This is a genomic window from Pseudomonas sp. JAI120 (assembly GCF_014207255.1).
In the GTDB taxonomy this organism is placed as follows: domain Bacteria; phylum Pseudomonadota; class Gammaproteobacteria; order Pseudomonadales; family Pseudomonadaceae; genus Aquipseudomonas.
This window is the reverse complement of record NZ_JACHCZ010000001.1, coordinates 1797499-2251986: the sequence shown is the minus strand read 5'-3', so window position 1 is coordinate 2251986 and position 454488 is coordinate 1797499. Positions and strand designations below refer to the sequence as shown.

Sequence of the window (454488 nt, the reverse complement as noted above, 5' to 3'; positions counted from 1 at the left end):
TAGTCAATGCCCAGTTCCTGACAGGTCCAGAGCACTTTGCGTACGTTGATTGAGGACGTGCGGCCCAGGATTTTCAGTGAGTGTGCCATGTTGCTTTCCTTGCGGTGGAGAACAGCCAATCTAGCAGGAGGGAGAAGCTACGGCGATGCCACCGAGCGGGCAGGCTCAAAATGTGGGCCTACGTGCTTTCCCGCACCTGCAGCTCAAACCCCATATCCACCACCGGCTTGGCGATCTTGTTGCCCGCCATGATCGTCAGCAAGTTCTCCGCCGCCCGCCGCCCAATCGCTTCCCGGGGCGTGCTGATACTGCTCAGGCGCGGCACCATGAACGACGACGCCGGCAAGTCGTTGAAGCCCAGCACCGCCACGCGCTCTGGCACTTTGATGCCGTGGCGCATGGCTTCGAGCAGCGCGCCCTGGGCCAGGTCGTCGTTGCCGAAGAAGATCGCATCCACATCCGGATGGGCCGCCAGCAGTTGCAGGAACAGTTCGCCGCCCAGGCCCACCGAGGAGGGGCGTGGTGTCAGCAGTTCCAGCGCCGGGTCGTACAGGCCGGCCTGTTGCAGTGCCCGGCGGAAGCCTTCGCCACGCAACAGGGTGCGTTGGTCCAGTTGCGCGCCGATATACGCCAGGCGCTTGCGCCCCCGTGAGATCAAATGCGCGGCGGCCGTTTCACCCGCCGCCAACTGCGAGAAGCCCACGCAATTCACGCCGGCGTTGGGGTCGAGGTCCATCATGTACACACACGGCACATTGCTGGCCTCGACCATCCGTCGGGCGCTTTCGGTGCGATCGAAGCCGGTCAGCAGCAACCCGCGGGGCTGGTAGGCCATGTAGTTGCGCAGCAGGTTTTCTTCTTCGTCGCGCGAATAGTGGGAGTTGCCGATCAGCACTTCAAAGCCCTTGGGCCGCAGTACCTGGTGAATAGCTTCAAGGGTTTCGATAAACAGCAGGTTGGACAACGACGGCACCAATACCACCACCGAATGGCTCTGGGCCGACGCCAGGGCGCGGGCGGCGGGGTTGACCACGTAGTTGAGTTCTGCAGCGGCGTGCTGGACTTTTTCCACCAGTTCGATGGCGACGGTGCTGATGCCGCGCAGCGCGCGGGAGGCGGTAATCGGGCTGACGCCGGCCAGGCGCGCGACTTCATTGAGGGTAGGGCGACCGGTGGTGCGGGTATTTTTATCGTTCTTAGAGGTCATCAGGCGGCTTGCCAAACAAAAATCGAGGCACTAAGGTAGCGCTGTCTCCAAAAGGCTGCAAATTATTGAACTTTGGGTTGCCTGATCCGGTTCAAATGATTGGAGCGGATGCACGCGTCACTCCATAAAAATGACAAGACGGCGCGGGAAAAGCCTGTTTTTGCACTCGCCTTACAGCGTGCAAAGGTAGCGCTATCTGCGTCTTGAGGTGTTTCATGAGTCAACCTGTTACCGCCCTGGTCATCATGGGTGTTGCCGGCTGTGGCAAAACCAGTGTCAGCGAGGCCCTGTGCCGCCTGAACGGTGCCACCGCCATTGAAGGCGACAGCTTCCACCCCGCCGCGAACATCGAAAAGATGAGCGCCGGCCACCCCCTCAACGACGACGACCGCGCCGGCTGGCTCGATATCCTGTGCGATGAACTGCGCCGTTCGCTCAAAGCCGGTGAACATCCGGTACTCACCTGCTCCGCGCTGAAAAAGAAATACCGCGACCACCTGCGCGAAGCCGCGCCGGGTCTGGGCTTTGTATTCCTGGAGCTGACCCGCGAAGTCGCCGCCGACCGCGTGTCCCATCGCCCCGGCCATTTCATGCCGGCAAGCCTCATCGACAGCCAGTTCGCCACCCTTGAATCGCCCAAGGGCGAGCCGCTGACCCTGGCCCTCAATGCCAGCGAAGACAGCGTCGAGGAACTGGCCGAGCAGACCAACGCCTGGTGGCTGAAGCACGGTTTTGAACCATCCAACTGATTTTTTGCCGGAAGAGATAGCGCTATCCCCGGCAGGAAATTCAACACCCGCTTTAATAACAACAACAAACAGGAGAGACCCCCCATGTTTGGCATGTCCCACGAGTCGTACCTGCTGTTAGATGCAGTCGTCACCATCATCGGGCTGATCGTCTTGATCACCCGGTTCAAGGTTCACCCGTTCATTGCGCTGATCATCGCGGCAGGCTTCCTCGGCCTGACCTCGGGCATGCCGGTGGACAAGATCATCAAGGCGTTCCAGGACGGCTTCGGCGGGGTGCTCGGCTTTGTCGGCATCATCCTCGCGCTGGGCACCATGCTCGGCAAGATGATGGCCGAATCCGGCGGCGCCGATCAGATCGCCCAGACCCTGATCCGCGCCTTCGGCAAGGACAAGGTCCAGTGGGCCATGATGTTCGCCGCGTTCCTGGTGGGCATTCCGCTGTTCTTCGAGATCGGCTTTGTGCTGCTGATCCCGCTGGTGTTTATCGTTGCGCGCCGCACCGGCGTGTCGCTGATCAAGATCGGCATCCCGCTGCTCGCCGGCCTTTCGGCAGTCCACGGCCTGGTGCCGCCGCACCCGGGCCCGCTGCTGGCCATCGGCGTGTTTGGCGCCGACATCGGCAAGACCATCCTGTACGGCCTGATCGTCGCGCTGCCGACAGCCATCATCGCTGGCCCGATCTTCGGTACGTTTATCGCCAAGTACATCCCGGGCAACCCGTCCCAGGAACTGGTCGACCAACTGGCCCGCGAGCCTGAGAACAAAAACCTGCCGAGCTTCAGTATCACCCTGGTCACCGTGCTGTTGCCGGTGTTCCTGATGCTGCTCAAAACCTTCGCCGACATCGCCTTTGCCGAAGGCAACGTAGTGCGCAACTGGATGGACATGATCGGCCACCCGATCACCGCCTTGCTGCTGGCGTTGCTGCTGTCGCTGTACACCTTTGGCAGCCGCCAGGGCATCCACTCCAAGCAGATCCTCAAGCTGCTCGATGCCAGCCTTGCGCCGACCGCCGCGATCATCCTGATCATCGGTGCCGGTGGTGGCTTCAAGCAGATGCTGGTGACCAGCGGCGTGGGTGACGTGATCGGCCATATGGCGGTGAACGCGCAGATCAACCCGATCCTGCTGGCGTGGCTGGTGGCGGCGGTGATTCGTGTGGCGACCGGTTCGGCCACCGTGGCGACCATTACCGGCGCGGGCATCGTGGTGCCGGTGGTGGGGATGATTCCCGGGGTTAACCGTGAGCTGCTGGTGTTGGCGACGGGGGCGGGTTCGTTGATCCTGTCTCACGTCAACGATGCGGGGTTCTGGCTGGTGAAGCAGTACTTCAACATGACCGTGGCCGAGACCTTCAAGACCTGGACGGCGATGGAGACCATCCTCTCCATTGTGGCACTGATCTTTATCATGCTGCTGTCGTTGGTGGTCTAACCGACACACCACAAGGCAAGGGTGAAAACCCAATGCAAATGTGGGAGGGGGCAAGCCCCCTCCCACATTTTGACCACATTTGTTCAGGTTAATCGGGTCAGGCTTTAGCGACCAGCCCATCCGCCCGGAACATCCCGCGAATCCCGCGCACCGCCTGGCGAATCCGGTCCTGGTTCTCGATCAGCGCAAAGCGTACATGATCATCCCCATACTCGCCAAACCCAATCCCCGGCGACACACAGACCTTCGCTTCCAGCAGCAGCTTCTTGGCAAACTCCAGCGAACCCATGGCGGCATACGCTTCCGGGATCTTCGCCCAGACGTACATCGACGCCTTGGGATTCTCCACCATCCAGCCCAGCTCATGCAGGCCCTTGACCAGCACGTTGCGGCGCTGGCGGTACTGCTCGGCGATGTCTTTCACGCACTGCTGGTCGCCTTCCAACGCAGCAATCGCGGCGACTTGCAGCGGGGTGAAGGTGCCGTAGTCGTGGTAGCTCTTGATCCGTGCCAGGGCGTTGACCAGTTCCGGGTTGCCTACCATGAAACCGATGCGCCAGCCGGCCATGTTGTAGCTCTTGGACAGGGTGAAAAACTCCACCGCAATGTCCTTGGCGCCCGGCACTTGCATGATCGATGGGGCTTTCCAGCCGTCGTAGACGATGTCGGCGTAGGCCAGGTCATGCACCACCAGCACGTCGTACTGCTTGGCCAGGGCGATCACCCGTTCGAAAAAATCCAGCTCCACACACTGCGCGGTCGGGTTGGACGGGAAGCCGAGAATCATCATCTTCGGCTTGGGGATCGAGCCGCGGATCGCCCGTTCCAGCTCGGCGAAGAAGTCCACGCCAGGAATCAGCGGTACCGAACGCACCTGAGCGCCGGCAATCACGGCACCGTAGATATGAATCGGGTAGCTCGGGTTGGGCACCAGTACCGTGTCGCCCTGGTCCAGGGTCGCCAGCATCAAATGCGCCAGGCCTTCCTTGGAACCGATGGTCACGATGGCTTCGGTTTCGGGGTCGATGTCCACTTCGTAGCGGTCTTTGTACCAGCGCGAAATCGCCCGGCGCAGACGCGGAATGCCTTTGGAGGTGGAGTAGCCGTGGGTGTCTTCACGCTGGGCGACGGTAACCATTTTCTCCACGATATGGGGAGGTGTGGCGCCGTCGGGGTTACCCATGCTCAAGTCGATGATGTCTTCGCCGCGCCGACGCGCAGCCATCTTCAGCTCGGCAGTGATATTGAAAACATACGGGGGGAGTCGATCTATGCGCGCAAAGCGGCGCGGCGAACCTTGGTCGGCCATTGTTGCCTCGAGAGTACGTAAGCGCCCGGAACCGTCCGAGCGACGTCGGCCACTGCGGTGGCCTGCGGGGCAGACAATACGGTCGATGATGGCCAGTTGTCCAGATGCGTAGGAAAATTTTCTACATGGAGTACTGCAAGGATATGCCCCTATACTCGATACGGGTTTGTTCCCTCATAAGAAGGAGACTGTTCAGATGGATCAGCAGACAAAACAACCGTTAGAGCCACGCATGGAAGAGGGCAAGTCCCTGGTGATCGCCGGGGTACAAGGGCGTTATTCGAAGGCGACCGTGGGGGATATCCCCAAGTTGTGGAGTGTGTTCGACGAAAGCGTAAAACACATCAAGAAACGCGTCGGCGGTGTGACCTACGGCGTTTGCCATAACCCCAGCCACGGTGAATTCGATTACATGGCCGGGGTGGAAGTACCGTCCAAAGGCGATGTGCCGAGCAACTTCGAGTTCGTCGAACTGCCTGCGCACCGCTACGCCGTGTTCCCGCACTATGGCCCGGTGCAGGCATTGGAGCAGACTTACGAGCGCATCATGTTCGAGTGGTTGCCGCACTCGGGCTACAAGGTGGCGGGGGCGGATTTCGAGCGCTATAGCGCGGATTTTGATGGGCGCAAGGGCACGGGCACGGTGGAGATCTGGTTGCCTGTGGAAGCCAAGTAACCGGCTGGCTGAACACGTCCCTCTGTGGCGAGCGGGCTCGCCCCGCGTTGGGCTGCGCAGCGGCCCCAAAACCTACCGCTGCGGTTCACCCGGAAGAATGCGGCGGCACTGAATAGGGCTGCTGCGCAGCCCATCGGGAGCACGCCCCTCGGCAGAGCCATGGTTAAGACGCATGGCGCGAACTTGGCTGTCGGGTTGCTGAGCGATAACTGAAATATTCATGTCACATATTCATTACTTTTTATCGGGTAAGTCATCTATACGTGACATTTAAAGCAGGCCAACACCGTTTCGACCCAACACCCACCTCAACCTCCGCTCATACCCAATCCGTCCCTTATACGCCTCCCCGCTGTCCACCCACCCAGCCCCCAGATACAACCCCATCGCCGCCACATTGTGCGTGTCCACCGACAACTCCAGCGCCTTGATCTGCGGCCACGCCTGCAATGCCGCAGCCGGCAGCGCCTGCAAGCACGCCTTGCCGAATCCACGCCCTTGCTGCTGCCGATCCACCTGCAACGCGTGCAGCGTCGCGCTGTGTTCATCGGCCCAATGGGGCAGGCAGGGCGGGCGTTTAAGCAGGAGGAAGGCCACCGGAATGTCGTCGGCCAGCAGGGCAAAGCCCTTGACGCCGGGGCTGGGCTTGGCCAGCAGCGAGTTGAGGGCGCAATACATGTCGCCGGAAAACGGCAACTGCTCAGGGTGAACTTCGATGGCGCTGACGTGCTGTTGTTGCACAGCATTCAGCGTCTCGTAAGCGACAAGGCGGGTTTGCATCGGCGTGTCCGAACAGCTGCAAAGAAGGGCGCAGTCTAGCGGTTTTGTGCTGGACGATATTATTTTTCAACGGGCTGTCGATTTGCCCGCAGGCCGTTCGACTAAGGGTGTCTTCCGTGATTTTCCAACCCGAAGGAGTATCGCCATGAGTACCGCAATCAACACCCTGATCGAAGAATGGAAGCACGCCGTGCTTTCGCGGAATATCGATAAGATTGTCAGCTATTACGCCGACGATATCGTCTCGTTCGACGCCGTGACCGCCCTGCAATTCAAAGGCAAGGCCGCCTACCGTGCGCACTGGGAAGCCTGCATGGAGCACTGCCCTGGCCCAGGTATTTTCGAGTTCCACGAACTGCGTATCGTCGAGTCCCGGGACAGCGCATTCGCCCACTGGCTGGCCCACTGCGGCGGCGCCGGGCCGGACGGTGAAGTGAAGGCCTGCTGGATGCGGGTGACGGCCGGTTATCAATGCTTTAACGGCGACTGGAAGGTGGTGCATGAGCATTGGTCGGCGCCGTTTGACATGGCAAGTGGCACGGCACTGTTCGACCTGAAACCTTGAGTGCTGCGAACTATAGTCAATAGTTGCGAAAACGGAGACGCACATGAAATACCTCTGCCTGATCTACAGCAACGAACAGGTGCTGCACACCTCGCCGGACAGCCCCGCAGACCCGGAGTGTTTCGCCTACGCGCAGGCCATCCACGACAGCGGCCGGATGCTCGCCGCTGAGCCGTTGGAGTCGGTAAGCAGCGCCACCACCGTGCGCATGCGCAACGGCAAGCTGTCGATCACCGACGGGCCGTTTGCCGAAACCAAGGAACAGCTCGCCGGGTTCTATCTGATCGAGGCGCGGGACTTGAATGAAGCGATCCAAGTGGCCGGTGGCATTCCGGCCGCCCGGGTCGGCAGTGTGGAAGTGCGCCCCGTGCGCGAATTGAATCTCTGAACTCAACAACCATAAGCATAAGATTCAGGAGGTTTACCCATGCCTACGCAACCTGCCGAATTTGAACTGTCCATCAGCCGTGTGATCGATGCACCGCGCAGCCGTGTATTCCGCGCCTGGACCGAACCCGCCTTGCTGCAGCAATGGTGGGGGCCCCATGGCATGACCACCCCCGAGTGCGAAATGAACCTGTGGGTCGGTGGCCTGTTTCGCACCCTGATGCGTGCGCCGGATGGCAGTGAGTACCCGACCCAGGGCGTGTTCCTGGAGATCGTCGCCCCTCGGCGCCTGGTGTTTACCGACGCCTATACGCCGGGCTGGATCCCTTCGGGCAAACCGTTCATGACCGCTGAAGTGACCCTGCAGGAAGTCGAGGGCAACAAGACTCTCTACACCGCCCGCGCCATGCACTGGAGCGCTGAAGACAAACAGGCCCACGAGGCCATGGGCTTTCACGACGGATGGGGCCAGAGCCTGGACCGCCTGGTGACGCTGGTGACCCAGGGCATGCCTGATTGACGTCTGCAATCGAGGCCATTTACCGCAGCGAATCCCGGCGCGTCCTGGCTACGCTGATCCGCCTGCTCGGTGATTTCGACCTCGCCGAAGAGGCCTTGCACGAGGCCTTCTTCGTTGCGGTCGAACGCTGGCAGCAGGACGGTGTGCCGGACAACCCACGGGCCTGGCTGGTGTCGACCGGGCGCTTCAAGGCCATCGACCGCCTGCGCCGCCAAGCCCGTTTCGCGCCCTTGTTGCAGGCGCAGGCCGACACACTGGAAGCCGCCGACTGGAGCGTTGAGGACGTGGAAGACGACCGCCTGCGCCTGATCTTCACCTGCTGCCACCCAGCGTTGGCGGCCGACGCCCAGGCGGCGCTGACCTTGCGTGAGATCTGCGACCTCACCACCGAAGAAATCGCCCGTGCCTTTCTGGCCACCCCGGCCACCATCGCCCAGCGCATCGTGCGCGCCAAGGGCAAGATTCGCGAGGCCAAAATCCCTTATCAAGTGCCGTCACTGGCCGAGCTACCCGAGCGCCTCGACAGCGTGCTGCGCGTGATTTACCTGGTCTTCAACGAAGGCTATTCGGCGTCCATGGGCGCGGACCTCACGCGCGAGGAATTGACCCGCGAAGCCATTCGCCTCGGCCGCCTGCTCCTGGAATTACTGCCGGAGCCGGAAGTGATGGGCCTGCTGGCGCTGATGCTGTTGCACGAATCCCGCCGCGCGGCGCGCACCTCGGCCAGCGGCGAACTGGTGTTGTTGGATGAACAGGACCGTTCGCGGTGGGATGTGTGCTTGATGGCTGAAGGTTGTGCGCTGGTGGAGCAGGCACTGACCCAATGTGGTTTTGGCCCGTATTGCCTGCAGGCGGCGATTGCAGCGGTGCATGCCGAGGCACCCAACGCCGGGGAAACGGATTGGCCGCAGATTATCGGGCTCTACGATGTATTGCTCAGGGCCATGCCGTCGCCGGTGATCGAGTTGAACCGCGCCGTGGCGGTGGCCATGCGCGAAGGGCCGCTGGCGGGGTTGCAGTTGGTGGAAGGCATTCTGGCGCGTGGGGAATTGCTGGATTACCACCTGGCGCATTCGGCGCGGGGCGAGTTTTGCCGGCAGTTGGGGCGGGTGGAAGAGGCCCGGACAGCCTACGAAAAAGCCCTGTCACTGACCCGGCAAATCCCGGAAAAGCATTTCCTTGAACACCGCCTGGCCGAACTCAATCTCCCCAAGCAATGAAGATCAAAAATGTGGGAGGGGGCTTGCCCCCGATAGCAGGGTGTCAGTCGCTGTATTGGGTTACTGACCCACCGTCATCGGGGGCAAGCCCCCTCCCACCTTAATCTTCATTGTCTGAAAAAAATCACTCCAACATCTTCCCCAGCAACCAGCTCCCCGCCGGCCCCGGCGGATGGTGGCGTGACCACAGTGCATCCACGGCCACCGAACGCGGCCAACCGCGTGCCTTGAGTTCGACCAGTTGCCCGCCACCAAAGCGTTCCACCAGCCAGCGCGGAATCGGTGCCCAGCCGAAACCCAACTGGGCCATCTCCAACAGCATCAGGTAACTGGGGGCCGACCAGACGCGGCCGTTGGCACGGATTTCATTCGGGTTGATGATGCTTGCCAGGCGCAATTCGCGGTGCTGTTGCAGGGCGTGCGCGGTGAGGGTGTCAACGCCCGCCAGCGGATGTTTCGGTGACACGAACAGGGCGATTTCCGTGCGCTCGTCCACGGGCGCGCGGGTCAGGTCTGGCGGGTACGCTTCCTGGTGTTCAATAAACGCGATCTGCGCCCGACCACTTTGGACCAGGGCGATCAGGTCTTCGCATTCGGCGATCAGGCATTCCAGCTCAAGGTCCGGGTAGCGTTGTTCAAACGCGCTGAGGGCGACCTCGAAACGGTCGGACTGGTAGGTGTCCGACATGGCGATACTCAGCTTCGGCTCCAACCCCTGGGCCAACTGGCTCGCCGCCAATTCCAGCCGACTACTGGCCTCCAGCACCTGCTCGGCCCGTTGCAGCAACACATGGCCCGCTGGCGTCAGTGTCGGCTTACGGCTGCTGCGATCAAACAGCACCACATCCAGGTCAATCTCCAGGCCCGCCACGGCTGCGCTGACGGTGGACTGGCTCTTGCCGAGCTTGCGCGCCGCCGCCGAAAACGAGCCTTGGGTGGCCGCCTGCACAAACGCCTGCAGCACTTCGTTAGAGGCCATGACTATCGCCTTGATCGATGGTTATTGGTTATGAAGTATCGAGTCAAAGGCTAATGATGGCAACCGTCGTCACTCACGGAGCCGGGTCATGAACCCCACCAAGTCGATTACTGAACGCGTTTGCCAGGCCATTGGTTTCGAAGCCCTGGCGTTGTTGATCTGCACCCCGTTGCTGGCGTGGATCATGGACAAGCCTGCCCTGGAGATGGGCATGGTCACCCTGGCGATCAGCCTGTTGGCGCTGACCTGGAACGTGATTTTCAATGGCCTGTTCGACCGCCTCAAGGCGCGCCTGCAACTGGCCAACAACGGCTGGACCCGAGTGCTGCATGCCTTGATGTTTGAAGGTGGGTTGATCCTGGTGTGCGTGCCGCTGATTGCCGCCTGGCTGAACATCAGTCTGGTGCAGGCGTTTATCCTCGACATAGGCGTACTGCTGTTTTTCCTGCCGTACACCTATGTGTATCACTGGGGGTATGACGTGCTGCGCGACAAGCTCCTACAGAAACATGCCGCCCGACGCCTCGATACGCTGGCCCGTGATCCAGGCGCTACCGTCGGCGAGCAGGCTGGCGATGGCTCCGCCAATATCATCCGGTAACCCCGCGCGGCCCAAAGCGGTATTGCTAGCGACCATGGCGTTGAGCTCGGCGTTATCGCGCACCGCACCGCCTCCGAAGTCGGTTTCAATCGCGCCGGGGGCCAGGATGTTAACGCTGATGCCACGGCCGCCCAGTTCTTTGGCCTGGTAGCGGGTCAACACGTCCATCGCGCCTTTCATCGCGGCGTAGGCGGCGTAGCCAGGCAGGCTGAAGCGCGTCAGGCCACTGGAGACATTGAGGATGCGGCCGCCGTCGCGGATCAACGGCAACAGCTGTTGGGTCAGGAAAAACGGGCCCTTGAATTGGATCGCCACCAACTGATCGAACTGCGCTTCGGTGGTCTCGGCAAAGCTGGCGTGAATGCCGATACCGGCGTTGTTGATCAGAAAATCGAAGTGGTCCTGTGCGAAAACTTCCTTGAGTACCCCAGCAACGTCGTCGACAAAATCACCGAACGTCGCGCTTTGTCCCACATCCAGTTTCAGCATGGCAGCACGGCCGCCCAGCTGTTCGATCTGTGCGACCAATGCCTGCGCTTCATCGGCCTTGCTGTGATAAGTGCCGATGATGTCGACGCCTTGTGCCGCCAGGTGCAGCGCGGCGTTTTTGCCCAGGCCGCGGCTGGCGCCGGTGATCAATGCGATCTTACGGGTCATGGTGTTTTCCTCGGTGAGTGACTGTGGGAAGAAGTGTATTTGTCCGCTCATAACGTGATAAATAGCGCTAAACCGGAATCACTGGCCGAATAAGGCGAACAATCCCATGAACAAACTGGAGCTGCTGCGCACCTTTGTGCGCGTCACTGAGCTGTCGAGTTTCACCGGCGCCGGCGAGAGCCTGGGCCTGCCGCGCTCCACCGTGTCGGAGCATGTGCAGGCACTGGAAGAACTGCTCGGCGCACGCCTGTTGCAGCGCACCACGCGCAAGGTGCAGGCCACCCAGGACGGCCGCGTGCTGTATGAGCGCAGCAAGGATTTGCTCGCGCACATGGAAGAACTCGAAGGGCTGTTTCGCCAGGACGAAGCGCAACTGGCCGGACGGATTCGGGTGGACATGCCTAACGTGATGGCGCGGGACTTGATCCTGCCGCGTTTGCCGCAATTCATGGACGCGCACCCGCTGATCGAGCTGGAGATCAGCACCACCGACCGCCAGGTCGACCTGCTCGCCGAGGGCTTCGATTGTGTGCTGCGCGTGGGGGCGCAGCCGGACCAGAGCGTGGTGGCGCGGCTGCTGTGCAGCATGCCGATGATCAATTGCGCGAGCGCCACCTACCTGCAACGCTACGGCGTGCCGCAGACCCTGGCCGACCTGGCCGATCACCACCTGGTGCATTACGTGCGGCCGTTGGGTTCACGCTCGGCGGGGTTTGAGTACGTGCAGGGCAACAAGGTGCTGCGCATCCCCATGGCCGGGCGGGTCACGGTCAACAGCACCGATGCTTACAAGTCTGCCTGCCTGGGCGGTTTCGGGATTATTCAGGCACCGGCCCTGGGCATGGGCGAAGAATTGGCGAGCGGGGAGCTGGTGGCGTTCCTGCCGGACTATCCGGCCCCGTCGCTGGATGTGTCCCTGCTCTACGCCGGACAACGGCATTTGCCGCTGCGGGTGCGGGTGTTCATGGACTGGCTGGCGGCCATCCTGCATTCGCAGCTTTAACGCCGCGCCGACAGCTGTTGCGGCGCCAGGAAGGCATCGTGGAAGTAATCGCGAAACGCCTGCATTGCCGGGGTAAAGGTGCGCTCGCGGTGCCAGGCCAGTCCGACGCTCATGGGCGTGACGGGATCGGTGATGGTCAGGGTTTCGATGCGCTTGCCTTCCAGCGACCAGGGCCGGTGCACCAGGTCCGACAGGATTGCCACGCCGCTGCCATTGGCGACCATGCTGCGCACCGCCTCCACCGAACTGGTGCGCAGCCGCACCTTGGGTGTTTGCCCGGCCTGTTCCCAATAACGCATGGCGCTGTGTTCGGCCTCATCGACGGTGAGCAGGATGTACGGCTCCTGCGCCACATCTGCCAGGCTCACGGCGCCGCGTTCGCACAATGGGTGATGGCTGGGCAGCCATAAACGACGTTCCGAGTTGAACAGGATCTCCGAGACGATCGCCGGGTGGGTGAGGTTTGCGGTGAGGACCACGGCCATGTCGAACTGGCCGTCGAGCAGGCCCTGTTCGATAGCCTGGCGCTCCTGCTCGAACACCTCCAGCGTCACATCCGGGTGCCAGTGCTCCATGCGCTGCAGGTGATGGGGCAGGAAGTAACCCAGCACCGTGTAGCTGGCCGCCAGGCGCAGCACGCCGCTGGCGCGGTAGTCGGGCAACGGGCTGTTCAGCGCGTCGTCGACACTGCGCACAATCACGTAGGCGCGGTTGAGAAAGTGCCGCCCGGCATCGGTCAGGTTCATGCCCTGGGCCGAGCGCACAAACAACTGCACGCCAAGCAGGGCTTCCAGCTCCTTGATCGCCGTGGTCACCGCAGACTGGGAGATGTTCAGGTGAATCGCCGCCTGGGAAATCTGGCCGATTTCGGCGGTGGCGACGAAGTAGCGGATTTGGCGCAAGGTCAGGGACATGGCTTTATCTGATTTTCAGAAGATAGGCCATCTGATAATAGATCTTCCCAAGGGGTCAAGCCGCAGCCTACTTTCGAGCATTACCTTTTGGCGGAGCGTCCCCGATGCAGGCAGTGGATTTCAATTCAGACATGGGCGAAGGCTTCGGTCCCTGGACCATCGGCGACGGCGTCGACGCGGAGCTGATGGCCTATATCAGCTCGGCCAATATCGCCACCGGCTTCCATGCCGGCGACCCCGGCACCATGCGCCGCACCGTCGCGCGTGCCAAGCAACTGGGCGTGGCCATCGGCGCACACCCGGGCTTTCGCGACCTGGTGGGCTTCGGTCGTCGGCATATCAATGCGCCGGCCCAGGAGCTGGTCGACGACATGCTCTACCAACTGGGCGCCCTGCGCGAAATCGCCCGCGCCCAAGGCATGACGCTGCAACATATCAAGCCTCACGGCGCGCTCTACATGCACCTGGCCCGCGACGAAGAAGCCGCGCGCCTGCTGGTACAAAACCTGCAAATCATCGAGCCGACGCTGTTGCTGTACTGCATGCCCAACTCGGTGATCTGGCGCGTGGCCAAGGAACTCGGGCAACCGGTGGTGCGCGAATTCTATGCCGATCGTGAGTACGATCTGACCGGCTCCATTGTGTTTACCCGCAACGTACGTGCGCTGGATCCGGCCACGGTCGCGGCCCGTGTCCTGAGGGCGTGTCAGACGGGGCTGGTGCGTACCGTAGAAGGCGAAGACCTGTTTATCGAATTCGATTCCATCTGCCTGCACAGCGACACCCCCGGCGCACTGGAGTTGGTGGAAGCCACCCGTGAGGCGTTGGACCAGGCCGGCATCACCGTCAAAACACCCGAATAAGATCGTACATTTACTTTTTTGCCTGCCTTTCTATAACGATTCCAAGAGGAACAGACATGGCTGAAACGTCCCCCATTCGCTACAGCTTCGGCGGTGATGAACACCTGTTTGCCGAAGTCAGCGAGAGCATGTCCCTGCAGGCTTTTTTCAAGGGCATGGCCGTGACCCGTGCCGTGGAGCGCCTGGCGCTGGACGGCGTGCTGGATGTGTGCCTGGCCAATGCATCGTTCCAGATTCGCTTCGACCCCGACCGCATCGCCCCCCATGTGCTGCTCGACGCTGTGCAAAGCGCCGAAGCCCAGGCCGTGGCCGAACGCACCCTGCACACACGCATCATCGAAATCCCGGTGCTCTATAACGACCCCTGGACCCATGAAACCCTGATGCGGTTTCGCGACCGCCATCAAGACCCCAGCGCCACCGACCTGGAATACGCCGCACGCATCAATGGCCTGGCCGATGTCGAAGCGTTTATCGCCGCCCACAGCGGCGCGCCGTGGTTTGTCTCGATGGTCGGCTTTGTCGCGGGCTTGCCGTTCATGTTCCAGATGGTCGAGCGCGAGCGGCAGTTGCAGGTGCCCAAGTACCTGCGCCCGCGCACCGACACGCCGAAGCTGACCCTCGGCCATGGCGGTTGCTTCGGCTGCATCTACTCGGTGCGCGGCGCCGGCGGCTACCAGATGTTTGGCGTGACCCCCGCGCCGATCTACGACCCGGCCCAGCAGTTGGCCTACCTCAAGGCGCATATGGTGTTCTTCCGGCCGGGTGACATCGTGCAATTCAAACCTATCGACCGGGACGCCTACGACCTGGCCGTTGCCGAGGTGGAGGCAGGCCGTTTCGACCTGCGCATTCGCCCGGTGGAATTTTCCCTCGATGCGTTTCTCGCCGACCCCATCGGCTACCCGAAAACCCTGCAGGAGGCGCTGGCATGATCAAGGTTCTCAAACCCGGCCTCGCCACCTCTGTGCAGGACCTTGGCCGCGAAGGTTATTACCACCTGGGCATTCCGCCATCGGGTGCATTGGACCAATACGCCTTGAGTGCAGCCAACCATCTGGTGGGTAACCCGGTGGGGGCGGCCGGCCTGGAATGCACCTTGATCGGGCCCGAACTGGCGTTTCAACGAGATACCCTGGTCGCGCTCAGCGGTGCATTGATGTCGCCGCGCCTGGACGGTGAAGTGGTGCATCAGGACACCGCCTTTGAGGTGCGTGCCGGGCAGGTGCTGCGTTTCGAATTTCCCAAGGCAGGTGCCCGCACTTACCTCGCCGTCGCCGGTGGCATTGACGTGCCGTTGGTGCTCGGCAGCCGTTCCACTTACACCCTCGGTGCACTCGGAGGTTTCCACGGCCGACGCTTGCAGGAGGGCGATGAATTGCCCATCGGCAACGCCAGCGGTCTCGGACGTGCGGGCAACAGTTTGCCGATGGCGTTGCGCCGCTCGGTGGGCGGTGATGTCACGTTGCGCGTGGTGCCGGGGCTGTATTACGAGCGCTTGACCGCAGGAGCCAAGAGCAGTTTTTTTGCGGAGCCGTGGACGGTCGGTTCCGAGGCGGACCGCATCGGCTATCGCTTCAAGGGCGGCAGTGCGCTGAGCTTTCAGCCGCGTGAGCAGCCGTTTGGCGCGGGGTCGGATCCGTCGAATATCGTCGACAGTTGCTACCCGATTGGCTCGATCCAGGTACCGGCCGGGCTGGAGCCGATTGTGCTGCACCGCGATGCGGTATCCGGCGGTGGTTACGCGATGATCGGCACGGTGATCAGTGCCGACCTGGACTTGATCGGGCAGATGCAGCCGAACCAGCGGGCGGGGTTTGTGGCGGTGACCTTGGAGGAGGCGCTGGAGGCGCGGCGGGTCTACAAGAAACGGCTCAAGGCCATGGCGGGACTCTTCAACAACTGACACGACACACATCCAAATGTGGGAGGGGGCAAGCTCCCTCCCACATTTTCAATCTGGGTTGTGTCAGAACAGTTTGGTGAACAGCCAGTACAGGCTACCGGATAGCAGAATCGCCGCCGGCAAGGTGAGCACCCACGCCATCAGCAAATTGCGGATCGTCCGCATCTGCAACCCACCCCCATTAGCCACCATGGTCCCCGCCACACCCGACGACAACACATGGGTGGTCGACACCGGCAGCCCGAACATATCCGCTGCACCAATGGTCAGCATCGCCACGGTCTCGGCCGAGGCGCCCTGGGCGTAAGTCAGATGGGTCTTGCCGATCTTCTCGCCCACGGTGACCACGATGCGCTTCCAACCGACCATGGTGCCAAGCCCCAGGGCGATGGCCACGACAATCTTCACCCACAGCGGAATAAAGCGCGTGGCATCGTCGATCTGTTGCTTGAACAGTTGCAGCTTGTCTTGGGTGTCAGCGTCGAAATTGCCGACCTTGCCTTTGTCCATCAGGCGAATGGTTTCGCTGCTCAGGTACATATCGTTCCGCACGTTGCCCACGGCTTCGGCGGGAACTTTGGCCAGGGAACCGTAGCCTTTGACCTGGTCACCGATCTGGCCGGCGAGGGCGGCGAGGGCTGGAATCAACTCGGGCGTGGCTTCCTTGGTGCGCATGTAGGCCGAAAGAACCGGCCGAGGGTCTCCCGCCAACGCCAGCGGCGCCGTTTTCATCAGCGCCACCTGGGTCACTTCGGCGACTGCGGCAAATTGCAACGACTGCTCGGCCGGCATGGCACGGTTCAGCGCATAGGCCATCGGCAGGGTGCCGACCAGGATCAGCATGATCAGGCCCATGCCTTTTTGCCCATCGTTGGAGCCATGGGCGAAGGACACGCCGGTGCAGGTGACGATCAGCATGCCGCGGATCCACCACGGCGGCGGAGTGTCGCCTTTAGGGGCTTTGTACAGCGCGCGGTTTTTCACAAAGGCGCGCAGGGCCAGCAACAGCAAGGCGGCGAAGGCGAAGCCGATCAGCGGCGAGAGCAGCAGTGCATAGCCGATCTTGATCGCCTGGCTCCAGTCCACACCGCTGGTGCCGTCACGGCCGTGCATCAAGGCATTGGCCACGCCGACGCCGATGATCGAACCGATCAGGGTGTGGGACGATGAGGCCGGCAAACCCAGCCACCAGGTGCCGAGGTTCCATAGGATCGCGGCGATCAGCAAGGCGAAGATCATGGCGAAACCGGCCGATGAACCCACCTGCAAAATCAGCTCCACCGGCAGCAAGGCAATGATGCCGAACGCCACCGCGCCGCTGGACAGCAGCACACCGAGGAAGTTGAAAAAGCCCGACCACACCACCGCAAACTGCGGCGGCAGCGAGTTGGTGTAGATCACCGTCGCGACGGCGTTGGCGGTGTCGTGGAAGCCGTTGACGAACTCGAAACCCAGGGCGATCAACAGCGCCACACCCAGCAGCAGGAACGGTGTCCATGTGGTGAGCTGGGCGCCCATTTCGTGCATGTCGTGCATAAGGCTGTAGGCGGTAAACAACAGGCCCATGGCGAGTACGGCGAAGAAAACGATTACTGTCACCAGGCTGGGTTTCTTGTCCAGGCGCGGTTTTGAATCGACGGAGGATGAGTGCGTGGAAGCAGTCAGGGAAGGGGTGGCCATGCCGGGGCATCCGTGTGGAGAGGATGCCGTTCATGTTCGTTGCAGAATATTACAGCGATGCTGCCGCAAGTCATTGTTTAGGTCATTGGGTGTGCCACTGGTCTATAAATCGCTGGGGAGCCAAGGGTATCTACACAACTTTTCAGACCCAGGCACATCTCTCTGTGGCGAGCGGGCTTGTCCCGCGTTGGGCTGCGTAGCAGCCCCAGTAAAGAAGAACGCGGTGTATCAGACACTCTGTAGAGGCTGGTTTTGGGGCTGCTTCGCAGCCCAACGCGGGACAAGCCCGCTCGCCACAGCAGCGCTGTCTGCCGGGCTATCGGGGGAAGCCCCTTCCCATTTCAATTTGAAAACTTACGAAACGCCCAGCGCCCGGCAATCAATGTGAAGGTCGCCACCAGCGCCACCAAAATCCAGAACCCCTCCGGGTCCTGGGAAAGCGGCACACCGCCCACGTTCATGCCGAAAAAACCGGCGATGATGTTGATCGGCAACGCCAGTACCGTCACCACGGTCAGGGTGAACAGCGTGCGGCTGCTCTGCTCGTTGAGGTTGGCGGCGATCTCTTCCTGCAGCAGCTTGATCCGTTCGCCCAGCGCCGTCAGGTCGTTGATGATCAGCGCAAACTCCTCGGTGGATTTGCGCAATTCCTTTACGTCTTCCTTTTGCAGCCATTGCGGCGGGCGGTTGAGCAGGCGCAGCAGTGAACCCGGCTCCAGCGCGAGCAGGCGTTGCAGGCGCACCAGCACCCGGCGCGCCGCCCCCAGTTCCGCGCGGTTGGTGGACAGGCGCGAGGACAGCAACTGGTCCTCGATATGGTCGACGCTGATGCTGGTCTTGCGCACGATCTGCGTCAGCACTTCACCCTGGTCGCGCAGCAGGTGCACCAGCAGTTCCAGCGGTGAGCGAAAGTGTTCGCCGGCCTTCACCGACGAGCGCAACTTGTCCACCGAGTGCAAGGGTTGCAGGCGTGCGCTGATCAACAGCCGACTGCGGGCGCAGACCCACAGCGTGGAAATATCCGACGAGACCATGCTGCTGAAGTTGAACACCACGTCGTTGACCACCGCCAGCAAGGCTGAGTCGACGTGTTCGATACGCGTGGAGCGCGAGCCTTCGTGCAGGGCTTCGAAGAATTCTTCGGGCAAATCCAGGTTTGCCTGCATCCAACGCTCACAGGCCGCGTGGGCCAGGTTCAGGTGCAGCCATAGGAACTCTTCCGGATCGGCGGGTTGCTGCAAGGCCTGGAGCGCGGTGGCCGAATCAATCTGTTCACCCTTTTCACCGGGGCGAAAACGAAAACCGTAGAGCAAGCCAAACAGATCGGAATCCTGGTGGCTGTGGTCAATGCTGTGGTTCATGGAGGCTCGCAGAGAAAAGGCCTGTAGGACGTTTCACAGGTCGCGTGGCGAATCATTACAGGGATATTTGACAGTTTTATGACGGCTTTGAATTTATTTCTGTTGAATGACATTTTATTGACCGCTCATCAGGAATCGCTCAAGAGGGCTCTAGCACGGCCGATTCAGGCCATAAGCACCGCTGTGGACGGGTGGTGCCTCTGACGACAGGGAAGTCATGGCGTGCTAGCACCCTTTCCCCTGTTTCGAGGTTTTCCCCGATGAATGTTTTGCGAACCTCCCTGCGGGCACAGATCTTGTCGCTGCTCGGTGGCAGCCTGCTGGCGATGCTGTTGATCGCCCTGGCGTGTTTCAACTTTCTCTCCAACGGTGTGCAGAGTTACCGCAGTTTGCTCGAAGGGCCGTTGCTCACCTCCCAACTGATCGATGAAGCCAACCTGCAATTCAAGGTGCAGGTCCAGGAATGGAAAAACGTGCTGTTGCGCGGCAAACAGCCTCAGGACATGGAGAAGTACTGGGGCCAGTTCCAGGACCGCCAACGTGATGTCCAAGGCATCCTCACGCGCCTGGTCAGCCAGACCCGCAGCGACGCAACCTTGAGCCAACGCATCGAAACCTTGCGTCAGGAACACCAGCAACTGGGTGTCGCTTACCAGCGCGGGCGTGATGCCTACGTGGCGGCGGGTGCAGATCCTACTGCGGGCGACACGGCCGTGAAGGGCGTGGACCGCGCCGCCAGCGAGCAGATGAGCGCTCTCGTCAGCGACCTGCGCGAACAAGGCGCGCAAAAGTCACTGGCCATCAGCGCCTATGCCGAGCGCACGGTGATGGTGGGCCTGGCAATCATGCTGCTGTCGGGCGCCTTGATCGGCCTGTTCAGCCTGTGGCTGATCAACCGCAACCTGATTCTGCCGATCCGTGGCCTGATCGACTATGTCACCCAACTGAGCCATGGTCGTTTTGCCGAGCGCGTCACCAGCAAGCGCCAGGATGAACTGGGCCAATTGGCGGCTGCCGCCAATACCCTGCGCGACTTCCTCGCCGAAACCTTCAGTCGCTTGCAACGCAGCGCCACCGATCTGGTCAGCGCCAGCGGCGAGTTGAACTCGATTGCCGGGCTGATGGCCACTGGCACCCACGAGCAATTCAATCGCACCGACCAGGTAGCCACGGCCATGACCGAAATGTCGGCCACCGCCCAGGAAGTCGCCCGTCACGCCGCCAGTGCCTCGCGCGCCGCCGATGACGCTGACCAGTCGGCCCGCGAGGGCGCTGAAGTGATGAAGGTCACCATCGCCACCATCGGCCAGATGCGCACGGAAATCCTCAACACCGGCACGATCATCCGGCGCCTGGAAACCGACAGCGTGCGTATCGGCAAAGTGTTGGAAGTGATTCGCGGGATCGCCGAGCAAACCAACCTGCTGGCGCTGAACGCCGCGATCGAGGCGGCCCGTGCAGGCGAGGCGGGCCGCGGTTTTGCGGTGGTCGCCGATGAAGTCCGCAGCCTGGCGCAACGCACGGCGGCGTCGATCATCGAGATCAACCAGATTATCCATGCCGTGCAGACCGGTGCGATCGATGCCGCCGAGGCAATCGTCAGCGGCCAGTCGTGCAGCGATGACAGTGTGGAAAAAGTCAGCCAGGCCGGCGCCATGCTCGATCACATCACCCAGGCGGTGGAAGCGATCCGCGACATGAACCGCCAGATCGCCACGGCGGCCGAGGAACAGACGTCGGTGGCTGAGGATATTTCGCGCAATATCACCCAGATCACTACCGTGGCCACGGCCAACCTCGACAATGTGCAGCGCACCGAAGCGGCGAGCCACAACCTGCGTAGCTTGTCCGGCGAGTTGAATGAGGTGACCGCGCGCCTGAGCGCCTGATCAGCCGGTGGGCAGGCTGAACGTGAACACCGTGCCGTGCTCGGCGCTGGTGGACACGTTGAGTTCACCGCCATGGGCCTCGGCAATCTGCTTGACGATATACAGCCCCAGGCCCAGGCCGGTCTGGGGCGTGTTCGTCGCCGGGCGTGAGTAAGGCTCGAACAGACGGGGCAGGGCTTGGGCGTTGATCTGCCCGGGGTTTTTCACCGACAGATGGAAACGGCCTTGCTCGACCTGCGCATGCACCTCCACGGGGCCGTCATGGTTGCCATGGTGGATGGCATTGGCGACCAGATTGGAGAGCAACTGCGCCAGGCGGTCACGGTCACCACTCACCCCTTGCAGGTCGCCGATATCTGCGCGGATGACCCGCTGCGGATGCACGCTCTGCACCTCCGACACCACATGCTGCAATGCCGCCTGCAAACCCTGGCAATCGCCGATGTTCAGCGGGATGCCGGTGCCCATGCGGCCCCTGGCGAAATCCAGCACGTCTTCCACCAACTGCGCAGCGCGCCGGCCGCTGGTGAGGATATGCCGCACGAGGGTGTCGGTGGCCGGGTCCGCGTGCTTGCGCAGCAGCCGTTCGGCAGCGACGTTAATTGCAAACAGCGGGTTGCGCAGGTCATGGCCGAGCACGGCGATAAATTGCTCGCGCAGTTCGGCGGTGCCGCGTTCTTCCTGCAATTGTGCCTGGGTTTGTTGCGCGGCTTCTTCGGCTTCAATCTGCAACGACAGCACGCGGGCGAACGACTCCATGGTCGACTGGATCGTGCTGCTGCGCAGCACGGCTGGGTTGGGGTCCAAGGCGCAGATCGTGCCGAAAAAGCGCCCGTCGGTGCGGAACACCGGCACCGAAATATAGCTTTCGAAGTGATACAGGCGCGGCGTGTGGTGGTCGTGGTAGAGCGGGTCTTCGCTGGCCTTGTCGATCACCACGGACACATGTGAGCTGCGAATTTCGTGGCAGATCGTGGTGGTCAGGTCCAACTCGCCACCGATGCCGAGGCCGAAGTCCAGTTGGTCGAGCACGGCACAGGCGGTCCAGGTGTCGTCGGTCACTCGCGCCACCGCGGCGAAGCGCAGGCCGGTCATGTCGCTGATGACTTGGAGCATCGCGTGTACGGCACTGATTCGGCCAATAGTGGCGATGTCGGCGGCTTTTTGCCCCATGCAGCAGTCTCGCAAAGTGGTGAGCCAGAGGCTCAGGTCGAAGCCTGGGATTTTAGCGACCTTGTGTGGTGAAGGTGTAATTTCATTCACCGAATGGTGTTTTTTCCTACGCGCGGTTAGCGAGCGCGCATAAAAAAACCGCGCCACCCGGAGGTGGCGCGGTTTCAGGTGACGGGGGTCACTCAGGTGTCGAGTTTGTCTTCCAGTACGGCGCCGGTCTTGGCGTCGAGCTTGACTTCAAACTTCTTGCCGGCGGTGTCGGTCAGCTCAACTTCGTAGACCAGCACGCCACTGTTGTTGTGGTCCAGTTCGGTGTCGTTGATCGTGGCACCGGCATGTTTGGCCACGGCGGCAGCGTTGAGCTTGTCGAACGGCATCACGGCACCGGACTTGAGCAGGCCTTCAATGTGGTCCGGGCGAACATCAGCCTGGGCCAGGCCGGCGGTCAGGGTCAGGGCGGTGGCAGCGAACAGGGTGGTCAGGGTTTTCATAGTGTGCGTCCTTCTTCGGTGAGCTGTTTAAGTGGCGCCAGATTAACCGGCGCAACTTAACTCATCCTTAATGGCGCACTGACACCAATGCGCGACGCTCTCAGTACTTGTAGTCGTTCAGCAGGTCTTGCACGCTGGACGACGGCCAGCGTTTGTAGAACTTCAGCAGTTCGGCGGCGCGGTTGGTGAAGATGCCGTCGACGCCGGCTTTCATCACTTTGTCGAAGTCGACCGGTTCATCCACGGTGTAGACGTGCACCAGCAGGCCCTTGTCGTGGGTCAGCTTGTTCATTTCAGGCTTCACCAGGTCGGTATAGCTCTGGTCGCCGTGGTCGGTCAGCTCAGCCGATGGGCCGGTACCGATGGCGCCGAGGCTCTTGGCTTCGTCGACCCACTTTTCGAACTCTGCGGCGTCTTTTGGCTCTTGCTTGGCGTAGTAGGCGGCCTTGGTGGTTTCGCCGGATTCGGCGAAGGTCTGCGTGGATTTCGGCTCGATGCTGCCCGGGCCAACCCACAACAGCAGGATTTTCGGGGTGTTCGGCATTTCTTTCTGCAGCTCTTTCAAGCTGTCTTTTTCAAACGTCTGCAGCACCACACGGCCCTTGCCCTGGCCGACGCCGGTGTTGCTCTTGCCCAGCTTTGAGCCGGCGGAGCTCAACCAGCCTTTATCCAGCAGCTTGTTTTTCAGGTCGACTTCGATGCCTGGGAATTGCTTGGGCTCCTTGGTTTCGATGTACAGGCCGGGTTTGTGCTGCGGGTTGCCTTCGGCGATCTTGATGATGTCGTCCAGGCTCTGGATCTTCAGGCCGACGAAGCCAGGACGCGCGCGGTCCGGGTAGGCGGCGTTGAACCAGCTGCCGGCGTCGAGGGTTTGCAGTTCTTTCCAGGTGAACTCGTTGGCCGGGGCGTCTTTGCGCTCGGGGAACTTGGTGGCCACGTCGGTGGTGCGCTGCAGGTTGTTGTCGTGCAGGGCGAACAGCACGCCGTCCTTGCTGCGTTGCAGGTCCATTTCCAGGTAGTCGGCACCCAGGTCGCGCGCGACTTTGTAGGCGGCGGCGGTGGATTCCGGCGCGTCGTAGGACGCGCCACGGTGAGCGATCACGGCGGGGTATGGAATGCCTTCGTTTGTCGCCAATTCAGCCGGGCTGATCGGTTCGGCAGCCTGTGCCTGGCCGAAGCCAAGGGCCAGTGCGAGCAGCAGGGCGCTCTTGGAAAACGTGACAGGCATATGCGAAGTCCTTTCGTGGAGGTAGCTTTGAGAAGGCCTCCTTTTTAACAATTGATTGCGAAAGGCGCCATCACCAAACCGACATTAACGTGCGCATGTGCCAATTTCCTCGGTTTTTTTGCGCGGCATTGCAGTATTCTTGCTCGCAGCCGTCCCGCTAGAGGACGGTACTTTCCGCCACGCGTGTAAACCATCTTTCCAGTCCCTGTGGGACTTTTCAGTGAGGTTTACCATGCGCATCACCTCCGAGCTTATCTGCCAGGCCGCCGACCAACTCCACGGTTTTGTTGGCCTCAACCGCAAGACCGGCCAGTACATCGTGCGTTTCAGCGAAGATTCCTTCGGCATGGACGTGGCCGACGACGGCATCATCCCCACCGCTGAATTTGTCTGGCTGCCGGCCCCCGAGCAGACCATGACCCTGTCGCGCGAGCGTATCCAGTTGCTGCTCGACCAAAATATCGACGACCGCATCAACATCAGCGAACCGCTGCGCGTGTATATGAAACGGGTGGAGATTCCACAGATCAGTGCGCTGCGCAGTCTGGTGAGCTAGACGGCATAGGCGGTAAGCGAGCTTTCTGTGGCAAGCCCGCTCGCCACAGAGAGCCAGGCGATACGACGGTTACTGGCCTTGGAATGTGTAGGCCCGTTCCACCTTGCACACCCGTGTCTGAAACGCCGAGTACCAAGTGGCGCGTCCTTGTTCACGCACCGCCCGATGCTCGGCCTGCTGCTTCCAGGCCAGGATCGCGGCCTCGCTGCGCCAATACGACACGGTAATCCCCAGGCCATCCTCCCGCGCCGATTCCACCCCGAGAAACCCCGGTTGATCGCGAGCCAGCTCCAGCATGCGGGCGGCGGCCTGGCCGTAGCCTTGATCGCCGTCGGTGCGCAATGAGCTGAAGATCACTGCGTAGTAGGGTGGGGCGGGTGTCGTGGCGATCATGCGCACTGCTCCTGGCACGCCTTGAGCAGGGCAATCGCCAAGGGCGGCGTGATGCCCTTGAGGGCCGCGCGTTCAGGCTGGAACAGCGTGGCGACGAAGAACGGATGGTCGAGCAACTCCACCGCGCGCAGATCGCCGGCCGCATCATGCCCGCTGGGAATCATCTCGCGCTCGAGCAGTGCGTCGGCGAATTCGGGGTTTATGCCGTAGCGGCAGCGATAGCCTTCCTCGATATCAAGGCGGCCGTAGGCCTCGGCGATGCGCGTGTAGGGCGTCAAACGCAGGCTGTCGCTGGCGTCTACCAGGGCGCAGCTCAGGGGGGTGATCACTGCGCGTTCAGCGCCTGGCGCCAGTTCGCCATGTTCGGCATCGGCCCAGCCCAGCACGTTGCGGGCGTATTCCAGCACCGCGTGTTGAAAACCGCCGCAAGTGCCGAGGAAAGGTCGCCGCTGTTCGCGGGCAAAACGTATCGCCCGCAATGCACCGTCGGTGTCGCGGTAGGGGCTGGCAGGCACGCACCAGAAACCGTCGAAGCTGTGCAGTTCTGTGGTGGGCGTGAGGGTGTCGGTGTCGAGCCATTGCAGATGAACCTGCACACCGAGGGTTTCACCGGCCCGTTGCAGCGCGATGGGAATGGCCTGGTGTGCGACGACATCGGGGTTGTAATCGCCGATCAGGGCGAGGTGCAAGGTGGTGGCTTTCATCGGGTGCGTCCCATGGCTTGTGGTGTCCTGCCGTGCACTATAGATTGGCGCGCACGCAATCAATATTGGCGTTTGCCCACATGCTCAATGCAGCCACGCACTATCAAATCGATTACTCCGACCTGTCGCTGATCCTCGCCCTGGTGCGTGGCGGCACCCTGGCGCGGGCGGCGGCATTGTTGCGGGTAGATGTGTCCACGGTGTTCCGCGCGGTGCGACGGCTGGAGGCCGCGTTGGGCCAGACGTTGTTTGAAAAAAGCCGCGCCGGCTACCTGCCCACCAGCCTCGCCAGCAACCTCGCGCAGCAGGCCGAACGTGCTGAACAAGCGCTGGAAGCGGCGCGCATCGGCGTGGAGCAGGGCGGCGAGGTGATCAGCGGCACGGTGCGCCTGACCTGTACCGACTCGGTGCTGCAAGGGCTGTTGCTGCCGGCGCTGGCGCAGTTCATGCCGGACTACCCGGCGCTGACCCTGGAACTGAGCACCTCCAATGATTTCGCCAACCTCAGCCGCCGCGATGCCGACATCGCCCTGCGCCTGACCACGGCACCGCCGGAGCACCTTGTCGGCCGTTGCCTGGGGGGCGTTGCGTATCAGGTGTGTGCCAGCCCCTCGTATGCCCATCAACACGCCGCACGCTCGCTGGCGGACCTGGCCTGGATCGCGCCGGACGACTTCCTGCCCGACCACCCCACGGTGGCCTGGCGCCGCGAACACCTGCCCGGTGTACGCCTCAGTTATCGCTGCAACAGCATGTTGTCGGTCACCGAACTGGTGCGGGCTGGGTTGGGCGTGGCGGCGCTGCCGGATTTTCTGCTGGATGATGGCCTGCAACCCCTGGGTCCCGCATTGGCGGGGCACGACACGGCGTTATGGCTGCTGACGCGTCCCGATTGCCGGGCATTGCGCTCGGTGGTGACGCTGTTTGATGAGTTGGGACGGCATGTGCGGATGAAACCCTGACATCGCCCCTCCGACAATGGATACGCACAGTTACTGGGGTTTTCTTACGTAGTGCTCATGCATTTCGCACGTCAAGGTTTCGATGTGTTCGGTCAGTTGCTTGGTCATTTCCGTCAGCCGGGTGTTTTGCTCCAGCAATTCCAGCAGCTGTTTGGTGGTTTGCGCGGCCTGGGCCTGGCGTTCGGTATTGGCGATGGCCAGTGCTTCGCGGTGTTGCGCATCGGCGTCGGACTGGGCTTTGTCGCGGGCCGCCTGGCGCGTCTGCGCCAGCAGGATCAGCGGCGCGGCATAGGCTGATTGCAGGCTGAAGGCCAGGTTGAGCAGGATGAACGGGTACACGTCGAAGTGGGTGATGCCCGTTACGTTCAGCACCACCCACAAGATCACGATCGCGGTTTGCGCACCGAGGAAGGTCGGTGTACCAAAGAAGCGCGCAAAGGCCTCGGCCTTGAGGGCAAAGGTGTCGTTGCCAAAGGTCGGCGCCAGGTGGGCGTGGCGCCGGTGAAAGCGCAGGTGATCGACGGGGGCGGTTTCGGGCTTGTCGGGGGTCATGGTGGGCTCGGGTCATCAACGTTAAGACAGTGAATCACTATAGTCCTGGCGACCTGTCTTACACATGAATAACCCGAGGGGCTACTGAGTGTTAGTGGGCGCCACGCTCATTGGCAAACGCACTCACCGCGTGCACCGCCTCGCTGGTGCCTTCGCGAATCTGCAGGATCACTGTACCGGCCTGGTTGGCCAGCTCCACGCCCTGGGCAGCGCGGTCGCGGGTCGCGTCCATGCTGTCGATGGCGTGGCGGGTCTCAGCCTGGATCACCGCGATCATGCTGGAAATCTCCGTGGTGGAACCGCTGGTGCGCGCCGCCAACTGCCGCACTTCATCGGCCACCACGGCAAAACCACGGCCTTGTTCGCCCGCGCGCGCCGCTTCGATAGCGGCATTGAGTGCCAGCAGGTTGGTCTGGTCGGCAATGCCGCGAATGGTGTTGACGATGGTGCTGATCTGTTGCGAACGCTCGCCCAGCTTGGCGATCAGTTGCGAGGAGTTGTCGATGTCCGAGGAGATTTCACGCATGCCGCTGGCTGTTTTCTGGATCACGTCGGCGCCTTTTTCCGCCATGTCCTGGGTATGCAGGGACAGGTGATAGGCCTGGGCGGCGCTTTGTGCGTCTGCAGCATGTTGTTGCACGCGCGCGGTGATGTCCGAGGCGAACTTCACCACTTTGCACAGGCGCCCGCTGGCGTCGTACACCGGGTTGTAGCTGGCTTCGAGCCACACGGGCTGGCCGTTTTTACCCACGCGTTCGAACTGGCCGCTGAACAATTCGCCCTGGTTCAGGCGCCGCCAGAAGTCACCGTAGGCTGAGCTCGCTGCGGTCTCTGCTGTGCAGAACAGGCGGTGATGCTGGCCCTGGATCTGCGCCAGGCTGTAGCCCATGCGCTGCAGGAAGTTGGCGTTGGCGGTGATGATCGTGCCGTCGAGGTTGAACTCGATGACGGCCATTGCCCGGCCAATGGCTTCCAACTTGGCGTTGGCCTCGCTTTCAGCCTGCAGGCGCGGGGTGACGTCCAGGGCGTACTTCACCACTTTGACCACACGGCCCGTGTCGTCACGCACCGGGGTGTAGCTGGCTTCCAGCCACACCGACTGGCCGTTGCTGGCCACCCGTTCAAAGGTGCCGGACTGGAACTGGCCGTTTTGCAGGTTGGACCACAGTTGGCTGTACTCGGCGCTACGGGCGAAGGCGGGCGTGCAGAACATCCGGTGGGATTGGCCTTCGATCTGCTCGGCGCGGTAGCCCAGGGTGTTGAGGAAGTTGTCATTGGCCCGTAGCACGAGGCCTTGCGGATCAAATTCGATCACTGCCATGGAGCGTTCGATCGCGTCCAGCAGGCTGGCTTGGTGAGCCACGGTGTGTTGCAGGTGATTGATGGTTTTTTTATGGGTGTTGAATAGCATGTTCGGGGGCTCGGGCAAGCATGCGTCGGGGAGTATCCATGTGTATGCGCCTGCCCCCGTAAGGCATTCGCCTTACGGTTGACGTGCTCATTGTCAGCCTCCTTGTGCTGACAGCGGGGTGGAACAACGGGTTAAGAGTGATCAGCCTGACAAGAAGTTCGCCCAAGGGGCAGGACCATTTTTGGGTAGGCGACGAATGGAGGCATTATGCTATCGCCTATGGTGTTGGACGGAAGATTCAGACGAGGAGTTGTAGGACTACGTCAGGCGGAACAGGCGATCCGGTCTTCACTGACACTCACCCGATTACGCCCGGTGTCCTTGGCGGCATAGAGTGCCCGGTCCGCCGCGTTCAGCCACATGGCTGCGTCTGTGTAGCGCGGCTGGAAATCCGCCAAACCGATGCTCAGGCTGACGCGCAATTCCGGTATGTGCGGGGTGCGGTAATTGCCGAATGTTTTGCGCATCTGCTCCATGATCTGCGCCGCTTGCTCCAGAGGCATTTGCGGAAGAATCACACAGAACTCATCGCCACCGTAACGCCCGGCCAGGTCGTTTTCCCGCAGGTTGCGCCGCAGTTCCAGGCTCAGTTGCCGCAACACCGTGTCGCCGACGATATGGCCGTGGGTATCGTTGATCTGCTTGAAGTGATCAATATCGATCAATGCGATGGTGGCGTGGCTTTGCTGCTGCTGGCACTTGTGGAACTTGAGGTGCAGCAGGTCTTTCCACGAGCCGTGGTTGAGCAGGCCGGTGAGGCTGTCGGTGCGGCTCAGGGCACTGAGGGCGCGTTTATGTTCCGACAGCTTGATCGCCAGTTGATAACAGACCATGCCGATGGCCATGGGGTAGAGGGTCAGCATGGGCAGGCAGGAGTAGACCTGCAGCAGGCTGACGTCGGGGTTGAACTTGATGCCGAACAGCGCCCACGCCACGCCGATCCCCAGCCCCTGGGCGAGCAGGCCACGCAGGAACAGGCGCCGGCCGCCGGCGGCGACGTTGTTCATGGTCATCATCGACAGGATGGTCACGGCCGTCAGCGGCGTGAACTGCGTGGCAGCCGCCCAGAACCCACCGAATACCGAGTCATACAAGAAGTTGCGCTGTTCAGCCTGATAAGGGAACGGCGAGCGGGTGGATAGCTGGTACGCCAGATGCGCCCAGGCAAACCCATTGAACAGCAGTAACGCCCAGACCCAGCCCGGCATGGCGAGCGGGTACAAGGCGCCGGTGACGCTGATGCTGCCGACACCCAGGCCGATGATCCTTGGCTGGTAGATACGCCTGGCAAATGAGAGCCCTTTGCCTCGTCTGTTTTCCATAAATTCCTGGTTCAACTGTTTTTCACATATACGGCGGCTCGCGGCCACTGGATCACCCATTGATCGGATAAGTCCTGTGAATATTGTCAGTTATTACCGTAGGAATAATCAGTGGCCTTCCAGGCCATTTGCGCAAAACAGAGGGCGAATGCGTCAAAAGCGACCAGGAATGTCGCTCTTGCAATGGTTTTTACTGGGTGCGGGAGGCGCTGACTTCGTAGCCGGCAAGGAACAGGTCGATGGCTGACTCAATGACGCTGGCCTGGTGGGCGGCATCCAGGGTCGGCTGGCCCAACGTGATCTGCGGCCAAAACGCGAAGGCCTTGAGCAGGCTCTGGATCTGATGGGCGGCAAACGCCGGGTCGGTGCAGGAGAGGCGGCCATCTTCCTGGGCGGCGCGTACCCACTGGGTAAAGCCTTCTTCGCGCTGGCTCAGGCGGGTGACCATGTCTTGCGCCCGTTCTGGTGAATGGATGGTGGCGGCGATGGCGACCCGGGCGAGGTCGAGGAAGTTGGTGTCCGACATCATCTTCATCTTTGCCTCCAGCAACCCGCGTAACTGTTCACGCAACGGGCGGTCGCTGGCGTAGCTGACGTCGAGTTGGGCGACGCTGCTGGCCCAGAGCTGGTGAAGGATTTCGGCGAACAGTTCTTCCTTGCTGGGGAAATGGTTATACACCGTGCGCTTGGAAACCCCAGCGGTGGCGGCGATCTTGTCCATGCTGGTGACCTCGAAGCCGTTATCGCGAAACTCAGCGATGGCCGCTGCCACGATGGCTTGGCGTTTGCGGTCGGTGAGGCGTTGAGGGGCAGTCATGGGTGGCGTTCAGCTCTTGAGGGTAAATTACACTGGGTAGTTTACTTGCTGCGGATTTTGTTGCAATCTTGAAACTACACTGTGCAGTGTAACTTATGAGCGGACCGTAGGAGTCACTCGGTAATGGCCACGATCTCAACCCGTATCAAGTCTTCGCCTGCGGCGCCCAAACCTGCTGAGTCGAAACTGGGGAGCTTCAGCAACGACGCCCCCGTGCAGCACGGTGGCTTTGGCAAGACCTTGCGTATCTTCTGGAACATGCTGTTCAACAAACCACGCAGTACGCGGCCGGTGGGGCAGATCCCGGTGCAACCGCTGACACGCGAGCAGTTGCTGGGGGCGCCTGATCACAGCGTGTTCCGCCTGGGGCATTCCACCGTTTTGTTGAAAATGCGCGGCAAGTTCTGGCTGACCGACCCGGTGTTCGCCGAGCGTGCCTCGCCCTTCAGTTGGGCTGGCCCCAAGCGTTTTCATCAGCCGCCTATCAGTCTTGAAGAGCTGCCGCCCCTGGAGGCGGTGGTTCTTTCCCACAACCACTACGACCATCTTGACCATAAGGCTGTCGTCCAACTGGCCGACAAGACCCGTTACTTTCTCGCGCCGCTGGGCGTGGGCGACATTCTGGTCAAGTGGGGTGTCGACGCCAGCAAGGTGCGGCAGCTGGATTGGTGGCAAGGCACCGAGGTGGATGGCATTCGCTTTGTCGCCACGCCGGCGCAGCACTTTTCCGGGCGTGGCCTGTTTGATGCCAACCAGACCCTCTGGTGTTCCTGGGTGATGATCGACGGCACGCGCCGCATCTTTTTCAGCGGCGACACCGGCTACTTCGACGGCTTTAAACGCATCGGCGAACAGTACGGCCCGTTCGATCTGACGTTGATGGAAACCGGTGCTTACAACGTCGACTGGCCCCATGTACACATGCAGCCGGAGCAAACCCTGCAAGCGCATATCGACCTCAAGGGCCGCTGGCTGCTGCCGATCCACAACGGCACTTTCGACCTGGCGTTCCATGCCTGGCACGAACCATTCGACCGCATCATGGCGCTGGCGTGGGAGCGCAATGTGTCGATTGCCACACCGCCGATGGGCCAGGCGTTCAGCTTGAACCAGCCGGAGCGTGGATATGCATGGTGGCTGGAAGTGGAAACCCAAGGTGCGCAAGAGCACCTTGTGAGCTGAGGGCGCGGAGGCGACGAAAAAGGAGTTTTCAAGTTGTTTCGGGTCTGCGACAGGCTTCGACGAAGGATGCGATGATCCCCGGAAAATGATTTCAGGGGAGGCGTTCCGATGGACAGCAAATGCAGAAAGTTTTCGCGAGCGGATGCCGTTTGCCAGGTGGGCCAGCCGTTGTCTGCGCCCCTGGATATGACCTATTCGGCGTCTTCATGCCGTCGCCCTTCCACCGATCAAGCGCCCCCCCGCCGTATCGCGTTTGATGTCGATCCCCATCCTCAAACCCACCCCAATGGTGGCGTCCTGATCCCCGGGTATAACGTACCGGCACTTCCCATCAGACCCATGCGTGATCCCTCGTTGATGCTGATTGCCTTGAGCGGTATCGACCCAGAGGGCCAGGTGATGGTGGAGGTACCTCTGGTGCAGAACAACAGCCCCTTTGCCGTCATGCAAGTATTGGCCGGCAGGCGCGTGGGGTATGCCGACCGATATGGCCGTGGCGATGGTCACGAACCGATTCAACACCGTGCGCCCTTCATGCGGGCGCTGGACGTTTTGCGTCGAGCCGGGACGCAACTGATACCCGTACCGGCGCAACGTGTCGACGGCACCCTCACGTTCAACCTGCATACTCATAATGAAATCGATGAACTTGTAAATGAGTACCGGCTGGATGCCCTGGTGTCGGACAGTCAAAGTGCTGCGTTCCATGGTGCGTGCTGGAGTGGTTACCCCAGGTTTGGCGAGACCCTCGAGGGTGGTGCGACGTTGTGGTTCTACGGTGCGCGATGGTCGAAGGATTCGCTGGCGGCGCTGGTGCAGGGTTATCGCAATGCCTGTTGCGTGGAGAATGCATAGCATGGGCTACCTGTGGCGTTGAACAATCCTACGAGGTGAGCGGCCTACGTCATGCTGGCTGGGATGAGGGAAGTTTTTAGACTGGCGCACGGATCAACGGTGGTCCTTCGTCATTTCTTACTCTTCTCCCGAGGTGGTTCATGTTTGGAATTGGATATGGTGTGAATGCGTTTGTCAGCCATGCGGCGTCTTGGATGGGGTTGCCGTTGACCTCCGACACCTCCAAACCGGTTCCGCCGGGAATGGAATGGGCCAGTGTTCGTGAGCTCGGTGAACAAATGGCCCGGTCGGGCGGGCTCACATCGGAAGTTCTGGTCACCTTCTTGCAAGAGCGCATTCGCAAACACGACCCTGCGTTAAACGCCATCATCGAAATCAACCCTCAAGCGCTGGAGATTGCTCGCGAGCTGGATCGTGAACGCGCCAGCGGCAAGGTCCGAGGGCCGCTGCACGGCATTCCCGTGCTCCTCAAGGACAATATCGAGACGGGCGACACCCAGCAGACCAGCGCAGGCGCCTTCGGGTTGGTGGGTGCCGCTGCGATCAAGGACGCGTTTATCGTCGAACGCCTGCGCCAGCAGGGCGCAGTGATCCTGGGTAAAACCAACCTGACCGAACTGGCCGGTTTTCGCGGCGGTCCTGATGGGTTCAGCCAGCGGGGCGGGCAAACGCTCAACCCTCATCAAGCGGATGCATCGGTCGGGGGGTCAAGCTCGGGCTCAGCCGTTGCGGTTGCCGCTGGTTTGGCGCCGTTGGCCGTTGGCACCGAAACCAATGGTTCGATCGTGGTCCCGGCGGCATTTAACGGGGTGGTCGGTTTCAAGCCCGGCGTGGGCTTGTTGAGCCGTAGCGGCATCATTCCTGCCAGCCATCGACAGGACACGCCGGGGCCAATGACGCGTTCGGTGTTTGATGCTGCGTTGTTGCTCAACGCCATGTCGGGCAGCGACCCTCAGGATTCAGCCAATGTGGACGCCCCCCGAGGCATTGACTACACCGCGTTGCTCAAGCCTGGCGCCTTGAAGGATAAACGTATTGGTTATCCCGCAACCTTTTCCGCGAATGGCGAAAACCTGTCGGTGGACAATAGCCCTCAGTTTCAAAAAACGCTTGATGTGCTTCGCGCACAAGGTGCAGTGCTTGTACCGGTGAACATGCGGCTGGCGGATGCATCACGCTATGGCGAACTATTGTTTGCCGATGTGAAGAGTGAGTTGAATGATTACCTGGGTAAGCGCGGTGGGCTGCCGGTCAAGTCAGTTTCCGAGTTGATCGCGTTCAATGAAAAGCGCGATGGCAGCGACACCGACCACCAACCGCTGCTCAAGGAAATCGACGCATCCACCCTGACATCCGACGAGCGCAAGCCGCTATGGGATGCGCTTATCCAGGATTTTCGCAGCACAGTGGATGAGCTGATTGACGGGGAAAAACTTGATGCCGTGGTGTCGGACTTTGAAACGAACAGCTATTTTGCAGTCGCAGTGGCCGGTTATCCAGGAATCTCGGTACCTTCCGGCAAGGACGAGCACGGCGTGCCGGCCAGTGCTTACTTCTTTGGTGCCCGCTGGACCGAACCCACGCTGCTTGCCGTAGCCCATGGCTACGAGGAGGCCGCGTGGGTCGGCTCCAGGGCCAGGCTTTGAGCAACAGCTGGCTCTAGGCGTCGGCGTGTACAACCCAAGGGCTGACGCGTTCAAAAGATACATTCAATGCGATGGAGGGAAGCCATGGCCTGTCGAATTCATATCCTCGGTGCTGCGGGGGCCGGCACTACCACCCTGGGTAGGGCCTTGGCAGAGAGTCTGAACGTCGCTTGCTTCGACACCGACGACTTCTACTGGCAGCAAACCGACGCCCCCTTCACCGTTGCCCGGCCCAAAAATGAACGCATCCGCCTGCTGCAGGAACAGACCGCCGGCCTGGAAGGCTGGGTGCTGTCCGGCTCACTGTGCGGCTGGGGCGATGCCATGATCCCGCAGTTCACCCACGTGGTGTTCCTGCGCCTCGAGCCGCAAGAACGCCTGCACCGCCTGCGCATGAGGGAGGTGCAACGCTACGGTGATGAAATCCTGGAAGGTGGCAGTCGCCACGAGAACAGCGTCGCTTTCCTGGCGTGGGCCGCTCGCTACGACAACGGCAACCACAGCCTACGTAGCCTGCGTCGGCATGAAACCTGGTTGGCGGCACTGACCTGTCCGGTGATCCGGTTGGACTCTACGCACCATTCGGTTGGGGCGTTGGTGAGTCAATTGATGCCGCTGTTGAGCCCATCAGCCGCGAAATAATGTTGTGTGCGGCGGGTTCGACTGGGGCGGTGTCAAACCGCCGCACACTCATGCCCCACCCTGGCGCAAACCCCGGAAAAAATACCAGCCCTTGCGCCTCCAACCGAAACGCCAATGCCAGGCGGGTTTCATCACCCACGTCGCCCTGGCTTTCAAACTGTTGGATGGCATCCACCGCCACACCCGCCTGGCGGGCCAGCTCTTCGCGGCTCCAGCCCAGCATCGCGCGGGCCTGTACGCTGTGTTTGGCGGTGAATTGGTGCAGGACGATCTGCTGTTCTACGAAAGAGCTCATTGCCAGAGAGGACATGGGGTTTCTCCAGGATTCGACGGGGGAGGGCAAACTATACTGTGTTTTTGTACAGTTGTTTTGACCGCTCATCAACTGGATTCTTATCGACCCACTATTCCAACCCTGGTGCCTCACGAATGATCAGGTGATCCAGGTTCTCGATATTCGCGCTGAACACCCCGAACGTCTGCTCGGGGTTCTTCTTGCTGGGCACCTGTTTCAGCTCCGGCGTGACCCCATAGAAGAAACAATACAACGCCCGTTCACTGTCCGCCGCCGCCCGGATCTGCTCCAGGAACGCCTTACGCTTGCGGTAGTTCTCGATGAGCTTTTTGCTCAGGTAGACGTTGACCGAGTAGGGTTTTTTGTCGAGCCACACCTTCTTTTCGAAATCGATGCGAAAGCTGCTGGTGTAGTCCTTGATCGCTTTGATCTTGCCCCAGTAGATCAGGCCCTTGTTGTCTTGCAGGTATTCGATCTTCTTGAAAAACGCCGAGTAAGTCGCGGTGTGCTCGCCGATTTTCAGCGGCATGCGTTTGAGTTTTTCCTTGTCGTCGATGTTCGACACAAAACATTCCACCGGGTGGGCGAACACGCTGGTTTTGTCCGGGGTAGTGTCGCTGGAACTGACAGATTCGCCGCTGCCGGTTGAGGGTGTTTTCGCTGAATCTTGTAGGACCCGCCCCTCGGTGCCGCCCACCGCGGTTTTACGCTCGTACGTACGACGGGTCAGGACAAATTCCGATGGGAAATTATCCTCACGCTCATCGTCGTTTTCGCCTGCTGCACCCTTGTGGAGGCTGGCATAACGGCACCCGTCGATATGCCGCGTGCTCGGCGTGTTTTTGAAGTGCGGGGTGCGTTGGTAGTTGACGTTCTTGGCGTTGAACGTGCTCAGCACATTGCCTGCTTCGAAGGCGGCGCGACAGGCATCGTTGGGGCACAGGAAACTGTCCTGGTCGGAATCGTAGGCAGCGGTTTCGTCGAAATTCAGGTCTCGTACGTCATAAATCGACAGCTTGTCATCGAGACTCAGGCTGTAGGCCGTGTCGAATTTCATGGGGCTCGGGTCCGTGAGAGGTTTCGCTATTAATAGCGGGAACCCGCGCAAATATCAGCAAGAACCTGCAACCCGCCGTCCGCTCAGGAAGCACAAGGTTCCGCCTATCGCCGTAAGCATGCCCAAGGCATAGAACATGCTGGTCGGCGCCGCGTGGTCGAAGGGCGCCTGATCGTCGGCATCGTCCCCGTCTACCAGCGCCGCGAAGAATTCGACTACTTCCCGCTGTACGAAGAAAAGGCCCACGCCTACTGTGCCGTAGGACACCCGCTCTTCACCGCGAACGACATTACACCCGAGGTGCTGCGCCAATATGAAGTGGTCAACCATCGGTATGCGATCCATCGCGACAAGACTAATTTCGTCAACTACGACAGCCAATCCGCCTCAGCCTCTCAGGTTGAAGCGGTCGCCATCCTGGTGCTGACCGGCCGGTTTATCGGCTTCCTGCCCGAGCACTACGCCGCATCGCTGGTAAGGGAAGGGCGCCTGCGCGCACTGTGCCCGGAGCATGTTCACCTGAGCACCGCCTTCAACCTGATCCTGCGCCACAACGCGCCGAGAAGCCCTTTGGTAAAAGCCTTCGCCACGGCGCTGGGCGTAGACCTAAAGACGCCGCTCTAAGCCCCGCCAAAGATCAAATGTGGGAGGTGTCGAGCCTCAGCGAGGCAGCGATGGGATCGACTCGGTTCTCCAGCCGATCCCAATTACCCGCATCACCGCTGCAACCGAGCCCGCTTTTTCTTCTTCGCATGAAAATGCCGAAAATGCGCATCCTGTGCCGCCGCCAACAACTCCCGATCCCCACGCGTATCGCCCCAGGCCCGGAGCCGATACTCCCCCAGGTCCCCATACACCGCCTCAAGCCGCAGCACCTTATTCTCACACCGGCAGTTATTCCCGGTGAGCTTGCCGGTCAACACCCCGTCGACCACCTCAAGCTCAGTGCCAATCAACTTGATCCCAAGCCGATCGGCAAACGGCTGCAGCACCAACGCCGGCGACGCCGAACACAGCGTCACCACCGCCCCCGAACCCAACTCCTGCTCCACCGACAGCACCCCGGCCGGGCGCATCAACCGTGCCCAATTGCGCTGGCAATACTCCTCGGCCTTCTGCTGCACCCACGTCTTCTCCACCCCGGTCATAAAGGTGCGGATCAACTGCGCCTTCAACTCATCCCGGCTGATCTGCCTCACCAAAAAGCGCAGCCCAGGCACGGCCAGCTTGACCATCCGGCCATAAAACTCGCCGGTGCCAAAGGCAAACTTGAGGAAGGGCACGAAACTGTCGTGGTGGGTCAGGGTGCCGTCGAAGTCAAAGACGGAAAGTACTTTGGCGTCAGCGGGGCCGGCTTCGAGCATGTCTGGGTTCACGGGTTGGCCTCGGTCCTATCTAGTATTTTTTTGAGCGTGCATCAGGTGTGACAGCAGGAGTCTACTCCCGTGCCAATCTTCCGACCTTGGCGTAAAGCCCCTCGGTGAAAGCCTCCCGGTCACTCGACCGGTGACAACGCTGATGGCAATTGGGGCACAAGGCTACAGCATTGGTGATGCGATCCGAACCCTTCTGGGCCAGGTGCTTGACGTGATGCACTTCAAGAAATGGCTGGCCATCGTCTAGATTAAACGGCGCAAACAACCCGCAACCCTCGCAAATACCTGCCGCTTGCTGGCGTACCCAGGCCCGTACTTCCGGGTCGCGTACGTAGGATGTACTGGTTGTACTGACTTGCTGGGGGGCCGCGATGCCTTCGGGCTTGGTCTTGATGGGTTTGCTTTGAAGCTTTACAGCACGCTGCTCCAGTAGCCCTTCATCAAACGTTGGGGCGTTGTCTTGAGATTCAACGATGCCCCGCTGCGCAAGTATCCGAATGATACGAGAGACGATTCCCGAGCCGACATTGTTTGCAGATGTGTAACCAGCAATAGGTTTCTGATTCAGCGTCTCAAATACGGCAGAAATATTGCGCATACGATAATCGACTGACGCAGATGACCTGGCGCTCAGCGCACCGACGCGTAAAAGCTCATGTTCGACTGATTTTTTATATGGCTGGCCAGCGTCCTCCAGCTTCAACATCTTGAGATAAGCATCAACGGAAGCTTCAAGCTCCTCATCGCTCCATCCGGTATTACCTTTTTGCGTATCCATACAGCCGCCGAGGGTAGAAAACCCTCGGACGATACTGAGTAGCCATTATTGCGTCTACGAAATTTCCTACGCATTGGTAGGATTCGGCGGTCGTCCGCCTTAGTAGATTCGCTGCTTCATCCGGAAAGGTTGAGTGACCTTGCGCCACCACGGAGTCCTTGCTGACTCTTTCCGATAGGTTCGATTGACCAACAGATATGGCATGTCTCTGAGGCGAATCCAGCCTTCATCCTGCCAGTGCAGCAGGTTCAACGACATCTCCGGCCAATCCAACATGCTCAATAGTGGTCGCTCCACCGTTCGGGGCTGACGCTCGTCGCGCAAAGTCGGGACGACCTCATGAGTAAGCCAACTCCGTAACAGCCTGTTTTCTGGAGCGTAGTGATAGACCAGCAGTGCATATGCACCGGACTCGCTGATCATCAGCATTTCTTCCGGTTGACCGTGGAACAGTAACTTCAGGTATTGCCGTTGATCGTCATCAAGTTTACGAGTCGTTCGATCATCCAAGCAGTAACCCATCAAGCGCCCGAGGTCGCGCGCGCAGAACCATGGTTGGTTTTCTAAAAGGAGAGCGTGTAGAGGAAGATGATGTCTGGTGAACACGACGGCAATAGAAGGCTCAGGCATTACTGCATTCTTGGCCGCCGGTAAGTCGAGCAGATATTGGTTAGGCATTTCCTATGACCTCTACGTGATTTTCAGGAGGGCCAGGGCCCAACGTAGAGAGCGGATTCAAGAAACTCCAACAGGCATTGTCCTTAGTGCAGCATCATGTCCCCATGACCAAAGATCAGGCGGATTTCTGCTGTGCAATCAGGGCTAGCGTCTACGTTGGGCGTTTCTTAGGCACCGGCGGACGAGGCTATCAGTATCGAAGTTCGCATCAATCATTTTGCGGATGATCCTTGCGTAAGACAGTTCCTATTCAGATCATGAGCGCTTAAAAAAGCCCTGAACAAGTCAGGGCTTCTTGGTGTTGCTGTGCTACGTGGAGTCTCAATAAAAGCTGAAACGGGCTATCCGTATTCATTGGAGGACAACCGTTGTGTCTCATGAAGTTTAAAGCGCTATCTCAATTAAAACTAAAATGTATGATGCTTTTCTCAATTAAAAATGAATTTTCTACAGTATTAAAATGCATCAAATTTAGTGGGGGTAATAGAGCTGCGTTCTGTATTTCTGATTATTAGTAGATATTATATTTTTTAATGAGGTTGTGTCAACTCCCCGAGTGTAGACCGGGGTGAGTGAAAAGGAGGGAGTATGAGACTGAAACGGGATAAAGCTTAGAGAGCTACGCTTAGTGCTTGAATATCAGCCCAGCCGATGAGTCGGACCGTAGTGATCTTGGATTCGGAAACTGGAACGACCCGGATCCGACCTGTGGAAATTAGATTGGATGCATGTCCTATCGGCGCTTTCAGGAATTTGTCCGCCTGATCGCAACTACAGTACAGTTCGAGGTTTTTGCGAATCTGAATTGCATCTTTTTCACAGATTAATTGACGCTTACCGATCACTATGGGGGACACGTAACCGCTTTTTATGAAACGACGTGCGAAGGTAAGCGATGGGATCTCAAACTCACGGGATAGGGAATCAATTGTTACACAGCGATCTAATTTGTTTTTTGTCGAGAGGACAGATTTTTTAGTAAAAAAACGCCGATTTTCGCATAGAAATTCTGCTGGTATCTCTTGCACAAGAAAGCCCATCCGTTCTAGATATTTCAACCGTTGAATTTCGATATTTAAAATTCTTGCGGTCTCGGTGGAGCTGATATGTGTGTCGTTAGGCATCAATTTGTGTAGTCTGCGGCCCGCCTTATTTGAGTAGGTTTCGGCTTCCAAAGCTCTCGCGACTCTCGACTCTTCAAGTGCGTGTCTTTCGTAAATTGTGACCAGCGCTCCATCCACAGTTGGACCCGAGACTGGCATAATTCCTACCGTTGTCAGACGTGCTGTCAGTGTAGTGTTTGGTGTGTTGAGCTGCTTTGCAAGTGGTCCGACGAAAATGTATCTGTTATGAAATGCAGACACCTCGTTGGCATCCAAAAGCATTTTTCCAAAAGCTCCAGTTTTCAAATTATTAGCGATAAATCCAGCCTTGACTGCTCGCCTGACAACCTCAGGATAGACGTCCAGATGCAGAGCAGCGCGCTCTACGTCAAAGTGAGATGGGATTCCTGTAGCAATTTTTTGAGTACCGGCTGACCCCAGCCAAGCTTCAACGGCAGCCCAATTGTGTGAATGATATTGGAAAGGCGTATTTGTTTTTATTTTAATTTTCGTTATTAGTCCTGAACGTATAAGGGTTTGTAGTTTGAGTTGGTTTACTCCAATGGTTGCCAGCTCATCTCGGCGTAGCCATAGTGCTTTTCTAGGATTGCGCTTTTGTTGTGTTTTGGATGGCGTGAGCGGCTTAGTTATTAAGTTGTTGGCAATCTGTCGGACCTCTTCATCGCTAGATAGTAACCATGGGGCAATAAAAAATAGGTTTGGTGCAGGCTCGTGCTCATCGATCGAGTGACAAATAGCAGCTGTGATTTTTTCGCAGTTAGGACTGTCAGCTATGCTAACTGCAAGGTCAGCTGTGTGTTTCTTTTCTTCGTCGTTGATTTTGTAATAGTATCTGAGTACTTGGAGGTTGATTAAGAATGAGTCGAAGCTCTCTTGATCTTTATTTCTAAAAATAGAAAGAAGGCTAGTCGAGAGCTGTGAATGCTTAGGCTGTTGTGGGCTATTCCGCAAATCATAACCGCATTTACACAATGCTCCATTGCAGTCAGTCCATGTTATCTCTTGCTCGCAAGACGGACAGTGATCAATGTAGGCACAGTCATGGTATGGACAGGCGTCTATAATGTCGAAGTCCTGAATATATTTCTGCCAGCCTTCTAATAAACATTCAGGGCAAATTAGATGTTTTTTCGTCTTAAGCAGCGTCAGAGGCACGGCAATGTTGTTGATATACACCGGCGCGCCGCGCGTAACCTCAGACGTGCTGCGGTAAAATGGCAGGGGAGTAGTTGTTTTTGGATCAAGTGTCTCGAATAGTTTGGCCATGCTTGAGTGGTGCAGCTGCCAATCGAATGGTCGTGCGTTGTTCTCGCGCTGTAACGACGCGATCATTTTGGTGACAGACTTAAAGCCATTATGGTATGCGGTTCTGATAAGCAGGCTACGAGGGCTTTCCTCAGGACGTGCGCGAGGTACAAAGCTCAAGACATTCATCGTGAGTTCCTAGAAATGATACCCCGGACTTCTTGATTATCCAATGCAAAGGGATTTTTGAATTTTACTAAGGCTCCCTCCAGGCATTGCGAGTCATAGGATGCTGCAAGGTCTTTCTCAGAAAATGTGCTTGTGTTTCTTTCTAGCGCAATCCGGAAGGCTTCGTGAAGCAACTGTCGAAGCGAATTCATATTGCCGCCACTGGCAACAAATATTCTGGCCGCCAACGCTTGGTCGGTGAGATAGATAGACTCCGAGAACTCGCCGATCTTGTTAATTTGTGCGCCCAGCGATTTTAGGACCTTCAAGTAATTTGACTGATTCTCCAGCGACGTGTATTCGAGAGGCCGCAGATTTGTTCTGAATGGATACCGTCGGGCAAGCTGTGGGTGTTCGTCTACGATTGATTCACACTCTGGTGTACCCGCTATGACCACGGGTATCAGTGTTCGATTCATAAGCGTTTTAACCCAGTCGCAAACGAGACCTTTCGTTTTTTCGGCCCCTTTTCCCAGCAAGTGATGAAACTCGTCTAGTAGGATGACCTGGGTCTGGCAGGTCTTTAGGAGGGTGATCAATCGATAAAGTAAGGCCGTGGCGTCGCCATTTAGATGTACGCACCCTAATTGAGCTAGCATACCCATAGTCAGGGATTTCAGTGTAGGCCCAGCTGGTAGTTCGCAATAAAATGCAGGGACGGTTTCAATGATACCCCACTCGGTCTCTATTTCCTTCCGACCACCGATTTGTTGTACTACATATTTGCAGACTGTTGATTTTCCAACTCCGGAGAGTCCCGTCAGTAGCGCAGATGAAGGCTCACGGCGAGTAGCGGTCGTTATGATGCTTTTATGTATTTTTTCTAACGCGTCTTTATAATAGCAGTGAACAACAATATGCTTGGAAAACTCTGTCATTTTATTTTCAATTGCAGGAGTCATATGAATTACTCTAGTTTAAAGGTTTCTAAGTCATCATCGGAGTCTTCTATATTTTTCATCTCGGTGACATTCAAATCTGTCTGGGTATGGTATACATCGTCTTCGAGTTCTGCTCTTGCATCACCTTCATCATCCTGAGTTGCCAAAGTGATCGGTCGTTGTTGTTTTTGCTTTTTAGGTTTTTTGTATTCTAGTTCACTTAGGCTAAGGTAAATATTTGCTAGCGCGCGAGCTGCTTTTTTCTTGCTAAAAGTCAGGCCTTCTTTGTCAATTGCGTCACAGGCCAGTTGGTGTTCGTAAAGCGTTAGGTTGTTTTGATAATCAGGGTCTACAGCATCTGCTCGAACCATTACCCCAGGTTCTTGCGGTATGGATAACCACACGGTTGATAGGTCAGATTCGTCGTAATGCACCAAAGGTTTACAGTTGTGCTTTCGGGCTTTGTCATTCAATCTTGCTAGTCCAGGGCCGTACCACTGAAGGTTGAACATTGTGATCCTGCCGTTTGAAATTGTTCTTGCTTTGGTTTTGCGGCAAGTAATATCTAGCTGTTCAATTGCGTAGGTGTCGGGCGGCAACTCCGTCATCATGGCCTTCTCAAAAGCACTTCGTGGGGCTACGGATACGCCTTTCTGAGGGTTTTCATGGTAGTACTCGTCGAGCCAGCGTGTGAATACTAATCTGATGCTCTCTACGGTCAGGCACGCATTTTTTTCGGAGTTATAATCTCTACGTTCTGTCGGATTGGATTTAGTCGTACCTTTGGCGTGATGCATAATTGTCAGGTTCAAAGTTAAGAAAAATCGCTCAATAAAGCTTTTTTGATCGGGCTTCCCAGGTGGCAGCGGTAATACCTTCGAGCCATATATACTGAAGAAATTGAAAAATGAGTCATTAAGAAATTCTGATCCATTGTCAATGTAGTATGTTTCCCCTTTTCCCGCTATAGGGTTATCACTGCGCAGCGACATCTTGAGGGCTTTCATTGTTTTCGCCGCGCAAGGTGGCGTCATTGAAAGTTCCCACCCAATAATCATCTTGCTTTTGCACTCGATAAATGCGGTCAGGTAGGGCCTGCCGATGACATTTCCGTTCGTGTCCACAGCGATAATGTCAATTTGTTGAGTGTCTGCTTCTATTCTCTGGTACATATGATGGGGCCTCTGGATGCTACGTCCATATTTATTTATTTTTTCAGCGTATGCTCGGCCTTCGCGCATGATGTTGAATTTATATGCGTCAATTGCGGACAACATACGATAAAACGTCGCACGTGAGGGCGGCTTGATTTGCTCATCTAAAGGGCGATGCTCATTGTCTTTTTCGATGTGAGTTATCAGTATGTTATAAGCGAGTTGTCCACTCGGGCGTTCTTTGATCAGATAGTGCTGGTTAATGATGTCTTCTGCAATTTCGATCGTTTTGTTGTCCAGTTTTTTTCCACGTGGCAGTTGGTAGTGTTTGTTCTTTATAAGTCCCAAGGGACTGTTGCCGGATTGCCTATATTTTGCTGCCCAGTTGTACAATGTCGAATAGCTGGGGGGGGAAGAGTCCCCAATTTGTTCCGCGTGCTCTCTGATATAGGCTTGCGCTGCGTCACGAGGCAGGCGGTTGCCAAGCGCTAGCAACGCGCCTACGGTATATCCAGTTTTCCTGTCATGCTCCGCTCTTTCAGCCGTGCTCATACTCAAAAGAATTGGAGCTTTGCTCTGGTCGATAGGTGCGCATTGAGATTTGACCAAGCTTCCATTCGCTATCATTTCGCTCACCTGGAAGTGGGTAAACGATACTTGCCGTTGTCCGATGACGGCACTGAATTGAGCGTATTTCAAATCGGTCGATACGACTTCAAATTCCGCGCCATTCAAGCGGTAACGTTCATTGACTATGGCATTAGACATAGCGTGCGGCCCCCGTTAGCCGATGATGAAACGCGTGACTCCAGCGTAAATAGCTGGTCGAGATCAGCCGAAATCAGCCGATTAAATACGCCCTTGGCGATTGATTTCATCGAGGGTGGATACGGTAGCGCCAACAGTGAGCGCACGGTACTGCCAGACATGGATGTTTGCCTGAGGCTGTCGAGGACGTAGTTCAACTCCGTGTCCGTGACCAGATGCATTCGGTTATAGAGATTTTGGAGATTTCTCAGCTTTGGTTGAATGCGAATTTCCCGTTCCGTGATGAGGTCGAATCCGTAGCCTGCTTGCTCACAAACCTTTCTGAACTCGCCTATTTTCCGGAGATAGCTGGCGTCCTCGACAATATGATCGGGCTTGATCTCGACGTATCTGATTTCGCCAGTGCCATAGCTGATTTCAAAGTCGGGGGTATACCGAACTGCACGGTCTTCCATGGCAAACGAGAAGGTTCCGGGCTGAGGGGCATAGGCCACCACCTGATCTTCATATTCGAGCCAGACACAGAAATCCGCTTCAAGCTCGCTTTCGCAAACCACGACCTTTTTGTTTTTGAAGGATGGAAAATGGGTGATGTGCTTGCCGTATTTTCCCTTCTTCAGGATGCGGCTTGGTGTCCGGGTTCGGCTCTGCTCGAAGGCGGTAGGTGGTCTCATGGGATGCGTCCAAAATGGGGATTTCGGGCATCATAGTGAAAGCTTTTTTATTCGTAAACTCACATTTTTATTGCGGCGTCAATGGTGCTGACAAAAAATGTTTATGTGACTGACAGGTTAAATAAAACATATACATATCAAAATGTTAAGTTGATTTTCTTGCTTTTATTGCCCGTGAGAAAACGTACAAATTTTTTTTCGAAATTACTGCTGCCGATGTTTTTTGCCTGCGCCGCTGGCACCGGCTATGGGGGGCGTGCATGGGGGCGATTAACCCGCAGCGGCAGTTTCATGCAGGCCCGCGATCCTTGGGAGAAACGGTATCGAAGACATGGTTTGCACCTAATATGGGTGGGTTTCTGACTGGGGATTGGCGTTAATGGTTTGGCCAGGGAGTGCCTTTGAGCTGCCTGTCATACACTGGTTGAGTTAGTCATGTTCGCCATCAGCTCCGAGGGCGAAACTGATTCCCTGTTCCACTTTTCATTTCAGTGAGTGACGGTTCCGTCCGATGAGACCTCATTTGGCCGATGTCGCTCAAAATGTGCGGTAGGAGGAGCCTCCTAGACGGAAACCTCTCCTGACACCGAGGGGGCGGAGCACTATCCATTTGTACATAACACTGGATAGTAGGAGGCAATATGCAAATTTTGCACATTGCTTTCGCTGTCGAAGGGCGCCACTTCTAGCGGTGCTGACTTTATTACGAGGAGCAAACGATGTTCTCGTGTAACGCATTTATTTTGCGTAACACTGGAGTGTTACGCAAAATAAATGCGTTACGGTATAGGTTAAATAATGGGACAGGGCGTAGAAAACACTCATATACGCTTAGCGGCGACGCGGATGAAACGGTCGAGATCTCCCAAATTGCACGCGAATGCTGTCGCAATAGATTTTAATTTTTTCGTCGAGCGCTTTTCGCGTTTCTTCATCTAAGGCTTCATAGCGCAAGCGCCATTCGCGCAAGTCTTCCTGTTTTTGGCGCTGTTGTGCGTCTTTCAACGCGACTATCTCGTCAAATGTATGTATCAAATCTTCGTTTTTTTTCGTTTCATCAGTCATGAAAGTGCCGCCTAATAGGGGATCTTTATATCTTCGTCCAGTATATCGGTCACATTTCGTATCAGTGGATCTAGCCAATCGGCTTTGGTGCGCGCCCACTGAAAATAGCTCATGTGCTTTATGCCGTGGGTTGCCGATAGCGACTTGCACTCAAGGGCGTCGATATAGTCGCGGATGACCTGGGCGCGGCGCCAGTTCTGTGCATCGGACTCTAGGGCGGCTAAGCGTTTTCGTTCGTCATTCTGTATGCGTTGTCGCGCGGCAGCGCTTTCGCGCAGCTGGCGACGCTTTTCATCGGCGATGGCCTGCTGCTCTGCATTCACCAGCGCCCCGACGGCGTTTGTAACGACCTGTTCAAGCAGCTTGTTCAATTGCATCTCGACCGGGTGGCTCGGCGAGTCGATAACTTTGCCTGCATACCCTTCATTTATTAGCAGGTGGAGTTGCCCTGTCGTTTGATATGCCCAATTAGGCCAGTAGCTCCAGCGCCCGCGAGCCTTGTCCTCCAGTTGTTTTGGCGTTGGCACATATGGGCTGCGCTTGCAGGGTTCGAACACGCGCAGATGATAGCCTCGGCCCATGATCAGGATGTCGACCTGCCTTTTGCTCTGCTCGATACGATAGCCACGTGTTTCCAGTGCTTTGAGGAGGGTATCCACGAGCCTTAGCGCGCGATCCTGCAAGGAGGGCGAAACACAAATACTTAGCGCAGGCGCGCGCGTGCTGGGCTGGCCGCGTGAATCAATGACGGGTTTCTTCAACGCAACGCGGGCAGCGTTGGTCATCGGGTGCCAACGCTTCACTTGATCAGGGACGATAATCTGGTTGCCAGGTGCTCGCTCGAAGGCCAGCAGCGGCACCAGCCGCTCATCCATGGGATTGGGCTCAACCTCGGTGTGCGGGGCCTGCGTGCGAAATAGGTTCATCGGGTGGCCAACGTATTCGCGAAGTTTGGGGCGCGGCGGCACCGACTTGCCAGCCTTCAGTCGTGTCCAGTAGCCCCGAGGCGGGGTTGGGATCTGTAGCCGTCCACAGAGTTTCTTAAGGCCTACGTCAGAGAGCTGGTAGCGCGGTGCGACTATCGTCACCGCTTCTGTCCAAACCTCATCCAACAGTTTGGCTCGGTCGTACTGTTCCAGCATTGCGAAGGTCCTTTCAGCGAGTCGAATCTCAGTTCGAAACCGATATCAGGGTAGCGGACGTCGGTTCGTTCAGATGGCAGCTCTTCAATCGGGCTGATGCCAGTTCTTTCCTTTCACGCGACAGGCCTACAGCAGCGACAGTGTGTTGGATGAATCGACCAGTCGATAGCCCATGGCTTTGTAACCGGCCTTGCGCTTCTCCCACATTCTCAACACGGCGACGTTACCCTCGTCTACGAAATCAATCACCTGTACGTCGGACTTGGCGGTGTGTAGGCGATGCAGGCGTCCGGCGTACTGCTGGAGGATGCCGCGCCAGGAAATGGGCATGGCCAGCACCAAGGTATCAAGTGCAGGGTGATCGAACCCTTCGCCAATGAGCGTACCGGTGGCCAAGAGCACCCGAGGCGCATCTTCGGGCAGAGACTCCAATGTACTGATCAGCGACGCTCGCCGTTTCTTCGGCATGCGGCCATGGAGCGTGAAAAGATTCGCGACCTGCTCCCTGAGCGCAACATCTAGCGTATCAACATGCTCTGTGCGCTGGCTAAGCACCAGGACTTTTCGGCCTTGGCGGTAAGCTTGCACCACAGCAGAAACGATGGTCGCCGTGCGTTGTGCATCAGCGGCCAGTCGCCTGAATACCTCCTGGATGCCCGCACCCTCGGGGACGAGGATTGGGCCGGACAGCATGCGCGGGATGACGGACAAGTCGTGAGGGGCGCTGGCCGGGCGCGCGGCGGTATGGCGGATCGGTCCGCACTGCATGAAAATGATGGGCTGCTGCCCATCGCGGCGGATCGGGGTCGCCGTCAGCCCGAGCACGTAACGCGCGGGCGAACTGCGCAACAGGGCCTCGAAGGACACCGCCGACAGGTGATGGCATTCGTCGATGATGATCTGGCCATAATTTTTAACCAGGTCACTGATCTCGCCCTGGCGCGACAGCGATTGCATGACGGCGATATCGATCTGGCCGGTGAGCTTGGGCTTACCGCCGCCGAGGGTGCCGACCACCTCTTTGCCGACGCCCAGAAACGCCTGTAAGCGTTCTTGCCACTGCCGGAGCAGCTCGGTCCGATGCACCAACACCAGGGTGTTCACCCCGCGTTGGGCGATCAGTGCGGCGGCGCTCACGGTTTTGCCGAAGGCTGTCGGCGCGCAGAGGATACCGGTGTCATGCGCTTGCATGGCGGTGACGGCTGCTTCCTGGTCAGGGCGCAGCGTGCCGAGGAAACTGACATTCAGGGGATTGCCCGCGAAACGCTCGTCTTCCACCAATGGCGTGATCTGGTACTGCGCCAGCAGCGCCTGCACCGCGTCCCAGCAGCCACGGGGCAAGGCGATATGTTGGGGGAAATTCTGCGCGCAGCCAATGACTCTGGGTTTGTTCCACACCGACAGGCGCAGGGCCTGCGCTTTATAAAACTCGGGATTCTGAAACGCCGCGAGGCGGATCAACTGGTTGGCCAAGGGTTGAGGCAGCTGGGCCTTTTCGAAGTAGATCAGATTCGCCAGGGTGATGCTCAGGGTGGCCGGCATCGGGCCGTTGAGCTTTTGTGGTCGAGGCGAGGGGGCTTTCCATGGCTGGGCACCTTCGTCTTCATCGACGTACGCCACGCCAAGGGGGTCGCGGTTGCCCATGGCCAGGGTAATGACGGGGTGGAGGCGCTCGGGGTTCATGCGTTGGAGGGTGGCGAGGAACGCCCACTGATCGGCATAGGGCTCCAGGGCGTCGTCGACAAACACGCTGTGATGCTGGGCTCTGGCGCGTTTTTGCAGCGGCAAGGCGATCAAGTTGCCAAAGCCGCCTTTGGGCAGGGTGTCTTGGTTGGGAAACAACCGGTCGTAGGAACTGAGCGACAATTGCCGTGTGCGCTCACAGGCGTGGCTGATGATGGCGGCCCCGAGACGGCGCGCATCGCTGGCCAGCACCTTGTCCTCGAAGAAGATCCAGGCGTGCGCGCCGTTGCCCGAGCGTGAGACTTCCAAGGCGACCGGTACGCCCAGCGTATGGCAGGATTCTGCGAACGCACGGGCGTCATCGCGCCATTCGGCCTCGTCGAAGTCCGCCGCCAGAAAGTAGCAGGTATCGTCCTTCAGCAGGGGGTAGACACCGGCGACGAGCGCGCCGGCCAAGTGGCGAAAGATGACGTCGTCGGTCACGGCCAGCAGTTGGCGCTGGTGGCTGTCGGCGCATTTAATCCGGGGTTTCTCGCAGATCCCCGGACGCCACTCGTTCGCGCAGGCGGGCGCATAGCCAGACTTGCCGCTTTTGCTTTCCCAGCGCAGCGGGTAGATGTCGGTACGGCCTCTGAACAAGCGTCGAAAGAGGGCGACCTTGCTGCGGGTGTCCAGGGCAGACGACGGATCAACGGGCGCCAGGGGGATCAGCGCCGGTTCGGCAGGCGGCTGCCAATCGATGCCGTGCGCGTCGAGCAAGGCAATTAAGCGCGCGTTCTCCGCCTGGAGAGTCGCCAACAACTGGGTGTCGGTCACCGCATCGAGCCTCGGTGTTGGGGAATGACCTGTGGGGTTAGGCTATCAGTCGGCGGGGGGCGGATCAAACCGCCGGGCCGGGTGCGGGCCGGTGGCCGCGCCACGCCGCGAGTCGTCCGGCGTTTAACCGATACGGTGTTATGCGCACAGTGGTTCGACTGCGTAATTTGCATGTGCTGCAAATGTCTGATGGGATTAACCTCGGTTACCCGCTCCAAAGCTTCCTGGTAATCGAGCCCAAGAGTCCAGCATGTCAACACGCTTGGCTTTTTTGTTGGGTTTTTTTGTGGTGAGCTTTGCAGTGATTTGAGTGGCTTGTTTCGCATGCTTTATCGTAGCTTGGCGAGCAGGTTTGGCCTTTAGAAACATTTGGAACTGCACCTGCAAGTTGGGCGGCATGCCTGTTGACGTGAATAGGTGTTGCCCTAGTACCTCTTGGATTTCTAAACCAGTTCGAAAACCGAACAGTTCTTCATCTGCGTGGCGTACTGGCTGCCCTTAAAGATTTCAAGAATTTTATCAATGTAGCCAGTGTCGCCATGTTGAATCGCATGCAGCGCAGCATTGGTCGCCAAGTCGAGTATTAAGGATGAAAATGCCAGTTTTCGAAAATCAATAAACTCAATCACGTGCGGAGTCAGCAGCGCCGATAACAGTTCTTTGCTTTTGTCCGTCGGGTGCTCCTGGGGTTTTATGAGTAAAAGGCGTTGGGTCCGCAACATACTCGATTCAGGCCATCGTCTTTTAAAACTAGTATAAATTCATGTCGTGACTCTGAAGTCGCCGGCGTCTTGAGTGGAAAACTCAAGCCGCACAGGTATTAGGCATAGCTGGTAAGGCCGGTGGCACCATTTGCTTGGGATCACAATCTGCTAGCAGGGCTGGAGGTAGACTTTGTGGCAGAAAATAATCTCTACGGCCTTTTTGATGCCTAGTACGAATCATTACTTACGCTTGAGCAATGCATCAGCTTTGGTTGGCATGTATATTTTTCTATATGGTTTAAACTCCTCTGGATATTTTCCGAGGCCAGTAGTCAGTATTACCTGGAACTGAATTTTAGATTTTTCTTTGATTTCTTCAATTTTTTTCAAGCATATTTTTAGTTTGTCTAGTTCGATACCCGCCGTTTCAGGAGTGTCGATTAGCAAGAAGCGTGGGAAGGGAACATCAGGGTCGTCAAGTGACATCTGAAGCAGAGTAAGGTAGTACATGAGTCTTGTTGATACGCTTGAACTATGTTCTTTGTATTCCCCTTCGTCGAGCACTGGAAGGTATGTGTCTGGGCTAATTCGAGCTGTTCTGCATTCGGCCAGTGTCTCAGTCATGAGTTTTTTATAAATAATGCTGAATTCGTCAACTTTATTTCTTATGTCCAATTTGGTTTGTGCGTCTAAGCCTTTTAAAGCTAGCTCGGATTTTTGAAATTCAGTTCTTTTTGTATCAAAGTCTGATTGAAAAATTTCTAGTTTGGATTCGATTGCAATAAGTTGGTGTAATCTGCTTATGTCTTCTCTCAAGTCTAATATTTTGTCGTCGATGGTGTTGATTGTTTCTAAGTCCACATGTTCATCAATGTTGGAGATTTGTGAGCGCAATTTTTCAGTCAACACGGGGATTGTGTTTTCGGAGTTTCGTACATCAATTCTAATGTCAGTGATTTCGGAATTGCAGTCAGTGATAGCGAGATCGATGGTGTCGAGTGACTTTATTTTTGATTTTAAGATATTTTTATATTCTAGCGACGTGTACGAAAAACGCTCGTACTGCTCCTCGTCAATTTCTGAACCACAAACACAATGACCGCTGACACGGTCAACTTTCGCCAGGCAGTACGGACAACTGTCGGAAGAGAAAAGATTCAGTTGATCGTGGGAGTGTATGATTTTCGTTATCTGATCAATTTCTTTTTTTGCGCTTTCACGTATCAACGCTAATTTCTGCCTCTCTTCTAGTAGGTTAGTCAGCGTTTCCTTCTTCTCGCTGAGAATAATCTGAGCGCTCATCATTGCCGATTTGGTACTGGTAATGGCGGACTCTATCGCAGAGTCTGAACTTCTGTTGCGTTTGAATCTGGATCTGGTGTCATGTAATTTATTAAGCTGCTCTTCCTTTAAGTTGAGGTCCGTGACTAAAAAAGATTTGTTCTTTGGCGTATCGCCGTCGCCCAGCTCCTCAGCAAGTCGTTTGTACTCTCGGAGCAACCCGCTGGCTACATTTTTCTGTCTTTCAAGTGTCTTCGAGTTTATAATTGCTTTGTAGTAGTCTGAAAATGATTTTCCCACTAAAAGCTCAAATATAGCGCGGCGAAGTGTGCTTGAGTCTGATACGTAGTTATCTTGCTTGTCGATCTTTTTATAGATTTGCTTGGTGTCGGATTGTTGGTCTACATAAATGAGGCGGAAGATGTCGTAGGCGTTAATTTTGAACGATGAAATGCCTTGTTGAATATCTACGACAGAAATTCCCAGTTTCCCAAGAAGCCAGTCTGAATAGGTTTCAGGAGTATGTGCAGTCCTGTTTACAGGAAGAATTCTCAGATTTTGGCTGTCATAGTGATAGTGTGTTTTAGTTGTGCCGTCCGGTAAAGTTACCTCGCTGCAATTATAAGGCGTAATTGTAACGTCGTTGTCACCGATAAATCTTATTGTTTGAAAATTTTCACCGTTGAGGTTTAAAAACAACTCTACGAAGTTATCGCGATCTCCTGTGATCTCTTTGTGTGTTTCTTTTTCATCTCGGATGAATTCAGAAACTCGACCGCCGAGTGCGAAGTATATCAGGTTGCAAAACGTGGTTTTTCCGGTGCCATTGTCACCTTCAATCATAACAATATCCTGATCAAGATCAGGTGATTCATATTGGTAGATATTGCCCCGGTAATTGACTTTGGTTATTCTTAGAAATCCCATGTTTTGACCCCGTGAGCTTCGTAGATCTTTTGTATGGTTGTGTCTAGAGTAAGTCGAGTCAGTTGTTTGATCTGCGCAGTTGTTCGTCGAACATTTGAATATTCGCTATGAAAAAAATTCTTGTCAAAAAAACTCTTGGGAATTAGTTCGGAAAGGGATACATCGACTAGTGAGTTTATGTCTCCTTTTCGCAGTATGACAAATCCTGATTTTTCAAGTCTGAATAATATTTTCAGAATCTCACTTCTCCGGCTTAGACCGTTTGTATAGCTTTTGAATAGATATTCTTTGTCAATTCTGTTTAGATCTTTGCCGTCGGGGCGCTCAAGTATGCTAACTAATTTGTCTTCGGTGGCGAACTCAACCAAGAACGCTAGTTTTCTATAGTCTTTGAAGTAGCGCCCTTTCTTACAGCCAAGTGCATCTAGGCTTACTAGTAGTGCGTATGTCGTAAAATAAAAATCATAGTCTGGCGAAAACATTATCCGCTTTTTAATGGCGTCAGTCATTACTTACCCCGACGTCGAACGAAACAAAGCACTCGTCGTATAGGTTTAATATTATTTGCTCGATTGTGATGCTGTTAGATGCTGAGTATGTATAGTCGTGCTTCAAATTTTGCACGTTTTCTAATGCAATTTCTTTTATGGAATCTAAAATTGGTTTGATATCTTTAAATTCTATCGGGGAAGTAATCGGTGCATGGCAGCTGTAGAACTCGTCGCAGGCTTCAAAAACACGGTACTTAAGAGACTTAAAGCTTCTATTGCTCTCGGTCTCCTCATGCTTCGACATACTTGCCATGCGAGCATATCGACCAGATTTTTTTTGATCATAATCTGCACATACATCAGCCAATTTATTTTCTAGATTTCTTTTGTCTGACACCTTGTCTTTTTGCGTTTTCAGTTGAAGCCAAGCTGGATCAGTTCGATCATCCAATGGCTCAGACTCCACATTTTTAAAGACAAGTTTGACATCGGCAATATGTACGAATCTCTGATTTAGGTTCGGAAGATTTTGCCGCTCATCTAGGCACTCCATTAGAAGTGAAAATACGCACTCTTCTTTTTTTTCAGTGTGAATGTTTTGTAGAGAACTTTCTTTGATTGCCGACAGAACGGACTGTTTTAGGCTGATTTCGTCAGCTTGACCAAAACACCATTTGATTTTCCCCAGGAATTTTGACAGCTCTTGTAGTGTAAGAGCTTTAAGGTTCTCTAGGTTTCCAGTGCTGTTTCTTCTTTCATATTGAGCTGCATATTCCTCAATCAAAGTGTCTTTGATCGTTTGCAGAGTGGTGTCAGCAATTTCGGAATTGTCTTTTAGTATTTCCAGTATCGGATCTTCCGGCAGTGTCAGATCGATACCATTTTTGAGTTTTATTTTGTTTTCTTTGCCTATACCCGCGGTGGTATAAAATCCTAATAAAAGTCCTTCACTTTCCTGCCATTGTCCAAAATAAATATCCGAGAATGCCACAAGAGTGTTTAACACTTGATGCGAAAAGAGTGTGAAATTTTTGTTGGGGTCATAGTTTTTATCTTCTTCAAGATAAGTCGATGTTCCCGTTTCGCTGACTTTTATTATTGATACATCTTCAAGGACTTCGATAGATGCATAAAACATGACGCTGGCTGGGTTTTCGAGTTCTTCAATTATATGTTTAATTGCTCGAATTTTTTGTAGGCGAAACCCTTTAGTTTTATCGGATGCGTCACGGTCTATGGTCTGCTGCGTCATCCGAGTTGTATTCCATTACAAAGTTGAAAAGCATGTGGAATGTACACACGGCGCTACGCTAGCAAATCCATTCTATGATGTCGACCTGATATCAGCGTAGGCCCGCCACAAACGCCTGTTTTTTGATCACCTAGCTCTAGTGAGCACCAACATGTCACCACTCTGTTGGTAGCAGGCCCTGTCGAGGACTGCTTCGCGGTTTCGGGTATGGGCGCTCAGTTGTCGGGCACCCATTGACTCCAGGCAAGTTCTGTTGGGTGTAGGACGCTCGTCTCTATGACGCTTTGAGTGCGATGAAACAAGATCACAGCAAGCGTATAAGGCTGGCGCATCACGTCGCCGAGATCAACGATCAGGGCAAAGATCCAGAATTTGGTCAATGGACAGCTATCACCCTCTGGGTAGTTCAAATGGCCGCAGGGAACGAAGGGAAACATACAACCTTCTGAGCGCAGTGAACAAGGAATCTGGATTGACTGCTGGAACGACCAGATATGTCGCGATGAAGCGGCATAGCTCCGTATGGCGCGACTGCACTGGTGGATACCTAATACGAAGCTACTCAGTGGAAATGTATGGCTGGATTGAGGGGGCTGGTTCTGTCGGTACAGCTCAATAGGCAGGAGGCGTTTTATTGTCTTGGTAAAGCGCCGCCATTTTTTGGATTTCCGCGTAGATTTCAACTCTCAGTTCCGAGGGGCTGAGCACCTCAACGCTCGGCCCTTGGCTCAGGAGCCAAAGCCGTAAACCTTGACTCAAGTGCACTGCACAACTCAAGTGCCAGCGTCCTGCGTCATAGGCTCGTAATTTTTGGTCTGAGCTGAGCGAGTTTTCGCTGAGACGCTGAAACATATTTTCATCGACCAGCAACTCTAGCTGGATAGGATGTTCGTCCTCCAGCCCAATTAGGCTCTTCAGTGAACTGGTATTACGGATGTCGTAATCAGCGGGTACTTGAGCCGGTTCAAAACCCGCCGTTTCAGCGGAATTGAAACGGTGCGCCGGCCAGGCATAGGGAGTGGCCGGGTCTCTGCCGTCAACGATGAGCGATAGGTAGATGTTGGCGTCCTGAAAGGACAGTCCCAAAGGGGTTAACCGATAGGGCTTGGGGTGCAGCGCGCCGCGTGGTTGATAGAGTACATCCAGCTTGTTCCCTTCCAGCAATGCTTCTTGGATGGTTTGAAAGACCTGAGGGTCTATCAATCCTGGCTGTAAATTTTGGAAGCGGGAGTTGCTGATCACCTTCTTCGTCCAATCATGGAGCCGGTGGGAGTGCTTGTTCAGAATGGCCTGGGCATGCTCGTACAGTTCCTGAAGATTCCCTCCAAGTGTACGACTGAGATATGGGCGCGCATGTTCGATGACCATGATCAAATTCATCGCGTCCGTTGGCTTGAGTACGAACCTCGACAATTCTTTATCGGCCCAATACATATACTCACGCCCCTCTTTTCTTCTCTTAATGCCGTATCTTTTATCGTCGATCAGCGCTTTAAGGTTGCGTTGAATCGTCCGGTCATCAACCGCCACATCCTGCGCCCTCAGCCGTTGTTGGAACTGCGCCACGCGCAGTCCAGTGGCCGTTGTATTACCGCGCGCCGTCGGGATCATGGCCAAGAGCAGCTCCAGACGAAATTTTTCTTCCAGCCGTTTTCCTGACATGTGAATACTCCCTAAATGGCGACACAATTTGTCGTTCAGAGGGTGGATGATTCGTCTTGAGAAATCAATGTGATGCCGGAGTCGAGAAATGGCGATGCCCAAGCCTGCCAATGTCGTCAACATACTTGAAGCTTTTCTGGTCGCGCCTGAACTGCTGGAGTTCCAGGAGACCAGTGAAAATGACGGTCTGGGGGCCGGGTTGGGAATCCCGACGCTGAGGATTGTTGAGATGTATGAGCGTTATGGGATGGTGTCATACGCTGAAGTGAAGGCTATGAATCCTTTAAAAGCAGTCTTGCCGCGAGAATCATTTCTCCTACTATATGCGCAGCTTCGACGAGCAGCTCTCGAACATGATGCAGATGCGCTAAATGACCTCGGTTGGTTATGGCTGGATGGGCGCACGTTGATTGAGGATCCAGCGATTGCCCTGCACCTTTTTCGGCTGGCTGCGGCGGACGATTTACCTGAAGCCTTTTTCAATCTAGGGCAGCTCTATACCTACGGAATAGGTGTCGCCGTCGATGAGCAAATGGCCCAGCGATGGCTGAAAAAGGCGTTTAAAGGTGGGATCCGCGAGGCAGCTTTGGAGGTCGCGTGGCTTTACGACGCGCGGGATCGAAAAGGCAGTTGTGAAGCTTCACAGGTTGAGGCCGATAACCGGAAGGCATTTCGTTGGTATCGAAAAGCCGCTCGTGCCGGTGACACTGCGGCGTTTGCACGCCTTGGGAAGAGTTACCTGGAGGGCAATGGCGTTTCGCGTCACGTCTCAAAGGGACTTTTTTGGTTGCAGCGAGCGGCGCTCAATGGTGATGCAGCGGCTGCTGATGCCTTGGAGTATTTTTACAAGGATGCCCTGTACATGCCGGATCCTCAAGGACGTATGCGTTTGTTCTGGGCATCGTATGCCGAAGATCTGCGAGAACCTTTTGAGAGCCCGTCGCGTTGATTTAGGGTAAATGAGGGGGCTTCCATTGTTTGGCCTAGACATCCCCTGATGGTCTCCAGTTTTTTACTGTGTATTGGATGAAAAAATTTAAGGACGCGTGATGATTACGTTGAGAGATGGCGGCTCATTCAGCATTGACGCTCTGGTTTCAAAAGTTGAGACCTTGGGCGGTTCCATGGTACTTGGGCCGATCAAGGCTGCGTTAATCGATCACAAGAAGCCGGTCTCACTGGATTACTGGATCAGAGCCAATGGGGCTCATCGTAAAGACCAGATGCAAGCGGAAACGCAGGTAGTCGACCAGTTGGTTGCCACTGGCCGTTTCAGTCGGGTGAAAATGAGCTGTCCAACAACCGGACATCGTTGCAAGGGACTGATTGTGATCTCTAAGCTTTTCCCTCAGTAGCTAACTGCAACTCACGAATGAGTGCCATTGCTTTGAAAAACTCTGTTTGAACCCAGCCCTTTCTTGGCGGAGGACAAGCAAAGTGTGGCCAGCATCAGGCTTCGGCTTATGAAAGGTTAGACCGATGGCGGGTTCCATTTCGGGTTTTATGTCTTTGATTGGATGCTCATAACGACCAAGACAGCGCTAGACACCATGACGAGCATATGGATATTGTTAGAGAAATGGCATTTTGAGATCACTGCGATGCAGAGCGGCATGCAAGAAATGATTATCGAAATCGACGCGGACGTTGAGGCGTTGATCAGAGACATAAATGCCACACCAAGTGGGCAGCAACAAACAGACTTCATCGATTCGTTTCAAAAGATGATGATCGATCAGTTGATGGGGCCGTTCGGATTGACTGCTGCGATGTTCGAGGATCGCGATGGAGGCGCCATTACATCTCTGCACAACTTCGAAAAAGGGGTCGTCGCCAACGACGCAGATGAAAAACTTCATGCGGGCTGGCAAGAGGCCCAAAAGGAACCATTTCAACGCGAGGATTACGATGCTGCGATGGATGCCGCCCACTCTGACATGAGTAGTGCCGACGGTAAGTTCTACGACGCCTACAAGAAGCCTGAAACGGAGTTTGCCGAAGGCCCGAGAATGACCGCACGGGATCACGTCACCAGCGCCAGCGAAATCGAGAGATCTACGCGTGGTCACCTAGCACAAACACGTGAAGAGCGTGTGGCAACAGCAACGCAAAAAGAAAACGTCGTCCTGACATCTTTCAATATGAACTCCTCGAAACAAGAGTCCGATCTGAAAGTGTGGGCGGCAGGGAAAAACAGTCAAGACCCGACTAAGACCAACGCTGAATATTACGATTTGGATCCGCAGGCAATAGATACGGCCTACGTGAAATCCAAAAAAGCAGTGGATGGGGTACAAAAAAAGGCTGTCTTTGACAAGCAAATGGGCGAATTATTGATCGAGGGCAGCGCTGCGGCCGGTAAGCTTGCCCTTCGACAAGTACTGGGTTTACTGCTCAAAGATCTAATCGAAGGTTTGATTCAGGATGTACGGTATCTGGTCAAAGAAGGCTTTGATGGCGCCAAATCGCTGCTAACTTTGGCTGAAGAGCGAATCAAGTCGACTTACGAAAAAATTAAGTTGAAGTGGGCGGAATACCTGAAAGAAGGTGTTAGCGCGGGGCTAACGGGCTTTCTCTCAAATTTGATAACGTTAGTCATCAACTCCTTTATCACTACCGCAAAAAATGTGGTGCGGATGCTTCGGGAAGCGATACTTTCGATTGTTCGGGCGATCAAAGTGATTGTTTCCCCCCCGAAAGGCATGGCCCGTGGCGATATAGCCATGGAGGTGCTGAAAATTCTCTCGGGCACTGTCGTTCTATGTCTCGGTATTGCGCTTGAGGAGGTCATCCAGAAAGCGTTGGAAGCTGTACCACTGCTACTGCCTTTTGCTGCGACACTGGCCCCGGTGATTACCGGTGTCATTACCGGTGCCTTGACGCTTTTCACCGTCTTAGCTTTTGACCGGTTGAAAAGTGGTATCGCTTTTCGCAACAAGGCGCTGGCCGATACCCATCGTGGTCAGCAGGTCAATCTGTTGAGAGTCAAACAAACAGTAGTGATGATCGATATGGCTTACAGCCACATGATTGTCTCGACTCAAGTTATGCGAACGCAATTCGAAAACGACTGGCTCGAAGTTCAAGACGCCAAAGTCGTAACGCAACACCGTCTAAATGACTACCGAAATTCTGTAAACAGCCTGGATGATTTACTGGAGTTATTTTAATGAGCGTACAGGAACTGATAATCAAGGAAGATCTGACCCCAGTCAACATCGCTTCAGGTCTTCTGGATGTAATCAAGGATATTGAGTTAAGCATCGAAAATTCCAGTAGTCATGTTAGCGCTATAGAAAATCGAGGCTGGTTCAAAAGCACCTTCTCCAGTGCTAAAACTGATTTGGTGGACATCTCCAAGTCTCAGAACAAAATCAACGATCTCATGCTGGGATTAATTCAAGAGGTCATTACCCTCAACACTATGAGCTACTCGTTCCTTGCCGCAGTAATCTGCGAGCTGGAAGAGCGCGCCAAAATGGGCTGGACGGATAGCGAGGGCCGTTTCCAAGAGCTTTCCGAAACTGGCCAAGGTTTTGCGGACAAAGCCCAATCCATTTTTCGAAAAATTGCCGAAGGTTCGAAGTCGACTCAAGACCGTATTGAAATCAATAAACAGAACATTGAAGAGGTCAAGAGTGCCCTGTCGGTGAAAGACGCGCTGGACACACAACAAAGTCAGGATATTGACAGAATCAAGACCGCGCTCGAATTTAAGGCTGAACGCTTGGCCAGCATCGATGCTTTACTCAATCAAAAAAGCACCCTTGATGAGCGACAGGATCATGCTATTCAAACCATTCTGGTGGAGTTGCAGGAAAACGGTCGTGTCGATCAGGAACGGGCACAAATCATTGAGCGCAACAGCGGTGATATTGAAGCGATACAATCTACCTTATCGGTGAAAGTGGAAGAAATCGCACGCCAGGAGCTGCATTTGGGAGCAATCGATACATCGTTGACCCAAAATGCTGAACAAATAGCCCGCCTAAACGAGCTGCTCAATGAGCAAAATGTGCTGAGTGAGAAACGAGACAATGCCATTCGAGCCATTCTGGAGACGCTACAAAAAAGTAGCCGTAGTGATCTTACACGCGCTCAGGCCATTCAGGCCCAGGAGCGTGAGTTGCTGGAGTTTAAAGAGCGATTAGTGGTTCAGGAGAACAGCTTTGCACGTTATTCGTCGCGTACTAATCGCCTGCTGGTGGCTCTTGCCGGATCAAGTCTAGTGATGGCTACGACACTGGTGCTCAAAGGGCTAAGCGTGATTTGACGTGTAGCAGCATATCTTGCAGCCCCTTCGGTACTACACGCTTGTGCAGTATTGAAGGTGGAAGGAGCTGTGGGATTTATGCGAAATAAGTTCGATTCATCAAACGTAAAGCCAGCGCCCCAGCTCCTCCAGGTTTGCCACCACTATCTGTTGTGCCGCTGCTTTTGCCTGTATTTTCGTGGGGTCTATTTGATAGCGCTGCAAAATGTACTGTACCAACGCCCCTCGGGTGCGTATCAGCAGTTGGCCGTTTTGCATGCCGTAATCTGCTTCAATTATCAGCTTTTGCTCAGGTTTTAATCTTCGATCTGGCTCAAAAATCACATCTATTTCGGCCATCCAATCCACATCGGCCTCACGTTTATGATCGGACGCATGGATTAAATCAGGGGCGCCGCGAAATCGACTTAGGACAAAGTCTCGAAAGTCACCATTCTTTTCACAGTAAGCGCGTACGTGCCAGCGCATCCCGGTAAATACCAGTGTGTGCGGCACGATCACGCGTGTTTCCGGTCTGGGGTTGGCCAAGGACACATAGTCTGTTTCCAGCCGTAGACCTTCACGACAGGCCTGCAAAATCGGTCGCAATATTTCGGGGCGAATACTGCGATCAGGGATGAGCAGCAGTTCAGTGTGCGCATAAGCAAAGGCCAGTCCTTCGACATGCTCGGCACGTTCCCGATTCTGGTTGAGCAGGTGCAGGTAAGCACTGGCGCTTCCATCGATGAATAGCGGTTTGAACACTTTGCTTGGTTTGTAGCCTTTCAGATGTTTGTCATATGTAAGGTTTTTAGGCGCATGTTCGGTCAGGTAAGTGTTGATGTCTTTTGATGCTTGCTGCCGACTGATGCCAAAGCTCTGCATCAGGTGACCAGTAGTCAGGCGGCCTTCCCACCAGGCAATGGTCTCGATGAGTCGGTAGCGTAATGCCAGATCCCAGCGAATCTGATTTAGCTGCTGCTTACGTTTCATCGGTTGAGTACCTGTTCCATTTGTTTACCTGTACAGGCAAACATTATCGACGTGTCATAAAAGACTACATATCTTGTAACCGTCGAACAAGCGAAGGAAGCTACAAAATGGATGCGATGAGCTTGTATTGGTTGAGCATGGGAGGGGCGATGCTCATGGTGGCGGTCATGGCATTATTGCTGTGGTTGCAGTGGCAGCATATTGATGTGCAAAAGCGGGAGTTGATGGTGCTGCGCAACCTCTTGAACAGCATCGGCGCAGTCATTCGACAGCTGGAGTTGGAAAGAAAGGAATTGACGGCGGGATTACGGGCTGAACGCGCCCATGTCGAGCAGCTCCAGAGAAAACTTTTGTTAGTGCAGTAATTCCTTCCGCGCATTTAGGCGGCTGGGATTATGGAGCGCCTTCTGGCACTCGATACGATGGGCGCCTCGCCATGCAGGGGCAATGCGCTGCAAGGGAGAGTGTGTATGCAAATCGTCGATGGTGTCCGGCTTTACTCCGCTTCAGATCTCTGCGGTTTTCTAGAATGCGAGCACCTGACGGCTCTCGACATGGCCCACCTTGTATCGCCCATGGAGAGGGCACCAGAAACCGAGGAAAATCGCCTGATTCAGGAAAAGGGCCTTGAGCATGAGGCGGCCTACCTTGATCGGCTGAAGCTTGAGTATCCAGTAGTGGTGGATATCGCTGCGAGTGGCGCGCGGTCTATCTCAAAGAAGGTCGAGTTGACACGGGAAGCGATGCAGGCCGGTGCCGATATCATTTTCCAGGCGACGTTACAGGACGATGTTTTCATTGGTCATGCCGACTTTCTCCGAAAGGTAGCACTGCCCTCAGATCTTGGTGATTACAGCTACGAAGTGATCGATACCAAGCTGGCGAAATCGCCCAAAGCAAAGTTCATTGTCCAGTTAGCGCTGTACTCCCGGCTGCTTGTTCCATTGCAAGGTGTTCGTCCTCACTTCATGCATGTTGTGCTCGGTGATGCAGCGCGTAGCGAACGGCCATTTCGTGTGGCAGATTACGCAGATTATCTCGATCAGGTTCTTCAGCGCTTCGACGCTTTTGTCTCTGCCCCCCAACCGTCAATCACCTATCCTGACCCTTGTGATCATTGCCGCTTTTGCGGGTGGCGCGATCTTTGTGCCATTCAACGCGAGCAAGATGATCATTTGTCTGCGGTCGCGAATATCAGCAAGTCCCAAATCAAAAAATTGCAAAGCGCCGGTGTTCAGACCTTGGAGCAATTGGCCAACATTCCGGAACGCATTTCCATTCCCAAACTTAACGGCGAGTCCTTGAGTAAATTGAGGCATCAAGCCCGTCTGCAACACCTGGGCCGTCATAGCGATGCACCAATTTATGAACTATTGGCTCCGCAGGCTGGGCTGCGTGGATTCGGCCGTATGCCTGAGCCAGCGGAAGGCGATCTGTTTTTTGATATGGAGGGTGATCCGCTTGAAGAGGGCGGTTTGGAGTATTTGTTTGGCTTGTACATTGATGAGGCAGGGAGCCAACGCTTCCTGCCATTTTGGGGGCACTCTCGTACAGAAGAGAAAAAAGCGTTCGAAGCCTTCATCGATTTTTTGATGGCGCATTTGGCGCGCTATCCGCAAGCCTACATCTATCACTACGCGAGCTACGAAGAGACAGCGATCAAGCGTTTGATGAGTCAGCACGGCACTCGTGAGACTCAAGTTGACTGGTTGCTGCGGAACGGCAAGCTGATCGATCTGTATAAGGTGGTGCGGGAGGCGATACGCGTTTCCGAACCGAGCTACTCGATCAAGTACATCGAACATTTCTACATGGAAAGACGGGTTGGCGAGGTGACCAGTGCCGGCGCGAGCATCGTGTTTTATGAACGTTGGAAGCAGAGCGGTGATCCTGAACTGTTGGAAACCATTGAGCGCTACAACGAGGATGATGTGCGCTCCACTTACTTGCTGCGTAACTGGCTGCTTGCGATTAACCCCGATGACAGCAATTTTGTAGCGACGAATGTGGGGACCGTCGAAGTTGATCCTGTTGCCGTAGGGGCCAGCGAACAGGAGATTCGCCTGGAAAGTTATCGTCAGCGCCTAATTGGTCAGTTGCCGGAGGATGAATCGCAGTGGGATGACGAGGCGATTGTTAAGGCGTTGGTTTTTCAGTTGCTTGATTTTCATCGGCGCACCGAGAAGCCGGTGTGGTGGGATATGTTCAAGCGTCAGGACATGGCGAGAGATGAGCTTCTTGAGGATATCGAGAGCCTGGCTGGGTTGACACGCACAACACAACCACCCGTACCGGAAAAGCGCTCATTCCTTTACCAATACCGCTTCCCCGAGCAGGAGACCAAGCTGCGTATCGGGTCGCAGGGAATGGTGGTCGAAACACTGAGCGCGATTACTCTGCATGAATTGGACATGGAAAACCGATTGGCGACCTTTAAGGCCACTGCCGAGCGGCAACCTCCCGAAGACTTTGATATGGGACCCGGTGGGCCAATTAATAGCAACGTTATCCGCGAAGCATTATTCCGCTACGCCGATGCGGTTCTGGCAGGTGGTGGGCATTTTCAAGCGGTGGAAGACTTTTTGTTTCGTCGCTCACCCAGAGTGGTTGGCTTGGAAGCCGGGACGGCCCTTTTAGCGGCTGGACTGGATCCTCTCGATGCAGTCAAGCAGGTGGTGCGTAACCTCGACCATAGTGTGCTGTTCATTCAGGGGCCTCCGGGTGCTGGTAAAACTTATACGGGGTCTCACCTGATAGTTGATCTGCTGCAAGCTGGCAAGCGGGTCGGGATTACCTCTAACTCTCATCACGCGATCAACAACTTGCTTGCAGCGATAGAAACCTGTGCTGAGGCGTCTGGTTTGAACTTCGTCGGTTTGAAAAAATCCACTCAGGGGGCTGAGGAGAGTCGTTTCGCCGGGCGCTGCATCACGTCCCAAGATGACAAAACGAAATTGTTGGCCGCATGGAATTCGGGAGCACGTCTTGTCGCGGGTACTGCTTGGCTGTTCGCGGATGAAGCATTTAGCGAAGCGTTGGATTACCTGTTCATTGACGAAGCTGGTCAGGTCAGTGTGGCCAACCTCGTGGCGATGGGGATGTCAGCCCGCAGTTTGGTGCTGATGGGCGATCAGATGCAATTATCACAACCGATTAAGGGGACGCATCCAGGGCGCTCAGGAGATTCGATCCTGGATTATCTGCTTGATGGCGTGGCCACTATTCCCGCGAATCGCGGGGTGTTCCTGGCGCAGACATGGCGTATGCACCCTGAGGTGTGTTCCTTTATTTCTGACGCGGTGTACGACGGACAATTAACATCGGCCCCGGGAACCGAGCGACAAGTGCTGGTGCTGGATGGAGAGCGTCCAGGGATACCCAATTGTGGGCTGTATTTTTGTGCGGTGGAGCATGACGCTAATAGCCAAAGCTCAGAGGAAGAAGCTGCTGTCGTCCGCGACCTCTACAGTTATTTCCTGGGGCAAACTTATGTAGATAAGAACGGCGAGGTGCACCGGATCGACGTGGACAATATCTTGGTTGTCGCACCCTATAACCTCCAGGTGCAGTTGCTCAAACGGGAGCTACCGGAAGGCGCCCGAGTCGGGACGGTGGACAAGTTTCAGGGACAAGAAGCCGAAATTGTGATTGTTTCGATGGCCACTTCGAATGAAGACTATTTACCTCGGGATATTGGTTTTCTCTACTCAAAAAACCGCTTGAATGTAGCGGTCAGTCGCGCCAAGACCTTGGCCTGTGTGATAGCCAGCCGAGCCTTGACGGCCATCCGCTGCAAGACACCAGAGGAGATGTCGCTGGTAAATACACTTTGTAAGGTGGTCAAGAGTGGATCAATGACGCGCGACAGAGTGTAGAGCTGACGGTGCGCCGCTCCAACGGGCGGCGCAGTTTTGCATCGAGTAGTACTCTCAGCGAACTTGCGTCGGTGCGTTAATGCATTTGTAGCCAGGGTACTGGGCTTCGGCGGTGATCTTAGCCATGTTTGAGGTCACGGCTTGCACCGTGATGCTGAAGTTGGCCTGGGGGCCTGCGGTGGCGACCACGCGCTGCATAAAAGCTGAATAAATTTTCATCAGGTGAGGCTCCTTGTTTGTTGATCTCCTAGCCTAATCCGTTTGACGACAACCTATGTCGCGGTTGATTTTTTGCGACTCGCCGCTGATTTGCCCTTCGAAGCCCGCTTTATCTAAACACTCACGTTAATCAGGAGCCCAAACCAATGCAGGACATATTTCTGTTGGAGCCTCAAACGAAGGTAGACCGTAAGAAGTCTTACATTCGATCTTACCCACATATTCTCGCGCAATTACAGACAGAGTCGGCCTTAACCGAGCGAGATTTTGTCTGCGGAGCGCACATCGTTTACGGCTGGATGCCGACCATCTTGGATCTGTACCCAACGGCTGAACGGACATTGCAGCAGGGAGCCAACTTACTCAACAAAGCGCGTGTCAATGGAGTTTTGGATCAATGCGAATTGGCCGAGTTGGCTGCTCTAGTCAACAATTCGGTGGTAGGGGCGTCCAAGCTGCTGCACTTTGTTAATCCCGATGCTTTCGCCATTTGGGATTCGAAGATCTATCGCTTTATTCATGGTCATGCGGCTCATCAGTACAGAGTGAACAATACGGAGGCCTATTTGAAGTATCTGGGCCAGTTGAGTGAGCTTCGAAAAGACGAACGGTTTCCAGGCCTTCACTCTTCGGTCAACGAAAAAATGGGTTACCCAGTGTCACCGCTCCGAGCCATCGAAGTGGTGATGTTTCTAAATGCTTGAGTGATGGGTGTGAAATTGACCGAGAGGTAGGCATTCCGACCTCTCGTGGCGTGTTGCTCTCTGTGGAACAGGTTGGAGCGCGGTCTCGCAAAATGGCAATTATGGGCGCGGAATCGTAACGCCACTTTCGCTCAGCCCTGGACTGATCACCTGGAGAAATCGTTGAATTTTCAACAAGCTTATGCCGCCCTAGAAAGCCTGATTCATAGCCTCCCTAGCCTCTTTTCAGATGTCACGGTCAATTTCGCGTTTGGCGAAAATAGACCAGCCATAGGGAACTGGTTAGATCCACTAAACTTAGGCCTCCTCGCGACCGGTGATGGCGTTGGTCTCCAAGAGCGGGGTGTACTTTTTTGGCTCGCCGGACGGCGAGATTATCTATATCGGAAAGGCTACCAAAAACAATCTGCATCACCGAGTATGGGACCATGTGAGAACCCCGCAGGTCGAGCTTGATGGCAGACGAACTTTTCCAAAGCATGGGTTTAGTGAGCGCTCTTATACACCTGAGCAAACGGCTTGTATCCTCGGAGGTGATGCCTTTCTGGGGGTGGTGACAGTGTCTGATCCCGAGCTTGTATCAATGGTTGAGGTGTACCTACATACCGTGCATGTCAAAACACATGGCTACTTTCCCTGCCTTAATAAACAGATTGGATAGGCGCCGAAGGCGGCCCTCGGCTGCGCGTAATTTCAAGCAATCTATGGCAGGGCGGACAAGAAAGTAGCGCAATAGTGGCTGTTTGCCTTTACCCACAAGGTCGGTCTGGGTAAGGTGACGGACGACACAGGCTACTAACCTACGAGGCAGTGCTAACCTCAGCCGAGCCTCGATTTTGCGTAGGGGGGCTGTGTCGTGACGGAGTCGGTGTGGAAATGGATTGGGAAGCGCTGTTAGACAAATTGTGGAGCTTTGCCGCATCGAATCCAAAAGAGCTGGAGACGAAGATCCGTTCGTGCCTGAAAGGCCACTCCTCGGAAGGTCTACTCCAAGCAATTTCGCTTATGATCACTCAAGGGCAGCACGTCACAGCCAAGGCACTCCTTACTGAATTCCTGAAAAGCCATCAGTCAGCGGATGATATCCAACGCAGGCTTGAACTGATCCTCCACTTCAAAAAACATCGCGCACCGCCAATGCTCTCGATAAAGAGCAAGCAACGCAGCAAAGAGCTGCTCATCAAAGACGTCAATGACCTGGTCGCGTCTGGCAAGTTGCAGGCTGCCGAGTCGCTCCTCCTGGAAGCCATTGATGCGTTTGAAGAGTCTGATTCCCTGAATCTGCTCAGCCGTGTGTACATGCTGCAACGACGCCCCATGGATGGGGCAAAGGCCATGCAGCGTGCTCTTCTCCTGAAACGCCAACAGCAAGCCTTTATCGAGATTGAGCCTGAAGAGTCTACAGACGACCTGCCAACGGACAGTGATCTGGCATTCATCAGTGACTCATCTGAGCATCTGACGACCCTAGAAAACCCAGCAGCTCCGACCAACAAGGCGTTGACCGAGACAGTCGATGATTCATTAACCTTCATTCAGCACACGGCTTCTCAATACCCCCCTTTGAAAACGGACGTTTGGTGGGAGGGGCAATCTGAATCAACGCCATCTGAAGCCTCAACATGCCTCGACGAGCTTGAAGCGTGTGATGAGCCTGATACGGCTCCAGCTACTACAGACGACTTCTCCGGTGAGCATGTGACAGAGGATGAGGACACCCCGCCCTCCGCCACAAAAACCGTTCTCAAACTTGCCCATCCACGGAAGGAGACGGAAGCTGGAGAGGGGTTAGCCAAGGTCAAGGTATTCAACAAATCAGGGCGCTCACTAATCTCTGTCCAACCGAAAGGTTTAGGCGCTCCGGAACCATCGGATTCTCATGAATCTCCATTACAGCCAACGACATTGCCAGCCCCGGAGGTTCCTGCTTTAACGTCTCAAACTCACGATGAAGTATCTGAGGAAAACGATGAGGATGACGAGTACCTGGCGCTAACCGATCTAGAACTAAACACCCCGACTTCGCCCCAGCTGAATTTTGGAATTGAAGATCTGGAAGATCAAATCGACCTTGATCATGACTTGCAGGATCTGTCGATCTTCGAGCTTGGGGCTGAGCAGGAAGAAGACATCCTTAGTGTTGTGGCTGACTTCCGTGACCTTGAAGATGACTATGCGGCTTACGCCTTTGACCCGGATGAAGTCTTTGATGGCGGTGAGGCTCTGGTTACCGAGCCCGATGATGGGGATGTTGACAAACTCTCCCACGGAGATCGTGCGCTCCAGAAAGCCGCTGAGTTGATCGGAAAGACCAATTGGCCGCTCAGTACGCTGCCTCTGGTTCAACAGATTTTTTTCATGAGCGGCGGCGGGCAGACACGCCTTGCGCTTGAAAGAGAAATCGAAAAAGGGATGACTCCCGCCGAGTTGGTTCTGGCAGCTCATATCAAAGTTATCTGGGCAGAGAACGACATCTACTGGATCGCTTTTGATAAAATCGGCAGCAGTCGCCTGTCCCACTACGTACTGTCTTGGCCGACAGCTTTGCTGATCGTCCGTTCTTTTGAATCTCTACCGCAGGTGGAAGAAGTCGAGGTCTTGCTCGAAAGTCTCTTTTCTTCTTGGTACGAGAACACTGTCTTACGCCGTGCGTTTAAAGCTTTTGCCCGGTATCTGTGGTTTCGGTTTGCCAATTTGGAAGGTTGCTTACCTGCCAATCAGCCCTTTGACTTCTGCGATCCTCACGAACTGCCTGCTGAGGAATACAGCGATCTGGGTCTGTGCGATGCATTGGAGTATGAAAAAACCGAGATTCTTAGAGCCTATGGAGTATTTCAAACCAAACATCCTCAGGAGCCCGGTTGCTATTTCAGTGACAAGCCGCCATTAGAAGAAACGCCATCGCTCAATGCCGAAAATCGCCCGAAGAAACAGGCTGAGAATGCAGAGACGCCTTGTGGCATTGAGGCCGAGGAAGAGAGCATTGACGATGTTAATGATGAAGCACCGCCTGAATGGTCAGCAGCGCCGCTCGCATCTGCCTTGCACACGCAAAGTACCGACCAACCCTCGCCAAGTATTGAGCCGTAAGGATAAAGGATTAGCGCATGAAAACCCTCAGACTTACCCACGTTCCTGGTTGCTGGGTTAGCCAAACATTACCCAGCGGCCAGAATGAACGCCGAGGCATCGTCAAAATGGCCATTGCTAAAGAGGCCGAAGATCAGCTTCAGGTTCACTGGTTCAGTCCAGAAAAGAAGCTGGCCTATATCGATGCATCTGCCGTGCGCTCGGGCTTTCAAAATGGCATGGACGTGGTCGACGAAACTCCTGGTAGCGGTGTTCGCTCACTAGGGCAGGGCATCATCATGCAGCAGCGTACCTTGGCAGGTAGCGAGCAAGTATTGGTCGATTTTCCTGAGCGTGGTGAGCGTCATTGGCTGCCCTATCAATATCTGCGTCAAGTCAAGGGCGTTAAGCATCGCTTTGTCACCGCCAGCAAAGGCGATGCACATGATGCCGAGCGTATGCGCCTGCGCATGCTGGCCTACGCCATAAAGGTGTGGAATGAAAACACCGGTGCCCTTTCCCACCTAGAGATTGAACCACTGCCTCATCAGATTCACTTGGTGCACCACATTCTCGCATCCGGCAACTTCAACTGGTTAATTGCGGATGATGTGGGTTTGGGAAAGACCATCGAGACCGGTATGTTGTTGCATGCTCTGCGGCAACGAGACCTAGTCAAACGCATCCTACTGATCACGCCCGCTGGCCTGACCAAACAGTGGCAGGAAGAGCTGTATTACAAGTTCAAGCTCGAAGATTTCGAGATCTATGGCGAGGATTTTTTCATTAATGAACCCCGCCAATGGAAGATGCACGACTGTGTCATCGGCTCCATGGATCGACTCAAGCAGGAGGATCACTTGGAAAGCCTGCTTCAGGCAGAGCCTTGGGATCTGGTAATTTTTGACGAAGGCCATCGACTCAGCCGCCGCCAGTACGGGCAAAAACTGGACAGCTCTGAGCGCTATGACCTGGCGAAAAACCTACGCAGCCAAACCAAGCACATGCTGCTGCTGAGTGCGACCCCTCACCAGGGCATGCAGGACAAGTTCGTGGCACTGCTAGAGCTACTTCGCCCTGAGCGCCGTACCGAATTAATGGCGCTCAACCTGAAACCAGAAATTCTGCACGACATGGTATTCCGCAACCACAAAGCTGACGTAACAGACGCAGAAGGAAACTTCATCTTCCAAGGCAAAATCACCAGTGCTATGCAGGTGCCCAGCAGCCTGGGGTCCGTCGAGTTCGATAAAACGCTTCAGGACTATCTGCGCAAAGGCTATGCCGCAGGTGAATCGCTAGGCCGTAAAGGCAACGCCATTGGTTTCGTCATGACGGTTTATCGCAAACTGGCTGCCTCCAGCGCAGCAGCTATTCACCGGGCGCTTTGTAATCGCCTTAAGCGCCTGCTCGACGATCAAGCAAATGGTACGTCCGCAGACGAGCCCAGCGACGAACGCTACCTGGGTGAGTGGGAAGAACAATTCACCAGTGATGCACGCGAGTTCTTTGCTGGCGAGGTGCAGCTGCTAAAAGATTTGATTGCTGAGGCCGCAGCGTTGAAAGCCAATGACCTTAAACTGAAGCTGTTTATCGAAGAAATCATCGGCAAAATTCACGCAGCCAACCCTGATGAGAAAGTGCTGATTTTTACCGAATACCGCACCACCCAAAACTACCTGCGGGATGCCTTAGCTGATCACTATGGCGGCGACCAGGTCGAGCTAATCAATGGCTCTATGCAGCATGCTGAGCGACGAGAGGCCATCAAGCGTTTTGAGGAGCAAGCGCGCTTTCTGATCTCGACTGAAGCGGGCGGGGAAGGCATCAACCTCCAGAGCAAGTGCCACGTCATGGTCAACTATGACCTCCCGTGGAACCCCATGCGCCTCGTACAGCGCATTGGCCGCCTGTATCGCTATGGACAGAAGAAGAAGGTTGTCGTGTTCAATATCCAGCAAACCGATAGCCTGGATCAGAATATCGTCGACTTGATGTATGAACGGATCGACAGTGTGGTGACTGATCTGGCAGAGGTTCAGCAGCATGAATTCAATGATGGCCTGAAAGACGAAATCCTCGGTCAACTGGCCGAGTTGATCGATGTGGAAGATATCCTGCAACAAGCCACAAAACTTGGCATCGACCGAACCCGAGAGCGTATTGATGAGGCGTTAAAGCAGGCACGCACTGCTGCCGCCAAACAACGAGAACTGTTTGTACACGCCGCCACCAGCGACCCAAATGAGCTACGCGATGAGCTGGAAATCACCGTCGAGCACCTCTACAGTTTCGTCCTGGGAATGTTCGATCAACTGGGCATCGAAGTTGCGGAGAGAAGTCATAAAGAGCGGCTTTTGCGTATTCGTTTGTCCGAGCAGGTTATGCAGGACATGGGGCTTTCCCCCAAAGCCTCTCAGCGTATGGACGTGACCTTGGATCGTATGCTGGCCGCAAATCGCCCTGACACCCAAATGCTCGACCTCAACTCCAAGCTGATGCAGTACCTGCTGGGTAAAGCGTGCGATTACGAGTTCGGTGGGTTGGCTGCAATGCTCAAAGCACCTGAACTCTGCGAGGGTGCACTGCTCGGTGCCATGCTGCGCTGGCAAGGCCCGCAGGGCAAACGAATGCGACAGGAGTTTGTGGCCATTCAGATTAAAGATGGCAAAGCCACTCTCAACCCTGCAAAAGCCAGTCAGTGGTTGCTGACACCTGCTGAGCACAGCTCCCTGAGTACCGATGGCGAAACCTCAAAAATGCTGTTCAAAGCCGCAGAAGAGATGGCTAACCAGCGACTGGCAGATGCCAGTAATCGCTACCTGATACCCGAGAATTTGGACTGGGCTGCCGCAGGCTGGACGCAGCAGCACTGAGTTCGCACACTTTAGGCCTAAGTGCCGCCCCGTTTTAGCTAAGGAAGAACACCATGAGGCAACACGACGCCAACCTGCACGACCTAATCCTTCAATTACTCCCAAAGGACGGTAGCAGCATCGGCAATATCAAGCTTCAGCAGCAGCTGACCGAGGCGGCAGCATTCAGCTTCAGCGAAAAAGACTACTGGCGCGTTCGCGATGCCTTGATTGCCGATGGTGTGCTGGGTAAAGGTCAGGGTCGTGGTGGTTCGGTATTTTTGGCGCAGCCTTCAGCGAGCAAGCCTTCATCTCTGGCAGAACAGGTGCTGGCTAAGCATCGTCTACAAGCTGAAGACAACCAGATGACCTCGGACTCCGTCACAGGCGCAGACCCTTATGCCACCTACCAGTACGACACCAAGGCCACCAGCCGCCCGGATGTAGGTGTTCAAGAGCAGTTCAATGCCAGAAAGCCGCCAAAGCAGTACCGCTACGACTCCAGCTTGGCACCAGAGCTGTGTTGGGACGAGAATGCCGAGCGTGACTTTGCTGAATGGCTGCTCCGCCTGGTGGCTGAAGCCGCAGAAAAAGGCGAAGCCAGCGTCTTTACCGAAGGTCAGGTATGGAAAGGCAATGGTGAACGCTTTAACAGCCTGAGCCAGTGCGTGGCACGCCTTAGAAGCCTGACCCAACCCTTCCTCAACTGGGCAGGCAAAGCTGAACGCCGGCAAATCAGCGTGCCCACCGTGCCGCTCTTTGTCCATGAGCGGCATTCTACGCAAAACATTCTAAAGACGCTCGAATCCCACCGGGCCGCTGGCACCATGCTGGATTTGTTTGGCGATAACGCAGACAAGGACATTGCCGACCAACTTGATGCTTACACTCATAAGGAACAATGGACTAATCGCCTAATCCTCGGTGACTCCCTGCAAGTGATGAACTCATTACTTGAATATGAAGGGATGGGTGGGCAAGTTCAGATGGTCTATTTCGACCCGCCTTATGGCGTAAAATTTGGCTCTAACTTCCAACCATTTGTACGTAAGCGTGATGTTAAAAATGGCGCTGATGAATCTATGATTCGCGAGCCAGAAATGGTTAAAGCTTATAGAGATACATGGGAGCTAGGGATTCATTCATATTTGTCTTATATCAGGGATCGAGCACTATTATTCAGAGAGCTGCTAAATAGCAGTGGCAGCATCTTCCTTCAAATATCAGAGGAAAATCTTCACCATGTTAAAGAAATTCTAGATGAGGTTTTTGGTGAAAAGAACTACAAAGGGACAATCTGTTTCGCCAAAACATCTGGTCTTGAGTCCAGCTCCAGACTTAGTTCTAGGCTTGACTTCATATTATGGTATGCAAAAGATATAAATTCTTGTAAGTATAATCAAATTTATACCGAAAAAACCCTTGAAACAGTATCGGGGTACAGCCATTTAGAGCTTCCAGATGGGACTAGGCGACGAATTCTTCCTGAGGAATTGAAAAGCCCAGAGATAATCCCTGAAGGCTCGAAAATATTTAGTCCTGACAATATGACTAAGCCTGGGCCTGGAGCAAAATACGTTTTTGAGCACGAAGGTAGCTTATTTGATCCTAAGGCGCGTTGGTGGGGCATACCAAAAGACAGCATGAGCAAAGTAGCTGAGGCTGGAAGGCTAATAGTCATTGGGAACTCGCTTCGATATGTAAGATATCTCAATGATTTCCCATACGTTGGCATCACAAATTTATGGTCTGATACTGGTATCGCAGGTTTTTCGTCTGACAAACTATACGTAGTCCAAACGAATGAAATGGTAATTGAGCGTTGCATGCTGCTTTGCACCGAACCTGGAGATCTCGTTCTTGATCCAACTTGTGGGTCGGGCACCTCTGCAAAAGTAGCGGAGCGCTGGGGCCGTCGTTGGATTACCTGCGATACATCTCGTGTACCTTTAGCCTTGGCCCGTCAACGCCTGCTAACAGCGACCTTTCCATGGTATGACTTGAAATCACACAATCGCGGGCCAAGTGGCGGTTTTGTTTATAAACGCAAACAAAATAGAAAGGGTGAGGAAGTTGGAGGTCTAGTACCTCGTATCACTTTAAAGTCAATTGCGAACAATTTGGAGCCGGAAACCATTACATTGGTAAATCGTCCAGAAACTAATAGCGGTATCACTCGTGTCTGCGGCCCCTTCACCGTCGAAGCTACCATTCAAGCCGCTCACTCCCTCGAAGTGGAAGGTGCCACCCAGGCAGCGGAACAAGCCGCTGGCTACAACGCCCGCAGCTACTTGGATCGCATGATCGATATTCTGCGTCGCAGCCATAATCTGCGCCTGCCGGGTAATCGCAGCCTGAAGTTGGAGCAGGTTCGGGTACTTGATAATGACTTCCTGCACGCAGAAGCGTTGGACGAACAGGAACAGCGTATCGCTATCGTCTTTGGCCCTGAGGACGGTGCGATTAGCTCCGACCAGGTGTTCGAAGCCGCCAGTGAGGCATACTTCCTCAAATTTGGTCAGCTGTTCTTCTTCGGCTTTGCCATCCAGGCCAAGGCCCGTGAACTGGTGGATGACCGCAAGCGCCTGCGCTTGCCTTGCACCTATATCAGTGTGACGCCGGATGTAGCCATGGACGATCTGCTCAAGACTAGCCACACCGACCAGCTGTTCTCGATCACAGGGTTGCCGGATGCCCGCATCTCGTCTGCTGGGCTGCGTGATGACGGTCGTGCGATGTATCAGGTTGAACTGCTGGGGCTGGATACCTTCCGCCCTGACACCATGGTGACTGAATCGGTTGAGCCGGAAAACCTGCCGTGCTGGATGCTCGATACCAGCTACAACGGCATGGCCTTTTGTGCCAGCCAGGTGTTCTTCCCGCGTACCGGCGCCTGGGACAACCTGCAAAAGTCACTCAAGGGCCAGTTTAATGACAGCGTATGGGAGCACCTGGCCGGCACTACCAGTGAGCCCTTCGTTGCAGACAACAAAGGCCAGATCGCTATCAAGGTAATCGATGAGCGCGGTAACGAGTTGATGCGCGTATTGAACGTGGCGGAGGCGGAGTAATGACCGGACGTACCGCCGTGCCGGTCAGCGAAGTACCGGAACCCATCATCAACTCACCTTACGTGGAGCCGACTCACCACTGGCAAGTGGCCGTTGGTAAAGCGCCGATCAAAGCGGCAGGCCGCCGCCCGGCTTACTACTTCTACCGCGTCCCAGTAGGTGCCGGCACAGGCCGCAAGAACAAGCGACAGGCCGAACTACTCGGTGAAACTGACATTGGTTCCCAGGAAGAGCTAGGGCAAGTCAACCTGATCCGCCAGAGCGTTAAGGATTGGCGAGCCGGCAAGTTGACTGGCACTCCTTATGACGGAGCCTCTCGGGTCACTAAGGAGTTGATTGAGCTGTGGCGCGCCGAAGATCGCGGGCAACGCCTGTTCTTTGCACAGATTGAAGCAGCAGAAACCATCATTTTTCTTGTGGAAGCCGCAGACGTCTATAAAAAGGGCCTCGTTGGCATTCCAAAGGACGAGCCGGGCCCGGAAGGCAAAGCAAGGGGGTTGCGCGCTTTTACGCGCTACGCGAGCAAGATGGCAACCGGCTCGGGCAAAACCACCGTTATGGGGATGATGGCTGCCTGGTCGATTCTGAATCGTGTTGCAGCGCCGACTGATGATCGCTTCTCCGATACGGTATTGATCGTTTGCCCCAACGTCACCATCCGCGAACGCCTCAAAGAACTCGATCCACTGCTGGGCGACTTATCGCTCTACCGCACCCGACAGTTGGTGCCCGTACAGCGAATGGAAGAGCTGCGCCGGGGCGAGGTGATGATCGCCAACTGGCACAAACTCGCCAAGCTGGAGAGCAACACCGTCAATGGAGACTCGGCCAAAGTCGTGAAGACTGGCGAAGCCGTTGAGATCACCAGACAGTCGGGTAAGGACAAAGGAAAAGTCGATGTTAAATACTTTGAATCCGATGCTGCCTGGTTCAAGCGCATGCGCCAGGAGCTGGGCACAGGGCGTGGCAGCAGTCCGCATTGGCTGGTGTTCAACGATGAGGCTCATCATGCCTATCGACGCGGTGACAATCTCGATGAAGAGGCCGAGACCTCCCTCGAAGACGATAAAGACACCGCCAAGAAAAACGCCAAAGAAGCTACTATTTGGATCGAAGGTCTCGACCGCATCAACAAGCTGGCTAACGGTCGCAAGAACGGAATAAATCTTTGCCTAGACCTCTCCGCCACACCGTTTTACATCCAGGGCTCGGGTAACGAAATCGGTAAACCTTTCCCATGGATCGTTTCCGACTTCGGTTTGCTCGACGCTATCGAGTCCGGCCTGGTGAAGATTCCAGAGCTGCCAACTGCTGACGTTGGGGGCACCGAGGAAGCTGCTTACTTCAACGTATGGCGTTGGGTGGAAGCCAAGGCCGAAGAGGATGGTCACGGCAAAAAGCTCACACCGCAGTTAATAATGAACTACGCCAGTACGCCGATTACCCTGCTCGCAACCGACTGGTACAAGAAATTCCAGGAGTGGGATCTGCTGCATAAAGAGAAGCAGCGCTATCCCATTCCTCCCGTGTTCATCGTGGTTTGCCGCGATACCAAGGTGGCCAAGGAAGTCCATGGTTGGCTCGCTAACAACGAAGGCGGTTACGGTGAAGCGCCCGAGTGGTTCCGCAATATGCCGGGCAAAGAGCTTACCGTTCGGGTTGATTCCAAGATCGCCGAGGAAATGGAGGCAGGCAGCGGTAGCCATGAGGTGAGGCGTATGCGCTTTATCCTCGACACTATCGGTAAGGCCAAATGGCCGGGCGATAAAGTACCTGAAGAGTGGTCAGAACTGGTGCGCAAGCACAATGACAAGCTCAACAGTGACGATGATGAGGAAGAGGGTGATAGCCAAGCCTTACAATGGATCGACGAGCGCATTCCGCCAGGTCGGGATATTCGCTGCATCGTCTCCGTTGCGATGCTGGCAGAAGGCTGGGATGCCAACACGGTTACCCATATCGTCGGCTTGCGTCCATTTGGCTCGCAGCTGCTCTGCGAGCAGGTAGTGGGGCGTGCACTACGTCGTGCTAGCTATGTCGTTAATGAAGATACAGGGCTCTTCACTGAGGAGACGGCCAAGGTATTTGGTGTCCCATTTGAATTGGTTCCATTCAAAACCCGCTCGGTTAATCCGACGGTTTCAGAGCGCGAGCAGCACCATATTTTCTCGATGCCTGAGCGTGAACAGTACCGTGTCGACTTCCCCATGGTCATGGGCTACCAAGAGGTGAATCAGTTCGATGTTGTGGTTGATTGGTCTCAAGTCGCCCAAGTCACTATAGACCCGATGACGCTGCCAACAACCGTTCAGGTTGGGCAGATGGTAGCGCCTGATGGCCACCTGACGGCTTTCGGCGCAGGAAAGAAGTCCTCAGTGACGTTGGCTGAATGGCGCGATCTTTTCCGCGATCAGCAGGTCGCTTTTATTCTAGCCAAAGAAATCTGTAAACAATGGCGCACTGAGCGTGGTGACAGCGTGCCAATAGGAACGCTGTTTCCAAAGGTACTGAATGCGTGTGCGCGGTTCTTACGAGAGAAACTCGTTCTCAAGGGCGACTCTTGTGCTTGCGACGTCCTGGCCAGCGGTAACTATACACAGTCAGTGATCGGAAGCCTCTACAACGCTTTGCAAAGTGGTACAGAGGAAAAGCACGGGTTTTTGCCGGTCATTCCGCAGGGTTCTGCCGGCCTCGGAAGCACGCTGTACGTGGATTTTCATACGACTAAATCAGTGCGCGCAGTCACCAAGTGCCACCTGAATTTAATGGTGGCCGATACTGTTAAGTGGGAGCAGAGTGCAGGTTTTCTGCTCGACATCCACCCCGGCGTCGCGAAGTGGGTGAAGAACGACCGTTTAGGCTTCGCCATCAGCTACCGTAAACAGAACATCAAGCACAGCTATGTGCCGGACTTCATTGCGGAGCTTGATATCGGGATGAAAGTCATTATTGAGGTCAAGGGTCAGTACAAAGATGACGCGGATATCAAGGCCAAGGCAGCTCAGCGCTGGGTTGATGCGGTGAACCGCAGCGGCGAGCACGGACTTTGGCACTATATGGTCGTTCAGGACCCAAGCAAGCTAGGGGTAGAACTCAATCAACTCAGCCTGGACAAGCTTCAAGGAAACGCGGCTGTGATCTGTCACAGCCAGTGAGAGGGAAGTTCTAGAGAGTAGTTCTTGGCCACTGTATTAAGAGTGGCCAGGATCTGCTGATGGCGGTTGATGTCTTCAGGCTGCCAATAAGTTTTCCGATCCAGCAGCTCTTTTAGCTCAATCAAGTTGTACATGCCTAGCCGGTGAAAGTTTCCCCAGCTGGGAATTCCAAACAGGTTGTAGATCACGACGGTGGCATCTCGCTCGCTGGCCAGGCGTTTCTCCCCAACCAGCTTTTCAGCAGCGTCCTTGGCATCGTCATGATCGTCGTAGGTATTCAGCAGTTTCACGGCGTCTCTCCCATAAAAGTCACTCGCCAATTTACCGGATGATTTTGGTGTTTCTGTCCAGCTGGCAGGCTGCTCAATATTACCGTCGGTTGTGCAAAGAAAAAGGGCTGCGATTGGCAGCCCTTTTTGGTGCACCCGGTTCACGTTAGCGAAAAGGTTTCGGGGGTTAATGGTTTTGAGCGGGGGAGGCTGTGTTTTTTGGCCACCCTGTCCACCAGTTTCATACACAGTCACCCTGTGTTGAAGAAATTGTCTGGTTGATGCATCCAGTTGAGCAGTTTTTTTACTGACCTCTGCCATCCATTTCTGACGTGGCAGGGGCCTCATCTCAGCGCGCCATTTCATTTTTTAATGAGACGGGTTCAGCTTTTGATGCGACTCCACGTGCTAAGGAATCAATCCCAGCTCAACGCCCCACCCGTCTGATACTCAATAACCCGAGTCTCAAAGAAATTCTTCTCTTTCTTCAAGTCCATAATCTCACTCATCCAAGGGAACGGGTTAGTCGTCCCCGGATACTCTTCCTTCAAACCAATCTGCGACAAACGACGATTCGCGATGAACTTGAGGTAATCCTCCATCATCGCCGCATTCATGCCCAACACCCCACGCGGCATGGTATCCCGGGCATATTCAATCTCCAGCTGAGTCCCTTGCAGGATCATCTGGGTCGCTTCTTCCTTCATCTCGGCATCCCACAGGTGTGGGTTTTCGATTTTGATCTGGTTGATCACGTCGATGCCGAAGTTCAGGTGCATCGACTCATCGCGCAGGATGTACTGGAACTGTTCCGCCACGCCGGTCATTTTGTTGCGGCGGCCCATGGACAGGATCTGGGTGAAGCCGCAGTAGAAGAAGATGCCTTCCAGCACGCAGTAGTAGGCGACCAGGTTGCGCAGCAGTTCCTTGTCGGTGTCGACGGTGCCGGTTTCGAACTTCGGATCGGAGATCGAGCGGGTGTATTTCAGGCCCCAGGCTGCCTTTTTGGCGACCGATGGGATCTCGTGGTACATGTTGAAGATCTCGCCTTCATCCATGGCCAACGATTCGATGCAGTACTGGTAGGCGTGAGTGTGGATCGCTTCTTCGAAGGCCTGGCGCAGGATGTACTGGCGGCACTCCGGGTTGGTGATCAGGCGGTAGACGGCCAGGACCAGATTGTTGGCGACCAGGGAGTCGGCGGTGGAGAAGAAGCCGAGGTTGCGCATGACGATGCGGCGTTCGTCGTCGGTCAGGCCTTCGGGGTTTTTCCACAGGGCGATGTCGGCGGTCATGTTGACCTCTTGCGGCATCCAGTGGTTGGCGCAGCCGTCGAGGTACTTCTGCCAGGCCCAGTCGTACTTGAAGGGCACGAGTTGGTTGAGGTCGGCGCGGCAGTTGATCATGCGCTTTTCGTCAACGGCGACGCGGGCGGAGGCGCCTTCGAGTTCGGCGAGGCCTTCGGCGACGTCGAGTTTGTCCAGGGCAGCCTTGGCGCGCACGATGGCGGCAGAGTCACTGGCGGTGACGGCGCGGGCTTCGATGGCGGCAGCGGCGCCGGCACCGTCGAGGCGGTCCATGTTGGCTTCGGTGGCGTGGCCGGCGTTGGCGCCTTTGGTGGCTACTTCGCCGTCTTCTTCTTTGTCGAATTCGTCCCAGCTCAGCATGACGTGTCGTCTCCTGCGTGAGGGCTCAAAGGTGCGCGTGTGAAACCGGATGGTTGGGTGTTCACACGGCCCCAGGGCCCGGTGGATCTTAAGGAATCGTTTGTTGCAACAGCTCGCGCAGGCAAATAAACGGAATTGGGTAACGGGTGCTCTGCGTGAGGCTTGAGGGGCGGAGCGACAGGTGCATGCTCCCGCGCGGGCTCAAGGTTTGGCTCTTCGTCCCAGTGTAAAGGGATATTGCAGGCCCGATTTACCCGCGCATTATAGGGAAAAATTCGGCTTTGTGTTGCGGCGGATGGTCTCGGATCAGAGACAAAAAGGCGGCTATTTGAGCCAGAGTGAGGGTTTGCGGGGGGTTGATGGGGTAGGAAATTTTTGACGGGCGGTGGGCTATTTATCGTGGTGGGGAGAGGAGGGCTTTTTGAGGGCAGGAAGGGAGGGCCTGGGCTGAGTGACGACCGCTATCGGGAGCAAGCCCCTTCCACCTTTACCGCGTGTCGTGCCTGGGGCCGGTTCTTTGCCGCAAGAACGATTTCTTGCGGCGAATAAGATCCGGGTCTGTTCTAACTAACGAAGTTGTTATCCGTTAGAGCAACCATTACCCATGACATGGTAATTAAGGATATGACGCTGACCTTGGGAATCTTCATATTCCATCTTCACCGGTACAACTTCGCAAACTTCCGGAATCGTGCTCATGGACAATACTTTGGCCACATCCAGCTTGGTGCTGTAGGTGTAATCCTCAACAATCGGGGCGTTCTGGCCGGCCAGCTCGGTCGGGGCCTCGTCGGCCAGGGCGGCGGTGGCGCACAAGCTGCTGAGGGCCATAACTACGAGAGCTTTCATTTCTTTACTTACCTTCTTCAGGGCGAAAGGGGCCACGGGGCCCTTGTGAGGCCACGTGTGTAACTTAGGGTTGGTTAGTTCGGATTAACGTGCCTTCGTGGGGGCTGTTACGTTGTTAATCACTGTTGTGTTAATCACAATGCCTTGGTTGGCGGAAGTGATTCTAGGCCTGCGGGTTATATTCATATACCCGTGCTTTTGATAAAGACTATTGGCGGTTTTTGTAACAATCCCGTGGTAAAGGTTTTTTCACCTACCCGCAAAGCCCCGCAGGCTGCGGGCCAGAGCGGCAAACGGGGATAGCAGGGCATTTTGTAGGGTCTTGTTACTACCATCGTCGAATGGTTCTATAGGCTCACCCCGGATACAACTGGGTCATACAACAACAACTATGTCACCGAGGTAAGAAAGATGAGTGCGGCTTCCCTGTACCCCGTTCGCCCCGAAGTAGCAGCCAACACGCTGACCGACGAGGCAACCTACAAGGCCATGTACCAGCAGTCGGTGGTCAACCCCGATGGTTTCTGGCGCGAGCAAGCCAAGCGCCTTGACTGGGTCAAGCCTTTCACCGCGGTGAAGCAGACCTCTTTCGACGATCACCATGTCGACATCAAGTGGTTCGCCGATGGCACCCTGAACGTTTCCTACAACTGCCTGGACCGTCACCTCGCCGAGCGCGGCGACCAGGCGGCGATCATCTGGGAGGGCGATGACCCGGCCGAGAGCCGCACCATCACCTACCGCGAGCTGCACGAGGAAGTCTGCAAGTTCGCCAACGCCCTGCGCGGCCAGGATGTGCACCGCGGCGACGTGGTGACCATCTATATGCCGATGATCCCCGAAGCCGTGGTCGCCATGCTGGCGTGTACCCGCATTGGCGCGATCCATTCCGTGGTGTTTGGCGGTTTCTCGCCGGAGGCCCTGGCCGGTCGCATCATCGACTGTAAGTCGAAGGTGGTGATCACTGCCGATGAAGGCATTCGCGCTGGTAAGAAAATTCCGCTGAAGGCCAACGTCGACGACGCGCTGACCAACCCGGAAACCAGCAGCATCCAGAAGGTCATTGTGTGCAAGCGCACCAATGGTTCGATCAAGTGGAACCAGCATCGCGACATCTGGTACGAAGACCTGATGAAAGTGGCGGGCACTGTGTGTGCGCCAAAAGAGATGGGCGCCGAAGAAGCGTTGTTCATCCTCTACACCTCCGGTTCCACCGGCAAGCCTAAAGGCGTGCAGCACACCACCGGCGGCTACCTGTTGTACGCCGCCCTGACCCACGAGCGCGTATTCGACTACCGCCCGGGCGAAGTCTACTGGTGCACCGCCGACGTCGGCTGGGTCACCGGCCACACGTATATTGTCTACGGCCCGCTGGCCAATGGCGCGACCACCTTGCTGTTCGAAGGCGTACCGAACTACCCGGACATCACCCGGGTGGGCAAGATCGTCGACAAGCACAAGGTCAATATCCTCTACACCGCCCCGACCGCGATCCGCGCGATGATGGCTTCCGGCACCGCCGCCTGCGAAGGCGTCGATGGCAGCAGCCTGCGCCTGTTGGGTTCGGTGGGTGAGCCGATCAACCCGGAAGCGTGGGACTGGTACTACAAGAACGTCGGCCAATCCCGTTGCCCGATCGTCGACACCTGGTGGCAGACCGAAACCGGCGCCACCCTGATGAGCCCGCTGCCGGGTGCCCATGCACTCAAGCCGGGTTCTGCCGCACGGCCGTTCTTCGGCGTGGTGCCGGCGCTGGTGGACAACCTGGGCAACATCATCGAAGGCGCCGCCGAAGGCAACCTGGTGATTCTCGACTCGTGGCCAGGCCAGGCCCGTACCCTGTACGGCGACCATGACCGTTTTGTCGACACGTACTTCAAGACCTTCCGTGGCATGTACTTCACCGGTGACGGCGCCCGTCGCGATGAGGATGGCTACTGGTGGATCACCGGCCGTGTGGATGACGTGTTGAACGTATCCGGCCACCGCATGGGCACCGCCGAGATCGAAAGCGCCATGGTTGCCCACCCTAAAGTCGCCGAAGCGGCGGTGGTGGGTGTGCCCCACGACATCAAGGGCCAGGGCATCTATGTGTACGTGACCCTGAAGAATGGCGAAGAACCCACCGAAGCCCTGCGCCTGGAGCTGAAGAACTGGGTGCGCAAGGAAATCGGGCCGATTGCCTCGCCGGACGTGATCCAGTGGGCACCGGGCTTGCCGAAGACGCGCTCGGGGAAAATCATGCGGCGTATCCTGCGCAAGATTGCCACGGCCGAGTACGACGGCTTGGGCGATATTTCCACCCTGGCGGACCCAGGCGTAGTGGCGCATTTAATTGAGACCCACAAGACCATGAACGTCGCGTAAGGCGGGGTAGGTGGGAAAGAGCCCCATTCGGTGTATGCCGAGTGGGGCTTTTTTGTGGTTTCTCAAAACCACTGGAGATCCCCTGTGGGAGGGGGCAAGCCCCCTCCCACATTTGGATTTCATTCCAAGGTGGGTATGGGGGAGGGTCTGACAGATCCGCATGACCACCAGTCCAATAAATATCGGTTTTTTGCGTAGGAGGTTTCTGAATGTTACCGAGTGGCACAAATGTGTAACCCACCGCCCAAACATGAGGCAAAGGGCTACGCTTATGCCCCGAAAAACCGCGCTTTAGACACCCCCGGCAATAAGATTAAACGCCACACTTGCCGTGCTAGAAGGGTTTGCGAATAATAGGCCCGCAATTTGCAGCATCAACAGGTTTAATATCTTTTGTCTCTGCATAAAATCCAGAGGCTGTCAATGTGCTGGAACCGCTTTCTCAGTGCTTCTGTAAATTGTTGTCGCATTGAGGAAATATCGGCTTCCGGCCTGTCGTTAGAATGCCGATCACTCGCTCGTCGTCGCATGCAGTCACTCGCGTAGGACGCAGCACCGCTATTCGGTTTCACTCAGTCGCATCGTGGGCCATGGCTCATACTGCTGTTTTGCCCTATACCGATGGAGTCCCAAGATGAAGAAACTCGTGCTGTTGGGCGCCCTGGCGCTGTCCGTGTTGTCCATGCAGGCTTTCGCTGAAGGCAAGCCTCTGAAAATTGGTATCGAAGCGGCTTACCCTCCGTTTGCCTCGAAGGCGCCGGATGGCAGCATCGTCGGTTTTGACTACGACATCGGCAACGCCTTGTGCGAAGAGATGAAGGTCAAGTGCACTTGGGTCGAGCAAGAGTTCGACGGCCTGATCCCGGCTTTGAAAGTGCGCAAGATCGACGCGATCCTGTCGTCCATGTCCATCACTGAAGACCGCAAGAAGTCCGTGGACTTCACCAACCGCTACTACCTGACCCCAGCGCGCCTGGTGTTGAAGGAAGGCTCTGCGGTCAGCGACAGCCTGGATGAGCTCAAAGGCAAGAAGATCGGCGTACAGCGCGGTTCGATCCACGACCGTTTCGCCAAGGAAGTCCTGGCACCTAAAGGCGCCACCGTTGTTCCTTACAGTTCGCAGAACGAAATCTACCTCGACGTGGAAGCCGGTCGCCTCGACGGTACCGTGGCCGACGCCACCCTGTTGCAGGAAGGTTTCCTCGATACGCCTGCCGGTAAAGGCTATGCGTTCACCGGCCCGGCGTTCACCGACGTCAAGTACTTCGGCGACGGCGTAGGCATCGCCGTGCGCAAAGGCGACAAGGAAAACCTGGACCGTATCAACGCTGCCATCGCCGCGATCCGTGCCAATGGCAAGTACAAAGAAATCGAGAAAAAGTACTTCAACTTCGATATTTACGGCCCTGAAGCCAAGTAAGTACTCGCAGCTGTCTGTCCTGAAATGGCGCAAGCAACAGAATTCCTGCGGTTTGCGCCATTTTTTCATCCCCCTTTTCGAGGACCTGAATCATGTTGAAAGGCTACGGGGCCGTCATCCTCGATGGCGCATGGTTGACGCTTCAGCTCGCCTTGTCGTCCATGGCCTTGGCCATTGTTCTGGGTCTGATCGGGGTCGCGTTACGCCTGTCGCCGGTGCGCTGGTTGGCCTGGCTGGGTGACTTGTACTCCACGGTGATCCGCGGGATCCCCGACCTGGTGCTGATCCTGCTGATTTTCTACGGTGGTCAGGACCTGCTTAACCGCGTCGCGCCGATGCTCGGCTATGACGACTATATCGACTTGAACCCCTTGGCCGCCGGTATCGGCACCCTGGGTTTCATCTTTGGCGCCTACCTGTCGGAAACCTTCCGTGGCGCCTTCATGGCCATCCCCAAGGGCCAGGCCGAAGCCGGCCTTGCGTATGGCATGAGCAGCTTCCAGGTGTTTTTCCGGGTGATGGTGCCGCAGATGATCCGGCTGGCGATCCCCGGGTTTACCAACAACTGGCTGGTACTCACCAAGGCCACCGCGCTGATCTCGGTGGTGGGCCTGCAAGACATGATGTTCAAGGCCAAGCAGGCGGCTGATGCCACCCGCGAGCCTTTTACCTTCTTCCTCGCAGTGGCGGCGATGTACCTGGTGATCACCAGCGTGTCGTTGCTGGCCTTGCGTCATCTTGAGAAGCGCTACTCGGTAGGCGTAAGGGCGGCTGATCTATGATCTTCGACTACAACGTCATCTGGGAGGCCATGCCGCTGTACCTTGGCGGCCTGCTGACCACCCTGAAATTGCTCGCCATCTCGCTGTTCTTCGGCCTGCTCGCCGCCTTGCCCCTGGGCTTGATGCGTGTGTCCAAGCAACCGGTCGTCAACGGCGTGGCCTGGCTCTACACCTACGTGATCCGCGGCACGCCGATGCTGGTGCAGCTGTTCCTGATCTACTACGGCCTGGCGCAGTTCGAAGCGGTGCGCGAGAGCTTCCTGTGGCCGCTGCTGTCCAGCGCGACCTTCTGCGCGTGCCTGGCCTTTGCGATCAACACCAGCGCCTACACCGCCGAGATCATTGCCGGTAGCCTCAAGGCCACCCCCAATGGCGAGATCGAAGCGGCCAAGGCCATGGGCATGTCGCGCTACAAGCTGTACCGCCGCATTCTGCTGCCGTCGGCCCTGCGCCGCGCGCTGCCGCAGTACAGCAACGAAGTGATCATGATGCTGCAGACCACCAGTCTTGCTTCTATCGTCACCCTGATCGACATCACCGGTGCCGCGCGCACGGTGAACGCGCAGTTCTACCTGCCGTTCGAAGCCTACATCACCGCCGGCGTGTTCTACCTGTGCCTGACCTTTATCCTGGTACGCCTGTTCAAGTTGGCCGAGCGCCGCTGGCTGAGCTACCTGGCTCCACGGAAGCACTGATATGGAACGTATCGATCACCTGTTGCCCTGGGGCCACCTGGGCTGCGAGCGCCAACTGAGCGTGTTCCGTTTTGGCAGCGGCGAGCGCAAGGCCTATATCCAGGCCAGCCTGCACGCCGATGAATTGCCCGGCATGCGCGCCGCGTGGGAGCTGAAAAAACGCCTCGCCGAACTTGAAGCGCAAGGTGCCCTCAACGGCGTGATCGAACTGGTGCCGGTGGCCAACCCGATGGGCCTGGGCCAGCTGCTGCAAGGCAGCCACCAGGGCCGTTTTGAGGTGGGCAGCGGCAAGAATTTCAACCGCGATTTCGTTGAGTTGAGCGAGCCGGTGGCCGAGTTGCTCACAGGCAAGCTGGGGGATGACCCTCACGCCAACGTGCGCATGATTCGCCAGGCGATGGCCGATGTGCTCAACGCATTGCCTGAGCCAGGCAGCCAGTTGCAAGGCATGCAGCGCATCCTGCTGAGCCATGCGTGCAGCGCCGACATCGTCCTCGACCTGCACTGCGACGCCGAAGCCGCGCTGCACATGTACGCGCTGCCCCAGCACTGGCCGCAGTGGCGTTCGTTGTCGGCGCACTTGAATGTGACAGTCGGTTTGCTCGCGGAAGATTCCGGTGGCAGCTCGTTTGATGAGGCTTGCTCGTTGCCGTGGCTGCGTCTGTCCCGCGCCTTTCCCGACGCGCAGGTCCCGCTGGCCTGCCTGGCGACGACGCTGGAGTTGGGCGGTCAAGCGGACACGGGCCGTGACGAAGCGATCTTCCACGCCGAAGGCATCCTCGCGTTTCTCGCCGAACAAGGCCTGATCAAGGGCGAATGGCCGGCGCCGCAACACGAACCGTGCGAAGGCGTGCCCTTCGAAGGCACCGAATTGCTGTTCGCGCCCCATGCCGGGGTGATCAGTTACCTGCGTAAAGCCGGGGACTGGATCGAGAAGGGCGAGCCGATTTTTGAAGTGATTGACCCCCTGGAAGACCGCGTGAGCATTATCTGCGCGGGCACCTCGGGGGTGTTGTTTGCCGTTGAACGGCTACGTTATGCCCAAGCGGGTTTCTGGCTGGCCAAGGTGGCGGGGCGCGAAGCGCTGCGTCACGGGCGCTTGCTCAACGACTGACCACCTGTTTTTGTGAGAACCGACCGCATGTACAAACTTGAAGTCCAAGACCTGCATAAACGCTATGGCAGTCATGAAGTGCTCAAAGGCGTGTCCCTGGCCGCCGCGGCCGGTGATGTGATCAGCATCATCGGTTCCAGTGGTTCGGGCAAAAGTACCTTTTTGCGCTGCATCAATCTGCTGGAGCAACCCCACGCCGGCAAGATCCTGCTCAATAACGAAGAGCTGAAACTGGTGGCCAACAAGGACGGCGCCATGAAGGCCGCCGACCCTAAACAACTGCAACGCATGCGCTCGCGCCTGTCGATGGTGTTCCAGCATTTCAACCTGTGGTCGCACATGACCGCCCTTGAAAATGTAATGGAAGCGCCGGTGCACGTGCTGGGCATGTCGAAAAAAGACGCCCGTGAAAAGGCCGAGCACTACTTGGCCAAGGTTGGCGTGGGCCATCGCAAGGATGCGTTCCCGGGTCATATGTCCGGTGGCGAGCAGCAGCGTGTGGCGATTGCCCGTGCCCTGGCGATGGAACCGGAGGTGATGCTGTTCGACGAACCCACCTCGGCCCTCGACCCCGAGTTGGTGGGCGAAGTGCTCAAGGTGATGCAGGACCTGGCCCAGGAAGGCCGCACCATGGTGGTGGTGACCCACGAAATGGGTTTTGCCCGTGAAGTGTCGAACCAGCTGGTGTTCTTGCACAAAGGTATCGTGGAAGAGCGTGGCAACCCGCGGGAAGTGCTGGTCAACCCGCAGTCCGAGCGGTTGCAGCAGTTCCTGTCCGGCAGCTTGAAATAGTCCCTTGCTGCTGAAGTTGCTTTTATGTGGGAGGGGGGCAAGCTCCCTCCCACATTAGATCTCCACATTGGATCTTTATCGTTTTTAAGCTTTGTGTTGGTTTACGGGCTAGCATTGGCCTTTGTCTTCATTACCGTTCTTCGCTTCGGATAGCACTCCATGACCGCCCACAAAATTGGTTTCCTGATTTGGCCCAGCACAAAGGCACTCACGCTTGCGCTGGCTGAGGAGGCCTTGCGCGTTGCTCAGCGGGTGCATCCGGACGTGGTCTACGAGCTGTCGTTTTTGCTCGCCGAGCCGGCCACCGAAGGCGCCTGGCAACTGCCGGGCGAACCGTGGGCCGGCAAGCTGGAAGGCTTCCAGAAACTGTTCCTGTTGGCGGACGAGCCGCCTGCCGTGATCGCCTCGCAACTGAGCACCGCCCTCAAGCAACTGGTGCGGGCCGGTTGTGTGATCGGTGGTTTGTCGGCCGGTGTGTACCCGTTGGCCCAACTCGGCCTGCTCGACGGCTACCGTGCCGCCGTGCACTGGCGTTGGCAGGATGATTTTGCCGAGCGTTTCCCCAAGGTCATCGCCACCAGCCATCTGTTCGACTGGGACCGTGATCGCCTGACCGCCTGCGGCGGCATGTCGGTACTCGACCTGCTGCTGGCGGTACTGGCCCGTGACCACGGTGCCGAGCTGGCCGGTGCGGTCTCCGAAGAACTGGTGGTCGAGCGCATCCGCGAAGGCGGCGAGCGCCAGCGCATTCCGCTGCAAAACCGCCTGGGCTCCAGCCATCCGAAGCTGACCCAGGCAGTGTTGCTGATGGAAGCCAATATCGAAGAGCCCCTGACCACCGATGAAATCGCCCAGCACGTGTGCGTGTCGCGACGACAATTGGAACGGATCTTCAAGCAGTACCTCAATCGTGTCCCCAGCCAGTACTACCTGGAACTGCGCCTGAACAAGGCCCGCCAGATGCTTATGCAAACCAGCAAGTCGATCATCCAGATCGGCTTGTCCTGCGGCTTCTCCTCGGGGCCGCACTTCTCCAGCGCCTACCGCAACTTCTTTGGCGCCACCCCTCGCGAAGACCGCAACCAGCGGCGCAGCAGCAGCCCGTTCGAACTCTCGTCGGTGCCGTCCGAGCGCGGTTGAAGTGTGCACGCTCGACGTGATGTGTCGCGCCCATTGAGCCACTGCTCTGCAGACTGCCGAAAACCCCAGTATCCGTTTAAACTGCGCCATTGCGACGCTATTTGTCGCATTGGCGTAAACCCGCGTAAAACGGGGGTTGGCGCTATAAGAAGTTGTCGCTTGGCGGCAAGGCCGCGCTGAAAACTGTCCTTACAATCCCTGCATCGCCCGCCAGTTCCAGGCAGGCGTTCCTCTTCAGGAGACTCCGATGTCCGTTGAGCAAGCCCCGGTGCAACGTGCCGATTTCGACCAGGTCATGGTGCCCAACTACGCACCTGCCGCATTCATCCCCGTGCGTGGCGCTGGCTCCCGCGTGTGGGACCAGGCGGGTCGCGAGCTGATCGACTTTGCCGGCGGCATCGCGGTCAACGTATTAGGCCACGCCCACCCGGCGCTGGTCGGTGCGCTGACCGAACAGGCCAACAAGCTGTGGCACGTCTCCAACGTCTTCACCAACGAGCCGGCCCTGCGCCTGGCGCATAAGCTGATCGACGCCACGTTTGCCGAGCGCGTGTTCTTCTGCAACTCCGGCGCCGAAGCCAACGAGGCCGCGTTCAAGCTGGCCCGCCGTGTGGCGTTCGACCGTTTCGGTACCGAGAAGTACGAGATCATTGCCGCGCTGAACAGCTTCCACGGCCGTACCCTGTTCACCGTTAACGTCGGTGGCCAGTCGAAGTACTCCGATGGTTTCGGGCCGAAAATCACCGGTATCACCCATGTCCCTTATAACGACCTGGACGCGTTGAAAGCCGCCGTGTCGGACAAGACCTGCGCCGTGGTGCTGGAACCGATCCAGGGCGAAGGCGGCGTACTGCCGGCCGAACTGGCTTACCTGCAAGGTGCCCGTGAACTGTGCGACGCCAACAACGCGCTGCTGGTGTTCGACGAAGTGCAGACCGGCATGGGCCGCAGCGGCCATCTGTTCGCCTACCAGCACTACGGCGTGGTACCCGACATCCTCACCAGCGCCAAGAGCCTGGGCGGCGGTTTCCCGATCGCGGCGATGCTCACCCGCGAAGACCTGGCCAAGCACCTGGTGGTCGGCACCCACGGCACCACCTACGGCGGCAACCCGCTGGCCTGTGCGGTGGCCGAAGCGGTCATCGACGTGATCAACACCCCAGAGGTGCTGGCCGGCGTCAACGCCAAGCACGACCTGTTCAAGGCGCGCCTGGAGCAGATCGGCAAGCAGTACGGCATCTTCACCGAAGTGCGCGGTATGGGCCTGTTGATCGGTTGCGTACTGAGCGATGCGTTCAAAGGCAAGGCCAAGGACGTGTTCAACGCGGCCGAGAAAGAAAACCTGATGATCCTGCAAGCCGGCCCGGACGTGGTGCGTTTTGCGCCGAGCCTGGTGGTGGAAGACGCGGACATCAACGAAGGCCTGGATCGCTTCGAACGTGCGGTAAAAACGCTGACCCAAGCCTGATACATAGCTATCTGCCGGACCGGATCAAATGTGGGAGGGGGCTTGCCCCCGATAGCAATCTGTCAGTTGATACATCCGGTGACTGATACACCGCTATCGGGGGCAAGCCCCCTCCCACATTGGAATATGGTTATTCCAGATATGCCCGGTAATTTTCCCCTGTGAGTTCTAGAGTTAAGGAGTGACACCATGCTGGTGATGCGCCCCGCGCAAATGGCTGATCTGGGCGAGGTACAGCGTCTGGCTGCGGACAGCCCGATTGGTGTCACCTCCTTGCCGGATGATGTGGAACGCCTGAGCGACAAGATCGCCGCCAGCGAAGCGTCCTTCGCGGCCGAGGTGAGTTTCAACGGTGAAGAAAGCTATTTCTTCGTGCTCGAAGACACCGAGACCGGCAAGCTCGTGGGCTGCTCGGCCATTGTCGCCTCGGCCGGTTATTCGGAGCCTTTCTACAGTTTTCGTAACGAGACCTTCGTGCACGCCTCCCGCGAGCTGAAGATCCACAACAAGATTCACGTGCTTTCCCAGTGCCACGATCTCACCGGCAACAGCCTGCTCACCAGCTTTTATGTGGTGCCGGAGTTGGTCGGTTCGCCGTGGTCGGAACTCAATTCCCGTGGCCGCCTGTTGTTCGTCGCCAGCCACCCCGAGCGCTTTGCCGACTCGGTGGTGACCGAGATTGTCGGCTACAGCGACGAGAACGGTGATTCACCGTTCTGGGACGCCATCGGCCGCAACTTCTTCGACCTCAACTACGCCGCCGCCGAGCGCCTGTGCGGGCTGAAAAGCCGTACGTTCCTCGCCGAGCTGATGCCTCATTACCCGATCTACGTGCCGTTGTTGCCGGACGAAGCCCAGGAAGCCATGGGCCAGGTGCACCCGCGTGCACAGATCACCTTCGACATCCTGATGCGCGAAGGCTTCGAGACTGACCACTACATCGACATCTTCGACGGCGGTCCGACGCTGCACGCACGGGTCTCGGGCATTCGCTCGATCGCCCAGAGCCGCGTGGTACCGGTGAAGATCGGCGAGATGGTCAAGGGGGTCGGCCGCCAGTACCTGGTGAGCAACGCGCAGTTGCAGGATTACCGCGCGGTCATGCTGGAGCTGGACTACGCGCCCGGCAAGCCGGTGACCCTGGACCTGGCAGCGGCCGAGGCGCTGGGCGTTGGCGAAGGCGCGAGTGTGCGACTGGTAGCGGTATAAACAGAGTTTCGCGGGTGGCTGGCAGCAGCGGCCCGTCTGAGGAGATAGCATGATCGTTCGTCCCGTACGCAGCAGCGATTTACCGGCCCTGATTGATCTGGCGCGCAGCACCGGCACCGGCCTCACCACCTTGCCGGCCAACGAAGAGCGCTTGACCCACCGGGTTGGCTGGGCCGAAAAAACCTTTCGCGGCGACGCCGGGCGCGGAGATGCCGACTACCTGTTCGTGCTGGAAAACGACGAAGGCCGCGTGGTGGGGATTTCCGCCATCGCCGGTGCTGTCGGCCTGCGCGAGCCCTGGTACAACTTCCGGGTCGGCCTGACGGTCAGCGCCTCCCAGGAGCTGAATATCTACCGTGAGATTCCGACGCTGTTCTTGGCCAACGACCTCACCGGCAATTCCGAGCTGTGCTCGTTGTTCCTGCATGCCGATTACCGCAACGGCCTCAACGGCCGCATGCTGGCCAAGGCGCGCCTGCTGTTTATCGCCGAGTTCCCGCAGCTGTTTGGCAACAAGATCATCGCTGAGATGCGTGGCGTGTCCAACGACGCCGGGCGTTCGCCGTTCTGGGAAAGCCTGGGTCGGCACTTCTTCAAGATGGAGTTCAGCCAGGCCGACTACCTGACCGGCGTGGGCAACAAGGCGTTTATCGCTGAGCTGATGCCCAAGTTTCCGTTGTACAGCTGCTTCCTCTCCGAAGACGCGCGCAACGTGATCGGCAAGGTCCACCCGGACACCGAGCCGGCGCTGAGCATGCTCAAGAGCGAAGGCTTCAGCTACCAGGGCTATGTCGATATTTTCGACGCCGGCCCGGCGGTGGAGTGCGAGACCGCCAAGATCCGTGCGGTGCGCGACAGCCAGTCGCTGGTGTTGGCCATCGGCACACCGGGGGACGACGCCACGCCGTTCCTGATCCATAACCGCAAACGCGAAGATTGCCGCATCACCGCCGCCCCGGCGCGCCTGGCGGCAGGCACGCTGGTGGTCGACCCGCAAACCGCCAAGCGCCTGCAACTGGTGGCGGGTGATCAAGTGCGTGCCGTACCGTTGTCCGCTGCTCGGGAGTCGAAATAATGAATTCGCTGTATATCGCAGGTAGCTGGCTGGCTGGCCAGGGTGAGCTGTTTGAATCGCGTAACCCGGTGACCCAGCAGGTGCTGTGGGCCGGTAATGGCGCCACGGTCGAGCAGGTCGAGTCGGCCGTGCAGGCCGCGCGCCAGGCGTTCCCGGCCTGGGCCCGGCGCCCGCTGGAAGAACGCATCAGCGTGCTGGAAGCCTTCGCTGCGACCCTGAAAAGCCGCGCCGATGAAATCGCCCGCTGCATCGGCGAAGAGACCGGCAAGCCGCTGTGGGAGTCGGCCACCGAAGTCACCAGCATGGCCAACAAGATTGCGATCTCGGTGCAAAGCTACCGCGAGCGTACCGGCGAGAAGAGCGGCCCCCTGGGCGACGCCACCGCCGTATTGCGCCACAAGCCCCACGGCGTGGTGGCGGTGTTTGGTCCTTACAATTTCCCGGGTCACCTGCCCAACGGGCATATCGTCCCGGCGTTGCTGGCGGGTAACACCGTGCTGTTCAAACCCAGCGAGCTGACCCCGAAAGTCGCCGAGCTGACCGTGCAGTGCTGGATCGACGCCGGTTTGCCGGCAGGCGTGTTGAACCTGCTGCAAGGTGCGCGGGAAACCGGCATTGCGTTGGCGGCCAACCCAGGTATCGACGGCTTGTTCTTCACCGGTTCGAGCCGCACCGGCAACCATCTGCACCAGCAGTTCTCCGGGCGTCCGGACAAGATCCTGGCCCTGGAAATGGGCGGCAACAACCCACTGGTGGTGGACGAGGTGGCCGACGTGGATGCGGCGGTCTACACCATCATCCAATCGGCGTTTATCTCTGCGGGCCAGCGTTGCACCTGTGCCCGTCGCTTGCTGGTGCCGGAAGGCGCCTGGGGCGATGCGTTGCTGGCGCGGCTGGTGGCGGTGAGCGCGACGATTGAAGTCGGCGCGTTTGACCAGCAACCGCCGCCGTTCATGGGCTCGGTGATTTCCCTGGCAGCGGCAAAAGCCTTGATGGACGCCCAGGAGCTGATGTTGGCCAATGGCGCCGTGGCGCTGCTGGAGATGACCCAGCCACAGGACCAGGCCGCCTTGCTGACCCCCGGCATCATCGACGTGACCGGTGTGACCGAGCGCGAAGACGAAGAGCTGTTTGGCCCGCTGTTGCAGGTGATCCGCTACGCTGATTTCGCGGCGGCGATTGCCGAAGCCAACAACACCCAGTACGGCCTGGCCGCTGGCCTGTTGTCCGATTCCGAAGCGCGTTACCAGCAGTTCTGGCTGGAAAGCCGTGCCGGAATCGTCAACTGGAACAAACAGCTGACCGGCGCCGCCAGCACCGCGCCATTTGGTGGGGTGGGGGCCTCGGGCAACCATCGCGCCAGTGCGTATTATGCGGCGGATTATTGTGCGTACCCGGTGGCGTCGTTGGAGACCCCGAGCCTGGTGGTGCCTGCCACGCTAACCCCGGGCATTACGCTGATCTAAATGTGGGAGGGGGCTTGCTCCCGATGGCGGTGTGTCAGTCACCTGATTGATCAACTGACAGACTGCTATCGGGAGCAAGCCCCCTCCCACACTGGATTTGTGGTGTGTTGAAGACTTTTGATGCCTATAAAAACAGATGTTCGTGGAGCCTCGCCGATGAAATCCTATGAAGTCAATTTTGACGGTCTAGTGGGGCCGACCCATAACTACGGCGGTTTGTCCTTCGGCAACGTCGCGTCCCAGAGCAACAGCCAGCAGCATTCCAACCCCAAGGAAGCGGCGTTGCAGGGCCTGCAGAAAATGAAAGCCCTGATGGACATGGGCTTTGTGCAAGGCGTGCTCGCGCCCCAGGAGCGTCCGGACGTAGCGGCGTTGCGCAACCTCGGTTTCAGCGGCACCGACGCCCAGGTCATCCAGCAGGCGGCCAAGCAGGCCATGCCGTTGTTGGTAGCCAGCTGCTCGGCATCGAGCATGTGGGTGGCCAACGCCGCCACCGTCAGCCCCAGCGCCGACACGGCAGATGGCCGCGTGCATTTCACCGCCGCCAACCTCAACTGCAAATACCACCGCAGCATCGAACACCCGACCACCAGCCGCGTGCTGGGGGCGATGTTTGCCGACCAGAAACACTTTGCCCATCACGCCGCGTTGCCGGCGGTGGCGCAGTTCGGCGACGAAGGCGCGGCCAACCACACGCGTTTCTGCCGGGAGTATGGCGAAGCGGGCGTGGAGTTTTTTGTGTTCGGGCGCAGCGCGTTCGACCCTCGTTACCCGGCCCCGCAGAAGTACCCGGCGCGCCAGACCCTCGAAGCCTCCCAGGCGGTCGCCCGCCTGCACGGCCTGAAGGATGAAGGCGTGGTCTACGCCCAGCAGAACCCGGCGGTGATCGATGCCGGCGTGTTCCACAACGACGTGATCGCGGTGGGCAACGGTGAGGTGCTGTTCTATCACGAGGACGCATTCCTCCATACCGAACAGATGCTGGCCGAGTTGCAGGGCAAGTTGGGCAAGCTGGGCGGCAACTTCCAGTCGGTGTGTGTGCCGCGTGCCCAGGTCAGCGTCGAGGATGCGGTACGTTCCTACCTGTTCAACAGCCAGTTGCTGACCCGTGCCGACGGCTCGATGCTGCTGATCGTGCCGGAAGAATGCCGCGCCAACGAGCGCGTGTGGCAGTACCTGCAAGGCCTGACGGCCTCCGCTGGGCTGATCCGCGAAGTAAAAGTCTTCGACCTCAAGCAAAGCATGCAGAACGGCGGCGGCCCGGCCTGCCTGCGCTTGCGCGTGGCCCTGAACGAAACCGAGCTGGCAGCGGTGAACCCAGGGGTTATCATGACCGCGCCGTTGTACGACACACTGGCCCAATGGGTCGACAAGCACTACCGCGACAGCCTGCGCGAAACCGACCTGGCTGACCCGCAATTGCTGCTTGAGTGCCGGACGGCACTGGATGAACTGACGCAAATCCTTAAACTGGGCTCGGTTTATCCTTTCCAGATCAATTAACGCCACCTCTTTTACACCCTATGGCTGAGAATTATTTATGACCACCGACACCCTGCAACTGATCCTTGAAGACACCGACGGCACCCAGCTGGAAACCTCCTGCACCCGCGTCGCGGTGGTCTGGCAGGGTAAGGAAATCTGGATTCAGCACGACGGCCGTGGCCAGCTGCTGATCGGTGTTGACGTGGAAGAAGGCGACTCCGAATACGCCAACCTGTTGATGCGCCCACTGGCCACCAACCTGATGAGCCTGCAACTGGAAATGGAACCGGCCGACGTTGAAGGTGATGACGACGATCACGTCCACGGCCCAGGCTGCAACCACTAAGGAAGCTGCTTATGCTCGCCCTTGGCAAACTGCTTGAACTGACCCTCGCCGGTCGCGAACCGGCGCAAAAAATTCAACTGACTGTCGACGGCGTGCAGATGCGCTGGCTCAGCGAGGGCGCACTCGAAGTGCGCCCGCCGCAAGCAACGGACAATGGCAGCGACCTGCTGCTGTCGTCCGGCATCCATGGCAACGAAACCGCGCCGATCGAATTGCTCGACCGCCTGGTGCATGGCATCGCCCGTGGGGAGATCAAACCCCGTACCCGTATTCTGTTCCTGTTCGGCAACCCCGAGGCCATGCGCCGCGGTGAGCGTTACCTTGAATTGGACGTCAACCGGCTGTTCAACGGCCGGCATGAAAAAAACATCGGCCCCGAAGCCATGCGCGCCGCCGAGCTTGAACAGCTGGCCCGCAGCTTCTTCAGCCAGCCTGGCCGTTCGCGCCTGCATTACGACCTGCACACCGCCATTCGCGGCTCGAAGATCGAGCAGTTTGCGCTGTACCCCTGGAAGGAGGGCCGCCAGCATTCACGCCATGAACTGGCGCGCCTGAACGCTGCCGGCATGCAAGCGGTGCTGCTGCAGAACAAGAGCTCGATCACCTTCACCGCGTTTACCTATGAGCAGCTGGAGGCCGAGGCCTTCACCCTCGAGCTGGGCAAGGCGCGGCCGTTTGGGCAGAACCAGGGCGTGAACGTTTCCCGCCTGGAGCTGCGCCTCAAGCAGATCATCGAAGGCACCGAGCCTGAGACTGACAGCCTGGACGGGTTGAAACTGTTCGCCGTGTCGCGGGAGGTCATCAAGCACAGTGATGCTTTCCTGCTGCACTTGCCGGCGGACGTGGAAAACTTTTCGGAATTGGAAAAGGGTTATCTGCTGGCCGAAGACGTGGCCAAGACCCGTTGGGTGATCGAGGAGGAGGGTGCGCGCATCATCTTCCCCAACCCGAAGGTGAAGAATGGCTTGCGGGCGGGGATATTGATTGTTCCGACCACAGAGGCCGGGCTGGCGTAGATCTGAGCCTTAACCTGATCCAAATGTGGGAAGGGGCTTGCCCCCGATAGCAGTGTGTCAGTCAGCTCATCTGGAGCTGAGACACCGCCATCGGGGGCAAGCCCCCTCCCACATTTTATTTTGCGGTGTTGATTAGACCGCTACAGCCCGTGGCTCGCTGCGACGGATCGCCCGCACCTTGTGCAGGGTGTCGGCGCACGTACGCGCAGCTTCCTGGCCCTTGTGCACGAAGTGCTCATGGAAGAATGCGGTGTGTTCGCTGCCGGCATGGAAGTGATGCGGGGTCAGGGACACCGAGAACACCGGCACTTCAGTTTCCAGCTGCACCTGCATCAGGCCGCTGACCACCGACTGGGCCACGAACTCGTGACGGTAGATTCCGCCGTCCACCACCAGCGCGGCGGCAACGATACCGGCGTAACGACCGGTCTTGGCCAGCAGCTTGGCGTGCAGGGGCATTTCAAAGGCGCCGCCGACTTCGAAGAAATCGATGTCCGACTCCTGGTAACCTTGGGCGATCATTTCGGCGAGGAAGCCTTTGCGGGATTGGTCGACAATATCCTTGTGCCAGCAGGCCTGGATAAACGCGACGCGCTCGCCGTGATGGTTTTTGCTTTTGCTGTCGATTGCGGTGGGTTGCATGTTCTGACTCCTGTTTAAGAAAAAAACAGGGCGTTATGAATCGAATGGGATTTAAGGGTACGAACCGCCGAGTCATGCAGGCATGAGGTCAGCGTGCGGCCCTTAGGTGCCAATCCCGTTCTCTCTTCATCCGGACTATGACCGTCGGCCCCGGGATCACACCGGGTCTGCTGACCTTGTCGCCGTCCTGCGTGAGCAGTTCGAGGCGCCAAGCGCTCGCGGGCTATGCACATTGCGTGCAATTACCGCCGGTGGGGAATTGCACCCCGCCCTGAGAACGTTGCCACCAGAATCCTGGCGGCGGAGAGTTTTTAACATGGTTTTTCATAAACTGCACGAGCGCCGTATCGATAGGCTATATCGGTTTGTTTGGTTGGTATTCGATTGAGAACGCGCGGGGCTTGATATTTCGCGGCTTTGCCCGCAGTAATCATCCTCATAAGAATCTTAATGAACCCCTTCGAGGCTTGTTTCATGTCTGTGATCGACCTGCGCAGCGACACCGTGACCCAACCCACCGCCGGCATGCTCGACGCCATGGCCACCGCCGTCAGCGGCGATGACGTCTACGGTGAAGACCCCAGCGTCAACCGTCTGGAGGCCGAGCTGGCCAAGCGCCTGGGCTTTGCGGCCGCGCTGTTCGTGCCCACCGGCACCATGAGCAACCTGCTGGCGCTGATGGCCCACTGTGAGCGTGGCGAGGAATACATCGTCGGCCAGCAGGCCCACACCTACAAATACGAAGGCGGCGGGGCGGCCGTGCTGGGTTCGATCCAGCCGCAACCGTTGGACGTGCAGGCGGATGGCTCCCTCGACCTGAATCAGGTGCTCGACGCCATCAAGCCCGACGATTTCCACTTCGCCCGCACCCGTCTGCTGGCCCTGGAAAACACCATGCAGGGCAAGGTGCTGCCGCTGGACTACCTGGCGAAGGCGCGGGCGTTTACCCGCGAGCATGGCCTGGCCCTGCATCTGGATGGCGCGCGACTCTACAACGCGGCGGTCAAGCTTGGCGTGGATGCGCGGGAGATCGCCCAGCATTTCGACTCGGTGTCGGTGTGCCTGTCCAAGGGCCTCGGTGCGCCGATCGGCTCGGTGCTGTGCGGCTCCACGGCGTTGATCGCCAAGGCCCGCCGTTTACGCAAGATGGTCGGCGGTGGCATGCGCCAGGCCGGTTCCCTGGCGGCGGCGGGGCTGTACGCCTTGGATCACCAGGTGCAGCGCCTGGCTGATGACCATGCCAATGCGCAATGGTTGGGCGATGAGTTGCGCAACGCCGGTTACGCGGTGGAGCCGGTGCAGACCAACATGGTCTATGTGCAGATCGGCGATCAGGCCCAGGCCTTGAAGACGTTTGCCGCCGAGCGCGGGATCAAGTTGAGCGTCGCACCGCGCCTGCGCATGGTGACTCACCTGGATGTCAGCCGGGCGCAGATTGAGCAAGTGCTCGAGGCATTCGTCGATTTTTCGCGCAAATGAGCGTGCAGACCGTCTAATTGAACCTCTCTATCGCATAAACACGCTGTACCACCGGCAAAGGGCCGATATAATGCGGCCTTTTGCCGTCGCTCCGTCTGATGATGTTGCGCACTGGCCTTTGGCCGCAGCCTCCGTGGAAGAACCTAATGAAAAGCGCAGAAATCCGTGAAGCCTTCCTTCGCTTCTTCGAAGAGCAAGGTCACACCCGTGTCGCCTCCAGCTCCTTGATCCCAGGCAATGACCCCACCCTGCTGTTCACTAACGCGGGGATGAACCAGTTCAAGGACTGCTTCCTGGGCCAGGAAAAGCGCGCCTACACCCGCGCCACCAGCAGCCAGAAGTGCGTACGTGCCGGCGGTAAGAACAGCGACCTGGAAAACGTCGGCTACACAGCCCGCCACCACACGTTCTTCGAAATGCTGGGTAACTTCAGCTTTGGTGACTATTTCAAAAAAGACGCGATTACCTTCGCCTGGACCTTCCTGACCGGCGTGCTGAAGCTGCCCAAGGAAAAACTCTGGGTGACCGTCTACGCGACGGACGACGAAGCGTATGACATCTGGACCAAGGAAATCGGGGTGCCCGCCGAGCGCATGATTCGCATCGGCGACAACAAGGGCGCGCCTTACGCGTCCGATAACTTCTGGACCATGGGCGATACCGGCCCGTGCGGCCCATGCACCGAGATTTTCTACGATCACGGCGCCGACATCTGGGGCGGCCCACCGGGCTCGCCGGAAGAAGACGGCGACCGTTACATCGAGATCTGGAACAACGTGTTCATGCAGTTCAACCGCACCGCCGATGGCGTGCTGCATCCGCTGCCAGCGCCGTCGGTGGACACCGGCATGGGCCTGGAGCGGATCAGTGCGGTGATGCAGCACGTTCACTCCAACTACGAGATCGACCTGTTCACCAACCTGCTGAGCGCGTCGGCCGCGGCCATTGGCTGTGCCAATGAAAGCCAGTCGTCCCTCAAGGTGGTGTCGGACCACATCCGTTCCTGTGGTTTCCTGATCGCCGACGGTGTACTGCCGTCCAACGAAGGCCGTGGCTACGTGCTGCGTCGCATCATCCGTCGCGCCTGCCGTCACGGTAACAAGCTGGGCGCCACCGGCAGCTTCTTCTACAAGATCGTGGCCGCGCTGGTTGCCGAGATGGGCGATGCCTTCCCGGAGCTCAAGCAGCAGCAGGACAACATCGAGCGTGTGCTCAAGGCTGAAGAAGAGCAGTTCTCCAAGACCCTGGAGCACGGCCTGAAGATTCTGGAACAGGATTTGGCTGAGCTCAAAGGCACCGTGGTGCCGGGCGATGTCGTGTTCAAGCTGTACGACACCTATGGCTTCCCGATGGACCTGACAGCCGACATCGCCCGTGAGCGCGAGCTGACCGTCGACGAAGTCGGGTTTGAGCGTGAGATGGAAGCCCAGCGCGTGCGCGCCCGTTCCGCCAGTTCCTTTGGCCTGGACTACAACACCCTGGTCAAGGTTGACGTGCCCACCGAGTTCACCGGGTACAAGGCGACCGTTGGCTCGGCCAAGATCGTTGCCATTTATAAAGATGGCAAGTCGGTCGACGTGTTGAGCGAAGGCGAAGAAGCGGTTGTGGTCCTGGACCAGACGCCGTTCTACGCCGAGTCCGGTGGCCAGGTCGGTGACTGTGGTTTCCTGAGCTCGACCTCCGGTCGTTTCGAGGTGCGTGACACCACCAAGACCGGCGGTGCGTTCCTGCATCACGGTGTGCTGGTGCTGGGCAACCTGACGGTCGGTGCGCCAGTGGACACCCAGGTCGACGCTGACGTACGCCATGCTACCGCGCTGAACCACTCGGCCACGCACTTGCTGCACGCCGCGCTGCGCCAGGTGCTCGGCGAGCACGTCCAGCAGAAGGGTTCGTTGGTCGACAGCCAGCGCCTGCGTTTTGACTTCAGTCACTTCGAAGCGATCAAGCCGGAGCAGATCAAGGCCCTGGAAGACATCGTCAACGCGCAAGTGCGCAAGAACACCCCGGTAGAAACCGAAGAAACCGACATCGAGACTGCCAAGGCCAAGGGCGCCATGGCGCTGTTCGGCGAGAAGTACGGCGACAACGTGCGCGTACTGAGCATGGGGGGCAACTTCTCGGTGGAACTGTGTGGTGGTATCCACGCCAACCGTACCGGCGACATCGGCCTGCTGAAAATCATCAGCGAAGGTGGCGTGGCGTCGGGCGTACGTCGTATTGAAGCGGTGACCGGTGCTGCGGCCCTGGCCTACCTGAATGCGGCTGAAGAACAACTCAAGGAAGCGGCCAGCCTGGTCAAGGGCAGCCGCGACAACCTGATCGACAGGTTGTCCGCCGTTCTGGAGCGCAACCGCGCGCTGGAGAAACAGCTGGAGCAATTGCAAGCCAAGGCGGCCAGCGCTGCGGGCGACGATCTGTCGGCTTCGGCCGTTGACGTCAAGGACGTGAAAGTCCTGGCTGCACGCCTGGACGGCCAGGACGGCAAGGCGCTGTTGGCCCTGGTCGATCAGTTGAAGAACAAGCTCGGCCGCGCAGTGATCCTGCTCGGCAGTGTCCATGAGGATAAGGTCGTGCTGGTTGCCGGTGTAACCAAAGACCTGACTGGCCAACTCAAGGCCGGTGATTTGATGAAGCAAGCCGCTGCGGCAGTGGGCGGGAAGGGCGGCGGTCGTCCGGACATGGCGCAAGGCGGTGGTGTAGACGCCAGCGCCCTGGATGCGGCCCTGGCCCTGACCGTGCCATTTGTCGAGGCAGGTATTTAAGGCACTGTTAACCCGTCCGTGGTCTAGTCACGGGCTGTTCTGTGCTGGTTGATTGGATATTAGGCGCCCCTTTACGGGCTGAGGCGGCTTGGAAATGGCTTTGATCGTACAGAAATTTGGAGGCACCTCGGTTGGTTCTGTCGAAAGAATCGAGCAGGTGGCCGACAAGGTTAAGAAATTCCGCGATGCCGGTGATGACCTGGTCGTGGTGCTGTCGGCCATGAGCGGCGAGACCAATCGCCTGATCGAACTGGCCAAGGCAATCAGTGGCGACCAACAGCCGCTGCCGCGTGAGCTGGATGTGATCGTGTCTACCGGTGAGCAGGTGACCATCGCCTTGCTGGCCATGGCGCTGAACAAGCGTGGTGTGCCGGCGGTGTCCTACACTGGCAGCCAGGTGCGCATTCTCACCGACAGCGCACACACCAAGGCGCGGATCCTGCAGATTGACGATCAGAAAATTCGCAGTGATCTGAAAGCCGGTCGCGTGGTAGTTGTAGCGGGCTTCCAGGGTGTTGACGAGCACGGCAACATCACCACCCTCGGGCGTGGCGGTTCGGATACCACCGGCGTGGCCCTGGCGGCGGCCCTCAAGGCTGATGAATGCCAGATCTACACCGATGTGGACGGCGTCTACACCACCGACCCGCGTGTGGTGTCCGTGGCCCAGCGCCTGGACAAGATCACCTTTGAAGAGATGCTGGAAATGGCCAGCCTCGGTTCCAAGGTGTTGCAGATCCGCGCGGTGGAGTTCGCCGGCAAGTACAACGTTCCGCTGCGCGTATTGCACAGCTTCAAAGAGGGTCCGGGCACCCTCATTACTATTGATGAAGAGGAATCCATGGAACAGCCGATCATTTCCGGCATCGCTTTCAATCGCGATGAAGCCAAGCTGACGATCCGTGGCGTGCCAGACACCCCCGGCGTGGCCTTCAAGATTCTGGGCCCTATCAGCGATGCGAATGTAGAAGTCGACATGATCGTGCAGAACGTTTCGCACGATAACACCACCGATTTCACCTTCACCGTGCACCGCAACGAGTACGATGCGGCATTGAAAATCCTGGAGAACACCGCGAGCGAAATTGGCGCCCGTGAAGTGGTCGGCGATACCAAGATTGCCAAGGTTTCGATTGTAGGTGTGGGCATGCGTTCCCATGCCGGCGTTGCCAGCCGTATGTTCGGTGCTTTGGCCAAGGAAAGCATCAATATCCAGATGATCTCCACCTCGGAAATCAAAGTCTCGGTGGTGATCGAAGAGAAGTACCTGGAGCTGGCTGTACGCGCGCTGCATACCGCTTTTGAGCTGGATGCCCCGGCCCGACAGGGCGAGTGAGGCAATGCCAGGAAGGCGCGGTTTACCGCGCCTTTCATTTTTTGTAGGGCGCATGGTCTTTTGCGTGCGTTCGACAATACTTAGGCCGTTAGGGCTATGGCTATCGAGTCGTAGGTCGAACGCCTTTTTTTTGCAGACTGTTGTTCCTGAAATGAAATGCGTGAGGAGAAAGGTATGCTGATTCTGACTCGTCGGTGCGCAGAAAGCCTGATTATCGGTGATGGCGAAATCACCGTGACCGTGCTCGGCGTCAAAGGCAATCAAGTACGTATTGGGGTGAATGCTCCGAAAGAGGTAGCGGTCCACCGCGAGGAAATCTACCTGCGTATCAAGAAAGAGAAGGACGAAGAACCAAGCCTTTAATTTTTATCGTTTTTTATGTTTGCAAACGGGGATGAACGTGGTTAATATACGCCCCGTGTTGCGGAGAGCTGGCCGAGTGGCCGAAGGCGCTCCCCTGCTAAGGGAGTACACCTCAAAAGGGTGTCGGGGGTTCGAATCCCCCGTTCTCCGCCATTATTTGCTTAGTACGTTGCAATCTGGTTTTTTCGCTAAGTTGTTGAAATTAAACGAAAAAATAGCTTTACATAGAGATTGAACGGCCTATAATGCGCGGCAACAAATGCACTCGTAGCTCAGCTGGATAGAGTACTCGGCTACGAACCGAGCGGTCACAGGTTCGAATCCTGTCGAGTGCACCATTTAAGAGTTAGTTGCAGCAATGCAGGTAGCTCGGCTTCAACCAGTTGTGATCTGGTCTAAAAACACAATATGCACTCGTAGCTCAGCTGGATAGAGTACTCGGCTACGAACCGAGCGGTCACAGGTTCGAATCCTGTCGAGTGCACCATACAAACAAAAAGCCCGCCTAGTGCGGGCTTTTTGCCGTCTGGGACTTGTGTGGATTTTTATCTTTTTCTCCTCCTTCATGTGTTTTCCATTCAGGTGATGGCGTCGCAGTTGAATAGGTGCGGCCAATACTCAACTTTGGCTCGCAAGCGCTTGTTCTTTCCAGTTTTTTGACGTTAAAAACGGACGCACGGTGTATCATTGCGCCCGTCAGCCCCGCCGGGGCTTGTGGAATACCTCCATGGACTTACCCAGTAGTTACTCAGTACCCCGTTTTACCAATCATGAATTGACTGATTGATCCTTCCGGCGTGCCCCGCTGCTGGGAGTGGAGTTCGCCTATGACCGAAGTAGAAGTAAAGAAAACTCAAGAAAGCCTGCAGGATCGCCTGGCTCAAGTCATCGAGCTGCTGCAGCGCCAGCGTGTGGTCGAAGATTTCACGCACCGCCAGGATGGTCCGAATAACGACCTCGTCGAGAACCTGGTCCACCGGCAAAACCTCGTCGAGTTGCAACGCAAACTCGATGACCTGCACTCCGCCGACGTTGCCTACATTCTCGAAGCCTTGCCGCTGGATGATCGACTGACCTTGTGGCAGTTGGTCAAGGCTGACCGTGACGGCGACATCCTGCTCGAAGTATCCGACTCAGTCCGTGAAACCCTGATCGCCGACATGGACGATCACGAGCTCCTGGCGGCCGCCAGGGAGATGGATGCTGACGAACTGGCCGACCTGGCCCCAGAGTTGCCGCGTGATGTTGTCCATGAATTGATGGAGGCCCTCGACGGCCAGCAGCGTGAGCGCGTGCGCTCCGCGTTGTCCTATGACGAGGATCAGGTCGGTGCGCTGATGGACTTCGAGATGGTCACCATCCGCGAAGACGTCAGCCTGGAAGTGGTCTTGCGTTACCTGCGCCGGCTGAAAGAGCTGCCGAGTCATACCGACAAACTGTTCGTGGTCGACTATGAAGGCATTCTCAAGGGCGTGCTGCCGATCAAGCGCCTGTTGGTAAACGATCCGGAGAAAAAAGTTGCTGACCTGATGGCCAGCGATACCGTGAGCTTTCACCCGGATGAAGATGCCTACGACGCAGCGCAGGCCTTTGAGCGTTACGACTTGATCTCTGCCCCGGTGGTCGACAAGAACGGCAAGCTGATCGGCCGTCTGACCATCGACGAAATCGTCGACTTGATTCGTGAAGAGAGTGAAACCGAAGTCCTCAACATGGCAGGTTTGCGTGAAGAGGAAGATATTTTTGCGTCAGTCTGGCGTTCCCTGCATAACCGTTGGGCCTGGCTGGCCGTTAACCTGATTACCGCGTTTATCGCCTCCCGCGTGATCGGGCTGTTCGAGGGTTCCATCGAAAAGCTGGTGGCCTTGGCGGCGTTGATGCCGATTGTGGCTGGCATTGGTGGTAACTCGGGTAATCAGACCATCACCATGATCGTGCGCGCCATGGCGCTGGACCAGGTCAGTACCGCTAACTCTTCGCGCTTGCTGCGCAAAGAGTTGGCAGTGGGCCTGATCAATGGCCTGGTGTGGGGTGGGGTGATTGGCGTGGTGGCCTACTTGCTGTACGGCAGTTGGTCCCTGGGTGTGGTCATGACCGCCGCCATGACTCTCAACCTGTTACTGGCTGCCTTGATGGGCGTGTTGATCCCCATGACCCTGGCACGCCTCGGGCGCGATCCAGCCATGGGCGCCAGCGTGATGATTACGGCCATGACCGACAGTGGCGGCTTCTTCATCTTCCTCGGTTTGGCGACGATCTTCTTACTCTGATCTGTCTTGCGCGGGCTCCCTCTGCGTAGCAGCTGGCGAGCCCTGGCGAGGCTTCGGTGTGTCAGGCAGGCTGCAAACGCAGCCACACCAGGGCTCGCCAGCTGCTACGTGATAAACATCTCGGGCCCTCTATAAATCCCAGGCAAAAAAAAGCCAGCACATGGCTGGCTTCGGCTTTCAGTTGCAGATCAATTGGCTTCTGCGGCCGCCTCGACGTCGTGCGCGATAAGCGAGACAAGGGCATTTTGCTGGCGGTGGGAGAGCTGACGAAAACGCTGCAGCAGTTCGCGTTCGTGCAACGACAGCTCGGGGCTGTCCAGACGCATGCTCAGCTCGTCACCCAACGCACCTTCCTGAATAAGGCTCTGCTCCAGGCGCGCGATGATTTCGGAGTTCATGCTGCGGTGATGATTGCGAGCCACCTCGGCAATGCGTTCCCGCATTCCGTCTGGCAGACGTACGACGAACTTGTCAGCCGTACGGCTGGAATAAATTGCCTGTTTCAATGGGCGCATATATTTAACCGGTTAGTTCAGGGGAGCGGTTATTGGAATTGGCCGCAAGATGAGTGTTAAGACAAGACTCACGACCAAAGTTCAACCCGAATTGCAAAGAGGCCGCATCATGCCTCAGATTTGCCAGTTCCTTGGCGTCAATTCTGTGACAAATATTGAACTGCCTGAAGGCTTTATGCCAGCACTCATTTGCATTTTTGCGGACTGGTTGGAAAACTTTTCCACGAGTGATTCCACGAGGGAACTTCCCTTAAGTCCAGGCCACCACAGGGTTTGAGGCCGCACATCCTATAGCAAAGTGGCCTTTTGCCCTTCATTTTAAGACTAGTGGCAATTTGCCGATTTACTAGGACGAAGCGACATAAGGTAGGGGGAGAGCAGAGAAGGGAGGGGTCAGCGTACAACCGGGTCAAATTTGATTCGGCGACCCATGACAAGCGTCAGCAGAAGCAGGCTTGCGAAAACACCGGCAGTAACGAATGCGCTGGTTTGCCCCTCCTGAGAGCTTGCACTCAGGCCCAGAATGCCAGTGGCGATGGTCAGGCACAGAAACAGCCAGGCAAATTTGCTCATGATCAGTGTCCTTAGAAAACCCAGTGTTCAGGTGCAGGCTCGGCCTGGGTGCCTTGAGTCAGGCGTATTGGTGCTTGTGCGTTCGGTGTCATCACGGCCAGTTGCGGGCGTTGTTGCAAGTGGTGGGGGACTGCCTGCTGGCTGATCTGAGCGGGGTCGTTGCTGCCAGTCGATTGAAAGTGGAACATCACCAGTGCAGCCAGGGCGACGGTGTTGAGAGCTAACAGAAGGGCACTGTTCATGGTCATGTTCTCCGTTTAATGCCTTGGCTGGATGGGGCTTGCAGGAGAACTGTTGCAGGTGTCGTGCCAATGTATTAATCCAATTAAATCAATGGTTTGAGTTTGATTTGATGGGGCGGGTGATTGCAATTTGCAATGCTGGCATTTTGGAGGGTTGCATTTTGCACGATCAGGCCAGGTGCCCGTATATGCGGGGCGAAACCGCGATCGCTCCGGTAAGGCTCGGCCTACACTCAAAAAGCCCACGGACGACATGACAAAACCCACTTCGGCCGTTAACATGCACGCCGTCTGTCGCAGTCCCCTTGGCCTGATGGCTGTCATTTGTCTCAGTAGCTCAATTGGATAGAGCATCCCCCTCCTAAGGGGAAGGTTGGCAGTTCGAACCTGCCCTGGGACACCAGATTCGAAGCCCGTAAGAAAGCCTCGCACAGAACCTCCTGGCGGGGCTTTTTTGTGCGTACTCGATCTTTTTGCTCGCGGGTCGAACCTTGCCGCCGATCAAGGTTCACAGCAGGTGCTGTGATGTATTTGTTGCAACGATGTACCTTGCGCGCCATCCGACAGCGTCTGAGCTGTTAAGCAAAATAATCCCCGGAACCAGCGCATGTTGCCTGTCCGGACCCGGTCACCCCGGACTATCATGCCGATAGCCCTGTCTCTCACCGCAAGGAGCCGCTCGGAACGCCGATGCGCCAGATCTGGAAGTCTTTTCGAGCCCTTTATTTCGCCTCCTTGATGATGCTGATTGGCTCCGGCCTGCTCAGTACCTACCTGGCCTTGCGCCTGGCGGCCGACCATGTCGACAGTCTATGGGTGGGTGCGCTGATGGCGGCCAACTACTTTGGCCTGGTACTGGGCGGCAAGATCGGGCATCGCCTGATTGCCCGGGTAGGGCATATCCGTGCCTATGCCACCTGTGCCGGGATTGTCGGTGCGGCGGTGTTGGGCCATGGCCTGATCGATTGGCTGCCGGCCTGGATTGTGCTGCGGATAATCGTGGGTCTGGGAATGATGTGCCAGTACATGGTCATCGAGAGCTGGCTCAATGAGCAGGCAGATGCCAAACAGCGTGGCGTGGTGTTCAGCGGTTATATGATCGCCTCCTACCTGGGGCTGGTATTGGGCCAGTTGATACTGGTAATGCATCCCCAGCTTGGCCTTGAGCTGCTGATGCTGGTGGCGCTGTGCTTCGCCCTGTGCCTGGTGCCGGTGGCCATGACTCGGCGCATTCACCCGGCAGCCTTGCATCCTGCGCCGATGGAGCCGCGCTTCTTTATCAAGCGTGTGCCGCAGTCGCTGAGTACGGTGTTGGGGGCGGGGTTGATCGTCGGTTCGTTCTACGGTCTGGCGCCGCTGTATGCCTCCCAGCAGGGGTTGAGCACCGAACAGGTGGGTCTGTTCATGGGTAGCTGCATTTTTGCCGGGTTGCTGGTGCAGTGGCCGCTGGGCTGGTTGTCGGATCGTTATGACCGCGCGCTGCTGATCCGCTGCTTCGCCTTGTGCCTGGCGGTGGCGGCACTGCCGTTGGCAATCATGACCCAAGTGCCGCTGGAAGTGCTGTTTGTGGCGGGCTTCCTGTGTTCCCTCGTACAGTTTTGCCTGTATCCATTGGCGGTGGCGTTTTCCAACGACCATGTGGAAGGGGATCGTCGGGTATCGCTGACGGCCATGCTGCTGGTTACCTACGGTATCGGCGCCAGTGTCGGGCCGTTGCTGGCGGGTGTGGTGATGAAGCTGTTCGGCAGCCAGATGCTGTACGCATTTTTCAGTCTGTGCGCGCTGATCCTGGTGTGGCGAATCCGGCCTAAGGCGGTGACCAATCTGCACCAGGTGGAAGATGCCCCCCTGCATCATGTGGCAATGCCTGACAGTATGTCGAGTTCACCGCTGGTGGCTGCGCTGGACCCGCGGGTCGACGAGCAGGTGGTGCAGGAGCAGATGCAAACTGTCCCCGATCCCGAGCCGCAGGTCGATCCAGAGCCGCCGACGGATGAGCCCGCTTTCGAAGGGCCACCCGAGCCCCTGGGGCCGGATGAGCATCCCCACGAATTGAGCAGGGCGCGCCCCTGAAAGCAAAAACGGGCAGATCCCAAAGGGTCTGCCCGTTTTTTCTGTGATCGTTAAAGATCAAAAATCGTCGTCTTTGTCGAACCGTCGTGCTTCACGCTGCAGTTGGTACACAAAGCGCTCGACCTGGCGTTGCACCAAACCACTCATGTTGTGGAAGCGCACGCCGGCAAAGGTCGTGTTGATCCTTTCTTCGAAGTGCAGGTATCGCAGTTCGACGGCGGTGGTCATGCTGCCAAACGACAGTGCTGCGATAAAGCGGTCGTAAACCTGGCCCAGTTGCAGGCGCTCGGAAATATCACCTTCAAAACGCAATTTGCAGCCGGTGGCGGAAATATCCAGCAGTTTGCCGTTGACCGGCAGCTGAAGTTTCTCGCCGCCCAGCTCGATATTCACCAGTTGAGCCAGCTTCAGTGCGGCGCGGAACGCGTTGCGGCGCTGATGGTAGACCACTTCGTCCGGCAGGCTGCCGGTATAGATACGGTGGCCGCCTTTTTCGCCGATGGTCAGGGTGCCATTGCTTTCCCAGGCGACGCGTACGCCATCATGGAAACCTTCGATGCGAAAGGGTTCGCCGTTTTCGAGGTGGCGCTCGCCGTCGCGGGGGATCATTTCGTCCAGCGCCAGCATGTTGCTGTCGCGGTTGACATCCACCAGGTAGCTCTGGAAGCGCTGGCTGCGTTCGTGGAAAGTGATGATCAGCGGGTCATGGCTGTCTTGCAGCATCCGCAAGGTGCCGGCGATTTCCAGAGGCGTGGTGAGGACCTTGGGTGGCTGCGGGGCATCTTCCGCATTAAGGGCGTTGAACACGGTTCTTCCATCTCCAGACAAAATACGACTACACGCAAGAACCGGCATTTTGCCAGCATGTGGCGGGCCTTGGATAGGGCGCGCTGTAAACCGGTGTCAGGCTTGGCTGCGGGTGCTTGGCTTGACCAGGCGCGAGGTGGAGCCCTGGGCGTTATAGAGTGCCGGAGGCTCTCCGCCGTGGAGTATACGCAACTGGTTGGCGGTCGTAGCTTGCTGAAGCTGGATCGACTGACCATTAAGCAGGTTGGCTTCCTGGCACTGGGCGAGCAATTGGTTGAGTTCTTTGCTCTGGGCCAGCAGTTGATCGCCGACCGAGGAGTGGCTGGCCAACTGCGCCAGGCCGTCGTGGTCTGCTGGCAGGCCGAGGCTGATGAGGATCTGGCTGCGTTTTTTGCCGTGCTGTTCCAGCAGGACGATCAACGACTGCTTGCGCGCCAGAATTTCTTCCAGCAACGGCATGTCCCGGCCATAGAGGGCCAGTGATTCTTCTTTGAGCAGCTCGAGCAATTGCTGCGTCGGCGCTAGATCATCAATGATCAGTTGAAGCAAATGTTCGTCGTGATGCATGGCTGGCCTTGGGTTTTAAGCGTCCAAAAGCCCTGCGCAGGCCTTTGCCTAGCGCTCGGCTTCGAAGTTAAGCAGCTTGCTGGCTACACGGTTGCTGTCGACTTTATAGCTGCCATCGGCGATCGCCTGCTTCAATTCGGCCACGCGGGCTTTATTGACTACCGGTTGATCGCGCAGCGAGTCAGTGACCTTCTGCAACTGTTGAGCCTCATTGCTCAGGTGTACGGATTCCCCGCTTTGGCTGGCACTGGCCTGTTCTGCCTTGGCGGGCAGCGCCGGGGCCTTGGCTTCTACGCTGTCCTTGGTGCTGGTGGTGCGCGTAGTGCCTGACGTAGTCGGGGCGTTATTCAAACGGCTGAAATCGATGACCATGATAAAAAAAACCTCTGGGTATTTGGACGCTTGCCATGTTTTCGGCAATACCCGGACAAACTTTAGGCGCGAATGACAATAAATCTCCGCACGGGATATCTCGTGCACAGTGTAGGAAAACCCAGCGTCCTGTACCAGTGATCTATAAAGCGACCTCGACTTGCCCTGGGGCTGTCACCCGCGCTTTGATCACGCGGTTGGAGTTGAGGTTCTTGACTCGAATCTGTTCGCTCATGCCGCCGTTGGACAGTGCCTCGCCCGGCATTTTCACATTCAATCCGCCGCTGCTCGCGGAAATCACCACCTGATCGCCCTTGCGGATGACCTCGGCCTGTTCCAGATGCACCAGGGTAATGACCTGATCGGTGACCACTGGTCGGGTCAATTTCTGTCCGATGGCCTGATCCAGGGATGTCAGGTAACCCTGGCTGATCTGGCTGATGTCGCGTTCACGCAGTGCAACGTCCTCGAAAGCGATGATGCCCGTGCGTTTCAGCGGGCGAGCAACCACCACCACATCACGGAACAATTTGACCTGGGCCGGCACGAACACCGTCCAGGGCGAGGCGCCTTCGCAGCGTACCTTTACCGTCACGCGCCCGATCGGTTGGGCGGGGCTTTCCAGGGTCGCTGTCAATTCCTTGTCGCACATGGGCATGCGCAGGCGCGGGTCCAACTGGTTGACCTGGATTTCATAACGCCCCGGCGTCTGTGTGGTCGCCAGATAATCTTCTACAGTGAACTCAAGAAAGCCTTGAGTGACGCCGATAAGTAGATCAGGCAAGGTGACGTTCTCTGCACGGGCCGTGGTGCCCAGGCTGAAGACGAGCAGCGCCAACGGTGCGCAGAGCAATCTGCAAAACCATGTCAGGTGAGGGCGTCGGGAAACTGTCGTTTTAATGTCCATATTCAACAAATAGCAAAGCTCGTGCCGTTTAGTGTTGGGGGCGCGCCGCCCTTGTAGGTATAGCCAAAAGTTTTAGCGTAGGAGTCATGGCATGGCAGGAGTAATGGATTCAGTAAACCAGCGCACACAGCTGGTAGGGCAGAATCGCCTGGAGTTGCTGCTTTTTCGTCTGGATGGCAAGCAGCTGTATGGCATCAACGTATTTAAGGTGCGGGAAGTGCTGCAATGTCCCAAGCTGACGATCATGCCCAAGTCCAGTCCGGTGGTGTGCGGTGTGGCGAATATTCGTGGTGCGACTATCCCGATTCTTGACCTGGCCCTGGCCACCGGTTCGGCTGGCCTGCAGGATCGCGAGAACCCATTCGTGATCATTACCGAGTACAACACCAAGACCCAGGGTTTCTTGGTGCGCTCGGTGGAACGCATCGTCAATATGAACTGGGAAGAGATCCATCCGCCGCCCAAGGGCACTGGCCGCGATCACTACCTCACGGCGGTAACGCGGGTTGATAACCAGTTGGTGGAAATCATCGACGTGGAGAAGATCCTCGCCGAAGTCGCACCCACCTCGGAATCGATTTCCGTGGGTGTGGTGGACGCCGAAACGGCGCACAAGGCCGTCTCGCTGCGTGTGCTCACGGTGGATGACTCCTCAGTGGCGCGCAAACAGGTGACCCGCTGCCTGCAAACCGTCGGCGTGGAGGTTGTGGCGCTCAATGATGGTCGCCAGGCGCTGGATTACCTGCGCAAGCTGGTGGACGAGGGCAAGAAGCCGGAAGAAGAATTCTTGATGATGATCTCTGACATCGAGATGCCGGAAATGGACGGTTACACCCTTACGGCTGAGATACGCAGCGATCCACGCATGCAAAAGCTGCACATCATCCTGCATACTTCGTTGTCGGGCGTATTCAATCAGGCGATGGTCAAGAAAGTCGGTGCCGATGACTTCCTGGCCAAATTCCGTCCTGATGACCTGGCATCCCGGGTAGTCGACCGGATCAAGGCAGCAGATCACAGCTAGGGATTTGTCCCCTGGCGGTCATACGATTTTAGAGGCGGTATCAGTGTCTACGGGTAATTTGGATTTTGAACAGTTCCGGGTCTTCCTGGAAAAAGCCTGTGGCATATTGCTCGGTGAAAACAAGCAATACCTGGTATCCAGCCGTCTTAACAAACTGATGGAGCAGCAGGGCATCAAGTCCCTGGGCGAGTTGGTTCAACGGATCCAGGGGCAGCCGCGCAGTGGCCTCAAGGAGATGGTGGTCGATGCCATGACCACCAACGAAACCCTGTGGTTTCGCGACACCTACCCCTTTGAAGTGCTCAAGAGCAAAGTGCTGCCGGAGGCCATCAAGGCCAGCCCGGGCCAGCGCCTGCGTATCTGGTCGGCCGCCTGCTCCTCAGGACAGGAACCGTACTCGATTTCGATGTCCATCGATGAGTTCGAGCGGACCAACATGGGCCAGCTTAAAGCCGGGGCGCAAATCGTCGCCACCGACCTGTCAGGCACCATGCTCACCAACTGCAAGACCGGCGAGTACGACAGCCTGGCCCTGGGCCGTGGTTTGTCCCAGGAACGCCTGCAACGTTACTTCGACCCGAAAGGGGCGGGGCGATGGGCGGTCAAAGCGCCGATCAAGAGTCGCGTGGAGTTTCGCTCGTTCAACCTGCTCGACAGCTACGCCAGCCTGGGCAAGTTCGACATGGTGTTCTGCCGCAATGTGCTGATCTACTTCTCGGCCGAGGTGAAGAAAGACATCCTGTTGCGCATCCACGGCACCCTCAAGCGTGGCGGTTACCTATTCCTCGGTGCATCCGAGGCGCTCAATGGCCTGCCGGATCATTTCCAGATGGTGCAGTGCAGCCCTGGGATCATCTACCAGGCCAAATGATAATGTGGGAGGGGGCTTGCCCCCGATAGTGGTGTATCAGTGATAGAGACATCAACTGATCAACCGCTATCGGGGCAAGCCCCCTCCCACATTTGTTTCTGCGACAAAGTTGAAGAAAGCGGCAAACCCCATTGCCGCTTTACTGGCGCCACGCGGAAGCCCATTGCCGCTTTTCTGGCATTGCCGCCCGGCAAGCTCCGCGCAACCCCTTGATTTACTGTGTTTTCAGATATTGGCATGCGCCTTGCTATAACCCTGTTAACGAACAGCAGGTCAGCCTAAAGGTTTCCGCCATGAGCATCAGCTTCGATAAAGCGCTCGGTATCCACGAACAAGCCCTGGGCTTCCGCGCCCAGCGTGCCGAAGTCCTGGCCAACAACATTGCCAACGCCGACACCCCGAACTACAAGGCTCGGGACCTGGACTTCTCCGCCGTGCTCGCCGCACAGCAGGACAAGACCAAGAACGGCACCTTCGCCTTGAACATGACCAATAGCCGTCATATCGAAGCGCAAGGCCTGAGCAGTGGGGACGAGTCGCTGCTGTATCGCACGCCGATGCAGCCGTCGATCGACCAGAACACCGTCGACGCCCAGCTGGAGCAATCGGCCTACGCCGAGAACTCGGTGAACTTTCAGGCCAGCTTTACCCTGCTCAACAGTAAATTCAAAGGGCTGATGTCAGCCCTGCGTGGAGAGTAAGCCATGTCCCTGTCCAGTGTTTTCAATATTGCCGGCAGTGGCATGAGCGCGCAGACCACGCGCTTGAACACCGTCGCCAGTAACATCGCCAACGCCGAGACCGTGTCTTCGAGCATCGACCAGACCTACCGCGCCCGTCACCCGGTGTTCGCCACCATGTTCCAGGGCGGCCAGAGCGGTGGCAGCGATTCGCTGTTCCAGAACCAGGATGCCGCCGGCCAGGGCGTGCAGGTGCTCGGTGTGGTCGAAGACCAGAGCAACCTCGAGGCCCGTTACGAGCCGAACCATCCTGCCGCGAACGAAAAGGGTTATGTCTATTACCCCAACGTCAACGTGGTCGAGGAAATGGCAGACATGATTTCCGCCAGCCGCTCGTTCCAGACCAACGCGGAAATGATGAACACCGCCAAAACCATGATGCAGAAGGTCCTGACCCTGGGTCAGTGATAAGGGGCGCCAAATAATGGCCATCGTTGATACCACGACCAATTCGGCAGTCCAGGACCTTTTTAACTCCAAGGTCAAGACCGCTACAGACAACACCACCGTCGCCGACGCTACCAAGACCGCGACGGGCAGCCAGTCCCTGGGCAAGGACGCGTTCCTGCAACTGCTGGTGACCCAACTGAAAAACCAGGACCCGCTGTCGCCTCAGGACAACGGCGCGTTCGTGGCTCAGCTGGCGCAATTCAGCAGCCTGGAAGGCATCAACACCCTGAACGACTCGGTGAATGCGATCTCCAGTAATTTCAGCTCGTCGCAAGCGCTGCAGGCATCGTCTCTGGTAGGACGTTCGATCATCACCCAGACCAACAAGGCCTTGGTGGACACGAGCAAGAGCATGACCGGTTCGGTGGCGGTGACTGCGGCGACGGGCAACGTTGCCATCAAGATCACTGACAAAGACGGCAATGTGGTCCGCACCATAGATATGGGTGCCCAGAGTGCGGGTAACTCCGACTTCATCTGGGATGGCAAGAGCGACAACGGTGAGGTCGCCCCAGCCGGCACCTACACCTTTGCGGCGACGACCAAGAACGACAAGGGCGAATCGGTGGCCATGGCGACTTCGTTGCCGGCAACGGTGACCAGCGTGACGTTGAGCAAGACCGGCGGCGAAATGCTGCTGAACCTTGCAGGTGGCATGGGCAGCGTCAAGCTGTCGCAAATTCAGACTATCGGTACATAGAGCCGGCTAATATACGGCAGAGGGAGAGAAACATGTCTTTTAACATCGGCCTTAGCGGCCTCTATGCGGCCAACAAACAACTGGACGTGACCGGCAACAACATCGCCAACGTCGCGACCACTGGCTTCAAGTCGTCCCGTGCGGAATTCGCGGATATCTACGCCGCGTCCAAACTGGGCACCGGCCAGAACAGCATCGGCAACGGTGTGAACCTGGCAGCGGTGTCCCAACAGTTCACCCAGGGCGACGTCAACGGCAGTGGCGGCATCCTGGACATGGCGATCCAGGGCGGCGGCTTCTTCGTGCAGAAAGGTAGCGACGGCTCGCTGGAGTACACCCGCAGCGGTGCTTTCCGTGCCGATAAAGACGGCTATATCACTAACAATACCGGTACCTCGCGCTTGCAAGGCTACGCGGCGGACGATGAGGGCAAAATCATCAAGGGCGGTCTGACCGACCTGCAATTGAACCTGTCGAACCTGCCGCCGAAGGCGTCTACCAAGGTGGACTCCACCAGTAACCTGAACTCCTCGGAACCGGTGATCAACCAGACGCTCAAGCCATTCGACCCGACGGACACCAGTACCTTCACCACCCAGTACAGCACCACCTTGTACGATGCCCAAGGCAACGCACACCCGATGGTGCAATACCTGGTGAAAACAGACGGCAACAAGTGGAACGCCTACACCCTGATTGATGGCCGTAACCCAGACGGTTCGCCGCCGACGGGCGGCACCCCGGCCACCCCACCGGTACCGTCGACGCTGGCCTTTGACGGTTCGGGCACGCTCACCAGTGTCACGACGGGCGGTGTGGCCAATAACACCCTGACCATTACCGGCTGGGTCCCCGGTACAGTGACCGATGGTGTTTGGACGGCAAACGGTGCGACGGCGAACCCAGCGGGAATCGCCATCAACATGGCCAACATCACCCAGCACAACTCGGCCAGCTACCGTAACCCTCCGATCACCGATGGCTACGCCACCGGCCAGATCACCGGCCTGAAAATCGATGGCAATGGCGTAATGTTCGCCACGTTCAGCAACCAGCAGAGCAAGGCCATCGGCCAGATCTCCCTGGCCAGCTTCAACAACGAGCAGGGCCTGCAGCCAGCCGGCGGCACCACCTGGAGAGAGACCTTCGCCTCGGGCCAGCCAGGTTACGATACTCCGCAATCCGGTACCCTGGGTTCGATCGTGGCCAACTCCCTGGAGAACTCCAACGTCAATCTGACCAACGAGCTGGTGGACCTGATCAAGGCCCAGAGCAACTACCAGGCGAACGCCAAGACCATCTCCACCCAGAGCACCATCATGCAGACCATCATTCAGATGACCTGATGCTGTTGGTCTGACCCCCAAAAAGAAAGAACCCCTCGGCCGAGGGGTTTTTTTTTGCATTGATTTTTTGGAGGGGCTGCCTGCTCAAGAAGTCGCACGTTTTGATGGAACTGCCTACACCTTTTGCTCCACCCATTGGGCCATAGGTCTGTAAAGGGCGACGGCTATGTGGGGCGGATTGATATCGGGCAACAGGGATCAGGTGTATTGGCATGGTGGAACGGGTGCACCGCGCACCGAGGAAACCCAAGACAGCATAACTAAAGATAAGGACGCCGTTTTAAAACTACTCAAGGAACTGGAGGAGGCTCAGAAAACCTCCAAGAACCAAACTGTTCAAGACTTGCGTGACAAGCTGAATGATTTGCGCAAGAAGTTGGGGGAGGAGAAGTTCAAGGAGATTATTGAGCAGCTAAAGAAAGACGTGCCTAACAGTTGGCTTGAGTTTATGAAGGCACTGTTTCCTGAGCTGTTTCCAGATGACGTATCTACTGATGCTGAATCGCAGGCAGGTCGCGGGGGAGGTGTCGGTGGTTCAGGTGGTGGCGGTGGTGGACGCGGTCGCTACGAGGGCGGGGGGGTAGACCGTGGGGGCTTAGCGTTAGGAGAGAGGATGGGTAACTTGCCGGTCACGGCGGGAACTCATCAAACCAATTTCGAGCCGGGTAGCTACAAACCTGGTGAAATGCCGAAAGATCTTTTTTCCGGTGCTTATCAGGGGCAAGCAGGCAATTGCGGAGCTATCTCGGCCTGTAAGGCGATGATTGCGCAGTATGGGCCGGCGGGTGTGTTTAAAGATATCAAGCGCGATTCGGCGGGCAATTATGATGTAACCCTCAAAGACGGCAAGCATGTCCGGGTTACACAAGCGCAGTACCGTGAGTCAGCAGCAAAGGCTCAACTATGGGGACAGGATCCCAAGTTGCTTGGGTTTATGAATCTTATGTTGGCCGTGAACAACGTTCAGGCAATGAACCAGCGTAACGATGGGGTTTCCGGGAGAAGTTTCAGCGAAGCCATTGACAGCATCAATGATGGGGAGTGGGCTAAGGAGACTTTTGATCGGTTGGGCTATAAAAATCTTGTTGAGAGAGTCAGTCCTTCTGAATTGGCCAGTGGCAGGCCCGGTACCTTGGACAACTCGACACATTCGGTGGCGGTAATGGGCCGTAGTGAGGATCGATGGGGTACGAGATTCCGCGATACACGCACTGATCCCAATTTGATTGCCTGGGGCTTTAAGCGGGGATATGCGTAAGTAAGAAGAGAGATTTTTTGCAAAAAAAAGCCCTCTGTAAGCCTGGTTGAAGTCCTGGACTTACAGGGGGCTGGCTGTTTCAGATAGTTAAACCTGAAAGTGCCTCAGCTTACTGGCAAGCTTCGCAATCCGGCTCGTCGATCGCGCAGGCCTTTGGCACGGGGGCCGGGCCGGCCGGTGCGGCGAGCACCGAATCATCACCATGGTTGCCGCTGGAAACAGCGTTCAGCTTACCGGTGTTGATGGTCGATTTCTCGGTGCTGGTCGCGGCCAGGGCACGGAGGTAGTAAGTGGTTTTCAGGCCACGGTACCAGGCCATGCGGTAGGTCACGTCGAGCTTCTTGCCCGATGCGCCGGCGATGTACAGGTTCAGCGACTGAGCCTGGTCGATCCACTTCTGGCGTCGGCTGGCGGCGTCGACGATCCACTTGGTGTCCACTTCGAACGCCGTCGCGTAGAGCTCTTTGAGTTCCTGCGGGATGCGCTCGATCTGCTGCACGGAACCGTCGTAGTACTTCAGGTCGTTGATCATGACCGAGTCCCACAGGCCGCGGGCTTTCAGGTCGCGGACCAGGTACGGGTTGATCACGGTGAATTCGCCCGACAGGTTCGATTTCACATACAGGTTCTGGTAGGTCGGTTCGATCGACTGCGATACGCCAGTGATGTTGGCGATGGTCGCGGTCGGTGCGATGGCCATGATGTTGGAGTTACGAATGCCTTTCTGCACACGGGCACGTACCGGTGCCCAGTCCAGGGATTCGTTCAGGTCAACGTCGATGTACTTCTGGCCACGCTGCTCGATCAGGATCTGTTGCGAATCCAGCGGCAGGATGCCCTTGGACCACAGCGAGCCCTGGAACGTCTCGTAGGCGCCGCGCTCGTCGGCCAGGTCGCAGGAAGCCTGGATCGCGTAGTAGCTGACCGCTTCCATGGACTTGTCGGCGAACTCGACCGCCGCATCCGAACCGTAAGGAATGTGCTGCAGGTACAACGCGTCCTGGAAGCCCATGATGCCGAGGCCGACCGGACGGTGCTTGAAGTTGGAGTTCTGCGCCTGTGGCACCGAGTAGTAGTTGATGTCGATAACGTTATCGAGCATGCGTACGGCGGTGTTGACGGTGCGCTCCAGCTTGGCGGTGTCCAGCTTGCCGTTGACGATGTGGTTCGGCAGGTTGATCGAGCCCAGGTTGCAAACGGCGATCTCGTCCTTGTTGGTGTTCAAGGTGATCTCGGTGCACAGGTTCGAGCTGTGGACCACGCCCACGTGCTGCTGCGGGCTGCGCAGGTTGCATGGGTCCTTGAAGGTCAGCCATGGGTGGCCGGTTTCAAACAGCATGGACAGCATCTTGCGCCACAGGTCTTTGGCCTGGATGGTCTTGAACAGCTTGACCTTGCCAGGGTACTCGGTGAGGGCTTCGTAGTACTCGTAGCGCTCTTCGAAGGCCTTGCCGGTCAGGTCGTGCAGGTCCGGCACTTCGGATGGCGAGAACAGGGTCCACTTGCCGTCATCGAAGACGCGCTTCATGAACAGGTCAGGGATCCAGTTGGCGGTGTTCATGTCGTGGGTACGACGACGGTCATCACCGGTGTTCTTGCGCAGCTCGATGAACTCTTCAATGTCCATGTGCCAGGTTTCCAGGTAGGCACACACTGCGCCTTTGCGCTTGCCGCCCTGGTTGACCGCTACGGCGGTGTCGTTCACGACTTTCAGGAACGGTACAACGCCCTGGGACTTGCCGTTGGTGCCCTTGATGTACGAACCCAGTGCACGCACTGGTGTCCAGTCGTTGCCCAGGCCACCGGCGAATTTGGACAACATGGCGTTGTCGTGGATCGCGTGGTAGATGCCCGACAGGTCATCCGGCACGGTGGTCAGGTAGCAGCTCGACAGCTGTGGACGCAGGGTGCCGGCGTTGAACAGGGTCGGTGTGGACGACATGTAGTCGAAGGACGACAGCAGGTTGTAGAACTCGATTGCACGGTCTTCTTTGTGCTTCTCTTCGATCGCCAGGCCCATGGCCACGCGCATGAAGAACACTTGCGGCAGTTCGAAGCGGATACCGTCCTTGTGGATGAAGTAACGGTCGTACAGGGTTTGCAGGCCCAGGTAGGTGAACTGCTGGTCGCGCTCGTGGTTGATCGCCTTTCCGAGTTTTTCCAGGTCGAAGGTGGCCAGGACCGGGTTCAGCAATTCGAATTCGATACCCTTGGCGATATAGGCAGGCAGCGCCTTGGCGTACAGGTCGGCCATTTCGTGGTGGGTGGCGCTGTCGGCCACGCCCAGGAAGCCCAGACCTTCGGCACGCAGGGTGTCCATCAGCAGGCGCGCGGTCACGAACGAGTAGTTCGGCTCGCGTTCAACCAGGGTACGGGCGGTCATCACCAGGGCGGTGTTGACGTCGGTCAGGGCCACGCCGTCGTACAGGTTCTTCAGGGTTTCGCGCTGGATCAGGTCACCGTCGACTTCTTCCAGGCCTTCGCAGGCCTCGGTGATGATGGTGTTCAGGCGGCCCAGGTCCAACGGGGCAAAGCTGCCGTCGGCCAGGGTGATGCGGATCGAGGGGTGCGCTTGCACGGCGGCTTCTTCGGCCGGGGTGCGGACGGCACGTTCCTTGGCGCGCGAATCGCGGTAGATCACGTAGTCGCGGGCCACTTTCTGCTCGCCGGCACGCATCAGGGCCAGTTCGACCTGGTCCTGGATTTCTTCGATGTGGATGGTGCCGCCCGACGGCATGCGACGCTTGAAGGTCGCGGTGACCTGTTCGGTCAGGCGGGCAACGGTGTCGTGGATGCGCGACGAGGCAGCAGCGGTGCCGCCTTCAACTGCAAGAAACGCTTTGGTGATAGCGACGGTGATTTTGTCATCGGTGTAAGGAACGACAGTGCCGTTACGCTTGATCACGCGCAATTGGCCAGGTGCAGTGGCGGACAGATCCATATTCGAATCAGCGGCCTGCGGCACGGAGCCTTGCGGGTTCTCGCGAGTTGTGTCGGTTTGCATGGGGGGTTGTCTCCACATTTCTATATTTATTTGGGCACCATCACGGTGCCCACCGTTCCGTCCTGAAGCACTTACAGCAGGCCTGGGCCTGGCATAACAACTTCGGGACAGGAGGAAGGGAGCTGATCGCGCCGCTTCCATGCCGAAGTCTTCGGTTCGGGGCTCAAACGCCCTTGGCCGTATTTCTGGTGGGTGACAGTTGCCAGGTTCAAGCACTGCAACACCCGTACCGTTTTCCGCTGTTGGAGCTGGAAAACGGCTGCCATCCGCTTGAGCGGTTTGGGCTTTCAAAAAATGCTTGGATTAGACCAAACAGGAGCAAGAAAGGGCTTGAGTTTCTTGTCTGATTTGTGTTGGGTCTTTTCGCTGAAAACCCTACATGTAGGGTTTTTTTAGCGCCGAGCTACAAGATAATGCGTTTTGGGGGGCTTAGCAACGTACTGCCTGTGGATAACGTTGTGGGTAAAATGTGTATGAAACGTGGAACACCCGTGTAGGCCGCAGCACTGCTGGATTCGGCCGTTTGTCACTGAATATTCCAAGTTGAAAACAGCCGGTTGGATTTTTGAGGGCGCGAACCCTATCACAGAAAAGCGCGATCACCGAATGGATTTCCCGGCTTGTGCGAGTGGGCTTGACCATGGCTACAATCGGCCTTTGTTATGCCCTCAAAACATTACAAATAAGGTGTGGCCTGCTCGGCCAACGCATCCCTTTATAACAACGAGGTTCACCCGTGGAGCAAGAAGCCTGGCAAATCCTGATCGTCGAGGACGACGAGCGACTCGCCGAGTTGACCCGCGATTACCTGGAGAGCAACGGCCTGCGGGTCTGCGTGGAAGGTGATGGCGCCCTCGCCGCGGCGCGGATCGTCGCCGAGCAACCGGACCTGGTGATCCTCGATCTGATGCTGCCCGGCGAAGACGGCCTGAGCATTTGCCGCAAAGTGCGCGAACGCTACGACGGCGTGATCCTGATGCTCACCGCCCGCACCGACGACATGGACCAGGTGCTCGGCCTGGACATGGGTGCCGACGACTACGTGTGCAAACCGGTGCGCCCGCGTCTGTTGCTCGCGCGTATCCAGGCCCTGTTACGCCGCAGTGAGGCGGCGGAACCCGCCAGCGTGGAAAGCCAGCGGCGCCTGCAATTCGGCCCGCTGGTGGTGGACAACGCCCTGCGCGAAGCCTGGCTGCAGGGTGAAGGTATCGAGTTGACCAGTGCCGAGTTCGACCTGCTGTGGCTGCTGGTGGCGAATGCCGGGCGGATCCTGTCCCGCGAAGAAATCTTTATCGCCCTGCGCGGCATCGGCTACGACGGCCAGGACCGCTCCATTGATGTGCGCATCTCACGGATTCGCCCGAAAATCGGCGATGACCCGATCCACCCACGGCTGATCAAGACCATCCGCAGCAAAGGCTATCTGTTCGTCCCTGAAGCCGCTGCCGATATGCCGTTGTGAACTCGATCTTCCTGCGTATCTATGGCGGCATGTGCGCGGCGCTGATTCTGGTGGCGCTGCTCGGCGTGCTGGCCCTGCACCTGCTCAACGAGGTGCGCAGTGGCCAATACCGCGAGCGCCTGGCCCACGGCACCTTTGCCTTGATGGGCGATAACCTGCAGCCCATGAGCGCCATCGAGCGCCAGCGCGCCCTGGCGGTGTGGGAGCGTTTGCTCGGTATTCCCCTGGAATTACGCAGCCTCACCGATGCCCAGTTGGACCTCAGCCAGCGCACGCGCCTGCAACGCGGCCAGGTGTTGGTGGAGCAGACCGGCCCCCACGCTGCCCGGGTGTTGCGCCTGGTCAGCGATAAGGAACAGTGGGTGCTTACGGGAGAGGTGCAGCAGATCAGCGAGCAACTGGCCCGCGCGACCATTTACCTGCTGGCCGACGAATTGGTGCGATTCCCCGTGGCCGAGCAGCCGCAACGGCTGGCGGATATAAAGGAAGCCAAGGGCTTTGGTTTCGAAATGCACCTGATGACCCTCGATCAGGCTGATATGGACGACGACCAACGCCGCCGCGTATCGGAGGGCGATACGGTCATGGCCCTGGGCAAGGGCGGCGATTCGATCCGCGTGTTTGCCGGTATGGTCGGAACACCCTGGGTGCTGGAGCTCGGCCCGCTGTATCAGATGAGTCCGTACCCGGCGCAATGGCTGGTCCTGATCGCCTTGATCGGCCTGACCCTGATCGGCCTGATTGTCTATTTATTGGTGCGTCAGCTTGAACGCAGGCTTCGAGGCCTGGAAGCCGCCGCCACGCGCATCGCCAAAGGCAATCTCGAGGTGCGTGTGCCAGCCCGGGGTGCCGACTCGGTGGGGCGCCTGGCGGCGGCCTTTAATGGCATGGCCGAGCACCTGCAGCAACTGCTGGCAATCCAGCGCGAACTGGTGCGCGCGGTGTCCCATGAACTGCGCACACCGGTGGCACGCCTGCGCTTCGGCCTGGAGATGATCGGCGACGCTGCCACGCCCGAAGCGCGGAGAAAGTACCTGGAAGGCATGGACAGTGATATCCAGGATCTCGATGGGCTGGTGGATGAAATGCTCACTTACGCAAGGCTTGAGCAGGGTGCGCCGGCGTTGATTTTCCAACGGGTTGATCTCGATGCGCTGCTTGACCAGGTGATAGGCGAATTATCGCCACTGCGTCCGCAGGTGAACGTGGCCAGGGGTATTTGCCTGTCGTCGGCACATTGGGACGACGCTTGGGTCGATGCCGAGCCGCGCTACTTGCACCGCGCCCTGCAAAACCTGGTGAGCAACGCCATGCGCCACGCTCAGGGCCAGGTGCTGATCAGTTATCAGGTGGGCCAGGTGCGCTGTCGCATTGATGTGGAGGACGACGGACCCGGTGTACCGGAAAGTGCCTGGGAGCGTATTTTCACCCCGTTCCTGCGCCTGGACGACAGCCGCACACGTGCCTCGGGCGGGCACGGGCTGGGGTTGTCGATTGTGCGGCGCATCATTTATTGGCACGGCGGGCGGGCGTTGATCAGCAAGAGCAACAACCTGGGCGGAGCGTGCTTCAGCCTGAGTTGGCCCCGGGATCAAGATAAACTCTGATGGCGGTGTATCAAGCGCTGATGGCAACCAGGCTCAACAACTGCCCCTCATTCAGCGCAAACTGCGCGGTAAGGGCCTTGCCGTGGCACCACTCGCTGGACAGGTCGGTGAGCAAGCGCAAGCGCACATGCCCGGCCTCCGACCACTCCAGCACCTCGGCATGCTCAAAATAGAAGCGCTTCTGCACGATCGGGTAGAGCGCCTTGAACAAACTCTCCTTGACCGAAAACGTCAGCGTCACCAGCAAGGCGATCTGCTCTCGCGGCAGGTCAGCCATACGCTGCAGTTCTTGCGCAGTCAGAATCTCCCCGGCCAGGCGCTCTGCCCGTTCCAGGCTCAGTACATTCTCCAGGTCCATCCCCAGCCCGCGCCATTGCGCCTTGTGCCCGACAATCGCGGCAGCATGCCCGGTGCTGTGGGTAATGGAGCCACTGATATGGGCGGGCCACACCGGTGCGCGGTCTTCGCCGATCGCCGGGATGCAGTTAATGTGATCGAGCTGTTGCAGGGCCGCGCGCGCGCACAGGCGGCCGGCGAGAAACTCGGCCTGACGCTTGGCCACCGAGCGCTGGATGCTTGCCGGTGGCGGCACGGCGCAGTGCTGGAAGTCGCCGGGTGCCAGCAATGCGGGGTCGAACCGAGTGCTGAGAAACACCGTGCCCGGCAAGGGTTCGGGCAGCGGCCAATGGGCGTCGAGTGGGGTGCAGCAAGCGGGTAGGGGCGTCATGGGGCGGTATTTTGCCGAGTTGATGCACAAGAGGATAGCCCGCCGTGGTTCAGGTGAGGTTCAGAGCCTGTTCAGGGGGAGTTCAGGGGCGCCTGCGTAGTCTGGCCTCACAGCCAAACGCGTAATGAGGTAACACCATGACTGCGATCAAAAAGCTGATGTTGGCGTTAACCATGCTCAGTGCTACCGCTGGGGTTCAGGCCTCCGAGGGTGCCTTTGCTGCATTCGGCCGTGAGAAAACCAAGAAATCCAGCATCGTGATGCAGCGTGTCAGTATCGAAGACGTCGGCAGTCAGCCCGCGCCCTGGGGCCGGTCTCTGGGCCAGGCCACCCCGCAGCCGAGCTATCGCGCCGGCTATGAACACCTGACCGGCCAGTTCAACGGCATTAAACTGCGCCCGCAAGACCTGCAGGGCCGCTATGATATCCCTCTGTCGGACAGTTGATTTGCTTTGGAGAGCCTTATGAAATTGCTGGTGGTGGAAGATGAGGCGCTGCTGCGTCATCACCTATTTACCCGCCTGACCGACAGCGGCCACGTGGTCGAAGCCGTGGCCAATGCCGAAGAGGCCCTGTACCAGACCGGTCAATTCAACCATGACCTGGCGATCATCGACCTCGGCCTGCCTGGCATGGGCGGCCTGGACCTGATCCGCCAACTGCGCAGCCAGGCCAAGACCTTTCCGATCCTGATCCTCACCGCGCGCGGCAACTGGCAGGACAAGGTCGAAGGCCTGGCCGCCGGTGCCGACGACTACGTGGTCAAGCCGTTCCAGTTCGAAGAGCTGGAGGCGCGGATGAACGCCTTGCTGCGCCGCTCCAGCGGGTTTACCCAGTCGACCATCGTCGCCGGGCCCTTGCTGCTGGACCTCAATCGCAAGCAAGCGTCCCTCGATGAACAGCCCCTGGCATTGACCGCCTATGAATATCGCATCCTCGAATACCTGATGCGCCATCACCAGCAGGTCGTCGCCAAGGACCGTCTGATGGAGCAGCTCTACCCCGACGACGATGAGCGCGATCCGAATGTGATTGAAGTGCTGGTCGGCCGCCTGCGCCGCAAGCTGGAAGGCCCTGCGGGGTTCAAGCCGATCGACACCGTGCGCGGCCTGGGCTACCTGTTCAATGAGCGCTGCCGTTGATTCGCTCGCTACGTGTGCGCTTGATGCTGGCGGCCGCCACCCTGGCCGTGCTGTTTATGCTGGGCCTGTTGCCCGCCATGCAGGGCGCGTTCAGCCTGGCATTGCAGGATTCCATCGAGCAGCGCCTGGCGTCGGACGTCACCACACTGATCTCCGCCGCGCGGGTGGAAAACAATCGCCTGCAGATGCCGGCGCAGTTGCCGGATGAACGCTTCAACCTCACCGATAGCCGGTTGCTCGGCTATATCTATGACCGCGAAGGCCACCTGGTGTGGCGTTCGCGGGCAACCCGGGACGAAAACATCAACTATAAGCCGCGCTATGACGGGCGCGGCAACGAGTTTGCGCGGATTCGCGAGGCTGACGGCCAGGAGTTCTTCGTCTACGACGTCGAGGTCAAACTGCTCGGCGGCAAGAGCGCGGCGTTCAGTATCGTGGCCCTGCAACCGGTGCGCGAATACCAATTGACCCTCGAAGGCCTGCGCGAAAACCTTTACCTGGGCTTTGGCGCGGCACTTCTGGTACTGCTGACCTTGCTGTGGTTGGGCCTGACCTGGGGCCTGCAAGCCCTGCGGCGGTTGAGCCAGGAGCTTGACCAGATCGAAGGCGGTACCCGCGAAAGCCTCTCCGAACAACACCCTCGCGAATTGCTGCGTCTCACGGGCTCCCTTAACCGCCTGCTGCACAGCGAGCGCGAGCAGCGAACGCGTTACCGAGATTCCCTCGATGACCTGGCCCACAGCCTGAAAACGCCGCTCGCTGTGTTGCAAAGCGTGAGCGAAGACATGGCGCAACGCCCGGAAGATCGTGATCAGGCCTGGGTGCTGCAATCCCAGATCGAGCGCATGAGCCAGCAGATCAGCTACCAGTTGCAGCGTGCGAGCCTGCGCAAAAGCGGCCTGGTGCGCCATCAGGTGCGCCTGGAGCCGGTGTTGCAAAGCCTCTGCGATACCCTGGGCAAGGTCTACCGCGACAAGGCCGTCACGGTGGCCTTTGAGTTGCCGGACGAATGCGATGTACCGATCGAGAAGGGCGCCCTGCTTGAATTGCTCGGCAACCTGCTGGAAAACGCCTATCGGCTGTGCCTGAGTGAAGTGCGCATCAGCCTGGTGGAAAATCCTGAAGGCATCGAGTTGTGCATCGAGGACGACGGCCCCGGAGTGCCGCCGGACCAGCGTGCCCGGATTCTGCAACGGGGCGAGCGCTTGGACCGTCAGCATCCGGGGCAGGGGATCGGGTTGGCGGTGGTCAAGGACATCATAGAAAGCTACGGCGCGCGACTGACGCTGGGGGATTCACCGCTGGGTGGCGCGGCGTTCAAGATTCACTTTCCGTCTGTGTGATCTTTGGTGGCTGGGCTGGCCCTATCGGGGGCAAGCCCCCTCCCACAGTTTGAATTTATTCACGCATCAAACTTTGTAAACATAGTCAAAGGTGGGAGGGGGCTCGCCCCCGATGAGGCCCTCACAAACGACGCAGCGCTAACTCTCCTGCGCCCGATAGTCTCCCGGTGTCAGCCCAGTCCACTTCTTGAACGCCCGATGAAACGCCGACGGTTCGGAGAACCCCAGCTGCTCGGCGATCTCCTGCAAGGACAGATCCGCCCGCCCCAGGTGGTAGATGGCGATGTCCCGCCGCAATTCATCCTTGAGCGCCTGAAAGCTGGTGCCTTCTTCGCGCAAATGTCGACGCAGGGTTTGCGGGCTGACGTGCAAGTGCCGAGCGACGGCTTCCAGGTCTGGCCAAGGCGTGCGGTCGCGGCTTAACAACCGGCGTAACTGGCTGCTCAAGCTGTCTCCTTCATCCGGGCGTGACAGCAGGTCGGCGGGGGAGCGCTCAAGGAAATGCTTGAGGGTGCGCTCGTCCTGCAACAGCGGCAGGCTCAGGTAGCGGGCGGGAAACACCAGGCTGCTGTGCGGGGCACCGAACACCTGGGCGCAGGGAAATAGCAGGTCATATTCAGCGGCGTGGGTCGGCATCGGGTAGCTGAACGTGGCCTGTTGCAAACGAATGCGCTGGCCGATCAGCCAACTGCCCAGGCGGTGCCAGATCACCAGCAGGCATTCGCTGAGGAAGTGATCCGGGTCCCACAGTTGAGAATCATCCAGGATCAAACGGGCCATTTCGCCTTCCCGTGTCAGATGCCAGCGCGGGCCTTGTGGGAATAGGCTGTAAAATAACAAGCCGCGCTCCAGAGCCTTCTCCAGGGTGCGGCAGTGGATCAGCGCATGGCACATCATGGCGAAGGTGCCGCGTTTGCTCGGCCCGTCGGCGAACCCCAGGTATTCATCGTCCAGTGCCAGCCAGAGCATTTGCAGCAGCCGGGTAAATTGCTCGGGTGCAATGCGGGCGCGGGGTTCGGTCAACAGTTCCGGGGTGATACCCAGCTGTTGCAACAGGCCCGAATAGTCGTAACCGGCTCGACGCGCACCGCCGAGGGCTGCCCGGGCGTAATGACTGGCGATGGTACGTTCACGCATGCGGGGCCCTCGTCCATGGAATGGCGGATGGTAGTCATCACCTGGCAGGGCGACAAGGCGGATATCCGCCAAATTGTAGGACGGGATTGGGCGGTGCGGCGGAAATCCGCCAGCTGATTCGGCACTTTAGTGGGTGCTTTAAAATCCGCAGCCCTGATGTCTTAAGGCCCTCAGGGATTTTCAGCAAAGTGGCACGGCGTTTGCGATAAGGATTACAGCGCAGGCCTGGTCCTACAGGCTTCGCAAACAACAAATCCCTCCAGTGCAGGAGGGTTCGCAATTCAAGTGTCGTGGGCAATGGCGGATATTTGCCACACGGGACGATTGAGGAATTTTGCAATGACGACTCGTCAGCCAATCTACAAATCCCTGTATTTCCAGGTGATCGTTGCAATCGTTATCGGTATTTTGCTCGGTCATTTCTACCCGCAGACCGGTGTGGCGCTCAAGCCACTGGGTGACGGCTTCATCAAGCTGATCAAAATGGTCATTGCCCCGATCATCTTCTGCACCGTTGTCAGCGGCATCGCCGGCATGCAAAGCATGAAATCGGTCGGCAAAACCGGCGGCTATGCGCTGCTGTACTTCGAAATCGTTTCCACCATCGCACTGCTGATCGGCCTGATTGTGGTGAACGTTGTGCAACCGGGCGCCGGTATGCACATCGACGTAGCGACCCTGGACGCTTCCAAAGTCGCGGCCTACGTCACTGCCGGTAAAGACCAGAGCATCGTTGGCTTTATCCTTAATGTGATTCCTAACACCATCGTCGGCGCCTTCGCCAACGGCGACATCCTGCAAGTGCTGATGTTCTCGGTGATCTTCGGTTTCGCCCTGCATCGCCTGGGTGCCTACGGCAAGCCGGTGCTGGACTTCATCGATCGCTTCGCCCACGTGATGTTCAACATCATCAACATGATCATGAAGCTCGCGCCAATCGGTGCCCTGGGCGCCATGGCGTTCACCATCGGTGCCTACGGCGTAGGTTCCCTGGTGCAGTTGGGCCAGCTGATGATCTGCTTCTACATCACTTGCCTGCTGTTCGTGCTGGTGGTGCTGGGCGGTATCTGCCGCGCTCACGGTTTCAGCGTGATCAAACTGATCCGCTACATCCGTGAAGAGCTGTTGATCGTACTGGGTACTTCTTCCTCCGAGTCCGCACTGCCACGCATGCTGATCAAGATGGAGCGTCTGGGTGCAAAGAAATCCGTAGTAGGCCTGGTGATCCCGACCGGCTACTCCTTCAACCTCGACGGTACCTCGATCTACCTGACCATGGCTGCCGTGTTCATCGCTCAGGCGACTGACACCCACATGGACATCACCCACCAGATCACCCTGCTGCTGGTGCTGCTGCTGTCTTCCAAAGGCGCTGCTGGCGTGACTGGTAGCGGCTTCATCGTGCTGGCTGCCACCCTGTCGGCTGTCGGCCACCTGCCGGTTGCCGGCCTGGCGCTGATCCTGGGTATCGACCGCTTCATGTCCGAAGCCCGTGCGCTGACCAACCTGGTAGGTAACGCCGTTGCCACCCTCGTTGTGGCCAAGTGGGTCAAGGAACTGGACACCGACCAACTGCAAAGCGAGTTGGCTTCCGGTGGTCGCGGTATCTCCGACACCCGTGAAGAAGATGACCTGGGCGTGGCCGAAGGCCCTGCACCGGTGATCAAGTAAGCCGCTGATGGCGTGAACCCACGCTGACAGCTATTCGCAAACGCCCCGACTGGTTCGGGGCGTTTGCGTTTGTGTGGGATTACTTTTTTGGAATATTTTGACTTACAGTCAATGACTCGATGAAATTCGCGCCACGCGGCACGTTCCAAATGCAGACTGGCAGGAGAAGTTATGGACAGCGTTGATTTAAATGTCCTGCGCAGCGTGCTCGAATGGCGCCGCGCCGGGCAGCAAGTGGTGTTGTATAGCGTTGTGCAGACGTGGGGCAGCGCGCCGCGTCCACCGGGCGCCATGTTGGCTTTGCGTGGGGACGGCGTGGTTATTGGGTCGGTATCCGGCGGTTGTATCGAGGACGACTTGATCGCCCGTTTGCAGGATGGCCGTCTGGCCCATGACGGGCCACCGGTGCAGTTGGTGACCTACGGTGTGACGCGCGATGAGGCGGCGCGTTTTGGCTTGCCGTGTGGCGGTACGCTGCGCCTCACCGAAGAGCGTGTGGACGATTGGGCATGGGTAACGGAGTTGCTCGCACGCTGTGAGGCCCATGAAATTGTCGCGCGCGAACTGGACCTTGCGACGGGCCGCGTGAGCCTGAGCAGTGCGAACAAGACCGATGTGGTCACCTTCGATGGCGAACGCCTGCGGGCTATCTATGGCCCGCGCTGGCGCCTGCTGTTGATCGGTGCCGGGCAACTGTCGCGCTACGTGGCGGAAATGGCGCGCCTGCTGGATTTCGAAGTACTGATATGCGATCCGCGTAGCGAGTTTGTCTACGGCTGGGAAGAGCAGCACGGCCGCTTCGTGCCGGGTATGCCTGATGAGGCGGTGCTGAATATCCAAACCGACGAGCGCACGGCCATTGTCTGCCTGACTCATGACCCGCGCCTTGACGATATGGCGTTGCTGACGGCGCTGAACTCCAGTGCCTTCTACATCGGCGCGCTGGGTTCGCGGGTCAATAGCCAGAAGCGTCGTGAGAACCTGGCTGCGTTGGGTTTGTCGACGGACGCGATTGCGCGTTTACATGGGCCGATTGGCCTGCATATCGGTAGCCATACGCCGGCGGAGATCGCCTTGTCGTTGATGGCGGAAATTGTCGCTATCAAGAACGGCGTGGCGCCGATGCAGAAAAAGCCCCTCCCGGTGGTTGCTGAGTAATGCTGACGGCGATTGTTTTGGCGGCGGGGCAGGGCAGCCGGTTCCGAGCCGAGGCGGGGGCTGACCAGGATAAGTTGCTGGCCGATTGCGTGGGCCGTGATGGCGTGATGCGTCCGGTGATCGAGCAGGTATTGGTGAATTTGCCGGATAGCCTGGTGGCGCGCTGGCTGGTGACCTCGCCGGATCGCACGGAGGTCATTCGGTTGGCCGAAGCGTACGGCTGCCAGGTCTTGCTGCTGCAGTCAGCCGGCATGGGTGAAAGCATCGCCGCAGCCGTCGCGGCCAGTGCGTCGGCGGATGGCTGGCTGGTGGTCTTGGGGGATATGCCGTTTATCCAATCATCGAGCATTGAACGAGTGATTGAAGTGCTGGAGGAGGATGGCATCAGCGTGCCGGTGCAGGCGGGTGAATATGGGCATCCGGTGGCCTTTGGTCGCGCTTTGGGTCCGGACTTGATGGCGCTGACCGGTGATCGTGGAGGCAAGCCATTGTTCGCACGTGCCAGGGTTCGGGAAGTGCAGGTGGAGGATGCGGGGGTTCTGTGGGATGTAGATCTGCCGAAACGGTTGAGTTTTAGCGCGGACTAAATTTGATCTTCGCTGTTATCGGCATAAAAAAGCCCCGCCTGATCACTCAGGCGGGGCTTTTAGTGGCTGATGGAATCAGGCGAGGGGTTTAGGCTCGTGTTCTTCTTCCAGGGCTTTGTGCTCTACCACTTCTTCAGCAGCAGCATGCTCAACCACGGTTTCAGCAACCGGGGCTGGCGCCTCGACAGCTTCGACTACGGCTGGGGCGGCAGCAGCAGCAGCGGCGGCAGCTGCCTCAGCTTCCTTGCGACGACGACGCACTTCACGTGGGTCGTTCGGCGCACGGCCGTTTTCGGTCAGGGCGCTGGCCGGTGCGGCTTCTACCACTGGTGCTTCGACTTCGGCTACCACCGGTGCTTCAACAACCACTGGTGCAGCCTCGACAGCTGGCGCAGGCTCGGCAACCACTGCTTCGGCAACCGGCGCAGGCGCTTCTTCTACCACGGGGGCAGGCGCTGGTGCTTCAACCGGGGCGGCAGGTTCGGCAGTCCACTGGAAGGCGGTCTGTTCTTCGCGAACTTCACGCACTGCCGGGGCAGCTTCTTCGACAGCCGGCGCTTCAGCAGCGGCTTCAACCACTGGCTGAGGCTCAACAACCGGAGCGGGTTCTACCGCAATCACTTCGGTTTCTGGCTGGGCGTCGTGGGTCGGTGCCACTTCCACTTCCGGAACCACTGGGGCTTCGATAGGGGTAGTTGCTTCAACGACTGGTGCTTCAACCACTGGGGTCTCGGCAACTGGCGTTTCAACGGCAGTGGTTTCTTCGACAGCGGCAGTCGCTCGTTCAGCCTGTTCGTTAGCCTGGGCTTCAGCAGGTGCGCTGATCACAGAGCTGGCAACCGCTGCGGTAACGGCCAGGCCGGCAGCCAGTTCGGCAGCGGTCGGTTCGTTGGTGGCGCCTTCTGCGTTCTCGCCGGCCTCTTCCGAGCCTTCGATCACATTGCCATTGGCATCACGCTGACGCTCACGACGGTTGCTGCGACGACGCTGGCCACGGGAGCGGCGGCGTGGACGATCGCCTTCGGCGTTGTCCTGGCCGTCTTCCTGCAGTTGCTCTTCGCCGGTCAGTACTTCTTCTTCGCTGGCTGCAGCGGCTTGCTCGGCACGTGGTTGACGCTCTTCACGCGGTGGGCGCGGCTGGCGCTCTTCACGTGGCGCACGCTCTTCGCGCGGCTGGCGAGCCGGACGCTCTTCAGCGGCAGTGGCTGCAGCACCTGCAACGGCAGGGGCGGCATCCAGTGGCTCGCGCAGTTCACGCACACGTTCTTCACGCTCGCCACGCGGCTTGCGATCTTCACGCGGAGCGCGTGGGGTACGTGGTGCGCGCTCTTCACGCGGTGCACGTTCTTCACGGGCCACGGCCGGGGTTTCTTCACGCGCTTCGCGAGGTGCACGCTCTTCACGTGGTGCGCGCTCTTCGCGAGGCGCACGTTCTTCACGCGGCTTGCGCTCTTCGTCACGGCGACCGTTGCGGTTACGGCTCTGCTGGCGACCGTTACGACGTTCTTCGTTACGCGCCGGGCGTTCGGTTGCAGGTTTTTCAACCACAACCGGTGCCGCAGGCTCTTCCTTGGTGGCGAACAGGCTGACCAGGGACTTCACCAGGCCCTTGAACAGGCTTGGCTCAGGCAGGGCGGCCGGTGCGGCAACCGGGGCGGCGGTTTCAACCGGAACCGGTGCGTTGGCACGGGCCGGCGCGGTCTTCACGGCAGCTTCCTGGCGCACCAGGGTGCGGGTCGCGGCGGCTGGCTGGACTTCTTCCACTTCGGCAGCGGCAGCAGCGATTTCGTAGCTGGTCTGGCCGCTGTGGGCTTCCGGGCTGTCATCACGCAGGCGCTGCACTTCGAAGTGCGGGGTCTCGAGGTGATCGTTCGGCAGGATCACGATACGGGCACGGGTGCGCAGTTCGATCTTGGTGATCGAGTTACGTTTTTCGTTGAGCAGGAAAGCGGCAACCGGGATCGGCACTTGTGCGCGGACTTCGGCGGTGCGGTCTTTCAGGGCTTCTTCTTCGATCAGGCGCAGGATCGCCAGGGACAGCGATTCAACGTCACGGATGATGCCGGTGCCGTTGCAACGCGGGCAGACGATGCCGCTGCTCTCGCCCAGGGATGGACGCAGGCGCTGACGGGACATTTCCAGCAGGCCGAAGCGTGAGATGCGCCCGACCTGTACGCGGGCACGGTCGGCTTCCAGGCATTCGCGGACTTTCTCTTCCACGGCGCGCTGGTTCTTGGCGGGGGTCATGTCGATGAAGTCGATCACGATCAGGCCGCCGATGTCACGCAGGCGCAGCTGGCGGGCGATTTCTTCAGCCGCCTCCAGGTTGGTCTGCAGGGCGGTTTCTTCGATGTCGCTACCCTTCGTGGCACGCGCCGAGTTGATGTCGATGGACACCAGGGCTTCGGTCGGGTCGATCACGATGGAGCCGCCGGAAGGCAGTTCGACGACGCGCTGGAAAGCGGTTTCGATCTGGCTTTCGATCTGGAAACGGTTGAACAGCGGCACGCTGTCTTCGTACAGCTTGATCTTGCTGGCGTACTGCGGCATCACCTGGCGGATGAAGGTCAGGGCTTCGTCCTGGGCTTCAACGCTGTCGATCAGTACTTCGCCGATGTCCTGGCGCAGGTAATCGCGGATGGCGCGGATGATCACGTTGCTTTCCTGGTAGATCAGGAACGGCGCGGAACGATCCAGGGAGGCTTCTTTGATGGCGGTCCACAGTTGCAGCAGGTAATCGAGGTCCCACTGCATTTCTTCGCTGCTGCGGCCCAGGCCGGCAGTACGCACGATCAGGCCCATGTCGGCCGGTGCGATCAGGCCGTTCAGCGCTTCACGCAGTTCGTTGCGCTCTTCGCCTTCGATGCGACGGGAGATGCCGCCGGCACGTGGGTTGTTCGGCATCAGCACGAGGTAACGGCCGGCCAGGCTGATGAAGGTGGTCAGGGCGGCGCCCTTGTTGCCACGTTCTTCTTTTTCGACCTGAACGATGACTTCCTGGCCTTCGCTCAGGACGTCCTTGATGTTCACGCGGCCTTCGGGGGCTTTCTTGAAGTACTCGCGGGAGATTTCTTTGAGGGGCAGGAAGCCGTGGCGCTCGGAGCCGAAATCGACAAAGGCAGCCTCAAGGCTTGGTTCGATGCGAGTAATACGGCCTTTATAGATGTTGGCCTTCTTTTGCTCGCGTGCACCGGACTCAATGTCCAGGTCGTAGAGGCGTTGGCCATCTACCAGTGCAACACGCAACTCTTCGGGTTGAGTTGCGTTAATCAGCATTCTTTTCATGTTGTACCGTCGGTTTCCGGGCTGCCGGAAACGGCGTTCGGCACACACGACTTCTCACGGTCGGTGTCAGGTGCGTCAAGAGTGGTTGGCCACTCCAGTGTCCAGCAAAATCGGCCAATTGGGCCGGTATCGCGACGGACGCGTCCTGCTTGTTAGCGGTGGTGACAAAGGCACCACTTCAACAAAAGCTAAGGTCAGGAGGAGGAATCAACCGGCGACTGTGGACGAGATGAAGCGTCTAAATATAAGCCTAGTGCTACACGGTCCGACGGTTGTGCATCTCCACCCTACACGTATCCCTGATAATTCGGGTGCTGCCGCGCGCAGAATCCGCAGCGGGTTGGCATTTACCGTGTTCTCCAATGGGGAGTCCACGCTCATGGCTAAACAAGACTGAGTGTGGGCGACTGCGCTCTCACTCAGCTCTTAACAGGCGTTGTTTCCGAAGCATTCGCCGTGGTCCGGCTCAAGACTGACTGCACTTTGTGAACTGGCCGTAAATATCGGCGCAGAACGCGAGTATTCACTCTGCTTTCTGCACTCGCTTCAGGCCTCATGTCACCTGCGCTTGTTACAATCTCAAGCCTTCCAGGGTGGCGAACGCCCCGTAGGACGGCCTCGCGTCCTGATGAATTGCGATGGTCAGGGCCGGCAGTTTGCCGCTAGTCCTCTGTCCAGGCCGCTTTTGGCGGCGTTCGCGACTATAGCAGCAATGATTAAGTGCTTCAATTCCATAAAAAATTGTTATCATCGCCGCCATGACGACTACCGCCCCCCAGACCCCCAGCGTCCAGCTGCTTGAGGTCTCGCCGGAATATGCCGGCCAACGCATCGATAATTTTCTCCTGGCCAGGCTCAAGGGTGTGCCCAAGACCTTGATCTACCGCATCTTGCGCAAAGGCGAAGTGCGCGTGAACAAGGGGCGCATCAAGCCTGAGTACAAGTTGCAGGCGGGCGATATTGTCCGTGTGCCGCCGGTGCGCGTGCCTGAGCGCGACGAACCTGTGCCCCTGGCCCAGGGCCTGTTGCAGCGCCTTGAGGCGTCGATTGTCTTCGAAGACAACAAGCTGATCGTGATCAACAAGCCTTGCGGTATTGCGGTTCACGGTGGCAGCGGCCTGAATTTCGGCGTGATCGAAGCCTTCCGTCAGTTGCGCCCGGATTGCAAGGAGCTGGAGCTGGTCCACCGTCTGGACCGCGACACCTCCGGCCTGTTGATGATCGCCAAGAAACGCAGCATGTTGCGCCACCTGCACACCGCCCTGCGCGGCGATGGCGTGGACAAGCGCTACATGGCGCTCGTGCGCGGCAACTGGGCCAGCTCTATCAAGAGCGTCCGTGCGCCGCTGCAGAAGAGCAATCTGCGCTCCGGCGAGCGCATGGTCGAAGTGGACGAGGAGGGCAAAGAAGCCCTCACCCTGTTCAAGGTGCTGCGTCGCTTCGGCGACTTCGCCACCCTGGTCGAGGCCAAGCCGGTGACGGGGCGTACCCACCAGATTCGCGTGCACACCCTGCATGCGGGCCACTGCATTGCTGGCGATACCAAGTACGGTGACGAAGGTTTCTCCAAGGAAATCCGCGACCTGGGCGGCAAGCGCCTGTTCCTGCACGCCTACATGCTCACCGTGCCGCTGCCTGACGGCGGCGAGCTGAAGCTGCAGGCGCCGGTCGATGAGATGTGGGCCAAGACCGTGGAGCGCTTGAGTGTCGCACCTTGACTATAAGCTGCTGATTTTCGATTGGGACGGCACCCTGTGTAATTCCATTGGTCGGATTGTCGAGTCGATGCACAGGGCTTCGACCCGCTCGGGCTTTGAGTTGTGCACTGACCTGCAGGTCAAGGGCATTATCGGCCTGGGCTTGCCTGAGGCGATCCGTACCTTGTATCCCCAGATCAGCGACGCTGAGCTGGTGACGTTCCGCGACCATTACGCGGATCACTACATTGCACTGGAAGCCACGCCTTCGCCGTTCTTCGACGGTGTGCTGCAGTCGCTGGAGGCTTTTCGCGCCCAGGGCTATCACCTGGCCGTCGCCACCGGCAAGGCCCGTCGCGGGCTGGACCGGGTGCTCAAGGCGCACGATTTTGAAGATTATTTCGACATCACCCGCGCCGCGGATGAAACCGCCAGCAAACCTCACCCTCTGATGCTGGAGCAGATCCTTGCCCATTGCGGCGTTTCGCCGCGACAGGCACTGATGGTGGGCGATGCCTCCTTCGACCTGATGATGGCGCGCAACGCCGGTATGGACAGCGTGGCCGTCAGCTACGGAGCCCAGTCCGCTGAGGCGTTGCAGCAATACGAGCCTAGGGTCACGATTGATCATTTTTCTGAATTGCAGGCCTGGCTCAGTCGGGCTCAATAAGTCTTTGCTGGGGTTGATGGCATGAGTGACGAGTGGAAAGCGCCTGAAAAGGCTGAAAGCGGTGACGACAAGAGCTGGAAACTGCTGGAGAAGACGCTCCTGGCTGGCGTCCAGGAGCAGCGTCGCGCGCGGCGCTGGGGGATTTTCTTCAAGTTGCTGACCTTCACTTACCTGTTGCTCATGCTGGCGCTGTTCAGCCCGCTGATGGACATGGAAAAGAGTGCGACCCGTGGCGCCAACTACACCGCATTGATCGAAGTGCATGGGGTGATTGCCGACAAGGAGCCTGCCAGCGCCGACAATATCGTCAGCAGCCTGCGTGCTGCGTTTGAAGACCCCAAGGTCAAGGGCGTGATCCTGCGCATCAACAGCCCAGGCGGCAGTCCGGTGCAATCGGGTTATGTGTATGACGAGATTCGCCGCCTGCGTGGCCTGCACCCGGATATCAAGCTGTACGCGGTGATTTCCGACCTGGGGGCCTCGGGCGCGTATTACATTGCCAGTGCCGCTGACCAGATCTACGCCGACAAGGCCAGCCTGGTGGGCTCCATTGGTGTGACCGCGGCCGGTTACGGGTTTGTTGGCGCTATGGAGAAGCTGGGTGTTGAACGCCGCACCTACACCTCGGGCGAGCACAAGTCGTTCCTTGATCCGTTCCAGCCGCAAAAGGCCGATGAAACCCAGTTTTGGCAGGGGGTGCTCGATACCACTCATCGCCAGTTCATCGCCAGCGTGAAGCAGGGGCGTGGGGATCGCCTGAAGGATAAAGAGCATCCGGAGTTGTTCTCCGGGTTGGTGTGGTCGGGCGAGCAAGCATTGCCGCTGGGGCTGATCGATGGCTTGGGCAGTGCCAGCCTGGTGGCGCGGGATGTGATTGGCGAGAAAGAGCTGGTGGACTTCACCGTTGAAGAGTCGCCGTTTGATCGTTTCTCCAAGAAGCTCGGTGCCAGCGTGGCTGAGAAGCTGGCGCTGTATATGGGCTTCCAGGGCCCGACGCTGCGCTAATATCTCAAGTCTGTCGTAGATCTAAATGTGGGAGGGGCGGTGCGACGATTCGACTTGCCCCCTCCCACATTTGGTTTAGCGGTGTTCTTAAGGGATTTGCACGCCTTCGCTGAGTAGCATGTCCACCAAGCGAATCAGCGGTAAGCCGACGAGGCTGGTCGCGTCCGGCCCTTCGGTGCTCTGGAAGAGGCTCACGCCCAGCCCTTCCGCCTTGAAGCTGCCCGCGCAGTCATACGGCTGCTCTATACGCAGGTAGCGCTCGATGCGCGCTGCATCCAGCTCGCGCATGTGAACAATGAAAGGCACGCAGTCCACCTGGCAGTGCCCGGTCTCGCTGTTCAGCAGGGCCAGGCCGGTGAGGAAGCTGACACGCTTGCCACTGGCGGCCAATAACTGCTCGCGCGCATTTTCGAACGTGTGGGGCTTGCCGATGATACGGCCTTCCAGCGCGGCGACCTGGTCTGAGCCGATGATCAGGTGTCCTGGGTGGCTGGCGGCGAGGGCGCGGGCCTTTGCTTCGGCCAAGCGCTTGACCAGCTCGATGGCGGACTCATTTGCAGCGTGGCTTTCGTCGATATCCGGCGAGCTGCAGATGAATGGCAGGTGCAGGCGACTGAGCAATTCCCGGCGATAAACCGAGCTGGAAGCGAGTAATAAAGGCAGCATATACGTCTCCTCAAGGCAGCCGCCGATTCTAGCGGGGCGACCGGCCGACGCACAGGGCTGAATTTCCTTTGACATGGCTGGGTGCATCCCTATAATGCTGCGCCTATGTTGAATGACCCGATTCCACCTCACGTTGACCCGCGCAAATTGGCTGATCGTGGCACTTCCCTTCAAGGTGAGTTGCTGCTGGCCGATTTGGAGAGACTCTGCGACCCGCTTTCCGACACTGTCGGTACGGTGCAGGCCAAATTCGTTTTTGAACGAGATGAACGTAAATCTGTGGTAATTCACAGCTTTATCGACACCGAGGTCAAAATGGTTTGCCAGCGTTGTCTTGAGCTGGTCACCCTGCCGATTCACAGCGAGTGCAGTTATGCTGTGGTAAAGGAGGGTGCGAATACCCAGTCGTTGCCGAAAGGTTATGACGTGCTGGAACTGGGCGAAGATCCTTTGGATCTGCATGCACTGATCGAGGAGGAGCTTCTGCTCGCCTTGCCCATTGTGCCTGCTCATCATCCGGAAGAATGCCAGCAGCCGGCGGGTCTCGATGACGAGTCCGAACCGAGCGAGGACGAGGTAACGCGGTCCAACCCGTTCAGTGTATTGGCGCAGTTAAAGCGTGACCCAAACGTTTAGGAGTTAATCAATTATGGCTGTTCAGCAGAACAAAAAATCCCGCTCTGCCCGTGACATGCGTCGTTCGCACGACGCCCTGACGGCAAGCACTCTGTCTGTAGAAAAAACCACCGGTGAAATTCACCTGCGTCACCACGTATCGCCAGAAGGCGTATACCGTGGCCGTAAAGTGATCGACAAGGGCGCTGACGAGTAATCACTTGTCTGCTCAAGTCATCGCGATTGACGCAATGGGCGGGGACTTCGGTCCCCGCAGCATTGTTCAGGCCTGCATTGCCAGCCTGTCTGCTACGCCCTCGCTGCACCTGACCCTCGTCGGTCAACCCTCTCTTCTTGAAGAACTGATTGCCAGCCATCCGGCGGTGGATCGCGCGCGCCTGACTGTTACGCCCGCCAGCGAAACCATCACCATGGATGAAAAGCCGGCGACGGCCCTGCGCGGCAAGCCTGACTCTTCGATGCGTGTGGCCTTGGAGCTGCTGCGTGATGGCAAGGTGCAAGCCTGTGTCAGCGCCGGCAACACCGGTGCACTGATGGCGTTGTCGCGGCATGTGCTCAAGACGCTGCCGGGAATTGACCGGCCGGCGATGGTGGCGGCGATTCCGACGCAGAAAGGCTATTGCCAGTTGCTCGACCTGGGCGCGAATGTGGATTGCAGTGCCGAGCACCTGTTCCAGTTCGCCGTGATGGGCTCTGTGGCCGCCGAAGCGCTGGGCGTGGCTCGTCCGCGCGTGGCCTTGCTGAATATCGGTACCGAAGACATCAAGGGCAACCAGCAGGTCAAGCTTGCCGCGACCTTGTTGCAAGGTGCGCGAGGTCTGAACTACATCGGCTTTGTCGAGGGTGATGGTTTGTACCGTGGCGAAGCGGATGTGGTGGTGTGTGATGGGTTTGTCGGCAATATCCTGCTTAAATCCAGCGAAGGCCTGGCGACCATGATCGCCACGCGCATCGAAGCGTTGTTCAAGCAAAGCCTGGCGTCGCGCCTGGTGGGGGCATTGGCGCTGCCGTTGATGCGTCGCCTACAGGCCGATCTGGCGCCAGCGCGGCATAATGGCGCGAGCTTTCTCGGGTTGCAGGGCATTGTGGTGAAAAGCCACGGTTCCGCAGGCGTCGAAGGCTTCCAGAGTGCGATTGCGCGGGCCTTGATCGAGATCCAGGAGAACCTGCCGCAACGCTTGCACGGACGTCTTGAGGATCTGTTGCCTTAGGCGAATTGGCCTGGGAATGCTTAAATGTGACCGGCCAGTTCAATTGACCATCCAATCTGTCAGTTTCGTGCGCTCCCACCGAGGAGCGACCATTTCCGACGACCAGATCATTAGGGGCTTGTTACATGTCTACATCCCTCGCATTCGTCTTTCCAGGGCAGGGTTCGCAGTCCCTCGGCATGTTGGCCGAGTTGGGCGCGCAATACCCGCTGATCCTGGACACGTTCAAGGAAGCTTCCGAGGCCCTGGGTTACGACCTGTGGGCGCTGACCCAGCAGGGGCCGGAAGAGCAGCTCAATCAAACCGATAAAACCCAGCCAGCCATCCTGACCGCTTCGATCGCCCTGTGGCGCTTGTGGTTGGCCGAAGGCGGTGCGCGTCCGGCGTTCGTGGCCGGTCATAGCCTGGGCGAATACAGCGCCCTGGTGGCGGCGGGCAGCCTGACCCTTGCTGAAGCGGTCAAGCTGGTCGAGCGTCGTGGACAGCTGATGCAGGAAGCCGTTCCGGCCGGGCAGGGCGGGATGGCCGCTATCCTGGGGCTGGACGATGCTGTCGTAATCGAAGCCTGTGCCGAAGCGGCCCAGGGTGAAGTGGTGAGCGCGGTAAACTTCAACTCCCCAGGCCAGGTGGTGATCGCCGGTGCCAAGGCGGCCGTCGAGCGTGCCATCGAGGGCTGCAAGGCACGTGGTGCCAAGCGCGCATTGCCGTTGCCGGTGAGCGTGCCGTCGCACTGCGAGCTGATGCGCCCGGCTGCCGAGCGTTTTGCCGAGTCCATCGCTGCCATCAACTGGCAGGCGCCGCAGATCCCGCTGGTGCAGAACGTCAGCGCGGCCGTGGCCGTCGACCTCGACACCCTCAAGCGCGACCTGCTGGAGCAACTCTACAAGCCTGTGCGATGGGTCGAGTCGGTCCAGACCCTGGCTGCCAATGGCGCCACCGAGCTGGTCGAGTGCGGCCCGGGCAAAGTCCTGGCTGGCCTGAACAAGCGCTGCGCCGACGGCGTGTCGACTGCCAACCTCAATACCCCGGATGCCTTCGCTGCCGCTCGTGCGGCGCTGGCCTGATCCCCGAACTTAGGAGAAGCCTGCATGAGTCTGCAAGGTAAAGTTGCACTGGTTACCGGCGCGAGCCGTGGCATTGGCCAGGCCATCGCCCTGGAGCTGGGTCGTCAGGGCGCCGTCGTGATTGGCACCGCCACTTCCGCCTCGGGCGCCGAGCGTATCGCCGCGACCCTGAAGGAAAACGGCGTACAAGGCACCGGCCTTGAGCTGAACGTGACCAGCGATGAGTCCGTGGCTGCCGTCTTGGCCGAGATCACCGCACAGTTCGGCGCCCCGGCAATTCTGGTGAATAACGCTGGTATCACCCGCGATAACCTGATGATGCGCATGAAAGACGACGAGTGGTACGACGTGGTCGATACCAATCTGAACAGTCTGTTTCGCCTGTCCAAGGGTGTTTTGCGCGGCATGACCAAGGCGCGTTGGGGTCGAATTATCAATATTGGCTCCGTAGTGGGTGCCATGGGCAACGCAGGCCAAGTAAACTATGCAGCCGCCAAGGCCGGTCTGGAAGGTTTCAGCCGTGCATTGGCGCGTGAGGTCGGCTCGCGGTCGATTACGGTCAATTCGGTGGCCCCAGGGTTCATCGACACCGATATGACCCGCGAACTGCCGGAAGCACAGCGTGAAGCGTTGCTGACGCAGATTCCGCTGGGCCGTCTGGGCCAGGCTCAAGAGATCGCGAATGTGGTCACTTTCCTGGCATCCGACGGTGCGGCATACGTGACTGGGGCTACAATCCCGGTGAACGGCGGGATGTACATGAGTTAAATTGTGACGGATCGCTTCAAAAAAATGTCATACGAGCTGTCTAAAATCCGTTATAAAGCTGCAACTTAATTTATAGGCAGGTGGCAAACCGGGTACAGGGTGAAGCTTTCAGTTGAAAAGCTGAAAAGGCTTTCTATACACTTACCCACTGGCCAGCTGCCTGAATTTGTCCATTAGGAGTTAAACAAGGTATGAGCACCATCGAAGAGCGCGTCAAGAAAATCGTTGCCGAGCAACTGGGCGTCAAAGAAGAAGAAGTGGTCAACACTGCTTCCTTCGTAGAAGACCTGGGTGCCGATTCCCTTGACACCGTTGAGCTGGTGATGGCTCTGGAAGAGGAATTCGAGACCGAAATCCCGGACGAAGAAGCTGAAAAAATCACTACTGTTCAAGCTGCTATCGACTACGTTACGAACCACCAGGCGTAATAGTTTGTAGTCGTCGCCTGCTGTTAGGGAAAAACCGCACTGCTGTAACGGCGTGCGGTTTTTTCTTTAGCGCTGATGAAAAGTAAGCTCTGAAGCAAAGTGTCGTCATTAGAAAAAGGAGAGTGCTGTGTCGCGTAGACGCGTCGTAGTCACCGGTATGGGTATGTTGTCGCCACTGGGTACGGATGTGCCGAGCAGTTGGCAGGGCATTCTGGCTGGCCGCAGTGGTATTGGTCTGATCGAACATACGGACCTTTCTGCCTATTCCACCCGTTTTGGCGGCTCGGTAAAGGGGTTCAATGTCGAGGAATATCTCTCGATCAAAGAGTCCCGCAAGCTCGACCTGTTCATTCAATACGGCCTGGCAGCCGGTTTTCAGGCAGTGCGTAACGCTGGCCTGGAAGTGACCGACGCCAACCGTGAGCGCATCGGCGTGGCCATGGGTTCGGGTATTGGCGGTTTGACCAATATCGAAGAAACCAGCCGCACGCTGCACGAATCCGGGCCCCGTCGAATTTCACCGTTCTTCGTGCCTGGCTCGATCATCAATATGATTTCCGGTTTCCTGTCCATCCACTTGGGTGCGCAGGGGCCTAACTACGCCATTGCTACGGCGTGCACCACGGGTACCCACTGCATCGGTATGGCGGCGCGTAACATCGCCTATGACGAAGCCGACGTGATGATCGCCGGTGGTGCTGAGATGGCGGCCTGCGGCCTGGGAATGGGCGGCTTTGGCGCCTCCCGTGCACTGTCGACCCGCAATGACGAGCCGACCCGTGCCAGCCGCCCGTGGGACAAAGGCCGTGACGGCTTTGTACTGGCCGACGGTGCCGGTGCCCTGGTACTCGAAGAGTTGGAGCACGCCAAGGCGCGTGGTGCCACCATCTATGCCGAGTTAATCGGGTTTGGCATGAGCGGCGACGCCTATCACATGACCTCGCCACCGTCCGACGGTGCCGGCGCTGCGCGTTGCATCACCAACGCCTTGCGCGATGCCAAGGTCAATGCAGACCAGGTGCAATACATCAATGCCCATGGCACCTCGACCCCGACTGGCGATTTGGCGGAAGCCGAAGCCATCAAGTCGGTGTTCGGCGAACACGCCTACAAGCTGGCGGTCAGCTCCACCAAGTCCATGACCGGCCACCTGTTGGGTGCGGCGGGCGCGGTAGAAGCGATCTTCAGTGTGATGGCCATCAAGGACCAGGTCGCTCCGCCGACCATCAACCTCGATGAGCCGGACGAAGGCTGCGACCTGAACTTCGTGCCGCATGAGCCGCAACAGATGCCGATCGACGTTGCGATCTCCAACTCGTTCGGCTTCGGTGGCACCAACGGTTCCCTGGTGTTCCGCCGGTTCGCCGGGTGATGCACAGCTGGGTCGACGGTCAGCCAGCGGACAGCGTGCCCCTGAAAGATCGCGGCCTGGCGTACGGTGACGGCCTGTTCGAGACCGTCGCCGTCAAGGCCGGGCAGCCCGTGCTGCTTGACCGTCACCTGCAACGCCTTGATGAGGGCTGCAGGCGCCTCGCTTTCGTTGTGGATCAAGTGCTGGTCCGCAGCGAAGTGCAGGCCTATGCCGCCGCTCTCGGCGACGGTGTCCTCAAGTTGATCCTCACCCGCGGCGACAGCCTGCGCGGTTATGGCATCAACCCCGAGGCCCCTGTGCGTCGTATCTTGCAGGGCAGTCCGCCTGCGACCTATCCCCCGGCCCATGGAACCGACGGTGTTCGTCTGTTTGCGTGTGCCACCCGCTTGGCCGAGCAGCCGCTGCTGGCCGGTCTCAAGCACCTCAATCGCCTCGAACAGGTGCTCGCCCGTGCTGAATGGCAGGATGCCGAACATGCCGAAGGTTTGATGCTGGATATGTCCGGGCGTGTCATTGAGGGCGTATTCAGCAACCTGTTCCTGGTGCGTAACGGCTTGTTACTAACCGCTGATCTGAATCGTTGCGGCGTTGCAGGCGTCATGCGCGCCGAGATCCTGGCTCAGGCGCAAGCCCTGGGCGTCCCGGTGGCTGTGGTCGACATCAGTCTCGAGCAATTGCGCGAGGCCGACGAAGTCTTCGTATGCAACAGCGTTTATGGCATTTGGCCGGTGCGTGGATGCGCTGCGATGAGCTGGTCGGTTGGGCCGCTCACCCGTAAACTGCAGGGCATTGTTCGCGCGCTATTGGATATTTGAGTTGATACGAAAACTGGTTGTACTGCTGCTGATCGGTCTGTTCTCGGCGGCTTTGCTGTTGGGGTTTTCCGCATGGAAATACGACGCTGCCTTGAAGCAGCCGTTGAATCTGACCCAGGAGCAATTGCTCGATGTTCCGGCAGGGGCGACGCCCACCGGGACCTTCAATCGCCTGGAAGCCGATGGCGTGCTCGACGGCGCGTTCTGGTTGCGCCTGTATTGGCGCTTCAACCTCGACGGCCAACCGCTGCACAGCGGTGAATACCGCATGACCCCCGGCATGACCGCCGAAGGCCTGATCGGCCTGTGGCAGCGCGGCGAAGTGGTGCAATACAGCCTGACGCTGGTGGAGGGCTGGAATTTCCGTCAGGTGCGTTCGGCCCTGGCCAAGCATGAAAAGATCGTGCAGACCCTGTCGGGCCTGAGTGACAGTGAAGTGATGGACAAGCTCGGCCATCCCGGCGTGTTCCCCGAAGGGCGGTTCTTCCCGGATACCTACCGCTTCGTGCGCGGCATGACCGATGTCGAGTTCCTGAAGAAAGCCTATAACCGCCTGGATGATGTGCTCGCCCAGGAGTGGAGCAAGCGCGCTGCCGATGCGCCCTATACCGACCCCTATCAAGCCTTGATCATGGCCTCCCTGGTGGAGAAAGAGACCGGTGTGCCGGAAGAGCGCGGGCAGATTGCCGGGGTATTCGTGCGCCGCCTGAAGATCGGCATGCTGCTGCAGACCGACCCGACCGTGATCTACGGGCTGGGCGAGCGCTATAACGGCAAGTTGACCCGTGCGCACCTCAAGGAAGCCAACCCCTACAACACCTACATGGTTGCCGGTCTGCCGCCGACACCCATCGCCATGGTCGGCCGCGAGGCGATCCATGCCGCGTTGAACCCGGTGCCGGGCAGCAGCCTGTATTTCGTCGCCCGTGGCGACGGTAGCCATATTTTCTCCGATGACCTGGGTGCGCATAATGCCGCCGTGCGTGAGTTCCAGCTCAAGCGCCGTGCCGATTACCGCTCAAGCCCGGCACCGATGGTCAAACCGCCGGAAGACGTAACGCCGCCTGCTGATGCACCCGCCGAGCCCGCGTCGGATGCCGCCGCGCCGCAAAGCCCGCAATGACTCTGACTAAGGACTGCCTGTGACTGGCTTGTTTATTACCCTGGAAGGCCCCGAAGGCGCCGGCAAAAGCACCAACCGCGATTACCTGGCCGGGCGCTTGCGCGCTGAAGGTGTCGAGGTGGTGTTGACCCGTGAGCCCGGCGGTACGCCACTGGCCGAGCGCATCCGTGAAGTGTTGCTGGCCCCAGGCGAAGAACAGATGAACCCGGACACCGAGCTCCTGCTGGTGTTCGCTGCCCGTGCCCAGCACCTGGCCGAGGTGATTCGCCCGGCCCTGGCCCGTGGTGCCGTGGTGATCTGCGACCGTTTCACCGATTCCACTTATGCCTACCAGGGCGGTGGCCGAGGCTTGTCCCTGGCGCGTATCGCTACCCTTGAGACCTTTGTGCAAGGAGACTTGCGCCCTGACCTGACAGTGCTGTTCGACCTGCCGGTGGAAGTGGGCATGGCCCGCGCGAGCGCCCGTGGGCGTCTCGATCGTTTCGAACTGGAAGGCCAGGGGTTTTTCGATGCTGTGCGCAGCGCGTTCCTCAAGCGCGCCGAGGCTGAACCGGCGCGCTACCACCTGCTGGACGCGGCCCAGCCATTGACGCAAGTGCAGCAGGCCATCGACGCCCTGTTGCCCAAGCTGTTGGAGCGCGCCCGTGGCTGAAGCCTACCCATGGCAGGACAGTCTCTGGCAGCAGTTGGCCGGACGCGCACAGCACGCCCATGCTTATCTGCTGCACGGGCCGATCGGTATTGGTAAACGTGATCTGGCTGAGCGACTCATGGCCAGTTTGCTGTGCCAGCGCCCGGTCAACCTTGAAGCCTGCGGCGAGTGCAAATCCTGCCTGTTGCTCAAGGCCGGCAGCCACCCGGACAATTACCTGCTCGAACCCGAGGAAGCCGATAAGGCGATCAAGGTCGACCAGGTGCGTGACCTCGTCAGTTTCGTGGTGCAGACCGCGCAGATGGGCGGGCGCAAAGTCGTATTGATCGAGCCGGTGGAGGCGATGAACATCAACGCCGCCAATGCCTTGCTCAAGAGCCTGGAGGAACCCTCCGGCGACACGGTGTTGTTGCTGGTGAGTCACCAGTCCAGCCGCTTGTTGCCGACCATTCGCAGCCGTTGCGTACAGCAGGCCTGCCCGTTGCCGAGCGAAGCCATGAGCCTGCAATGGCTGGCGAAGGCGCTGCCGGATTGCTCCGAAGAGGAACGGGTCGAGTTGCTGACCCTGGCGGCCGGTTCCCCGCTGGCGGCCGTCAAGCTGCAAGCCCAGGGCGTACGTGAGCAACGCGCCCTGGTTGTGGATGGGGTGAAAAAACTGCTCAAACAAGAGCTGTCCGCCACCCAGTTGGCCGAAAGTGCCTGGAAGGACATTCCCTTGCTGCTGCTGTTCGACTGGTTCTGTGATTGGTCGAGCCTGATCCTGCGCTACCAGTTGACCCAGGATGAAAACGGCCTGGGCTTGTCGGACATGCGCAAGGTGGTGCAATACCTCGCGCAGAAAAGTGCCCAGGACAAGGTACTGACTATCCAGGACTGGATCCTCGCCCAGCGCCAGAAGGTGCTCGGCAAGGCCAACCTCAACCGCGTGCTGTTGCTTGAAGCGCTGCTGGTGCAGTGGGTTGGCTTGCTCGGCCGGCGTTAATTTCCTTGGCCGACGGGTGTATCGTTGGCCAGACACTTTCCGTGACTTAAGTCGTAATTTCCTATGCTTGTAGATTCCCATTGCCACCTTGATCGCCTTGACCTCACCCAGCACGGCGGCTCCCTTGATGCTGCCCTCGACGCTGCACGCCAGCGTGGGGTAGGGCATTTCCTATGCATTGGCGTCAGCGCCGAAAATGCTGCCGACGTCAAAGCCCTGGCCGAGCGTTATGCCGATGTGGATTGCTCGGTGGGTATCCACCCGCTGGACCTCAAGCCCGGCGAAGCCCCGGCCCTCGACTGGCTGCTGGGCGAACTCAATCACCCGCGCGTGGTGGCCATTGGCGAAACCGGCCTGGACTACCATTACGAGCCGGAAGCCGCCGAGTTGCAGCAGGCTTCGTTTCGCCTGCATTTGCAGGCCGCCCGGCAAACCGGCAAACCGGTGATCGTCCACACCCGTGGCGCCCGTGCCGATACCCTGGCCCTGTTGCGCGAAGCCGCGTTGCCCCAGGCCGGCGTGTTGCATTGCTTTACCGAGGATTGGGACATGGCCAGGGCCGCACTCGACCTGGGTTTCTATATTTCCTTGTCGGGCATTGTCACGTTCCGCAATGCCGATGCCCTGCGCGACGTGGCGCGCCAGGTCCCGGCGGATCGCCTGCTGGTGGAAACCGATTCGCCGTACCTGGCGCCGATTCCCCATCGTGGCAAACCGAACCTGCCTGAATATGTACGGGATGTGGCGGATTACCTGGCCATGCTGCGCGGTGAGTCCTATGAGCGCTTTGCCGAGCAGACCACCGAAAACTTCAAGCGCCTCTTCCCTCTGGCCCATGTAGTTGCCTGACACGACTGAATCGCAGGCAAAAAAAACCCGGGTTCTGGGGGGTGAATCCGGGTTAAGACCATTAGGAGTAAAACAAGGGCACACAGTCCGTCGGTACCCAGGTCGGCGCTTCACTTGGGGGAGATGTCACGCCGACAGTTCAAGTATTGATCAGTATCTGATTCAGTCCAGTCACGACTGATCGTTTTTTAAACAGATTTGGAATACATGCGCTTCGCTTGAGTTCTCATTGGGCGGGTGCACGGGCGCAGTTGTTGCGTTTTATTTCTGACTGATAGGCATGAAATCGTTGGCGCTCTGAAAGTAAAGTGCAGGGCGGGTTCACATAGACGTTGCCCAACGACCGTTCAGTCGGGATAATCCCTCGCACTGGGTAAATCGTATCGCCATGTATTTGTGGCCCTGCGCAACCCTCCCTATTCCGACCTTTGCAGACCTCTTCCTCATGCACAAAGAACCCCGTAAGGTCCGTGAGTTTCGCCGCCGTGAGCAGGAAATTCTCGACACCGCACTCAAGTTGTTCCTCGAACAAGGCGAAGACAGCGTCACCGTCGAGATGATCGCGGATGCCGTGGGTATCGGCAAAGGCACGATCTACAAACACTTCAAGTCGAAGGCCGAGATCTACCTGCGCCTGATGCTCGACTATGAGCGCGACTTGAACGAGCTGCTGCATTCGGCCGATGTCGACAAGGACAAGGAAGCGCTGTCCCGTGCCTACTTCGAGTTCCGTATGCGCGACCCACAGCGCTACCGTCTGTTTGACCGCCTGGAAGAGAAGGTGGTCAAGGGCCATCAAGTGCCGGAGATGGTCGAGGAGCTGCACAAGATCCGCGCCTCGAACTTCGAACGCCTGACCCTGCTGATCAAGGGGCGCATCAGCGAAGGCAAGCTTGAAGACGTACCACCGTACTTCCACTACTGCGCTGCATGGGCCTTGGTGCACGGCGCCGTGGCGCTGTACCACTCGCCGTTCTGGAGCAATGTGCTGGAAGATCAGGAAGGCTTCTTCCAGTTCCTGATGGACATCGGTGTGCGCATGGGCAACAAGCGTAAACACAGCAGCGAGCCAGCACTGGTTGAAGCGGCCCCCGTCGAAACCCCAGCCACGTAACGATTTACTGCCAGGCGCAGTAACCCAGGAATATACTCAGGCAAGGATCTTGCTAAAAGCTGATTTATCAGTCAGTTTTCAGTGCGCCCGAATCTTCCTCTGCCGGAGTGATCCATGATCGTTGATCGTCAAGGCAGGCGTTTTCGCAATTTGCGGATCAGCCTGACCTCAGCCTGCAATTACGCGTGTACCTACTGCGTGCCGAACGGCAAGCGGCTGGTGGCTGCCCAGGACGAACTCTCGGCGGAGGCCATGGCCCGTGGCGTGGCCTACCTGATCGAAGCGGCGGGTATCGACCGCTTGCGCATCACCGGCGGCGAACCGCTGGTCAGCCCCAAGCTGGAAGCCTTCATGGGCGCAGTGGGCGGCATGGGCCTCAGCGATATCAGCCTGACCACCAACGGCCAGTTGCTGGCGCGCAAACTGCCGCTGCTGGTGGATGCCGGCATCCGCCGTATCAACGTCTCCCTTGACACCCTGGATGCCGATGCCTTTCGCAGCATCGCCCGTGGCGGCGACCTGGCCACCGTGCTCGATGGTATGGACCAGGCCCGCGCCGCCGGGATCAAGATCAAGGTCAACATGGTGCCGTTGCGCGGCCAGAACCTCGACCAGGTGATGCCGCTGCTCGACTACTGCCTGGAGCGTGGTTACGAGCTGCGTTTTATCGAGTTGATGCGCATGGGCCACCTGGCCAAGGACTCCAATGCATTCCTGCAGCAGTTCGTCAGCCTGCAACAACTGCTCAGCCTGATCGGCGAACATTACGAATACCTGCAAGCCAACGCTCCCGTGGATGCCACGGCGGTGCGCTACGAAGTGCCGGGCAAAGGCTTCTTTGGCGTGATCGCCAACGAAAGCGTGCCGTTCTGCCGTACCTGTTCACGGCTGCGGTTGTCGTCGACCGGCTGGCTGCATGGCTGCCTGTCGTCGAGCAACCGTCACTACGTCGGCGACCTGTTGGACAAGCCCCGCCACCAGGCGCTGCCGGCCCTGCAAGGCCTGCTGATGAAGGCCCTGGGCGACAAACAGGAAGTGGCCTTCTCCGGCGGCGCGACGGTCATGAAGATCATCGGCGGCTGACCCTATCCCCAAGATTACACATCACCCAATGTGGGAGGCGGCAAACCCCCTCCCACATTTAGTTCTGCGTTGTTTCCAAATGGCGCGGATTCTGCATCTCGTGGCCATTCGCCGGTTTTCCGTCACCGGCTTCTGGAGGATTAGGATGCGTAGTCTGGTTTTGTTGCTGGCGTCGTTGACGCTGAGTGGTTGCATGACCGTCAGCGATATGGCCGAAGGCACCCGTTATCAGATGAGCGACGCCGGGCTGCTGGACCACAGCGATACTCGTCGTACCGCCTCGGTGCGCATACAGCCGGATTCCTTTGTCTTTATTGCCCAGGGCGCCTTCGTACCGCCCGGCAGCGCCTACCCGCGGCCGAACGTGGTGGCCGAGGAAGCCTTCAACGGTTTCGTCGAATACTTCCCCATGGTGCGTCGCGCTCGTCAGCCGGAAGGCCTCGAGCAGGCGATGGCCGAAGCCCGTGCGGCGGGTGCCCACTACCTGCTGTACTGCCGCTTCGCCAAGGCCGATGACCGTATCGGCAACGCCGACGAATGGGCTGATCAAGAGGCGCTGGACCGGCTTGGCCTGGACAACGGGGTGATCCAGATCATGTTGATCGAGACCAGCACCCAGTATTTGATTGATACTGCACGTATTCGCAGTCGTGGCGGTTTACTGACGTTCCACGACAACAAGCCAGAAGATCTGATTGCCCGCCCCTTGGCGCAGTACGCCCGAGGCCTGCTGGGCATGGGCGATCAGTAACACCAAGGAGAACACCATGACCGATTCCGCCAAGGCCAACGATCTGTTGGCACAGTTGCCCAAGGGCAAGGGACCGGCGCCGGTGCATCTGTGGAACCCGGATTTCTGCGGCAATATCGACATGCGGATCGCCCGTGACGGCACCTGGTTTTATCAGGGCACGCCGATCGGGCGTAAGCCGATGGTTAAGTTGTTCTCCACTATTATCCGCCGCGACGGCGATGATTACTTCCTGATCACTCCCGTGGAAAAAGTCGGTATCACCGTCGATGATGCGCCCTTTGTCGCGGTTACTCTCGACGTCGAAGGGCAGGGCGAAAGCCAGGTGTTGCGCTTCACCACCAACGTCGACGAACAGATCGAAGCCGATATTGAGCATCCACTGCGGGTGGTGATCGACCCTGTCACCCAAGAGCCGTCCCCCTATCTGCGCGTGCGTACCAACCTTGAAGCCCTGGTGCATCGCAATGTGTTCTACCAATTGGTGGAGTTGGCAGTGAGCCGTCCGATCAACGGTCAGACCTGGCTTGGCGTATGGAGCGGCGGCGAATTTTTCCGCATTGGCCTGGAACCCTGAGCCCGATTTTTTTCATCTCCCTGAAATAATTCCCTTGCTGCAAATGGCCGCTTTCGGTTATCAATTTGTACATGATTAGACATGTCCGCTTTGATAAGAAAAAACGCGTCGTCGACGAACTCATCCGCCGTATCGAGGGTGGGGTGATGGCCGACGGTTTCCTGTTGCCGGGCGAGCATCAACTGGCTGAAGAGTTTGCGGTCAGCCGGGGCACGCTGCGTGAAGCCCTCGCCGAACTCAAAAGGCGCAATTACATCGCGACCCAGAGCGGCGTGGGCTCCATCGTCACATTTGATGGCATCGCGCTCGATCAAACCAGCGGTTGGGCCCAGGCCCTGGCGGACACCGGGGCTCTGGTGACCACCGATATTCTGCGCCTGGAAGCGACGACGCGCCCCGATCTGTTCAGTCGGTTCGGCACCGACCAATTTATCGCCCTCGACCGCCGCCGCCGGACGACTGATGGCACCGCCGTTTCCCTTGAGCGCTCGTTGATGCCCGCGTCCGGTGGCCTGGAAGGCCTGCCCCGCGTTGGCCTGATCGACAATTCCCTGACCATCACCCTGGCAGCCTACGGTTACGTCGGTGCCGAAGGTGACCAATGGATCGGCGCCGAGCCCCTTGGCGATGAAGACGCCGAGTTGCTTGGCCGCCCGGTGGGCACGGTGTTTCTCAAGGCCTCGCGCACCACCTACGATCGCCGCGAGCGCTTCATGGAGTACGTCGAAAGCCTGCTCGACCCTCTGCACTTTCGCCTGCACCTGCAGTTTGGATCTTCGAAATGACCCCGAATAGCCGCGCCCTCGGCGCTTTCTACGGTCTGGCGTTGGGCGATGCCCTGGGCATGCCCACCCAATCCCTGAGCCGTGAGCAAGTGCAACAGCGTTTCGGTGCCATTACCGGCCTGGAAGATGCCGACGCCGACCAACCCATCGCGCCCAATATGCCGGCGGGCTCCATCACCGATGACACCGAGCAAGCGATCCTGGTGGGTGAGCTGCTGGTCGAGGGCCAAGGCAAGATCGACCCCACCGTGCTTGCCCGGCGCCTGATCGATTGGGAAGCGGTGATGCGCGCCAAGGGCTCCCAGGATTTGCTCGGCCCCTCCACCAAGCGTGCAATCGACATGATCCTCAACGGCCATACCCCGGAAGAGTCCGGGCGCTACGGCACCACCAATGGCGCCGCCATGCGCATCACTCCCGTGGGGATCGCCGCCAATGTCAGCGACCCGGCGCGATTTATCCAGGCGGTGATCCAGGCCTGCCAGGTCACCCACAACACCACCCTGGGCATTTCCAGCGCAGCGGCAGTGGCGGCGGTGGTGTCCGCGGGCATCAACGGTGTGGACTTGGGTGAAGCCTTGAATATCGGCACCCAGGTGGCTCAACAGGCGGAAGGCCATGGCCATTGGATTGCCGGCGGGCGCATCTCCACCCGCATCAGTTGGGCACGCACCCTGAGCGTCGGCAGCGGCGACAAAGCCCTGTTCGCCGACCTGCTGTATGAATTGATCGGCACCTCCGTCGCCTCCCAGGAGTCGGTGGTGGTGTCATTTGCCCTCGCCCAGCAAGTGGCGGTGGGGGCCATGAACGCGTTCGAAGCCCTGTGCCTGGCCGCGAGCCTGGGCGGCGATACCGACACGATTGCCGCGATGCTCGGCGCGATGCTCGGTGCCTGCCTCGGCCTGCAGTGCTGGCCCGAATCGATGATCGAACAGGTCAAGCAGGTCAATGGCCTGGATCTGCAGCCGCTGGTTCAAGGCTTGCTCGAATTGCGCTGAGTCAGGAAGACCGGGATACCGATTCAACTTGCATATCTGCCACAACCACAAAAATACAGGCACCAGGAGCACGTCTCATGAGCAGTACTTCTTCCGGCCAAAGTGCCGGGCAATTGGAAACCCGCGGTATTGAACCGGTCCCTGAAGGCGAGTGCAACGGCCATCCGCTGCAACTGTTCTGGGTGTGGTTCGCCGCCAATATCAGCATCCTCGGCCTGCCCCTCGGCGCGACCCTTGTGGCGTTTCGCGGCCTGGCCATCTGGCAGGCAGTTATCGTCGCGATCCTCGGCGCCGCCGGCTCTTTCGCCGTGGTGGGCATCATCTCCATCGCCGGCCGTCGCGGTCGTGCGCCCAGCCTGACCTTGTCCCGCGCCATCTTCGGCGTGCGCGGCAATATCGGCCCGACGCTGGTGTCGTTGATGTCGCGCCTGGGCTGGGAAACCGTCAACACCACCACGGCTGCCTTCGTGTTGCTGTCGTTGTGTTCGATTCTGTTCGGCTCTGCGGTCGAGGCGAAAAGCGCACCGGTCCTTACCCTGATATTCATCGGCATTTTTGTGTTGCTGACGTTGGCCGTTTCGGGCCTGGGCCACGCCACCTTGCTGGTGATCCAGAAGTGGGCCACCTACGTGTTCGGCGCGTTGAATATCCTGGTGGGCGGTTTCCTCTGCGCCACCATCGACTGGAGCGCGGTGTTCAATGCCACCCCGGCTCCCCTGAGCGCGATGATCATCGGCGTTGGCACCATGGCCGCCGGTACCGGTATCGGCTGGGCCAACGCCGGTGCCGACATGTCGCGCTACCAGCACCGCAGCGTCACAGCCGTGCGCCTGGTGGCGTCGGCGGCATTTGGTGCGGGCATTCCGCTGGTGCTGCTGATCACCCTCGGCGGCTTGCTGTCGGTGGGCAACAACGACCTGGCCTCGGCCACTGACCCGATCATTGCGATCCGCGACATGCTGCCGACCTGGATGGCGGTGCCGTACCTGATCACCGCGTTTGGCGGGCTGTTGCTGTCGAATAACCTGTCGGTGTATTCGGCCGGCCTGACCACCTTGACCCTCGGCCTGAAGGTTAAGCGCGTGCATGCGGTGATCGTCGACATCGTGGCGATCTTCGCAGGCTCCATTTATTTCATGCTGATCGCCGACAGTTTCTACGGCCCGTTCATCACCTTCATCTCGTTGCTGGCGGTGCCGATCACCGCGTGGGTCGGGATCTTCGTGGTCGACCTGATCCATCGTCATTACTACAGCCCCAAGGACCTGCTGGACGTGAGCCCAAGCAGCGCCTACTGGTATCGCGGCGGTGTGGAATGGCGTGCATTCGGCGCCTGGGCCGTGGCCATCGTGCTGGGTTTCAGCTTCACCACCATCGGCACCACCGCCGAGAACATCTGGTTCGCCGGGCCGTTGTCCGACTCCTGGCTTGGCCACAATGGCCTGGGCTGGATCGTCACCTTCCTGGTTGCCGGTGGGATTTATGCGCTACTGGGCGGCGCGGCCGACCGTCGTCCGGCGTTAGTAGAGAGCCCCAATGTCTAGATTGCTGCACACCGGTCAGGTCATCGTCGATCTGGTCATGGCCCTCGACACCTTGCCCGCGACCGGCGGCGACGTGCTGGCCAAGTCCGCCAGCTTCGAAGCCGGCGGGGGCTTCAATGTGATGGCGGCGGCGCGGCGCAATGGCTTGCCGGTGGTCTATCTGGGCCGTCATGGCAATGGCCGCTTCGGCGACCTGGCCCGTGCGGCGATGCAGGCCGAGGGCATTGAAATGGCCCTCGCGGCCAGCAGCGGAAAGGACACCGGTTTGTGCGTGTCCCTGACCGAGGCCACTACCGAGCGCACCTTTATTTCCCATATCGGCGCCGAGGGTGAACTGAGTGCCGAGGACCTGGCCCATGTTGTGCCGCATCCGGATGACTATGTGTATGTCAGTGGCTACAGCCTGCTCCTGGAGGGTAAGGCCCAGCCACTGATCGACTGGCTGCTGGCATTGCCCCGGGAAATCGCGGTGGTGTTCGACCCGGGCCCGTTGGTCAAGGCACCGGATTCGCCCCTGATGCGTGCGCTGTTGCCACGTATCGATATCTGGACCAGCAATGGTCCTGAAGCCTTGGCGTTCACTGGCACGGCAGACATTGCAGCTGCGTTGCCGGCGCTCAGCCAGCACCTACCCGTCGAGGCGCTGCTGGTGGTGCGCGACGGCCCCAATGGCTGCTGGGTGGGACGTGCAGGTCAGATCGAGCATGTACCCGGCTTCAAGGTGCAGGCGGTGGACAGCAATGGCGCGGGGGATGCACATGCAGGGGTGTTTATTGCGGGATTGGCGGGTGGTTTGAAACCTGCCGCGGCAGCACAGCGGGCGAACGCCGCGGCAGCTCTGGCGGTGACACGTTGGGGGCCGGCAACTTCCCCAGGCGCCGCCGAAGTCGACGCATTACTTACAGAATAAACGCGGGCAAAAATGTGGGAGCGAGCAAGCCCACTCCCACATCTGGTTTTGCACGAGTGCTACTGGCGTGTCTCACCTTCGAGCTTGCGCGCCTCGTCCACACCCGACGCTGTCAACTTGATCGGCAAATTCAGTGAGTACTCACCGGCATCGTCGGTGGTCACATGCCCATCCTTGATGAGCCCGCGGTCCTGCAGAAATGCCAATACACTGGCAACCTCTTTTTCGCCACGGTAGTTGTCCAGCACTTCCTTGCCCAAGCCTTGCGGATGGGCGTGCAGCAGGCGGGTGAGGACTTCTTTCTCAAGGTTTCTATCGACGTTCATGCGTACCTCTTCACAGGGAAATGGTCGGGTGTCGGTGTTGCTATCGATGGATCAAGGTGCAGGCTGTTTCGGCGCGCCAGGGACGTTCGAGTCGTCGCCCTTGTTGATATTGGGTTGATTGATCGCCGGGCCCATTTTGCCGTTGCCGACGGCAGGCGGTGCCTGGCGTTGGGTGTCATTGCCCTGGGTACGAGGGTCAGCACCGGGTTGGATAATCGCACCGCCATTGGTGTCGAGGCCGGTACCCATGGATTTCTGGGACTCAGTGGTGGCGTCAGGTGTTGGATCGGTCGGTCCGGTGGACGAGCTGGCAGCAAAGGCGCTCAGCGACGCGGCAGACAACAGACCCGAGAGGGCGAGGGCAGCAAACGTGGAATGCTTCATGAGGGTTTCTCCCTAGGATTAATGTCCTTACCCTTTATTGGTCAGCCGCCGTTTGCGGATCGTGCCTTGAGGACGACGAACGGTATCAACCCACCTGTAAGATTTTATGTGACGCTGCTTGGCGCCAAGCCAGGCGCGCCAGGCTGATCAACCAATTGCCCAAGGCCACGGCCAGCACACTGAGCATCAGCGCCGGGAGGCCGAAATCGACGATGATCCAGCCCGCCAGCCACGGAAAGCCGAATACCCCGACAAAATACGCCAGGCTAAACAACAGCAGTGCCTGGGACGTAGTGCCGGCGGGTGCCTCGTTGGCCACCAGCCCGTTGATCACCGAATACGTCAGGCCATAACCGACGCCCAAGGTCACGGCCGCCAACAGGTAGCTGGCGTTGCCGCTGACCCCAAAGGCAAACAGCAGGATCGACCCCAGCATCACGCCGGAGAGCACACAGGCGCTCACATAGGCATCACGCTTGACCACGTAGCCGGCTATCAGCAGGCGACTGGAAATGGCCGCACTCACGAACCCTGTGAAGAACAGCGAATAATCCAGGCCGTGGGCCGCTGCGTAGCTGGTCTGGAACGAAGACAAACCACCAAACACGCACCCTCCGAGGCCCACCATGACAATCGCAAACACGGCCCGTGAAGACAGCACGCGGCAACACGCTCCCCAGGATATTTTCGACACCGGCGCCATTGCGTGGCGCTTGAGCGCCGTGCCCAATTGCCAGAACACCAGCACCCCGACCAGGCTGGCCAGCGCGGCGATGTAGAAGGCGCTGGTCAGGGGCAGGTCCAGCGCATTGGCGGCGCGTCCCAGCAAAGGCCCCGCACCGATGCCGCTCATCATGCTGCCCGACAGCAACGCAAAATATTTGGCCCGTTGCCGGGGCTCTACCAGCATGGCCACGATGATCGGGCCCAAGGTATAGAACACGCCCCAGCCAAGCCCCAGGGACAACCCGAACAGCATCAGGCCCTCGCCAAATCCCGGCATCAACGCAAAACCCAGGCACGCCACCACCAGCAATACACCCATCCCCGCAACGGCCCGCGCCGCCCCCAACGCATCGGCCAAATGACCGGAAAGCAGCACCGCGACAAAAGTGCTGAGCATCGCGGCGCAGATCACGCTGCCGGCGTCGTGTTCGTTGCCACCGCGTGCATGAATCAGCAATGACAACAGAAAGGTCGAGCCGTAGGACAGCGACAGCAGGAAGCTGGCAAGGCAGAACAGGGCAAACAGCTGGGTGCTCACCGGGGACTTGGAGTGCATGGGGCCGCCTGGAGGTGGTTGGATTTATGGTCCCTTGTTTAACATGTACGCTGATTAGGTTTGTTCTGTGGTTGCTGGTCCTTGCATTACTGCTGGCCGGAGTAACGTGGCAACCCACGAAATTGCACTGCAACCAGTCATCAAAGCGCCTTAATATGTGTGCTTTGACATTGCCCAAGGCTCGCCCATGACCATCGAGATTCGCCCCGCCGTGCCCAGCGATGCTGCGCAAATCCTGACTTTCATCACTGAGTTGGCCGAGTACGAAAAAGCCCGGCATGAAGTGATCGCCAGCGTGGTGGACATCCAGCGCAGCCTGTTCAGCGAGGGCGCCACCGCCCATGGCCTGATCTGCTCGCGGGATGGCTTGCCGATTGGTTTTGCGGTGTTCTTTTTCAGCTATTCCACGTGGCTGGGCAGCAACTGCCTGTACCTCGAAGACCTGTACATCAACCCGGAACAACGTGGCGGCGGGGCGGGCAAGAAGTTGTTGCGCCACTTGGCGAAGATTGCCTTTGATAACGGTTGCGCGCGCTTCGAATGGAGCGTGCTGGACTGGAACGAGCCGGCGATTGCCTTCTACAAATCCATCGGCGCCCAGCCGCAGGAGGAGTGGGTGCGCTATCGCATGGAAGGTGATGCGCTGCGAGACTTCGCCCTTGGCTGAGGCCACCGTTTTGAAAGCACTGTAGATCAAATGTGGGAGGGGGCTTGCTCCCGATAGCGGTGAATCAGTCAGCCTTTCTGTAGCTGACGTACCGCTATCGGGAGCAAGCCCCCTCTCACATTATTTTTTGATTTTTCTCACTATGTGGGATTCAAATTTATATATTGAGATATTTCAAATGATGGGTTTATAGTCCTCTGCATCAGCACTCACTGCCAAAAATAAAACAGGTGAAGCGATGCAGGCTCAACCGTTGTCATTACCCGCCGTGCCCGAGCCAACCTACGGCGAGCGGCTGAAGAACAAGGTGGTGATCATCACCGGCGCCGCTCAGGGCATTGGTGAGGCGATCGTCGCGTGTTTCCAGGCCCAGCAGGCACGCCTGGTGATCGCTGATATACAGGGCGAAAAGGTCGAGAAAGTCGCCGCCCACTGGCGCGAACGCGGCGCCGAGATCTACGCGCAATCGGTCGATATCACCTCCAAAGAGCAATGGCTGGCGCTGGTCAATGTGGCCATTGAGCGCTTCGGCCGGGTGGATGTACTGGTCAACTGCGCCGGGGTCAACGTGTTCCGCGACCCGTTGGAGATGAGCGACGAAGACTGGCGTCGTTGCTTCGCCATCGACCTCGACGGCGCCTGGTACGGCTGCCGCACGGTGCTGCCGCACATGATCGAGCAGGGCATCGGCAACATCATCAACATCGCTTCCACCCATTCCAGCCACATCATTCCTGGCTGCTTCCCTTACCCCGTGGCCAAGCACGGCCTACTCGGCCTTACCCGCGCCCTGGGTATCGAATACGCGCCCAAGGGTATCCGCGTGAATGCCATCGCCCCGGGCTATATCGAAACCCAGCTCAACGTCGACTACTGGAACGGTTTCCCTGACCCCCACGCCGAGCGCCAGCGCGCGTTCGACCTGCACCCGCCCAAGCGCATCGGCCAGCCCATCGAGGTGGCGATGACGGCGCTGTTCCTGGCAACCGACGAGGCGCCCTTTATCAATGCCACCTGCCTGATGATCGATGGCGGGCGGTCTGTGATGTACCACGACTAGAACTTGCCACTCCCAATAACAACAAGAGGTGCCGTTCATGAAAAAAGGAATACGCGTACTGGCAGCTGCCGCCGTGCTCAGCGGCCTCAGTACTTTCGCATTTGCCGAGGAAGTGAAAATCGGCTTCCTGGTCAAACAGGCCGAGGAACCGTGGTTCCAGACCGAATGGGCCTTTGCCGAAAAAGCCGGCAAGGAACATGGCTTTACCGTGATCAAGATCGCCGTGCCCGATGGCGAGAAAACCCTCTCGGCCATCGACAGCCTGGCCGCCAACGGCGCCAAGGGCTTTGTGATTTGCCCGCCGGATGTGTCCCTGGGCCCGGCCATCGTCGCCAAGGCCAAGGCCAACGGCTTGAAAGTGATTGCCGTGGATGACCGCTTTGTCGACGCCAAGGGCAACTTCATGGAGGACGTGCCGTACCTGGGCATGGCCGCGTTTGAAGTGGGCCAGAAGCAAGGCGCGGCCATGGCTGCCGAAGCGAAAAAACGCGGTTGGGACTGGAAGGACACCTACGCGGTGATCAACACCTTCAATGAGCTCGACACCGGCAAGAAACGCACCGACGGCTCGATCAAATCCCTGGAAGAAGCCGGCATTCCCAAGGACCATATCCTCACCGCCGCGCTGAAGACCCTCGACGTTCCCGGCAGCATGGACGCCACCAACTCGGCCCTGGTCAAGCTGCCCAGCGGCGCGAAAAACCTGATCATCGGCGGCATGAACGACAACACCGTGCTCGGCGGCGTGCGCGCCACCGAAAGCGCCGGTTTCGCGGCGGCCAATGTGATCGGTATCGGCATCAATGGCACCGACGCCATCGGCGAATTGAAGAAAGCCAACAGCGGCTTCTTCGGCTCGATGCTGCCAAGCCCGCACATCGAGGGCTACAACACTGCGCTGATGATGTACGAGTGGGTCACCAAGGGCACTGAGCCGCCTAAATACACGGCCATGGATGAAGTGACCCTGATCACCCGCGCCAACTTCCAGGAAGAACTGACCAAGATCGGGCTGTGGAAATGACCGCTGCGGCCCTGAGTTTCGAGGGGATCGGCAAGACCTTTCCCGGGGTCAAGGCGCTGGACGGCATCAGCTTCACCGCCCACCCGGGGCAGGTGCACGCCCTGATGGGCGAGAACGGTGCGGGCAAGTCGACGCTGCTGAAGATATTGGGCGGTGCCTATATCCCCAGCAGCGGCAGCGTGCAGATCGGCGCGCAGACCATGGCGTTCAAATGCGCCGCCGACAGCATCGCCAGCGGCGTGGCGGTGATTCACCAGGAGCTGCACTTGGTGCCGGAAATGACCGTCGCCGAAAACCTGTTCCTCGGGCATTTGCCATCGCGCTTCGGCGTGGTCAACCGGAGCCTGCTGCGCAAGCAGGCCCTGGCTTGTCTCAAGGGCCTGGCGGATGAAATCGACCCCGAGGAAAAACTCGGCCGCCTGTCCCTGGGCCAGCGCCAACTGGTGGAAATCGCCAAGGCGCTGTCCCGTGGCGCCCATGTGATCGCCTTCGACGAACCGACCAGCAGCCTGTCGGCGCGGGAGATCGACCGGCTGATGGCGATCATCACGCGCCTGCGGGACGAGGGCAAAGTGGTGCTCTACGTCTCGCACCGCATGGAAGAGGTGTTCCGCATCTGCAACGCGGTCACGGTGTTCAAGGACGGCCGCTACGTGCGTACCTTTGACGACATGAGTGCGTTGACCCACGACCAGCTGGTGACCTGCATGGTCGGTCGCGACATCCAGGACATCTACGACTACCGCCCGCGCGAGCACGGCGAGGTGGCGCTCAAGGTTGACGGTTTGTTGGGCCCGGGTTTGCGTGAACCGATCAGTTTTGAGGTGCGCAAAGGCGAAATCCTTGGCCTGTTCGGTTTGGTGGGGGCAGGGCGCACGGAGTTGTTCCGTTTGCTCAGCGGTTTGGAGCGCGCCAGTGCCGGCAGCCTGGAACTCTGCGGTGAAGCACTGACACTGCGCTCACCGCGTGATGCCATCGCCGCTGGTGTGCTGCTGTGTCCCGAGGACCGCAAGAAGGAAGGCATCCTCCCGCTCGCAAGCGTCGCGGAGAACATCAATATCAGTGCCCGTGGCGCGCATGCGTCCTTTGGCTGGCTGTTGCGCGACGGTTGGGAAAAGGGCAATGCCGACCAGCAGATCAAGGCGATGAAAGTCAAAACGCCTAACGCTGAACAGAAAATCATGTACCTGTCCGGCGGCAACCAGCAGAAAGCCATTCTTGGCCGCTGGCTGTCGATGCCGATGAAAGTCCTGCTGCTCGACGAACCGACTCGCGGCATCGACATCGGCGCCAAGTCGGAGATCTACCAGATCATTCATAACCTGGCCGCCAGCGGCATTGCAGTGATCGTGGTGTCCAGCGACCTGATGGAAGTGATGGGCATCTCCGATCGCATCCTGGTGATGAGCGAAGGCGCGCTGACCGGCGAACTGAGCCGCGATCAAGCGGATGAAGCACGCCTGCTGCAACTGGCACTCCCGCGTTCGCGGGCTTGAAGAATAAGAGGGTGTAGGCATGTCTCAGGTAAAAACTGCAAAGGGCTTCTGGCCGGGTTTCAACCAGCGCAAGTTTCTCGATGACTGGGTGATGCTGTTGGCGGCATTGGGCATCTTTGTGCTCAGCGCACTGTTTATCGACAACTTCCTCTCGCCGTTGAACATGCGCGGCCTGGGCCTGGCGATTTCCACCGTGGGCATCGCCGCCTGCACCATGCTGTTCTGCCTGGCGTCGGGGCACTTCGACTTGTCGGTGGGCTCGGTCATCGCCTGCGCCGGTGTGGTGGCGGGGATCGTGATTCGCGACACCGACAGTGTGGTGCTGGGTGTCTCGGCCGCATTGGCCATGGGCCTGGTCGTCGGGCTGATCAACGGCATTGTCATCGCCAAACTGCGTATCAATGCGTTGATCGCGACGTTGGCGACCATGCAGATCGTACGCGGCCTGGCCTACATCTTCTCCAACGGCAAAGCGGTGGGGGTGATGAACGAGGATTTCTTTGTGTTCGGCAACGGCCAACTGTTGGGCGTGCCGGTTCCGATCATCATCACCGTGCTGTGCTTTGTGTTCTTCGGCTGGCTGCTCAACTACACCACTTATGGGCGCAACACCATGGCGATCGGGGGAAACCAGGAAGCCGCGTTGCTCGCCGGGGTGAACGTTGATCGCACCAAGATCATCATCTTTGCCGTGCACGGTTTGATCGGTGCCTTGGCCGGTGTGATCCTCGCCTCGCGCATGACCTCGGGCCAGCCGATGATCGGCCAGGGGTTCGAGCTGACGGTGATTTCTGCCTGCGTGCTGGGCGGGGTGTCGCTGAGCGGCGGCATCGGTATGATCCGCCACGTGATTGCAGGTGTGCTGATCCTGGCGATCATCGAGAACGCGATGAACCTGAAGAACATCGACACCTTCTACCAGTACGTGATTCGCGGTTCGATCCTGTTGCTGGCAGTCATCATCGACCGTATGAAGCAGCGCTAAACCGAACACCACCCACCTTTGGATCTCCACTGTATTGAGGGACGGTATTTGCCATAATGCCCCCGCTTTCATACCTATAGGCCCGATATGCAGGAAAACGCCCACACCCCCGTCAAAGACGCAGCCCCCACCGGCACCCAGACCCTGCTGCGTGGCCTGGGCGTCGTGCAGGCCGTGGCGGCCGGTGCGCGGGATCTGAAAGAGATCGCCAAGCGCATCGGCACCACCCGCAGCACCACGCACCGCCTGGCCAGTTGTCTGGTGGAAGAGCGTTACCTGCGCGTGGTACCGCAAGTCGGTTACCTGTTGGGGCCGAAGTTGATCGAGCTGGGGTTTCAGGCGCGCGAAGAGCTGCCGTTGGTGACCCTGGCGGTGCCGTACCTGGATGAGTTGTCGGCATTGACCGGCGACACCATTCACCTGGCCATTCGCGAATACGACGACGTGCTTTACCTGCACAAGAACCCTGGCCGCAACGGCCCGGAAATGCGTTCGCGGGTCGGCCATCGCATGCCGTTGGCACGCACGGGCGTGGGCAAGGCGATGCTGCTGGATGACTCGGTGCAAGAGTGGCAGCGCTTGTACGAGACCAGCCTGCCGGCGGGTGGGAAAAACCTGCAATGGCCGCAGCATCCAGAACAGTCCTGGGCGCAGTTCGAGCAGCGCATGCGTGAGTATGTGGTGGGGGGTTATGCGTTCGACCTGGAAGACAACGAACCATCGATCCGTTGCGTAGCGGCACCGGTGCGCGATGCCAGCCGACGAATCGTCGCCGGCATCAGCATCGCCAGTACCGTGCCCTACATGCCGCTGGAGAAAATGGCCGAGCTGATCCCAGTGATCAAACAGGTCGCAGCGCGGCTGTCAGCGGAGTTGGGCGCGAAAGTCTGATCAGACCTTCAAGGTTGCCATGTCGATGACAAAGCGGTACTTCACATCACCGGCGATCATGCGGGTGTAGGCCTCGTTGATCTGGCGGATGTCGAGCATTTCGATGTCGCAGGTGATGCCATGTTCGGCACAGAAATCCAGGACTTCCTGGGTTTCGGCAATACCGCCGATCAAGGAACCGGCGAGCACTTTACGCCCCAATACCAGCTTGGCGGCGTTGACCGGTGGGTCCACGGGCTCGATCAGGCCAACCAGGATGTGCACGCCATCAAAGCGCAGCACGTCGAGGTAGGGGTTCAGGTCGTGCTGCACCGGGATGGTGTCGAGCAGGAAGTCGAAGCTGCCGGCGGCGGCTTTCATCTGTTCGGCATCGGTGGACACGATCACATGGTCGGCACCCTGGCGGCGGCCTTCTTCAGCCTTGCTCGCCGAGCGGGTGAACAGTGTCACTTCCGCGCCCATGGCCTTGGCGAACTTGATGCCCATATGGCCCAGGCCACCCATGCCGAGAATCCCGACTTTGTCGCCAGCCTTGACGCCGTAGTGCTTGAGCGGCGAATAGGTGGTGATGCCCGCGCACAGGATCGGCGCAGCGCTGGCCAGGTCGAGCTTGGCCGGGATCTTCACCACAAAGTGCTCCCTGACCACGATACTGTCGGAGTAGCCGCCCATGGTGTTGCTGCCATCGACGCGGTCCGGTGTGGCGTAGGTCATGGTCGGGCCTTCGAGGCAATATTGCTCCAGATCCGATTTGCACGCTTCGCAATGGCGGCACGAATCGACCATGCAGCCGACGCCGACGAGGTCGCCGACTTTATGCGCGGTCACGCTGGCACCGACGGCAGTGACCTTGCCGACGATCTCGTGGCCCGGCATCAGCGGGTACACGGCGATGCCCCATTCGTTACGGGCCTGGTGGATGTCGGAGTGGCACACGCCGCAGTAGAGAATCTCGATGGCCACGTCATCGGCGCGCGGGCTGCGGCGTTCAAACGACATGGGGGCGAGGGGAGTGGTGGCCGACTGGGCGGCATAACCGATGGCGGTATACATGGAAAAAAACCTCGCAAAAGCACTGACAGATGAGGCGGGCCATTCTCCCCACCACCCCCTGAAACGGCCATGGTGATTGCTCCGAGTCTCATGCCTATTCGTCCGGCAGTGCCCCTTGTTTTGGATTCATTGGTCGCCAGACCTGCGATGATGCTCTCATCCCTTTTTCGCGAAGTTTTTTGCCATGCTGTTGACCCGCCATCTTGATGCCAACGCCACGCTGGTTTCCCTGATCGAGGGGCTGACGTCCCGCGACGGTTTCTCCCCGACCCACCTGCCGGGCGTGCAAGTACTGCGTGCCAGTTGCGACGTAGCGCGCGGCCCGCAGATCTACGAGCCGAGCCTGATGTTCGTGGCCCAAGGCAGCAAGGTCGCCTACCTGGGCCCGCGTACGCTGGAGTATGGCGCCGGGCACTACCTGATCCAGGCGATGCCGGTGCCGTTCGAGTGCGAGACATTCGCCATGGCGCCCGGTGCGCCGCTGCTGGGGGTGACTGTGGGCATTGACCGCGTGGTGCTGGGTGAATTGGTGATCGCCATGGGCATGCAGGCCGGGCCGCCGCCGACCGCGCAAACCCTGGAGTCAATGAGTTCGGTGGTCCTGGATGACACCATGCGCGGCTGCGTCGAGCGGCTGCTGCAGTGCCTGCACGATCCACTGGAAAGCCGGATCATGGGCCCGGCGCGGGTGCGCGAATTGTTGTTCACCGCCTTGCGCGGGCCCCAGGCCGATGTGCTGCGTGCGTTGGTGGAACAGCAAGGGCAGTTCTCGCGAATCGCCACGTCGTTGAACCACCTGCATGCCCATTACGCCGAGCCGCTGAATATCGAGACGTTGGCGGGGTATGCGCATATGAGTGCGTCGACGTTTCACGAGCATTTCAAACGCTGCACATTGTTGTCGCCGGTGCAGTACTTAAAGCGTTTGCGCTTGCTCAAGGCTCAGCAGTTGCTGCTGGTGGAAGGCATGGGCGTCGCGCAGGCGGCGCACAGCGTGGGGTACCAGAGTACGTCGCAGTTCAGTCGCGAGTACAAGCGCTACTTCGAGCGCAACCCTGGCGAAGAGCGGGCTGCATAGTCATTTCAGGCAAAAGCACAATCCAGCTGTGGGCCATAAAAAAGGCTCCCATTTGGGAGCCTCGTTTGCGTTACATATTCGGGTAAGTCGGCCCGCCCGCACCTTCCGGTGTGACCCACGTGATGTTCTGCGAGGGGTCCTTGATGTCACAGGTCTTGCAGTGCACGCAGTTCTGGGCGTTGATCTGGAAGCGCTTCTCGCCGTCTTCCTTGGTGATCACTTCATACACGCCGGCCGGGCAGTAGCGCTGCGCCGGTTCATCGTAGAGCGGCAGGTTGGTGCCGATCGGGATGCTTGGGTCTTTCAACTTCAAGTGGCACGGCTGCTCTTCTTCGTGGTTGGTACCGGAGATGAACACCGAGCTCAACTTGTCGAAGCTCAACTTGCCGTCGGGTTTCGGGTAGTCGATTTTCTGGCTGTCTTTGGCCAGCTTCAGGCAGGCGTAGTCCGGCTTGGTATCGTGCAGGGTGAACGGCATCTTGCCGCCGAGGATATTCTGGTCGAACCAGTTGAAGCCGGCGCCGATGATCGGGCCGAATTTGTGCATCGCCGGGCCGAAGTTGCGGCTGGCGAACAGTTCTTCGTAGAGCCAGCTGGCTTTGAAGCTGTCGACGTAGTTGGTCAGCTCATCGCCGCCTTCGGAGTCGGCAAACAGGCGCTCGGCCACGGCATCGGCAGCGAGCATGCCGGACTTCATCGCGGTGTGGCTGCCCTTGATCTTGGCCACGTTCATGGTGCCCAGGTCGCAGCCGATGAGCGCGCCGCCCTTGAAGACCATCTTCGGCAACGAGTTGATGCCACCCTTGGCCAGGGCGCGCGCGCCGTAGCTGATGCGCTTGCCGCCTTCCAGGTACTGGGCCAGCACCGGGTGGTGCTTGAGGCGCTGGAACTCATCGAACGGCGACAGGAAGGTGTTGCTGTAGGACAGGTCGACGATCAGGCCGACGACCACCTGGTTGTTTTCCAGGTGATAGAGGAACGAGCCACCGGTGTTCTCGTTGCTCATGATGTCCAGCGGCCAACCGGCGGTGTGCACCACCAGGCCTGGTTGATGCTTGGCCGGGTCGATTTCCCAGATTTCCTTGAGGCCGATGCCGTAGTGCTGGGCGTCGGCGTCGCTGTCCAGGTTGAAACGCTGGATCAACTGCTTGCCGATATGCCCACGGCAGCCTTCGGCGAACAGCGTGTACTTGCCACGCAGTTCCATGCCCGGGGTGTAGACGCCTTCTTTGGGCTGGCCTTCACGGTCAACGCCGAGGTCGCCGGTGATGATCCCGCGCACCACGCCGTTTTCATCGAACAGTGCTTCCTGGGCGGCGAAGCCCGGGTAGACTTCCACGCCCAGGTTCTCGGCCTGCTGGGCCAGCCAGCGGCACAGGTTACCGAGGGAGATGATGTAGTTGCCTTCGTTGTGCATGGTCTTGGGCACAAAGAAGTCAGGCACCTTGGTGGAGGTCTCGCTGCTGCGCAGCACATAGATGTCATCGCGCACCACGGGGGTGTTGAGCGGGGCGCCGAGTTCCTTCCAGTCCGGGAACAGTTCGTTCAGGGCACGTGGTTCAAACACGGCACCGGAAAGGATGTGTGCGCCCACTTCGGAGCCTTTCTCGACCACGCAGACGCTGATTTCCTTACCGGCTTCGGCGGCCTTCTGCTTCAGTCGGCAGGCGGCAGACAGGCCCGCCGGGCCAGCGCCGACGATGACCACGTCGAATTCCATGTATTCGCGTTCCACAGGCTATCTCCTACTCAAGGCTCAACAGGCTTTTTTTTCTAATGGGTGGAGGTTCGGTGTCGTGTCCGTCATCGCCGTGCGCAACGGCAGGGGATGACCCACCTGTCTCTCTAGGTGGCGCATTATATATAGACCACTGTCAGCGTCCAATACAAACGTTTGTTTGAATTGCCCGCAGGCTAGGTAAATCAAAGCAACGCGGCTTATGACTGGCCATTTTGCCGTATTGACCAGAATAGGCGTTCCGGTCAATATACGGTCGGTTTTGCACAGACCGTAGGCAGACTGTAGGTTTCAAGAGCACGTCCAAAAGCACGGCAAAGGCAAAACAGGTGACGCGCGTTTAATTGATAGCGCGCAGTTTACACGCCGCGATAAAGAATGACCTCCCAGTCACCACTGACGAACGGTCATCATTTCCCGTGAGCAAGGTCATTCGCCGCCGTTTTTGGAGGTGCCCTTGTGTGCCGATGAGCATCAACCGCCAGGTTCGCCTAGGCGACTTTCTTTTCACCGGAGAGTAACGAGGAATCCATGAAGGTTCTTGTAGCTGTCAAACGCGTTGTCGATTACAACGTGAAAGTTCGCGTCAAGGCGGACAATTCCGGCGTCGACCTTGCTAACGTCAAGATGTCGATGAACCCTTTCTGTGAAATCGCCGTGGAAGAAGCCGTACGCCTGAAAGAGAAAGGCGTGGCGACTGAAATCGTTGTGGTTTCCATCGGCCCGACCACTGCTCAAGAGCAGCTGCGTACCGCCCTGGCACTGGGTGCCGACCGCGCTATCCTGGTCGAGTCCGCTGAAGAGCTGACCTCCCTGGCCGTGGCCAAGTTGCTCAAAGCTGTTGTCGACAAGGAACAGCCTCAACTGGTGATCCTCGGCAAACAGGCGATCGACAGCGACAACAACCAGACTGGCCAGATGCTGGCTGCACTGACCGGTTATGGCCAGGGCACCTTCGCTTCGAAAGTCGAAGTGAGCGGCGACAACGTTGCCGTGACCCGTGAAATCGACGGCGGCGCGCAGACGGTTTCCCTGAAACTGCCGGCCATCGTCACCACCGACCTGCGTTTGAACGAGCCGCGCTACGCGTCCCTGCCAAACATCATGAAAGCCAAGAAGAAGCCTCTCGAAGTGCTGACTCCGGATGCTTTGGGCGTTTCCACCGCCTCCACCAACAAGACCGTCAAAGTCGAAGCGCCGGCTGCACGCAGCGCAGGCATCAAGGTCAAGTCCGTGGCTGAACTGGTCGAGAAACTGAAAAACGAAGCGAAGGTAATCTAAAAATGACTATCTTGGTAATCGCTGAACACGACAACAAGGTGCTGGCCCCGGCCACCCTGAACACTGTTGCTGCTGCCGCTAAAATCGGTGGCGACATCCACGTACTGGTCGCCGGTCAAGGCGCTGGCGCCGTGGCTGAAGCCGCAGCCAAAGTCGCTGGCGTGAGCAAAGTACTGCTGGCCGACAACGCCGCTTACGCTCACCAACTGCCGGAAAACGTCGCCCCTCTGGTAGCAGAGCTCGGCGCTGGCTACAGCCACATCCTGGCTGCCGCCACCTCCAACGGCAAAAACATCCTGCCGCGCGTTGCCGCACAGCTGGACGTTGACCAGATCTCCGAAATCGTTTCGGTAGAAAGCGCCGACACCTTCAAGCGTCCGATTTACGCCGGTAACGCCATCGCTACCGTGCAATCGACTGCTGCCGTCAAAGTCATCACCGTGCGTGCCACCGGTTTCGATCCGGTTGCCGCTGAAGGTGGTTCGGCTGCCGTTGAAGCCGTTGCTGCGGCCCACGACGCTAGCACGTCCAGCTTTGTCGGCGAAGAGCTGGCCAAGTCGGACCGTCCTGAGCTGACTGCTGCCAAGATCGTCGTTTCCGGCGGCCGTGGCATGCAGAACGGTGACAACTTCAAGCACCTGTACGCCCTGGCCGACAAGCTCGGCGCTGCGGTCGGCGCCTCCCGCGCGGCCGTCGACGCAGGCTTCGTACCCAACGACATGCAGGTCGGCCAGACCGGCAAGATCGTTGCGCCACAGCTGTACATCGCCGTCGGTATCTCCGGCGCGATCCAGCACTTGGCCGGTATGAAAGACTCCAAAGTGATCGTCGCGATCAACAAGGACGAAGAAGCACCGATCTTCCAGGTGGCCGATTACGGCCTGGTGGCGGACTTGTTCGAAGCCGTACCTGAGTTGGAGAAGCTGGTCTAATCCAGCCGCTTCACTTATAAAGAGCCCGGTCTTGTGACCGGGCTTTTTTTTGCCTGGCTTTTTTGAACACCGGAGAAACCGCCATGGAACTGCGCCCCTGGGCCGTACTGCTGGGACTTACGCTGCTGCCGAGCCTGACCCTGGCCGCCGGAAAATGTGATCGCCTGGTGATCACCGGCAGCCCGGACGCACCGCCGCTGCTGTGGCGCGATCCCCAAGACCCGACGCACCTGATCGGCGCCACCGCCGACGTATTGCAGCAGGTAGCCAAGGATCTTGGGTTGAAAATCGACCTGCTTTACGGTGGCAAGCGCTCCCAGGCCCTGGACGAAGTGCGCAGCGGGCGCATGGACATCCTCGCCGATGCACCGCTGAACCTTGGCGAGCTGGAAACCCTCGACTACATCCACCCGGAGCTGGTGCAGCTCGATTATCTGGTCTGGACCCGCAAGGATTCGGCACTGGCCTACACCACGGCGGCCGACCTGCATGGTCACAAGGGCGCGGTGTCGGAACGTGCGCGCTTGAGCCGCGACTTTGAAACCTTCGCCGCCCAGCAACTGACCCTGCAACGCCTGCCCACGTTGACCCCGGCCTTTCAGAAACTGCTGCTGGGGGAAGTGGACTATGTGCTTGCCGGGCGTTACTCCGGCATGGCCATGGCCCAGACCCTGGGCATGAGCAATGACCTGGTAGCCCGCGATGTGCCCGTCGATCAGCCCGGCCTGTACCTGGCGATTTCCCATAACTCGGCCTGCAATGATCCCTGGCTGCGCGGACAGCTGGCCAAAAAGATGACAGAATTGCGCGGGTCTGGTGTGACGGAAGCCGCGTTGCAGCGCAATCTGGAGCGTTGGAAAGCGCAATTGCAACAACCCGTCGGCACCCCAACAAAGTAGGGATTTTCAGTGACTCTTCGACCTTTTTTCGCGACCCTCGCCGTTGTCGCTCTGGCGGGATGTGCAGCCGATCCTGCGCCGAATGAACAAATTCGTCTTACCCAGCAAGCCCTGGTACAAGCCAACGCCGTGGGCGCCAGCGCCGATGAATCACCCGAACTTAAACTGGCCGAGGACAAATTCGCCCGGGCCAAGGCCGACATGGCCGAGCAATCCTACAAGGACGCGCGCATGCAGGCCGAACAGGCCGAGCTGGATGCGCGCCTGGCCGAAGCCCAAGTACTGACCCGCAAGAGCCAGGAACAACTGAACGTGCTCAACACCCGCATCACGCGCCTGCGCAAGCAATTGCAGCTGGGAGAAGCCCAATGAAACCGATGATCCGTGGTCTGGGGTGTGCTGTGCTGTTGGGCAGTGCGGCACTCGGCGGTTGTGCCAGCCACCCCAATGGCGAACAGGCCTTGCAACAGGCGGGCAGCGACTTTCAGAAGGTCAAGGAAGACGCCAACGTGCTGCGTATCGCACCCAAGGACGTCATCCGCGCCGGTGAATCCCTGGCACGGGCCGACCGCTTGTCCAGCTACTGGGGCAGCGGTGCCGACGTGGTGCATTACGCCTACCTGAGCCAGCGCTACAGCGCCATTGCCCGCGAACACACCGAGCAGGCACTCAACGAAGAACGTGCTGCCAAGCTCGAACTGGAACGCCAGCGCCTGCAATTGGCCCTGCGTGAAAGCAAGCTGATCAGCGTGCAGCAGCAGGGTAAATGGCTCGAAGAACAGATCGCCAGCCTGACCACCACCCAGACTGATCGTGGCCTGGTGATGACCCTGGGCGACGTGCTGTTCGATACCGGTGAAGCGGAGTTGAAAAACTCGGCCAACCGCACCGTGTTGAAAATCGTGCAGTTCCTGCAACTGAACCCCAAGCGTGTAGTGCGCATCGAGGGGTACGCCGACAATACGGGCGGTCAGCAGGAAAACCTCAAACTGTCCCGTGATCGTGCGCAATCGGTGGCCGATGTGCTGGTGGATCTGGGGATCGACGAAAAACGCATCCAGGTTGAGGGCTACGGCGACCAGTACCCGGTGGAAGCCAACGCCTCCGAACGTGGCCGCGCGCAGAACCGTCGCGTGGAAATAGTGTTCTCCGACGAAAAAGGCCAACTGGGCGCCGCGCGCTGAAGCCTTGCGCAAATCAAAAGTGTGGGAGGGGGCTTGCCCCCGATAGCGGTGGTTCAGTCAATATTTTGGGTGACTGACACTCCGTCATCGGGGGCAAGCCCCCTCCCACATTTTTCTGCACACCCCTGAAAATTCTATCCGCCACCCTTACAGTTTTTGCTATCACTGCCAGCCGCGCTCGACTATTGTGGCAACTGTCCCCGTACACTTCTAAACTGTGCCGGTATGTTTCACACAAAAATAAAATACCCGTGAAATCGAGTGCTGCGTCATGACCAATCTGTTGCTTTACCAACGTATCGCCCAGCAACTGGCTGAGGATATCCGTCGCGGTGTCTATCAACCGGGTGAGCGCGTGCCTTCGGTGCGCAAGATGAGCTCCCAGCTCAATGTCAGCCACGCCACGGTATTGCAGGCTTATGCCAACCTGGAAGACCAGGGGCTGATCCGGGCGCGGCCGCAGTCCGGTTACTACGTGCACCAGACGCCAGCGCTGACGGCGCCGACGCCGGACATCGCGCGGGTCGAGCGCCCGGGGTTGGTCACCCGCAGCAGCATTATCCAGCAGGTATTGGGCGAGTCGCGCCGCGAAGGCGTATTCCCGTTGGGCGCCGCCGTGCCGAGCGTTGATTATTTGCCGGTACGGGCGCTGCACCAGCAATTGGCCAAGGTCACGCGCTTCCAGAGCCCACGCGCTTTCAGCTACATGTTCAGCCCCGGTTTCGAGCCGCTGCGCCGTCAGGTGGCGATTCGCATGCGTGACGCCGGCGTAGTGGTGGACCCTTCCGAAGTGGTGATCACCCATGGCTGTGTTGATGCATTGCAGATGTCCCTGCGGGTGCTGACACGCCCCGGCGACTTGATCGCGGCTGAATCACCGACCTATTACGGCTTGCTGCAACTGGCCGACCTGCTGGGCCTCAAGGTCATCGAGATCCCCAGCGACCCGTCTACCGGCATGAGCCTGGAAGCCTTGCAACTGGCGGCCAACCAATGGTCGATCAAGGCCCTGGTGCTGACCACCCGCCTGAGCAACCCCCTGGGCGGCACCATGCCCGAGGAACGGCAGAAACAGTTGCTGCGCCTGGCGTCGGATTTCGATATCCAGATTGTCGAAGACGATATTTACGGCGAACTGATGTTCGAACTCGGCCGCACCAAAGCCCTTAAGGCCTACGACCGCCTCGACCGGGTCATCTATTGCTCAAGTTTCTCCAAGACCTTGTCGCCGGGTGTGCGCATCGGCTGGATGATCGCCGGCAAGTACCAGCAGGAAATCCAGCGCCTGCAAATGTTCAGCACCCACTCGGCATGCAGCGTCACCCAGATGGGCGTGGCGGCGTACCTGGAGAACGGTGGCTACGATCGGCACCTGCGTTACATTCGCCAGGAATACCGCAAGAATCTCAGCGCCTTCCAACTGGCGGTGCAGCAGTATTTCCCGGAAGGCACCCAGATGACCCGTCCGACGGGCGGCTTTATCTTGTGGGTCAGTTTGCCTGGGCGGGTAAATACTCAGGAACTGCACGTGCGTGCCCTGCAACAGGGCATCAGCATTGCGCCGGGGTTGATCTTCAGCAACACCGAGCAGTTCAACCACTGTATTCGCCTTAACTGCGGCACACCGTGGAACCGCGAAGCAGAGCGCGCGCTGATGACCCTGGGGATGCTGGCCAGCCAGTTATGCCAGGAAACCGCAGCCGGCTTTTGAGGTGTCGAAAAGGGACAACGCCGATAGCTGGCTGATCACCGTGCTTGTCATGCCGCGCACAACAAGCGAGCATATGGCCCTCTGCCGTTAATGCTGTAGGCAATATGACCTCGATTGTTCGCGCTGCTTTGGTGGTTGGCCTGTTGAGCCTGTGTAACGTCAGCACAGTGCTGGCGGCGGCACCCGTGGCTGAAAACAAGCCTGCTGCCGATACCCAGCAGGATGCCCCGGTAAAAAAACCAACCTCCGCCAAGCAAGCCCCCGTCGCGAAGAAGCCAACCACCACGGCGAAAAAACGGGCGTCGACGGCGAAAAAATCCAAGTCAGCCCAGGAAGTGGCGCAAACCAAGCTGCCACCGGCACAGTTGGATTTGTCCCTGCCTTCGGACATGGTCAGGCATCTGCAGCCCTTGGGTACCATGCCCAAGCCCAAAAGCGTGCCGTTGTTGCCGCCGATGTTCGGTGAAAAGCCCACCGACAACAGTGCGTTCCAGATCAACGGCCGTTTGCTCAGCAATGAGATGAAGCTGCAATTGCGCAACGAAGAGCGCCGTGAAGTGGAAGGTGCTGCGTTGGAGTTCGAGTTCAAGCAGTAAACTTTTTCCTAAGAAGTGACGCAGGCCATCGACCATCTGTCGCAGACTGATCGGTCACTTTTGTTTTGTGCGAAAAACCCCTGTTAGACCATTTTAAAACGGCTGTTTAAGGGCGTACTCTAGCCCGGCCATCCCTATTGAGTCGTCGAGGACCTGCTGGTCATGAATTGCCGTGAAGGCTGTGGCGCCTGCTGCATCGCCCCCTCCATCAGTTCGCCCTTACCCGGAATGCCCAATGGCAAACCGGCGGGCGAACGCTGCCTGCACCTGTCGGTCGAACAGTTGTGCCAACTGTTCGGCCAACCGGAGCGCCCGGCGGTGTGCAGTGATTTCAAGGCGGATATCGATGTCTGCGGCACCGACCAGGCCGATGCGATCCGGTTGATCGGCTGGTGGGAGCAGATGACGGCGGCTTGATGGGCTTTACTATTGGAACTTCAACAATAAGGAATAAAACAATGGGTTCGCTGAAACGACTGGCTGTGCTGTGCGGTTTTACGCTGTTATTTACTGCCACTGCCCAGGCTGAGGATTGGCAAGTCGCCAAGGATGAAGACGGTATCAAGGTGTCCCTGAGCGAAGTCGCCGGCTCCAAATACAAGGCGTATCGCGGTGTGACCGTGATCAAGGCGCCTGTCGCCAAGATCCAGGCCCTGCAGGAAGATGTGGTCGGCGCCTGTTCGTGGATTCATGAGTGCAAATCCCAGAAGCTGGTCGACAAGAAAGGCGATGAGGCCTGGACCTACACCCAGTTCAAGGCGCCGTTCCCGGTGACCGATCGTGATTCGTACATCCATGTCACCACCACCAAGGACGCCGACGGCAGCGTAACCCGCAAGTTGCAGGGCGTGCCGACCTACAAGCCCGAAGAAAAAGGCTACGTGCGTGTCGCCCAGGTCGAGGGCTTCTGGAAACTGGTGCCTAAAGGCGCCAATGAGACCGAAGTCACCTACCAGGTACACACCGAGCCAGGCGGCAGCGTCCCGTCGTGGTTGGCCAACAAGTTCGTGGTGGAGGCGCCGTTCAACACCTTGAAAGCCTTGAAAGAACACGCTGAAAAATAAACGCAGTTGATCCGGTGCCTCCTGACCTGAGTGGAACGTTTGCCGAGCCCTCAAGGTCCAGATAGTTGTGAACCCACACACGGGTTTTATCGAGGAGGCACCGATGCAAAAGTGGCAGATTACCTTCGTTGATGATCACGGCGTACAGTCCGTGGAGCAGTTCACCTGCGAGCAGAAGCCCAGCCTCGAAGATGCGGCACACATGATTCGCAACAAGTTGGTGCCGGTGGCCGCCGAACTGGACCTCAATGATCTTGAGGGGCGCAAACCCGAGCCAACGGTCAAGATCCTCAAAGATCAGAACAGTATTCAAATCCTCGACATCTCTCCCGCCGCCTGAATATTCCCTGTATGCCATTCAAGCACCTCTGGTGGAGGTGATAGCTTCGCGCTACTCTGCAAGTGAGATCAGCGAATGAATCGCTAAGGTCTGGTCTTGTCAGCTACATGCTTGTTTTCCCGTGGTGATGTTGTTGCCGTGGTACCCGCGCCGTCAGCGCGCGGGCTTTGGGAAGCACGGAAAGTCTATCCATCGGTTTGAGGAGGACGTTTCATGAGCACAGCCTATCAAGAAGACATCAGCACCAACGTTCTGCGCCGCATGAAAGAAGGCGGCTTCGACTTTTCACGTTTCCACCCCATTGAGTTCTACGCCATTTTCCCGGATGAGGAACGGGCGCGCAGGGCTGCGGGTGAATTTCGTGGCGAGTCCCTGAATGCCCAAGTCAGTGCGCGCGACGATGGCGCCTGGTACTTGGAACTGAGCAAGATCATGTTTGCAACCTACGACGGCATAGGAGACTTCGAGCAAGACTTTGAAGCGGTGGTCGAGCCGCTGGGAGGGATCATCGAAGGATGGGGCGTCAAGCAGGAGGTGCGTGGGTTACCCATGTAGCGCGACTGTATGAGCAACGCAGCGTATCGGCTGACCTTAGGGTCGGCCGATTTTGTATGGGCTGCGTGAAGGTTTGCGGAACTTGCGCTGCCCTTTCTTGCACCAAAAAAAAAGCCACCCGAAAAGGGTGGCTGAAAGGGAAGACCGTAGGAGCCGGTCAGTACACGAGCCTCAAGGTACCGAGTGCGGGATGGGTAAGGCTGTAGGACGTGTCCTGTTCAACTGATGGGGCCGATTATCCGCAGGCTTGCGTGGGCAGTGAAATCAACTCTGACTATGCTGTTGATAGCCAAAGCTTGCATTGCCATGAAGCGTGCAGCAGTGCAGTGGGGATTCTGCGCACCAGGACGGTGCGATCAGGTCTTTGCTTATATTCAACCCACTGATTTTTAAGTGTTTATGCCTCTGGCACGGGCCTTGCGATGGTTCTTGCGTCCGGGTGACAAGGAGTACGGCATGATCCGCACTTATTACGACGAAATGTACGATGGGGCAGGGCAGGTTCGCCCTCACTACCGCGAGTTCGCCCGCTGGTTGTCCGAAACCCCCGCTGAACTGCTGGCCCAGCGCCGGCGCGAAGCCGACTTGCTGTTTCACCGCGCCGGGATCACCTTCACGCTTTACGGGGACGAGCAGGGCACCGAGCGCCTGATTCCTTTTGACACCATCCCTCGCAGCATTCCCGCCAGCGAATGGCGAATGGTCGAACGTGGCTGCATCCAACGGGTCAAGGCGCTGAACATGTTTCTCGCCGACCTCTATCACGACCAACGCATCATCAAGGCCGGGATCATTCCCGCCGAACAGGTGCTGGCTAACGAGCAATACCAGTTGGCGATGCAGGGGCTGAACCTGCACCGCGATCTGTATTCCCACATCTCCGGGGTCGACCTCGTACGCGATGGCGACGGCACCTACTACGTGCTGGAAGACAACCTGCGTACACCCAGCGGTGTGAGCTACATGCTCGAAGACCGCAAGATGATGATGCGCCTGTTCCCCGAGTTGTTCGCCGCCCAGCGTATCGCGCCGATCGACCATTACCCCAACCTGCTGCTCGATACCCTTAAAAGTGCCAGCCCCCTGGATAACCCCAGCGTGGTGGTACTGACCCCGGGGCGCTTCAACAGCGCGTTCTTTGAGCATGCGTTTTTAGCCCGGGAAATGGGTGTGGAGTTGGTGGAAGGCGCCGACCTGTTCGTGCGCGACGACCGCGTATTCATGCGCACCACCGACGGCCCCAAAGCCGTGGACGTGATCTACCGTCGCCTTGATGACGCATTCCTCGACCCGCTGGCGTTCAACCCGGACTCCATGCTCGGCGTGCCTGGCCTGCTGGCGGCGTATCGCTCGGGCAATGTGGTGCTGGCCAATGCCATCGGCACCGGGGTAGCGGATGACAAGTCTGTGTACCCCTTCGTCACCGAGATGATCCGTTTTTACCTGGATGAAGAACCGATCCTGCAGAACGTTCCCACCTTCCAATGCCGTAAGCCCGACGAATTGTCACACGTGCTGGCCAACCTGCCGGACCTGGTGGTGAAGGAAACCCAGGGCTCCGGCGGCTACGGCATGCTGGTGGGGCCGGCGTCCACGGCCGCTGAAATCGAAGCCTTCCGCGCCCGCATCAAGGCCAAGCCCCACGCCTATATCGCTCAGCCAACCCTGTGCTTATCCACCTGTCCGACCTTTGTCGAAAACGGCATTGCGCCGCGCCATATCGACCTGCGCCCGTTCGTGTTGTCCGGCAAGGAAACCCGGGTGGTACCCGGCGGTTTGACCCGTGTCGCGCTGCGCGAAGGGTCGCTGGTGGTCAATTCATCCCAGGGCGGCGGCACCAAAGACACCTGGGTGGTCGAGGACTGATGCCATGTTGAGTAGAACTGCCTCGGATTTGTACTGGATGTCGCGCTACCTGGAACGCGCTGAAAACCTCGCGCGCATGCTCGATGTCAGTTATTCGCTGTCGCTGATGCCCCAGGATGGGCGCGGTGATGGCCTGCATGAACTGGCCATGCCGCTGTTGATCACCGGCACGCTGGATGATTATCGCGAGCGCCACGGTGAATTGCATGCCGAACGCCTGTTGCATTTTTTCGCACTGGATGCGGCCAACCCGGCCAGTATCTACAGTTGTCTCGGCGCCGCGCGGGCCAGTGCCCATGCCGTTCGTGGGCGAATTACCGCGGACATGTGGGAAAACATCAACGCCACGTGGCTGGATATTCGCGAAATCTCACAGCAGGGCCTCAGCCGCTACGGCATGAGCCGGTTTTGCGAGTGGGTCAAGGAGCGTTCCCATCTGTTTCGGGGGGCGACCTACGGCACCATCATGCGCAATGACGCCTTTCGTTTTATTCGGCTGGGTACGTTTATCGAGCGCGCCGACAACACCCTGCGCCTGCTGGATGCGCGTTATGAAATGGCCGGCGACCAGGCCGACGCCGTCACTGATGGCACCGCCCACGCCTACTATCAATGGAGTGCCTTGCTGCGCGCGTTATCGTCGTTCGAGGCCTACACCGAGATCTACCGGGACGCCCCAGGGGCCCGACAAGTCGCGGAGCTGTTGCTGTTGCGCGCCGATGTACCGCGCTCGCTGCGGGCCTGCAGTGAAGAGATCGACCAGATCCTCGCCAGCCTGCCCGGCATCAACGGCCGTCCGGCCCAGCGCCTGGCCGCCGAGATGGACGCGCGCCTGCGGTTTACCGCCATCGATGAAATCCTCGAGGAAGGCCTGCACGCCTGGCTGACCGACTTTATCCCCTTGGTTCGCCAGTTGGGCGACGCCATCTACAGTTCCTACCTGGAGGCTGCATGAGACTCTCCATCAGTCACGAAACCACTTACCACTACGACGACCAGGTACGCGCCAGCATCCAGTACCTGCGCCTCACGCCCCACGACAGCGAGCGCCAGCATGTGCTCAGTTGGCAACTGGACCTGCCACGCCCGGTGCGCGCGCAGATAGACCCGTTCGGCAACATCCTGCACGTTCTGACCCTGGACGAACCCCACGACGCGATCATCATCGGCGCCCGTGGCCAGGTGGATATCGATGAGCTGCGTGAGGCTGAACACGAGAGCCAGTCAGCCTTTCCGTTCCTGCGCTGTACTCGCCTGACCGAGCCCGACGAAGCCCTGCGCGCCTTTGCGCAACAGCATTGCCACCAGCGGCGTGATCGCACCGCGTTGATCGACCTGATGCACGCCCTCAACCAGTCGATGGTCTACACGCCGGGTGCCACCGAAGTCGACACCTGCGCCGCCCAGGCCTTCGCTGGGCGGGCGGGGGTGTGCCAGGACCATACCCATGCGTTCCTGGCCTGCGCGCGCAGCCTGGGCATTCCTGCGCGGTATGTGTCGGGGTATTTGTACACTGAAGACAGCACCCACCTGGCCAGCCACGCCTGGGCCGAAGCCTGGCTGGATGACGCCTGGTACAGCTTTGACGTGACCAACCAACTGGCCCGGCCGGAGCGGCATTTGAAACTCGCTGTGGGCCTGGACTACCTCGACGCCTGCCCGGTGCGCGGCATGCGCCGTGGCGGTGGGCATGAGCAGATGCATGCCAAGGTGTTCGTGGCGCCGACGCCGGTGGTCCTGGTCCAGCAGCAATAACCCGCTCGCCACAGAGATTAAGGTGGGGTCAGTGTTGTTGTTTACGCCCCGCCATATGCTTCAAGTACCCCACCAGCAACTCCAGCTCGCTGTCAGGCAACACACTGGCGGCGAACGCTGGCATCTTCGCCTGCGGCCAGTGCCTCAGGCTCTGCGGGTCGCGGATATAGCGCTTGAGGAAGTCGCCGCTGAAATATTCCGTAGGATTGTAGGGAACATTCAGGTCGGGTCCCACCTGTGCATCGCCGGCGCCATTGAGGCGGTGGCAGGCCAGGCAGTTCTTCTGGAACAGCGCAAAGCCCTGGTTGACCGGATCATCGACCGCCAATGTCGGGTCGGGCAACAACGCGGGAAAACGTTCAGCTACGGTCTTCAACTGCTTGATCGCGGAAATCTGGAATGGCCACTGCTCCGGGCTGATATGTCCGGCCTGCGGATCGGTCCATACAAGGTAGAACGGCCCGGCACTCGGCTTGCCGTCTGCCAATGGGGGCCATGGGTGGGCCGGGTCTTCCACGGCCAGCCAGGCGCGGGCGCCGTTTTTTTGCAGCAACGGTGCGGCCGTCAGTTCCGCGGCGAATCCATCCAGGGCAACGGCTTGCAGATGGTTATCGGGCTGGATATCCGGTAGGAGCACTGCCAGCGGGACTGCGCGATAGGTCATGTTGCGCTTGTAGGAAACGTCATCAACGACCTGCACTGTCTGCGCGTCCGGATGCTTGAGCAGGTCAGCGGTTTGCCACGTCTTGCGGGTGTGATCCAGCTCGACGGTCAATTGCGCCGCCGAAGCGGGCAGGGCGAGCAACACGGCTAGGAATGCGAAGATCGGTTTCAAGGCGGCGGCCCCGTATTAAGTGGCGATAGGGCTCACGATACCGGAAAAACGCGGGTAAAAAGGCAGCCCCTGCAACAGGATCGCTATGCACGAAGTCCCGGCAGGTGCTGCCAAAAGCAGTAATCCTGATGCAATAAGTGCACAGAATGGAGGGGTCGGACCTTTACCCAATAACCTTGGTCAGGTTGGGCAAGATCAGAATCAGGGTGGTGGCGAACAGAATAAGTCCCGCCTGACGTACTTTCGAATGTTTGAACATGGCTGACTGCCTTTTGTTGTTATTCCTGAGCGTCAAATGCGTGCCGGTGTATTTCAGTATCGCAACGTGACGTGTCGCTTTTCTTACAGCTGCTCCAGCAAAACCCGGCAGCAACTTCTTACTAATTGAACCTTAGAGCCCTAGTTATGCGCCGCTTAGACCCATTTCATATCACTTAATAAGTATTTCTACTTAAAAAGGCATGAGGCATAACGCCATCTTGGCGCCAATGCCTTGGCTAGACAGCTAAAACGATTAATCAGGCAATTACCTTAGGTCCCTACCGTTCGTCCGAGCGTGGCGGTCAAAAGCAATGAGCGCATCCGTCATTGAAACCGTGTCAATCGGGCCTAAGGTAAGGGCACACATGCACAGCGGTTCGAGGACGTCATGACCCAAGCTTTGATCTTTGATGCGATACGCACGCCCCGCGGCAAGGGCAAGGCCGACGGCGCCTTGCACGGCGTCAAGCCGGTAAACCTGGTGGCGGGCTTGCTCACCGCGTTGGCGCAACGCAATGACCTCGACACCCAGCAGGTGGATGACATCGTGCTCGGCTGCGTCACCCCGGTGGGCGACCAGGGCGCCGACATCGCCAAGACCGCTGCCTTGGTGGCGGACTGGGCCGTCAGCGTTGCAGGGGTACAGGTCAACCGCTTCTGCGCCTCCGGCCTGGAAGCGGTCAACCTCGGCGCGATGAAAGTGCGTTCCGGCTTTGAGGACCTGGTGGTGGTCGGCGGCGTGGAGTCCATGTCCCGCGTGCCCATGGGCAGCGATGGCGGCGCCTGGGTGCTCGACCCGCAAACCAATATGCATAGCCATTTCACGCCCCAGGGCATTGGCGCCGACCTGATCGCCACCCTGGAAGGTTTCACCCGTGAGGACGTCGATAGCTTTGCCCTACAGTCCCAGCAGAAAGCCGCCAGGGCGCGTGCAGACGGGTCCTTCAACAAGTCGTTGATCGCGGTGCAGGACCAGAACGGCATTGTGCTGCTGGACCATGATGAATTCATTCGCGCCGACTCCACCCTCGAAGGCCTGGGCAAGCTCAAGCCCAGCTTTGAAATGATGGGGCAGATGGGCTTCGACGCCACCGCATTGCGGGTCTACAGCCACGTGGAACGCATCCATCATGTCCACACACCGGGCAACAGCTCCGGCATTGTCGACGGCGCCGCATTGATGTTGATCGGCTCCGAAGCGAAGGGCCGCGAGCTGGGCTTGCAACCTCGGGCGCGCATCGTCGCCACGGCCGTCACCAGCACCGACCCGACCATCATGCTCACAGGCCCGGCGCCGGCCACCCGCAAAGCGCTGGCCAAGGCCGGTTTGCGCGTAGAAGACATCGATCTGTTCGAGGTCAACGAGGCCTTCGCCTCGGTGGTGCTCAAGTTCATCAAGGACATGGGCATCGACGCCGCGCGCGTCAACGTCAACGGCGGCTCCATCGCCATGGGCCACCCGCTGGGCGCCACGGGCTGCGCGATCCTCGGCACCCTGCTCGACGAACTGGAGGTGCGCCAGCAGCGCTACGGTCTGGCCACTCTGTGTGTCGGCGGCGGCATGGGCATCGCCACCATTATCGAACGTCTCTGAGCCCAAGGAATTTGTCATGACCGATGCCATTCGTTACGAAAAAGGCCAGGACCAGATCGTGGTGCTGACCCTCGACATGCCCGGCCAGAGCGCCAACACCATGAACGCCGCGTACCGTGAGGCGATGGCGGCCACCGTCGCACGCCTGCAAGCGGAAAAGGACGACATTGCCGGTGTGGTTATCACCTCGGCGAAGAAGACTTTTTTCGCCGGCGGCGACCTCAATGAACTGATCAAGGTCGACAAGGCCCACGCCAAGGATTTCTACGACAGCGTCCTGGTGTTGAAGGCGCAACTGCGCAGCCTGGAAACCCTCGGCAAGCCGGTGGTGGCCGCCATCAATGGCGCAGCCCTCGGCGGTGGTTGGGAGATTTGCCTCGCGTGTCACTACCGCGTCGCGCTGGATGACAAGTCGGTGCAGCTCGGTTTGCCGGAGGTCACCCTTGGCCTGCTGCCAGGCGGCGGGGGCGTGGTGCGTATGGTGCGCATGCTGGGGCTGGAAAAGGCTTTGCCGTATTTGCTCGAAGGCAAAAAAGTCCGGCCACAGCAGGCCCTGCAAGCGGGACTGATCGATGAGTTGGCAGCGGATCCTACTGAACTGCTGGCCAAATCCCGCGCCTGGATTCTCGCCAATCCGCAGGCCAAACAGCAGTGGGACAACAAGACCTATCAGATTCCCGGCGGTACGCCGTCCAGCCCGAAAGTTGCGCAAATGCTCGCCATCGCACCGTCGATTTTGCGCAGTAAAACCCATGGCTGCTTCCCGGCCCCGGAAAAAATCCTCTGCGCCGCCGTGGAAGGCGCGCAGGTGGACTTCGATACCGCGCACCTGATTGAAACCCGCTACTTCACCGAATTGGTCACCGGGCAGGTGGCGAAAAACATGATGGGCACCTTCTGGTTCCAGCTCAATGAAATCAACGCCGGCAGCTCGCGGCCTCAGGGCTTTGCGCCTTACGTGACACGTAAGGTCGGAGTGCTCGGCGCCGGGATGATGGGCGCCGGCATCGCCTATGTCAGCGCCTGTGCGGGCATCGATGTCGTGCTCAAGGACATCAACCTGGCAGCCGCCGAGAAGGGCAAGGCACATTCGGCGGCGCTGTTGGACAAAAAGGTCAGCCGTGGGCAATTAACCGCCGAGGAGCGCGAAACCACCCTCGCGCTGATTCATCCTACGGCTTCAGATACTGATCTGGTCGGCTGCGACCTGATCATCGAGGCCGTCTTCGAAGATCGTGAACTCAAGGCCAAGGTCTCGGCTGCCGCACACAGTGTGGTCGGCGCCGACGCGGTCATCGCCTCCAACACGTCCACCTTGCCCATCAGCGGCCTGGCCACGGCGGTGCCGGATCAAGGCAAGTTCATCGGCCTGCATTTCTTCAGCCCGGTGGACAAGATGCCCCTGGTGGAAATTATCAAGGGCGCCCGCACTTCGGACGAAACCCTGGCCCGGGGTTTCGACTTCGTCCTGCAGATCAAGAAAACTCCGATCGTGGTCAACGACAGTCGTGGGTTCTTCACCTCGCGGGTGTTCGGCACCTTCACCCATGAAGGCATCGCCATGTTGGGCGAAGGCGTGGCTGCGCCGATGATCGAGACTGAAGCGCGCAAGGCAGGTATGCCGGTGGGGCCGTTGGCGGTGTCCGACGAAGTGTCCCTCAGCCTGATGAGCCATATCCGACAGCAGGCTGCCAAGGATCTGCAGGCGGAAGGTAAAGCAGTGCCGAATCATCCGGCGACGCTGGTAATTGATCTGTTGGTGAACGAGTACAAACGCGCGGGCAAGGCGGCGGGGGGCGGTTTTTACGAGTACCCGGCGGGCGGGCAGAAGCATTTGTGGCCTGAGTTGAAAGCGCGCTTCGAGCGGGCCGACCAGCAGATTTCGGCGCAGGATGTGCGCGACCGTTTGCTGTTTATCCAGGCCATCGAGACCGTGCGCTGCGTGGAGGAGGGCGTGTTGATGTCCACCGCGGACGCCAACGTGGGGTCGATCTTCGGGATTGGCTTTGCCGCCTGGAGCGGTGGCGCGTTGCAGTTTATCAACCAGTACGGCCTCAACGACTTTATCGCCCGCGCCCGCTACCTGGCCGAACAGTATGGGGAGCGGTTCTCACCGCCGGCGTTGCTGTTGGAGAAAGCTGCGCAGAACACGACCTTCTGACGGTTTTGGGTATGTACAGGGCTTGCCTTGTCAGGGTATTTCAAGGCAGGCTCTGGGGTGTGCATTATTCCCATCACCGTGTCAGGTATTTTTTATGTCGCTACGCGTCTGTATCCTGGAAACCGATATCCTGCGTCCAGGCTTGATCGATCAGTACCAAGGGTATGGGCAGATGTTCAAGCGCCTGTTCTCCAAGCAGCCGATTGCCGCCGAATTCGTTGTGTACAACGTGGTGCAGGGCGAATACCCGTCGGACGACGAAGTGTTCGACGCCTACCTGGTGACCGGCAGCAAGGCCGATTCCTTCGGCACCGACCCCTGGATCCAGACCCTCAAGACCTACCTGCTCCAACGCTATGAACGCGGCGACAAGTTGCTGGGCATCTGCTTCGGCCACCAATTGCTGGCCCTGCTGCTGGGCGGCAAGGCCGAGCGCGCGGGGCAGGGCTGGGGCATGGGCATTCACGACTACAAACTCGATGCCAAAGCACCGTGGATGAGCCCGGAAGTGCCAGAGCTGACGCTATTGATCAGCCACCAGGACCAGGTCACCACCTTGCCGGACAATGCCACGGTCATCGCCTCCAGCGAATTCTGCCCGTTCGCCGCCTACCATATCGGCGACCAAGTGCTGTGCTTCCAGGGGCATCCGGAATTTATCCATGACTATTCCCGCGAGTTGCTGGAGATTCTTCAGACAACCCTGGGTGAAAAAATCTACACAAACGGCGTAGCCAGCCTGGCGCGCGACCACCACGGCGTGACCGTGGCGGAATGGATGATGCGCTTCGTGGCGCACAAGCCTGAGGCCCGGGTTTAAAGCCAGCCCGAGCGCTTGAAACTGGCCCACAAGCCCGTGCAACCGAACGCAATAAACCCGAGCACCGCAAAATAGCCGTAGTGCCATTGCAGCTCGGGCATGTTCTGGAAGTTCATCCCATAAATCCCCGCCACTGCGGTGGGGAACGCCAGGATCGCCGCCCATGCGGCAAACTTGCGCTGCACCACGCTCTGGCGCGAGGCCTCCAGCAATACACCGATCTCGATGGTCTGGCTGGCGATGTCGCGCAGGGTGGTGAGGTCTTCCATCTGCCGCGTTACGTGGATCTGCACGTCACGGAAATACGGGCGCATGTTCTTGTCGATAAACGGGAAGCTCAGCTTCTGCAGCTCCTGGCTGATCTCCACCATCGGTGCCACATAACGCTTGAGCCGCAGCACATCGCGGCGCAGGCCATGGATCTTCTGGATATCGCGCTCGCTCAGCGAGCTGCACAGCACGTTGTGCTCCAGTTCATCGATCTCGGCGTGGATCGCCTCGCTGACCGGCTGGTAGTTTTCGGTGACGAAATCCAACAGGGCATACAGTACGAAATCTTCCCCATGCTCCAGCAACAGCGGGCGCGCCTCACAACGCTGGCGCACAAAACCGTAGGACGCCGAGTGACCATTGCGTGCGGTGATGATGTAGCCGTTGCCGGCGAAGATATGGGTCTCGATAAACTCCAGCTTGCCGTTCTCGCGCACCGGTGAATAGGTGACGATAAACAGCGCATCACCGAAGGTTTCCAACTTGGGGCGGCTGTGTTTTTCCAGGGCGTCTTCGATGGCCAGTTCATGCAGGTTGAACTGGCGTTGTAGATTGGCCAGCTCCTGGGCGTCGGGCTCTTCCAGGCCGATCCACACAAAGTGCCCGGGTTTGGCGGCCCAGGCCGCGCCTTCGTCGAGGGTGATATCAGTGACTTTCTTTCCGGCGCTGTACACGGCGGCCGCAACAACTCTACCCATGGTGCTGATCACTTCTTATTAGGAGGACAGGTGTTGGGCAGCTTAGCTTGAATGACGTTCCGTTGCGGCGTTTGCAGGTGCTCGCTTTTTGTGACGAGCAAGCTTGTTTGCGATGGGGGCCAAGCCCCCCATAAGGGGTTCAGGCGGATTGCACTTCGCGATCCATCGCTGTAATGCACTCATCCATCTGCGCCTGACAGGTCTGCATCAACTGCGGGATGTCATCCGAAGTCAGGCCCACAGTAGGAATCGGCGGCAACGAGCGTATGAGCACATCACCACTGTTCCAGCGATTGAGCCGCATATGGGTGACGTAATTGCTGACACACACCTGCACGATAGGCACGCCAGCGGCGATGGCCATATGAAACGCGCCTTTCTTGAACGGCAACAAGCCCTTGCCCAGGTTGCGCGTGCCTTCCGGAAACACCCAGATCGACGTGTCCTGATGTTGCAACGTATGAGTGGTGGTGAGCATCGCGCGACGTGCCTTGTGCGCATTGCCGCGGTCGATCAGCACATTGCCCGCCAGCCAGAACAACTGGCCGAACAGCGGTACCCATTTCAGGCTCTTTTTGGCGATACACACGGTGCGATGGGGCACCACGGTGCCCAGCACAAACAGGTCATAGTTGGACTGGTGGTTAGCGATGATCACGCACGTGCCGGGCTTGTTGCGCAAGGAGTCGACATCGGTCTTCACCTTCAGCCCCAGAATCCACATGGCCGGCAGCGCATAGAGGCGCGCGCATAAACGACTGTTGTCCGGGTTGAACGGCCGGCAGGCCCCGAGCAGAACGCCCAGTACACCGGCGACCATAAAGTGCAGGCCCATCAACAGCATACGTAACAGAAAAAGCATCGACACGGCCCATCGTGACAAAAGGTGGCGCAGTGTACGGATGTGCACTGTATTCGGCAATTGCCCCTAAAGAGGTAGGAGATGGGCGATGTTTAAGCACATGTTTCAACATGTACCGACACAGGCAGGCTAGAGCGGCTAAAGATGTTTCGGATTCATGTGTAAGAAAAAGCCCGACGCAAGGTCGGGCTTTGATGTTTCGGTTGTAGGGCTTAACTCAGGATATGGCCCTGATCCTGGATGATTGCTTCATCCAACGCCTCCAGCAGCGCCTTACGCACCTTCAGCTTGGTGTGCTTATGCGCATTCATATTCAATTTCTTCAACTGACGTGCCGCTTCCAGGGCCGCCGCCTGCAGCTCTTCAGGTGCCACCACCTTGTCGAGGAAGCCGGCCTGCAACGCGCCTTGCGGGTCAAACATCTCGGCATTGATCACCGACCGATGAAACGCCGATTTACGCAGACGGTCCCGCGCCAATTCGATACCGGCGTGGTGCATGGTCATGCCGATCGCCACCTCATTCAGGCCAATGCTGAACGGGCCTTCCACCCCAATCCGATAATCTGCCGACAACAACAGGAACGCACCCTTGGCCACCGCATGCCCAGGGCACGCCACAATCACCGGGAACGGGTGCGACAACAGGCGACGCGCCAACGTCGAACCCGACGTCACCAGGCCGATGGCTTCTTTAGGGCCGGCCGTCATCACCTTCAAATCATAACCACCCGACAGAATCCCCGGCGTGCCGGTGATCACCACCACCGCCCGATCTTTCTCGGCCTGGTCCAGCGCTGTATTGAACGCACTGACCACATCCGGAGAAATGGCATTCACCTTGCCGTTGCTCAGGGTCAGGGTCGCGATACCGTCTTCGAGGTGGTAAGTAATCAACTCACTCATGACGCGGTTCCTTGTAGGATTTGTTATAGAGAGGCTGTTTATAGCGGCGCATGCGCAGACGTTACCCACCACGCCCGCCCCGGTAAAGCGCCGTGACTGACTGCCCAGTCAGACTTTTCCCGCAGGCTAAGCGCTGCAAGGCCTGAGGCAGGGCGCAACACCCGCCCCGGACGCAGGCCGCCCATGCCCAAGAATGGCAGAATCACCACCCCTTGCCGGGCGACTACCGGCATAGCCGTCTAACCGCATGAAAATTCTGAAAAAAACCTTTGCCATCAGAAAGGCTTTCGACTACATTAGCGCGCCTCGACAGACTGAACTGGTTTGACGAGATACGGTGAAGTGTCCGAGTGGCTTAAGGAGCACGCCTGGAAAGTGTGTATACAAGAAATTGTATCGAGAGTTCGAATCTCTCCTTCACCGCCAAATTCGATGTAAACAAAACCCCTGGTTTCGAGAGAACCCAGGGGTTTTGTGTTTTCTAGGGTTTGAAACACTAACCTAATTCAAATCATTCGCTTGGTGTATCCATCCTTCGCCCTATGACGTCCAGCAAGTCACACCCGTCGCGTAACGGGATTGAGCACAGTAAGGCAAAATCGCTGAGTACGACCGCATCGCTATTTATTTCACCGCGCAGCGCAAGGTTCTCTAGGACCTGTGTCACGGCACGAAGTCGATAGGTCGCGGCGTCGAGGAGGATTTCCAGTGGTGCGGTTGTATCGACAAAAAGAGCAGGAGTGGCGCTATCGTTGCTGGTGAGGGCCATGTATTGGTTCATGAGTGACTCCATTAAGACAAATATAAAAACAACGAAGCCTTTTCACGCTAAACCGTTAACGGGAATAGCGTGGACAATGACCTCGTCTACGTTCCGTCTTGATTGTCCTCGAGTCGCCAAACCCGGTCGCCATATCAGCGACCGAGGGACTATAGGCTGGGCGGTTTTGAAGTGGGAGAGTGGCGCTTCTGAGAGCTTTGTAGGAAGTTGCTCAAATCTATTGCTGCTGTGCAATACATCTCTTATCAAACTTAAAATAACTTACTGATTTTTAAGATTTAATATTTCACCCTAAAGTCTTGAGCCTTGCATAAGCAATTTCGGGCGACCGCATTCCTGTGGCGAGCGGGCTTGTCCCGCGTTGGGCTGCGCAGCAGCCCCAAAACCAGGCGCAGAGGAGTGCCTGATACACCTCATTCGTCTTCATCAGGGGCGCTTCGCACCCCAGCGCGGGGCAAGCCCGCTCGCCACAGAGGTCCCAGTTTGCTGCGCGACAGCGCTACGTCGAAGAGGTAGTGGGGCCTCCCTCAATGCCTATGCCGATGATGCACATCCGGAAAGTGCGCATGGCTATGTTTCATCGCACTGTGCGTATGCACATGACTGTGCGGCACCTTCGGATCCCACTCAAACCCATGCTCATGTTGATGATGTTCATCATGCACATGCCGATGCCCGTGTTCCGTCGCGTCATGCTGATGTTCATGGGCATGCCGTTCCGTCAGGTGCAGCCAAACGCCCACGGCCATCAACGCCGATGCAATCCAGAAAGCCAGTGTCACTGATTCACCCAACATCAGCACCGCAATCGCGGCACCCAGGAACGGCGCGGTGGAAAAATAGGCTCCCGTGCGTGCACTGCCCAGTCCGCGCAGCGCCAGCACGAACATCACCAGGCTGATGCCATAGCCCAGAAAGCCAACCAGCAAGATAGGCGCCAGCTGCGCCATGCCCGGGATCTGCGCCCCGAGATAAAGCGCCAATCCGCCATTCACCAGCCCTGCAATCAACCCCTTGGCCCCGGCGATAAACAGCGCGTCCGACGCAGACACTTTGCGTGTCAGGTTGTTATCGATCCCCCAGCACAGGCACGCCACGGCAACCGCCAGCGGCCCCGTCCAATCGTGGCTCGTGCCACCGCCGTCGGCCCCTGACAACACCACGCCGCCCAGCACGATGGCGATCATCCCCAGGACGATGCGACGGTCGGCGTTTTCCCTGAACACGACCCAGGCGATAACGGCGGTCAGCACCGATTCCAGGTTGAGCATCAGGGAGGCGGTTGCGCCGGCGGTGCGGGTCAGGCCGAACATCAACGCGACCGGCCCGAGGATGCCGCCGAATGCGATGGCGCCGAGCAGCCAGGGCCATTCCGATGGGGTCAGTCCGCTGGGTTTCCAGCCACGATCACGGATCAGGCGCACGCCGGCGAGGCCGACGCCGCTGCCGAGGTAGAGCAGGCCGGCGAGCAGCACGGGCGAGAGGCCCAGGCCGAGGTTTTTAGCGAGCGGGGTGCTGGCGCCGAACAGCGCGGCGGCGGCGAGTGCGTAGAGGATACTGAGGTTCATGGGCCGTCCTCGAAAGGTCGGCCCATGATACGTCGCGGGCTCAGGTGAAAGCCCGGGCGATTTTACTGCGCGGTTTTCAGCTTGATCACATCACCGGAAATCTTGGTGGTGTAACCGCTCAGCACCCAGGCCCAGAACCAGTTTTCCTGCACTTGGGTGTTGATCAGCGCATCGCCGCCTTTTGCTTTGATGGCGGCATTCTGGGCGCGCACGAAACGGCTGTTCTGGCCGATCGGGATCACGCCGAACAACATGATGCCGGTGGCGCTGGCTTCACTGTGGCCCAGGACGGTGTATTGGCTGCTGTCGTATTGCGGGGATTTGATGGCGGTGCCGGTGCAGCCTGCAAGCGTGAAACCGAGAACTGCTGCTGCAACCACTTTACTGATGTACTTCACTGGGAAACTCCATGGACTAAAGCCCGAGATTCAATTCTCGGGGGCTGTACTTTAATCGCCCCGGCAAGGGATTGAAATCAATCTTCCCCCGTCAGATATGCAACCACGCCAGGCTACCTAACACCACCGCCACACCCGCCGCCGCATAGGACATGCGCTTCAACCATTCCCTTCTCGTCAACAACGTAATCGCCGCCAGCGAAATCGCGATCTGAATCGCGGTCATCGCCTGGGCCCAGCGATGGTGCTGGTGCAGGGCCTGCTCGGATTTGTCATCCCATTCCTTTGAGGTCGCCTCCAGTTTCTCCGCCTGCTTGCGTACCTCTTCCTTCTGGCTTTTGTAGCGCTCGATCTCATCCTTGTAATGCGCGGCATCCACACCGGGAATATGGGTCGCGAGTTCCGCCAGGTTCTGCCGGCTGGATTTGGCCTGATAGTAGTTCCACTGGTTGGCGGCTTCGGTCTTGATGATGGCCGCGTTGTTCTTGTCCATCGCCGCCTCGCTCTCGGTGGAGCCGGCCTGGTAGCTGAGCATGGCGCCGAGGGTGGCCATCAGCGCGGTCATGACGGCGATGCGACTGGCGAAATTGTCCCCACGGCCGTGGGCATGTTCGGTGGTGTGTTCAAGGTGTTTTTCGTGAGGGCTGGGGACTTCGAAGGCTTCGGACATGAGGGCGCGCCGGTCAAGGAAAACGGACTGAGGGAGTCTGATTCTTCACCAGTGAAGCTGTCTCAAGCCTGTACGTAACGTCGGATCAAGCGCACATACACCGCAATATTGATCGCCAGCACCAACCCGCCCAGGCCCAGCTGGATCTGTGGCGTCAGCCCGGCCGGGTAGATCATCGTCAGGATGTAATGTTCGATAAACCCACCGCCATAACCGTCCTGCCCGGCGAGGTGGCGAAACAGGTTTTCCCAGCGGGTCAGCGGGCAGGGCAGGTGGAACACTTCGACCGCCACGCCCCACGCAGCGGCGGGCAGGTGCAGCCAGATAATCGGGCGCCATTTCAGCGCCAGCAGCCCACCAAACAGTACGAACAGGATGAAACACAGGTGGAACAGCACGAGGCTGTCTGCGGCTAGACGATAGAGCATGCTTGGTTTCGCTTTTAGGTGACTGGAGGCGCGGACAGTCCCGTTGAGGCTATAGCTCCAGTTGACCGGGGTTGATGCCAAATGCCTTGGCAATCTTTTCCCGCGTCGTCCGGCGAGGTTTGTTCACCGCCTCTTGCTGGGCAAATGCGGATTGGGAAATGCCCAGGCGTTGGGCGACTTCTTCCTGGGTCAGGTTCAGGTGTTCGCGCCAGGCTCGGATCGGAGTTGCGCCATCTACCAGGCGGCTGACGACCGCGTGGGGGATTAGGTTTGGATCGTTCTGCTGGGCCAGATAGTGTTCATAAGGAATCACCACGAAAGCTGGCTTGCCCTCCGTATTGTGGATGATCTGTATGGCAGTAGGTTCGCTCGTCACGTTTCTTGACCTCTTGAATGCTGACCACGTGGATATCGCCGTCCCAATCGAAAAGGACTCGGTAACGCCCTACCCTTAATCGGTAACTGCAGGGGTGGTTGACCAACGCTTTGACGTTGACTGCGTCGGGCATGCGTTCAAGTGCGAAGACGGCATCGCGCACTTGTTGCTGATGATACGAATGCAATCGAAGCAATTGCTTGACGGCTTTTCGGGTCCAGTGGATTGAGTTCATCAGAGGTTAATAAGTCTTTTATAAGGTTTGCAAGGGGTATTTTTCAGCGGCGAGCCATCGAGCGGACGCTCTGTTCTCACAAACCCTAGACGGCCGCATCGCACGCGGGCGGGTAAAACTGTTGCGCGGTATGAATCACTGATCGCACACAGACTGCAGTCTTTTGCCGACTCAATACCTGGCCGCGAAGGTTGCTTGCAGGCAACCCAGGCCGTTATTGTGCTGAATCCTTTTAGTCCTTCCTCCAGGGTTGTGTAGTGATGAATGCACCGCGTACCGCAGTCGGTCCGATCAAGGCCGTGATTTTCGATATGGACGGGTTGTTGCTGGATACGGAAGGCATCTACACCGAAGTCACGCAGATCATCGCCGAACGCTATGGCCGAACCTACGATTGGGGCATCAAGCAGCACATCATCGGGCGCGGTGCGCAGGATTTGGCCGACTATGTGGTCAAGGCGCTGGACCTGCCGATTACCCCGGCTGAATTCCTCGAAATTCGCGAACCGCTGATGAGCGCGCGCTTTCCCAAGGCCTTGGGCATGCCTGGTGCCGAGGCGCTGGTGCGGCACTTGAAGGCGCACAACATTCCGATTGCCGTGGGCACCAGTTCGTCGCGCAATTCGTTTGGGCACAAAACCACCTTGCACCGCGAGTGGTTTGGTTTGTTCGACACCATCGTTACCGCTGACGACCCGGAAGTCGGCGCTGCCAAGCCTGCGCCGGACATCTTCCTCACCGCTGCGCGCCGCCTGGGCGTTGCCCCTGAGGATTGCCTGGTGTTCGAGGATTCGCCGTTTGGTGTAACGGCGGCGAAGGCCGCCCGTATGACCGCCATCGCCGTGCCCGATGAAGCCATGGCCGACAGCAAGTACCAGCATGCCGACCAGATCATCCGCAAGCTTGCGGACTTCGACCTGGCGGCCTATGGCCTGCCCCCCATCTCCTGAACCAACAAGGTCAACATGTGGGAGGGGGCAAGCCCCTCCCACCTTGGGTTATGCGCTGAACCCACCATCGATCGTCAGGCTGGCACCGGTGATATACCCCGCTTCCGGCCCGGCCAGATACGCCACGAAACTGGCAATCTCTTCCACATGGCCGTAACGCCCCACCGCCATCAACCCGATCAGGCTCTCGGCAAAATCACTGTTTGCCGGGTTCATATCGGTGTCCACCGGCCCAGGTTGCACGTTATTGATCGTGATGCCCCGTGGCCCCAAGTCCCGCGCCAAACCTTTGGTCAAGCCGACCAGCGCCGCTTTGCTCATCGCATACGGGCCACCGCCGCCAAAGGGTATGCGTTCGGCATTGGTGCTGCCGATGTTGATCACCCGGCCACCTTCACCCATATGCTTGGCGGCTTCCTGGGTGGCGATAAACACGCTGCGCACGTTGATCGCCAAAGTCTGGTCGAAGTCTTCCAGCTTGAAGTCTTCCAAGGGTGCGATGGCCAGCACGCCGGCGTTATTTACCAGGATGTCCAGGCGGCCAAAGGCTTCCACGGTGGCGTTGACCGCGTTGCGGATCGCAGTGGCATCGGCGCTGTCGGCGTGAATCGCCAGGGCTTTGCCGCCTTCGCTGATCACGCTGTGCTGCAGGGCTTCAGCCTTGGCGGCAGAGCTGACGTAGGTAAAGGCAACGGCTGCTCCCTGTGCTGCCAGGCGCTTGACGATGGCGGCACCGATGCCGCGGGAACCGCCTTGGATCAAGGCGACTTTACCGCTGAGGTTGTGTGTGGTCATGTCGATCTCCGAGTCGTTCAAGGCGCAATGCCCTGTTGTTGGAGCCGAGTATCGACCTCGCTCGCCGCTGCCGGTAGACCGTGATTGCTATAGTCTGTGTAAACCAAAAGTTTAGAGTGGGGCGTTATGGAAAGCTTTGGAAGTATCGAATGCTTTGTGCGCAGCGCCGAAGGCGGCAGCTTTGCCGAGGCGGCGCGGCACCTGAGCCTGACCCCGGCGGCGGTCGGCAAAAGCGTCGCCAAGCAGGAGGTGCGCCTCGGCGTGCGGCTGTTCCAGCGCAGCACCCGGCGTCTGGCGCTGACCGAAGCCGGCAAGCTGTTCCTGGCCGAAGTCAGCGGCAGCCTCACCACCATCCAGAATGCCGTGGCCAACCTGGCCAGCGCCGAAGGCCGGCCGGTGGGCACGCTCAAGGTCAGCATGGGCACGGTGTTTGGCAATCGCTATGTGGTGCCGTTGCTGGGGGCATTCATGGAGCGTTTTCCGGATATCAGCCCGGACTGGCATTTCGATAACCGCCAGGTTGACTTGATCGGCCAGGGCTTCGATGCCGCCATCGGCGGCGGTTTTGAGCTGCCCCAAGGCGTGGTAGCGCGCAAGCTGGCGCCGGCGCACCGGGTGCTGGTGGCCTCCCCGGGTTACCTGGCGCAACGCCCACCGGTGCGCGAGCCCGAAGACTTGTCGCGGTGCAAAGGTATCCTGATCCGCTCACCGCAAACCGGGCGTATCCGGTCCTGGCAGTTGACCAGTATCGAACGTGAACACCGCCCGCTGGTGCTCAAGCCCGGCATGACCATGAGCGACTCCGAAGCCGCCTGCTGTGCCAGCGCTCAAGGCCTGGGGATTGCGCTGGTGAGCATGCCCATGGCCGTGCCGTTCCTCGACAGCGGCGACGTGGTCAGGGTATTGCCCGACTGGTACGTCGACGACGGCAATATTTCCGTCTACTACGCCGAGCACAAACTGCTGCCCGGCAAGACCCGGGCGTTTGTGGATTTCATCATCGAGCAGTTTGCCGAAAAGAAACTGGGGCAAAGGTTCAGCGCAATCTAAAACCAAGTGCAGCTCAGCGGCCGAACCGAGTCGGCCAGCCAATCACCTGCTTCGGCCGAGGCGTCGCGTAAGTCCGTATCTTCGACGTCGACAACCCCAGCCGCACCAGGGATTCGGCGATGGTCACCGCCGCCGTCACGCCATCCACCACCGGCACCCCGGTGCGCTGGCGAATCTGCTCATCCAGCCCGGCCATGCCGCCGCAACCTAGACAGATCACTTCGGCCTTGTCTTCGCGAATAGCCAGTTCCGCCTGGCGCACGATGGCTTCCATGGCGGCCAACGGGTCTTCTTCCAACTCCAGCACCGCCATGCCGCTGGCGCGCACCGAGGCGCATCGCTGGTACAGGCCGGCGAGTTTCAGGCGGTCTTCGATCAGCGGCACGGTGCGGTCCAGGGTCGTCACCACTGAATAGGCATGGCCCAGGAACATCGCGGTGCTGGCCGCTGCTTCGGTGATGTCCACCACCGGCACATTCAATAATTCCTGCAAGCCTTCCCGGCCGTGTTCGCCGTAGCCGGCCTGGATCACCGCATCGAACGGTTGGTCGTAAGCCATCACCCGGTCCATCACGGCGATGGCGGCCAGGTAGCTTTCAAAATTGCCCTCCACCGATTCCGCGCCGAAATACGGGGTAAGCCCGACAATCTCAGTGCCCGGCGAAGCCACGGCCCGCGCCTGCTGGGCGATGGTTTCAGTGATGGATTCGGTGGTGTTGACGTTGACCACGAGGATACGCATGGAAGGTCCTTACTCAGTGACTGACGTTATCGACGGCAATGCTTTCGCCGCTGACATCGGCGTAGAACGGCTGGCGCTTGGCGATCAGCAGGTACAGCAACCCTGCAATACCGGCGCCAAACAACCAGGAAAACGGCGAGACGCTGGCAAATCCAGGCAACAGCGCCAGCAGGATGGCGATCACGGCGGCAGGAATAAACGCCGCCACTGCACGCATATTCACCCCTCGGCTGTAGTAATAAGCGCCATTCGGGTCTTCGCTATACAGCTGTGGCACGTCCACCTGGCTTTTACGAATCAACCAGTAGTCGACCATGATCACCCCGTACAACGGCCCCAGCAGCGCGCCCAGGCCGGAGAGGAAATACACGATCACCAACGGGCTGTTGTAGAGGTTCCACGGCAGGATCAGCACGGCCACGGCGGCGCTGATCAACCCGGCGCGACGGAAGTTCAGGTACTTGGGTGCCAGGTTGCTCAGCACAAAGGCCGGCGCGACGAAGTTGGCCATGATGTTCACCGCCACGGTGACGATCAGGAATGCCAGGCAGCCGAGCACGAGAAAGAAGGTATTGGGGATGGCGGCGATGATTTCGGTCGGGCTTTCGATCACCCGGCCATTGAGCTGGAACTGCCCGCCGCAGAGCAGCACGGTGATTGCGGCAAACACCAGGATATTCACCGGCAGGCCCCAGAAATTGCCGACCAGGATGGTCTTGCGGCACGGCGAAGAGCGTGCGAAGTCGCAGAAGTTGAGGATCAGCGTGCCGTAGATCGCCAGCCACAACGCGCCACCGGCAAAGATATTGCGCCACATCTCGCCGCCGGTGAGCGGCTCGCGGATCGACCAGGCGATGTTGCCACCGGCCTGGAAGTACATCCAGCCGGCCAACGCGGCCACCGTCAGCAAAATCACCGGCCCGGCGAAGCCTTCATAGCGCCTCACCATCTCCATGCCATAGGCCAGGATCACCAACTGCACGAACCAGATCACTACAAAACACGCCCAACCCAGGGTGGATAACCCCAGGATCGAATTATGGTCATAGTCGGCAAAGCCTGGATGAATCGCCGTCAGCAGTACGCGGAAAACCACCGACGCCAGGTAGGTCTGGATACCAAACCAGGCAATCGCGATCACGGCGCGGATCAACGCCGGAATCTGCGCACCGTGAATGCCAAAGCTGATGCGGCTGATCACCGGAAACGGCACGCCGGTCTTCTGGCCCATATACCCCGATAAGTTCATGAAGAAGTACACCAGCGCCGCGCCGATGCCCAGGGACAACAGGATCTGCCAGCCGCCCAGGCCCAGCGCATAGAGGCCGATGGCGAACGAATAGTTGGCGATGTTGTGCACGTCATTGGTCCACAGCGCGAAGATGCTGTAGCGCCCCCAGCGTCGGCCTTCGACCTTGGTGGGCGCCAGGTCCTTGTTGTGCAGGCGTGGGCTGAGCACCAAGGGGCCGGGGCCCGCGGCGTCTGGGTTCAGGGCGGAGGAGGGCAGATCCAGTGCGATGTTATTCGAGAGGCTTGTACGCATTCCGGCAGGCTCCAGCACATCTGCCGGGAAGCCGCAGATGGCAAAGTGTATGTAGGTTTTGTATTTATTGTATACAAAGCACGTTCCACCTTAAGCCACATGCGTGCCAGTTTTGAATCTATGAAAGTCCTGGGTAATTTCGTTTTTATAGGTTGGTTAAATAACTGGCTGAATTTGAAGAAATATAAATTGACCGATTGAACAGCTATTTATTTTTTGGTTGTCAGCGTGCGATTCGCCAGGCCAACCGAGGGGAGGGGAGAGGTGTTACGTTATGGTGCGGCTGAATAGAAATTGCACACATAAATGGCACCGATGGTTACATGTATGTGTACATCTCTAACACTCAACACAAGACAAATGTGGGAGGGGGCTTGCCCCCGATTGCGGTGTGTCAGCAACCATTGAACTGGCTGACCCACCGCTATCGGGGGCAAGCCCCCTCCCACATTTTTACAGCATCAACTTCAAGCCTTGCTGATGATATTCCCGGCATGCAGCCCGCATTCCTTCTGCGTGGCTTCCTCCCACCACCAACGACCTTCACGCTCGTGCTGGTTCGGCAGCACGGGACGGGTGCACGGTTCACACCCGATGCTGATAAAGCCGCGCTCATGCAGGCTGTTGTACGGCAGTTCCAGCATGCGGATGTAACCCCAGATCTCTTCGCTGGTCATCTGCGCCAGCGGGTTGAACTTGTACAGGGTGCGTTCCGGGGTAGAGAAGGCCGTGTCGATTTCCAGCGCCGCTACCTGGCTGCGGGTGCCGGGGCTTTGGTCGCGGCGTTGGCCGGTGGCCCAGGCGCTGACGCCGGAAAGCTTACGGCGCAGCGGCTCGATCTTGCGCACGCCGCAGCATTCGCCATGGCCGTCCTTGTAGAAGCTGAACAGGCCTTTCTCCTTGACGAAGGGTTCCAGCTTGCTCTGGTCCGGCGAGATCAGTTCGATATCGATCTTGTAGAAGTCGCGCACCTGCTCGATAAACCGGTAGGTCTCCGGGTGCAGGCGGCCGGTGTCGAGGCTGAACACCTTGACGTTCTTGTTCAGCTTCCAGGCCATGTCCACCAGCACCACATCCTCGGCACCGCTGAAGGAAATCCACAGGTCATCACCGAACTGGCTGAACGCCAGCTTGAGAATGTCCTGGGCAGACTTGTTGGCATAAGTCGTGGCGAGTTCAACGACGTCGAAGGCTTGGTTCATCAGGACGGTTCCTACAGGTCAATGGCGCTGAGCGCTCTATAGGGGAGCGATGGTATCAAAATCCGCCCTGCGTTGCGGCGGCGGGCTTGAATCGCTAGAGTTCGGCAGTCCTTTTGCTCGCTCAACTAACAACATCCAATGGGAGTGTCTTGTGGAAATTGCCTGTCTCGACCTGGAAGGGGTGCTGGTACCAGAAATCTGGATCGCCTTCGCCGAAAAAACCGGTATTGAATCCCTGCGGGCCACCACCCGGGACATTCCCGACTACGACGTGCTGATGAAGCAGCGCCTGCGCATCCTCGACGAACACGGGCTCAAGCTCGCCGACATCCAGGAAGTGATCGCCACTCTCAAACCGCTGGACGGCGCCATCGAGTTCGTCAACTGGCTGCGCGAGCGCTTCCAGGTGGTGATCCTGTCCGACACCTTCTACGAATTTTCCCAGCCGCTGATGCGTCAGTTGGGCTTCCCGACCTTGTTGTGCCACCGTCTCATCACCGACGAAAACGACCGCGTGGTCAGCTACCAACTGCGCCAGAAAGACCCCAAGCGCCAGTCGGTATTGGCGTTCAAGACCCTCTACTACCGCGTGATCGCCGCCGGCGACTCCTACAACGACACCACCATGTTGGGCGAGGCCGACCGTGGGATTCTGTTCCATGCGCCGGAAAATGTGATCCGCGAATTCCCGCAATTCCCGGCGGTGCATACGTTTGAAGATTTAAAGAAAGAGTTCATCAGGGCGTCGAATCGGCAGTTGAGCCTGTAATTTCTTTCGGGCCGCTGAGGGCCCTATCGGGAGCAAGCCCCCTCCCACATTCGACACCATTCCAACAGATAAACGAGGTCGAATGTGGGAGGGGGCTTGCTCCCGATGGGGAAGGTAGCGCCACTACCAATGTTTCTGTCAGCTCCCTGCAAGCAACCGCTCATAAGGAATACTCAAGCCTTCATGCAGTCGCTTGATCATCGACAGGCTCAGCTTGCGCTTGTGGTTCAGCACTTCGGATACACGTCCGCTGGTGCCGATAAATGGCTCCAGGTCGCGGGCAGTCATGCCCAGTTGCTCCATGCGAAATTTAATGGCTTCCACCGGATCAGAAGGTGGCATTGGGTAATGTTCGGCTTCGTACTTCTCAATGAGTACTGCAAGAATTTCCAGCTCATCGCCTTCAGTCGAGCCGATGTCCGCTCCCCAGAGCTGCTGCACCCGCGCGAGTGCCGCAGTGAGGTCTTCCTGGGAGTGTATGGGTTTGATGTTCATTACACGGTCTCCGCATTGATCTGGTCGTACTGCGCATGAGTCCCTACGAACCGTATGAACCCAAGCTGTCGCTGGTAATCGATCGCCATGATCACTCGATATTTGTTGCCGCCCACGTTGAATACAACCCTGCTACCTTTGAGAATGCTCGCGGTCCTGAGCGCTGCCTTGAGTGCTTGTGGCGTAGGGTAAATGGCCTTTTCCATATGCCGATACAATTCAATAAGCGGCGCTTTCGCATCGATATAGGCGGGTTGGCTTTCCCAGAATATTCGTAAGGTCGAGAGGGCGATTATCCGCATCGCTGCAACCTCCCGATTTGGGAGATGATAGGCGCGGTTGAGAGGGGGCGCAAACTCGGAAATATTTCCTGACGGGTAGGCAGTCGCTTCATGTGATCCTTCACAGACGGCGGGTGGACGGTTGAAGCCGGACGCTATCTTCCGACGTTCAACTACGTCTACTGCGGTTCTGATTCAGGTTTTTTCTACTGCTCGGCGCTACGTCTGAGAGCCAGGAAGGCACTGTGCGCTACAGGCTTTCCAGTGTTTGTAACAACACCCGCACCTTCGTCAGTGACTCCTGATACTCCGCCTCCCACTGCGAATCCGCCACGATCCCACCGCCGCCCCAGCAACACACTTGGCCATCCTTGACCAGTAAGCTGCGGATGGCGATGGAGCTGTCCATCTCGCCGCGCACATCCAGGTACACCAGCGAACCGCAGTACAGCCCGCGTCGGGTCGGCTCCAGTTCGTCGATGATCTGCATCGCGCGAATCTTTGGGGCGCCGGTGATCGAGCCACCAGGGAAGCTGCCGGCGATCAGGTCGAGGGCGTCTTTATCGTCGGCCAACTCGCCGGTCACGCTGCTGACCAGATGATGCACGTTGGGGTAGCTTTCCAGGCTGAACAGTTCCGGCACGTTGACCGAGCCGATGCGGCAGGTGCGGCCGAGGTCGTTGCGCAGCAGGTCGACGATCATCAGGTTCTCGGCGCGGTCCTTGGGGCTGGCCAGCAGTTCGGCGGCCTGGGCGGCGTCTTCTTCAGGCGTGAGGCCGCGGGGGCGGGTGCCTTTGATCGGGCGGGTTTCGACGTGGCGCTCGCTGATGTGCACGAAACGCTCCGGCGACAGGCTCAGGACCGCGCCGTCGTCCGGCAGGCTCTGGAACCCGGAAAACGGCGTCGGGCAGGCTTCGCGAAGGGCGCAATAGGCTGCCCAGGGATCACCCATGCACGGTGCGCGAAAACGCTGGGCGAAGTTGACCTGGTAGCAGTCGCCGGCCTGGATGTAATCTTGGATACGCACGATGGCTTGGCGGTAGGCCTCGGCGCTGAGGTCGGGCGCCATCGGGCCCTGGAGTTTGAACGTCGCGCAGGTGTCGACAGCCCCATGGCTGAACAACGCGATCAGCCGTTGCCGTTCGCTATCTGCCAGCGAGGGATGAAACACCAACTGGCTGCTCTGGGCCTGGTGGTCACTGATCAGCGCCCAGGCGTACAGCCCGAAGCGCGCGTCCGGCAGGTGCAGGTCATCCACCGCCAGGTGCGGCATGTGCTCCAGGTGCCGACCGAAGTCGTAGCTCAGGTAGCCGATCAAGCCGCCGGCGAACGGTAACTGCAAACCGTCGGGAATCGCGGCTTCACCCAATCGCGTGAGGTTTTCCCGCAAGCGTTGCAGGAAAGCAGCGCCGCTTTCGTCAGGCGCTACCGTCAAGGTCGCTTCGGGCCAGGCGCTGAGCAGGTCGTAACGCCCACGCTCGGCCGTCGGCCGGCCGCTGTCGAGCAGCACCGCGCCGGGAGCGTGGCGAATCGCCGCAAAATACTCGGCGGGGTTGGCCCGGTAGGGCAATGGGTGTACGGAGCAGGTCGACATGCGGGGTTGAATCAGCCAATGGCGCGGGGGAGGGGGATTGTAGTCCCCTGTAGGATTTGCTCCTAGAGGGGATGTCGGGGATAGACAGTTCGAAGACCGGATCAGCCTTCCACGGGCGGAATATGCCCGAACATCTCCTGCACAAACTTCACCCGCTCTTCCGGGGTTTCCGTCACGCCGGCCGCTTTCAGTTCTTCCAGTCGCGCCTCCACCGCATGGGTGCGCAAGGTCAGGCCGCAGTCGTTGGCGATCTGGATATTCAGCCCCGGCCGCGCATTCAGCTCAAGGATCAGCGGGCCTTTTTCCTGGTCGAGCACCATGTCCACGCCGATATAGCCCAGCCCGCACAGCTCGTAGCAGCCGGCCGCGAGCTTCATGAAACCGTCCCAATTGGGCAGTTGCACGCCATCCACCGCGTTGGTGGTGTCGGGGTGTTTGGTGATGATGGTGTTCAGCCAGGTACCGCGCAGGGTCAGGCCGGTGGCAAGGTCGACGCCCACGCCAATCGCGCCCTGGTGCAGGTTGGCCTTGCCGCCCGACTGGCGGGTCGGCAAGCGCAGCATCGCCATCACCGGGTAGCCCATCAGCACGATGATGCGAATATCCGGCACGCCTTCGTAGCTGATGCTCTTGAAGATCTGGTCGGGTACCACGCGGTATTCGATCAGCGCACGGTCGCGGTGGCCACCCAGGGAGTAGAGGCCGGTGAGGATGCTGGAAATCTGATGTTCGATCTCTTCATGGCTGATGATCTTGCCGGACACCGTGCGGTAGCGCCCCTCAAACCGGTCCGCCACCACCAGGATGCCGTCACCGCCGGCGCCCTGGGCCGGTTTGATCACGAAGTCGCTGCGCCCGCCGATGATCTCGTCGAGTTTGTCGATTTCCTTCTCGGTGGAGATCACCCCGTACATTTCCGGCACATGGATGCCGGCGGCGATCGCCCGTTCCTTGGTGATGATCTTGTCATCCACGATGGGGTACAGGCTGCGCTTGTTGTACTTGAGCACGTAGTCGGCATTACGCCGGTTGATGCCCATGATCCCCCGCGCTTCCAGGGCCTTCCAGGTCTTCCAGAAGCCGAACATTACGAATCAGCCTTGAGGAAGGCCTTGAATCGCACCAGCTCGGTCAGGCGGTAGCCACGATAGCGCCCCATGGCCAGCATGAAGCCCACCAGGATCAGCAGGATCGCCGGGAAAGTGAATACGAAGTAGATCAGCTCCGGCACGCTCATGATGATGTGCGCCAGGGACGCGGCGAACAGCGTACCAATCGCCACTTTCATGGCATGGCTGGCGCCGCGCTCTTCCCAGGTGATCGACAGGCGTTCGATGGTCATGGTCAAAATCACCATCGGGAACAGCGCCACCGACAACCCGCGCTCCAGCCCCAGCTTGTGGCTGAACAGGCTGATGGCCGCGATCAACACCACCACGAAGGTCAGCACCACCGACAACCTCGGCAGCATCTGCAACTTCAAGTGTTCCAGGTACGACCTGAGGGACAGGCCCAGCGCCGTGATAATCGTGAACAGCACAATCCCGAAGCCCAGCTGTGTCTCTCGGAACGCCAGGGCAATCAGCACCGGGGTAAAGGTGCCCAGGGTCTGCAGGCCGATCAGGTTGCGCAGGATCAGGATCACCAGCACGCCAATCGGGATCATCACCATGATCATGAAGGTCTGCTGGGTTTGCAGCGGCAGGCCGTACAGCGAGTATTCGAGGAAGTTGGCGTCGGTGTTCTCGTCGGTCAGCTTGGCCAGGCGAATCGCGTTCATTTCGCTGTTGTTCAAGCTGAAGGTGACCATGGCTTTCTTGCCGCCATCGACGGTGATCAGGTTTTCATCGCCGGTCCACCACAGCAGGCGGTCGGCGGGCAGGCCCGGTTCGCCGGTTTCCGGGTTGAAGTACAGCCAGTCGTTGCCATTGAAGCTACGCAGCCACAGCTCCGGGCTTTGCGGCTGGTCGGCCACCAGGCGGATGGTGTGGACCTTTTCCACCGGCACATGGGCAATGGACAGCAGCAACTCGACGATCTTGGCCTTGTGCGGCGTCGACGGGTCGCCGGCCAGCAACAGCTTCACATTGTCGTCGTTGAGGTTGTTGGTGCGCTTGATGGCTTCGGTGATGAAGGTCTCGACGTCGGCCGAATGCTGGCGAATCGGCGCCAGCAGGGCCTCGGCGGCGATTTTCTCCGGGCCTTCCACGGCAATACTGTCGCGGAAGGTCGGGCCCTTGATCTTGGTTTTTTCGCCGCTGTAGCGCTTGGTCAGCACCAGGCGGTAATACAGGGTCTGGTTGCCCTTGGCGCGGCGTGCCGACCAGGTGACCTTACGGTTGCCGTCGATGCGGTTGACGCTGACCCCGTAGTTATTGGAGATAAAGCTCTCATTAAGACTGACGAAGTCGCGGCTCAAGGGCGGCACGAACATCTGGATCTTCACCGGGTCTTTCGGGTTGGCGACGAACTCGACCTTGGCGTCGATGTTCCACAAGTCGTCGGTGGCGTCCTCGGTGACGGGAATGCCCAGCACGAAGATCTGGTAGGCGGTGACCGAAATACCCAACACCACCAGGATGGCGATCAGGATTCTCAGGTGTAGGGTTAGAGCGCGCATTCGGTTTACTCGGCGGTATGAGCGTCGGCGGCGCAGGCAGGTTTGCCTGCTGCGTATTTAAGACTGGGGTCGACCAGCGCATCAAAGCGTTTGAGCGCTTCGGAGCCGATCAGCAGCGGATATTGGAAAGCGCTGCGGTCAGTCAAGTTCACTTCGATGCTGCGTAAAGCGGTGCCCATGCAGATATCCAGGGCAATCACGGGACGGGCGGTGTAGTTCTTGTCCTCATCGGGGTCGTAGTCGCCGGCGCGACGCTTGATCTTGCTGACGCGGGCCAGGGGACGTTCGATGGGATGGGAATGGGCGGTGTCGATGGCCAGGTAGAAGCGCACCCAGGATTCGCCGTTGCGCTTGAAGCGCTTGATGTCGCGGGCGCTGAGGGAGGCGGTCTTGGCGCCGGTGTCGAGCTTGGCGGCTACTTCCAGGTCGATGCCGGCCAATTGGGCGTATTCATTGAGGCCATACACAGTCTTCTCGGCGGCAGCGCCAAGGCTCGGCATGGACAATAGGCAAAACAGTAGGGGGAAGGGCTTGAGTCTCATAGATCCTGAGGCGGTGCAGTGCGATGTTCAATTCAAGGCGACTGGCATTGCTGCGCAAGCTCCCTTCGTGCGCCGTTTCATCAAGTGATGTCAGGCAAATGCGGCGGGCATTCTAACATGATGCTTTTTTGGCGCCAGCGCTGGCAGCCGGCCATGCCCTGAGGGCGTGCAGCCGGGATTATTAGACGATTGTCGACAATATCGATTTATTCTTTGACTGGTGGCGGTTTATTGGCTAGTTTTTGCCGCATTGCTTTCAAAGGTGTCGACAATATGCTGGGTCAATCAGAAGCTCCGATAATGGCGTCGGACGAATCCCAAACGATGTCCGAGAACGTCTTCCGACGCATTCAGGCCGCCATCGTCAAGGGTGAGATCGCTCCCGGCAGCAAGATTTCCGAGCCGGAACTGGCTCGCACCTACGGCATCAGCCGTGGCCCGCTGCGCGAGGCGATCCACCGCCTGGAAGGCCAGCGCCTGCTGGTGCGCGTACCTCATGTGGGCGCCCGGGTCGTGTCCTTGAGCCACGCCGAGCTGGTTGAACTGTATGAAATCCGCGAGTCCCTGGAAGGCATGGCCTGTCGCCTGGCCGCCGAGCGCATGACCGACGTGGAGATCGAAGAGCTGCGCCAGGTGTTGCACACCCATGAGCGCGACGCAGCGTTCCAGGCGGGTGTCGGCTACTACCAGCAAGAAGGCGACTTCGATTTTCATTACCGGATCATTCAAGGTGCGGGTAACCGCACGCTCACTCAAATGCTCTGCGGCGAGCTGTACCAGCTGGTGCGCATGTACCGCATCCAGTTCTCCGCCACCCCCAATCGTCCACGCCAGGCCTTTGCCGAGCATCACCGCATTCTTGATGCGATTGCCGATCGCGACGGTGAACTGGCCGAGTTGTTGATGCGCCGGCATATCGGTGCTTCCAAACGCAATATTGCCCGTCATTTCCCAGGCGGCGCCCCTGATAGAGGTGAGTCATGAGTTCGAACAACAAAAGCACACCCGGCCAGCGTTTCCGTGACGCGGTCGCCAGCGAGCACCCTTTGCAGGTGGTCGGCGCGATCAACGCCAACCACGCGTTGCTGGCCAAGCGCGCCGGCTTCAAGGCGATCTACCTGTCGGGCGGCGGGGTGGCGGCCGGTTCCCTCGGCGTGCCGGACCTGGGCATCACTGGCCTGGATGACGTACTCACCGACGTGCGCCGTATCACTGATGTCTGCGACCTGCCGCTGCTGGTGGACGTGGACACCGGTTTCGGTTCCTCGGCGTTCAACGTCGCGCGCACCGTCAAATCGATGATCAAGTTCGGTGCCGCCGCGATTCATATCGAAGACCAGGTCGGCGCCAAGCGCTGCGGCCATCGTCCGAACAAAGAGATCGTGTCCCAGCAGGAAATGGTCGACCGCATCAAGGCCGCCGTGGACGCGCGCACCGATGACAGCTTCGTGATCATGGCGCGTACCGATGCCCTGGCCGTCGAAGGCCTGGAGTCTGCCCTGGAGCGTGCCGCCGCCTGCATCGAAGCCGGCGCCGACATGGTGTTCCCGGAAGCCATCACTGAACTGGAGATGTACAAACTGTTCGCCGCCCGTGTGAAGGCGCCGATCCTGGCCAACATCACCGAGTTCGGCGCGACGCCGCTGTACACCACCGAACAGTTGAAATCTGCCGATGTTTCAATCGTGCTGTACCCGCTCTCGGCCTTCCGTGCCATGAACAAGGCCGCCGAGAACGTCTACACCGCGATCCGTCGCGACGGCACCCAACAGAACGTGATCGACACCATGCAAACCCGCATGGAGCTTTACGATCGCATCGATTACCACACCTTCGAGCAGAAGCTTGACGCGCTGTTCGCCGCGAAAAAGTGACGAACACGCCTCCCTGAATAACGACAAAATTGGAGAAAAACCATGGCTGAAGCAAAAGTATTGAGTGGTGCCGGCCTGCGTGGCCAGGTCGCCGGGCAGACCGCACTGTCCACCGTGGGCCAGGCTGGTGCCGGCTTGACCTACCGTGGCTACGATGTGCGCGAACTGGCGGCCGATGCGCAGTTTGAAGAAGTCGCTTATCTGCTGCTGTACGGCGAACTGCCGACCCAGGCCGAACTGGCCGCCTACAGCGCCAGGCTGAGCAAGCTGCGTGACCTGCCGCAAGCGCTGAAAGAAGTGCTCGAACGCATCCCCGCAGACGCCCACCCAATGGACGTGATGCGCACCGGTTGCTCGTTCCTCGGCAATATCGAGCCGGAAAAAGACTTCAGCGTGCAACGCGACGTGACTGACCGCCTGCTCGCCGCGTTCCCGGCGATCATGTGCTACTGGTACCGCTTCAGCCACGACGGCAAGCGCATCGACTGCGTGACCGACGAGCCGAGCATCGGCGGCCACTTCCTGCACCTGCTGCACGGCAAGAAGCCGAGCGAGCTGCATGAAAAAGTCATGAACGTGTCGTTGATCCTTTACGCCGAGCACGAGTTCAACGCCTCGACGTTCACCGCGCGGGTGTGTGCCTCGACATTGTCCGACCTGTATTCCTGCGTCACCGCCGCCATAGGCTCCCTGCGCGGCCCGCTGCACGGCGGCGCCAACGAAGCGGCGATGGAAATGATCGAGCGTTTCGGCTCGGCGGAGGAAGCCGTCGAAGGCACCCTCGGCATGCTGGCGCGCAAGGACAAGATCATGGGCTTCGGCCACGCCATCTATAAAGACAACGACCCGCGTAATGAAGTGATCAAGGGCTGGTCGAAAAAACTCGCTGACGAAGTGGGCGACACCGTGCTGTTCCCGGTCTCCGAAGCCATCGACAAGACCATGTGGGAACAGAAAAAACTGTTCCCCAACGCCGACTTCTACCATGCCTCGGCGTACCACTTCATGGGCATCCCGACCAAGCTGTTCACGCCGATCTTCGTCTGCTCGCGGCTTACAGGCTGGGCGGCCCACGTATTTGAGCAGCGTGCCAACAACCGCATCATCCGTCCAAGCGCCGAGTACACCGGCGTTGAACAGCGCAAGTTCGTGCCAATCGAACGTCGCTGAATGGGAATACCGACGATCCCGAAGTGGAAACCGGACCCAGTGTGGGAGGGGGCTTGCCCCCGATGGTGGTGTGTCATTCAAACCTATAGCAACTGATACACCGCCATCGGGAGCAAGCCCCCTCCCACATTTGAATCGCATTCCAGCCCCGGATCAGCCGGTTCCGTTTGCAATCACCGTGACCGAGTCCTGACGATGAACACTGAATTTCGCAAACCGCTCCCCGGCAGCCGCCTGGATTACTTCGATGCCCGCGCGGCCGTCGATGCAATCAGCCCCGGCGCCTACGCCACATTGCCCTACACCTCTCGTGTGCTCGCCGAGAACCTGGTGCGCCGCTGCGACCCGGCCACCCTCAATGCTTCCCTGAGCCAACTGATCGAACGCAAGCGCGACCTCGACTTCCCCTGGTTCCCGGCCCGCGTGGTGTGCCACGACATTCTCGGCCAGACCGCGCTGGTCGACCTCGCCGGCCTGCGTGACGCCATCGCGCTGCAAGGCGGCGACCCGGCCCAGGTCAACCCGGTGGTACCGACCCAGTTGATCGTCGACCACTCCCTGGCCGTCGAAGCCGGCGGTTTCGACCCGGACGCATTCGAGAAAAACCGCGCCATCGAAGACCGTCGCAACGAAGACCGCTTCCACTTTATCGAGTGGACCAAAAAGGCCTTCAAGAACGTCGATGTGATCCCGCCGGGCAACGGCATCATGCACCAGATCAACCTGGAGAAAATGTCCCCGGTGATCCAGGTGCGTGATGGTGTGGCCTTCCCGGATACCTGCGTCGGCACCGACAGCCACACCCCCCACGTCGATGCCCTGGGCGTGATCGCCATTGGCGTCGGCGGCCTCGAAGCCGAGAGCGTCATGCTTGGCCGCGCCTCGTGGATGCGCCTGCCGGAAAGCGTCGGCGTCGAACTGACCGGCAAGCTGCTGCCAGGCATCACTGCCACCGACATGGTGCTGGCCCTGACCGAGTTCCTGCGTCAACAGAAAGTGGTCGGTGCGTGGCTGGAGTTCTTTGGCGAGGGCGCCTCCAAACTGACCCTCGGTGACCGCGCGACTATCTCCAACATGGCCCCGGAATACGGCGCCACGGCGGCAATGTTTTATATCGACCAGCAGACCATCGCCTACCTGAAACTCACCGGCCGCGAAGACGAACAAGTCACCCTGGTCGAGCAATACGCCCGTCATACCGGCTTGTGGGCAGACGACCTTAAAGGTGCGCAGTACGAGCGTGGCCTCACCTTCGACCTGTCCAGTGTCGTGCGCAACATGGCTGGCCCGAGCAACCCGCACGCCCGCGTCGCCACCCGCGACCTGGCCGCCAAAGGCATCTCCGGCCAGTGGGATGAAGTGCCGGGGCAAATGCCCGACGGCGCAGTGATCATCGCCGCCATCACCAGTTGCACCAACACCAGTAACCCGCGCAACGTGATCGCCGCCGGGCTGCTGGCGCGTAACGCCAACAGGCTTGGGTTGACGCGCAAGCCGTGGGTCAAGTCGTCCCTGGCACCCGGTTCGAAAACCGTGGCCATGTACCTGGAAGAAGCCGGCCTCGGTCATGAGTTGGAAAAGCTCGGCTTTGGTGTGGTGGCGTTTGCCTGCACTACCTGCAACGGCATGTCCGGCGCGCTCGACCCGGTGATCCAGCAAGAGATCATCGACCGCGACCTGTACGCCACCGCCGTGCTCTCGGGTAACCGTAACTTCGACGGGCGTATTCACCCGTACGCCAAGCAGGCGTTCCTGGCTTCGCCGCCGCTGGTGGTGGCCTATGCCATTGCCGGCACCATCCGTTTCGACATCGAGAAGGACGTGCTCGGCTTCGACGCCGACGGCAAGGAAATCCGCCTGCAGGACATCTGGCCGAGCGATGAAGAAATCGACGCGGTGGTCAAGGCCTCGGTCAAGCCGGAGCAGTTCCGCGCGGTGTATATCCCGATGTTCGCGATTCACGAAGACACCGGCCCGAAAGTCGCGCCGCTGTACGACTGGCGCCCGCAGAGCACCTATATCCGCCGTCCACCGTACTGGGAAGGCGCGCTGGCCGGTGCGCGGCCGCTCAAGGGCATGCGCCCGCTGGCGGTGCTGCCGGACAACATCACCACCGATCACCTGTCGCCGTCCAACGCGATCATGCTCGACAGCGCCGCCGGCGAATACCTGGCGAAAATGGGCCTGCCGGAAGTCGACTTCAACTCCTACGCCACTCACCGTGGCGACCACCTGACCGCGCAGCGCGCGACGTTCGCCAACCCGAAACTGTTCAACGAAATGGTGCGGGAGAACGGCAAGGTCAAGCAGGGCTCCCTGGCGCGGATCGAACCGGAAGGCAAGGTCACGCGCATGTGGGAAGCCATCGAAACCTATATGGAACGCAAGCAGCCGCTGATCATCATTGCCGGCGCCGACTACGGCCAGGGCTCGTCCCGCGACTGGGCCGCCAAGGGCGTTCGTCTGGCGGGTGTGGAAGCGATTGCCGCCGAAGGTTTCGAGCGCATCCACCGCACCAACCTGGTAGGCATGGGCGTGTTGCCGCTGGAGTTCCTGCCGGGCACCGACCGTCACACCCTGCAGATTGAGGGCAGCGAAACCTACGACGTGATCGGCCAACGCACCCCGCGTGCGCAGCTGACGCTGGTGATCAATCGCAAGGATGGCGAACGTGTCGAGGTGCCGGTGACGTGCCGCCTGGACACCGCCGAAGAAGTGTCGATCTACGAGGCGGGCGGCGTGTTGCAACGTTTTGCCCAGGATTTCCTGGAATCGGCGACCACCGCCTGAAGAGGATGACCATGGCACACGCAGCGCAAATCAAGATCCCCGCCACCTATATGCGTGGCGGCACCAGCAAGGGCGTATTTTTCCGCCTCCAGGACCTGCCCGAGTCGGCGCAGGTGCCGGGAGCGGCGCGGGATGCCTTGCTGCTACGGGTGATCGGCAGCCCCGATCCCTACGACAAGCAAATCGACGGCATGGGCGGCGCCACATCGAGCACCAGCAAAACCGTAATTCTCGCCAAAAGCACTCGCGCCGATCACGACGTGGACTACCTGTTTGGCCAGGTCTCCATCGACAAACCCTTTGTCGACTGGAGTGGTAACTGCGGCAACCTGTCGGCGGCGGTGGGTTCGTTCGCCATCAGCGCCGGGCTGGTCGATGCGGCCCGCGTGCCCCGCAACGGTGTGGCCGTGGTGCGGGTGTGGCAGGCCAATATCGGCAAGACCATCATTGCCCACGTGCCGATCACCGACGGTGCGGTGCAGGAAACCGGCGACTTCGAACTGGACGGCGTGACCTTTTCGGCTGCCGAAGTGCAGCTGGAATTCATGGACCCGGCGGCGGAAGAAGAGGGCGGCGGCGGCTCGATGTTCCCCACCGGCAACCTGGTCGACGACCTCGAAGTGCCGGGTGTCGGCTCCTTCAAGGCCACGCTGATCAACGCTGGCATCCCGACGATTTTCATCAACGCCGAAGACCTCGGTTACACCGGCACCGAGCTGCAAGGCGCGATCAACAGCGACCCCAAGGCCCTGGCGATGTTCGAGACCGTACGGGCCTATGGCGCGTTGCGCATGGGGCTGATCAAACACCTCGACGAAGCCGCCCAGCGCCAGCACACGCCGAAGGTGGCGTTTGTGGCCAAGCCTGCGGATTACGTGGCGTCCAGCGGCAAGGCGATCAAGGCCGGCGATGTGGATTTGCTGGTGCGCGCCCTGTCCATGGGCAAGCTGCACCACGCGATGATGGGCACGGCGGCGGTGGCGATCGGCACGGCGGCGGCGATTTCCGGCACCTTGGTCAACCTCGCTGCAGGCGGCGTGGAGCGTAATGCCGTGCGCTTCGGGCATCCGTCCGGCACGTTGCGGGTGGGGGCTGAAGCCACCCAGGTGAACGGTGAATGGGTGGTGAAGAAAGCCATCATGAGCCGCAGTGCACGGGTGTTGATGGAGGGTTTCGTCCGCGTACCCGGCGACTCTTTCTAAAGTCCAACACCAATCCCCTGTGGGAGCGGGCAAGCTCCCTCCCACAGTCATAAACAGGCATTCAGACCTGCGAAACGATCAACCCTGACCCTGAGGATGCAGCAACCCTAACTCACTTTGGAGATCTGCCATGAGCACCAACGTCGACCAGAACAACCGCCCCGACTACGACCAGGTCCTGCAGGACATTGCCGACTACGTCCTCAACTACCACATCGACTCCCAAGCCGCCCTCGACACCGCCCGCAACTGCCTGATGGACACCCTCGGTTGCGGCCTGCTGGCCCTGCGTTTTCCCGAGTGCACCAAGCACCTGGGGCCGATTGTCGAGGGCACGGTGGTGCCGTTCGGCGCGCGGGTGCCGGGCACGTCGTTTCGCCTGGACCCGGTCAAGGCGGCCTGGGACATTGGCTGCATCGTGCGCTGGCTCGACTACAACGACACCTGGCTCGCTGCCGAATGGGGTCATCCCTCGGATAACCTTGGCGGCATCCTTGCCGTGGCGGATCACCTGTCGCAAAAGCGCGTGGCCAATGGCGATGCGCCGTTGACCGTGCGCGCGGTGTTGGAGGCAATGATCATGGCCCACGAAATCCAGGGGGTGATTGCCCTGGAAAACTCGTTCAACCGCGTCGGCCTCGACCATGTGCTGTTGGTGAAAGTCGCCTCCACGGCGGTCACTGCCAAGTTGATGGGCGCCAACCGCGAACAGCTGCTGTCGGCTCTGTCTCACGCCTTCGTCGATGGCCAGGCCTTGCGCACTTACCGGCACGCGCCGAATGCCGGCTCGCGCAAATCCTGGGCGGCGGGGGATGCGTCGAGTCGCGGCGTACGCCTGGCGGACATCGCCCTGCGCGGCGAAATGGGCATCCCCGGTGTGCTGAGCGCGCCGCAATGGGGCTTCTACGATGTGCTGTTCAGCCACACCAATAACGACCTGGCGCTCAAGCCCGAGGACAAGCGTGCGTTCAGCCTGTCCCAGCCTTACGGCACCTATGTGATGGAAAACGTGCTGTTCAAGATCAGCTTCCCCGCTGAGTTCCATGCGCAAACCGCCTGTGAAGCCGCGGTGACCTTGCATCCGTTGGTCAAGGATCGCCTGCACGACATCGAGCGCATCGTGATCACCACCCATGAGTCGGCGATTCGCATCATCTCCAAGGTCGGGCCACTGGCCAACGCTGCCGACCGCGACCATTGCCTGCAATACATGACCGCCGTGCCCCTGGCATTCGGCAACCTGGTGGCCGAGCAGTACGAGGATGAGTTTCACGCCGCTCACCCGATCCTCGATGAACTGCGCGACAAGATGGTCATCGTCGAGGACCCGCGTTACAGCCGTGAATACCTGGAAGCCGACAAGCGTTCCATCGCCAATGCGGTGCAGGTGTTCTTCAAGGATGGCTCCAGCACCGGGCAAGTGGCGGTGGAATACCCGATCGGCCATCGCCGTCGTCGGGTGGAGGGCATTCCGATGCTGGAAGACAAGTTCAAGGCCAACCTGGCCACGCGGTTTACCGCGCAACGCAGTGCCGAAATCTTTGCGTTGTGCACGGACCAGGCGAAGCTCGAGGCCACGCCGGTCAATCGTTTTGTGGACCTGTTCGTGCTCTAGCAGGATGCGCCGAGCTTAACCTGTGGGAGGGGGCAAGCTGCCTCCCACAGTTGGAACCCCGCTCACTCAAACCGCAGGATCACCCGGCGGTTGTGCTTGCTCTTCTTCTCGATCTTCTCGCAGAACACCCGGCCGATTTCCTCGGTGTTGAGCACATGGGTACCACCGCATGGCTGGATATCGATCCCGCCGATTTCAATCACCCGTACCGAGCCCTGGATCACCGGCGGCGCAACCGCCTGGGTACGGGTGATCTGCAGCAGGGTGGCGTACTCCGAAGCAGGCATCGACAGGGTTTTGACCTCGTGGGCCTGTTCGATCAGCGCGTTGAGGTCACGGGTGATGCTGTCCTTGTCGAGGGTCATTTCCGGCAGGTCGAAATCCAGGCGACCTTTGTCGGCACTGATGCTGCAACCGGTCACTGGTGCATCGATGAGCGAACACAGCAGGTGCAGGCAGGTGTGCATTTTCATGTGCTGGTAGCGCCGCTCCCAATCCAGGCCGGCGTCCACCAGTACCCCGGCGATCAGTTGCTCGGGGCAGTGTTCCACCTGGTGCCAGATGATCGAACGCAGCACCGGGTCGCGCACCGTGCCGGTCACTTCGACCCGCGTACCGTCCGCCAGGGTCAAGTGGCCGGTATCGCCGGGTTGGCCGCCACCCGTGGGGTAGAACAGGGTGTGCTCCAGGGCGATGCCATGTTCGCTGACGGCAATCACCCGGGCGCTGAATGCGTTCTGGTAGGGCGCGCTGTCAAACAGCGCCAGGGTTTCCATGGTGTGCACGGACATGTTCAACCTCCGACGATCAGTGGGCTGGCTTGCAGCAGGTGGCGCACCATCGCGCTCAAGCCAGGGGGGGAGAGCAGGGTGATTTCGAATTCCGGCCCGCAGACTTTCAGGTTCAGCGGCAGGCGCGGCAGGTAGTTGCCGGATTCGAGGCGGTGCAGCCTGAATTGCAGGTGGTGACGCTCCTTCACCGTCGGCTCCAGCATCAAGCCTTGCAACGGGTGAAAGTCGGCGTCCAGCACCGTGACCTTGTGGCTGGTATTGACCTCGCCGACCACGTGCAGGCGCTCATCGAGGGCGAAGGCCCCGAGATAGTTACTGTGGTCCGATTCATCGTTTTTTTGCAGCTGGATCTGGTTCACCACCTTCACCTTGGTGCCGGCGGGTACGTCCTGGGTGATCACACAGGAGGGGCTGATAAACACGTTGTCGCCGATCAGCACATAGCCCAGCACGCGGGCGCCGGAGCCGACCTCGACGTTGTTGCCCAGACGCGGATGGCGCTTGCCATCGGGGTTGTTGGCGATGCCGCGGGCACCCAGGGTCACGCCGCAGAGGATGTAGCAGTTGTTGCCGATCTCGCAGGTTTCGCCGATCACCGTGCCGTAGCCGTGGTCGAGGACAAAGCGCCGGCCGATACGCGCCGCCGGGTGGATTTCGGCCCCGGACAGGACTTTGCCCTGGTTGCTCAGCTTGAGGGCGATGCGTGAAAACACGCCGTTGGTCTGGTCGGGGAAATTCCACACCAGGTGCGCAAGCCGGTAATAGAGCACGGCCTTGAACGAGGCGTAGGACTCCAGGATCAGTTCGCCGCGCCCACGGGACGCCGGGTCGCGATAGGCGTAGGCGATCAAGTCCTCGGCCACCGCCTGGGCAGCATTCTGGATCAGTGGCGCGAGGTGCGGCTCCAGTTGTTTCATCTGCATGGGGGTGAGGGTCTTGACGAGCTGGGTGAGCAACTCATCGTGCAACTGTTGCATGTCGATAAAGCCGCCCATGGAGGCATCCCCGCATTCTGGCTGGTTGGAAGCCCCGTCATTCGAAACTGGGCAGGTAGCTGTCGGCATTGTCGTAGACCATGGTCAATACCACCGTTTCGGGCGGCAATTCGGGGGCGAGCCTGGCGATGGCGACCATGTTGGCGGCCGAGGACAGGCCCAGGCTGATGGCGTCGGTGCGCATGATGCGTTTCATCATGTCGATGCACTCCTGGCGCGAGACCTTGAGCATGCCGTCGAGCACCTCCAGGTTGAGGATGCTCGGGATCAGGCCGATCGACAGGCCCTGGATATGGTGCGGCGCGTGCTGGTTTTTCAGCAGGTCGCATTCTTCCGGCTCTACGCCCATCACGCGCAGGGCGGGCCAGGCGGCTTTCAGGGTCTCGCCGATGCCGGTGATGTGGCCACCGGTGCCGATGCCGCTGACGAAATAGTCAACACGGCGATCACCAAAGGCGCGGAGGATTTCCGGCGCGGTGGTGTCGCGGTGGGTTTGCGGGTTGGCGCGGTTGCGTTGCTGGTTGAGCATCACGTAGCTGGGGTTTTCCAGCTGCAGCTCCATGCATTTTTCGCCGTGGGAGTTGTTGCCCAGGCGGCTGTCGGAGAGCACCACCTTGGCGCCGTACAGGCGCAGCAGCTTCTGTTTTTCGGGGCTGTAGTTGTCCGGGATCACCAGCACCACCTTGTAGCCCAGCACATTGCCGGCCATCACCAGGCCGATGCCGGTATTGCCGCCGCTGGGTTCGATGATGGTTTGCCCGGAATCACGGATCAGCACGCCGCGCCGCTCGGCGTCGAGGATCATGCCCAGGGCGATGCGTGCCTTGTGGCTGCCGCCAGGGTTGAGGGATTCGAGCTTGGCGTAGACCTCAATGCCAAGGTCTTCGGAAAACTGCGCCAGGCGGACGATCGGCGTGTGGCCGATGGCGTCGAGAATAGAGTTATGCAACATCATTCAGTCCTCGGCTCAATACAGCGGCATGTCGGGTTCGACGTCGCGAACCCAGTGCTTCATGCCGCCCTGCAGAACTTTGGTGTTGGCGAATCCGGCCGCCAGCAATGTGCTGGCCGCCTGCTCGGCGCGGGTGCCGGCGTAGCAGATCAGGTAATGGGTGTTGTCACGGCTGAGGCGCCCGAGTTGGCCATCCAGCTCGGCCAGGGGGATATGCACCACCCCCGGTAACTTGCACACCTCCAGTTCGCTGGCGTCGCGCACATCCAGCAGCACGTCGGCGCTGCTGGGGTGTTCGAGTACCTGCTTGAGTACGCGTGGCTTGATGTAGCGCTCTTCGGCCAGGGACGGTTGGCTGGGCACGGCGTCCGCACAGACGGCTGGCGCCCGGGTTTCGCTGTGTCGCAGGTCGGAGCAGCACGGGCAGTCGGCACGACGCTTGAAACGGATTTCGCTGAACTTCATGGCCAGTGCATCGAAGCGCATCAGGCGGCCGGACAGGGGCTCGCCAATGCCGATCAACAGTTTGATCGCCTCGGTGGCCTGGATCATCCCGACTACCCCGGGAAGCACGCCGATCACACCACCGGCGCTGCAATTGGGCGCCAGTTCTACGGGCGGTGCGCTGGGGAACAGGCAGCGGTAGCACGGCCCGCCTTGGTAGTTGAGCACGCTGATCTGCCCGTCGAAACGGTAGATGGCGCCGTACACCAGGGGTTTGCCCAGTTGCACGCAGGCGTCGTTGACCAAGTAGCGGGTATCGAAATTGTCGGTGCCGTCGATCACCAGGTCATAGGCGCCCACCAGTTCCAGGGCGTTATCGGCGTTCAACGCGGTGTTGTGGGCGTTGATCTGGATATGGCGGTTGAGGTCCTGCAAGCGCTGCTTGGCCGACTCGACCTTGGGCATGCCCAGGGTGCTGTTGCCGTGGACGATCTGGCGTTGCAGGTTGCTGCTTTCCACTACGTCGAAATCCACCAGTCCCAGGGTACCGACACCGGCCGCCGCCAGGTACAGGCTGATGGGCGAGCCCAGGCCGCCGGTGCCGATGATCAGGACCTTGGCGTTCTTGAGGTTCAACTGGCCTTCGCGGCCGACGCCGGGCAGGGTGATATGGCGCACATAACGTTGCACTTCCTCGTTGCTGAGGCTGTCGACGTCCATACCGCCGGAGGTGGCGAGCAGCACTTCGATGCGGGCTTTTTCCGGCAGCCGGTCGTCGGCGCTGATCAGCTCTTCCTCGGCGGTGAACAGGAAGTGTTCCTTGAGCTGGTTGTTCTTTTCGTGAAACAGATGGGCGCGCAACTGCGGGTGGCTGCTGCATAGGTTTTCAATGACTTCGCGCAATGTCGATCCGGCGCCCTCGAGGGTCGATTCCGGCAGCTTGGCCACGCGAACCAGAATGTCGGGGAAAGAGACAGCGTTCATGGACAACTCCGTGTGCAGGTCGTTGAAGGGGGTTAGGGCGAAATGCTTGCCATCCCAGGCAAACAGTTTTGAACCCAGGGCCTGGCCCTGGCGAACGTCGACCACCAGGTAACTGACGGGGTAGATCGGCTCGCCCATGAACAGGGCCTTGTCCTGGTCTTCATCGCTGAAATAGGCGCCGACATCCGGGTGGGAGTGGTAGATCACCACCACCGGGTTGTCGCTGCGAAACGCCTTGTTCAGCAGCAGGGTGTCGGCCACCGAGAAGGTGTAGCCATTGGCCGCGCTGCGCGGGTACATCTCGGGGTTCTTGCGGTGCAGTTCGTTCTGGATGTTTTTGCCCAGGTATACGCTGCCGTCGGCGAAGACGAAGCCGCAGCATTCTTCGGGGTAGCAGCGGCTGGCGTGGGCGTAGATCTGTTCCAGGGCTTTGGGGCGGAGGACGTCCATGTTTCTCTCGCGTTGATGGAGGGTCAATTTTTCTTGGCCAGGAGTTTTTCAACGGGCAACTTGGTGATCGCAAAGCCGGCCAGCAGGATGGCCGAATACAGCATCAGGTCGCGGGAAATCGCCACGCCTTCGTACCAGGCACCGATGATCACCGCGAACACCGGGAAGATGATGAACACGAATGACAGGATGATCGGGCTCAAGCGCTTGAGCAGCATGAAATACACGATGAACCCTCCCACCGAGGCCACCAGCCCCAGGTAGAACAGCGCGCTCCAGGAGCGCAGGGTGATGTTTTCGAAGGTCGGCGTTTCAAACCACAACCCGGCCACGAACAGCATCAGCCCGGCAATGCCGATGGGCAGGGTGTTGTAGGTGATCACGCTGATGGCGCTGCCTTTCTGCTTGGTAATCACGTAGCACAAGGCATGCATGATCGCGGCAGTCAGAATTGCGAGCACCCCGAAGAACTCGGCGTGGTCCAGGTGCAGGCCTTGGCTCCTGATGATCATGTAGAGGCTGCCGAAACCGATACCGATGCCGACCACCTGTGAAAAGTAGATGCGCTCGCGCAGGAACAACGCGGAGAAAATCAGGATAAACACCGGCATGCAACTGAACAGCAGGGCGGTGAGGCCGGATGACACATGCATCTCGCCGTAGTTGAGCAGGTAGTAGGGCACGCTGAAGTAGGACAGGGTCACGAACACGAAGAACCAGCGGCTCTCGCGCGGAAACAGGATGGGTTCGCGGCGCACCATGGCGAAACACAGGAACAGCGGGAAGGCGATCAGGAAGCGCAGGCCGGCGGACGTCAGCGGCGGCACGCTCTCAACGGCGATTTTGATCCCCAGCCACGTGGTGCCCCAGCTCAGGCACACGATCAGGAACATCACACTGGTCACCAGCCCGGCCAGCCACTGTTTTTGCGTTTTGGTTTTGGCGGTGTTTTCGAGAACGGCGGACATTGGCATCGTTTATTGCTTCCCTGAGCCTGAATTGAACTCTATATTGAGCTTGTAATGAGTTGTAAAATTCGGCGATTGAACCCGTAAAAGCACACTATTAGGGCGAAAGATGGCTGTCAAAACAAATATTGACATGGTGTCAATTATGCGTGAGGGGTTGTCCAACGGGCAGGGCGTGAAGTACAAGCGCCTGTCCGATGTCATGGAACGGGGCATCCTCGAAGGCTTGATTGAACCGGGACGAAAACTGCCGCCTCATCGGGTGCTTTCCGACAATCTTGGGGTGACCATCGGCACCATCAGCCGGGCCTACGGTGAGCTGGAGCGTCTGGGTTTGGTGGTAGCGCGAGTGGGTGACGGCACGTTCGTACGCAAGCGTGGGATGGAGCGCCAGCGTGATGAAGGCTTTCGTAACTTCAGCGAGGAGCCGCGCCAGTACTTCGACATGAGCCGCAACATGCATATTCCGGGTCAGGAAACCACCTTCCTGGCACAGAGCTTCCAAACCCTCTCGACCAACGCCAAGTTCCTCCAGGACATCAGTGCCTACACCCCGGACGCCGGCCTGCCGCGTTATCGCGATGCGGGCGCGCAGTGGCTGGTGCAGCGTGATTTTCATCCGATCCCCGAGCAGGTGATCTGCGTCAACGGCGGCCAGCATGGCCTGCTGTGCGCGATGATGGCCCTGCTGCGCGCCGGCGATACGGTGGTCACCGAACAATTGACTTACCCGGGGCTGATCACCGCCGCGCGCATGTTGGGTATCCGCTTGATCGGCCTGGAGATGGACGAAGAAGGCGTGCTGCCGAGCGCGCTGGATGAAGTCTGTCGTAATCACCGGGTTTCAGCGTTGTATTGCACGCCGACCATCCAGAACCCGACCACGGCGGTGTTATCCGTGGCGCGGCGCGAAGCTTTGGTGAAGGTGTGCCGGGAACATAATCTGCTGATTCTTGAGGACGAAGCCCACGGCGTATTGGTTGAAGACCGTCCACCGCCCCTCAGCCATTTCGCTCCCGAACGTACGATTTTGATCAGCAGCCTGAGCAAGGCCGTGTCTGCCGGGCTGCGTGTGGGGTATGTGCATGCGCCCCCGGCGCTGGTCAGCCGTATCTCGGCGGCCTTGCGCTCCACCTGCTGGATGGCCACGCCGGTGACCCTGGAACTGGCGACGCAGTGGATTGAAAACGGCACGGCTGAATACCTGCTGCGCCAGCAGATCAACGAGATCAGCCGACGCAAAACCTTGGTGCAGGACTTGTTGGCCGGTCTGGCGTACCGCACTCACCTGAACAGCCCGCACTTCTGGATCGAAGTGCCGGAGCCCTGGCGCGCGTCGGAAATCGAGGCGGAGCTCAAGCAGAATAATTACCTGATCGCCACCGCCGAGGCGTTTGCCGTAGGGCAGACGGCGGTGCCGCAGTTCATTCGGGCGAGTATCTGCAATACGTCTGGGGATGATCAGCTGTTGCGGGCGGGGTTTGATGCGTTGGCGACGGCGTTGGGGCAGGGGGGAGGGCGGTTTCACCTATAGCGATTGGACGTCCATGCTGTGAGCAGGCTTGTTGTGGCAAGCAAGTCAGTTAAGGAGGAACACTGTAACTGTGGCGAGCGGGACAAGCCCGCTCGCCACAGTAAAACAGAGTATCAAGGTGTTATTTGAAGCGCCGTTCCACACCTTTCTCCACCAGAATCTTCGCCGAAATCTCTTCCACCGAAAAATGCGTGGAATTGATGTGCGCAATATTCTCGCGACGGAACAGATTTTCTACTTCGCGCACTTCGAATTCGCACTGGGCATAGCTGGAGTAGCGGCTGTTGGGCTTGCGCTCGTTGCGGATGGCGGTGAGACGGTCCGGGTCGATGGTCAGGCCAAACAGCTTGTGCGAATGGGCGCGCAGCGCCGCAGGCAGCGTCAGGTGCTCCATGTCGTCTTCGGTCAGCGGGTAGTTGGCCGCACGGATGCCGAATTGCATGGCCATGTACAGACAGGTGGGCGTTTTGCCGCAGCGTGACACGCCGACCAGGATCAGGTCGGCCTTGTCGTAGTAGTGGGTGCGAGCGCCGTCGTCGTTGTCGAGGGCGAAGTTCACCGCCTCGATACGCTCCATATAATTGGAGTTATGCCCAATGGAATGGGACTTTCCGACCGAATAGGAGGAGTGTTCGCTCAACTCCTGCTCCAGCGGCGCCAGGAACGTCGAGAAAATGTCGATCATGAAACCATTCGACGTTGCGAGAATCTCACGGATGTCTTGATTGACGATGGTGTCAAAAATGATCGGCCGAAAGCCGTCTTTTTCAGCCGCCAGATTGATTTGTTGTACCATAGCCCGCGCTTTATCCACGCTGTCGATATAGGGCCGTGTGAATTTGGCGAACGTAACGTTTTCGAACTGCGCGAGCAGGCTTTGACCCAGGGTTTCGGCTGTAATGCCGGTGCCGTCGGAGATAAAGAAAGCAGATCGTTTCATTTGAGCCCTGGGCCTTAAGCTGATGACGAATCTTGGATATGATAGGCGCGATTTTGCCGCCCCATAGTGGGCCGCATTCTCACTTATTTTCCAGGTCCAGGCCACAAACGCGGGTAATCGCTCCTACGAGCAGCCGGCGTCCTGAGCTTTTCCAACACAGTTAGTGGAGAGATCACCTTGGTAGAGTACGTAGTTTCCCTCGATAAGCTCGGCGTCCATGATGTAGAGCACGTAGGGGGCAAGAACGCATCCCTCGGCGAGATGATCAGTAATCTTGCAGGCGCTGGTGTGTCGGTGCCCGGTGGTTTCGCCACCACGGCCCAGGCTTACCGTGATTTCCTCGAACTGAGCGGCCTCAACGCTCAGATCCACGCCGCGCTGGACGCCCTGGACGTCGACGACGTTAACGCCCTGGCCAAGACCGGTGCCCAGATCCGCCAATGGATCATGGAAGCCGAGTTCCCTGAGAAACTCAACGAAGAAATCCGCACCGCCTTCGCCACATTGTCGGCGGGCAACCCTGACATGGCCGTTGCCGTGCGCTCCTCGGCCACCGCCGAAGACTTGCCGGATGCTTCTTTCGCGGGTCAGCAAGAGACCTTCCTGAACATCCGCGGCGTGGAAAACGTGATCCGCGCAGCCAAGGAAGTGTTTGCCTCGCTGTTCAATGACCGCGCCATTTCCTACCGCGTGCACCAGGGTTTCGACCACAAGCTGGTGGCCCTGTCTGCCGGTGTGCAGCGCATGGTGCGTTCGGAAACCGGCACCGCCGGCGTGATGTTCACCCTGGACACCGAGTCGGGCTTCCGTGACGTGGTGTTTATCACCGGCGCCTACGGCCTGGGCGAAACCGTTGTACAAGGCGCGGTCAACCCCGACGAATTCTACGTACACAAACACACCCTTGAAGCCGGCCGCCCGGCCATCCTGCGCCGCAACCTGGGCAGCAAGGCGATCAAGATGATCTACGGCGACGAGGCCAAGGCCGGTCGTTCGGTGAAAACCGTGGACGTCGACAAGGCCGAGCGCGCGCGCTTCTGCCTGAGCGACGCAGAAGTCAGCGAATTGGCCAAGCAAGCGATGATCATCGAAAAGCACTACAAGTGCCCGATGGACATCGAATGGGCCAAGGACGGGGACGACGGCAAGCTGTACATCGTGCAGGCCCGCCCGGAAACCGTGAAGAGCCGTACCTCGGCCAACGTCATGGAACGCTACCTGCTCAAGGAAACCGGCACCGTGCTGGTGGAAGGCCGTGCCATCGGCCAGCGCATCGGCGCCGGCAAGGTGCGGATCATCAAGGACGTGTCCGAGATGGACAAAGTCCAGCCCGGTGACGTGCTGGTTTCCGACATGACCGACCCGGACTGGGAACCGGTGATGAAGCGTGCCAGCGCCATCGTCACCAACCGTGGCGGGCGTACCTGCCACGCGGCGATCATCGCCCGCGAACTGGGGATCCCGGCAGTGGTCGGTTGCGGCAACGCCACCCAACTGCTCAAGGACGGCCAGGGCGTGACTGTGTCCTGCGCCGAAGGCGACACCGGCTTCATCTTTGAAGGCGAACTGGGCTTCGACATCAAGCAAAACTCCATCGACGCGATGCCCGACCTGCCGTTCAAGATCATGATGAACGTCGGCAACCCGGACCGTGCCTTCGACTTCGCGCAGTTGCCGAACGCCGGTGTGGGCCTGGCCCGTCTGGAGTTCATCATCAACCGCATGATCGGCGTGCACCCCAAGGCCCTGTTGAACTACGACGGCCTGCCGCTGGACATCAAGGAAAGCGTGGACAAGCGCATCGCCGGCTACAACGACCCGGTGGGCTTCTACGTCGAGAAGCTGGTGGAAGGCATCAGCACCCTGGCGGCGGCGTTCTACCCGAAAAAGGTCATCGTGCGCCTGTCGGACTTCAAGTCCAACGAATACGCCAACCTGATCGGCGGCAAGCTCTACGAGCCGGAAGAAGAAAACCCGATGCTGGGCTTCCGTGGCGCCTCGCGTTACATCAGCGAAGCGTTCCGTGACTGCTTCGAGCTCGAATGCCGCGCCCTCAAGCGTGTGCGCAACGAGATGGGCCTGACCAACGTCGAGATCATGGTGCCGTTCGTACGTACCCTGGGCGAGGCGAGCCAAGTGGTCGACCTGCTGGCCGAAAACGGCCTGTCCCGCGGCGAAAACGGCCTGCGCGTGATCATGATGTGCGAACTGCCGTCCAACGCCATCCTGGCCGAGGAGTTCCTGGAGTTCTTCGACGGTTTCTCCATCGGTTCCAACGACCTGACCCAGCTCACCCTGGGCCTGGACCGCGATTCCGGGATCATCGCTCACCTGTTCGACGAGCGTAACCCTGCGGTCAAGAAGCTGCTGGCCAACGCCATCCAGGCGTGCAACAAGGCCGGCAAGTACATCGGTATCTGCGGCCAAGGCCCTTCCGATCACCCGGACCTGGCCAAATGGCTGATGGAGCAGGGTATCGAAAGCGTCTCGCTTAACCCCGATTCCGTGCTGGAAACCTGGTTCTTCCTGGCGGAAGGCCAAGCGTCCGCCTAAGGTCGTGATGTCAAAAGTGCCGGTCCCCCGTCGAGGGTGACCGGCATTCTTATCTGTGCAGGGCGGAAATCCTTCCGGACGCCGCCCTTTTTTGTGCAAGAGCATTATGCAAAGCAGCAGCAACCTGTTTCCCGTCGCCCTGATCAGTGCTGAACGTCGTGGCGACCTGAGTGAAGATGTGTACCGCCTCAAGCCCGGTAACAGCCCCGACGGTACCGTCGAGCTGGCCGTTACCCGTTTGGGCCTGGCCGATGTCCCGCAAAGCCGGGGCATCCCGGTTATTTTGTTGCACGGCAGTTTTTCCAATCGGCGCTTCTGGTACTCGCCCAAGGGTATCGGTCTTGGCGCCTACCTGGCACGCAAGGGGTTCGATGTGTGGATCCCGGAAATGCGTGGCCATGGGCTGTCCCGGCGCAATCAGGACTACGCCCGGAACCGGGTCGCCGACTACGCGCGCTACGACTTGCCGGCCATTGGCGCGTTTGTGCGTGAGCAAAGTGCGCAGATTCCCCATTGGATTGGTCACTCTCTGGGCGGCACAACCCTGGCGGCGGCCCTGGGTGGGCAGCATCTTGGCGCGCCGGCAGTGGCCTCGGTGGCCTTGTTTGGCTGTCAGGTCAGTCGCAGCCACTGGCCGTTGAAGCTTCCGCCGGTGGAGTGGACCGGCCGTCTGCTTTTAAAGCGCTTCGGCGGAGTATCCGGCTCGCGGCTCAAGCGAGGACCGGAGGACGAACCGGCGGGTGTGCTGATCGAAGCCATGCGCTGGAATGGCCTGTTCGGTCGCTTTGGCGAAGGTAAGCGCGATTGGTGGAAAGGCCTGGCGGATGTCGACGTGCCGCTGTTGGCTGTGAGCGCGGCGGGCGATCAGCAAGATCCGGACTGGGCTTGCCGCAAGCTGTTCGAGCAGATCGGCTCCGAGCACCGTCAGTACCTGTGCCTGGGGCGTCAGCAAGGCTTTACTGAGGATTTCGGGCATGTGGAAATGCTGGTCAGCAAAGCCGCCCAGGCCGAGGTCTGGCCGCTGGTAAAACAATGGTTAAACGATCCACTGACACCTTTGTTGGGTGCCAAGCCTGAGGCATTGGTCGTAGTTTGACGCAGGGCTCTGCCAAGGGCGTTTCGCTCGAGTGTGGTTGCGGCTAAGATATGACGCGTTAAACGCTTCTGGTCATATTCAGTCGCTCACTGGTTATTGCGTTGCGACGAAGCGGATGGGATGTTGCGCACCGGCTCCAGCTGGCGCTTCTTTCGAAAGACACTTCTTTGACGGAAAGGAATTTTTTCAATGAACCATTACGTGACCCCCGACCTGTGCGACGCCTACCCTGACCTGGTGCAGGTGGTCGAGCCGATGTTCAGCAACTTCGGCGGCCGAGATTCCTTTGGCGGCGAGATCGTCACCATCAAATGCTTCGAAGATAACTCCCTCGTCAAGGAACAGGCCGACCAGCCGGGCGCCGGCAAGGTGCTGGTGGTCGACGGTGGCGGTTCCCTGCGCCGCGCGTTGCTGGGCGACATGATCGCCGAGAAAGCCGCTAAAAACGGCTGGGAAGGCCTGGTGATCTACGGCTGCATCCGTGACGTCGATGTCATCGCCCAGACTGACCTGGGCGTACAGGCGTTGGCCAGCCATCCGATGAAAACCGACAAGCGCGGCATCGGTGACCTGAACGTCGTGGTGACATTTGCGGGTGTGACGTTCCGCCCAGGTGAGTACATCTACGCCGACAATAATGGCGTGATCGTCTCGCCAAGCCCGCTGCAAATGCCTGAATAAACCGCAATAACCAACAGGGGTGGGGATGTTCGAGGAAGAAAACGCGCAGTGGGGGCTGGTGCATGCCCTGGTGCTGGACGGTAAAGGCGGTGCGCGTTCGATTGCCCGGACTGAGCTCGACGACTTGCAACTGCAGCCCCAGGAAAGCCTGTGGCTGCACTGGGATCGCAGTCATCCCCAGACCCAGACCTGGCTGCGCAAATCCAGTGGCTTGAGCGAATTCGCCTGTGATCTGCTGCTGGAGGAGAACACCCGCCCACGCCTGTTGCCGCTGCCGGATGCCGAGTTGCTGCTGTTCCTGCGCGGGGTCAACCTCAATCCGGGGGCCGAGCCGGAAGACATGGTCTCGGTACGTATCTTCGCCGCCGCCAGCCGCGTGATTTCCCTGCGTCTGCGCCCGCTGCGCGCTACCGATGAGCTGCTGGTGCAGTTGGCAGATGGCAAGGGGCCGAAAACCGCCTCGGAGCTCATCCTTTATATGGCTCAGTACCTGACCAACAAGGTCCAGGATCTGGTCACGGATTTGTCGGAAATCGTCGATGCTGAGGAAGAAAAACTCGATACCGACGAACGGTACACACCTGAACATGGCAGTGTTTTGCAGATCCGTCGCCGAGCGGCCGGGCTCAAGCGTTTCCTGTCGCCGCAGCGGGATATTTTTGCCCAGCTCACGCGGATAAAATTGCCGTGGTTCTGTGACGACGATGCCGACTACTGGAACGAATTGAACAACAGTCTGACCCGCTACCTGGAAGAGCTCGAATTGACCCGGGAGCGCGTGGGGCTTGTGCTTGAGGCCGAAGACCGGCGCTTGAGCGTGCGCATGAATCGCACCATGTACCGCTTCGGGATCATCACGGGAATCTTTCTGCCGATGAGTTTCCTGACCGGTTTGCTGGGTATAAATGTGGGTGGCATACCGTTCTCTGCCAGCCCCTACGGATTCGTGATTGCATGCCTGTTGATGGTGTCGGTGGCGCTCGGGCAATGGTGGTTGTTTCGACGATTGCGCTGGGTTTGAGCTGAATATGACCTGAACGTAGGAAGGGTCCCATGTGACCCCAGGAATTTTACCCTCGTCTTTTAAATCACTTGCGAGAGGTCTTTATGCACGATCCGTTCGAACAGTCTTTGCGTGACATGCTCAATGCCTCGCCGTCCAACCGCGACGACGATGCCTGCCTGGGCCGTGTGCTGAAAACGGCTAATCGCCAGGTGGGCGCGGGTGACCTGTTCGGCCTGCTTGGCCGCTGGATGCCGGCGTTGATGATGGCCCTGAACAACGGTTCGGCCCACGTATCGCCGGTTTCCCGTCGTAAACCTCTTGCTCGCACTGCTGATAAGGCTGATTGAATATGGAACTTGATCTCTGGACCCAGAGCCTGGTCACCGCGATGACCGCATTGTGGACCAAGGTGGCGAATTTCATTCCCAACCTGTTTGGTGCCCTGGTCCTGGTGTTGCTGGGCTTTGTCGTGGCCAAGCTGCTCGACACCCTGCTGTCCAAGTTGCTCGCAAAACTGGGCCTTGACCGCCTGATGGCAGGCACCGGCCTGACCAAGCTGCTGGGGCGCGCCGGGCTGCAGGTGCCGATCTCCACGTTAATCGGCAAGATCGTCTATTGGTTTGTTTTGCTGATTTTTCTGGTTTCAGCGGCGCAATCCCTTGGACTTGAGCGAGTTTCAGCTACGCTCGACATGCTGGCGCTGTATTTGCCGAAGGTTTTCGGCGGCGCGCTGGTGCTCCTCGTAGGCGTTTTGCTCGCACAATTGGCCAATGGGCTGGTGCGCGGTGCCGCCGAAGGTGTGGGATTGGACTATGCCGCTGGCCTGGGGCGAATCGCCCAGGGGCTGGTGATCATCATCAGTATTTCGGTCGCGATCAGCCAGTTGGAGGTCAAGACTGACCTGCTTAACCACGTGATTGTGATCGTTTTGATTACCGTTGGTCTGGCCGTTGCGCTGGCCATGGGGTTGGGAAGCCGGGAAATTGCCAGCCAGATTCTTGCGGGAATCTATGTGCGTGAGTTGTATCAGGTTGGGCAACAGGTGCGTGTGGGCGAGGTCGAAGGGCAAATCGAGGAGATCGGCACAGTCAAGACGACGGTGCTGACCGATGACGGCGACCTGGTGTCGCTGTCCAATCGGATTCTCCTCGAGCAGCAGGTCAGTAGCCGCTAACCCGGTAAACCCTGCTAATGTACGCCGCCGCAAGCCCGGCTGACCGGGCTGTAGTGGACATTGACCTGACTGTCGGCACGACTTGTTTTGAATAAAGCCCAAACGCTGTCCACGCGCTATGACCCCCGTGAGCTCTCTGATGAGGAGTTGGTCGCGCGCGCGCACACGGAGCTGTTTCACGTAACTCGCGCGTATGAAGAATTGATGCGCAGATATCAACGCACTCTGTTCAACGTTTGTTCAAGGTATTTAGGGAACGATAGAGATGCGGATGATGTCTGTCAGGAAGTGATGCTCAAGGTGCTGTACGGCCTGAAGAACTTCGAGGGCAAATCGAAGTTCAAGACATGGCTATACAGCATCACCTACAACGAGTGCATCACGCAGTATCGGAAGGAACGGCGAAAGCGTCGCTTGATGGACGCCTTGAGTCTGGACCCCCTTGAGGAGGCGTCTGAAGAAAAGGCGCCGGCACCCGAGGAGAAGGGCGGACTTGATCGCTGGCTGGTGTATGTGAACCCGATTGACCGGGAAATTCTGGTGCTACGATTTGTCGCAGAGCTGGAATTCCAGGAAATCGCTGACATCATGCACATGGGTTTGAGTGCTACAAAAATGCGTTACAAACGTGCTCTAGATAAATTACGTGAGAAATTTGCGGGCGAGACTGAAACTTAGTGCGTGGCAAATATCTCTTACGTGTAGGCAAGTTCTGTTAGACTTGTCGCCGAGTTGTCCCCCGGTTTGTGGGACTGCTTTACAATCACCAGATGGGGATTTAACGGATGAAACTGAAAAACACCTTGGGCTTGGCCATTGGTTCTCTTATTGCCGCTACTTCTTTCGGCGTTCTGGCACAAGGCCAAGGCGCAGTTGAAGGCGAGCTGTTCTACAAGAAGCAGTACAACGATAGCGTCAAGCACATCGAAGACGGCTTCAATCCTGGCGCTCGCATCGGTTACTTCCTGACCGACGACCTGTCCTTGAACCTGTCCTACGACAAGACCAACCACACCCGTTCGAACGACGGTACTGGTAACCAGAAGATCAAAGGCGATACCGGCAGCCTGGTTGCCCAGTATCACTTCGGTCAAGCTGGCGTAGACAGCCTGCGTCCATACGTAGAAGGCGGCTTCGGTCACCAGAGCCGTACCAACGTTCAGGCTGACGGCCACAGCGGTCGCGACCAGACTACCTTCGCTACCGTTGGTACCGGCGTGAAGTACTACTTCACCAACAACCTGTACGCTCGTGCCGGTGTTGAAGCTGACTACGGTCTGGACAACGGCAAGTGGGACTACTCCGCACTGGTTGGCCTGGGCGTGAACTTCGGCGGTAACGCTGGCGCAGCTGCTCCAGCTCCTACCCCAGCACCAGCTCCAGAGCCAACTCCAGAGCCAGAAGCTCCAGTTGCTCAGGTTGTTCGTGTTGAGCTGGACGTTAAGTTCGACTTCGACAAGGCCGTTGTTAAGCCTAACAGCTACGGCGACGTGAAAAACCTGGCCGACTTCATGGCTCAGTACCCAGCTACCAACGTAGAAGTTGCTGGTCACACTGACTCCGTAGGTCCAGACGCTTACAACCAGAAGCTGTCCCAGCGTCGTGCTGACGCTGTTAAGCAAGTCCTGGTTAAAGACGGCGTGGCTCCTAGCCGTGTAACTGCTGTAGGTTACGGCGAATCCCGCCCAGTTGCTGACAACGCAACTGAAGCTGGTCGTGCTGTTAACCGTCGCGTAGAAGCGTCGGTTGAAGCTACCGCTCAGTAATTACTGAGATGTAGAAAAAACCCGGCTTCGGCCGGGTTTTTTTTCGCCTGGAGTTTGTCTCAGGCGCTGACTGCGGTAGCGACGTAAGCCGTCTGCTCGGTGGCTGCAACATGGCCGATCACCAGAATCGCGGGGCTCTTCAAGGCAAATGCCTGGGCGTCTTCATGCATCCGCGACAGCTGGCTGCGGCATTCGCGCTGTTGGGGCAGTGATGCATTCTCGATCATCGCCACCGGCATATCTGCCGCCATCCCACCTTCCAGCAATTGCTTGCGAATCTCCTCCAGCTTCGCCACTCCCATATACACCACCAATGTCGTCCCGCCTTCCGCCAGCGCGCGCCAATTAAGGCTGCTGTCGTCCTGGGTATGGGCCGTGACCAGGGTCACACCGCGGCTGACGCCACGCAACGTCAGTGGAATCGCGCAATTCGTTGCGCCCGCCAGCCCGGCGGTAATCCCGTTGACCAACTCTACTTCGACGCCGCGTTCGCGCAGCCACATGGCTTCTTCGCCACCGCGCCCGAAAATGCATGGGTCACCCCCCTTTAGCCGCACCACGCATTTGCCTTGGCGGGCGTAACGCAGCATCAGGCGGTGGATGAAGTCCTGCGGGGTCGAGCGGCAGCCGCCGCGTTTGCCAACCGTGATCACTCGCGCCTTGGCGCAATGCTCCAGCACCGCCGGGTTGACCAAGTCATCGATCAGTACCACATCGGCTTCGTGCATGGCCCTTACAGCCTTGAGGGTCAACAACTCCGGGTCGCCAGGGCCCGCGCCCACCAGCCAGACTTTCGCGTTCATGGGTTTTTCCTCGTCTAGAGCTGACGTCAGCTGTGAAAGAGTGAATACAGAAGAATCAGATTGATCAGCATCGAGACCAGGCCCAAGGTGCGCCACACCTTCAACGGTTCGCGCTCCAGCAGAGGCCTGGGACGGATGCTCAGTTCCTGGCGGTCAGCCTGTTCCAGCACCCGCAACCATTCCTCGGCGGTTTCGTAGCGATGCGCCGGCTGTGCGGCCACAGCCCGTTCGAGGCTCAGGGGCAGCCAATCCGGGAGGTCCGAGCGATAGCGGTTGGCGCTGACAGCCTGGGCAAATCGAGGCCGTTGGAAAGCTTCGATTTCCCCGTAGGGATAGTGCCCGGTCAGCAGGTAATACAGGGTGACGCCAACGCTGTATAAATCCTGTTGGGCTGTGGGACGGTCACCATTGAACGCTTCGGGCGCGATAAAACTCGGGGTCCCAGGCAGCACATGGGCTCGGTCCTCCGAAAGACCCGGACAGTAGGCCAGACCGAAATCCAGCACGCGCAATTCACCGTCATCCCCCAGCAGCAGGTTTTCCGGCTTGATGTCGCGGTGCAGGATCTGCCGTCGATGCAGCATGCCCACTGCGCGCAACAAACGCTCGGCCACGGACTGCCATTGCGCGAGGGGCAATGGGCCCTGGTGCTGAAACAGCTCGGCCAGGGTTTGCCCTGGGTATTCACGCATGACGTAGTACAAGTGCTGGCGCCCGCTGGCCGCATGCACTTCAGGAAACGCGCGCCCGGCTACCCGCCGCAGAAACCACTCTTCCGAGAGCAATGCCTGGCCGGCGTCGCTGTCGTCGTCGCGGCTTAGGGGCAGGGTTTTCAGCAGCCAGGGTTGCTGTTGGGCATCGCGCACCCGGTACAGCAATGATTGCCTGCTTTGCGCCAGCACGGCGTCCACTTGCCAGCCTTCGAAGTGTTGCCCGGTTTTCAGCAGCGGTGGCAAGGGCCACTGCTGCAGTTGCACCAAGGCATCGCCGAGCGTAGCGGCGCCGAGCGTGTCGACACGCACCAGCAAGGCGCTGGCATTGTCCTGGCTGCCCGCCAGGTGTGCGGCATTGACCAGCGTAGTTACCGCCAGGTCCAGGTCGGCTTGTTCGCGCAGGATCGCGCTGATGCTGTGATCGCCCAGGGTGGCCCATACGCCGTCGCTGAGCAGCAGGAAGCACTCACCTTCGCGCAATTGACCGTCGAGAAAATCCAGCACCAGATGTTGATCCAGGCCGAGGGCACGCTTGAGCACGTGCTGCATGCCCGGCTGTTCCCACACATGGTCTTCGCTGATGCGCTGCAACTCACCGTCCAGCCAGCGATACGCCCGGCAATCGCCGACATGGGCCAGGGTGAAACGCTGGCCGCGAAAGACCAAGGCGCTGAGGGTGGTCAGCAACGGCTGGCCGCCGCCATTGGCCTGCAACCAGCGGTTTTGCGCCAGCAGCAGGCGCTCCAATGCCTGCGCCACGCCCCAGGTTTGCGGTGTGGCGTAGTAATCCAGGGCCAGGGCCTGCAAAGTCGAGCGTGCGGCCAGGCCGCCGTCGGCGCACTGGCTCACACCGTCGGCCATGGCGCACAGGTAACCTTTGCTCGCCGCCAGTTCCGCTGCGGGGGTGACAACCCGCAGCGCATCCTGGTTTTCCGCCCGTGGGCCGATGGCGCTGGCATGGGCGACGCTCAGTTGCAGGCTCATCAGACGCGCGCAGCGGTCACTGCGGCCGAACCCCAAGTGGTTCTCCAGCGACGCTTGACGCCATGCAGGCCGAACCAGGCCAGTACGCCCAGGCTGGCGAACAGCCACAAGGCCAGTTGATAGCTACCGGTGCTTTGCTTGATCGCGCCCATGCCCGCCGCCAGGGCGAAACCGCCGATGCCGCCGGCCATGCCGATCAAGCCGGTCATTACGCCGATCTCACGCCGGAAACGCTGTGGCACCAACTGGAACACGGCGCCATTGCCCGCACCCAGACCGAGCATGGTGCAGACGAAGAGCGCCAGTGCCGCGTAGGAGCTGGGCAGGTTGAAACCCACTGCCGCAATGCAGATCGCCGCAACGCTGTACATGCCCAGCAGGGTGCGGATCCCGCCGAAACGGTCGGCCAGGGCGCCGCCAAGTGGACGCATCAGGCTGCCACCGAACACGCAGGCAGCGGTGTAGTAGCCGGCAGTCGTGGGGCTCAGGCCGTATTGGTCGTTGAAATAGCCGGGAAGGGCACTCGCCAGGCCGATAAAGCCGCCGAAGGTCACGCTGTAGAAAAACATGAACCACCAGCTGTCGCGGTCGCCCAGGGCCTTGAAGTAGTCGGCCATGGACTTGGCTTTCGGCCGCTCGGGTGCGTTGCGTGCCAGCCAGGCGAAGACGATCAGCGTCAGGATCAGCGGAATCAGCGCGAAGCCGAACACATTGCTCCAGCCAAATGCGGCGGCCAGTACGGGGGCCAGCAGGGCAGCGAACACCGTGCCCGAGTTACCGGCACCGGCGATACCCATGGCCTTGCCCTGGTGTTCGGCCGGGTACCACTGGGATGCCAGCGGCAGCGCCACCGCAAAGGATGCGCCGGCCATGCCGAGGAACAGCCCCAGCAACAAGGCTTGTTCGTAGCTGTGAATCCCCAGTTTCCAAGCGCCGAACAATGCGACGATCACAATCACCTGGCCGATCAGCCCGGCGGTCTTGGGCGACAGCTTGTCCGCCAGCATGCCCATCAGAAAGCGCAGCACCGCGCCGGCCAGGATCGGCGTCGCCACCATCAGGCCGCGTTGCTGGGTGGTCAGGTGCAGGTCGGCGGCAATCTGCACCGCCAGGGGGCCCAACAAATACCAGACCATGAAGCTCAGGTCGAAATACAGGAACGCGGCAAACAGGGTCGGGGTGTGCCCGGATTTCCAGAAGCTTGATTTCATCACGCACCTCAACGGTTGGGAGTCTTGTAAGAAGGCCTGGTGATGGAGCCGCCGGCTGAGGCCGCCCCACCGGCCCCGTGCTACGGGGGCCAAAACAAAAAAACGCCGCCACCGGGTTCGCGAGGGCAAACCGGGTGTGCGACGTCTTTGTCGTGAAGGGGCAACCGCCGTTGGTTACCTGTGATGATTACTTAGCAAGTCCTGCGCCAACATACTGGCCGTAGTTACCGTCTTATCCAACACATGCTACGGATGTTTAACCGAGCAGTTCGCTCATGGCGATAATCTGCTCCGCCACCTGAATCAGTTTCTGCTGGCGGCTCATGGCCTGGCGGCGCATCAGGGTGTAGGCCTCTTCCTCATTGCAGGCCTTCATTTTCATCAACATGCCCTTGGCCAACTCAATGCGCTTGCGCTCGGCCAACTGCTGGTCCCGCGCCTGGAGCTGGGCGCGCAAGGCCTGGTCGCTCTCGAAGCGGGCCATGGCCACATCGAGGATCGGTTGCAGGCGCTGGGCCTGAATGCCTTCGACGATGTAGGCGCTGACCCCGGACTTGATCGCCTGGCGCATCACGTCGGGGTCATGCTCGTCGGTAAACATCACAATGGGCCGGGGCTGGTCGCGGCTGACCAGTACCACTTGCTCCATCACGTCGCGGCCCGGTGACTCGGTATCGATCAGGATGACGTCCGGGCGCACCGTTTCGACGCGCGCAGGCAGGTCGATGGTCAGGCCGGATTCATCGATCACCTCGAAGCCGGCCTCGATCAGCGCCGTGCGCAGGCGGCCGACCTTGCGCGGGGTGTCGTTGATTAACAGGATTCGCAGCATGGATGTCCCCTGTCAGCGCAAGGCTTGGCGGCTGGTAGGATCGACCATGGCATGCAGGCGGAAGCTGCGCGCGTAGCCGGCGGGGTCCGAGCCGTCCCAGATTTTGCCGTCGATCAGTTGGCTGCTGCGCATGTCCTGGCCGTTGTTGCCGAGGCCCAGTGCCTCGGCTGCCTGACGATACAGCGCCAGCTGTTGCACTTGGCGAGCAACGCCCAGGTAATCAGGGTCTTCGCGCAGCAGGCCCCAGCGTCGAAACTGGGTCATGAACCACATGCCATCGGAGAGGTAGGGCAAGTTGACCTCGCCATCGGCAAAAAAACGCAGGGCATGGGGGTCCTGCCACTGGTTGCCCAGGCCGTCGTCATAGGCGCCCAGCAAGCGCGGCTCGATGCAGTCGAGCGGGGCATCGAGGTACTCGCGGCCGCTGAGCAATTGTGCGGTGGAGCGACGGTTTTCGGTGTTTTGCTCGATAAAGCGGCTGGCCTCCAGGATCGCCATCACCAGCACGCGGGCGGTGTTGGGATACTGGTCGACAAAGGCCTGGGTGCAGCCGAGCACCTTTTCCGGATGGTTCGGCCAGATCGCCTGGGTGGTCGCCAGGGTAAAGCCCTGGTTTTGCTTTACGGCACTGGCGCACCAGGGCTCGCCGACACAAAAGCCATCGATACGCCCGGCCTGCAGGTGCGCGACCATTTGCGGGGGCGGTACTACGACGCTGTCCACATCCTGTAGCGGATGAATGCCTTGGCTCGCCAGCCAGTAGTACAACCACATGGCGTGAGTGCCTGTGGGAAAGGTCTGAGCGAAAGTCAGTTTTGTTCGGCTTTGGTGCACGTGGCGGTCCAGTGCTTCAGGAGTGATCACTCCCTGCTGTTGCAGGCTGTGGGACAGGTTGATGCTTTGACCGTTCTGGTTCAGCCCCATCAGTACTGCCATGTCGGTAGGCGCGACGCCGCCAATGCCCAAGTGCACTGCGTACACCAACCCGTACAGGCTGTGGGCGGCATCCAGTTCGCCGCTGACCAGTTTGTCCCGCAGGTTGGCCCATGAAGGTTGGCGCTTGAGGTTCAAGGTCAAGCCATAAGGCTGTGCGAAGCCTTGGGTCGCCGCCACCACCAGGGATGCGCAATCGCTCAAGGCCATGAAGCCCAGGTCAAGGCTGCTCTTCTCCGGGGCATCACTGCCGTTGACCCAGGCCAGCGGGTCGTTCATCGGGCTGTTGCCAACCGAATCGTTCATCAACACCTACCTTTTCTTTCAAAAAAAAGCGTCGTTCCCTGAGATGGCGATGCAAGGCCATTGCGGGTAACGACGCCTTTGTCCGTAAGCCCGCTCCGCCGTTGGTGCGCGCTCTGATACAGAGTCCATAGCAAGGCACATGCCACGGGCCGATGGGCGCCGCCGGCCGTCAACTTTCCATCAAGATTGAAAATCGGCTGCCTCTCAGTATGGCCGCTTCTTACTGCCAGGCCGCCCAGGAAATCCAAGGTGTACGCTCACTTTTCCGTAACGACTCCCTGTCTCTGGCTGCTGTTTGCTGCGCTGATGCTGGGAAGTGTCGATGCCCAGGGCGAAACCTACCAGGCGCAGGACGAGAGCCTGCACACCGTTTTTACCGCCTTGTCCATGCCTATGGGCCTGCCCATCGTCGTGAGCAGTGAAGTGGCGCGCATACGCATCAGCGAGGTCATTGACCTCGATACGCCGCAACACGCCCTGGAGACGCTTTCACAGCAATACGGCTTGATCTGGTACAGCGATGGGCAGGCGCTCTACCTCTACGCCGTCAGCGAGGCAAAAAGCCTGGCGGTGGTGTTGCGGCATATATCGGTCGACAGGTTTCGTGGCTTCATGCGCCGCTCGGGACTTGATGAAACACGTTACCCCCTGCGCGTGAGCGGGACGCGGACATTCCATGTGTCCGGGCCACCCCATTATGTCGACCAGGTCTTGCGTCTGGCCCAGTTGATGGATCGCGAGCGGGCTGAATTGCACGTAGGTAACCAGGCGTTTGCTGTCGTTCAGGTACTCAACACCCATGTGGCAGACCGAGGGTATGCCATGGGCGACGAAAAGGTCACGGTGCCGGGCATCGCATCGACGATCGACACCCTGTTGGGTTCTGAACAGAAGGGAGCGCTGGCCGACAAGAGCCTGGTAGTGATCGCCTATCCGGATACCAACAGCCTGCTGATCAAGGGCAAGCCTGCGCAACTGGCTCTCATCGAACGCCTGGTGGCGGAGTTGGACACACCCAAGCGTTCTATCGAAGTCTCGCTGTGGATGGTGGACGTGGACCGTGATGAACTGAAAAAGCTGGGCTTTGACTGGGACAAGGACGCGAAGGCCCAGGCCACGCGAATTCTGGAGCCGATGGACGATAACCGCTTGATGGCGCAAATAGCCGCGCTGGAGCGCCGGCGGCGAGCAAGGGTGATGACGTTGCCGGTAATTCTCACCCAGGAGAATGTGCCGGCCGTGTTTCAGGATAACCATACCTTCTACCTGCCGGCTCCCGGAGCTGACCATGCTGATTGGAAGCCCGTGCAATATGGCTCCCAGGTCAGCGTGCTGCCGCGTTTTGCCGAAGCGAATCAGATCGAGATGCTTCTCCATGTCGAGGATGATCGACAACTGAGCCAGGCGGGGCGGCGTGGCAAACCGACAGCGGTCGGGCGGGTGAGTGTCAGCAGTGTGGTAAGGGTGCCGCAGGGCAAGCGCCTGTGGCTGGGAGCGTTCAGCCGTGAGGCACATGAGTCGGGACGCAGCGCCGATTCAAGTGGCCCGGCCAAGGTTCGCCTGTTTGTGATTCAGGCCCGGGCCGTGGGGAGCGAGTTGAAAACGTTGGCGACAGGCGTCGGCGCACCACCGTTGAGTGCGGCGCAATACGAGCGCGTGCAACGAGCGTTTGTACGCCCGGGTCGCGATAGCTCTCCGTGAATAAGGTGTTGACCCATGCATTTGGAAATTCTTCTACAGGAACAACTAATCAGCCGCAGGCGCCTGGCAGCCTTTGCTCCTGGGAAGGTGCTGCCATTGTCGCCAGGCATTATCCACTGCGTGGAGGTTCGGGTTAATGGCCGGTTGCTCGCATTGGGCGAGTTGGTGCAACTGGAGGACCGGTTGGGGGTTGAGTTGCACGAGGTCTATAAGAGGGGAGCGTCTGGTGTGTGTGGGTGAAGAGTCTTACAGGGGGTGGCTAAAAAGCGTTGGTTGTATGGGTTTTTTCCTAGCGTGGGCTGCAAAGCGGTTTTTTATAGTCGTGATGTGGGCGAAAGAGCCAGTACTGGAAAATAAGGACTTCAATGTCAGTAGTCGGATGTCGAGGTAGATATGGCCGTCGTGAATGATGAATTGACGGCGACTTCCCTGCTCTTTTCCCAGTGGACGCTGCATGGCGACGGTCGCCTGACCGGCGACGGCAGCGATGTCCAGTTGCCACCCAAGGAGCTGCATGTTTTGCGGCTGCTGCTGGTCTCTGGCGGTGTGCTGATGAGCAAGGACCGTTTGCTGGAGTTGGCCTGGCCCCAGGGGGAGGTCGCCGAGGAGTCGCTGACCCGTTGCATTTACTCGCTGCGAAAGCATCTTGGCGCTGACAAGGGGTTTATCAAGACCATCTATGGTCGTGGGTATCGCTTTACATGCCCGGTGAAGGCTGAGCAGCATGGGCACGGGCCTATGGATACCGTGCAGTATGTGTGTTCGGCCTGTGGCCAAGTCAGTCATGGCTGAGTTCTGGCGCAGGTTGCTGTTGCTTGGCCTGATGACGAGCGGCAACCAGGCACTGGCCTATTGCTGGGAGGAAACCGCCCATCGCTACGATATCGAGCCGGAATTGCTACAGGCTATCGCCGCCGTGGAGTCGGATTTTCGCCCGGATGCGATGAACTACGCGAACGGTAATGGCACACGGGATATCGGCCTGATGCAGATCAACAGTATCCATTTGCCTCGCCTGCTCAAGCTGGGTATCACCGAGGAAAGGCTGTTGAGTGAACCCTGTCTGTCGGTGGAAGTCGGGGCCTCCATACTCGCCGAGTTTATCCAGCGTTTTGGCTACAACTGGACGGCTGTGGGTTCCTACAATGTCGGGCCCGGCTCCGGCCCTCAGCGCGACGTGTTGCGCATGCGCTATGCAGAAAAAATCTGGGCACGTTATGAGACCCTGGTACAGCAGCGCTACTGACGTTTGGGCGGCTCGCCTCGCGTGTACCCCGTCACCCCGGCTATAATCGCGGCCACCTTTCGCCGCCATCCGAGTCTAGCCCGCCCATGTATACCCTGGCCCGCCAGCTGTTGTTCAAACTCTCCCCGGAAACCTCCCACGATCTGTCCCTGGACCTGATCGGCGCCGGTGGCCGCCTGGGGCTCAATGGCCTGGTATGCAAGGCACCGGCAAAAATGCCGGTGTCAGTGATGGGGCTCGACTTTCCCAACCCGGTCGGATTGGCCGCCGGCTTGGACAAGAACGGCGCGGCCATCGATGGCTTCGCGCAACTGGGTTTCGGTTTTGTGGAGATCGGCACCGTGACGCCGCGCCCGCAGCCGGGTAACCCCAAGCCACGGATCTTCCGCCTGCCGGAAGCCGAGGCGATCATCAATCGCATGGGTTTCAACAACCTGGGCGTCGATCACCTGCTTTCGCGTGTCGAGGCCGCGAAGTACACGGGCATCCTGGGCATCAACATTGGCAAGAATTTCGACACCCCGGTCGAGCGTGCGGTGGATGACTACCTGATCTGCCTGGACAAGGTCTACACCCACGCCAGTTATGTCACCGTCAACGTCAGTTCCCCCAACACCCCGGGCCTGCGCAGCCTGCAGTTCGGCGATTCGCTCAAGCAATTGCTCGAAGCCCTGCGCCAGCGCCAGGAAGACCTGGCCGTGCGCCATGGCAAGCGCGTGCCGCTGGCAATCAAGATTGCCCCGGACATGAGCGACGAAGAAACCGTGCTGGTGGCCCAGGCCCTGGTGGATTCGGGCATGGACGCGGTGATTGCGACCAACACCACCCTCAGCCGTGTCGGTGTCGAAGGCTTGGCCCATGGCGATGAAGCGGGTGGCCTGTCGGGCGCGCCGGTGCGGGACAAGAGCACCCATATCGTCAAGGTGCTGGCCGCTGAGCTGGCCGGACGTTTGCCGATCATCGCGGTGGGCGGCATCACCGAAGGCAAGCATGCAGCCGAGAAGATCGCTGCGGGTGCCAGCCTGGTGCAGTTGTACTCGGGTTTTATTTACAAAGGCCCGGCGTTGATTCGCCAGTCGGTGGATGCGATTGCGGCCAGCGGGCTTGCCCCGCGTGGGGCTGCGCAGCGGCCCTGAAACCAGGCAGCGCATTTCTATCTGAAAGACTGAGTGGATCTTATTGGGGCTGCTTCGCAGCCCTACGCGAGGCAAGCCCGCTCACCACAATAAAAGGACCATCACAATAAAAAGGGCTCCATAAAGGAGCCCCCTGGGCCGAAGCCCGCCGCCTGGATAGGGCGTGCGTGGTTAAGTCGTTACATATTCGTGGTGGTGTCGGAATTAATGCCCTTGATTAGCCGACGGCGTGAAGTTCGTTGAGTCTGTGGATGCCCGCAGTGCCAGTCATACCGTCCCAGTTGTCGCCGCGTCCTTCTCGCCAGCCGTTGATCCAGGCTTGGCGTACCGACGGTAGAGTAAATGGGCAAAGCTCACGGGATTTGCCATGAACGCCATATTGATATCCGCGTAAAAATGCTCTTTCCAACGGATCACGCTTAAGTCTTCTCATAGGGTGTTTCCCTCACTTGTTGACTGTCTTGATATCCTTCGGCCTCGTCTGAGGCCGGGCAGAGTTTTTCTGCCGTTGGTGGGCTCGCTGCCGGCGTGGCGAGCCTAGGTGTCGGCGTCGTTACGGCGCCAACCTGTGTTGAGTTCTAACCAATAGGTCACATGGATTCAATGATCGTTTTGTCATAAGCACGTAACGATAACGATGCTATAGCCATAAGCTGGGATGGCTTTTCGCCCCATTTGTTGGGCAAAGCCAGCTATGATGCACCCTGCAAAGAGGATGGGTTTAAACCTTTAGTGAGAATGCCCACTGGTTGCAGTCGGTTATTATTCGACGAAGGGTCGGAATATTTCTTTTTGTTGCGTCAAATTCTCTCCCTGCCCTGTCAATAAAGGCCCCAGTGCCCGTCTGACGGGGTGGAACGGCACATTCGTGCCACGCGAGCACTCTTCAAGAAAAGTGCTTGCTTGAAAACCGAGCCGGCGATGCGTCGCCCGTTCATTTATTGCTGAAAAGCCTGGAATGCCCCATGTCGGACCGTTTTGAACTCTTCCTCACCTGCCCCAAGGGCCTCGAAGGCCTGCTGATCGAGGAAGCCGTCGGGCTTGGCCTTGAGGAAGCCCGCGAGCACACTTCGGCCGTGCGCGGTATGGCCGACATGGAAACCGCCTATCGCCTGTGCCTCTGGTCGCGCCTGGCGAACCGTGTGTTGCTGGTGCTCAAGCGCTTTCCCATGAAGGACGCCGAAGACCTCTACCACGGCGTGCTGGATATTGAATGGGCCGATCACATGGTCTCTGACGGTACCCTGGCGGTGGAATTCAGCGGTCACGGCTCAGGCATCGACAACACCCACTTCGGCGCGCTGAAGGTCAAGGATGCGATCGTCGACAAGCTGCGCACCCCGAGCGGCGAACGCCCGTCCATCGACAAGATTAACCCGGACCTGCGCATCCACCTGCGCCTGGACCGTGGCGAAGCCATCCTGTCCCTCGACCTGTCCGGCCACAGCCTGCACCAGCGCGGCTACCGCCTGCAGCAGGGCGCCGCGCCGTTGAAGGAAAACCTGGCGGCGGCGATCCTGATTCGTGCCGGCTGGCCGCGCATTGCTGCCGAAGGCGGCGCGCTGACTGACCCGATGTGCGGCGTAGGTACCTTCCTGGTGGAAGGCGCGATGATCGCCGCCGACATGGCGCCCAACCTGAATCGCGAATTGTGGGGCTTCACCACCTGGCTGGGTCACGTCCCGGCGTTGTGGAAGAAGCTGCACACCGAGGCCACTGAACGCGCAGCCATCGGCATGAACAAGCCGCCGTTGTGGGTGCGTGGCTATGAAGCCGACCCGCGCCTGATCCAGCCTGCACGCAACAACATTGAGCGCGCCGGTCTGAGCCATTGGATCAAGGTGTACCAGGGCGAAGTGGGCACCTTCGAGCCGCGCCCGGACCAGAACCAGAAAGGCCTGGTGATCTGCAACCCGCCCTACGGCGAGCGTTTGGGTGACGAAGCCAGCCTGTTGTATCTCTACCAGAACCTTGGCGAGCGTTTGCGCCAGGCGTGCATGGGCTGGGAAGCGGCGGTGTTCACCGGCGCGCCGGACCTGGGCAAGCGCATGGGCATCCGCAGCCACAAGCAGTATTCGTTCTGGAACGGCGCATTGCCGTGCAAATTGCTGCTGATCAAGGTCAACCCGGATCAGTTCGTCACCGGCGAGCGTCGTACCCCGGAACAGCGCCAGGCTGAACGTGAGCAGGCCGTTTACGACCAAGCCCCGGTCGAGCCACAAGAGCGCCAGTACAACAAGAACGGCAACCCGATCAAGCCAGCCCCGGCCCCTGTGGTCGAGCAGGCGCGCCTGAGCGAAGGCGGGCAGATGTTCGCCAACCGCCTGCAAAAGAACCTCAAGCTGCTGGGCAAGTGGGCCAAGCGTGAAGGCGTGGATTGCTATCGCGTGTACGACGCCGATATGCCCGAATACTCCATGGCCATCGACCTGTACCACGATTGGGTTCACGTGCAGGAATACGCCGCGCCCAAATCCATTGATCCGGAAAAAGCCTCGGCCCGCATGTTCGATGCCCTGGCCGCCATTCCCCAGGCACTGAACATCGACAAGAGCCGCGTGGTGGTCAAGCGTCGCGAGCGCCAGAGCGGTACCAAGCAGTACGAGCGCCAGAGTGCCCAGGGCAAGTTCACCGAGGTCAGCGAAGGCGGCGTCAAGCTGCTGGTCAACCTCACCGACTACCTGGACACCGGTCTGTTTCTCGATCACCGTCCGATGCGCATGCGTATTCAGAAGGAAGCGGCCGGCAAGCGTTTCCTCAACCTGTATTGCTACACCGCCACCGCCAGTGTGCACGCAGCCAAGGGCGGCGCGCGCAGCACCACCAGTGTCGACCTGTCCAAGACCTACCTGGACTGGGCCCGCCGCAACTTCTCCCTCAACGGCTTCTCCGACAAGAACCGCCTGGAGCAGGGGGACGTGATGGCCTGGCTGGACGCCAGCCGCGATGAGTTCGACATGATCTTCATCGACCCGCCGACCTTCTCCAACTCCAAGCGCATGGAAGGCATCTTCGACGTCCAGCGCGACCACGTGCAGTTGCTCGACCTGGCCATGGCGCGCCTGGCACCGGGCGGCGTGCTGTATTTCTCGAACAACTTCCGCAAGTTCCAGCTGGAGGACAACCTCAGCGAACGCTATGCGGTCGAGGAAATCAGCGACAAGACCATCGATCCGGACTTTGCGCGTAATGCGAAGATCCACCGGGCATGGAAAATCATGGCTCGCTGATCGGCGCTAAGAAAAAGCCGCAAGCCTGGATTATTCCGGGCTTGCGGCTTTTTTACGCTGGTCAAACCCTGGGCCGATAGCTATAACTTAAGGCCTAGCCAAAGTGACACCTCCCGCAGGCTGGCGTTGTGAGTGCTGCCTATGCCGTTGCAAGCCGTTCGCCCGAAAATCCTAGGCTTTATCAGTGAGCAGGCGTCGGCTTGGCTGGTGGCATTGGTGGTGTTATTGGCAGGTTTCGCGCTGACGGCAGTCATCGCCTGGGCCGCCTCCGACCTCTATCAGCAACAGGTGCGCCAGCGCTTTCAGTTGCTGGTCAACGAGCGTTACACCCGCTTGCAGGAACGCTTCGAGGATCAGGAGCAACGCCTGAACAGCCTGCGGCGGTTCTTCGTCAATTCCGATGACGTGTCCCGCGAAGAGTTCGATGGGTTTGCCCAGCCGTTGTTATTGCGCGCCCGTGCCTACTCCTGGGCGCCCCGCGTGTTTCGCGAACAGCGCAGACAGTTTGAGCAAGAAGTATCCCGCCAGCGTGGGGTGCCCTTCGTCATCCGTGAGTTAAATAGCGCCGGAGGACTGACCCCTGCGCCCGAGCGTGATGAATACGTGCCGGTGCTCTACAGCCAGACCCAAAGCCTGCTGGGCACACCCCTGGGCTTTGACCTGCTGGCCCAGCCCTTGCGACGCTCGGCCCTTGAACGTGCGCAAAAGAGCGGCAAGCTGGCGGTGTCCCAACCGATGCAACTGGTGGGGGTCGAGCCGGCTTATGCCATGGGTGTATTACTGGTCGCGCCGGTTAGCCACCTGCCCACGTCCGAGCTGTCCAAAAATGAGCCCTACGGTTATGTGATGGCGGTGATCAGCATGCGCCAACTGGTCGCCGATGGATTGCCCAAAGCGGAGCGGGACAACCTGGTGATGCAGATCGTCGACACCTCCGACCTGCAATCGCGTGTGCTCTTCGAGTCCGGCAATGCCGTGGCCAACAGCGACCTCGCTGGCGCGCGCCGCCTGACCCTGGGCGACCATGTATACGCCCTGAGCCTGCGCCCGAGCCAGGTATTCGAGCAGACCAATCATTCCTCGCTGTCCACGATCCTGACCATGGGTGGCCTGCTCAGCCTGCTGCTCAGCGCCTTGCTCTATGTGTTGGTAAGCCAACGCCAGCGCGCGTTGAAACTGGTGGAGCAACGCACTGTGCAGTTGCGTTTGCGTGAGCAGGAACTGCGCGGTGCCCACGGCCAGTTGCGCAGTGTGCTGAATGCCGCTACCCAAGTGGCGATCATCGCCACTGACCTGCGGGGTGTCATCAATACTTTCAACGCCGGTGCCGAGCAGATGCTGGGGTTCCCGGCCGAGCAGGTGGTGGGCAGGCTGACCCTGGAAAACCTGCACTTGGCGGTCGAGCTGGAGGCACGCTCGGCCAGCCTGAGCGTGACCCTGGGCAAGCGTATCCCTGCGAGCCAGGCCATGCTGGTTGAAAGCCCCGACAACCTGCACGAAGCCCGGGAGTGGACCTTGGTCCGCCAGGATGGCAGCCAGTTGATCGTGAACATGTTGGCCACCGTATTGCTGGATGACCATGGTCTGTGGATCGGTCACCTGGCCATTTACCTGGATGTTACCGAGCAGAAACGCGCCTACGAGGCCCTGTCGGCACGGGACCGCCTGCTCAAGAAACTCAGCGCCCACGTGCCCGGCGGTATCTTCCAATTCACCCTTGAGCCCCAGGGCAACTGGCGTTTCATCTACGCCAGCGATGGTATGCGCGACATCTATGAAATCGAGGTCAACGCGTTGCAACGAGATGCGACGAAGGTCTTCGAACGGATCCATCCGTTGGATGCGGAGCGGGTACGGGCGTCGATTCGTTTGTCGGCGTTGCAGTTGAGCCATTGGCGCGAAGAGTATCGGGTGCTGTTGCCCCAACGTGGCCTGCGCTGGATTCGTGGCGAGGCCACGCCGGAAGAATTACCGGGGGGCGGTACGCTGTGGCATGGCTACGTGTCGGATATTTCCGATCTCAAGCGGGTAGAAGAAGAACTGCGGGCGCTGTCCATTACCGATTCCCTGACCGGCATTCACAACCGCCGCTATTTCCAGGATCGCCTCAGGGTCGAGATGGCCAGGCTCAACCGGACCTCGGGGACGCTGTCGGTGATCATGCTCGATATCGATCACTTCAAGCGTATAAACGACCAGCACGGGCATGCAGTCGGCGACGGGGTGTTACAGGAGTTGTGCAAGCGCATCGGTCAGCGTCTGCGCCGCACTGATGTATTCTGCCGCTTGGGGGGCGAGGAGTTTATGGTGCTGTGCCCCAACACCGGCGGCGAGCAGGCATATGGCCTGGCCATGGAGTTGTGGCAATCGCTGCGCAGCCTGCCGATGGAGCCGGTGGGCATCGTCACCGCCAGCTTTGGGGTGGCCAGCTGGCGGGTGGATGAAGGCATCGATGGGCTGTTATTGCGTGCCGACTCGGCGGTGTATTTGGCCAAGCAGGCGGGCAGGGACCGGGTGGAGCCGGAGAGGGTATGAGCTTGAAAGGTATGTGGGAGGAGGGCTCCCGATGGCGCAGTGTCAGTCAACCTGGCTGTGACTGCACCATCGCCATCGGGGTAAGCCCCCTCCCATAGTGTCCTATAGCACCGGTGAAGGCGCCGCCAGCTTCGGCTGGCGGTACAGATCCAGCAGCACCTGGTCCAGCACCGACGAAGCGCCCCACGGTTTCGGGTCGTTGAGGATCGCCACCACCGCCCAAGTGTTGCCGTTGTTGTCGCGGCTGAACCCGGCAATGGCACGCACAGTGTTCAACGTACCGGTCTTGACGTGGGCTTCGCCGCGCATGGCGGTGGTCTTCAGGCGTTTGCGCATGGTGCCGTCGGTGCCGGCGATCGGCATCGAGCTGATGTATTCCGCAGCGTAGGGGCTTTTCCAGGCGGCTTGCAGCATGGCGGCCATCTCGCGGGCGCTGACCCGTTCGGCACGGGACAGGCCCGAACCGTTCTCCATCACCAGGTGTGGCGCGGTGATGCCTTTCTTCGCCAGCCACTGGCGCACCACACGTTGCGCGGCCTTGGCATCGTCGCCGTCGGCATCGTTGCGGAACTGTGCACCCAGGCTCAGGAACAACTGCTGAGCCATGGTGTTGTTACTGTATTTGTTGATGTCGCGGATGATTTCCGCCAGGTCCGGCGAAAACGCGCGGGCCAGCACCTTGGCATCCTTGGGCACCGGCGCCTGGATGTCACGGCCCTGGATGCTGCCGCCCAGTTCCTGCCAGATCGCCCGCACCGCACCCGCGGTGTAAGTGGCGTGGTCCAGCAGCGACAAGTAGGTCTGCGAGCTGCAGCCATCGGCCAGTTGGCCGCTGACGGTGACCGTCATACTGCCATCGGCGCCTGTGACCGGGTTGTAGCGTACGTCGCCGGTGCACTGCTTGGCGTTGGAGGCCTTGACCTGGTTGTCGATGCGGATGCTGGCAATCGGCGGCTCGACCGAGACGAGCACGCGGCCCGAATCGTTACGGGTCACAAAGCGCAGGGCCTTGAGGTTGACCAGCAGGGCGTCGGGCTTGACCAGGAACGGTTTGTTCTCGTCGTTGCCGTCATCATTGAATTCCGGCAACTGCGGTTGGTTGAAGAAACTGCGGTCCAGCACCAGGTCGCCAGTGACTTGCTGTACGCCATTGGCCCGCAGGTCGCGCATAAGCAGCCAGAGTTTTTCCATATTCAGCTTGGGGTCGCCGCCGCCCTTGAGGTACAGGTTGCCGTGCAACACGCCACCGCTGAGGGTGCCGTCGGTGTAGAACTCGGTTTTCCACTGGTGGTTGGGGCCGAGCATTTCCAGGGCCGCATAGGTGGTGACCAGCTTCATGGTCGAGGCCGGGTTCACCGAGACGTCGGCGTTGAAAACCGTGGGGGTGCCGGGGCCGTTCAGGGGGATCATCACCAGGGACAGCGCGGTGTTTTGCAGCTTGGCTTTGGCAAGTGCCTGCTGGACGTTCGGCGGCAGGGTGTTATTGATCGGGGCAGCGGAGGTGGAAAAGGCCAGTGGCAGGAGAAAACCGGCGAGTAGCAATGGACGCAAAGATTTGATCATAAGAAGTAAAACCCTACTGCTGAGGAGGGTGAAAAAGGCGAGGGGTAAATAGGAAAATTCCCTCAATGGTCATGAAAGTGTCGGCATTATGCCCCAAGGTGAACGCACTTGTAGCTGAACGATAGCTGGTAATCGGCGTTTTTTTAACAGCAAAGTGCCGCCTGTCCCAGAGAGTCGGGCAATCGTCGTCTTAAACTGCTAAAGTGCCGCCCGTTATTACTTATGAGGATTGTTCCAATGGCGACTAACCGTTCCCAGCGTCTGCGCAAAAAACTGTGCGTTGATGAATTTCAAGAGCTGGGTTTCGAACTGAACCTGGACTTCAAAGAAGGCCTGAGTGAAGAAGCTATCGACGCTTTCCTCGAAGCGTTCATCAAAGAAGCCATGGAAGCCAATGGTCTGGGCTATGTTGGCGGCGATGACTACGGTCTGGTTTGCCTGCAGAAGCGTGGCTCGGTCTCCGAAGAGCAGCGTGCTGCCGTCGAAGCCTGGCTGAAAACCCGTTCCGAGCTGACCAAGGCTGAAGTCAGCCCGCTGCTGGACGTGTGGTATCCGGAAAAGCCGATCAACGCGGCCAAGTGATACTGAAAAAAACGGCGACCTGAGGGTCGCCGTTTTTTTATGCCTTGCGCCAGTTCAGAATCAGCAGCGTCAACACCCCCGCCACAATCCCCCAGAACGCCGACCCGATGGAAAACAACGTCAAGCCTGACGCGGTAACCATAAAGGTGATCAGCGCCGCTTCCCGTTCCTTCGGCTCATTCATGGCGATGCTCAAGCCATTGATGATCGAGCCAAACAAGGCCAAGGCCGCAATCGACAGTACCAGCTCCTTGGGCAAGGCTGCGAACAATGCAGCCAGCGTCGCTCCGAACACCCCGGCGATGCCGTAGAACACCCCGCACCATACGGCGGCGGTGTAGCGTTTGTTGCGGTCTTCATGGGCATGGGGCCCGGTGCAGATCGCTGCGCTGATCGCCGCCAGGTTAATGCCGTGGGAGCCGAACGGCGCCAGCACCAGCGAGGCCAGGCCGGTGGTGGTGATCAGCGGCGAGGCCGGCACGTTATAGCCATCGGCCCGCAGTACGGCGACGCCGGGCATGTTCTGCGAGGTCATCGCCACCACGAACAGCGGAATCCCGATGCTGATGGTCGCCGCCAGCGAGAAGTGCGGCGTCGTCCACACCGGCGTCGCCACTTCCAGGTGGAAGCCGCTGAAGTCCAGCAAGCCCATCAGCCCCGACAACAGGGTGCCGATCACCAGCGCGGCCAGCACCGCATAGCGTGGCGACAGGCGCTTGATGATCAGGTAGGTGAAAAACATCCCCAGTACCAGGCCGGTGCGATGCTGCGCGGCAACGAAAATCTCGCTGCCGATCTTGAACAGGATCCCCGCCAGCAACGCTGCCGCCAACGACGCAGGGATACGCTTGACCAGTTTTTCAAAGCTGCCGGTGAGCCCGCAGAGCGTCACCAGCACCGCGCAGGTGATATAGGCACCGATGGCCTCGCCATAACTCACACCGCCCAGGCTGGTGATCAACAGCGCCGCGCCAGGGGTGGACCAGGCAATGGTGATCGGCGTGCGATAGCGCAGGGACAGGCCGATGCTGCACACCGCCATGCCGATGGAAATCGCCCAGATCCACGAAGAAATCTGCGCCGTGGTCAAGCCGGCAGCCTGGCCGGCCTGGAACATCAGGACCAGGGAACTGGTGTAGCCGGTCATCATGGCGATAAAGCCGGCGACGACGGCGGAGGCAGAAGTGTCGGCCAGCGGGCGCAAAGGCGCTTGGGTGGCGTCGGTCATGGAGAGGTGTTCCTTTTACCTGGTTTTTTGCCGGTGGCGGCGCAGATTCAAGCCTAAACTCAAACGTAACGACTCATTGCAATACAGACGGCACCGCAAACAGCCGTACAGTGTGTTGGCGCAGTGGGTTGTGTACAATGTGCCGTGTTTTTAGGTGGTACTTGCCAGCGACCCAGTGTTGCCGTATTACCTTGAATTTGCCGTATTACCGTTAATTCGCCGCCGTTCTCCCGACCCGAGTGCCCATGAACGAACAGTTGCAACCTCTCAAGAAACAACCGCGAGCCGGTAAGGCCGGTCGCAGCGGAACCCAGGACGATATCGTCTATGCGCATATCTTCGAGGCGATCCTCGAGCAGCGCCTGGCACCCGGTACCAAATTGAGCGAAGAGGCACTGGGCGAAATCTTCGGCGTGAGCCGCACCATCATTCGCCGCGCCCTGTCGCGCCTGGCCCATGAAGGCGTGGTGTTGCTGCGGCCCAATCGTGGCGCGGTGGTGGCGAGCCCAAGCGTGGAAGAAGCGCGCCAGGTGTTCCTGGCCCGGCGGCTGGTAGAGCGAGCGATCACCGAGCTGGCAGTGCAGCATGCCACCGCCGAGCAACTGGCCGAACTGCGCCAGATGGTCAACGATGAGCGCGACAGCTTCTCCCGCGGCGATCGCGGTGCCGGCATCCGCCTCTCCGGCGAATTCCACCTCAAGCTGGCCGAAGCGGCGAAAAACGCGCCGCTGATCAGCTTCCAGCGCAGCCTGGTGTCCCAGACTTCGTTGATCATCGCCCAATATGAAAGCGGCAACCGCTCGCACTGCTCTTACGATGAACATACACAGCTGATCGATGCGATCGAAGCACGGGACGCCGCGCTGGCGGTGAATTTGATGATGCATCACATGGATCACATCGACAGCAAGCTCAACCTCGACGAGGAAAGTGCGTCGGATGATTTGCATGCGGTGTTCTCGCATCTGTTGCAGACCAAGAAGCCGGGGCGCTCCTCGATAAAGCTGTAATTTCCCCGGCTCACCCGGGACAAAATGTGGGGGGGCTTGCTCCCGATAGCGGTGGTTCAGTTAACACATTACTAACTGAACCACTGCCATCGGGAGCAAGCCCCCTCCCACATTTGGTTTTGTGTGGCGGTTGAGATCAGCGTTGGTGCACGAGTTGGCCGGCCGCATAGGTCTGCAACACCGTCCGATCATCCCCCAGCGTCATCAACACAAACAACGTCTCGGCAATGTTATTGGCCTGCTTCAAGCGATAGCTCAGCAGGGGCGTGGCGTTGTAATCCAGCACCAGGAAGTCTGCATCGGTGCCCGGCTGCAACGTGCCGATCTTGTCTTCCAGGCGCAGCGCCCGCGCACCACCGAGGGTGGCCAGGTACAGCGACTTGAACGGGCTCAACCGCGCGCCCTGCAATTGCATGACTTTGTAGGCTTCGTTGAGGGTTTGCAGCAGTGAGAAGCTGGTGCCGCCGCCCACATCGGTGCCCAGGCCAACGTTGAGTGTGTGTTTCTCGGCCATCGGCAGGTTGAACAGGCCGCTGCCGAGGAAGAGGTTCGAGGTCGGACAGAACGCCACCGCCGACCCCGTCTCCGCCAACCGCGCGCATTCGTCATCACACAGGTGCACGCCGTGGGCAAACACCGAACGCTCGCCCAGCAGCTTGTAGTGGTCGTACACGTCCAGATAGCCGTTTCGCTCGGGGAATAGTGCCTTTACCCACTCGACTTCCTGCTTGTTCTCACTGATGTGCGTCTGCATGTACAAGTCCGGGTACTCGCCCAACAGTTGCCCGGCCAGCGCCAATTGCTCCGGCGTGCTGGTCGGCGCAAAACGCGGTGTGACCGCATAGTGCAGGCGACCCTTGCCGTGCCAGCGTTCAATCAGCGCCTTGCTTTCCCGGTAGCCGGATTCGGCGGTGTCGGTGAGGTAATCCGGGGCGTTGCGGTCCATCATCACCTTGCCTGCGATCATACGCAGGTCGAGTTTTTCCGCCGCTTCAAAAAAAGCGTTCACCGACTGCGGATGCACGCTGCCGAACACCAGTGCGGTGGTGGTGCCGTTGCGCAGCAGTTCCTTGATAAAAATGTCTGCGACTTCTTCGGCATGGGCCTTGTCGGCGAACTGGCTTTCGCACGGGAAGGTGTAGGTGTTGAGCCAGTCCAGCAACTGCTCGCCATACGCGCCGACCATGCCGGTTTGCGGCAGGTGGATATGGGTGTCGATCAGGCCCGGGGTGATCAGCGCATCCTGGTAGTGGGTGATGTCGATGTCGGCAGGCAAGGTCGGCAGCAGGTCGCCAGCATGGCCAACGGCGCTGATCCGGCCGTTTTCGATCACCAGCAAGCCGTCTTCGAAATACTCGTAGGAGGCTTCGATCCCAACGATGGCGGGGTCGGCGATGCTGTGCAGGATGGCGGCACGGTAGGCTTTGCGAGTCAAAGGCATGGTGATCTCAATTCTTGGCAAAAGAAGGAATTGCTTGGCTGCGGCGCGAGGCCGGGAGCAATTTGGCAATGGGTTCGGCGCTCGCGGTGTGCTGGCCGAAATTGGCGTTATAGGTGGCGATGATTTCGCCGGCGATGGAGATGGCGATCTCCACCGGCAACTTGCCCTTCACCTCGGTGAGGCCCATGGGGCAGCGCATGCGTTGCAACTGCGCGGCGTCGAAGCCGCGATCGCGCAGGCGGTGTTCGAACTTGACGCGTTTGGTCTTGGAACCGATCAGGCCGAAGTAGGCAAAGTCATTGCGCTTGAGCAGGGCGGCGGTCAGTTCCAGATCCAGCGCGTGATTGTGGGTCATGACGATGCAGTAACTGCCCACCGGCAGGTCGGCGATTTCGTCCACCGGCTCTTCGCTGACGATTTTACGCACGCCGTGGGGGATATGATCCGGAAACTCCTGCTCGCGCGAATCGATCCAGTGCACCCGGCACGGCAGGGTCGCCAGCAACGGCACCAGCGCGCGGCCGACATGGCCGGCGCCAAATACGGCGATCTGCGCCTGGACCTGGCCCATGGGTTCGAACAGCAACACGGTGACGCCACCGCAGCACTGGCCCAGGCTCGCGCCGAGGCTGAAGCGCTCCAGGTGGGTATTCTGCTGGCCACGCATGAGCATATCGCGGGCGATCTGCATCGCTTTGTACTCAAGGTGCCCGCCGCCGATGGTGTCGAAGGTCTGCGCGGCGCTGATCACCATCTTCGAACCGGCATTGCGCGGCGTGGAGCCGAGCTCTTCGATGATGGTCACCAGTACGCAGGGTTCGCCCTGGTTTTGCAGGTCGGCGAGGGCGCTGATCCAGTTGTTCATAGTCACCTCTTGTGGTGTCTGTCAGGCCGTCATCGGGGGCAAGCCCCACTCCCACATTTTGATCTGTGAATACCTTCAAATGTGGGAGGGGGCTTGTCCCCGATGGCAGCGCCTCGGTCTAGAGCGAAGCCATTTCAGTTTCAGTCTCGACAGCTGTCGCCGTCTGCACCTTGCGCATCTGCTCACACCCCCACAACACCCGCTCCGGTGTCGCCGGCGCATCAATCTTCGGCTGATGGCGATAGTCACCCAGGCTCGCCACCGCATCCTTGATCGCGCACCACGAGGCTATCCCGAGCATGAACGGTGGCTCGCCCACGGCCTTGGAGTGGAACACCGTGTCTTCCGGGTTCTTACGGTTTTCCACCAGCTTCACGCGCAAATCCAAAGGCATGTCGGCCACCGCCGGGATCTTGTAGCTGGCCGGGCCGCAGGTCTCTAGCTTGCCCTTGTTGTTCCACACCAACTCCTCCATGGTCAGCCAGCCCATGCCTTGGATAAAGCCGCCTTCCACCTGGCCGATGTCGATGGCCGGGTTCAGTGAGGCGCCCACATCGTGAAGGATGTCGGTGCGCAGCATCTTGTATTCGCCGGTCAGGGTGTCGACGATCACTTCGCAGCAGGCAGCGCCAAACGCGAAGTAATAGAACGGCCGACCGCGCGCCTGGCTGCGGTCGTAGAAGATTTTCGGGGTCTTGTAGAAGCCGGTACTCGACAGCGAGACCTGGGCGAAATACGCCTGCTGGATCAACGCCTCGAAGGTCAGGATCTGGTCGCGCACGCGCACATGGCCGTTGTGGAATTCCACATCCGCTTCGCTCACGTCGTACTTGCGCGCGGCGAATTCTACCAGGCGTTGCTTGATGGTTTCGGCGGCATTCTGCGCGGCTTTGCCGTTCAGGTCCGCACCGCTGGAGGCAGCGGTCGGCGAGGTGTTGGGTACCTTGTCGGTGTTGGTGGCGGTGATCTGCACGCGGTCGATGTCCACCTGGAACACTTCGGCCACCACTTGCGCGACCTTGGTGTTCAAGCCCTGGCCCATCTCGGTGCCGCCGTGGTTCAGGTGGATGCTGCCGTCGGTGTAGATATGGATCAGCGCGCCCGCCTGGTTCAGGAAGCTCGCCGTGAACGAGATACCGAACTTGACCGGCGTCAGCGCCAGGCCTTTTTTCAGGATCGGGCTGTGGGCGTTGTACAGGCGAACCGCTTCGCGGCGCTCGGCGTATTGGCTGCTGGCTTCAAGTTCGGCGGTCATCTCTTCGAGCATGTTGTGCTCGACGGTCTGGTAGTAGTGGGTGACGTTGCGCTCGGTCTTGCCGTAGTAATTGGCCTTGCGCACCGCCAGCGGGTCCAGCGCCAAATGACGGGCAATGGCGTCCATCACTTCCTCGATGGCGACCATGCCTTGCGGGCCACCGAAGCCGCGATAGGCGGTGTTGGACGCGGTGTTGGTCTTGCAGCGATGGCCGTTCACCGTGGCATCGCCCAGGTAATAAGAGTTGTCGGCATGGAACATCGCGCGGTCGACGATCGAGTTGGACAGGTCCGGTGAGCAGCCGCAGTTACCGGCCAGCTCCAGATTGATCCCGTGCAGACGACCGCTGTCGTCGAAGCCCACGTCGTATTCGATATAGAAGGGGTGGCGTTTGCCGGTCATCAGCATGTCTTCGACGCGCGGCAGGCGCATCTTGGTCGGTTGGCCGGTGAGGTGCGCCACCACCGCGCACAGGCACGCCGGGCTGGCGGCCTGGGTTTCCTTGCCGCCAAAACCGCCACCCATGCGGCGCATATCGACGACGATCTTGTTCATCGACACGTCCAGCACTTCGGCCACCAGCTTTTGCACTTCGGTGGGGTTCTGCGTGGAGCAGTAGACGATCATGCCACCGTCTTCGGTGGGCATCACCGATGAGATCTGGGTTTCCAGGTAGAAGTGTTCCTGGCCGCCGATATGCAGCGTGCCCTGGATACGGTTTTTCGCCGTGGCCAGCGCGCCCGCCGAATCGCCCCGTTGGTGGGTGTGACTGTCGAGTACGAAATGCTTGTTGCGAAATGCCTCGACCACATCCAGCACGGGCTCCAGGTCTTCGTATTCGATCACCGCGGCCATCGCGGCCTTGCGTGCGGTGTCCAGGTCGCGGGCAGCCACGGCCAAAACGACCTGGCCGACGAACTGTACCGTATCGATGGCCAGCAACGGGTCGCCGGGCATTAGCGGGCCGATGTCCTTGAGGCCCGGCACGTCTTCATGGGTGATGACGATGCGCACGCCGTCAAAGGCATAGCAGGGCGCGGTGTCGATGCTGATGATCCGGGCGTGGGCGCGGTCGGACATGCGCGCATACAGGTGCAACTGGTTGGGGAATTCCAGGCGGTCATCGATGTACTGCGCTTCACCGGATACGTGCTTGGCGGCACTGTCATGCTTGACGCTGCGGCCGACCCCGGAGGTCAGGTCCTGGGCAAACAGCGCGGCCAGTTCGGCCTGGGTTTTTTCCACGGTGTGATGGTTAGACATAAGCGGTCACCCGAGTCTCGATGTGCGGCGTTTGCAGTTCGATGAAGTATTTGCGCAGCAGGTTCTGCGCGCTGAGCAGGCGGTATTCCTTACTGGCGCGGAAGTCCGACAGCGGGGTGAAGTCCTCGGCCAGGGCGGCGCAGGCTTTCTCGACGGTGGCGGCGTTCCAAGTGGCGCCGACCAACACGGCTTCGCAGCTTTTCGCGCGTTTTGGCGTGGCGGCCATGCCGCCAAAGGCGACGCGGGCCTCACTGATCACACCGTTGTCGATCTTCAGATTGAATGCAGCGCAGACGGCGGAAATATCATCGTCCAGGCGCTTGGAAACCTTGTAGGCACGGAACAACGCGTGGCCTTTAGGAACGATAATTTTCTCGATGAACTCGCTGTCCTGGCGCGCCGTCACACGGTAGTCGATGAAGTAGTCTTCCAGCGCCAACGTACGGCGCACGTTGCCTTTGCACAGCACGATCTGCGCGCCGAGGGCTATCAGCAGCGGCGGCGAATCGCCAATCGGTGAAGCGTTGCCGATATTGCCGCCGAGGGTGCCCTGGTTGCGGATTTGCAGGGAGGCGAAGCGGTGCAGCAGGTCGCCGAAATCCGGGTATTCGTGGTGCAGCGCGGTGTAGCAGTCGGAGAGGGCCGTGGCGGCGCCGATTTCCAGGCGGTCGTCGAAGCGCTCGATGCGCTTCATCTCTTCAATATTGCCGACATAGATCATCACCGGCAGGGTGCGGTGGAACTGGGTGACTTCCAGGGCCAGGTCGGTGCCGCCGGCCAGCAGGCGGGCTTGGGGGTAGGCATCGTAGAGGTCGGCCAGGTCGGCAACGGTGAGTGGCACCAGGCAGCGTTTGTCGCCGCTGTTGAGTTCACCGGTTTGGGTCGGCGCGATGGCTTTGAGGCGGGCGATGGTCTCGGCCTGGCGGCTGTCGAACTGGTCCACCGGTTTATTGCAGCAGGCCTGTTCGGCGGCGGCGAGGATCGGCCGATAACCGGTGCAGCGGCACAGGTTGCCGGCCAGGGCTTCGTGAGCTTTTTGGCTGTCGGGAGCGTCGCTGTTCTTTTGCAGGGCGAACAGCGACATCACAAAACCTGGGGTGCAAAAGCCGCATTGCGAACCGTGGCACTCCACCATGGCCTGTTGCACGCTGTGCAGTTGGCCCTGGTGCTTGAGGTCTTCGACGCTGATCAGTTGTTTGCCGTGCAGCGACGAGACAAATGTCAAGCAGGAATTGAGGCTGCGATAACGGATCTGCTCAACGCCCTGAGGGTCGGTGTGCAACTCGCCGACCACCACGGTGCACGCGCCGCAGTCGCCGCTGGCGCAGCCTTCCTTGGTACCGGGTTTACCCACATGCTCGCGAAGATAGTTGAGCACGGTGAGGTTGGGGTCCAGGGCGTGCTCGCTACGGAGTTCCTGGTTAAGTAAAAACTGGATCACGGAAGGCCTCGCAGACTCATTATTGTTGTTAACCGCTTTGCGCCGAATCTAGTCATGTCTGACTTTTCGGTCAACGATTTTCTGACCAGAAGGTCAGGAAATTGCGATCGCAACACTTTCAATTATGGTTCAGTCTTCTGAAACCGGCGTTTTTGGGGGCGTGTGGGTTTTCAGTGCTGCTTATTTCATGCCAAATTCGCCACCGTGGGCGTAGCGCCATCAGCGGGCCAATGCGCTACACTGCCGCGCTTGTATCGATAGAAGATTTTGAAGGGAAAACATGACGTTCAAGGCGCCGGACAGTCTCGCCGAGCAAATCGCTCATCACCTCGCCGAACGTATCATTCGCGGCGATCTCAAGCCTGGGGAGCGGATCCAGGAGCAGAAAGTCACGCTGGCGCTCAATGTCAGCCGTGGCTCTGTACGTGAAGCTTTGCTGATCCTCGAACGCCGCCACCTGATTGCGATCCTGCCGCGCCGTGGCGCCCACGTCACCGAACTCACTGCGCACAAGGTGCAGAGCCTGTGCACGCTGATGAGCGAGCTGTATATCCTGCTCGGCAATGCGGTTGCCCAGGGTTGGCAGTCCCAGGCCGACATGGCGCCGTTCGTGCAGATCCAGCAGCGTCTGGTGGGCAATTTCGAGCGCCAGGACATCCGCGCCTTTGTCGAAGAATGCTTCAATGTGATGCGCGCCGCGTACCCCTTTGCCAACAACCCGTATTTGCAGGAAACCGTCGAGAACCTGCAGCCAGCGATGAACCGCGCCTATTACCTGGCCCTGGATCAGCGTAAGGCGTCCATGAGTGAGTACCTGGCGCTGTTCGAGCAACTGCTCGCCGCCGTGCTCGCCCGTGACCTGCTGCAGATTCGCCAGGTGCTGTCGGCCTACTGCGAGCGCAGCAGCTCGCTGGTCATCGCTGCGTTGGCGGACGCCTAAGCGTGCGGCTCAAGTGCATCAAACTGGCGGGGTTCAAATCCTTCGTCGACCCGACCACGGTGAACTTCCCCAGTAACATGGCGGCAGTGGTCGGGCCCAATGGCTGCGGCAAGTCGAACATCATCGACGCCGTACGCTGGGTGATGGGCGAGAGCTCGGCAAAAAACCTGCGTGGCGAGTCGATGACCGACGTCATCTTCAACGGCTCCACCAGCCGCAAGCCAGTGAGCCAGGCCAGCATCGAACTGGTGTTCGACAACTCCGACGGCACCCTGATCGGCGAATACGCGGCCTACGCGGAAATCTCCATCCGCCGCAAGGTGACGCGCGACAGCCAGAACAGTTACTTCCTCAACGGCACCAAGTGCCGACGCCGGGACATTACCGACATCTTCCTCGGCACCGGCCTGGGCCCGCGCAGCTATTCGATCATCGAACAGGGCATGATCTCCAAGCTGATCGAAGCCAAGCCCGAAGACCTGCGCAACTTTATCGAGGAGGCGGCCGGTATCTCCAAGTACAAGGAGCGCCGCCGCGAGACCGAAAACCGTATCCGCCGCACCCATGAAAACCTTGCCCGCCTCACCGACCTGCGCGAAGAGCTGGAGCGCCAGTTGGAGCGCCTGCACCGCCAGGCCCAGGCTGCCGAGAAGTATCAGGAATACAAGGGCGAAGAGCGCCAGCTCAAGGCGCAACTGTCGGCCCTGCGCTGGCAGGCGCTGAATGACCAAGTGGGCCAGCGCGAAGCGATCATCGGCACCCAGGAAATAAGCTTCGAGGCCCTGGTGGCCGAGCAGCGCAATGCCGACGCCGCCATCGAGCGCCTGCGCGACGGGCACCATGACCTGTCCGAACGCTTCAATCTGGTGCAGGGCCGCTTCTATTCGGTGGGCGGCGATATCGCCCGGGTCGAGCAAAGCATCCAGCACGGCCAGCAGCGCCTGCGTCAGTTGCAGGACGATTTGAAGGAAGCCGAACGCGCGCGCCTGGAAACCGAATCGCACCTGGGCCACGACCGCACCTTGCTGCTGACGTTGGGCGAAGAGCTGGACATGCTCACCCCCGAGCAGGAGATCACCAACGCCGCCGCCGAAGAGGCCGCCGCTGCGCTGGAAGAAGCCGAAACCACCATGCACGGTTGGCAGGAGCAGTGGGACGCCTTCAACCTGCAATCTGCCGAACCGCGGCGCCAGGCCGAGGTGCAGCAGTCGCGCATCCAGCAACTGGAAACCAGCATGGAACGCCTGGCCGAACGCCAGCGTCGTCTGCAGGAAGAGCGGGTGCTGCTTGCCGCCGACCCGGAAGACGCGGCGATCATGGAACTCAGCGAGCAACTGGCCGAAAGCGAAATGACGCTGGAGGAGCTGGAAGCCAGCGAAGAACAACAAGTGGAGCGCCTGGAGCAACTGCGTCAGCAACTGCAACAGGCGACCCAGGCCCAGCAGCAGGCCCAGGGCGATTTGCAGCGGCTCAATGGCCGGCTGGCGTCCCTTGAAGCCTTGCAGCAAGCGGCGTTGGACCCAGGCACCGGCACCGCCGAATGGCTGCGTGATCAGCACCTGGCCGAGCGTCCGCGTTTGGCCGAAGGCTTGAAGGTTGAAGCCGGTTGGGAGCTGGCGGTAGAGACCGTTTTAGGCGCCGACCTGCAAGCCGTGCTGGTGGATGATTTTGGCGGCTTCGACCTGGCCGGTTTTACCCAGGGTGACCTGCGTTTGCTCAGCCCCGCCGCTGATGGCACGCGGGTGCCGGGCAGCCTGCTGGACAAGGTCGAGGCGGCAATTGACCTGTCGCCGTGGCTGGGCCAGGTCAAACCGGTGGAGTCCCTGGAGCAGGCCCTGGCCCAGCGCGGTCAACTGGCTGCCGGCGAAAGCCTGATCAGCCGCGACGGTTACTGGGTCGGCCGCCACTTCCTGCGAGTGCGCCGTGCCAGTGAAGCGGAAAGCGGCGTTCTGGCCCGTGGCCAGGAAATCGTCAACCTGATCGCCGAGCGTGAAGAGCGCGAAGCCACCCTGGAAAGCCTCGAAACCGAACTGCAAACCCTGCGCGCCACCCAGCGCCAGCAAGAGACCGGCCGCGAACACCTGCGCCGCCTGTTGCAGGACGAAGCGCGCCAGCAAGGCGAATTAAAAGCGCAGCTCTCCGCGAGCAAAGCCAAGGCCGAGCAACTGACCCTGCGCCGCACCCGCCTCGACGAAGAAGTGGCGGAGATGGGCGAGCAGCGCGCCCTCGAACACGAACAGATCGGCGAAGCGCGCCTGCAATTGCAGGAAGCCCTCGACAGCATGGCCCTGGACACCGAGCAGCGTGAACTGCTGCTGGCCCAGCGTGACAGCCTGCGCGAGCGCCTTGATCGTGTGCGCCAGGAAGCCCGCCAGCACAAGGACCACGCCCATCAGTTGGCAGTGCGCCTGGGTTCGCTCAAGGCCCAGCACAATTCCACGGCCCAGGCTCTTGAACGCCTGGAAATGCAGTCCGAACGCCTGACCGAAAAGCGCGAGCAACTGAGTCTCAACCTGGAGGAGGGCGAAGCGCCGCTGGAAGAGTTGCGCCTCAAGCTTGAAGAGTTGCTCGACAAACGCATGACCGTCGACGAAGAACTCAAGACCGCGCAGATCGCCCTGGAAGATGCCGATCGCGAACTGCGCGATGCGGAAAAACGCCGGACCCAGGCCGAGCAGCAATCCCAGCTGATTCGCGGCCAGCTCGAACAACAGCGCATGGAATGGCAAGCTTTGACCGTGCGCCGCAAGACCCTGCAAGACCAATTGCTCGAAGACGGCTACGACTTGCATGGCGTGCTCAACACCTTGACCGCCCTGGCCAACGAGAAAGAGGCCGAAGAAGAACTTGAACGGATTGCCGCACGTATCCAGCGACTCGGCGCGATCAACCTCGCCGCCATCGATGAATACCAACAGCAGTCCGAGCGTAAACGTTATCTGGATGCCCAGGACGCCGACCTGGTGGAAGCCCTGGACACCCTGGAAAACGTGATCCGCAAGATCGACAAGGAAACCCGTAACCGCTTCAAAGATACCTTTGATCAGATTAATGGCGGTTTACAGGCGTTATTCCCGAAAGTTTTCGGTGGTGGCAGCGCTTACTTGGAACTGACGGGCGAAGATCTACTCGATACAGGGGTAACGATCATGGCGCGGCCTCCGGGCAAGAAGAACAGCACCATCCATTTGTTGTCCGGCGGCGAAAAAGCCCTGACCGCATTGGCCCTGGTGTTTGCCATCTTCAAGTTGAACCCGGCGCCGTTCTGCATGCTCGACGAAGTTGACGCACCACTGGATGACGCTAACGTTGGACGCTATGCGCGACTGGTCAAGGAGATGTCCCAGACGGTGCAGTTCATCTATATCACCCACAACAAGATCGCCATGGAAATGGCTGATCAGTTGATGGGGGTGACAATGCATGAACCGGGCTGTTCACGTTTGGTCGCTGTGGATGTCGAAGAAGCGATGGCGATGGTGGACGCCTAGCGGCAAGCTTCAAGCAGCAAGTGAGTTGGCTTGAAGCTTGTAGCTCAGGGCTTGTAGCTCACAGTCGGCGCCTGCTGTAGGAGATTGCCTACTATGCCTGAAAGCTGGCAATTCGACACATTTCGCGTCAACTGTGTAAAGTTATCTTTGGTCGTGCTAGTTTAATGTCAATTTTTCGTATGCGTGGGCAAAACGTCAGTCAGAACATAGAGTTGGCGCCACGTTTTAAAGCGGTTTGCACGGTGCTAAACCCCTTATTTTTCAGCATTTTTTATTAGAGGCACGGGATTACATGGAAATCGGTCTGCGCGAGTGGCTGATCGTCATCGGCATCATTGTGATTGCCGGTATTCTTTTTGATGGCTGGCGCCGCATGCGCGGTGGCAAGGGCAAGCTCAAATTCCGTCTGGACCGCAACCTGTCCAACTTGCCTGACGACGACGGCAGCGCCGAGCTGCTGGGGCCGCCCCGTGTGCTGGATACCCATAAGGAACCGCAACTGGACGAGCATGACTTGCCGTCGATGAGCGCGCCGGTGCGTGAAGCCCGCGAGCCATCCTCCAAGCGTGGCAAGCGTGGCAGCGCCAGCGTTGCCGAACCGCATCAGGGTGACCTGAACCTCGATGTCGATGAAGGCCCGAGCTTCAGCAGCCGCGACGATGATTTCCCGGATGAAAACGCTGGCAAGAATGCGCCGCGTCAATCGGTCAACGATCAGCCTGCCGCTGAAGAAGTGCTGGTGATCAGCGTGATCTGCCGCGACGCGGCCGGCTTCAAGGGCCCGGCGCTGTTGCAGAACATCCTCGAAAGCGGCCTGCGCTTTGGCGAGATGGATATTTTCCACCGCCACGAAAGCATGGCCGGCAACGGCGAAGTGCTGTTCTCCATGGCTAACGCAGTCAAGCCAGGCACCTTCGACCTTGACGACATTGACCTGTTCAGTACCCCTGCGGTGAGCTTCTTCCTCGGCCTGCCGGGCCCGCGTCACCCGAAACAAGCGTTCGACGTGATGGTGGCCGCTGCCCGCAAGCTGTCACAGGAACTCAACGGCGAGCTCAAGGACGACCAACGCAGCGTCCTGACCGCCCAGACCATCGAACACTACCGTCAGCGCATCGTCGAGTTCGAGCGTCGCGCCCTGACACAGAAACGCTGAGGATTGGTTTCCAGCGTTGTCATTAGAATAAGCGCACCAACATTTGAGCAGCTTCGGCTGCTCTTTTGCTTTATGAGAGAACACCCATGACCGCCGCCCACACCCGCATCCTCGAACTGCGCGCTGAACTGGATCAGCACAACTACCGTTACCACGTCCTCGACGAGCCGAGCATTCCGGACGCCGAGTACGACCGGTTGTTCCACGAGCTCAAGGCCCTGGAGGCCGAGCATCCGGACCTGGTGACGCGTGATTCACCGACGCAGCGGGTCGGCAGTGCGGCGTTGTCCGCCTTTACTCAGGTACGCCATGAGATCCCGATGCTCAGCCTGGGCAACGCGTTTGATGAAACCACCATGCTTGAGTTCGATCGCCGGGTCACCGAGGGTCTCGACCTGCCCGTGGGCGATCTGTTCGGCGGTGGCGCGGCGGTGGAATACAGCTGTGAGCCGAAGCTGGATGGCCTCGCGGTCAGCCTGCTTTACCAGGATGGCGAATTGGTACGCGGCGCCACCCGAGGCGACGGCACCACCGGCGAAGACATCAGCGTCAACGTGCGCACCGTGCGCAATATCCCGTTGAAACTGCATGGCAGCGGCTGGCCGGCGACCCTGGAAGTGCGCGGCGAAGTGTTCATGTCCAAGGCCGGTTTCGAGCGGCTCAACGCTTCGCAGATGGAAGTCGGCGGCAAGACCTTCGCTAACCCGCGCAACGCTGCGGCGGGCAGCCTGCGCCAGTTGGATTCGAAGATCACCGCCAGTCGTCCGCTGGAATTCTGCTGCTATGGCCTCGGCCAGGTGACCGCGGATATCAGCGACACCCATATCGGCAACCTGAAGCAGTTGCAGCAGTGGGGCATGCCCATCAGCCATGAGCTGAAGTTGGCCAAGGGTATCCAGGAGTGCCTCGATTACTATCGCGATATTGGCGAGCGGCGTAACAGCCTGCCCTATGAAATCGACGGCGTGGTGTTCAAGGTCAATAGCATTGCCTCGCAACGTGAGCTGGGCTTCCGCGCCCGCGAGCCGCGCTGGGCCATCGCGCACAAATTCCCGGCCATGGAAGAACTCACCGAGCTGCTCGACGTGGAATTCCAGGTCGGCCGCACGGGTGCCGTGACGCCGGTGGCGCGCTTGAAGCCGGTCAAGGTCGCGGGTGTCACCGTGTCCAACGCCACCCTGCACAACATGGATGAAGTCGCGCGCCTGGGCGTGAAAATCGGCGATACCGTGATCATCCGCCGTGCTGGTGATGTAATCCCGCAGGTGGTGTCGGTGGTCCTCGAACGCCGCCCGGAAAACGCCCGTGCGGTGCCGATCCCTGAGCGCTGCCCCGTGTGTGGCTCCCATGTGGAGCGCACCCAGCTGGTCAAGCGCAGCAAGGGCAAGGAAACCGTCAGTGAAGGTGCGGTGTACCGCTGCGTCGGGCGCCTGGCCTGTGGTGCGCAGCTCAAGCAGGCAATTATCCATTTCGTCTCGCGCCGGGCCATGGACATCGACGGGCTCGGTGACAAAACCATCGAGCAACTGGTGGATGAAAAACTCATCGGTTCGCCGGCCGACCTCTACAAACTCAAATACGAGCAGATCATCGACCTGGAAGGCTTTGCCGATATCTCCAGCAAGAAGCTGATCACCGCCATCGAAAACAGCAAGACCCCGACCCTGGCGCGTTTTATCTACGCCCTGGGCATTCCCGACGTGGGCGAAGAGACCGCCAAGGTGCTGGCGCGCTCCCTGGCGTCCCTTGAGCGCGTGCAGAAAGCCTTGCCGGAAGTGCTGACGTACCTGCCGGATGTGGGCCTGGAAGTGGCCCATGAGATCCACAGCTTCTTCGAAGACAGCCACAACCAGGACGTGATCGGCGCGCTGTTGTCGCCTGATGAATGCGGCCTGCAATTGCAGGATCAGGGGGAACTGAGCGCCGAGTTCGCCGCCAGTACCACTTTGGGCGGCTTCCTGGACAAGCTGCATGTACCCTCGGTGGGCCCCGGCGCTGCGCAGAAACTTGCGGATAAGTTCGGCAGCCTGGAAGGCGTGATCAAGGCGGACTGGCTCGACATGCGCCAGGCGCTGCCGGAGAAGCAGGCCAAGGCCGTGCGGGAGTTTTTCGATAACCCGGACAACGCTCGCCACGCCCTGGCTATCGAGCAGCAACTGCGGGACTTCGGCATGCACTGGCAGAGCGAGAAGAAGGTGGTCGAAGGCCTGCCCGAAGCTGGGCATACCTGGGTGCTCACCGGCTCCCTGGAGCTGATGAGTCGCGACGTGGCCAAGGACAAGCTTGAAAGCCTTGGCGCCAAGGTGGCCGGTTCCGTGTCGGCGAAGACCCATTGCGTGGTGGCCGGGCCGGGTGCTGGCTCCAAGTTGGCCAAGGCCAGCGAGCTGGGCTTGAAGGTGCTGGACGAAGAGGCCTTTGTCGCGTTCCTTGCCAAACACAATATTTCGGTCTGACGCGGCGCCTGTGGTGAGCGGGCTTGCCCCGCGCCGGGCTGCGACGCAGCCCCAGAAGGAAAGTGGAACGATCCTGAGTCCTAAATGATCTAGTCTCAGTCACCCAGGGAGAGATCGCCATGTTCCGCTACTTCGAGCAACTCAGTTCGCGCATCGCTGCACCGTTCATGGCCGAAACCTCGCGCAACAGCAAGGTGTGGCAGTGTCGGTGCGGGCAAGCGCTGTTCTTTCGCAACAGCCAATGCCTGGCCTGCCAGGCGCTGCTGGGCTATCAGCCGCAGCAAAGCCGCTTGTCCTCCCTGCAGCCCGGGCCCGTGGAAGGCACCTGGCTGCAAGACGACAACCTCGACGCCGGCGCTTTTCGCCGTTGTGCCAACCTCGACACCGCGGCGGCCTGCAACTGGCTGATTCCCGCCCACAGCACTGCGCCGCTGTGTGTGGCGTGCAGCCTCAACCGCACCATCCCCGACCTGTCGATCCCGGAGAACCCCGAGCGCTGGAGCAAGGTGGAGACCGCCAAGCGCCGGCTGGTGGCGCAGTTGATCAGCCTGGGCCTGCAAGTAGTGCCCAAGAGCGTCGACGAGGATAGCGGCCTGGCGTTCGACTTCGTCGGCATCGACCTGGAAGGCAACGCGCCCATGACCGGGCATGCCAACGGCCTGGTCACCCTTGACATCAAGGAAGCTGACGACGCCCACCGCGAAAAAATCCGGGTGCAGATGCGCGAACCCTACCGCACCTTGCTGGGCCATTTTCGCCATGAGGTCGGCCACTATTACTGGGACCGCCTGATCGCCAACAGCCACTGGCTGGAGCCTTTTCGCCAGTTGTTCGGCGACGAGCGCGCCAGTTACGCCGACGCCCTCGACCAGCACTACCAGAACGGCCCGCGCCCCGACTGGCAGCAAACCAGCGTCAGTGCCTACGCCACCATGCATCCCTGGGAAGACTGGGCGGAGACCTGGGCTCACTACCTGCACATGATGGACGCCGTCGACACCGCCCTGGGCTTTGGCATGAGCGCCCGTGAGATGGACCTGGATTACCAGCCATTCCCCCTCACCACGCTCTACGACCCCGAGCATCCCGGCGGTGTTGCATTCCTGTCCTTCGTCAACGCCTGGATCGAACTGGCCGGCATGCTCAATGAACTCTCCCGTGCCATGGGCCAGCCGGATTTCTACCCGTTTGTGCTGCCACCGGCGGTGATCGCCAAGCTGCACTTCATTCACCTGGTGATCCAGGAAGAGGGCGGTCGGGCGGATGAGGTGTTGCAGGCACAATGATCAGCCAATCTGGAAGGGGAAGCCGATGGCATGGCAAGTGCTTGAACCCCTTCATATTTTTAATCCGTCACCAACGGTTGTAACTTCCGATGAGATCGGTACAATGGCCCCGCTTGCCGAGAGGCCAGCGTCGTTATGGTGACCCCATCGGTCCCCCCGCAACGATTACCCGTGAACCTGGTCAGAGCCGGAAGGCAGCAGCCACAGCGGGAACATTGTGTGCCGGGGTGTGGCTGGTGGGGTTGCCTCCATAACGCTCTTCCCAGCGGTCCCCCCCCTTCGATTCAAATCCAAATTACTTATTTTCAGTCAACTGCCGATGTTTTATTGCGCGGTCGATGACGGCTGTTTCACAACTTTCCAACACCCCTCTGGACAACCCCAAACCGCCTTGTTAGTTTCCGCCGGCCACTTGTTTCAGAATATGACAGTGGTGCTGATTTGATATTGAAGTGCTATCACTTCTTTAACTAACAAGGATGTCTGTATTGAAAAGCCTGCAAGGGTTACCTCGTCTTATCAGTGCTTCGGTAGGTGCGCCGGGTAAAGCCCGCAACTTGCCCGCCGATGTGCAGTGCATCCAGTATTTATTCAATCTGATCATTCCCAAGATGGGTTTCCCATTGGCCGAAAACGGCAAGTGCGATGGCCAGTTGGTGCAGTGCATCAGCCAATACCAGTTTCGCCACCTCAAGTATGCCCATCCCGATGGCGTGGTCGACCCCACCGGTCGCACGTTCAACAGCCTGATCGAGGAGGCGGTGAAGGTGCCGGTGAAGGCCTTCCCGACGATGCGCATACCGAGTTTTCTCAATGCATTTGGCAACAACCAGGGCGATGCGGTGCAGGCCACGGTCAATGTGTACCTGGACCGCATGCGCGCGATGATCGAGGCCGAGCGGCGTAACCGGCAATTGATGCTCCAGGCCACGTGCGACGGGGGCATGACCCTCAGCGAAACGGACTTCCAGAACGCCGCCACGCAGTTGGGGAGCGGTATTTCGGTGAATATCATCAAGGCCTTCGCCACTGTGGAATCAGGTGGGCGTTCGGGGTTCGGCCCGGCCAAGTTGCCGGTGATCGCGTTTGAAGGGCACTTGTTTCGCAAGTACACCAAGCACATCTACGACCAGGCGCACCCGCTGTTGTCCTACCCCTACAAGAAAAAAGCCGGGCCGCAGTGGCAGGCCAATAACAAGGATCAGGCCAAGGCTTGGGAAACCATGGCCACCGCATTTGCCCTGGACCAGGAAGCGGCACTCATGTCGGCGTCGTGGGGTATGTTCCAGATCATGGGCTTCAACTTTGCATCGTGCGGCTACAAGACGGTGTTTGAGTTTTCGGCAGCATTAAAAGTGAATGCCGGCAACCAACTAAAAGCGTTCCTCGGTTTTTGCAGCAAGAGCCCGGCCTTGATGAAAGCCATGAAAGCCAAGGATTTTACCGGCATGGCGCGTAACTATAACGGCGAGGACTACGGCAACTACGACGTCCTGATGCAAAAAGCCTACGAAAAACTTGAAGGGAAAAAATAGGATGATCCGTTTTCTTGCGATAGGTGTGTTGTCGTTGTGCGCCGTGGGCCCTGCCTTGGCCGGTTCGGCTGCGTTGCATTCGGGCAAGTACGAAGGGCTGATGCTGGCAGTGACGCCCGAACATCAGGTTGAAGGGTTCTATTCTGAAGCCATGGGCGAGGGCGTCACCCGCCGTTGCGCGTTTTACCTGCAAGGCAAACCTGAGGCGCTCACCACTTGGCTCGATGAGGCTCATCCCGGCAGCCTGGCGCCTTCGTCCGATGGCGTGACCCTGACGGTGGAAGAGGGCCGCCAGCACCCTGGGTGCATGAACGTGCTGATGCCGGAGATTGCCACCGGCCTGGACCTGACCCAGACCGCCAGCAAAAAATGGATCGGCCTGGTGACGGTATCCGCCGACAAGGCTTACCTGCTGAAGACCCCAGGCGCCAAGCCCGCCAAGCGTCCGTATATCGTCAAGCGCGATGTGGTCGGTGTGCTGGCCTTCAAGGACGGTTGGGCCCAGGTCGAGTTCATCAATGCCGACGACCGCTCGTTCAGCGGCTGGATCCGTCAGGATCAGTACGCAAGGTTGGCTGCTCCGGAAGGCTGATTGCGCAGATGCTTGAAAACGAAAGGTGGGAGGGGACAAGTCCGTTCCACCTTTTTGATTTGTGTCAGCCAAAAGTCTCCCGCAACAGCTCGGCAAATGCATCCCTGGCCAGATGCCGCTGGGTGTCCTTGTGCCAGAACAGCAGGTTATCCACGGCCGCCAGTTCTTCAAATCGATAAGACGCCAGCTGGTTGGCCTGCTCGTAGCGGGCGAGGATGCCTTCCGGCGCCAGCGCCACGCCAATCCCAGCGCTGACGCAGCCGATGATCGTGCCCCAACTGGCATAGCTGGCGATGGTCGGCTTGAAGTCATGGGGCTTGACCCAGTTTTCCAGTGCCGCGCGATATGGGCAGCCGGGTGGCCAGACCAGCAAAGTGCGCCCGGCGAGGTCCTCGGCGCCACTGATGGGGTCACTGGACGCGCTGGCGATCAGCACCAGGCGTTCGCTGTAGACCACGCTGTGTTCGAGCCTGGTGCGCTTGTTGCCGGCGGCCACCAGCGCCACATCCAGGCGATGGTGTTGCAGGTCGTCGAGCAGTTGGCCCCAGGCGCCGGTCACCAATTCCAGGCTGACATCGGGGTAGCGCCGGTGATACTCCGCCAGCAGCGGCGGCAAGCGTCCGCTGGCGCTGGACTCCACCGCGCCGATACGCAAGGTGCCACGGGGAATGGCATTGGCGTCCACGGCGCGTTTGGACTCATCCACCAGCGCCAGGATGCGTTCGCAGTAATCCAGGAAAATCTCACCGGCAGCACTGATGGCCAGCCCACGCCCGGCGCGGATGAATAGCGGTGTGCCCAGTTCTCCCTCCAGCTGCTTGATGCGCGTGGTGATGTTGGACGGTACGCGGTGCAATTGCGCCGCGGCCTGGGCCACGCTGCCGGTTTGCGCCACGGCTCGCACCATTTTCAGTTGGGCCAGTTCCATTGCTCAGTTCCAGTGATTGCAGAAGTCAGAAACGGTTAATTGTCCTGCGCCTTACCCGGGCCAAGACTGACGGCACACCTTCTCAGTTTCTGGACGCCGTCGATGAATACCCCTTCACCCGTAAAGCTTACGCTAGTCATCGCCAGCGTCATCCTGTGTTGGGCCTATTCGCCGATTGGCGTGCACATGGGGTTGCACAGCTACAGTCCCGGCCAGTTGGCATTGCTACGGTTTTTGATCGCCTCGGTGTTCATGGGCGTCGTGGCGCTGGTGATGGGCATCGGCCGGCCGCGCTTGCGTGATGTGCCCTGGTTACTGGTACTGGGGTTTTTCGGCGTGTTCCTGCATCACACCGCGATCAACTACGGACAGCAATGGGTGACTGCGGCGGCGTCCAGTGTTCTGGCGCAGTCAGCGCCGTTGTTCAGTGTGCTGATCGCGTTTTTCTGCTTGAAGGAGCGGGTCAGCGCCTGGCGCTGGGGCTGCGTGTTGCTGGGCCTGCTCGGCGTGCTGGTGGTGATCTGGGGCGATCAGGGCGTGGGTGACATCGACCCGCGTGGCGCGTTGATCCTGCTGGCGGCGGTGTCGTGGAGCGTGTATTTCGCCCTGCAGAAACACTATGCCCACCGTTACAGCCCACTGACCATGGCGTGCTACATGGTGTGGGCGGGCACGCTGATGTTGTGTGTGAACCTGCCGGGCCTGCCTGCGGCGGTGCTGCAGGCGCCGTTGCCGGAGAACCTGGCGGTGCTGGTGCTCGGCATCTTCCCCAGCGCCCTGGCGTACCTGGCCTGGGGTTATGTGTTGAAGCATGTGGAGGTCAGTCGCGCGTCGGTGGCGATGTACCTGATCCCGCCGGTGGCGATGGTGATGGCCGCGACGTTGCTGGGCGAACACATTGCCTTGCGGGTGATGCTGGGCGCTGTGATCGTGCTGGCCAGCGTGGCGGCCATCAGCCTGGAGGGGCGCTGGCGGTCAGTCGTTCAGGCAAAACGCGCGCAGGCGGTGGCCATCGAGGTCCTGGGCGACGAAGGTGTAGCCGAAGTCCAGGCTCGTCGGTGACTGGATAATGACGGCGCCCCGTTCTGCCCATTGGTCGTGCAGCGCGTCCACGGCGGCCGTATCGGGCAGCGAGAAGCCCACTTCACCGCCCCCGCCTGTGAGCTGGGCTGCCGGCTCGACGGTATGGCGCGACCACAGCCCGAGCTTTACGCCGTTGTCGAGAATGAACAGGGCAAAGGTCGGGTTCAATTCGACCGGTGGCTTGCCCAGCAGGCGGCTATAGAAGTTGGCACTGGTGGCCGGGCTGTCGACGTACAGCAGGAAGTAATGGGCGACGGTGTTCATGTGGGCTCCTTGAGAACGGGTGGGTGAGGGCGCCGATTCTATAAGGCGTCATTGTCAGTTCTTGTCAGGAGTCTCACCGGTGTACAGCTTGATAATTTCATCGACTTCGCCGGACATTTTCATGCGCAGCAAGGTGCGCAGGATCTGCTGCACCGGCACGTTCGGATCATTGCGCACGGCGCAGCCCACGCGTTGTTCATCGATCACGGCGACTTTATGCAGTTTTGTGCCGGTCGGCATACGCTGGTTGAAACGATCCAGGATCCATTCGTTGCTCACCGCAAACTTGAAGCGTCCGGCCACCAGCTTGTACAGCACCTGCTCTTCGCTGCGCGCATCGTCGCGGGAGAGTTGGCCGCTGGCAAACAGCGGATCGAGGATGGCGTAGCGATAATTGAGCACGGTGCCGATCGATTGAGGTGCCAGTCTGGTCACTTGCACCGGCTGCGTGGGAATGTGGCTACTCACCAGCACGTTTCGCTGCACCATCAACGGGATGCTCCAGGTGTAGTCGCCGGACAGGTTGTTGAGCCAGGCCTGGGTGACATAACAGCGCACATCAATATCGCCATGCTCCATGGCCGTCGAGATACGTGCCCGGGCCAGTACATAAAACTGTGCCGGACGGCCGACCTGGGTGGCCAGGCTCAACATCAAGTCATACAGAATGCCCTGGGTGGGCCGCCCCTCGTCCAGTTGCACCATGGGCATCGCCCAACTGTCGGAAACCGAGAAACGCAGCGGTGCAGGCGCCGCCAGGCAAGCCGTGGTCATCATCCATAAAGCGCCCAGGACTACACGCATACACTCTCCGGGTTAAGGCCTTTTTGGGGCCAATCAGCAGAGCTTAGTCAGATTAGGCGAGCGTGCCGGATGCAATTTCCCCCTTGCTCCGCTAGCATTACCGGCTTCCGCTTCCCAGTTGCGACGGTTTTCGATGAGTTATCAGGTTCTTGCACGTAAATGGCGTCCGCGCTCGTTCCGCGAAATGGTCGGCCAGACCCATGTGCTCAAGGCTCTGATCAATGCCTTGGACAGCCAGCGGCTGCACCACGCCTACCTGTTCACCGGTACTCGGGGGGTGGGCAAGACCACCATTGCGCGCATCATCGCCAAATGCCTGAACTGTGAAACCGGTATCACTTCGACGCCCTGCGGCACCTGCTCGGTGTGCCGCGAAATCGATGAAGGGCGTTTCGTCGACCTGATCGAGATCGACGCCGCGAGCCGCACCAAGGTCGAAGACACCCGCGAGCTGCTCGACAACGTGCAGTACGCGCCCAGCCGTGGCCGCTTCAAGGTCTACCTGATCGACGAAGTGCACATGCTCTCCAGCCATTCCTTCAACGCCTTGTTGAAAACCCTGGAAGAGCCGCCGCCCTACGTTAAATTCATCCTGGCCACCACCGATCCGCAGAAACTTCCTGCAACGATCCTGTCGCGGTGCCTGCAGTTCTCCCTGAAAAATATGACCCCTGAGCGCGTGGTGGAGCATTTGACCCACGTGCTGGGCGTCGAGAACGTACCGTTCGAAGATGACGCACTTTGGCTGCTGGGCCGCGCCGCCGATGGTTCGATGCGCGATGCCATGAGCCTCACCGACCAGGCCATTGCCTTTGGTGAAGGCAAGGTCATGGCCGCCGATGTGCGCGCTATGCTCGGCACCCTCGACCACGGGCAGGTGTTCGACGTGCTGCACGCGCTGATCGAGGGCGATGCCAAGGCGTTGCTCGAGGCCGTGCGCCACCTGTCGGAGCAAGGCCCCGACTGGAACGGCGTGCTTTCGGAAATCCTCAACGTGCTGCACCGCGTCGCTATCGCCCAGGCGTTGCCGGAAGGTGTCGACAACGGCCATGGCGACCGCGACCGCGTGTTGGCCCTGGCCCAGGCGTTGCCGGCCGAAGACGTGCAGTTCTACTACCAGATGGGCCTGATCGGTCGTCGCGACTTGCCTTTGGCACCGGACCCGCGCGGAGGCTTCGAGATGGTCCTGCTGCGGATGCTGGCGTTCCGACCGGCGGATTCGGCCGATGCGCCGAGACAGCCGCTAAAGCCAGTGGGGATCAGCCAGGCCACAGTTGATTCCGCCAAACCAGTGGCTGGCGCGGCGGTGGTCGCGCCAGTGGTTGCTGCCCCCGTTGCACCGGCGCCTGAGCCGGCACCGGTGGTGGCGGCAGCAGTGGTCGAGCCGGAACCGGTTGTCGAGCCCGAGCCTGTGGTCGACCTGCCCTGGAATGACCCGGTAGACGCTGAGGTCGAGGTCGAACAGCAGCCCTATGTCGAGCCGGTACTGGAAACCGCCGGCGAGCAGCCCGAGCTGACGCCGATGCCTGCACCGACGCCGGACAGCGTGGTGCCGGCCGCCCCGGAGTGGGTTTCAGCGCCGGTTCCCGAGCCGACCGTCGCCCAGGTCGAAGCCGCAATCCCGGGCATCGACCTCGACGACGAACCGCCGCTGGACGAAGATTACATCGAGCCGGACATGGATTCGGCCTACAGCTACCTGGACGATCTGGCCAGCGAGCACACTGCCGAGCCGGCCCCGGAACCCGAGGCAGAGCCCGCTGCGGCGCCGGCCACCGGCCTGGCCCTGCAATGGCTGGAGCTGTTCCCGAAACTGCCGATTTCCGGCATGACCGGCAGCATCGCCGCCAACTGCACCCTGATCGCCATTGACGGCGACCACTGGCTGTTGCACCTGGACCCGGCCCACAGCGCCCTGTTCAACGCGACCCAGCAGCGGCGCCTCAACGATGCCCTGAACCAGTACCATGGGCGCACGCTGACCATCACCATCGAGTTGATCAAGCCCGAGCAGGAAACCCCGGCCCAGGCCGCGACCCGCCGGCGTATCAACCGCCAGCGGGAGGCTGAGGACTCGATCCACGGCGATCCGCTCATCCAGCAAATGATGCAGCAGTTCGGTGCGGTCGTTCGCCAAGATACAATTGAACCTGTCGAAGCCCCGGTGCCCCAGGCGTCCTGACACCGGGCTATTAATTGATCCACGTACTTTTGAGGTGATTCCCATGATGAAAGGTGGCATGGCCGGCCTGATGAAGCAGGCACAGCAGATGCAGGAAAAGATGGCCAAGATGCAGGAAGAACTGGCCAACGCCGAAGTCACCGGTAAAGCCGGTGGCGATATGGTCAGTGTGGTGATGACCGGTCGTCACGACATCAAGCGCGTGAGCATTGACCCAAGCGTATTGCCAGGCGTGGGCGAAGATGACCTGGAAATGCTCGAGGCGCTGTTCGCTGCAGCCGTCAACGACGCCGTGCGCAAGATTGAAGCCAACAGCCAGGACAAAATGTCCGGCGTGACCGCCGGCATGCAACTGCCGCCGGGCATGAAGCTGCCGTTCTAATCGGCGGTCTTTAGCTAGACTCCAATGCCAGGCCTTGTGCCTGGCATTTTTGTTTGTGCCAATCCAATCGAACCCTGGCGCGGCACCCATGGTCTGCACCCTATACCGATAGATTCGATAAAGGAGCCCCTTCATGCCTCACGAACCGACTTTGAACCAGCGCATTGTCCTGGTCTCACGCCCCCAAGGCGCCCCCACCCCGGAAAACTTCCGCCTGGAACGGGTGACCTTGCCGGAGTTGGCAGACGGCCAGGTCCTGCTGAAAACCCTGTACCTGTCCCTCGACCCCTACATGCGCGGGCGCATGAGTGACGCACCGTCCTACGCCGCGCCTGTGGAAATCGACGAGGTGATGACCGGCGGGGCTGTCAGCCGTGTCGAGCAATCACGTAATCCGAAATTCGAGGTGGGTGACCTGGTCGTCGGCGCCACCGGTTGGCAAAGCCACAGCATTTCCGACGGCCGCAACCTGATTCCGGTGCCCAATGGCCTGGCCAGCCCGTCCATGGCCTTGGGGGTACTGGGCATGCCTGGCATGACCGCCTACATGGGCCTGATGGACATCGGCCAGCCAAAAGCCGGTGAAACCCTGGTGGTGGCCGCAGCGTCCGGCGCCGTGGGTTCGGTGGTCGGCCAGGTGGCCAAGCTCAAGGGCCTGCGTGTGGTCGGGATTGCGGGCGGTGCCGACAAGTGCCGCTACGTGGTGGAGGAATTAGGCTTTGATGCCTGCATAGACCATAAGAGCGCAACGTTTGACGAAGACTTGGCCCAGGCCTGCTTCAAGGGCGTGGACATTTACTTCGAAAACGTCGGTGGCAAGGTGTTCGACGCCGTGCTGCCGCTGCTCAATCCCAAGGCGCGCATCCCCCTGTGCGGGTTGATCGCCGGCTATAACGCCCATGAAGCCCCCAGCGGGCCTGACCGCTTGCCGGCGCTGCAACGCACGTTGTTGACCAAGCGTGTACGGATCCAGGGCTTTATCGTGTTTGACGACTACGGTGATCGTCAGCCGGAGTTCCTCAGCGCCATGGCACCGTGGGTACGCGACGGCAAGATCAAGTTCCGTGAAGACGTGGTCGAGGGCCTGGAGCAGGCGCCCGAAGCCTTTATCGGTTTGCTGGAAGGGCGCAACTTCGGCAAGTTGGTGGTGCGGGTCGCGCAGGATTGAGCATTTGACGCTAATCCGGGGCGCGGGTATAAACCGCGTCTCGTTGTTTTGTCGGACCATTCGCCCATGAGCTTCAGCCCCTTGATTCGCCAACTGATCGACGCCCTGCGCACATTGCCGGGTGTCGGCCAGAAAACCGCCCAACGCATGGCGCTGCAACTGCTGGAGCGTGATCGCAGCGGCGGTACCCGGTTGGCCCAGGCCCTGAGCCAGGCCATGACCGGGGTGGGCCACTGCCGCCAGTGTCGTACCCTCACCGAAGAAGAACTCTGCCCGCAATGCGCCGACCCGCGCCGCGACGACACGCTGCTGTGTGTGGTGGAAGGGCCGATGGATGTGTACGCGGTGGAACAGACCGGTTATCGCGGGCGCTACTTTGTGCTCAAGGGCCACCTCTCGCCGCTCGATGGCCTGGGGCCGGAGGCCATCGGCATTCCGCAGTTGGTGGCTCGTATTGAAGAACAGGGCACCTTTACCGAGGTGATCCTGGCCACCAACCCGACCGTGGAAGGTGAAGCCACCGCGCATTACATCGCTCAACTGCTGAGCAACAAAGGCCTGGTCACTTCGCGCATCGCCCATGGCGTGCCGCTGGGTGGCGAGTTGGAGTTGGTGGACGGCGGCACGTTGGCGCATTCGTTTGCCGGTCGTAAACCGATCGCGCTCTAACGATCACCGCAGGATCAAATGTGGGAGGGGCGGTGCGGCGATTTCACTTGCCCCTGATAGCGTCAGTCCAGGCAACCGTTATCGCTCGGTGAGGGCAAAGCGGGTCAGGCAAAACGTCGGAATCCCCATATCTTCCAGGCGCTGCGAGCCACCCAGCTCCGGCAGGTCAATGATCGCCGCCGCTTCAAAAACCTTCGCCCCCATGCGCCGCACCAGGTTCGCCGCCGCGATCAGGGTACCGCCCGTGGCGATCAGGTCATCGAACATCAGCACTGAATCACCCTCGCACAGGCTGTCGGCATGCACTTCGAGGAAGGCCTCACCGTATTCGGTCTGGTAACCCTCGGCCAGCACGTCAGCCGGCAGCTTGCCCTGCTTGCGGAACAGGATCAGCGGCTTGTTCAGTTGGTAGGCGATGATCGAGCCGATCAGGAAGCCTCGTGCATCCATTGCGCCGATATGGCTGAAATCAGCCTCGACGTAGCGATGGGCAAAGGTGTCAGCCACCAGGCGCAGGGCCTTGGGCGATTGGAACAGCGGTGTGATGTCACGAAAGATCACCCCAGGCTTGGGGAAGTCGATGACGGGGCGGATCAGGGATTTGATGTCGAACGAATCGAAGGTCATCGTCGAAGAGTCCAGGGCGGAAAACGGACTCGAAGTATACCTGCGGCCTCGCCGATTGGCGCGGCCGCAAGTGTCTGCGTCAGCCTTCCAGCGAACCGCCTGCCAGCGCACACAGTTGGATCGGATCGAGGATGTGCACTTCCTTGCCTTCGGCGGCGAGCAGTTCGCTCTGCTGGAAACGGGTAAACACACGGGACACGGTTTCCACCGCCAGGCCCAGGTAATTGCCGATTTCGTTGCGCGACATGCTCAGACGGAACTGGTTGGCCGAGAAACCACGGGCGCGGAAACGTGCTGACAGGTTGACCAGGAAGGTGGCGATGCGCTCGTCGGCGGTTTTCTTCGACAGCAGCAACATCATCTGCTGGTCGTCACGGATCTCGCGGCTCATCACGCGCATCAACTGACGGCGCAGTTGTGGCAGTTGCAGGGCCAGTTCGTCCAGGCGCTCGAAGGGGATTTCGCACACCGACGTGGTTTCCAGGGCCTGGGCCGACACCGGGTGAATCTCGGTGTCCATGCCCGACAACCCGACCAGCTCGCTGGGCAGGTGGAAACCGGTGATTTGCTCTTCGCCGCCGTCGCTCAGGCTGAAGGTCTTCAGCGCGCCCGAACGTACTGCATAGACGGAATCGAACTTGTCGCCCTGGCGAAACAGAAACTCGCCTTTCTTGAGCGGGCGACCACGTTTAACGATCTCGTCCAACGCTTCCATGTCTTCCAGATTCAGCGAAAGTGGCAGGCAGAGGGGGGCCAGGCTGCAATCCTTGCAGTGAGCCTGGCTGTTAGCGCGCAGTTTGACTGGCTCGGACATTTCTTAGATCCTTGTGGGAAAACACACATAAGACGTAAGGGTACCGCACTGGGGGGCAGTGAAGCCAGTCTGTACAAAAAACAGGCAACGGTATAAAGCTTTTTGTACCGATGCCGATACAAGCTGCACATCTACCATTCGGAGCTTGGATCATGTCTGTTGCCGCGGCTTACAACCCTGCCATCCGTGTACCCAGTGTGCAGGACTTGAAGCCCGCTGCCGAGACCGAGGAAAAACTGCCCGTGACCGCGCCGGTGCCTGAGGCCAAGGTGAATGAAGGGGTTACGGTGACTATTTCCGCCGCAGCGTTCAAGGCGGCTGCGGCGCCCAAAAGCGCGAATGCCGATATCGACGACAGCGGCCTGGACAATAACGTCAAGGACGTGCTGAAAATGATCCGTAAGCTGAAACAGCAGATCGCCGAGAAAATGGCTGAGCTTCAGGCGATCGCGGCTGACAAAAGCTTGACCCCGGAACAGGCCCGGGCCAAGACCGCCAATGTGCAAGGCGCGATCAGTTCGTTGCAGGCAGGTTTGATGACGGCCCAGATCTCTCTGGCCAAAGCGATGAAGACCATGAGCGCCGATGACGCGCTCAAAGCCGCTTCGTTGTCGATGTAACTAGATCACCCGTGAAAATCGTTGCCGGTTCTGGTGCTCCAGATAGGCATCGAACACCATGCACACCGAACGCACCAGCAGCCGCCCAGCTGGCAGAACCTTGATGCTCTGCGTATCCAGTTCGATCAGGCCGTCTTGCGCCATGGTCTCAAGTTGCGGCCAGACTTCGTCGAAGTACCCACGAAAATCAATATTGAACGCCTGTTCGATCTGCTCGAATGCCAGGCTGAACGTGCAGATCAACTGCTGGATCACTTCCCGGCGCAAGCGGTCGTCGGTGGTGCAGATCAAGCCGCGGCTGGTGGCCAGTTGGGCGCTGGCCAGGGCGTTCTGATAGCCGTTCAGGTCACTGCTGTTCTGGCAATACAGGTCGCCGATCTGGCTGATGGCTGACACGCCGAGCCCGATCAGGTCGCAATGGCCGTGGGTGGTGTAGCCCTGGAAGTTACGTTGCAGCGTGCCTTCTTCCTGGGCAATGGCGAGTTCGTCGTCCGGCAGGGCGAAGTGATCCATGCCGATGTAGCGGTATCCGGCCTGGGTCAGTTGCTCGATGGTGGTTTGCAGCATCAGCAGTTTGGATTCCGGCGACGGCAACTCCTCGCTGTTGATCCGTCGTTGGGGCATGAAGCGTTCCGGCAAATGCGCGTAGTTGAACACCGACAGGCGGTCCGGTTGCAGCTTGATCACTTCCTCCACGGTGCGCGCGAAGTTGATCGGCGTCTGCTTGGGCAGGCCGTAGATCAGGTCGATATTGATCGAGCGAAACTGCAGGGTGCGCGCGGCGTCGATCACCGCGCGGGTTTCTTCCAGGCTTTGCAGGCGGTTGACCGCCCGCTGCACGTCCGGGTCGAGGTCTTGCAGGCCGATGCTCACACGGTTGAAGCCCAGTTCACGCAGCAGGCCCATGGTCGCCCAGTCGGCTTCGCGGGGGTCGATCTCGATGCTGTAGTCGCCGGAGTCACCGTCGAGCAGATTGAAGTGCTGGCGCAGGCTGCCCATGACCTGGCGCAGTTCGTCGTGGCTGAGAAAGGTCGGGGTGCCGCCGCCGAAGTGCAATTGCTCGACTGATTGTTTCGGGTCGAGGTGGCAGGCCACCAACTGAATCTCCTGCTCCAGGCGTTGCAGGTAGGCTTGGGCGCGGCCACGGTCTTTGGTGATCACCTTGTTGCACGCGCAGTAGTAGCAAATATTCGCGCAGAACGGCACATGCACATACAGCGACAACGGTCGCGTGGCCTTGCGGCTTTCGCGCAGGGCGTGGAGCAGGTCGAAGGTGCCGACCTGGCTGTCGAATTGTACGGCGGTGGGGTAGGACGTGTAGCGCGGTCCCGCCAGGTCGTAGCGTTGAATCAGATGTGGGTCCCAACGAATGGCGTCGAGCATGCGGGCATTCCCCGGATAGGCTAGTGGGCCGAGTCTAGGGGCGTGGCCGATATGGCATCTTGATTTGCGTCAACGGGGAGCGGCGCTATGCCACATGGCCTTTTAGTGGCCCATTAGCCAGTGCTGATGCGGACCTGGTAGGGTCCAGATACCGAAAATAATCACCAGCAGGCCACCGGCCATACGCACGCTGCGCTTGCGCAATAACGCGGTCACGCGTTCGGCCGCCAACCCGGTCGCCAACAGTACCGGCCAGGTGCCTAAGCCAAAAGCCAACATCAGCAACGCACTGTCGAGCGCATTACCCTGGCTGGCGGCCCACAGCAGGGTGCTGTACACCAGCCCGCACGGCAACCAGCCCCACAGCGCGCCCAGCAGCAGCGCGCGGGGCAGGCTGGACACCGGCAGCAAACGGTTGGCGACGGGCTGTATGTAGCGCCACAGGCCGCGCCCGAGGCTTTCGATACGGGTGAGGCCGCTCCACCAACCGGCCAGGTACAGCCCCATGCAGATCAACAGCAACCCGGCGAGCACGCGCATGAACAGGGCCGCCGGGCTGTTGGCCACGGCCCAGCCCGCCAGGCCGATCAATAACCCCGCAGTGGCATAGCTGAGGATACGTCCCAGGTTGTACGCCAGCAGCAGGCGGAATCGGCGGCTGCGTTGTTCCTTGGGAATCGCCAGGGTCAGCGCGCCCATCAGCCCGCCGCACATGCCCAGGCAATGGCCGCCGCCCAGCAGGCCCAGGATCAGAGCAGAGACCAGCAGCGGCGCCAGCTCAAGCATGGGGTGGGTCTTTGGGCGTGGGCGGTTGCTCGGGGCCGTTGGCTTCGTCGACGGCCGCGAGGTGGTTCGGGTCCTGGTCGTCGAACAGCACGCTGTGGGCCGGGCCGTCGAGGTCGTCGTACTGGCCGCTGTCCACGGCCCAGAAGAAGATGTAGATGGCCACGCCCACTAACAGCAGCGCCGCCGGAATCATCACGTATAAAGCTGGCATCTGCACTCCATGCCCGCGCGGCTCAAGCCGGCAGCGGGCGGGTTACCAAAGGGGCGCTTGTGGCCTGCGCACTCGGCACGCGAGTCAGGCGCAGGGCGTTGAGCACCACGGTCAACGAACTGAGGGACATGCCGATCGCCGCCCAGATCGGGGTGATCCAACCGAGGGCGGCAAACGGCAGCATAAGGCCATTGTACAGCCCGGCCCACAGCAGGTTTTCAATGATCACCCGGCGGGTGCGTCGTGCCAGGGTAAAGGCCTGTACCAGCGCGTCGAGGCGGTTGGACAGCAGCACCGCATCGGCGCTGGTCTTGGCCAGGTCGGTGGCCGAGCCCATGGCCACGCTGATATCGGCGGCGGCCAGCACCGGAACATCGTTGACGCCGTCGCCGAGCATCAGCACCTTGCGGCCTTCCTTGTGCAACTGTTGCAGCACGTGCAGCTTGTCGTCGGGGCGCAGGCCGCCGTGGGCTTCATCGATGCCCAGTTCAGCGGCGACGCTGGCGACCATCGGCGAACTGTCCCCCGACAGCAGCAGCGTACGCCAACCGCGCGCCTTGCAGGCGGCCAGCAGGGCCGGGGCATCGCTGCGCAGGCGGTCGTCGAGGACGAACCAGGCAAGGGCGCCATCGCCGTCGCCCAGCAGCAGCCATTGGCCGTCATCCTCCGGAGAGGCAGGAATCGGGCAACCACTGAGTGCGCAGACAAACCCCGGCTGGCCGATGCGCAACTGGCGTGTGCCGACACGTCCTTCCAGGCCGAGGCCGGGGGAGCTGAGCACCTCGTCAGCGGCCAGCGGCGCACGGCCGAAGGCGCGGGCAATCGGGTGTTCGGAGCGGTTTTCCAGGGCGGCGGCGAGGCCCAGGCACTCGTCGCTGTTCAGTGCGGTCAGGGGCCTGATCGCTTTCAGCGCCAGGCGGCCTTCGGTGAGGGTGCCGGTCTTGTCGAAAATCACCGTGTCGATCTGGTTCAGGCCTTCGAGCACATGGCCACGGGTCAGCAATAGCCCGAGCTTGTGCAGGGTGCCGGTGGCGGCGGTGAGGGCGGTCGGCGTGGCCAGGGACAACGCACACGGGCAGGTCGCGACCAGCATCGCCAGTACAATCCAGAACGCCCGCGATGAATCCAGCTCCCACCACAGCAGGCCAATCACTGCCGCGGCAATCAGCGAACACAACAGGAACCACTGCGCGGCGCGGTCGGCGATCTGCGCCAGGCGCGGCTTCTCGGCCTGGGCCCGTTCCAGCAGGCGCACGATGGCGGACAGGCGGGTCTCGTGGCCCAAGGCGCGCACTTCGACGGTCAGCGCGCCTTCGACGTTCAGCGTGCCGGCGGTGACGGCGTCGCCGGTTTGGCGCGGCAGCGGCAGGTACTCACCGGTGAGCAGCGACTCATCGATGCTGGACCGGCCATCGAGGATCACCCCATCTGCCGGCAGCACCGCGCCCGGATGCACCAGCACGCGGTCGCCCAGTGCCAGTTCGCTCAAAAGAATACGTTCGCTCTGGCCGTCACCTTTGAGGCGCAGGCATGAGGCGGGCAGCAGGTTGACCAACTGCGCGGTGGCGGCGGCCGTGCGCTCCCGGGCACGGCGCTCCAGGTAGCGACCGGCCAGCAGGAACAGCGCAAACATGCCCACCGCATCGAAATACAACTCGCCCACGCCGGTGATCGCGGTCCAGATGCCGGCCAGATAAGCCCCGCCGATGGCCAGGGACACCGACACGTCCATGGTCAGGTGACGCGTACGCACGTCGCGCATGGCGCCCTTGAAGAACGGCGCACAGCTGTAGAACACGATGGGCGTTGTCAGAAACATCGCCACCCAGCGCAGGATCACATGCAGTTCGGGGCTCAGGTCGATATTGAATTCCGGCCAGGTGGCCATGGTCGCCATCATCGCCTGGAACCACAGCAGCCCGGCGACCCCCAGTTGGCGCAGGGCCAGGCGGTTTTCGCTGGCCAGTTGTTCGGCCGCACGGTCGGCTTGATACGGGTGCGCGGCGTAGCCGATATGGCGCAGTTCACTGAGCACCTGGCTCAACGGCAATTGCCCGTCGGCCCAGCGCACCTGCAGGCGATGGTTGGACAGGTTCAGCCGCGCCTCGGCCACGGCGGGCAGGCTGCGCAGGTGTTTTTCGATCAGCCAGCCACAGGCGGCGCAACTGATGCCTTCCATCAACAGGGTGGTTTCGGCGAGGTCGCCTTCGTGGTGCACGAAGGGTTTTTGCACGTCGGCGCGGTCATACAGCGCCAGTTCGTCCACCAGTTGCACCGGCAGCGTCTCGGGGTTGGCCGAGGCTTCGCTGCGGTGCTGGTAATAGCTTTCCAGCCCACCGGCCACAATCGCTTCGGCCACGGCCTGGCAGCCGGGGCAGCACAGCTCGCGGCGCTCGCCGAGGATAACGGCGGTGAACCGACTGCCGGACGGGACGGGCAGGGCGCAGTGGTAGCAGGGGGTTGGGCTGGTCATGAGCGCTGCTATTTTTTCAGGTCTTCAGCACCCTGCAACGGTTCATCACCCAGCAGCAAGTCCTTGTCGTGGCTGACTTCTTCTTCCTCGAACAGGCGCCAGGTCTTGTCACCTTCCACGCCCAGCAATTCCACGAAGCGGCGACCTTCGACCTTGTCGGTGACCTGGCCGATGTAGCGGCCCGGTTCGCTGTCGCTGCGGGTCAGGTTGATCTTGCGATCCTTCTCTGGCTGGGTCGGGGAAATAAGGTTCAGTTCCAGGGTGTTCGGGTTGCTGTAGCCGGTGAGTTGCAACTCGACTTCACCGGTCAGCTCATCCAGGTGCAGCTTGGCGCGCAGTTGCAGGGTCTGGGCCAGCCGTTCGCGGTCCAGGGAGCGGTTGATGCCTTTGCCGGCCTCGTAGTAGTTGTCGTTGACCAGGTTGTCCGGGTTGTTCACCGCGATGGTCACCATGGACAAGGTCAAGGTCACCGAGCAGGCCAGAATCCCAATGATGATCCAGGGCCAGAGGTGCTTGTACCAAGGGCTTGCGGCAGTGGCTTGGGGCATTGTTCTGCTCTCTATTAACGAAGCTTTCTATTTATTAACGAACCTGGGGGCCGATGAATCGGCTCTTGGCTTCAATATGGATGCTGGTGTCATCGGCATCCTTGAGGATGAACGTCACCTCGTTGGTACTCGACGGCAGTTGCTCGGGCGAACTCGACAGTTCCACCGGCATGCTGACGATGTCGCCGGCCGCCACTTTGATTTCACGTCGGCCTTGCAGCTTGAGGTCGGGCAGGCCGGCAGCGTCGAGCACGTAGGTGTGATCGCGCTGGTCCTTGTTCATGATCTTCAGGCTGTAGACGTTTTCGATGCGCCCTTCGGCGTTTTCGCGGTACAGCACGCGGTCCTTGCTCACGTCGAAGCCCACCAGCGAACGCATGAAGAACGCCCCGGCCAACAGGCTCATCATCGTCAGCAACACCAAGGCATAACCGATCAGGCGTGGGCGCAACTTGTGGGTTTTCTGCCCTGACAGGTTGTGCTCGGTGGTGTAGCTGATCAGGCCGCGCGGGTACTCCATCTTGTCCATGATGTTATCGCATGCGTCGATACAGGCGGCGCAACCGATGCACTCGATTTGCAGGCCGTCGCGGATGTCGATACCGGTGGGGCATACCTGTACGCACATCGTACAGTCGATGCAGTCGCCCAGGCCCTGGGCCTTGTAATCGGCACCTTTTTTACGCGGGCCACGCACTTCGCCACGGCGTGGATCGTAGGAGACGATCAGGGTGTCCTTGTCGAACATCACGCTCTGGAAGCGTGCGTACGGGCACATGTAGATGCACACCTGTTCGCGCAGCCAGCCGGCGTTGCCATAGGTGGCGAGGGTGAAGAAGCCGACCCAGAAATACGACCAGCCATCGGCCTGGCCGGTGAAGAAGTCGAACACCAACTCGCGGATCGGCGAGAAGTAGCCGACGAAGGTCATGCCGGTGGCAAAGCCGATCAGCAGCCACAGCGTGTGCTTGCTGAATTTGCGCAGGAACTTGTTGGCTCCCATCGGCGCCTTGTCCAGCTTGATGCGCTGGTTGCGATCACCTTCGGTGACCTTCTCGCACCACATGAAGATCCACGTCCACACGCTTTGCGGGCAGGTATAACCGCACCACACGCGGCCGGCGTACACGGTGATAAAGAACAGGCCAAACGCCGAGACGATCAGGATGCCCGAGAGCAGGATGAAATCCTGGGGCCAGAAGGTCGCGCCAAAAATAAAGAATTTACGTTCCGGCAGGTTCCACCATACCGCCTGGTGGCCACCCCAGTTCAGCCACACCGTGCCGAAGTAGAGCAGGAACAGGCCGGCGCCGCCGAGCATGCGCAGGTTGCGGAACAGGCCGGTGAAGGCACGGGTGTAGATTTTCTCTCGCGACGCGTAGAGGTCGACGCTCTTACCTTCAGGGCTATTCGAGATTTTGGCAGGCGGGGTAACGTCATGTACCGGTATCTGGTTGGTCATCATTGCATCCCACGGCGGTGGAGATTTGCCTCGGCCAGTACGTGCCAACCGGGGTCAAATTAAGGGTGTTGCAGTGGCGTAATGATACGCCCCCGCTGGCGCTCAAAGGGTGCGACCTTTGGTCGCATTGGGGGAAATCAATTGATGGTGTACGTGATCTGGATCAATTGACTTGTGAAGTATGGACGGTTTTCGTGGGGGAGGCGGTCATTCGTTCCAAGGATTGATCAGTGGAACACCGCTGGATTTGAAGTCGCTGACGTTGCGCGTGACAACCGTGAGCCCATGCACCAGCGCGGTCGCGGCAATTAATGCATCACTTTCATTGGCTCGGTCCGGCACATGCAAGTGTGCGCAACGCAACGCGACTGCAGCATCGACGGGTAGGATTCTGGCATCAAAGGCCGGCATCACATGACGCTTGAGCCAGGTTCGCAACACCTTCCCCTGAGCCGGGTCTCGCCGCTCAATGCGCAAGACCCCGGTTTCCAATTCTTTAAGGGTGATTGCCGAGATAAACATACGCGGTGCGATGACACTTTTGGCCCAGGCGACCACGTTCGCATCAGCCTGGGGTTTACGCAGTTCAGAGATTACGTTGGTGTCGAGTAGATACATCAAGAGAGGTCCACGGGTCGATGAGTGATCACGGCACGTTCGGTTTCAAAGTCGATATCGGCCGCTTCCGGCATCACCAGCAGGTCAACGATGTTGGCATTGAGACCTGTCAGCTTTTGGTAGTCCTCAATGCTTAGCAGTACATGGGCAGGCTTGCCGCGATCGGTGATAAAAACCGGGCCTTGGCGAGCGGCTTTTTTGGCACCGCTTGTGTCTTGATTGAATTCGCGGCTGGAAATGGTGGTGAAAGTCATGGTGCGCCTCCCCTGGAGTGGGCTGAATGTAGTTACGTTACTACTTCACCTTTGCTAGCCACAAGCTTAAAGCTACAAGCGGTCAACGTGCTTTTCCCATGCGAACTGTCACTGCATTGGAAACGAAAAAGCCCCGCCAGCTTTCGCTGGGCGGGGCTCTTTTGTTTCCGAGAGCCTTACTGCTCGTCAGCCTTCTTATCCCCATGGGACAAGCTGTAAACATACGCCGCGAGCAAGTGCACCTTGTCGTTGCCTTGCAGTTGTTCCTGCGCAGGCATTTGGCCCTGGCGACCCCAACGGATGGTCTGTTGCAGTTGGGCGAAGCTCGAACCGTAGATGAATGCACCCGGGTGTGTCAGGTCTGGCGCGCCCATGGCGGGAGTGCCTTTGCCGGCCGGGCCGTGGCAAGCCACGCAGTTGGCGGCGAAGAGCTTTTCGCCGTTGGCTACATCAGCCTTGACGCCTTCCGGCAGCTTGCGGCCGTCGAGGTTGGTGACGACGAACGCGGCAACGTCGCTGACGCCTTGCTCCTTGAGGATGTCCAGCCAGGCCGGCATGACCGCATGGCGACCTTTCATGATGGTTTCCTTGATGGTGGCAGGCTCGCCACCCCAGCGCCAATCGGCGTCGGTCAAGTTGGGGAAACCGTAGGCGCCCTTGGCGTCGGAGCCGTGGCACACCGAGCAGTTGGAGGCGAACAGACGACCGCCCATCTTCAAGGCTTGCGGGTCCTTGGCGACGTCTTCAATCGGCATCGACGCAAATTTGGCGAAGATCGGCCCGAACTTGGCGTCCGACCTGGCCATTTCCTTTTCCCATTCGTGCACGCCGGTCCAGCCGGTCTGGCCGTTGGCGAACGGGGTTTGCTTGTCGTTGTCGAGGTAGTTGTAGCCCGGCAGCAGGCCTTTCCAATTGCCCAGGCCGGGGTACAGCACCAGGTAGCCAAGGGCGAAGATGATGGTGCCGACGAACAGCATGAACCACCATTTGGGCAGCGGGTTGTCATACTCCTCGATGCCGTCGAACGAGTGGCCGACGGTCTCGTCGGTCTGCTCGGCGCGCTGGCCCTTGCGGGTCGACAGCAGCAGCCAGGTCAAGGCGAAGATGGTACCCAGGCTCAGGACTGTGACGTACAGACTCCAGAACGTAGTCATTCTTTGTTACTCCTAGAAGCTTGCTCGACGTGCTTGATGGCTTCGGGATCATCCGCAAAGGGCAACATGGTCGCGTCGTCAAACTCCGACTTGCGCCGGGGACTGAACACCCACAGCGCCAGGCCAATAAAGGCCACCATCACCACAACGGTGCCCAGGCCTCGAATCATCCCGATATCCATGAAGAATCACCGTTTGCTTTTGATGATGGTGCCCAGGCCTTGCAGGTAGGCCACCAATGCGTCCATTTCGGTCTTGCCCTTCACGGCTGCGGCTGCACCGGCGATGTCTTCGTCGGTGTAGGGCACGCCCAGGGTGCGCAAGACTTCCATCTTCTTCGCGGTGTCCTTGCCGTCGAGCTTGTTTTCCACGAGGAACGGGTACGCCGGCATTTTCGACTCAGGCACCACGTTGCGCGGGTTGTACAGGTGCGCACGCTGCCAGTCATCGGAGTAACGCCCGCCAACACGCGCCAGGTCCGGGCCGGTGCGCTTGGAACCCCACAGGAACGGGTGGTCCCACACGCTTTCACCGGCGACCGAGTAGTGGCCGTAGCGTTCGGTTTCGGCGCGGAACGGGCGGATCATCTGCGAGTGGCAGCCGACACAACCGTTGGCGATGTAGACGTCGCGGCCTTCCAGTTCAAGGGCAGTGCGCGGCTTCATGCCTTCGACCGGCTTGTTGGTCACGTCCTGGAAAAACAGCGGAACGATCTGGGTCAGGCCGCCGATGCTCACGGCGATGACCATGAAGAAGGCCAGCAGGCCGATATTCTTCTCGACTACTTCATGCTTCATCAGTGGGCTCCCACAACGGCGATCTTGGCGGCGGCTTCGGCTTCTGCCGGGTCCGAGGCACGCACGGTGCGCCAGACGTTGTAGGCCATTAACAGCATGCCGCTGGCAAAGAACGCACCACCAATGGCGCGGACGATGAAGCCAGGGTGGCTGGCTTGCAGCGCTTCGACGAAGGAGTAGGTGAGGGTGCCGTCATCGTTGATTGCACGCCACATCAGGCCCTGGGTGATGCCGTTGACCCACATCGAGGCGATGTAGAGCACGGTACCGATAGTGGCCAGCCAGAAGTGCGCGTTGATCAGCCCGACGCTGTGCATCTGCACGCGGCCGAACAGTTTGGGGATCATGTGGTACAGCGCGCCGATGGAGATCATCGCTACCCAGCCGAGGGCGCCGGCGTGTACGTGGCCGATGGTCCAGTCGGTGTAGTGGGACAGCGAGTTGACGGTCTTGATTGCCATCATCGGCCCTTCGAAGGTCGACATGCCGTAGAACGCCAGGGACACCACGAGGAAGCGCAGGATCGGATCGGTGCGCAGCTTATGCCAGGCCCCCGACAGCGTCATCATGCCGTTGATCATGCCGCCCCAGCTCGGGGCCAGCAGGATGATCGACATCGCCATGCCCAGGGACTGCGCCCAGTCCGGCAGCGCGGTGTAGTGCAGGTGGTGAGGACCGGCCCAGATGTAGAGGGTGATCAGCGCCCAGAAGTGCACGATGGACAGGCGGTAGGAGTAAATAGGACGTTCGGCCTGTTTCGGCACGAAGTAGTACATCATCCCCAGGAAACCGGTGGTGAGGAAGAAACCCACCGCGTTGTGGCCGTACCACCACTGGATCATCGCGTCCGTTGCCCCGGCGTAGGCCGAGTAGGACTTGAACAGGCTGACCGGCAACGAGGCATGGTTGACGATGTGCAGCATCGCCGTCACCAGGATGAAGGCACCGTAGAACCAGTTACCCACGTAGATGTGCTTGGTGTTGCGCTTGACGATGGTGCCGAAGAACACCACCGCGTAGGTCACCCAGACGATGGCGAGCAAAATCGCGATCGGCCATTCCAGCTCGGCGTATTCCTTGGTGGTGGTGTAGCCCAGCGGCAAGGTGACGATGGCGCCGACGATGACCGCTTGCCAACCCCAGAAGGTGAAGGCTGCAAGGCTGTCGGAGATGAGTCGCGTCTGGCAGGTTCGCTGCACGACATAGTAGGAGGTGGCAAACAATGCACATCCGCCGAAGGCGAAAATCACCAGGTTGGTGTGCAGCGGGCGCAGGCGGCCGAAGGTTGTCCATGGCAAGCCGAAATTCAATTCCGGCCAAACCAGTTGCGAGGCGATGAACACCCCGAGCCCCATGCCAAGGATCCCCCAGACCACCGTCATGATGGCGAACTGGCGGACTACCTTATAGTTATAAGCAGTCGGACTGATTGCTGTGCTCATTCTAAGGTTCCACGGTTTAGGTTTTTTTATAGGTAAAATTCGGCCGCAAGTATGTAGAAAGCAAGGGGCCATTGCAACGCAAGGCTGACCTGTGTCAATGCGTTCCACGCCAGATTCTGCGCCCTTTCCATGTTTGGCGTAAGGATAAAATCCGAAATCGAAAGCTGATCAAGTGGACAGGAAATTTTGGGGTTCGCAACGACTGTCGTCGCGTACGCCAGGATCGGTCCGCTGTGCAAGCAAGCGTAGACCCGAATGGCAGGAGGGGAAAGGTGTGCTTTGGAAGGGTGCGACACTTGGTCGCGTAGCGCGGTAGAGCTGCCGCCCCAAATTGGGGCGGCAGTCAGGTGTTACTGAGCGGGGCTTTCTGGCGTTGCACCATCAGCGTTATGGGACAGGCTGTAAACGTAGGCGGCGAGCAGGTGCACTTTGTCATTGCCCTGCAGCGCTTCCTGCGCTGGCATCTGGCCTTGGCGGCCGTGGCGAATGGTCTGCTGCAACTGCGCGAGGCTGGTGCCGTAGATGTAACCGGCAGGCAGGGTCAGGTTCGGCGCGCCCATGGCTTCCATGCCGTGGCCTTGTGGACCGTGGCAGGCCACGCAGGTGGTGTTGAACGCGGCTTGGCCGGCAGCCAGGTCGGCAGTGCTGTCGGCCGGCAATGGCAACTTGGCGATATCGTGACGCACATAGGCCGCGACGTTTTTCACGCCCTCGTCGCCCAGTATCTCACCCCAGGCCGGCATCGCCGCGTGGCGACCGTTCATGATGGTGGTCTTGATCGCTTCGGCCGAACCGCCCCAACGCCAGATGTTGTCAGCCAGGTTTGGAAAGCCGAATGCGCCCTTGGCATCCGAGCCGTGGCACACCGCGCAGTTGGAGGCGAACAGGCGGCCGCCCATTTTCAGCGCTTGCGGGTCTTTGGCGACTTCTGCCACGGGCATGGCTGAGAATTTGGCGAAGATCGGCCCGAACTTGGTGTCGGCCTTGGCCATCTCCTTGTCCCACTCCTTGGCCGATGTCCAGCCGTTTTCATAGCCCGGCAACACGCCTTTCCAGTTGCCCAGGCCCGGGTAGAGGATCAGGTAGCCGACGGCAAACACCAGGGTGCCGGCGAACAACATGAACCACCACTGGGGCAGGGGGTTGTCGTATTCCTCGATACCGTCGAAGGCGTGGCCCATGGTCTGGTCGACACTGCCCTTGGTCTCGCCCTTGCGGGTGGCGAACAACAGCCAGGTCAGGCCGATCAGGCTGCCGATGGTCAGTACGCAGATCCATGTACTCCAGAAGGTAGTCATGGCCGGTTGCTCCTTGTTGCAGGCTCTTGGTGAGCGTCGGATGGCGAAGGTTCATCGGCGAAGGGCAGCAGGCGCGCTTCCTCGAATTCCGCGTTGCGCCGGTTGTTGAATACCCACAGCGACAGGCCGATAAAGGCGATGGCGACCACCAGCGTGCCGAGGCCGCGGATGGTGCCCGCATCGAATTCAAATCCCATGGCTCACCTCTTGCTCTTGATGGCAGTGCCGAGTACTTGCAGGTACGAAACCAGCGCGTCCATTTCGGTCTTGCCCTTGAGGCTGGCCACGGCGGCACTGATGTCGTCGTCGGTGTACGGCACGCCGAGGGTGCGCATCACTTTCAACTTGGTCTCGGTGTGGCTGTTGTCGACCGCAGCCGTGACCAACCATGGGTAGGCCGGCATTTTCGACTCAGGCACTACGTTGCGCGGGTTGTACAAGTGCGCGCGGTGCCAGTCGTCCGAGTAGCGTGCGCCGACGCGTGCCAGGTCTGGCCCGGTACGCTTGGAGCCCCACAGGAACGGGTGGTCCCACACGCTTTCACCGGCGACCGAGTAGTGGCCGTAGCGCTCGGTCTCGGCGCGGAACGGACGGATCATCTGCGAGTGGCACTGTACGCAGCCTTCACGGATGTAGATGTCGCGGCCTTCCAGTTGCAGCGCGGTGTAGGGCTTCATGCCTTCGACCGGCTTGTTGGTCACGTCCTGGAAGAACAGCGGGACGATCTGGGTCAGGCCGCCGATGCTCACGGCGAGCACCATGAGCAGCATCAGCAGGCCGACGTTTTTTTCAATCGTTTCGTGTTTCATCACTGACTCCTCAGGCCATCTGCGCGACAGGGGCGGCTTCGACAGGTTGTGCCGAGCGCACGGTGCGCCATGTGTTGTAAGCCATCAGCAACATGCCGCTGAGGAACACCGCACCGCCCACCAACCGCACGATGAAGCCTGGGTGGCTGGCCACCAGGGTTTCGACGAAGGAGTAGGTCAAGGTGCCGTCGTCGTTGATCGCACGCCACATCAGGCCCTGGGCGATGCCGTTGACCCACATCGAAGCGATGTAGAGCACGGTGCCGATGGTGGCCAGCCAGAAGTGCGCGTTGATCAGGCCGAGGCTGTACATCTGCTCGCGACCGAAGACTTTCGGGATCATGTGGTACAGCGCGCCGATGGAGATCATCGCTACCCAGCCGAGGGCGCCGGCGTGTACGTGGCCGATGGTCCAGTCGGTGTAGTGGGACAGCGAGTTGACGGTCTTGATCGCCATCATCGGCCCTTCGAAGGTCGACATGCCGTAGAACGCCAGGGACACCACGAGGAAGCGCAGGATCGGGTCGCTGCGCAACTTATGCCAGGCGCCCGACAGGGTCATCATGCCGTTGATCATGCCGCCCCAGCTCGGAGCCAGCAGTACCAGCGACATCACCATGCCCAGCGACTGTGCCCAGTCCGGCAGCGCGGTGTAGTGCAGGTGGTGAGGGCCGGCCCAGATATACAGGGTGATCAGTGCCCAGAAGTGCACGATGGACAGGCGATAGGAATACACCGGACGCTCGGCCTGTTTCGGCACGAAGTAGTACATCATCCCGAGGAAACCGGCGGTGAGGAAAAAGCCTACCGCGTTATGTCCATACCACCACTGCACCATGGCATCCGTCGCACCGCCATACAGCGAGTAGGACTTGGTCAGGCTGACCGGGATTTCCAGGTTGTTGACGATATGCAGGATCGCCACGGTGATGATGAACGCACCGAAGAACCAGTTACCGACGTAGATGTGCTTGGTGGTGCGCTTGGCCACGGTGCCAAAGAACACAATGGCGTAGGCCACCCAGACGATGGTGATCAGGATATCGATCGGCCATTCCAGCTCGGCGTATTCCTTGGAGCTGGTGTAACCCAACGGCAAGGTGATTGCGGCCAAAAGAATGACCAACTGCCAGCCCCAGAAGCAGAACGCGGCGATTTTCGGCGCGAACAGCTGGGTTTGGCAGGTACGCTGCACCGAGTAGAAGGAGCTGGCGAACAGCGCACAGCCACCGAACGCGAAGATCACCGCGTTGGTGTGCAGTGGGCGCAGGCGGCCGAAGCTGGTCCAGGGCAAGTCGAAGTTGAGCGCGGGCCAAACCAATTGGGCGGCGAGAAAAACCCCGAGCCCCATGCCGACGATGCCCCACACCACCGTCATAATGGCGAATTGGCGGACCACCTTGTAGTTATAGGCGGTACTTAAAGTAGTGTTCATGGTTCCCCATCCACGGTTCAACCCAAGCAGATGCGGCACTTGGGCTGGAGTTATAGGCAGACTGAATAGCGAGGCAAGCATGGGCAAAGAGCACAAGGCCAGTATTGACGGGGATCAATGGGCGCAGTGTGTGCGGGAACATGGCTGGCTTTGGGATGTCGCGTCGGGCGCTGCTTCGGGTGATTGCGTGACGCTGATCCTTGCCCATGGCGCCGGCGCACCGATGGACTCATCCTTCATGAACGACATGACTGCACGCCTTGCCGGGCATGGCGTCAACGTGTTGCGCTTCGAGTTTCCCTACATGGCTCAACGGCGCTTGGACGGCGGTAAACGCCCGCCCAATCCGGCGCCGAAACTGTTGGAGGCGTGGCGCGGGGTGTATGCCGAGGTGCGACGTCATGTCGCTGGGAAACTGGCCATTGGCGGCAAGTCCATGGGTGGGCGCATGGCGAGTCTGTTGGCGGATGAATTGGCGGCAGATGGGCTGGTGTGCCTGGGGTATCCGTTCTATGCAGTGGGGAAACCGGAGAAACCCCGGGTCGAGCACCTGGCCGGGCTGAACACGCCGACGCTGATTGTGCAGGGCGAGCGCGATGCCTTGGGTAATCGGGTGGCGGTGGAAGGCTATGATTTGTCGCCGAGCATCGAGGTGATGTGGCTGGAGGCGGGGGATCATGACTTGAAGCCGTTGAAGGCTTCGGGGTTTACGCATGAGCAGCATTTGGAGGCTGCGGCCGTGCAAGTGGCTGAGTTTCTCAGCGCCTGTTAGGGCCAATCGGGAGCAAGCCCCCTCCCACATTCGACCGCATTCCAAGGGATGTACGCGGTTAACTGTGGGAGGGGGCTTGCTCCCGATAGCGGTCTACCGGTTGAAACGCTCGACCAACGAATACTGGGTATTCGCCGTATGCGTCAGCTCTTCACTCAACTGCGCCGAGTTCATCGCCTGCTCCGAAGTCTGATCCGCCAACAGCGCAATGGTGCTGATATTACGGCTGATCTCTTCGGCTACCGAGCTTTGCTCTTCGGTGGCGGCTGCAATCTGGGTGGTCATGTCGGTGATATGTGCCACCGCTTCACTGATGCCCACCAACGCCTGATCCGCCTCCATCACCCGCGCCACACCTTCTTCGGCCTGGCGATGCCCGGCATCCATGGTTTGCACGGCGGCGGCAGCGGTTTGCTGCAGCTTGGCGATCAGGGCATGGATCTGCCCGGTCGACTCAGTGGTGCGCTGCGCCAGTTGGCGGACTTCATCGGCGACCACCGCAAAACCACGGCCCATCTCTCCGGCACGCGCCGCTTCAATGGCGGCGTTGAGCGCCAGCAGGTTGGTTTGGTCGGCAATGCCTTTGATCACGTCGACTACGCCGCCGATCTCATCACTGTCCTTGGCCAGTTGAGTGACGGTCACGCCGGTCTCGCCCACGGCCACCGACAGACGCTGAATCGCCTCGCGGGTTTCCCCGGCAATAGAGCGACCGCGACCGGTCAGGCGATTGGCTTCCTGGGTAGCATCGGCGGTGCGCTGCACATGGCTGGCCACTTCCTGGGTGGTCGCCGCCATCTGGTTGACCGCAGTGGCCACCTGTTCGGTTTCCACGCGCTGGCGTTCCAGGCCGCTGGAGCTGTTATGCGCCAGGGTGTTGGACTGCGCCGCTTGGTCGTTGAGGTGCTCGGCAGTGTCCTGCAAACGCGTCAGGCAGGTCTTCAGACGCGCTTCCTGGCTGAGGATCGACATCTCCAGGCGTGCCTGGGCGCCACGGCTGTCGGTGTACATCTGTGCGATCAACGGGTCGGACGTGGTCTGCTCGGCCAGACGCAGCAAGCGCTTGAGACCGCGCTGTTGCCAGCTCAGGCCCAGCAGCCCCAATGGCACCGACAACCCCGCCGCCAGGGCAAAGCCCCAGTGGGAGTTGAGCGACGCACCGATCATGAAGCTCAGTTGGCTGATCAGGATAAACGGCACCCAGTCCTGCAACACCGGCAACCACTTGTCCCGCTGGGGAACGGCCGACTTGCCCTGGTTGATGCGTTGGTAGAGCGCCTCGGCACGGCGGATCTGCTCGGCAGTGGGCTTGATGCGCACCGATTCGTAGCCGACCACCTGATTGCCTTCAAAGACCGGCGTCACATAGGCGTTAACCCAGTAGTGATCGCCCGTCTTGCAACGGTTCTTAACGATGCCCATCCATGGCAAGCCTTGTTTGAGCGTGGTCCACATATGCCCGAACACGGCCGCTGGCACGTCCGGGTGACGGACCAGATTGTGCGGCGCACGCACCAGTTCGTCGCGAGAGAACCCACTGATTTCAACGAAAGCGTCGTTGCAGTAGGTGATCACGCCTTTGGCATCTGTGGTGGAGATCAACCGTTGCTGAGCGGGGAAGGTACGTTCGCGCTGGGTAACGGGTTGGTTATTACGCATGATTGTTCAATCCGCAAGGCTTTCAATGGGTATCGGCGGTAACGGGGGTTTATTTAACTTATTTTTGCAACAATCGGCGGGTTGCTCGTTTCTGCAGGTGGTGTCAACCCGCTAGCATCGGATAGGTAAACAACCCGAAGTGAAGCAGATTCAAGCCAAAGTGCGTGGCAATCGCCGCACCCAGCCCGCCAAACCGATAAGCCAGGCCATAACCGACCCCGGCGATGCTCGCCAGCAGTACCCAATGCCACCCCGCGCCCACGTGCACCAGCCCGAACAGCAGCGACGCCAGCAGCAGCGCGAGGTTTTCGCCGTAGGGCAACTGTTTGAAGCGCCGGCTCAAGCCGCCTTGAATGTAGCCACGGAACAGCGCTTCTTCCACCAGGGTCACCAGCAGCAGGTTATTGAGCACCCACAGCCAGGCCTGGTCCGGCCATTTCGGTGCCCAACTGATCACGCCCAGCAAGGCTGCGCCACCCAGAGCGATGATGGCGGTCAGCGCCAGCGCCAACGCGGTGACGCAGATCGACAAGCGCAACGAACGCCGCGCCACAATCCACGGGCAGGCCAGCAACAACCAAAAGCCAATCAAGGGCTTGTCCTGGTTCAGGTACATCGAGAACGGCACGGCATCAGGCGTGAGGCGCTGCGGGTCAATGCCGCGTCCGTTGTAGAACCCCGGCAACCAGTGCATTGCCAGGCTCAGGGCCAGTACGATAAACAGCCCGTGGCCGAGGTTGCGTGCCCACGGCGTGCGTTGCTGGCGTACGGCATAGCCGGCGATCAACAGCAGGGCGATGGACACCAGCGCCAGCACGCCCAGTTGCCCGTAGGCCAAGGCCAGCACATAGCCGATGGAAAGCAGCGTCAGGTACAGCCAGGGCAATGCGAGCATGGGGATTCCTTGGGAAAAAACGGTCGACATTATAGCGACGGCCCGCGCGCCGGAACGTGAAAACGCCTCCACGCAACAGGGTTTGGGCAAGTGATTGCAAAACATGTCATCGGCTGGTTATAGTCCTCACGTCGTTATCCCTTCAAAAAGATCAGCACATGCCAGCTTCCCTGCGCATAGCGGTAGTCGATTCAGCGGTCAACGCTGTGGTCGTGCCGTGCGCGAACAAGCAGCCTGCGCAGATCAGTCACTACCCCCCACCTGTCAGTAGCACCCCGGTGTACGCAGTCGTATCACCGCCGGGTGTTGGCATTCCGGGCTGATCAGCGCGTTGCTGTTCCCGCTGTGCCTGCCTGAAAAAAACTACTGAATTTCAGCATCTGCTGCTGAATCGGCTTTTTTGCCTGATTACAGGTGGTATCCATGTCCGTTCTTTCGAAACACTCCGTGGCCGCGGCGGCCTCGACGAGCCTGTTTGTCCTGCTGTGGAGCAGCGGGGCGATCTTCTCCAAACTGGGCCTGGCCCATGCGTCACCCTTCGCGTTTCTGTTGATCCGCTTTGCCGTCGCCCTTGCAGGCTTGGTAGTGCTGGTGCCGATCCTCAAGCTGAAACTGCCGCGTCCCGGCAAGCCCATGCTGTACGCGGCGGCAACCGGATTGGTGTTGTTGGGGGCCTATCAGATTTTCTATCTGCTGGCCCTGGACCTCAACGTCACCCCCGGCGTCATGGCGACCATCATGGGGGTGCAGCCGATCCTCACCGTGGTGCTGATGGAGCGCCAGCGTTCCTGGCGTCGGATGTTTGGCCTGAGTCTGGGCTTGGCCGGGCTGATCATGGTGGTCTACCAAGGCATCGGGCTGTCGGGCATGTCCCTGGCCGGGATGCTGTTCGGGCTGTTGGCCCTGGCAAGCATGACCTTCGGCTCGATCATGCAAAAGCGCATCACCGACAACCCCCTCGGCACCCTGCCGGTGCAGTACTTGGCGGGGCTGTTGTTGTGTTCGGTGTTTGTGCCGTTCCAGCCGTTCCATGTTGAACACAACGCCGGCTTTTACCTGCCGGTGCTGTGGATGGGCCTGGTGGTGTCGGTACTGGCAACGCTGTTGCTGTACCGTCTGATCGCCAGGGGCAACCTGGTGAATGTCACCAGCCTGTTCTACCTGGTGCCGGCGGTGACGGCGGTGATGGATTACCTGATCTTCGGCAACCGGCTGGCGGTGCTGAGCCTGTTGGGGATGGGCTTGATCATCATTGGGCTGGTCTTCGTGTTCCGCAAAAACTGACCCCCCCGTAGGCGCCGGCCAGCCGGTGCCTACGGTTTTCGAGGCCGCAATACCAGCCACAACGCCCCGGCAATCAACATGCCGCCATATAAATGCGCCATTGATAACGGTTCGTCGAGCAACAGCGCCCCCCACAACACCCCGAACGGCGGGATCAGGAAGGTGGTGGTCATCGATCTCACCGGTCCGATAGCGGTGAGCAGTCGGAAGTACAAAACATAAGCAAACGCCGTACACACCAGCCCCAACCCCAGCAACGACAGCCACACCTGCCACCCACCCCAGCTCGCGGGCGGATGGCTGATCGCGCTGTAGGCAAACAACGGCAGCAGAAACAGCGTCGCGCCCAGCATGCTGCCCAGGGCCGCGAGACGACTGTCCAGCCCGCCACGTTGGTCCAGCCAGCGCCGCGCGAGGAAACCGGCAAAGCCATAACAGGTGGTGGCCAACAGGCAGGCCAGTGCGCCCATCAATAATTCCAGGTCAAACGCCACCGGCCCCGCGCGAGTCAGCACGCCCACGCCGAACAGGCCCAGGCACACCCCGGCGATTTTCGACGCGGTGAGGCGCTCACTGAAAAACAGCCCGCCAATCAACACGCCCATCAACGGCGTGGTGGCATTGAAGATCGCCGAGTAACCCGCCGGCAGCACCTGGGCCGCCACCGAATACATGGTCGCCGGAATCCCCGAGTTGATCACCCCCAGCAATAGCACGGTCTTGAACTTGCCCTGGAAATCCCAGCGCACCCGCATCACCGCCAGCATCACCAGCAAGCCTGCGGCGGCAATCGATACGCGGAAAAATGCGGTCGGCACCGTGCCGATTTCCGGCGCGATGATACGCATGAACAGAAAGCTCGCGCCCCAGATGGCGGCGAGCCCCAGCAGGTAAAGGGTGTCAACAGGCCTCACGGAACGCTCCTACATCAATAAGGCGGCGAGTGTTGCACGCCGCTTTCACTGATTACAGAACAAACCGCGTCACCAGCCCATTGAGGTCCACCGCCAGCCGCGACAGTTCCTGGCTGGCGGCCGAGGTCTGGGTGGCGCCAGCTGCGGTCTGGGTGGAGAGGTCGCGGATGTTCACCAGGCTGCGGTCCACATCACGCGCTACCAGTGCCTGTTGCTCGGCGGCGCTGGCTATCACCAGGTTGCGCTGGCTGATCTGCGAGATGGCGGCGGTGATTTTCTCCAGGGCGCTGCCGGCGCCGTTGGCCCGTTGCAGGGTCTGGCCGGCGTGCTCGGCACTGCTGTTCAACGCTGTGACCGTATCCTGGGTGCCTTGCTGGATACCGGTGATCATCTGCTCGATTTCTTCGGTGGAGTCCTGGGTGCGCTGTGCCAGCGAACGCACCTCGTCGGCGACTACCGCGAACCCACGCCCGGCTTCACCGGCACGCGCCGCTTCAATCGCTGCGTTGAGCGCCAGCAGGTTGGTTTGCCCGGCAATGCCGCGAATCACTTCCAGCACCTTGCTGATGTCCTGGGCTTGCAGCGCCAGGCCTTCGGCCTTGTTGGAGGCGCCGAGCACTTCGTCCACCAGGTTCTGGATCGAGTTGATGGTTTCGCTGATCTGGTAGTGGCCGTGCTTGCTGTCTTCATCGGAAGCCAGGGACGCCTCGGCACTGGACACCGCATTACCCGCGACCTGGTCCACCGCCGTGCTCATCTCGGTCACGGCGGTGGCAGCCTGCTCGATTTCATCATTCTGCGCCTGCAGGCCGCGCGTGCTTTGTTCCATCACCGAGCTCATTTCTTCGGCGGCGGAAGCCAGTTGCTGCGCCGATTCGCTGATGCCACGGATGGTGGTCTGCAGCTGCACTTGCATGGTCGCCAAGGCGGTCAGCAATTGCGCGGGTTCGTCATGGCCGCGCACCACAATCGGCTGGCTCAAGTCGCCGGCGGCGATGGTGCGAGCCACCTTCAGGGCCTGGCCGATCGGCGCGGTGATGCTGCGGGTCAGCAGCCAGGCCAGCAGCAAGGTGGCGATCAGGGCGACGGCGATAATCAGGCCGACAATCCACTGTGCGCTCGAATACATCCGTGCGGCCGAATCAGCCGCCGCTTCGACGCCGTTCTGGTTAAAGACGATCAGTTTTTCCAGGCTCTGGCTCAAGATCGTGCCCTGAGGGGCGAGGCGGCTGACGAGCAGGTCGAGGGCGTCTTGCTGTTGATCCTTGTCCACCAAAGCGACCATCTGCCCGACGATGGCCAGGTACGTTGCGACATTGCTCTTGAGGGTTTTCAGCAGATCGCGCTCTTCGTCATTGCTCAGCAAGGTTTCATGGCGATCGAGCAGGGCTTGCAGTTCGTTGCTGGTACGGCTGATCAGGCCTCTGCTGGTGTCACGCACGCGAGATTCGTCGGTGCTCACCAGGCGCAGGGATTCCAGGCGGATGGTGGCCACCAAGGCTGCGCTGTCGTGGATATTCTCGATGCTCGGCATCCACGACTGTTCAATGACCAGCGCGCTTTCGCGCAGCTTGGCCATCTGGCCCAGGCCAAACATTCCCACAATCACCAGCAAGCTGGCCAAAACCCCAAAACTCAGGCCGGCACGCAGACCGATCCTCATATTCCTCAATGACATCTCAATGCTCCTTGGGCGATTAGAACCTGCTCCCGGATCGGTCTTCGGACCTTGTTAGGGTGGGAGAGGGCGCGCTGTATATCAAAGTGCCATTAAGGTGGTAATCGGGGTTTCCCTTAGTTGGATCCAAAGCCCTGCGGAGGGTGCGCGCCCGTGCTGGCTGGCGGTTTCCCGCCTCTACCGGCCAGGCCACGATGGTAAAGGCGTGTGGATAAAACACGCTGGGACTGTAAGGGGCGTTTATTGACCAGATGGTCGAATTAAAAAATTGAAAATAAATGTACGAAATGAACAGAGCCGTACAAGTCAGTGCAAAAAATGACCCTTCTCCTGCCTTCGTACACTGGCTAAGCTCAGGGCTTCCAGATACCCGTAGAGGTTTCCCGCATGTCGACATCCACGCCCGCCCTCGCTATCGCCCGCACGATCCTCGAAGGCTTCGACGATTACCGCGAGCACTTTCGCCAGATCACCGATGGCGCCCGCGAGCGTTTCGAAAAGGCCCAGTGGCAGCAGGGGCAAGCGGCCTCGGCGGCGCGGATCAACCTGTATGAAGACAAGGTCGGTGAAGTGACCACGCGCCTGCGTGGGAATTTCGAGGGCGGCACATTGTTCGACATTGATCTATGGCCGCTGGTGAAAAGCGCCTACATCGGCCTGATCGACCTGCGTTTTGACGATGAGCTGTCCGAGACCTGGTACAACTCGATCTTCTGCGGCCTGTTCAGCCATGACCTGATCAGCGACGGCTGCATGTTCATCCACACCACTCGGCCGAGCCTGCGCCGGGCACGGGCGGCACAAACCCGGATCTACGCGCCTGCCGGCCAGGTTCCCGAAATGCTCGCGCAGATTTTTGCGGACTATCGTTTCAGCGAGCCCTACGCCGATCTGGCGGCCGACCTGGGGCGCCTCGAAATCCAACTGCGGGAAAACCTGCCGGACTGGGTGTGCAAGGATCCGGACCTCAAGGTCGAGCTATTTTCCTCGGTGCTCTACCGCAACAAAGGCGCCTACCTCGTAGGGCGCATCTACACCCGCGACGAGCAATGGCCCCTGGTGATTCCGCTGCTGCACCGCGAAGGGCAGGGCATCCAGATCGATGCGTTGATCACCGACGAGGCGGAGGTGTCGATCATCTTTTCGTTCACCCGTTCCTACTTCATGGTCGACGTGCCGGTGCCGGCGGAATTCGTCGGCTTTCTCAAACGCATCCTGCCGGGCAAGCACATCGCCGAGCTGTACACCTCGATTGGTTTCTACAAGCACGGCAAATCGGAGTTTTACCGCGCGCTGATCAACCACCTGGCCACCACCGACGATCAATTCATCATGGCCCCCGGCGTACGTGGCATGGTCATGAGTGTGTTCACCCTGCCGGGCTTCAACACCGTGTTCAAGATCATCAAGGACCGATTTTCACCGTCGAAAAACGTCAACCGCGCCACGGTGATCGAGAAGTACCGCCTGGTCAAAAGCGTCGATCGCGTCGGGCGCATGGCCGATACCCAGGAGTTTGCCGACTTCCGCTTTCCCCTGAGCAAGTTCGAGCCCGAGTGCCTGGCTGAATTGTTGGACGTCGCTGCCGGCACCGTCGAAGTGGAAGGCGACACCGTGCTGATTCGCCACTGCTGGACCGAACGGCGCATGACCCCGCTGAACCTCTACCTGGAAAACGCCAACCCCGCCCAGGTGCGTGAAGCCCTGGAAGACTACGGCCTGGCGATCAAGCAACTGGCGGCGGCGAATATCTTCCCCGGCGACATGCTGCTGAAGAACTTCGGCGTTACCCGCCATGGGCGCGTAGTGTTTTATGACTATGACGAAATCTGCTTTCTCACCGAGGCCAACTTTCGCCACATCCCCGCGCCGCGTACCCCCGAGGACGAAATGGCGTCCGAGCCCTGGTACTCCATCGGCCCGCTGGATGTATTCCCGGAAGAATTCCCGCCGTTTCTGTTCGCCGATGCCGGCCAGCGCAAGTTGTTCGATCAACTGCACGGCGAGCTGTACAACGCCGATTACTGGAAAGGCCTGCAGGATACGATTCGGGCGGGAAAGGTGATTGATGTGTTTCCATATCGGCGCAGGTGGGGAGAAGTGTCTTGAACCGCTCAGTCACTGTGGTTTAGCACTCCTTGGTGTGTGCCTACTGAAAAAAACTACTGGCAATTATAAAAGTGCCAGTAGTTCAAGGTGATGCAGGTTATAAGTCGATATGTCTAATGGTTTGGTTGAGTTTACTTCAGGAATGGCATGTCTTTGTTAGTTTCCAGTATCCTGTCACTCCAGTTAGTCAAACGGTTCCTGTCTGTTTCGTTGGGCGAACTCCTCTGGCCTTTAGCCGTTGCCTGGTAGAGGTCATTCATCGATTCTTTATACGTTTTGTCGATATTCTTGGTTGAATATCCTTTGTCCTGCAATTCAATTTTTCTCTGTAGCAAACCTATAGGCTTGTCAACGTAACTTTTACCGAATTTGGACGTGGGGAAGTCGGTGGGAGACTTTTTAAAGTTTCAATGGTTTTCCACGAGCTGGAGGAAGATGCCGATGCACCTTGTGGCATGCTGTCGGGCGTACGTTGGTGCTTTTCCGCAAATGAATGTCCATAGCCTCCGACACGAGAGGAAGACATGCGATCTATAGGCATAAAAACTCCGATGAACACTGTTGTTGATGATTGATAAACAGCGCGCCGAATATAATTTCGATATTACATCAGCGCATCAGTGAGTTCTCACAAAAGTGCGAGATGCTTCTTTATTCCTCTGGTGAAATAGTTTTCTATGTTTTTTAATGGCGTATTCAAGTATCGAATGGAAAAAGACGCGTCTTCTTGGCTTTTCTTTTGTTAAAGGTTACTCATGAAGCGCATTCCTCGATTGGCCTGGCTTGTAGTGTGGTAGTTCGCGATTCGATTGGCTGTCAGGTTGGTGGCTGGCGCGGATGGAGTACGGCTATTGCTCGTCGAACGCTGCGTACCTGTTGCTCGCGCATAGCTGGGAGGGTGTTCATAGGGCGGCGGGTTTCGAGGATTCGTTGCTTCGGCGTAGGAGGGCGGGTTGTCTAGGCGCGTAGTGGATGGACTGATCTCCATGGAAACTCCTGTTCACGTTAAGAAATGAAGGTTGGCCAGATGTGTCTGGAAGTTTTATTGAACCTTTCACACGCCATCCATTCCATCGGACTTATGCTGTTAAAAAGACAGAATGATCCACTCGGTGTCGTAGTAAATGTCCTTTTAGGCGGTAGGTCAGCGCGGTCGTGATTGACTGACCGTCTCCAGACTTGCCGAAATCTTCGACAATTCCTTCCTCTTTGATGACTTGCGCTTTGCACTATTGGCACCCGGGCATTGTGGGGTGTTCATAGGGCGGCGGGTTCCGAGAACTCATTGCTTCAGCGTAAGAGGGCGGGTCGTCTGAGCGTGTAGTGGACGGCATGATCTGCATGGAGGCTCCGTTTCACATTAGGTTGGTGTCTGGAAGTCTCATTGAACCGTTCACATGCCATCCATCCCATCGGACTGCTGCTATTGAAACTACCGAATGGTCCACTCAGTGTCGTAGTAAATATCGTCCTCAGTGGTAAGTCAGCGCAGTCATGATTGACTGACCGTCTCCATACTTGTCGAAATCTGCGACAATCCCCGTCCTCTCTGACGACTTACGCTGCGCAGGCCTCACCTGCCTCACCCAAAAGACCCTTGCCGCCCTGATGACTGACCAAGCGCCCGCTATCGACCAACTGCTGAAAAACCTCGACCACGCCATGCTCGCCGACCGACACCGCTTGCGGCGCCAGTTGCTCGAGCTGCGCAAGAAACCCGACGAGGAGAAGCTGGCGCAGTGGGTCACGCGCATGCAGGCGTCCTGCGCCCAGGTCACGGCGCGGCGTGCCAGCCTGCCGGTGATTCGTTACGACGACAGCCTGCCGATTGCCGCCAAGCGCGATGAGATCAAGGACGCGCTGCTCAAGCATCAGGTGCTGATCATTGCCGGCGAAACCGGCTCGGGTAAGACCACCCAGTTGCCGAAAATCTGCCTGGAAATCGGCCGCGGCCAATACGGCCTGATCGGCCATACCCAGCCACGCCGGATCGCTGCGCGCAGCGTAGCCAGCCGCGTCGCCGAAGAGTTGGCCACGCCGCTGGGCGCGTTGGTCGGCTATCAGGTGCGCTTCGAAGACCAGAGCGACGCCAACACCCTGATCAAGCTGATGACCGACGGCATCCTGCTGGCGGAAACCCAGAACGACCGTTACCTGGAACGCTACGACACGATCATCGTCGACGAAGCCCACGAACGCAGCCTGAACATCGACTTCCTGCTGGGTTACCTGAAAACCCTGCTGCCGCGTCGTCCGGACCTGAAAGTCATCATCACGTCGGCGACCATCGACCTGGAACGTTTTTCCAAGCACTTCGACGACGCACCGATTGTCGAGGTGTCGGGTCGTACCTTCCCGGTCGACACCTGGTATCGCCCGCTGACCCTGGAACAGGACGAGGAAGGCAACCGTGTTGAAGACGACCTGACCGTCGACCAGGCGATCCTCGCCACCCTCGACGAAATCGCCGCCTATGAGCGCAGCGAACGGCGCAGTCCCGGCGACGTGCTGGTGTTTTTGCCCGGCGAGCGCGAGATTCGCGACGCGGCCGACATGCTGCGCAAGGCCCAGCTCAAGCACACCGAGATCCTGCCGTTGTACGCGCGCCTGTCGCCGGCCGAACAACAGCGCATTTTCCAGTCCCACCCAGGGCGCCGCGTGGTACTGGCGACCAACGTCGCGGAAACCTCGCTGACGGTGCCGGGCATTCGTTATGTGATCGACAGCGGCACCGCTCGCATCAGCCGCTACAGCTACCGCGCCAAGGTGCAGCGCCTGCCGATCGAGGCGATTTCCCAGGCCAGTGCCAACCAGCGTAAAGGTCGTTGCGGCCGGGTGGAGCCGGGGATTTGCATTCGGTTGTACAGCGAAGAGGATTTTATCGGGCGTCCGGAATTTACCGACCCGGAAATCCTGCGCACCAACCTCGCGGCGGTGATCCTGCAGATGCTGCACCTGCGCCTGGGCGAAATCACCGACTTCCCGTTTATCGAGCCGCCGGATGGCAAGGCCATCAGCGACGGTTTCAACCTGTTGCAGGAACTCTCGGCGGTCGACCGTAACAGCCAGCTGACCCCACTGGGCCGCCAGTTGGCGCGCCTGCCGGTGGACCCGCGCATGGGCCGCATGCTGCTCGAAGCCGCCAAGCTTGGCAGTTTGCAGGAAGTGTTGATCGTGGCCAGTGCCATGTCGATCCAGGACCCGCGCGAGCGCCCACCGGAGCGCCAGCAGGCCGCCGACCAGGCCCACGCACAATGGAAGGACCCGGATTCGGACTTCGCCGGGCTGGTCAATTTGTGGCGTGGCTTTGAAGAGCAGCGCCAGGAGCTGACCGCCAGCCCGCTGCGCAACTGGTGCCGCAAGAACTTCCTCAACTACCTGCGCCTGCGCGAGTGGCGCGATTCCCATCGCCAGTTGAGCCTGATCTGTCGCGACATGCAGTTGACCGTCAACAAAGAACCGGCAGACTTCCCCAAGCTGCACAAGGCGGTGCTGTCCGGTCTGCTCAGCCAGATCGGCCAGAAGACCGAGGACGGCGATTACCTTGGCGCCCGTCAGCGACGTTTCTGGATTCACCCGTCCTCGGGGATCGGTAAAAAACGCCCGCAATGGCTGATGACCGCCGAACTGGTGGAGACCACCAAGCTGTATGCACGCATGGTGGCGAAGATCGATGCCGACTGGATCGAACCGCTGGCCGGGCACTTGATCAAGAAGAACCACTTCGAACCCCACTGGGAGAAGAAGCGCGGCCAGGTGGTGGCGTTCGAGCAGATCACCCTGTTCGGGCTGATCGTGGTCGGGCGTCGGCCGGTGCATTACGGGCCGATTGACCCGGTGGTGTCGCGCGAGCTGTTTATTCGCGAAGGTTTGGTGCGCGGTGAGATCCAGTCCCGCGCCAAGTGCCTCACGGCCAACCAGCAACTGCTGGAGCAACTCGACGAACTGGAAGCCAAGGCGCGCCGCCGCGATATCCTGGCCGATGAAGAAACCCTGTACGCCTTCTACGATGCACGGCTGCCGGCGGAAATCCACCAGACCGCCACCTTTGACAGCTGGTACAAGGTCAACAGCCAGAAAGATCCCCAGTTGCTGATCATGCGCGAAGAAGACGTGCTGGCCCGCGAGGCCAGTGAAGTCACTGCCGCGCATTACCCGGACACCCTGCACCTGGGCGATCTGGAACTGGCCCTGAGTTACCACTTCGAACCCAACCACCCCCGCGACGGCGTGACCCTGCGCGTACCGGCACCGCTGCTGCCGGCCTTGCCGCCGGAGCGTCTGGAGTGGCTGGTGCCTGGGGTGATCGAAGCCAAGTGCATCGCCCTGGTGCGCAACCTGCCCAAGGCCCTGCGCAAGAACTTCGTGCCGGTGCCGGATTTCGTCAAGGCGGCGCTGCAGCGCATCGAGTTTGGTCAGGGCTCGCTGCCCCAGGCATTGGGGCGCGAGTTGCTGCGCATGACCGGGGCGCGGGTCAGCGATGAGGCCTGGGCCGAAGCGGCGCAGCAGGTGGAAAACCACCTGAAGATGAACCTGGAAGTGGTCGACGGCCAAGGCAAGTTCCTTGGCGAAGGCCGCGACCTGGCCGAGTTGACCGCGCGTTTTGTCGAAGCCAGCCAGGCCGCGCTGGCCGTGCCGCACACCGCGAAAAGCCAGCAGCCGGTGGAGGCCAAGGTGTTCGCGGCGGTGGCCGAGAAAACCCAGCAGAAGATCGCCGGGCTGTCGATGACGGTCTACCCGGCGCTGGTGGAAGAAAACGGCACCGTGAAAGAGGGACGTTTTTCCACCGCCGCCGAGGCTGAGTTCCAGCACCGCCGTGCGTTGCAGCGCCTGTTGATGCAGCAATTGGCGGAACCGGCCAAATTCCTGCGCGGCAAATTGCCCGGCCTCACTGAACTGGGCCTGATGTACCGCGAACTGGGGCGTATCGATGCTCTGGTGGAAGACATCCTGCTGGCCAGCCTCGACACCTGCGTGCTGGACGGCGAAGCCAGTTTGCCGCGTGACGGTGCCGGATTGGCGGCGCTGGCTGAACGCAAGCGTGGCAGTTGGACCGAACACGCCGAACGCCTGGCGCGCCTGACCCTGGAAGTGCTGAAGCTCTGGCATGGCCTGCAAAAGCGCTTCAAGGGCAAGATCGACCTGGCCCAGGCCGTGGCCCTGAACGACATCAAGCAGCAATTGAGCAACCTGGTGTATCCCGGCTTTGTGCGCGAAACCCCGGCGCAGTGGTTCAAGGAATTGCCGCGTTTTCTCAAGGCCATTGAATTGCGCCTGGAGAAACTGCCGAGCCAGGTGCAAAAGGACCGCGTGTGGAGCAGCGAGCTGGGCGGCCTGTGGGCGCAGTACCAGAACCGCTTGAACAAGCACACCCAGGAAGGCAAGCGCGACCCGCAACTGGAGCTGTATCGCTGGTGGTTGGAGGAGTATCGGGTGTCGTTGTTTGCCCAGCAGCTGGGTACCAAGGTGCCGATTTCCGACAAGCGCTTGAGCAAGCAGTGGAGCCAAGTAGAGCCCTGAAGCTCTCCCTGTCTCCAAGACTGAGCAGGTCCAAATGTGGGAGGGGGCTTGCCCCCGATAGCGGTGTATCAGTCACAGAATCTTTGTCTGACACACCGCTATCGGGGGCAAGCCCCCTCCCACATTGAAACTTGATGGCGTTTTGATCAGGGTGTTTGTCCGGCATATGGCGCCAAACCCCAGGGTTTGTGGCAAACTTCGCGGTTATAAATGCCGGGATCGTCGTGATGGGCTGGTGTGTAGCCACGGCGCGATGGAATAAAGCGATGCCAGTTTGATGTCCGCTGGGCGGAATAGAACTACTTACGGTTTGGTACGTCGGTACCAATATCATCTGCCTGACAGATTTAGAGGAACGATCGTGCATAACGTCGTCATCAGCGGCACTGGCCTTTACACCCCTGCCAACAGCATCAGCAACGAAGAACTGGTGCAGTCTTTCAATGCTTACGTGCACCAGTTCAATTCGGACAACGCCGCCGCCATCGAGCGCGGTGAAGTCCAGGCGCTGACGGAGTCGAGCGCTGCGTTCATCGAAAAAGCCTCGGGCATCAAGAGCCGCTTTGTGATGGACAAGGACGGCATCCTCGACCCGCAGCGCATGGCGCCGCGCCTGCCTGAGCGCAGCAATGACGAGTGGTCGGTGCTTTGCCAGATGGCCATCGGTGCCGCCGAACAGGCCCTGCAGCGCGCCGGCAAGACCGCTGCCGACATCGACGGCGTGATCGTCGCCTGTTCCAACCTGCAACGTGCTTACCCGGCCATCGCCATCGAAGTCCAGGAAGCCCTGGGCATCGCAGGCTTCGGTTTCGACATGAACGTGGCGTGTTCCTCGGCGACCTTCGGCATCCAGAACGCCGCCAACAGCATCCAGCTGGGCCAGGCCCGGGCGATCCTGATGGTCAACCCGGAAGTCTGCACCGGCCACTTGAACTTCCGCGACCGCGACAGTCACTTTATCTTCGGCGACGCCGCCACGGCCGTGGTCCTCGAGCGCGCCGACCTGGCGACCTCCGAGCATCAGTTCGACGTGGTGAGCACCAAGCTGCTGACCAAGTTCTCCAATAACATCCGCAACAACTTCGGCTTTCTCAACCGCGCGGCGGAAGAGGGCATCGGTGCGCCCGACAAACTGTTCGTGCAGGAAGGCCGCAAAGTCTTCCGCGATGTGTGCCCGATGGTCGCCGATCTGATCGGCGTGCACCTGGAAGAGAACCAGTTGAACGTGGCCGATGTGAAGCGCTTTTGGCTGCACCAGGCCAACCTGAGCATGAACCACCTGATTGTGAAGAAACTGCTGGGCCGCGAAGCCACGGTGGAAGAAGCCCCGGTGATCCTCGATACTTACGCCAATACCAGCTCGGCGGGTTCGGTGATTGCGTTTCACACCTACCAGGACGATCTGCCCAAGGGCGCCGTCGCGGTACTCAGTTCGTTTGGCGCAGGCTATTCGATCGGTAGCGTGATCCTGCGTAAGCGTTAAGACAATCGAGGTCTTGAATGGCAGCAGCGGACGACGCGCACCTGCTTGAACGACTGCTCAAGGGCGAGCAACGGGCCTACAAGGAATTGGTCACCACGTACCAAAGCGCAATGCGGGCGGTGGCGTATGCCATCGCCGGCCAGCGCCATGCCGACGAAGTGGTGCAGGACGCCTGGCTGTCGGTGGTGCGCAACCTGGCCAAGTTCGAAGGGCGTTCCAGTCTCAAGACCTGGCTGCTGACCATCACCGCCAACGCTGCCAAGGGGCGCTATAAGCAGAATCGCCGGGAAGTGTTGCTCGACGATTTGCCTTCGCCCCACGGTACCATCGGCGATGACCGATTCTCCCCCGATGATGGCCACTGGGCCGTCGCCCCGTATGCCTGGCATCAGGACACCCCGGAAGCCTTACTGACCGAGGATGAACTGCGCGAGTGCCTGGAGCACACGTTGCTGAGTTTGTCCGAACTGCAAAGCAGCGTGCTGGTGCTGCGTGAACGGCAGGGGCTGGAGCTGGAGGAGATCTGTAATCTTCTGACGCTCTCACTCTCCAATGTCCGCGTGCTGTTGCATCGAGCACGGCTTAAAGTCTTCGCCACGGTGGAGCATTTTGAGGAAACGGGCGAATGTTGACCTGTAAAGAACAAGTGGCACGTTCCAGTGACTATCTCGATGGGCAATTGACCTTTCGTGAACGTCTGCTGGTGCGTCATCACTTGATGTTCTGCCCGAACTGCCGACGGTTTATCCGCCAGATGCGCCTGATGCAGGCGACGTTGCGGATTTTGCCGGACGACCCGGTAAAGGATGTGGATGCCTTGGCGCAGCGGCTGGCTGCCGAGCGGCTCAAGGATCAGAAAGGCGGGGAATAAGCAGGCTCGCGTGGATGGATCGGACGGATGATGGGGATCGATCCACCCATGCGAGACTGTTGCAGCCACCTCGGGCGTCCTTGCCCGGGGTTTTGAACACTTCTCTTTAGAACTTGGCTTCTGCATCCAGCTGGAAGGTGTTGGCTTTGGCGCTACCGTTCACGAGCGTACGGCTGTAGGTGTCGGTCTTGGTCAGGAAGTAGGTCGCGCCGACGGCGAAGTTCTTGTCGATGTCATAGCCGACTTTGAACTTGTGACCACGGGAACCGGTGAAGCCGCCGCCGAAGTCCGAATCGGTGAAGGCACCCACCACGGCGTTTTTCTGCACGTCGCGGTAGTTGTAGTCCAGGTTGAAACCGAACACCTGGGACTTGGCACCCAGCAACCAGGCAGTGTCCGCATCGTCGACAGCGTCGTTGTTTTTCACATACTGACCGTACAACGACAGGGGGACCGCCAGGCCGCCGATATCGACTTGACCGAAGCCTTCATACAGGCGGAACTCGCCGTTGGGGGTGTTACCGTTGGTTGCCAGCACGTTCGGGGTACTGCTGCCGGAGGCACGGCTGTCTTCATCGTTCTGGTAGGCGTAGACGCTGCCGCCCAGGGTCATTCTCAGGTTGTCGGTCACCGAGAAACGAGTCCCCAACTGGCCGGTGGTCAGGCGCAGGTCATGGCGGTACTGCACGCCGTCACCGTCCACGTTGTCCTTGAGGTTGTAGTTGCCCAGGCTACCGAACAGCTCGGCGTTGCCGCCCAGCGGATACTTGTAGGTGACTGCCAGGCCTTCCGGGTTGATGTCGCTATCCCAGATCACATCGCCCATGTTGACCCAGGGCTGCAGCATTTTGCCGCCAATGATGTGCAGGTTTTTGATCTGGTCGGGGTGGTAGTCGATGTAGCCGAGGTCCAGCCAGATCGATTTTTTATCGAAATAGCCGTCCAGGTCCTGGTTGGTGGAGCGCGCATCGCTGCCGCCGCCGGTGGCGATACGAATACCGGTGTCCACCTGTCGGTTGATTTCGGTGTAGGCGCCGAGGCGCGCGCGGATCCGTTCGCGGTCCTTGTCACGGCCGGTGACGCCAGCGCGGGTGACGCCATTTTCGCCTTCGACCTTGATGGTCTCGTGACGCATGCGCACATCACCCTTGAACTGAGTCTTGGCGGCCCAGGCCAGCTTCTGGTCGAAGCTGCTCAGCTCGTTGGTTTTCTTCGCGGTGGCCGCGATCTGTTCGTTGGTCTCTTGTTGAGCTTGCCGTGCGATCTGCTGTTCTTTCTGGTCTTTGGCCAACTCGTTTTGCAGTTCGGTGTACTGCGAAGCGGTGATCTGGCCGTTGGCCTTGAGCATGTCGAGCAATTTAGCGTCGACTGCAGCGCTGGCCGGAACGCTCAGGGCCAGTAACAGGCCACCGCACAGGACCGCCGCAGTTTTAGTGGAAGCAAGACGCATATCAATCTCCGAAAGTGAGGAGGGATGGCAAACCATCCAGGACACGACCGACCGATGACGGACGGAAAAATAACCACCTGCTAGAACCAGGCGCTCTAAAAACAGGCGTCAGTATCACGATCGTTTATGACGGCGCAGTGGCGAAGTGATGTCATGTAGATGACAAATTATTTAAGAATGGAACTATTGATTTAGAGCCTTGTCGGGCGATTTGGGGGTGTGCCCGGACCGGCGATAAGCGATACTCGCGAGGCTTTCACGCCCTGAAGTAGTGAGGATGCCGATGCCGCTGCAACGCCTGCTGAGCCTGTCCGAAATAGCCCCGGATACCTGGGATGCCCTGGTGCCGCAGGCCCAACCGTTCGTGAGGCATGCCTTCCTGAGCGCGCTGGAAGACAGCGGGAGCGTCGGACCGCATTCGGGCTGGCAACCTGAGCATTTGTTGCACTGGGAGGGTGATCGACTGGTGGCGGCATTGCCCTGTTATCGCAAGTGGCATTCCTATGGTGAGTATGTGTTCGACCATGGTTGGGCGGATGCCTGTGAGCGCGCCGGCATCGACTATTACCCCAAGCTGTTGACGGCCGTGCCGTTCAGCCCGGTCAGCGGTCCTCGCCTGTTGGCTGCCAGCGCCGACGATGGTTTCGAACTGCTGAAGAGCCTGCCGGGCTACCTGGAAATCGAAGGGCTCTCCAGCGCCCATATCAACTTCACCGACGGCTTGGCCGATGACGCGTTAGCCCAGCAGCCGGGCTGGTTGCAGCGCCTGGGTTGCCAGTTTCATTGGCAGAACCGCGGTTACCGTGACTTCCAGGATTTTCTCGACGCCCTCAGTTCCCGCAAGCGCAAACAGATGCGCAAGGAACGCGAACAGGTGGCGGGGCAGGGCATCGACTTCGAATGGTTGCAGGGCCACGAGCTGAGCGAGGCGCAGTGGGATTTTGTCTACGCCTGCTACGCCAATACCTATGCGGTACGCCGCCAGTCACCGTACCTGACCCGTGAATTTTTCAGCTTGCTGGCCGAGCGCATGCCCGAGGCGATCCGTGTGGTGCTGGCCAAGCAAGGCACACGCCCGGTGGCCATGGCCTTCAGCCTGATCGGTGGCGACAGCTTCTACGGCCGTTACTGGGGCTGTCTGGCGGAGTTCGACCGGCTGCATTTCGAAACCTGCTTCTACCAGGGCATGGATTACGCCATCGCCCATGGCTTGCAACGCTTCGACGCCGGTGCCCAGGGTGAGCACAAATTGATTCGCGGGTTTGAACCGGTGATCACCCGGTCCTGGCACTACCTGCGTCATCCCGGGTTGAAGAATGCCGTGGAGGATTTCCTCGAGCGCGAGCGGGTGGGGATTGCGGCGTATGCCGAAGAGGCGAGGGCGGCACTGCCTTATCGACACGTATAAGCCGCCCTCCGTAGATACCGTCTTATCCAACACCGCACAAATCCGTAGGGGGTTGCGTTTCAGGCCGGCTCCTCCTTGCCCAGCCATCGATAGACAACACCGCCCACCACCGCACCGAGGATCGGCGCGAGCCAGAACATCCACAACTGCTGGATCGCCCACCCGCCCACGATCAATGCCGGGCCGGTACTGCGGGCCGGGTTGACCGAGGTGTTGGTCACGGGGATGGAGATCAGGTGGATCAAGGTGAGGGCCAGGCCAATGGCGATGGGCGCGAGGCCCTTCGGGGCACGGTGGTCGGTGGCGCCCAGGATGATCAGCACGAACATGGCTGTCATCACCAGCTCACAGACCAACCCCGCTGCCATTGAATAGCCGCCCGGCGAATGCTCGCCATAGCCATTGGAGGCCAGCCCACCGGCCAGTTCAAAGCCCGGCCTGCCGCTGGCGATGAAGTACAACAATGCGGCGGCGACTACCCCGCCGATCACTTGGGCCATGATGTACGCCGGTAACTCCCTGGCCGGAAACCTCCCGCCCACCACCAGCCCCACCGATACCGCCGGGTTGAGGTGACAACCGCTGATGTGCCCGATAGCCACCGCCATGGTCAGCACCGTGAGCCCGAACGCCAGGGCCACGCCCAACAATCCGATCCCGACGGCGGGAAACGCGGCGGCCAACACCGCACTCCCGCAACCGCCCAACACCAGCCAAAACGTACCTAACCCCTCTGTGACTGAACGCTTGAACAAAGACATGCAACACGTCCTTGATAGATCGCTCTACCCAATCAGTAAATCAGTGATGCTCCCTGCAGATTTACTTCAGCGCCCGTCTGGGCACTGCACTGAGTACAGCACGGTTTTTACACAAATCCAGGCCACCAATGTGGGAGGGGGCTTGCCCCCGATGGCGGAGTGTCAGTCGCAAAATTGGGTGACTGACCCACCGATATCGGGAGCAAGCCCCCTCCCACATTTGCTTCAGTCGATGCCGACAAACCCCCCGGTCTGGTGCTGCCACAACCGCGCATACAACCCGCCATGGGCCAGCAGTTCGGCATGGCTGCCCGTCTCGGCAATCTGGCCTTTCTCCAGCACCACCAGGCGGTCCATCCGCGCGATGGTCGACAACCGGTGCGCAATCGCAATCACCGTCTTGCCTTGCATCAGGGTTTCCAGGCTTTCCTGGATCGCCGCTTCCACTTCCGAGTCCAGCGCCGAAGTGGCTTCGTCCATGATCAGGATCGGCGCGTCCTTGAGCAGTACACGGGCGATAGCGATACGTTGACGCTGCCCACCGGAGAGTTTCACCCCGCGTTCGCCCACGTGGGCGTCCAGCCCGGTGCGGCCTTCCGAGTCCGACAGCAGCGGGATGAACTCGTCGGCACGCGCCTTGTGCACGGCCGCCCAGAGTTGTTCGTCGGTGGCGTCCGGCTTGCCGTACAGCAGGTTGTCGCGGATCGAGCGGTGCAGCAGCGAGGTGTCCTGGGTGATCATGCCGATCTGTTCACGCAGGGTTTCCTGGGCCACCTCGGCGATGTTCTGGCCGTCGATCAGGATACGTCCGCCTTGCAGGTCGTAGAGGCGCAGCAGCAGGTTGACCAGGGTCGACTTGCCCGCGCCGGACGGGCCGATCAGGCCGATCTTTTCACCGGCCTGGATGTTCAGGTTCAGGCCGCCAATGATCCCGCTCTTCTTGCCGTAGTGGAAATCCACCTGCTCGAAGCGTACTTCGCCATGGGGCACTGTCAGGCGCGGGGCATTGTCGCGGTCGACCACGGCCAGGGGTTGGGCGATGGTCTTGAGGCCGTCCTGCACGATGCCGATATTTTCGAAAATACCGTTGACCACCCACATGATCCAGCCGGACATGTTGACGATGCGAATCACCAGGCCGGTCGCCAAGGCGATGGCGCCTACGGAAATCAGCGACTGCGTCCACAGCCACAAGGCGAGGCCGGTGGTGGTGACGATCAGCAGGCCGTTGAGGACGGTGATGACCGCATCCATGCTGGTCAGTACACGGGCCGCCAGCTGGGTTTTTTCGGTTTGCTCAATGATCGCTTCCTTGGCGTATTCCTGCTCATTCTGCGTATGGGCGAACAGCTTCAAGGTGGTGATGTTGGTGTAGCCGTCGACGATGCGCCCCATGAGTTTGGAACGTGCTTCGGAAGAAATGACCGAACGCTCCTTGACCCGCGGCACGAAGTAACGCAATGCCAGGCAGTAACAGATGATCCAGGTGATCAACGGAATCATCAGTCGCCAATCGGCCTCGGCAAACAGCACCAGGGAGGTGATGGCGTAGATCGATACATGCCAGATCGCCTCCGCCGTTGCCACCGCAGAGTCACGCAAGGAGTTGCCGGTTTGCATGATGCGCTGGGCAATGCGCCCGGCGAAATCGTTCTGGAAGAAATTCAGGCTCTGCTTGAGCACGTAGCTGTGGTTCTGCCAGCGAATCAGGCTGGTCATGCCGGGGTTGATGGTCTGGTGCACCAGCAGGTCATGCAGGCCATTGAAAATCGGGCGCAGCAGCAAGGCGACCACGGCCATCCAGATCAGCTCGGTGCTGTGGATCTGGAAGAAGTCAGCGGGCGGTGTGCCCTGGGCCAGGTCGATGATACGGCTCAGGTAGCTGAACAGCGCGACTTCGATCAGCGCACCGACCAGGCCCACCACCAGCAGTGCGGCAAAACAGGGCCACACCTGGCGCAGGTAGTAGAGGTAGAAGGGCAGGACTTTGTCGGGAGGGGCGGCGCTGGGTGCGTCGCGGAAAATATCGATCAGTTGTTCAAAACGACGATAGAGCATTAGGGTTGACGCCCGCCTGGCGGGCTCTCCTTTCAAATGCGCGCGCAGCCTTGTGGGCCGCGCGCGGAGCTACCTGCAGACCTCAGTCGATGCGTTTGGCCGACTTGATCAGGACAGGATCGATTGGCACGTTTTGCATGCCTTGTTTGGTGGTGGTCTGGGAGTTGACGATGATGTCGACCACATCCATGCCCTTGACCACTTTGGCGAACACGGCATAACCGGCATCGCGACCCGGGTCGAGGAAGGCGTTGTCAGCCACGTTGATGAAGAACTGGCTGGTGGCCGAGTTCGGGTCATTGGTGCGTGCCATGGACAGGGTGCCACGTACGTTATGCAGGCCGTTGCTGGCTTCGTTCTTGATCGGCGCTTCGGTCGGCTTTTGCGACATCTGCTGGGTGAACCCGCCACCCTGGACCATGAAGCCCGGGATCACGCGGTGGAAAATCGTGTTGGTGTAGAAGCCTTTGTCGACATAGGCCAGGAAGTTCTTGGTACTGATCGGCGCCTTGACCGGGTCCAGTTCGATTTCAATGTCGCCGTTGGTGGTGGAGATCAATACGTGTGGCGCCTTGGCAGGCTCGGCGGCCATCAGGTTGGCAGCGAACAGAACGGAACCGGCAAAGAAGGCGATTTTTTTCAGCATGGGTCAGTGATCCTGGGTAGTGGTTTCGACTGTCTTTAGAAAATCGAGCAGGGTGGTATTAAAGACTTCGGGTTGGTCCAAGGGCGTGGCATGGCGGGAATCTTCAATCACCACCAGTCGCGCATCGGGCAGCAGTTTTACATAGTTTTCTTTCTGGGCCACGGGGGTGTAGTCATGGTCGGCGCTGATGACTAGGGTTGGACAGGTAATCCTCGAAAGTCGTTCCTGTACGCCCCAGCCCACAATCGCATCGAAGCTGGCGAGATAAGCACGTTTGTCGTTTTTTGCCCAGCGTTCGGCCATCTTGCGGCGCAGGTCGGCCTGATCCGGCTTGGGGAAGAGGCGGGCACCGAGTGCCTTGCCGATGGTGGCCAGGCTAAGTACACGGGCGAGCGTCCAGCGCTTGGCCCACCACCCGTATTCCTGGGCTGTGCGCACCTTCACCTGCGGCGCGCTGTTGACGATGCACAGGCTCTTGACCCGGCCAGGTTCGTCAACCGCCAGTTGGAACGCGATCATGCCGCCCATGGACAAGCCCACCACATGGGCAGGCGGCAGGTCCAGGTGTTCGATCAGCGCAATCAGGTCGTAGGTGAACCCTTCGATGCTGTAGCGCTCCCGAGGTTTGTCGGAGCGCCCATGGCCGCGCACATCCACCACGATCAGGCGGTAGTGCAGAGCCAGTACCGGCACCTGCAGCTCCCAATCCTGGCTGCTGGAGCCCAGGCCGTGGATCAGGATCAGCGGCGTGCCGTGGCCATATTCCTCGTAGTGCAGGCTGCAGCCTTCATGGTCGAACCAGGCCATGCATGAACTCCGTTTCAGGCTTGCTGGGGGGCGGCGAAAGGCGCGTCCAGGGGGGCGGTGTCAAAGGTGCGCAGCAGCTCCACGAGGATCTGCGTTGCCGGCCCCAAGGGTTTGTCCTTGTTTGAATACAGGTAGAACGTAGGGTGGCGGCTGCCGCCCTGTTCCAAGGGTAGCTGCTTGAGCACACCTTCGGCGAGTTCGCGCTCGATCATGTGTCGTGGCAGCCAGGCAAAGCCCAGGCCGCTGCCGACAAAGGCGGCGGCGGTGGCGAGACTGCCGACGGTCCAGCGTTGTTCGGCGCCGAGCCAGCCCACATCCCGGGGTTGCTGGCGGCCGGAGTCGCGGATCACCACCTGCATCTGGCTTTCCAGGTCCTGGAAGCTCAGCTCGCGGTTCATGCGGTGCAAGGCGTGCTCGGGGTGGGCCACGGCGACGAACTCCACGTCGCTCATTTCGGTGCCCAGGTAGCCGGGGATGCTGAAGCCGCAAATCGCCAGGTCGGCCACGCCTTCCATCAACAGCTCTTCGACGCCGGACAGCACCTCTTCACGCAAACGCACCCGGCAACCACGGCTCTGCGGCATGAACGCGGTGAGCGCGCGCACCAGGCGCGCGTTGGGGTAGGCCGCATCGACGACCAACCGCACTTCGGCTTCCCAGCCCTGTTCCATGTGGTGGGCGAGGTCTTCCAGCTGGCTGGCGTTTTTCACCAGTTGCCGGGAGCGGCGCAGCAGCACTTCACCGGCGTCGGTGAGTACCGCCTTGCGCCCGTCGATGCGCAGCAGCGGCACGCCGAGTTGGTCTTGCATACGGGCCACGGTGTAGCTCACCGAGGACTGCGAACGGTGCAGCGCTTCCGCTGCCTGGGCGAAGCCGCCGTGGTCGACGACGGCTTGCAGCGTGCGCCATTGATCGAGGGTAACGCGGGGCGCTTTCAAGATGTGTTCCTCTTGTCCTAAGCTGGCGGTCCCTATTGGAGACTGCCGAATGAGAAAATTCTGTTGTGTGTTGCTGACGCTGCTGCCGATGAGCGCGTTTGCCTACCCCATCGACGTGACGAAAAAGATCGACGGCGTGAGCATCGATTACACCGCTTCCGACGTGGACGGCGATATCAGCTCGATCCAGCTGAATAACTACGGCACCCAGGACGCCGTGTGTTCGGTAACGTTCACCAACGGCCCGGAATCTCCACGTCGCCGCACGGTTTCGGTGCCGGCGGGAAAAAGCACCAACACCACGGTCAAGTTCAACCGCGCCATTATCAAGATGCGTATCGCGTTGGCCTGCACGCCAAAATAAAGCGGCAGCGGAGCATGTCCACAGGAATACTCCGCTTATAAACAAATTTATAGATGGGTTATAGCAGTTTTTTGCGCTTTTTTATCGAATTGGCTCTGTCTAATCTCCACTCCATCGACTTACAGCAATTACAGATGGAGCCTACGAAGCCATGTCCAATGTCCTGATCATCGAAAGCAGTGCCCGCCAGCAGGATTCGATCTCCCGTCAACTGACCCAGCAGTTCATCAGCCAATGGCAGGCCGCCCACCCGACGGATCGGATCACTGTGCGTGACGTGGCGCTCAACCCGGTTCCGCACCTGGACGCCAACCTGCTCGGCGGCTGGATGAAACCGGCGGATCAGCGCAACGGTAACGAACAGGCCTCCCTCGACCGCTCCAACGAATTGACCGACGAACTGCTGGCCGCCGACGTGCTGGTGATGGCTGCGCCGATGTACAACTTCGCCATCCCCAGCACCCTCAAGGCCTGGCTGGATCACGTGTTGCGAGCGGGTGTGACCTTCAAGTACACCCCCACCGGACCGCAAGGTTTGTTGAACGGCAAGCGTGCCATTGTGTTGACCGCTCGCGGCGGTATTCACACCGGCGCCACTTCCGATCACCAGGAACCCTACCTGCGCCAGGTCATGGCTTTTATCGGTATCCACGACGTCACGTTCATTCACGCCGAAGGGGTGAACCTGAGTGGCGACTTTCAGGAAAAGGGCATCAACCACGCCAAGGCGCTGTTGGCCCAGGTCGCTTGATCCTTTAATCGTCAGATAATCGCACGGTGTTTATCTAGTGCCACGCAAACCCTTCAAGTACGCGTAACGAACCTCCCTTTGCACTTGTTGCTCCTGAGTGCTCCTGCCCGACTGCCGCTTTAGCGAGGTCGGGTTTTTTTTGCCTCGAGTTTCTTCAATCGCCGAAAACCTTTAATGTCCCGCCCATTCGATGCGAGGCGTACATGGGCTATCTACTGGTTGTCACCCTGATTCAGGCATTTTCCTTCAGCTTGATCGGCGAATACCTCGCCGGTCACGTCGACAGCTACTTCGCGGTGCTGGTGCGTGTAGTGCTGGCCGGGCTGGTATTTATCCCGCTGACCCGCTGGCGCTCGGTCGAACCTGCCTTTATGCGCGGCCTGCTGGTGATCGGCGCGCTGCAGTTTGGCGTGACCTATGTGTGCCTGTACCTGAGCTTTCGTGTACTCACGGTGCCGGAGGTGCTGCTGTTCACCATCCTCACGCCGTTGCACGTGACCCTGATCGAAGACGCACTCAACCGGCGCTTCAACCCGTGGGCACTGGTTGCTGCTCTGGTGGCAGTAGCGGGGGCGGCGGTGATTCGCTTCGACCAGATCACCTCGCACTTCCTGATGGGTTTCTTGCTGCTGCAACTGGCTAACTTCACCTACGCCGCGGGGCAAGTGATGTACAAGCACCTGGTGGCACGCTACCCGAGCAACCTGCCGCACTACCGGCGCTTCGGTTACTTCTACCTCGGCGCGTTACTGGTGGTGCTGCCGGCATTCCTGTTGTTCGGCAAGGCTGACTTCTTGCCGCAAGCGCCACTGCAATGGGGTGTCCTGCTGTTCCTCGGGCTGGTCAGCACTGCCCTGGGCATTTACTGGTGGAACAAGGGCGCCTGCCTGGTGCATGGCGGAACCCTGGCGGTGATGAACAACCTGCATGTGCCGGTAGGATTGTTGCTGAACCTGCTGATCTGGAACCAGCATGAGCCGCTGGGCCGCCTGGCCTTGGGTGGTTTGGTGATTCTGGGGGCGGTGTGGATAAGTCGATTGGGCGTAAAGCCAGCGCCTGGCGTACAGTCTGCGACGTAATGGGCCAAGGGCATGCGTGAGCGGCAATGAAAGTCTGCTATCGAAAAGAACGGTGTGGGGGCGGCAGAGTGGACAAGATTGATGAACTGATCATTGCAGCCTTGAAGGATGACTCCCGAGTCAGCCTTGCGCAATTGGCGCGGCAAGTTCACAAGTCTCGAACCGCCGTGGAGTCGCGCGTTCAAAAGCTGATTGAAAAAGGCATCATCCTGGGCTTCACCATCAACGTCGCGGAGGGCGATGAGACCCTGCAAGCGGCGTTCCTGATGCTGACGCTCAATGGCAGCAATTGCCATCTGGTGTTTCCGAAGATCCAGCAGTTCAGCCAGGTGGTGCATGCCTATTCACTGTTTGGCGACGTGGACATGATGCTCGACGTTCGGTACAGGAGCTTTGAAGAACTGATGGTCTTCAAGGACAGCCTGCTGAAGATCGAGCATGTGAAAGAAGTCGTGGTCAATCCCGTGCTGAAGGCCTGGCGTTAGGCGCCGGCCACAATAGCCCTATCTGCTGGACCTATGCTTCAGGCGTGATCGCGAACGGTTTCAAGAAAATGATGGCTCAGGTTCGGCATTTTCTGACGCAGGGTGTCCACGAGTTCTTCGATGACCGCCTGGTTGAATTGGAACGATGTGTCGTCATGCCCCAGGATCACCACCAACAACCTCGACGAGTCTTTCGTCAGCCGGAAGTCATGGGCATCGGCATCCACCTTGCCGATGCTCGCCAACGGCACATCACCGCAGGTATAGACGATATCGCCAACGGGAATCGTGATGGCCTTCTTGGCGAACAGTGGGCGTAGCACCCTCGGCTTATCCGAGCGCATCACGTAGATGTCGTCCTTCTGATGATAGGTGTGCACGCCAATGCTGACCCCATGCCGGATCGCGACCGCGTTATAGGCGTCGACGATGTTGTTGATGGGATACACGCCTTTGGCGATGAAGCGTCGCAGCAGCTTTTCGTTGGCACTGACGGTATTTTCATAGCCGAGTTTTTTGAGCTGCCTGGCAAACCCTTCGTACACGACGTTCGAGTCCAGCTCGTTAAGGCGCGAGGCCACGTGGTTCAGGTTACTTTGCAGTACCCCGACGAAGCTCTGGTCATCCGAGACGGTGATGTCTTCGATAACGGCGGCGCACGCATTATTGATGCCCAGCTCACAGGCTGACTTTCTGATGATCAAACGACTTTTCATAACCTTAGCCCCACAGTGTTTTTCGCAGGTTGACGGTACTGACGTCCAGTTGCTGCGCCGAAGGACTTTGCAGCCAGAACAGCCCCGGACAGGTGGCGAAGTCGATCGTGACCGGCGTGGTATCGCCGGCGCTGATGAAATAACGGTGCCCGCAATAGGCCTCGTCTGCCTGGGCGCTTTGTATGGCCTGGGGTGAGGGAAGATCGAAGGTATGGCGTTCATCGGAGCAGAAAAAACCGATCCGGCCATGGCTGATCTGGCTGACCGCATCGGCCTGGGGGCGTGGGTGGCCGAGGTAGCTGTCGATCGACAGTGACAGCAAGTCGGGGTGATACACCTGCTGGAACAGCAGGGGCGCGATGCCCCCGTGCAAGCGACCGCCGGCCTCGATCATCACCGGCCCGGCCTCAGACCAGATGATTTCCATGTGAATCGGCCCCACCCGCACGCCCAGGGCCGCTGCCGCCTGGCGGGCGTAATCGGTCAGCGGTTGCAGTTCTGCAGCCCGAGGGTCGAGGGTGTCGAGGCTTTCGTAGACAAACATGCTGCCGTTCTTCTGGATCTTGGTGTACTTGCAGACGCTGGCAACGATGTAGGTGCCGTCAAAGGCGACCATATCCACCACGTACTCCGGTCCCGCGATGAACGACTGCACGATAAAACCGAGGTTGACTTCGCCCAGGTCGTTTTTCTGCTGCCAGGCCGCGTTTTTCAAGGCGGTCTCCACTTCGCGCTTGCCCCGGGCAAACACCACCCCTTCGGTGGCGGCCGAGTTCAGCGGCTTGACCACATAGGTGGCCGCCTCGTCGAGTTTGGCCAGCACTTCACCGATGCGGCTCGGTGAGCTCAGCAGGTGCGAATCGATGTGAGCCAACTGGTATTTTTTCAGCGCCTGCTGCATTGAGAACTTGTTGCGCCGCAGGTCGCTGGTGATACGACTGTTGCCTGGGATGTCGAGCAGCTCCGTCAGGTAGTCCGTGAGGTAGATCGCGGTTTCGCAACCGGCGATCACGGCGCTCGGTGACAAGGTTTCCAGGGTGATCAACAGGCTCTCTTCCCAGGCATACACCTCATGGAAGTTTTCTGTGATCAGGTCGTTGGTGAAGTGTTCAGGCAAGGCGCGTGTGGAGATCACGGCGATGCACCGTATGCCCTGCGCATTGAGCAAGGGCGCGTAGAGTTTGCCCGTGGAGAACGGGTCAACGATCAGTACGGTTTTCACGTCGTGCATTCCTTATTCCGTGGTGGCGGTGGGCGCGGCGGCCGGGGTCAGGTTCCACGCCAGTACGGCGGTGGCCAACAGGCCGGCGGAGACGACCATCAACAGGCGGGCGCCTTCGAGTCCGAGAAATCCGGAGGTGGTGAAGAACGTCAGGATCATAGGTGCCGAGCCACTGACCAGCAGGTAGTAGAGCGAACTTTTGGCCGCGATCACGTCAGCTACCCGGGCGTTGGGCGCCGACTCGATCAGGGTTTTACGCAACTGGATCCGCAGGCTGTTGATGCAAAAACCCAGCAGGAAGGCCGCGGCCATCATCACGTAGAGGTTCTGGAAGTAGACGATTGCCACGTCCGCCAGTATCACCAGCGCGATGGCCCCGTAGCTGTTGAGCTTGATGCGCGGCAACACGGCGGCGCTGAAGGCGCCCAGGCCTGCCAGGCCACTGGCGACGCCAAACAGGGTGGCATTCCACTCATTGAGCTTTTGAAAAACGATGGGCACCAGGCTGTTGAACGCGCCGATATGGAAACCGATCATGCTCAACACGATGATCAGGATGTAGAGGTTGCGCGGCAGGTCCAGCGGACGCGCAGTGGAGGGCCCTGTGGCCTGTTCGGCGGCGTGCTCGTTGGGGTTGTCGGCCACCAGGAGGATGGCCGCGAGCGAGAGAATCGCCGCCAGGCTGATGATCTGCAGCGTCTGGTTGACCGAAAACACATCCACGATCAACCCGCCCAGGAGCGCACCGCCGAAGGCACCGATCTGTATGGAGGTTTGCATCAACCGCGCGCAGGTATCGCTGTCGGTGAGGCCGGCCAGCACCAGCTTGGTATTTTTCGATTCCAGGGTGCTGATGGTGAAGTAGTCGGTGACGCCCACCACGAACGCGATGGCCAGGAAGCCGATCGGTAGCAGGGCGGCCTGGGTAAACGACAGCCCCAGTACCGCGGCGAAGGCCGCCAGGCGAATGTACAGCAGCCGTTTCAGGCTGAGTTCAATGGTAAAGAACCGGCCGATGTATTGCTCGCATAAATACGGCACTACAGTCGCCACGCACAAGGTGGCGCCGACCAGGAATGTTGAGCCGGTGGTCTCCAGGCCGAACCAGACCATCGCGATGACAATCGCCATGTCGAGGCCGGTGAAGAGGGTCACGATTGAATAGAACGCGGTCAGTGTCGATTTAGTATTCATGGGCTTCATCAGTCGTAACGGGAGATTTTAAGCAGCGGCACACAGCGCTCGGTGTCGCCGACGACGGTGCTTATCTGGTTTCTGACGCGCACAGTGGGCAGCGCCTTTTTTTCCAGGTTGCAGACCTTGTAGGCGTTGTCGTGCCAGGGACAGATCACACTTTGGCCGTCGCCTGTCACTTCGCCCATATGCAGCGGGCCGCCACGATGGGGGCACGCGGTGGGCAGCAATTGCGTCGAATACGCATGACGCTTGAGAAAGTAGGTTCTTTCCTCCACGGCCACATAGTTGGCGTGGTTGAGATTCAGGCTGATGGCTTTCATTGGGTTGCCCACTCAGATGGCGGTGACGGTGTACGTGCAGGACGGGCTGGTGATGCGGGTGCCATGCAGCATTCCCTTGGGAATCACCACGCCTTCGCCGGCCTTGAGGCGCACCGTCAGTTCGGGGCTGGCGACAAACTCCAGCTCGCCTGATTCGACCCAGAACAGTTCGTCATTCGGGTGGGTATGCAGCACCGACAACTCGTGTTCAGGCTCGGTAATCCTCAGGTCCACGGGTTTGTGGCCCTGGAGCGCCGCTGCCTGTGCCCGATGCTCATCGAACGCGTCATGCCATTTGATATGGGCATACAACTCTTCGTCGGCGATGTCCTGAAGCAGCCTGAACTCTTCAAAGCCGCGAATAAGGTCGGGGATGATCTTGGTGCCGAACTGCTTGATCATGGGAATGATCAGGCGCTGGAGGGCCATTCTTCCGTGGTGCACATCGATGTGGGCATGCTCATCGAAATAGTCCGTGGAGACGCTGCCGTTGAAGATGGTCTTGATCGCGCGTGACTGGTGCTTGGTCGTCAGGGCCAATGTGGCTTCGGTGTAGTACATGGCGCCGATATAGCGGAACAGCTCGCCATGGTTGGCCGATACGTAGTGGAAGTAGTTGGTCAGCGACAGCGACGCCGGGGTATAGAACTGCCAGTAATGGTGCACGTGATGGGACATGCCCATGTCCTGGAGCATGTCTTCAAAAATGGTGCTGTGTTTCTTTTTGTCGACGCCGTAGCCGTACTCGTCGATCAGGATCTTGAACAATTCGCTGGTGTACACGCCGCTGTTACCCAGCACGTTGCGGGCCATGGCCGACGCTTCACTGAGGAAGTCTCCTGCGCATTGCGTCATGAAAAACCTGGCGGCACGTTCGGGGTGGCGGCTGGTGGTCAGCACTTCATGGAGTTTGGATTCGGACTGGGCGACGTCATCCAATACTTTATCGGTGTGGGCGATAAAAGAGTCCAGGCACCAAGGGCCGTTGATATGCACTTCTTCCTTGAGCCAGTTGTACAGGTAGTGTTCCAGCAACGGGCGGATCTTTTTGCCACTGGCCGCATGCTGCGGATCATAGAAGCGCTTGAACGCCTTGAAGTCCAGTTCCAATGGCGGCTTGGGCAAGAAGACCAGGTCTTGCTCGTAGATATTCAATAACAACCGTTGCGCCAATAGATGCTGACTGTTTGAAAGCTGGTCGCTGGTCAGGCAGGTGGTGATGATTGAATCGGTTACGTCCTGCGGCCGCGAAGGTCGCTGGTAGGGGCTTTGGGTATAAAAGTCGCAGGGTTGAGCAAAGGCGCCAGCACCACAATATTGGGTCAATGCTTCGGCATTCGAGCTTAATACAAAGTCTGCTGCATTATCGGAAAGCTGAGTTGTCCATAACATGAGGTGGGCCTTTTGCTGGCGTTGTTTGATGGCCAGATGCTAAGGCGTTGGTTTTTTTTAAAACAGATTAGAAATAGTGCGCGCAAGTAGTGAAATTCACTAAAGGTATAGGAAGAATTTTCTTTATGGGGTAAGTCGGTTGAATAATCGGCAGCAGCGGCTACACATAGTTGCCAGCTTTTATTGTGGGGGGGCGTCAGCGGTGGCTCAAGTTGCACGTGAACTTGCCGCCTTATCAGTGGTGTATTGGATCAATACCGTTCCAACGCTTCTCGCACCTTCCGGCGAGGCGCTTGCCAGCCCCTCGCCGGTATTGTTGTCAGTACTCCGGGGTTTCCGCGGTTCGGGTATTGTGTGCCAGCGCCAGTATCCCGGTGCGCAGATCGGTGCCGCTGGGTTGCTGGTACAGGTTCAGTCCGAACTCCGGCAATACGGCCAGCAGGTAGTCGAAGATATCCCCCTGGATCCGCTCATAATCGGCCCATACGGTGGTGCGTGTGAAGCAGTAGATCTCGAGCGGCACGCCCTCGGCGGTGGTTTGCATCTGGCGCACCATGCAGGTCATGTTCGGCTGGATGTCCGGATGGCTTTTGAGGTAGGCCAGGGCATACGCGCGGAAGGTGCCGAGGTTGGTCATGCGCCGGCGGTTGGCCGACAGTTGCGCGCTGTGACCCTGGGCTTCGTTCCAGGCCTTGAGTTCGGCCTGCTTGCGCCCGATGTAGTCGGTGAGCAGGTGCACTTGAGTCATGCGCACTTCTTCATCGTCACGCAGGAAGCGCACGCCGCTGGCATCGATAAACAGGCTGCGCTTGATGCGTCGCCCACCGGAGGCCTGCATGCCGCGCCAGTTTTTGAACGACTCGGACATCAGGCGCCAGGTCGGGATGGAGACGATGGTCTTGTCGAAGTTCTGCACCTTGACCGTGTGCAGGGTGATGTCCACCACGTCGCCGTCAGCGCCGACCTGGGGCATTTCGATCCAGTCGCCGACGCGCAGCATGTCGTTGCTGGTGAGCTGCACGCTGGCGACGAACGACAGCAGGGTGTCCTTGTAGACCAACAGGATCACTGCCGACATGGCGCCCAGGCCTGACAGCAGCAACAGTGGTGAACGGTCAATCAATGTGGCGACGATGATGATCGCGCCAAACACGAACAGCACCATTTTCGCCAACTGCACATAACCTTTGATCGAGCGGGTACGCGCGTGTTCGGTGCGGGCGTAGATGTCCAGCAGGGCGTTGAGCAGCGCGCTCAGGGCCAGCACCAGGAACAGGATGGTCAATGCCAGGGCCACGTTGCCGATAAACAGGATCGCGGTCTTGCTCAGGGCGGGCACCAGGTACAGGCCGAACTGGATCACCAGCGAGGGCGTCATCTGCGCCAGGCGATGGAAGACTTTGTTGTGCCGCAGGTCGTTGAGCCAGTGCAGCGCCGGTTGCCGGCCGAGCAATTTGACGGCGTGGAGGATCAGGTAACGGGCCACCCGCCCGAGCAGCAGGGCCACCACCAGCAACACCAGGAAACCGAGGCTGGCATGCAGCAGCGGGTGTTCGTCGAGGGTGCCCCAAAGGTCTTGGACGTTGAGCCAGAGCTGTTTGATATCCATGGATGAAACCGATTCTTCTGTAAGACAAGACGGCGCGATTAGAGCATTTAAGTGCAACAAAGTTGATGCCGTGGACAAATACTCTGACAAAAAAGCAATTGATTAGCGCCGTTCGCGTAAAGACACTCGGTTTGGACGCCCGAAACCGGTACCCTATGCAGCTGATTTTTTGTATTTCTTCGAGGTAGCACCCGTGTTTTCCCAATTCGCCCTGCACGAACGCCTGCTCAAAGCCGTGGCCGAGCTGAAATTTGTCGAGCCTACGCCTGTGCAAGCAGCGGCCATCCCGCTCGCGCTCGAAGGGCGTGACCTGCGGGTGACGGCTCAAACCGGGAGTGGCAAGACCGCCGCTTTCGTCCTGCCGATTCTCAATCGCCTGATCGGCCCGGCCAAAGTCCGCGTCAGCATCAAGACCCTGATCCTGCTGCCAACCCGCGAGCTGGCCCAGCAAACCTTGAAGGAGGTCGAGCGCTTCTCGCAGTTCACCTTCATCAAGTCCGGCCTGATCACCGGTGGCGAAGACTTCAAGGTCCAGGCCGCCATGCTGCGCAAGGTGCCGGACATCCTGATCGGTACGCCGGGCCGCATGATCGAGCAACTCAACGCCGGTAACCTTGACCTCAAGGAAGTCGAAGTGCTGGTACTCGACGAAGCCGACCGCATGCTCGACATGGGCTTTGCCGACGACGTGCAGCGCCTGGTGGCTGAATGCGTGAATCGCCAGCAGACCATGCTGTTCTCCGCCACCACCGGCGGTTCGACCCTGCGTGACATGGTCGCCAAGGTCCTGAACAACCCTGAGCACCTGCAGGTCAACAACGTCAGCGACCTGAACGCCACCACGCGCCAGCAGATCGTCACCGCTGACCACAACGTGCACAAGGAACAGATCCTCAACTGGCTGCTGGCCAACGAGACCTATCAGAAGGCCATCGTGTTCACCAACACCCGCGCTGCCGCAGACCGCATATACGGTCGTCTGGTGGCCCAGGACTACAAGGCGTTCGTGCTGCACGGCGAGAAAGACCAGAAGGACCGTAAACTGGCCATTGACCGCCTCAAGGCCGGCGGCGTGAAGATCCTGGTCGCCACCGACGTTGCCGCGCGCGGCCTGGACGTGGACGGCCTGGACATGGTCATCAACTTCGACATGCCACGCAGCGGCGACGAGTACGTGCACCGTATCGGCCGTACGGGGCGTGCCGGCAACGATGGCCTGGCGATTTCGCTGATCTGCCACGGCGACTGGAACCTGATGTCGAGCATCGAGCGCTACCTCAAGCAGTCGTTCGAGCGCCGCACCATCAAGGAGGTCAAAGGCACCTACACCGGGCCGAAAAAGGTCAAGGCGTCGGGCAAGGCGGTTGGCGTGAAGAAGAAAAAGACCGACGCCAAGGGCGACAAGAAAAAGGCCGGTGCCAAGTCGCCGACCAAGCGCAAGATCGCCAACCGGCCGAAGACCGACAACCTCTCGCTCGTCAGCAAGGACGGCATGGCGCCGCTCAAGCGTCGCAAGCCAGAAGCACCCGCTGCCGAGTAAGGCTTGAGGGATGTGAAAAAACCGGACGTTGTCCGGTTTTTTTATAACCTCAGTTTTTCGCTTTGGCGGCAGCTTCTTTCAATTCCTTGAGCCGGGCGTCGATCAACTGGCACTTGTCGGGGAACTCTGCGCTTTCAGTATCCAGGTCCATCTTCTGCAGCTCGTCGTTCATCTCCTTGGCCTTGGTCGGGTTCTGCTCAGTGAGTTTGGCCACTTCCTGGGCCAACTGCTCGCGCTTGGCCGTGGCCTCTTCCGGGGTGCAGGCCCAGGCGGGCAGGGCGGTGAGCAGCGTGGCGGCGATGGCCAGGTTTTTCAGGGTTTTCATGATCGGACCTCCTTGGCGGTGATGCTCAGTTGAGGTGGTGAACGTCTGGAAAGTTCAGAGAAATGACGTCCGTCGGTTGGTCTGAACGGCCACAGGCGCGCAGGGTCACTCCTACAGGCAGGCTACTTTCCTTAGGCCTGCAGGAGGAATCAGGATGACGACTTACAATTGGGATCTGATCGAACGTCTGCTGCACGAAGTGCAGAACGGCGAAGGCAGTTTTGCCCCGCGCAAATACGCCGAGCAGGAAGCGGCCGAGAAGGCCACGGCGGGCGAATCCACGGGCAATCTGGATGCGTTGAAAAAGACGGCTGCCGATTACGAGGCGCTGTTGTTCAAGCGTGGGTTTATCGAGTCGCGCCCTGAGGAAGAAGGCGGCAATGGTGAGAATTTCATTCTGACCGCACTGGGTGCGCAGCTATTGGCGCTGATCGACAGCTCCATCCCGGGCAATGATCACCCGCGTCAGGTGCTGGATGAGCAGGCGGATGCGTTGGACCCCGCGACTTTTTCCGAAGTGGCTTCGAAGGCGCAGATTGCCTGAGCGGGCACCTCCCACATTAATTCGCAGCGGCCTTGAGGCATTTAAGTGCTTTGAAGTCGCTGCGTACGCCGTCGATTTTCTGCGTTAATTTCAGGCGCTGCTGTACGGTACTTTCGGCCACCAAGTCGACGATCAGACTGCGCGCAGCGGCTTCGGTCTGTGCATAAGCGGCGCGGTACTCCGGTGTCCACAGGCTTTCGCGGTCTACCAGCAATTGCTGCATCTTCTGCGGGAAGTCGGTGTCGTGGCGCTGCTGCACGGCGTCGATGAATTGTGCCTGCCAGTGGGCACGGTTGCCGATCCACTGCTCGTTCTGCTCGCCCAGGCTGATGGACCAGGCCATCACCCGGTTTTTCTGGCTATCGCTCAGCGGCCCCATCCACGCATTCAGGCGCTTGTTCATGCGCTCGGCGCGGTCCTGGATCTGCTTGGCCAGCGGCGGCTTAAGATAGTCGTCCTGGCGTTTGCGCAGGTCCTTGGCCAGGGCATCGTTCATGTCGTTGACCTGTTGGTCATCCAGCCCTTGTAACAATTCGATCGCCGACGGTGTGATTTCCCGCGCCACTTCGGCAATTGCCTGCTTGGCCTCAACCGTGCGGGTTTGCAGCGCTGCATCGGTGACCTGGTTGCTCTCGACCATTGCTTGCAGGCGGTCGAGCCAGTCGAGGTAACCCGGCAATTGTGTGGTGCAGTGCCAGGCCAGGTGTTCCTTGAGTGTGTCGTTGAACCAGCTCTTCTGCCCGGCATTCATGTCCAAGTAGTCGTTGAGGGTCCAGGGGATGATCACGTCCAGGTTGCGATAGGCCAGGCCCACGCGGTTGCAGCCCGCGAGCACCAGGCTCAGGGTCAGGAATACCACCAGCAGTTTGAGCCGATGCAGCATGGGCGTGTCCTTGCGCAGAGGGAGTTAATGCATGTGAACCCGCGGCGCACGCGACAGTTCAGCCCATCAATAAAACGACCGCATCGCCTTCAAGGTCAACAGGCCATCGCATTGCGAATTGTGTCCGGAATAGGCCGAGCAATCGCCGCCGCTGAGGCTGGAATCGCTGTAGATCAGGTCCAGGTCGATGCCCTTCCAGGCGCGGGAGAACTGTATCGACCAGTCGCTGAAGCTGCTGATGGACCCCCCCTCCACTGAGGTCGGGGTGCCCAGTTGATGGGTGGTGTATTTCATACTGACGCCGATGCCGAAGGGCTGGGTGCCGCTGAGGTCGGCGAACAGGGTGCTGTCCTGGCGGTCCGGGTCGTTGCTGAAGGAAGCGCCGAAGCGATTGCCCAGCAGGTTGAGGCCGCCGTAGAGCTCCTGGCTGTCGAGGGGGCTGAGCTTGGGGTAGCTGTAGTGGATCAGACCGACTTCGTAGCCCAGTGTCCGGTCGAAAGGGTGCTTGAATCCCATATACGAATCGACTTCAAGAGTGCTGGCCGGCGACAGGCCCATGTTCGGAGAAAACTGGCCAAAGTACAGGCCGCTGTCATGACTCAGGTCCAGCCCGCCATGAAATGAGTCACTGCCCGGCGAGGTCGGCTTGACCAGGCCTTGGGCCATGCTGCGGCTGGGGGTGGTGCCCAATTTCAGGTCGAAGTCGCCCAGTTCACGCTGGAAAATCTGCGCTTCGGCGAGAGGGCTGGCCGCCAGGATACTGGCCACGAAAATGCAGCGTTTAAGCATGCTTCACTCCATGAAAAGCGAGGAGCAGTAACGGAGAAATAGGGCAGATGCCCGTGCTAGACGTGTGCAAGCATACCGGCGAATCTCAGGAGGTGAGGCCCGTTCGTCGATTTGCACGTTCTGAAGGTGATGCGAGAGGGTATTTCGGGCTCTAGTCCTAGCGCCTTGAAGGTAAGACGCTTAGGGACCAGATGTGCTGCGCGGTATTACTTTTTACCCAGGCTGATCTGCTTGGACGGGCCGAAAGTCTGGCCGCTCACGCCCTTGGCAATTTGCTGGATTTCGCCACCGGACTTGAGGAAAGCAGCAATCTGGCTGTTGATCGATTCGCTGGTTTCAACGGCGGGAGCTGGCTTTGCTTTGCTGTTGGATGCTTTTACACGCATGGCGGCCACTAACCTGTAGAAAATTAACTTGGCCAGGCATCGTACAGGAAATACTTGACAATTGCTTGGTAAATATCCCCCGGGAATAAAAGCAGCGGCTGAAAACAGCCAAAGTTTATCTTTGAAATTAGCCCCTAACTTCCTGTTTTAACTCGAAACCACGGGCTGAGCCGGCACGGGTGGCGTGGCAAAATTCAGCCGAATGATCGGACGAGCGGGGCGGTGCCACTGGAACGCCAGATAAACCCGCGATTTTTCAGGCGCGCGCGCGTGGCAGGCGCAACTCGGGTAGAATGCCGCCCACGCAATGAGGGTATTGGAAATGGCTTTAGTCGGGCGCTACAACAGCTTGCAAGTGGTTAAACACACTAACTTTGGTTTGTACCTCGATGGTGCGCAAGATGGCGAAATCCTCTTGCCTAATCGGTATATCCCCAAGGATATTCCCAGTGAAGATGAAGATTGGCTTAACGTTTTCATTTATCTGGACAGCGATGACAAACTTATCGCCACTACCGAAAAACCGAAAGTTCAAGTTGGCGAATTTGCCAGTTTGAAAGTCGTGGAAGTCAACAGCATTGGCGTGTTCCTCGACTGGGGTTTGCCAAAGGATCTGTTGCTCCCGTACTCGGAAGAAAAACGTCAGATGACCGCCGGTGAATACTGCGTGGTGCATGTCTATCTCGACAAACACACCAAGCGTATTACCGCCACCGCGCGCCTTGACCGCTACCTGGACAAGACGCCGGCCAACTACGTCGTGGGCCAGGAAGTCGACCTGCTGGTCGCCGAAGCCACCGACATGGGCTTCAAGGCGATCATCAACAACAAGCACTGGGGCCTGATCCACAAGAACGAAGTGTTCAAGTTCCTGCGCCCGGGCAAGGAAGAGAAAGGCTTTATCAAAGAGATCCGCGCCGATGGCAACATCAGCCTGAGCCTGCAACCGGTTGGCCAGGAAGCGGCCTCCAGCCTCAACTCGAAGATCCTCGCCAAGTTGCGTGAAAACAACGGCAGTTTGCCGGTCAGCGACAAGAGTGACCCGGCGGTGATCAGCAACTTGTTTGGCGTGAGCAAAGGCAACTTCAAGAAGGCCATTGGTGCGCTTTACAAGCAGGGCCAGATCGTGATTCACGCGGATCGCATTGAACTAAGCTGAGTGCGCTTTGCTCTCTGTAGGAGCGAGCTTGCTCGCGAAAAAGGTACATCCGACACCGTGATGCGCCTGGAATGTTTTCGCGAGCAAGCTCGCTCCTGCAGAGGCTGCATCAATGCCCAAGAAGTCTGTCTTCGCCTACCTCGGCACCTTGCTTGCCTTCCTGATCCTCGACGGCCTCTGGCTCGGTGTCCTCATGGGCCCGACCTACAAATCCCTGCTGGGCCCGCTGATGCTTGATCAGCCTCGCCTGTTGCCCGCCGTGCTGTTCTATCTCTTGTATGTCCTCGGTTGCGTGGTGTTCGTGGTCTTGCCCAGCGCCAGTTGGCAACGCGCGGCCCGACTGGGTGCGTTGCTGGGCCTGGTGGCCTACGGCACCTACGACCTGAGCAACTGGGCCACGCTGCAAGGCTGGTCTGGCGGATTGGCGATGATGGACATGGCCTGGGGCACCTTCCTCACAGCGGCGTGCTGCACGGTCGGGTACTTGTGTGCACATCGGGTGCACCGATGATTGTGTACAGGATTGATCTGCACCGTTGCTGAGCGCAATCCTCGTTACTAAACCTCCGTATACCCGTTTGGATCGCCGTTGCAGAGGGATTGTGTTCTATTGGCACGTATTCTGCTGACTATCTCGTATACAAACCAGGCCGCCTCCCGTATGCACCCCGTGACGGAAGCGCAGGCCGGTATTACGAGGAGCCCAGCGATGATCGAACAATTGCCCGAAGGCTATAGCCCACGCCTTTACAACCAGGACCTTGGCCCACTGCCGCAAAAGTGGACCTGGTACAACATCTTTGCCTTCTGGATGAGTGACGTGCACAGCGTGGGTGGCTATGTGTTCGCCGCCAGTCTGTTCGCCCTGGGGCTGGCCAGTTGGCAGGTGTTGATTGCCTTGCTGGCAGGCATTTGCATCGTGCAATTGATTGCCAACCTGGTGGCCAAGCCCAGCCAGCAGGCCGCCGTGCCCTATCCAGTGATCTGCCGGTTGGCGTTTGGTGTGTTCGGCGCGAATATTCCCGCGGTGATTCGCGGCCTGATTGCGGTGGCTTGGTACGGAATTCAGACCTACCTGGCGTCGAGTGCCTTGATCATTGTGGTACTGCGCTTTTTCCCACAGATGGCGGTGTATGCAGAGCCGCATTTTGCTGGCCTGTCTTACCTGGGTTGGTTTGGTTTCCTCAGTTTATGGGTGTTGCAGGCGGCCGTGTTCTGGGCCGGCATGGAGTCCATTCGCCGCTTTATCGATTGGGCGGGGCCGGTGGTCTACGCGGTGATGTTTGCCCTGGCCGGCTGGATCGTGTGGAAGGCAGGGTGGGCGAATATCAGTTTTACCCTGTCGGAAAAATCCCTGTCGGGTTGGCAGGCGGTCGGTCAGGTGATCGTGGCGACGGCGCTGGTGGTGTCGTACTTTTCCGGGCCGACCCTGAATTTCGGTGATTTCAGCCGTTACTGCCGCAGTATGCAGGATGTGCGGCGCGGCAACTTCTGGGGCCTGCCGGTGAACTTCCTGGCGTTTTCCCTGGTGACCGTGGTCATCGTCTCGGGCACCTTGCCGGTGTTTGGTGAAATGCTCCATGACCCGATCGCGACCGTCTCGCGTATTGATAACAGCATGGCGGTGCTGCTCGGCGCTTTTGCCTTTGTCACGGCCACCATTGGCATCAACATTGTCGCCAACTTCGTTTCCCCGGCGTTCGACTTCGCCAACGTCGCACCGAGCAAAATCAGCTGGCGCGCCGGCGGCATGATCGCCGCCGTGGCTTCGATCTTCATCACCCCGTGGAACCTGTTCAATAACCCGCTGATGATCCACTACACCCTGGATATTCTCGCGGCCTTTATCGGCCCGTTGTTCGGGATTTTGCTGGTGGACTTCTACCTGATCAAAAAGCAGAAGATCGACGTGGACGCGCTGTTCGATGACAGCCCGAGCGGGCGCTACTACTTCGATGGCGGTGTGAACTGGACGGCGGTCAAGGCGTTGGTGCCTGCGACACTGGTGGGTGTCGCGATCACCTTCACGCCGGCGTTGCAGGGCATGGCTAACTTTGCCTGGTTTACCGGTTGCTTCCTGGGTGGGCTGTTTTTCCTGGTGTTGGCGCGGCGAGAGCAGGTTCGCGCGCCGGCACCGTTGGTCGCGGGCTGACCAACACCCCTCCTGCCGCTAACAGGCCTGCACCGGCGATCACCAGCGCGGGTTGCAGGCCACCGCTCAGGTGGCTGCTCACCGACGCCAGCAACGGTCCACTCAATTGGCCGATGGCAAAGCTGGCGGTCAACAGCCCGGTGTTGCGCTGATAGCCGTGGGGCGCAATCTCCCGCAGGCGCGCCATCACCAACTGCATGCAGGCCAGGAATGGCGCGCCGCACAGCAACACCCCCAGCGCCAGCCCCCAACCGTTACCCAACAGGCAGGCGAATACGCCGGCCGCTTGCAGCCACAACGTAGTCATCAGCCAGCGACGGGTGGTGTCCGGGTCCTTGGGACGCAGGCTTGCGACCACCACGCCAATCGCCGCCGCCAAACCAAAGCAGGGCCAGAACAGATCGGCCTGCCAGGCGCCCTTGAATTGCGCGCTGGCCATTTGTGACAGGAACGTCGCGGGAATGATGTAGCCCAGGCCGAACAACACATAGATCCAGCACAGGTGGGTAGTGCTGCCGTTGCTGGCCGTGTCGGCGTGGCTTGCAACAGGCGCAGTAACGGCGGACGGCTGGGGCAGGAAGGGCAAGATTGCCAGTAGCATCACCAGCGCCACCCCACCATAGATCAGCCACAACGTTGCAGAGCTCTGGTCCAACAGGTTGGAGCCCAGCGCGAGTAACCCGGTCAGCACAATCCCCAGCCCCGGCCCGGCAAACACCAGGGCACCCAGGCGTGCACGCCCGGCGGCAATCGCCAGCGGCTGGCTCAGGCTGGTGATCATCACCAGTGCCCAGGCACTCGCAACGCCGGTTCCGAAACGCAGCAGCAAGTGCGGCCAGAACCCATGGGCCCAGTACGACGCCAGGGTCAGCAACACGCACAACCATAGCCCGCCATACAGGCGACCCCGCACATGGTGATGGCTGCGCGCAAAAATCGAATCCACCGCGCCCACGAAGTAGCCCAGGTAATTGGCCGCCGCGATCAGTCCGGCGCCGGTCAGGTCGATCTGTCCTTCACTGAGCAAGTGGGGCATTTGCGGGGTGAGGGCGAAGCGGCCGATGCCCATGGCCATCATCAGGGCGATAAAGCTGGCGAGTAACCGGATGGGGGGTGACATGGTCAGGTGTCCTGCTGGTAAGCGAATACCGTCAGGCTAAAGCGGATTGACTTTCTGTAAAAATGAATAATAGTGAGCAACTTGTTCAGTTTTGGAGAAAGGTGTGGAATTCAGTCAATTGCGGATTTTCCAGGCCGTCGCGGAAGAGGGCTCCATCACCCGCGCTGCCGAGCGCCTGCATCGAGTACCGTCGAACTTGTCGACCCGGCTCAAGCAGATGGAAGAACAGCTGGGCGTGGAGTTGTTTGTGCGCGAACGCCAGCGCTTGCAGCTTTCTCCGGCAGGCAAGGTATTGCTGGACTACAGCACCCGTCTGCTGGCGCTTCACGATGAAGCCCATGGCGCCGTGCAAGGCGGGCAACCGGCCGGCGATTTTGTACTGGGCAGCATGTACAGCACGGCTGCGGTGCATTTGCCGAAGTTGTTGGCGCGTTATCACAAGGCGTACCCGATGGTTAACTTGCAGGTGCAATCGGCGCCCAGCGGTGAATTGCTCGAAGGGTTGATTACCGGGCGCCTGGATGCTGCTTTTGTGGACGGGCCCATCACTATCGCCTCGTTGGACGGTGTAGCCCTGTGCGAAGAACGCCTGGTGCTCATATGCGAAGCCGACCATCCGCCGGTGCGCGGGCCACAAGACGTTGCGGGCCGTTCGGTGTTCACTTTCCGCCGCAGCTGTGCCTATCGCACGCGCCTGGAAACCTGGTTTTCCCACGAGCACGTCGCCATGGGGCGAGCGATTGAGATCGAGTCTTATCAAGGCATGCTTGCCTGTGTCATCGCCGGTTCTGGTGTGGCGCTGATGGCCGAATCCATGCTCGACAGCTTGCCGGGCAAGGACAGCGTGTCCGTTCATCCGCTGACAGGGCATTTTGCCACTGCGACCACCTGGCTGATGTGGCGAAAGGGTATGCTCGGCGCTAACCTCAATGCATGGATCGACCTGCAGCAAGAAGGCAGGGCCGAGGTCCTGCAAGACGCACGTGCGATTGCTTGAACGATCCGTCAGGATTTGGACCAATTCAGTAATAGTTCGTTGTGGTTTCGTTCAAGCAATACGTAGGACTTAGGGCTACTATCAGTGTAGGAAAAGGCGACAGAACTTGCGCCTACCAGCATTACCCTCAAAGGGGGCAAACCATGAAAGAGAAAATTCAAAACTGGCTCCACGACCTCGGCGTTGCGCTGGGCCTGATCGAGCCACCGCTGCAACCGGTGCCCATTCGTACCGATGACGAGCAGCGTCGTCCTCGCCGCAGATAATCTCCGGTCGAAGCAGGATTAAAGGTGGGAGCGGGCTTGCTCGCGAATGCGGTGTGTCAGTTAACGGAATGATTGACTGATCCAGCGCTTTCGCGGGCGAGCCCGCTCTCACAGTTTGTTTTGCACCAGTCCTATCTCCCGCCGCCCGAGTCACCCCTCGCGATAACCCCCTCACTCCACAACACTCACTCGCCCCAGGTGATCTGAACAATCGTTCCGATGGAAGCGTCTGCTTCCAGGAGATGTCTGTTGTTCCTCTGTGACACGGGGAGTAGTCCGAATCTATGCAGGTCAGTCAGGCTTTTGACTTTCAAGTGTCGGAATCAGGCTACTTGTTCATCAGAAACGGCTGGCTTATTCAATTCAAACGATGAGCGTAGGTTGAGTTCCTCAAGGGCATTTTAATAACGCCCCACCCTTCATTGAATGGCTCTCTGCGAGGCATTAGTCAGTCAGAATTGCTGGAGACACAGCTATGAGGCTCTCTTCCATTCCGCCAGTCGCCGCGTCCCTTATCGCCATAACCGGAAATATCCTGCATCTCGCACCGGTGTCGAGAGCCTGGAAGGCTCACGCACCCAGCAATGTAGTGTTCTTTCCCCCGACATTGACCAAACACGATCTGCTCATACAGATCGGGATCCTGAGGTTCGGATCAAGGTATTGGATCGACAGGGTCCGAGGCCGGACACTCTCGGCAAAGCCTGTTCCGACAGTCGAGTGTACTTTGGTCTGGACTGGCACGAGGTGCTGGAGGGGGCTCGTGCTGTCGCTATCTGTTTATCCCTGAATGATGAGTCCACCCATCGCATTGATCAGGCCCTCATTCAGTGCCTGCACACGCAAGCTCGCCTGGTCTGCGTCGCCAAGCCGGATGTCTTCAGCGACGACGCGTTGCGGGCCCTGGCAACGGCTGAAGGTATCCAGCTTGTATTGGACTACGGGCCTGGGACACTCGATGCATTTCGGGGGCGCGCGCAGGCACTCGGCTGCAGTGTCTCCAAGTGGCGTAAACCGGCGACCCTTACAACCCAGGCGGCAATGACTGAAGCCTGCCATGGCGACCTTGACTATGCCGTCTCAATTCAACTGAGCCTGACCGCCTTGCGCTGCCTGGTCAGGCGCAAACTTGCCCACTCATTGACGATCCCCGCGCAACAGGCAGATGCCGGCGCGCCGCGCGTATCGATCCTCGGTCGAGGTATCAACGGCCTGCTCCAAGCCGTGATGTTGCGCCTGGCCAACTATCAGGTCTCGGTCTACGGAGGACATCAGCAGAGCGATGGAGCCGGTCTGTCAGCCGCCGAGACGACTGCAAAGCCGCTGAGTAACGATTATCTAACGCCTGGAAATCAGTACTTGGCCGTAGAGTGCAATCGCGCAGGCATTGAGCTGTTTGAAAAGTTTCTGGCTGACAATCCATCGATTGACGCATCGGGCGACGACCTGGGGTTTGCGCACTTGATGGATGAGATAGTCACGCTTTTGCAGCGTTCTGGGGTTCAGTTCATGCCCCAGTATCTGAGCCCAACCCAAATTGCTGATATGAGCAGAGAGCACTTCGTCGTCACGCCCATGGGAGCAGAGGAAACGGATGGACTGTCGATAGTCTATTGCTCCGCCTACAACCGCATTGCCGCTGGCGGCACGTATGCCGGGGGGACGACGCAGGGATTGGTGTGGGCTTCATTGGTCCAGGAGATCATCCAGGCAAAGGCGTCTGCAGGTTCGGCACGGTATTAATGAAAAAACGGGTGCGACATCCGACGTCGCACCCGCTGAAGAAACCGCTCTAACCCCGTTATTTCTTACACCGTCCGAGCCACCTGCGCCTGTGGCCGGCGCGACAACACACTCACCAGCACAAAACTCACCAGCGCCACCGCCAGGCTGTAGTAGATCGGCGTGTTCGCATCCAACCCATCCTTGAACATGAACACCAGCGCCGTCACGAAGCCCAGGGTCATGGACGTGATTGCCCCCGACGTGGTCGCCCGCTTCCAGAAGATCGCGCCGATCAGCGGGATCAGCATGCCACCCACCAGCAGGTTGTAGGCCAGGGTCAGGGCGCTGATCACGTCATTGACCACCAATGCGATGCCCAGCACGACGATACCGGTCAGCATGGTGAACAGGCGGTTGATTGCCAGGCTCGATTGTTTACCGCCGCGCAAACGTGGCAGCAGGTCTTCGGTCAATACGGTGGAGGCGGCGAGCAAGCCGGCGCTGGCGGTGGACATCATCGCCGCCAGTGCCGCAGCGATCACCAGGCCACGAATCCCGTCTGGCAGCGAGGCTTTGACGATGGCCGCAAACGCGTTGTTGACGTTATCCAGGTCCGGAATCAGTACATGGGCCGCCATGCCGATCAGTGCACAGGCCAGGCCGTAGAGGATGCAGTAGAAACCGGCGAAAGTGCCTGCGTACTTGGCAACCTTTTCGTCACGGGCGGTGAACACTCGCTGCCAGATGTCCTGGCCGATCAGGATGCCGAAGAAGTAGATCATGAAGTAGGTAATGATCGTGTCCCAGCCGATCGCGGTGAAGCTGAAGCTCGATGCCGGCAGCTTGGCCACCAGCTCATCCCAGCCGCCGACGCGGTACAGGCAGATGGGCAGCAGGATAAACATCAGGCCGACGGTCTTGATCACGAACTGCACGATGTCAGTGAGGGTCAACGACCACATGCCGCCGATGGTCGAGTAGACCACCACCACACCACCGCCCAGCAACACCGAAATCCAGAACGGCAGGCCGAACAACACTTGCAGCACCGTGCCGATGGCCAGGATCGAGGTCACGCCGATCATCAGCGCGTAGGCCAGCATGATCACCGCACTCGCTTGGCGGGCCATGGGGTTGTAGCGCTTTTCCAGCACCTGGGTGACGGTGAAGATTTTCAGCTTCAACAGCGGCTTGGCCAGGAACAGGTTCAGCGCGATGATCCCCATGCCCAGCGCGGCACACAGCCAGAAGCCGGAGATGCCATGCACGTAACCCAGGCGCACAGTACCGACGGTGGATGCCCCCCCCAGTACCGTGGCGGCCATAGTGCCCATGTACAGCGACGGGCCCAGGTTCCGACCGGCCACCAGGTAGTCTTCGTGGGTCTTGGCGCGGCGCATGCCGTAATAGCCGAGCACGAGCATGCCGGCGGCGTAGATGAGTACGACGAATAAATCCAAAGCCATGACGGCGGGTCTCCGATTATTGTTTTAGGTAACAGGCGAACTTGTTGTGGGAGCGGAGCTTGCTCCCGCAGGGCTGCGAAGCGGACTATTGGGGCCATACACCGAAGCCGGCTCCGGAAACACACGCAGCAACGTCAGGTACACCACCGACGCCAACCCCAGCGTCACCGGCAGGCTGATATCGATGCCGTTCGCCAGGTTGCCCAGCGGCCCGACAAACTGACCCGGCAAGTTGACAAAGCACAGGCCCACCAGCGCGCTCGGGATCCAGGCCCCCAGCCCGCGCCAGTTCCAGCCGTGGCTGAACCAGTAGCGGCCGCCGGTTTCACCACGGGTGAAGACCTGCAGGTCATCCGGGCAGTAGAAGCCGCGACGTACGATCAGGCCGATGATCATCATCACCATCCACGGCGTGGTGCAGGTGATGATCAGCACGGCGAAGGTCGATACGCTCTGCACCAGGTTGGCGGCGAAACGTCCGATAAAGATGAAGGCAATCGACATCACCCCGATCAGCAGCGTGGCCTTGACCCGCGACAGCACGCGCGGGAACACGCTGGACATGTCCAAGCCGGTGCCATACAGCGAGGTGGTGCCGGTGGACATGCCGCCAATCACTGCGATCAGGCACACCGGCAGGAAGAACCAGGTGGGTGCCACCGCCAGCAAGCCGCCGACGTAGTTGTTGGTCGCGATGTAGTCCGGCGCCTTGATCGCCACGATGGTCGCGGTGGCCAGGCCGAACAGGAACGGGATCAAGGTGGCGATTTGTGCCAGGACCACCGCCAGCATGATGCGCATTTTCGGCGTCTCACGCGGGATATAACGTGACCAGTCACCCAGGAACGCCCCGAAGGAAATCGGGTTGCTCATGGCCACCAGCGCCGCGCCGATAAACGCCGCCCAGAAGCCGGTCTGGCCCAGGGCTACGGTGCCGGCGAAGTGGCTGTCGAAGGTCGGCGCGAACGCGAAGATGCCCAACAGAAACAGCAGGCTTGCCGCCCAGACCGCAATGCGGTTGACCCACAGCATGAAGCGAAAGCCGTAGATGCACACCGTCAGGACAAGCATGGCGAATACGCCGTAGGCCAGGCCCAGGGTCAGGTCGGTTTCCGGCAGGCCGATCAGCCGTTTCGCACCGCCGACCAGCGCATCGCCTGAACTCCACACCGACAGTGAGAAGAAGGCAATCGCCGTCAGCAGTGACAGAAACGAACCGACAATCCGCCCGTGCACGCCGAAGTGCGCACCGGAAGACACCGCGTTGTTGGTGCCATTGATTGGCCCGAACAGGCCCATGGGGGCGAGGATCAACGCACCCACCAGCACACCCAGCACAATCGCCCAGACGCCAGCCTGGAACGACAGGCCGAACAACACCGGAAAGGAACCGAGCACAGCGGTGGCAAAGGTATTGGCGCCGCCGAAGATCAGGCGGAACAGATCCTTGGGGGTGGCCGTACGCTCGTTGTCCGGGATCTGTTCAACCCCGTTGGTTTCTATTTTGCGAATACTTTTATCGTTGTTTTTATTATTCATGATCAGCTCCGATCACAGTGGCTAAGGGGGCGGCAGCCCTTCCGGCATAGCGGACAAATGTTCGTGACAGGCCAGCCACAGGCCTTCTTGTTGTTCTGTGCGAGATCCTTGGCGTTTGAAGACAATGGTCTCGCGTTCCTGGCTAAAGAATTGCTCCCCGTTCATGCGCAGCTCGGTGGCCACGTCATGAATAAATATCGCCACGTCCCCCTGCAGGCTGACCACGGCGTTGCTCGAGGTGCAGGACAGCACCTCGAACCCTTCATCCCGACGCCAGCTGTCCCACAACGCCTGGTAGGCATCGCGACTGAGCAGCGGCTGGGGGAGGGTGTAAAACACAAAGCTGGCATCGGCCGTGAACGCGCCGAAGTAGGCGGCGCGGTCGTTGCGCGCAAACGCCGACACCAGGTCGGCGGCGGCTTTCAATACCTGCGGCACGCTCATCAACGGTGCGCCACGCCAGGCAGTACGCAGAGCATCTCGTACAGCAGGTTGGCGCCCAGCAGCGAGGTGTTGCCGGTGGTGTCGTAGGGCGGCGAAACTTCTACCAGATCGCAACCAACCAGGTCGAGGCCCTGGCAGCCACGGATGATTTCGATCGCCTGGATGGTGGTCAGCCCGCCGATTTCCGGGGTGCCGGTGCCGGGCGCCCAGGCCGGGTCGATGCCGTCGATATCGAAGCTCAGGTACACCGGGCCGCCGCCGACTTTTTCCCGCACCTCGGCCATCAGTGGCGCGAGGGAGTGGTGCCAGCATTCTTCGGCCTGCACCACACGGAAGCCCTGTTTGCGGCTCCAGTTAAAGTCCTCGGCGGTGTAGCCCTGGGCGCGCAGGCCGATCTGCACCACGCGGTCGCAATCAAGCAGGCCTTCTTCCACGGCGCGGCGGAAGGTGGTGCCGTGGGCGATTTTCTCGCCGAACATATGGTCGTTGACGTCGGCGTGGGCATCGATGTGCACCAGCCCGACCTTGCCGTGTTTTTTGTGGATCGCCCGCAGGATCGGCAAGGTAATCGTGTGGTCGCCGCCCAAAGTCATCGGGATCACGTTGTGCTCGAGAATCTCATCGTAGGCCTCTTCGATGATGCGCACGGCGTCCAGCAGGTTGAAGGTGTTGATCGCAACGTCGCCAATATCCGCTACTGACAGCGAGTCGAATGGCGCGGCGCCGGTGGCCATGTTGTAGGGGCGGATCATCACTGACTCGGCGCGGATTTCACGCGGCCCGAAGCGGGTGCCGGCACGCAGCGAGGTGCCGATGTCCAGGGGCACGCCGATAAAGGCCGCATCCAGGCCCTTGGCCGATTGCAAGTGGGGAAGACGCATCATGGTGGCGATGCCGGCGAAGCGCGGCATTTCGTTGCCGCCCAGTGGTTGGTGGAAAATCTTGTCCACGGGATTGCCTCATCGTTGTTGTGTTTATCAGGGGCCGATTCTGCGAAATGCGCAGGAAGGGAAGAATCGGCAGGGGCAAATACTTAGTTCAGATTTTTCTAAACTAAAGCGCGCAGGTAGACTGCTGAGATCTATACCCGGAGCCAACCATGGCCAACGCCTTGCCCGACCTGAAACTCCTGCGCATCTTCGTCAGCGTCGTGCGCCACCAGGGCTTTGCCAACGCCCAGCACGAACTCAACCTGTCCACGTCGGCCATCAGCACCTATATGAGCCAGTTGGAAAGCGCGTTGGGCCTGGTGCTGTGCCATCGCGGGCGGGGTGGGTTCAGCCTGACCAGCAAGGGCGAGCTGTTTCACCAGGAAACCTTGCGCCTGCTGGGTGAGCTGGAAGGCTTCGAGCAATACGCCGCCGCGCTCAAGGGCGAGCTACGCGGCACGCTCAAGCTCGGCGTGCTCGACTCCACCGTAAGCGACAACGCCTTGCCGTTCGCCGAGGTTATCGGCGCCTATAGCCTGGAGCACCCGGCGGTGCACCTGAATTTATCGGTGATGAGCCCTTACGAACTGCAACTCGGTGTGCAGGACAACCGCCTGGACCTGGCCATCGGCGCCTTTTCCAATCGCATGAGTGGGCTGATGTACATGCCGCTGTACCGCGAGCAACACTGGTTGTATTGCAGCACCCGCCATCCGTTGTTCAACGAGCGTCGCATCCCTGAACAAGTGATCACCCAGCAACGCATGGTCGGCCGCGGTTACTGGAGCCAGGCCGAACTGGCGCGCCACGGCTTCAAGCACAGCGCCGCTACCGTGGAAAGTATGGAGGCGCAACTGATCCTGGTGCTCTCCGGTGCCTACATCGGCTACCTGCCCGAACACTACGCCCAGGCCTGGGCCGACAAGGGCGACCTGCGCGTATTGCTGCCCGCCACCTTCGGCTACCAGGCGCCGTTCTCGATGATCATGCGCCGGGGCCGCAGTCGCGAGCCGTTGATCCAGACCTTCCGCGATTTACTCAAAGCCCAGCTCAATCAGGCCTGAACAACCATGTCCCGACCCCAATGCTCCCGCTGCCTCAGGCCTGTTGCCCATTGCCTGTGCGCGCTGATCCCCAATCTCGACAGCCGTACCCGCGTGTTGCTGTTGCAGCACCCGAGCGAGGTCAACCATGCGCTCAACACCGCGCGGTTGGCGGCGCTGGGGTTGAACAATGCGCAGTTGGTAGTGGGCGAGGTCTTTGATGACCTGCCAACCTTGTTGAGCCCGCCCGGCTATCAGGCGCGGCTGTTGTTTCCGGCTGACGATGCACAGCCGTTGCAAGCCTATGCCCCCGGCGATCAGCCGCTGTTGCTGGTGGTGCCCGACGGCACCTGGCGCAAGGCGCGCAAACTGCTGCACCTCAATCCGTTGTTGGCGGCGCTGCCTCGAGTGACGCTGGTCGAGGGCGCCGTGTCTCGCTACCGATTACGCAAGGCGCCCGGGCCAGGGGCGTTGTCGACGGTGGAGGCGATTGTGCAGGCGTTGCAGGTGCTGGAGGCGCCGGTGTCGTTTGAACCGTTGCTCAAGCCGTTTGACGCCTTGATCGAAGGGCAGATTGCGGTGATGGGGGAGGAGGTCTTTCAGAAAAATCATGGCGATGGGCATTTGGGCTAGGCGGGGTATCGACGCGCGGCCATCGGGAGTAAGCCCCCTCCCACATTCGACCGAGTTCCAGCATGAGAATGCGGTCCAGTGTGGGAGGGGGCTCGCTCCCGGTGGGGCCCTCAAGCTCACCCTCTTTTCCGCTTATTCCTTTAAACCATAAGCACCGCACTTTGCGTGATATGGCCCGCCGACCTTTCCCGGTATGATGTTCGCCCCCGCAGTCTGGATTGCGAATACGCCATGACCTTGCAGTACCCTACAATCGCCGATTGCGTCGGCAACACGCCCCTGGTCCGCTTGCAACGCATGGCGGGTGAAACCAGCAATACCCTGTTGCTCAAGCTCGAAGGGAACAACCCGGCCGGCTCGGTAAAAGACCGCCCGGCGCTGTCGATGATCACCCGCGCCGAGCTGCGTGGGCAGATCAAGCCCGGTGACACCCTGATCGAAGCCACCTCCGGTAACACCGGGATCGCCCTGGCCATGGCCGCCGCGATCAAGGGTTACAAGATGGTGCTGATCATGCCCGACAACGGCAGCGCCGAGCGCAAGGCGGCGATGACCGCTTATGGCGCCGAGTTGGTGCTGGTCACCCAGGAAGAAGGCATGGAAGGCGCCCGCGACCTCGCTGAGCGCATGGCCGCCGAAGGCCGTGGCCAGGTGCTGGACCAGTTCGCCAATGGGGACAACCCCGAAGCGCACTACACCACCACCGGTCCGGAAATCTGGCGCCAGACCCAGGGCACCATCACCCATTTCGTCAGCTCCATGGGCACCACCGGCACGATCATGGGCAACTCGCGCTACCTCAAGGAGCAGAACCCGGCGATCCAGATCGTCGGCCTGCAACCGATGGAAGGTGCGGCCATCCCAGGCATTCGTCGCTGGCCCGAAGAGTATTTGCCGAAGATCTACAACGCGACGCGCGTGGACCGCATCATCGACATGGCCCAGCGTGAAGCCGAAGACACCACTCGCCGCCTGGCGCGTGAAGAAGGCATCTTCTGCGGCGTGTCGTCCGGCGGTGCCGTGGCGGGTATGTTGCGCTTGTCCAAGGAAGTGGAAAACGCGGTGATCGTCGCGATCATCTGTGACCGAGGCGACCGTTACTTGTCGACCGGCATTTTCGACGAACCCAACTGATGGCCAAGCACGAGAGAGGCCTGCGCTTCCAACCGACGGGCGGCAGCCGGGCCCCACAGATTCCCGTGGGCAAGAAGCAACGCCTGACCATCGAGCGCCTGGCCAACGACGGCCGCGGCATCGTGTTCTTTGAAGGCCGCACCTGGTTTGTGAACGGTGCGCTGGCCGGCGAAGAGGTTGAAGCGCGAGTGTTGGGCACCCACGGCAAAGTGGTCGAGGCCCGCACCGAACGCGTGTTCAAGGCCAGCGAGCTGCGTCGTCCGGCACCGTGCGCGCACTTCGGCCGCTGTGGTGGTTGCAGCGTGCAGCACTTGCCCCATGACGAACAACTTGCCCTGAAACAGCGCATGCTCGCCGAGCAACTGTCCCGCGTGGCCGGTGTCGAACCGCAGGAGTGGGCTGCACCGCTGAGCGGGCCGGAATTCGCTTACCGACGCCGCGCCCGCGTGGCCGTGCGCTGGGATGCCAAGGCGAAAAAACTCGAGGTGGGTTTCCGCGCCGTGGCCAGCCAGGACATCGTCGCCATCGATGATTGCCCGGTGCTGGTACAGGCCTTGCAACCGATCATGCAGCGCCTGCCGAACATGCTGCGTCGCTTGAGCAAACCTCAGGCCTTGGGGCATGTGGAGTTGTTCAGTGGCTCGTCCGTCGCCGTGCTGCTGCGGCATATGGCGCCGTTGTCGGACGCGGATCTGCTGATCCTGAAAGAATTTTGCAGCTTCCATGAAGCCCAGCTGTGGCTACATGGGGAAGGTCAGCCGGAACCGATTGAGCCCGATCAATCACTAGGTTTCCGATTGGACGCGTGGAATTTGGAGTTGGCGTACCGACCAGGGGATTTTGTCCAGGTCAACGCCGGAGTCAACGAGGCGATGGTTGCCCAGGCCCTGGACTGGCTGGCGCCGCAGCCTGATGAGCGGGTGCTGGACCTGTTCTGCGGCCTGGGCAACTTTGCCCTGCCACTGGCGAAACAGGTGCGCGAAGTGGTGGCGGTGGAAGGTGTGCAGACCATGGTGGGCCGGGCTGCGCAGAACGCCATCAACAATAATTTGCATAATGCGCAGTTTTTTCAGGCCGATTTGTCCCAGCCTTTGACTGACGCGGAATGGGCCAAACAGGGCTTTTCTGCGGTACTCTTGGACCCACCCCGCGATGGTGCCCAAGAGGTTGTGCGCAAGCTCGCCACCCTGGGGGCCAAGCGCCTGGTGTATGTGTCCTGCAACCCGGCGACGCTGGCGCGGGACACGGTTGAGCTGGTCAAGCAAGGCTACCGGCTAAAACGTGCCGGGATCCTCGACATGTTTCCGCAGACAGCGCATGTCGAGGCCATGGCGTTATTTGAAGCGGGCTAGGATGCCCGTTTAATCCGACTGGCCTGCGTTCTCCAAGGCCTATGATCTGCCACGGAGTTCGCAGTAAAAAGGTCGGCGATGATTTTGGCGCATCCAAGGTGCGTCGTAGGGAAGGTAAGCAAGATGGTACAGGTGAGAGCACACCAGCCGATCAACACCGACGGCAGTATCAATCTCGAGGCATGGCTGGATCATGCCATCAGTGTCGACCCGGCACTGGACCGTGAAGCCTTGAAAGCAGCCTGCGAGTTCGCTCGCGAGTCTGAGCAACAAGACAATGCAGCCAAGAACCTTTGGGCCGAAGGCACTTCCAGCTTTCGAACCGGGTTGGAAATCGCCGAGATCCTCGCCGATCTCAAGCTGGACCAGGATTCACTGATCGCCGCCGTGCTCTATCGCGGCGTGCGTGAAGGGCACATTCAGTTGCCGACCGTCAGCCAGCGTTTTGGCGCGGTTGTGGCCAAGCTGATCGACGGCGTGCTGCGCATGGCCGCCATCAGCGCCAGCCTCAGCCCGCGCCAGTCCATGGTGCTGGGCACCCAGGGCCAGGTGGAAAACCTGCGCAAGATGCTGGTGGCGATGGTCGACGATGTGCGTGTCGCCCTGATCAAGCTGGCCGAGCGCACCTGCGCGATCCGTGCGGTGAAGACCGCCGACGACGAAAAGCGCAACCGCGTTGCCCGCGAAGTCTTCGACATCTACGCGCCGCTGGCCCACCGCCTGGGTATCGGCCATATCAAGTGGGAGCTGGAGGACTTGTCCTTCCGCTACCTCGAACCGGATCAATACAAACAGATCGCCACGTTGCTGCATGAGCGGCGGCTCGACCGCGAGCGCTTTATCAGCGACGTGATGGGCCAGTTGCGCGCCGAGTTGCAGGCCACCGGGGTCGATGCCGACATCAGCGGTCGTGCCAAACACATTTATTCGATCTGGCGCAAAATGCAGCGCAAGGGCCTGGCCTTCAGCCAGATCTACGATGTGCGCGCCGTGCGCGTTCTGGTACCGGAAATGCGCGACTGCTACACCGCGCTGGGTATCGTCCATACACTGTGGCGGCACATTCCCAAGGAGTTCGACGACTACATCGCCAACCCCAAGGAAAACGGCTACCGCTCGCTGCACACCGCCGTGATCGGCCCCGAGGGCAAGGTGCTGGAAGTGCAGATCCGCACCCACGCCATGCACGAAGAGGCAGAGCTGGGCGTGTGCGCGCACTGGCGCTACAAGGGCACCGACGTCAAGGCCGGGTCCAACCAGTACGAAGAGAAAATCTCCTGGCTGCGCCAAGTGCTGGAATGGCACGAAGAACTCGGCGACATCGGCGGCCTGGCCGAACAGCTGCGGGTGGATATCGAGCCGGACCGGGTCTACATTTTCACCCCCGACGGCCATGCCATCGACCTGCCCAAGGGCGCCACGCCGCTGGACTTCGCCTACCGTGTGCACACCGAAATCGGCCATAACTGCCGGGGCGCCAAGATCAACGGGCGCATCGTACCGCTCAACTACAGCCTGCAAACCGGCGAGCAGGTCGAGATCATCACCAGCAAGCACGGCACGCCGAGCCGCGACTGGCTGAACCCGAACCTGGGCTACATCACCACATCGCGGGCGCGGGCGAAGATCGTGCATTGGTTCAAGTTGCAGGCACGCGACCAGAACGTCGCCGCCGGCAAGACCCTGCTCGAACGCGAGCTGGGCCGCTTGGGCCTGCCACAGGTGGACTTCGACAAGCTGGCCGAAAAAGCCAACATGAAGATTGCCGAAGACATGTTCGCCGCCCTCGGTGCCGGCGACCTGCGCCTGGCGCAACTGGTTAACCTGGCCCAGCAACTGGTCGAGCCGGAGCGCGGCAACGAACAACTGGAGCTGATCCCACGCAAAGCCACCGGCTACAAGCCCGGCAAGCGCGGCGATATCCAGATCCAGGGCGTCGGTAACCTGTTGACGCAAATCGCCGGCTGCTGCCAGCCGTTGCCGGGGGATGCCATCGTCGGCTACATCACCCAGGGCCGTGGCGTGAGCATTCACCGCCAGGACTGCGCCTCGGTGCTGCAACTGGGCGGGCGCGAGCCGGAGCGGATTATCCAGGTCAGCTGGGGCCCGGTGCCGGTGCTCACCTACCCGGTGGACATCATCATCCGTGCCTACGACCGTTCCGGCCTGCTGCGTGACGTCTCGCAAGTGCTGCTCAATGAGCGCATCAACGTGCTGGCGGTCAACACCCGCTCGAACAAAGAGGACAACACTGCGCTGATGTCCCTGACCATCGAGATTCCGGGGCTGGACGCACTGGGGCGGTTGCTGGGACGGATTTCCCAGTTGCCGAACATCATTGAGACGCGGCGCAACCGTACCCCATGATTCGCGGAATGAATGCAGGCTAAAGGTGGGAGGGGGCTTGCTCCCGATAGCAGGCTGTCAGTTGATACATCTGGTGGCTGACGCACCGCTATCGGGAGCAAGCCCCCTCCCACACTGATCGGACACAGAAAGATGTATTCACTTGAAGACCTGCTGCACCTGATGAGCCGCCTGCGAGACCCGAAATACGGGTGCCCGTGGGACATCAAGCAAACCTACGCCACCATTGTCCCGCACACCCTGGAAGAGGCCTACGAAGTGGCCGACGCCATCGAGCGCGGCGACTTCGATCATCTGCAGGGTGAGTTGGGCGACCTGTTGTTCCAAGTGGTGTATTACAGCCAGCTGGCGCGGGAAGAAGGGCGTTTCGAATTTGCCGGGGTGATCGACAGCATCACCCGCAAGCTGATTCGCCGTCATCCCCATGTGTTCCCGACCGGCGATCTGTATGCGCCGCTGGATATACCTCAGCTCAGCGAAGAACAGGTCAAGGAGCGCTGGGAGCAGATCAAGGCCGAGGAGCGTGCGGAAAAATCCGACGCGCCGGAGCAACTGTCCCTGCTGGACGATGTGCCGACTGCGTTGCCGTCCTTGTCCCGGGCCGCCAAGTTGCAGAAGCGCGCCAGCCAGGTCGGCTTCGACTGGCCATCGGCGTTGCCGGTGGTGGATAACGTGCGCGAAGAGCTGGATGAAGTGCTCGAAGCCATGGCTGACAACGACCCGGAGGCCATCGCCGATGAAGTCGGTGACCTGCTGTTCGCGGCGGTCAACTTGGCCCGTCACCTCAAGGTCGATCCGGAAACAGCACTGCGTGGCGCCAATGCAAAGTTCGAACGACGTTTCCGATTTATCGAACAGGCATTGCGCGACACCCACCAACCCATAGAAGATTGCACCCTCGAAGAGTTGGACGCCCTGTGGGGCGAAGCCAAACGTCAGGAAAAGAACGTGTCCAGCTGCGGTTGAGCAGTTGCCTAAGTGAGTAAGCACCATGAGCCTTTCCCTTCGCGACCAGTTGCTCAAAGCAGGTCTGGTCAACCAAAAGCAGGCCAAGCAGGTCGGCAAAGAAAAACAGAAGCAGCAGCGGCTGGTCCACAAGGGCCAGATCGAGGCCGATGACACCCAGGCTCGCCTGGCCGCCGAGGCGCACGCCGAGAAGGTCAAGCGTGACCAGGAACTCAACCGCCAGCAGCAGGAAAAAGCCGAGGCCAAGGCCCGTACGGCCCAGGTCAAGCAACTGATCGAGACCTCGCGCCTGCCTAAGCTGACCACCGAGGACTACTACAACTTCGTGGATGACAAGAAGGTCAAGCGCCTATCGGTCAACACGTTGATGCGCAACAAGCTGAGCAACGGCTCCCTGGCCATCGTGCATCACGGCGGTGGCTACGAGGTGATCCCGCGTGAAGCGGCGCTGAAGATCCAGGAGCGTGCACCGGAGCGTATCGTGCAGCTCAACATCCTCACCGAAAGCCAGGTGCCGGATGAGGACGATCCGTACGCCGCTTACCAGATCCCGGATGATCTGATGTGGTAAGGCTGTAGCAACGAATGGTGGCGAGCATGCTTGCCCTGCGTTGGGCTGCGGAGCAGCCCCAGAACACACAAACCCCGCTCAAAAGGCGGGGTTTGTGTTTGATAGGCACCCCAGCTGCGTGGGGCTGGGGGGCCTACAGGATTTCGAAGTTTCAGGAGCTTTGTGCCTGGCGCTTCAACTCAAGCGATTCAAGCTCGTTTTTATAATTATGAGCATCGCTCTCGTTGTGAAACATGCCGACCAGCAGGTCTTGTTGGTGGACATCCCAGATATGAATCCCATGGCCCAGCGCTTCGTGGGACATATGTTCGTCGTCGCGTTCAGTTACTTTTACAGTCATCTGCTTGCTCCAATTTCTGGTGGGTATGCGGCAAGTCGTCGCAGGTCTTTTTATACGGTTTGTTAGCTTGCTAAGTAAACCGCTTTAGAGGTTTATGACAGAAGTTTCATGTTGGGCGGCAGCTTGATACCGGCTGTGTTGGTCATGCCGGCGCCATCGGGAGCAAGCCCCCTCCCACAGGGGAAAGTGTTCGCAGTTCAAATGTGGGAGGGGGCTTGCTCCCGATGACGGCAGACACTTGAACCCAAAACCCCCAGACGAAAAAAAGCCCCGCATTCAGCGAGGCTCTTTTCAGCTCATCAAGCCAATCAGCTGCCCTTGATGGCCTTGCCGTCAACGGTGCCGTCCTGCAGCATGATGTTGTATTCCTTGCCGTCGGTTTCCACCTGGCGCAGGGCTACCAAAATGCCGCCCAGGTCCTTGGCAAACCACATCTGGGTGATGCGCTTGCTTTGAGTCGGGTCGCGTACGCGCTCAACCTTGATCGCGTCAATGCTGCCGACCTTGGTCTGGACTTTTTCCGGGCCGATCACGCGGAAGTCGTAGGTGTCGACGTCAGTGCCTTCAACCACGTTGTAGCTCATGCTTTTCTTGCCCGCTGCGACGTCGCGTTGCAGGGCCAGCTGGTACGTCGATTTGTCGAGCATGCCGCTCTGCAGAGGGACGTTGACCGGGTCTTTGTTTTCAAAACCCGTTACTTTTTTGGTCGACGGATCGAAGTCCAGATTGATCTTTTTGGCCTTGCCCAAACCGCCGCGTTCGAAGGTGTAGCTCTTGGGTTGCAGAGTGTCCTTATCAAATAGGATCACGCTGGTTTCGGTCAGGCTGGCGATCATCATGGAAGCCTTGAAGTTCAAGGTCCAGGTGCCGTCACCGTTCTTGGTCAGGCTGCGTTCTGCCGAACCACTCATGGGCAACTGTTTCCAGTCGGCGGTGTAGCTGGCGGAGAACGGGTGTAGATCTGCCGCTTGCACGGCAGGCAAGGCGAACAGCGCAAAAGCGAAGAGCAAGGCGCGACGCATAAAATCTCCTAGGTTCGAATCAAGTGGCCGCTGGCCGCAAGTAACTGGCCGTCCAATAATGCACCCTGGTCACCAAGAATCAACCGCCCCTCGGCAAACCAGCGCACAGCCAGCGGGTAAATCCTGTGTTCCTGGGTATGAACCCGCTGCGCAAGTGTCTGCGCGGAGTCGTCAGACTCTACCGGAACCACTGCCTGTACGACCAGAGGCCCGCCATCGAGTTCCTCGGTGACGAAGTGCACGCTGCAGCCATGCTCGCTGTCACCGGCATCCAGCGCGCGCTGGTGCGTGTGCATGCCTTTGTATTTGGGCAGCAGGGACGGGTGGATATTCAGCAGGCGCCCTTCATAGTGGCGCACGAAATCAGCGCTGAGGATGCGCATGAAACCGGCCAGTACCACGAGTTTGGGGTTGAAGGCGTCGATCAGGTCGACCAGGGCGCTGTCGAAGGCCTCGCGGCCTTCGAAAGCCTTGTGATCCAGCGAGCGGGTTTCGATACCCGCGTCCCTGGCGCGTTGCAGGCCGTAGGCGTCGCTGCGGTTGGAGATCACCGCAGCGATGCGCACCGGGCTGTCGCCGGTGCGCGTGCTGTCGATCAGGGCCTGCAAGTTACTGCCGGTGCCGGAGAGCAGCACCACGACATCACAGGTCTGGGACATCAATGCGCCTTGAGGTTCTTCAGTTCAACCTGAGCCGCGCCTTCGGCGGCGGTGGCGATCTGGCCGATGACCCAAGGCTGCTCGCCGGCTTCACGCAGAACGTTCAGCGCGGTTTCAACGTGTTCTTGCGCCACGCAGATGACCATGCCCACGCCGCAGTTCAGCACGCGGTGCATTTCGGTTTCGTTGACGTTGCCTTTCTCTTGCAGCCAGTCGAATACCGCAGGACGCTGCCAGCTGGCCACGTCGACGATCGCCTGGGCGCCTTTTGGCAGTACGCGCGGGATGTTGTCCAGCAGGCCGCCACCGGTGATGTGGGCCATGGCCTTGACGGCGCCGGTGTCCTTGATCAGCTTGAGCAGCGGCTTGACGTAAATGCGGGTCGGGGCCATCAGCAGGTCGGTCAGCGGTTTGCCGTCGAGTTGGATGTTCTCGATGTCGGCGCCGGACACTTCGATGATCTTGCGGATCAGCGAGTAACCGTTGGAGTGCGGGCCGGACGATGGCAGGGCGAGCAGGGCGTCACCGGCAGCCACTTTGGAGCCGTCGATGATCTCGGCTTTTTCCACGACGCCGACGCAGAAGCCGGCCAGGTCGTAGTCTTCGCCTTCGTACATACCTGGCATTTCAGCGGTTTCGCCGCCGACCAGGGAGCAACCCGACAGTTCGCAGCCGGCGCCGATGCCGGTCACCACCTGGGTGGCGGTCTCGACGTTCAGCTTGCCGGTGGCATAGTAGTCGAGGAAGAACAACGGCTCGGCACCGCATACCACCAGGTCGTTGACGCACATGGCCACCAGATCGATGCCAATGCTGTCGTGCTTGTTCAGGTTCAGTGCCAGGCGCAGCTTGGTGCCCACACCGTCGGTGCCGGAAACCAATACAGGCTGCTTGTAGCCTGCCGGGATCTCGCAGAGGGCGCCAAAACCGCCCAGGCCGCCCATGACTTCGGGGCGCGCGGTGCGCTTGGCGACGCTCTTGATGCGTTCGACCAATGCTTCACCGGCGTCGATGTCTACACCGGCGTCCTTGTAGCTCAGGGAGGGTTGCTTGCTCATGATCCAGGCCTTTAGGGGGGATTCAGGGGTAACGACCGAGCGGGCAGGCGCTTTTGGTAAAAGGCCCAGCCGTTGACGGTCTGCGAAGGCGCGCGATTTTATCAGGCTTGAGGGGCAGCGGCCATCCTCGGGCCGACGGGCAGGGCACATAGATTTAAAAAAGCAGGTTAAAAAAATGCTAATCGGGTCTGTTCAGGCACGTATTAAGGTATAGCCTTTAAACCGCTGTCGTTAATGACATGGCGAAAACTTACCGGGACCCCGTGAATGTTTTAGTTGTCGCTGTGGTCACAGCCTGGCTATGCCGATTTCACGCGGTCTGTTCCAGCCGCTAAATTTGTCGTTCGGGAATCTTCCATGCGTCTGTGTAATGTCTTTTTTGTAGGCTGCTTGTCGTTGATCAGCCTGGCGAGTCATGCCGAAACCCTCAATGGCCTTTATCAAGTACTTGAACCGGTCAGCAGCCAGTCCCCGCAAGAGCGCGACCAGGCCACTCAGCGTGCGGTGCAGACCCTGGTCATCCGCCTCACCGGCGATGCCAAGGCCGCCGAAGGCCCGGGCCTGGCGGCGATTCGCAAGGATCCGCAGCAAATCATCACTCAATACGGTTACGACGCCGGCCCGCCCGAGAGCTTGCAAGTGGACTTCGATCCGGTCAGCACTGATCGCGCCTTGCGTGACGCCGGCCTGTCGATCTGGGGCAGCAACCGGCCATCGATCCTCGGCTGGTGGCTGAACGACTCCACCGAAGGCAGCAGCCTGGTCGGCGATGGTCAGGCTGTCGCCCAGGCGTTGCGCCGTGCGGCACAACACCGTGGCTTGCCGTTGCGCCTGCCGCTGGGGGATCTGGATGAGCAGGTCGTCGCCACGGCGCCGAATCTGGAAAGTGCCGACGCCACACCGTTGCGTGCCGCGTCCGAGCGCTACGGTGCCGACGCCTTGCTTGCCGTGCATGCACGCCAGGAAGGCAATCAATGGCAGGCCAAATGGCGACTATGGCTGGGCGACAAGAGCGAGCAGGGCACCGCGCAAGGCGCCGACACTGGCGCGCTGGCCGATGCGGTCATGCTGGCTGTCAGCCAAAAACTGGCGCCGCGCTTTGCGGTCAAGCCCGGTGTGAGTACCGAACAATTGCTGGAAGTGCAGGGCATGAACCTGGAGCGGTACGCGGCGTTGGGGCACCTGCTTGAGCCGTTTGGCGGTCAGCCGCAATGGGTGGATGGCAATCGTATTGTGTACCGGGTCAACGGCAGCGCCGATCAGTTGCGTACCCAGTTGAGCCTGGCCAAATTGCAGGAGGTGCCTGCGGGTGAGGCCCCAACTCAGCAACCGGTCATCGATGGTACGCAACCGGCCGCCGCCCCGGAGCCCCAGGCGCAACTGCGTTTTCGCTGGTAAAAAGTTCTTCCTATATAGATAGAAGCAAGTAATGGAGTGGTTTATGGCGGATACGCGTCGTTGGGTGTGGCTTGGCGGGATCGTCCTGCTGTGCGTTTTTGTGTTCTTGCTGCATTCGATCCTGACGCCGTTCCTGGTTGCGTTGCTGCTCGCCTATCTGTTCGATCCCGTGGTGGATCGCCTGGAAAAAGCCGGTCTGTCGCGGACCTTGGGTGTGGTTGCAGTGTTTGCGTTGTTCACGTTGATCATCACCGCGCTGGTGCTGGTGCTTGTGCCAATGCTGGCCAAGCAACTGTTTCGGCTCTATGAGCTGGCGCCGCAGATGCTCGACTGGCTGCAGCACACAGCGATGCCGTGGGCCCAAACCAAGCTCGGGCTGGCGGACGGTTTCTGGAAGTTCGACAAGGTCAAGGCGGCGATCAGCGAGCACATGGGGCAGACCACCGATATTGTGGGGGTGATCCTCAGTCAGGCGACCGCCTCCAGCCTGGCGCTGATCGGCTGGCTGACCAACCTGGTGCTGATCCCGGTGGTGGCGTTCTACCTGCTGCGCGATTGGGACATCATGATGGCCAAGATCCGCAGCCTGCTACCACGCAGCCGCGAAGAGCGCATCGTAGCCCTGGCCGGCGAGTGCCATGAGGTGCTTGGCGCCTTTGTGCGCGGGCAGTTGCTGGTGATGCTGGCACTGGGGATCATCTACGCGGCAGGCTTGATGGCCATCGGCCTGGAGCTGGGCCTGTTGATCGGCCTGATTGCCGGCCTTGCCGCTATCGTGCCGTATATGGGTTTTGTGATCGGTATCGGCGCGGCGTTGGTGGCCGGGTTGTTCCAGTTTGGCGGCGACCTGTACCCGATGCTGGGGATTGTCGCGGTGTTCATGGTCGGCCAGGCCTTAGAGGGCATGGTGCTCACGCCGTTGCTGGTGGGGGACCGGATTGGCATGCACCCGGTGGCGGTGATCTTTGCGATCCTGGCGGGCGGCGAGCTGTTCGGCTTTACCGGTATCCTGCTGGCCCTGCCGGTGGCGGCGGTGATCATGGTGCTGGTGCGCCACATGCACGATTTGTACAAGGATTCCGACGCCTATACGGGGGTCGAAGACCCCGAGCTGTAACCGCTGCGTCATAAACCCGGCTTCAGCCGGGTTTGTTGTTTATGGGGCTACGGCGTCAAACAATCCGCTTAAAACCGGCAAGTTAACGCAAACCTTTGATTTTGCTTGCGGTCTGCTGCATTGTGCGCCCGGCGTCACGGGTATAAACTTTGCAAACTTTACACAGAGGCCACTAACGGTTCGATGGGAGCCGTTCAGTCAGCATGAAACCGATTCAGCTGCCCTTAGGTGTGCGTCTGCGTGATGACGCTACCTTTATCAATTACTACCCAGGCGCCAATGCCGCTGCACTCGGCTATGTCGAGCGGCTCTGCGAAGCCGACGCCGGGTGGACCGAAAGCCTGATCTATCTGTGGGGCAAGCACGGCGTGGGGCGTACCCATCTGTTGCAGGCTGCGTGCCTGCGTTTCGAACAGATGGGCGAGCCGGCGGTCTACCTGCCCCTGGCCGAGTTGATGGATCGGGGCATCGGGATCTTCGACAACCTTGAGCAATACGAACTGGTGTGCCTGGACGATCTGCAGGCGGTGGCCGGCAAGGCGGATTGGGAAGAGGCGCTGTTCCATCTGTTCAACCGCTTGCGTGACAGCGGCCGGCGCTTGTTGATTGCTGCTTCTACCTCGCCACGCGAGTTGCCGGTGAAGCTGGCCGACCTCAAGTCGCGCCTGACCCTGGCGCTGATCTTCCAGATGCGCCCGCTGTCCGACGAAGACAAATTGCGCGCCCTGCAATTGCGCGCATCCCGTCGCGGCCTGCACCTCACCGATGAAGTCGGGCACTTTATCCTCACCCGTGGCACCCGCAGCATGAGCGCGTTGTTCGATTTGCTCGAACAGCTCGATCAGGCCTCTTTGCAGGCTCAACGAAAATTGACGATCCCTTTTCTCAAAGAAACTTTGGGCTGGTAACTGGTTGAATCTACGGGATTCGGCAATTTACAGGCGCCAGAAATCCTGCGTTTAAGCCACGTTGGCTACGCATTTGAACCGATAAATGGAATTACGGCTTAGATGTCATAGTCCAATCGCGAAGTCACATAGATCACGATTGAATTTGCAAATCGATGTGATAGAAGGCATAGTCTCGACTTCTTTACATACCAGCCACGGTCGTGCCCATGCTAAATCGCTTCGCACCCCTCGTGCCCCTCGCACTCGTTACCCTGTTGTTTGGTTGCGCCTCCCACCCTCAACAGGTGGTTGAGCAGCAAAAAACTCAACAACAGTCCCAGGCAAAATTCGTTGCTGCACAATCTGCTTCTGTTTATGAAGAAACGCTTTATAAAGAAGAGCAAGCAACCGAAAAGGAACTGGCCGATTTTTCCGGCAACAAGCCTTACCAGCTTCCAGTTCTGGCCGACAGCATCCTCGAACGCGGCATGTCCCTGATCGGTACCCGTTACCGTTTCGGCGGTACCTCTGAGGCCGGTTTCGACTGCAGCGGTTTTATCGGCTACCTGTTTCGTGAAGAAGCTGGCATGAACCTGCCACGCTCCACTCGCGAAATGATCAACGTGAAAGCACCGTTGGTCGCGCGCAATAACCTCAAGCCCGGTGATCTGCTTTTCTTCAGTACAGCAGGCCGTGGTCGCGTAAGCCACGCCGGTATCTACCTGGGCGATAACCAGTTTATCCACTCCAGCAGTCGTCGCAGTGGCGGTGTTCGAGTCGACAGCCTGGGCGACAGCTACTGGAGCAAAACCTTCATCGAAGCCAAGCGCGCACTCGCCATGGCCCCGACTACGGTTACCGCCAGTAAGTAAACTTAAAGTGATACTTGAAGTTTGACGTGTAAGCGCTAGAATCCCTGGACATTGTTGTAATCCGTTCGCGCGAGCTTTGCTTGCGCGTTCTGGTTTTCAGCGTTCGGCAGCGATAGCCGCATCCAGACCAGGATTGTTCTGCACATGTCGACCACAGCCCGCCTGCTCCTTATTCTCTGCGCCGCGCTTATCAGCGCCTGCGCCAGCCGGCCGCCGCCTGCTCCCGTTGCGGTCAAGCCCAAGCCGGTATTCAACTATTCCACCCAGAATTTCTCGCCTGCGGCCGAAGACGTGCTCTTTCGTGCGCTGGGTCTGGTCGGCACGCCTTACCGTTGGGGCGGCAACACGCCGGACTCGGGTTTTGATTGCAGCGGCCTGATCGGCTTTGTCTTCCGCGACGCCGCCGGCATCTCCCTGCCGCGCACCACCCGCGAACTGATCGTGATGCGCGCCCAGGATGTCAGTGAGCAGAACCTGCAAACCGGCGATTTGCTGTTCTTCGCCACCGGTGGCGGTTCCCAGGTCAGCCACGCCGGGATCTATGTGGGCGAAGGCCGCTTTGTCCATGCACCGCAAACCGGCGGTACGGTGAAGCTGGATACCTTGTCCAAGGCGTATTGGCAGAATGCTTATCTGAGCGCCAAGCGTGTGTTGCCAGCAAATCTGGCACGTAATCCCTGAGTCAAACACCAAGCTCAATGTGGGAGGGAGCAAGCCACCTCCCACATTGGGTTTGTGTTGCTTCTAGGGGCGTTTATTTAGCCGCCGACACCCGCCAGACCTTATTCCCCACATCATCCGCCACCAGCAGATCACCCTGCTGATCAATCACCACGCCCACGGGCCGGCCCATGGCTTTCTCATCGTTATCGAGGAACCCGGTCAGCACATCCACCGGCTGACCTTTAGGCTGGCCACCCTCGAATGGTACGAAGATCACCTTGTAGCCACTGTGTGGCTTGCGATTCCACGAGCCATGCTGGCCGATGAATGCGCCGTTGCTGAACGGCGCCGGGAGTTTGCTGCCCTCGGCGAACGTCAGGCCCAAAGACGCCGTGTGCGGCCCTACCGCATAGTCCGGCGCAATTGCCTTGGCGACCAGGTCCAGGTTCTGCGGTGTGACGCGCACATCCACATGCTGGCCGTAATAGCTGAAGGGCCAGCCATAGAACCCGCCATCCTTGACCGAGGTGATGTAGTCCGGCACCAGGTCGCTGCCGATCTCATCGCGCTCGTTTACCGCTGTCCATAGCTTGCCGCTCTGGGGTTCCCAGGCCATGCCGTTAGGGTTGCGCAGGCCGGAAGCGAAAATGCGGTGCTGGCCGCTGGCGCGATCCACTTCCCAGATAGCCGCGCGGCCCTGTTCCGCTTCAAGACCGTTCTCACCGACGTTGCTGTTGGAGCCAACGCTCACGTACAACTTGCTGCCGTCCTTGCTGGCGATCACGTTCTTGGTCCAGTGGTGATTCAGGGGGCCGCCCGGCAGGTCGACCACCTTGGTGCCAGGTGCCTTGATCGCGGTTTCGCCCGCTTGATAGGGGAAGCGCAACAGCTTGTCCGAATCGGCCACGTACAGGTCATTGCCGACCAGTGTCATGCCGAAGGGCGAGTTGAGGTTTTCCAGGAACACCGTGCGGGTCTCGGCGACGCCATCGTGATCGGCATCGCGCAACAGAGTGATGCGGTTCGGGCTTGGCACCCCGGCGCCGGCGCGGCCCATGACCTTCTCCATGACCCAGCCGCGAATGCCCGTGGAATCATCCGGTTTGGGCGGCGCATTGGTTTCTGCCACCAGCACATCGCCGTTGGGCAGCACATACAGCCAGCGCGGGTGGTCCAGGCCTTCGGCGAACGCCGCCACTTGGGTGCCGGCCGCTGCGGTCGGCTTCACGCCCTCTGGCCAGCCGATTGCCGGGGCAATGTTCACGGTGGGAATCAGAGTGTTGTTTGGCTCCGGTAGCTTGGGCGATGGCCCGGTGCCGTCGGACACCTGCAGGGTGGAGCTTTCACCGCAGGCCGCGAGGGTGCCGGCGAGCATGATGAGTAGGGCGAGTCTGGTTTTATGCATGGTGTTCTCCTTGATACCTGTAAGGGTAGAGGAGGGCGCTGGTGCGATGGTTCAAGTGCAAGGCCAGCTTTAATTGACGCTCCACCCCCAACCCACTAACCTTCGCGGCTTGTTCCAGGTGCTCTGTGACCCATGGGTCGACCGAGTGAAACAGGGAAGCCGGTGAGCGAGCGCACTTGTACACAGTGCTGCCGCGATTCCGGCGCTGCCCCCGCAACGGTAAATGAGTCAAGACGGTGCCTTTTGCCACTGTATCGCCCGCGATATGGGAAGGCGCGCCGTCGGCGTGTTCGCTCTGTAGATGAGCAAGCGCGCCACTCATGAGCCCGGAGACCGGCCTGGATCATCCAACAGCATCACGGTGGGCGATGCTTGGCTGTCTGTTTTTTCCTGCCTGCCGTTTTTGTCCAGCCCCAACGGAGAGCTGCCATGACCGATACCCCCGACCGCGACGAACGCCACCTGGCGCGCATGCTGCGCAAAAAAGCCGTGATCGACGAGCGCATCGCCAATTCCCCCAATGAGTGCGGCTTGCTGCTGGTGCTGACCGGCAACGGCAAAGGCAAGAGCAGCTCCGCATTCGGCATGCTCGCGCGCGCCATGGGCCACGGCATGCAGTGTGGTGTGGTGCAGTTCATCAAGGGGCGCAACAGCACCGGTGAGGAGTTGTTCTTCCGTCGCTTCCCCGAACAGGTGCGTTTCCACGTGATGGGCGAAGGCTTCACCTGGGAGACCCAGGACCGCCAACGCGATATCGCCGCCGCCGAAGCCGCCTGGGCCGTCTCCCGTGAACTGCTGCAAGACCCCACCATCGGCCTGGTGGTGCTGGATGAGCTGAACATCGCCCTCAAGCATGGCTACCTGGACCTCGATCAGGTTCTCAGCGACCTGCAGGCCCGTCCGCCGATGCAACACGTGGTGGTCACCGGCCGTGGCGCCAAGCCTGAATTGATCGAAATGGGCGACACCGTCACCGAAATGGGCATGCTCAAGCACGCGTTCCAGGCCGGTATCAAGGCACAGAAGGGCGTCGAACTTTGAATCAGCCCCGTCATTGCCCGGCCGTCCTGATCGCCGCACCGGCGTCCGGCCAGGGCAAAACCACCGTCACCGCCGCGCTGGCCCGTTTGCACCGCAACCTGGGGCGCAAGGTGCGCGTGTTCAAATGCGGCCCGGACTTCTTGGACCCGATGATCCACGAGCGCGCCAGCGGTGCGCCGGTGTATCAGTTGGACATGTGGATGGTGGGCGAGCAGGAAAGTCGTCGCCTGCTGTGGGAAGCGGCGGGCGAGGCCGACCTGATCCTGATCGAAGGCGTGATGGGTCTGTTCGATGGCACACCGTCCAGCGCCGACCTGGCGCGGCACTTCGGCGTGCCGGTGCTCGCAGTAATCGACGGCACCGCCATGGCCCAGACCTTTGGCGCCCTGGCCCTAGGCCTGGCGCGCTATCAGCCGGACCTGCCATTCGCCGGGGTGCTGGCCAACCGCGTCGGTACCCTGCGCCATGCGCAACTGCTGGAAGGCAGCCTGACCGAAGGCCTGCGCTGGTATGGCGCACTGTCCCGCGAAACCGGGATCGAACTGCCCAGCCGCCATTTGGGCCTGGTGCAAGCCAGCGAGCTGAACGATCTCGACGTGCGCCTGGACGCCGCCGCCCAGGCATTGGGCAGCAGCTGTGAAGTTGCATTGCCGCCACCGGTGACCTTCGCCGCGCCGGAAGTGATCGCGGCCGAGCCGTTGCTGGCCGGTGTACGCATTGCGGTGGCCCGTGACGAAGCCTTCGCCTTTACCTATGGCGCCAGCCTTGACCTGCTGCGAGCGATGGGGGCCGAACTGACGTTTTTCTCGCCGATCCATGATCGCCAGCTGCCCGAGGCTGACAGCCTCTATTTGCCCGGCGGTTACCCGGAACTTCATCACCAGGCGCTGTCGGAAAACACCCCGATGCTTGAAGCTATTCGTAACCACCATGCCGCCGGCAAGCCCTTGCTCGCTGAGTGCGGCGGCATGCTCTACCTGCTGGATTCGCTCACCGATGTCGACGGCATCCGCGCCGAACTGGTCGGCCTGCTGCAAGGCGATGCGGTGATGCAAAAGAAACTGGCCGCCCTGGCCCTGCAAAGCGTCGAACTGCCGGAAGGCGTGCTGCGCGGGCACACGTATCATCATTCCCTGACCAGCACCGAGTGCCAGCCGATTGCCCGTGGCCTCAGCCCGAACGGCGGGCGCGGTGCCGAAGCGGTCTTCCGACAGGGGCGGATGACCGCCTCTTACGTGCACTTCTATTTCCCGTCGAATCCGACGGCGGTAGCCGCCTTGTTTGCGCCGGACCGAGCTGAAACCCTATCCACTGTGGGAGGGGGCTTGCCCCCAATAGGGCTATGACCGACAACGCTTTCCCCCAGGCCGACCGCGACGCCGTCTACCGCGCCATCGCCGAACGCCGCGACATGCGTCACTTCAGCGGCGGCATGGTCGCCCCCGAATTGCTGCATCGCCTGCTCCAGGCCGCGCACCAGGCCCCCAGCGTCGGCCTGATGCAGCCTTGGCGGTTTATCCGCATCAGCGACCGCGCGTTGCGAAGCCAGATTCAACAGTTGGTGGAAGAAGAGCGCGTGCGCACCGCCGAGGCGTTGGGCGAGCGCTCCGACGCGTTCATGAAGCTCAAGGTCGAAGGTATCCACGACTGCGCCGAAGTGCTGGTGGCGGCGTTGATGGATGATCGCGAGCGCCACATCTTCGGGCGGCGTACCCTGCCGGAGATGGACCTGGCGTCGCTGTCCTGTGCGATCCAGAACCTGTGGCTGGCCGCGCGGGTCGAGGGGCTGGGCATGGGCTGGGTCTCGCTGTTCGAACCCCAGGCCCTGGCCGACCTGCTGGGCCTGCCGCCCGGTGCGAAACCCCTGGCGGTCTTGTGCCTGGGGCCGGTGACGGAATTTTACCCGGCACCGATGTTGCAGCTCGAAGGCTGGACCGAGCCTCGGCCGTTGAGTGACATGTTGTATGAGAATGTGTGGGGAGTGAGTCAATGAGTGTGGCCTTGCTGTGTGTCGCTGCGGTGGCGCTGGATGCGCTGCTGGGCGAGCCCAGGCGCTGGCATCCGCTGGTGGCGTTCGGCAATTTTGCCGGGCGCATCGAGCAGCGTTTCAACAGCGGTGGCCGTGGCTGGCGCAGCCATGGCGTGACCGCGTGGTTTATCGCCGTGGTGCCGTTGACCCTGCTGGCCACCGCGTTGTCGTGGGCGCCGTATATCGGCTGGGTTCTGGAGATCCTCGCGTTGTACTGCGCCCTCGGCATGCGCAGCCTCGGCGAGCATGTGATCCCGGTGGCCCAGGCCCTGCGCAGCGATGACCTCGACGCGGCCCGCACACGGGTGAGCTACCTGGTCAGCCGCCAGACCAGCGAACTGGACCGCACCGAAGTCGCCCGCGCCGCCACCGAATCGGTGCTGGAAAACGGCAGCGATGCGGTGTTTGCCGCGCTGTTCTGGTTTGTCGTCGCCGGTGTGCCAGGCGTAGTGCTCTACCGCCTGAGCAACACCCTCGACGCCATGTGGGGCTATCGCAATGAACGCTTCGAGCGCTTCGGGTGGGCCGCGGCCAAGATCGACGATGTACTCAACTATATTCCTGCACGCCTGGTGGCTTTGACCTACGCCGTGCTGGGCAAAACCCGCCTGGCCCTCAAATGCTGGCGCACCCAGGGGCCGACCTGGGACAGCCCCAATGCCGGGCCGGTGATGGCATCCGGCGCTGGCGCGTTGGGCGTTGAGCTGGGCGGCGCCGCGATTTACCACGGCGAGGTGCACCATCGTCCGCAACTGGGCGAAGGCCCGGCGGCGGATGCCGACTCCATCGACCGTGGCTGGCAACTGGTGCAGCGCGGCGTATGGTTGTGGTTGCTGATTCTATGCGTGGGAGGGCAATTTTATGCTTGAGCACGGTGGCCGGCTGCGCAAGGCAGCGATTCAGTACGGGATTGCCGAGGCCGATTGGCTCGACCTTTCCAGCGGCCTCGCGCCCTGGCCGTGGCCGATCCCCGAGATTCCGCTGCGGGCCTGGGCGCGCTTGCCGGAATCGGACGACGGCCTGGAACAGGCGGCCAGCGAGTATTACGGCGCCGCGCATGTTCTGCCGGTGCCCGGCTCCCAGGCGGCGATTCAATTGCTGCCACGCCTGCGCCGTGCCGGCAAGGTCGGCGTGCTGTCGCCGTGCTACGCCGAGCACGCCGAGGCCTGGCGTCGCGCTGGTTACGTGGTGCGTGAAGTGCAGGAGCAGGAAGTCGACTTCTTCCTCGACGGCCTCGACGTGCTGGTGGTGGTCAATCCCAATAACCCCACCGGACTTAGCCTGACCCCGCAGCGCCTGCTGGACTGGCACACAAGGCTGGCCCAGCGCGGCGGCTGGCTGGTGGTGGACGAAGCGTTCATGGATGTCACCCCGCAGTTGAGCCTGGCGAACCAGGCCCATCAGGTCGGCCTGATTGTGCTGCGTTCGTTCGGCAAGTTTTTCGGCCTGGCCGGGGTGCGCCTGGGCTTTGTGCTGGCCGAACGCAGGCTGCTCAAACTGCTGGCCGAACAGGTCGGGCCGTGGGCCGTCAGCGGGCCGACGCGGGTGCTGGGCCAAGTGTGCCTGCGCGATACCGCCGGCCATGCACGGCAGCGGGCACGCTGCACCGAGGCCGCCCAGCGTTTGTTTGAAATGCTCGAACGCCGTGGCTTTCAACCCCAGGGCGGCTGCGCGTTGTTCCAATGGTTGATCACCCCGCACGCCGAGCGCATGCACGAATTCATGGCGCAACGCGGCATCTTGCTGCGCCTGTTTGTGCACAACAGCAGCGTGCGGTTTGGCCTGCCCGACACCGAGGCCGATTGGCTGCGCCTTGACGAAGCGCTGGCAGCCTACAAGGACGCCTCATGAGTACGCTGATGGTGCAAGGCACCACCTCCGATGCCGGCAAAAGTACCCTGGTGACCGCGTTGTGCCGTTGGCTGGTACGCCAGGGCATTGCCGTGGTGCCGTTCAAACCACAGAACATGGCGCTCAACAGTGCGGTGACGGCCGAGGGCGGCGAGATCGGCCGGGCCCAGGCGGTGCAGGCCCAGGCGGCCAACCTGGCGCCCCATACCGATATGAACCCGGTGCTGCTCAAGCCCAACAGCGACACCGGCTCCCAGGTGATCATCCATGGCCGCGCCGTGACCAGCATGAACGCGGTGGCCTATCACGACTACAAAGCCACCGCGATGCAGGCAGTGCTGGCTTCCCACGCGCGGTTGAGCGAAGCCTACCCGGTGGTGATGGTGGAAGGCGCAGGCTCCCCGGCCGAGATCAACCTGCGCGCCAACGACATCGCCAACATGGGTTTCGCCGAAGCGGTGGATTGCCCGGTGCTGCTGATTGCCGACATCAATCGCGGCGGGGTGTTCGCCCATCTGGTCGGCACCCTGGAATTGCTCTCGCCCAGCGAACAGGCGCGGGTCAAAGGTTTCATCATCAACCGTTTTCGCGGCGACATTGCACTGCTGCAACCCGGCCTGGATTGGTTGCAAGCACGCACCGGCAAACCGGTGGTCGGCGTATTGCCCTACGTGATGGACCTGCACCTGGAAGCCGAGGACGGCATCGACCGGCGCCAAACCGACAAGGCGGCGCAGGTGCTCAAGGTAGTTGTGCCGGTGTTGCCGCGCATCAGCAACCATACGGATTTTGATCCGCTGCGCCTGCACCCCCAAGTGGACTTGCAGTTCATCGGGCCGGGCCAGCCGATTCCGGCCGCCGACCTGATCATCCTGCCCGGCTCGAAAAGCGTGCGCAGCGACCTCGCCTACCTGCGTGCCAATGGCTGGGACACCGCCGTGGCGCGGCACTTGCGCTACGGCGGCAAGGTGCTGGGGATTTGCGGCGGCTTGCAGATGCTCGGTGAGCAGGTGCACGACCCGTTGGGCCTGGAAGGGCCAGCGGGTTCCAGCGACGGCCTGGGGCTGCTGGCATTCAGCACCACCCTGGAAGAAGAGAAGCAACTGCGTAATGTTCGCGGGCGTTTGTTGCTGGAGAATGCCGAGGTCAGCGGGTATGAGATCCATGCGGGCGTGACGTGCGGCGCTGCCCTGTCGAACGCCGCCGTGCTGCTGGATGACGGTCGCAGTGACGGCGCGCAAAGCGCTGACGGGCAGATTCTCGGCACGTATCTGCACGGCTTGTTCGAGACCCCGGCGGCCTGCAGTGCGTTGCTGCGTTGGGCCGGGTTGCAGGATGTGCAGGCGGTGGATTATCACGCCCTGCGCGAGCGCGATATCGAACGGTTGGCGGATTTAGTGGAGAACCATTTGGATACCGATTTGTTGCGCAATCTGTGTGGGGTTTAAGGGTGTACACACGGTTCAAATGTGGGAGGGGGCTTTCGGTGTACATATCCATTCCTGCGGTAACGGCCACTTATGGTGGGTGGGTAGGGGGTGTCTCATGCTTCAACTGATTTTAGGCGGCGCTCGTTCCGGTAAAAGCCGCCTGGCCGAAAAGCTCGCCAGCGACAGCGCTTTGCCCGTCATCTATATCGCCACCAGCCAACCGCTTGACGGCGAGATGAATGCCCGCGTTGCCTTGCATCGCGAGCGTCGTCCTGACCACTGGGGTTTGATCGAAGAACCTGTCGAGCTGGCGCGTGTGCTACGCGAAAATGCTGCGCCCGGTCGTTGCCTGTTGGTGGATTGCCTGACCCTGTGGCTGACCAATCTGCTGATGCTCGAAGACGCGCAGCGCCTGGCGTTTGAGCGCGATCAATTGCTGGAAACCCTGGCCGTGCTGCCGGGTGAAATTATTTTTGTCAGCAACGAGACCGGTCTGGGTGTCGTGCCGCTGGGCGAATTGACTCGCCGCTATGTGGATGAAGCCGGTTGGCTGCATCAAGCCTTGGCCGAGCGGTGTCAGCGTGTTGTCCTGACGGTTGCCGGCCTGCCCCTGACGTTGAAAGGTACTGCGTTATGACTGACACCTGGTGGCTCAACCCTTGTAAGGCCATTGACGCCTCGGCGTACGAACAAGCCCTGGCGCGCCAGCAGCAATTGACCAAACCGGCCGGTTCCCTGGGCCAGCTGGAAGCGCTGGCGGTGCAATTGGCCGGCTTGCAGGGCCAGGTCAAACCGTCGGTGGATCAGCTGTGGATTGCCATCTTTGCCGGTGACCATGGTGTGGTTGCCGAGGGTGTATCGGCGTTTCCCCAGGAAGTGACCGGGCAGATGCTGCATAACTTTGTCACCGGTGGCGCGGCCATCAGCGTATTGGCGCGGCAACTGGATGCGCAGTTGGAAGTGGTCGACCTCGGCACGGTGAGCCCTTCGCTGAGCCTGCCTGGCGTCCGTCACCTGAATCTCGGCGCGGGCACCGCCAATTTCGTCAAGGGCCCGGCAATGACCGGCGCCCAGGGCCGATTGGCATTGCAGGCGGGGCGCGACAGTGTGCTGCGCGCCCGTGAAAGCGGTGCGCAGTTGTTTGTCGGCGGCGAGATGGGCATCGGCAACACCACCGCCGCCAGTGCGCTGGCCTGCGCTTTGCTCGATTGCCAGGTGACCGACCTGACAGGCCCGGGCACCGGGTTGAATGCCCAAGGCGTCAGTCACAAGGTGGCGGTGATCGAGCGCGCGCTGGCCTTGCATGCCGCGCAGCGTGGGGATGCGCTGCAAACCCTGTGCAATCTCGGTGGCTTTGAAATCGCTGCCTTGGTGGGCGCTTATCTGGCCTGCGCCCAGGAAGGCATTGTGGTGCTGGTAGATGGGTTTATCTGCACCGTCGCTGCGCTCGTCGCCACGCGCTTGAACCCGGCGTGCCGCGACTGGCTGCTGTTCGGTCATCGCGGCGCCGAGCCTGGCCATCGCCATGTCTTGCAGAGCCTCGACGCACAGCCGTTGCTGGAACTGGGCCTGCGCCTGGGCGAGGGCAGTGGCGCGGCGTTGGCGGTGCCGTTGCTGCGCCTGGCCTGTGCGCTGCACGGGCAAATGGCGACGTTTGCCGAAGCGGCCGTGGCAGACCGTCCGGCATGACCTTGCACCTGGACCTGCTGCGCCATGGCGAAACCGAACTGGGGGGTGGCCTGCGCGGCAGCCTGGACGATGCATTGACCGCCAAGGGCTGGGAACAGATGCGCTCCGCCGTGGTGGCGCAGGGGCCTTGGGATCGGTTGATCAGCTCGCCGCTGCAACGCTGCGCGCGGTTCGCGGATGAACTGGGCGCGCGGCTGAATGTGCCGGTGAGCCTGGAAAAAGACCTGCAGGAACTGCACTTCGGTGCCTGGGAAGGGCAGAGTGCGGCGGCGCTGATGGAGACCGACGCCGAAGGTTTGGGCCGGTTCTGGGCCGATCCGTATAGCTTCACGCCGCCCCAGGGCGAACCGGTCAGCGAGTTTTCCCAGCGGGTTTTGGGCGCGGTCCTACGCCTGCATAAGGCGTATGCCGGTGAGCGTGTGCTGTTGATCAGCCACGGAGGGGTGATGCGTTTGCTGTTGGCCCAGGCTCGGGGGCTGCCCCGTGAGCAGTTGCTGAATGTCGAAGTCGGTCATGGCGGGTTGTTCAACCTGCAAGTCGCCGCCGATGGCCTGTTGAAGGAAGGAATCTGAGCATGCTGCCGTTCTGGATCGCCGTGCAGTTCCTGAGCAGTTTGCCGATTCGCCTGCCGGGTATGCCGCAACCGCAGGAGCTGGGGCGCTCGTTGCTGTTTTATCCCGTGGTCGGGTTGCTGTTCGGCGTGCTGCTGTGGGGCCTGAACACACTATTGACCGGATCACCGCTGTTGTTGCACGCCGCGCTGCTGCTGACGGCCTGGGTGTTGCTCAGCGGCGGCCTGCACCTCGATGGCCTGGCGGACACTGCCGATGCCTGGCTGGGTGGCTTCGGCGACCGCGAGCGCACCCTCAGCATCATGAAAGACCCGCGTAGCGGGCCGATTGCCGTGGTCACCCTGGGCCTAGTGTTGCTGCTCAAGTTCACCGCGCTGGTGGCCTTGATCGAACAACGCAACGGTGTGGCGTTGATTCTCGCGCCGTTGATCGGGCGGGCGTCGATGCTGGGGTTGTTCCTGACCACGCGTTATGTGCGAGCGGGTGGGTTGGGCCAAGCGCTGTCGGATCATTTACCGCGCATCGTCGGTCAACAGGTGCTGATCCTCAGTGGCCTGGCCTGCATCCTGATCGGCGGTTTCAGCGGGGGGCTCGCCGTGCTGCTCGCGGCTGTGTGTTTCATGGGACTGCGTCAACTGATGGTCAATCGTCTCGGCGGCACCACCGGCGACACCGCTGGCGCGCTGCTGGAGCTGTTGGAAGTCGCTGTTCTGGTCGGTTTGGCGTTGTAACACTTTCTTGCATTTCCTTAATCGCGGGTATATACACGTTCCATGCTTGCCTCCCAATGTTTATGCACCAACCTGCGACGTGCCGCCCGGGGCGTCAGCAGGCATTACGACGGCGCCCTCGACGGCTTCGGGATCAACGTCGCCCAGTATTCCTTGCTGTGCAACTTGCAGCGCCTCGATCAACCGAGCATTTCCAGCCTGGCCGACGCCATGGGCCTGGATCGCAGCACTTTGGGGCGCAACCTGCGGGTGTTGGAAGGTGAGGGCCTGGTGCAGATGGTGGAGGGCGATGACCTGCGCAACCGCCTGGTGCTGTTGACCGCAGCCGGTGAAGAGCGCCTGGCCGCAGCGTTACCCGCCTGGGAGGCGGCGCAACAGAAATTGATCGATCAACTCGGCGCGGAAAAACGCGAAACCCTGTTGGCCTTGCTGGATGAACTCGCATGAACGCGGGTTTGTTCGAACACAAGCGGGTATATACCCGTGAGCGGAGAATAAGAAATGACGTCGATGTGGCGCACCAGCGGTTGGATCCTTTTAGGGAGTGCGCTGATACTGGCGTTGTCCTTGGGCGTGCGGCACGGTTTCGGCCTGTTCCTGGCGCCGATGAGCAGCGAATTCGGCTGGGGCCGTGAGACCTTTGCCTTTGCCATCGCCTTGCAGAACCTGATCTGGGGCCTGGCGCAGCCGTTTACCGGTGCCTTGGCCGACCGTTTCGGCGCCACCAGGGCGGTGTTTGTCGGCGGGGTGTTATACGCCGCAGGCCTGGTGTTGATGGGCATGTCGGATTCGGCGTGGTCGTTGTCCTTGAGTGCCGGCCTGCTGATCGGGATTGGCCTGTCGGGTACATCGTTCTCGGTGATTCTGGGCGTGGTCGGCCGCGCCGTGGCGCCGGAAAAGCGCAGCATGGCCATGGGCATTGCCAGCGCTGCCGGTTCGTTTGGCCAGTTCGCCATGGTGCCGGGTACCTTGGGCTTGATCAGCTGGCTGGGTTGGTCGGCAGCCTTGCTGGTGTTGGGCTTGATGGTGGCGCTGATCCTGCCGCTGGTGAGCATGCTCAAGGACCGCCCGCTGCCGGTGATGGCTGGCCAGCAAACCCTGCGTGAAGCCTTGAAGGAAGCCTGCTCCCACTCCGGGTTCTGGCTGCTGGCCTTCGGCTTTTTCGTCTGTGGCTTTCAGGTGGTGTTTATTGGTGTGCACCTGCCGGCCTACCTGGTGGACCAGCACTTGCCGGCCACGGTCGGCACCACGGTGTTGGCGTTGATCGGGCTGTTCAATATCTTCGGCACCTACACCGCCGGCTGGCTCGGCGGGCGCATGTCCAAGCCGCGCTTGTTGACTGGGTTGTACCTGCTGCGCGCGGTGGTGATCATGCTGTTCCTGTGGGCACCGGTGACCGAAGTCACGGCCTACCTGTTCGGCATGGCAATGGGCTTCCTGTGGTTGTCCACGGTACCGCTGACCAACGGCACGGTCGCCACGTTGTTTGGGGTACGAAACCTGTCCATGCTGGGTGGGATCGTGTTCCTTTTCCACCAGCTCGGCTCGTTCCTTGGCGGTTGGTTGGGCGGGGTAGTCTATGATCGAACCGGTAACTACGATTTGATCTGGCAAGTGGCGATCCTGTTGAGTGTGCTCGCCGCAGCCTTGAATTGGCCGGTGCGTGAGCGGCCGGTGGCGCGATTGCAGGCGCAGATGGAGGCGGCATGAGTGCGACCTGGTATTGGTTCGGCGGGGCAGCAGCGATAGCGCTGTTGCTGGCCCTGGCCTGGTGGGGCTGGCAGCGCGGTGGCCTGGCGTTGATGCAACTGGGTATGTCGATCTGTTAAGTTCGATCCCTGAACTCTTTAAAGGACGTTTCGACATGCAGATGCGCTGGCTTGCTGTACCCGTGCTGATGGCTGCTTTTGGCGGTGTGGCGTTGGCTGCCGATTGCCCGCCGTTGCTGGAGGGCCAATTGCCCAAGCTGCGCGCCAAGGAATCCATCGACCTGTGCCAACGTTTTGCCGGTAAGCCCTTGGTTATCGTCAACACGGCGAGCTTTTGCGGGTTCGCGCCGCAATTCAAAGGCCTCGAAGCACTTTATCAGCGCTACAAGGATGAAGGGTTGGAGGTGATCGGCGTGCCATCCGATGACTTCAAGCAGGAAGCCAAGACCGGCGAAGAAACCGCCAAGGTCTGCTACGTGAATTACGGCGTCACCTTCACCATGACCGAGCCGCAGAAGGTCAAGGGACCGGACGCGGTGCACCTGTTCAAGGTATTGGCGCAGCAGAGCAACGCGCCGAAGTGGAATTTCTACAAGTACGTGGTCGACCGACAGGGCAAGGTGATTGCCGATTTCTCCAGCCTCACCAAGCCGGACAGCCCTGACCTGATCAAGGCTGTGGAGCAGGCGATAGCGTCTAAACCCTGATTATCGGGCACTAAAAAGCCCCGCCTCCCTTGCAGGAGTGCGGGGCTGTTTTACACCCGTCTGGATCAGAAGGTGTAGGTCATGCCCAGGCCGAAACCGTTGGCACTGTTTTCGTATTTGGCGCGGTAACTGGCTGTCGACGGGGCGTCAGCAGTCTGGTTGATCTTGACGTCTTCTTCTTTCAGGTACGAATACGCCAGGTCGACTGTCATGTTATCCATGACTTTGTAGCCCAGGCCCACGCTGAAGATCGTACGGTCGCCAGTCGGGATGCGCGGCGAACGATCGGTGTTGTTGGTCGGGGATTGGTCGAAGGTCAGGCCGGTACGCAGCACGACTTGCTTGGTCAACTGATACGAGGTACCCACGGCGTAGGCCCAGGTATCGTGCCAATTCTGTTCTTCGGTGATGGAACCTAGTTGGGTTGGCGCCAGGAAGCCGCCGGCAGCCGTTACGCCTTCGTTGTTGACGGTGATCTCTTTCAGGCGACTCCAACGCGTCCAGGTTGCACCGCCATAGAGTTTCCAGGCGTCGGTCAGGTCTTGGGTGACGGACAGGTCGTAGGACTCTGGGGTGTCGATTTTCAGCGAGGCGTCGTAACGGTTGTTACGCAGGACCGGCTGAGTGGCCGCTGGGCCGCTGACGGTGGTGTGGCCTTCGAGCTTGTACTTGACCTTCGAGTGGTAGGTCAGGCCCACGCGTGTGGTGTCGGTGGCCTGGACCAATACGCCGACGTTGAAACCCAGGGCTGTATCGTCACCCTTGATTTTTACGTTGGTATCGGAGGCAAGCGGGCTAAGGGTCTTGTCCGACTCGAGCACACCGGAAATCCGGTTGATGGTCGGGCCAAAGCCGATGGAAACCTTGTCGTTAAAGGCATAGCTGACAGTCGGCTGGAAGGTCATGACCTTCACTTCGCTCTTGCTGCCGAAGCCGCGACCCTGGAAGCCGTTTTCATAGTCGGTCACCAGGCCGAACGGTGCGTATACACCGAAGCCGATAGCCCACTGATCGTTGAGTTTGTTGGTGTAGAAACCGAATGGCACTGCGGTGAACGGAACCATATCGCCTTTGTTGGTACCGCGAGAGTTGCCACCGGTATTGCTGATGTCGGTCGACGCATCAATGGCAGCAACACCGCCGGTGATTTGCTGGCCACTCAGGCGGGACATACCGGCCGGGTTACCGTAGACAGTGCTTGCATCATCGGCAGAAGAGGAGCGACCTGCGAAACCCGTACCCATCCCGCTGACGCTCTGTTCGTTCAGTGCGAAACCGCTTGCGAACAGTTGGGAGGATGCCATGGCAACGGCGAGGCTAAGTGTGGTCTTGAGCATTACTTTTTTCATTATTAGAACTCCGGGGTGATCACCGCTGCGGAAAGTATCAATAAAATTAACATCGCGCTATAGGCTGTAATGTAGGAGATAGAGCGGTTTTGTAGGACAATCCGACCAGAATTCTGCTTTTTTGGCGAATCTTGCAAATTGCCCGGTCAGCAGGCCACGTGATTCAAGGGGGAAACACAGGTTTGCCAGGCTTGGGTGAAATCCCGCAGCCTTCCTTGAGGATGAAATATTTCTTTCCAGATACGCGCCATGGCTAAAACATCACCGGGTGGTGGCAGGGCGGGGCTGTGCTGTTCGACCAGGAGCCAAGCGATGGCCGTGGCATAACGCAGGTTTACGGTGAGTTCCAGCTGGGGCGCGCTGAGGAAGGCATGTTGGCTGGCGAGCCCGCGTACCAGGCTGGCGCGCTCGGGGTCGAGCGCCAGGTAGTTATCCCACAAGGCGCGATGGCGAGGTTCGGTGATGCTGTACAGGCCATGGCCGCGTCGATCGTGTAAGGCAGAACCCAATTCCGACTGGCTGGCCGCGATGCCCAGCAGCAGTGACTCAGCCGTTGGGCTCTGCTGGCCGAGGTACGTCAGCGTTGGCCGGATCACATAGCGACACAATTCACTGGCTGCGATACCCATACATGCCTCAATCCGTGAAAGGGGTCGACGAGTCCTGAGATGGGGGCTTGGCAGCAGTGGATCGGATCTCAGGCTCGTCGGAAGCGGATCATGCCGCTTGAGTTGAAGTGTAGTGTCATATTCATGATGTAAAAGACTGTTTTTAAAACATCTTCCTCATCCAGTTATAACGTTTATATCGATTTGAACTTAGTACAAAGGCTCAGGGTACGAATTTCGGGCAATAAAAAACCCTGTGTTTTAAACAGGGTTTTTTGTGTTTCAGCGACTCGGGTCGATCAGGCAACCAGTGCCTGACGGGTACGCTCGATCACGGCCTGCAGCGGTTCAGCGCTGGAGTATTGATCGGGGTACAGGCGTTCGCTGTGACGAGCGATGCCGTGTTCGTTGACCAGGGTGAAGCTGAAGCAGCCTTTGCGAGCGGCCATGATCAGGCAGTTCATTGGAGCAAAAGCGTTGGTGAGGGTGCGAATGGCATCCTGAGTGTGGATAGCGGACATATTATTGGTGTTCCTACAAATGACACGGATAAGAACCGTGCAACGTTAAAACGTTCCAGTAACGTTGATCACCATTGATCAAACGAAGAACCTGACTGGAACAAAGCAGCCAGTTTGAAGCGCTAATAAGTTAGGCGCGCTTGGGCTGGCAGGTAGGTACTTAGGAGGGCAGGCAACACAACAAGGGCAAAGGTTCTGGGCCCGGGGTGAAGATCCTGATCAATTTGCAGGTTGGTTCGGTCAGAGTATGGAAACTTCGCGGCACCCTTTGCTTGTTCAAAGGCAGTGTCGTCGCAAGTGATACCTGGAAACCATCGAGGTGGTCGATCCCGTGTTGTTCAGGGGAGTTGTTCGACCAGAATTGACTTTCAGCTTGGTACTAACGCTGCGGATAGTAACGGATTGAAACAGGTAATGGAAGCGCGTTAATCAAAAACTGCAATCAACCGCCCAGCAGGCCGCGATACACCAGCACCGTGACGGCGGCGGCCAGGGAACAACCCAGCCCATAGGCGGCCAGGGTCAGGCGCAAGGATTGGCCGGTCTCGACCATCTTCATCACATCGCCCATGTCATCGACACGTCCTTCACCCAGCTCGATGCACACGCTCGCGGCGGTGAAAGCGGCCGATAGCAGGATGGCGATGGCAAACAACGCCCCATCCGGGGATGGCAGCGCGACATTGATCCCTAATGAAATGGCGCAGATGGCCAGTAACAACACGGCGAATAATAGAATTCCTTTCATCAGCCCACTCAGCCTTGCGTTGTCCGTCGGGCAGTGTGGCGAGCCTGAAAAGATTTGAAAAGTCCCTGTTTTGCTTCGGCGGTAACATTTTTGAAGGCTGTCGCTTCAAAAAAAGCCGGGGATATAACCATCGGATCGGTACTTGTGCACATTAGTTGCGGCGTGTGTAACCGGGCTGTCAATTGCTGGACAAGGCCGCCATTTGCCTGCAATGGAAATTTAAGTCAATGAAAAATCTGGCTTTTTTTTATTGGTGAAAAAATCGTCAGTTTGACTGCGGGCCCCGTTCCATGGGCGTTTGCGCGAGTTAAAGGCTGGTTGTCCACTGAGTTATCCACAGCTTCTGTGGATTGTCCCGAGCGCTTGCTCTAGAACGGGCGTGCAGGGTTTTTTCAGCTTTACCTGTACGAAAAAAAGAGTAGAGTGGCGCGCCTTCCGTTCTGTCCCACAGTGCTTTATGAAGTTTCGCTCAGTATCACCTTCTGTTACCGACATCCCCCAGACTGTTACCGCGCCTAAGCGTTTTTCTTTGAAGGTCGCCCTGTGGTTGCTCGACAGCCCACGCCTGGGGCACAGCACCAACGTCAAACACTTCGCCGGGCGCTTGCTCAAGCAGCCGGCCCGTGAGGGCGTAGTGGCTGCGCAAAGCCGCCTGGGCCAATTGATGTGCCGTGAGTGCGGCAACGCCCGCGACCGCCGCATCGGCCACGATCTGCTGCGCCTGGCCGCCCGTGCCGGTGACCGCCGTGCCCAACGAGAACTGGGTCAGGTCGAAGACTGAGCTGTCCTCACGCTCTACGCTTGGTTAACCTTGCTCCTTTTCGGTGATGGCAGAAATGGCTATGGTTTTTGACTGGACCAGTATTGCCCTGGGCCTGGCTGGCGCCGCAGTGCCTTTATTGGCGGTGTGCTGGCAGATTCAACGGCGGTTGACCGCGCGGACCACCGGCTGGGAACTGCTCGAAGAGCGCCTGGCCACTGCGCAACTGGCCCAGGAAGGCCTCACCGCTCAATTGGATGCCAGCCGCGATGAAATCAGCGATCTGAGCCAGGCCAATGCCGCCAAGCAAGCGGACCTCGCTGCCGTGCGCCGGGAGGTCGAGCTGTTGCAGATCGACCGCGATAACGCCCGCGACGCCGCCCACGCCTGGAACCTTGACCGCAGCGCCAAGGAAACCGAATTGCGCCGCCTTGATGCATTGTCGGCCGCCTTGCGCGCCGAACTGCGCGAGCAGCAGGAAAGCCATCAGCAGCGCCTCGCCGACCTGCAAGGCTCGCGGGACGAATTGCGTGCGCAGTTCGCTGAGCTGGCCGGCAAGATCTTTGATGAGCGTGAGCAGCGCTTTGCCGAGACCAGCCAGGAGCGCCTTGGCCAGTTGCTCGATCCCTTGAAGGAACGCATCCAGTCCTTCGAAAAACGCGTCGAAGAGAGCTATCAGAACGAGGCTCGCGAGCGCTTTTCCCTGGCCAAGGAGCTTGAGCGCCTGCAGCAACTGAACCTGCGTCTGTCAGACGAAGCCACCAACCTGACCCGCGCCCTCAAGGGCCAGAAAACCCAGGGCAACTGGGGTGAGCTGATCCTCGAGCGCGTGCTGGAGCACGCCGGCCTGGAGAAGGGCCGCGAGTACCAGACCCAGGTCAGCCTCAAGGGCCCGGACGGCGAGCGTTTCCAGCCGGATGTGCTGATCATGTTGCCTGGCGACAAGCAGGTCGTGGTGGACTCCAAAGTCAGCCTGACCGCTTACCAGCAGTATGTCGCAGCCGATGATGAGGTCATCGGCCAGACGGCCTTGAAACAGCACGTGCTGTCGCTGCGCAATCACGTCAAAGGTTTGGCCGGTAAGGATTACAAACGCCTGGAAGGCCTGCACAGCCTGGATTTCGTGTTGTTGTTCGTGCCGATCGAAGCCGCTTTTTCCGCGGCCTTGCAGGCCGAACCGAATCTGTTCCAAGAGGCTTTCGACCGTCATATCGTGATCGTCAGCCCAACGACGCTGCTCGCCACCCTGCGGGTAATCGACAGCCTGTGGAAACAGGAGCGCCAAAGCCAGAACGCCCGCGAAATTGCCGAACGCGCCGGGTGGCTGTACGACAAGTTCGTGCTGTTTATCCAGGATCTGGACGAAGTGGGCAATCGTCTACAGCAATTGGACAAGGCTTACAGCGCGGCGCGGAACAAGCTGACAGATGGGCGTGGAAACCTGGTCAGTCGCACCGAGCAATTAAAGTTGCTCGGTGCGCGTGCCAGCAAAAGCCTGCCGGCGGATTTGCTGGAGCGGGCGATGACCGACGCCGACGGCGTGGCGCACCTTCCCGAATAAACACATTCCGAGAGGTGGGAGGGGGCTTGCTCCCGATTGCAGTGGATCAGGCACAGATGGTGTGACTGATGCTCCGCTATCGGGGGCAAGCCCCCTCCCACATTTTGACTGGGTACATCCGGTTTATAGAGGTAAGTGTCGGCTCAGCAACGCCCGTAACGCTGCTGGCTTCACCGGCTTGGCAAGGTAATCCAACCCCGCCGCATGCACCTCTGCCACCATCTCCGGGCGGCCGTCGGCACTGATGACAACGCCGGGGATCGGCTCCGCCATTTGTGTACGCAGCCAGCCCATCAACTCGGTACCGGTCTCACCGTGATCGAGGTGGTAATCCACCAGCGCCAGTTGCGGGCGTATGCCTTGCTCCAGCAGCGCCGCACATTGCGCCTGATCGGTGGCGGTCCACACCTCACAGCCCCAGCGTGTCAGCAGGCTGCGCATACCGATCAGAATGCTCTCTTCGTTATCCACGCAGAGCACTTGCGCGCCGCTCAAGGGCAGGCCGTTTTCATGTACTGCTTTGACTTGCGGGCTGGCCTGGTTGCGCGCCAGCGGCACGCGTACGCTGAACACGCTGCCCTTGCCGGGCCATGAGCGCACGCTCAGACGATGGTCCAGCACTCGGCACAGGCCGTCGGCAATCGCGAGGCCCAGGCCCAGGCCTTTCTCGGCGCGGGTCTGGTGGCTGTCCAGGCGCTTGAACTCTTCGAAGATCACCTTCTGTTTATCCTGCGGGATACCGGGGCCCCGGTCCCAGACTTCCAGGCACAGCTCGCCCTTGCGCCGGCGTACGCCGAGCAGCACCGAGCCATCGGAATACCGGAAAGCGTTGGTCAGGAAATTCTGCAAAATCCGCCGTAGCAGCTTGATGTCGCTGTCGACGCGCAAGCGGCTGCCCCGCAGGCGAAAGCGCAAGCCCTGCTCTTGGGCCAGGGCCTTGAATTCGGCGCCGAGGGTATCGAACAACTCATTGAGTACGAAAGGCTGGCGCTGCGGATTGATCTTGCCGTTTTCCAGGCGGGAGATATCCAGCAGGTCGCTGATCAGGTCTTCGGCAGAGCGCAGCGAGCTGTCCAGATGCTGCACCAGTTGCCGTGCCTCGCTGGACAGGCCGTCGTTCTGGTGGGAGAGGGCGGCGGAGAACAGGCGTGCGGCGTTCAACGGCTGCATCAGGTCATGGCTGACCGCCGCGAGGAAGCGGGTCTTCGACTGGCTGGCGGACTCGGCGACGCCCTTGGCATCGGTGAGCGCCACATTGAGCTGCGACAGTTCGTGGGTGCGCTCGGTCACCCGTTGTTCGAGGCCTTCGTTGGCCTCGGTGAGTGCCTGCTCGGCCTCGCGGAACGCGGTAATGTCGGTGAAACTCATGACGAAGCCGCCGCCGGGCATCGGGTTGCCGATCAGCTCGATCACCCGTCCATTCGGGAACAGGCGCTCTGACGTATGCGCGCGGCCCTGGCGCATCCAGTGCAGGCGGCGCGCCACGTGCACCTCGGCTTCGCCCGGCCCGCACAGGCCGCGCTCGGCGTTGTAGCGAATGATGTCGGCAATCGGTCTGCCTACGCTGATCAGCCCGTCCGGGTAATTGAACAATTCCAGATAGCGCCGGTTCCAGGCCACCAGCTTGAGGGACTGGTCCACCACACTGATACCCTGGGTGATGTTCTCGATTGCGCCTTGCAGCAATGCGCGATTGAATTGCAACACTTCGGACGCTTCGTCGGCGATGCGTACGACATCCTCCAGTTGCATTTCCCGCCCTTCGATCGCCGCTTTCACCACGGCCCGAGTCGAAGATGCACCGAGTACACCGGCCAGCAAGCGTTCGGTGTGGGCGATCCAGTCGTTGTCGGCATTCTGGTTGGGGTTAAAGCCTTTGCCCTGGCGATAGGCGAAGCGGATAAAACTCTGTTGGGCCCGTTCTTCACCGACAAAACGCGCGGCCAGGCTGAGCAGGTCGCTGATCTGTACCGACAGCATCGAGCGGGCACTCGCGCGCTGACTGATTTCCTGGCCGATAAAACGCCCGGCTTGCCAGTGTTCCGACACGCGCGTGCGCGACAGCATCGACACCCACACGAACAGCGTGAAGTTACCTGCGAGGGAGAACACCGTGCCCAAGGTCAGTGAGGTGACGGACAAACCGAGCGGGTGCGAATGCATCCACGTCAGCCCCGGGAAAAGGGTGAGGGACCAACCCAGGCTTTTCGCGGTAACCGGTAGGACCAAGGTGTAGAACCACAGGAATGTACCTGCTGCCAGCCCCGCAAACACGCCACGGCGGTTGGCCTGTTTCCAGTACAGCGCGCCGAGCATGGCCGGGGCCAGTTGGGTCACGGCGGCAAAGGCGATCTGGCCGATGGTCGCCAGGCTTGCGGTGGAGCCAAGCAGGCGGTAGCTGACATAAGCCAGCAGCAGGATGATCACGATGCTGACCCGGCGCACCGACAGCATCCAGTGGCGGAACACTTCGAACGGTCGCTCTGCGCTGGAACGGCGCAGCAGCCAGGGCAGCAGCATGTCGTTGGAGACCATGGTCGACAACGCGATGCTCGCCACGATCACCATGCCGGTGGCCGCCGACGCACCGCCGATAAACGCCAGCACGGCGAGGGCCGGATGGGCTTCGGCCATGGGCAGGCTGATCACATAAGAGTCCGGCAGTACCGAGCCAGGCAGCATCATTTTGCCGCCCAGGGCGATCGGCACTACGAAAAGTGCGGCGAGGATCAGGTAGGCCGGGAACACCCACTTGGCCAGGCGCAAATCCTGGGGGTCGATGTTTTCCACGACCGTCACATGAAACTGCCGAGGCAAGCAGATGATCGCCATCATGGCGACGCCGGTTTGCACCACCATCGACGGCCAGTTGATGGTTTCCTTCCAGTATTCCTCCAGGCGTGGTGCGAGCATTGCCTGGCTGAACAGGTCGCCGAAACCGTCATATAGGCCGTAGGTCACAAACGCGCCGACTGCGAGAAACGCGAACAGCTTGACCAGGGACTCAAATGCAATCGCCAAGACCATGCCACGGTGGTGCTCCGTGGCGTCCAAGTTGCGTGTACCGAACACAATGGTGAACAACGCCAGCACCAGGGACACGATCAACGCGGTGTCCTGGGCGCGGGTGCCGGTGGTGTCCGCGCCAGCGCCAATCAGCAGGTTGACCCCCAGCACGATGCCTTTGAGTTGCAGGGCGATATAAGGCAGCACGCCCACCAGGCAGATCAGCGCGACCACCACCGCCAGGGACTGGGATTTGCCATAGCGTGCAGCGATAAAGTCGGCGATGGAGGTGATGTTTTCCTGCTTGCTGATCAGGATCATCTTCTGCAGCACCCAGGGTGCCAACACCAGTAGCAGCACCGGTCCCAGGTAGATCGGTAAAAACGCCCACAGTTGTTCGGCGGCCTGGCCTACGGCCCCGAAGAAGGTCCAACTGGTGCAGTAGACGGCCAGCGACAGGCTATAGACCCAGGCACGCATGCGCGGCGGCAGCGGCGCGCGGCGACGGTCACCGTAGAAGGCGATGGCAAACATAATGGCCATATAGGCCAGGGCAACGGCGGCGATCAGCCCGCTGGACAACGTCATGGTAACTCCGAGCATGAGAACACCCAGGCATTCCGGGCCCGGTTGGACAGTCTCGCATGATGCCTGGGGTTAGTCAGTGTCGACCAAGGTCGTGTGGGATCTAATGTCGCAGTGGGCGCTTAGCGCGGTGGCAGGGTTTTCTGACGCAGGATGTAGATTGTCACCAGCACGGCGCTGGTCAGCATGAACCCGCGGGCCCATGGCAGCGGTACCAGGTAGCAGGAAAAACCGATACTCAGCCACATCAGGCCGATGGCGTAGACCTTGCCCTTGAGTGGAATGCCGTTGCCGTCCAGGTAATCACGAATCCAAGGGCCCAGGCGCGGGTGTTCCACCAGCCACTGGTAGAAACGCGGGGAGCTTCGAGCGAAGCAGGCGGCAGCGAGAAGAAGGAAGGGTGTGGTCGGCAAGACCGGCAGGAAAATACCGATCACTCCCAACGCTACGCTCAGCCAGCCGATGGCCAGCAGTACGTAACGCAGGAGCAGCGAGCGATTGCCCATGGGTGTCACGGGCAGGCGACTCAGTGGTGACGTGGCTTGAGGATCGCCGGTTTTTCGTCAGGAGCGTTGCACAGCAGGTACAGGGCGGTCAGCGCTTCCGGGATCTGTACGATCATGTCGTCCATCAGGTTGGCGTCGGCGGCGATGTCGGAAAATTCAGCTTCTTCCTCAAACAGCCCCGAGCCGACCATGATCGGCAGCAGCATTTCGCTGACTTCTTCCTCGGCGGATTCGAACCAGGCAGCTTCGCGCAGGAACACGCCTTCCATGAAGCCGATGCACCAGCCGCGCAGGTCGGAGTCGTCCGGCTCTTCGCCGAGGTCCAGGTCGCACGGCAGCTCGAATTCCTCATCGGAAGCCAGTTGGCGACCGATGTGGGCCTTGAGGGCCAGCAGGGTGGATTCGATTTCTTCGCGCTGTGCGGCGTCGGCGTAGTGCGGTTCTTCGGCGAACAGCGCGTCGATCCATTCACGGTCGGGAACGACCTCGGAGCAGATCGACAGGGCGGTCAGGTAGCCGTGGGCGGCCACGTAGTCCAGCGCCTCGTCATGCAGCTCATCGGCGTCGAGGAAGGCTTGCAGGCGGGTTAGTTGCTCAGCGAAGGACATTGAAGGACTACCTTGGGAATAAACGATGCTGAATTCTAGGCTTTCTTGCGCGCCCAAGCCAGTCGGCATGCATATTTGCCAGGTTTTTGAGACAGGCTGCAATTCGTCAGCGGCGCCCTTTGCCGGATGACGCTCGGGTATACTGCCGCGTTTTGTGATGCCCCTGCAGGCCAAGCGCCAGGCCGAGAAAACTTCGCTTACGGATTATTTTCCGTGAAGCCGAAGTTTTTCGGCCAGCCTGTACAGAGGGATTTCGGCACTATTTTGTTGGAGTTATACATGCTCGATCAGGCTCAACGCGTCCTCAAGGACATCTTCGGCTACGACAGTTTTCGTGGCCGCCAGGGTGCGATCATTGAGCGCGTGGCCAAGGGTGGTGATGCGCTGGTCCTGATGCCTACCGGCGGCGGCAAGTCGTTGTGCTTCCAGGTACCGGCGTTGTTGCGCAACGGGCTGGCGGTGGTGGTGTCGCCGCTGATCGCGTTGATGGATGACCAGGTCGCGACCCTGGAAGAGCTCGGCGTCGCTGCCGCTGCGTTGAACTCCACCCTCAGTGCCGAGCAGCAACGCGACCTGGCCGCGCGGATCAAGCGCGGTGAAGTGAAGATGCTCTACCTTGCACCTGAGCGCCTGGTGCAACCGCGCATGCTGGCGTTTTTGCAGAGCCTGGAAATTGCCCTGTTCGCTATCGACGAAGCCCACTGCGTATCGCAATGGGGGCATGATTTTCGTCGCGAATATTTGCAGCTCGGTCAACTGGCGGAGCTGTTCCCGGACGTTCCCCGCATCGCCCTGACCGCCACCGCCGACAAGCGCACTCGTGAAGAAATCGTCGAGCGTCTGCACCTGCAGAACGCCGAGCGCTTCCTGTCGAGCTTCGACCGGCCGAATATTTTCTACCGCATCGTGCCCAAGGAGCAGCCTCGCAAGCAGCTGCTGGCGTTCCTTTCGGAGCGACGCAGCGATGCGGGCATTGTCTATTGCCTGTCGCGCAAGAAGGTCGATGAAGTGGCTGCATTCCTCTGCGAGCAGGGCTACCCAGCGCTGCCGTACCACGCCGGCCTGCCCAACGAAACACGCTCTGCCCACCAGAAACGCTTCCTTAACGAGGAAGGCCTGATCATGGTGGCTACCATCGCGTTCGGCATGGGCATCGACAAATCCAACGTGCGCTTCGTGGCCCATATGGACCTGCCCAAGTCCCTTGAGGCCTATTACCAAGAGACTGGGCGTGCCGGTCGTGATGGCCTGCCGGCCGATGCCTGGATGGTCTACGGCCTTCAGGACGTGGTGATGCTCAAGCAGATGTTGCAGAACTCCGAAGGCGATGAACGCCATAAACGCCTGGAGCAGCACAAGCTCGACGCGATGCTCTCGTTGTGTGAAGAGACCCGCTGCCGCCGCCAGACCTTGCTGGCGTACTTCGACGAGGACATGCCGCAACCGTGCGGCCACTGCGATAACTGCATTGATGGTGTACAGACCTGGGACGCCACCGAGCCGGCCCGCCAGGCACTGTCGACGATCTACCGCACCGGCCAGCGTTATGGCGTAGGCCATCTGGTGGATGTGTTGCTGGGCAAGGACAACGAAAAAGTGCGCAGCTTCGGCCACGAAAAACTCTCGGTCTATGGTGTCGGCAAGGCCCGTGCCGAAGGTGAGTGGCGTTCGCTGTTCCGGCAGATGGTTGCGCGTGGCCTGGTGGACATCGATATCGAAGGGTATGGCGGCCTGCGCCTGAACGACAGTTGCCGGCCGCTGCTCAAGGGCGAGGTGAGCCTGGAGCTGCGCCGCGACCTCAAGCCGCAGACTACCGCCAAGACCAGCACCAGCCAGGCCAGCCAGCTTGTCCGGGGTGAAGAACGTGAGCAGTGGGAAGCCCTGCGTACCCTGCGACGCAAACTGGCCCAGGAACACAGCGTGCCGCCGTACGTTATTTTCCCCGACTCCACTTTGCTGGAAATGCTGCGCGAGCAGCCCACCACCATGGCCGAAATGGCCCGGGTCAGCGGCGTCGGTGCGCGTAAGCTGGAGCGCTACGGCCAGGCGTTCCTCGAAGTGCTCGGTGGTCAGGTCGAAGCACCAAAGGAAATCGCCGATATTCGCCATGAACTGATCAGTTTGGCACGCGCCGGCATGACCCCGGTCCAGATCGCCGGCCAGCTGCAATGCTCGGAGAAAAACGTCTATACCTTGCTGGCCGAATCCATCGGCAAGCAGCAGTTGTCCCTGGAGCAGGCCCTTGATTTGCCGGAAGATTTGCTCGGCGAAATCCAGGACGCATTCCTCGACGGAGAAGGCGAATTGCCACCGGTTGCGGAGATTGCACCGCTGTTTGCCGGGCGTGTGCCGGAAGGGGTTTTGTACTGCGTGCGGGCCGCTTTGCAGTCTGAATTCGAAATTTAATGTGCCAATTACGTCAATGTAACGAATCAGTACATAGCAAGTCTTGCCTAGTGACATGGCTCATGCTTAGCTGACTAATAATTAGCCATACTTTATTTTCAGTCTAAACCATGAGTTTTTTATGCCGTTAACCGATCAACACCGTTTTGGCATGCAGCTGGCGCAAATGTCCCGAGGTTGGCGCGCTGAGCTCGACCGCCGTTTGGCCGGGCTGGGCCTGTCCCAGGCGCGATGGCTGGTGCTGCTGCACCTGGCTCGTTTCGAAGAAGCGCCCACCCAGCGTGAGCTGGCGCAAAGCGTCGGCGTAGAAGGGCCGACACTGGCCCGGTTGCTCGACAGCCTAGAAGGCCAGGGCCTGGTGCAACGCCAGGCCGTGGTGGAAGACCGTCGCGCCAAACGCATCCTGCTGTGTGACACCGCCAAGCCGTTGATCGAGCAGATCGAGACGATTGCCACGGCTTTGCGCCAGGAACTGTTTATGGGCATTGACGAAGAAGATATGCGTGTATGCATGCGGGTGCATGGGCACATCCTGGCGAATCTGGAAAAGTCCTGATTCGACCACCGCAGCCTCGCTTGCGCTCGACAGCTGCTACACGAGCGTCAACGGGGGAGTTAGAAGGTTTGCCCGAGGTTCAGGTACACCGCCTTCTGATTATCATCGTTGAACCCATAGCTGAAATTCAGCGGCCCCAGCGGCGTATCAAACCCGAGGAAAATACTCGCTGCGTTGATATAGCCGCTGTCGAATTCATTGTCGTTGTTCCACGCGCGGCCGCGTTCCAGGGAGGCGCCCAGGTACAGCGGGAAATCCAGCGGCAGGTAGGAGCGCGGTGTCAGCCGGCGGTAGTACACCGCGCGCATCAAGCTGATGTTCTGCCCGGAAATCGCATCCTGGCGGAAGCCCGACAACTGCCGCGCACCGCCCAGCAGGAAGCTGGAAATCACCACGTCCGAATCATCCAGGGTGCGCCCGTAGCGACCGCCCAGCACCAGCGTGTCCGGACCGTGGCTCATGGCCTTGTCCAGCTTGAACTCCCATTGTCGATAGCGCTGGTCCGAGCCCAACCCCGGTTCGAATTCGCGAAAGGCCAGGCCAATATCCTCGCCGCTGTGGGGGAAGTACACGTTATCCAGGGAGTCGAATGAGTACTTCAGTTCATAGAAGCCTTCGCTGAAGCTCACACTTGGCAGGTCGCGGTCGCCGATGCGCACATCCGCCTTGCCCCAGGCCTCGCCGACACCGAAGCGGATCTCGCCACTGTTGCCGATCTGGCGTCCCACGTTCAGGCCGAAGCCGTAGCGTTCCAGGCGGTATTCGGAGATGGGGTCGTTGTCCAGGATCAGCTCGACGTTCTGTGCCTGGGCGCTGATATACGGTGCGACAAAGTAGCGCGAACCGGTGTCCATCGGCTGGTAGAACTCGCTGTAAAGCTCCTGCCGATCACCGATCTGTACCCGCGTCAGCCACTCGGCACCCAGGCGATTGATGCCGTTCATGCGGTAGCTGGCGCCGAGGTTGAAGGCGCTGTCGCCGCGCATGTCATCCGACAGGTTCAGACCCAGGCGCAGGTAGTCGGTGCCGCTGCGTTTGCCGCGCGCGCTGATCACCAGGGTGTTGTCCTGGCCCTTTTTCACCACGCGGTATTGCACCTGCTCGAAGTAATCCAGGCCATACAGGGTGCCCATGTCGGTCTGCAGGCGGCCAAGTTCCAGCGGTTGGCCCAACGGTTGGCGGATGTAGTAGCGGATCACGTCGTCGCTGACTTTCGAGTCGTTCTCCACCTTGATCGCGGTAATCACCGGGGTGCGTTCGCCCGGGGTACGCGCGGCTACCAGTTGTGGGTCGATCGGCTCGGCGGGGCGCAAATGGGCCAGGCGAACGTCGAGGGCGCGGGTGGCACGATAGCCGGCATCGATCATGTCCTTGGCGCGGCCGAAATCTGTCACGCCATAGGCGGCCAGCGGCGGCTGGATCAGTACGTCCTTGGGATGCAGGGCTTTGAGTTGTTCTTCGGAGTTGCGCCGGGTCATCAGGGTGATGGACTGGTTGAGCACATCCACCACCGTTGCCAGTTGCTTGCGTGAACGCAAGGGGGTGCCGATGTCGACCACGATGGCGATGTCCACGCCCATCTCGCGCGCCACATCCAGTGGGATGTTATCGGTCATGCCGCCATCCACCAGCAGCCGGCCATCCAGCTCCACCGGGGCGAACACGGCCGGAATCGACATGCTCGCTCGGATCACCTGGGGCAGGTGGCCCTTGCTGAACACCACTTTCTCGCCAGTGGTGATGTCGGTGGCCACGGCGCGAAAGGGGATTGGCAGCTTGTCGAAATTACGCGTGTTGCTGGTATGGGCAAACATGCTTTCCAGCAACAGCGCCAGGTTCTGGCCCTGGATCACGCCAAGGGGCAGGCCCAGGCTGCCGTCATCGCGGAAGCTGAGCTTCTGCTTGACCAGGAAATCCCGGTCATCCTGCTTGCGTCGAAACGGCACGTCTTCCCGTGGCGGTGCGTCGGACAGCGCCTGTTGCCAGTCGATGCCCAGCGCCAGTTTTTCCAGTTCATCGATCTTGTAGCCCGACGCATACAGCCCGCCAATCACCGCGCCCATGCTGGTGCCGGCGATCGCGTCGATATGAATACCCTGTTCCTCGAGGGCCTTGAGCACGCCGATATGCGCCAGGCCCCGGGCGGCACCGCCGGACAGTACCAGGCCGATTTTGGGGCGAGGCGTCTCAACGGCATCGGCGAGAAGAGGGAGCAGGCACAGAAACAGGCAGGACAACAGGCGGCGCATCATGAATCTCGAGGCTGGGCGATAAAGGCCGGTATTATAGCCATCCGATCCGCTGAGCCCGTTACGCCAGGAGCCTGTCAAATTATGTCGTTGACCAAACCCGAGATCGTTATCACCTATTGCACCCAGTGCCAGTGGCTGTTGCGCGCCGCATGGTTGGCGCAGGAGCTGCTGAGTACCTTTGCCGAGGACCTGGGTAAAGTGGCGCTGGAGCCGGCGACCGGCGGGGCGTTTCGCATCACCTGCGATGGCGTGCAAATCTGGGAGCGCAAGGCGGATGGTGGATTCCCTGAAGCCAAGGTGCTCAAGCAACGGGTGCGCGACCAGATCGATCCACAGCGCGACCTGGGCCACAACGACCGTACGCAATGAAGGTCACCGCCACACCAGGACGGTGACCCCTCAGTTCACCGCTATTTAGCGGCCATCTTGCTTTTGATGAAGCCCACGACCCAGGTCAGCACCAGGCCGCCCACGCCGCCGCCGACGATATTGCTGCCGACTGCCGCCACATCCAGCGCCTCGCCGCCCGAAGTGCCGGTCAGCGCGGCGACGACCTGGCCCAGCACGAGCCCGCCGACACCACCCAGCATGGTATTGAGCCCGGTCCCCAGGCTCTGTTTGGTCATGCCGGCCAAATTGCCACCGACGGCACCGCTGATGATCTGAACCAACAAGCTGATGAACATTTCCATGATGAAACCCCTGCATCGCGTTTATGGAGTGACCACTCACGTGCAGCAACTTCAGAAAACACCCTGGCTGTCGTCGAGGAGTCTTTATCCGTTGAACGACGGCTGACTGTTGCGGATGTTTAAAGTATAGATCAGGCCGCTGCAGCGGGCTGTTTGGCCTGGCTGGCGCTGCCCATCAGCCCGGAAAGCACGATGGCGACGATGATCAACGCGCCGCCCGACAGCATGCGCAGGGTCGGCGTCTCGGCAAACAGCAGCCAGGCTACCGTGATGCCGTATACCGGCTCCATGGCGAACACCACCGAGGCGGTGCGCGCCTTGATCACTGCAAGGCTGGCGACAAACAGGCTGTGGGCCAGGCCCGTGCAGAACACCCCAAGCAGACCGATCCACAACCAATCCAGCGCGCGAACGTCCGCCAGCCCCGGCGCGGCCACGGGCAGCAGGCACACGGCGACCACCACGTTCTGGCACAGTGCTGCCTGCACGGCGGGAATCCGTCCGGAGCTGGCGCGGTTGTTCAGCGACAACAATGAGAACAGCAAGCCCGAGACAATCCCCCAAAGCAGGCCGCCCGTGGCTTCGCTGGCGAGGTTGAAGTCCGGCGTCACCAGCACCAGGCCAACGGTGACCAAGGCCACCAGCACGATTTCATTGGCGCGAATACGTTCGCGAAAGATCAGCCCTTCGAGGATCACGGTAAAGGCCGGGAATGCGGTGAACCCCAGCGTGGCGACGGCCACGCCGGCGACCTTGACGGCAATGAAGAACGTCACCCAATGCGCCGCCAGCAACACACCGCTGACCAGCAGGCGGCGCCAGTCCTGCAGCGCCAGGGTTTTCCAGGGGGCGTTGCTGGCGAAGCGTGCAAACACTGCCAGGGCAATCACGGCAAACGCGGCGCGACCGAAGACGATGATGGCCGGGGACGCGGCCGCCAACTTGCCGAAAACGCCGGTAAGGCCAAACATCAGTGCGCCGATATGCAGGGCGCCGAGGGCTGAGCGGGGAGTCATTGCGATCCTTGAACCAACGGGAGTGACAGGTTCGCAGTCTAGAGGGTGCAGGTGTGTGCGTCTGTCGTGGGACTCGCGATTTTTAGCGCAAGGCTCGCCCTATGTGGCGCGCCGCAACGCGCCGGGAGAGGCGCCAAATTCGCGCAGCATGGCGGCGGCAAAGGCACTTTGTGAGGTGTAGCCAACCCGCACGGCGATTTCACCGACGGGCAGCGGTGTCTCGCGCAGCAGGTTCAAGGCCAGTTGCAGGCGACGGCTGCGGATGTAATCCATGGGCGTCTGCCCGCACTCGGCGATGAAGCGCGCATGCAGGCGGGCCACCGACAGGCCGGCGATACGCGCCAGATCGGCGACCTGCAACGGATGCGCGACGTGTCGCTGGATATGCGCATTGAATGCCGCATACGGCAGGCGACGGCCCGTTAGCGGCGGCGCCTGCGAATGATTGAGGCTGGCCAGCAACAGCACTGCACCCTGTTGGACGATCAGTGGGTCATCCACGGGGCTGTGTGCCAGCCATTGCACCAGTTGGTGTTGCCGGGAATCCAAGGCCAGGCGTGCCGGTTGATCGAGCAGGCGGCGGCTGGCGTCGGCGTGTTCGCCCAGGGAGTGCAGCAGCCAATGCTCCGTGGGCACATCCAGCACCAGGCAGCGGCTGCCATCGCGACTGCCACAGGCGTGGTGGGCGGAGAAGGGCAGCACCATCACGCTGCTTTCGCGCACCTGGCTGCCAAGGCCGTCGACTTCCAGGTCCAGGTGCCCGGACAGGCCGAACACCAACTGCGCATGGTCATGGCTGTGGGCGATGGGCGCTTCAAGGTAGTGGCGTAGCGTAAGCGACGGTCTCATCGCGGTCTCCTGGGCAGCAAGGCGCCAGTCTACAACGCTTCGCGGTCGGCGAGCGTTGTCATCAGACTGACGCACGACTGTCATGGGCTATTAATCGCCAAGGCGCAAGCTCGCGAAAACAGCGTCGAGGGATGCCCATGACCAGTGCCGAGTTCACCAAACCCAGCCGCAAGCAGCGGGTTCGTACCCTGTGGATTTCCGACGTGCACCTGGGCACCCGGGATTGCCAGGCCGAACATTTATCGCAGTTCCTCAAGGGCTACCACGCCGACAAGGTGTACCTGGTGGGGGATATCATCGACGGCTGGAAAATGCGCGGCGGCATGTATTGGCCCCAGGCCCATACCAACGTGATCCGCCGCCTGCTGACCATGGCCAAGCGCGGTACCGAAGTGATCTACGTCACCGGCAACCACGACGAGTTCCTGCGCCGCTACTCCAAGCTGATCCTGGGCAATATCCAGCTGGTGGATGAGGCCGTGCACGTGACGGCCGACGGTCGTCACCTGCTGGTGATCCACGGTGACCAGTTCGATGTGATTACCCGTTACCACCGCTGGCTGGCGTTCCTGGGCGACTCGGCCTATGAGTTCACCCTCACCTTGAACCGCTGGTTAAATCACTGGCGCGCCCGTTACGGCTATGGCTACTGGTCTCTGTCGGCGTATCTGAAACACAAGGTCAAAACCGCCGTGAGCTTTATCAGCGATTTTGAAGAGGCCATCGCCCACGAAGTGACCAGGCGCGAATTGCATGGCGTGGTGTGCGGGCATATCCACCATGCGGAGATTCGCAAGGTGGGCGAGGTGGATTACCTCAATTGCGGGGATTGGGTGGAGTCGTGCACGGCGTTGATCGAGCACTGGGACGGGAGTATCGAGTTGTATCGCTTGGCGGATGCGCAGGCGAAAGAGGCGCAGCTCAAGGCCGAGATGGTCGCCAGCTGAGGGGTGTGCTCGGTCAAAATGTGGGAGGGGGCTTGCTCGCGATGCGGGAGTGTCAGCCAATACAGCTGTCACTGACCCACTGCCATCGGGAGCAAGCCCCCTCCCACATTTTCAATCCCGGTTTCGTCAGTGGGATACGTCGGCGATGGCTTCGGCCAGGAGTGTCAGGCGTGTCGCATCAATACCCGCCACGTTGGCCCGCCCCGAACTGACCATATACACGCTGTGCTTCTCGCGCAGTTGCTTCACCTGCCCGGCACTCAAACCGGTGTAGGAAAACATTCCGCGTTGTGCTCCGATGTGCGCAAACCGCTCCGATAAACCATGGGGCGCCAACGCCTCCACCAGTCCGGAACGCAACTGCGCGATTCGCGCACGCATGGCTTCGACTTCCTCACTCCACTGCTTTTTCAGCTCGGCATCACCCAGGATCGTCGCGACCACCGCTGCACCGTGGTCCGGCGGCGTCGACCACAGGTTGCGCGCGGTATTTGCCAACTGGCTGCGTACATCCGTCAGCTTCTCGGCGTCCGCCGCGCACACGATCAACGCGCCGACACGGTCGCGGTAGAGGCCGAAGTTCTTCGAGCAGGAGCTGGTGATCAGTACTTCCGACAGTTCCGCCGCGAACAAACGCACCGCCCAGGCGTCCTGCTCCAGGCCGTCGCCAAAGCCCTGGTAGGCGAAGTCGATCAGCGGCAGCAACTGGCGCTCGCGCACGATCTGCAGCACCTGGCGCCAGTCATCCTGGGACAGGTCGAACCCGGTCGGGTTATGGCAGCAGGCGTGCAACAGCACCACGTCGCCCCTGGGCACGGTGGCCAGCGTCGCCAGCATCGCCGCCACATCCAGGCGATTATCCGCACCCACGTACGGGTAGTGGCTGACCTTGATCCCCGCCTTGGCAAAAATGGTTTCGTGGATTGGCCAGGTCGGATCGCTCAACCACACGCCACGGCCGGGCAAGTTGTGGGCGATGAAGTCGGCGCTCAGGCGCAGTGCGCCGGTGCCGCCGGGGGTTTGAGTCGCGCCGGCACGGTGTTCGCGCAGCAGGGCGGAGTCGGCGCCCAGTACCAGTTCGCTGATCAGTGTGCCGAAGGCTGGATCACCGTGGCCGCCAATATAGGTCTTGGTCGCCTGGGTATCGACCAGGCGCTGTTCGGCGCGCTTCACCGAAGCTGGAATCGGCGTCAGGCCCTGGTCGTCTTTATACACACCTACGCCGAGGTCGAACTTGTTCGGGTTGGCGTCCTGGGCATACAGGTCCATCAAGCCGAGGATCGGGTCGCCGGGTACACGGCCTATGGCATCGAAATGCATTACTTGCGGCCCTCGGCGTCCTTGGCCACTTCGTCGGTGCGCGCGGCCATGATGAAGTCGTTGCGGTGCAGGCCCTTGATGGAGTGGCTCCACCAAGTCACGGTTACCTTGCCCCATTCGGTGAGCAGGCCCGGGTGATGGCCTTCGGCTTCGGAGATTTCACCCATGGCGTTGGTAAAGGCCAGGGCGAATTTGAAGTTCTTGAACAGGAAAACCTTTTCCAGCTGCATCACGCCGTCGCGTACCTCGATGTTCCAGTCGGGGATCTGCTTGAGCAGCACCGGCAGTTCTTCATCGCTGACTTGCGGGGCATCGGCGCGGCAGGCTTCGCAGTGGGCTTGGTTCAAGGTGGTCATGGTCGGTGTCCTGAATTCGAATAGGTGAAGGTCAGTAGCGTCACCCTAAAGCAACGCGGGGCCAGGGAACAGACTCACCTGGCCTTAAACGCCACAGTTCACGCGGCTTTGGGTTTGGGGGGCCGCCTTTGGGGTAAAGAGCGGGGCGTGCAAGCCAAGCTGCATCCCGCGTTCGACCATGCCCATGATGTCTTCCTGCGCCACTTCGAACAGGCGCTTGAGGTTGGGCAGCACGAAATACAGCGGTTGCAGGATGTCGATGCGGTACGGGGTGCGCATCGCTTCCAGCGGATCGAAGGCCTGGTGCTCGGGCTCGTCCGACAGGCAGTACACGCTTTCCTTGGGTGACGACAAAATCCCGCCACCGTAGATACGCCGACCTTCGGGGGTATCCACCAGGCCGAACTCGATGGTCATCCAGTACAGGCGCGCCAGGTACACCCGTTGCTCCTTGCTGGCCGCCAGGCCGAGCTTGCCGTAGGTGTGGGTGAATTCGGCGAACCACGGGTTGGTCAGCAGCGGGCAGTGGCCAAAGATCTCGTGGAAAATATCCGGCTCTTGCAGGTAGTCCAGTTCTTCGCGGGTACGAATAAAGGTCGCCACCGGAAACTGTTTGTTGGCGAGCAATTCGAAGAACGTCTGGAAGGGGATTAGCGCCGGCACGCGGGCGACTTGCCAGCCGGTGGTCGCGGCCAGCACCTCATTGATCTCGCCCAATTGCGGAATGCGATCCAGGGGCAGGCCGAGCTTGTCTATGCCGTCCAGGTACTCCTGGCAGGCGCGGCCCTCGATCACTTTCAATTGACGGGTGATCAGGGTGTTCCACACCGCGTGTTCTTCCGGCGGGTAGTGGATAAAACCTTGCGCATCGGGCTCGCGGGCCACGTAGTGCGTCTGCTTCATACGGCTCTCCTGCTAGGCATTAATTCTTGTTATGTCCTGCGATGAGCCTATTGATACTCCGTGCGGGGCAAGATTCCATCGGCTTCAAAAGCGCTCACGTAGGAAAACTTACCGATTTTCGTAAAGTATTCGTTACGGTTTCGAGGTTGATTGCCGTATTGGGCTGGGAAAAGCCCGCAAGCTGTCACATAATCTTGACGACTATCTGCGCCCAGCGACAAAAAGACGCGGCGCCTACCCACTTTTCGAGCCTTTTCATGCGTATCAAAGTGCACTGCCAGAACCGCATCGGCATCCTGCGGGACATCCTTAACCTGCTGGTGGAGTACGGCGTCAACGTTGCCAAGGGTGAGGTGGGCGGCGAGCATGGCAACGCCATTTACCTGTTCTGCCCGAACCTGGTGAACATGCAATTCCAGGCGCTGCGCCCGCAGTTTGAGGCGATTGCCGGGGTGTTTGGCGTCAAAAGGGTAGGGCTGATGCCAAGTGAACGTCGGCATATGGAACTCAATGCGCTACTCGGTGCGCTCGAGTTTCCGGTGCTGTCCATCGACATGGGCGGCTCCATTGTCGCCGCCAACCGTGCGGCCGCGCAGCTGCTCGGGGTGCGGGTGGATGAGGTGCCGGGCATTCCACTGTCGCGCTACGCCGAGGATTTCGATTTGCCGGAACTGGTGCGCGCGAGTAAATCGCGGATCAATGGCCTGCGGGTCAAGGTCAAGGGTGACGTGTTCCTGGCGGATATCGCGCCGCTGCAATCCTCCGAGCACGATGATAGCGAAGCCATGGCCGGTGCCGTATTGACCCTGCACCGCGCCGACCGCGTGGGCGAGCGCATCTACAACGTGCGCAAACAGGAGCTGCGCGGTTTTGACAGCATCTTCCAAAGCTCCAGGGTCATGGCCGCCGTGGTGCGCGAAGCCCGGCGCATGGCGCCGTTGGATGCGCCTCTATTAATAGAAGGCGAAACTGGCACCGGCAAAGAATTGTTGGCGCGCGCCTGCCACCTGGCCAGCCCACGCGGGCAATCGCCTTTGATGGCGCTCAACTGCGCCGGGCTGCCCGAGTCGATGGCCGAGACCGAATTGTTCGGCTACGGCCCCGGCGCGTTTGAAGGCGCGCGGGCCGAAGGCAAGCTCGGGCTGCTGGAACTGACGGCGGGCGGTACGTTGTTTCTCGATGGCGTCGGGGAAATGAGTGCGCGTTTGCAGGTGAAATTGCTGCGCTTCCTGCAGGACGGCTGCTTTCGGCGCGTGGGCAGTGACGAAGAGGTGTACCTGGATGTGCGGGTGATTTGCGCCACCCAGGTGGACCTGTCCGAACTCTGTGCCCGTGGCGAATTCCGCCAGGACCTCTATCACCGCCTCAACGTGCTGTCCTTGCATATCCCGCCCCTGCGCGAATGCCTCGACGGCCTTGCGCCGCTGGTCGAGCACTTTCTCGACCAGGCCAGCCGGCAGATTGGCTGCCCGCTGCCCAGGCTGGCACCTGCCGCGATGGATCGCCTCAGCCACTACCACTGGCCGGGGAATGTGCGGCAGTTGGAAAACGTGCTGTTCCAGGCGGTGTCGCTGTGTGAGGGCGGGACGGTCAAGGTCGAGCACATTCGCCTGCCGGACTACGGCGTGCGCCAACCCCTTGGCGATTTTTCCCTGGAGGGCGGCTTGGAGGCGATCGTCGGGCGCTTCGAGAAGGCGGTGCTCGAGAGCCTGTATGCCGAGCACCCCAGCAGCCGGCAGTTGGGCAAGCGCCTGGGGGTGTCGCACACCACCATCGCCAATAAGTTGCGCGATTACGAAATCCTCAAGGCGGACAAATAACCAACGGCTCCTCCCGCATTGGTTCTCTGTCACCCGTAAGACGGGTACTTGCCGTAAGCGGCATAAGTCCGCCGTTTTTTCGACTATCCCCAGTCCTTAAAATCCTGCTGCCTGCCCGCAAAACCCCGCCCCGCCTGGGGTTTCCCCTGTTTTTAAAAGTTGGTTCGCAAATTGCTTAAGCCTCATCAGTACAGCGGTGGGCGGCAAGCCTGCGTCAGAAAGAGGAAGAAGCGTGGACAAGTACCTTTATGTGGCAATGACCGGCGCCAGCCAGAACGCACTGGCGCAGAAGGCTCATGCCAACAACTTGGCGAACATTTCCACCAACGGTTTTCAACGTGACCTTGAACAGGCGCGTTCGATGCCGGTGTTCGGTGACAGCTTTCCGGCGCGGGCCTTTGCCATGACCGAGCGCCCAGCCACCGACTTCACGCCTGGCGCGATGATCGAGACCGGCCGTGACCTGGATGTGGCCGTTAGTGGTGACGGCTGGATGGCCGTGCAAACCCCGGACGGCGGCGAAGCCTACGTGCGCAGCGCCAGCATGAACGTCGATGCGCTGGGCGTGCTGCGGGCCGGCAACGGCATGCCGATCATGGGCAACGGCGGCCCGATTGCCGTGCCGCCCCAACAGAAGATCGAAGTGGGCGCCGACGGCACCATCAGCATCCGCGCTATGGGTGAAGGCCCACGGGTGATGGCTGAGGTGGACCGTATCAAGCTGGTCCAGCCTGACCTTAAGAACATGACCAAAGGCCTGGACGGCAGCATCCACACCAAGGATGGCCAGCCGGCACAGGCCGACGCAAACGTCACGCTGACCTCGGGCTTCCTGCAGGCGAGCAACGTCAATGCGGTGGAGGAAATGACCGCCGTATTGGCGCTTGCCAAGCAGTTCGAGCTGCACATCAAGATGATGAACAGCGCCAAGGAAGATGACCAGGCCATGACTCGCGTCATGCAGATGAGCTGACAGGCGACCACCGAATTCTAATTGTGTAACGCGGCGCCAACAAACAGGCGCGCAAAGGAGAACAGCATGCTTCCGGCTCTATGGGTTGCCAAAACAGGTCTGTCCGCCCAGGACACCAACCTGACCACCATTTCCAACAACTTGGCCAACGTGTCGACCACGGGTTTCAAACGTGACCGCGCCGAGTTCCAGGACTTGCTCTATCAGATCAAGCGCCAGCCAGGCGCCCAGTCGACTCAGGACAGCGAATTGCCGTCGGGTCTGCAACTGGGTACCGGTGTGAAGATCGTCGGCACCCAGAAGAACTTCAACGCCGGTAACCTGCAGCAGACCGGCCAACCGCTGGACATGGCAATCAACGGCAAAGGCTTCTTCCAGATCCTGCAGCCGGATGGGACCACGTCCTACACCCGTGACGGTACGTTCCACCTGGATTCCAACGGCCAGATCGTCACCGCCAACGGCTTCGCCTTGGAACCTGCGATTGTGGTGCCAGCCGATGCGCAGACCTTCACCGTCGGCAACGATGGCACCGTTTCGATCACCGTGGCCGGCAACCCGGCGTCCCAGGTAATCGGAAATCTGCAGACCGCCGACTTCATCAACCCGGCCGGCCTGCAGGCCATGGGTGGCAATTTGTTCCTGGAAACCGCCGCCAGCGGCGCGCCGCAAATCGGCACTCCCGGCCTGAACGGTTTCGGCACCACGCTGCAAAGCACCCTGGAAACCTCCAACGTCAGCACCGTTGAAGAGATGGTCAACATGATCACTACTCAGCGCGCCTACGAGATGAACTCCAAGGTGATTTCCACCGCCGACCAGATGCTTTCGTTCGTAACGCAGAATCTGTAATCAAGTCCATGGGGCGCTCCTGAGAGCTCCTGCAACACCGTGAGGTAAGGGTCATGAATCGCTATGTTTCCGTTCTGGCATTGAGTGGGATTGCCGTGCTCGCGGGCTGTGTCGCCCCGACGCCAAAACCCAATGACCCGTACTACGCGCCGGTGTTGCCGCGCACGCCATTGCCGGCGGCGGCCAACAATGGCTCGATCTACCAGGCCGGTTTCGAACAGAACCTGTACAGCGACCGCAAGGCGTTCCGCGTGGGTGACATCATCACCATCACCCTGAACGAGCGAACCCAGGCCAGCAAGAACGCCAACTCCCAGATCGACAAGAGCAGCACGGCCAGCATTGGTTTGAGCTCGCTGTTTGGCGCCGTGCCCAACACCAATAACCCCCTGGGCAGTGGTGATCTGAGTCTGAATGCCGGCTACAGCGGTGATCGCGCCACCAACGGCAAGAGCGCGGCAGCGCAGGGCAACAGCTTGAGCGGTTCGGTCACTGTGACGGTGGCCGATGTATTGCCCAACGGCATCATCGCCGTGCGCGGTGAGAAGTGGATGACGCTTAATACCGGCGACGAGCTGGTGCGTATTGCCGGCATGGTCCGTGCCGATGATATTTCCACCGACAACACGGTGTCGTCGACGCGCATTGCCGATGCACGCATTACCTACTCGGGTACGGGTTCGTTCGCTGATGCGAGTCAGCCGGGCTGGTTCGACCGCTTCTTCCTTAGCCCGCTGTTCCCTTTCTAGGTGGCCACTTTGAAACTCAAACAACTGATGGCTGCCGCACTCTTGCTGACGTTGAGCGCTGTCGCCCAGGCCGAGCGCCTGAAAGACATCGCCAGCATCTCCGGCGTGCGTTCCAACCAGTTGATCGGCTACGGCCTGGTGGTGGGGCTCAACGGTACGGGTGACCAGACCACCCAGACCCCGTTCACCCTGCAGACCTTCAACAACATGCTCTCGCAGTTCGGCATCAAGGTGCCGGCGGGTTCGGGCAACGTGCAGTTGAAGAACGTCGCGGCGGTGTCGATCAGTGCCGATTTGCCGGCGTTTTCCAAGCCGGGCCAGGTGGTCGACATCACGGTGTCGTCCATCGGTAACTCCAAGAGCCTTCGCGGCGGCACCCTGTTGATGACGCCGCTTAAGGGTATCGACGGCAACGTCTACGCCATCGCCCAGGGCAACCTGGTGGTGGGCGGGTTTGACGCCGAGGGTCGTGACGGTTCGAAGATCACCGTCAACGTGCCATCGGCCGGTCGGATTCCCGGCGGCGCCACGGTTGAACGCACTGTGCCGAGCGGTTTCAACCAGGGCAACAGCCTGACCCTGAACCTCAACCGTTCGGACTTCACCACCGCCAAGCGTGTGGTCGACAAGATCAACGACATGCTCGGCCCTGGCGTGGCCCAGGCCATCGACGGTGGCTCGATCCGTGTGACTGCGCCGCTGGACCCCAGCCAGCGCGTGGACTACCTCTCGATCCTGGAAAACCTGGAAGTTGATCCGGGCCAGGCGGTGGCCAAGGTCATCATCAATTCGCGTACCGGTACCATCGTGATCGGTCAGAACGTCAAGGTCTCGCCGGCGGCGGTGACCCACGGCAGCCTGACCGTGACCATCACCGAAGACCCGATCGTCAGCCAGCCTGGGCCGTTGTCCAATGGCCAGACGGCGGTGGTGCCACGCTCGCGGGTCAACGCCCAGCAAGAGGCCAAGCCGATGTTCAAGTTCGGCCCCGGCACGACCCTGGATGAGATTGTGCGTGCGGTGAACCAGGTGGGCGCAGCGCCAGGCGACTTGATGGCGATCCTCGAAGCTTTGAAGCAGGCCGGCGCGTTGCAAGCCGACCTGATCGTGATTTAAGGCCATGGCCATGGACATGCGTAACAGCGGCCTGACCAGTACGGCGGATTCGGGTTCGTATTCTGACTTGAATCGCCTGAACCAACTGAAAGTCGGCGACAAGAACAGCGAAGGCAATATGCGCAAGGTGGCGCAGGAATTCGAGTCGCTGTTCTTGAACGAGATGCTCAAATCCATGCGTTCGGCCACCGACGCCCTGGGCAAGGACAACCCGCTGAACACCCCGGCGGCCAAGCAGTACCAGGAAATGTACGACCAGCAACTGGCGGTCTCGCTGTCCCGCGAGGGCGGTGGTATCGGCCTGGCCGACGTGCTGATGCGCCAGATGCAAAAGAACAAACCGGTGGAGGCCCAGGCTTCCACCCTGCAGGGCCCGGCAGCGGCCGAGACAACGAAGAAGGTCGATGTGCCGACCGAAATTGCCGCAGGCACCCAGGCTCAAGGCCCGCTGGGCCGCTCCAACGGGCAGCGTCCGCTGTGGGCGTACCGCGTGGCTGAACCCCAGGTAGGCGCCGCAGCATCCCACGGCAACGACATGCAGTTGATGAACCAGCGTCGTATCGCCTTGCCGAGCAAGCTGACCGATCGCCTGCTCGCCGGCATCGTGCCGACGACCCAGGTCGCCACCGAAGCCAAGGCCGCGCCGCTGCGCAACAGTGCCTTGCAAGACAATGTGGTCAACAGCGCGGCGCGCAGCTTTGCCGTGCCCAACGATCGTATGCAGATCTACAGCCGCGCCGTGGCCCAGCCACCGTTGGCGCCGGCGAAGAAGGCGTTCAGCTCCCAGGATGAGTTCGTCGCCACCATGTTGCCGATGGCCGAGGCGGCTGCCGCGCGCATCGGTGTCGATCCTAAGTACCTGGTGGCCCAGGCCGCCCTGGAAACCGGTTGGGGCAAGTCGGTGATGCGCGCCGAGGATGGCAGCAGCAGCCATAACCTGTTCGGCATCAAGGCCGGCCAGAGTTGGCAGGGCGGCCAGGCCCGCGCGATCACCAGCGAGTTTCGTGATGGGGCGATGGTCAAGGAAACGGCGCAGTTCCGTTCTTACGACTCCTACCAGGACAGCTTCCATGACCTCGTGACATTGCTGCAAAGCAATGATCGCTATAAAGAAGTTGTGAAATCGGCCGATAACCCCGAACAGTTTGTACGCGAGTTGCAAAAAGCCGGGTACGCCACCGACCCGGCCTATGCCAGCAAGATTTCGCAGATCGCAAAAACCATGAACAGTTACCAGAATTACGCTGCCGCTGGCGCGACCACTCATTTATAAGGTCTGAACCATGAGTTTGCTCAACATCGGGATGTCAGGGCTTAACGCCGCTCAAGGATCGTTGTCGGTCTTGAGTAATAACATTGCCAACGCCAATACCGCGGGCTATTCGCGTCAGCAGACTACCCAGAGCGCGAATGCGTCGAACCAATATGGCGGCGTGTTCATCGGCAGCGGCACCACCCTGGCCGACGTGCGCCGGGTGTACAACGAATACCTGGACACCGCCTACCAGAACAGCACCTCGCTCAACAGTGATGCCAAGGCTTACCTGGATCAGGTCAGTGCCGTCGACAAGACCCTGTCGGACAAGACCACCGGCATGTCGGCCGTACTCAGCTCGTTCTTCGCTGCTGTGCAGACCGCCTCGGCGAACCCCAACGATACCTCGGCCCGCCAGATCCTGCTCACGAACGCCCAGACGCTGAGCAACCGGTTCAACGCGATCTCCACGCAGTTGAGCCAGCAGAAAGAAACCATCAACGGCCAGTTGAGCTCAATGAGCGATCAGGTCAACCAACTGACATCGTCGATTGCCTCTCTCAACAAGCAGATTGTCCAGGTTCAGGGTTCTTCGAACACCACCCCGGCCAACCTGCTGGACGCCCGCGCCGAAGCCGTGCGTTCGCTCAATGAGTTGATCGGCGTGACTGCCACCGAAAAGAACGGTGTGTTCAGTGTCAGCACCGGTAGCGGCCAATCCCTGGTGCTGGGTGATCGCTCCAGCACGATTTCCGCCGTACCGAGCAAGAGCGACGCCAGCCAGTACACGATCCAGCTCAATGCGGGCGGCGGGACGACGTTGGACCTGGGTAACGTGATCAGCGGTGGCAGCATTGGCGGCCTGTTGCGCTATCGCAGCGACGCGTTGATTCCTGCGATCAATGATCTGGGGCGCATCGCGATTGCCACCGCTGATACGGTCAACAGCCAACTGGGCCAGGGCCTGGACCTCAATGGCGAATTCGGCGCCTCGATGTTCACCGACATCAACAACGCAGCCTCGGTTGCCCTGCGTAGCCTGGCTGCCCAGGGCAACCTGGGCGACGGCGCCCTGGGCGTGACGATCAAGGACAGCACTCAGCTGACCAACTTCGATTACAAGGTCAGCTTCAACGACGGCACCGATCTCAACAAGGCAACGGTACTGCGTTCCGACGGCAAGGCCATGGGCACCTATGACCTCAGTGCCACGCCGCCGCCGGTCATCGACGGGTTCACCCTGGCGGTCAAGAGCGGTGCGGTGCAAGCCGGTGACAGCTTCAAGGTCAGCCCCACCGCCAACGGCGCCAAGGAAATCGGCACGGTCCTCAGCGACCCCAGCAAGATTGCCTTTGCCGCGCCGTTGCAGGGCGAGGCCGGCAAGACCAACGAGGGCACCGGCACCTTCACGCCGCCGACGCTCACCGTGCCCCTGGACATACAGGGCGGTGCCGATACGGCACAACTGCGTACAGGCATCGAGTACTCGATGCCGGTGAAGATGGTTTTCGGTAAACCGGCGGCCGATGGCACCCAGCCCTACACGCTGAGTAACGCCCAGGGTGATCCCATCGGCTCCGGCACTATCATTCCGGGGCAAGCCAACAAAATCAGCATCAGCGTGCCGATGCGTGATGCCAGCGGTGCCTTGGTGTCGCCAGCCAAGAGCTTCAGTTTCGACACTACGGTGGGCGGTTCGCCGGCCAACGGCGACGGCACCTCGTTCTCGTTCAATGCCACCGGCAAGTCCGACAATCGCAACGCCCAGGCACTGCTCGACCTGCAGACCAAGGCAACCGTAGGCCTGGCGGCCGATGGCAGTGGCGGTACCAGCCTGGTGGGCGCCAACAGCAAGTTGGTTTCCACCGTCGGCGCCAAAGCCGCCTCGGCCGGCACTGACAACACCGCTACCGGTGCGCTGCTGGCCGCCAACAAGAACGCGCGCAACTCCGTATCCCAGGTCAACCTGGATGAAGAGGCGGGCGATATGATCAAGTTCCAGCAGTACTACACGGCGTCGTCGCAGATCATCAAGGCTGCGCAAGAAACCTTCAGCACGCTGATCAATAGTCTTTAAGGGAGTCTGGGACGATGCGCATTTCTACACAGCAGTATTACGACACCAGTGCCGTCAAGTATCAGAACAACTATTCCAGCGTTGTGAAGGCCCAGGAACAGGCGAGCTCCGGCGTGCGTGTACAGACCGCTGCGGATGATCCGGTTGCCGCCCAGCGCTTGCTGATGCTGCAACAGCAAAAAGACATGCTGGCCCAGTACAGCGGCAACATCACCAGCATTCAAAATACGCTGACGAACGAAGAAAGCGTGCTGGATGCGATCAATACCACGATCCAGGCCGGCAGCCAGTTGGCGCTGCGCGCGGGTGGCGTGACCAGTGATGCTGACCGCAAGTCCATTGCGGTCGAGGTGGGCGCGCTGGAAAATCAGCTGCTGGGTTTGCTCAACAGCAAGGATGCGGCGGGCAACTATCTGTTCTCCGGTTCCAAGACCGACACGCCGCCGTATTCGCGCAATAACGATGGTACTTATAGCTATCAGGGCGACGAGAATGAGCTGAGCCTGCAGGTCTCCGAGACGCTGAAGGTGCGCACCAGCGACACAGGCAAGACCATCCTGGAAGGGGCTGTCAACGCCAGCCGCACCCAGTCCACCTACACGACGCCTGCGACGGTGGATGACCACAAGGTCGCGATCTCTGCTGGCCTGGTAACGTCGGGGATCGACTACACCAAGCAGTTTGCCGACGGCCAGCCCTACAAGGTGACTTTTACCAGCAGCACACAGTACGTTGTGACCGACAAGGACAACAACGACATTACCTCGCAGCTTCCAGGTAATGGCACGTTCGACTCCACCAAGGAAGGCAGCGCCAGTATCAATGTGCGCGGGGTCAAATTCGATATCACCGCAGACCTCACCGGCGTGGCCACCGGGCCGGATGCCGATGCGTTGGTCGCAGGGCGCGAGTTCACCCTGGCCGCCAAGCCGGACGCGTTCAATGTCTCTCGCACCGCAAGCAACACTTCGGCGGCGCAACTGACCAATGCCCGCGTCAGCAGTGCAGCCGACTACTCCAGTACGTTTCCCAACAGCGGCGTACTGATCAAGTTCGACGATGTCGACCCGACTGCTTATAAGGTGTATGCCCAGCCGTATACCCCCGACAGCAAGCCGATTGTCGATAATGGCGTGATCGTCAGCGGTACGCCGCCAGCCAAGGACACGATCACCGCCGCGGGTGTCACCTTCGAGTTGAGCGGTACGCCGAGCACCGGCGATCAGTTTTCGGTCGGTAACACCACCCAGAGAACCCAGAACGCCCTCGACACCCTGAGCCAGCTGCGTCAGGCCCTGGAGCAGCCGGCGGATGGTATCCCCGGTGCGCGGGTCAAGCTTCAGGACGCCTTGAACGCCGCCGTCAGTAACCTGACCAACTCGGCCGATCAGGTGGACAACGTGCGTGGCTCCATCGGTGCGCGACAGAACGCACTCACAGTGCAGTCCAGTGAAAACACCAGTGTCGGCCTGGCCAACAAGACCACGATGAGTGACCTGGCCAACATCGACATGGGCGAGGCGGCGATCAACCTGACCCTCCAGCAAACCATGCTGGAAGCCTCGCAACTGGCATTCGTAAAAGTCTCGCAGTTGAGCCTGTTCAACAAGATGTAAGCGGTGCCAAGTCAAGCGGCCCGCTCTGGAAACAGGGCGGGCCGCTGTCGTTTCCGGGGGTTAATTGTTTGAAGGTTTTGCACAAACCACACAAAATTGAGTGACCTGCGAGTCATAAAGCGCATCTTCACTGTATCGTGTGAAAAGGATAAGTCGTCACAGGGTCCTTGCGGGGCGGCTTTCAGCGAGATTTTTATGGGGTTATCCCCTTTATTGTCAGCACTCCGGGCGCATGCCCTGGGGTGTTCTCCAGCTATTTAGTATTGGGAAGCCACAATGATTGGCATAAAAAGCATCGCCAGTTACGTGCCGGCAGACGGGATCGATAACTACGCCCAGGGTGCCAAGTTCGCCAAGGATGAAGAATTCATCATCGGCAAGATCGGCTCGGCGTTCCTGCCGCGCAAGGAAGCCGCGCAGGAAACCTCCGATCTGTGTGTCGAGGCGGTCAACGCGTTGTTTGCCAATAACCCGGATTTGAAGCGCGAGTCCATCGATGCACTGATCGTCGTCACCCAGAACGGCGATGAAGAGGGTTTGCCCCATACGGCCGCGATCGTCCAGGACAAACTGGGCCTGCCCACGCATGTGGCGGCGTTTGATATTTCCCTGGGCTGCTCCGGCTACGTCTATGGCATCTACGCGATGAAGGGCTTCATGGAAGCCACCGGCCTGAAAAACGGCCTGTTGGTCACCGCCGACCCGTATTCGAAGATCGTCGACCCGGAAGACCGCAACACCACCATGCTGTTCGGCGATGCCGCCACCGCCACCTGGATGGGCGAAGATGCGCCGTGGTTGCTGGGCAAGTCCAAGTTCGGCACCGACGGTTCCGGCGCACCGCACCTCAAGGTCAGCGATGGCGTGTTCTTCATGAACGGCCGCCAGGTATTCAACTTCGCCTTGCTCAAGGTGCCGGCGCATTTGCACGAGCTGCTCAACGAGTCGGATCTCAAGGCCGATGAGATCGATGCCTTCTGCATTCACCAGGGCAGTGCGGCAATTGTCGACGCCGTGGCCCGCCGTTTCGAAGACGCGCCGGTGGAGAAGTTCATCAAGGACATGGTCGAGACCGGCAACACCGTATCGTCGAGCATTCCGTTGCTGCTGGAAAAGCATGTGATAGACGCTACCTGGAAGCGCGTGGCGATCAGCGGTTTTGGTGTGGGCCTGTCGTGGGGATCGGCGATTCTCTATCGTCCGTGACGCTTCGATAGTCTGCTTTCTGCGTAAAAGCAAACGCCGATGCTTGAAAGGGCATCGGCGTTTTTTATTTGGCGCCAGAAAACCCAATGAAATAAGGCTTTGAGGCCGTCGTAAACCCTTGAATTACAAGGGGTGGCACGGCGCCATTAAAAAAATCAAAAAAAATCCTCAAGCAACCGGCTACCACGACGATAACTATTACGTAGGTTCTCAGGCCACACCCGGCGGTTGCCAGGGCCGGAAGCCGCAGTATCCATCCAACGAGGATTTCGTCATGGCTTTAACAGTAAACACCAACATTGCTTCGATCACTACTCAGGGCAACCTGAACAAAGCCGGCGGCGCCCTGGCCACCTCCATGCAGCGCCTGTCTTCCGGCCTGCGTATCAACAGCGCTAAAGACGACGCAGCTGGCCTGCAGATCGCTAACCGCCTGACCAGCCAAATCAACGGCCTGGGCCAAGCTGTAAAAAACGTGAACGACGGTATCTCCATCGCTCAGACCGCTGAAGGCGCGATGCAGGCTTCGACCGACATCCTGCAAAAAATGCGTACCCTGGCTCTGTCTTCCGCGACTGGCTCCCTCAGCGCTGACGACCGTAAGTCGAACAACGATGAATACCAAGCTCTGACTTCGGAACTGACCCGTATCTCGCAAACCACTACTTTCGGTGGCCAGAAGCTGCTGGACGGTTCGTACGGTACCAAAGCTATCCAGGTTGGCGCTAACGCTAACGAAACCATCAACCTGAGCCTGGAAAACGTTGCAGCCAACAACATTGGTTCGCAGCAGGTCAAAACCAAGGCCATCGTGCCTAGCGCAACTGGCCTGGCTGGCGGCGACATCACTGTTACCGGCAACGGTCAGACCAAAACCGTAACTTACGCTGCAGGCGCTTCGGCTAAAGACATCGCTGCGGGCCTGAACGGTTCGATCGGTGGCCTGACCGCTACCGCCAGCACTGAAGTCAAACTGGAAGTAGGCGCTGCCACTCCGTCGAACTTCAAACTGGCTGTAGGTAGCGGTAATGCTGTTGATTTCGTCGGCGTGAAGGACCTGGCCGGCCTGGCTGACCAGCTGAAATCGAACGCTGCCAAACTGGGCATCAGCGTTAACTACGACGAATCCAACAAAACCCTGTCGGTTAAGTCGGATTCCGGCGAAAACCTGTCGTTCTCTGGTGCTGATGCCAACGCCCAGACCAACATCCTGGTTGGCGCTAAAGATGGCGCTGGCGCATTCGCCACCCCGGCTGCTCTGGGTGCTCCTGCAATCGTTGTGACCGGTCAGGTTTCCCTGGATTCGGCTAAAGGCTACTCCCTGAGCGACGCTGCTACTGGTGTATCGGACTTGTTCTCGGCTGCTACCGTTTCGTCGACCAAGACCACCATCTCTAACACCGACGTGACCGACGCTACCAACGCTCAAAACGCGCTGGCTGTTATCGACAAGGCCATCGGCACCATTGACGGCGTTCGTTCGGGCCTGGGTGCTACTCAGAACCGTCTGACTACCACTGCAGACAACCTGCAGAACATTCAGAAGAACTCCACCGCTGCACGTTCCACCGTTCAGGACGTCGACTTCGCTTCCGAAACCGCCGAACTGACCAAGCAACAAACCCTGCAGTCGGCTTCCACCGCGATCCTGTCGCAGGCTAACCAGCTGCCATCCGCTGTACTGAAGCTGCTTCAGTAATCCCAGCGCTTGGTAACTAACGGAAGGGTGCGTCTACGTGCCCTTCCGTTTTTTCGGTTTAGAGGAGATTGGACATGGACATGAGTGTAAAGCTGAACCAGTCTTATCCGCCGGTTGCACCTCAAAGCGCACCTGCCAAGGTAGTGGCTGACAACAACGTTCTGAATGTCCAGGCAACGCCCGCGATTAGCCAAGAGCCCGCACGCGCCGACCTGGAAAAAGCAGTCACCGATATTCGCGATTTCGTTCAAGCTACCCAGCGTAGCCTCGATTTTTCCATTGATGATTCCACCCACCGTGTGGTGGTCAAGGTCATCAATACCGACAATGGTGAAGTGATTCGCCAGATTCCGTCGGAAACAGCATTGAAGCTGGCACAGAACCTCAGCAGCGCAAGCAACCTGTTGTTTGACGGCAAGGCCTGAGCTGGCATGAAACTTGTTGCTGTCCTGTCTTGAGGCGTAATAAGTCAAGATAACGGCAGCCACCGAACAGGAGATAGATGATGGCGGGTTCAACGGTAAGTGGTATCGGTTCGAACATCGATACGCAAGCGATCGTGACATCCTTGGTTAACGCCGAAAAGGTGCCCAAGCAAACGCAGATCAATACCGCGTCCGCGAAAGCGACCACCACGCTGTCTTCGATCGGCAAGGTTCAGGCAGCGCTGGATGCGTTTCGTAACGCCCTGGACACCATGTCCAAGGACAGTAGCTTCACCGGTTTGAGCGGTTCGTCGTCGGATGAAAAGACCGCGACCATGACGGCCAGCAATACGGCCTCGAACGGCAGCTTCCGGTTGATCGTCGACCAGTTGGCCCAGGCGTCCAAGCTGTCGAGCAAGAACTTCAGCGGTGGCACTTCGACGGTTGTCAACGCGACGGATAAGCCGACCACGTTGACCATCAGTCAGTCCGGCAAGGCTTACGGCCTCAGCGTTCCAGCCGGCGCGACCCTGCAGCAGGTACGTGACTCGATCAATACGCAGTTTGGCACGTCGGGGCTGAGTGCCAACATCCAGACCGATTCCAACGGTTCTCGATTGATCCTGACCTCTACCAATATGGGGACGGGCTCGGACCTCACGCTGTCTGGCACCTCGGGGCTGGATGTGGACGCCACGGTCGTTGATTATCCCAAGGATGCGCAATACAGCATTGATGGGGTTGCGTCTGTGTCCAAGTCCAACACCATCACTGGTGCTCTTAGTGGCGTGGATATCAAGCTGGTAGCAGCGTCGACTTACAAAACGGGCAATACGGGTGACAAGAACGCCACGCTCATCACCGTCAGCACCAACAACACCGCGCTCAAGTCCGGGGTCAAGGGGTTCATTGACACCTACAACGCCCTGATCACAGCGATGAACGCCGAAACCAAGGTCACCACGAACCTGGACGGCAGCACCACTGCGGCAGCGTTGACGGGTGACTCGACCATGCGTTCGTTGCAGAGCACGATCCGCAATGAGTTCAACACGCTGTCGGGCAACGGGGCCTTCAAGTCCCTGGCTCAGTTCGGCGTGACCACCAGTTCGACCACTGGTCTGCTGGCGATTGATGACAAAAAGTGGGACGCGGCGGTTAAAACCAACGGCGCCGACATCAACAGTATGTTCAGCGGTAAAGACGGCATGCTGGCGCGGATGAAAAGCGCCACGGATGACTTTGCCAAGGCAAGTACAGGTGTTCTGGCAACACGTTCTGCTTCTCTGTCCGAGAGTCTCAAGGACCTGACCAAGCAACAGTCCTCGCTCGACGAGCGCATGACCCTGCTCACCAACAGCCTCTCCGCCAAATACAACGCCATGGATACCCTGGTCGCGCAATTGCGCCAGCAAAGCACCAGTGTCATGACTACGCTCAATGCGTTGAACAATCCCAAGACCAATAATTGATCGCAGCCTGCGATAAAGGCCAGGCAAACTGCCTGGCCTTTTTTTATCGGAGCACGACTGGCCCTAAAGCTTTTTGCGGGTCAGTCGACATATTGGTTACTAGAATCCTTTTCGCTGTCGCCTGTCACGAGGTAGAAACATGAATCCCATGAGAGCCCTTCGCCAATACCAGAAGGTCAATTCCCATGCCCAGATCTCCGAAGCCAGCCCGCATCGTCTGGTGCAGATGCTGATGGAAGGCGGGCTGGACCGCATGGCCCAGGCCAAAGGTGCACTGGCTCGTGGTGACATCGCGCAGAAGGGCCTGATGCTGGGCAAGGCCATCGATATCGTGATCGGCCTGCGTGACGGCCTGGATGCAGCAAAGAGTGATAACCCGGCTTACGTCCAGCAGTTGGAAAGTTTGTATGCATATATGACCAACCGACTGATGGAAGCGAACCTGCATAACGACGCCGACATGATCGACGAAGTGGCGCGTTTGCTGATCACCGTAAAAGAAGGCTGGGACGCTATCGCGGCGCCACAGGCAGCAGCAGAATAAGGCCATCGGCCTTGAGGAACACGTCATGAGCCAAGCACTGCAACGCATTGATGAAACCCGTGAAGCGCTGATCGGCGCGCTGGCAGACCGTAACTGGGACGCCATTGGCGAGCTGGACATGGGCTGTCGCAACGTGATCGACGAGGTGCTCAGCGAAGCACCGGTGGATGAGGATGCGTTGCGTGAAAAGCTTGAGAGCCTGCTGGCGGTTTACCAGCAGTTGCTTGAGGTGACGACAGGCGAGCGCCAGGCGATTTTTGAAGAGATGTCGCAGATCAACCAAGCGAAAAATGCGTCAAAGGTTTACCATCTGTTCGGTTGAACAGTCGCAGTTAATCCTACCGGTGCGTCATAAATTTGACCGTACCAGCTTTTTTGACTTAACTAGTGCTGTTTTCAGATTTCAGACGTCTAGTAAGGTAAGAAGTCTTACAGGCGCCTCGATTGCCCACAATCTCGGGGCAGGAAGTTTTACTAGGGAAGTTGCTATTGCATGTGGCGTGAAACCAAAATTCTGCTGATCGATGACGATAGCGTCCGCCGCCGCGACTTGGCGGTGATTTTGAATTTTCTTGGCGAAGAAAATCTGCCCTGCGGCAGCCATGATTGGCAGCAGGTGTCCAGCTCGTTGTCGTCGAGCCGTGAAGTCATTTGTGTGCTGATCGGGACGGTAAACGCTCCAGGTGGTGTTTTGGGCTTGTTAAAGACACTGTCTACCTGGGATGAGTTCCTTCCGGTGTTGCTAATCGGTGATATTTCTTCTGTCGAGCTGCCGGAAGACCAGCGCCGCCGCGTGCTTTCCAGTCTGGAAATGCCCCCCAGCTACAGCAAATTGCTTGATTCCCTGCACCGTGCCCAGGTCTATCGCGAGATGTACGACCAGGCCCGCGAGCGCGGTCGCCACCGCGAACCCAACCTGTTCCGCAGCCTGGTTGGCACCAGCCGTGCCATCCAGCACGTGCGCCAGATGATGCAGCAGGTGGCCGATACCGACGCCAGCGTGCTGATCCTCGGCGAGTCGGGCACCGGCAAGGAAGTGGTCGCGCGCAACCTGCACTACCACTCCAAGCGCCGCGACGGGCCTTTTGTGCCGGTCAACTGCGGGGCGATCCCGGCAGAGCTGCTCGAAAGCGAACTGTTCGGCCACGAGAAGGGCGCCTTTACTGGGGCGATCACCAGCCGTGCCGGGCGTTTCGAGCTGGCCAACGGCGGCACCCTGTTCCTCGACGAAATCGGCGACATGCCGCTGCCGATGCAGGTCAAGCTGCTGCGCGTATTGCAGGAGCGCACCTTCGAGCGCGTGGGCAGCAACAAGACCCAGAGCGTCGACGTGCGCATCATCGCCGCAACCCACAAGAACCTCGAAAGCATGATCGAGGTCGGCAGCTTCCGCGAAGACCTGTACTACCGCCTCAATGTATTCCCTATCGAGATGGCCCCGTTGCGTGAGCGCGTGGAGGACATCCCGCTGCTGATGAACGAACTGATCTCGCGCATGGAACACGAAAAGCGCGGTTCGATACGCTTCAACTCGGCCGCAATCATGTCCCTGTGCCGCCACGGCTGGCCGGGCAACGTCCGTGAGCTGGCCAACCTGGTGGAACGCATGGCGATCATGCATCCCTACGGTGTGATCGGCGTGGTCGAGCTGCCGAAGAAATTCCGCTACGTCGACGACGAAGACGAGCAACTGGTCGACAGCCTGCGCAGCGACATGGAAGAACGGGTCGCCATCAACGGCCACACCCCGGACTTCGGCTCCACCGCCATGTTGCCGCCTGAAGGCCTGGACTTGAAGGACTACCTCGGCAACCTCGAGCAGGGGCTGATCCAGCAGGCCCTGGACGACGCCAACGGCATCGTCGCCCGTGCCGCCGAGCGTCTGCGCATCCGTCGAACCACCCTGGTGGAGAAGATGCGCAAGTACGGAATGAGCCGCAAAGACGGTGATGAACAGGCAGATGATTGACGCCTGTTTTCCAAGCCGCTGATATTTCAGCGGTTTTTTTTCGGCACAACTATTGCTACAGCTCTCGCAACGTTCCGTTTAACTGACGGTCAGCCAAGCGAGAGAGCATGATGCCCCACGCCGCCCAACTATCTTCGGCCCCTGCCATACAGGGGCCGGTTCCGCCTGTCGAACCGCCGACCCGCCAGGGTCTTGAGCAGGCGTTCTCGCAGTTCAGCCAGATGTCGAGCCAGCTGACCGACTCCTACAGCCTGCTGGAAGCCCGGGTCTCCGAGCTGAAAGGCGAACTGGCGGTGGTCAGCGCCCAGCGCATGGAAGAGCTGGCTGAGAAAGAGCGCCTGGCCAACCGCCTGCAAAACCTGCTGTCGCTGTTACCCGGTGGCGTGATCGTCATCGATGAAGACGGCCGCGTGCGTGAAGCCAATCCGGCGGCCTGCGACATGCTTGGGCTGCCGCTGGAAGGCGAGCTGTGGCGCCATGTCATCACCCGCTGCTTTGCGCCGCGTGAGGACGATGGTCACGAAATCTCCCTGAAGGACGGGCGCCGCCTGTCCATCGCCACCCGGTCCCTGGATGCCGAGCCGGGCCAGTTGGTGCTGCTTAACGACCTGACTGAAACCCGTCACCTGCAGGACCAGCTGGCGCGCCATGAGCGTTTATCGTCCCTGGGCAGGATGGTCGCTTCGTTGGCGCATCAGATCCGCACGCCGTTGTCGGCCGCGTTGATCTACGCCAGTCATTTGACTGATGAACAATTGCCCGCCGCCACCCACCAGCGCTTCGCCGGACGCCTGAAGGAGCGCCTGCATGAATTGGAGCACCAGGTACGCGACATGCTGGTGTTTGCCCGCGGCGAATTGCCGCTGACCGACCGCGTGACGCCGGCCCAGCTGATGCAGGCCCTGCAAGCTGCGGCTGCTGCCCATATCCAAGACGTGCAAGTGCGCTGGCAGTGCGACAGCCACCTCGGCGAGCTGCTGTGCAACCGCGACACCCTGGTGGGCTCGCTGCTCAACCTGATCGAAAACGCCACCCAGGCCAGCGGCCCCGGCGCGCGGCTCAAGGTGCACCTGTACAACCGCGAACAAACCCTGCGCCTGTGCATCAGCGACAGCGGCAGCGGTATCGATCCGGTGGTGCTCAAGCGCCTGGGTGAACCGTTTTTTACCACCAAGACCAACGGCACCGGCCTGGGCCTGACCGTGGTCAAGGCCGTGGCGCGTGCCCATCAGGGAGAATTGCAGCTGCATTCCCGCGTTGGGCGTGGCACCTGTGCATTGATGACCTTGCCGCTGTTTTCTTGCGCGGCAAGCGCGGAGTAAGGATATGGCTATCAAGGTTCTGTTGGTGGAAGACGATCGCGCCCTGCGTGAAGCATTGGCTGACACGCTGTTGTTGGCGGGCCATGACTACCGGGCGGTCGGGTCTGCCGAGGACGCCTTGGAGGCGGTGGAGCAGGAAACCTTCAGCCTGGTGGTCAGCGACGTGAACATGCCCGGCATGGACGGCCACCAGTTGCTCGGCCTGCTGCGTGCGCGTCAGCCGCAACTGCCGGTGCTGCTGATGACCGCCCACGGTGCCGTTGAGCGTGCCGTGGACGCGATGCGTCAGGGCGCGGCAGATTACCTGGTCAAACCCTTTGAGCCTAAAGCGCTGATCGAGCTGGTCGCGCGCCATGCCCTGGGCGTGATTGCCTCCAGCGAAGGCGAAGGCCCGATTGCCTTCGAACCCGCCAGTGCCCAATTGCTCGAATTGGCCGCCCGCGTGGCGCGTAGTGATTCCACCGTGCTGATCTCCGGTGAGTCCGGCACTGGTAAAGAGGTGCTGGCGCGTTATATCCACCAGCAGTCGACCCGTGCCAAGCAACCGTTTATCGCCATCAATTGCGCGGCGATCCCCGACAACATGCTCGAAGCCACGCTGTTCGGCCACGAAAAGGGCTCGTTCACCGGCGCCATCGCGGCCCAGGCGGGCAAGTTCGAACAGGCCGATGGCGGCACGATCCTGCTGGATGAAATTTCGGAAATGCCCCTGGGCCTGCAAGCCAAGCTGTTGCGGGTGCTGCAGGAGCGCGAAGTGGAGCGAGTCGGCGCGCGCAAGCCGATCCAGCTGGATATCCGCGTGGTCGCCACCACCAACCGTGACCTTGCCGGCGAAGTGGCGGCGGGACGCTTCCGGGAGGACCTGTTCTACCGCCTCTCGGTGTTCCCCCTGGCCTGGCGGCCGCTGCGTGAGCGCCCGGCAGACATCATTCCGCTGGCCGAGCGCCTGCTGAACAACCACGTCAAAAAAATGAAGCACGCCCAGGCGCGGCTGTCCGCCGAAGCCCAGGCCTGCCTGATCAGCTATCCATGGCCCGGCAACGTGCGGGAGTTGGACAACGCCATCCAGCGCGCGCTGATTCTGCAGCAGGGCGGCCTGATCCAGCCCCAGGATTTCTGCCTGGCCATGGGCAGTGGCGCGGCGCCATTGCCCACGTTGGCGCCCGCGCCGGTGGTTGCAGAGGCTGAGCCTGCCGGAGGGCTGGGTGACGACCTGCGTCGCCGCGAATTCCAGATGATCATCGACACCCTGCGCGCCGAGCGCGGTCGCCGCAAAGAGGCCGCCGAGCGCCTGGGTATCAGCCCGCGCACCCTGCGCTACAAGCTGGCGCAGATGCGCGACGCCGGGATGGACGTGGAAGCGTATTTGTTCGCCACATAACCGGTAACAAGGTTGACAAGGTTTGTCGCCTTTTCTTACGAGTTGATACAGAGCTGGCACCCTTGTTGCTACTTCCCCTAGTAATCGCTGCGTAGTGTCAAAAATTTGCGGGTTGGAGAGAGAAGGTCATGAGCCAGGGTATTGAGTTCAATCGGTTGATGTTGGATATGCGCGCCATGCAAATGGATGCCATGGCTCAACCGAAATCCGTCGCGCCAGCGCCGGAACTGGGCCAAAGCAGCTTCGCCGACATGCTCGGCCAGGCCATCAACAAAGTCAGTGACACCCAGCAAGCCTCCAGTCAGTTGGCCAATGCGTTCGAGATCGGCAAAAGCGGCGTAGACCTCACCGATGTGATGGTCGCCTCGCAAAAGGCCAGCGTCTCCTTCCAGGCCCTGACCCAAGTGCGTAACAAGCTGGTCCAGGCCTATCAAGACATCATGCAGATGCCGGTTTAAGGGCGAGATCTAAGTCATGGCAGAAGCAGTCTCCGACAACGTACCCGCCAAGGCAGACGGCAAGCCGCCGCTGTTTGGCCTGTCGTTCCTGGAAAACCTCTCGGAAATGACCATGCTGCGTCAGGTGGGCCTGATGGTCGGCCTGGCTGCCAGCGTGGCGATTGGTTTTGCCGTGGTGTTGTGGTCGCAGCAACCCGATTACCGGCCGCTGTACGGCAGCCTGGCGGGCATGGATTCCAAGCAGATCATGGAAACCCTCGCCGCCGCCGACATCGCCTACACCGTGGAGCCCAACTCCGGCGCCTTGCTGGTCAAGGCCGACGATGTGGCCCGTGCCCGCATGAAGCTGGCCGCCGCTGGCGTGACCCCGTCCGACAGCAATATCGGTTTCGAGATCCTCGACAAGGACCAGGGCCTGGGGACCAGCCAGTTCATGGAAGCCACCCGCTACCGCCGTGGCCTCGAAGGCGAGCTGGCGCGCACCATTTCCAGCCTCAACAACGTCAAGGGTGCCCGCGTGCACTTGGCGATCCCGAAAAGCTCGGTGTTTGTGCGCGACGAGCGCAAGCCAAGTGCTTCGGTACTGGTCGAACTGTTTTCCGGCCGCTCCCTGGAGCCTGGCCAGGTGCTGGCGATCATCAACCTGGTGGCCACCAGCGTTCCGGAACTGAGCAAGTCGCAAATCACCGTCGTCGATCAGAAGGGCAACCTGCTGTCCGACATGGCCGAAAACTCCGCGCTGACCCAGGCCGGCAAGCAGTTCGACTACAGCCGCCGCATGGAAAGCATGCTCACCCAGCGTGTGCACAACATCCTGCAACCGGTGCTGGGCAATGACCGCTACAAGGCTGAAGTGTCTGCCGACGTTGACTTCAGCGCCGTCGAGTCGACCTCCGAGCAGTTCAACCCGGACCAGCCGGCCCTGCGCAGTGAGCAATCGACCAGCGAACAACGCACCGCCAGCAATGGCCCGCAAGGTGTGCCGGGTGCCCTGAGCAACCAGCCGCCAGCCCCGGCCTCGGCGCCGCAAACCACCGGTGGTGCCGCTGCTACTGCTGGCGCGATCCAGCCTGGCCAACCGTTGCTGGACGCCAACGGCCAGCAGATCATGGACCCGGCCACCGGCCAGCCGATGCTCGCGCCTTATCCGGCGGACAAGCGTAACCAGTCCACCAAGAACTTCGAGCTCGACCGTTCCATCAGCCACACCAAGCAGCAGCAGGGTCGCGTCAATCGCCTGTCGGTGTCGGTGGTGGTCGATGACCAGGTCAAGGTCAACGCCGCTGACGGTGCCGTAACACGCGCGCCGTGGAGCGCCGACGAATTGGCGCGTTTCACGCGCCTGGTGCAGGACGCCGTTGGTTTTGACGCCAGTCGTGGTGACAGCGTCAGCGTGATAAACATGCCGTTCTCCGCCGAGCGTGGTGAAGTGATCGCCGAAGCGGCGTTCTACACCCAGCCGTGGTTCTGGGACATCGTCAAGCAAGTGCTGGGTGTGTTGTTCATCCTGGTGCTGGTGTTCGGTGTGCTGCGCCCGGTGCTCAACAACATCACCGGCAACGGCAAGAAACAACTGGCGGCCTTCGGCGGCAGCGATGTCGAGTTGGGTGGCATGGGCGGCCTGGATGGCGAACTGGCCAACGACCGCGTCAGCCTTGGTGGCCCGCAAAGCATCCTGTTGCCAAGCCCGAGCGAAGGTTACGACGCTCAGTTGAACGCAATCAAAAGTCTGGTAGCAGAAGACCCGGGCCGTGTGGCCCAGGTCGTGAAAGAGTGGATTAACGCAGATGAGTGATAGTCGAGCCGCTGTTGCCAAACTCACCAAGGTCGATAAAGCCGCAGTCCTGCTGCTGTCCCTCGGTGAAACCGACGCTGCCCAAGTGTTGCGTCACATGGGACCCAAAGAGGTCCAGCGTGTGGGCGTGGCCATGGCGCAGATGCGTAATGTGCACCGTGAGCAGGTCGAGCAGGTGATGAGCGAGTTCGTCGAGATCGTCGGCGACCAGACCAGCCTGGGCGTCGGCTCCGACAGCTACATCCGCAAGATGCTCACCTCGGCCCTGGGCGAAGACAAAGCCAACGGCCTGATCGACCGCATCCTGCTGGGCGGCAACACCAGCGGCCTGGACAGCCTCAAGTGGATGGAGCCGCGCGCGGTCGCCGATGTGATCCGCTACGAGCACCCGCAGATCCAGGCGATCGTGGTGGCCTACCTCGACCCGGACCAGGCCGGTGAAGTACTCGGCCACTTCGACCATAAAGTGCGCCTGGACATCATCCTGCGCGTGTCGTCGCTGAACACCGTGCAGCCCGCGGCCCTGAAAGAACTCAACACGATTCTCGAGAAACAGTTCTCGGGTAACTCGAACGCCTCGCGGACCACCCTGGGTGGCATCAAGCGTGCGGCCGACATCATGAACTTCCTCGACAGCTCGGTCGAAGGCCAGTTGATGGACTCGATCCGCGAGATCGACGACACCCTGTCCGGCCAGATCGAAGACCTCATGTTCGTGTTCAACAACCTCTCCGATGTCGACGACCGTGGCATCCAGGCGCTGCTGCGCGAGGTGTCCTCCGACGTGCTGGTGCTGGCCCTCAAGGGCTCGGACGAAGGCGTCAAGGAGAAGATCTTCAAGAACATGTCCAAACGTGCCTCCGAGCTGTTGCGCGACGACCTGGAAGCCAAAGGCCCGGTACGCGTCAGCGACGTGGAAACCGCGCAGAAAGAAATCCTCACCATTGCCCGCCGTATGGCCGAAGCCGGAGAAATCGTTCTCGGCGGGAAGGGCGGCGAAGAAATGATCTAAGGCGCTACCCATGTCGAACAAAGATGAGGCGCCCAGCGATCTGATTCGCGCACGGGACGTCGGTGGGTTCGACATCTGGTCGTTGCCCAGCTTCGATCCGCATGTGCCCGAGCCTGAGCCGGAACCGGTGGAAGAACCTCCAGTGGAAATGGAAGAAGTGCCGCTGGAGGAAGTCCAGCCACTGACCCTGGAAGAGTTGGAAAGCATTCGTCAGGAGGCCTACAACGAAGGTTTCGCCGCGGGCGAGAAAGACGGTTTTCGCAGCACCACCCTCAAGGTTCGCCAGGAGGCCGAGGCGGCGCTGAGCGTCAAGCTGGCCAGCCTGGAGCGCCTGATGGGCAGCCTGTTCGCCCCTATCGCCGAGCAGGATTCGCAGATCGAAAAATCCATGGTCGGTCTGGTGCAGCACATCGCCCGCCAGGTGATCCAGCGCGAACTGGTGCTGGATTCCAGCCAGATCGAAAGCGTGATGCGCGAAGCCCTCAAGCTGCTGCCCCTGGGCGTCGGCAATGTGCGGCTGTACATCAACCCGCAGGACTTCGAGCAGGTCAAAGCGATGCGCGAGCGCCACGAAGAAACCTGGCGCATCGTCGAAGATGCGGCGCTGCAGCCCGGCGGTTGCCGGGTCGAGACCGAGCACAGCCGCATCGATGCCACGGTGGAAACCCGCATCAGCCAGATCATGGCCAAGCTGCTTGATCAACAACACGAGCAGGCGCTGAACCCCGCCGAGCCGGACCTGAGCGTAGACCTGGACGCCCCCGATGCGCCTTGATCGCACCAGCTTCGCCAAGCGCCTGGGCGGCTATGCCGAGGCCACCGAATTGCCTGGCCAGCCGATCCTCGAAGGGCGCCTGTTGCGCATGGTCGGCCTGACCCTCGAAGCCGAAGGTCTGCGCGCCGCCATGGGCAGCCGCTGCATGGTGATCAACGACGACAGCTACCACCCGGTGCAGGTCGAAGCCGAAGTGATGGGCTTTTCCGGCAACAAGATTTTCCTCATGCCCGTCGGCAGCCTGGCCGGTATTGCCCCCGGCGCCCGCGTGGTCCCGTTGGCCGACACCGGTCGCCTGCCCATGGGCATGAGCATGCTCGGCCGGGTGCTGGACGGCGCCGGTCGCGCGCTGGACGGCAAGGGCGGCATGAAAGCCGAAGACTGGGTGCCGATGGACGGCCCCACGATCAACCCGCTCAACCGCAACCCCATCAGCGTTCCGCTGGACGTGGGCATTCGCAGCATTAACGGTTTATTGACGGTCGGCCGTGGCCAGCGTCTGGGCCTGTTCGCGGGTACGGGGGTGGGTAAGTCGGTGCTGCTGGGCATGATGACGCGCTTTACCGAGGCCGACATTATCGTGGTGGGCCTGATCGGCGAGCGGGGCCGCGAGGTGAAGGAGTTCATCGAACACAGCCTCGGCGAAGAAGGCCTCAAGCGTTCGGTCGTCGTTGCGTCGCCAGCGGATGATGCACCGCTGATGCGTTTGCGCGCGGCCATGTACTGCACGCGCATCGCCGAATATTTTCGCGACAAGGGCAAGAACGTCCTGTTGCTGATGGACTCGCTCACCCGGTTCGCCCAGGCCCAGCGGGAAATCGCCCTGGCCATCGGCGAGCCGCCAGCCACCAAGGGCTACCCGCCGTCAGTGTTCGCCAAGCTGCCCAAGCTGGTGGAGCGCGCCGGGAATGCCGAGGCTGGCGGTGGCTCGATCACCGCCTTCTACACCGTATTGTCCGAAGGCGATGACCAGCAGGATCCCATCGCCGACTCGGCGCGGGGTGTGCTCGACGGCCACATCGTGCTGTCACGGCGTCTGGCGGAGGAGGGGCACTACCCGGCCATCGACATTGAAGCGTCCATCAGCCGGGTCATGCCGGCGGTGGTCACGCCGGAGCATATGGCCCGCGCGCAGCAGTTCAAGCAGCTGTGGTCGCGTTATCAACAGAGCCGCGATTTGATCAGCGTTGGCGCCTACGTGGCCGGTGGTGACCGCGACACGGACCTGGCGATCGCGCTGCAACCGAAGTTGGTGACCTATTTGCGCCAGGGCCTCAACGACAAGATCAGCATGGGTGAAAGCGAAGCGCATTTGCAGTCCATCTTTGCCCCTGCGCCAGGCGGTTAAGCCATGGCCAACAGCCGCGCAGCGCGCCTGGCCCCGGTGGTGGACATGGCCGAAAAGGCCGAAAAAACCGCCGTCCAGCGCCTGGGTTACTTCCAGGGCCAAGTGCGCTTGGCGGAAAGCAAGCTGGGCGACCTGGAGCGCTTTCGCGGCGAGTACCAGCAGCAATGGATCGAGCGCGGCACCCAGGGGGTGTCGGGCCAATGGTTGATGGGTTACCAGGGCTTTCTCAATCAGCTGGAAACTGCCGTCGGCCAGCAGCGCCAAAGCCTTGCTTGGCACCAGAACAACCTCGACAAGGCCCGCGAGAGCTGGCAGCAAGCCTTCGCTCGCGTCGAAGGGCTGCGTAAATTGGTGCAGCGCTACATCGACGAAGCGCGAGCGCTGGAAGACAAGCGCGAGCAGAAATTGCTCGACGAACTGTCCCAGCGCCTCCCGCGCCAATCACAATACTGACGGTTGCCCGCCCCCCCATTTGATCTGCTGTGTTGCTGGTATCCCATTCGCCTGCTACACCTTGTGTCTATGTCTATGACAAGGAAGCAGTCGCATGTCAATCGAGTCAGAAGTATCCCTGGACGGGAAGAAGTTGACGATCGTAATCAAGGGGCGGTTCGATTTCAGCAGCCACCAGACATTTCGTGACGCTTACGAGCGTTTCTACAAGGTGCCTGAGTTGTATGTGGTCGACCTGAAAGAAACCACTTATATGGACAGTTCGGCCCTGGGCATGCTCCTGCTGTTGAGGGACCATGCCGGCGGCGATGAGGCGGAGGTCCAGGTGATCAACACCAACTCCGATGTGCGCAAAATCCTCGCCATCTCCAACTTCGACAAATTGTTCGACATCAATTGAGCGCCCAGCACCCCGCTGTTGAGCCGCTGACGATCCTGATCGCCGAAGACAGCGCCGCCGACCTGCTGTTGCTGTCGACCATTGTGCGGCGCCAGGGGCATCAGGTGCTCACGGCGACCAATGGCGAGGAGGCCGTTGAACTGTTCGCGCGCGAGCGTCCGCAACTGGTGTTGATGGACGCGATCATGCCCGTGATGGATGGCTTGGCCGCCGCGCGGTGGATCAAGCAGTTGGCGGGGGAAGAGCTGGTGCCGATCATCTTCCTCACGTCCCTGCGCGAAAGTGCCGCCCTGGCCGAGTGCCTGGATGCCGGCGGCGATGATTTCCTGCCCAAACCCTACAACCAACTGATCCTGGCGGCCAAGATCAACGCCATGGACCGCCTGCGTCGGCTGCAAGCCACCATGCTGCAGCAGCGCGACCAGATCGCCAGGCACCATGACTACCTGCTGCGTGAGCAGCGGGCGGCCAAGGCGGTGTTCGATAAAGTCGCCCACTCGGGCTGCATCAACGCGGCGCCGAATATCCGCTACCTGCAATCGCCCTATGCGCTGTTCAACGGTGACCTGCTGCTGGCGGCGTACACGCCGTCGGGTGACATGCACGTGTTGCTCGGCGATTTCACCGGCCATGGCCTGCCGGCGGCGGTGGGCGCCATGCCCCTGGCGGAAGTGTTCTACGGCATGACCGCCAAGGGCTACGGCCTGGCGCAGGTCCTGCAGGAGATGAATGCCAAGCTCAAGCGCATCCTGCCGGTGGACATGTTCTGCTGCGCCACCTTGTTGTGCCTGAGCACGCAGCGGCGGGTGGTGGAGGTGTGGAACGGCGGCATGCCCGAAGGCTATGTGCATGAAGTCGCCAGCGGCAAGCGCACGCCGCTGCAGTCGCGGCATTTGCCGTTGGGGGTGCTGTCGGTGCAAGCCTTTGATGATCGCACCGAAGTCTGGCCGATGGCCCTGGGTGACCGGGTGTTCCTGTTGTCCGATGGTGTGTTGGATACCGCCGACGCCAATGACCAGCTGTTTGGCGTTGAGCGCTTGCAGCAGGTCTTTGCCGCCAACCGTGAGCCCGACCGGCTGTTCGACGACATCGAGCAGGCCCTGGTGGCCTTTCGCGGTGTGACGCGGGATGACGTGAGCATGGTGGAGATCACACTGAGTCCCGGGCAGCCGCTGCGGGCCACCGGGCCGTTGTATGCCGACAGCGGCCAGTCGTGCCCGCTGGATTGGTCGGTGAGTTTCGAATTTCGTGCCGAAACCCTCAAGCGTTACAACCCCTTGCCCTACCTGCTGCAACTGCTGCTGGAGATCCAGGGGCTGCGCGAGCAGAGCGGGGCGCTCTACAGCGTAATGGCCGAGTTGTATTCCAATGCGCTGGAGCATGGTGTGCTGGGCCTGGACTCGCGGCTCAAGCGCGATGCCCAGGGCTTTACCGAGTATTATCGCCAGCGCAATGACCGCCTGGCGCAGTTGAACAGTGGTTATGTGCGGGTGCATGTGCAGGTGGTACCCACCGAGGCGGGCGGCAAGATGACCCTGTGCCTTGAAGACAGTGGGCAAGGGTTCGACGTGGAGCAGGTGCTGGCCCGGCCGCTGGACATCGACTGTCTGTCTGGCCGAGGCTTGAGCCTGGTGCGCCAACTGAGCAGCGAGGTGCGCTGGTCCGACGGCGGGCGCAGTGTCTGCGTAGAGTTTTGCTGGGGGGCTCTGGCATAATCCGCCGATTCTTGATCAGGGAGCGAGCAAGTGGCTGAGATTCATATGGACCCGAACGTGTTGTCGGGTTTGCAGGAGGTCATGGAAGGCGAGTACCCCAAGTTACTCGATACCTTCCTCGATGACTCCCAAAAACGCGTCGAAGCGTTGCGCAAGGCGCGGGACGACGCCAAGGCACTGGGGCGTATTGCCCATAGCTTCAAAGGCAGCAGTGGCAACCTCGGCGCAGTGCGGTTGGCGCATTTGTGCCAGCGGTTGGAGGCGGAGTCCGTTGAGGCTGCGGCGGACCTGGGGGCGCTGGTGGACCAGATTGATCATGAGTTTGCATTGGTGAAGCCGATGTATGAGTCGGAGCGGCAGCGGTTCCAGATTTGATTCCATCAGTTTTAAAACCTGGCCCGACTCTTGCTGTATCTCCTGATACTGCATCCCCGATCCCCATGCAGTGGAGACCTTTACCTATGCCAGTCGCCCCGAATTCGCTTCTTCAGGCTGCCCCTGCGGCCAAGCCTCAAGCGCCTGCCGTCAATCCACCGGCAGTGGCTGCGGACCCACGGGACAAGGGCCCTGGCTTCGCTCAAGTGTTCGCCAGCCAAGGTTCCAAACCCACGGTCAAGGCTGATGACAACTCGGCCAAGCCCACGCGGGACAAGCCTGCCGATGCCAGCGCCAAGCCTGCGGCGGGCAACGACAAACCTGCCGCCAGCACGCCAGTGGTTGCCGATAGCGGCAATACCTTGCCTGCCAAGCCTGCGGCATCGTCCGACGACACTGCCAGCCAGGATGACGATGCACCTGTGGATCCGGCCCTGGCGCAGCAGCCTCCGGTGGACCCGGAGGTCGACCCGGCACTGATTGCCACGGTCACCCCGGTGGTGGTGCCAGTGCCGGTGGAAACCCCGGCACCCGTTGCCGCTGCCAAGGATGATAAGGCCGCACCCGTGGTTGCAGCGCCAATCGCAGCGACCGAGGAAGCCGCGTCGGCCTTCGATCCTGAGGCCGATCCCCTGGACGCCATGCCGGTCGTACGCCTGGCAATGGAGCAGGGCGGGCATGTGTCGGCCAGCAGCCAGGCACCGGCCAAAACCGTCCCGCCGACCACCCAGGACCAGCCAACCGCCGCCCAGAACTTTGCTGCCGGCCTGGCCACCATGGTCGACCAGCAAGCCACCAAGGACAGTACGGACCAGGGCGGCGACAAGGCCTTCAGCGGCTTGATCGAAGGTGGCCTCAAGGACTTGAAGGAGGCCAGCAGCGACACCCGCGTCGATGACTTCGCCAACCGCCTGGCCGCGTTGACCCAGGCGGCCACGCCGAAAACCGCGAATGCCTTGCCGCCGGTGACGAATGCACCGCTGGCCATGCACCAGAGCGGCTGGACCGACGAGATCGTCAACCGCGTGATGTACCTCTCCAGCGCCAACCTCAAGTCGGCGGAGATTCAGTTGCAACCGGCCGAACTCGGGCGCCTGGATATCAAGGTCAACATGACCGCCGACCAGCAGGCCCAGGTCAACTTCATGAGCGCCCACCCGGTGGTGCGCGAGGCGCTGGAAAGCCAGTCCGGCCGCTTGCGGGAGATGTTCGCCCAGCAGGGCATGGGGCAGGTGGACGTGAATGTCTCCGACCAGTCCCGTGGCCAGGAGCAGCAGCAACAGCAGGCCCAGACTGCTGGCGTTAGTCGTGGCGGGCGGGGTGGCGACAGCGGCGACAGCGGCAACCACATTGATGTGGCCGAAGCAGTGGCGCCCGTGACTTCGACGGTGATCGGCTCCAGCGCCGTCGATTACTACGCCTGACTTGAGCCGAGTACAGATCCAAAATGTGGGAGGGGGCTTGCCGCCTCCCACATTGTTTTGTGGTGTTCCTTCGTCTCCGCTTACCAGACAACTCTGGCATAACACTTGCTCTTGCCTTCCCGTAGATCTATGAATCCCCGAATAGTGACGGATTATTGGCATGGCGAAGAGCGACGACGCAGCAAAATCACCCGCACCCGCAGGCAAAGGCAAACTCAAGCTTATCCTGATGATTGTCGTGGGCCTGCTCCTGGCCATCGGCGCCTCGGTGGGCGGCACCTGGTACATCATGCACAGCAGTGCAAGCAAACCGGCACCTGCCGCCGAAACTGCCAGTAACGTCAAGCAACCGGCAATCTTCGAGCCGATGCTTCCGGCCTTTGTCGCCAACTTCAACCAGAACGGTCGCCAACGCTACCTGCAAGTGAGCATCACCTTGCTGGCGCGGAATGCGGCGGACCTGGAGGCGCTCAAGGAGCACATGCCAGTGATCCGCAACAACCTGGTGATGCTGTTCTCCGGGCAGAGTTTCGACGCCCTGGCCACCCCGGTGGGCCAGGAAATGCTGCGCCAGAAGGTCACTGCCAGCGTGCAGGAAGTGGCCCAGAAGGAGCTCGGCAAAGTCGTGATCGAGCAGGCGCTCTTCACTAATTTCGTATTGCAGTAGGATCACCACATGGCCGTGCAGGACCTGCTGTCCCAGGATGAAATCGACGCGCTGTTGCATGGCGTCGACGACGGTCTGGTACAGACTGAAATAGCTGCCGAGCCCGGCAGCGTCAAAAGTTATGACCTGACCAGCCAGGATCGCATCGTCCGTGGACGCATGCCGACCCTGGAGATGATCAATGAGCGCTTCGCCCGTTACACCCGGATCAGCATGTTCAACATGCTGCGCCGCTCGGCGGACGTGGCGGTGGGCGGCGTGCAGGTGATGAAGTTCGGCGAGTACGTGCATTCGCTGTACGTGCCCACCAGCCTCAACCTGGTCAAGATCAAGCCGCTGCGCGGTACCGCGCTGTTCATCCTCGACGCCAAGCTGGTGTTCAAGCTGGTGGACAACTTCTTCGGCGGTGACGGCCGCCACGCCAAGATCGAAGGCCGTGAATTCACCCCCACCGAGTTGCGCGTGGTGCGCATGGTGCTGGAACAGGCATTCATTGACTTGAAGGAAGCCTGGCAGGCGATCATGGAAGTCAGTTTCGAGTACATCAACTCGGAAGTGAACCCGGCCATGGCCAACATCGTCGGCCCCAGCGAAGCCATTGTGGTGTCCACCTTCCACATCGAACTCGATGGCGGTGGCGGCGACCTGCACGTGACCATGCCGTACTCGATGATCGAGCCGGTGCGCGAAATGCTCGACGCCGGCTTCCAGTCCGACCTGGACGACCAGGACGAACGCTGGGTCAAGGCCCTGCGCGAAGACCTGCTGGACGTCGACGTGCCCCTGAGCGCCACCGTCGCCCGTCGCCAATTGCGTCTGCGGGATATTTTGCATATGCAGCCGGGGGACATCATCCCCGTCGAATTGCCGGACGAAATGATCATGCGCGCCAACGGCGTGCCGTCGTTCAAGGTCAAGCTCGGTTCCCATAAGGGCAACCTTGCGCTGCAGGTGGTGGAGTCGATCACCCGTCGCTGAGCCACCGCTGTTGATGTATCCCTATTTATGAATGTTTGCTCCGCCGAGGACATGTAATGGCTACCGAACACGAAAACACTTCCGCCGAAGACCAGGCCCTGGCTGACGAATGGGCTGCGGCCCTGGAAGAAACCGGCGATGTTGGCCAGGACGATATCGACGCACTGCTGGCCGCGGATGCCGCCACAGCACCAGCGGGTAATCGCCTGCCCATGGAAGAATTCGGCAGCGTGCCGAAGAACAACGACCCGGTGACCCTCGATGGGCCGAACCTGGACGTGATCCTCGACATCCCGGTGTCGATCTCCATGGAAGTGGGCAGCACCGACATCAACATCCGCAACCTGCTGCAACTCAACCAGGGCTCGGTGATCGAGCTGGATCGCCTGGCCGGTGAGCCGCTGGACGTGCTGGTCAACGGCACCCTGATCGCCCATGGTGAAGTGGTGGTGGTCAACGAAAAGTTCGGCATCCGCTTGACCGACGTGATCAGCCCAAGCGAACGCATCAAGAAGTTGCGCTGATATGAAACGGCTGATGGTGGGACTGTTAGCCGCGCTGCCATTGGCGGCGTGGGCGGCGGAGCCGGTGGCCCAAGCTGCCGCTGCGCCCGTCGGCGGCAGTGTCGGCGGGCAACTGACGCAGCTGGTGCTGGGCCTGTTGCTGGTGGTCGGCTTGATCTTCGTGTTGGCCTGGTTGATGCGTCGCGTGCAGAGCATCGGTCCGGGCAATGCCCAGGTCATCGAAATGATCGGCTCGCGCGCCCTTGGCCCGCGTGACCGGTTGGTGCTGGTGCAAGTGGGCGAGGAGCAGATCCTGCTGGGCATTACCCCCGGCCGAATCACGCCGCTGCACGTGCTCAAGACTCCGGTGCAAACCACCCAATCCCAGCCCGCCACGCCAGAATTCGCCCAGCGCCTGATGGAGTTGCTGGGCAAGGATCAGAAGGATAAGAAGTAATGCGCGTTTTATTGACGCTCATGCTGTTGCTGGCTGCGCCGTTGGCGTTTGCCGCCGACCCGTTGTCGATCCCGGCGATTACGCTGGGTACCAACGCGGCGGGGGCCCAGGAGTATTCGGTCAGCCTGCAGATCCTGCTGATCATGACAGCGCTGAGCTTTATCCCGGCGTTTGTCATGCTGATGACCAGCTTCACGCGGATCATCATCGTGTTCTCGATCCTGCGTCAGGCCCTGGGCCTGCAGCAGACGCCGTCGAACCAGATCCTCACCGGCATGGCGTTGTTCTTGACGATGTTCATCATGGCGCCGGTGTTCGACAAGGTGAACCAGCAAGCCCTGCAACCGTACCTGGCCGAGACCATCACGGCCCAGGTCGCGATCGACAGGGCGCAAGGCCCGATCAAGGACTTCATGCTCTCGCAGACTCGCTCCAGCGACCTTGAGCTGTTCATGCGCCTGTCCAAGCGCACCGACATCGCGACCCCGGACCAGGCGCCGCTGACTATCCTGGTGCCGGCGTTCGTCACCTCTGAACTGAAGACGGCGTTCCAGATCGGCTTCATGATCTTTATCCCGTTCCTGATCATCGACCTGGTGGTGGCGAGCGTGCTGATGGCCATGGGTATGATGATGCTGTCGCCGCTGATTATTTCGTTGCCGTTCAAGATCATGCTGTTTGTGCTGGTGGACGGTTGGGCGTTGATTATCGGCACTTTGGCCGGCAGTTTCGGAGGGGTGTGATTTGTTAGGTGAAGCAGCATGACCCCAGAAGTCGCCGTTGACCTGTTCCGTGAAGCGCTATGGCTGACCACCGTGATGGTTGCCGTGCTGGTGGTGCCGAGCCTGTTGGTGGGCTTGCTGGTGGCGATGTTCCAGGCCGCGACCCAGATCAACGAACAGACCTTGAGCTTCCTGCCGCGCCTGCTGGTGATGCTGATCACGCTAATTGTCGCTGGCCCGTGGCTGGTGCAAACCTTCATGGAATACATCCTGCAGCTGTACGGCAGTATTCCGCAGTTGATCGGCTGACCGCATGCAATCGCTGCTGGCATTGACCGACACCCAGATCAGCACTTGGGTGGCCTCGTTCATCCTGCCGTTGTTCCGAGTGACGGCGGTACTGATGAGCATGCCGGTGTTCGGTACCACCCTGGTGCCGCGCCGCATCCGCCTGTATTTCGCGGTGGCGATTACCGTGGTGCTCGTGCCCGGCCTGCCGCCGATGCCCCCGGTCAACGCGCTCGACCTCAGTGCCCTGATGCTGATTGCCGAGCAGATCCTGATCGGCTCGCTGCTGGGCTTTTCGCTGCAACTGTTTTTCCAGGCGTTCGTGATCGCCGGGCAAATCATCTCGATCCAGATGGGCATGGGCTTCGCGTCCATGGTCGACCCCACCAATGGCGTGTCGGCGGCAGTGATCGGGCAATTCCTGACCATGCTGGTGACCTTGTTGTTCCTGGCCATGAACGGCCACTTGGTGGTGTTCGAGGTGCTGACCGAAAGCTTCACCACCTTGCCGGTGGGGTCGGGACTGGTGGTCAATCACTTCTGGGAGTTGGTGGGGCGCCTCAGTTGGGTGCTTGGTGCCTCGCTGTTGCTGGTGCTGCCGGCGATCACGGCCTTGCTGGTGGTCAACATCGCGTTTGGCGTCATGACGCGTGCAGCGCCGCAGTTGAACATTTTTTCGATTGGTTTCCCGCTGACCCTGGTATTGGGCATGGGAATTTTCTGGGTCGGCCTGGCCGACATTCTCAATCAGTATCAACCGCTGGCGACCGACGCCTTGCAGTTCTTACGTGATCTGGCACGGGCGCGCTGAGCCATGGCCGAAAGCGAGAGTGGTCAGGACAAAACAGAAGACCCCACGGAGAAACGTAAAAAGGACTCCAGGGAAAAGGGCGAGATTGCCCGTTCCAAGGAGCTCAACACCGTTGCGACCATGATGGCCGGGGCCGGTGCCTTGCTGATCTACGGCGGCGGCCTGGCGCTGGACCTGATGGAGCTGATGAAGCACAACTTCACCTTGCCGCGCGATGTGCTGCTTAACCCCGGCTCCATGGGCCAATACCTGCTGCACTCGGGCAAGATCGCGATATTGGCGGTGCAGCCCATCTTGATCACCTTGCTGCTGGCTGCGCTGATCGGCCCGGTCGCCCTCGGTGGCTGGTTGTTCGCCGCCGGCAGCATGGCGCCCAAGTTCAGCCGCATGAACCCTGCGGCCGGTCTCAAGCGCATGTTTTCCGCCAAGGCACTGGTGGAACTGCTCAAGGCCCTGGCCAAGTTCATCCTGATTCTGTTCGTGGCACTGATGGTGTTGTCAGCCGACATCGACGACCTGCAGCGCATCGCCCATGAACCCCTGGAGTCGGCGATTATCCACAGCGTGCAGGTGGTGGGCTGGAGTGCGCTGTGGATGGCCGCCGGGCTGATCATCATCGCGGCGGTGGACGCACCGATCCAGTTGTGGGAAAGCCACAAGAAACTGCTGATGACCAAACAGGAAGTGCGCGACGAGCACAAGGACCAGGAAGGTCGCCCCGAGGTCAAGCAACGCATCCGCCAACTGCAGCGGGAAATGTCCCAGCGCAAGATGATGGCTTCGGTGCCCGACGCCGATGTGGTCATCACCAACCCGACCCACTACGCCGTGGCTCTCAAGTACGACCCGGAGAAGGGCGGCGCACCGATGCTGCTGGCCAAGGGCAGCGACTTTACCGCGTTGAAAATCCGCGAAATTGCCGTGGCCCACGACATCCTGCTGTTGGAATCACCGGAACTGGCGCGATCAATCTTCTACTCCACCGACCTCGACCAGGAAATCCCCGCAGGGTTGTACCTGGCCGTGGCCCAGGTGTTGGCGTATGTCTATCAGATCCGCCAATACCGCGCGGGCAAAGGCAAGCGCCCGGATCCGCTCAAGGACCTGCCGATTCCGCCGGAATTACGTCGCGATTCCTGATCTCTTACCACTCGTCACTAACGGCCGTCTACCTGTCAACTTTGACAGTAGTCAATCTTATTTCCAGCGCGTTTGATAAGGCTCAGGTCTTAAAAACAAGCAGGGTGGAGAAGGTTAATGGCAACCGGCATCGTAAAGTGGTTCAACGTAGATAAGGGGTTTGGTTTCATCAAGCCGGACGACGGCTCTGAAGATGTATTTGTGCATTACTCGGGGATCGTTTCCAGCGGTTTCAAAAGCCTGGATGAAAACCAAAAGGTCGAATACGTGCTTGCCAATGGTCCCAAGGGACTGCAGGCAACTGAAGTTAAGGCTGTGAACTAGCCGTGGGCGTTAGTTTCGCTGTCGGCAATGAATGTACACCGATCCAACTGTGGGAGGGGGCAAGCCTCCTCCCACAGTTGGATTGTTTACATCCGATAGAACTCGGGCGCCTGTAGCGATCCACCTCCTCAAAAGCAAAGTTGGAAGGCTTCTTGCAATACCGCCTCCAGGACGCCTCCCGGCGTCAAAAGTTTGCTTCAAAGAAACGAGGAATACCGGTGGTGGATCGCTCTCAAATGTTCAGCACGGCCCGTGGCACCCTGACTGACCTCTCCCGAGGCAATCTGGGTGTGCCGTTGTTGTTGCTGGTCATGCTGGCAATGATGATGTTGCCGATGCCGCCGTTCCTGCTGGACGTGTTCTTCACCTTCAACATCGCCCTGTCCGTCGTCGTGTTGCTGGTGTGCGTCTACGCCCTGCGGCCGCTGGATTTCGCGGTATTCCCCACGATCCTGCTGGTGGCAACCCTGTTGCGCCTGGCGCTGAACGTGGCGTCCACCCGCGTGGTGATGTTGCACGGCCAGGATGGCCACGCCGCCGCCGGTAAGGTGATCCAGGCCTTCGGTGAGGTGGTGATCGGCGGTAACTATGTGGTCGGTGTCGTGGTGTTCGCGATCCTCATGATCATCAACTTCGTGGTGGTGACCAAGGGTGCCGGCCGTATTTCCGAGGTGAGCGCGCGCTTTACCCTCGACGCCATGCCCGGCAAGCAGATGGCCATCGATGCCGACCTCAACGCCGGCTTGATCGACCAGAACCAGGCCAAGACCCGACGCCTGGAAGTGGCCCAGGAAGCCGAGTTCTACGGCTCCATGGACGGTGCCAGCAAATTTGTGCGCGGTGACGCCATTGCCGGGCTGCTGATCCTGTTCATCAACCTGATCGGTGGTATTGCGGTCGGGATCTTCCAGCACGGCATGACTTTCGGCGATGCGGGCAAGGTATACGCCTTGCTGACCATCGGTGACGGTTTAGTGGCGCAATTGCCATCACTGTTGTTATCTACAGCTGCCGCCATCATGGTGACCCGTGCTTCGGGCTCCGAAGACATGGGCAAGCAGATCAGCCGGCAGATGTTTGCCTCGCCCAAGGCCCTGGCCGTAGCGGCGGGCATCATGGCGATCATGGGCATCGTGCCGGGCATGCCCCACTTCTCATTCCTGAGCATGGCGGCCCTGGCCGGCGGCGCTGCCTACCTGTTCTGGAAAAAGCAGAATGCGGTCAAGGTCCAGGCCCTGCAAGAAGTTGCGCGCCAGCAGGAACTGCTGCCATCGCCAGCCCGCGCCCAGGAAACCAAGGAGTTGGGCTGGGACGACGTGACCCCGATCGACATGATCGGCCTGGAAGTCGGCTACCGCCTGATTCCGCTGGTAGACCGCAATCAGGGCGGCCAATTGCTCGCGCGGATCAAGGGCGTGCGCAAGAAGCTGTCCCAGGACCTGGGTTTCCTGATGCCTACCGTGCATATCCGCGACAACCTCGACCTGGCCCCGAGTGCCTACCGCCTGACCCTGATGGGCGTGATCCTGGCCGAAGCCGAGATCTACCCGGACCGCGAGCTGGCGATCAACCCCGGCCAGGTGTTCGGCAGCCTCAACGGCATTACCGCCAAAGATCCGGCTTTTGGCCTGGAGGCGGTGTGGATCGAAATCAGCCAGCGCAGCCAGGCGCAGTCCCTGGGCTACACCGTGGTGGACGCCAGTACCGTGGTCGCCACTCACCTCAACCAGATCCTCTACAAGCACTCCCACGAGCTGATCGGCCACGAAGAAGTCCAGCAATTGATGGGCTTGCTCGGCAAGGCCTCGCCAAAACTGGCGGAAGAACTGGTGCCGGGCGTGCTGTCGTTGTCGCAACTGCTCAAGGTGCTGCAGGCGCTGCTGGCCGAACAGGTGCCGGTACGCGACATCCGCAGCATTGCCGAGGCTATCGCCAACAATGCCGCCAAGAGTCAAGATACTGCCGCGTTGGTGGCGGCGGTGCGTGTCGGATTGTCCCGCGCAATCGTGCAAAGCATTGTAGGGCTTGACTCCGAGCTGCCTGTGATCACCTTGGAACCAAGGTTGGAACAGATATTGCTCAATAGTATTCAGAAGGCAGGACAAGGCCAGGAAGAGGGCGTTCTGCTGGAACCAAGCATGGCTGAGAAACTGCAGCGTTCGTTGATCGACGCCGCACAGCGCCAGGAAATGCAGGGCCAACCGGTGATTCTGCTGGTGGCGGGTCCGGTCCGGGCGATGTTGTCGCGGTTTGGACGTCTGGCAGTACCGAATTTGCACGTCTTGGCTTATCAGGAAATTCCTGACAACAAGCAAGTGACTATCGTCGCGACAGTAGGGCCCAACGGCTGAGGGTAGTGGGTTATGCAAGTTAAGCGTTTTTTCGCCGCCGATATGCGTCAGGCCATGAAACTGGTCCGCGATGAGCTGGGCGCCGATGCCGCGATTATCGGTAACCGTCGTATTGCCGGCGGTGTCGAGCTGACGGCTGCCCTGGACTACACCCCCTCGGCATTGGCGCCGCGTGTGCCGAACATGGAACTTGAAGACGAGCTGCGCAAGACCGCTTCGCGCATCGTCTCGGCCCAGGCTGAACTGAGCATGCGTGGCGACAGCGATGCCACCACCAATCGCCAGTTGTTTGCCGGCCTGCCGCTGACCGCCGCCGAGCCGCTGGTTGAGCCAACGTTCATCGAACCGCCGCGTCCTGCTGCGCCAGCCCCGGCCTCCGCAGTCGACCAGCGTGTCTTCGACTCGATGCGTTTTGAACTCAACGGCCTGCGCGAACTGCTGGAAGTGCAACTGGGCTCGCTGGCCTGGACCCAACTGCAAGGCAGCAAACCGCAACAGGCCAACCTGTGGCGCCGCCTGCAACGCATCGGCCTGTCCGGCCCGTTGTCCCGCGACCTGCTGGCCCTGACCACCGAAATCGAAGAGCCTCGCCAGGCCTGGCGCATGTTGCTGGCCCACCTGGCGCGGATGATCAGCACCCCGGAAATCGAACCCCTGGAAGAGGGCGGCGTGATTGCCATGGTCGGCCCTGCCGGCATGGGCAAGACCACCACCCTGGCCAAGCTGGCGGCGCGTTATGTGCTCAAGTACGGCGCGAATAACATCGCGCTGGTGAGCATGGACAGCTACCGCATCGGCGCCCAGGAACAGCTCAAGACCCTGGGCCGCATCCTCAATGTGCCGGTCACCCACGTCGACCCGGGCCAGTCCCTGGCCAACGCGCTCGATCCGCTGCTGCGCAAGCGTGTGGTGCTGATCGACACCGCCGGCCTGCAAGCCAGTGATCCGGCGTTGCGCATGCAACTGGAAAGCCTGGCCGGGCGTGGCATCAAATCGAAAAATTACCTGGTGCTTGCAACCACCAGCCAGAAACAGGTTCTTACCGCTGCTTACCATAGCTACAAGCGTTGCGGTCTGGCCGGTTGCATCCTGACTAAACTGGATGAAACCGCGAGCCTGGGCGAAGTGTTGAGCCTGGCTATCAGCCATGAACTACCGGTTGCCTATCTGACCGACGGGCCGCGGATCCCGGATGACTTGCATCTGCCGCGCCGTCATCAGTTGGTCAGCCGCGCCGTCAGCGTGCAAATGCAAGAAGAGCCTAGCGAGGAAGCGATGGCCGATATGTTCGCCGACCTTTACCACAACCCGGCAAAACGGGTGGGTTGAGGCGCGATGAATACCGTGAAATGTACCTACATCGATGGTCTGCAAGCGATTCACGCGGCCAAGCCATGTAGCCTGCGTCTAAGCAAGACAAGGTAAAGAAATAAAATGGGCAGCATGCATCCCGTACAGGTGATCGCGGTGACCGGCGGCAAAGGTGGCGTCGGAAAAACTAACGTGTCAGTGAATTTGTCCCTGGCCCTGGCAGAGCTTGGCCGTCGCGTCATGCTGCTGGATGCTGACCTGGGACTGGCGAACGTCGACGTTCTGCTGGGGCTGACCCCCAAACACACCCTTGCCGATGTGATCGAGGGGCGTTGTGAGCTGCGCGATGTGCTGCTCCAGGGCCCTGGCGGGATCCGCATCGTGCCGGCTGCCTCCGGCACCCAGAGCATGGTGCACCTGAGCCCGGCGCAGCATGCCGGCCTGATCCAGGCCTTCAGTGACATCGGCGACAACCTCGACGTGCTGGTGATCGACACCGCCGCCGGGATCGGCGAGTCCGTGGTCAGCTTCGTGCGCGCGGCGCAGGAAGTCTTGCTGGTGGTCTGCGATGAACCCACCTCGATCACCGACGCCTACGCCCTGATCAAACTGCTTAACCGTGACTACGGCATGAACCGCTTCCGCGTCCTGGCTAACATGGCCCAGAGCCCGCAGGAAGGTCGCAACCTGTTCGCCAAGTTGACCAAGGTCACGGATCGCTTTCTCGATGTCGCCTTACAATACGTCGGTGCAGTTCCCTACGACGAGTGTGTGCGCAAGGCTGTGCAAAAGCAGCGTGCAGTCTACGAAGCGTTCCCTCGTTCCAAATGCGCATTGGCGTTCAAGGCTATTGCCCAGAAGGTCGATACCTGGCCGTTGCCTGCCAACCCTCGGGGGCATCTGGAGTTTTTCGTCGAGCGATTGGTGCATCAGACGAGCGCAGGACCGGTGCTATGACAGCGAACGGCTATAACGCATACAAGAAGTCTGCCCGTGACAGCCAGGGCGAGTTGATCGAGCGCTATGCGCCACTGGTCAAGCGGATTGCCTATCACCTGCTGGCACGCCTGCCCGCCAGCGTCCAGGTCGAAGACCTGATCCAGGCGGGCATGATCGGCCTGCTCGAAGTGTCGACCAAGTACGACGCGAGCAAGGGCGCGAGTTTCGAGACGTATGCGGGGATCCGCATCCGTGGCGCGATGCTCGACGAAGTGCGCAAAGGTGACTGGGCACCGCGTTCGGTGCACCGCAATACACGCATGGTCAGTGACGCAATTCGTGCAATTGAAGCAAAAACCGGTCGCGACGCTAAAGATCACGAAGTTGCGGCCGAACTCCAATTGAGTCTCGACGATTATTACGGGATTTTGAACGATACCTTGGGCAGCCGCCTGTTCAGTTTCGACGACCTGTTGCAGGACGGCGAACACGAAGGGCTGCATGAGGACGGCGCGAGCACGCATATGGAGCCGTCGCGTGACCTGGAAGATGAGCGTTTCCAGGGGGCGTTGGCGGACGCCATTGCCAACTTGCCGGAGCGTGAGCGGTTGGTGTTGGCGCTGTACTACGACGAAGAGCTGAACCTCAAGGAAATCGGTGAGGTCCTGGGGGTCAGCGAATCGCGTGTCAGCCAGTTGCACAGCCAGTGCGCGGCCCGCTTGCGGGGGCGTTTGGGAGAGTGGCGAGCGCGCTGACAGGCAGTGTGGGGAGCACTGCAAAGCGATACCGCGAAGGTGATTGGCCTTCGCGGGTTCGACCCGTGGTGCCCCTGGCAGTCCTTGTTGTGTATGCCTGTTGATTGAAATGGCGCGTCCAGGTGCTGGGCGCGTTTAAGACTGCTTGGAGGTCGAATTGGACAAGAACATGAAAATCCTCATCGTTGATGACTTCTCAACGATGCGGCGGATCATAAAAAACCTGTTGCGTGACCTGGGGTTCACAAACACGGTCGAGGCGGATGATGGCCTTACGGCGATTCCGATCCTCAACAGCGGGAGCATCGACTTTCTGGTAACGGACTGGAACATGCCGGGCATGACCGGTATCGACTTGTTGCGCCACGTGCGTGCCGACGAAAAATTGCGCAGCCTTCCCGTGTTGATGGTGACCGCCGAAGCCAAACGTGAACAGATCATCGAAGCTGCCCAGGCCGGGGTTAACGGTTACGTGGTCAAACCATTCACTGCACAGGCCTTGAAAGAGAAGATCGAAAAGATCTTCGAACGCATCCACGGCTGATGCCATCGCGGGGGAGCTATGGAGCATAAAGAAACGTCACAGGGCGACTTTGAGTCGACCCTGAAAAAGCATGCTCACCAGTTGGTCGACAGCCTTGAAAAAGGCCATTTCGGCGACGCGGTGCAGTTAATCCATGAGCTTAACCAGACCCGTGACCGCGGCCTGTACCAGGAAGTGGGCAAGCTCACACGCGAGCTGCACAGTGCAATCGTCAATTTCCAGATTGACCCGCACATGCCCCAGGCCGAAGAGATTTCGCAGATCACCGACGCCACCGAACGCCTGTCCTATGTGGTCAGGCTGACTGAGGCGGCGGCCAACCGCACCATGGACCTGGTGGAAAACGCCACGCCCCTGGTCAACGGCATGGCCACGGAAGCCCAGGCGCTCAGCGTTGACTGGGGCCGCTTCATGCGCCGTGAAGTCGGTGCAGAAGAGTTTCGTGAGCTGGCCCGTCGGGTCGAAGGGTTCCTGTCACGCAGCGAGCAGGAAAACCGCACGGTTTCCAGCAACCTCAATGACATTCTGCTGGCCCAGGATTACCAGGACCTGACCGGTCAGGTGATCAAGCGTGTGACCCAGTTGGTCACCGAAGTGGAAAGCAACCTGCTCAAATTGGTACTCATGGCCGGCCAGGTAGACCGTTTTGCCGGCATCGAACATGACCGCGAAGCGATCCTTTCTGAAAAAGATCCACAAAAACATCTCGCCAAGGGTGAAGGTCCGCAGATTCATGCCGATAAACGTGAAGACGTTGTGTCAGGTCAGGATGACGTAGATGACCTGTTATCCAGTTTAGGCTTCTAAGGAGCACCCACATGAGCTTCGGCGCCGATGAAGAGATCCTTCAGGATTTCCTTGTAGAGGCCGGCGAAATTTTAGAGCAACTGTCCGAACAACTGGTCGAGCTGGAAAGCCGCCCGGATGATGCGAACCTGCTCAATGCAATTTTTCGCGGTTTTCATACTGTAAAAGGGGGCGCCGGCTTCCTCCAGCTCCATGAGCTGGTGGAGTGCTGCCACATCGCCGAGAACGTGTTCGACATCCTGCGCAAGGGTGAGCGTCACGTTGATTCGGAGTTGATGGACGTGATTCTCGAAGCACTGGATGCGGTCAACGGCATGTTCAGCGAAGTGCGCGAACGTGCCCCGATCACCGCAGCCACTCCGGAACTGCTGGCCGCCCTGGCGCGCTATGCCGAGCCGGCCGATACCTCGGCAGCGCCGGTGGTCGAAGCCGCGCCGGAACCGGTGGTGGAGCCTGAAGCGGATGTGACGGACAGCGAGTTCGAGCAACTGCTCAATTCCCTCAGTGCCGTCAAGGCTGAGGCCGAAGCCCCAGCCGCCGTTGCCCCGGCCGCCGCGCCGAGCAGCGAAGACATTACCGACGCTGAGTTCGAGTCCCTGCTCGACCAATTGCACGGCAAGGGCCAGTTCGCGGCCGACGCCGTGGCGCCTGCCGGTGCCGAGCCTGCTGCGGATGCGCCCGCTGCACCTGTCAGCACCGATATCACCGACGACGAATTCGAAGCGCTGCTCGACCAGTTGCATGGCAAGGGCACCTTCGCGGCCGACGCCTTGCCGGCCGTCGCCGCTACACCCGCAACACCGGCTGCCGGTGCCAAGCCTGCGGACGATGGGTTGATCTCCGATCACGAATTCGAAGCGTTGCTGGACGATTTGCACGGCAAGGGCAAGTTCACCGAAGTCGCCCCAGCCGCCGCTGCCGCCCCAGCCGCTGCTGCGGCCACGGCGGCACCGGTTGCCGCCAAAGCCGCCGCGCCCGCCGCCAAGCCTGCGCCTGCGCCGGCTGCTGCCCCGGCTCCAGCGCGTGCCGCTGCCGCACCGGTCGCGGAAAAACCGGCCAGTGAAGCCGAAACCACCGTACGGGTCGATACCGCGCGTCTGGACGACATCATGAACATGGTCGGCGAGCTGGTACTGGTGCGTAACCGCCTGGTGCGCCTGGGCCTGAGCAGTGGCGATGAAGCCATGCAGAAGGCCGTGTCGAACCTCGACGTGGTCACCGCCGACCTGCAAACCGCGGTGATGAAAACGCGGATGCAACCGATCAAGAAAGTCTTCGGCCGCTTCCCGCGCCTGGTTCGCGACCTCGCGCGCCAACTGAAGAAAGAGATCAACCTGGAACTGGTGGGTGAAGAAACCGACCTCGACAAAAACCTTGTCGAGGCCCTGGCCGACCCGCTGGTCCACTTGGTGCGCAACGCTGTCGACCACGGTGTCGAAACCCCGGAAGAACGCGAAGCCTCGGGCAAGTCCCGTGGCGGCAAGGTGATCCTGGCGGCAGAGCAGGAAGGCGACCACATCCTGCTGTCGATCACCGATGACGGCAAGGGCATGGACCCGACGATTCTGCGCAATATTGCCGTCAAGCGTGGCGTGATGGACAAGGACGCCGCCGACCGCCTGACCGACACCGAGTGCTACAACCTGATCTTCGCCCCTGGCTTCTCGACCAAGACCGAGATTTCCGACGTGTCGGGCCGTGGCGTGGGCATGGACGTGGTGAAGACCAAGATCAGCCAGCTCAACGGCTCGATCAACATCTACTCGACCAAGGGCCAGGGCTCCAAGATCGTCATCAAGGTGCCGTTGACCTTGGCGATCATGCCGACCCTGATGGTGATGCTGGGCAACCAGGCATTCGCCTTCCCGCTGGTCAACGTCAACGAGATCTTCCACCTTGATCTGTCGCGCACCAACGTGGTCGACGGCCAGGAAGTGGTGATCGTACGGGACAAGGCGTTGCCGCTGTTCTACCTCAAGCGCTGGCTGGTTGCTTCGGCTGCCCATGAAGAGCAGCGCGAAGGCCATGTGGTGATTCTCTCCGTGGGCACCCAGCGTATCGGCTTTGTCGTCGATCAACTGGTTGGCCAGGAAGAAGTGGTCATCAAGCCTTTGGGCAAAATGCTGCAGGGAACCCCGGGCATGTCGGGTGCGACCATCACCGGTGACGGCCGGATCGCGCTGATTCTCGATGTTCCGAGCATGCTCAAGCGTTACGCCGCTCGGCGTATTTGATTCTGGTGGGGCACGGCGGTATTGCCCACCCCACCTAACGGAGTGTTTATGGCAGTCAAGGTCCTGGTGGTGGACGATTCGGGTTTCTTCCGCCGCCGCGTCTCGGAAATTCTTTCCGCCGATCCAAGTATCCAGGTGGTCGGCACGGCCACCAACGGCAAAGAGGCGATTGATCAAGCCATTGCGTTGAAGCCGGACGTGATCACCATGGACTACGAGATGCCGATGATGGATGGCATCACGGCAGTTCGGCATATCATGCAACGCTGCCCGACCCCGGTATTGATGTTCTCCTCGCTGACCCACGAAGGCGCCCGAGTGACCCTCGACGCGTTGGATGCGGGTGCGGTGGACTTCCTGCCGAAGAATTTCGAAGACATCTCGCGTAATCCCGAGAAGGTCAAGCAACTGCTGTGCGAGAAAGTCCACAGTATTTCCCGCAGCAACCGCCGCAGCCTGTTCAGCGCGCCAGCCCCTGCGCCGGCACCGGTGGCTGCGCCGACCAGTTCCTCGTTCAGTCGCCCGGCGTCTGCGCCGGTTGCACGGCCTGCCGTGCCGCCGGTGCGCACGTCGGCACCGGCGGCTGCCCAGTCGCCTGCGCCCAAGCGCAAGGCTTATAAACTGGTCGCCATCGGCACCTCCACCGGTGGCCCGGTAGCCTTGCAGCGCGTGTTGACCCAATTGCCGGCCAACTTCCCGGCGCCGATCGTATTGATCCAGCACATGCCCGCTGCGTTCACCAAGGCCTTCGCCGAGCGCCTGGACAAGCTGTGCCGCATCAGCGTCAAGGAAGCCGAGGATGGCGACATCCTGCGTCCTGGCCTGGCGTTGCTGGCCCCAGGCGGCAAGCAGATGATGGTCGATGCCCGTGGCGCGATCAAAATCCTGCCGGGCGACGAACGCCTCAACTACAAGCCGTGCGTGGACATCACCTTCGGTTCGGCGGCCAAGTCCTACGGCGACAAAGTTCTGGCGGTGGTGCTCACCGGCATGGGCGCCGATGGCCGTGAAGGCGCGCGCCTGCTCAAGCAGGGCGGCAGTGCGATCTGGGCACAGGACGAAGCCAGCTGCGTGATCTATGGCATGCCCATGGCCATCGTCAAGGCTGACCTGGCCGACGCCGTCTACAGCCTGGACGACATCGGCAAGCATCTGGTGGAGGCCTGCCTCTGATGGATGTATTGAGCCTGATCGGCATCATCCTGGCGTTTGTCGCCATTATTGGCGGCAACTACCTCGAAGGCGGTCACCTTGGCGCCCTGGCCAATGGCCCGGCGGCGCTGATCGTGATTGGCGGCACGGTGGGCGCCGCGTTGCTGCAGTCACCGATGAGTTCGTTCAAGCGTGCAATGCAAATCCTCATCTGGATCATTTTTCCGCCGCGTGTCGACTTGGCCGGTGGCATCGACCGTGTGGTCAACTGGAGCCTCACCGCGCGCAAGGAAGGCCTGCTGGGCCTTGAGGGCGTGGCCGATGCCGAACCCGACAGCTACTCGCGCAAAGGCCTGCAATTGCTGGTGGACGGCGCCGAGCCGGAAGCGATCCGCAGCATTCTCGAAGTGGATTTCTACACCCAGGAAAGCCGCGACATCAACGCCGCCAAAGTATTTGAAAGCATGGGCGGCTACGCGCCGACCATCGGCATCATCGGTGCGGTGATGGGCCTGATCCATGTGATGGGCAACCTGGCCGATCCGTCGCAACTGGGCAGCGGCATTGCCGTGGCGTTCGTCGCGACGATCTACGGGGTGGCCAGTGCCAACCTGGTGCTGTTGCCGGTGGCCAGCAAGCTCAAGTCGATCGCCATGCGCCAGTCCCGTTACCGCGAGATGCTGCTTGAAGGCATCCTGTCGATTGCCGAGGGCGAGAACCCGCGCTCCATCGAATTGAAGCTCCAGGGCTTCATGGATTGATGGGGAGTATTGCCAATGAGCCGTCGCCGTCGCGAGCCTGAAGAACACGTCAACCATGAACGGTGGCTGGTGTCCTACGCGGACTTCATCACCTTGCTGTTCGCCTTTTTCGTGGTGATGTATTCCATCTCGTCGATCAACGAAGGCAAGTACAAGGTCATTTCCCAGGCGCTGATCGGTGTGTTCAATGACGCCGACCGCTCGCTCAAGCCGATCCCCATCGGCGAAGAGCGGCCCAAGACCGTGACCCCGGCCAAGCCGCTGGTCAACGACAGTGACGAAACCGCTGCCGGCGTGGGCGGCACCAGTGATCCGCTGAAAAGCATCGCCGATGACATCAGTGCCGCGTTTGGCGACCTGATCAGTTCCAACCAGATGACCGTGCGCGGCAATGAGTTGTGGGTAGAGATCGAACTCAATTCCAGCCTGCTGTTCGCCAGTGCCGATGCGTTGCCCAGCGACCAGGCGTTCACCATCATCGACAAGGTCGCGGCGATCCTCAAACCGTTTGAAAACCCGATCCACGTTGAAGGCTTTACCGACAATGTGCCGATCAGTAATGCTCAGTACCCGACCAACTGGGAGCTGTCATCGGCCCGTGCCGCGAGCATCGTACGCATGCTCGCGATGCAGGGCGTGAACCCTGGGCGCCTGGCGTCGGTGGGGTATGGCGAGTTCCAGCCGGTGGCCAATAACGCCACGCTCGAAGGCCGCGCACGCAACCGTCGGGTGGTCTTGGTGGTGTCCCGAAACCTGGAGGTGCGCCGTAGCCTGACCGGTACCGGTACCGCCAATGCAACACCGGATGCGGCCTTGAAGCGCGCTGGCACACAAACTGCACCGGCCCCTGCAAAGCCGCCGGTTCAGCAGAGTGCCGTCAATTCTCCGTCGCCGGCTCAATAACCTTATGCAATGTCTCGGTCGCGCGTGTGCCCACCGGGAGGAACCATCCGAATGAGAGTCTGGGCAGTTGCCAATCAAAAAGGTGGAGTCGGCAAGACCACCACCTCCATCGCTTTAGCCGGCTTGCTGGCCGAGGCGGGCAAGCGTGTGGTCGTGGTCGACCTCGACCCCCACGGCTCGATGACCAGCTATTTCGGCTACGACCCGGATGCGCTGGAGCACAGCAACTACGACCTGTTCCTGCACAAAGGCAACGTACCGGCCGACCTGCCCGGGCAATTGCTGTTGCCCACCAGTAACGAAAGCATTTCCCTGCTGCCGTCCAGTACCGCGCTGGCCACCCTGGAGCGCCAGTCGCCGGGGCAGAGCGGCCTCGGCCTGGTGATTGCCAAGACCCTGGCGCAACTGTGGCAGGACTTCGACTACGCCATCATCGACAGCCCGCCGTTGCTCGGCGTGCTGATGGTCAACGCCTTGGCGGCCAGCCAGCAACTGGTGATACCGGTGCAGACCGAGCACCTGGCGGTCAAAGGCCTGGAGCGTATGGTCAGCACCCTGGCGATGATCAACCGTTCGCGCAAACAGGCGTTGCCCTACAGCATCGTGCCCACACTGTTCGACCGCCGCACCCAGGCGTCCCTCGGCACCTTGCGCGTACTGCGCGACGCCTACCCGGAGACCATCTGGAATGGTTACATCCCGGTGGACACGCGCCTGCGCGATGCCAGCCGTGCCGGCCTCACGCCGTCGCAGTTCGACGGTAAAAGCCGTGGCGTGCTGGCTTACCGTGCATTGCTCAAGCACCTGCTGTCCCAGCAGCTTGTGGCGCAGGTGGCCTGATGATGAACCGTCCCGTCGAATTCAAGGTCAAGACCCGCCCGCAACTGGCACTGGAATCCTACCTGGATGCCTTGCTGCAGGACGCGACCGCGGAAGAATTGCCGGAACCGATTCTGGTGCTGGAGCCGGTGGTCGAAGTGCCGTCGTCGAGCAGCCTGGATGAGTTCCAGTTGGCTGTATTGGAAGAACAGGCCCGTGATGCGCTCGTTGCGCCTGTGAGCGTGCCGGTTGTCGTCCCGGTGGTCACGCCCGTCGCGCCTGCGGTGGTCGAGCCGGTCGTGGAAGTGCACCTGCCGCCGAGCATCACGCCACCGCCGGTGAGCGGCGATGATCGCCCGGCCTGGGCTGCCGAGCCGTTCGAATGTTTGCTGTTTGACGTCGCCGGGTTGACCCTGGCGGTGCCGCTGGTGTGCCTGGGCTCGATCTATTCCCTGGAAGGCCAGGAATTGACGCCGCTGTTCGGGCAGCCGGAGTGGTTCCTGGGCATCCTGCCGAGCCAGGCCGGTAACCTCAAGGTACTGGACACCGCGCGCTGGGTGATGCCCGACCGCTACCGCGATGACTTCCGCCAAGGCTTGCAATACGTGATCTCGGTGCAGGGCTACGAATGGGGGCTGGCGGTACATCAAGTCAGCCGCTCGCTGCGCCTGGACCCGAATGAAATCAAATGGCGCAGCCACCGGGGCCAGCGGCCTTGGCTGGCAGGTACCGTGATCGAACACATGTGCGCATTGCTGGACGTTGCCGAACTGGCCGAGTTGATCGCCAGCGGTGCCGTTAAAGCGATGCCGGGTAACAAACGCAGTTGATTGGACAATAAGGGCCGCACGCGCGTGCGGCCAAAAGAAGTACACACGCCGCCTACATCGGCATTTGAAGGGGTCAGAGATATGAACAAGTCAGCGTCCGCACAAGGTTTGGATGATCCGATCCTGCAATGGGTTACCTTCAAACTGGACAACGAAACCTACGGTATTAACGTGATGCGCGTGCAGGAAGTGCTGCGCTACACCGAGATCGCTCCGGTTCCCGGTGCGCCAAGCTATGTGCTGGGCATCATCAACCTGCGCGGCAACGTGGTGACGGTGATCGACACCCGCCAGCGTTTTGGCCTGGACACGGTCGAAGTCAGCGACAACACGCGCATCGTCATCATCGAAGCCGACAAGCAAGTGGTCGGGATCATGGTCGACAGCGTCGCGGAAGTGGTCTACCTGCGCCAATCGGAAGTGGAAACCGCGCCGAACGTGGGCAACGAGGAATCGGCCAAGTTCATCCAGGGTGTGTGCAACAAGAACAACGAACTGTTGATTCTGGTTGAGCTGGACAAAATGATGAGCGAAGAAGAATGGTCGGAACTGGAGAGCATCTGATTGTTCCTTGAGGTCGCGGTGATTGTCCTGGCCCTGTTGTGGGCCGGGACCTTGGGTTTTCTGCTGCGCTATATGAGCCAGCAGCGGGAATTGGCGATGCAGCAGGCCGAGCGCGATGCGGTGCGTGATCGACGGGTGCTGGAGCTGGTCAAGCGGGTTGATCACTTCCAGCAGAGTGCGGTGAGGGTCGGGGACGAGGTGCATGAACTGCGCGCCATTCTCGCGCCGTTGCCGGACAAGCTGGCGCAGATCGAGCAGCGTGATCCTTCCAGCCTGTCATTTGCCCAGGCGGCGAAGCTGGTGGGCATGGGCGCGACGGTGGATGAACTGACCCAGTCCTGTGGCTTGACCCAGGCTGAGGCCCAGTTGATGAGTAAATTACACAAAAGCTGATTGCGCCGTGTATACCGTGCAAAACCTCTCTGTGCCCTGAGCTAGAGCCTTCAGGCTTAAAAGTCGAGGGTGTCGGCTGCGGCTGATTGTGTCGAATGTGTCACAGTGCCATGTTTGTCCATGGCACTTTTACGTCTTTGTGATGACCAACCTGCGCATGTAGGAAGTTTCACTCACAAGGATGCGAAATGTCTGTTGATCCCCCTCTCGAGCAAAACCCTCTGTTTTGCTGCCGTCTTGCGTCGCCACCTCCGCGCTTACCGCGCAATCAAACGCCGTGCTTCAAGATCGACCGCGTAGTGCTCAGTGGCAATCAGGCCGAAGATGTCCAATGAATCCTGTCGATGATCCGGTGCAAGGACGTTGCGTCCGTGCCAGCGGCATTAACCTGACGTTGGGCCATGGGCAATGCCAGGGACGTGCTGGCGCGTGAACGATCTACGCAAACCCTGATGAAGAGCACGATGTTCAGGAAGAGCCTGCTGCTGAGTGTTTACGCGGTGTTATTGATTGGCTGCACGGGCAGGGGCTTTCAGCCTCCGCCAGGGGACTATACCCAATGGAAAAAAAGCGGTGTGTCGCAGCAGGGGGTCGACGATGCCATGCGTGCCTGCGGGTATACCAATCTTGATGGGGCGGGAGACACGTCGCCAATTGATGTGGTCCTGACGCGGTTCTACTGCATGAAAGATGCGGGCTTCACGCGCAGGGATAACCTGGACCTGTGCAAGGAAGGCCGTATCGGCGAATCACCTGTGTGCGAAGGTCGCCGCTGATCCAACACTAAAAGGAAGCAAGGCATGAACGATCTACGCAATGGACTGTACGGCGTCGCGCTGGCATTGGCGGTGGCAGGGCTGGGCGGTTGCGCCTCGTCGATGACGGTCACCGGCGAGCCGGGAGTGAAGATGGGCCAGAGCTATGCCCAGGTGCTTGCGGTGGTCAGCCGCAATAACGCCGTGACCAAGCAGGTTGATGGCCAAGGCTTCCGGGCTGAGGGTTACTCGCCGATGTTCAAGGACTGCCGGATCAAATACTTCATCTTCCAGGGCGCTGATGGCTTGCAGCAGGTGAAGTACGAACCGGCGCCAGAGCTGTCGGTCAACCAGAATTGCCGTCAACCGTAAGCGGCCCTTTATTCCTCTACGAGTTGACTGCTGATGAGCCTTTTACGTGTGGTTCCCGTGGCGCTGCTGGTGCTGCTGACAGGCTGCGGCCAGGTGGCGAATATCCGTTCCCTGTCCACCGGCTACGTTGCACCGCAGACAGGCGAGACCGCCCGCGTGCGGTTGATCACCGATGGTCTGGTGCGCGCTGTGCCGGGGCGTGATTGCCTGGACTGGAACGTGCCGGGCGCTGGGGTGATGGCCTCGACGAAAGCGGGCTTCCCCGATCACAACGGTGAAAGCCTGGGCATGCCTGGTCCGATTTATTCGTGGGCGGCTGCGGTGTCGTCGGAATTGGTGGTGCCGGCGAACAAGCCGATCGCCTTTCATTACCTGGGGCAATTGCAGTATTCCCGGCAATGCTCCGCCAGCATGGCCTTCGTGCCTCGGCCCGGGGTGGATTACATGGTGCAGGCGTCCATGTATGCCAATTGTTCGATCCAGTTGCATGAACTGCCGGCGGGCGCCAAGCAATGGGTCGCTGTGGAGCCTGCGTCCAAGGGCAAGCTGTCGATGTGCAGCGCGATGGATAACTTCTAATCAGTCGCGGGATTAATTTTCAATATTCATGGCTTTTTTTCGGTCGCCCAAGGTCCACATCCTTCAAGCACCTTTGAATCCAGGAGTAAGCCATCCATGACCACACCCAAGGCACTGTTGATCCTCCACGGCAAGCAAGCCCTCAACGAGGACGTGCGCAGCGCCGTGCTGGCCCGGCGCGAGCAGGGTTGGGAGCTGGCGGTGCGGGTGACCTGGGAGGGCGGTGATGCCCAGCGCCTGGTCAAGGAGGCCCTGGAGGGTGGTTACACCCACATCATTGCCGGTGGCGGTGACGGTACCTTGCGCGATGTGGCCGAGGCCATGGCCCAGGCCAAGGGCGACGCCAGCCTGGTGCTGATGCCCCTGGGGACCGCCAATGATTTCGCCAAGGCTGCCGGCGTGTCGTTGGAGCCCGCCCAGGCGCTGGCGTTGCTGGATGTGCCGCCCCGTGCGATCGACCTCGGCCAGGTCGGCGGGCAGATCTTCCTCAATATGGCCACCGGCGGCTTCGGCAGCCAGGTCACCGCCAATACCTCCGAAGACCTGAAGAAAGTCCTCGGTGGTGCCGCCTACCTGTTCACCGGCCTGACGCGCTTCAGCGAGTTGAAGGCCGCCTATGCCGAACTTGACGGGCCGGATTTCCACTGGAAAGGCGAGCTGCTCGCGCTGGGCATCGGTAACGGTCGCCAGGCGGGCGGTGGGCATGTGCTGTGCCCTGGCGCATTGGCCGACGATGGCTTGCTCGATGTCAGCATCCTGCCGGCGCCCCAGGAAGTGGTCGGCACCTTGCGCGAGCTGATGGGCAACGGTTGGGAGCTGGACGCGATGTTCGTGCGGGCACGCCTGCCGTGGGTGAACATCAAGGTCGCACAGGGTTTGTACATAAACCTTGATGGCGAGCCGCTGGAAGGTGACGACCTGCACTTCGAGGCCTTGCCCAAGGCCCTGCGCGTGCATCTGCCGGTGGGTTCGCCCCTAGTCGTCCAGGCTGATGATCTGCTCGCGCACGGCAAATAACACCAGGCCCGCCACGTCGAATATCTGCAGGCGCTTCATGATTTGCGAGCGGTGGGCTTCTACGGTCTTGATGCTCAGGCCCAGGCCGTGGGCGATCTCGCGGGTGGATTTGCCGCGCACGATCAGGCGCAGGATTTCCAATTGGCGGGCCGTGAGGTTATGGCTGTGGCCGGCGGGCGTGGCGGGCCCCTGGCTGCGCACCAGGGCCTGGTTGATCACGGTATGGGCGATCGCGGGGCTCAGGTAGCGCTCGTTATTGCGCAAGGCCAGCAGCGCGTGCTCCAACTCGTTGGCGGTGGTGTCCTTGAGCAGGTAGCCGTGGGCGCCCGCCTCCAGCGCGCACATGATCAGCTCCGGGTCGGTGTGCATCGACAGGATCAGCACCTTGCTCTTGGGGTGCACGCGCTTGAGTTGCTGCAGAGCGTCCAGGCCACTGGTGTGCTTCATCGACAGGTCCAACAGCACGATATCCGGCAGCAAGGCGTTGAACTGCTCCAACAACTGCGCGCCATCGCTGGCTTCGCCGATCACCGTGTAGCCGGGAATATCCTGGACCAGCGCACGTACGCCGGCCCTGATCAGTGCATGGTCATCCACCAGGAGTAATGTACAGCTCACTCGATAACCTTAGGGGCGCTGGCCCGTTCGAGGACGCGGGGCGCCCAGGGGAAAAGCGCTTCGATCCGTGTCCCGTTGCCTGGTTGGCTGCTGACGGATAATGAACCGCCAAGCTGATCAATGCGCTCGGACATGCCGGCCATGCCCCGTTGACCTTCCAGGCCGGGGTTGATGGCGGGCGAAAAGCCTTGGCCGTCATCGCAGATGGTCAGCGACAGGCCCTCGGGCAGGCGTTGCAGGCGCACCAGCAGATTGTGCGCCTGGGCGTGGCGCAGCATATTGGTCACGGCTTCCTGGGTAATACGAAAGGCCGCCACGGCCATTTCTTCAGGAATGCCGGTCAGCCGTTGCTGGCATTCAAGGCTCCAGTGCACGGGGGTGTTTTCCAGGGTCTTGAGCAGGTGCGCGCGCAGGCTGGCTTCCAGGCCCAGGCTGGCGAGCTGCCGGGGATTGAGGATGGCGGACACGTCGCGCACCTTGGCCAGGGTCTCATTCAAGGTGTTGCACAGGACAGTGCACTGGCTTTGCAGCTCATCCGGCAGGCGGCGCTTGAGCCATTCGCTTTGCAGCTTGGCGGCGGTCAGCAGTTGGCCGATATCGTCATGCAGTTCGCGGCTGAGGCGATGACGTTCGTTTTCCTGCACCTGCAACAGGCGATCGGCCAGCTCCTGGGGCTGGAACTTGATGGATTTACGCGAGCGCCACTGTTGCAGGCCAACCACCACCAACGTGGCCAGGTTGAGCAGCAGCACCATCAGTGGCAGCGGCGCAGAGCGGCTGTAGGCCCACAGGCTCAGCAGTAGCGAGCCAAGGCACAGGGCGAGGATCAAACGGCGTGCGTGACTGCGGGACGCGGACCTTGCGATGAATGTCTTGAGGCTGGCATGCATAGCGGATGGAGCCAATAAGGTTCGCTGCGAAAAGACCGGTCGCGACTGACCGGGCTCTGTTTGGAATACGTTCTTGAATCGTTTTCAAGCAGGTTGAAGTTGAGTCACTTCAAGCGGGGGCATAGTACCACCACTCTTACCGTTGGTCGCCAGGTGCCTTGCCTGGCGGGCCTATTTAAACGCGCAAAAACTCGGGGAATGATAATCCCAGAGTTGATGAAGTGAGGTTGTATTATTTTAAAGGGGTTGGATCGTTAATGGCTCATTGATATTAGTGTGCGCCATTCTGTTTCAGCGGGTTAGTTGGAACCGTCGTTTTTAGATAACCCTGTGCTTGAATGCGACCTGATAACGCCTCAAGACAAATGATGCATACGTTGTTGCGGCTTGTAACTGAAACCCTTTTGCGGAATTTGTAAGGTGACCGTGTCAATCAACTTGGTCTGTTCTTCTTTATCCATGGTCAGTTGGCCAGTTTTTGCATCGATCAGTTCCAGCTGCCAGGCCAGCAACGTCAAGCAGTCATGCAGGGCCTCCAGGGCTTGATCATGTAACTGCAAAGGGTTTTCGGCGTTGGCGATCACGTCCTGGATATGCCGCGAGAACTCGCTGATCGCTTGCAGGGCCAGGCAATCGGCCTTTTCGGCAAGCTTGATCAGGCTGATTTTCATGCAGTCGATGGCGTCACTGTCGTTGCGGATCAAATGCAGGTGGCTCAGACATTCTTCCGACTTGGTCAGCAGTTTTTCAGCCTCGCTCAGGAACTCAGGAAGTGCAATCTGCCACTCGTTACCGTCGTTCATCATGCAAGTCTCCACAACATAAGGTCGGGTGATGAGAAGTCGCACCGGGTGAATGGCGTAAAACTACCGCTGAAAGGTAACGTGAATCTGTAGGTCGCTTCTGAGCTTTCAGTAGGACGTTTATTTGAATGACGGCGACGGCTGTGCGTGGCCCTCGTGGGCGGGCTCGATTGCACACCTTCAGTTGCCGCGACGTGAACGTCTGGAAGACCCATGGAACGAGGGCTTGGGATGGCAAACAAAAGCCTGACTCCATTCATGCAATGAGAATGGCGTCACATTAATGGCTATTAGATATTGCGAATATCAGGTTGGGCCTGATTGTGCATAGGGGAATCCCTTACATGGCGGAACCTTGCGTCGATTTGAGTGTCTCGCAACGTTGCTGTACCGCCTATGAACAGGCCTCTGCAGTAAAGCATGATGTCAGTGTGACATCAATGAATTTACGTGGCATTTTACCGGGGTCAAGGTCCGACGCTTGCGGCCGATAACAAGCTAACTGCACAAACACTTCGCGCATTACTTTCCAGCGCACACCAGGAGCTCTTAATGGCCGGCATTCTCGACACGGTAGACCAACGCACGCAACTGGTGGGTGAGAATCGCCTGGAGATCCTCATGTTTCGCCTGGCCGGGCGGCAACTGTTCGCCATCAACGTGTTCAAGGTGCAGGAAGTCTTGCAGTTGCCCAAGCTGACCCTGATGCCCCAGCGCCACCCCTTCGTGTGCGGCGTGGTCAACCTGCGGGGCCAGACCCTGCCGGTGATCGACTTGTCCCAGGCCATTGGCATGCGCCCGCTGGTACCCGGGCCGAACAGCACCATCATCGTCACCGAATACAATCGCTCGGTGCAGGCGTTCCTGGTAGGCGGCGTGGACCGTATCGTCAACATGAACTGGGAAGCCATCCTGCCGCCGCCGACCAGCGCCGGGCGCCAGCATTACCTCACCGCCATCAGCAAGGTTGATGACCAGTTGGTGGAAATCATCGATGTGGAAAAAGTCCTCGCCGAGATCGTGCCGTACAACGCCAAGGTCTCCCGCGAAAAACTCGACGACCCGGTGCTGGAGCGCGCCCGTGGCCGCGAAGTGCTGCTGGTGGACGACTCCAACGTGGCCCTGTCGCAATTGCGCGACACCCTCGGCCAACTGGGCGTGAAGATGCACATCGCCAGCGACGGCCTCAAGGCGCTGAACATGCTCAAGGCCTGGGCTGACGCCGGCCATGTCATGACCGACAAGCTGCTGATGATCTTCACCGACGCCGAAATGCCCGAAATGGACGGCTACCGCCTCACCACCGAAATCCGCAATGACCCGCGCCTGCGCAAGCTCTACGTGGTGCTGCATACCTCGCTGTCGGGCAGCTTCAACGACTCGATGGTGAAGAAGGTCGGGTGCGACAACTTCCTGTCCAAGTTCCAGCCGGACAAGCTGGTGGATGTGGTACGCCAGCGCCTGATGCTGGACGAAGCGTCCGCTTGACCTTAGGGTGACGGCTTTGCCCCTCAGGAATGCAGGCCCATGCTCCGTCTCAGCGCGTTGTACCGTTATCCCTTGAAGTCCGGCAGGGCCGAAATCCTGCAACAGATCGGCCTGGATAAACTCGGGTTGGACGGGGATCGACGCTGGATGCTGGTGGACGAGGCCAGTGGGCGTTTCCTCACCCAGCGCGCGGTGGCGAAGATGAGCCAACTGTCGGCGCTGTGGAACAGCAGCGGTGGCCTGACCCTCAGTTCGCCTGGCTACGCGCCGCTGGACGTGGCGCTGCCCGGCAACGAGGCCGAGTTGCGCGGCGTGACCATCTGGCGTGACACCTTGCGTGTGCCGGACGCCGGCGACGAAGCTGCCGCCTGGGTCAGCGACTTTATCGGCAAGCCCACGCGGCTGGTGCAGATCCCCCTGGAACGTGCCCGCACCACCCAAGCGGGTTACGGCCGCGATGATGACCAGGTAGCGTTTGCCGACGGTTATCCGTTGCTGGTGATCGGGCAAGCGTCCCTCGACGACCTCTCGCAGAAAGTCGGCCGTCCCATGGACATGCTGCGCTTTCGCCCCAACCTCGTGATCGAGGGCAGCGAAGCCTTCGCCGAAGACGGCTGGAAACGCTTGCGCATCGGTGATGTGGAGTTTCGCGCAGTCAAACCCTGCTCACGCTGCATTCTCACCACCATCGATCCGCACACCGGCGAGCGCAGCGCCGACCGTGAGCCTTTTGTGACGCTGGAGGCCTACCGCAAGACGGAGGACGGCGCGATTTTTGGCCAGAACCTGGTCAACGATGGCGTGGGCCGCCTGGAAGTGGGCATGCCGGTGATCATCCTCGAATAAGTCATGCGCCCATAAAAAATGCCCGTCTCGCAGGAGACGGGCATTTTTTTTGCGGCGCAGCGATCAGCCGCGGTATTCGCACAGGTAAGCGGTGTCCACCGCGACCTTCAGTTGGAACTTGCTGTTGGCCGGTACGTTGAACTGGCTGCCGGCGGCGAAGGTTTCCCAGTCGTTGGCGTCGGGCAGCTTGACGGTCAGGGCGCCGGACACCACGTGCATGATTTCACGCTGGGCGGTGCCGAATTCGTATTCACCCGGGGCCATTACGCCGATGGTCGCCGGACCTTCTGCGGTGCCGAAAGCGATCGACTTGACGGTGCCGTCGAAGTACTCGTTGACTTTGAACATGGGCGAATCCTCGGAAAAAGTTGCTGCTTTACGCTCACTCTGTAGGAGCGAGCTTGCTCGCGAAAAACCTGAGAGCGCCGCTGGGTGCCCGGTTTACAGCGTTATCGTCAACGACCTGCGCAAGCAAGCTCGCTTCTACAGTTGAGCAGCAAGGAAAAGGGCAGCCAGTATGCCCAAGGCTTCGGGCGCTGCCTAGACCGGCAAAATCAGCGGCAGCAGGCGCGCGGTGTTGCGGGCATCTTCCAGCGCTCGATGTTGCTGGCCCTGGAACTGCATCCCCGCCAACTGCAAGGCGCCATTGAGCCCCAGGGGCTTGTCCAGGCGCCGTGCCTTGGCGAAGCGTTGCTTGAGGTTGACATGGGGCGTGGGGGCCATGGCGCTGGTCAGGCCATGGCGTTGCCATTCGAGCTCCAACTGCACGCGGTCGTAGTCACCCCAACTGGCCCAGCCTTCCAGGCGCGCCTGATGCTGGCCCAGCCAGCGCTCAAACAGCGGCCACACCTCGGTGAAGGGCGCGGCGGTGTCGATATTTGCCTGGGTGATATGGGTCAGTTTGCGACAAAAGGGCGTCAGCAATGGACGGCGCAGCGGCCGCACAAAGCGCTGGAAGTGATCCAGTTCGCGGCCCTGGCGGTTCACCAGGCTCGCGCCGATCTCGATGACTTCCATCTCCGTCACGGGCCAGCCGCCTTCATCCGTTGTGGCTTCAAGGTCAATAATCAGCCAATGAGGCATCGCGCAGGTTCCCGTACTCGTCCTTTCCTGTTGGGGATAGAGCGTAGCCCGGCCTTGTAGTTCCGACTAGGTGGTTATTCGATCTCCAGCAGAACCTGGCGATTGCGTACCTGATCGCCTGCTGTGACCTGTACGGCCTTGACCACACCGTCCATATCGGCCTTGAGTGG

Annotated in this window: 428 protein-coding genes, 5 tRNA genes, 1 other RNA gene, 4 pseudogenes and 2 riboswitches (2 of these 440 cut by a window edge); of the genes and pseudogenes, 269 read left to right on the top strand and 169 right to left on the bottom strand. The window is 59.7% G+C overall.

Translation table 11 applies throughout. The features are described 5' to 3' along the window. Together HDC32_RS10610 and HDC32_RS10605 are read right to left on the bottom strand one after the other, a co-directional pair. Window positions 1-89, bottom strand: partial view of a glutathione S-transferase family protein gene (locus HDC32_RS10610; RefSeq protein ID WP_131697839.1) — the 5' end (the start) only. It extends 544 nt beyond the left edge of the window; 89 of the gene's 633 nt are visible here — the first part of the coding sequence; the start codon lies at window positions 87-89; its stop codon lies beyond the left edge, outside the window. Window positions 90-178: 89 nt separating this feature from the next. Next, window positions 179-1210 (bottom strand): LacI family DNA-binding transcriptional regulator, encoded by a 1032-nt coding sequence (locus HDC32_RS10605; protein ID WP_184744160.1) that lies wholly within the window; start codon window positions 1208-1210, stop codon window positions 179-181. A gap of 212 nt (window positions 1211-1422) precedes the next feature. On the opposite strand from HDC32_RS10605, the gene HDC32_RS10600 reads away from it, so the two are divergent. Both HDC32_RS10600 and HDC32_RS10595 read left to right on the top strand, forming a co-directional pair. Next, window positions 1423-1956 (top strand): gluconokinase, encoded by a 534-nt coding sequence (locus HDC32_RS10600; protein ID WP_131697837.1) that lies wholly within the window; start codon window positions 1423-1425, stop codon window positions 1954-1956. 84 nt (window positions 1957-2040) lie between these two features. Next, window positions 2041-3393 (top strand): GntP family permease, encoded by a 1353-nt coding sequence (locus HDC32_RS10595; protein WP_131697836.1) that lies wholly within the window; start codon window positions 2041-2043, stop codon window positions 3391-3393. Between the two features lie 97 nt (window positions 3394-3490). Here HDC32_RS10595 and alaC read toward each other — a convergent pair whose 3' ends face one another. Then, on the bottom strand, window positions 3491-4702 hold the full coding sequence (gene alaC, locus HDC32_RS10590; protein ID WP_032891031.1) for an alanine transaminase: 1212 nt from the start codon (window positions 4700-4702) through the stop codon (window positions 3491-3493). 196 nt (window positions 4703-4898) lie between these two features. Between alaC and HDC32_RS10585 the strand changes: the two genes are divergently transcribed. Beyond that, window positions 4899-5378: a GyrI-like domain-containing protein gene (locus HDC32_RS10585; RefSeq protein ID WP_131697835.1), complete on the top strand. Its 480-nt coding sequence runs from the start codon at window positions 4899-4901 to the stop codon at window positions 5376-5378. Window positions 5379-5648: 270 nt separating this feature from the next. Here HDC32_RS10585 and HDC32_RS10580 read toward each other — a convergent pair whose 3' ends face one another. Beyond that, the gene (locus HDC32_RS10580; RefSeq protein ID WP_167655087.1) at window positions 5649-6158 is read right to left on the bottom strand and encodes a GNAT family N-acetyltransferase; all 510 of its coding nucleotides are present in this window, start codon (window positions 6156-6158) and stop codon (window positions 5649-5651) included. A 145-nt stretch (window positions 6159-6303) separates the two neighbouring features. On the opposite strand from HDC32_RS10580, the gene HDC32_RS10575 reads away from it, so the two are divergent. From HDC32_RS10575 to HDC32_RS10560, 4 genes are read left to right on the top strand one after another with little or no spacing between them, the layout of a single operon-like run. Further along, a complete protein-coding gene (locus HDC32_RS10575) occupies window positions 6304-6723 on the top strand; it encodes a nuclear transport factor 2 family protein (protein ID WP_167655086.1) in 420 nt (139 codons plus the stop codon). 43 nt (window positions 6724-6766) lie between these two features. After that, the gene (locus HDC32_RS10570) at window positions 6767-7111 is read left to right on the top strand and encodes a YciI family protein (RefSeq protein WP_131697832.1); all 345 of its coding nucleotides are present in this window, start codon (window positions 6767-6769) and stop codon (window positions 7109-7111) included. 39 nt (window positions 7112-7150) lie between these two features. Next, entirely contained in the window at window positions 7151-7630 is a 480-nt protein-coding gene (locus tag HDC32_RS10565) for an SRPBCC family protein (protein ID WP_131697831.1), read from the top strand. Beyond that, window positions 7627-8850, top strand: a complete 1224-nt coding sequence (locus tag HDC32_RS10560; protein WP_184743874.1) for an RNA polymerase sigma factor — start codon at window positions 7627-7629, stop codon at window positions 8848-8850. Before HDC32_RS10565 ends, HDC32_RS10560 begins: the two co-directional genes overlap by 4 nt. Window positions 8851-8974: 124 nt before the next feature. Here the strand turns inward: HDC32_RS10560 and HDC32_RS10555 are convergent, their stop codons facing one another. Then, window positions 8975-9829 (bottom strand): LysR family transcriptional regulator, encoded by an 855-nt coding sequence (locus tag HDC32_RS10555; protein WP_184743871.1) that lies wholly within the window; start codon window positions 9827-9829, stop codon window positions 8975-8977. 88 nt (window positions 9830-9917) lie between these two features. Here HDC32_RS10555 and HDC32_RS10550 point away from each other — a divergent pair, with 88 nt between their 5' ends. Beyond that, window positions 9918-10430 carry a multidrug/biocide efflux PACE transporter gene (locus tag HDC32_RS10550; RefSeq protein WP_184743870.1) on the top strand — a complete coding sequence of 171 codons (513 nt, stop codon included), beginning with the start codon at window positions 9918-9920 and terminating at the stop codon, window positions 10428-10430. On the opposite strand, the gene HDC32_RS10545 is transcribed toward HDC32_RS10550, so the two are convergent. Continuing rightward, window positions 10329-11087, bottom strand: a complete 759-nt coding sequence (locus tag HDC32_RS10545) for an SDR family NAD(P)-dependent oxidoreductase (RefSeq protein WP_131697827.1) — start codon at window positions 11085-11087, stop codon at window positions 10329-10331. The genes HDC32_RS10550 and HDC32_RS10545 overlap by 102 nt on opposite strands. A gap of 106 nt (window positions 11088-11193) precedes the next feature. On the opposite strand from HDC32_RS10545, the gene HDC32_RS10540 reads away from it, so the two are divergent. Then, window positions 11194-12090: a LysR family transcriptional regulator gene (locus HDC32_RS10540; RefSeq protein WP_131697826.1), complete on the top strand. Its 897-nt coding sequence runs from the start codon at window positions 11194-11196 to the stop codon at window positions 12088-12090. Here the strand turns inward: HDC32_RS10540 and HDC32_RS10535 are convergent. Next, window positions 12087-13004 (bottom strand): LysR family transcriptional regulator, encoded by a 918-nt coding sequence (locus tag HDC32_RS10535; protein ID WP_184743867.1) that lies wholly within the window; start codon window positions 13002-13004, stop codon window positions 12087-12089. The genes HDC32_RS10540 and HDC32_RS10535 overlap by 4 nt on opposite strands. A gap of 104 nt (window positions 13005-13108) precedes the next feature. Here HDC32_RS10535 and HDC32_RS10530 point away from each other — a divergent pair, with 104 nt between their 5' ends. From HDC32_RS10530 to HDC32_RS10520, 3 genes are read left to right on the top strand one after another with little or no spacing between them, the layout of a single operon-like run. Next, window positions 13109-13867 (top strand): 5-oxoprolinase subunit PxpA, encoded by a 759-nt coding sequence (locus HDC32_RS10530; protein WP_184743864.1) that lies wholly within the window; start codon window positions 13109-13111, stop codon window positions 13865-13867. A gap of 56 nt (window positions 13868-13923) precedes the next feature. Continuing rightward, window positions 13924-14802 carry an allophanate hydrolase subunit 1 gene (locus tag HDC32_RS10525; protein ID WP_184743861.1) on the top strand — a complete coding sequence of 293 codons (879 nt, stop codon included), beginning with the start codon at window positions 13924-13926 and terminating at the stop codon, window positions 14800-14802. Further along, a complete protein-coding gene (locus tag HDC32_RS10520) occupies window positions 14799-15773 on the top strand; it encodes a biotin-dependent carboxyltransferase family protein (RefSeq protein ID WP_184743859.1) in 975 nt (324 codons plus the stop codon). The genes HDC32_RS10525 and HDC32_RS10520 overlap by 4 nt, the downstream gene beginning before the upstream one ends. Window positions 15774-15836: 63 nt before the next feature. Here the strand turns inward: HDC32_RS10520 and HDC32_RS10515 are convergent, their stop codons facing one another. Next, complete coding sequence (locus HDC32_RS10515; protein WP_131697823.1) at window positions 15837-17453, bottom strand: inorganic phosphate transporter; 1617 nt, start codon at window positions 17451-17453, stop codon at window positions 15837-15839. Between the two features lie 341 nt (window positions 17454-17794). Further along, a complete protein-coding gene (locus tag HDC32_RS10510; protein ID WP_131697822.1) occupies window positions 17795-18814 on the bottom strand; it encodes a transporter in 1020 nt (339 codons plus the stop codon). A gap of 260 nt (window positions 18815-19074) precedes the next feature. Here HDC32_RS10510 and HDC32_RS32440 point away from each other — a divergent pair. After that, window positions 19075-19818, top strand: a pseudogene (locus HDC32_RS32440) (methyl-accepting chemotaxis protein); the annotation flags it as partial. A gap of 117 nt (window positions 19819-19935) precedes the next feature. Next, the gene (locus HDC32_RS32435; RefSeq protein ID WP_409438470.1) at window positions 19936-20703 is read left to right on the top strand and encodes a methyl-accepting chemotaxis protein; all 768 of its coding nucleotides are present in this window, start codon (window positions 19936-19938) and stop codon (window positions 20701-20703) included. Here the strand turns inward: HDC32_RS32435 and HDC32_RS10500 are convergent, their stop codons facing one another. The 3 genes from HDC32_RS10500 to HDC32_RS10490 form a co-directional block, all read right to left on the bottom strand. Further along, window positions 20704-21876, bottom strand: a complete 1173-nt coding sequence (locus tag HDC32_RS10500) for a GAF domain-containing sensor histidine kinase (RefSeq protein ID WP_131697820.1) — start codon at window positions 21874-21876, stop codon at window positions 20704-20706. A gap of 182 nt (window positions 21877-22058) precedes the next feature. Next, a complete protein-coding gene (locus tag HDC32_RS10495; RefSeq protein WP_145337923.1) occupies window positions 22059-22367 on the bottom strand; it encodes a PepSY domain-containing protein in 309 nt (102 codons plus the stop codon). A gap of 100 nt (window positions 22368-22467) precedes the next feature. Further along, complete coding sequence (locus HDC32_RS10490) at window positions 22468-23595, bottom strand: glycerophosphodiester phosphodiesterase family protein (protein WP_145337925.1); 1128 nt, start codon at window positions 23593-23595, stop codon at window positions 22468-22470. A 232-nt stretch (window positions 23596-23827) separates the two neighbouring features. On the opposite strand from HDC32_RS10490, the gene HDC32_RS10485 reads away from it, so the two are divergent. After that, window positions 23828-24151, top strand: a complete 324-nt coding sequence (locus tag HDC32_RS10485) for a DUF2025 family protein (RefSeq protein WP_027605634.1) — start codon at window positions 23828-23830, stop codon at window positions 24149-24151. A gap of 69 nt (window positions 24152-24220) precedes the next feature. On the opposite strand, the gene HDC32_RS10480 is transcribed toward HDC32_RS10485, so the two are convergent. Both HDC32_RS10480 and HDC32_RS10475 read right to left on the bottom strand, forming a co-directional pair. Then, window positions 24221-24544, bottom strand: coding sequence for an antibiotic biosynthesis monooxygenase (locus HDC32_RS10480; protein WP_131697818.1), 324 nt, complete (start codon window positions 24542-24544; stop codon window positions 24221-24223). Continuing rightward, window positions 24541-25248, bottom strand: a complete 708-nt coding sequence (locus HDC32_RS10475; protein ID WP_131697817.1) for a CTP synthase — start codon at window positions 25246-25248, stop codon at window positions 24541-24543. Before HDC32_RS10475 ends, HDC32_RS10480 begins: the two co-directional genes overlap by 4 nt. An 80-nt stretch (window positions 25249-25328) precedes the next feature. Here HDC32_RS10475 and HDC32_RS10470 point away from each other — a divergent pair, with 80 nt between their 5' ends. After that, the gene (locus HDC32_RS10470; protein ID WP_167655078.1) at window positions 25329-26210 is read left to right on the top strand and encodes a LysR family transcriptional regulator; all 882 of its coding nucleotides are present in this window, start codon (window positions 25329-25331) and stop codon (window positions 26208-26210) included. A 30-nt stretch (window positions 26211-26240) separates the two neighbouring features. Here the strand turns inward: HDC32_RS10470 and HDC32_RS10465 are convergent, their stop codons facing one another. The 4 genes from HDC32_RS10465 to HDC32_RS10450 all read right to left on the bottom strand — a co-directional run bounded on the left by HDC32_RS10465 (window position 26241) and on the right by HDC32_RS10450 (window position 30312). Next, complete coding sequence (locus HDC32_RS10465) at window positions 26241-26762, bottom strand: DUF1003 domain-containing protein (RefSeq protein ID WP_145337928.1); 522 nt, start codon at window positions 26760-26762, stop codon at window positions 26241-26243. Window positions 26763-26853: 91 nt separating this feature from the next. After that, a complete protein-coding gene (locus HDC32_RS10460) occupies window positions 26854-28173 on the bottom strand; it encodes a PAS domain-containing methyl-accepting chemotaxis protein (RefSeq protein ID WP_145337930.1) in 1320 nt (439 codons plus the stop codon). A 263-nt stretch (window positions 28174-28436) separates the two neighbouring features. Continuing rightward, a complete protein-coding gene (locus HDC32_RS10455; protein ID WP_184743829.1) occupies window positions 28437-29495 on the bottom strand; it encodes a diguanylate cyclase in 1059 nt (352 codons plus the stop codon). Between the two features lie 190 nt (window positions 29496-29685). Further along, on the bottom strand, window positions 29686-30312 hold the full coding sequence (locus tag HDC32_RS10450) for a TetR/AcrR family transcriptional regulator (RefSeq protein ID WP_131697813.1): 627 nt from the start codon (window positions 30310-30312) through the stop codon (window positions 29686-29688). 123 nt (window positions 30313-30435) lie between these two features. Here HDC32_RS10450 and HDC32_RS10445 point away from each other — a divergent pair, with 123 nt between their 5' ends. From HDC32_RS10445 to HDC32_RS10430, 4 genes are all read left to right on the top strand, one after another. Continuing rightward, entirely contained in the window at window positions 30436-31494 is a 1059-nt protein-coding gene (locus HDC32_RS10445) for an MBL fold metallo-hydrolase (protein WP_131697812.1), read from the top strand. A 339-nt stretch (window positions 31495-31833) separates the two neighbouring features. Next, window positions 31834-32349, top strand: coding sequence for a hypothetical protein (locus HDC32_RS10440; protein ID WP_131697811.1), 516 nt, complete (start codon window positions 31834-31836; stop codon window positions 32347-32349). A gap of 140 nt (window positions 32350-32489) precedes the next feature. Beyond that, window positions 32490-33995, top strand: a complete 1506-nt coding sequence (locus tag HDC32_RS10435) for an amidase family protein (protein ID WP_184743826.1) — start codon at window positions 32490-32492, stop codon at window positions 33993-33995. A gap of 84 nt (window positions 33996-34079) precedes the next feature. Beyond that, entirely contained in the window at window positions 34080-34637 is a 558-nt protein-coding gene (locus HDC32_RS10430; protein WP_184743823.1) for an AAA family ATPase, read from the top strand. Here the strand turns inward: HDC32_RS10430 and HDC32_RS10425 are convergent. Then, window positions 34567-34947, bottom strand: a complete 381-nt coding sequence (locus tag HDC32_RS10425; RefSeq protein ID WP_184743821.1) for a helix-turn-helix transcriptional regulator — start codon at window positions 34945-34947, stop codon at window positions 34567-34569. The two genes, HDC32_RS10430 and HDC32_RS10425, sit on opposite strands and share 71 nt — an antisense overlap. Before the next feature lie 94 nt (window positions 34948-35041). Beyond that, window positions 35042-35989 (bottom strand): hypothetical protein, encoded by a 948-nt coding sequence (locus HDC32_RS10420; protein ID WP_184743818.1) that lies wholly within the window; start codon window positions 35987-35989, stop codon window positions 35042-35044. Between the two features lie 147 nt (window positions 35990-36136). Here HDC32_RS10420 and HDC32_RS10415 point away from each other — a divergent pair. Beyond that, window positions 36137-36613: pseudogene (locus HDC32_RS10415) on the top strand (substrate-binding domain-containing protein); the annotation flags it as partial. Between the two features lie 92 nt (window positions 36614-36705). On the opposite strand, the gene HDC32_RS10410 reads toward HDC32_RS10415, so the two are convergent. The 14 genes from HDC32_RS10410 to HDC32_RS10345 form a co-directional block, all read right to left on the bottom strand. Then, window positions 36706-37353, bottom strand: coding sequence for an HAD-IB family hydrolase (locus HDC32_RS10410; protein ID WP_057704184.1), 648 nt, complete (start codon window positions 37351-37353; stop codon window positions 36706-36708). A 73-nt stretch (window positions 37354-37426) separates the two neighbouring features. Continuing rightward, complete coding sequence (locus HDC32_RS10405; RefSeq protein WP_184743815.1) at window positions 37427-38143, bottom strand: HNH endonuclease; 717 nt, start codon at window positions 38141-38143, stop codon at window positions 37427-37429. A gap of 99 nt (window positions 38144-38242) precedes the next feature. Further along, window positions 38243-38773: a Bro-N domain-containing protein gene (locus HDC32_RS10400; RefSeq protein ID WP_371263207.1), complete on the bottom strand. Its 531-nt coding sequence runs from the start codon at window positions 38771-38773 to the stop codon at window positions 38243-38245. A gap of 659 nt (window positions 38774-39432) precedes the next feature. Beyond that, window positions 39433-41379, bottom strand: a complete 1947-nt coding sequence (locus HDC32_RS10395; RefSeq protein WP_184743812.1) for a TniQ family protein — start codon at window positions 41377-41379, stop codon at window positions 39433-39435. Then, the gene (locus HDC32_RS10390) at window positions 41376-42320 is read right to left on the bottom strand and encodes a TniB family NTP-binding protein (protein WP_128591535.1); all 945 of its coding nucleotides are present in this window, start codon (window positions 42318-42320) and stop codon (window positions 41376-41378) included. Before HDC32_RS10390 ends, HDC32_RS10395 begins: the two co-directional genes overlap by 4 nt. Before the next feature lie 5 nt (window positions 42321-42325). Then, on the bottom strand, window positions 42326-44221 hold the full coding sequence (locus HDC32_RS10385) for a DDE-type integrase/transposase/recombinase (RefSeq protein ID WP_184743809.1): 1896 nt from the start codon (window positions 44219-44221) through the stop codon (window positions 42326-42328). Further along, window positions 44206-44895, bottom strand: coding sequence for a TnsA endonuclease N-terminal domain-containing protein (locus HDC32_RS10380; protein WP_128591541.1), 690 nt, complete (start codon window positions 44893-44895; stop codon window positions 44206-44208). The genes HDC32_RS10385 and HDC32_RS10380 overlap by 16 nt, the downstream gene beginning before the upstream one ends. A gap of 831 nt (window positions 44896-45726) precedes the next feature. After that, complete coding sequence (locus HDC32_RS10375; RefSeq protein ID WP_184743807.1) at window positions 45727-45960, bottom strand: hypothetical protein; 234 nt, start codon at window positions 45958-45960, stop codon at window positions 45727-45729. Window positions 45961-45971: 11 nt separating this feature from the next. Further along, a complete protein-coding gene (locus tag HDC32_RS10370; protein WP_184743804.1) occupies window positions 45972-47102 on the bottom strand; it encodes a hypothetical protein in 1131 nt (376 codons plus the stop codon). Between the two features lie 126 nt (window positions 47103-47228). Next, window positions 47229-49601, bottom strand: a complete 2373-nt coding sequence (locus HDC32_RS10365) for a TOTE conflict system archaeo-eukaryotic primase domain-containing protein (protein WP_184743801.1) — start codon at window positions 49599-49601, stop codon at window positions 47229-47231. 443 nt (window positions 49602-50044) lie between these two features. Next, a complete protein-coding gene (locus tag HDC32_RS10360; RefSeq protein ID WP_184743798.1) occupies window positions 50045-50323 on the bottom strand; it encodes a hypothetical protein in 279 nt (92 codons plus the stop codon). A 222-nt stretch (window positions 50324-50545) separates the two neighbouring features. Then, window positions 50546-52429, bottom strand: coding sequence for a hypothetical protein (locus tag HDC32_RS10355; protein WP_260403591.1), 1884 nt, complete (start codon window positions 52427-52429; stop codon window positions 50546-50548). A 71-nt stretch (window positions 52430-52500) separates the two neighbouring features. Beyond that, complete coding sequence (locus HDC32_RS10350) at window positions 52501-53022, bottom strand: hypothetical protein (RefSeq protein WP_184743792.1); 522 nt, start codon at window positions 53020-53022, stop codon at window positions 52501-52503. Continuing rightward, window positions 53015-54256, bottom strand: coding sequence for a hypothetical protein (locus HDC32_RS10345; RefSeq protein WP_184743788.1), 1242 nt, complete (start codon window positions 54254-54256; stop codon window positions 53015-53017). The genes HDC32_RS10350 and HDC32_RS10345 overlap by 8 nt, the downstream gene beginning before the upstream one ends. Before the next feature lie 293 nt (window positions 54257-54549). On the opposite strand from HDC32_RS10345, the gene HDC32_RS10340 reads away from it, so the two are divergent. Further along, on the top strand, window positions 54550-54705 hold the full coding sequence (locus HDC32_RS10340) for a hypothetical protein (protein ID WP_184743785.1): 156 nt from the start codon (window positions 54550-54552) through the stop codon (window positions 54703-54705). A 163-nt stretch (window positions 54706-54868) separates the two neighbouring features. Here HDC32_RS10340 and HDC32_RS10335 read toward each other — a convergent pair whose 3' ends face one another. After that, window positions 54869-55918 (bottom strand): YafY family protein, encoded by a 1050-nt coding sequence (locus HDC32_RS10335; RefSeq protein ID WP_184743781.1) that lies wholly within the window; start codon window positions 55916-55918, stop codon window positions 54869-54871. Between the two features lie 88 nt (window positions 55919-56006). Between HDC32_RS10335 and HDC32_RS10330 the strand changes: the two genes are divergently transcribed. The 4 genes from HDC32_RS10330 to HDC32_RS10315 all read left to right on the top strand — a co-directional run bounded on the left by HDC32_RS10330 (window position 56007) and on the right by HDC32_RS10315 (window position 60191). Beyond that, window positions 56007-56867, top strand: coding sequence for a tetratricopeptide repeat protein (locus HDC32_RS10330; protein WP_184743778.1), 861 nt, complete (start codon window positions 56007-56009; stop codon window positions 56865-56867). 100 nt (window positions 56868-56967) lie between these two features. Next, on the top strand, window positions 56968-57273 hold the full coding sequence (locus tag HDC32_RS10325; RefSeq protein ID WP_184743775.1) for a hypothetical protein: 306 nt from the start codon (window positions 56968-56970) through the stop codon (window positions 57271-57273). 195 nt (window positions 57274-57468) lie between these two features. After that, window positions 57469-59088, top strand: a complete 1620-nt coding sequence (locus HDC32_RS10320; protein ID WP_260403590.1) for a hypothetical protein — start codon at window positions 57469-57471, stop codon at window positions 59086-59088. Further along, a complete protein-coding gene (locus HDC32_RS10315; protein WP_184743769.1) occupies window positions 59088-60191 on the top strand; it encodes a hypothetical protein in 1104 nt (367 codons plus the stop codon). The genes HDC32_RS10320 and HDC32_RS10315 overlap by 1 nt, the downstream gene beginning before the upstream one ends. A gap of 99 nt (window positions 60192-60290) precedes the next feature. On the opposite strand, the gene HDC32_RS10310 is transcribed toward HDC32_RS10315, so the two are convergent. Further along, complete coding sequence (locus HDC32_RS10310; RefSeq protein ID WP_184743766.1) at window positions 60291-61163, bottom strand: YafY family protein; 873 nt, start codon at window positions 61161-61163, stop codon at window positions 60291-60293. A 107-nt stretch (window positions 61164-61270) separates the two neighbouring features. On the opposite strand from HDC32_RS10310, the gene HDC32_RS10305 reads away from it, so the two are divergent. Further along, complete coding sequence (locus HDC32_RS10305; RefSeq protein WP_260403589.1) at window positions 61271-61528, top strand: hypothetical protein; 258 nt, start codon at window positions 61271-61273, stop codon at window positions 61526-61528. 105 nt (window positions 61529-61633) lie between these two features. After that, a complete protein-coding gene (locus HDC32_RS10300; protein ID WP_184743764.1) occupies window positions 61634-65038 on the top strand; it encodes a TM0106 family RecB-like putative nuclease in 3405 nt (1134 codons plus the stop codon). A gap of 54 nt (window positions 65039-65092) precedes the next feature. Here HDC32_RS10300 and HDC32_RS10295 read toward each other — a convergent pair whose 3' ends face one another. Next, window positions 65093-65257: a hypothetical protein gene (locus HDC32_RS10295; protein WP_019692636.1), complete on the bottom strand. Its 165-nt coding sequence runs from the start codon at window positions 65255-65257 to the stop codon at window positions 65093-65095. A 146-nt stretch (window positions 65258-65403) separates the two neighbouring features. Between HDC32_RS10295 and HDC32_RS10290 the strand changes: the two genes are divergently transcribed. The 5 genes from HDC32_RS10290 to HDC32_RS10265 all read left to right on the top strand — a co-directional run bounded on the left by HDC32_RS10290 (window position 65404) and on the right by HDC32_RS10265 (window position 78111). Further along, window positions 65404-65961 carry a hypothetical protein gene (locus HDC32_RS10290; RefSeq protein WP_128591564.1) on the top strand — a complete coding sequence of 186 codons (558 nt, stop codon included), beginning with the start codon at window positions 65404-65406 and terminating at the stop codon, window positions 65959-65961. Between the two features lie 876 nt (window positions 65962-66837). Continuing rightward, a complete protein-coding gene (locus HDC32_RS31855) occupies window positions 66838-69051 on the top strand; it encodes a hypothetical protein (protein ID WP_221461879.1) in 2214 nt (737 codons plus the stop codon). A 437-nt stretch (window positions 69052-69488) separates the two neighbouring features. Continuing rightward, the gene (locus HDC32_RS10275) at window positions 69489-71906 is read left to right on the top strand and encodes a helicase-related protein (RefSeq protein WP_184744154.1); all 2418 of its coding nucleotides are present in this window, start codon (window positions 69489-69491) and stop codon (window positions 71904-71906) included. Between the two features lie 53 nt (window positions 71907-71959). Next, entirely contained in the window at window positions 71960-74956 is a 2997-nt protein-coding gene (locus HDC32_RS32060) for a site-specific DNA-methyltransferase (RefSeq protein WP_184743761.1), read from the top strand. Next, window positions 74956-78111: a BPTD_3080 family restriction endonuclease gene (locus HDC32_RS10265; protein ID WP_184743758.1), complete on the top strand. Its 3156-nt coding sequence runs from the start codon at window positions 74956-74958 to the stop codon at window positions 78109-78111. Before HDC32_RS32060 ends, HDC32_RS10265 begins: the two co-directional genes overlap by 1 nt. Here HDC32_RS10265 and HDC32_RS10260 read toward each other — a convergent pair. From HDC32_RS10260 to HDC32_RS10250, 3 genes are all read right to left on the bottom strand, one after another. After that, entirely contained in the window at window positions 78099-78401 is a 303-nt protein-coding gene (locus HDC32_RS10260; RefSeq protein ID WP_311771963.1) for a hypothetical protein, read from the bottom strand. The two genes, HDC32_RS10265 and HDC32_RS10260, sit on opposite strands and share 13 nt — an antisense overlap. Before the next feature lie 395 nt (window positions 78402-78796). Next, window positions 78797-80047, bottom strand: a complete 1251-nt coding sequence (locus tag HDC32_RS10255; protein WP_024077017.1) for a ribonucleotide-diphosphate reductase subunit beta — start codon at window positions 80045-80047, stop codon at window positions 78797-78799. A 579-nt stretch (window positions 80048-80626) separates the two neighbouring features. Next, complete coding sequence (locus tag HDC32_RS10250) at window positions 80627-80896, bottom strand: DUF2790 domain-containing protein (RefSeq protein WP_027607759.1); 270 nt, start codon at window positions 80894-80896, stop codon at window positions 80627-80629. 411 nt (window positions 80897-81307) lie between these two features. Between HDC32_RS10250 and acs the strand changes: the two genes are divergently transcribed. From acs to astE, 14 genes are all read left to right on the top strand, one after another. Next, window positions 81308-83263, top strand: coding sequence for an acetate--CoA ligase (gene acs, locus HDC32_RS10245; protein ID WP_131697800.1), 1956 nt, complete (start codon window positions 81308-81310; stop codon window positions 83261-83263). A gap of 634 nt (window positions 83264-83897) precedes the next feature. Next, the gene (locus tag HDC32_RS10240) at window positions 83898-84683 is read left to right on the top strand and encodes an ABC transporter substrate-binding protein (RefSeq protein WP_131697799.1); all 786 of its coding nucleotides are present in this window, start codon (window positions 83898-83900) and stop codon (window positions 84681-84683) included. 92 nt (window positions 84684-84775) lie between these two features. Further along, window positions 84776-85465, top strand: a complete 690-nt coding sequence (locus HDC32_RS10235) for an ABC transporter permease (RefSeq protein ID WP_010208305.1) — start codon at window positions 84776-84778, stop codon at window positions 85463-85465. After that, window positions 85462-86160, top strand: coding sequence for an ABC transporter permease (locus tag HDC32_RS10230; protein ID WP_053140043.1), 699 nt, complete (start codon window positions 85462-85464; stop codon window positions 86158-86160). Before HDC32_RS10235 ends, HDC32_RS10230 begins: the two co-directional genes overlap by 4 nt. Window position 86161: 1 nt before the next feature. Beyond that, window positions 86162-87274, top strand: a complete 1113-nt coding sequence (locus HDC32_RS10225) for a succinylglutamate desuccinylase/aspartoacylase family protein (RefSeq protein ID WP_131697798.1) — start codon at window positions 86162-86164, stop codon at window positions 87272-87274. 27 nt (window positions 87275-87301) lie between these two features. After that, window positions 87302-88066: an ABC transporter ATP-binding protein gene (locus tag HDC32_RS10220; protein WP_003214336.1), complete on the top strand. Its 765-nt coding sequence runs from the start codon at window positions 87302-87304 to the stop codon at window positions 88064-88066. A 159-nt stretch (window positions 88067-88225) separates the two neighbouring features. Next, window positions 88226-89206: a transcriptional regulator ArgR gene (argR, locus tag HDC32_RS10215; RefSeq protein ID WP_131697797.1), complete on the top strand. Its 981-nt coding sequence runs from the start codon at window positions 88226-88228 to the stop codon at window positions 89204-89206. Between the two features lie 247 nt (window positions 89207-89453). Beyond that, a complete protein-coding gene (locus HDC32_RS10210) occupies window positions 89454-90674 on the top strand; it encodes an aspartate aminotransferase family protein (RefSeq protein ID WP_131697796.1) in 1221 nt (406 codons plus the stop codon). A 189-nt stretch (window positions 90675-90863) separates the two neighbouring features. Next, complete coding sequence (gene aruF / locus HDC32_RS10205; protein ID WP_131697795.1) at window positions 90864-91883, top strand: arginine/ornithine succinyltransferase subunit alpha; 1020 nt, start codon at window positions 90864-90866, stop codon at window positions 91881-91883. A gap of 49 nt (window positions 91884-91932) precedes the next feature. Further along, on the top strand, window positions 91933-92958 hold the full coding sequence (gene astA, locus HDC32_RS10200; RefSeq protein ID WP_131697794.1) for an arginine N-succinyltransferase: 1026 nt from the start codon (window positions 91933-91935) through the stop codon (window positions 92956-92958). Next, a complete protein-coding gene (gene astD, locus HDC32_RS10195; protein ID WP_167655186.1) occupies window positions 92955-94424 on the top strand; it encodes a succinylglutamate-semialdehyde dehydrogenase in 1470 nt (489 codons plus the stop codon). Before astA ends, astD begins: the two co-directional genes overlap by 4 nt. Window positions 94425-94580: 156 nt before the next feature. Beyond that, window positions 94581-95927: an N-succinylarginine dihydrolase gene (astB, locus tag HDC32_RS10190; protein WP_131697792.1), complete on the top strand. Its 1347-nt coding sequence runs from the start codon at window positions 94581-94583 to the stop codon at window positions 95925-95927. Window positions 95928-95964: 37 nt separating this feature from the next. After that, window positions 95965-96255, top strand: a complete 291-nt coding sequence (locus HDC32_RS10185) for a hypothetical protein (protein WP_053140059.1) — start codon at window positions 95965-95967, stop codon at window positions 96253-96255. An 11-nt stretch (window positions 96256-96266) separates the two neighbouring features. Further along, on the top strand, window positions 96267-97271 hold the full coding sequence (astE, locus tag HDC32_RS10180; RefSeq protein ID WP_131697791.1) for a succinylglutamate desuccinylase: 1005 nt from the start codon (window positions 96267-96269) through the stop codon (window positions 97269-97271). A 132-nt stretch (window positions 97272-97403) separates the two neighbouring features. Here the strand turns inward: astE and HDC32_RS10175 are convergent, their stop codons facing one another. Further along, window positions 97404-97913 (bottom strand): 6,7-dimethyl-8-ribityllumazine synthase, encoded by a 510-nt coding sequence (locus HDC32_RS10175; RefSeq protein WP_065926190.1) that lies wholly within the window; start codon window positions 97911-97913, stop codon window positions 97404-97406. 113 nt (window positions 97914-98026) lie between these two features. Further along, window positions 98027-98196, bottom strand: a riboswitch (FMN riboswitch). A 191-nt stretch (window positions 98197-98387) separates the two neighbouring features. On the opposite strand from HDC32_RS10175, the gene ltaE reads away from it, so the two are divergent. From ltaE to mgtE, 8 genes are all read left to right on the top strand, one after another. Continuing rightward, complete coding sequence (gene ltaE, locus HDC32_RS10170; RefSeq protein ID WP_131697790.1) at window positions 98388-99392, top strand: low-specificity L-threonine aldolase; 1005 nt, start codon at window positions 98388-98390, stop codon at window positions 99390-99392. Between the two features lie 146 nt (window positions 99393-99538). Continuing rightward, on the top strand, window positions 99539-102157 hold the full coding sequence (gene alaS, locus HDC32_RS10165; RefSeq protein WP_184743755.1) for an alanine--tRNA ligase: 2619 nt from the start codon (window positions 99539-99541) through the stop codon (window positions 102155-102157). A 94-nt stretch (window positions 102158-102251) separates the two neighbouring features. Further along, a complete protein-coding gene (locus tag HDC32_RS10160; protein WP_131697788.1) occupies window positions 102252-103493 on the top strand; it encodes an aspartate kinase in 1242 nt (413 codons plus the stop codon). A gap of 174 nt (window positions 103494-103667) precedes the next feature. Then, complete coding sequence (csrA, locus tag HDC32_RS10155) at window positions 103668-103856, top strand: carbon storage regulator CsrA (protein ID WP_003175645.1); 189 nt, start codon at window positions 103668-103670, stop codon at window positions 103854-103856. A gap of 62 nt (window positions 103857-103918) precedes the next feature. Further along, window positions 103919-104009 (top strand) — tRNA-Ser (locus tag HDC32_RS10150). Between the two features lie 108 nt (window positions 104010-104117). Next, window positions 104118-104194, top strand: a tRNA-Arg gene (locus HDC32_RS10145). Window positions 104195-104266: 72 nt separating this feature from the next. Next, window positions 104267-104343, top strand: a tRNA-Arg gene (locus HDC32_RS10140). Window positions 104344-104683: 340 nt separating this feature from the next. Then, window positions 104684-106126, top strand: a complete 1443-nt coding sequence (mgtE, locus tag HDC32_RS10135; protein WP_065926188.1) for a magnesium transporter — start codon at window positions 104684-104686, stop codon at window positions 106124-106126. A gap of 188 nt (window positions 106127-106314) precedes the next feature. Here mgtE and HDC32_RS10130 read toward each other — a convergent pair whose 3' ends face one another. The 3 genes from HDC32_RS10130 to HDC32_RS10120 form a co-directional block, all read right to left on the bottom strand. Next, window positions 106315-106641 (bottom strand): Arc family DNA-binding protein, encoded by a 327-nt coding sequence (locus tag HDC32_RS10130; protein WP_003175643.1) that lies wholly within the window; start codon window positions 106639-106641, stop codon window positions 106315-106317. 393 nt (window positions 106642-107034) lie between these two features. After that, a complete protein-coding gene (locus HDC32_RS10125) occupies window positions 107035-107214 on the bottom strand; it encodes a PA3371 family protein (protein WP_131697786.1) in 180 nt (59 codons plus the stop codon). Between the two features lie 11 nt (window positions 107215-107225). Then, window positions 107226-107456 (bottom strand): hypothetical protein, encoded by a 231-nt coding sequence (locus HDC32_RS10120; protein WP_145338712.1) that lies wholly within the window; start codon window positions 107454-107456, stop codon window positions 107226-107228. Window positions 107457-107782: 326 nt separating this feature from the next. Between HDC32_RS10120 and HDC32_RS10115 the strand changes: the two genes are divergently transcribed. Next, a tRNA-Arg gene (locus HDC32_RS10115) sits at window positions 107783-107859 on the top strand. A gap of 287 nt (window positions 107860-108146) precedes the next feature. Continuing rightward, window positions 108147-109529 carry an MFS transporter gene (locus tag HDC32_RS10110; RefSeq protein WP_131697784.1) on the top strand — a complete coding sequence of 461 codons (1383 nt, stop codon included), beginning with the start codon at window positions 108147-108149 and terminating at the stop codon, window positions 109527-109529. 57 nt (window positions 109530-109586) lie between these two features. Here the strand turns inward: HDC32_RS10110 and HDC32_RS10105 are convergent, their stop codons facing one another. From HDC32_RS10105 to flgA, 4 genes are all read right to left on the bottom strand, one after another. Further along, window positions 109587-110336: a flagellar brake protein gene (locus HDC32_RS10105; RefSeq protein ID WP_131697783.1), complete on the bottom strand. Its 750-nt coding sequence runs from the start codon at window positions 110334-110336 to the stop codon at window positions 109587-109589. A 96-nt stretch (window positions 110337-110432) separates the two neighbouring features. Beyond that, the gene (locus HDC32_RS10100) at window positions 110433-110903 is read right to left on the bottom strand and encodes a flagella synthesis protein FlgN (RefSeq protein WP_027607781.1); all 471 of its coding nucleotides are present in this window, start codon (window positions 110901-110903) and stop codon (window positions 110433-110435) included. Window positions 110904-110951: 48 nt separating this feature from the next. Continuing rightward, window positions 110952-111275 carry a flagellar biosynthesis anti-sigma factor FlgM gene (gene flgM / locus HDC32_RS10095; protein WP_184743753.1) on the bottom strand — a complete coding sequence of 108 codons (324 nt, stop codon included), beginning with the start codon at window positions 111273-111275 and terminating at the stop codon, window positions 110952-110954. A gap of 142 nt (window positions 111276-111417) precedes the next feature. Further along, window positions 111418-112182, bottom strand: coding sequence for a flagellar basal body P-ring formation chaperone FlgA (gene flgA, locus HDC32_RS10090; protein WP_184743750.1), 765 nt, complete (start codon window positions 112180-112182; stop codon window positions 111418-111420). Window positions 112183-112273: 91 nt separating this feature from the next. On the opposite strand from flgA, the gene HDC32_RS10085 reads away from it, so the two are divergent. The 7 genes from HDC32_RS10085 (at window position 112274) to HDC32_RS10055 (ending at window position 118571) form a co-directional block, all read left to right on the top strand. Further along, complete coding sequence (locus HDC32_RS10085; RefSeq protein ID WP_032886773.1) at window positions 112274-113206, top strand: chemotaxis protein CheV; 933 nt, start codon at window positions 112274-112276, stop codon at window positions 113204-113206. Between the two features lie 43 nt (window positions 113207-113249). Then, window positions 113250-114077: a protein-glutamate O-methyltransferase CheR gene (cheR, locus tag HDC32_RS10080; RefSeq protein WP_090400438.1), complete on the top strand. Its 828-nt coding sequence runs from the start codon at window positions 113250-113252 to the stop codon at window positions 114075-114077. Window positions 114078-114370: 293 nt separating this feature from the next. After that, a complete protein-coding gene (gene flgB / locus HDC32_RS10075) occupies window positions 114371-114778 on the top strand; it encodes a flagellar basal body rod protein FlgB (RefSeq protein ID WP_003175633.1) in 408 nt (135 codons plus the stop codon). 3 nt (window positions 114779-114781) lie between these two features. Further along, on the top strand, window positions 114782-115225 hold the full coding sequence (gene flgC / locus HDC32_RS10070; RefSeq protein WP_024076985.1) for a flagellar basal body rod protein FlgC: 444 nt from the start codon (window positions 114782-114784) through the stop codon (window positions 115223-115225). Between the two features lie 16 nt (window positions 115226-115241). Further along, the gene (flgD, locus tag HDC32_RS10065; protein ID WP_131697779.1) at window positions 115242-115967 is read left to right on the top strand and encodes a flagellar hook assembly protein FlgD; all 726 of its coding nucleotides are present in this window, start codon (window positions 115242-115244) and stop codon (window positions 115965-115967) included. 32 nt (window positions 115968-115999) lie between these two features. After that, on the top strand, window positions 116000-117313 hold the full coding sequence (gene flgE / locus HDC32_RS10060) for a flagellar hook protein FlgE (RefSeq protein ID WP_131697778.1): 1314 nt from the start codon (window positions 116000-116002) through the stop codon (window positions 117311-117313). 166 nt (window positions 117314-117479) lie between these two features. Next, complete coding sequence (locus tag HDC32_RS10055; RefSeq protein ID WP_184743747.1) at window positions 117480-118571, top strand: hypothetical protein; 1092 nt, start codon at window positions 117480-117482, stop codon at window positions 118569-118571. A 109-nt stretch (window positions 118572-118680) separates the two neighbouring features. Here HDC32_RS10055 and HDC32_RS10050 read toward each other — a convergent pair whose 3' ends face one another. Continuing rightward, window positions 118681-121575 carry a ribonucleoside-diphosphate reductase subunit alpha gene (locus HDC32_RS10050; protein ID WP_131697776.1) on the bottom strand — a complete coding sequence of 965 codons (2895 nt, stop codon included), beginning with the start codon at window positions 121573-121575 and terminating at the stop codon, window positions 118681-118683. 736 nt (window positions 121576-122311) lie between these two features. Here HDC32_RS10050 and HDC32_RS10045 point away from each other — a divergent pair. Both HDC32_RS10045 and HDC32_RS10040 read left to right on the top strand, forming a co-directional pair. Beyond that, complete coding sequence (locus HDC32_RS10045) at window positions 122312-123037, top strand: response regulator (protein WP_184743744.1); 726 nt, start codon at window positions 122312-122314, stop codon at window positions 123035-123037. Next, window positions 123034-124644 (top strand): ATP-binding protein, encoded by a 1611-nt coding sequence (locus HDC32_RS10040; protein WP_167656087.1) that lies wholly within the window; start codon window positions 123034-123036, stop codon window positions 124642-124644. Before HDC32_RS10045 ends, HDC32_RS10040 begins: the two co-directional genes overlap by 4 nt. 10 nt (window positions 124645-124654) lie before the next feature. On the opposite strand, the gene HDC32_RS10035 is transcribed toward HDC32_RS10040, so the two are convergent. Beyond that, window positions 124655-125371 (bottom strand): 4'-phosphopantetheinyl transferase, encoded by a 717-nt coding sequence (locus HDC32_RS10035; RefSeq protein WP_184743741.1) that lies wholly within the window; start codon window positions 125369-125371, stop codon window positions 124655-124657. A 137-nt stretch (window positions 125372-125508) separates the two neighbouring features. Between HDC32_RS10035 and HDC32_RS10030 the strand changes: the two genes are divergently transcribed. The 3 genes from HDC32_RS10030 to HDC32_RS10020 are packed head-to-tail and all read left to right on the top strand — an operon-like array spanning window position 125509 to window position 127856. Next, entirely contained in the window at window positions 125509-125817 is a 309-nt protein-coding gene (locus tag HDC32_RS10030; protein ID WP_145338706.1) for a hypothetical protein, read from the top strand. An 18-nt stretch (window positions 125818-125835) separates the two neighbouring features. Continuing rightward, on the top strand, window positions 125836-126513 hold the full coding sequence (locus HDC32_RS10025; RefSeq protein ID WP_017138377.1) for a response regulator: 678 nt from the start codon (window positions 125836-125838) through the stop codon (window positions 126511-126513). Continuing rightward, window positions 126510-127856 (top strand): ATP-binding protein, encoded by a 1347-nt coding sequence (locus HDC32_RS10020; protein WP_131697771.1) that lies wholly within the window; start codon window positions 126510-126512, stop codon window positions 127854-127856. The genes HDC32_RS10025 and HDC32_RS10020 overlap by 4 nt, the downstream gene beginning before the upstream one ends. A 138-nt stretch (window positions 127857-127994) precedes the next feature. Here the strand turns inward: HDC32_RS10020 and HDC32_RS10015 are convergent, their stop codons facing one another. Then, entirely contained in the window at window positions 127995-128993 is a 999-nt protein-coding gene (locus HDC32_RS10015) for an AraC family transcriptional regulator (protein ID WP_184743738.1), read from the bottom strand. Between the two features lie 339 nt (window positions 128994-129332). On the opposite strand from HDC32_RS10015, the gene HDC32_RS10010 reads away from it, so the two are divergent. From HDC32_RS10010 to HDC32_RS10000, 3 genes are all read left to right on the top strand, one after another. After that, window positions 129333-130664, top strand: coding sequence for a dicarboxylate/amino acid:cation symporter (locus HDC32_RS10010; RefSeq protein WP_131697769.1), 1332 nt, complete (start codon window positions 129333-129335; stop codon window positions 130662-130664). Window positions 130665-130835: 171 nt separating this feature from the next. Then, window positions 130836-131822, top strand: coding sequence for an XdhC family protein (locus HDC32_RS10005; protein ID WP_131697768.1), 987 nt, complete (start codon window positions 130836-130838; stop codon window positions 131820-131822). Next, the gene (locus HDC32_RS10000; protein ID WP_145338704.1) at window positions 131822-132409 is read left to right on the top strand and encodes an NTP transferase domain-containing protein; all 588 of its coding nucleotides are present in this window, start codon (window positions 131822-131824) and stop codon (window positions 132407-132409) included. Before HDC32_RS10005 ends, HDC32_RS10000 begins: the two co-directional genes overlap by 1 nt. A gap of 75 nt (window positions 132410-132484) precedes the next feature. Here HDC32_RS10000 and rne read toward each other — a convergent pair whose 3' ends face one another. Further along, window positions 132485-135685, bottom strand: coding sequence for a ribonuclease E (gene rne, locus HDC32_RS09995; RefSeq protein WP_167656083.1), 3201 nt, complete (start codon window positions 135683-135685; stop codon window positions 132485-132487). A gap of 767 nt (window positions 135686-136452) precedes the next feature. Between rne and rluC the strand changes: the two genes are divergently transcribed. The 3 genes from rluC to HDC32_RS09980 are packed head-to-tail and all read left to right on the top strand — an operon-like array spanning window position 136453 to window position 139066. Next, window positions 136453-137412, top strand: a complete 960-nt coding sequence (rluC, locus tag HDC32_RS09990; RefSeq protein ID WP_131697765.1) for a 23S rRNA pseudouridine(955/2504/2580) synthase RluC — start codon at window positions 136453-136455, stop codon at window positions 137410-137412. Beyond that, a complete protein-coding gene (locus tag HDC32_RS09985) occupies window positions 137399-138061 on the top strand; it encodes an HAD-IA family hydrolase (RefSeq protein ID WP_184743735.1) in 663 nt (220 codons plus the stop codon). Before rluC ends, HDC32_RS09985 begins: the two co-directional genes overlap by 14 nt. A gap of 21 nt (window positions 138062-138082) precedes the next feature. Next, window positions 138083-139066: a S49 family peptidase gene (locus HDC32_RS09980; protein WP_184743732.1), complete on the top strand. Its 984-nt coding sequence runs from the start codon at window positions 138083-138085 to the stop codon at window positions 139064-139066. An 87-nt stretch (window positions 139067-139153) separates the two neighbouring features. Here HDC32_RS09980 and HDC32_RS09975 read toward each other — a convergent pair whose 3' ends face one another. Further along, the gene (locus HDC32_RS09975; protein ID WP_184743729.1) at window positions 139154-139732 is read right to left on the bottom strand and encodes a nucleoside triphosphate pyrophosphatase; all 579 of its coding nucleotides are present in this window, start codon (window positions 139730-139732) and stop codon (window positions 139154-139156) included. 105 nt (window positions 139733-139837) lie between these two features. Here HDC32_RS09975 and HDC32_RS09970 point away from each other — a divergent pair, with 105 nt between their 5' ends. The 20 genes from HDC32_RS09970 to HDC32_RS09875 all read left to right on the top strand — a co-directional run bounded on the left by HDC32_RS09970 (window position 139838) and on the right by HDC32_RS09875 (window position 157394). Beyond that, window positions 139838-140368 carry a YceD family protein gene (locus HDC32_RS09970; protein ID WP_027607804.1) on the top strand — a complete coding sequence of 177 codons (531 nt, stop codon included), beginning with the start codon at window positions 139838-139840 and terminating at the stop codon, window positions 140366-140368. A gap of 13 nt (window positions 140369-140381) precedes the next feature. Beyond that, a complete protein-coding gene (rpmF, locus tag HDC32_RS09965; protein WP_008152339.1) occupies window positions 140382-140564 on the top strand; it encodes a 50S ribosomal protein L32 in 183 nt (60 codons plus the stop codon). Between the two features lie 4 nt (window positions 140565-140568). Next, complete coding sequence (gene plsX, locus HDC32_RS09960) at window positions 140569-141579, top strand: phosphate acyltransferase PlsX (RefSeq protein WP_131697761.1); 1011 nt, start codon at window positions 140569-140571, stop codon at window positions 141577-141579. Between the two features lie 125 nt (window positions 141580-141704). Then, the gene (gene fabD / locus HDC32_RS09955) at window positions 141705-142643 is read left to right on the top strand and encodes an ACP S-malonyltransferase (protein WP_032886801.1); all 939 of its coding nucleotides are present in this window, start codon (window positions 141705-141707) and stop codon (window positions 142641-142643) included. A gap of 24 nt (window positions 142644-142667) precedes the next feature. After that, on the top strand, window positions 142668-143411 hold the full coding sequence (gene fabG, locus HDC32_RS09950; protein ID WP_015885432.1) for a 3-oxoacyl-ACP reductase FabG: 744 nt from the start codon (window positions 142668-142670) through the stop codon (window positions 143409-143411). A gap of 191 nt (window positions 143412-143602) precedes the next feature. Then, window positions 143603-143839 (top strand): acyl carrier protein, encoded by a 237-nt coding sequence (gene acpP, locus HDC32_RS09945; protein WP_003442511.1) that lies wholly within the window; start codon window positions 143603-143605, stop codon window positions 143837-143839. Between the two features lie 127 nt (window positions 143840-143966). Beyond that, window positions 143967-145211, top strand: coding sequence for a beta-ketoacyl-ACP synthase II (gene fabF / locus HDC32_RS09940; RefSeq protein WP_145338700.1), 1245 nt, complete (start codon window positions 143967-143969; stop codon window positions 145209-145211). After that, a complete protein-coding gene (pabC, locus tag HDC32_RS09935) occupies window positions 145211-146026 on the top strand; it encodes an aminodeoxychorismate lyase (RefSeq protein ID WP_184743726.1) in 816 nt (271 codons plus the stop codon). Before fabF ends, pabC begins: the two co-directional genes overlap by 1 nt. A gap of 1 nt (window position 146027) precedes the next feature. Then, complete coding sequence (mltG, locus tag HDC32_RS09930; protein ID WP_131697758.1) at window positions 146028-147149, top strand: endolytic transglycosylase MltG; 1122 nt, start codon at window positions 146028-146030, stop codon at window positions 147147-147149. 19 nt (window positions 147150-147168) lie between these two features. After that, window positions 147169-147801, top strand: a complete 633-nt coding sequence (gene tmk / locus HDC32_RS09925) for a dTMP kinase (protein ID WP_145338698.1) — start codon at window positions 147169-147171, stop codon at window positions 147799-147801. After that, on the top strand, window positions 147794-148783 hold the full coding sequence (locus HDC32_RS09920; protein ID WP_131697756.1) for a DNA polymerase III subunit delta': 990 nt from the start codon (window positions 147794-147796) through the stop codon (window positions 148781-148783). The genes tmk and HDC32_RS09920 overlap by 8 nt, the downstream gene beginning before the upstream one ends. Window positions 148784-148846: 63 nt before the next feature. Further along, window positions 148847-149632, top strand: a complete 786-nt coding sequence (locus HDC32_RS09915; protein WP_131697755.1) for a TatD family hydrolase — start codon at window positions 148847-148849, stop codon at window positions 149630-149632. A 445-nt stretch (window positions 149633-150077) separates the two neighbouring features. Next, window positions 150078-150746: a TetR/AcrR family transcriptional regulator gene (locus HDC32_RS09910; protein WP_027607814.1), complete on the top strand. Its 669-nt coding sequence runs from the start codon at window positions 150078-150080 to the stop codon at window positions 150744-150746. A gap of 114 nt (window positions 150747-150860) precedes the next feature. Beyond that, entirely contained in the window at window positions 150861-151829 is a 969-nt protein-coding gene (locus HDC32_RS09905; protein WP_131697754.1) for a GTP 3',8-cyclase MoaA, read from the top strand. Window positions 151830-151974: 145 nt separating this feature from the next. Next, the gene (locus HDC32_RS09900; protein ID WP_027607816.1) at window positions 151975-152580 is read left to right on the top strand and encodes a DUF4823 domain-containing protein; all 606 of its coding nucleotides are present in this window, start codon (window positions 151975-151977) and stop codon (window positions 152578-152580) included. A gap of 16 nt (window positions 152581-152596) precedes the next feature. Beyond that, a complete protein-coding gene (locus HDC32_RS09895) occupies window positions 152597-153157 on the top strand; it encodes a DUF1285 domain-containing protein (RefSeq protein WP_131697753.1) in 561 nt (186 codons plus the stop codon). Between the two features lie 71 nt (window positions 153158-153228). Further along, the gene (locus HDC32_RS09890; RefSeq protein WP_131697752.1) at window positions 153229-153942 is read left to right on the top strand and encodes a GntR family transcriptional regulator; all 714 of its coding nucleotides are present in this window, start codon (window positions 153229-153231) and stop codon (window positions 153940-153942) included. After that, window positions 153939-154940: an ADP-ribosylglycohydrolase family protein gene (locus HDC32_RS09885; RefSeq protein WP_131697751.1), complete on the top strand. Its 1002-nt coding sequence runs from the start codon at window positions 153939-153941 to the stop codon at window positions 154938-154940. Before HDC32_RS09890 ends, HDC32_RS09885 begins: the two co-directional genes overlap by 4 nt. A 77-nt stretch (window positions 154941-155017) precedes the next feature. Further along, window positions 155018-156484 carry a cytosine permease gene (locus HDC32_RS09880; protein WP_184743723.1) on the top strand — a complete coding sequence of 489 codons (1467 nt, stop codon included), beginning with the start codon at window positions 155018-155020 and terminating at the stop codon, window positions 156482-156484. Then, entirely contained in the window at window positions 156477-157394 is a 918-nt protein-coding gene (locus HDC32_RS09875; RefSeq protein WP_184743720.1) for a PfkB family carbohydrate kinase, read from the top strand. The genes HDC32_RS09880 and HDC32_RS09875 overlap by 8 nt, the downstream gene beginning before the upstream one ends. Before the next feature lie 59 nt (window positions 157395-157453). Here HDC32_RS09875 and HDC32_RS09870 read toward each other — a convergent pair whose 3' ends face one another. From HDC32_RS09870 to HDC32_RS09860, 3 genes are all read right to left on the bottom strand, one after another. Further along, a complete protein-coding gene (locus tag HDC32_RS09870; protein ID WP_053140178.1) occupies window positions 157454-157720 on the bottom strand; it encodes a hypothetical protein in 267 nt (88 codons plus the stop codon). Between the two features lie 51 nt (window positions 157721-157771). Continuing rightward, entirely contained in the window at window positions 157772-158104 is a 333-nt protein-coding gene (locus HDC32_RS09865; RefSeq protein ID WP_131697748.1) for a hypothetical protein, read from the bottom strand. An 85-nt stretch (window positions 158105-158189) separates the two neighbouring features. Then, on the bottom strand, window positions 158190-159386 hold the full coding sequence (locus HDC32_RS09860) for an MFS transporter (RefSeq protein ID WP_145338691.1): 1197 nt from the start codon (window positions 159384-159386) through the stop codon (window positions 158190-158192). A gap of 187 nt (window positions 159387-159573) precedes the next feature. Here HDC32_RS09860 and HDC32_RS09855 point away from each other — a divergent pair, with 187 nt between their 5' ends. From HDC32_RS09855 to HDC32_RS09830, 6 genes are all read left to right on the top strand, one after another. Continuing rightward, window positions 159574-160053, top strand: coding sequence for a GNAT family N-acetyltransferase (locus tag HDC32_RS09855; protein WP_027607824.1), 480 nt, complete (start codon window positions 159574-159576; stop codon window positions 160051-160053). 238 nt (window positions 160054-160291) lie between these two features. After that, complete coding sequence (locus HDC32_RS09850; RefSeq protein ID WP_131697746.1) at window positions 160292-161113, top strand: SDR family oxidoreductase; 822 nt, start codon at window positions 160292-160294, stop codon at window positions 161111-161113. Window positions 161114-161150: 37 nt separating this feature from the next. Next, window positions 161151-162137, top strand: a complete 987-nt coding sequence (locus HDC32_RS09845) for a substrate-binding domain-containing protein (protein WP_167656075.1) — start codon at window positions 161151-161153, stop codon at window positions 162135-162137. Continuing rightward, window positions 162134-163633: an L-arabinose ABC transporter ATP-binding protein AraG gene (araG, locus tag HDC32_RS09840; protein ID WP_184743717.1), complete on the top strand. Its 1500-nt coding sequence runs from the start codon at window positions 162134-162136 to the stop codon at window positions 163631-163633. Before HDC32_RS09845 ends, araG begins: the two co-directional genes overlap by 4 nt. A 19-nt stretch (window positions 163634-163652) precedes the next feature. Beyond that, window positions 163653-164618: an L-arabinose ABC transporter permease AraH gene (araH, locus tag HDC32_RS09835; protein WP_090400399.1), complete on the top strand. Its 966-nt coding sequence runs from the start codon at window positions 163653-163655 to the stop codon at window positions 164616-164618. 87 nt (window positions 164619-164705) lie between these two features. Beyond that, window positions 164706-165509 (top strand): IclR family transcriptional regulator, encoded by an 804-nt coding sequence (locus tag HDC32_RS09830; RefSeq protein WP_145337045.1) that lies wholly within the window; start codon window positions 164706-164708, stop codon window positions 165507-165509. Here HDC32_RS09830 and HDC32_RS09825 read toward each other — a convergent pair whose 3' ends face one another. Continuing rightward, the gene (locus HDC32_RS09825) at window positions 165510-166562 is read right to left on the bottom strand and encodes an NAD(P)-dependent alcohol dehydrogenase (RefSeq protein WP_184743714.1); all 1053 of its coding nucleotides are present in this window, start codon (window positions 166560-166562) and stop codon (window positions 165510-165512) included. A gap of 184 nt (window positions 166563-166746) precedes the next feature. Here HDC32_RS09825 and HDC32_RS09820 point away from each other — a divergent pair, with 184 nt between their 5' ends. Then, complete coding sequence (locus HDC32_RS09820) at window positions 166747-167640, top strand: AraC family transcriptional regulator (RefSeq protein ID WP_131699732.1); 894 nt, start codon at window positions 166747-166749, stop codon at window positions 167638-167640. 70 nt (window positions 167641-167710) lie between these two features. Here the strand turns inward: HDC32_RS09820 and HDC32_RS09815 are convergent, their stop codons facing one another. Continuing rightward, window positions 167711-169375 (bottom strand): electron transfer flavoprotein-ubiquinone oxidoreductase, encoded by a 1665-nt coding sequence (locus tag HDC32_RS09815; RefSeq protein WP_131699731.1) that lies wholly within the window; start codon window positions 169373-169375, stop codon window positions 167711-167713. A 534-nt stretch (window positions 169376-169909) separates the two neighbouring features. Here HDC32_RS09815 and HDC32_RS09810 point away from each other — a divergent pair. The 14 genes from HDC32_RS09810 to HDC32_RS09745 all read left to right on the top strand — a co-directional run bounded on the left by HDC32_RS09810 (window position 169910) and on the right by HDC32_RS09745 (window position 181561). Next, window positions 169910-170659, top strand: a complete 750-nt coding sequence (locus tag HDC32_RS09810) for an electron transfer flavoprotein subunit beta/FixA family protein (RefSeq protein WP_065924817.1) — start codon at window positions 169910-169912, stop codon at window positions 170657-170659. Between the two features lie 2 nt (window positions 170660-170661). Beyond that, window positions 170662-171591 (top strand): electron transfer flavoprotein subunit alpha/FixB family protein, encoded by a 930-nt coding sequence (locus HDC32_RS09805; RefSeq protein WP_184743711.1) that lies wholly within the window; start codon window positions 170662-170664, stop codon window positions 171589-171591. A gap of 83 nt (window positions 171592-171674) precedes the next feature. Beyond that, on the top strand, window positions 171675-172490 hold the full coding sequence (locus HDC32_RS09800) for an ABC transporter substrate-binding protein (protein ID WP_131699729.1): 816 nt from the start codon (window positions 171675-171677) through the stop codon (window positions 172488-172490). 9 nt (window positions 172491-172499) lie between these two features. Then, entirely contained in the window at window positions 172500-172862 is a 363-nt protein-coding gene (locus tag HDC32_RS09795; RefSeq protein ID WP_184743710.1) for a DUF4398 domain-containing protein, read from the top strand. After that, window positions 172859-173674 carry an OmpA family protein gene (locus HDC32_RS09790; RefSeq protein ID WP_184743707.1) on the top strand — a complete coding sequence of 272 codons (816 nt, stop codon included), beginning with the start codon at window positions 172859-172861 and terminating at the stop codon, window positions 173672-173674. The genes HDC32_RS09795 and HDC32_RS09790 overlap by 4 nt, the downstream gene beginning before the upstream one ends. A 271-nt stretch (window positions 173675-173945) precedes the next feature. Further along, window positions 173946-175385, top strand: a complete 1440-nt coding sequence (locus tag HDC32_RS09785; RefSeq protein ID WP_017527404.1) for a PLP-dependent aminotransferase family protein — start codon at window positions 173946-173948, stop codon at window positions 175383-175385. A gap of 104 nt (window positions 175386-175489) precedes the next feature. Next, the gene (locus HDC32_RS09780; protein ID WP_131699726.1) at window positions 175490-175981 is read left to right on the top strand and encodes a translation initiation factor 2; all 492 of its coding nucleotides are present in this window, start codon (window positions 175490-175492) and stop codon (window positions 175979-175981) included. Window positions 175982-176143: 162 nt separating this feature from the next. Then, entirely contained in the window at window positions 176144-176398 is a 255-nt protein-coding gene (locus tag HDC32_RS09775; protein ID WP_017527406.1) for a YkgJ family cysteine cluster protein, read from the top strand. Between the two features lie 41 nt (window positions 176399-176439). After that, a complete protein-coding gene (locus HDC32_RS09770; RefSeq protein ID WP_131699725.1) occupies window positions 176440-177045 on the top strand; it encodes an START domain-containing protein in 606 nt (201 codons plus the stop codon). Window positions 177046-177148: 103 nt separating this feature from the next. Continuing rightward, complete coding sequence (locus HDC32_RS09765) at window positions 177149-177385, top strand: hypothetical protein (protein ID WP_048731221.1); 237 nt, start codon at window positions 177149-177151, stop codon at window positions 177383-177385. Between the two features lie 213 nt (window positions 177386-177598). Then, window positions 177599-177940, top strand: a complete 342-nt coding sequence (locus HDC32_RS09760; protein WP_015885395.1) for a ribonuclease E inhibitor RraB — start codon at window positions 177599-177601, stop codon at window positions 177938-177940. A 456-nt stretch (window positions 177941-178396) separates the two neighbouring features. Continuing rightward, window positions 178397-179806: a circularly permuted type 2 ATP-grasp protein gene (locus HDC32_RS09755; protein WP_131699724.1), complete on the top strand. Its 1410-nt coding sequence runs from the start codon at window positions 178397-178399 to the stop codon at window positions 179804-179806. A gap of 4 nt (window positions 179807-179810) precedes the next feature. Next, entirely contained in the window at window positions 179811-180761 is a 951-nt protein-coding gene (locus HDC32_RS09750) for an alpha-E domain-containing protein (RefSeq protein WP_053139428.1), read from the top strand. Then, on the top strand, window positions 180758-181561 hold the full coding sequence (locus HDC32_RS09745; RefSeq protein WP_131699723.1) for a transglutaminase family protein: 804 nt from the start codon (window positions 180758-180760) through the stop codon (window positions 181559-181561). The genes HDC32_RS09750 and HDC32_RS09745 overlap by 4 nt, the downstream gene beginning before the upstream one ends. Window positions 181562-181589: 28 nt before the next feature. Here HDC32_RS09745 and HDC32_RS09740 read toward each other — a convergent pair whose 3' ends face one another. Beyond that, on the bottom strand, window positions 181590-182396 hold the full coding sequence (locus tag HDC32_RS09740; RefSeq protein WP_131699722.1) for a cytochrome c: 807 nt from the start codon (window positions 182394-182396) through the stop codon (window positions 181590-181592). Window positions 182397-183045: 649 nt separating this feature from the next. Between HDC32_RS09740 and HDC32_RS09735 the strand changes: the two genes are divergently transcribed. The 3 genes from HDC32_RS09735 (at window position 183046) to HDC32_RS09725 (ending at window position 187232) form a co-directional block, all read left to right on the top strand. After that, window positions 183046-184251 carry an acetyl-CoA C-acetyltransferase gene (locus tag HDC32_RS09735; RefSeq protein WP_184743704.1) on the top strand — a complete coding sequence of 402 codons (1206 nt, stop codon included), beginning with the start codon at window positions 183046-183048 and terminating at the stop codon, window positions 184249-184251. Between the two features lie 16 nt (window positions 184252-184267). Then, entirely contained in the window at window positions 184268-186412 is a 2145-nt protein-coding gene (locus tag HDC32_RS09730) for a 3-hydroxyacyl-CoA dehydrogenase NAD-binding domain-containing protein (RefSeq protein ID WP_184743701.1), read from the top strand. Between the two features lie 94 nt (window positions 186413-186506). After that, on the top strand, window positions 186507-187232 hold the full coding sequence (locus tag HDC32_RS09725; protein ID WP_131699719.1) for an amidotransferase: 726 nt from the start codon (window positions 186507-186509) through the stop codon (window positions 187230-187232). On the opposite strand, the gene HDC32_RS09720 is transcribed toward HDC32_RS09725, so the two are convergent. The 3 genes from HDC32_RS09720 to HDC32_RS09710 all read right to left on the bottom strand — a co-directional run bounded on the left by HDC32_RS09720 (window position 187229) and on the right by HDC32_RS09710 (window position 189967). Continuing rightward, window positions 187229-188200, bottom strand: coding sequence for a magnesium and cobalt transport protein CorA (locus tag HDC32_RS09720; RefSeq protein WP_131699718.1), 972 nt, complete (start codon window positions 188198-188200; stop codon window positions 187229-187231). The genes HDC32_RS09725 and HDC32_RS09720 overlap by 4 nt on opposite strands. A gap of 139 nt (window positions 188201-188339) precedes the next feature. Then, window positions 188340-189062 (bottom strand): 1-acyl-sn-glycerol-3-phosphate acyltransferase, encoded by a 723-nt coding sequence (locus HDC32_RS09715; protein WP_184743698.1) that lies wholly within the window; start codon window positions 189060-189062, stop codon window positions 188340-188342. A 212-nt stretch (window positions 189063-189274) separates the two neighbouring features. Further along, a complete protein-coding gene (locus HDC32_RS09710) occupies window positions 189275-189967 on the bottom strand; it encodes a crotonase/enoyl-CoA hydratase family protein (protein ID WP_131699716.1) in 693 nt (230 codons plus the stop codon). 336 nt (window positions 189968-190303) lie between these two features. On the opposite strand from HDC32_RS09710, the gene HDC32_RS09705 reads away from it, so the two are divergent. Continuing rightward, window positions 190304-190393 (top strand) — tRNA-Ser (locus HDC32_RS09705). Window positions 190394-190478: 85 nt separating this feature from the next. Here the strand turns inward: HDC32_RS09705 and HDC32_RS09700 are convergent. The 7 genes and pseudogenes from HDC32_RS09700 to HDC32_RS09670 all read right to left on the bottom strand — a co-directional run. Further along, entirely contained in the window at window positions 190479-190748 is a 270-nt protein-coding gene (locus tag HDC32_RS09700; protein ID WP_065924801.1) for a short-chain dehydrogenase, read from the bottom strand. Window positions 190749-191275: 527 nt separating this feature from the next. Next, on the bottom strand, window positions 191276-192316 hold the full coding sequence (locus tag HDC32_RS09695) for a DMT family transporter (RefSeq protein ID WP_131699712.1): 1041 nt from the start codon (window positions 192314-192316) through the stop codon (window positions 191276-191278). Window positions 192317-192378: 62 nt separating this feature from the next. Beyond that, the gene (locus HDC32_RS09690) at window positions 192379-192714 is read right to left on the bottom strand and encodes a hypothetical protein (RefSeq protein ID WP_131699711.1); all 336 of its coding nucleotides are present in this window, start codon (window positions 192712-192714) and stop codon (window positions 192379-192381) included. Window positions 192715-192805: 91 nt separating this feature from the next. Continuing rightward, on the bottom strand, window positions 192806-193384 hold the full coding sequence (locus tag HDC32_RS09685; RefSeq protein ID WP_184743696.1) for a DUF4337 domain-containing protein: 579 nt from the start codon (window positions 193382-193384) through the stop codon (window positions 192806-192808). 62 nt (window positions 193385-193446) lie between these two features. Continuing rightward, window positions 193447-193812 carry a DUF2784 domain-containing protein gene (locus tag HDC32_RS09680; protein ID WP_131699709.1) on the bottom strand — a complete coding sequence of 122 codons (366 nt, stop codon included), beginning with the start codon at window positions 193810-193812 and terminating at the stop codon, window positions 193447-193449. A gap of 49 nt (window positions 193813-193861) precedes the next feature. Next, on the bottom strand, window positions 193862-194188 hold the full coding sequence (locus HDC32_RS09675) for a helix-turn-helix domain-containing protein (RefSeq protein ID WP_131699708.1): 327 nt from the start codon (window positions 194186-194188) through the stop codon (window positions 193862-193864). Then, a pseudogene (locus tag HDC32_RS09670) lies at window positions 194172-194423 on the bottom strand (type II toxin-antitoxin system RelE family toxin); the annotation flags it as partial. The pseudogene HDC32_RS09670 and the gene HDC32_RS09675, both read right to left, overlap by 17 nt. A gap of 260 nt (window positions 194424-194683) precedes the next feature. Between HDC32_RS09670 and HDC32_RS09665 the strand changes: the two are divergent. Then, entirely contained in the window at window positions 194684-195373 is a 690-nt protein-coding gene (locus HDC32_RS09665; RefSeq protein ID WP_131699706.1) for an HAD-IA family hydrolase, read from the top strand. Window positions 195374-195421: 48 nt separating this feature from the next. Here HDC32_RS09665 and HDC32_RS09660 read toward each other — a convergent pair whose 3' ends face one another. Further along, window positions 195422-196168 (bottom strand): 3-oxoacyl-ACP reductase family protein, encoded by a 747-nt coding sequence (locus HDC32_RS09660; protein WP_184743694.1) that lies wholly within the window; start codon window positions 196166-196168, stop codon window positions 195422-195424. A 126-nt stretch (window positions 196169-196294) separates the two neighbouring features. On the opposite strand from HDC32_RS09660, the gene HDC32_RS09655 reads away from it, so the two are divergent. Further along, window positions 196295-197218: a LysR family transcriptional regulator gene (locus HDC32_RS09655; protein WP_184743691.1), complete on the top strand. Its 924-nt coding sequence runs from the start codon at window positions 196295-196297 to the stop codon at window positions 197216-197218. A 13-nt stretch (window positions 197219-197231) separates the two neighbouring features. On the opposite strand, the gene HDC32_RS09650 is transcribed toward HDC32_RS09655, so the two are convergent. The 3 genes from HDC32_RS09650 to HDC32_RS09640 form a co-directional block, all read right to left on the bottom strand. Then, window positions 197232-197960: an aspartate/glutamate racemase family protein gene (locus HDC32_RS09650; RefSeq protein ID WP_053132703.1), complete on the bottom strand. Its 729-nt coding sequence runs from the start codon at window positions 197958-197960 to the stop codon at window positions 197232-197234. 13 nt (window positions 197961-197973) lie between these two features. Next, the gene (locus HDC32_RS09645) at window positions 197974-199503 is read right to left on the bottom strand and encodes an NCS1 family nucleobase:cation symporter-1 (RefSeq protein ID WP_184743688.1); all 1530 of its coding nucleotides are present in this window, start codon (window positions 199501-199503) and stop codon (window positions 197974-197976) included. A gap of 467 nt (window positions 199504-199970) precedes the next feature. Then, window positions 199971-200705, bottom strand: a complete 735-nt coding sequence (locus tag HDC32_RS09640; RefSeq protein WP_027603661.1) for a phosphoadenylyl-sulfate reductase — start codon at window positions 200703-200705, stop codon at window positions 199971-199973. Between the two features lie 151 nt (window positions 200706-200856). On the opposite strand from HDC32_RS09640, the gene thrH reads away from it, so the two are divergent. Then, the gene (gene thrH / locus HDC32_RS09635; RefSeq protein WP_053132712.1) at window positions 200857-201474 is read left to right on the top strand and encodes a bifunctional phosphoserine phosphatase/homoserine phosphotransferase ThrH; all 618 of its coding nucleotides are present in this window, start codon (window positions 200857-200859) and stop codon (window positions 201472-201474) included. A 138-nt stretch (window positions 201475-201612) separates the two neighbouring features. On the opposite strand, the gene HDC32_RS09630 is transcribed toward thrH, so the two are convergent. The 6 genes from HDC32_RS09630 to HDC32_RS09605 form a co-directional block, all read right to left on the bottom strand. Next, a complete protein-coding gene (locus tag HDC32_RS09630) occupies window positions 201613-201969 on the bottom strand; it encodes a type II toxin-antitoxin system HigA family antitoxin (RefSeq protein ID WP_092486821.1) in 357 nt (118 codons plus the stop codon). Continuing rightward, window positions 201969-202271 carry a type II toxin-antitoxin system HigB family toxin gene (locus HDC32_RS09625; RefSeq protein WP_131699703.1) on the bottom strand — a complete coding sequence of 101 codons (303 nt, stop codon included), beginning with the start codon at window positions 202269-202271 and terminating at the stop codon, window positions 201969-201971. Before HDC32_RS09625 ends, HDC32_RS09630 begins: the two co-directional genes overlap by 1 nt. Window positions 202272-202500: 229 nt before the next feature. Continuing rightward, on the bottom strand, window positions 202501-203844 hold the full coding sequence (pabB, locus tag HDC32_RS09620) for an aminodeoxychorismate synthase component I (RefSeq protein ID WP_184743685.1): 1344 nt from the start codon (window positions 203842-203844) through the stop codon (window positions 202501-202503). A gap of 101 nt (window positions 203845-203945) precedes the next feature. Further along, window positions 203946-204932 (bottom strand): alpha-L-glutamate ligase-like protein, encoded by a 987-nt coding sequence (locus HDC32_RS09615; RefSeq protein WP_131699701.1) that lies wholly within the window; start codon window positions 204930-204932, stop codon window positions 203946-203948. Further along, a complete protein-coding gene (locus tag HDC32_RS09610; RefSeq protein ID WP_131699700.1) occupies window positions 204932-206464 on the bottom strand; it encodes an inactive transglutaminase family protein in 1533 nt (510 codons plus the stop codon). Before HDC32_RS09610 ends, HDC32_RS09615 begins: the two co-directional genes overlap by 1 nt. Window positions 206465-206469: 5 nt before the next feature. Beyond that, window positions 206470-207006: an ATP-dependent zinc protease gene (locus tag HDC32_RS09605; RefSeq protein ID WP_065924789.1), complete on the bottom strand. Its 537-nt coding sequence runs from the start codon at window positions 207004-207006 to the stop codon at window positions 206470-206472. A gap of 273 nt (window positions 207007-207279) precedes the next feature. Between HDC32_RS09605 and HDC32_RS09600 the strand changes: the two genes are divergently transcribed. From HDC32_RS09600 to prpD, 6 genes are all read left to right on the top strand, one after another. After that, a complete protein-coding gene (locus HDC32_RS09600; RefSeq protein WP_131699699.1) occupies window positions 207280-207990 on the top strand; it encodes a GntR family transcriptional regulator in 711 nt (236 codons plus the stop codon). Further along, complete coding sequence (gene prpB / locus HDC32_RS09595; protein ID WP_027603670.1) at window positions 207987-208880, top strand: methylisocitrate lyase; 894 nt, start codon at window positions 207987-207989, stop codon at window positions 208878-208880. Before HDC32_RS09600 ends, prpB begins: the two co-directional genes overlap by 4 nt. A gap of 42 nt (window positions 208881-208922) precedes the next feature. Further along, on the top strand, window positions 208923-210050 hold the full coding sequence (gene prpC, locus HDC32_RS09590) for a 2-methylcitrate synthase (RefSeq protein WP_131699698.1): 1128 nt from the start codon (window positions 208923-208925) through the stop codon (window positions 210048-210050). A gap of 195 nt (window positions 210051-210245) precedes the next feature. Continuing rightward, the gene (acnD, locus tag HDC32_RS09585) at window positions 210246-212840 is read left to right on the top strand and encodes a Fe/S-dependent 2-methylisocitrate dehydratase AcnD (RefSeq protein WP_184743683.1); all 2595 of its coding nucleotides are present in this window, start codon (window positions 210246-210248) and stop codon (window positions 212838-212840) included. Window positions 212841-212851: 11 nt separating this feature from the next. Further along, entirely contained in the window at window positions 212852-214042 is a 1191-nt protein-coding gene (gene prpF / locus HDC32_RS09580; RefSeq protein ID WP_184743680.1) for a 2-methylaconitate cis-trans isomerase PrpF, read from the top strand. Between the two features lie 130 nt (window positions 214043-214172). Then, complete coding sequence (gene prpD / locus HDC32_RS09575; RefSeq protein ID WP_184743677.1) at window positions 214173-215657, top strand: 2-methylcitrate dehydratase; 1485 nt, start codon at window positions 214173-214175, stop codon at window positions 215655-215657. Between the two features lie 62 nt (window positions 215658-215719). On the opposite strand, the gene HDC32_RS09570 is transcribed toward prpD, so the two are convergent. Genes HDC32_RS09570 through HDC32_RS09550 form a run of 5 tightly spaced genes read right to left on the bottom strand, consistent with a single transcriptional unit; the run spans window position 215720 to window position 221190 of the window. Continuing rightward, a complete protein-coding gene (locus tag HDC32_RS09570; RefSeq protein ID WP_184743674.1) occupies window positions 215720-216448 on the bottom strand; it encodes an alanyl-tRNA editing protein in 729 nt (242 codons plus the stop codon). A 2-nt stretch (window positions 216449-216450) separates the two neighbouring features. After that, on the bottom strand, window positions 216451-217443 hold the full coding sequence (locus HDC32_RS09565; RefSeq protein ID WP_184743671.1) for a serine O-acetyltransferase: 993 nt from the start codon (window positions 217441-217443) through the stop codon (window positions 216451-216453). A 37-nt stretch (window positions 217444-217480) separates the two neighbouring features. Then, window positions 217481-218395 (bottom strand): PLP-dependent cysteine synthase family protein, encoded by a 915-nt coding sequence (locus tag HDC32_RS09560; protein WP_184743668.1) that lies wholly within the window; start codon window positions 218393-218395, stop codon window positions 217481-217483. 15 nt (window positions 218396-218410) lie between these two features. Next, complete coding sequence (gene moeB, locus HDC32_RS09555) at window positions 218411-220273, bottom strand: molybdopterin-synthase adenylyltransferase MoeB (protein WP_184743666.1); 1863 nt, start codon at window positions 220271-220273, stop codon at window positions 218411-218413. A 23-nt stretch (window positions 220274-220296) separates the two neighbouring features. Next, entirely contained in the window at window positions 220297-221190 is an 894-nt protein-coding gene (locus HDC32_RS09550; RefSeq protein ID WP_167361139.1) for a DMT family transporter, read from the bottom strand. 160 nt (window positions 221191-221350) lie between these two features. Here HDC32_RS09550 and HDC32_RS09545 point away from each other — a divergent pair, with 160 nt between their 5' ends. After that, a complete protein-coding gene (locus tag HDC32_RS09545; protein WP_027603680.1) occupies window positions 221351-222775 on the top strand; it encodes a PLP-dependent aminotransferase family protein in 1425 nt (474 codons plus the stop codon). Window positions 222776-222896: 121 nt separating this feature from the next. On the opposite strand, the gene HDC32_RS09540 is transcribed toward HDC32_RS09545, so the two are convergent. Further along, window positions 222897-223715 carry a pyruvate, water dikinase regulatory protein gene (locus HDC32_RS09540; RefSeq protein WP_003175525.1) on the bottom strand — a complete coding sequence of 273 codons (819 nt, stop codon included), beginning with the start codon at window positions 223713-223715 and terminating at the stop codon, window positions 222897-222899. A gap of 177 nt (window positions 223716-223892) precedes the next feature. Here HDC32_RS09540 and ppsA point away from each other — a divergent pair, with 177 nt between their 5' ends. The 8 genes from ppsA (at window position 223893) to HDC32_RS09500 (ending at window position 231991) form a co-directional block, all read left to right on the top strand. Further along, window positions 223893-226268: a phosphoenolpyruvate synthase gene (gene ppsA, locus HDC32_RS09535; RefSeq protein WP_131699689.1), complete on the top strand. Its 2376-nt coding sequence runs from the start codon at window positions 223893-223895 to the stop codon at window positions 226266-226268. Window positions 226269-226374: 106 nt separating this feature from the next. Beyond that, window positions 226375-227364 (top strand): alpha/beta fold hydrolase, encoded by a 990-nt coding sequence (locus HDC32_RS09530; protein ID WP_184743663.1) that lies wholly within the window; start codon window positions 226375-226377, stop codon window positions 227362-227364. Between the two features lie 189 nt (window positions 227365-227553). Beyond that, on the top strand, window positions 227554-228045 hold the full coding sequence (gene rraA / locus HDC32_RS09525; RefSeq protein WP_027603684.1) for a ribonuclease E activity regulator RraA: 492 nt from the start codon (window positions 227554-227556) through the stop codon (window positions 228043-228045). 25 nt (window positions 228046-228070) lie between these two features. Beyond that, window positions 228071-229066: a zinc transporter ZntB gene (locus HDC32_RS09520; protein ID WP_027603685.1), complete on the top strand. Its 996-nt coding sequence runs from the start codon at window positions 228071-228073 to the stop codon at window positions 229064-229066. An 86-nt stretch (window positions 229067-229152) separates the two neighbouring features. Beyond that, the gene (locus tag HDC32_RS09515; RefSeq protein WP_015885347.1) at window positions 229153-229398 is read left to right on the top strand and encodes a hypothetical protein; all 246 of its coding nucleotides are present in this window, start codon (window positions 229153-229155) and stop codon (window positions 229396-229398) included. Between the two features lie 2 nt (window positions 229399-229400). Next, window positions 229401-230225, top strand: a complete 825-nt coding sequence (locus HDC32_RS09510) for a mechanosensitive ion channel family protein (protein WP_131699687.1) — start codon at window positions 229401-229403, stop codon at window positions 230223-230225. A gap of 87 nt (window positions 230226-230312) precedes the next feature. Beyond that, window positions 230313-230903 carry an RNA polymerase sigma factor SigX gene (sigX, locus tag HDC32_RS09505; protein ID WP_003175518.1) on the top strand — a complete coding sequence of 197 codons (591 nt, stop codon included), beginning with the start codon at window positions 230313-230315 and terminating at the stop codon, window positions 230901-230903. A gap of 107 nt (window positions 230904-231010) precedes the next feature. Further along, window positions 231011-231991 (top strand): OmpA family protein, encoded by a 981-nt coding sequence (locus tag HDC32_RS09500; protein WP_065873888.1) that lies wholly within the window; start codon window positions 231011-231013, stop codon window positions 231989-231991. Window positions 231992-232050: 59 nt separating this feature from the next. Here HDC32_RS09500 and cobA read toward each other — a convergent pair whose 3' ends face one another. The 5 genes from cobA to HDC32_RS09475 form a co-directional block, all read right to left on the bottom strand. After that, on the bottom strand, window positions 232051-232794 hold the full coding sequence (gene cobA, locus HDC32_RS09495) for a uroporphyrinogen-III C-methyltransferase (protein WP_145337025.1): 744 nt from the start codon (window positions 232792-232794) through the stop codon (window positions 232051-232053). A gap of 26 nt (window positions 232795-232820) precedes the next feature. Then, the gene (locus HDC32_RS09490) at window positions 232821-234491 is read right to left on the bottom strand and encodes a bifunctional protein-serine/threonine kinase/phosphatase (protein WP_184744150.1); all 1671 of its coding nucleotides are present in this window, start codon (window positions 234489-234491) and stop codon (window positions 232821-232823) included. Further along, a complete protein-coding gene (locus HDC32_RS09485) occupies window positions 234491-235702 on the bottom strand; it encodes a NarK/NasA family nitrate transporter (RefSeq protein WP_167656057.1) in 1212 nt (403 codons plus the stop codon). Before HDC32_RS09485 ends, HDC32_RS09490 begins: the two co-directional genes overlap by 1 nt. A gap of 256 nt (window positions 235703-235958) precedes the next feature. Next, window positions 235959-236534 (bottom strand): ANTAR domain-containing response regulator, encoded by a 576-nt coding sequence (locus tag HDC32_RS09480; RefSeq protein WP_027603690.1) that lies wholly within the window; start codon window positions 236532-236534, stop codon window positions 235959-235961. Between the two features lie 12 nt (window positions 236535-236546). Further along, complete coding sequence (locus HDC32_RS09475; protein ID WP_167656091.1) at window positions 236547-237746, bottom strand: CmpA/NrtA family ABC transporter substrate-binding protein; 1200 nt, start codon at window positions 237744-237746, stop codon at window positions 236547-236549. Window positions 237747-238079: 333 nt separating this feature from the next. Here HDC32_RS09475 and sctC point away from each other — a divergent pair, with 333 nt between their 5' ends. From sctC to HDC32_RS09450, 5 genes are all read left to right on the top strand, one after another. After that, a complete protein-coding gene (gene sctC / locus HDC32_RS09470; protein WP_184744149.1) occupies window positions 238080-239474 on the top strand; it encodes a type III secretion system outer membrane ring subunit SctC in 1395 nt (464 codons plus the stop codon). Window positions 239475-239489: 15 nt separating this feature from the next. Next, the gene (locus HDC32_RS09465; protein ID WP_131699684.1) at window positions 239490-239714 is read left to right on the top strand and encodes a FliM/FliN family flagellar motor switch protein; all 225 of its coding nucleotides are present in this window, start codon (window positions 239490-239492) and stop codon (window positions 239712-239714) included. Between the two features lie 153 nt (window positions 239715-239867). Further along, window positions 239868-240266, top strand: a complete 399-nt coding sequence (locus tag HDC32_RS09460) for a winged helix-turn-helix domain-containing protein (protein ID WP_131699683.1) — start codon at window positions 239868-239870, stop codon at window positions 240264-240266. Further along, complete coding sequence (locus HDC32_RS09455; RefSeq protein ID WP_145337023.1) at window positions 240259-240720, top strand: transglycosylase SLT domain-containing protein; 462 nt, start codon at window positions 240259-240261, stop codon at window positions 240718-240720. Before HDC32_RS09460 ends, HDC32_RS09455 begins: the two co-directional genes overlap by 8 nt. A gap of 86 nt (window positions 240721-240806) precedes the next feature. Continuing rightward, the gene (locus HDC32_RS09450; RefSeq protein WP_131699681.1) at window positions 240807-241856 is read left to right on the top strand and encodes a quinone-dependent dihydroorotate dehydrogenase; all 1050 of its coding nucleotides are present in this window, start codon (window positions 240807-240809) and stop codon (window positions 241854-241856) included. Window positions 241857-242073: 217 nt separating this feature from the next. Here HDC32_RS09450 and rmf read toward each other — a convergent pair whose 3' ends face one another. Next, window positions 242074-242289 carry a ribosome modulation factor gene (rmf, locus tag HDC32_RS09445; RefSeq protein WP_002553055.1) on the bottom strand — a complete coding sequence of 72 codons (216 nt, stop codon included), beginning with the start codon at window positions 242287-242289 and terminating at the stop codon, window positions 242074-242076. Between the two features lie 532 nt (window positions 242290-242821). Between rmf and rlmKL the strand changes: the two genes are divergently transcribed. Both rlmKL and HDC32_RS09435 read left to right on the top strand, forming a co-directional pair. Continuing rightward, window positions 242822-245086, top strand: a complete 2265-nt coding sequence (gene rlmKL, locus HDC32_RS09440; RefSeq protein ID WP_145337022.1) for a bifunctional 23S rRNA (guanine(2069)-N(7))-methyltransferase RlmK/23S rRNA (guanine(2445)-N(2))-methyltransferase RlmL — start codon at window positions 242822-242824, stop codon at window positions 245084-245086. 141 nt (window positions 245087-245227) lie between these two features. Then, window positions 245228-247621, top strand: coding sequence for a diguanylate cyclase (locus HDC32_RS09435; RefSeq protein WP_184743660.1), 2394 nt, complete (start codon window positions 245228-245230; stop codon window positions 247619-247621). A gap of 102 nt (window positions 247622-247723) precedes the next feature. Here HDC32_RS09435 and dacB read toward each other — a convergent pair whose 3' ends face one another. Then, window positions 247724-249184, bottom strand: a complete 1461-nt coding sequence (gene dacB / locus HDC32_RS09430; protein ID WP_131699678.1) for a D-alanyl-D-alanine carboxypeptidase/D-alanyl-D-alanine-endopeptidase — start codon at window positions 249182-249184, stop codon at window positions 247724-247726. Between the two features lie 237 nt (window positions 249185-249421). Between dacB and HDC32_RS09425 the strand changes: the two genes are divergently transcribed. Further along, complete coding sequence (locus HDC32_RS09425) at window positions 249422-249766, top strand: YggL family protein (protein ID WP_010208515.1); 345 nt, start codon at window positions 249422-249424, stop codon at window positions 249764-249766. Window positions 249767-249803: 37 nt separating this feature from the next. Here the strand turns inward: HDC32_RS09425 and HDC32_RS09420 are convergent, their stop codons facing one another. Beyond that, window positions 249804-250994 (bottom strand): benzoate/H(+) symporter BenE family transporter, encoded by a 1191-nt coding sequence (locus HDC32_RS09420; RefSeq protein WP_145337020.1) that lies wholly within the window; start codon window positions 250992-250994, stop codon window positions 249804-249806. 245 nt (window positions 250995-251239) lie between these two features. Between HDC32_RS09420 and HDC32_RS09415 the strand changes: the two genes are divergently transcribed. Then, window positions 251240-252004, top strand: coding sequence for a GntR family transcriptional regulator (locus HDC32_RS09415; protein ID WP_015885332.1), 765 nt, complete (start codon window positions 251240-251242; stop codon window positions 252002-252004). A 136-nt stretch (window positions 252005-252140) separates the two neighbouring features. On the opposite strand, the gene guaD is transcribed toward HDC32_RS09415, so the two are convergent. The 4 genes from guaD to xdhA form a co-directional block, all read right to left on the bottom strand. Then, on the bottom strand, window positions 252141-253445 hold the full coding sequence (guaD, locus tag HDC32_RS09410) for a guanine deaminase (RefSeq protein ID WP_131699676.1): 1305 nt from the start codon (window positions 253443-253445) through the stop codon (window positions 252141-252143). 7 nt (window positions 253446-253452) lie between these two features. Continuing rightward, entirely contained in the window at window positions 253453-254310 is an 858-nt protein-coding gene (gene xdhC / locus HDC32_RS09405; RefSeq protein WP_131699675.1) for a xanthine dehydrogenase accessory protein XdhC, read from the bottom strand. Window positions 254311-254428: 118 nt separating this feature from the next. Next, window positions 254429-256828 (bottom strand): xanthine dehydrogenase molybdopterin binding subunit, encoded by a 2400-nt coding sequence (gene xdhB / locus HDC32_RS09400; RefSeq protein WP_184743657.1) that lies wholly within the window; start codon window positions 256826-256828, stop codon window positions 254429-254431. Further along, window positions 256821-258269: a xanthine dehydrogenase small subunit gene (gene xdhA, locus HDC32_RS09395; RefSeq protein WP_131699673.1), complete on the bottom strand. Its 1449-nt coding sequence runs from the start codon at window positions 258267-258269 to the stop codon at window positions 256821-256823. Before xdhA ends, xdhB begins: the two co-directional genes overlap by 8 nt. Window positions 258270-258549: 280 nt before the next feature. Here xdhA and HDC32_RS09390 point away from each other — a divergent pair, with 280 nt between their 5' ends. The 8 genes from HDC32_RS09390 (at window position 258550) to HDC32_RS09355 (ending at window position 269722) form a co-directional block, all read left to right on the top strand. Then, window positions 258550-259209 carry a GntR family transcriptional regulator gene (locus HDC32_RS09390; RefSeq protein ID WP_184743655.1) on the top strand — a complete coding sequence of 220 codons (660 nt, stop codon included), beginning with the start codon at window positions 258550-258552 and terminating at the stop codon, window positions 259207-259209. Between the two features lie 2 nt (window positions 259210-259211). Continuing rightward, on the top strand, window positions 259212-262700 hold the full coding sequence (gene smc, locus HDC32_RS09385; RefSeq protein WP_184743652.1) for a chromosome segregation protein SMC: 3489 nt from the start codon (window positions 259212-259214) through the stop codon (window positions 262698-262700). 292 nt (window positions 262701-262992) lie between these two features. After that, window positions 262993-263856, top strand: coding sequence for a cell division protein ZipA (gene zipA / locus HDC32_RS09380; RefSeq protein ID WP_131699670.1), 864 nt, complete (start codon window positions 262993-262995; stop codon window positions 263854-263856). 86 nt (window positions 263857-263942) lie between these two features. Continuing rightward, window positions 263943-266309 (top strand): NAD-dependent DNA ligase LigA, encoded by a 2367-nt coding sequence (ligA, locus tag HDC32_RS09375; RefSeq protein WP_184743649.1) that lies wholly within the window; start codon window positions 263943-263945, stop codon window positions 266307-266309. A gap of 119 nt (window positions 266310-266428) precedes the next feature. Further along, window positions 266429-267595, top strand: coding sequence for a putative zinc-binding metallopeptidase (locus HDC32_RS09370; RefSeq protein ID WP_131699668.1), 1167 nt, complete (start codon window positions 266429-266431; stop codon window positions 267593-267595). A gap of 145 nt (window positions 267596-267740) precedes the next feature. Further along, window positions 267741-267837, top strand: an RNA gene (gene ffs / locus HDC32_RS09365) — signal recognition particle sRNA small type. A gap of 246 nt (window positions 267838-268083) precedes the next feature. Further along, window positions 268084-269130 carry an N-acetylmuramidase family protein gene (locus HDC32_RS09360; RefSeq protein WP_065924756.1) on the top strand — a complete coding sequence of 349 codons (1047 nt, stop codon included), beginning with the start codon at window positions 268084-268086 and terminating at the stop codon, window positions 269128-269130. Between the two features lies 1 nt (window position 269131). Beyond that, window positions 269132-269722 carry a hypothetical protein gene (locus HDC32_RS09355; protein WP_184743646.1) on the top strand — a complete coding sequence of 197 codons (591 nt, stop codon included), beginning with the start codon at window positions 269132-269134 and terminating at the stop codon, window positions 269720-269722. A gap of 64 nt (window positions 269723-269786) precedes the next feature. Here HDC32_RS09355 and HDC32_RS09350 read toward each other — a convergent pair whose 3' ends face one another. Then, the gene (locus tag HDC32_RS09350; protein WP_184743643.1) at window positions 269787-270650 is read right to left on the bottom strand and encodes a LysR family transcriptional regulator; all 864 of its coding nucleotides are present in this window, start codon (window positions 270648-270650) and stop codon (window positions 269787-269789) included. Window positions 270651-270752: 102 nt separating this feature from the next. On the opposite strand from HDC32_RS09350, the gene HDC32_RS09345 reads away from it, so the two are divergent. Beyond that, a complete protein-coding gene (locus HDC32_RS09345; RefSeq protein ID WP_184743640.1) occupies window positions 270753-271712 on the top strand; it encodes a DMT family transporter in 960 nt (319 codons plus the stop codon). Here the strand turns inward: HDC32_RS09345 and HDC32_RS09340 are convergent. Further along, window positions 271626-271997: a VOC family protein gene (locus HDC32_RS09340; protein WP_131699663.1), complete on the bottom strand. Its 372-nt coding sequence runs from the start codon at window positions 271995-271997 to the stop codon at window positions 271626-271628. The two genes, HDC32_RS09345 and HDC32_RS09340, sit on opposite strands and share 87 nt — an antisense overlap. A 54-nt stretch (window positions 271998-272051) precedes the next feature. After that, window positions 272052-272801, bottom strand: a complete 750-nt coding sequence (locus HDC32_RS09335; RefSeq protein WP_184743638.1) for an ABC transporter substrate-binding protein — start codon at window positions 272799-272801, stop codon at window positions 272052-272054. A 133-nt stretch (window positions 272802-272934) separates the two neighbouring features. Between HDC32_RS09335 and dnaX the strand changes: the two genes are divergently transcribed. From dnaX to recR, 4 genes are all read left to right on the top strand, one after another. Continuing rightward, a complete protein-coding gene (gene dnaX / locus HDC32_RS09330) occupies window positions 272935-274983 on the top strand; it encodes a DNA polymerase III subunit gamma/tau (RefSeq protein WP_131699661.1) in 2049 nt (682 codons plus the stop codon). A 43-nt stretch (window positions 274984-275026) separates the two neighbouring features. Continuing rightward, window positions 275027-275365, top strand: a complete 339-nt coding sequence (locus HDC32_RS09325) for a YbaB/EbfC family nucleoid-associated protein (RefSeq protein WP_003193199.1) — start codon at window positions 275027-275029, stop codon at window positions 275363-275365. A 133-nt stretch (window positions 275366-275498) separates the two neighbouring features. Then, on the top strand, window positions 275499-276533 hold the full coding sequence (locus tag HDC32_RS09320) for an NADP-dependent oxidoreductase (RefSeq protein ID WP_184743635.1): 1035 nt from the start codon (window positions 275499-275501) through the stop codon (window positions 276531-276533). Between the two features lie 66 nt (window positions 276534-276599). Continuing rightward, window positions 276600-277202 carry a recombination mediator RecR gene (recR, locus tag HDC32_RS09315; protein WP_027603720.1) on the top strand — a complete coding sequence of 201 codons (603 nt, stop codon included), beginning with the start codon at window positions 276600-276602 and terminating at the stop codon, window positions 277200-277202. Window positions 277203-277280: 78 nt separating this feature from the next. On the opposite strand, the gene HDC32_RS09310 is transcribed toward recR, so the two are convergent. Beyond that, on the bottom strand, window positions 277281-277829 hold the full coding sequence (locus tag HDC32_RS09310) for an adenine phosphoribosyltransferase (RefSeq protein WP_131699659.1): 549 nt from the start codon (window positions 277827-277829) through the stop codon (window positions 277281-277283). A gap of 79 nt (window positions 277830-277908) precedes the next feature. Then, the gene (gene fnr, locus HDC32_RS09305; RefSeq protein ID WP_131699658.1) at window positions 277909-278643 is read right to left on the bottom strand and encodes a fumarate/nitrate reduction transcriptional regulator Fnr; all 735 of its coding nucleotides are present in this window, start codon (window positions 278641-278643) and stop codon (window positions 277909-277911) included. Between the two features lie 152 nt (window positions 278644-278795). Here fnr and HDC32_RS09300 point away from each other — a divergent pair, with 152 nt between their 5' ends. Beyond that, entirely contained in the window at window positions 278796-279263 is a 468-nt protein-coding gene (locus HDC32_RS09300; protein ID WP_184743632.1) for a hypothetical protein, read from the top strand. Here the strand turns inward: HDC32_RS09300 and hemN are convergent, their stop codons facing one another. From hemN to ccoN (HDC32_RS09220), 16 genes are all read right to left on the bottom strand, one after another. After that, entirely contained in the window at window positions 279264-280646 is a 1383-nt protein-coding gene (hemN, locus tag HDC32_RS09295) for an oxygen-independent coproporphyrinogen III oxidase (protein WP_131699656.1), read from the bottom strand. 102 nt (window positions 280647-280748) lie between these two features. After that, a complete protein-coding gene (locus HDC32_RS09290; RefSeq protein WP_131699655.1) occupies window positions 280749-281432 on the bottom strand; it encodes a sulfite exporter TauE/SafE family protein in 684 nt (227 codons plus the stop codon). Continuing rightward, window positions 281425-281643, bottom strand: a complete 219-nt coding sequence (ccoS, locus tag HDC32_RS09285) for a cbb3-type cytochrome oxidase assembly protein CcoS (protein WP_053132914.1) — start codon at window positions 281641-281643, stop codon at window positions 281425-281427. The genes HDC32_RS09290 and ccoS overlap by 8 nt, the downstream gene beginning before the upstream one ends. Window positions 281644-281665: 22 nt before the next feature. Next, window positions 281666-284116: a heavy metal translocating P-type ATPase gene (locus HDC32_RS09280; protein ID WP_184743630.1), complete on the bottom strand. Its 2451-nt coding sequence runs from the start codon at window positions 284114-284116 to the stop codon at window positions 281666-281668. 8 nt (window positions 284117-284124) lie between these two features. Next, window positions 284125-284664 carry a FixH family protein gene (locus tag HDC32_RS09275; protein WP_131699653.1) on the bottom strand — a complete coding sequence of 180 codons (540 nt, stop codon included), beginning with the start codon at window positions 284662-284664 and terminating at the stop codon, window positions 284125-284127. A 34-nt stretch (window positions 284665-284698) separates the two neighbouring features. Continuing rightward, a complete protein-coding gene (ccoG, locus tag HDC32_RS09270) occupies window positions 284699-286126 on the bottom strand; it encodes a cytochrome c oxidase accessory protein CcoG (protein WP_131699652.1) in 1428 nt (475 codons plus the stop codon). A gap of 207 nt (window positions 286127-286333) precedes the next feature. Further along, window positions 286334-286744, bottom strand: coding sequence for a type II toxin-antitoxin system VapC family toxin (locus HDC32_RS09265; protein WP_184743627.1), 411 nt, complete (start codon window positions 286742-286744; stop codon window positions 286334-286336). Beyond that, window positions 286744-286998, bottom strand: coding sequence for a type II toxin-antitoxin system Phd/YefM family antitoxin (locus HDC32_RS09260; RefSeq protein WP_027603731.1), 255 nt, complete (start codon window positions 286996-286998; stop codon window positions 286744-286746). Before HDC32_RS09260 ends, HDC32_RS09265 begins: the two co-directional genes overlap by 1 nt. A 176-nt stretch (window positions 286999-287174) precedes the next feature. Next, window positions 287175-288152, bottom strand: coding sequence for a cytochrome-c oxidase, cbb3-type subunit III (gene ccoP / locus HDC32_RS09255; protein WP_065946875.1), 978 nt, complete (start codon window positions 288150-288152; stop codon window positions 287175-287177). Then, window positions 288149-288334 (bottom strand): CcoQ/FixQ family Cbb3-type cytochrome c oxidase assembly chaperone, encoded by a 186-nt coding sequence (locus HDC32_RS09250; protein WP_003193169.1) that lies wholly within the window; start codon window positions 288332-288334, stop codon window positions 288149-288151. Before HDC32_RS09250 ends, ccoP (HDC32_RS09255) begins: the two co-directional genes overlap by 4 nt. A 6-nt stretch (window positions 288335-288340) precedes the next feature. Then, a complete protein-coding gene (gene ccoO / locus HDC32_RS09245) occupies window positions 288341-288949 on the bottom strand; it encodes a cytochrome-c oxidase, cbb3-type subunit II (protein ID WP_003193167.1) in 609 nt (202 codons plus the stop codon). Then, window positions 288949-290391 carry a cytochrome-c oxidase, cbb3-type subunit I gene (gene ccoN / locus HDC32_RS09240; protein WP_131699650.1) on the bottom strand — a complete coding sequence of 481 codons (1443 nt, stop codon included), beginning with the start codon at window positions 290389-290391 and terminating at the stop codon, window positions 288949-288951. The genes ccoO (HDC32_RS09245) and ccoN (HDC32_RS09240) overlap by 1 nt, the downstream gene beginning before the upstream one ends. 350 nt (window positions 290392-290741) lie before the next feature. After that, the gene (ccoP, locus tag HDC32_RS09235; RefSeq protein ID WP_131699649.1) at window positions 290742-291689 is read right to left on the bottom strand and encodes a cytochrome-c oxidase, cbb3-type subunit III; all 948 of its coding nucleotides are present in this window, start codon (window positions 291687-291689) and stop codon (window positions 290742-290744) included. Then, window positions 291686-291886 (bottom strand): cbb3-type cytochrome c oxidase subunit 3, encoded by a 201-nt coding sequence (locus tag HDC32_RS09230; RefSeq protein ID WP_145337008.1) that lies wholly within the window; start codon window positions 291884-291886, stop codon window positions 291686-291688. Before HDC32_RS09230 ends, ccoP (HDC32_RS09235) begins: the two co-directional genes overlap by 4 nt. Before the next feature lie 3 nt (window positions 291887-291889). Then, window positions 291890-292498: a cytochrome-c oxidase, cbb3-type subunit II gene (ccoO, locus tag HDC32_RS09225; RefSeq protein WP_090400253.1), complete on the bottom strand. Its 609-nt coding sequence runs from the start codon at window positions 292496-292498 to the stop codon at window positions 291890-291892. A 10-nt stretch (window positions 292499-292508) separates the two neighbouring features. Next, window positions 292509-293933, bottom strand: coding sequence for a cytochrome-c oxidase, cbb3-type subunit I (gene ccoN / locus HDC32_RS09220; RefSeq protein WP_131699647.1), 1425 nt, complete (start codon window positions 293931-293933; stop codon window positions 292509-292511). A gap of 79 nt (window positions 293934-294012) precedes the next feature. On the opposite strand from ccoN (HDC32_RS09220), the gene HDC32_RS09215 reads away from it, so the two are divergent. Continuing rightward, window positions 294013-294705, top strand: a complete 693-nt coding sequence (locus HDC32_RS09215; protein ID WP_145337007.1) for an alpha/beta family hydrolase — start codon at window positions 294013-294015, stop codon at window positions 294703-294705. A gap of 93 nt (window positions 294706-294798) precedes the next feature. Here HDC32_RS09215 and HDC32_RS09210 read toward each other — a convergent pair whose 3' ends face one another. Further along, window positions 294799-296364 (bottom strand): PAS domain-containing methyl-accepting chemotaxis protein, encoded by a 1566-nt coding sequence (locus HDC32_RS09210; RefSeq protein WP_145337006.1) that lies wholly within the window; start codon window positions 296362-296364, stop codon window positions 294799-294801. A 103-nt stretch (window positions 296365-296467) separates the two neighbouring features. After that, the gene (locus HDC32_RS09205; protein ID WP_131699644.1) at window positions 296468-297259 is read right to left on the bottom strand and encodes a CPBP family intramembrane glutamic endopeptidase; all 792 of its coding nucleotides are present in this window, start codon (window positions 297257-297259) and stop codon (window positions 296468-296470) included. Window positions 297260-297682: 423 nt separating this feature from the next. On the opposite strand from HDC32_RS09205, the gene HDC32_RS09200 reads away from it, so the two are divergent. Next, window positions 297683-298543, top strand: coding sequence for a DMT family transporter (locus tag HDC32_RS09200; RefSeq protein ID WP_184743624.1), 861 nt, complete (start codon window positions 297683-297685; stop codon window positions 298541-298543). 29 nt (window positions 298544-298572) lie between these two features. Here HDC32_RS09200 and HDC32_RS09195 read toward each other — a convergent pair whose 3' ends face one another. Further along, window positions 298573-299457: a DMT family transporter gene (locus tag HDC32_RS09195; RefSeq protein WP_131698658.1), complete on the bottom strand. Its 885-nt coding sequence runs from the start codon at window positions 299455-299457 to the stop codon at window positions 298573-298575. Between the two features lie 52 nt (window positions 299458-299509). Then, the gene (locus tag HDC32_RS09190) at window positions 299510-301120 is read right to left on the bottom strand and encodes a methyl-accepting chemotaxis protein (protein ID WP_409438554.1); all 1611 of its coding nucleotides are present in this window, start codon (window positions 301118-301120) and stop codon (window positions 299510-299512) included. Window positions 301121-301522: 402 nt separating this feature from the next. Here HDC32_RS09190 and aceK point away from each other — a divergent pair, with 402 nt between their 5' ends. From aceK to HDC32_RS09165, 5 genes are all read left to right on the top strand, one after another. Then, on the top strand, window positions 301523-303244 hold the full coding sequence (aceK, locus tag HDC32_RS09185; protein ID WP_131698656.1) for a bifunctional isocitrate dehydrogenase kinase/phosphatase: 1722 nt from the start codon (window positions 301523-301525) through the stop codon (window positions 303242-303244). A 1608-nt stretch (window positions 303245-304852) separates the two neighbouring features. Continuing rightward, complete coding sequence (gene hrpA / locus HDC32_RS09180; protein WP_131698653.1) at window positions 304853-308764, top strand: ATP-dependent RNA helicase HrpA; 3912 nt, start codon at window positions 304853-304855, stop codon at window positions 308762-308764. A gap of 361 nt (window positions 308765-309125) precedes the next feature. Beyond that, the gene (locus tag HDC32_RS09175) at window positions 309126-310247 is read left to right on the top strand and encodes a beta-ketoacyl-ACP synthase III (protein ID WP_184743619.1); all 1122 of its coding nucleotides are present in this window, start codon (window positions 309126-309128) and stop codon (window positions 310245-310247) included. Window positions 310248-310264: 17 nt separating this feature from the next. Then, window positions 310265-310879 carry an RNA polymerase sigma factor gene (locus tag HDC32_RS09170; RefSeq protein WP_131698651.1) on the top strand — a complete coding sequence of 205 codons (615 nt, stop codon included), beginning with the start codon at window positions 310265-310267 and terminating at the stop codon, window positions 310877-310879. Then, window positions 310873-311118 (top strand): anti-sigma factor, encoded by a 246-nt coding sequence (locus HDC32_RS09165; protein WP_131698650.1) that lies wholly within the window; start codon window positions 310873-310875, stop codon window positions 311116-311118. Before HDC32_RS09170 ends, HDC32_RS09165 begins: the two co-directional genes overlap by 7 nt. A gap of 106 nt (window positions 311119-311224) precedes the next feature. Here the strand turns inward: HDC32_RS09165 and HDC32_RS09160 are convergent, their stop codons facing one another. Then, the gene (locus HDC32_RS09160; RefSeq protein ID WP_131698649.1) at window positions 311225-312568 is read right to left on the bottom strand and encodes a putative porin; all 1344 of its coding nucleotides are present in this window, start codon (window positions 312566-312568) and stop codon (window positions 311225-311227) included. 283 nt (window positions 312569-312851) lie between these two features. Between HDC32_RS09160 and HDC32_RS09155 the strand changes: the two genes are divergently transcribed. Then, window positions 312852-313976 carry a GNAT family N-acetyltransferase gene (locus HDC32_RS09155; protein ID WP_145337001.1) on the top strand — a complete coding sequence of 375 codons (1125 nt, stop codon included), beginning with the start codon at window positions 312852-312854 and terminating at the stop codon, window positions 313974-313976. 59 nt (window positions 313977-314035) lie between these two features. Here the strand turns inward: HDC32_RS09155 and aqpZ are convergent, their stop codons facing one another. From aqpZ to HDC32_RS09130, 5 genes are all read right to left on the bottom strand, one after another. Continuing rightward, complete coding sequence (gene aqpZ / locus HDC32_RS09150; RefSeq protein WP_184743617.1) at window positions 314036-314737, bottom strand: aquaporin Z; 702 nt, start codon at window positions 314735-314737, stop codon at window positions 314036-314038. Between the two features lie 225 nt (window positions 314738-314962). Further along, entirely contained in the window at window positions 314963-316795 is a 1833-nt protein-coding gene (locus tag HDC32_RS09145) for an ABC transporter ATP-binding protein (RefSeq protein ID WP_131698646.1), read from the bottom strand. A gap of 82 nt (window positions 316796-316877) precedes the next feature. Further along, window positions 316878-317441, bottom strand: coding sequence for a peptidylprolyl isomerase (locus tag HDC32_RS09140; protein ID WP_032879982.1), 564 nt, complete (start codon window positions 317439-317441; stop codon window positions 316878-316880). A gap of 3 nt (window positions 317442-317444) precedes the next feature. Then, window positions 317445-318248, bottom strand: coding sequence for an alpha/beta fold hydrolase (locus HDC32_RS09135; RefSeq protein ID WP_184743615.1), 804 nt, complete (start codon window positions 318246-318248; stop codon window positions 317445-317447). Between the two features lie 14 nt (window positions 318249-318262). Then, on the bottom strand, window positions 318263-319186 hold the full coding sequence (locus tag HDC32_RS09130) for a LysR family transcriptional regulator (protein ID WP_065946860.1): 924 nt from the start codon (window positions 319184-319186) through the stop codon (window positions 318263-318265). A 49-nt stretch (window positions 319187-319235) separates the two neighbouring features. Between HDC32_RS09130 and HDC32_RS09125 the strand changes: the two genes are divergently transcribed. The 4 genes from HDC32_RS09125 to HDC32_RS09110 all read left to right on the top strand — a co-directional run bounded on the left by HDC32_RS09125 (window position 319236) and on the right by HDC32_RS09110 (window position 321865). Next, a complete protein-coding gene (locus tag HDC32_RS09125; protein WP_131698643.1) occupies window positions 319236-319550 on the top strand; it encodes a 3-phosphoglycerate kinase in 315 nt (104 codons plus the stop codon). Between the two features lie 151 nt (window positions 319551-319701). After that, a complete protein-coding gene (locus HDC32_RS09120) occupies window positions 319702-320301 on the top strand; it encodes an FMN-dependent NADH-azoreductase (protein ID WP_131698642.1) in 600 nt (199 codons plus the stop codon). A 203-nt stretch (window positions 320302-320504) separates the two neighbouring features. Beyond that, window positions 320505-321380: a carboxylate/amino acid/amine transporter gene (locus tag HDC32_RS09115; protein WP_131698641.1), complete on the top strand. Its 876-nt coding sequence runs from the start codon at window positions 320505-320507 to the stop codon at window positions 321378-321380. A 68-nt stretch (window positions 321381-321448) separates the two neighbouring features. Then, window positions 321449-321865, top strand: a complete 417-nt coding sequence (locus HDC32_RS09110) for an Lrp/AsnC family transcriptional regulator (RefSeq protein WP_027603763.1) — start codon at window positions 321449-321451, stop codon at window positions 321863-321865. 38 nt (window positions 321866-321903) lie between these two features. Here HDC32_RS09110 and HDC32_RS09105 read toward each other — a convergent pair whose 3' ends face one another. The 6 genes from HDC32_RS09105 to HDC32_RS09080 all read right to left on the bottom strand — a co-directional run bounded on the left by HDC32_RS09105 (window position 321904) and on the right by HDC32_RS09080 (window position 328321). Then, the gene (locus HDC32_RS09105) at window positions 321904-322581 is read right to left on the bottom strand and encodes a phenylalanine--tRNA ligase beta subunit-related protein (protein ID WP_131698640.1); all 678 of its coding nucleotides are present in this window, start codon (window positions 322579-322581) and stop codon (window positions 321904-321906) included. 4 nt (window positions 322582-322585) lie between these two features. After that, entirely contained in the window at window positions 322586-323812 is a 1227-nt protein-coding gene (locus HDC32_RS09100; protein WP_205885925.1) for an ATP-grasp domain-containing protein, read from the bottom strand. Between the two features lie 3 nt (window positions 323813-323815). Next, window positions 323816-324997, bottom strand: coding sequence for an MFS transporter (locus HDC32_RS09095; protein ID WP_145336996.1), 1182 nt, complete (start codon window positions 324995-324997; stop codon window positions 323816-323818). An 8-nt stretch (window positions 324998-325005) separates the two neighbouring features. Then, entirely contained in the window at window positions 325006-325320 is a 315-nt protein-coding gene (locus HDC32_RS09090) for a Rieske 2Fe-2S domain-containing protein (RefSeq protein ID WP_131698638.1), read from the bottom strand. Between the two features lie 12 nt (window positions 325321-325332). Continuing rightward, window positions 325333-326712 carry an iron-containing redox enzyme family protein gene (locus HDC32_RS09085; RefSeq protein WP_260403587.1) on the bottom strand — a complete coding sequence of 460 codons (1380 nt, stop codon included), beginning with the start codon at window positions 326710-326712 and terminating at the stop codon, window positions 325333-325335. A gap of 319 nt (window positions 326713-327031) precedes the next feature. Continuing rightward, window positions 327032-328321 carry a mechanosensitive ion channel family protein gene (locus HDC32_RS09080; RefSeq protein WP_131698637.1) on the bottom strand — a complete coding sequence of 430 codons (1290 nt, stop codon included), beginning with the start codon at window positions 328319-328321 and terminating at the stop codon, window positions 327032-327034. Between the two features lie 193 nt (window positions 328322-328514). On the opposite strand from HDC32_RS09080, the gene HDC32_RS09075 reads away from it, so the two are divergent. Further along, complete coding sequence (locus tag HDC32_RS09075) at window positions 328515-329861, top strand: DEAD/DEAH box helicase (RefSeq protein WP_090400172.1); 1347 nt, start codon at window positions 328515-328517, stop codon at window positions 329859-329861. A gap of 49 nt (window positions 329862-329910) precedes the next feature. On the opposite strand, the gene HDC32_RS09070 is transcribed toward HDC32_RS09075, so the two are convergent. Beyond that, window positions 329911-330186 carry a hypothetical protein gene (locus HDC32_RS09070; protein WP_131698636.1) on the bottom strand — a complete coding sequence of 92 codons (276 nt, stop codon included), beginning with the start codon at window positions 330184-330186 and terminating at the stop codon, window positions 329911-329913. Window positions 330187-330340: 154 nt separating this feature from the next. On the opposite strand from HDC32_RS09070, the gene HDC32_RS09065 reads away from it, so the two are divergent. Continuing rightward, window positions 330341-330730, top strand: a complete 390-nt coding sequence (locus tag HDC32_RS09065; protein ID WP_131698635.1) for a transcriptional regulator — start codon at window positions 330341-330343, stop codon at window positions 330728-330730. 16 nt (window positions 330731-330746) lie between these two features. Here HDC32_RS09065 and HDC32_RS09060 read toward each other — a convergent pair whose 3' ends face one another. The 3 genes from HDC32_RS09060 to HDC32_RS09050 form a co-directional block, all read right to left on the bottom strand. Then, window positions 330747-331613 (bottom strand): DUF6279 family lipoprotein, encoded by an 867-nt coding sequence (locus HDC32_RS09060; RefSeq protein ID WP_167656969.1) that lies wholly within the window; start codon window positions 331611-331613, stop codon window positions 330747-330749. A 66-nt stretch (window positions 331614-331679) separates the two neighbouring features. Then, complete coding sequence (locus tag HDC32_RS09055) at window positions 331680-332402, bottom strand: TorF family putative porin (RefSeq protein ID WP_131698633.1); 723 nt, start codon at window positions 332400-332402, stop codon at window positions 331680-331682. Between the two features lie 206 nt (window positions 332403-332608). Continuing rightward, window positions 332609-332788, bottom strand: coding sequence for a hypothetical protein (locus tag HDC32_RS09050; protein WP_003193095.1), 180 nt, complete (start codon window positions 332786-332788; stop codon window positions 332609-332611). 322 nt (window positions 332789-333110) lie between these two features. On the opposite strand from HDC32_RS09050, the gene HDC32_RS09045 reads away from it, so the two are divergent. The 3 genes from HDC32_RS09045 to HDC32_RS09035 all read left to right on the top strand — a co-directional run bounded on the left by HDC32_RS09045 (window position 333111) and on the right by HDC32_RS09035 (window position 336099). Continuing rightward, window positions 333111-333947, top strand: coding sequence for a S1 RNA-binding domain-containing protein (locus tag HDC32_RS09045; RefSeq protein ID WP_053133042.1), 837 nt, complete (start codon window positions 333111-333113; stop codon window positions 333945-333947). Between the two features lie 112 nt (window positions 333948-334059). Continuing rightward, on the top strand, window positions 334060-334458 hold the full coding sequence (locus HDC32_RS09040; protein ID WP_167656970.1) for a DUF2177 family protein: 399 nt from the start codon (window positions 334060-334062) through the stop codon (window positions 334456-334458). Between the two features lie 198 nt (window positions 334459-334656). Further along, on the top strand, window positions 334657-336099 hold the full coding sequence (locus tag HDC32_RS09035) for an NCS1 family nucleobase:cation symporter-1 (protein WP_184743613.1): 1443 nt from the start codon (window positions 334657-334659) through the stop codon (window positions 336097-336099). Here HDC32_RS09035 and HDC32_RS09030 read toward each other — a convergent pair. Then, the gene (locus HDC32_RS09030) at window positions 336011-337219 is read right to left on the bottom strand and encodes an MFS transporter (protein WP_184743610.1); all 1209 of its coding nucleotides are present in this window, start codon (window positions 337217-337219) and stop codon (window positions 336011-336013) included. The genes HDC32_RS09035 and HDC32_RS09030 overlap by 89 nt on opposite strands. Window positions 337220-337322: 103 nt before the next feature. Here HDC32_RS09030 and ptrR point away from each other — a divergent pair, with 103 nt between their 5' ends. The 3 genes from ptrR (at window position 337323) to HDC32_RS09020 (ending at window position 340225) form a co-directional block, all read left to right on the top strand. Then, the gene (gene ptrR / locus HDC32_RS09025) at window positions 337323-338216 is read left to right on the top strand and encodes a putrescine utilization regulator PtrR (RefSeq protein ID WP_131698628.1); all 894 of its coding nucleotides are present in this window, start codon (window positions 337323-337325) and stop codon (window positions 338214-338216) included. A gap of 143 nt (window positions 338217-338359) precedes the next feature. Further along, a complete protein-coding gene (locus HDC32_RS32055; protein ID WP_003193089.1) occupies window positions 338360-338482 on the top strand; it encodes a PA1414 family protein in 123 nt (40 codons plus the stop codon). Between the two features lie 720 nt (window positions 338483-339202). Further along, a complete protein-coding gene (locus tag HDC32_RS09020) occupies window positions 339203-340225 on the top strand; it encodes a hypothetical protein (RefSeq protein WP_260403586.1) in 1023 nt (340 codons plus the stop codon). A 65-nt stretch (window positions 340226-340290) separates the two neighbouring features. On the opposite strand, the gene HDC32_RS09015 is transcribed toward HDC32_RS09020, so the two are convergent. From HDC32_RS09015 to speB, 4 genes are read right to left on the bottom strand one after another with little or no spacing between them, the layout of a single operon-like run. Further along, window positions 340291-341673, bottom strand: coding sequence for a sodium:solute symporter (locus HDC32_RS09015; RefSeq protein ID WP_184743608.1), 1383 nt, complete (start codon window positions 341671-341673; stop codon window positions 340291-340293). 24 nt (window positions 341674-341697) lie between these two features. Further along, on the bottom strand, window positions 341698-343212 hold the full coding sequence (locus HDC32_RS09010; protein ID WP_184743605.1) for a cytosine permease: 1515 nt from the start codon (window positions 343210-343212) through the stop codon (window positions 341698-341700). Between the two features lie 21 nt (window positions 343213-343233). Beyond that, window positions 343234-343656, bottom strand: coding sequence for a nuclear transport factor 2 family protein (locus HDC32_RS09005; protein WP_145336990.1), 423 nt, complete (start codon window positions 343654-343656; stop codon window positions 343234-343236). Further along, window positions 343656-344606, bottom strand: a complete 951-nt coding sequence (speB, locus tag HDC32_RS09000) for an agmatinase (protein WP_027603787.1) — start codon at window positions 344604-344606, stop codon at window positions 343656-343658. The genes HDC32_RS09005 and speB overlap by 1 nt, the downstream gene beginning before the upstream one ends. Window positions 344607-344755: 149 nt before the next feature. Between speB and HDC32_RS08995 the strand changes: the two genes are divergently transcribed. From HDC32_RS08995 to HDC32_RS08965, 7 genes are all read left to right on the top strand, one after another. Then, window positions 344756-345649 carry a LysR family transcriptional regulator gene (locus tag HDC32_RS08995; RefSeq protein ID WP_184743602.1) on the top strand — a complete coding sequence of 298 codons (894 nt, stop codon included), beginning with the start codon at window positions 344756-344758 and terminating at the stop codon, window positions 345647-345649. 6 nt (window positions 345650-345655) lie between these two features. Then, on the top strand, window positions 345656-346261 hold the full coding sequence (locus tag HDC32_RS08990) for a tRNA-uridine aminocarboxypropyltransferase (RefSeq protein ID WP_184743599.1): 606 nt from the start codon (window positions 345656-345658) through the stop codon (window positions 346259-346261). A gap of 231 nt (window positions 346262-346492) precedes the next feature. Beyond that, window positions 346493-347395 (top strand): cysteine synthase CysM, encoded by a 903-nt coding sequence (gene cysM / locus HDC32_RS08985; RefSeq protein WP_015885254.1) that lies wholly within the window; start codon window positions 346493-346495, stop codon window positions 347393-347395. Continuing rightward, window positions 347395-348747 carry a 23S rRNA (uracil(1939)-C(5))-methyltransferase RlmD gene (gene rlmD / locus HDC32_RS08980; RefSeq protein ID WP_131698621.1) on the top strand — a complete coding sequence of 451 codons (1353 nt, stop codon included), beginning with the start codon at window positions 347395-347397 and terminating at the stop codon, window positions 348745-348747. Before cysM ends, rlmD begins: the two co-directional genes overlap by 1 nt. A 123-nt stretch (window positions 348748-348870) precedes the next feature. Beyond that, entirely contained in the window at window positions 348871-351114 is a 2244-nt protein-coding gene (gene relA / locus HDC32_RS08975) for a GTP diphosphokinase (RefSeq protein ID WP_027603791.1), read from the top strand. 132 nt (window positions 351115-351246) lie between these two features. Beyond that, a complete protein-coding gene (gene mazG / locus HDC32_RS08970) occupies window positions 351247-352080 on the top strand; it encodes a nucleoside triphosphate pyrophosphohydrolase (protein WP_131698620.1) in 834 nt (277 codons plus the stop codon). A gap of 25 nt (window positions 352081-352105) precedes the next feature. Further along, window positions 352106-352651, top strand: coding sequence for a DUF2058 domain-containing protein (locus HDC32_RS08965; protein ID WP_028617375.1), 546 nt, complete (start codon window positions 352106-352108; stop codon window positions 352649-352651). Between the two features lie 151 nt (window positions 352652-352802). Here the strand turns inward: HDC32_RS08965 and HDC32_RS08960 are convergent, their stop codons facing one another. The 4 genes from HDC32_RS08960 to purM all read right to left on the bottom strand — a co-directional run bounded on the left by HDC32_RS08960 (window position 352803) and on the right by purM (window position 355730). Beyond that, window positions 352803-352991, bottom strand: a complete 189-nt coding sequence (locus HDC32_RS08960; RefSeq protein WP_131698619.1) for a hypothetical protein — start codon at window positions 352989-352991, stop codon at window positions 352803-352805. Window positions 352992-353299: 308 nt separating this feature from the next. After that, complete coding sequence (locus tag HDC32_RS08955) at window positions 353300-354013, bottom strand: DUF3108 domain-containing protein (RefSeq protein ID WP_131698618.1); 714 nt, start codon at window positions 354011-354013, stop codon at window positions 353300-353302. Between the two features lie 8 nt (window positions 354014-354021). Continuing rightward, on the bottom strand, window positions 354022-354672 hold the full coding sequence (gene purN / locus HDC32_RS08950) for a phosphoribosylglycinamide formyltransferase (RefSeq protein WP_065909707.1): 651 nt from the start codon (window positions 354670-354672) through the stop codon (window positions 354022-354024). Continuing rightward, window positions 354672-355730 (bottom strand): phosphoribosylformylglycinamidine cyclo-ligase, encoded by a 1059-nt coding sequence (gene purM, locus HDC32_RS08945; protein WP_014719398.1) that lies wholly within the window; start codon window positions 355728-355730, stop codon window positions 354672-354674. The genes purN and purM overlap by 1 nt, the downstream gene beginning before the upstream one ends. Window positions 355731-356087: 357 nt before the next feature. Here purM and HDC32_RS08940 point away from each other — a divergent pair, with 357 nt between their 5' ends. The 5 genes from HDC32_RS08940 (at window position 356088) to HDC32_RS08920 (ending at window position 360688) form a co-directional block, all read left to right on the top strand. Further along, a complete protein-coding gene (locus HDC32_RS08940; RefSeq protein ID WP_184743597.1) occupies window positions 356088-357128 on the top strand; it encodes a DUF2066 domain-containing protein in 1041 nt (346 codons plus the stop codon). Between the two features lie 43 nt (window positions 357129-357171). Next, on the top strand, window positions 357172-358245 hold the full coding sequence (locus HDC32_RS08935) for an AI-2E family transporter (protein WP_145336987.1): 1074 nt from the start codon (window positions 357172-357174) through the stop codon (window positions 358243-358245). A 203-nt stretch (window positions 358246-358448) separates the two neighbouring features. Then, window positions 358449-359153 carry a DnaA regulatory inactivator Hda gene (hda, locus tag HDC32_RS08930; protein WP_027603798.1) on the top strand — a complete coding sequence of 235 codons (705 nt, stop codon included), beginning with the start codon at window positions 358449-358451 and terminating at the stop codon, window positions 359151-359153. 209 nt (window positions 359154-359362) lie between these two features. Beyond that, window positions 359363-360007, top strand: a complete 645-nt coding sequence (locus HDC32_RS08925) for a C40 family peptidase (protein ID WP_053133099.1) — start codon at window positions 359363-359365, stop codon at window positions 360005-360007. Between the two features lie 144 nt (window positions 360008-360151). After that, entirely contained in the window at window positions 360152-360688 is a 537-nt protein-coding gene (locus tag HDC32_RS08920) for a C40 family peptidase (RefSeq protein ID WP_131698615.1), read from the top strand. Between the two features lie 73 nt (window positions 360689-360761). Here HDC32_RS08920 and HDC32_RS08915 read toward each other — a convergent pair whose 3' ends face one another. After that, window positions 360762-362075, bottom strand: coding sequence for a sorbosone dehydrogenase family protein (locus HDC32_RS08915; protein WP_184743594.1), 1314 nt, complete (start codon window positions 362073-362075; stop codon window positions 360762-360764). Window positions 362076-362174: 99 nt separating this feature from the next. Next, a riboswitch (cobalamin riboswitch) is annotated at window positions 362175-362432 on the top strand. A gap of 72 nt (window positions 362433-362504) precedes the next feature. Between HDC32_RS08915 and cobO the strand changes: the two genes are divergently transcribed. From cobO to HDC32_RS08850, 14 genes are all read left to right on the top strand, one after another. Next, window positions 362505-363116: a cob(I)yrinic acid a,c-diamide adenosyltransferase gene (gene cobO / locus HDC32_RS08910; protein ID WP_027603802.1), complete on the top strand. Its 612-nt coding sequence runs from the start codon at window positions 362505-362507 to the stop codon at window positions 363114-363116. Continuing rightward, window positions 363113-364462, top strand: a complete 1350-nt coding sequence (locus tag HDC32_RS08905) for a cobyrinate a,c-diamide synthase (RefSeq protein ID WP_145336985.1) — start codon at window positions 363113-363115, stop codon at window positions 364460-364462. The genes cobO and HDC32_RS08905 overlap by 4 nt, the downstream gene beginning before the upstream one ends. Continuing rightward, the gene (gene bluB / locus HDC32_RS08900; RefSeq protein WP_131698612.1) at window positions 364459-365109 is read left to right on the top strand and encodes a 5,6-dimethylbenzimidazole synthase; all 651 of its coding nucleotides are present in this window, start codon (window positions 364459-364461) and stop codon (window positions 365107-365109) included. The genes HDC32_RS08905 and bluB overlap by 4 nt, the downstream gene beginning before the upstream one ends. Next, entirely contained in the window at window positions 365106-366014 is a 909-nt protein-coding gene (gene cbiB / locus HDC32_RS08895; protein WP_131698611.1) for an adenosylcobinamide-phosphate synthase CbiB, read from the top strand. The genes bluB and cbiB overlap by 4 nt, the downstream gene beginning before the upstream one ends. Beyond that, entirely contained in the window at window positions 366007-366996 is a 990-nt protein-coding gene (cobD, locus tag HDC32_RS08890) for a threonine-phosphate decarboxylase CobD (RefSeq protein WP_131698610.1), read from the top strand. Before cbiB ends, cobD begins: the two co-directional genes overlap by 8 nt. Then, window positions 366993-368444: a cobyric acid synthase gene (locus HDC32_RS08885; RefSeq protein WP_184743591.1), complete on the top strand. Its 1452-nt coding sequence runs from the start codon at window positions 366993-366995 to the stop codon at window positions 368442-368444. Before cobD ends, HDC32_RS08885 begins: the two co-directional genes overlap by 4 nt. A 97-nt stretch (window positions 368445-368541) precedes the next feature. Then, window positions 368542-369063, top strand: a complete 522-nt coding sequence (gene cobU, locus HDC32_RS08880) for a bifunctional adenosylcobinamide kinase/adenosylcobinamide-phosphate guanylyltransferase (protein ID WP_131698608.1) — start codon at window positions 368542-368544, stop codon at window positions 369061-369063. Beyond that, window positions 369060-370115: a nicotinate-nucleotide--dimethylbenzimidazole phosphoribosyltransferase gene (gene cobT / locus HDC32_RS08875; RefSeq protein ID WP_184743588.1), complete on the top strand. Its 1056-nt coding sequence runs from the start codon at window positions 369060-369062 to the stop codon at window positions 370113-370115. Before cobU ends, cobT begins: the two co-directional genes overlap by 4 nt. Beyond that, window positions 370112-370687: an alpha-ribazole phosphatase family protein gene (gene cobC, locus HDC32_RS08870; RefSeq protein WP_184743586.1), complete on the top strand. Its 576-nt coding sequence runs from the start codon at window positions 370112-370114 to the stop codon at window positions 370685-370687. The genes cobT and cobC overlap by 4 nt, the downstream gene beginning before the upstream one ends. A gap of 2 nt (window positions 370688-370689) precedes the next feature. Beyond that, a complete protein-coding gene (locus HDC32_RS08865) occupies window positions 370690-371418 on the top strand; it encodes an adenosylcobinamide-GDP ribazoletransferase (protein ID WP_131698605.1) in 729 nt (242 codons plus the stop codon). Between the two features lie 42 nt (window positions 371419-371460). Beyond that, window positions 371461-371865 (top strand): MarR family winged helix-turn-helix transcriptional regulator, encoded by a 405-nt coding sequence (locus HDC32_RS08860; RefSeq protein ID WP_090400092.1) that lies wholly within the window; start codon window positions 371461-371463, stop codon window positions 371863-371865. A gap of 63 nt (window positions 371866-371928) precedes the next feature. Continuing rightward, complete coding sequence (locus HDC32_RS08855; RefSeq protein ID WP_184744146.1) at window positions 371929-373128, top strand: MFS transporter; 1200 nt, start codon at window positions 371929-371931, stop codon at window positions 373126-373128. Further along, the gene (locus tag HDC32_RS32050; RefSeq protein WP_256663489.1) at window positions 373125-373247 is read left to right on the top strand and encodes a hypothetical protein; all 123 of its coding nucleotides are present in this window, start codon (window positions 373125-373127) and stop codon (window positions 373245-373247) included. Before HDC32_RS08855 ends, HDC32_RS32050 begins: the two co-directional genes overlap by 4 nt. Window positions 373248-373282: 35 nt before the next feature. Further along, window positions 373283-373834: a glutathione peroxidase gene (locus HDC32_RS08850; protein WP_027603814.1), complete on the top strand. Its 552-nt coding sequence runs from the start codon at window positions 373283-373285 to the stop codon at window positions 373832-373834. Between the two features lie 65 nt (window positions 373835-373899). Here the strand turns inward: HDC32_RS08850 and HDC32_RS08845 are convergent, their stop codons facing one another. The 4 genes from HDC32_RS08845 to HDC32_RS08830 form a co-directional block, all read right to left on the bottom strand. Continuing rightward, window positions 373900-375183: an OmpP1/FadL family transporter gene (locus HDC32_RS08845; RefSeq protein WP_184743583.1), complete on the bottom strand. Its 1284-nt coding sequence runs from the start codon at window positions 375181-375183 to the stop codon at window positions 373900-373902. A gap of 146 nt (window positions 375184-375329) precedes the next feature. Further along, entirely contained in the window at window positions 375330-375812 is a 483-nt protein-coding gene (locus tag HDC32_RS08840) for a hypothetical protein (protein ID WP_065946840.1), read from the bottom strand. 278 nt (window positions 375813-376090) lie between these two features. Beyond that, entirely contained in the window at window positions 376091-376312 is a 222-nt protein-coding gene (locus tag HDC32_RS08835) for a hypothetical protein (RefSeq protein ID WP_010563939.1), read from the bottom strand. A 442-nt stretch (window positions 376313-376754) separates the two neighbouring features. Beyond that, window positions 376755-377060: a hypothetical protein gene (locus HDC32_RS08830; RefSeq protein ID WP_131698600.1), complete on the bottom strand. Its 306-nt coding sequence runs from the start codon at window positions 377058-377060 to the stop codon at window positions 376755-376757. Window positions 377061-377517: 457 nt separating this feature from the next. Between HDC32_RS08830 and HDC32_RS08825 the strand changes: the two genes are divergently transcribed. Both HDC32_RS08825 and rmuC read left to right on the top strand, forming a co-directional pair. After that, window positions 377518-377841, top strand: coding sequence for a hypothetical protein (locus tag HDC32_RS08825; protein ID WP_065940585.1), 324 nt, complete (start codon window positions 377518-377520; stop codon window positions 377839-377841). Window positions 377842-378016: 175 nt separating this feature from the next. Continuing rightward, the gene (gene rmuC, locus HDC32_RS08820) at window positions 378017-379381 is read left to right on the top strand and encodes a DNA recombination protein RmuC (protein WP_178116757.1); all 1365 of its coding nucleotides are present in this window, start codon (window positions 378017-378019) and stop codon (window positions 379379-379381) included. 123 nt (window positions 379382-379504) lie between these two features. Here the strand turns inward: rmuC and HDC32_RS08815 are convergent, their stop codons facing one another. The 3 genes from HDC32_RS08815 to HDC32_RS08805 all read right to left on the bottom strand — a co-directional run bounded on the left by HDC32_RS08815 (window position 379505) and on the right by HDC32_RS08805 (window position 384086). Continuing rightward, the gene (locus HDC32_RS08815) at window positions 379505-382975 is read right to left on the bottom strand and encodes a PAS domain-containing hybrid sensor histidine kinase/response regulator (protein ID WP_131698599.1); all 3471 of its coding nucleotides are present in this window, start codon (window positions 382973-382975) and stop codon (window positions 379505-379507) included. A 119-nt stretch (window positions 382976-383094) separates the two neighbouring features. Further along, window positions 383095-383478 carry a YbaN family protein gene (locus HDC32_RS08810; protein WP_027603821.1) on the bottom strand — a complete coding sequence of 128 codons (384 nt, stop codon included), beginning with the start codon at window positions 383476-383478 and terminating at the stop codon, window positions 383095-383097. A gap of 20 nt (window positions 383479-383498) precedes the next feature. After that, window positions 383499-384086, bottom strand: coding sequence for a YecA family protein (locus tag HDC32_RS08805; protein ID WP_131698598.1), 588 nt, complete (start codon window positions 384084-384086; stop codon window positions 383499-383501). Between the two features lie 279 nt (window positions 384087-384365). On the opposite strand from HDC32_RS08805, the gene recQ reads away from it, so the two are divergent. Together recQ and HDC32_RS08795 are read left to right on the top strand one after the other, a co-directional pair. Beyond that, window positions 384366-386492, top strand: coding sequence for a DNA helicase RecQ (gene recQ / locus HDC32_RS08800; protein WP_184743580.1), 2127 nt, complete (start codon window positions 384366-384368; stop codon window positions 386490-386492). A 121-nt stretch (window positions 386493-386613) separates the two neighbouring features. After that, window positions 386614-387048, top strand: a complete 435-nt coding sequence (locus HDC32_RS08795) for a MarR family transcriptional regulator (protein WP_131698596.1) — start codon at window positions 386614-386616, stop codon at window positions 387046-387048. Window positions 387049-387107: 59 nt separating this feature from the next. Here HDC32_RS08795 and HDC32_RS08790 read toward each other — a convergent pair whose 3' ends face one another. Next, window positions 387108-389297 carry a patatin-like phospholipase family protein gene (locus tag HDC32_RS08790; RefSeq protein WP_065924938.1) on the bottom strand — a complete coding sequence of 730 codons (2190 nt, stop codon included), beginning with the start codon at window positions 389295-389297 and terminating at the stop codon, window positions 387108-387110. A gap of 84 nt (window positions 389298-389381) precedes the next feature. Here HDC32_RS08790 and HDC32_RS08785 point away from each other — a divergent pair, with 84 nt between their 5' ends. Then, the gene (locus HDC32_RS08785) at window positions 389382-389669 is read left to right on the top strand and encodes a SelT/SelW/SelH family protein (RefSeq protein WP_131698594.1); all 288 of its coding nucleotides are present in this window, start codon (window positions 389382-389384) and stop codon (window positions 389667-389669) included. A 41-nt stretch (window positions 389670-389710) separates the two neighbouring features. Here HDC32_RS08785 and HDC32_RS08780 read toward each other — a convergent pair whose 3' ends face one another. From HDC32_RS08780 to HDC32_RS08770, 3 genes are all read right to left on the bottom strand, one after another. Next, window positions 389711-389992, bottom strand: coding sequence for a hypothetical protein (locus HDC32_RS08780; protein WP_027603827.1), 282 nt, complete (start codon window positions 389990-389992; stop codon window positions 389711-389713). A 131-nt stretch (window positions 389993-390123) separates the two neighbouring features. Further along, window positions 390124-391008 (bottom strand): DMT family transporter, encoded by an 885-nt coding sequence (locus tag HDC32_RS08775; protein ID WP_145336977.1) that lies wholly within the window; start codon window positions 391006-391008, stop codon window positions 390124-390126. Between the two features lie 99 nt (window positions 391009-391107). Continuing rightward, window positions 391108-391857, bottom strand: a complete 750-nt coding sequence (locus HDC32_RS08770) for an AraC family transcriptional regulator (RefSeq protein ID WP_131698592.1) — start codon at window positions 391855-391857, stop codon at window positions 391108-391110. A gap of 137 nt (window positions 391858-391994) precedes the next feature. On the opposite strand from HDC32_RS08770, the gene HDC32_RS08765 reads away from it, so the two are divergent. Next, entirely contained in the window at window positions 391995-392804 is an 810-nt protein-coding gene (locus HDC32_RS08765; RefSeq protein ID WP_184743577.1) for a UDP-2,3-diacylglucosamine diphosphatase, read from the top strand. 126 nt (window positions 392805-392930) lie between these two features. Here the strand turns inward: HDC32_RS08765 and HDC32_RS08760 are convergent, their stop codons facing one another. The 3 genes from HDC32_RS08760 to phhA form a co-directional block, all read right to left on the bottom strand. Next, window positions 392931-394124 carry an amino acid aminotransferase gene (locus HDC32_RS08760; protein WP_184743575.1) on the bottom strand — a complete coding sequence of 398 codons (1194 nt, stop codon included), beginning with the start codon at window positions 394122-394124 and terminating at the stop codon, window positions 392931-392933. Continuing rightward, a complete protein-coding gene (locus HDC32_RS08755) occupies window positions 394124-394480 on the bottom strand; it encodes a 4a-hydroxytetrahydrobiopterin dehydratase (protein WP_010208721.1) in 357 nt (118 codons plus the stop codon). The genes HDC32_RS08760 and HDC32_RS08755 overlap by 1 nt, the downstream gene beginning before the upstream one ends. An 84-nt stretch (window positions 394481-394564) precedes the next feature. After that, a complete protein-coding gene (gene phhA / locus HDC32_RS08750) occupies window positions 394565-395383 on the bottom strand; it encodes a phenylalanine 4-monooxygenase (protein ID WP_184743572.1) in 819 nt (272 codons plus the stop codon). 257 nt (window positions 395384-395640) lie between these two features. On the opposite strand from phhA, the gene HDC32_RS08745 reads away from it, so the two are divergent. From HDC32_RS08745 to yegS, 54 genes are all read left to right on the top strand, one after another. Continuing rightward, window positions 395641-397203 (top strand): sigma-54-dependent transcriptional regulator, encoded by a 1563-nt coding sequence (locus HDC32_RS08745; RefSeq protein ID WP_131698588.1) that lies wholly within the window; start codon window positions 395641-395643, stop codon window positions 397201-397203. 232 nt (window positions 397204-397435) lie between these two features. After that, a complete protein-coding gene (locus HDC32_RS08740; protein ID WP_131698587.1) occupies window positions 397436-398176 on the top strand; it encodes a flagellar basal body rod protein FlgF in 741 nt (246 codons plus the stop codon). A gap of 66 nt (window positions 398177-398242) precedes the next feature. Next, window positions 398243-399028 (top strand): flagellar basal-body rod protein FlgG, encoded by a 786-nt coding sequence (flgG, locus tag HDC32_RS08735; protein WP_131698586.1) that lies wholly within the window; start codon window positions 398243-398245, stop codon window positions 399026-399028. Window positions 399029-399081: 53 nt separating this feature from the next. Next, window positions 399082-399777 (top strand): flagellar basal body L-ring protein FlgH, encoded by a 696-nt coding sequence (flgH, locus tag HDC32_RS08730; protein WP_184743569.1) that lies wholly within the window; start codon window positions 399082-399084, stop codon window positions 399775-399777. A 27-nt stretch (window positions 399778-399804) separates the two neighbouring features. Continuing rightward, window positions 399805-400893, top strand: coding sequence for a flagellar basal body P-ring protein FlgI (locus HDC32_RS08725; RefSeq protein ID WP_131698736.1), 1089 nt, complete (start codon window positions 399805-399807; stop codon window positions 400891-400893). A gap of 4 nt (window positions 400894-400897) precedes the next feature. Continuing rightward, a complete protein-coding gene (gene flgJ / locus HDC32_RS08720; protein ID WP_184743566.1) occupies window positions 400898-402166 on the top strand; it encodes a flagellar assembly peptidoglycan hydrolase FlgJ in 1269 nt (422 codons plus the stop codon). A gap of 10 nt (window positions 402167-402176) precedes the next feature. Next, window positions 402177-404225, top strand: coding sequence for a flagellar hook-associated protein FlgK (gene flgK / locus HDC32_RS08715; protein ID WP_184743563.1), 2049 nt, complete (start codon window positions 402177-402179; stop codon window positions 404223-404225). A gap of 14 nt (window positions 404226-404239) precedes the next feature. After that, window positions 404240-405841, top strand: coding sequence for a flagellar hook-associated protein 3 (locus tag HDC32_RS08710; protein ID WP_184743560.1), 1602 nt, complete (start codon window positions 404240-404242; stop codon window positions 405839-405841). 276 nt (window positions 405842-406117) lie between these two features. Next, window positions 406118-407047, top strand: a complete 930-nt coding sequence (locus tag HDC32_RS08705) for a ketoacyl-ACP synthase III (RefSeq protein WP_184743559.1) — start codon at window positions 406118-406120, stop codon at window positions 407045-407047. 274 nt (window positions 407048-407321) lie between these two features. Then, entirely contained in the window at window positions 407322-408746 is a 1425-nt protein-coding gene (locus HDC32_RS08700) for a flagellin (protein WP_131698580.1), read from the top strand. Window positions 408747-408820: 74 nt separating this feature from the next. Continuing rightward, window positions 408821-409171 (top strand): flagellar protein FlaG, encoded by a 351-nt coding sequence (locus HDC32_RS08695; RefSeq protein ID WP_184743557.1) that lies wholly within the window; start codon window positions 408821-408823, stop codon window positions 409169-409171. An 80-nt stretch (window positions 409172-409251) separates the two neighbouring features. Continuing rightward, the gene (gene fliD / locus HDC32_RS08690; RefSeq protein WP_131698578.1) at window positions 409252-410643 is read left to right on the top strand and encodes a flagellar filament capping protein FliD; all 1392 of its coding nucleotides are present in this window, start codon (window positions 409252-409254) and stop codon (window positions 410641-410643) included. Between the two features lie 139 nt (window positions 410644-410782). Then, on the top strand, window positions 410783-411187 hold the full coding sequence (fliS, locus tag HDC32_RS08685) for a flagellar export chaperone FliS (RefSeq protein ID WP_131698577.1): 405 nt from the start codon (window positions 410783-410785) through the stop codon (window positions 411185-411187). A gap of 25 nt (window positions 411188-411212) precedes the next feature. After that, window positions 411213-411509, top strand: coding sequence for a flagellar protein FliT (gene fliT, locus HDC32_RS08680; protein ID WP_027603846.1), 297 nt, complete (start codon window positions 411213-411215; stop codon window positions 411507-411509). A gap of 171 nt (window positions 411510-411680) precedes the next feature. Further along, window positions 411681-413156, top strand: coding sequence for a sigma-54 dependent transcriptional regulator (locus HDC32_RS08675; RefSeq protein ID WP_131698576.1), 1476 nt, complete (start codon window positions 411681-411683; stop codon window positions 413154-413156). A gap of 110 nt (window positions 413157-413266) precedes the next feature. Continuing rightward, the gene (locus tag HDC32_RS08670; RefSeq protein WP_221461932.1) at window positions 413267-414478 is read left to right on the top strand and encodes a PAS domain-containing sensor histidine kinase; all 1212 of its coding nucleotides are present in this window, start codon (window positions 413267-413269) and stop codon (window positions 414476-414478) included. Window positions 414479-414482: 4 nt separating this feature from the next. After that, entirely contained in the window at window positions 414483-415859 is a 1377-nt protein-coding gene (locus HDC32_RS08665; RefSeq protein ID WP_131698575.1) for a sigma-54 dependent transcriptional regulator, read from the top strand. Between the two features lie 128 nt (window positions 415860-415987). Beyond that, window positions 415988-416317, top strand: coding sequence for a flagellar hook-basal body complex protein FliE (gene fliE, locus HDC32_RS08660; protein ID WP_010208741.1), 330 nt, complete (start codon window positions 415988-415990; stop codon window positions 416315-416317). A gap of 16 nt (window positions 416318-416333) precedes the next feature. Next, window positions 416334-418112 carry a flagellar basal-body MS-ring/collar protein FliF gene (fliF, locus tag HDC32_RS08655; protein ID WP_053133228.1) on the top strand — a complete coding sequence of 593 codons (1779 nt, stop codon included), beginning with the start codon at window positions 416334-416336 and terminating at the stop codon, window positions 418110-418112. After that, window positions 418105-419124 carry a flagellar motor switch protein FliG gene (gene fliG, locus HDC32_RS08650; protein ID WP_048720872.1) on the top strand — a complete coding sequence of 340 codons (1020 nt, stop codon included), beginning with the start codon at window positions 418105-418107 and terminating at the stop codon, window positions 419122-419124. The genes fliF and fliG overlap by 8 nt, the downstream gene beginning before the upstream one ends. Window positions 419125-419134: 10 nt before the next feature. After that, window positions 419135-419899 (top strand): flagellar assembly protein FliH, encoded by a 765-nt coding sequence (gene fliH, locus HDC32_RS08645; RefSeq protein ID WP_184743554.1) that lies wholly within the window; start codon window positions 419135-419137, stop codon window positions 419897-419899. Further along, on the top strand, window positions 419889-421247 hold the full coding sequence (gene fliI / locus HDC32_RS08640; protein ID WP_131698572.1) for a flagellar protein export ATPase FliI: 1359 nt from the start codon (window positions 419889-419891) through the stop codon (window positions 421245-421247). The genes fliH and fliI overlap by 11 nt, the downstream gene beginning before the upstream one ends. Before the next feature lie 3 nt (window positions 421248-421250). After that, the gene (fliJ, locus tag HDC32_RS08635) at window positions 421251-421700 is read left to right on the top strand and encodes a flagellar export protein FliJ (protein ID WP_027603853.1); all 450 of its coding nucleotides are present in this window, start codon (window positions 421251-421253) and stop codon (window positions 421698-421700) included. Window positions 421701-421794: 94 nt separating this feature from the next. Continuing rightward, window positions 421795-422100, top strand: coding sequence for an STAS domain-containing protein (locus HDC32_RS08630; RefSeq protein WP_131698571.1), 306 nt, complete (start codon window positions 421795-421797; stop codon window positions 422098-422100). Beyond that, the gene (locus HDC32_RS08625; RefSeq protein ID WP_184743551.1) at window positions 422097-423815 is read left to right on the top strand and encodes a fused response regulator/phosphatase; all 1719 of its coding nucleotides are present in this window, start codon (window positions 422097-422099) and stop codon (window positions 423813-423815) included. Before HDC32_RS08630 ends, HDC32_RS08625 begins: the two co-directional genes overlap by 4 nt. 30 nt (window positions 423816-423845) lie before the next feature. After that, window positions 423846-424190 (top strand): Hpt domain-containing protein, encoded by a 345-nt coding sequence (locus HDC32_RS08620; protein WP_131698569.1) that lies wholly within the window; start codon window positions 423846-423848, stop codon window positions 424188-424190. Between the two features lie 86 nt (window positions 424191-424276). After that, window positions 424277-425614, top strand: coding sequence for a flagellar hook-length control protein FliK (locus HDC32_RS08615; RefSeq protein WP_131698568.1), 1338 nt, complete (start codon window positions 424277-424279; stop codon window positions 425612-425614). Window positions 425615-425774: 160 nt separating this feature from the next. Beyond that, a complete protein-coding gene (gene fliL, locus HDC32_RS08610; protein WP_184743548.1) occupies window positions 425775-426281 on the top strand; it encodes a flagellar basal body-associated protein FliL in 507 nt (168 codons plus the stop codon). Window positions 426282-426290: 9 nt separating this feature from the next. Next, on the top strand, window positions 426291-427259 hold the full coding sequence (gene fliM / locus HDC32_RS08605; RefSeq protein WP_131698566.1) for a flagellar motor switch protein FliM: 969 nt from the start codon (window positions 426291-426293) through the stop codon (window positions 427257-427259). A gap of 56 nt (window positions 427260-427315) precedes the next feature. Beyond that, a complete protein-coding gene (gene fliN, locus HDC32_RS08600; RefSeq protein WP_027603860.1) occupies window positions 427316-427783 on the top strand; it encodes a flagellar motor switch protein FliN in 468 nt (155 codons plus the stop codon). Window position 427784: 1 nt separating this feature from the next. Then, entirely contained in the window at window positions 427785-428219 is a 435-nt protein-coding gene (gene fliO / locus HDC32_RS08595) for a flagellar biosynthetic protein FliO (protein ID WP_131698565.1), read from the top strand. Further along, entirely contained in the window at window positions 428219-428962 is a 744-nt protein-coding gene (gene fliP / locus HDC32_RS08590) for a flagellar type III secretion system pore protein FliP (RefSeq protein ID WP_053133261.1), read from the top strand. Before fliO ends, fliP begins: the two co-directional genes overlap by 1 nt. Before the next feature lie 18 nt (window positions 428963-428980). Further along, window positions 428981-429250: a flagellar biosynthesis protein FliQ gene (fliQ, locus tag HDC32_RS08585; protein WP_027603863.1), complete on the top strand. Its 270-nt coding sequence runs from the start codon at window positions 428981-428983 to the stop codon at window positions 429248-429250. A gap of 4 nt (window positions 429251-429254) precedes the next feature. After that, window positions 429255-430040, top strand: coding sequence for a flagellar biosynthetic protein FliR (fliR, locus tag HDC32_RS08580; protein ID WP_027603864.1), 786 nt, complete (start codon window positions 429255-429257; stop codon window positions 430038-430040). 3 nt (window positions 430041-430043) lie between these two features. Further along, window positions 430044-431180, top strand: coding sequence for a flagellar biosynthesis protein FlhB (gene flhB / locus HDC32_RS08575; protein WP_131698564.1), 1137 nt, complete (start codon window positions 430044-430046; stop codon window positions 431178-431180). Between the two features lie 117 nt (window positions 431181-431297). Beyond that, window positions 431298-431504 (top strand): cold-shock protein, encoded by a 207-nt coding sequence (locus HDC32_RS08570; RefSeq protein WP_131698563.1) that lies wholly within the window; start codon window positions 431298-431300, stop codon window positions 431502-431504. Window positions 431505-431740: 236 nt separating this feature from the next. Then, window positions 431741-433855 (top strand): flagellar biosynthesis protein FlhA, encoded by a 2115-nt coding sequence (flhA, locus tag HDC32_RS08565; protein WP_221461931.1) that lies wholly within the window; start codon window positions 431741-431743, stop codon window positions 433853-433855. Window positions 433856-433867: 12 nt separating this feature from the next. Further along, window positions 433868-435184, top strand: coding sequence for a flagellar biosynthesis protein FlhF (flhF, locus tag HDC32_RS08560; protein ID WP_184743542.1), 1317 nt, complete (start codon window positions 433868-433870; stop codon window positions 435182-435184). A gap of 105 nt (window positions 435185-435289) precedes the next feature. Further along, window positions 435290-436123, top strand: coding sequence for a flagellar synthesis regulator FleN (fleN, locus tag HDC32_RS08555; RefSeq protein WP_003192912.1), 834 nt, complete (start codon window positions 435290-435292; stop codon window positions 436121-436123). Further along, window positions 436120-436860: an RNA polymerase sigma factor FliA gene (gene fliA, locus HDC32_RS08550; RefSeq protein ID WP_065924972.1), complete on the top strand. Its 741-nt coding sequence runs from the start codon at window positions 436120-436122 to the stop codon at window positions 436858-436860. Before fleN ends, fliA begins: the two co-directional genes overlap by 4 nt. 169 nt (window positions 436861-437029) lie before the next feature. Continuing rightward, the gene (locus tag HDC32_RS08545; protein WP_160385018.1) at window positions 437030-437404 is read left to right on the top strand and encodes a chemotaxis response regulator CheY; all 375 of its coding nucleotides are present in this window, start codon (window positions 437030-437032) and stop codon (window positions 437402-437404) included. Window positions 437405-437422: 18 nt separating this feature from the next. After that, a complete protein-coding gene (locus tag HDC32_RS08540; protein WP_090399987.1) occupies window positions 437423-438211 on the top strand; it encodes a protein phosphatase CheZ in 789 nt (262 codons plus the stop codon). 11 nt (window positions 438212-438222) lie between these two features. Beyond that, on the top strand, window positions 438223-440445 hold the full coding sequence (locus HDC32_RS08535) for a chemotaxis protein CheA (protein WP_184743539.1): 2223 nt from the start codon (window positions 438223-438225) through the stop codon (window positions 440443-440445). Between the two features lie 48 nt (window positions 440446-440493). Next, complete coding sequence (locus HDC32_RS08530; protein ID WP_167656605.1) at window positions 440494-441618, top strand: chemotaxis response regulator protein-glutamate methylesterase; 1125 nt, start codon at window positions 440494-440496, stop codon at window positions 441616-441618. Next, entirely contained in the window at window positions 441618-442358 is a 741-nt protein-coding gene (locus HDC32_RS08525) for a flagellar motor protein (protein WP_027603872.1), read from the top strand. The genes HDC32_RS08530 and HDC32_RS08525 overlap by 1 nt, the downstream gene beginning before the upstream one ends. Window positions 442359-442373: 15 nt before the next feature. Next, complete coding sequence (gene motD / locus HDC32_RS08520; protein ID WP_131698558.1) at window positions 442374-443261, top strand: flagellar motor protein MotD; 888 nt, start codon at window positions 442374-442376, stop codon at window positions 443259-443261. 51 nt (window positions 443262-443312) lie between these two features. Further along, entirely contained in the window at window positions 443313-444101 is a 789-nt protein-coding gene (locus HDC32_RS08515) for a ParA family protein (RefSeq protein ID WP_065924144.1), read from the top strand. 2 nt (window positions 444102-444103) lie between these two features. Next, complete coding sequence (locus HDC32_RS08510) at window positions 444104-444910, top strand: CheW domain-containing protein (RefSeq protein WP_184743536.1); 807 nt, start codon at window positions 444104-444106, stop codon at window positions 444908-444910. 81 nt (window positions 444911-444991) lie between these two features. Next, window positions 444992-445474, top strand: a complete 483-nt coding sequence (locus HDC32_RS08505) for a chemotaxis protein CheW (RefSeq protein ID WP_005790025.1) — start codon at window positions 444992-444994, stop codon at window positions 445472-445474. Beyond that, window positions 445475-445867: a DUF2802 domain-containing protein gene (locus tag HDC32_RS08500; protein ID WP_131698556.1), complete on the top strand. Its 393-nt coding sequence runs from the start codon at window positions 445475-445477 to the stop codon at window positions 445865-445867. A 464-nt stretch (window positions 445868-446331) separates the two neighbouring features. Further along, window positions 446332-446643, top strand: coding sequence for a hypothetical protein (locus tag HDC32_RS08495; protein WP_184744142.1), 312 nt, complete (start codon window positions 446332-446334; stop codon window positions 446641-446643). 24 nt (window positions 446644-446667) lie between these two features. Beyond that, window positions 446668-446994 (top strand): hypothetical protein, encoded by a 327-nt coding sequence (locus HDC32_RS08490; RefSeq protein ID WP_065940546.1) that lies wholly within the window; start codon window positions 446668-446670, stop codon window positions 446992-446994. A gap of 33 nt (window positions 446995-447027) precedes the next feature. Beyond that, complete coding sequence (locus HDC32_RS08485; protein WP_131698554.1) at window positions 447028-447573, top strand: hypothetical protein; 546 nt, start codon at window positions 447028-447030, stop codon at window positions 447571-447573. 96 nt (window positions 447574-447669) lie between these two features. After that, window positions 447670-448590: a lipid kinase YegS gene (gene yegS, locus HDC32_RS08480; protein ID WP_131698553.1), complete on the top strand. Its 921-nt coding sequence runs from the start codon at window positions 447670-447672 to the stop codon at window positions 448588-448590. Here yegS and HDC32_RS08475 read toward each other — a convergent pair. From HDC32_RS08475 to HDC32_RS08465, 3 genes are all read right to left on the bottom strand, one after another. Beyond that, window positions 448549-449208, bottom strand: coding sequence for a response regulator transcription factor (locus HDC32_RS08475; RefSeq protein ID WP_131698552.1), 660 nt, complete (start codon window positions 449206-449208; stop codon window positions 448549-448551). The two genes, yegS and HDC32_RS08475, sit on opposite strands and share 42 nt — an antisense overlap. Then, window positions 449205-450098 (bottom strand): sensor histidine kinase, encoded by an 894-nt coding sequence (locus HDC32_RS08470; RefSeq protein ID WP_131698734.1) that lies wholly within the window; start codon window positions 450096-450098, stop codon window positions 449205-449207. The genes HDC32_RS08475 and HDC32_RS08470 overlap by 4 nt, the downstream gene beginning before the upstream one ends. 356 nt (window positions 450099-450454) lie before the next feature. Continuing rightward, a complete protein-coding gene (locus HDC32_RS08465) occupies window positions 450455-450904 on the bottom strand; it encodes a hypothetical protein (protein WP_178116755.1) in 450 nt (149 codons plus the stop codon). A 549-nt stretch (window positions 450905-451453) separates the two neighbouring features. On the opposite strand from HDC32_RS08465, the gene HDC32_RS08460 reads away from it, so the two are divergent. Further along, window positions 451454-452389 carry a chemotaxis protein CheV gene (locus tag HDC32_RS08460; RefSeq protein ID WP_027603884.1) on the top strand — a complete coding sequence of 312 codons (936 nt, stop codon included), beginning with the start codon at window positions 451454-451456 and terminating at the stop codon, window positions 452387-452389. 39 nt (window positions 452390-452428) lie between these two features. Further along, window positions 452429-453235 (top strand): MOSC domain-containing protein, encoded by an 807-nt coding sequence (locus HDC32_RS08455; RefSeq protein ID WP_145336963.1) that lies wholly within the window; start codon window positions 452429-452431, stop codon window positions 453233-453235. 63 nt (window positions 453236-453298) lie between these two features. Here HDC32_RS08455 and HDC32_RS08450 read toward each other — a convergent pair whose 3' ends face one another. The 4 genes and pseudogenes from HDC32_RS08450 to HDC32_RS08440 form a co-directional block, all read right to left on the bottom strand. After that, entirely contained in the window at window positions 453299-453583 is a 285-nt protein-coding gene (locus tag HDC32_RS08450; protein ID WP_049712179.1) for a pyrimidine/purine nucleoside phosphorylase, read from the bottom strand. 40 nt (window positions 453584-453623) lie between these two features. Then, window positions 453624-453710: pseudogene (locus tag HDC32_RS32225) on the bottom strand (outer membrane lipoprotein carrier protein LolA); the annotation flags it as partial. A gap of 65 nt (window positions 453711-453775) precedes the next feature. Continuing rightward, complete coding sequence (locus tag HDC32_RS08445) at window positions 453776-454318, bottom strand: exonuclease domain-containing protein (RefSeq protein WP_053133333.1); 543 nt, start codon at window positions 454316-454318, stop codon at window positions 453776-453778. Between the two features lie 74 nt (window positions 454319-454392). Beyond that, window positions 454393-454488, bottom strand: partial view of an acetyl/propionyl/methylcrotonyl-CoA carboxylase subunit alpha gene (locus HDC32_RS08440; protein WP_184743533.1) — the end only. The gene runs 1788 nt beyond the window's last position; the window shows 96 of its 1884 coding nt (coding positions 1789-1884); its start codon lies off the right edge, out of view; the stop codon is at window positions 454393-454395.

Excerpts from the sequence above, each read along its gene's own strand:
- HDC32_RS10600 (WP_131697837.1), top strand. The coding sequence starts at position 1,423 with ATGAGTCAACCTGTTACCGCCCTGGTCATCATGGGTGTTGCCGGCTGT.
- HDC32_RS10595 (WP_131697836.1), top strand. The coding sequence starts at position 2,041 with ATGTTTGGCATGTCCCACGAGTCGTACCTGCTGTTAGATGCAGTCGTC.
- alaC (WP_032891031.1), bottom strand. The coding sequence starts at position 4,702 with ATGGCCGACCAAGGTTCGCCGCGCCGCTTTGCGCGCATAGATCGACTC.
- HDC32_RS10585 (WP_131697835.1), top strand. The coding sequence starts at position 4,899 with ATGGATCAGCAGACAAAACAACCGTTAGAGCCACGCATGGAAGAGGGC.
- HDC32_RS10580 (WP_167655087.1), bottom strand. The coding sequence starts at position 6,158 with ATGCAAACCCGCCTTGTCGCTTACGAGACGCTGAATGCTGTGCAACAA.
- HDC32_RS10575 (WP_167655086.1), top strand. The coding sequence starts at position 6,304 with ATGAGTACCGCAATCAACACCCTGATCGAAGAATGGAAGCACGCCGTG.
- HDC32_RS10570 (WP_131697832.1), top strand. The coding sequence starts at position 6,767 with ATGAAATACCTCTGCCTGATCTACAGCAACGAACAGGTGCTGCACACC.
- HDC32_RS10565 (WP_131697831.1), top strand. The coding sequence starts at position 7,151 with ATGCCTACGCAACCTGCCGAATTTGAACTGTCCATCAGCCGTGTGATC.
- HDC32_RS10555 (WP_184743871.1), bottom strand. The coding sequence starts at position 9,829 with ATGGCCTCTAACGAAGTGCTGCAGGCGTTTGTGCAGGCGGCCACCCAA.
- HDC32_RS10550 (WP_184743870.1), top strand. The coding sequence starts at position 9,918 with ATGAACCCCACCAAGTCGATTACTGAACGCGTTTGCCAGGCCATTGGT.
- HDC32_RS10545 (WP_131697827.1), bottom strand. The coding sequence starts at position 11,087 with ATGACCCGTAAGATCGCATTGATCACCGGCGCCAGCCGCGGCCTGGGC.
- HDC32_RS10540 (WP_131697826.1), top strand. The coding sequence starts at position 11,194 with ATGAACAAACTGGAGCTGCTGCGCACCTTTGTGCGCGTCACTGAGCTG.
- HDC32_RS10535 (WP_184743867.1), bottom strand. The coding sequence starts at position 13,004 with ATGTCCCTGACCTTGCGCCAAATCCGCTACTTCGTCGCCACCGCCGAA.
- HDC32_RS10530 (WP_184743864.1), top strand. The coding sequence starts at position 13,109 with ATGCAGGCAGTGGATTTCAATTCAGACATGGGCGAAGGCTTCGGTCCC.
- HDC32_RS10525 (WP_184743861.1), top strand. The coding sequence starts at position 13,924 with ATGGCTGAAACGTCCCCCATTCGCTACAGCTTCGGCGGTGATGAACAC.
- HDC32_RS10520 (WP_184743859.1), top strand. The coding sequence starts at position 14,799 with ATGATCAAGGTTCTCAAACCCGGCCTCGCCACCTCTGTGCAGGACCTT.
- HDC32_RS10515 (WP_131697823.1), bottom strand. The coding sequence starts at position 17,453 with ATGGCCACCCCTTCCCTGACTGCTTCCACGCACTCATCCTCCGTCGAT.
- HDC32_RS10510 (WP_131697822.1), bottom strand. The coding sequence starts at position 18,814 with ATGAACCACAGCATTGACCACAGCCACCAGGATTCCGATCTGTTTGGC.
- HDC32_RS32435 (WP_409438470.1), top strand. The coding sequence starts at position 19,936 with ATGGCCACTGGCACCCACGAGCAATTCAATCGCACCGACCAGGTAGCC.
- HDC32_RS10500 (WP_131697820.1), bottom strand. The coding sequence starts at position 21,876 with ATGGGGCAAAAAGCCGCCGACATCGCCACTATTGGCCGAATCAGTGCC.
- HDC32_RS10495 (WP_145337923.1), bottom strand. The coding sequence starts at position 22,367 with ATGAAAACCCTGACCACCCTGTTCGCTGCCACCGCCCTGACCCTGACC.
- HDC32_RS10490 (WP_145337925.1), bottom strand. The coding sequence starts at position 23,595 with ATGCCTGTCACGTTTTCCAAGAGCGCCCTGCTGCTCGCACTGGCCCTT.
- HDC32_RS10485 (WP_027605634.1), top strand. The coding sequence starts at position 23,828 with ATGCGCATCACCTCCGAGCTTATCTGCCAGGCCGCCGACCAACTCCAC.
- HDC32_RS10480 (WP_131697818.1), bottom strand. The coding sequence starts at position 24,544 with ATGATCGCCACGACACCCGCCCCACCCTACTACGCAGTGATCTTCAGC.
- HDC32_RS10475 (WP_131697817.1), bottom strand. The coding sequence starts at position 25,248 with ATGAAAGCCACCACCTTGCACCTCGCCCTGATCGGCGATTACAACCCC.
- HDC32_RS10470 (WP_167655078.1), top strand. The coding sequence starts at position 25,329 with ATGCTCAATGCAGCCACGCACTATCAAATCGATTACTCCGACCTGTCG.
- HDC32_RS10465 (WP_145337928.1), bottom strand. The coding sequence starts at position 26,762 with ATGACCCCCGACAAGCCCGAAACCGCCCCCGTCGATCACCTGCGCTTT.
- HDC32_RS10460 (WP_145337930.1), bottom strand. The coding sequence starts at position 28,173 with ATGCTATTCAACACCCATAAAAAAACCATCAATCACCTGCAACACACC.
- HDC32_RS10455 (WP_184743829.1), bottom strand. The coding sequence starts at position 29,495 with ATGGAAAACAGACGAGGCAAAGGGCTCTCATTTGCCAGGCGTATCTAC.
- HDC32_RS10450 (WP_131697813.1), bottom strand. The coding sequence starts at position 30,312 with ATGACTGCCCCTCAACGCCTCACCGACCGCAAACGCCAAGCCATCGTG.
- HDC32_RS10445 (WP_131697812.1), top strand. The coding sequence starts at position 30,436 with ATGGCCACGATCTCAACCCGTATCAAGTCTTCGCCTGCGGCGCCCAAA.
- HDC32_RS10440 (WP_131697811.1), top strand. The coding sequence starts at position 31,834 with ATGCGTGATCCCTCGTTGATGCTGATTGCCTTGAGCGGTATCGACCCA.
- HDC32_RS10435 (WP_184743826.1), top strand. The coding sequence starts at position 32,490 with ATGTTTGGAATTGGATATGGTGTGAATGCGTTTGTCAGCCATGCGGCG.
- HDC32_RS10430 (WP_184743823.1), top strand. The coding sequence starts at position 34,080 with ATGGCCTGTCGAATTCATATCCTCGGTGCTGCGGGGGCCGGCACTACC.
- HDC32_RS10425 (WP_184743821.1), bottom strand. The coding sequence starts at position 34,947 with ATGTCCTCTCTGGCAATGAGCTCTTTCGTAGAACAGCAGATCGTCCTG.
- HDC32_RS10420 (WP_184743818.1), bottom strand. The coding sequence starts at position 35,989 with ATGAAATTCGACACGGCCTACAGCCTGAGTCTCGATGACAAGCTGTCG.
- HDC32_RS10410 (WP_057704184.1), bottom strand. The coding sequence starts at position 37,353 with ATGCTCGAAGCCGGCCCCGCTGACGCCAAAGTACTTTCCGTCTTTGAC.
- HDC32_RS10405 (WP_184743815.1), bottom strand. The coding sequence starts at position 38,143 with ATGGATACGCAAAAAGGTAATACCGGATGGAGCGATGAGGAGCTTGAA.
- HDC32_RS10400 (WP_371263207.1), bottom strand. The coding sequence starts at position 38,773 with ATGCCTGAGCCTTCTATTGCCGTCGTGTTCACCAGACATCATCTTCCT.
- HDC32_RS10395 (WP_184743812.1), bottom strand. The coding sequence starts at position 41,379 with ATGAATGTCTTGAGCTTTGTACCTCGCGCACGTCCTGAGGAAAGCCCT.
- HDC32_RS10390 (WP_128591535.1), bottom strand. The coding sequence starts at position 42,320 with ATGACTCCTGCAATTGAAAATAAAATGACAGAGTTTTCCAAGCATATT.
- HDC32_RS10385 (WP_184743809.1), bottom strand. The coding sequence starts at position 44,221 with ATGTCTAATGCCATAGTCAATGAACGTTACCGCTTGAATGGCGCGGAA.
- HDC32_RS10380 (WP_128591541.1), bottom strand. The coding sequence starts at position 44,895 with ATGAGACCACCTACCGCCTTCGAGCAGAGCCGAACCCGGACACCAAGC.
- HDC32_RS10375 (WP_184743807.1), bottom strand. The coding sequence starts at position 45,960 with ATGACTGATGAAACGAAAAAAAACGAAGATTTGATACATACATTTGAC.
- HDC32_RS10370 (WP_184743804.1), bottom strand. The coding sequence starts at position 47,102 with ATGCTGGAACAGTACGACCGAGCCAAACTGTTGGATGAGGTTTGGACA.
- HDC32_RS10360 (WP_184743798.1), bottom strand. The coding sequence starts at position 50,323 with ATGTTGCGGACCCAACGCCTTTTACTCATAAAACCCCAGGAGCACCCG.
- HDC32_RS10355 (WP_260403591.1), bottom strand. The coding sequence starts at position 52,429 with ATGATTGAAGGTGACAATGGCACCGGAAAAACCACGTTTTGCAACCTG.
- HDC32_RS10350 (WP_184743792.1), bottom strand. The coding sequence starts at position 53,022 with ATGACTGACGCCATTAAAAAGCGGATAATGTTTTCGCCAGACTATGAT.
- HDC32_RS10345 (WP_184743788.1), bottom strand. The coding sequence starts at position 54,256 with ATGACGCAGCAGACCATAGACCGTGACGCATCCGATAAAACTAAAGGG.
- HDC32_RS10340 (WP_184743785.1), top strand. The coding sequence starts at position 54,550 with ATGAAACAAGATCACAGCAAGCGTATAAGGCTGGCGCATCACGTCGCC.
- HDC32_RS10335 (WP_184743781.1), bottom strand. The coding sequence starts at position 55,918 with ATGTCAGGAAAACGGCTGGAAGAAAAATTTCGTCTGGAGCTGCTCTTG.
- HDC32_RS10330 (WP_184743778.1), top strand. The coding sequence starts at position 56,007 with ATGGCGATGCCCAAGCCTGCCAATGTCGTCAACATACTTGAAGCTTTT.
- HDC32_RS10325 (WP_184743775.1), top strand. The coding sequence starts at position 56,968 with ATGATTACGTTGAGAGATGGCGGCTCATTCAGCATTGACGCTCTGGTT.
- HDC32_RS10320 (WP_260403590.1), top strand. The coding sequence starts at position 57,469 with ATGACGAGCATATGGATATTGTTAGAGAAATGGCATTTTGAGATCACT.
- HDC32_RS10315 (WP_184743769.1), top strand. The coding sequence starts at position 59,088 with ATGAGCGTACAGGAACTGATAATCAAGGAAGATCTGACCCCAGTCAAC.
- HDC32_RS10310 (WP_184743766.1), bottom strand. The coding sequence starts at position 61,163 with ATGAAACGTAAGCAGCAGCTAAATCAGATTCGCTGGGATCTGGCATTA.
- HDC32_RS10305 (WP_260403589.1), top strand. The coding sequence starts at position 61,271 with ATGGATGCGATGAGCTTGTATTGGTTGAGCATGGGAGGGGCGATGCTC.
- HDC32_RS10300 (WP_184743764.1), top strand. The coding sequence starts at position 61,634 with ATGCAAATCGTCGATGGTGTCCGGCTTTACTCCGCTTCAGATCTCTGC.
- HDC32_RS10295 (WP_019692636.1), bottom strand. The coding sequence starts at position 65,257 with ATGAAAATTTATTCAGCTTTTATGCAGCGCGTGGTCGCCACCGCAGGC.
- HDC32_RS10290 (WP_128591564.1), top strand. The coding sequence starts at position 65,404 with ATGCAGGACATATTTCTGTTGGAGCCTCAAACGAAGGTAGACCGTAAG.
- HDC32_RS31855 (WP_221461879.1), top strand. The coding sequence starts at position 66,838 with ATGGATTGGGAAGCGCTGTTAGACAAATTGTGGAGCTTTGCCGCATCG.
- HDC32_RS10275 (WP_184744154.1), top strand. The coding sequence starts at position 69,489 with ATGCGCCTGCGCATGCTGGCCTACGCCATAAAGGTGTGGAATGAAAAC.
- HDC32_RS32060 (WP_184743761.1), top strand. The coding sequence starts at position 71,960 with ATGAGGCAACACGACGCCAACCTGCACGACCTAATCCTTCAATTACTC.
- HDC32_RS10265 (WP_184743758.1), top strand. The coding sequence starts at position 74,956 with ATGACCGGACGTACCGCCGTGCCGGTCAGCGAAGTACCGGAACCCATC.
- HDC32_RS10255 (WP_024077017.1), bottom strand. The coding sequence starts at position 80,047 with ATGCTGAGCTGGGACGAATTCGACAAAGAAGAAGACGGCGAAGTAGCC.
- HDC32_RS10250 (WP_027607759.1), bottom strand. The coding sequence starts at position 80,896 with ATGAAAGCTCTCGTAGTTATGGCCCTCAGCAGCTTGTGCGCCACCGCC.
- acs (WP_131697800.1), top strand. The coding sequence starts at position 81,308 with ATGAGTGCGGCTTCCCTGTACCCCGTTCGCCCCGAAGTAGCAGCCAAC.
- HDC32_RS10240 (WP_131697799.1), top strand. The coding sequence starts at position 83,898 with ATGAAGAAACTCGTGCTGTTGGGCGCCCTGGCGCTGTCCGTGTTGTCC.
- HDC32_RS10235 (WP_010208305.1), top strand. The coding sequence starts at position 84,776 with ATGTTGAAAGGCTACGGGGCCGTCATCCTCGATGGCGCATGGTTGACG.
- HDC32_RS10230 (WP_053140043.1), top strand. The coding sequence starts at position 85,462 with ATGATCTTCGACTACAACGTCATCTGGGAGGCCATGCCGCTGTACCTT.
- HDC32_RS10225 (WP_131697798.1), top strand. The coding sequence starts at position 86,162 with ATGGAACGTATCGATCACCTGTTGCCCTGGGGCCACCTGGGCTGCGAG.
- HDC32_RS10220 (WP_003214336.1), top strand. The coding sequence starts at position 87,302 with ATGTACAAACTTGAAGTCCAAGACCTGCATAAACGCTATGGCAGTCAT.
- argR (WP_131697797.1), top strand. The coding sequence starts at position 88,226 with ATGACCGCCCACAAAATTGGTTTCCTGATTTGGCCCAGCACAAAGGCA.
- HDC32_RS10210 (WP_131697796.1), top strand. The coding sequence starts at position 89,454 with ATGTCCGTTGAGCAAGCCCCGGTGCAACGTGCCGATTTCGACCAGGTC.
- aruF (WP_131697795.1), top strand. The coding sequence starts at position 90,864 with ATGCTGGTGATGCGCCCCGCGCAAATGGCTGATCTGGGCGAGGTACAG.
- astA (WP_131697794.1), top strand. The coding sequence starts at position 91,933 with ATGATCGTTCGTCCCGTACGCAGCAGCGATTTACCGGCCCTGATTGAT.
- astB (WP_131697792.1), top strand. The coding sequence starts at position 94,581 with ATGAAATCCTATGAAGTCAATTTTGACGGTCTAGTGGGGCCGACCCAT.
- HDC32_RS10185 (WP_053140059.1), top strand. The coding sequence starts at position 95,965 with ATGACCACCGACACCCTGCAACTGATCCTTGAAGACACCGACGGCACC.
- astE (WP_131697791.1), top strand. The coding sequence starts at position 96,267 with ATGCTCGCCCTTGGCAAACTGCTTGAACTGACCCTCGCCGGTCGCGAA.
- HDC32_RS10175 (WP_065926190.1), bottom strand. The coding sequence starts at position 97,913 with ATGCAACCCACCGCAATCGACAGCAAAAGCAAAAACCATCACGGCGAG.
- ltaE (WP_131697790.1), top strand. The coding sequence starts at position 98,388 with ATGTCTGTGATCGACCTGCGCAGCGACACCGTGACCCAACCCACCGCC.
- alaS (WP_184743755.1), top strand. The coding sequence starts at position 99,539 with ATGAAAAGCGCAGAAATCCGTGAAGCCTTCCTTCGCTTCTTCGAAGAG.
- HDC32_RS10160 (WP_131697788.1), top strand. The coding sequence starts at position 102,252 with ATGGCTTTGATCGTACAGAAATTTGGAGGCACCTCGGTTGGTTCTGTC.
- csrA (WP_003175645.1), top strand. The coding sequence starts at position 103,668 with ATGCTGATTCTGACTCGTCGGTGCGCAGAAAGCCTGATTATCGGTGAT.
- mgtE (WP_065926188.1), top strand. The coding sequence starts at position 104,684 with ATGACCGAAGTAGAAGTAAAGAAAACTCAAGAAAGCCTGCAGGATCGC.
- HDC32_RS10130 (WP_003175643.1), bottom strand. The coding sequence starts at position 106,641 with ATGCGCCCATTGAAACAGGCAATTTATTCCAGCCGTACGGCTGACAAG.
- HDC32_RS10125 (WP_131697786.1), bottom strand. The coding sequence starts at position 107,214 with ATGAGCAAATTTGCCTGGCTGTTTCTGTGCCTGACCATCGCCACTGGC.
- HDC32_RS10120 (WP_145338712.1), bottom strand. The coding sequence starts at position 107,456 with ATGAACAGTGCCCTTCTGTTAGCTCTCAACACCGTCGCCCTGGCTGCA.
- HDC32_RS10110 (WP_131697784.1), top strand. The coding sequence starts at position 108,147 with ATGCGCCAGATCTGGAAGTCTTTTCGAGCCCTTTATTTCGCCTCCTTG.
- HDC32_RS10100 (WP_027607781.1), bottom strand. The coding sequence starts at position 110,903 with ATGCATCACGACGAACATTTGCTTCAACTGATCATTGATGATCTAGCG.
- flgM (WP_184743753.1), bottom strand. The coding sequence starts at position 111,275 with ATGGTCATCGATTTCAGCCGTTTGAATAACGCCCCGACTACGTCAGGC.
- flgA (WP_184743750.1), bottom strand. The coding sequence starts at position 112,182 with ATGGACATTAAAACGACAGTTTCCCGACGCCCTCACCTGACATGGTTT.
- HDC32_RS10085 (WP_032886773.1), top strand. The coding sequence starts at position 112,274 with ATGGCAGGAGTAATGGATTCAGTAAACCAGCGCACACAGCTGGTAGGG.
- flgB (WP_003175633.1), top strand. The coding sequence starts at position 114,371 with ATGAGCATCAGCTTCGATAAAGCGCTCGGTATCCACGAACAAGCCCTG.
- flgC (WP_024076985.1), top strand. The coding sequence starts at position 114,782 with ATGTCCCTGTCCAGTGTTTTCAATATTGCCGGCAGTGGCATGAGCGCG.
- flgD (WP_131697779.1), top strand. The coding sequence starts at position 115,242 with ATGGCCATCGTTGATACCACGACCAATTCGGCAGTCCAGGACCTTTTT.
- flgE (WP_131697778.1), top strand. The coding sequence starts at position 116,000 with ATGTCTTTTAACATCGGCCTTAGCGGCCTCTATGCGGCCAACAAACAA.
- HDC32_RS10055 (WP_184743747.1), top strand. The coding sequence starts at position 117,480 with ATGTGGGGCGGATTGATATCGGGCAACAGGGATCAGGTGTATTGGCAT.
- HDC32_RS10050 (WP_131697776.1), bottom strand. The coding sequence starts at position 121,575 with ATGCAAACCGACACAACTCGCGAGAACCCGCAAGGCTCCGTGCCGCAG.
- HDC32_RS10035 (WP_184743741.1), bottom strand. The coding sequence starts at position 125,371 with ATGACGCCCCTACCCGCTTGCTGCACCCCACTCGACGCCCATTGGCCG.
- HDC32_RS10030 (WP_145338706.1), top strand. The coding sequence starts at position 125,509 with ATGACTGCGATCAAAAAGCTGATGTTGGCGTTAACCATGCTCAGTGCT.
- HDC32_RS10025 (WP_017138377.1), top strand. The coding sequence starts at position 125,836 with ATGAAATTGCTGGTGGTGGAAGATGAGGCGCTGCTGCGTCATCACCTA.
- HDC32_RS10015 (WP_184743738.1), bottom strand. The coding sequence starts at position 128,993 with ATGCGTGAACGTACCATCGCCAGTCATTACGCCCGGGCAGCCCTCGGC.
- HDC32_RS10010 (WP_131697769.1), top strand. The coding sequence starts at position 129,333 with ATGACGACTCGTCAGCCAATCTACAAATCCCTGTATTTCCAGGTGATC.
- HDC32_RS10005 (WP_131697768.1), top strand. The coding sequence starts at position 130,836 with ATGGACAGCGTTGATTTAAATGTCCTGCGCAGCGTGCTCGAATGGCGC.
- HDC32_RS10000 (WP_145338704.1), top strand. The coding sequence starts at position 131,822 with ATGCTGACGGCGATTGTTTTGGCGGCGGGGCAGGGCAGCCGGTTCCGA.
- rne (WP_167656083.1), bottom strand. The coding sequence starts at position 135,685 with ATGCTGATTAACGCAACTCAACCCGAAGAGTTGCGTGTTGCACTGGTA.
- rluC (WP_131697765.1), top strand. The coding sequence starts at position 136,453 with ATGACGACTACCGCCCCCCAGACCCCCAGCGTCCAGCTGCTTGAGGTC.
- HDC32_RS09980 (WP_184743732.1), top strand. The coding sequence starts at position 138,083 with ATGAGTGACGAGTGGAAAGCGCCTGAAAAGGCTGAAAGCGGTGACGAC.
- HDC32_RS09975 (WP_184743729.1), bottom strand. The coding sequence starts at position 139,732 with ATGCTGCCTTTATTACTCGCTTCCAGCTCGGTTTATCGCCGGGAATTG.
- HDC32_RS09970 (WP_027607804.1), top strand. The coding sequence starts at position 139,838 with ATGTTGAATGACCCGATTCCACCTCACGTTGACCCGCGCAAATTGGCT.
- rpmF (WP_008152339.1), top strand. The coding sequence starts at position 140,382 with ATGGCTGTTCAGCAGAACAAAAAATCCCGCTCTGCCCGTGACATGCGT.
- fabD (WP_032886801.1), top strand. The coding sequence starts at position 141,705 with ATGTCTACATCCCTCGCATTCGTCTTTCCAGGGCAGGGTTCGCAGTCC.
- fabG (WP_015885432.1), top strand. The coding sequence starts at position 142,668 with ATGAGTCTGCAAGGTAAAGTTGCACTGGTTACCGGCGCGAGCCGTGGC.
- acpP (WP_003442511.1), top strand. The coding sequence starts at position 143,603 with ATGAGCACCATCGAAGAGCGCGTCAAGAAAATCGTTGCCGAGCAACTG.
- pabC (WP_184743726.1), top strand. The coding sequence starts at position 145,211 with ATGCACAGCTGGGTCGACGGTCAGCCAGCGGACAGCGTGCCCCTGAAA.
- HDC32_RS09915 (WP_131697755.1), top strand. The coding sequence starts at position 148,847 with ATGCTTGTAGATTCCCATTGCCACCTTGATCGCCTTGACCTCACCCAG.
- HDC32_RS09910 (WP_027607814.1), top strand. The coding sequence starts at position 150,078 with ATGCACAAAGAACCCCGTAAGGTCCGTGAGTTTCGCCGCCGTGAGCAG.
- HDC32_RS09905 (WP_131697754.1), top strand. The coding sequence starts at position 150,861 with ATGATCGTTGATCGTCAAGGCAGGCGTTTTCGCAATTTGCGGATCAGC.
- HDC32_RS09900 (WP_027607816.1), top strand. The coding sequence starts at position 151,975 with ATGCGTAGTCTGGTTTTGTTGCTGGCGTCGTTGACGCTGAGTGGTTGC.
- HDC32_RS09895 (WP_131697753.1), top strand. The coding sequence starts at position 152,597 with ATGACCGATTCCGCCAAGGCCAACGATCTGTTGGCACAGTTGCCCAAG.
- HDC32_RS09890 (WP_131697752.1), top strand. The coding sequence starts at position 153,229 with ATGATTAGACATGTCCGCTTTGATAAGAAAAAACGCGTCGTCGACGAA.
- HDC32_RS09885 (WP_131697751.1), top strand. The coding sequence starts at position 153,939 with ATGACCCCGAATAGCCGCGCCCTCGGCGCTTTCTACGGTCTGGCGTTG.
- HDC32_RS09880 (WP_184743723.1), top strand. The coding sequence starts at position 155,018 with ATGAGCAGTACTTCTTCCGGCCAAAGTGCCGGGCAATTGGAAACCCGC.
- HDC32_RS09875 (WP_184743720.1), top strand. The coding sequence starts at position 156,477 with ATGTCTAGATTGCTGCACACCGGTCAGGTCATCGTCGATCTGGTCATG.
- HDC32_RS09870 (WP_053140178.1), bottom strand. The coding sequence starts at position 157,720 with ATGAACGTCGATAGAAACCTTGAGAAAGAAGTCCTCACCCGCCTGCTG.
- HDC32_RS09865 (WP_131697748.1), bottom strand. The coding sequence starts at position 158,104 with ATGAAGCATTCCACGTTTGCTGCCCTCGCCCTCTCGGGTCTGTTGTCT.
- HDC32_RS09860 (WP_145338691.1), bottom strand. The coding sequence starts at position 159,386 with ATGCACTCCAAGTCCCCGGTGAGCACCCAGCTGTTTGCCCTGTTCTGC.
- HDC32_RS09855 (WP_027607824.1), top strand. The coding sequence starts at position 159,574 with ATGACCATCGAGATTCGCCCCGCCGTGCCCAGCGATGCTGCGCAAATC.
- HDC32_RS09850 (WP_131697746.1), top strand. The coding sequence starts at position 160,292 with ATGCAGGCTCAACCGTTGTCATTACCCGCCGTGCCCGAGCCAACCTAC.
- HDC32_RS09845 (WP_167656075.1), top strand. The coding sequence starts at position 161,151 with ATGAAAAAAGGAATACGCGTACTGGCAGCTGCCGCCGTGCTCAGCGGC.
- araG (WP_184743717.1), top strand. The coding sequence starts at position 162,134 with ATGACCGCTGCGGCCCTGAGTTTCGAGGGGATCGGCAAGACCTTTCCC.
- araH (WP_090400399.1), top strand. The coding sequence starts at position 163,653 with ATGTCTCAGGTAAAAACTGCAAAGGGCTTCTGGCCGGGTTTCAACCAG.
- HDC32_RS09830 (WP_145337045.1), top strand. The coding sequence starts at position 164,706 with ATGCAGGAAAACGCCCACACCCCCGTCAAAGACGCAGCCCCCACCGGC.
- HDC32_RS09825 (WP_184743714.1), bottom strand. The coding sequence starts at position 166,562 with ATGTATACCGCCATCGGTTATGCCGCCCAGTCGGCCACCACTCCCCTC.
- HDC32_RS09820 (WP_131699732.1), top strand. The coding sequence starts at position 166,747 with ATGCTGTTGACCCGCCATCTTGATGCCAACGCCACGCTGGTTTCCCTG.
- HDC32_RS09810 (WP_065924817.1), top strand. The coding sequence starts at position 169,910 with ATGAAGGTTCTTGTAGCTGTCAAACGCGTTGTCGATTACAACGTGAAA.
- HDC32_RS09805 (WP_184743711.1), top strand. The coding sequence starts at position 170,662 with ATGACTATCTTGGTAATCGCTGAACACGACAACAAGGTGCTGGCCCCG.
- HDC32_RS09800 (WP_131699729.1), top strand. The coding sequence starts at position 171,675 with ATGGAACTGCGCCCCTGGGCCGTACTGCTGGGACTTACGCTGCTGCCG.
- HDC32_RS09790 (WP_184743707.1), top strand. The coding sequence starts at position 172,859 with ATGAAACCGATGATCCGTGGTCTGGGGTGTGCTGTGCTGTTGGGCAGT.
- HDC32_RS09785 (WP_017527404.1), top strand. The coding sequence starts at position 173,946 with ATGACCAATCTGTTGCTTTACCAACGTATCGCCCAGCAACTGGCTGAG.
- HDC32_RS09780 (WP_131699726.1), top strand. The coding sequence starts at position 175,490 with ATGACCTCGATTGTTCGCGCTGCTTTGGTGGTTGGCCTGTTGAGCCTG.
- HDC32_RS09775 (WP_017527406.1), top strand. The coding sequence starts at position 176,144 with ATGAATTGCCGTGAAGGCTGTGGCGCCTGCTGCATCGCCCCCTCCATC.
- HDC32_RS09770 (WP_131699725.1), top strand. The coding sequence starts at position 176,440 with ATGGGTTCGCTGAAACGACTGGCTGTGCTGTGCGGTTTTACGCTGTTA.
- HDC32_RS09765 (WP_048731221.1), top strand. The coding sequence starts at position 177,149 with ATGCAAAAGTGGCAGATTACCTTCGTTGATGATCACGGCGTACAGTCC.
- HDC32_RS09760 (WP_015885395.1), top strand. The coding sequence starts at position 177,599 with ATGAGCACAGCCTATCAAGAAGACATCAGCACCAACGTTCTGCGCCGC.
- HDC32_RS09755 (WP_131699724.1), top strand. The coding sequence starts at position 178,397 with ATGATCCGCACTTATTACGACGAAATGTACGATGGGGCAGGGCAGGTT.
- HDC32_RS09750 (WP_053139428.1), top strand. The coding sequence starts at position 179,811 with ATGTTGAGTAGAACTGCCTCGGATTTGTACTGGATGTCGCGCTACCTG.
- HDC32_RS09745 (WP_131699723.1), top strand. The coding sequence starts at position 180,758 with ATGAGACTCTCCATCAGTCACGAAACCACTTACCACTACGACGACCAG.
- HDC32_RS09735 (WP_184743704.1), top strand. The coding sequence starts at position 183,046 with ATGACCCAAGCTTTGATCTTTGATGCGATACGCACGCCCCGCGGCAAG.
- HDC32_RS09730 (WP_184743701.1), top strand. The coding sequence starts at position 184,268 with ATGACCGATGCCATTCGTTACGAAAAAGGCCAGGACCAGATCGTGGTG.
- HDC32_RS09725 (WP_131699719.1), top strand. The coding sequence starts at position 186,507 with ATGTCGCTACGCGTCTGTATCCTGGAAACCGATATCCTGCGTCCAGGC.
- HDC32_RS09720 (WP_131699718.1), bottom strand. The coding sequence starts at position 188,200 with ATGGGTAGAGTTGTTGCGGCCGCCGTGTACAGCGCCGGAAAGAAAGTC.
- HDC32_RS09715 (WP_184743698.1), bottom strand. The coding sequence starts at position 189,062 with ATGCTTTTTCTGTTACGTATGCTGTTGATGGGCCTGCACTTTATGGTC.
- HDC32_RS09710 (WP_131699716.1), bottom strand. The coding sequence starts at position 189,967 with ATGAGTGAGTTGATTACTTACCACCTCGAAGACGGTATCGCGACCCTG.
- HDC32_RS09700 (WP_065924801.1), bottom strand. The coding sequence starts at position 190,748 with ATGAACCAATACATGGCCCTCACCAGCAACGATAGCGCCACTCCTGCT.
- HDC32_RS09695 (WP_131699712.1), bottom strand. The coding sequence starts at position 192,316 with ATGAACCTCAGTATCCTCTACGCACTCGCCGCCGCCGCGCTGTTCGGC.
- HDC32_RS09685 (WP_184743696.1), bottom strand. The coding sequence starts at position 193,384 with ATGTCCGAAGCCTTCGAAGTCCCCAGCCCTCACGAAAAACACCTTGAA.
- HDC32_RS09680 (WP_131699709.1), bottom strand. The coding sequence starts at position 193,812 with ATGCTCTATCGTCTAGCCGCAGACAGCCTCGTGCTGTTCCACCTGTGT.
- HDC32_RS09665 (WP_131699706.1), top strand. The coding sequence starts at position 194,684 with ATGAATGCACCGCGTACCGCAGTCGGTCCGATCAAGGCCGTGATTTTC.
- HDC32_RS09660 (WP_184743694.1), bottom strand. The coding sequence starts at position 196,168 with ATGACCACACACAACCTCAGCGGTAAAGTCGCCTTGATCCAAGGCGGT.
- HDC32_RS09655 (WP_184743691.1), top strand. The coding sequence starts at position 196,295 with ATGGAAAGCTTTGGAAGTATCGAATGCTTTGTGCGCAGCGCCGAAGGC.
- HDC32_RS09650 (WP_053132703.1), bottom strand. The coding sequence starts at position 197,960 with ATGCGTATCCTCGTGGTCAACGTCAACACCACCGAATCCATCACTGAA.
- HDC32_RS09645 (WP_184743688.1), bottom strand. The coding sequence starts at position 199,503 with ATGCGTACAAGCCTCTCGAATAACATCGCACTGGATCTGCCCTCCTCC.
- HDC32_RS09640 (WP_027603661.1), bottom strand. The coding sequence starts at position 200,705 with ATGAACCAAGCCTTCGACGTCGTTGAACTCGCCACGACTTATGCCAAC.
- HDC32_RS09630 (WP_092486821.1), bottom strand. The coding sequence starts at position 201,969 with ATGAACATCAAACCCATACACTCCCAGGAAGACCTCACTGCGGCACTC.
- HDC32_RS09625 (WP_131699703.1), bottom strand. The coding sequence starts at position 202,271 with ATGCGGATAATCGCCCTCTCGACCTTACGAATATTCTGGGAAAGCCAA.
- pabB (WP_184743685.1), bottom strand. The coding sequence starts at position 203,844 with ATGTCGACCTGCTCCGTACACCCATTGCCCTACCGGGCCAACCCCGCC.
- HDC32_RS09615 (WP_131699701.1), bottom strand. The coding sequence starts at position 204,932 with ATGTTCGGCTTCTGGAAGACCTGGAAGGCCCTGGAAGCGCGGGGGATC.
- HDC32_RS09610 (WP_131699700.1), bottom strand. The coding sequence starts at position 206,464 with ATGCGCGCTCTAACCCTACACCTGAGAATCCTGATCGCCATCCTGGTG.
- HDC32_RS09605 (WP_065924789.1), bottom strand. The coding sequence starts at position 207,006 with ATGAGACTCAAGCCCTTCCCCCTACTGTTTTGCCTATTGTCCATGCCG.
- HDC32_RS09600 (WP_131699699.1), top strand. The coding sequence starts at position 207,280 with ATGCTGGGTCAATCAGAAGCTCCGATAATGGCGTCGGACGAATCCCAA.
- prpB (WP_027603670.1), top strand. The coding sequence starts at position 207,987 with ATGAGTTCGAACAACAAAAGCACACCCGGCCAGCGTTTCCGTGACGCG.
- prpC (WP_131699698.1), top strand. The coding sequence starts at position 208,923 with ATGGCTGAAGCAAAAGTATTGAGTGGTGCCGGCCTGCGTGGCCAGGTC.
- acnD (WP_184743683.1), top strand. The coding sequence starts at position 210,246 with ATGAACACTGAATTTCGCAAACCGCTCCCCGGCAGCCGCCTGGATTAC.
- prpF (WP_184743680.1), top strand. The coding sequence starts at position 212,852 with ATGGCACACGCAGCGCAAATCAAGATCCCCGCCACCTATATGCGTGGC.
- prpD (WP_184743677.1), top strand. The coding sequence starts at position 214,173 with ATGAGCACCAACGTCGACCAGAACAACCGCCCCGACTACGACCAGGTC.
- HDC32_RS09570 (WP_184743674.1), bottom strand. The coding sequence starts at position 216,448 with ATGTCCGTGCACACCATGGAAACCCTGGCGCTGTTTGACAGCGCGCCC.
- HDC32_RS09565 (WP_184743671.1), bottom strand. The coding sequence starts at position 217,443 with ATGGGCGGCTTTATCGACATGCAACAGTTGCACGATGAGTTGCTCACC.
- HDC32_RS09560 (WP_184743668.1), bottom strand. The coding sequence starts at position 218,395 with ATGTTGCATAACTCTATTCTCGACGCCATCGGCCACACGCCGATCGTC.
- moeB (WP_184743666.1), bottom strand. The coding sequence starts at position 220,273 with ATGGACGTCCTCCGCCCCAAAGCCCTGGAACAGATCTACGCCCACGCC.
- HDC32_RS09545 (WP_027603680.1), top strand. The coding sequence starts at position 221,351 with ATGGCTGTCAAAACAAATATTGACATGGTGTCAATTATGCGTGAGGGG.
- HDC32_RS09540 (WP_003175525.1), bottom strand. The coding sequence starts at position 223,715 with ATGAAACGATCTGCTTTCTTTATCTCCGACGGCACCGGCATTACAGCC.
- HDC32_RS09530 (WP_184743663.1), top strand. The coding sequence starts at position 226,375 with ATGCAAAGCAGCAGCAACCTGTTTCCCGTCGCCCTGATCAGTGCTGAA.
- rraA (WP_027603684.1), top strand. The coding sequence starts at position 227,554 with ATGAACCATTACGTGACCCCCGACCTGTGCGACGCCTACCCTGACCTG.
- HDC32_RS09520 (WP_027603685.1), top strand. The coding sequence starts at position 228,071 with ATGTTCGAGGAAGAAAACGCGCAGTGGGGGCTGGTGCATGCCCTGGTG.
- HDC32_RS09515 (WP_015885347.1), top strand. The coding sequence starts at position 229,153 with ATGCACGATCCGTTCGAACAGTCTTTGCGTGACATGCTCAATGCCTCG.
- HDC32_RS09510 (WP_131699687.1), top strand. The coding sequence starts at position 229,401 with ATGGAACTTGATCTCTGGACCCAGAGCCTGGTCACCGCGATGACCGCA.
- HDC32_RS09500 (WP_065873888.1), top strand. The coding sequence starts at position 231,011 with ATGAAACTGAAAAACACCTTGGGCTTGGCCATTGGTTCTCTTATTGCC.
- cobA (WP_145337025.1), bottom strand. The coding sequence starts at position 232,794 with ATGAACGCGAAAGTCTGGCTGGTGGGCGCGGGCCCTGGCGACCCGGAG.
- HDC32_RS09490 (WP_184744150.1), bottom strand. The coding sequence starts at position 234,491 with ATGAGCCTGCAACTGAGCGTCGCCCATGCCAGCGCCATCGGCCCACGG.
- HDC32_RS09485 (WP_167656057.1), bottom strand. The coding sequence starts at position 235,702 with ATGAAATCAAGCTTCTGGAAATCCGGGCACACCCCGACCCTGTTTGCC.
- HDC32_RS09480 (WP_027603690.1), bottom strand. The coding sequence starts at position 236,534 with ATGCTGCGAATCCTGTTAATCAACGACACCCCGCGCAAGGTCGGCCGC.
- HDC32_RS09475 (WP_167656091.1), bottom strand. The coding sequence starts at position 237,746 with ATGAACGACCCGCTGGCCTGGGTCAACGGCAGTGATGCCCCGGAGAAG.
- sctC (WP_184744149.1), top strand. The coding sequence starts at position 238,080 with ATGCTGGGAAGTGTCGATGCCCAGGGCGAAACCTACCAGGCGCAGGAC.
- HDC32_RS09465 (WP_131699684.1), top strand. The coding sequence starts at position 239,490 with ATGCATTTGGAAATTCTTCTACAGGAACAACTAATCAGCCGCAGGCGC.
- HDC32_RS09460 (WP_131699683.1), top strand. The coding sequence starts at position 239,868 with ATGGCCGTCGTGAATGATGAATTGACGGCGACTTCCCTGCTCTTTTCC.
- HDC32_RS09455 (WP_145337023.1), top strand. The coding sequence starts at position 240,259 with ATGGCTGAGTTCTGGCGCAGGTTGCTGTTGCTTGGCCTGATGACGAGC.
- HDC32_RS09450 (WP_131699681.1), top strand. The coding sequence starts at position 240,807 with ATGTATACCCTGGCCCGCCAGCTGTTGTTCAAACTCTCCCCGGAAACC.
- rmf (WP_002553055.1), bottom strand. The coding sequence starts at position 242,289 with ATGAGAAGACTTAAGCGTGATCCGTTGGAAAGAGCATTTTTACGCGGA.
- rlmKL (WP_145337022.1), top strand. The coding sequence starts at position 242,822 with ATGTCGGACCGTTTTGAACTCTTCCTCACCTGCCCCAAGGGCCTCGAA.
- HDC32_RS09435 (WP_184743660.1), top strand. The coding sequence starts at position 245,228 with ATGCCGTTGCAAGCCGTTCGCCCGAAAATCCTAGGCTTTATCAGTGAG.
- dacB (WP_131699678.1), bottom strand. The coding sequence starts at position 249,184 with ATGATCAAATCTTTGCGTCCATTGCTACTCGCCGGTTTTCTCCTGCCA.
- HDC32_RS09425 (WP_010208515.1), top strand. The coding sequence starts at position 249,422 with ATGGCGACTAACCGTTCCCAGCGTCTGCGCAAAAAACTGTGCGTTGAT.
- HDC32_RS09420 (WP_145337020.1), bottom strand. The coding sequence starts at position 250,994 with ATGACCGACGCCACCCAAGCGCCTTTGCGCCCGCTGGCCGACACTTCT.
- HDC32_RS09415 (WP_015885332.1), top strand. The coding sequence starts at position 251,240 with ATGAACGAACAGTTGCAACCTCTCAAGAAACAACCGCGAGCCGGTAAG.
- guaD (WP_131699676.1), bottom strand. The coding sequence starts at position 253,445 with ATGCCTTTGACTCGCAAAGCCTACCGTGCCGCCATCCTGCACAGCATC.
- xdhC (WP_131699675.1), bottom strand. The coding sequence starts at position 254,310 with ATGAACAACTGGATCAGCGCCCTCGCCGACCTGCAAAACCAGGGCGAA.
- xdhB (WP_184743657.1), bottom strand. The coding sequence starts at position 256,828 with ATGTCTAACCATCACACCGTGGAAAAAACCCAGGCCGAACTGGCCGCG.
- HDC32_RS09390 (WP_184743655.1), top strand. The coding sequence starts at position 258,550 with ATGACGTTCAAGGCGCCGGACAGTCTCGCCGAGCAAATCGCTCATCAC.
- zipA (WP_131699670.1), top strand. The coding sequence starts at position 262,993 with ATGGAAATCGGTCTGCGCGAGTGGCTGATCGTCATCGGCATCATTGTG.
- ligA (WP_184743649.1), top strand. The coding sequence starts at position 263,943 with ATGACCGCCGCCCACACCCGCATCCTCGAACTGCGCGCTGAACTGGAT.
- HDC32_RS09370 (WP_131699668.1), top strand. The coding sequence starts at position 266,429 with ATGTTCCGCTACTTCGAGCAACTCAGTTCGCGCATCGCTGCACCGTTC.
- HDC32_RS09355 (WP_184743646.1), top strand. The coding sequence starts at position 269,132 with ATGATCCGTTTTCTTGCGATAGGTGTGTTGTCGTTGTGCGCCGTGGGC.
- HDC32_RS09350 (WP_184743643.1), bottom strand. The coding sequence starts at position 270,650 with ATGGAACTGGCCCAACTGAAAATGGTGCGAGCCGTGGCGCAAACCGGC.
- HDC32_RS09345 (WP_184743640.1), top strand. The coding sequence starts at position 270,753 with ATGAATACCCCTTCACCCGTAAAGCTTACGCTAGTCATCGCCAGCGTC.
- HDC32_RS09340 (WP_131699663.1), bottom strand. The coding sequence starts at position 271,997 with ATGAACACCGTCGCCCATTACTTCCTGCTGTACGTCGACAGCCCGGCC.
- HDC32_RS09335 (WP_184743638.1), bottom strand. The coding sequence starts at position 272,801 with ATGCGTGTAGTCCTGGGCGCTTTATGGATGATGACCACGGCTTGCCTG.
- dnaX (WP_131699661.1), top strand. The coding sequence starts at position 272,935 with ATGAGTTATCAGGTTCTTGCACGTAAATGGCGTCCGCGCTCGTTCCGC.
- HDC32_RS09325 (WP_003193199.1), top strand. The coding sequence starts at position 275,027 with ATGATGAAAGGTGGCATGGCCGGCCTGATGAAGCAGGCACAGCAGATG.
- HDC32_RS09320 (WP_184743635.1), top strand. The coding sequence starts at position 275,499 with ATGCCTCACGAACCGACTTTGAACCAGCGCATTGTCCTGGTCTCACGC.
- recR (WP_027603720.1), top strand. The coding sequence starts at position 276,600 with ATGAGCTTCAGCCCCTTGATTCGCCAACTGATCGACGCCCTGCGCACA.
- HDC32_RS09310 (WP_131699659.1), bottom strand. The coding sequence starts at position 277,829 with ATGACCTTCGATTCGTTCGACATCAAATCCCTGATCCGCCCCGTCATC.
- fnr (WP_131699658.1), bottom strand. The coding sequence starts at position 278,643 with ATGTCCGAGCCAGTCAAACTGCGCGCTAACAGCCAGGCTCACTGCAAG.
- HDC32_RS09300 (WP_184743632.1), top strand. The coding sequence starts at position 278,796 with ATGTCTGTTGCCGCGGCTTACAACCCTGCCATCCGTGTACCCAGTGTG.
- hemN (WP_131699656.1), bottom strand. The coding sequence starts at position 280,646 with ATGCTCGACGCCATTCGTTGGGACCCACATCTGATTCAACGCTACGAC.
- HDC32_RS09290 (WP_131699655.1), bottom strand. The coding sequence starts at position 281,432 with ATGCTTGAGCTGGCGCCGCTGCTGGTCTCTGCTCTGATCCTGGGCCTG.
- ccoS (WP_053132914.1), bottom strand. The coding sequence starts at position 281,643 with ATGCCAGCTTTATACGTGATGATTCCGGCGGCGCTGCTGTTAGTGGGC.
- HDC32_RS09280 (WP_184743630.1), bottom strand. The coding sequence starts at position 284,116 with ATGACCAGCCCAACCCCCTGCTACCACTGCGCCCTGCCCGTCCCGTCC.
- HDC32_RS09275 (WP_131699653.1), bottom strand. The coding sequence starts at position 284,664 with ATGCCCCAAGCCACTGCCGCAAGCCCTTGGTACAAGCACCTCTGGCCC.
- ccoG (WP_131699652.1), bottom strand. The coding sequence starts at position 286,126 with ATGACCAACCAGATACCGGTACATGACGTTACCCCGCCTGCCAAAATC.
- HDC32_RS09265 (WP_184743627.1), bottom strand. The coding sequence starts at position 286,744 with ATGTATCTACTCGACACCAACGTAATCTCTGAACTGCGTAAACCCCAG.
- HDC32_RS09260 (WP_027603731.1), bottom strand. The coding sequence starts at position 286,998 with ATGACTTTCACCACCATTTCCAGCCGCGAATTCAATCAAGACACAAGC.
- ccoP (WP_065946875.1), bottom strand. The coding sequence starts at position 288,152 with ATGACTACGTTCTGGAGTCTGTACGTCACAGTCCTGAGCCTGGGTACC.
- HDC32_RS09250 (WP_003193169.1), bottom strand. The coding sequence starts at position 288,334 with ATGGATATCGGGATGATTCGAGGCCTGGGCACCGTTGTGGTGATGGTG.
- ccoO (WP_003193167.1), bottom strand. The coding sequence starts at position 288,949 with ATGAAGCATGAAGTAGTCGAGAAGAATATCGGCCTGCTGGCCTTCTTC.
- ccoN (WP_131699650.1), bottom strand. The coding sequence starts at position 290,391 with ATGAGCACAGCAATCAGTCCGACTGCTTATAACTATAAGGTAGTCCGC.
- ccoP (WP_131699649.1), bottom strand. The coding sequence starts at position 291,689 with ATGACTACCTTCTGGAGTACATGGATCTGCGTACTGACCATCGGCAGC.
- HDC32_RS09230 (WP_145337008.1), bottom strand. The coding sequence starts at position 291,886 with ATGGGATTTGAATTCGATGCGGGCACCATCCGCGGCCTCGGCACGCTG.
- ccoO (WP_090400253.1), bottom strand. The coding sequence starts at position 292,498 with ATGAAACACGAAACGATTGAAAAAAACGTCGGCCTGCTGATGCTGCTC.
- ccoN (WP_131699647.1), bottom strand. The coding sequence starts at position 293,933 with ATGAACACTACTTTAAGTACCGCCTATAACTACAAGGTGGTCCGCCAA.
- HDC32_RS09215 (WP_145337007.1), top strand. The coding sequence starts at position 294,013 with ATGGGCAAAGAGCACAAGGCCAGTATTGACGGGGATCAATGGGCGCAG.
- HDC32_RS09210 (WP_145337006.1), bottom strand. The coding sequence starts at position 296,364 with ATGCGTAATAACCAACCCGTTACCCAGCGCGAACGTACCTTCCCCGCT.
- HDC32_RS09205 (WP_131699644.1), bottom strand. The coding sequence starts at position 297,259 with ATGCTCGCATTGCCCTGGCTGTACCTGACGCTGCTTTCCATCGGCTAT.
- HDC32_RS09200 (WP_184743624.1), top strand. The coding sequence starts at position 297,683 with ATGTCCGTTCTTTCGAAACACTCCGTGGCCGCGGCGGCCTCGACGAGC.
- HDC32_RS09190 (WP_409438554.1), bottom strand. The coding sequence starts at position 301,120 with ATGAGGATCGGTCTGCGTGCCGGCCTGAGTTTTGGGGTTTTGGCCAGC.
- aceK (WP_131698656.1), top strand. The coding sequence starts at position 301,523 with ATGTCGACATCCACGCCCGCCCTCGCTATCGCCCGCACGATCCTCGAA.
- hrpA (WP_131698653.1), top strand. The coding sequence starts at position 304,853 with ATGACTGACCAAGCGCCCGCTATCGACCAACTGCTGAAAAACCTCGAC.
- HDC32_RS09170 (WP_131698651.1), top strand. The coding sequence starts at position 310,265 with ATGGCAGCAGCGGACGACGCGCACCTGCTTGAACGACTGCTCAAGGGC.
- HDC32_RS09165 (WP_131698650.1), top strand. The coding sequence starts at position 310,873 with ATGTTGACCTGTAAAGAACAAGTGGCACGTTCCAGTGACTATCTCGAT.
- HDC32_RS09160 (WP_131698649.1), bottom strand. The coding sequence starts at position 312,568 with ATGCGTCTTGCTTCCACTAAAACTGCGGCGGTCCTGTGCGGTGGCCTG.
- HDC32_RS09155 (WP_145337001.1), top strand. The coding sequence starts at position 312,852 with ATGCCGCTGCAACGCCTGCTGAGCCTGTCCGAAATAGCCCCGGATACC.
- aqpZ (WP_184743617.1), bottom strand. The coding sequence starts at position 314,737 with ATGTCTTTGTTCAAGCGTTCAGTCACAGAGGGGTTAGGTACGTTTTGG.
- HDC32_RS09145 (WP_131698646.1), bottom strand. The coding sequence starts at position 316,795 with ATGCTCTATCGTCGTTTTGAACAACTGATCGATATTTTCCGCGACGCA.
- HDC32_RS09140 (WP_032879982.1), bottom strand. The coding sequence starts at position 317,441 with ATGCTGAAAAAAATCGCCTTCTTTGCCGGTTCCGTTCTGTTCGCTGCC.
- HDC32_RS09135 (WP_184743615.1), bottom strand. The coding sequence starts at position 318,248 with ATGGCCTGGTTCGACCATGAAGGCTGCAGCCTGCACTACGAGGAATAT.
- HDC32_RS09125 (WP_131698643.1), top strand. The coding sequence starts at position 319,236 with ATGAGAAAATTCTGTTGTGTGTTGCTGACGCTGCTGCCGATGAGCGCG.
- HDC32_RS09120 (WP_131698642.1), top strand. The coding sequence starts at position 319,702 with ATGTCCAATGTCCTGATCATCGAAAGCAGTGCCCGCCAGCAGGATTCG.
- HDC32_RS09115 (WP_131698641.1), top strand. The coding sequence starts at position 320,505 with ATGGGCTATCTACTGGTTGTCACCCTGATTCAGGCATTTTCCTTCAGC.
- HDC32_RS09105 (WP_131698640.1), bottom strand. The coding sequence starts at position 322,581 with ATGAAAAGTCGTTTGATCATCAGAAAGTCAGCCTGTGAGCTGGGCATC.
- HDC32_RS09100 (WP_205885925.1), bottom strand. The coding sequence starts at position 323,812 with ATGCACGACGTGAAAACCGTACTGATCGTTGACCCGTTCTCCACGGGC.
- HDC32_RS09095 (WP_145336996.1), bottom strand. The coding sequence starts at position 324,997 with ATGAATACTAAATCGACACTGACCGCGTTCTATTCAATCGTGACCCTC.
- HDC32_RS09090 (WP_131698638.1), bottom strand. The coding sequence starts at position 325,320 with ATGAAAGCCATCAGCCTGAATCTCAACCACGCCAACTATGTGGCCGTG.
- HDC32_RS09085 (WP_260403587.1), bottom strand. The coding sequence starts at position 326,712 with ATGTTATGGACAACTCAGCTTTCCGATAATGCAGCAGACTTTGTATTA.
- HDC32_RS09080 (WP_131698637.1), bottom strand. The coding sequence starts at position 328,321 with ATGGATATCAAACAGCTCTGGCTCAACGTCCAAGACCTTTGGGGCACC.
- HDC32_RS09070 (WP_131698636.1), bottom strand. The coding sequence starts at position 330,186 with ATGAAAACCCTGAAAAACCTGGCCATCGCCGCCACGCTGCTCACCGCC.
- HDC32_RS09065 (WP_131698635.1), top strand. The coding sequence starts at position 330,341 with ATGACGACTTACAATTGGGATCTGATCGAACGTCTGCTGCACGAAGTG.
- HDC32_RS09060 (WP_167656969.1), bottom strand. The coding sequence starts at position 331,613 with ATGCTGCATCGGCTCAAACTGCTGGTGGTATTCCTGACCCTGAGCCTG.
- HDC32_RS09055 (WP_131698633.1), bottom strand. The coding sequence starts at position 332,402 with ATGCTTAAACGCTGCATTTTCGTGGCCAGTATCCTGGCGGCCAGCCCT.
- HDC32_RS09050 (WP_003193095.1), bottom strand. The coding sequence starts at position 332,788 with ATGCGTGTAAAAGCATCCAACAGCAAAGCAAAGCCAGCTCCCGCCGTT.
- HDC32_RS09045 (WP_053133042.1), top strand. The coding sequence starts at position 333,111 with ATGGCTTTAGTCGGGCGCTACAACAGCTTGCAAGTGGTTAAACACACT.
- HDC32_RS09040 (WP_167656970.1), top strand. The coding sequence starts at position 334,060 with ATGCCCAAGAAGTCTGTCTTCGCCTACCTCGGCACCTTGCTTGCCTTC.
- HDC32_RS09035 (WP_184743613.1), top strand. The coding sequence starts at position 334,657 with ATGATCGAACAATTGCCCGAAGGCTATAGCCCACGCCTTTACAACCAG.
- HDC32_RS09030 (WP_184743610.1), bottom strand. The coding sequence starts at position 337,219 with ATGTCACCCCCCATCCGGTTACTCGCCAGCTTTATCGCCCTGATGATG.
- HDC32_RS32055 (WP_003193089.1), top strand. The coding sequence starts at position 338,360 with ATGAAAGAGAAAATTCAAAACTGGCTCCACGACCTCGGCGTTGCGCTG.
- HDC32_RS09015 (WP_184743608.1), bottom strand. The coding sequence starts at position 341,673 with ATGGCTTTGGATTTATTCGTCGTACTCATCTACGCCGCCGGCATGCTC.
- HDC32_RS09010 (WP_184743605.1), bottom strand. The coding sequence starts at position 343,212 with ATGAATAATAAAAACAACGATAAAAGTATTCGCAAAATAGAAACCAAC.
- HDC32_RS09005 (WP_145336990.1), bottom strand. The coding sequence starts at position 343,656 with ATGAGCGTGCCGCAGGTATTGAAAGCCGCCGCCGACCTGGTGTCGGCG.
- HDC32_RS08995 (WP_184743602.1), top strand. The coding sequence starts at position 344,756 with ATGGCCAACGCCTTGCCCGACCTGAAACTCCTGCGCATCTTCGTCAGC.
- HDC32_RS08990 (WP_184743599.1), top strand. The coding sequence starts at position 345,656 with ATGTCCCGACCCCAATGCTCCCGCTGCCTCAGGCCTGTTGCCCATTGC.
- cysM (WP_015885254.1), top strand. The coding sequence starts at position 346,493 with ATGACCTTGCAGTACCCTACAATCGCCGATTGCGTCGGCAACACGCCC.
- rlmD (WP_131698621.1), top strand. The coding sequence starts at position 347,395 with ATGGCCAAGCACGAGAGAGGCCTGCGCTTCCAACCGACGGGCGGCAGC.
- relA (WP_027603791.1), top strand. The coding sequence starts at position 348,871 with ATGGTACAGGTGAGAGCACACCAGCCGATCAACACCGACGGCAGTATC.
- mazG (WP_131698620.1), top strand. The coding sequence starts at position 351,247 with ATGTATTCACTTGAAGACCTGCTGCACCTGATGAGCCGCCTGCGAGAC.
- HDC32_RS08965 (WP_028617375.1), top strand. The coding sequence starts at position 352,106 with ATGAGCCTTTCCCTTCGCGACCAGTTGCTCAAAGCAGGTCTGGTCAAC.
- HDC32_RS08960 (WP_131698619.1), bottom strand. The coding sequence starts at position 352,991 with ATGACTGTAAAAGTAACTGAACGCGACGACGAACATATGTCCCACGAA.
- HDC32_RS08955 (WP_131698618.1), bottom strand. The coding sequence starts at position 354,013 with ATGCGTCGCGCCTTGCTCTTCGCTTTTGCGCTGTTCGCCTTGCCTGCC.
- purN (WP_065909707.1), bottom strand. The coding sequence starts at position 354,672 with ATGTCCCAGACCTGTGATGTCGTGGTGCTGCTCTCCGGCACCGGCAGT.
- purM (WP_014719398.1), bottom strand. The coding sequence starts at position 355,730 with ATGAGCAAGCAACCCTCCCTGAGCTACAAGGACGCCGGTGTAGACATC.
- HDC32_RS08940 (WP_184743597.1), top strand. The coding sequence starts at position 356,088 with ATGCGTCTGTGTAATGTCTTTTTTGTAGGCTGCTTGTCGTTGATCAGC.
- HDC32_RS08935 (WP_145336987.1), top strand. The coding sequence starts at position 357,172 with ATGGCGGATACGCGTCGTTGGGTGTGGCTTGGCGGGATCGTCCTGCTG.
- hda (WP_027603798.1), top strand. The coding sequence starts at position 358,449 with ATGAAACCGATTCAGCTGCCCTTAGGTGTGCGTCTGCGTGATGACGCT.
- HDC32_RS08925 (WP_053133099.1), top strand. The coding sequence starts at position 359,363 with ATGCTAAATCGCTTCGCACCCCTCGTGCCCCTCGCACTCGTTACCCTG.
- HDC32_RS08920 (WP_131698615.1), top strand. The coding sequence starts at position 360,152 with ATGTCGACCACAGCCCGCCTGCTCCTTATTCTCTGCGCCGCGCTTATC.
- HDC32_RS08915 (WP_184743594.1), bottom strand. The coding sequence starts at position 362,075 with ATGCATAAAACCAGACTCGCCCTACTCATCATGCTCGCCGGCACCCTC.
- cobO (WP_027603802.1), top strand. The coding sequence starts at position 362,505 with ATGACCGATACCCCCGACCGCGACGAACGCCACCTGGCGCGCATGCTG.
- bluB (WP_131698612.1), top strand. The coding sequence starts at position 364,459 with ATGACCGACAACGCTTTCCCCCAGGCCGACCGCGACGCCGTCTACCGC.
- cbiB (WP_131698611.1), top strand. The coding sequence starts at position 365,106 with ATGAGTGTGGCCTTGCTGTGTGTCGCTGCGGTGGCGCTGGATGCGCTG.
- cobD (WP_131698610.1), top strand. The coding sequence starts at position 366,007 with ATGCTTGAGCACGGTGGCCGGCTGCGCAAGGCAGCGATTCAGTACGGG.
- HDC32_RS08885 (WP_184743591.1), top strand. The coding sequence starts at position 366,993 with ATGAGTACGCTGATGGTGCAAGGCACCACCTCCGATGCCGGCAAAAGT.
- cobU (WP_131698608.1), top strand. The coding sequence starts at position 368,542 with ATGCTTCAACTGATTTTAGGCGGCGCTCGTTCCGGTAAAAGCCGCCTG.
- cobT (WP_184743588.1), top strand. The coding sequence starts at position 369,060 with ATGACTGACACCTGGTGGCTCAACCCTTGTAAGGCCATTGACGCCTCG.
- cobC (WP_184743586.1), top strand. The coding sequence starts at position 370,112 with ATGACCTTGCACCTGGACCTGCTGCGCCATGGCGAAACCGAACTGGGG.
- HDC32_RS08865 (WP_131698605.1), top strand. The coding sequence starts at position 370,690 with ATGCTGCCGTTCTGGATCGCCGTGCAGTTCCTGAGCAGTTTGCCGATT.
- HDC32_RS08860 (WP_090400092.1), top strand. The coding sequence starts at position 371,461 with ATGCTTGCCTCCCAATGTTTATGCACCAACCTGCGACGTGCCGCCCGG.
- HDC32_RS08855 (WP_184744146.1), top strand. The coding sequence starts at position 371,929 with ATGTGGCGCACCAGCGGTTGGATCCTTTTAGGGAGTGCGCTGATACTG.
- HDC32_RS32050 (WP_256663489.1), top strand. The coding sequence starts at position 373,125 with ATGAGTGCGACCTGGTATTGGTTCGGCGGGGCAGCAGCGATAGCGCTG.
- HDC32_RS08850 (WP_027603814.1), top strand. The coding sequence starts at position 373,283 with ATGCAGATGCGCTGGCTTGCTGTACCCGTGCTGATGGCTGCTTTTGGC.
- HDC32_RS08845 (WP_184743583.1), bottom strand. The coding sequence starts at position 375,183 with ATGAAAAAAGTAATGCTCAAGACCACACTTAGCCTCGCCGTTGCCATG.
- HDC32_RS08840 (WP_065946840.1), bottom strand. The coding sequence starts at position 375,812 with ATGGGTATCGCAGCCAGTGAATTGTGTCGCTATGTGATCCGGCCAACG.
- HDC32_RS08835 (WP_010563939.1), bottom strand. The coding sequence starts at position 376,312 with ATGTCCGCTATCCACACTCAGGATGCCATTCGCACCCTCACCAACGCT.
- HDC32_RS08830 (WP_131698600.1), bottom strand. The coding sequence starts at position 377,060 with ATGAAAGGAATTCTATTATTCGCCGTGTTGTTACTGGCCATCTGCGCC.
- HDC32_RS08825 (WP_065940585.1), top strand. The coding sequence starts at position 377,518 with ATGAAGTTTCGCTCAGTATCACCTTCTGTTACCGACATCCCCCAGACT.
- HDC32_RS08815 (WP_131698599.1), bottom strand. The coding sequence starts at position 382,975 with ATGACGTTGTCCAGCGGGCTGATCGCCGCCGTTGCCCTGGCCTATATG.
- HDC32_RS08810 (WP_027603821.1), bottom strand. The coding sequence starts at position 383,478 with ATGGGCAATCGCTCGCTGCTCCTGCGTTACGTACTGCTGGCCATCGGC.
- HDC32_RS08805 (WP_131698598.1), bottom strand. The coding sequence starts at position 384,086 with ATGTCCTTCGCTGAGCAACTAACCCGCCTGCAAGCCTTCCTCGACGCC.
- recQ (WP_184743580.1), top strand. The coding sequence starts at position 384,366 with ATGCTCGATCAGGCTCAACGCGTCCTCAAGGACATCTTCGGCTACGAC.
- HDC32_RS08795 (WP_131698596.1), top strand. The coding sequence starts at position 386,614 with ATGCCGTTAACCGATCAACACCGTTTTGGCATGCAGCTGGCGCAAATG.
- HDC32_RS08790 (WP_065924938.1), bottom strand. The coding sequence starts at position 389,297 with ATGCGCCGCCTGTTGTCCTGCCTGTTTCTGTGCCTGCTCCCTCTTCTC.
- HDC32_RS08785 (WP_131698594.1), top strand. The coding sequence starts at position 389,382 with ATGTCGTTGACCAAACCCGAGATCGTTATCACCTATTGCACCCAGTGC.
- HDC32_RS08780 (WP_027603827.1), bottom strand. The coding sequence starts at position 389,992 with ATGGAAATGTTCATCAGCTTGTTGGTTCAGATCATCAGCGGTGCCGTC.
- HDC32_RS08775 (WP_145336977.1), bottom strand. The coding sequence starts at position 391,008 with ATGACTCCCCGCTCAGCCCTCGGCGCCCTGCATATCGGCGCACTGATG.
- HDC32_RS08770 (WP_131698592.1), bottom strand. The coding sequence starts at position 391,857 with ATGAGACCGTCGCTTACGCTACGCCACTACCTTGAAGCGCCCATCGCC.
- HDC32_RS08765 (WP_184743577.1), top strand. The coding sequence starts at position 391,995 with ATGACCAGTGCCGAGTTCACCAAACCCAGCCGCAAGCAGCGGGTTCGT.
- HDC32_RS08760 (WP_184743575.1), bottom strand. The coding sequence starts at position 394,124 with ATGCATTTCGATGCCATAGGCCGTGTACCCGGCGACCCGATCCTCGGC.
- HDC32_RS08755 (WP_010208721.1), bottom strand. The coding sequence starts at position 394,480 with ATGACCACCTTGAACCAAGCCCACTGCGAAGCCTGCCGCGCCGATGCC.
- phhA (WP_184743572.1), bottom strand. The coding sequence starts at position 395,383 with ATGAAGCAGACGCACTACGTGGCCCGCGAGCCCGATGCGCAAGGTTTT.
- HDC32_RS08745 (WP_131698588.1), top strand. The coding sequence starts at position 395,641 with ATGCGTATCAAAGTGCACTGCCAGAACCGCATCGGCATCCTGCGGGAC.
- flgG (WP_131698586.1), top strand. The coding sequence starts at position 398,243 with ATGCTTCCGGCTCTATGGGTTGCCAAAACAGGTCTGTCCGCCCAGGAC.
- flgH (WP_184743569.1), top strand. The coding sequence starts at position 399,082 with ATGAATCGCTATGTTTCCGTTCTGGCATTGAGTGGGATTGCCGTGCTC.
- HDC32_RS08725 (WP_131698736.1), top strand. The coding sequence starts at position 399,805 with ATGGCTGCCGCACTCTTGCTGACGTTGAGCGCTGTCGCCCAGGCCGAG.
- flgJ (WP_184743566.1), top strand. The coding sequence starts at position 400,898 with ATGGCCATGGACATGCGTAACAGCGGCCTGACCAGTACGGCGGATTCG.
- flgK (WP_184743563.1), top strand. The coding sequence starts at position 402,177 with ATGAGTTTGCTCAACATCGGGATGTCAGGGCTTAACGCCGCTCAAGGA.
- HDC32_RS08710 (WP_184743560.1), top strand. The coding sequence starts at position 404,240 with ATGCGCATTTCTACACAGCAGTATTACGACACCAGTGCCGTCAAGTAT.
- HDC32_RS08705 (WP_184743559.1), top strand. The coding sequence starts at position 406,118 with ATGATTGGCATAAAAAGCATCGCCAGTTACGTGCCGGCAGACGGGATC.
- HDC32_RS08700 (WP_131698580.1), top strand. The coding sequence starts at position 407,322 with ATGGCTTTAACAGTAAACACCAACATTGCTTCGATCACTACTCAGGGC.
- HDC32_RS08695 (WP_184743557.1), top strand. The coding sequence starts at position 408,821 with ATGGACATGAGTGTAAAGCTGAACCAGTCTTATCCGCCGGTTGCACCT.
- fliD (WP_131698578.1), top strand. The coding sequence starts at position 409,252 with ATGGCGGGTTCAACGGTAAGTGGTATCGGTTCGAACATCGATACGCAA.
- fliS (WP_131698577.1), top strand. The coding sequence starts at position 410,783 with ATGAATCCCATGAGAGCCCTTCGCCAATACCAGAAGGTCAATTCCCAT.
- fliT (WP_027603846.1), top strand. The coding sequence starts at position 411,213 with ATGAGCCAAGCACTGCAACGCATTGATGAAACCCGTGAAGCGCTGATC.
- HDC32_RS08675 (WP_131698576.1), top strand. The coding sequence starts at position 411,681 with ATGTGGCGTGAAACCAAAATTCTGCTGATCGATGACGATAGCGTCCGC.
- HDC32_RS08670 (WP_221461932.1), top strand. The coding sequence starts at position 413,267 with ATGCCCCACGCCGCCCAACTATCTTCGGCCCCTGCCATACAGGGGCCG.
- HDC32_RS08665 (WP_131698575.1), top strand. The coding sequence starts at position 414,483 with ATGGCTATCAAGGTTCTGTTGGTGGAAGACGATCGCGCCCTGCGTGAA.
- fliE (WP_010208741.1), top strand. The coding sequence starts at position 415,988 with ATGAGCCAGGGTATTGAGTTCAATCGGTTGATGTTGGATATGCGCGCC.
- fliF (WP_053133228.1), top strand. The coding sequence starts at position 416,334 with ATGGCAGAAGCAGTCTCCGACAACGTACCCGCCAAGGCAGACGGCAAG.
- fliG (WP_048720872.1), top strand. The coding sequence starts at position 418,105 with ATGAGTGATAGTCGAGCCGCTGTTGCCAAACTCACCAAGGTCGATAAA.
- fliH (WP_184743554.1), top strand. The coding sequence starts at position 419,135 with ATGTCGAACAAAGATGAGGCGCCCAGCGATCTGATTCGCGCACGGGAC.
- fliI (WP_131698572.1), top strand. The coding sequence starts at position 419,889 with ATGCGCCTTGATCGCACCAGCTTCGCCAAGCGCCTGGGCGGCTATGCC.
- fliJ (WP_027603853.1), top strand. The coding sequence starts at position 421,251 with ATGGCCAACAGCCGCGCAGCGCGCCTGGCCCCGGTGGTGGACATGGCC.
- HDC32_RS08630 (WP_131698571.1), top strand. The coding sequence starts at position 421,795 with ATGTCAATCGAGTCAGAAGTATCCCTGGACGGGAAGAAGTTGACGATC.
- HDC32_RS08615 (WP_131698568.1), top strand. The coding sequence starts at position 424,277 with ATGCCAGTCGCCCCGAATTCGCTTCTTCAGGCTGCCCCTGCGGCCAAG.
- fliL (WP_184743548.1), top strand. The coding sequence starts at position 425,775 with ATGGCGAAGAGCGACGACGCAGCAAAATCACCCGCACCCGCAGGCAAA.
- fliM (WP_131698566.1), top strand. The coding sequence starts at position 426,291 with ATGGCCGTGCAGGACCTGCTGTCCCAGGATGAAATCGACGCGCTGTTG.
- fliN (WP_027603860.1), top strand. The coding sequence starts at position 427,316 with ATGGCTACCGAACACGAAAACACTTCCGCCGAAGACCAGGCCCTGGCT.
- fliO (WP_131698565.1), top strand. The coding sequence starts at position 427,785 with ATGAAACGGCTGATGGTGGGACTGTTAGCCGCGCTGCCATTGGCGGCG.
- fliP (WP_053133261.1), top strand. The coding sequence starts at position 428,219 with ATGCGCGTTTTATTGACGCTCATGCTGTTGCTGGCTGCGCCGTTGGCG.
- fliQ (WP_027603863.1), top strand. The coding sequence starts at position 428,981 with ATGACCCCAGAAGTCGCCGTTGACCTGTTCCGTGAAGCGCTATGGCTG.
- fliR (WP_027603864.1), top strand. The coding sequence starts at position 429,255 with ATGCAATCGCTGCTGGCATTGACCGACACCCAGATCAGCACTTGGGTG.
- flhB (WP_131698564.1), top strand. The coding sequence starts at position 430,044 with ATGGCCGAAAGCGAGAGTGGTCAGGACAAAACAGAAGACCCCACGGAG.
- HDC32_RS08570 (WP_131698563.1), top strand. The coding sequence starts at position 431,298 with ATGGCAACCGGCATCGTAAAGTGGTTCAACGTAGATAAGGGGTTTGGT.
- flhA (WP_221461931.1), top strand. The coding sequence starts at position 431,741 with ATGTTCAGCACGGCCCGTGGCACCCTGACTGACCTCTCCCGAGGCAAT.
- flhF (WP_184743542.1), top strand. The coding sequence starts at position 433,868 with ATGCAAGTTAAGCGTTTTTTCGCCGCCGATATGCGTCAGGCCATGAAA.
- fleN (WP_003192912.1), top strand. The coding sequence starts at position 435,290 with ATGGGCAGCATGCATCCCGTACAGGTGATCGCGGTGACCGGCGGCAAA.
- fliA (WP_065924972.1), top strand. The coding sequence starts at position 436,120 with ATGACAGCGAACGGCTATAACGCATACAAGAAGTCTGCCCGTGACAGC.
- HDC32_RS08545 (WP_160385018.1), top strand. The coding sequence starts at position 437,030 with ATGAAAATCCTCATCGTTGATGACTTCTCAACGATGCGGCGGATCATA.
- HDC32_RS08540 (WP_090399987.1), top strand. The coding sequence starts at position 437,423 with ATGGAGCATAAAGAAACGTCACAGGGCGACTTTGAGTCGACCCTGAAA.
- HDC32_RS08535 (WP_184743539.1), top strand. The coding sequence starts at position 438,223 with ATGAGCTTCGGCGCCGATGAAGAGATCCTTCAGGATTTCCTTGTAGAG.
- HDC32_RS08530 (WP_167656605.1), top strand. The coding sequence starts at position 440,494 with ATGGCAGTCAAGGTCCTGGTGGTGGACGATTCGGGTTTCTTCCGCCGC.
- HDC32_RS08525 (WP_027603872.1), top strand. The coding sequence starts at position 441,618 with ATGGATGTATTGAGCCTGATCGGCATCATCCTGGCGTTTGTCGCCATT.
- motD (WP_131698558.1), top strand. The coding sequence starts at position 442,374 with ATGAGCCGTCGCCGTCGCGAGCCTGAAGAACACGTCAACCATGAACGG.
- HDC32_RS08515 (WP_065924144.1), top strand. The coding sequence starts at position 443,313 with ATGAGAGTCTGGGCAGTTGCCAATCAAAAAGGTGGAGTCGGCAAGACC.
- HDC32_RS08510 (WP_184743536.1), top strand. The coding sequence starts at position 444,104 with ATGAACCGTCCCGTCGAATTCAAGGTCAAGACCCGCCCGCAACTGGCA.
- HDC32_RS08505 (WP_005790025.1), top strand. The coding sequence starts at position 444,992 with ATGAACAAGTCAGCGTCCGCACAAGGTTTGGATGATCCGATCCTGCAA.
- HDC32_RS08495 (WP_184744142.1), top strand. The coding sequence starts at position 446,332 with ATGTTCAGGAAGAGCCTGCTGCTGAGTGTTTACGCGGTGTTATTGATT.
- HDC32_RS08490 (WP_065940546.1), top strand. The coding sequence starts at position 446,668 with ATGAACGATCTACGCAATGGACTGTACGGCGTCGCGCTGGCATTGGCG.
- HDC32_RS08485 (WP_131698554.1), top strand. The coding sequence starts at position 447,028 with ATGAGCCTTTTACGTGTGGTTCCCGTGGCGCTGCTGGTGCTGCTGACA.
- yegS (WP_131698553.1), top strand. The coding sequence starts at position 447,670 with ATGACCACACCCAAGGCACTGTTGATCCTCCACGGCAAGCAAGCCCTC.
- HDC32_RS08470 (WP_131698734.1), bottom strand. The coding sequence starts at position 450,098 with ATGCATGCCAGCCTCAAGACATTCATCGCAAGGTCCGCGTCCCGCAGT.
- HDC32_RS08465 (WP_178116755.1), bottom strand. The coding sequence starts at position 450,904 with ATGATGAACGACGGTAACGAGTGGCAGATTGCACTTCCTGAGTTCCTG.
- HDC32_RS08460 (WP_027603884.1), top strand. The coding sequence starts at position 451,454 with ATGGCCGGCATTCTCGACACGGTAGACCAACGCACGCAACTGGTGGGT.
- HDC32_RS08455 (WP_145336963.1), top strand. The coding sequence starts at position 452,429 with ATGCTCCGTCTCAGCGCGTTGTACCGTTATCCCTTGAAGTCCGGCAGG.
- HDC32_RS08450 (WP_049712179.1), bottom strand. The coding sequence starts at position 453,583 with ATGTTCAAAGTCAACGAGTACTTCGACGGCACCGTCAAGTCGATCGCT.
- HDC32_RS08445 (WP_053133333.1), bottom strand. The coding sequence starts at position 454,318 with ATGCCTCATTGGCTGATTATTGACCTTGAAGCCACAACGGATGAAGGC.